The following is a 446,299-nucleotide window of genomic DNA, read 5'->3' on the forward strand; positions in this document are numbered from 1 at the left end:
CGCGCATCCTCGGCTACGTCTTCAACCCGCTTTCTGTCTATTATGCCTTCGACGGGAACGATGCGCCGGTCGCGCTGATCTATGAAGTGCGCAACACGTTCGGCGAACGGCACAGCTATGTCTGCCCTGTCGAGCGGGAGGAAATCTGCGAAAGCGGCATCCGCCAAAGCTGCGACAAGCTGCTTTACGTTTCCCCGTTCATAGCCACGAACATGCGCTATCACTTCCGAATGCTGCCGCCCGGCCGGGAAATCCGCTGGCGTATTCTGGAAACCGATGCGGAAGGACCGCTTCTTGCCGCAACGTTCTGCGGCCGGGAAAGGCCGCTGACCAGCCGCGCGCTCGGCCATCTCCTCGCAGCCATTCCCTTCCTGACGGTCAAGATCATGGCCGGCATTCACTGGCAGGCTCTGAAACTCTGGCTGAAAGGCGCAGTTTACATCCGCAGGCCACCGCCTCCGCCGCCTGTCAGCGTGAAGCCCGCGAGCCGGCTTGCAGAAGCTGCGGAATGAATCTAGCGTTTGCCGCAATCGCCGGAGGAGAGGCGTAAGCATTGACCTGACCGGCCCAATAATGCGGGAGGATGGACGGTGAGCAATGTTCAGGACTTTAACCAATCTGCCCGGGACGCGGTGACGCTGACGGCGGAAAATATCTCGCGCATCGTCAAGGGCCTGCCCTTCAAAGCCCAGCTTGCGCTGCGCGGCCTGATGCGCATGCAGCAAGGTTCGCTTGCCGTAACCTTGCCCGATGGGCGCAAGGTCATCGCCAAGGGCAGGATTGCCGGTCCGAATGCCGCACTCACCCTGAAGAACTGGAACCTTGCCGGCCGGGCGTTGAGCAGCGGCACGATCGGTGTCGCCGAAACCTATATGGACGGCGACTGGGACAGCCCCGACATTACCGCCTTCCTCGAGCTTTTCCTCGTTAACGGGGAGGCGGCACACAGCTATTCCCACGGCAGGGGCGGTGTCGGCCGCTTCGTCGAGCGCGTCCGCCACTGGATGAACGCCAATACCAGGACGGGCTCCAGGCGCAACATCTCCGCCCATTACGACCTCGGCAACGATTTCTACAGGCAATGGCTCGATCCGAGCATGACCTATTCCTCGGCGCTCTATTCGACCGGCGCCAACGACCTGCAATCGGCGCAGAACGCCAAATATCGGGCGCTGGCGGAGGCAACCGGCATCAGGCCCGGCGACCACGTGCTGGAAATCGGCTGCGGCTGGGGTGGCTTTGCCGAGTTTGCGGCAAGCGAACTGAACTGCCGGGTAACGGGGCTGACCATCAGCCGCGAGCAGCTGGCCTTCGCGCAGGAGCGCATAAGCAAGGCAGGCCTTGGCGACAAGGTCGATTTCCGTTTCCAGGACTATCGCGACGAAACCGGGGTCTACGACCGCATCGTTTCCATCGAAATGTTCGAGGCTGTCGGCGAGAAATACTGGCCGGCCTATTTTTCCAAACTGAAACAGTGCCTGAAACCGGGCGGCAAGGCCGGCCTGCAGATCATCACCATCCGTCCCGAGGCTTTCCAGCAATATCGCAGCAATCCGGACTTCATCCAGAAATACGTCTTTCCCGGCGGCATGCTGCCGACGCGCCATCACCTTGCCGAACTCGGCAGGAAGATGGACCTGTCATTGGTCAGGGACTTCGGCTTCGGCCTCGACTACGCCCGCACGCTCGCGGAATGGCGCGAACGCTTCTGGTCCGTCTGGCACAAGCTCAGACCGATGGGTTTCGACGAGCGGTTCAAGCGGCTCTGGGAATTCTACCTGTTCTATTGCGAGGCGGGTTTCCGCGCCCGCAACATCGATGTGCGGCAGGTGGTCTTTTCACGTCGCTGATCACTCCGCCGGGTGCGGCGTCACCGGCCGGTGATTTGTCTTGACTGGCCGCTCGCGCCAACCGGTGAAGCGGTTCACCAGCGCGAAATAGAGACCGTAGGGCAGGATCCGCAGGAGCTTCAGCACATAGGTGAAGCGCTTCGGGAACGTGATCTCGAAGGCCTGCGACTTGAGGCCCGCCGCAATGCGCTCCGCCGCCGTCTCGGGCGAGACCAGCGCCGGCATGGGAAAGGCATTCTTGCGTGTTGCCGGTGTGTCGACAAAGCCCGGATTGATGAGCTGGATGCGGACGCCGATCTTGTCGAGATCGAATTTCAGGCTTTCGGCCATGTTGATAAGGGCAGCCTTGGTCGCGCCGTAAGCGGCGCTGGTCGGCAATCCCGTATAGCCCGTTACCGAGGAAACGATGGCTATCTGCCCCTGCCCTTTCGCCTTCATGTGGCGGATCGCCGGCAGCAGGCAATTGACGACGCCGGACAGGTTGACGGCAAAGGTCTTCTCGAAATCGGCCCGGTTGAGATCCTCGCCACGGACGGGCTGATAGACGCCCGCACACAGGACCGCCATGGCAAGCGCCCCATGTTCGTATTCGATCGAGGCCATGACATGCTCCATGTCCTCGGCATCGGTCACGTCGCCGTCGAGAACGATGATGCTGCCGGGCAGTCCGGCTGCCTCGAGCTGCAGCTCGACCAGTTTTTCGTGATTGCGGGCAGTGACGGCGACGCTGTATCCCTCGCCGGCAAGCTTCAGCGCCAGCGCTCGCCCGATTCCGGAACTTGCACCGGAAATCCAGACGATTCCATGTTCCGGGCGGGCGATGAAACTACGCATGACACTTCCTCCGGTCTGCCGATCTGAAGACGAACACAGGCCCGGAAGCTCCTCATCTCTCCCGGGACCATGGCTCTATCACAGCATTGTGGCTGCTTTCAGCCGATGAGGTCGCCGATGATCTGGCGGAAGGAGCCGGTGAGTTTGACCGGCCCGTCCGAAACGGCAAAGGCGATGCAGGGCCGGTCCTTTTCGGCGACGGGGCGATGGTCGACGGTGGCATCGGCAACCGAGATGTCCCCCGGCCCGAACCGGCCGCGCTCGTCGCGGAAAGCGCCGTCGAGAATGAGGATCAGTTCCATGCCCGCATGCGTGTGGGCAGGCAGGGCGCGACCCGGCCGTATCCACATGAGGCTGACCTCGCAGCCGTCCATATCCCTTGCATATTCCTTGAAGCCCGGAAGGCGCCTGCGCCACGGCACGTCATCGGCTTCGAAACCCATGAGATTGCGCAGCGCGCGCGGGAAAAGGGCGCCTTGCGGGCGCGGCGGGAGCGTCGCGGAGGCGGCGGGGGCCTTCGAGCCGAAGATTGCCGCAAGCCTGGCATCGCGGTCGCTGATGGGGCTTGCCGGCGTCTTCTCCAGGGCCTCTCCGGCCAGCCGTTCGAGGTCGGCCACAAGGCCACGATTGTCCGGCTTCATTTCGAGATGGGATTCCACGAGCACGCGCGCCGGCTCCGGAAGGGAGCCAGCAACATAATGCGCCATCAATGCATCGATCGTGTCGATATGCTCGTGAACCATGTCGGATTCGGTCACGCCTCGTTCCTGCGCCCGTGCTTGCTTTGTCGTCATCCATACGCCGAAAGTCAATCTTCGGATCACTGCTTGCCCGGGCACGGCGAAGGGCAGGAAACGGAAGACTAATTTTATCGTGGGCTCGAAAGCCATGGAATAGGATTTCTTGCCAATGCCGCCTTGTGAAGGGAAAAGACCGTTCCTAAACTAAGCGTAAACGAGGCAGATTCCATGACCTTCCACCCCTCCGTAATCGAGGCTATCGGCAATACGCCCCTCATCAAGCTCAAGGGCGTGTCCGAAGCGACCGGCTGCACCATTCTCGGCAAGGCCGAGTTTCTCAATCCCGGCCAGTCGGTAAAGGACCGGGCGGCGCTCTATATCATCCGTGATGCCGAGAAGAAGGGGCTACTCAAGCCCGGCGGCGTCATCGTCGAGGGCACGGCCGGCAATACCGGCATCGGCCTGACGGTCGTCGCAAAGGCGCTCGGCTATCGCACCGTGATCGTCATTCCGGAAACCCAGAGCCAGGAGAAGAAAGACGCGTTGCGCCTGCTCGGCGCCGAACTCGTCGAAGTCCCGGCCGTTCCTTACAAGAACCCGAACAATTATGTGAAGGTTTCCGGCCGCCTTGCCGAGCAGCTTGCCAAGAGCGAGCCGAACGGCGCGATCTGGGCCAACCAGTTCGACAATGTCGCCAATCGCCAGGCGCATATCGAAACCACGGCACCGGAAATCTGGAAGGATACCGACGGCAAGATCGACGGCTTTGTCTGCTCGGTCGGCTCGGGCGGCACGCTTGCGGGTGTTGCGGCGGGCCTCAAGAGCTTCAACAAGGATATCAAGATCGGCATTGCCGACCCCGAAGGTGCCGCACTCTACGAGTTCTACCAGAACGGAGCGCTGAAGTCGGAGGGATCGTCGATCACCGAAGGCATCGGCCAGGGACGCATTACCGCCAACCTCGAAGGTTTTACGCCTGATTTTTCCTATCACGTCACCGACGCCGAAGCGCTTCCCTATCTGTTCGATCTGGTCGAACACGAGGGGCTTTGCCTTGGCGGCTCCACCGCGATCAATATTGCCGGTGCGGTTCGCCTCGCCAGGGATCTCGGCCCCGGCCACACGGTGGTGACAATCCTCTGCGACTATGGCAACCGCTATCAGTCCAAGCTTTTCAACCCGGACTTCCTTTCGTCCAAGGGCCTTCCCATCCCCGCATGGATGGTCGGCTCGACGGATATCAAGATACCCTACGAACCCGCAGCGTGAGCCTCCATGCCAGTCAATGCCCTCTACCGTGACGACTTCTATCTTTCCACATGCGAAGCGGTCGTCACGGCCGTTCACGAGGATGGGGGCATCGAGCTGGACCAGACGTGCTTTTACGCCACATCGGGCGGACAGCCGGGCGATACCGGCTTCTTCGAACGCACCGACGGCTCCAGGATAGAGCTCGGCCAGGCCAGGCACGGCACCACGAAGGACATCATCATCCACGTGCCGCTGGCGGACCAGTCGCGGCCGGAGGTCGGCGAGAAACTGGTGCTGCACATCGACTGGCCGCGCCGCTACAGGCTGATGCGCATGCACACCGCCTGCCACCTCCTATCGGTCGTCTGCTCCTATCCCATTACGGGGGCAGCCGTCGGCGAAGAGGAAAGCCGTGTCGATTTCGACATGAGCGATACGATCGACAAGGACGAGGTGACGGCCCGGCTCATGGACCTCGTCAACCAGAACCATCCGGTCTATCTTCAGTGGATTACGGACGAGGAACTCGCCGCCAATCCCGGCATCGTCAAATCGAAGAATGTGCGCCCGCCCGTTGGTCTCGGCCGCGTTAGCCTGGTCTGCATCGGCGAGAACTCCGCCATTGACAGCCAGCCCTGCGGCGGCACGCATGTTTCGGAAACGCAGGAAGTCGGCCAGATTCATATTGCCAAGATCGAGAAGAAGGGCAAAGAAAACCGGCGCTTCCGCATTCGCTTCGGCACGCCCGGCGACGAAGCCTGATGAACGACGCCTGATATTGGGCCTGATAATTGGGGAGATCACCATGAGCGACACCAAGAGCCGTTTCGTCGTTTCGGCCGACTGGCTGCAGGCTGAACTCGGCAAGCCCGATCTGCGCGTGCTCGACGCATCCTTCTATCTTCCGGCGCAGAAACGCGATGCCGATGCGGAATATGCCGCCGGCCACATTCCGGGCGCCATCCGTTTCGACCAGGACAAGATCGCCGACCATTCGACGAACCTGCCGCATACGATCCCCTCGCCCGATTATTTCGCCGCCGAAGTCGGCAGGCTCGGCATCAGCGAGAACGACCGGATCGTCGTCTATGACGGTATCGGCATGTTCGCCTCGCCGCGCGTCTGGTGGCTGTTCCGGGTGATGGGCGCGAGAAACGTCTTCGTGCTCGATGGCGGGCTGGACGGCTGGAAGGCCGAAGCAAGACCGCTTGAAACCGAAGTGCCGCACTATGCCGCAGCCACCTTCAAGACAAATTACGATGCCAGCCGCGTCGTCCATCTCGAGCAGATGCGCGAGATCGTTTCGAGCGGCGCCCTGCAGATTGCCGACGCCCGCAGCGCCGGCCGCTTCGCCGCCAGCGAGCCGGAGCCGCGCGCCGGCATGCGCTCCGGCCACATGCCCGGAGCGCGCAGCCTGCCGTCAGGCGTTTTCGCCAATCAGGGCCGCTTCAAGTCACTGCCGGAACTCAAGCAGACGATCGAGGATGCCGGCATCGACCTTTCCAAACCGGTCGTCACCTCCTGCGGATCGGGCATTACCGCTGCCATCATCACGCTGGCGCTGGAATCGCTGGGGCATAGCGACAACAAACTTTACGACGGCTCCTGGAGCGAATGGGGCAGCCGCGAGGATACGCCGGTCGTCACCGGCCCGCCGGAACCGGTCAAAGCCTGACCATGGGAAAGACGCCCGCCTCGCTCAAGGCCCATATCACGCGGCTTGAAATGGTCGCGCCGCCAAAGGCAAGCCTGCCCGTGCCCGTCAATATCCAGACGGCGATCATGCGCGCGCCGGACATCCCGCTTGCCTTCTATCGGTATCTCTACCGGCAGGTGGGCGCGCGCTGGCAATGGGTCGACCGTCTGAGGATGAGCGACGAAGAGCTCGCCGCCACCCTGCACGACAAGCGCAACAATATCAGCGTGCTCTATGTCAACGGCGCGCCTGCCGGCTTCTACGAATATCTCTGCGAGGACGAAGACACGATCGAACTCTCCCATTTCGGGCTGTTCGAACATGCGCTCGGCCTCGGCATCGGCAAATGGTTCCTGCTCCAGGCGCTCTATGCGATCTGGACGCTGAACCCGAAGAAGGTCACGACGACGACCAACAACCTCGATCACCCGCGCGCCCTGCAGCTTTACCAGATGTTCGGTTTTTCGCCGGTTTCCACCGGCACGGGGATCGTCCGGCCGCTGAGCGACAAGGAATTGCTGGAAATCGCCAGGAAAGGCTGATTGCCCCTGCCCGCCACCGGCCCTCCGAGGCAAGAATCGGGTGGCCCGGATGAGCGCCAGGGCGGAAACTGCGGCAAAGATCACAAGGAGATTTGCCATGACCAGCATTCAGTTTTCCGTCATGCCGACATCAGATGCGGAGGCGCTCTGGAACGGGGGCCGCGACGCTTACGGCCGCCTGCCGGAAACGCTGGTTTCCGATGGCGACGGTTATCCCTGCCGCCATTGCCTAGCAAATATCGGCGCCGGCGAAGAGCTTCTCGTCCTTGCCTATCGGCCCTTTCCGGACCTGCAGCCCTATGCCGAGACCGGCCCGATCTTCCTGCACAAGCAGCCCTGCCGGCGCTACGCCGCCAGGGAGGTTCTGCCGCCAGTGCTGACGACAAGCCCGGATTTCATCGTGCGCGGCTATAGCGACAATGACAGGATCGTCTATGGCACCGGCGCGGTCACGCCGATCGAAAAGATCCCGGCCTATGCGGCCGAACTGCTTGCACGGCCCGGCATTGCCTATGTGCATGTGCGCTCGGCGCGCAACAATTGCTATCAGTGCCGGATCGACAAGGCAGAGGCGCCGGCCCTTGCGGAAGCCGGCGCCTTTGTCTCACCATGAGTAAGCTGGGTTACGCTACGTTCAGCGCGCTTTCCGGGGCGACAGCCTCGTAGCCCAGCGCGTCGGCGACCGGCTTGTTGGTGATGCGTCCCCGGTGAACGTTCAGGCCGTTGCGCAGATGCTTGTCCTCGGCGATGGCACGCAGGCCGCGGTCGGCGAGCGCCAGACCGTGAACGAGCGTCGCATTGTTGAGCGCATGGGCCGACGTGACCGGGACGGCGCCCGGCATGTTGGCGACGCAATAGTGCACGACGCCTTCGACGATATAGGTCGGCTCGGAATGGGTCGTCGCATGCGAGGTTTCGAAGCAGCCGCCCTGGTCGATCGCGACATCGACGATGACCGAGCCCTTCTTCATGCCCGAGAGCATTTCGCGGGTGACGAGCTTAGGGGCGGCAGCGCCGGGGATCAGCACGGCTCCGATGACGAGATCGGCGGAAAAGACTTCCTCTTCCAGCGCCTGGATGCTGGAATAGCGCGTGTGGATGCGACCGTTGAAAATATCGTCCAGCTGGCGCAGGCGCGGCAGCGACTTGTCGAGAATGCTGACATCGGCGCCGAGGCCGGCAGCCATCTTGGCGGCGTGCAGACCGACGACGCCGCCGCCGATGATCGCAACCTTTGCCGGGAGGACGCCGGGCACGCCGCCAAGCAGGATGCCGAGGCCGCCATTGGCTTTCTGCAGCGCGGTGGCGCCAGCCTGGATCGACAGACGGCCGGCGACTTCGGACATGGGTGCCAAGAGCGGCAGGCCGCCGCGATCGTCGGTGACGGTCTCATAGGCGATTGCCGTCACGCCGGAGGCGAGCAGACCCTTGGTCTGTTCCGGATCGGGCGCAAGATGCAGGTAGGTGTAGAGGAGCTGACCGTCGCGGAGCTGCACCCATTCGGAAGGCTGGGGCTCCTTGACCTTGACGATCATGTCGCACTTTTCGAAGATATCCCTGGCCGAGGCGGCGATCTTCGCGCCAGCGGCCACATAGGCGGCGTCATCGGCGCCGATGCCGGCACCCGCCTTCGTTTCCACCCAGACCTCGTGGCCGTGGGCGACATATTCTCTCACCGAAGCCGGCGTCAGGCCGACGCGATATTCATGGTTCTTGATTTCCTTCGGGCAACCGACACGCATTCGCGTTCCTCTCATTTTATGCCCGCTTTGCGCGGAGCGTTTGTTGATTGCGGAATCCAATCACCGCAGGCGCGAAATGTCCTTGCAAAGAGGATTTGCATGGAGGCGAAGTTTCGAAGATTATTGCGCCAGAAATCCATTCTTCGAAGGTTCTTCGAATGTCCGACCTCGATAATATCGATCTTGCGATTCTGAAGGCGCTGCAGATCAATGCGCGGATCACCAATGCGGAACTTGCCGACAAGGTGGGGCTGTCGCCTTCGGCCTGCTCGCGGCGGCTCGACATTCTTGAAAAGAGCGGCGTCATCGGCGGCTATCATGCGCGGCTTTCGCATAAGGCGCTCGATTACAAGATGATCGCCATCGTGCACATCTCGCTCTCCGGCCAGTTCGCCAAGACACTGTCGGAATTCGAAGCGGCGGTGAAACGCTGCCCCAACGTGCTTGTCTGCTACCTGATGTCGGGCGAATACGATTACATCCTGCGGGTGGCAGCCCGCGACCTGGAAGATTACGAGCGCATTCACCGGGACTGGCTTTCGGCGCTGCCGCATGTCGTGAAAATCAACTCGAGCTTTGCGCTGCGCGAAATCATCGACAGGCCGAATGTCGGCCTTTGAGCCCTTGCAAAGCCCCCGGAATCCTGCCCTAGCTTGATGTTGCGGGCGTCTCCGCTTCAACGGCAAGACATGAAATCCAAGACACACGGCTATATCTTCCTGCTGCTGGCACTGACGATCTTTTCAGCGCAGGACGCCATCTCGAAGCATCTCGGCTCCGCCTATTCGCCCATCTTCGTGACGATGGTCCGCTACTGGGCCTTCGGCCTGTTCACCGTGGTTCTGGCGGCAAGGATGCGCGGCGGCATCGCCGCGACCGCCCGCACCAAACACCCGTTTCTTCAGTTTTCCCGCGGCGTTCTGCTTGCCACGCAGGTGGTGCTGGCAATTACCTGCTTTGCGCTGATCGGCCTTGCCCATTCGCAGGCGATCTTTGCCGCCACGCCGATCATCGTCGCGCTGCTTGCCATTCCGCTTCTTGGCGAAAGGGTCGGCTGGCGCCGCTGGACCGCGATCGGCCTCGGGCTCCTCGGCGTGTTGCTGATCCTCAAGCCGGAAGGCGGTTTTTTCGACGTGAACCTGCTTCTTGCCGTCGTCTCCTGCTTCAATTTCGCCCTTTATGTGATCGCCACGCGTTACGTGAGCCGGCAGGATTCGGCGATGACGAGCTTCTTCTATACGGGCGTCGTCGGGGCCGCCGTCATGACCTTCGCGGGGCCGTTTTACTGGACGCCGATCCAGGGATGGGACTGGATGTGGATGCTTGCCGTCTGCCTGACCGGCACATCGAGCCATTATTTCCTGATCCGCGCCTATGACAGCCTCGATGCGGCCGCCGTGCAGCCGTTGACCTATATCCAGCTCGTCTACGCCTCGATCCTCGGGGTGCTCATCTACGGTGAAACGCTGACGCTGAACATGATTGTCGGCTCTCTCATCGTGGTTGCGGCGGGGATCTTCACGGTCTGGCGCGAACATGTGGTGGCGCGGCGCGCGGCCGTGCCGTATTGATGCTTTCGGCACAATTTTAGATAAGGCTCTAAAGGCATCTCAATCTTCCGCGCCTATGCTTTTCCCGAATTCTTCATGGGGACAAGCATGACACGTAACCTCAAGATCACCGCCCGCAAGGCCGACCGCAGGAGTTGCCGCGTCTTCGGCAAAATCAGCTACATGAACAGCCAGGTGGATGCCCGCATTCTCGACCTCTCCGTCACGGGCGCCGCACTTGAAGTCAAGGCCCCGCTTTATGCGGCCGCCGGCAGCAAGGTGCGCATCGAAGCGGAAGATCTCGGCCTGCTCGACGGCGTCGTTCGCTGGAAACACAATGGCCGCGTCGGCATCCAGTTCGACGTCAATTCCAATGCCCGCGCGCTCATTGCCTCCTATTTCCGCTTCTTCCATCGCGACGTGCCGCGCGTGCGCTAGATGTGAGCGTTCAGGCGGTGCCGCTTTTGCGGCACTGTCTTTGCCGTTCTGTCATTTTCGGGATGTACTCCTTTGCCAATCATCCTAAGTTCGTCGAACCGGATGATGCATGATGTCAAAAGGAGTGTTTCCATGTCTTCCATTTTCGATGCGCCTGCGATGAGCCGCCGTTCCCTGCTCGGCGGTCTTGCCGCCACTTCCGCCCTCATATTGCTGCATCCGTTCAGCGCCCGCGCTGCGGCAAACCAGGCGCATCTGAGGCTCATGGAAACGACCGACATTCACGTCAACGTCTTCCCCTACGATTATTATGCCGACAAGCCGAACGACACGATGGGCCTGTCGCGGACGGCAACGATCATCGATACGATCCGCGCAGAAGCCGTCAACTCGCTGCTGATCGACAATGGCGACGTGCTGCAGGGCAATCCGATGGGCGATTACATGGCCTATCAGCACGGCATGAAGGATGGCGACGTGCATCCGGTCATCAAGGCGATGAACACGCTCGGCTATACGGTCGGCACGCTCGGGAACCATGAGTTCAACTATGGCCTGGACTTCATGTTCAAGGTGCTGAACGGCGCGAACTTCCCCTTCGTCTGCGCCAATCTGACCAAGGGCCAGCTCGCCTCCGATCCGAAGCAGGACGAGCTGTTCTTCAAGCCCTACATCATCGTCGAAAAGCAGATCAAGGATGGCGCCGGCAACGAAAGCCCGGTCAAGATCGGCTTCATCGGCTTCGTGCCGCCGCAGATCATGCTGTGGGACATCAAGAATCTCGAAGGCAAGGCGCAGACCCGCGATATCGTCGAGGCCGCCAAGGCCTGGGTGCCGGCGATGAAGGAGGCCGGCGCCGATATCGTCATCGCGCTCTCCCACTCCGGCATCGACGGCGCAGCACCGTCCGAGAAGATGGAGAACGCTTCCCTGCATCTGGCCGCAGTCGAGGGCATCGACGCCATCTTTACCGGCCACCAGCATCTCGTCTTCCCCGGTCCCAAGACCTGGGACGGCATCGCCAATGCCGATCCGGTCAAGGGCACGCTGCATGGCAAACCCGCCGTCATGGCCGGCTTCTGGGGCTCGCATCTCGGCCTGATCGACCTGCTCCTGGAAAAGGACGGCAACAGCTGGAAAATCGTCGATTTCACGTCCGAAGCGCGGCCGATCTACCATCGCGACGACAAGAAGAAGGTCGTTGCCGACGTTGCCGACAAGAAGGAAGTGGTGGAAGCCGCCAAGGCAGAGCATGAGGCAACGCTTGCCTATGTGCGCACGCCTGTCGGCAAGACTTCGGCGCCGCTCTATTCCTACTTCGCGCTGGTGGCCGACGATCCCTCCGTGCAGATCGTCTCGCAGGCACAGACCTGGTACATCAAGCAGATGCTGGCCGATACCCAGTTCAAGGACCTGCCGGTTCTTTCCGCCGCCGCCCCCTTCAAGGCGGGCGGGCGTGGCGGCGCGGACTACTATACGGACGTCCCGGCCGGCGACATCGCCATCAAGAACGTCGCCGACCTCTACCTTTATCCGAACACGGTTCAGGCCGTCGCCATCACCGGCGCGCAGGTCAAGAACTGGCTGGAAATGTCGGCCGGCATGTTCAACCACATCGAGCCCGGCGCCAAGGATGCGCCCCTCCTCAACACCGATTTCCCCTCCTACAATTTCGACGTGATCGATGGCGTGACCTATCAGATCGACCTGTCGCAGCCGGCGAAATACGATTCGTCGGGCAAGGCGGTCAATCCGGACTCCAACCGGATCCAGAACCTTGCCTTCGAGGGCAAGCCGATCGATCCGGCGCAGAAATTCGTCGTGGTTTCCAACAATTACCGCGCCGGCGGCGGCGGCAGCTTCCCGGATATTGCCTCCGACAAGGTGATCTTCCAGGCGCCCGACACCAACCGGGACGTCATCGTCCGCTACGTCCACGATCAGGACACGATCAATCCGTCCGCCGATGGCAACTGGACCTTCAAGCCCCTGCCCGGCACGACCGTCGTTTTCGAAAGCGGCCCGAAAGCCAAGCAATATCTGGCCGACGTCAAGAGCGTGAAAATCGAAGATGCCGGCGAAGGCACCGAGGGCTTTACGAAGTTCAGGCTGGTTCTCTAACGGCCAGGGGCGCGGTCTCTTCGACCGCGCCCCTTCTGCTCAGGCCGTTTCCGCCTCGGCTTCGATGCGACGAAGAAGCGGGCCAAGTTCAGCAGGCGGTTTCCTTTCGATCCGGCGATATTGCCGGCCGTCCCTCGTGCGGTGGACAAGCCCGAAATCGAAAAGCTCGCGGCGCAGCAGCGCCGCATCGCCGAAGAGATGCAGGCGGCTCAGCAAGTCGCTGATTTCGCGCTCGGTCAGTTCCGCATTCGCCGGTATTTTCGACCACAGAAACCATAGGCAAAGCTCCTGCAGCCCCCTCCTGCCCGGCCAGCGGACCAGCCGACCGTGGCCGTCGAAATGGCGCGACGCCTTCAGCACGCGCTCTTCATCCGGCAAAGGCTCAGGGTCCAGTTTCAGGTTCCAGTCCTGCAGGACCCTGGCGGACTGCGCCAGGCTGCGGAAATGCTGGTAGTTGCGATAACCCGCCGCGCGGGCCAGCAGATTGAGCATCTCGACATGGCTCGGCTTGTCGGCGAGCGCTTCGATCTGCTTGCGCAGCGATTTGGCAAAGGCCGAGAGATCGGCGATTTCCATTGGAAAGATAGATCTGGTCACGTCTCATCCTCAACGCGCCGTTCCCAAGAAGGTGTCGGTGGTCGCCGGCTTTCGACTTCGGCACAGGATACGTGCTGATGATCTCTTTGAAGCAGGTTTAGCTTCCCTTGCGGGACGGCGACGCCTCGGTGAACTGCTGACCGTGACGCCGTTATAACAAAGGCCGGAAAAGCGTCAACTGCGCGGCTATTCGGCAGCCTCGGCAACGGCGTGCAGCCCGTCTATGCCGAGCATGTTGATCATTTCGCCATGGCTCGGGCACATGGACAGCCGCCGGCGAAACGCCTCGATCAGCCACTGGCCGGCAGGGCCTGGCGGATTGGCCGCCTTGCGCATGGCGTAGATCGGGTATTCGCCCTGCTCGTAAGCCTCAAGTTTGATGGCAACCAGATTGCCCTTCATGATGTCGTCGCCGACGACCGATACCGGCAAGCCGCCCCAGCCGAGACCGCCCTTGATGAGCTGGTGCTTGGTCGCCATGTCGCTGACGCGCCATGTCCTGTAGGACAGGACGTTGAAATCGCGCCCCTTGCTCAGCCCGGAGGCATCCGAAACCACGAGCTGGATCTCTTCGCGCACATCGGCCAGCGTCAGCGGGCGGCCGATGGCTGCCAGCGGATGGTCGGGCGCCACCACGGGCACCATGAACGAATAGCCGATCTTTTCGGCCACCAGCGAATCCTCCTGCCGCAGAAGCGCGCCGCCGATGCCGATATCGGCCTTGCCGTTCAAGACCATATCCATGACCATGCCGAGTTCGCCGACATTGAGGTTCAGCGCAACGCCGGGGAACTTTTCGCGGAACTCACGCAATTCCATCATCACGGCATTGGCCGGCACCATAACGCTGATTGCCAGAGAAAGCTCGGCTTCGAGCCCCTGTTTCATGCTTTTGACGCGGGCACGCATGACTTCGAGATCGGCCACCAGCCGGCGGGCATCCTCCAGCATCGCCTTGCCGGCATCGGTCAGCTTCGGCTGGCGGGCGCCGGAGCGCTCGAACAGCGGTACTTCCAGCTGCGCTTCCAGATTGGCGATCGTATAGCTGATGACCGATTGCGCGCGGTTCAGCACGCGCGACGCCGCCGAAAAGCTGCCGGTTTCGGCAACCGTCAAAAAAACCTGCAATTGATCCAGTGTCGGGTTGGGAAGCATCTTCCATCCAATCCATCGATAATTTTGATCGACATTATCCCAGTTTTTTGGATATCAGGCCAGCCTTATTTCTTCTTTCGAACACAGCGGCCTGCCGCTCCCAACGGCCGCCGAAACCCAATTCGAGAGGAAATTCAACCATGTCTTCCATTCTTCTGCTGACGTCCAGCCCGCGTTCGGAATCCCTTTCCACGTCGATCGCCGTGGAACTCGCCGACAAGCTCAAGGCCCAGAACCCGGGCAGCACGATCGTTCGCCGCGACCTTGCCGTCAATCCGCTGCCGCATATCGACGACCTGTTCACCGCAGCCATCCGCAAGCCGCCGGAAGCCCGCACGGCCGAGGAAGCTGCCGCCGTCAAGACTTCCGACGAACTGGTCAATGAACTGCTCGCAGCCGACAGCATCGTGATCGGCACCGGCCTCATCAACTTCAACATCTATTCTTCGCTGAAGACCTGGATCGACAATGTGGCCCGCGCCGGCCTGACCTTCAAGTATACCGAAAGCGGCCCGGTCGGCCTTGCCACCGGCAAGAAGGTCTATGTCGTTCTCGCCTCGGGCGGCGTTTATTCGCAGGGCCCGGCTGCCGGCATGAACCATGCCGTTCCCTACCTGAAGTCCGTTCTCGGCTTCCTCGGCATCACCGACATCGAAACCATCTATGTCGAAGGCCTGGCCTTCGGCCCGGAAGCAGCAGAAAAGGCCATCGGCGCTGCCAAGTCGCGCGTCGAGGAGCTTGCTCTGGCTGCCTGATCGACAAGTTCAGAAGTTCCACTCGAGGGGCCGGCGCAATGCCGGCCTTTCATTTTGCCGCGAGGTCAACGACGAAGGACCGGACCGTTTCCAGGATTTCTTCGGAAAGCTTTTCGTCGTCGGCAATGCGTGCAAGGCCGACTGCGCCCGTCATCAGGCACGAGGCGATGATGGCCTTGCGGCGCGCTTCAGCCTCATCGGCCGCCGCCATGCGGCCCGTCATGTTCCCGAGATTGGTCTTCAGCTGTTGCGTCGCAAGCGAGCGGCACTTCTCGCCGCTGCGGGCAAGATCGGCGGTCAGCGCGGCAAAGGGGCAGCCGCCGCTCACGTCGTTGCGATGATCCTCGCTCAGATAATTGGCCGAATATTCCGCCATCGGAATATCGGCCGGTGCGCGGCCCTGCGAACGCACCGTCGCCTCCCATGACCCGAAAGCGAGCTTCATGGCTTCGGCCACCATGTCGTCACGCGAGGCGAAATGCTTGTAGAAGCCGCCAACCGTCAGGCCCGCCTCCTTCATCAGGTCGGCGACACCGATACCCTCAAGCCCCTTCTCCCGCAGACGCCTGGAAGCGATCTCAACGATCCTGTCGTGCGTCCTCTGCTTTTCCAGTTGCGAATGGCCCATCGAAAATCTCCCGGCAATATGACTTGACTTATGTGGATTACAATCATAATCCTTCTAGATATCGATCATAATCCAGATCGAGAGATTTTCCAATAGGAGCCATTCCCATGCGTCTCAAGAACAAGGTCGCGCTCATCACCGGCGGCAACAGCGGTATCGGGCTTGCCACCGCCAAGGTTTTCGTTGTCGAAGGCGCGAAGGTAATCATCACCGGCCGTAACCCGGAAACGCTCGCAGCAGCCGAAAAGGCGCTCGGCGGCAATGTGCTGGCGCTGAAGATCGACCTCACCGACGTTGCGGCGGCCGAGAAGGCCTTCGCCGAGGCCGCGTCGAAGACGGGCAAGTTCGACATCGTCTTTGCCAATGCCGGCATCGGCGGCGCCACACCTCTCGGCCAGACCTCGCTGGAACAGTTCGAGAAGATCATCAGCACCAACCTGACCTCGGTCTTCTTCACGGTCCAGTCGGCGCTGCCGCATCTGAACGACGGCGCTTCGGTCATTCTCAACGGTTCCGTGCATGCCGTCCTCGGTGCGCCGGGCTGGTCGGCCTATGCCGCCACGAAGGGCGCCGTGCGCTCGATGACCCGCAACCTCGCCTCCGAGCTTGCGCCGCGCGGCATCCGGGTCAACCAGGTGACGCCTGGCGGTACGCGCACGCCGATCTGGTCTCCCTATGCGCAGACGCAGGATGCGATGACGGCGCTCGAAGAAAAGCTCGGCAACATGAGCGCGCTCGGCCGCATGAGCGAAGCGGACGAGATCGCGAAGGCTGCGCTTTATCTCGCCTCTGACGATTCCAGCAATGTCACGGGAATCGAGATCACCGTCGACGGCGGCATGACGAGCGCTCCCTCCGGCGCCAAGATCTTCCGCGCCGCCTGAGCGCGCCGGACAGGCGGCATTTCGCTCAGACAATTTCGGGCTATTGCCGGAATTGCCTTAGCTGACCTTTACCAAGCCGGAGCGGCCGACGACACAGTTGCGGCCGCTCTTTTTTGCGTCGTAGAGCCGGCTGTCGGCGGCAGACAGCACGGTGGTGAAGCTGGCGCCGTCTTCATCGGCGGTCGCAACGCCTATGCTCACGGATACCGATGCCTCATCGGGCGTCTTCACGCTGGTCACGATCGTCCAGCGCAGGCGCTCCGCCAGCAGCAGGCCTTCCTCATGACCCGTACCGGGACAGACGGCGACGAACTCTTCGCCGCCGAAGCGGAAGATACGATCGCTGGAGCGCAGCGTCGTTCCGAGCCTGCTGGCGATGGCCTTCAGAACTTCGTCGCCCTGCAGGTGGCCGAAGCCGTCATTGACGTCCTTGAAATGGTCGGCATCGATGATGAGAACGGTCACATACTGGCCCTGCCGCAGCGCCTCGCGCACCATCAGCGGCGCTTCCAGCTCCATGCGGCTGCGGTCGTAGACGCCGGTCAGCATATCGCGGCCCGTGCGTTCCAGCAGATCGTTATAACGCTCGCGGAATGTCAGATCGCCGAAGAGATCGCCGATCGAGCGGGCCGAGGCGGCAGCGCCGGCCCGGCGGACTTGGTATTCATAGACGGCAAACATCAGGGAATAGAGGCAGACAGCCAGCATCTTGGCTTTCCACCCCGCCCAGAAGGCGGCCATCGGAACGCCCATGAAATAGTGCAGGCCGCTGAAGAAGCAGATCTGATCGAAGGTCAGAAGCACAAGGCCGGAGATCATGAAGCGCAGCACGACGCGCCGGCGCATGACGTCGCCCAGTTTCTCGTAAAGCAGGATGATGCCGAGCGAATCGAGATAGAGGATTGCCGTGCCCCAGACCATCAGCCAGCCCATATCCTTGAGGAAATTGACGTCGGCAGGATGGCCGGGCGTCAATTCCAGCGGCTGGTGCAATTGCAGCACCCAGGCAATGGAGACGGTCAGGAGATTGCCGAGAAACAGGCCGTAGATCGGCTGGCGGACGGTCGCCGCATCCTCCTGCAGATAGAGCATGAGGATCATCATCAGCTTGCCGGAAAAGAAGATCGAAGACCCTGGCGAGACATCCCCGAAGGGCAGCGAGACATAGAAGACCGCGGCAAGGTAGGTCTCCATGAAATGCATGACGCCGAGCGCGGTCAGGAAGACGCCCAATCCGAGGCGCTGGCGAAAATGCAGAAGACTGACCATCAGCACGAAATAACCGACAGCCTCGATGATGAAGAGCGCGGTGTTGAAGAGTTCCATCACCACTCTCCGCCGCCGACAGAACCGCGCGAGAGAGCCGTGGCCGCAGCGGCGGATCTTCTGGTCAATCGTCCGGAAAGCTCAAACACAAGCGGCGCCCTGCAAAACCTGCAGGCGCCACCTTCACCACAATCCTTTAAGATTAGGTGAGCAAGGCAGCGGTTTCCACTAGGAAAATACTGTCATAGTTTTGAAAAACAACGGGAAATGTCAGTTCGCACGAGGCTTTCCCGGCTAACGGGCGCTCAGACCTGCCGAAGCTTCTCGCCATCGCTGAAAAGTGAGGGGCCGTGCTGATCGATGATCTGCTGCGCCTTGCGCACCGTGCATTCGATCGCGTCATCGGAGGAGGAGAAGAGATCGGCGCGAATGAACTTGCGCACCAGAACGTCCTCGCCAACCTTCTTTTCGATGCGGCCGGCCAGGCGGTACTGGCTGCCTTCCTTCTGCGGCTCGGCATAGATGGTGCAATCGCCATAGAGCTGCGGCTCGCCGGAAGGCCCGGCAGCCGCCTCACCGGAGGATTTGCCGCCGGAGAAAACCGAGAGAATATTTGACAAAAACGAAGCCATGATCCGCCTTTAGCACGCACTACCGTTGACGCAAAGTCAAATGATCAGATTTGCGAGGATCTCGTTTTCGGTAATGTCCTCGAAGCCCATGCCCGCCTTTTCGAAATTGGCGACCAGCGTCGCAAAGTTCTCCGGCGCCGTCGTTTCTATGCCGATCAGGATCGAACCAAAATTGCGCGCCGATTTCTTCAAGTACTCGAAGCGGGCGATATCGTCATGCGGCCCGAGAAGATTGAGGAAATCGCGCAGCGCCCCCGGGCGCTGGGCAAGGCGCAGGATGAAATATTTCTTCAGGCCGGCATGACGCATGGCCCTTTCCTTGACATCGGGCAACCGCTCGAAATCGAAATTGCCGCCCGAGACGACGGCGACGATCGTCTTGCCCTTGATGGCCTCGCGATCCATGGCGGCGATCGCCGTCAGCGACAGGGCGCCGGCCGGCTCCAGCACCACGCCTTCGACGTTCAGCATTTCCTGGATGGTGACGCAGATGGCGTTTTCCGGCATCAGCCTGACCTGATCGGGCGAAAACGCCTTCAGCGCCGCGAAATTGAGGTCGCCGATGCGGGCGACCGCCGCGCCATCGACGAAGTTGTCGACCTTGGCAAGCGTGACCACCTGCCCTGCCTCGATGCTGCGGCGCAGGCTCGGCGCGCCGGCAGGCTCGGCGAAGACGAAATCGGATTTTGCGACGACGCCGTCCAGGTAACCGGTGATGCCGGCGGCAAGGCCGCCGCCGCCGACCGGCAGGACGACCATGTCAGGCACCGTGCCCTCGGGAAGCTGCTGCATGATTTCGGCGGCAACCGTCGCCTGGCCCTCGATAATATCGGCATGATCGAAGGGCGGCACCATGACGCCGCCGATCGCGTCCACATGATCGCGGGCGGCCTGGTAGCACTGGTCGAAGAAATCGCCGACAAGTTCGATCGTGATGAAACCGGCCCCGAACATGCGGGTCTTGTCGATCTTCTGCTGCGGCGTCGTGACCGGCATGAAGACGACGCCCGGAACGCCGAAATGGCGGCAGACAAAGGCAAAACCCTGTGCATGGTTGCCGGCGGAAGCGCAGACGAAGGTCTTGCCGCCGGCCCCCTCGGCGATCGCCTTGCGGAAGAAATTGAAGGCGCCGCGGATCTTGTAGGAACGCACCGGCGAAAGATCCTCGCGCTTCAGCCAGATATCGGCGCCGTAGCGGGCGGAAAGGTGGTCGTTGAGCTGCAGCGGCGTGGCGGGGAAAAGGCTGCGCATGGCCTCTTCGGCGCCTTCGACATCGTGTCTTGTCACGGGCGTTCGTCCATTCTTCAAAAATCCAGACGCCGCTATGACACAAGCAGCCAGCGGAAAGAAGCCCGATTACACCCTTTGCGGTTCGCTCTGTGAAAGGCTTCCTTAAGCGCGTCCCCGAATTGCGGTCACGTGGACGGCTTTTAACTTGATGGCGCACAGCAATTGCTAATATGACGGGAAGATGACATCCAAGATCGCAAAGCCGCTGGCGTGGCTTCTTCTCGCCTTCATCCTGTTCGTGACGGTTTCGCCGATCGAAATGCGGCCGCATACGATCGAGACGCCCGATATCGACCGTGCCGCTGCCTATCTGGCGGCCGGTCTGGCTTTTGCCCTTGCCTATCCGAAACATTGGAAGACGGTTGCCCTGCTGCTGGTCTTCGGCGCGGTCGCGATCGAATATCTTCAGTACCTTTCGCCGACGCGGCATGCGCGACTTCACGATGCAGGCGTCAAGGCGGCGGGCGCGGCACTCGGACTGGTCGCCGGCTGGGCCTTCAACAAGTGGCGCGAGGCGAAAACCGGGGCGGATGCCGCCGCCTAGCGCGCACCTTGCCTGTGGGCGGGGACGCTACAGCCCGCGTATCTGCAAGGCCCAGAAGAAGAGCGGCACCGCTGCGGCAGCGGTTGCCAAGAGCAGGAAGGCGCTCATCTTGAAGAGCCTGATGCGTCGCGTTCTTGCTCCATCCCAGTCGTAAACCATCGTCTTACTCCCACTAAGACAACACTTACTCAACCGCGCAGTGCCTACATTTTTTGCAGCACCGGCGCCATAGACAAGCGCTGCCTATGGTTTATCCACATTATACAAGCACATTCGAACACGTTTATGAAGATGGTGCGAGCGACGGGGATCGAACCCGTATAGCCTAAGGCCGAGGGATTTTAAGTCCTAGATGCAGACCAATATCCATCTGTATTTACTTAATAAATTTCAAATTCCAGTGTGTATGTGTACGATACTGTGGACGAATCTGGGGCAAATCGGCGCTATTTGCCAGCGATTCCGTTCCGTTTTCGTGGAAATTCATCGCGAACCCATGCGGCACGCACGCCGCCGCTCTCTCATTTGCCCCCAAGGGGCAGACCTCCACAGTCGGGGTCGAGTCCTTGCCTGCGGAACGAAAGCCGAAAGGCGGCCTTACTGCGGGCTCCGAGCCCGCCATGAAGCCGAATCTGGCAACCGACTTCATTCGCCAAATGGTTTTCTAAAATCGATAATGTGCTCCGTCCGCATGCGGCTCGCGAGGCTATTTCCAGTGGTGACCGCCATGGGCATGTAGCGTCGGTGGTCGGGTATCTCGCGCTCTGTTTCGCCCAGGACCTCAAAGCCAGCAAGCGCTCCGGCACGCTTCAAAAGTTCGCTGTTCCGGACGTATGTTCCGCGAATCGTTGAATTCCCAATCACATATGTTCCAATGGAGCCCTTCTTCAAGACTCGATACGCTTCCTTGGCCTGCTGTACCAAGTCGGAGAAGTATCGATCGAGCATGTATTTGTTTTTGTTTTCGAGTTGGTCTAGGCCAAGGTCAACAAGCATATCCGTGAAATCGTCGCTCAGCTTGCTATTCAGGGCACGTTCTGCTCCGATGGCACTTCCACGGATTTTACGGAGGTCCTCTAAACGATAGCCCAACCAAACGAGCGACATGCGATGCCCTCGCATGTAGTCAATCGCGTTCAGGTAGGGGGGAGAAGTAACAATGCAATCGATCGAATTGTTTTCAACAACCGTCAGTTTCCGTGCATCCCCCAAAAAAGTTTCCGCTCTTGTTTTGACCGATGGACTATCCAATGCACTTAACACATGATTCAACGAAGGCTGCATGGCGCTGAACACATCAAAGTCATTCTCCCGGATGGTCCTGTGTGGTCGGCTATGAGCAGTGTCCCGTGCCAAAGAAGCCTTCGGCTCCTTGGTAATAATTAGTCGAGACAAGGCAACTTTGAGAACATCCAGTGCCCCCTCAGATATGTTGACGGGCTGGGCAATCAAGTGAAAGGACAACTTTCTCAGTTGCTCTTTTTGCTTGGGTGCAAACCAGAAGTCGATAAAGTCGGCAGTCTCGACGTCTTCATCAATCCATGACAAAAACACTTCGTCCGACATTGCCGCGCACCGCTCAAGAAGCGCGTTTAATCCTGCCCGGACTTCGTCCTCATCTACTGAGGTTGCTCCGACGCGAGAAATCAGCTCCGCAAGCGGGTCCAAATCCACACCAATTGCATTGATTCCGCTCCGCACCGCCTGCGAGAGCACCATGCCGGAACCGGTCATGGGGTCTAAAACCGTTTGGCCTGGATTGAGAGACTGTATCTTTTCAAGGGCGATTTCAGGCGCCATACGCGCCGGAAATGGATGAATATGTTTCATTCGCATATCAGCCCTTCATTGTATTTTTCAAGTATCTCTGAAAGGCTGCTTCGTGAGACCTTCCGATCCAAGGCCCCATTACGCCCTTTGATCTGATACATCTGGTTGTGTCGCCTTCGTATCGACACACCTTCTTGTAGCTCAAAATTACCGTCAAGAACCTTCTGCAACTCTGTATAAGGCAGTGCGGCTATGCCATCACGCCCACAAACAAAGGCTGTAACGCATTCACCGTAGCTATCAAAAAGTTCTTTTTGCCGCTCTTGGTGGGCCATCTGAAAATTGAAACTCCAGGGACCGGTGCGGCTCGTGGAATATTTGATGTAGAAAGGCAGATTGCCGTTCATCAGATAAAAACCAGGTATGTCGCCATTCAGGCGTCGAATGGTGACATGCTGGCCGGGCTGCTCTATGACTTGGTGGAGTACGCACCCGTAGTATCTCGAAGCGTCTGAAATCATCTTCTGTTCTGGATAAATCTGATGGAATTTCCATTAATCTTGTAGAAGAGACGGGCCTTTCCGTACTTGTTATAAAAAATCTTTACGTGATGCCGCGCGTCTGGCCGTTCGCTTCTGGCGAATTCGTTGTTCGCGAATATTCCCTTCTTACGGCGGATATTCTTGATTTCCTCGTCAGTGTAGCTACTTGCACCGGTACCGAAGCCGCTGGCATGATGGAACGAAATATCGGCATTTGAGGCTATCAAATCGTGCTTCAGGTAGTCGTATAAGTATTCTGGGAATTCGCTATCTGAAAAATGCTTGCGCAGCGCTTCCAGCATTTGCTGGTTGGAGCGCCCCTTCCGGTTCATCAGGGAGTCACATTGGTCTTTGTCGAATTCAAACAAGCCGAACGACATCTCGCCGCCTTCGAAATCCACCGTCGATTTGTCGATGGAGTTGGCAGCAGTTGGGGTTGTCTTGTGGTCTGAGAGCCAGACAGGCGCCCCTGCCTTGCTGCGCATGGCCTGGATGGCGAGCTTATGAAATGCAAAACACTTGGTCCAATTTTTTAGGAGTTCGGTAGGAATCCAGAGCTGGAAATACTCCTTGTAGTCCTCGCGAGAACCGAACATTCGCGCTCGCTGAATATATGTGTCTTGAGCAAATTTGCCCTTCACCGCTCGCGTGAAATACATGGAAAGCAGATTATCGAAGGTTACACCTCGTGAGATAATATTCCCGCCTGCACCGAACGAGAATAAACTGGTTGGCTTGGCAATATCGGACACTTTACCACTTTGACCCTTGGAATTTATCTCGACGATAGCGTGCCTGTCGATATTCCGGAGGACGAACTCGACTATGGCGTCAGGATGATCCTGAGAATATTGCTCCGCAGTCTTTTCTAGCTTCTTGACGATCCGGTTGAACCCAGAGTGCGACGGTGTGGAAAGCGCGGTGATCGTGTTTTGTATGACATCGATATCATTTTCATGTTCGTCGCGCTTTCCGCTAGTATGAACCAGCATCGTGAAATTCTGCTCATGCCCCCGCTTATGCTGCTCGGCGACGCCACAGAGGAAATGAAGGATGGCGTTCTCCAGTTCACCTCTTTCCGAGCCCTCATCCGCCCTAAAAGTGTGCAGGCGGTAATTTATCACGCCGTCTGTAGGGAAAAAGAAATCCTGGCCGACGTAGTACGGGTGCGGAAGGAAATCGACCCATAACTCGCTATCGTTCTCGAAGGTATTATTTAGGTTGAGTCTAGCCGGTGTCGCCGTGACGCCAATGTATTGGCCATTCTCCCCCAAAAGGTCGTGTATGAGTTTGTTGATCTTCGTCTTCTCGTCATTGTTCACTTTGGCGTTGGGGGACGCAAAGTCGGCCTCATCGTCAATAACAATGATATCCTTCCGCGCGCGAAGAAGCGCGATGAGCTTTTCGAGATCTCTGGCGTTCTTTTTCGAGAAGATAACCCATTTCTTGTCGCCAAGGTCCTTTGGCTGATGAGGCAGTTCACTGAACTGTTTCGGAGAAGGGCTGAGGCCGGAAGCGCGGAACCGGGATAAACTTTGCTCTAGGAGGTCCACGCTGTCCGTGAGAAGATTGACGATGACGCCGGCACCCTCATCAAGTAGCCTGGCATTCAAGGCTATCATCATTTCAGTTTTTCCGCTTTGCGGTTCTCCGAATATAACAAACGACCTGCCACCACTTGTTTTGAGGTTTTTGATGGTCTTCTCAACGGTATCTTCAATAGACCGCGTATCGATATTTTTGGATGTAAGCGCTGCGAGACGGCTCTGATACTGATTTCCGCCGACTTTTCCAACGATACTGCCCCAATCCATTGCGACCCCCACGCTGTATGATTCTTTCTGAAGCATTGTTTCGTGTGTAATCAAACGTGTAAATAGAAATTTGCTTTCCTCCGCTGCAACCGTGCGTACGTAGGCGACACATTTTCTGATATCGACAGAAGACCCGAGGAAATATCCCCTCGGCATCATTGTCTCCCCTGCCCGATAACTTCAGCTATCATCTCACTGAACTGCTTTCGCGCCGGGCTGTCGCCGGTAATGATCCGACCGCAAGCGGTGCGGACATAAGCTGGCCCGATGCGATAATTGCTTGCTGGTGGAAAATCAGTCAGCGCAAACATGAACGTCACCGCCGCGCGCGGCTCTAGGCGGCGCGGCAATGATTGCCCGTCGGTCGTCCGATAGCTGCTTATTACCATCCGTTGGTTGACACCGGTGCGGAACCCGATCTCGCACAGCGTCAGAGAAAAGCTGCTGAGGTTGATCGCTTCGATCGAAAACCCAAGCGGCTCACCGCCTGGCCCGGACAGAAATGCCGGTGTCACACGAAGGCGAACACGGCGCTGGCTCATAGCGCTCCATGTGTTCATCACGCCAAGCACGGCGCCGATGGTGCCAAGCCCCATTGTCACCATATCCTTCATTTCAATCATCGACCTTCCCCCGAGCGCAATCCCCACTACCATCAATAGCACAGACGCTTGATTCGATCATTTGTACGGGAAGGACATATCCACGGCCTTCGAGGCTAGGTTGGGGTTGACGCCATGCGGGGCGGCCTAGACTGGTTTAGGTCAGGTCCCATCACCTGACCGTGCCCGCAGGGCAAACATGTCGCCCCGCATGGCGTCACCGACGCGCGGGGCCACATGTCGATGCGGGAGGTCCGGTTGGATAGCAAGAAACCGAGACACGCGGCTCGGTTTCAGGGCCGGAGCATCGACGTGGGGAAGCGGAGGGAAACCCCGACCGGTTGGTTGCCCGCGTCCATCAATTCCCACCGAAGCGAGCCTTCCGATAGTAAAGGGAGCAATTACCGTCACGGGCGAATACGGTGCGGGGGCGTTATGGCATAGCAGGTCGATTCCGCATCTTGCTCGTCGTCGTATTGTCCAGCGGTTCCCATCTGGAATGCTCCGTGGAGCGTCACCTGACCGTTGACGATGACGGCAACAAGGCTGTTGTTGGTCACGGCCATGCGGAGACTAAACTCATCGTCGGGGTCGTCCGGCAAGGGGATGCGCTGCGGTGACGCGATGCCGTTCAGGGTGACGACGACACGCGTATCCGCGATCGACGCCTTTACCGGAGCCTCCACCTTCGCCTTGGCGGGCAGGCTGCGGCGATAACCAGTCCCGCAGATGTCGGCCAAAGCGTCGGCATGGGCGGCAACTGGAAGCGACTGCAAGACGGTCTGGAGCTCCGCGTCGAGGCTGGCGGGGAACAGGTTATCGATACGGGTATAATCATCCCACGGGATGGCCATGGGGTTGCCCTTGCCGCCGTTGCGCACGTCGAGCAGGGCGCGGAGCAGGTTCTGCTTGATGTTGCGCGGTGCGTTGTTGATGGCAATGTATTGGGCCTCGCCCGCCTGGCACCCCTTGGGAGCCGCGTAGGCGATACTGCGGCGCAGGGTGCCGCTGGCGGCGGGGTCGGCATCGAACGACAGGAACAGCCACGCCGGGAGCTTCCGCTTGACGATGGCGGCATAGCTGGCCGGGTCCACCGGGACCACCACATACTCAACCATGTCGCCGTAGAGGTTGTGTTCGCCGGGGTTACCGACGTTGGGGCTTCCGGCCGTGACCGGCAGCAGGTTCACGGCGAACACAAACCGCCCGATGCTGCCTTGGCGGATTTCCCGGGTGTAGGCGGCGCAGGATGTGCCGGCCGGGTCGATGGTGGGAATCTGTTCGACCATGGCGGCGGCCGGACTGGCGGTGAGGACCGCGAGGCAGGCAAGGGCGTAGCGGGCGAGGTTCATGGCGCTCACCCCTTCGGCTTGCAGATGTTGTCGCGGAAATAGGCGATGGCCTGATCGAGGCGCTCTTGCCTGTATTTATCAGCACCGGCCTTGTGGGCTTCGTCCACGAGGCCGGTGCGGAACCGCCAGTCGTTCTCGCCATAAGGACTTTTGCCAAACTCCTTGCAGTACCTTGGATCATCGGATTTGACACATTGCGGCGTGGCTCCCTCGAACTGGACGCCTAGGCCGCCATGGTCACGTTCCACCGTTGCCCCGGTAAGTCCGCTGAAATCGAAGCGAAGGAGGCTCTTGGGAATGTCTTGACCCAAGAGGCTCCCCGGCGTGAACGTCACATCGAAGGTGCAATTGTCCGTCGTGGTGATGGCCGCCGTGTAAAACCGAATCCCGTTGCTCAGGTCGAATGCGAACGTGAACGGTTCTCCGGAGATTTTTGTCGCGGTGAAATTCACGTCTTTCATGGGGCCGCTTGTGACACCTGTGCTGCCTGTACCTCCGTCTTCGTAGCCGAAGGCGATGAAGGCGGCGATCTCAACTGGGCTTTTGCCGTCGACGGGACCGGCATCCGAGCAGGACGGCAGGAGGACGGCGGCGAGTGCCGCCGTAAAAAGGCTGGTTTTCATGGGTTCACCTCTAGCGGCAATACAGGCTGGTGGGGTTGGGCGTGGTGTAGTCCACGCTGCAATGATGGGCCGAGGACGGGGCACCGCCACTGCGGCGGGTGCCGCCGCCATGCCCGCCGTAAGGGTTGCCACCCCTGCCTGACGACCCGGCCAGTGTGCCGACGGCCGCGCCGAGCATCAGGCCCATGAAGAGGTTGGCGGCGGCATCGCGGGCCGTGGCCCGCCTTGAACTCGGCACACGGCCAATCAGGCGATCGTTTTTGCCGGGTTGGGCCTTGACCGGGCCGAGGTTGACGTCGCCGGGAGCCGGTTCCTCCCGGACGGGCAGGCGCTTGGGCTTGGCGGGACGTTTTTTCGGAGTCTTTTGGCCGACGAGTTCCACCAGCTCCGGGGCGGCGGCTGGGAAACTCGCACGGACCCCGGCCGCGAAGCCGGGGGCCGGGTTGGCGAGGATCAGGCAGAGGAGCGTGGCGATAACGGGCTTCATGGTGCTCACCCCTTCGGCTTGCAGATATTTTCGCGGAAATACACGATGGCCTGATTGACGCGCCCCTGATAGGCAGCGCGGCTGCTGGTCTTCTCGTCACGGGTCACGCCGCTGTCGGCGTACAGCAGGAAGGTCGGCCACGTGCCTTTAGAAAAGGCGTCTTTATTGATCCTTTCGCAATCGACATACTGGCCGCCGTCGATTGAGACACATTGCAGCTTCGCCCCGTCGAACTGCGAGCTATCCTCGCCAACGTTCAAGGCGGTCAGTCCGCTGAAATCCAGCCGGAACGTACCACCAAAAGGACCATCCTCGACGGCATCACCCTTCTCCGCCTTGACATCGAACACACAGTTGTCGGCCGTGGTCATCGTCACCGTCACAATCCGTTGGGTGTCCGTGCCAGTGGTCTGGGTATAGGTGAACCGGAACGGTTCGTCGGAAAGCTTCTTGGCCGTGGCGTTCTTGACGCCGACCCTCCGCGCCCAACTCGGATAGCCGGTTGCGCCGTCCTCGAAGCCAAAGGCGATGAAGGCGGCGACCTCGGCGGCGCTCTTGCCGTCGAAGGGGCCGGTTTGGGATTGGGAGTCTGTCTTGGAATCCGAGCAGGACGACAGGAGGGCGGCGGCCAGCGCCGCAGCAAGCAGTCTGGTGTGCATGGGGATACCTTTCAGGAGAGCGCGGCTTTCATGTCGTCGAAGGTGGCGAACGTCCGCCCGACATGGCGGCCGCTGGTGACCATGTACGTGCCGTCCGCATTGCGCTTGTACTTGGCGGACCCGACCGTCCCGGTTGGTGGGGCAAGCCGGTCCTGTTCGGCCTGTTCAAGCACCTTGGCGAGAGCCGAGGCGAGATACTGCTTGTCATTGAGGATGAGGTACTTTTCGGCCAGCGCCTGCTCGTATTGCAGCCCTGCCGCGCGGGCCGACGTGGCGGCGGAGGCGATATCCGGGTCCAGTTCGGTCAGGGTTTTCCAGCGGGCCATGTCCGGCCCCTTCTGGTGGACAACCTGCGGCGCGGCCGCGCCGGGGCTTCCCTGCCCGACAAGGGCCAGCAGGATAATGCCGACGAGGCCGAACAGGAAACATAGAATTCCCCACACCGCCGTATTGCGGTTGCGGGTGCGGGCCATGCCCGCTCCTATGAAGGCGCAGACAAGCGCGACGACGAGCCAGATAATGAGAATCATGGAAATGTCCTCAGGGATTACAAACGGGTAAGGGTGGTGGCGAAGGGGCAACCGGTCAGGCGCACCGTGTCACCGGTAGCGGTATAGCCGCAGACACCGGCAGGCGGATTAAGCAGGCCCGGACCGGGGTCGATCTTGATGCGGCTGTTATCAAGCTTGCTCCATTGCCAGACGGACTGCTTTCCGGTGCTGGTCACGATGACAAGCGTGCCGTCGCTCGTGAACTCAATGGCCGAGCCGTCAGCCTCCCGGTATTTACCTTCAAGGCCGGGAGTTTCCGAGCAGGCGGCAAGGAAAATTGCGAAAGAGGCGGCAGAAACGGACCGGAATCGGGAAATATTTACTTTCGGCTTGGATTGCATCGGAAAAAGGGACCCCCTGTGCTGCAACCGGGGGCGGAATCCGTACCGTGGCAGAACGGCAGAAACCGCCGTCCGGCCTATGCCTTTGGCCCTTTCTGGTTATCAAAAATCACGACTTTTGACGGAAGCCGAAATGCCGGATGCGAAGAAGTGCCGGAGGAACAGAATCCTTGTTTTCCAGTATTAACCACCTCTGAGCATGTTAAAAAATGTGAATCCCGACACCTTGCAAAAGTCGTGACTTTTGACCACCTGTAAAACGGCGCAGAAGCTTCCGCCTATAATTAGCAATATTTAGGGAATTCAAGGCTCTCCGCCATTTACGGAGGCTTTGAGCATGAACACACACGTTTCCGGCCGAGTTTTCGGCTATGCCCGCGTCAGCACAAAGGGGCAGGACCTGGCCTATCAACTAGCCAAGCTGAAGGCGGCCGGATGTGCGCAGATATTTCATGAGAAGCGGAGCGGCAAGAGCCGGGACGGCCGCCCTGAGCTTGCGAGACTTCTCAAGTCCCTCCGCTCCGGCGACGTTGTGCTTGCCACTGTCACCGACAGGATTGCTAGGAATCCGCTCGATCTGCTGAACATCGTGGATACGGTGAAGAAGGCGGGCGCGGGCCTGCGTCTTCTTGATGAACCATTCATCGACACGACCTCGGAATTTTCTGACCTGATCCTGTTCATTGTCGGCTGGGCGGCCCGCTGGCAGCGGCTCCGCATTCTGGAAAACACCGCCCACGGGCGCGAGGAGGCACGGCGACGCGGTGTGAAGTTCGGGCGGAAGCCGAAGCTCGGCCTGCAAGAGCGCGAGAAGATATTTGAGTGGCGCGCCAAAGGGGAAACTTGCGAACGGATTGCAAGGGCCTTCGGGGTTAGCGAGAGCACGATTTTGCGTGTACGACCATAACGCACAGGCAGACACTGTTGTCGGCCAGCTAACGGCAGGCTCGGATTTCCTATACGGCACTGGGGGTTGCACGGTAGCGGCAGCGTCCTGAAAGCTGTTGTCAAATTCTTCTGTGCGAATTCGTGTCGCCATGTGAACAAAAAACGAACATCCTGTTTGCCCGCTGAGTCAGTCTGTGCCAAGGTGGCAAAAATCGACACAGCGGAGATTCGGGGACGTGATGCAGCAGGACGGAAAATCGGAATTTGCACGACTCAGGGAGCAGGCCGGACTTACCATTGAGGAAGCTGCCCGGATAACCAAGGTATCGCTCCGTTCTGCCTACCGTCACGAAAACGGGGAATGCTCACCCTCTCCACTCGCCCTTGATATGCTGCGGTTGATGGCCAAAAGCCACCGGTTGCCCGAGAAGCCTGTGCGGTTCCGCTTCATCGACCTCTTTGCCGGCATCGGTGGTCTCCGGGTGGGTTTCGAGAACATTGGCGGCAAATGCGTCTTCACCAGCGAATGGGACAAGTATGCGGCCGAGACCTACCGGAAGAACTTCCCCGAGGACGAGGAGCATGTGTTTGCCGGCGACATCCGGGAATACACGAAAGATGACGCCGCGCTGGCGAAAATCCCGGCGCACGACGTGCTTCTGGCAGGGTTCCCGTGCCAGCCGTTCTCGATCGCCGGAGTGTCCAAGAAAAACGCGCTGGGGCGTCCCCATGGCTTTCTGGACGCTACACAGGGAACGCTGTTCTTTGATGTGGCGCAGATCATTCGCTATCACAAGCCGAAGGCTTTCCTGCTGGAGAATGTGAAAAACCTCCAGCGCCATGACAAGGGACGCACGTTTGCGACCATCATGCAGGTGCTGGAAAAGGAGCTGGGCTACAAGGTGGTGACCCGCATCGTCAGTGCCCGTCCGTGGGTTCCCCAAGGGAGGGAGCGCATTTTTATTGCCGGGTTCCGGGATCACAGCGCTGCCTTCACGTTCGATGACGTGGCAATTCCGGAAGGTCCGGAGCCGACTCTGGGTAGTATCCTGCAATCCGACGTTGATGCCAAATACACCCTGACCCCCAAGCTCTGGGAATATCTCCAGAACTACAAGAAGAAGCACGAGGCCAAGGGGAACGGGTTCGGATTCGGGCTGTTTGGCCCGGGTGACGTAGCCCGCACGCTGTCCGCCCGCTACTACAAGGATGGCTCGGAAATCCTGATCGATCAGGGGAAGGGAAAGCGTCCGCGCCGGCTCACTCCCAAGGAATGTGCCCGCCTGATGGGTTTCGAACGGGGAAACCGTGTGTGGGAGATTCCGGTATCCGATACCCAGGCCTACAAGCAGTTCGGCAATGCGGTGGTGATGCCAGTCGTTGAGGCCATCGCTGAGGCCATGGGCCCTTGGCTTCCTGGCTTCAAGGCTGGTGAAGTCGTCTCCCTGCCAGAGCGACAGCTCCCGGAAAAGGCCGTAGTGAATGGCTGACATTGTTGCTCCTGCCGTCCGCAGCCGCATGATGGCAGGTATTCGCTCCAAGAATACGAAGCCTGAAATCGTGCTTCGCAAAGGCCTCCACGCGGCAGGCTTCCGTTTTCGCCTTCATGACCGGAAGGTGCCCGGCACCCCGGACATGGTGTTTCCAAAGTGGCATGCAGTAATTTTTGTCCACGGATGCTTCTGGCACGGGCACGGTTGCCGGCTTTTCAAGTGGCCGGCAACGCGTGAGGAGTTCTGGCGTGAAAAGATCGGCCGGAACATCACTAATGACGTGCGTCATCAGGCAATGCTCGCAGAAGCGGGCTGGCGGGTTGGTATCATCTGGGAATGTGCCACCAGGTCAAAGGCCGGACAGCAGCAGATGGTGAAAACTGTCGCCGACTGGCTGAGATCAGATCAACAAAGGCTGGAACTGGAGGCAGCGTGAAAGCAGTGCAGACGGACCTTTTTGAAATGGAGCAGCCCAGCGCATCCCTGCTGGCGTCCTTGCTGGAAACGGCTGATGCCGTTCTTGTAAAGAAGCTCTCCAACAATGACCGCGACTGGGCGAAGTTTGGGAACAAGCATCAGGCAGGTGTCTACATGCCTCCGGCGCAGCGCGACAGTGGTTTCTTTCCGCCATTGCAGGAGATAGAGCGGCCTGACCCCAACGCGGCTCCGATCAGGGTAACCACCTTCTCAACATTTTGGCCGCAGTTTGATGTGACCAGGGAAACGTTCATCAGGCACTACACCAGCAAGGGCCCGGAAACCCACATGACCCGCCTTCCGAAGGAGGCGTTTTCCGAACTCTCTCCTGCCTCTTTCCTGGTGATGGCGAGGACCGGAGAAACTGCCTATACCTGCCTGACGATCGACTCCGCATCCGATGATGCCATTCTGCTGGCCGACGCCCTGGAGCTTGAGCCGGATTTTCTGATCGATATCCGGCGACCGGCTGACTACCGGCAGAAGGAAAAGGAAGTCATTCTCGACTTTGTGGAGCAGGCTATCGCCGCGTGGCTGAAGGGGACCATTGTCCCGTTTGCCCACGACAATGCCGCCTTGCCTCCTACAGCCGTTATGGCTGAAAAGGCCCGCCGGAAATTTCTGGATATCTACCGGCTGACCAGTCTTGATCCCTTTGCACTGGGTTCTCCAGGCGACGCCCTGCGGGAAATCAGCAGGGGCATCGAATGGGAACTCTTCCGCGAGTTCCAGCGGCGTGAACGTGCGATTGGCCTTGTCCGCATCATCATGGGGGATGCGCCGTACCCGGTGGATGCTCCTTCCGTAATCCGGAGCCTGATCGAGAAGGTTCAGGAGGTTGACACCCTCATGCTCTCGGCCAGCCAGCAGCGAAAGTCGCGTGCGGGTTACTCGTTCGAGCATCACATTGAAAGCATGCTCGCCGATGGCAACGTACCATTCGAAAAGCAGGTCGTGATCGAAGCCAAGAAACGGCCCGACTTCATTCTTCCGTCGCTCCGGGTTCTCCGCAAGAAGGACGAAGGTCGGGCTCCCGGTCTCATTCTGAGTGCCAAGACCACTCTTCGTGAGAGATGGAAGCAGGTGGAGCGGGAGATGGGGGGAAGCGAGCTGTTCCTTGCCACCGTGGATGAAAACATCGCCGCCAATGCCATCGATGACATGGCATCAATGGGGGTTGTGCTGGTCGTGCCGGAAAGCCTGAAGAAATCCAAGGAAGCCGAATATGCTGGACGCAAGAACGTCATATCGTTCCGGGAGCTGTTCTCCGACGAGATTGCTTCCCGGATGGCATCGTGGATCTGAAAAGTGCAGATATCCAAGTCGCGATTGTTGGCATGGGAGCCGAGATGACGCTTATATCTACGGACTATACGTACCTATTGCCGCTAAACTGCCTTATAGTTAGCAAGTCCTTCTTTGGAATCTGGGCTTTAATTGGCCGCCGCGTCCAGTCAGTTGGCGAACGCGCATGGTCTTATGCTTCCTGTACGGCGGGTTCTCCAGCTGACATAGGGAAGGGAACCACGTTGGGCGCAGCCTCCGCAGGCATGCCCATCATCATGTTGTAATGACCCATGTGCTTCGTCTTTTCAAAAATGGCTTTGAACACCGCGAGGTGCCGGTCGATCATCTGCTGATCGGCAGACAGGTAAAGATCGTCATGTACGGCGTGTGAGCCGTCGTTGACCCAAGAAAAGAGCGAACCACAGATCTGCTTATCGCGTCCCTCGAACATGTCGATGATATCATCCTTGTCCATGTTGCCGAGCACCGTGAAGTAGCTTTCCACGATACGCCGCAAGGTGTTCTGGATGGTCAATGGCGAGGGGTTTGGATTACGGACCTCTGCCCACAATAGTTCGTACGAAGTCTTGATTGGATTGTGGTCGTACGGCTCCAGGGCGGTTTCGTTGTTGCGCTTGCGTACCACCCAGAACGTCTCATGGGAGCGGCACGTTTCAGATGAACGCTTGGGGTCGAAGGAGACCTCTTTGTGGAAGTGGATGTTGTGCGTCAACAGGAAGACCTGGCGGATGCGGCCTGTGCCCGCGATCGCTTCTGCCATGACCTGTTTAATGAGCGTACTCACGATGAAAAGAACGTCACTATCAAGGCTCGACACCGGATCATCGAACACAACGACACGGTTGTCGTTCATGCCGCTGCTCGACGTGCTCCCTCGGATGAGGTGATAGAAATAGAGGAAGGTGATGAAGCTCTTTTCACCTTCGCTCAAAGTCCTTGTGGCATCAGTGCCGTCAGGGCGGATCACGGCATAGAGGTTGCTGCTTTCGCCCGCAGTCGCCAGCTCGAAGCCCGTAAAACCGAAGGAGGTCAGGATACCGTTGATCTCGTTGACCGTTGGCTGCACGCTGGTAATGTTACGCTCAAGCTCCTCAATTTCATCCGTTAGCCCCGCAATCTCGGTGTTCTTGGCGGATATTCCATCCGTTAGGCCTTGGATGGCCCGCTCCAGATCAGTCTTTGCGCTGACATAGGAATTTATGGTCGTCTGAGCCTCATTGAGGAGGCAGCGCCATGCCTCCGAGATCAGCTGCGCGCGCTCCGTCGCTAGATTACTCACCAATCGGTTATGCTCTGCGATGGACGCATCCGCAGCGTCCACAAGCTCATTAATCGCCGTCGCTATTTCCGCCACGCCGTCCAGCTCGACAACCGAGCTCGGCTCCTTCGCCTTCGCATCCAGTTTTGCCAGGTTCGAGTTAACCACCTGACTCAACCGCGAAAGCTCGACACCGAGCCTGGCGAGATCGCAATGAGGGTTCTCGCTCTCCAGAATCCCTTGCAATCTTCCGACGAGCTGGTCGGAGGCAGTGACGTATGCGCTCCTCACTTGCTGGATATGGGCCAGGTCAGCCGTGTACGACTCATCGAAATAGTCGTCTAGGCTGCTTCTCAGGTCGGTCAGGAGCTGCTGCTGGCAGAAGGGACAGCGAGGGGAGCTGACCGCTAGGTAGGGTCGCCCTTCCTGAACCCAGTCGCTGTTTCCGAGGTGGTTGATTAGCGCGGCAACATCGACATCGTCCTTCCCGACCACCTTCTTGGCAAGGATTGGCGCATCTTCCAGACTGCGCAGGGCGTCAAAGTTAAGTCGTCCCAAGGGGGCGGCCGGTTGAAGCCCACGCTTGAAAACCGTAGCGGCTCGGGGCTTGAGTTCCTCAAGTGCTCGAAGCGCGGCAGCGTTGGCGCCCAGTTCGGAAAGGACTTTATCGCAAAAGCGGGCCTTCGAATTCCGCAATCCTTCGAAAACGTCCTTGAAATGCTCGTCGTGGCGGTTCTTTAAAATCCAGCATGCCTCCTCAAAGTCCGCTCGGAGCGCCTTCAGGGCTGCTACCTTTCCACCAGCTCCATCCTCTCCGGAGAGAACCACCCGACGCCTCCTCACGTCCTCTTGCGCTTCCTCACGGCGTCTGCGTGCCTGTTCGATCCGGGCAAGAGTCTCAGCAGACTCCTCACCGAGCGTAAAAATGCCGGGCATCTGGGATTTGAAGTTCCGGGCGGCGAAGTCGGCGTTGTAGACAAGCCGCTCCAAGGCTCTGCCTCCCAACCAGGTCACGCGGGAGTCCGGGAAAGCATCCGGGTCTGCAATGACACGGGAAATCGTTGTCTTCCCCGAGCCATTGGTCCCAAAAATGAAGTTGATTTCTTTGCAGGGTGAAAGCCGCTTACCTTCGGCCGGATAGCTTCCGATATTTGCGATAAAGACTTCCTGCAGCATCTGTTCCCCCAGAACTAATCTGCATGCAGTCTACGACGCTCTAGCGAGCATGCAACCGACTTGTTGTTTATGCAGGCAGAAGTATATGCCGATCGGGTCTCTCCCAAAAGGTAGAAGCAGTGCCGAACGGATATCAAGCCCTGAGGACCTAGGTCCACCCGCTCACAAACGAGATGTCGGCATTTGACAATTAGCATGCCGAAGTATCCATCAGGATCATAACCTGAGACGGTCCCGCGCTTGCGCTGCATGTTCGCGTTCAAGTTCAATGCCGACATAATGCCGCCCACAGGATTCCGCCGCCACAAGCGTGGAGCCTGACCCGCAGAACGGATCAAGGACAAGTCCGCCCGCTGGGCAATACGTGCGGATAAGCGGCTCCAGCACTTCGACAGGCTTCTGCGTCGGATGCAGTTTGTTGCCGGTGTAGACCCAGCCCGCGACATCGGACAAAGGTGTTGCTGGCAGCTCCGGGCGTCCCTTCGCCAGGACGTAGGCGGATTCGTGCATGGCTCGAAACAGGCCGGTTCGCGAGGGATAATTCTTGCAAAAGACCATGTGCCCGACAGGGCGGAAACCTGCCGCGCGCCACGCCGCAAGGAAGGCGTCGGCGGCCGTCCAGCCGTAGAAGCTGAAGCACAAGGTATCGGGTTTCATCAGGCGGTAGACCTCGCGGAACGCGGGCTCCAGCCAATCGGAATGGGTGTCGTTGACAATCGTGCGCCCTTGCCGGTCACGATAACCGCAGATGTACGGCGGATCGGTGAGCACGAAGTCTACGGATTCACCGGGCATTCCGGCCATGACCTGCACGCAGTCGCCATGGATGACGTTATTCTCCGGCATGGCCACCTCCGGGAAATGGAGGTGGCCGTCGCGGACGCGATAGGATGCGGGCTTCATTGCCCGCGTCCTTTGCGGCTGGCGGCTTCGCCCGCCTTGGCGGTGCGGATGACCACGCGGCCATCGAGGGGCAGCAGGCTCAACGTGATGTTGAGGCCGTTGCCGTCGGCGTGCTGCCATGCGGCTCCGATTTTGGTCCAGAAGGCGTTGTCGCCTTTGCCTTCGACCACATAGACGTGATGCGTCGGCGTGGTGTTGGTGGTGTCGTTGCTCATTTTGGGAGGCTCCCGTTGGTTGGCCCGGTCACGCCCTTCGCGACCGGTCGGGTGCCCAAAGACGCCGTGCCATCGTCCCGCCCGCAACGGAGGGTCCGGCCGAGGCTCCCACGGGATACGGCTGGATGCCTTGCGGGCGGAACGCGCGGCGTCACACCCGACCACACCGGTTGCGAAGGTCGAGACCGCCCCAACGGGCCGCTTCGGCAACGGCACCACCCTGCCATGCCGACGACGGCATGGCGCTGTGGCCGAAGCCGCGCCCCGGCTTCGGGCAGAGCCACGACAAATAAAGTCGGACGTAAAACGTCCGTCCGTGTGGAAGACCGGAGGTCCGTCACTCGCCAATACGTTGGGGAGTGACGGACCGCCCCAAAAGCCATGATGGCAGCGGTCTATCCGCAAACGTCGCCACATGACCCGCCAATGACGCTGCGCTCCGCTCTCCGTCACGGACATCATTTCCGGCGCAAGATGCTGGCCATTAGCAGCCGCAGGCGTTCACTATCCGCTGAGGCAACCAAACGCCTGACCCATCTCACCCGACCGTTTTCCCAACCATAGGAGAGCAGAATGCTTGCTCATCTCATCCGTGCGCCGCCGCGGCGGCCATCCTTTCGGTGCCCACCTTTCGGGTGCCGGACGCCCAACAGGGCAAACCACATCGGCCAGCCGCCCGGCTGGCTCGTGAGGCTCGTACCGTAATACGCATTCCCGGCCTTGCCGCGAATGACCTTCGCGGGGTGCCCTGATCTACGGACAGGCATCGGCCATCAACACTCAGCTAAATACGAAAGCGAGCGCAGATGGACGATCTGACCATGGACCTTGTGCGGCTGTGTCAACGCAACAGGGACGGCTCTTACGGCACCCAAAACAATCGCCGGCGCGGGTTGACCGCAATGGCCGACGATCTCGCAGACCTCGGCTATAAGTTGCCGTCGGCGGGCTCCCTCAAACCGAAACATATCGAAGCCCTCGTGGAAAAGTGGCTCGACGCAGACACCACCGACGCCAGCATCCGCAATCGCCTCACTTGGCTGCGCTGGTGGGCGGAGAAGGTCAACAAGCCGAACGTCGTCAACCGCGACAACGCGGCCTATGGCGTGGCCGAACGCGGCGAAGTCACCCGCAACCGCGCCCAGACCCTCGACCACACGAAACTCCAGACCATCGAATGTCCCAACATCAAGGCATCCCTGCTGCTGCAAGCCGCTTTCGGCCTGCGCCGCGAGGAGGCCATGAAATTCCAGCCGCAAGCCGCCATCCGTAGCGACCATATCACCCTGCAGGCCAGTTGGACCAAAGGCGGCAGGGCGCGCACCATCCCCATCACAACACTGGAGCAACGGCAGGTGCTCCAGCATGTCGTGAAACTCATCCCCGGTCGCGGCTCGCTGATCCCGGCGCAACTCACCTACGTCGAACACCTCAAGCGGTTCGAATACCAGACTCTTAAGGTCGGCCTGCGCAACACCCACGGGTTCCGGCACGCCTATGCCCAGAATCGCTACCGCACCCTGACCGGCCAAGCCTGCCCGCTGGCAGGTGGCAAGAAGTGGTCCGACATGACCGCGAAGGAACGCGAAGCCGATCGCGCAGCACGCCGCCACATCTCGGCCGAACTCGGCCATGGCCGCCTGAAAATCACCGATACCTACCTGGGGAGTGCCTTCTGATGAAACGTGCCGAAGGCAATTACCTGATGGCGGCGGATTTCCGCAAACGGTACGCCGACAAACTGTTCAAACCGTCCACCATCGCGATAGCTATAGACGAAGCCGCCTTTAACGGTCATCGCCAGTACCGCATCGTGCAGGAGCATCCGTTCGATCTGTCCGACACGGATGCGGCCCAAGCGTTAGAGGAATGGCTTGACCGGGAACAATTCCATTACATCTGGAGACCGACGTTCCTCGAACAGGATGCGTTCCGGCCTTCGATTGTGACGGAGTACCCGGAGCTGGTGATTTCTTGGTAATAGAGTAAAAATATCAAAGTTATTTCTATTTTCTATCAACTGTAATCGATGATTTATCTAGAACAGAAGAAGCTAGTTTCTTTTCTTCAAGGGTAGAGTCTTTGGCCAAAGAGAATATAATTGTCACCGCAATATCATCCACACTCACCACCTGTTCGATATATTGCGAGCCTTGCTTATCTGCATAAAGCATTCGAAAAACACCGATATCCTGGTTTCCGGCGATAATATCCGCCCCCTGCAGCTTCGCATCTATGGTTTGTTCGGCGACGTCCGACAAAACAGTTGCGGCATCATATTGGCCCTTTTTTAGAAGCCTGATTTCTCCACGAATGTTGGAGTTGTTGGTATTAAACGTCGCATAGGTTCTGAGATCGGGATCACCCACAATTACGCTAGGTTTTTCATAGGCAGTGAGACTCCAGCCATTTGGTGTATATATTAAGGCCTTTACGCGACTGGAAATACTATCCAGATTTGTATAGTCTGAAGCATTTACTCTATTGAAATTTGTATGGTCTGAAGCGTCCGCGTTAAACGAAATAAAAATTATAAATATTGATAGCGCAAATCTAATCATCGAGCATTCACCCTTTCCGCATCCAAAGATGCGCCCAATACTCCACCAAGTCCAATGCCAAATCCAAGATTTATCTTATTTTCACTTATGTTTATTTTACCCTTTGCCTTTGCGCCAATCCCAGCGTTTGCAGATAACGAAACGTCATAACTGGCAACCCGGAAAGAATATACTACATTTGCATCTGCCAGCATCACCCCAAGCTCGGCATTCAAAGAAGCTGAATTTGCGTTAACGGTTCCATTTAAGCTGCCGCTTAATCTGTACACATCGAGAGTAGTAGAAACTCCATTTTTAGTTAAAGAAGCTGACAGATAGGAGGCGGAAGCTTTCCCCGTTACTCCCGCCGTGCCGCCCAAAACTCCAAGGCCGGGAGTATATTTGCTACCCCCTGAGTACCCAGCGTTCCAATAGTTAAAGACGCTAGTAGGCTCACTCGCAGGAGAAAGCTTTTTCTTCACATCAGCAGCAGTTGGCGATGCTGGTGTAGGAGTTTCTGGCTCTGTAACCGGCGTCTCGGGCTCGGTCGGTTCCTCTGGCTCCGTCACAGGAGGCTCCGGATCGGTAGGCTCTTCCGGCTCTGTCACCGGAGGCTCCGGGTCGACCGGAGGTTCCGGGTCTACAACAGGCGGCTCCGGGTCGGTAGGCGGTGTGATGGTCTGGTCGGCTCGAAGGCTGACGGCAACGAAGACGTTGTCGCGGAATGCCTGAGAGTCCAGAACGTAATCGCTAGGCACGGTAATCCGCGTGCCGGTGTCAGAACACACGCCATCATTCGCGCAATAGACATAGCTGGCTGCCGTCGCATCGTTGTCCGGCACGACCTCAACCCTGATCGGGTTCGAGGCGGTTCCGATCTGCCAGGCATCGAGCGAGATATAGCCGGTGTTGCCGATGATTTTACCGTTGCCCGAGGTCGTGATCGAATGCGCCGGAGTAACCGTCGAGCCGATGCGGAATTGGCCTGTGGATGCGCTGAAATCCACCACGGCATTCAGATGCACATCCATGGTGAAGTTCGAGTTCTGGATGATCCACAAAGTGGAGTTACCTGCCGGGGCGGTAATGTTGCTGTCAATGGAGATGATGCCGCTCTTGTCAGAGGTGCTTGATGTCAAGAACAGCGTCACCATCCCGTTGGTGCGCATGATGTCCTCGATGGTCGCGGCGGAAATATAGGAGGTCGAATCCGGGTTGAAAAACTGCGGCGTAAGCCAGCGGTCAACCGTGGAGTTATTGTCCATGTAGTTCAGGTCAGATGACCCAATGACGAGGTTATGCGGATCAAGCAGGAGTTGCCCGCCAATACCCGTATCAACATTCCCGGTAAACGACAGGCTGTTAGGGCTCGACACCTCCACAAAGCCGCCAGTGCCGCCATAGACGCCGCCAGTGTTCAGGACATTGCCGGTGAAGAGGTTGGCCTGATTGCCCCAAAGAATGACCTTGCCGCCGTTTCCGGTTCCGGTTGCGGAGGCGTTGAGTATCGTAGCCTCATCCAGATAAACATAATCTGCGGTGGGAATGAGACCGTCCTCATAGGCGACAGGGGCATCCGCGATGCGCTCGCCGCCCTTATAGTCGCCACCGACCAGTATCTTGCCGCCACCCGCACTCCCGCTGGCATCAACGGTGGCCTTGTTGAGAAGGGCAGCTTCTCCGGTAACCTGAATGGTGCCGCCATTTTCGAACGCTTTCTTCCCGGCTGCGGATACCTTGCCGGAAACCCGAACAACCTGTTTGGGAGAGCCGGACGTTTTCGTATTCGCCGTCGCGGCCCCCAAGATAATCTGGCCACCCTTGGATGACACGGTATTCGCTTCAATTACGCCACTGGTGTTGATGACACTGTCCACGACCTTGCGGGCAGTGGCCGCAGTCAAGGCGACACGTCCTCCGTCTGCTTTGAGCGTGCCCTTGTTCTCTACGAGCTTGGAGAGTGTCTTTCCGGATTTGACGTCCTTCACCTCTTCGGCGATTTCGTCGCTGACGGCAAAATTGATAAGCTGGTCACCACGCAGATCGAGGTAAAACTGACTGCCCACCGCAGACATACCGATGGAGCCGTAGTTTGCGGTGATAATGCCGTCGTTCCGGACACCCGGAGCCACCAGCGCAGCAAATCCGCCTTCACGAACGGTAATCAAGCCTTCATTGACAACAGATGCCCGCGCATCAGTCGTCAGTGAAAAGCGATCACGTCCGGCCATAAAATCAGTATCGGTAATGTCGTGCGTGGTCGCAAGTAGGCTGCCCGTATTTACAACGGCGGATGGCCCGAAAAGCACACCATCGGGGTTGATCAGGTAAACCGTGCCGTTCGATTCCAGCGTGCCGTAGATACGCGAGGCAGCCTGGCTGCCGGTTACGCGATTGAGAATGACACTGCTTTCGGAGGGCTGGACGAAACGGGTGCGCTCACCCTTTTCAATATTGAAGCTTTTCCACTCAATCGCGGCACGGTCCGTGTGCTGCGTGACGGTCAGGTCGCTCGTGCCCATACCTTGAATGGTTGCCTGCCCCCCGACGATTTTCCCGTCCAGAGGGTTGGCCCAAAGCGGCTGACCTGTAAGCGGCACAAGGGCCGTGGTTGCCAAGCAAAATCGCCAGAAGCGCATTCCATCCCCCTAGAAACGGGTATTAACCGCAAGAAAAAAGCGCCAGTCCTTGTCACTCCGGCCATGGAGCGGCTTTGCGGCGCTGACATCGATGTTGAGGTGATTTTGCCAACCGGCCCGAAAGCCCACACCCGCCGACGATCCGTCAGCGTTTCTGTCTTCTCCGGCGGCTGGGTCGATCCGGTGAACCGAACCAAAGTCGATGAATTGATACAATTGAGCCGACGACACATCCGGTGAGATTTCCGGCAGGTCATAGCGAAGCTCCGCGAGCGCAGTGAAACACCGGTCTCCGGTCAGCTCCGAAGGGTCGAACGCTCGTCCCGCGAAGCGACCGCCATAACTGCACTCTTCTGCCGCCAGCAGAGGATCAAAGGAATAGCTACCTTCCACAGCGCCGAAGAAGCTGAATCCTGATCCCAACCCCTGGAGACGGCTCAGATACAGGCTAATGGAAGTGAAGTCCGGCCTGCCGTTTTCGCGCGAAGCATAGGGGTTGTCCGCAGAGGTGGCACCTAGCCCTCCAATGCCTTGCGACAGCGTGAACGTGGCCTGATTGATCCCGTTGAATTCGTCAGCGTTATCGTAGTCGGCTTTGAGCCTGAAACCGCGAATGCGGTCATTGCTGATCAAAAGGCTGTCGGTTTCGCCGCGTGAGTCTTCGAGAAAGAAGCTGCCGGAAAGGATAAGGTTCTCGTCGCGGGAACGAATGAGAGGATAGGAAAGGCCCGTTTCGAAACTGAAGCTTCTGCCGCCATAACCAAGCTGGCGCAGCTCATAAATACCCGGATCACCGTTGCTGTAGCTGATGTTGCTGAACGACGTAAGACCTTCGGTATTCAAGAGAACGCTGAAGTTACCGGCAAGATATTGCAATTCGTTGGTATCGAAGGAACCGGCATAGACCAGGCCCATGCGCTCCTGAAGCCCAAGGAGGTTGTTGGCTTCAACGGAGGTCAGATATTGCCAAGGGCCACGGCCCTTGGTGCCGCGATTGTCGACTTGTGCGCCCCAGGTGAAAGGCTTGTGGTCCATCTCAACCTTCAAGCTCGTCGCGCCTGAATTCTCCTTGGACGCTTCGAATCTTGAGCGCACCGTCACCCCCGGCAGGTCATTCGCCAGTAACAGATAACGCTCGATGGTTTTGATATTCGCAGGTCGTACTGCCGTGATTTTTGCCGAATATTCCGCAAATAGGGCCGGATACCGGCCCGCCAAATCCGTGGGCCATTCAACGTGATCGACATAGCCCTCGATAACCTGAAGCCTAATGGTCGCGCCCTTCGGGTCGAGGGATTGCGGAGGTACAATGACACGCGAGAACACGTAGCCATCTTCGCCATACTTGGCGGTGAGCCGACCGGCCACGTCGTAAATATGCTGGAGCGAGACCCGGTTTCCCGTCAGCTCGGACGACAATGCCGCAAGCTGCGCGTCGGAATAGACGGTCGAACCTTCAATGGTAACGCGCGTGACCACGAGCTGGATTGCTGATGCTCCATCAGGAGCCGTTGTTCCCGCAAGTTGAATAACGGGAGCAGAAGGCTGCGAAAGTGGTCTTTCCGGCTGACGGAATTGTTCCACCTCGCGACCAGGTGCTACTGTAGATGGAATGGTTTGTGCTTGAACACTATGAAAACTGACGACAGACAGTAAAAACGCAGTTTGAAATACTCTTTTGCATGCGAGCATTCGAATCCCCATAAACCCCTTGGAGTTTTAAACAAGGTCGCCAAACCGGGGTCAATCCTACACCGGGCAAAAACACACATACGCGTACTGTGTGATCTTGTTGCAACTGAAACTCCCAAGTGTTCGGTGAATTTGGAAAGTTGACATGATCTTTTAACATTCTCTTATATTCGTATCCGAAGTCATTCTGGCGCATACTAAGTAGTTCCATGTCTGTTCTTGCAATTCCAAAACCGATTGCTACTCTCGCTTTGGTTGGGCTGGGACAGACATGTGACCAATAAATTTGATCCGTTCGGCGATCTGGAGCGCGATGCCGCGCTGTTCTTCAAATGGGGCAAGTGGGGTCTCAAGGCCGGACGCCACATAAAAGCCAATACCGCACGCCGCAAAGTTGAAGAACTCTACGGCCCCGAAGTTGCCGACGCCGTGGAAGCCGCGATCCGTTCCGGCCGCGATCCGGCCCCGATCATCGAGCGGGCCAGACGCGACCTTGAAGCCCGCCAGGAGCGCGAGCGCCAGCTTGCCGATCCGCCGCCGCTCTACGGCTCGGCCCGATGGCCGACCTCGGCCGACCTGCAACCGTACTTGCGCGACAGGAACGCCTTTCACGATCCCCGCTCCATCCTTCTCGGCACGTTCAGCGATGAAGGACAGACGACACCCGCCGGGTTCGTGCATTGGGACGGTGACGGCCATCTTCTGACGGTCGCACCGACGCGTTCGGGCAAGGGCCTGACCACCATCATCCCGAACCTGCTTCGCTATCAGGGCAGTTGCGTGGTGCTCGATCCCAAGGGCGAGCTGTTCGAAACCACGTCAAAGTGGCGGAGCACGCTTGGCCCCGTTTACCGGATTGCTCCGCTGGACGAAGGCTCCGGCAAACCCGTTCACCGCTTCGACCCCGTCAGCCGGGTCAGGAAAGAGGCCGACGCGCGCTCCATCGCGCAGCAGATGTTTCCGCGCGATCCGAAGTCCCCGGCGTTCTTCGCGGATGATGCGGTCGGCATCATGACCGGCTTCATTATGTTTGTTCGCCACAAGGCTCCGCCGCATCGCCAAACACTGGCGACGGTCTGCCAAATGGCCATGCTGAAAGGTCCCAGCCTGATCAACGCAGCGAAACAGATGGCCGAGTTCCCGCCATCCGCCGACGCAGGACGGGCCATTCTGGAAAAGGATGCCCAGCGCGGGCTCAAGGTCCTGCAGGACACCTTGACCAGCAAACTCTACGAATGGAAAGACGGCGATATCCAGCGCAGCGTCAGCGGCAGCGACGTGAGCTTCGAAAGCCTGAAGGACAGACCCGCCACGGTCTATATCGAGATCCCGTTCGATATAATGCAGACGTTCGCGGGATGGCTGCGGGTCGTCCTGAAAACCGCGCTCGACGCCATGCTTGCCAACCCGCGCGTCCCGGATATCCCGGTTCTCTTTGTGCTGGATGAGTTTCTGAACATCGGCGCGTTTCCCGAATACCGCGACGCCATCCGCACCCACGCAGGCGCGGGCATCCGGTTGTGGTTCTTCCTTCAGGATATCTATTCCATCGAGGAGCATTACCCCGGCAATAGCTGGCGTCCGTTCCTCAACTGCGCGGTCAAGCAGTTCTTCGGCATTAACGACGATGACACGGCCAAAATGGTCGGCGGCTACCTCGGGCACAAGACCCATGCCATTCGCACGACCACGGCCAGCACGAATGTCTCGTCGCACCTCGGCGGATGGTACGGCGACGCCTCGACCAACACGGGGTTCTCGATGACCGAAGGTATCCAGTTCCTCGGCCGTCCGCTGCTGACCAGTGACGAGGTGCGGGAACTGCTCGGCGGGTGGCAGGGCGACGGCTGGCGTTACGGCATTCTCGATATTGCCGGAGTGCGGCCGTTCAAAACGCAACTCGTGGTGCATGAAAAGAGCGAAACTTGCAGGAACCGTATCGGGATGATGTCAAAGGGGGATAATCGTGACCGAAACGAGCATCAACTACCGGAAACTCAGGAATAGCAGTCTGCCGACATGGCTCGGGCTGGTCATAGGCAGTTGGTTTGGACTGGCGTGGGGAAGCCTGCTTTCCGCGCCGGTTGGAATCGGCTTCGGCGTGGCCGCCGGAAGCGCATTCGGCGGCTTTCTGGCCGTTCCTCTCTGGGGGACATTCTGGGGTCTGGTGGGCTTGGGCAGGCAGCGCGAAAGCGCCGTACGCCAGCACGGTATCACGCTGCTCACGGAAGACGACCCGCTCGCCCAGAGGGTCTACGTCCTCGCCGCCAGACTGGGGCTGAACACCCGGCCATGGGTCGGCATCATGCCGCACAATAACGCGTACGCCATCGGCGCCAACACCAACAGCGCCCTTGTTGTCATCGGCCAGCCGCTCATCGACTCCCTGACCGAAGCGGAAGTGGATGCCATCATCGGCCACGAACTGGGCCACATCGCCAACAACGACATGCGCCGCATGGGCCTCGCTCGTTCGTTCCAGAACTCGCTGGTCTGGTATCTCGGCTTTTCCGACACCTTGCAACGCTGGGGCCGCTGGCTCCTGACGTGGCTTTCGGAACTGTTCGTGCTGCGCCTGTCACGCAAACGCGAATACTGGGCCGACGCCATCGGTGCAGCCCTTACCAGCAAGGAGCATATGATCGCCGCGCTGGAAAAGCTGCATGAGGGACCGGAACTCAGCGAATTCGAGCGCACCCATGCGCGCCTGATGTTCCGTGGCTTCGCCAGAGGTTCACTACTCTCGACACACCCCACCCTTAAGGAACGGCGGGCGGCTCTCCAGCGGGAAACGTATCTGCGGCGGGTTCCCGTAATGAAGGTCGTAATAGAACCCAAGCCCGCAGCGGCATTGCCGAAGGCGGAGGATATCGCTTACGCAAAACGCTGACATTCGGAATCACCACTAGCCGGTCACCCGGCGACATCGCCATGCACACGGGGGTATCTCATGCTATGGAAATATGCGGCTTTAGCAGGCTGCTTTCTTATGTCCGGCACGGTCATGGCATCAGCCGAGACGTTCCGCCTTGAGACGATGGTCTATCAGGAGGACCAGTCGTGCAAATACACGTTGTCGCGGCCTGACTGGAAAAGCAAAATCGGTGACATTCTAAGGCCGATTCTGGATATTAATATTCAATATGTCCGGCTTAAACAGGCCAAGAATATTACCGTTTCAAATATCGGCAAAGGTCAGGCGGTCAAATTCAACACCGTCTACCAAGGAATGGAGGTCGATAGTTACGGTCGCGAAAAACTCTACGAAATCATCAACATTGAGGGCGTTGCTTTTCTTGGAAAAGACAGCATAGTTGTGAAAGTCACCAGTACAAATCATGCGGCGAAACCCTTCCTTTCAGGCAAATTCGTAACCTGCGAACCTGTGTCAGTTCCGGAAGACGCTCCGCTCTCGCTCGAAGACATGAAGAAATTGGAGATCAACAGGCTGCGGGACTTTGAAAGGAAATTCGGTGACGCCCTGGATGACGCTACCGGACTGGGACTGAAGCAGGCTGCAAATGCCGCCGGACCTGCGAAAGGCTTAATTAAAAAGGGAATCGACTCCTATGTTGCTGACAGCAAAAAAGCCCGCAACGAAGCTCTTAAGTCTCCAAACACTTCAGCGCTCGAATGGTCAAGTCATCGGGCGGCGGAAGGTACTTACTACTGCAACACTTATTTGCATGACGCTTGCAAGCCTTAATGCAACCGCCTACGCGCTCGAAAATGATGAACTCACCTGCATGACGCAGCAATATTGGTTTGCGAAGCTCGGCCCCGAGAAAAAGGACGCATTCGAGGAGATATCCAAGAACTGCGAACTCGGGGAGGACCGGTTCACGGAAGTTGATGAGTTTATTGATACGGCCACGGCAACGGTTGACGGCGGGGGAGACGAGTTTTTTGCGGCGGTCTACGGACAGGAACAAGCCGCTTTGTTCCGGAAAATGACGAAGGACACGCTGGTTTTCATGCAAGCCGTTGATGCCCAACTCATCAAGACTATGCCTATCCCGTAACGCTACCGCTTCCACCAATCCAGATAATCCTCCGGCTCTCGGTCCTCGCGTTGCATCTCCCTGAGCATCCGTTCCTCACCCTCATGGTGCGGATGCCGCTCATCCCGCCCGGTGTCCTGCTGCTCCGATTCCGACGCATCCAGCACGGGCCGCAGCCAGTCCAGATGATCCTCCTGCATCGCGGGCACCTCGGCCTCCCATTCCTGAACGGCCAACCGTTCCGCGCCTCTTTCGTCCTGCTCGCGGATACGGTTTTCAAGGTCTTCGATCTGCGCCGTTACCTTGCCAAGCTCGAACATGAAACCCGCGTGGGTTTTCTGGCGCTCGGTGAGCACCATGATGGCGTGGCCGACATCATCGGTTGGGCCAGCCACCGCATGGATGGCCCGCTCAATCTGGTAGTCGATATCCTCTATCGTGTCCTCAAGGGTATGGGCACGTTCACGCAAGGCTTCCAGTTCGGCTTTCATATCCATGGCGGCCTCCGGCCAAGTCAGGATCAGTGGGCGTAATGATAGGCGGACTGATGTTCGGGTTGATCTTGCAGTTCGGCAATGAGAAAGGCACGCAGGCGCTCACCGGACGCAACAAGTTCCTGGGCTCGCGCATGGAAGTAAAAGGCGCTCTGCCGCAACTCCTCCCGGATGTTAGGCAGGGTCTCGGCCTGGACCTTGCGCATGGCCCAGTAAGCGAGCCGCTTGCGGCGGCGGATGAGGTCGGTTTCCAGCCATTCCAACTCCTTCCGCGTCTTCGCACGCTGCTCCTCCGTCAACTCACGGATGCCGAATACGGAACCTGCATAAACCTGTGTCATGCACCGATGATGGGACGACCTCGGCCATCCTGCAAGTGCTACCTGCGGCTTTGGTCCGGTTCGTGCCACGCCCCATCTTCGGACGGCGCAGATGGACGCTGCTTGTCCAGTTCCAGCCAGTCGAGATGGTTTTCCCAGCGCTCCAGAACCTGCGCGTCCTCCTGCACTTTCTGCTCTGTGAGCCAGTCCAGCGCATTGTCCGGCGCAAGCCGGTAGGCGGCGGCCTCGTCCTCGGAAAACTCGCGATTGTTCTGTTGATCTACCGCCGTTCGGGCGGAATGAAGATCGCCGTTCGGCTCTTGAAGAACGGGAGGTTCCTCCCGATGGACTTCGTCCAGCATGCGCCGTTCGGCGGCATGAAGTTCCTTGGGATGAATGGGCGACCCATCCGGGTCCGGCACTGGCAAATCAGGATCATCGTCGCGCTGCATGGTCTGCTCCTTTTCGCGCTGGCGCTCCCGGCGCGCACGTCTCTCGTCGGGGTTCGGGCCGCGATGCTGGCCCGGCTCCCTGTCCAGTTTGCGCTTGGCATAGCTGCGGCTATCGATCGCCACCGTAACACCCGCCTTGCGCAACGCCTCATTGGCAATGCGCTCCCAGAGGGCGCGGGCTTCGGTCACAAACTGCCGCCCGTCCGCGCTGCGGATTTTCGGGCCAAATCCTTCGGCCGTCACAACGCGCGTGGTCAGCAGGATGTGCACATGGGGATTGTGCTGGGTGCCATCGTCATGGATGGCGAAATCGGCCACAAAGCCTTGCGCCGCGTACGCATCGGCCATGGCCCGCGCCACGGTCAGCCAGGCCGTGCGTGGCAACTCGCGCGGCAGTGCGAATTCCACCTCCTTGGCCAGACGCGCATCCTTGCGCTTCTCGACCACCTCCACGGCGTTCCAGAGCTGTGTCCGGTCGGCCATCCACTCCGGCGCACCGGCAGGCAGGCGGATGTCATGTGCGACCACATCACGCCGCCCGCCAAAATCCGACAGGCGTTCCTCGGCCTCATTCGGCAGAATCGCACCCGCCCGATAGGCCGCAGCCGTCACGATGGAACGCCCGTCACCACGGCTGATGTTCTTGACGTTCAGGTGATAGATAGCCATTCACCTTGCTCCGGCACGGACGGGGTCCAGGGGCTTGCCCCTGGCGCACCTGCCGGTTTTCTCCAGACGCCGTGCGGCTGGTTAGAAAACCGTGCAGAGCATCGCCCATAGCTCAATGTGTACGCGTTGGGCGATGCGTAGGTGCGCTGTACGCATTCATACAATGGCGCGTTGATTTCTTTCAAGGTGACAGCAACAAAACCGGGTATCGAAGCGACTTCGCAATGCCTTTTGGAAAGTCTGCCGACCGCGTGATTATTGGTTGAGAATACCTCGCCACTTTGCTAGCAGAGGAACCACGCGGACGTGGTGAAACTGGTAGACACAAGGGACTTAAACGCAATTTGAGTGCACCGGCGGAAACGTCGGCTGTAGAACTGCTCAAAGTCGGGGAACCCTGTCAAATGGCAATCCCGAGCCAAGCCTCAACAGAGGAAGGTGTAGAGACTAGACGGGCGGCACCTACGGCGGAAGCTAGGGTGAAGGTATAGTCCAGACCGCAAACGCCTGATGGCGGCGGCGAAAGCCGTAGCTGGTAAGAAAATCCCTCGGCTTCGGCTATGCGGGTTCGATCCCCGCCGTCCGCACCAGTAAAGCTTTCTCATAGCCCTCTATGCGCGTTGCGCTTGGCGTGCTCAATGATCGCCTTCTTGGATTTGGCCTTGCGCTTCACGTTGACGGCTGCGGCGCTGATACTCGTGGAGATGTGCGAGGCATAGTATTTCTCGATCATTTCCACGCTGGTCCGGCAGTTCTTGGCGATCTGATAGATATCCGCGCCCTCCATCAGCCGCAAGCAGATGTAGGTGTGCCGTAGGCTATAGGCCGTCCGGCGACTGCCTTCCCGATCGAACTTGAGGTTCTCCTCGCTCAAGACGGAGTTGAACATCATGACGTGATTGCCAGGGAAGATCAGGTCTTCCGGCTTCGGCAGATTGCGTTCAAGCAGGCGCTCAAACGGATGCACCGCATTTGTCGTACTCTTGCAGTAGCCGACCCCCCGTTTGCCCCGCACTTGGATAAGGAGGATGGTTTCCTTCGTTTCCTCGTCAATAACGATTTCGACGTCCCGATACTGAAGCCGTTTGGCTTCATCGGGCCGTAGGCCAGTATTGGCCATGAAAAGTACGTAGTCGTGCAGCTGTCCAGCATGCCACTGAAAGCGTTTGTCACGGTGGATATCCACGCGCTTCCGCGTGGCCGTGTAGAGCTTCTTATATTCGTCGGCAGAGAACCATGCTCTGTGGGAAATCTTTTGGGCAGACTTATAAGGCGTGGAGAGGTCCGGCAGATGAGATAGCCAACCGTGCCGGATTGCTGTTTTCAGCACTTGGCGCAAGGTGACGATTTCCTGATGCAGCGTGTTCTTGGCGGGCGGTTTGCCTTCGGGGCTGCTGTTATGCCGCATCACCCGGTATTCCTGGACTTTCCCGGCCGTCACCTCCGATAAGCCTAGCTCGCCAAAGAACGGGAGAAGGTAGAGACGCAGGCGGCGCTCATTGCCAGCGACATAGACACGGTTACGCGATCCGCCGGTGACCACATCGTATTCCTCCAGATACCGCTTGGCAGCCTCCTTAAAGGTCCGCTCGTCCTTCAGTCCGCCTCCCTTCTCCTTGGCCTTCATCCGGAAGAACCAGTCTTCGGCAAACTCCTTGGCGAGCGCCAGGCTGTCTTCACCCGTGCTTACTCGCCAGTTCTTGCCGTTGATACGGGTCGAGCACTGCCAGCGCCCGCTATTCTCGCGCCGGTAGACGAGAACCTTACCTCCCAAAATCGCATGACTGGCCATGATTGACTCCCAGCTTCAGTTTCCGAGGAAAACGATACCAGAATGTGTACGGACTGTGCACGCCAGAATGCGTTAAAAATGATCACACTTTCGGCACTAACATATTGAAATTATGGTGCCCATGGTCAGACTCGAACTGACACTGGAAGGATTTTAAGTCCCTTGCGTCTACCAGTTTCGCCACGCTCGCGCGCCGTCCAGATCAACGACTTAGGTGGATTCGTCAAGAAAATGTTTGCGCGGCTCTGCGGGTGCTCGACAAACGGGCCGGCGCCCAACCGCAAAAACAAAACGGCGGCCTCGAAGACCGCCGTTTCACGAAATGGATTTTGGCCAGGCTCAGCCGAGCTTTGCGGCAATCTTGGCGACGTGGGCGCCCTGATACTTCGCAGCTTCGAGTTCGATTGCCGACGGCTGGCGCGAGCCGTCGCCGTTGGTGATGGTGGATGCGCCGTAGGGCGAGCCGCCCTTGACTTCTTCCGTACCCATCTGGCCCTGGAAAGCATAGGGAAGGCCGACATAGGCCATGCCATGATGCAGGAAGGTGGGCACGAAGCCGAGGATCGTCGATTCCTGGCCGCCGTGCTGCGTGGCCGACGAGGTGAACATCGAGCCGACCTTGCCGACGAGCTTGCCGGTAAACCACAGGCCGCCGGTCTGGTCCCAGAAATTGCGCATCTGGGAAGCGACCGTGCCGAAGCGCGTGCCGGCACCGACGATGATCGCATCGTAGTCGGGCAGTTCGTCGACGGTTGCGATCGGGGCTGCCTGATCGAGCTTGTAGTAGGAAGCCTTGGCGACTTCTTCCGAAACCAGTTCCGGAACGCGCTTGACGGTGACGTCTGCGCCGGCGGACTTCGCGCCTTCGGCTACGGCATAAGCCATGGTTTCGATGTGGCCATAAGCCGAATAGTAGAGGACGAGAACCTTCGCCATAGTGATCTCCATCAAGGATTGATTGAATTCGCGGGTCCGACCCTTCTAGCAGGGCATCCGGCCCAACATAGTCCCGCCGCCAAGAACTCACTGTTCACCGCCTGTAGACGAAATTTCACTTGCCGTTTCGTTTTCGTTTGAACGGGCTCTCCGCTTTGCCGTTTGCAAAGCGGCCAAACGGCGCTACCTATTTCCAAGCTTCACACCACGGAAATATCCCCATGAGCAATGAGACTGTCGTTACCGCCGCCATGCTTGCCATCGGCGACGAGCTTCTTTCCGGCCGCACCAAGGACAGGAATATCGGCCATCTCGCCGATATGCTGACGATCTCGGGCATCGACCTGAAGGAGGTTCGCATCGTCGCCGACGAGGAGGATGCGATCGTGGAGGCGCTGAACGCGCTTCGCGGCAAATACGACTATGTCTTCACGTCCGGCGGCATCGGGCCGACGCATGACGACATTACCGCCGACGCGGTCTCGAAGGCCTTCGGCGTTCCCTGCGAGCACGATGCCGAGGCGATGGCGCTGCTTGCCGACATGTACAGGCGGCGCGAAATGGAATTCACCGAGGCCCGCCAGCGCATGGCCCGCATGCCGCGCGGCGCTGCCCATATCGCCAACCCCGTGTCCACCGCGCCCGGCTTCATCATCGGCAATGTCCATGTGATGGCCGGCGTTCCGCAGGTCTTCCAGGCCATGGTCGACAATGTGCTGCCGACGCTCAAGACCGGCACGCCCGTCCTTTCGCTCGCCATTGCCTGCCCCTATGGCGAGGGCGAGATCGGCACGCCGCTGACGGCGATCCAGAAGGCGCACCCGCAAACCAGCATCGGCTCCTATCCGCGCTATGTCGGGCAGAGATTTTCGACCGAAATCGTCGTGCGCGGCCGCTCTGAGGAGGTGATCGAGGCGGCCGGCGCGGATGTGCGGGCCATGATCGACGATATCAGGCGCAGGAAGGAAAACGAGCAGGCGGAAGCGTGAGGGCAAGCGCTGCGGCCTTGATGTCGGTCAAGGAACCGCAGCGCGGTCCGGCGCATTCCTTTCCTCGCGGAAGACGATTTTCAAGCGGCAAAGGAGAATTGATATGTCTTACAAAACCATTCTCGCCATCCTGGATACGGTAGACAATAGCGGCGCTGTTGCCGATTTCGCCTTTGCCATCGCAGCCGAGAGCGGCGCCCATGTGATCGGCCTGCATGCCGAAACGATCGCCGCCGTGCCGCTGGTGGCGCCGATGGAAATTCCCGACCCGGTCGCCGTCCAGGCCCTTCAGGACATGGCCCATTCCGAAACCGTCGAGGTGGAGCGAATTTTCCGCGCCCGTGCCGAGGCTGCCGGGGCTTCCTTCGAATGGCGCGCCTTTGCCACCTCGACGGGTTACGGCTCCGTGCCGCTGATCGAAACGGCACGCAGCGCCGACCTCCTGATCGCCTCCCAGGCCGATCCGGCAAGGCCCTCCGACAGCCATGTGGATGTCGACGAATTCCTCTTCGAAAGCGGCCGGCCGGTGCTGATGATCCCTTACATCATCCGCCAGCCGAAGCCGATCAGGCGCGTGCTGATTGCCTGGAACGGATCGAAGGAAGCAACACGCGCGACGTTCGATGCCCTGCCCATCCTGCAGGCGGCCGAAGCCGTCGAGATCTTCTCGGTCGATCCGGCCGAAATGGCGACACAATCGGCCACGACGGCGGGCGCCGACATTGCAGCCACGCTCAGCCGCCATGGCATCAAGGTGACGCTTGCGACCGCCGCAAGCGGCGACAGGAGCGCCTCGCATGTCATCGAAAACCGGCTTTCGGACGACAGCATCGACCTTCTGGTCATGGGCGCCTACACACATTCCTGGCTCTGGCAGGCGATCTTCGGGGGGACGACGAAAACCCTGCTGCAATCCATGACGGCGCTCACATTGCTTTCACGCTGAAGGCTGCTCTTGCCTTTTGCCCCGAAATTCCGCTAATTGCGGCGACCGATGACATTGGCTTCGGCATCCCTCGCGCAGTTCCGGCTGCGCGATTTGCGTTTTGCCCGCCGATGTCCGCTCGGTCGCCGGCAAACGGCGTGTCTTTTTTCATGCCGCGGAGTAGCCCGATGTCCCTTCCCGATAAAGCCTTCCCCGTTTCGTGGGATCAGTTCCACCGCGATGCCCGCGCACTCGCCTGGCGGCTCGCCGGCCTCAACCAGGAATTCAAGGCGATCGTCTGCATCACTCGCGGCGGCCTCGTTCCGGCGGCGATCATCTCGCGCGAGCTGAACATTCGCCTGATCGAAACCGTCTGCATTGCCTCCTATCACGACTACGTCAATCAGGGCGACATGGTGCTCCTGAAGGGCATTGCACCGGAACTTGCGGCAAACGGCGGCGAAGGCGTGCTGGTCGTGGACGATCTGACCGATACCGGCAAGACCGCCGCCCAGGTGCGCGGCATGCTGCCGAAGGCGCATTTCGCCTGCGTCTATGCCAAGCCGAAGGGCGTACCGACGGTTGATACGTTCATCACCGAAGTCAGCCAGGATACCTGGATCTACTTCCCCTGGGACATGGGCTTTACCTACCAGGAACCGATCGCCAAAGGCACGCGCGGCTAAACCATTCTTCAGACACGCATTTCGGTGACAATTTCCAATTATGCAATTGGAAATTGTTCCAAATTTTGTCACCTCCACAGCGCTTTCCCATGCCCGACGGTAACATCCGTTTTATTTTATTAGCATAATGTCAGGCAACTACCGGTCGCAAAGACCGGACGCAAAGTATGACTGAATGCGGTTGGGGAAGCGCAATGGCATGCTGGGGCAAATTTCGAATGGCGATGGCCATCGGGCTCATCGGCTGTGTGGTCTGGCATGCGCCCGCCGGCGCTGAGCCGGCCTATATCGGCGTCGTGCGTCAATATGTCGAAAAGCTCGTCCGGCCCTTGGCCGAAAACGCCATCGTGGTCAAAGCGATCGAAGAGCAGAACGAGAAGTTCGGCGACGTCAGCGAAATGGACCTGCGGGTGCTGGACGAGACCTACCGGGCGGAGGTCGCTCAGGGCGAGTTCCAGATGGTCCAGGCGCTGATGGCGAAATCCGTGTCGCATTACCTGAAGGAGAAGCAGGACGATTCGCAGGGGACGATCCTGGAATTCTTCGTGACCGACTGTAACGGCCTGAACGTCGGCCAGAGCGTCGTCACCCACGATTACTGGCAGGGCGACGAGGACAAGTTTCTGAAAACTTTCGCCCTCGCTTCGCGGGATATTTATATCGGCCGGGCGGAGCGCGACGAGTCGACCCAGCTTCTGGAGACTCAGGCAAGCTTCGTCGTCACCGACGAGAAGGGAAAGCCGATCGGCACCGCGACGGTCACGATCGCCATCGACGCGCTCTAGAAGGTGCTGATTTCCCTGAACGAATCGGCATGCGCAATTCCGTCGCAAAAGCCATCCTAACTTTTGCCGCAGCCGATTTTTTTGGCATTCGGCACTCCAGTGCGGCAAATCGCCGGCGCAAGCCCTTGTATTTTCAGGCTTACCCGGACTTTCCCCAGTCTCCACAAGTGCATCCACAAGATGTTGTGGTTAGCATTCGGTTACATTCCACCCCTTGACGGAATCAGTCGATTCAAACTTAATGTTCCAGATGTTGCGGCGGCGACTGAACCGGAGGTAACGAGCCCGGTTCTCCCAAGGAAAATCGAACGCATATTCAGGGTGTTGCACCGTCAGGGGGCGGTAACGCCCGATGGGATTTTGCGCCTTTTTCCAGCCTCAAAAAACAACATCGGGGACTGGTAAAAATAAGCTGTTAACACTATATTTAGCGTTTGCAGCCAGCCTCACCACAAGATACAGGAAATCATCTGCGGATGACATCCTGTCACAAGACGGAACGAGCACCGGCTGCACGAAGGGACAACGTGTAGCCGGAAGGGAATTTTGCGCCCTTTCGGGTGCCAACACGAGGTTAGAGAAAATGCGCATCGAACGTCGGTTTACGAAGGCTGGTCAGGGCGCCTATGCGGATATCGAATTCCGCAAGGCGACGAGCGAGATCAAGAACCCGGACGGGTCGATCGTCTTCCGCCTCGAAAACATCGACGTTCCCGCGCAGTTCTCGCAGGTCGCCACCGACGTTCTGGCGCAGAAATATTTCCGCAAGGCCGGCGTTCCCTCCCGCCTGAAGAAGGTCGAAGAGAACGATGTCCCCTCCTTCCTGTGGCGCTCCGTTGCCGACGACGCAGCACTGAAGGCGCTGCCGAAGGACGAACAGACCGGCTCGGAAACCGACGCGCGCCAGGTCTTCGATCGCCTTGCCGGCACCTGGACCTACTGGGGCTGGAAGGGCGGCTATTTCTCTTCGGAGGAAGATGCGGCAGCGTTCAAGGACGAGCTTGCCTATATGCTCGCCACGCAGCGCGTCGCCCCGAACTCGCCGCAATGGTTCAACACCGGCCTGCACTGGGCCTATGGCATCGACGGCCCCGGCCAGGGCCATTTCTATGTCGATCCCTTCACCGGCAAGATCACCAAGTCCAAGTCGGCCTACGAACATCCGCAGCCGCATGCCTGCTTCATCCAGTCGGTCGAGGACGACCTCGTCAACGAAGGTGGCATCATGGATCTGTGGGTTCGTGAAGCCCGCCTCTTCAAGTATGGCTCTGGCACCGGCTCCAACTTCTCCATGCTGCGCGGCGAAGGCGAAAAGCTTTCCGGCGGTGGCCGCTCCTCCGGCCTGATGAGCTTCCTGAAGATCGGCGACCGCGCGGCCGGCGCCATCAAGTCGGGCGGCACGACGCGCCGCGCCGCCAAGATGGTCGTCGTCGATATCGACCATCCCGATATCGAGGAATATATCAACTGGAAGGTCAAGGAAGAGCAGAAGGTTGCCGCTCTCGTGACCGGCTCGAAGGTCGTCGCCAAGCATCTGAAGGCGATCATGAAGGCCTGCGTCAATTGCGAAGCCGACAATGGCGATTGCTTCGACCCGGCCAAGAACCCGGCGCTCAAGCGCGAAATCCGCGCCGCCAAGAAGGATCAGGTTCCGGAAAACTACGTCCAGCGCGTCATCCAGTTCGCCCGCCAGGGCTACAAGGACATGGAGTTCAAGACCTACGACACGGACTGGGATTCGGAAGCCTATCTCACCGTTTCCGGCCAGAACTCCAACAACTCCGTTTCGATCAAGGACAACTTCCTGCGCGCCGTCGAGGAAGATGGCGACTGGAACCTGACCGCCCGCAAGGACGGCCGGGTGATGAAGACGCTGAAGGCCCGCGACCTCTGGGAAACGATTTCCTATGCCGCCTGGGCATCTGCCGATCCCGGCATCCACTTCAACACGACGATGAACGACTGGCACACGTCGCCGGCCGGCGGTCCGATCCGCGGCTCGAACCCGTGCTCGGAATATATGTTCCTCGACGACACAGCCTGCAACCTCGCTTCGCTGAACCTGCTGCAGTTCAAGGACAAGGCCACCAAGCGCATCAATATCGGCGACTACGAACATGCTGTGCGCCTGTGGACCATCGTGCTCGAAATCTCGGTCATGATGGCGCAGTTCCCGTCCAAGCGCATTGCAGAGCTTTCCTACGAATACCGCACGCTCGGCCTCGGCTACGCCAATATCGGCGGCCTGCTGATGTCGACCGGCATTCCCTATGACAGCGCCGAAGGCCGCGCCATTGCCGGCTCGCTGACGGCGATCATGACCGGTATCTGCTACGCGACTTCGGCCGAAATGGCTGCCGAACTCGGCCCGTTCCCGAATTACGAGCCGAACCGCGAGCACATGCTGCGCGTCATCCGCAACCATCGCCGCGCCGCCCATGGCGAGAACGCCGGCTACGAGGCGCTCTCGGTCAACCCGGTGGCGCTGAACCATTCGGAAAACCCGGACCAGGATCTTGCAGCCCATGCGATGTCCGCCTGGGACAAGGCACTCGAACTCGGCGAAAAGCACGGCTACCGCAACGCGCAGGTCTCGGTCATCGCACCGACCGGCACGATCGGCCTCGTCATGGACTGCGACACGACCGGCATCGAGCCTGACTTCGCGCTGGTGAAGTTCAAGAAGCTCGCCGGCGGCGGCTACTTCAAGATCATCAACCGCGCCGTTCCGGATGCGCTGCGCACGCTCGGCTATTCCGAAAGCCAGATTGCCGAGATCGAAGCCTATGCTGTCGGCCACGGCAACCTGAACCAGGCACCGGCGATCAACCCCTCGACGCTGAAGGCCAAGGGCTTCACCGACGAGAAGGTGGAAGCGGTCAATGCGGCGCTGAAGAGCGCCTTCGACATCAAGTTCGTCTTCAACCAGTGGACGCTCGGCGCCGACTTCCTGAAGACGACGCTGAAAGTCTCCGACGAACAGCTTACCGACATGAGCTTCAGCCTGCTCGAGCATATCGGCTTCTCGAAGAAGGATATCGAGGCTGCCAATATCCACGTTTGCGGCGCGATGACGCTGGAAGGCGCACCCTTCCTGAAGAAGGAGCATCTGCCGGTCTTCGATTGCGCCAATCCCTGCGGCAAGATCGGCAAGCGCTACCTCTCGGTCGAAAGCCATATCCGCATGATGGCGGCTGCCCAGCCCTTCATCTCCGGCGCAATCTCCAAGACGATCAACATGCCGAACGAGGCAACCGTAGAGGATTGCAAGAACGCCTACATGCTCTCCTGGAAGCTCGGCCTGAAGGCAAATGCGCTTTACCGCGACGGCTCCAAGCTCTCGCAGCCGCTCAACGCCTCGCTGATCGAGGACGACAACGACGAGGATGCGCTCGAGGATCTGATCCAGCAGCCGCTCGCGGCCCAGGCCGTGACCGTCACCGAAAAGATCATCGAGAAGGTGATCGAGCGCGTGTCGCGCGAACGCGAGAAGCTGCCGAACCGCCGCCAGGGCTACACCCAGAAGGCTGCCGTCGGCGGTCACAAGGTCTATCTGCGCACCGGCGAATTCGGTGACGGCCGCCTCGGCGAGATCTTCATCGACATGCACAAGGAAGGTGCCGCCTTCCGTGCGATGATGAACAACTTCGCGATCGCCATCTCGCTCGGCCTGCAATATGGCGTGCCGCTGGAAGAATATGTGGAGGCCTTCACCTTCACCAAGTTCGAGCCGGCCGGCATCGTCATCGGCAATGACGCGATCAAGAACGCCACGTCGATCCTCGACTACGTGTTCCGCGAACTCGCCGTCTCCTATCTCGGCCGCCACGATCTCGCCCATGTCGATACGTCCGATTTCTCCAACACGGCGCTCGGCAAGGGCATCCAGGAAGGCAAGACGAACCTCGTCTCGACCGGCTGGACCCGCGGCTACAAGCCGACGCTGGTCTCCAACACCGGCAGCGACCGTCTGCTCGGCGAACCGAAGGGTGCGGCAACGGCAGCGCCTGCCCGCGCCTCCTCGACCGGCGGCTCGGTAACGTCCTTTGCAGGTGCGGCGGCCCGCAAGCTGGAGCCGACTGTCGCCATCTCCACCTCCGAGATCGTCGCCTTCAAGCGCGATTATGAAGAGCGTGCGAAGGAACTGGCCGAGGAAATCGCCGAAGAAGTGCTCGAAGAAACCGGCAGCGACGCAACCGCCCTCTTCTCCGACAAGGCTGCAGCCGATGCTGCCTCCGCCAAGACGGAAGCCAAGAAGATGGAAGCCGAACGCCGCGCCCGTTCGATCATGCAGGGCTATACGGGCAATATGTGCAGCGAGTGCCAGAACTTCACGATGGTGCGCAACGGCACCTGCGAGAAGTGCGACACGTGCGGCGCGACGAGCGGCTGCAGCTGATTTCTTCGGGAAAGTCAGCTTCTACCTGAAACAGACGTCCGATTTTTTCAGGTCGACCGACCAGAAAACGACTCCAGGCGCCACGCGCCTGGAGTTTTCTGTTCAAGCGACCGGTAATCTCCTTACCCGCTCACAGCGCGCCCCATGCCTTCCTCGTCCGAAAGGCCCATGCCGTAATCCTGTCGCAATGGTCGTCGTGAACATAGGATCGGAAAGGTGGGCGAGGCATGAAGATCCTGTTGGTCGAAGACGAGACTAGGCTGGCGGAAGCGGTTGCGGCTTCGCTCAGCAAGACGGGTATTGCGGTCGACCATACCGCTCTTCTTGGGGATGCGATCGAACTGGCCCGACAACAGACCTACGACGCGATCGTGCTCGACAGGCGCCTGCCGGACGGCGACGGCATCACGTTCATTCCCTGGCTGCGAAGTGCCGGCGTCGTGACGCCGGTCATCGTGCTGACGGCCAGAAACGAACCGAAGGAAAGGGTCGCGGGCCTGGACCTCGGCGCCGACGACTATCTGGGCAAGCCGTTTCTGATGGAGGAGCTTTTCGCCCGACTGCGCGCGGTCTTGCGACGCCCGTCGGCCCTGGCGGAGCCGTCCATAGTCGCGGGACGGATGACCGTGGATCCGATCCGGATGGATGTCACGGTCGGCGAACTGCAGCTCGACCTGCCTCGCCGAGAGCTGATGGTGCTCGTTACGCTTGCGAAGCGAAAAGGCAGGACCGTGCTCAGATCGGCGCTGGAAGCCGAAATCTACAATTACGAAGAGACAATCCAGTCCAACGCCCTGGATGCCCATGTGTCACGATTGAGAAAACGCCTCGCCGACGCGGACGCCGGCGTATCCATTCACAACATCCGCGGCGTCGGATACCTGTTGAAGGAACATTGATGCGATTTCCGAATACGTCGCTGTGGTGGAGACTGAACTGGCAGCTCAGCCTGCTTTTCGTCGGCACGACGGCATCGGTGATTGTCGGGCTGTGCATCTATGGCGCGACGATCCTTTCTCCGAACGTCAGCATGGAGCACCGGCTTCTGAACGCCCTGGAAGGGTCCTTGCGCTACGAACCCGGACAGGGGCTTCGCATCGAAGATAGCCAAAAGCTCGCGGCGTTGAAGGACGATACGCCCAATCTGTTTTTCTACGCCGCAGCCCCGGACGGAACGGCAGTGGCTTATGGAAATATCCCGCCCGCATATGTGCAGCTTGCCAGGTTCGTGCCGCTTATCAAGGACGCCGACATTCGCGGAACGGAGGCAAGCACCCCTGTGCCGGCTTCGGTCGACGACATCGAGATCAGCGGGACCGAGATCCGGGTGCTCTATGGCGGTCGCAACGGAAACGAGTCGATCTTCCTCACCATGCTTGGCGGCACATACAAGATCTACGTGCCCCTGCTCGCAGTTACGTTGCCCGCCCTCTTCTTTGCCGTGCCGCGGCTGGTGAGGCGCTCGCTCTCAGGCTTGAACGACGTCGTTCGGAAAGCGCCCGAGATCGACCCTCGCCAGCCGGGATCCCGGTTGCCGGTGGATCGGGTTCCGAGCGAGGTCGTTCCGCTGATCCATGCGTTCAATTCCGTACTGGAGCGGCTGGAACAGCAGTTCGCAGCCAGAGAGCGCTTTCTCATCGATGCCGCACACGAGCTGCGCACACCGATCGCCGTCATGCAGACGCGTATCGATACGACCCTTGAAGGAAGCGCTCGCGACACGATGATGGACGATATCGGGCGTCTGCGGGAGACGGCGGAGCAATTGCTCGATTTCGAACGCAGCGAGCAGTCTCCGGAGCCGTTCGAACAGGCCGACCTGGTGGAAATCGCCAGGAACGTCGTCGCCGACCAAGCCCCGATTGCCATCAGAAACGGATATGAAATCTCGTTCGACAACGACGTGGAGGCGCTGTATCGGCTGGTAAGCCGGTCGGCGATATCGCGCGCCATAAGCAACCTGGTGCGCAACGCGATCGACCATGGCGGAAATACCGGCACAATATCGGTTCGCGTGAGCGAATCGGGCGGAATCTCGGTCTCGGACGAGGGGCCCGGGATTGCGGCAGCGCATCAGGATCTCGTATTCGAACCTTTCTACCGGATCGCACCAAGGAGCAGCGGTGCCGGCCTCGGATTGAGCATCGTGAAGCAGATCGTAACCCGTCACCGCGGAAGCGTAACACTCGATGGCGGCCCGACAGGAACCACAGTGACCATCAGCCTGTGACAGATAGATTTTCCGTCCAGCCCTGCCCTTTCATGCAGCGAAATCGCAGAGTTAGGGCACAACGACCGGCCAACGAGTTCAACCTGGACCTTGGCCACAGTGACGTCATCCAGGCGTTCCAGGCCGATACCGGTTCCGGCACCAGTTCCGACTGGCGGTCAACGAATCCCAGAAAAGACGAAATGGCCGAACCAGACGGTCCGGCCATTTTCATCCTGCAGAAAAGATGGGAGCCCAAGGCTCGATCCGGATAGGCTTGGCCCTGCCTAGAAGCGGCGCGGCGCCTCCGGCTTGTTGCCGACGATGCTGTCGATCCGCTCCAGCACGTCAGACGTCACCTTATCCTTATGCGAGAGAGCCGCGAGATTGTCCTGCAGCTGGCTTGCGCGCGAGGCGCCGAGGATGACGGTCGAGACGTTCTTGTTGGCAAGGCACCACAGAAGGGCGAGATGGGTGATCGACAGGCCGATCTCGTTGGAGAGCCTGGCGAGCTGGCGGACCTTTTCGAGCTGGGCGCGGCCGGCATCGGTGGACCATTTTTCCTTCAACCATTCATAGCCCGGCAGGTTCATGCGGCTGTCGGCGGGTACGCCGTCATTGTATTTGCCGGTGAGAACACCCGAGGCGAGCGGCGACCAGATGGTGGTGCCGAGGCCGATCAGGTCGTAGAGCGGCAGATAGTCGGCTTCGACCTTCTGGCGTTCGAAAATGTTGTATTGCGGCTGCTCCATGGTCGGCGGCGTGATGCGCAGGTCGCGGGCGACGGCATAGGCTTCCGTCAGCTGCTGTGCGGACCATTCCGACGTGCCCCAGTAGAGCACCTTGCCCTGGGCGACGAGATCGTGCATCGCGCGGACCGTTTCCTCGATCGGCGTGTCGATGTCCGGGCGGTGACAGAAATAGAGGTCGAGATAATCGACCTGAAGCCGCTTGAGGGCCGCGTGGCAGGCGTCGGTCACATGCTTGCGCGAGAGGCCGCGCTGCGTCGGCTTCTGACCGCCCCAGAAGACCTTGCTGGAGACGATATAGCTGTCGCGGCTCCAGGCGAGCGACTTCAGCGCCTCGCCCATGACGATTTCGGATTTGCCGCTCTCATAACCTTCGGCATTGTCGAAGAAGTTTATGCCGTTGTCATAGGCGAGCTTCATTAGATCGACGGCATCGCCGCCGTTGACCTGCTTGCCGAACGTGACCCATGAGCCGAAGGAGAATTCGCTCACCTTCAGACCTGACTTCCCCAAACGACGATATTCCATGATACAGCTCCCATAGGTTATGAAAATCTGCCGCCTTCGGACCGAGGTCGGCATCGTGTAAGCGAGTGATTATCGATTTTTTGCATTCTATGCCAGCGGCAACGATATGCGAAGTGCCGCAATCGAAGAAACTGCGTCCTTTCGCATCAGCCCAGCTCTCCCAACGATATCTGTTCTCTTTCAATGGCTTCCATAGAAACAGCAAACATCCGCCGATCCGCTGACCTCGCGATTCGGCGCATGTTCGTCTGCCCAGCCCGTTCCCGTCATCAGCCTATTTGTCAATAACTGCAGGGCCTGTCATTGCCGAATCCGTCGCGGCATGCCGGCCGCAGCGCAAAATCGGTGCCTTGGGCCGAATAACCGACGGAACCGGTCTGTATCGACGTGTCCGGGCTCGTCGAGCAGGACGATGTGATGATGACCAGGGCGACGGCTGCACCGGCAGCCAGAAGTTTTCGAAACTGGGACATGGCGATCTACCCCCATACCGATAATCGGCGACACTCGAACGCAAGCAAATGGGTGTCGGCTAAGGACATAGGCCGGTCCGGCATTCCGATAACCGTGCCGTCGATCAAGATTTCGTCATTCGCGCACGGGCTGTTGTTGGCGCGGCGGCGCGGTTCTCGGCTACCGTGCCGCGGCATCGCTTCCAGAGGGCACCACCTTTCCGTGGTACTCACGCTGGCACAATATCATCCTGCTGTTTTCGGCCGCGATCCTGGCTCTGGCGCCCCTTGCCGGAAACGTTGCCTGGCGGCCCGGCAATCAGGCCGATCCGATCGCCTTCAGCCAGACCGTAACCGCCACGGCCCCGCCGTCCGGATGGCCGAGCGCGCGCTCGCCGAGATAGCTCGCACGCCCCAGCCTCGGGCGCATCGCCTTCGTGGCGTCCGCTCCGGCAATCCCGGCGGCAACGGCCTTCTGCCACGCTTCGCGGCTTGCCTGCCCTTCTCCAAGGCTTGCGATGAAGGCGTCTGCGGCCGGACGCAGGGCATCGATCATCGTCCGGTCGCCGGGCCTTGCCCCGCCAAGATCGGAGACGGCCTGGACGGCCGCGGAGAAGGCCTGCGCCATGTCGGCCGATGTCGGGGCCGCAAGGCCGGCAAGGTGACGCGACGCGCGCATCAGGGCGGTGGCGTAGAATGGCCCGGAACTGCCGGCGATCGCACGCCTGACGGCATCGCCCATCGCCATCAGCCCACCTGCGACATCGGCAAAGGCGGCATCGGGAAGCGCGAGCACGGCTTCGGCGCCGCGCTTCATGCTGGCGCCGAGATCACCGTCGCCGGTAATGCCGTCGAGTTCGGTCAGATGCGCTTCTGCATCGATCAGCGCCTTCGCCACGGCCTGCGCCGTCTTCTGAAGCTGCTGGCCGGAGGCTGTGACCGTCACGGATTCGGCCGGGCTTTCTGCCGGTCTCGATGAGGGCAGCACGCGGTTGCGATTGACCGCCCCGCCCCCCGGCCATGCGCCGGCAGAGGTTGGTGCGTCGATGAGCTCGAGAGCGCCGGCATCGACAGGCAGGATCGAGAGCGAAAAGCCCGGCATGTCGAGCGCCGACAGGAGCGTGCCGGCCCACGCCCTTTCGACCGTGACGCCTCTGCTTTCGAGGGCTGCGAGCGCAGAGCGGGCAACGACCGACAATTCCATCGGCGGAGTGGCGCCCAGACCGTTGACGAGCAGGGCGACGCGGTCGCCGCTGCCCAGCCCTCCGTCAGCTTCGATCGTCTCCAGCACGAGCGAGACGAGCTGGTCGACCGGTGCGATCGGCATCCGGCGAACGCCCTGCTCGCCATGAATGCCGAGGCCGACTTCGATCTCCCGTTCGCCGAGAGAGAAGCCGGGCTTGCCGGCGGCCGGCAGAGTGCAAGGCCCAAGCGAGATGCCCATGGAGGAAAGCCGTTCGGCGGCGGAGCGGGCGATGCGCGCCACCTCGTCCAGCGCCAGGCCCTTCTCGGCGGCAGCGCCGGCGAGCTTGTGGATCAGGACCGTGCCGGCGATGCCGCGGCGACGATCTGCGGAAACGGTTTCCCGCAGCGCCACATCATCGGCAACGACAACGATCTCGACGGGAATTCCTTCCGCGCGCGCCAGTTCCGCCGCAAGCCCGAAATTGAGGCGGTCGCCCGTATAGTTCTTGACGATCAGCAACGCACCGGCCGGGCCGCTTGCGGCCCTGATGGCGGCAAGCACGGCATCGGTGCTCGGCGAGGTGAAGATGTCTCCCGCGACCGCCGCCGTCAGCATGCCGCTGCCGACATAACCGGCATGGGCCGGTTCGTGGCCGCTGCCGCCGCCGGAGAGAACGGCGACCTTGCGCCTGGAAGGTTCGGGAAGATCGGAGCGGATGACGACGTTTTCGTCGGCCAGCAATATGCTTGCCGGGCTGAGAGCGACGACCCCCTCCAGCATTTCCCGTACGACTGACGAAGGATCGTTGATCAGCTTCTTCATGGTTCTCTCCCAACAACCGGACCGGCTTGAACGCGCATGTTCCTCGGTGAGTGACCTAGCACGATTTCGCCGACGGTGAATACGGGATCAAAGCCGATGGCCGGCGCAGGGACGCTCCGCGCGCGCCGGGCTCACGGCAGCCGCCCGTTCAGAAACGGGTTGCCGAAACGAAGATTTCCGCCAGCCGCTCGATCCCCGCCTGGTCTTCAGCGTCGAAACGGGCGGGAAGCGGGCTGTCGAGATCGATGACGCCGACGATCTCCTCGCCGTTTCTGACGGGAACGACGAGTTCGGAGCGTGATGCGGCATCGCAGGCGATATGGCCGGGAAACGCATGAACGTCTTCCACAAGGATCGAGGCGCGCTCCTTGACCGCCGTGCCGCAAACGCCGCGGCCAACGGGGATGCGCACACAGGCCGGCTTGCCCTGGAACGGGCCGAGCACGAGTTCGTCGCCCTTCAGCAGGTAGAACCCTGCCCAGTTGAGACCCGACATCATCTGATAGATCAGGGCCGAAGTGTTGGCGGCATTGGCGATCATATCCGGCTCGCCTGCGAGCAGGCCCTCCAATTGCCGGGCAAGCTCCCGATAGAACTCGGCCTTGTTGTCCGCTTCGATCTGCGCCGCCTGGAACATTGTCACATCCGCTTCCTGTTTCCGAGCCGTTGATATAGGAGGTCGGGCAGGTTTTGACAAACGGCCGATCCGGGCGCGGCAGTTGAATCGCGGCTGCGAATCCGATCAGATTTGGCCATGATGAAAACGATCAGAATATCGGCTGCGCTTCTGTTGCGGAGCGATGGCCACACGCTTCTGGTGCGCAAGCACGGCACGGCGGCCTTCATGCAGCCGGGCGGCAAGATCGAGCCGGGAGAGACGCCCGAGCAAGCCTTGAGGCGAGAGCTTTCGGAAGAAATCGGCATCACCGCCACATCGGCCGAACTCGAATTCCTGGGGCAATTCCAGGCGCCGGCGGCCAACGAGCCGGATCATCGCGTCGTGGCCGAGGTCTTCCTGCTGCATGTGAAGGACGACGAAATCAAGGCCTCCGGAGAGATCGAGGAGGTTTGCTGGATATCGCCATCGGCACCGGGCGAGATCGTCATGGCGCCGCTGACGCAACATCACATCCTGCCGTTCTACCGCCAGCGACAAAGCCGGGCGGCCGGCTGAAATATCCGGCATCCGTTTTGCGGAAAGCGGTCGGCGGGCAGATTGATGTCATCGGATGCCGCTCTATTCTCCCAATAGATCAAGGGAGGATCGTGCCATGGCCTTCATTCGTACCCCCGACGCATCCGCCAGCGAGAAGACGGCTTCGATGTACGCTTCGGCCGAAGCGAGCTACGGCTATCTGCCGAACATGTACCGCGCCTTCGGCCATCGGCCGGAGGTGATGGAGAACTGGGGGACGCTGCTTGCCAGTATTCGCGGCCACATGAGCCAGCGGCGCTACGAGCTGGTGACGCTGGCAGCGGCCAGAGAACTCAAGTCGTCCTATTGCATGCTGGCGCACGGGTCGGTGCTGCTGCGCGACGGTTTCACCAATGACAGTCTTTCGGCCGTCGCCGGCGGCAGCGAAAAGGCGCCCATCGATGCCGTCGAGCGGGCGATCATGGACTTTGCCGCCAAGGTGGCGCGTGATGCGACCTCGGTGACGCAAAAGGACGTGGACGGCCTGAAGCGACAGGGATTGAGCGACGCGGAGATCTTCGATGTCACCGCGGCAGCGGCCGCGCGCTGCTTCTTCTCCAAAATGCTCGATGCGCTGGGTGCGGCACCCGATCATGCCTATGCCGAGCGCCTCGACCCCAAGCTTCGCCAGAATCTCGCGATCGGCCGGCCGATCGAGGGACTGAATTCGAACCCCTCATAAGACCTGCGATCGCATGCTGTGGGATCGGCGCTTACGGTGCCGGCGGGTCCGCAAAATGCGCGATCGCGAATTCGGCGATCTTCTGGCCGGCGCGGTCGGCGTCATCGAGCACCGAGGGGAACAGCTGCCATTGATGCGGCATTCCCGGCCAGACCTCGGCGGTCACATCGACACCGGCCTTGTGCGCCTTGTCGGCAAGCCGCAGCGTGTCGTCAAGCAGCAGCTCGCCGGAGCCGACCTGCAGCAGCAGCGGCGGAAAACCGGTCAGATTGGCGTAAAGCGGCGAAATATCGGGATCCGTCGCCGAATTGTTGCCGAGATAGGCCTTGCGCAGCGCCTCCAGCGCGTCCTTGTCCAGCACCGGATCGTTGGCAGCATTCGCCGTGACCGATGCACCCGAAGCGGAGAGGTCGGTGATGGGACTGAGCGCCACGACGGCGGCCGGCAGCGGCTGGCGGGAGCGCATCTGCCGCAGCACGGCCTCAAGGGCGAGATTGCCGCCGGCGCCATCGCCGACAAGGATGATATTGCCGTTGCTGTAGCCGTTGTCGAGCAGATAGCGATAAGCGGTCAGCGCATCATTGACCTGCGCGGGATAGCCATATTCGGGCGCCAGCCTGTAGTCGATGAGCAGCACATCGCTCGACGCGGCCTTGGCAAGCGAGCCGGCAATCAGGTGATGGGTGCGAATGGAGCCGCTGTAGAAGCCGCCGCCATGGATGAAGAGAATCGCACGCCGGCCGATCGGATGATGAAGGCGCGCCGGCCAGATAAGCTCGGCATCGACCCCATCGGCATCGACATGGCGGATCTGGACGCGCGTCGGCTCGGGCAGCGATGCCATGAAATCGCGAAAGGCGGCGCGGCGGTCGCGCAGGCCTGCAGTGTCCTTGAAATGCTCCTGCCAGCGCGAGAGCAATTTTTCGACCTGCTCATGCGAGGCGGGCGTCTGTGCCGGCATGTCGCGCGCCGGTTTTTCCTGTGCCGCCGTGGGGAAGGCAAACAGAACCGCGGCCGAAAAAACCGCCAGCAGCGCATGACGACATTCCACTTTCCATTCATTGCCAGCAGAATAAACCGGCTTTCTCATTCGCCCCTCCGGCGCTGCTTTTCTTCGTGCGGCGCATCTTCACCACTTCGCCACCGAGAGTCAAAAGACAGTTTTTGGGTGATCGCTCCGCGCTTTCCCGCTGAGATCGGAGCATTCCGACCAGGAAAGGCTCCCGCTTCGTAGTCTGCATTTATTGGTTGTGCTAGACTACTTTAAGGAGGGGACGATCATGGACAAAGCCGCCCTGCTTGGGACGTGGCGCATGATTTCGTGGACGAGAACCGTCGTTGCGACGGGAGAAGTCAGCGACGCCATGGGTGCCGATCCCATCGGATATATCGCCTATCATGCCGATGGCCGGATGATGGCTTTCGTTACCAACCGGCGCCGACCGAAACCCAACGGCAAAGCCCCCAGCGACGATGAGAAGGCCGCGCTTTTCGATACGATGCTGGCTTATACGGCTTCCTACACGCTGGAAGGCGATAAGGTGATCCATCATGTCGAGGCCGCCTGGAACCCGACATGGGAGCGCCCTCTTATCCGCCCGGTGCATATCGAGGGCGACATGCTCGTCATCGACGATGCGCTCGGCATCGATCCTGTGACGGGAGAGGATGTCGTCTACCGGCTGGAATTCCGCAAACTCTGAGCGCCAGGAGATGTCGCGATCCTTCGGATTCACTCTCCTGTGCTTCAGGTCCTTGAATTGTTTCAGTCGCCGCGGATTGCGTCGATCACCGTCCGGAAGCCCGCCGAAATATGCCGCCGGCTGGGATAGTAGAGATAAAGCGGCTCCTCCGGCTGGCACCAGTCGTCCAGCACCTGGACGAGTTGGCCGCTCGCAATCAGCGGCGCCGCCCTGCCCTCCCAGACATAGGCCAGTGCCACACCGCTCAAGGCGGCTGCCGTCATCAGTTCGTGGTCGTCGAGCGAGAGCGGGCCGCTCGGATGGAAGGTGATGGCCTGACCGTCCCTCGCAAAATCCCAGGGGTAACGCGCACCCGAGGGGAACATGTTCTGGATGCAGATATGGCGCTTCAGATCATGCGGCGTGACCGGCTTCGGCCGGGTTTCGAAATAGGCGGGAGAGCCCACGACGACAAGGCGCAAGCGCTGCTTGACGCGCACGGCGATCATGCCCTCGGTGACACGCTCACCAAAGCGGATGCCGGCATCGAAGCCTTCCTCGACGATATCCACCAGCCGGTCCGTCGCCGCGATTTCAAGCTGCAGATTGGGGTTCTTCATCAGCAACGGCCCGATGATCTGGCCGACGACGAAGGGCGCTATGGAATTGCCGACATTGATGCGAACCCGGCCGAAGGGCGTATCGCGGAAGCGGTTCAGCGCATCGAGGGCGGAACTGATCTCGCCGAAGGCCGAATCGAGATGCGAGCGCAGCAGCTCGCCGGCCTCCGTCAGCGAGACGCTGCGGGTCGTGCGGTTCAAGAGGCGGATGCCGATGCGGTCCTCCAGATTGAGGACGGCGTGGCTGATGGCAGAGGCGGTGACACCCCTCTCCTCTCCCGCCTTGCGGAAGCTCTTGTGCCTGGCGACAGCGGCGAAAGCCGCCATCTCGGAAAGCTCGGTTGCTCTCATTGCTGAATTTTGCTCATCATAGTCTCTCAAATAACAAATCTTATACATGAGCCGGATTTGCGTCAAATTCCTCTCCGTCAGCAACGCACTGCTGAAACAAACAATCCGAGGAAAGGACATTGCCATGAAAGTCTGGTTCATTACGGGTGCATCGCGCGGCTTCGGCGCGCTGATGACCAAGGACGCTCTTGCTGCCGGCGACGCCGTCGTTGCCACTGCCCGCAACCCGATGACCGTCACCGAACAGTTCGGCGATCATCTGAACCTGCTTGCCGTCGCCCTCGACGTCACCAATGAAGAGCAGGCCAAGGAGGCTGCCGCTGCCGCCATCGCCCGCTTCGGCCGCATCGACATTCTCGCCAACAATGCCGGCTACGGCCTGCTCGGTGCTGTGGAAGAAGCAACGGCCGAAGAGATCGAGAAGATCTACGCCACCAACGTCTTCGGCCTCTTGAAAGTGACACGCGCGGTCCTGCCCTATATGCGCCGCCAGCGTTCGGGCCACATCCTGAACTTCTCCTCGATCGGCGGTTATGCCGGCTTCCCCGGCTGGGGTGTCTACGGCTCCACCAAGTTCGCCGTCGAAGGCCTGTCGGAATCCCTCGCAACCGAAGTCGAGCCCTTCGGCATCAAGGTCACGATCGTCGAGTCCGGCTTCTTCCGCACGGACTTCCTGCACGACAATTCGCTGGCGGTCAGCCCGGCTTCCATCCCCGACTATGTCGGCACGCCGGCCGGCAACATGCGCGATTTCGCAGCCGGCGCCAACCATGCCCAGCCGGGCGACCCGGCCAGGCTGACGGCCGGCATCATCGAGATGGTCAACGCCGCCAACCCGCCGCTGCGCATGCCCTTCGGCACGGATACGGTCGCCAAGATCGAGGAAGAACATGCCAGGGTGGAAAAGGAATTGGCCCAGTGGCGCGCGCTCGCCGTCTCCACCGACTTCGGGCAGACGGCCTGAAAAGGCCCGACCTTCCCCAGACACAACAAGCGCGCCATCGGTGCGCTTGTTTTCATTTCGGCGTGAAACGCGTCCAGGCGGCAAGTTTTTCATTCGCCGCGCCGCAGCAATGGCCTATGTCTAGCGCGTTATCACGAAGAGGAAGAGGCAGGCATGGCGAGCACATCCATTTGTATTTACGGGGCCGGCGCCCTTGGAGGCGCGATTGCGGTCAAACTCGCGAGCCGTCTTGGCGACAGCGCGACCATCTCTGTCGTCGCCCGCGGCGCGCATCTGGAAGCGATCCGCAAGAACGGCCTTTGCCTGCATGAAGCGGGAGCCGACGGACCGATCAATGTGCGGATCACGGCAACGGACGATCCGACCACGCTGCCGCCGCAGGACCTCATCATTACCGGCCTCAAGGGCCACCAGCTCGCCCCGGCTGCCGAAGGCATGGCCGCGCTCCTGAAGGACGATACGCGCGTCGTCATGGTGCTGAACGGCATTCCCTGGTGGTATTTCCATCGCGACGGCCAAAGCGGCCATGCGGAACTGCAGTTCGACGAACTCGACCCCGGCGGCAAGCTGTGGCGGCTGATCGGTCCGCAGCGGGTCATCGGCTGCGTGGCGCTGCAGGGGGCCGAAGTCGTCAATCCCGGCGAAATCCGCCTCTCCAACAACGGTCGTTTCGTGCTCGGCGAACCCTCGGGCGAGATGTCGGCCGATCTCGAAACCATTGCCGGCCTCTTTGCCAAGGCGGGTCTCAATGTCTCGACCACGCCGCGCATTCGCGACGAGATCTGGAGCAAGCTGACGGGCAACGCGGCCTTCAACCCGATCAGCGCCCTGACGCGCGCCCTGATGACGGACATCATGGCCGATCCGGCGCTCTTCGCCATGGTCGGCAAGATCATGAAGGAAGTGCGCGCGGTCGGCACTGCGCTCGGCGCAAAATTCAACATCACCATCGACGAGAGGCTGGAACAGTCGCGTCATATCGGCCCGGTGCGCACATCGATGCTGCAGGACCTGCTTGCCGGCAAGGCGCTGGAAATCGTGCCGCTTGTGGGCATGGTCGTGGCCCTCGGCCGCACCGCGAATGTGCCGACGCCCGTCTCGGAAGTCGTGCTGGCACTGGTGACGCAGCTCGACAGGGAAAACCAGCGCGGCGGCTGACACCAGCCCCTTTATGCAATTCCTATATCTTCGCCCGCCACCCCGAATGGAATTCCTATCGGCGACAGCAGTAGCCTTTGCCGCAACAGCAAAGGTCACTGCCATGCGAGATGTCATGTCCCCTCACTATCTGCCGCTTCGCCCGCACCGCATCACGCGGGGCAAGCGGCAGATGCGCGAGAAGCGCACGGCCCAGGCGTTGATGATTTTCGGCATCGTGCTTGCCTGCGTCGAACTCTACGTGATCCTCGGCTCGTTCTGACGCCCCATCATGAACAGCGAAGGATACATGCGCGCCGGCGGCGCGATCACCGCGCTCGTGACGCCGTTCCGCAAGGGCGAAATCGACGGCGCGGCTTTGGAAGACCTTGTTGAATGGCAGGTGCTGAGCGGTGTCGATGGACTTGCCATCTGCACGGCGGCGGGCGAAGGGCCGAGCCTCTCGCCGCAGGAACGCCGCATGGCGCTCGACATCTGCATCCGGACCGCGGCGGACCGTATTCCGGTGATCGCCGCGGCCGGAACCAATTGCACCGAAAGCACGATTGGCCTGATACGGGACGCGGAAGAATGCGGCGCCCGCGCCGTGCTGGTGACTGTGCCTTATTATTCCAAGCCGGGGCAGAAGGGCGTTCTCCACCATTTCCGACAGGTCGCGGCAGCCAGCAACCTGCCCATCCTCATCGAAAACGCGCCGGCCCGCACGGCAAGCGACCTGACGGTGGAGACGCTGGAACGGCTGGCCGATCTCGAGACAATCGTCGCGATCGTCGATTCGAGCGGCGACATCGCCCGCTTCACCGGCCTGCCACCGGGCCCTGCGGCAACGCTTTCGCTTCCTGTCCGCTCACGACGCCACCGCGCTTTCCTTCCATCTCGCAGGCGGCGACGGCATTGTGTCGGCAGCGGCCAATCTCCTTCCGCGACTCGTCACCTCGCTGCAGCAGGCGGCCTATGGCCGCCATATCTCGGCGGCGCTTGCGCTCAGCGACAGGCTGTACCCGCTACTGCTGGCGCTGGGCTCGGAGGGGGATCCTGCCCGGCTGAAATTTGGGCTGCAGGCGCTGCGCCGTATTGAGCCCGATCTTCGCTTGCCGCTTGTACCGGCCGAGGCCGAAAGCCGCTGCGCGATTGCCGAGGCGCTTGCCCCCTTCATTGGCGACAGCGCCGCGCGCATGGCGCTATCCCTATGAGATTTTAATGTTTTCGGTTCCGGCGGCAAATGGAAACCCTATCCGCCGGCATCTATCTTGATGAGCGTGACACCGCCGGGACCACCAAACGGCGGTTGAGTTAGACTTCGAAAGGACAAACGATGTCACGCCTGACCGATACCAATGCCAAGACCGACCCGCTGCAACGTGGCGAAATCGCCCACGCGGCTGTGGCCGATCCCTCCCATCCGCTGCTTGCCGGCATGGTTGCCGTCGCACCGCGGCTCGGCGCCGTGATGGCCTTTGCCGGGCTCGTGCAGATGAGCTTCCACCTGATTTCGCAGTAAGCGCCGGATAGGATCACGACAATGGCAAATGCACAGCAACGCCGACAGATTCCGGCCCACCGCACCGCGCGCCCTGCCCGCTTCACCGTCGGCCGCGACAAGGGCGGCCGCTGGATCGTCCAGGATCGCGAGGGGCGCGTCGGCGGTCTCTTCATCAACGAGGCAGCCGCCCTTCATTTCGCGGCGGAAGAGTGCAACCACAATCCGGATGAAATCTGCCGCGCCGGTACGACGCTCGATTTTGCACCTCTTGCGCGCAGTTCCGGCAATATCCACTAAATACTGTGCCGTTCCTGCCATTTTGGCACAGCAGGAACGGCATCGCAGCGCCGATTTCCAACTTTTCCTTAACTCGCGTCCTGATAAAGTCCCGCATACAGAGACTTCATATGCCGCGAGACCTATGCCGAAACCGAACTTCCGCTTCACCCATTATGATCTCAAGGAACAGCGCGCCGGAACGATCATCGAGGTGTCGCTGAGCGCCGTGAACAATGTGCGGCTGATGACGGCACCGAATTTTCAGCGGTTCACCGAAGTGCTCGACTTCAAATATATCGGCGGCGTCGCCCGCAAGTCGCCGGTCAGGCTCGCCATTCCCGAAAGCGGGCACTGGCATATCGTCGTCGATATGGAAGGCCATCACGGACTGGCGGATTCCTCCGTCAAGCTGATCGCCGCCCCGGCCGCGCAGAAGCGCGCCTGATCTCAGCGCGGCCCGGTTTCAGCGGGGATTGCGCTCCTTGCGAAGCTTCGCCCACCAGTCCAGCCGCTTGCGGATCTCGCGCTCGAAACCGCGTTCGGGCGGATCGTAGAAGGTCTGACGGCCCATCTTTTCCGGGAAATAATCCTGGCCGGAGAAGGCATCCGGCTCGTCATGGTCGTAACGGTAGCCTTCGCCATATCCCTCGCCCTTCATCAGCTTGGTCGGCGCGTTGAGAATATGTTTCGGCGGCAGGAGCGAACCGTTCTGCTTGGCGGCGATCGTCGCCGCCTTGAAGGCGTTGTAGACGGCATTCGATTTCGGAGCGGTCGCGAGATAGACGCAGGCCTCCGCAAGCGCGAGTTCGCCCTCGGGCGAGCCCAGGTAATCATAGGCGTCCTTTGCGGCGTTGCAGATGACCAGCGCCTGCGGATCGGCAAGCCCGATATCCTCCACCGCCATGCGCACCAGCCGCCGGCCGAGATAGAGCGGGTCCTCGCCGGCATCGAACATGCGGGCGAGATAGTAGAGTGCGGCATCGGGGTCGGAGCCGCGGACCGACTTGTGAAGTGCGGAGATCAGATTGTAGTGACCGTCCTGCGCCTTGTCGTAGACGGGGGCGCGGCGCTGGACGATGCGCGTCAGGCCTTCCGTGTCGAAAGTTTCGCCCTCGCGGGCTGCGCGCCAGACCTCCTCGGCCAGCGTCAGCACCGCGCGGCCGTCGCCATCGGCCATGCGGATCAGGCTGGCACGCGCGTCTTCGGTGAGCGGCAGCGGCCTTGCCTCGACCGTTTCGGCTCGTTTCAGCAATTCCTCGAGGCTTTCTTCGTCATGCGACTTGAAGGTCAGCACACGCGCACGCGACAAGAGAGCGGCATTGAGCTCGAAGGACGGGTTTTCCGTGGTGGCGCCGACGAGGATGACGGTGCCGTCCTCCATGACCGGCAGGAAACTATCCTGCTGGGCGCGGTTGAAGCGATGGATCTCATCGACGAAGAGCAATGTCTGGCGGCCGTCCATGCGGCGCATGCGGGCGGCCTCGAAGACCTTCTTCAGATCGGCGACACCGGAGAAGATCGCCGAGATCTGTTCGAACGCCAGGCCCGCCTCGCCCGACAACAGGCGGGCGACCGTGGTCTTTCCGGTTCCGGGCGGACCCCAGAAAATCATGGAGCCAAGCGAACCGCTCGCGATCATCCGGCGCAGAACGCCATCCTCGCCGGTCAGATGTTCCTGACCGGTGACTTCGCCGAGCGTCTTCGGCCGCAGGCGATCGGCAAGCGGCCGCCGGCTGGCGACTTCTTCCGGAACACGCGGCGCGAAGAGATCGTCACTCATCGGAAGAACTGCCTGATGCGCTGGCCATCGCGCTCGATCTCGACGCGCCAGAGGCCCGGATCGGAATCGGCGATCTCCTGCAGGTCGCGGCTGGTTTTCACTTCCGCCCCGTTGATGGACACGATGATATCCTTCGGCTCGAAGCCGAGACGGGAAGCGGGAGACCCGCCTTGGACGTCGGAGATCACCACACCGGTCGAATCGAGCGGCATCCTCAGCTCGTCGGCCACACGCGGCGAAAGGTTTTCCACGACCGCACCGGTAAAGGGCGTGCGTCCGCCGATCGTGCGCTGATCGCGCGGCCGGGTTTCCGGCGCGCGGGCAAGGGCAAGCGTCACCTGCTGCTCGCGCCCGTTCTCCACGACAGTCAGGTTGGCCGACTTCCCGAGGCCGGCCGTCGTCAGCCGATAAAGAAGCGCATCCGGATGTTCCACCGGGACGCCATCGACAGCGGTGACGACCTCGCCCGCCCTGAGGCCGGCCCTGGCAGCGGGACTGTCTGCCGTGACCTTGGCAATCAGCGCGCCGCGCGCCTTGTCGAGGCCGAGCGCATCGGCAACTTCTGACGTCACCGGATCGAAGCTCGCCCCGATATAGGGCCGCTCGAAGGATTTGACGCCGGAATCGGCCGAGGCGAGGAAGACCTTGACGAGATTGGCGGGAATGGCAAAACCGATGCCGTTCGAGCCGCCGCCGCGCGAGAAGATCGCCGTGTTGATGCCGATCAGTTCGCCCTTCATGTTCATCAGCGCGCCGCCGGAATTGCCGGGATTGATCGAGGCATCCGTCTGGATGAAGAAGCCGAACTCGTTCTTGACGACCTGGTTGCGCGCCAGTGCGGACACGATGCCGCTCGTCACCGTCTGGCCGACACCGAAGGGATTGCCGATGGCCAGCACGAGATCGCCCACTTCCACCGCATCGGAATTACCGATCGGCAAGGTCGGAAAATCGGCCTTGCTGTCGATCTTCAGCACCGCAAGATCGACGCGGTCGTCGCGCAGCACGACCTTGCAGGGGAACTCGCGGCCGTCGGAGAGCGCCACCTTGATGTCATCGGCGCCTTCGATGACGTGATTGTTGGTCACGACGGTGCCGTTCGCCTCGACGATGACGCCGGAGCCGAGCGAAGACTGCTTTTCGGTGCGATTCGGCATCTGCTGGCCGAAGAACTGCTCGAAGAAGGGATCGCCGGCAAAGGGCGACTGACGCTGGACGGTCTTTTCGGCATAGACATTGACGACGGCGCCCGCCGTCTGCCTGACCAGCGGCGCGAAGGAAAGCTGCATCTGCATCTGGCTTTCCGGCACGGTCCTGGTCTGCGCTTCGGCAACGGCCGGCAGCAGGAGCGTCAATGCCAGAAGAGAAACGGAGGCGTGTTTGAACAGGCCTTGCATGGGAATCCTTTTGAAATGCTTTCACGAAAAATGTTGTAGCGCCCGACGCTAGAAAGGAAAGAGGGCGGAAGCATGGAAGATCGAGGCATCACGGATTCGCGAATCCGAATCAGGAAAATCCGGCATGTCGCTGATATCCAAGCTCAAAAGCAGGAATCTGTCACCACATGGGGACGTCGTCTTGATGACAGGCAGACGGGTTTGATCCTTGCCATAAAACGGACCTGCATCATCTTTGCCGTGGAGCCGCAACCGAGCTTTCTTGCAGTGGGAGAGATCATGAAGAGCACCATTTCAACAGCCGCAGCCTGTGCTGCGCTTTTCGCATTTGCATCGCACGGCGCACAGGCGGCGAGCTTCGATTGCGATGCAAAGGCCTTGCAGCCGGATGAGAAGATGATCTGTGAGAACCGGTCGCTCAACGATGCCGATGTGAAGATGGTGACGACCTTCGAGCTGCTGTCCGGCCTGCTCGCCATGGGCGCGCGCGGCACGCTGCAGGATGAGCAGACCGCCTGGCTGAAGAAGCGGCAGGCCTGCGGCGCGGATGCCGCCTGCATTGGCGCCGCTTACCAGGAGCGGCTGAAACAGCTCGACGGGACGTACAGGAACATCAATCGTCCGCTCTGAGAATGTTCAATCTGCCCGGCCCTCGAAACCGGCAATCACCTCGTTGATGAGGCTGGCGGCCTGGCGCAGCCTTTCCTCGCCATAGATGGCGCCTTGTTCGTCTGCCCAGACGGCCTGGCGGGCGGAAATGTCGGCAAGCGCCCTCTTCCCCGCCTCCGTCAACACCATCAGCTTGGCGCGCTGATGGACCGGGTTGGTGCGGTAGGCAATCAGCCCCTCTCCCTCCAGGAGGTCGGCGATGCGCTGCACGCCCTGGCGCGCCAGACCGAGCGCCCGCGCCGCGTCGGCAACCGACATCGGCGCGTGATCGGCAGCGGCAAGGACCTGCCAGCGCGCGCTGGTCTGCCCGGCGGGTTTGGCAAGCGCATCGCCCTCGGCCTGCAAATGGGCGGAAAGGCGAAGGACCGCGATGGAAAGGGCGGCAAAGGCGTCGCCGTCAGGGCTACGGTTTTTCGTCATCTTGACAACATATTGTCACTCACCGATAATGACAATATATTGTCATATGATGCAGCAACACGCAAGGAGGAGCACATGAAGAAGACCTATCACGGAAGCTGCCATTGCGGCCGGATCCGCTACGAGGCCGATATTGACCTGCAGGCAGGGACGGGAAAGTGCAACTGCTCGATCTGCTGGAAGCGCCGCTACTGGGGCGCCAATATCAAGCCCGAGGACTTCCGCCTTCTCTGCGAGGAAACCGGCATCAGCGACTACCAGTTCGGCACATTGTCCGGCCATCACAGGTTCTGCGCCAATTGCGGGGTGGCGGCCTATGGGGACGGCTACGTCGAGGCCATCGGCGGCGCTTATGTGTCGATCAATCTCGCCTGCCTGGACGATCTCGATCCCGCCGAGCTTGCCGAAGCGCCGGTGCAATATTTTGACGGCAGGAACAACAGCTGGTGGACCGTGCCGGCGGAGACGCGGCATCTGTGAAAACGAAAGAGCCGCTGACTCCTGATCAGCGGCTCCAGGCATTCCTCAACAGGACAGTTTAGCGCCCGTTCAGGTCGCGAACGGCGCCGCGGTCGGCGCTGGTTGCGAAGGCCGCATAGGCCTTGAGCGCGGTGGAGACGTTGCGCTTGCGCGGCTCGGCCGGATGCCAGCCCTTCTGGTCCTGCTCGGCGCGACGAGCGGCAAGTTCGGCATCGCTGACGCGCAGGCTGATCGTGCGGTTCGGGATGTCGATGTCGATCATGTCGCCCGGGCGCACGAGGCCGATCGTGCCGCCATTGGCGGCTTCCGGCGATGCATGACCGATCGAGAGACCTGACGTGCCGCCGGAAAAGCGGCCGTCGGTGATCAGCGCGCAGGCCTTGCCGAGGCCCTTCGACTTCAGGTAGCTCGTCGGATAGAGCATTTCCTGCATGCCGGGGCCGCCCTTCGGGCCTTCGTAGCGGATGACGACGACATCGCCGGCCACGACCTCGTTGCCCAGAATGCCCTTGACGGCCGCGTCCTGGCTTTCGAAGACCTTGGCCGGGCCGGAGAATTTCAGGATCGATTCATCGACGCCGGCCGTCTTCACGATGCAGCCGTCGACCGCAAGATTGCCCTTGAGAACGGCAAGGCCGCCATCCTTGGAGAACGGATGCTCGACCGAGCGGATGACGCCGCCGACGCGGTCCGTGTCGAGTTCGTCCCAGCGCGCTTCCTGGCTGAAGGCCACCTGGGTCGGGATGCCGCCCGGCGCGGCGCGGTAGAACTTGCGCACCGTCTCGCTGTTGGTGCGGGTAATGTCCCAGCGGTCGATCGCATCACCCAGCGTTTCGGCATGGACCGTCGGGCAATCGCGATTGAGCAGGCCGCCCTTGTCGAGTTCGCCGAGGATCGACATGATGCCGCCGGCGCGGTGGACGTCTTCCATGTGCACGTCGGACTTGGCCGGCGCGACCTTGGAAAGGCAGGGAACGCGGCGCGACAGCGCGTCGATGTCGGCCATGGTGAAATCCACCTCCCCCTCATGGGCGGCCGCCAGAATGTGCAGAACCGTGTTGGTGGAGCCGCCCATGGCGATATCGAGTGCCATGGCGTTCTCGAAGGCCTGCTTGGAGGCAATGGTGCGCGGCAGGACCTTCTCGTCCTCCTGCTCGTAATAGCGGCGGGCGAGATCGACAATCAGGTGGCCGGCCTCGACGAAGAGGCGCTTGCGGTCGGCATGCGTTGCCAGCGTCGAACCGTTGCCGGGCAGCGACAGGCCGAGCGCTTCCGTCAGGCAGTTCATGGAGTTTGCGGTAAACATGCCGGAGCACGAACCGCAGGTCGGACAGGCCGAACGTTCGATGACCTTGACGTCCTCATCGGAGATCTTGTCGTCGGCGGCCGCCACCATGGCGTCGACCAGATCGAGCGCATGGGTCTTGCCGTGCAGCACGACCTTGCCGGCTTCCATCGGGCCGCCGGAAACGAAGATGGTCGGGATGTTGAGGCGAAGCGAGGCCATCAGCATGCCGGGAGTGATCTTGTCGCAGTTGGAGATGCAGACCATGGCGTCGGCGCAGTGGGCATTGACCATGTATTCGACGCTGTCGGCGATCAGCTCGCGCGAAGGCAGCGAATAGAGCATGCCGTCATGGCCCATGGCGATGCCGTCGTCGACGGCGATCGTGTTGAACTCCTTGGCAACACCACCGGCCGCTTCGATTTCGCGGGCGACGAGCTGGCCGAGATCCTTGAGGTGAACGTGGCCGGGGACGAACTGGGTGAAGGAGTTCACCACCGCGATGATCGGCTTGCCGAAATCCGAATCCTTCATGCCCGTAGCGCGCCAAAGGCCGCGCGCGCCCGCCATGTTGCGGCCGTGGGTCGTGGTTCTGGAACGATAAGCTGGCATCGGTATCTTCCTCAATATCCAGGAATTGTCTGGCGATGCGGGGCGGCAAGGGATTTGCGAAGGCCGGGCAGTCGCTGCTTTTTGGAATTGTCCTAATCCAATCGCCCCAACCTGTCACTACCGGGAATGCCCAAAGCGGTACGGGCAGCACCATCAGGCATATACGAGCGCAAGCGTCGTTTTGTTACGGTTTATTCCATCACGGGCGAACACAAAAAATTGGCTTTTCCGCGCTAATATTCAGGGCATACACACTGATCCAAAGCGCGCTGTTTGCGTTTGAAAACTCACACGGGCCGCCCTCGCCCAGGAGGAATTCGATATGCCAGCCTATCGTCCGCCAAAGATCCGCTCTTCGGAAATCACGCCGCGCGAGATCTACCTGAAGCGCCGGGAATTTCTCGGTGCCGCGGCGTTCGGCGCGATCGCGCTCTACGGCGCCGGCAAGGCGAGCGCGGCAGCGCTGACCACTGTCAAGAGCAAGTACACGGTCGATGAGAAGCTGACGCCGCTCAAGGACGTGACCACCTATAACAATTTCTACGAATTCGGCCTCGACAAGGGCGATCCGGCCGCGCTTTCCGACAAGTTCAAACCCTTGCCCTGGACGATCAAGGTCGACGGCATGGTCAACAAGCCCGGCACCTTCGATATCGAGGCGCTGATGAAGGAATTTCCGATCGAGGAGCGCGTTTACCGCATGCGCTGCGTGGAGGGCTGGTCGATGGTCATTCCGTGGAACGGCTTTCCGCTTGCTTCGCTGCTCGACAAGGTGGAGCCGCAGGGAAGCGCCAAATATGTCGCCTTCGAGACCGTCGTGCGTCCCGAGGAGATGCCCGGCCAGGCCGGCTTCTTCCAGTCGCTGGACTGGCCCTATGTCGAGGGCCTGCGCATGGACGAGGCGCGCCATCCGCTGACGCTGCTTGCCGTCGGGCTCTATGGCGAAACGCTGCCGAACCAGAACGGCGCCCCGGTTCGGCTCGTCGTGCCCTGGAAATATGGGTTCAAGGGCATCAAGTCGATCGTGCGCATCACGCTGACCGATCAGCAGCCGAAGAACACCTGGCAGGTGACGAACCCGCAGGAATACGGCTTCTATGCCAACGTCAATCCGGCTGTCGACCATCCGCGCTGGAGCCAGGCGAGCGAGCGACGGATTGGCGAAAGCGGCTTCTTCGGCGCCAGTCGCCATCCCACCCTGCCCTTCAACGGCTATGCCGACGAGGTTGCCAGCCTCTATGACGGCATGGATCTGAGGGTGAATTTCTGATGACGGCGTTTTCGCTCGCCATCCCGAAGCGCTGGCAGCCGGCATCCGTCTGGCTGCTCTATGCCGTCGGGCTCGTGCCCGCCGCCTGGAACTTCTATCTCGGTGCGACGGACCAGCTCGGCGCCGATCCGGTGAAGACATTCGAGCTCTTTCTCGGCATCTGGACCATCCGTTTCCTGATCCTGACGCTTGCCGTCACGCCCGCCCGCGATCTCCTCGGCTGGAACTACCTGCGCTATCGCCGCGCGCTCGGTCTTCTGACCTTCTACTACGCGCTGATGCATTTCACCGTCTACATGGTGCTCGATCAGGCGCTGGACATAGCGGCGGTCATCGATGACGTGGTCAAACGCCCCTTCATCATGTTCGGCATGGCTGCACTCGCCATGCTCGTGCCGCTCGCCCTCACCTCCAACAATGTCTCGATCCGCAGGCTCGGCAAGAACTGGATCTGGCTGCACCGCCTCGTCTATATCATCGCCGCCTCGGCAGCCCTGCACTTCGCCTTATCGACGAAGATTCTCGACCTCGAGCAATATATCTATGTCGGCCTGATCATCGCGCTCATCCTCTACCGCTCCTATAAGCCGATCGGGCGCAGCCGGAAGAAAGGCCAGGGGCGCACACGCGGCCGCGCCGTCGCTTCCTCCGCATCGTGAGGCTGTCCGCCATTGCCGGACGGCGGTGATTTCCAGTGCATGGGATCAAGCAGCAGGGCCGCAGCGATGCCGATCGCATAGGCGACAATATTCCAGAGCGAAAAGACACGGCCGAGCAGAGGCGCGCCTGCCGTCGTCAATCGAAACGCATCGAGCCAGGGTGTGTGATAGAGACGAAGCAGCGATGCCAAGCAGCTTCACGGCCACCGCAATGCCCGCTTCCGAAGTCTCACCCGCGTCGCCTGCCAATGCCTGCTTGCCGCCGCCGCCCAAAACATCAAGAAGATCGCCATGGCCGCTCACCAAAGCACCCAAACCAGCCATGACATGAAGGCCAAAGGCCGCAACTTCGTCTGCCTCACGGCCAAACCGGAAACAACCAAACCTTCAAAAACAAAACCCGCCGAAAAAATCGACGGGTTTGTCAGCGGTCTCAGCCGGGCGCTAAGCCCGGCTTTTCTGCTTTCCGAAACCGGAAAATCTTAGGCGGCGACAGACTGCTCTTCAGCAGCGACGCGGGCCTTGTCGGCTGCGCCCTTTGCGTAGGTGTCGCGGTCAACGAATTCGATGACGGCGAGAGCAGCGTTGTCGCCCTGACGGAAGCCGGCCTTCATGATACGCAGGTAGCCGCCGTTGCGGGTTGCGTAGCGCGAGGCGATCGTGTCGAAAAGCTTCGAAACGACTGCGGCATCCTTGATCTGCGAAATCGCCTGACGGCGAGCGTGCAGGTCGCCACGCTTGCCGAGAGTGACGAGCTTCTCGACGATCGGACGAATTTCCTTCGCCTTCGGCAGGGTCGTTACGATCTGCTCATGGGTGATGAGCGAAGCAGCCATGTTGGCAAACATTGCCTTGCGATGGCTTGCGGTTCTGTTCAGCTTGCGGCCGGCCTTTGCGTGGCGCATTGCTATTCTCCTTTAATGCAGTGCCCTTACTTCGTTACCGGGCCTGCCGTTTCCTGGCACATGCAGGCGATATGCCTGCTGTTTGACGGGGAAAGGCAGCCGTAAAGAACCTGCCTTTGTTATGTTCTTGCGATCGGCGTGCGGGCGGAAAACCGCTTCACACTTTTCCTCACGCCGCTCAGTACTGGTCTTCGTAGCGCTTGGCGAGATCTTCGATGTTCTCGGGCGGCCATGCCGGCACTTCCATGCCGAGGTGCAGGCCCATGGAAGCGAGAACTTCCTTGATTTCGTTCAGCGACTTGCGACCAAAGTTCGGGGTGCGGAGCATTTCTGCTTCGGTCTTCTGAATAAGGTCGCCGATGTAGACGATGTTGTCGTTCTTCAGGCAGTTTGCCGAACGAACGGACAGTTCGAGTTCGTCCACCTTCTTGAGGAGCGCCGGGTTGAAGGCCAGTTCGGTGACTGCCTCTTCTTCGGCTTCCTTCTGCGGCTCGTCGAAGTTGACGAAGACGCCAAGCTGGTCCTGCAGGATGCGAGCCGCGAAAGCGACGGCATCTTCGCCGGAGACAGAACCATCGGTTTCGATGGTCATGGTCAGCTTGTCGTAGTCGAGAACCTGTCCTTCGCGGGTGTTTTCAACCTTGTAGGACACCTTCTTGACCGGCGAATAGAGGCTGTCGACCGGGATGAGGCCGATCGGAGCATCTTCCGCACGATTGCGCTCGGCCGGAACATAGCCCTTGCCGTTGTTGACGGTGAATTCCATGCGGATTTCGGCGCCCTCGTCGAGCGTGCAGATGACATGCTCGGGGTTGAGGATTTCGATATCGCCGACCGTCTGGATGTCGCCAGCCGTTACAACACCCGGACCCTGCTTGCGCACGACCATGCGCTTGGCATCGTCGCCATCCATCTTGATGGCGATTTCCTTGATGTTGAGCACGATGTCCGTCACGTCTTCGCGGACGCCCGGAATCGAGGAGAATTCATGCAGCACGCCGTCGATCTGCACGGCCGTAACAGCGGCACCGCGCAGAGAGGAGAGCAGAACGCGGCGCAGCGCGTTGCCGAGGGTGAGGCCGAAACCGCGCTCAAGCGGCTCTGCAACGAGAGTCGCCTTGGTGCGCGAGCTCGAAGTGAACTCCACCTTGTTCGGCTTGATCAATTCCTGCCAGTTCTTCTGAATCATAATTTTGCCTTCCGTTCGTTGCCACCATCCAATCGTGGCAACCGAGCTTGAAAACCACCGGGAACGCCGGAGCGCTCACCGGTGACGATAGCGATGATCAGACGCGGCGCTTCTTGCGCGGACGGCAGCCATTGTGCGGGATCGGAGTCACGTCGCGGATGGACGTGATCATGAAACCGGCAGCCTGGAGCGCGCGCAGAGCCGATTCACGGCCGGAGCCCGGGCCGCAGACTTCGACTTCCAGCGACTTCATGCCGTGTTCCTGAGCCTTCTTGGCGCAGTCTTCGGCAGCGATCTGGGCTGCGAACGGGGTCGACTTGCGCGAGCCCTTGAAGCCCTTGGCGCCAGCCGACGACCATGCAATCGCATTGCCCTGCGCGTCGGTGATGGTGATCATCGTGTTGTTGAAGGTCGAGTTGACGTGAGCGACACCCGACGAGATGTTCTTACGTTCGCGACGGCGAACGCGGACGGCTTCCTTAGCCATGCTATTCCTTTCTTGGATCTCTTCACCGCCGTAATCCCAGCGGCTACACCGGAACGGCGCCTATATGGTCCCGCTCCAAACTCAAAAGAGGCCGGCGCAGACCGCCAGCCTCCCCATCCCGGTTTCCCGGAAATTACTTCTTCTTACCAGCGATCGCCTTTGCCGGACCCTTGCGGGTGCGGGCATTGGTGTGCGTGCGCTGACCGCGGACCGGAAGGCCACGACGGTGACGCAGGCCGCGGTAGCAGCCGAGGTCCATCAGACGCTTGATGTTCATCGCGGTTTCGCGACGAAGATCGCCCTCGACCTGATAATCGCGGTCGATGGTTTCGCGGATCTGAAGGATCTCAGCGTCCGTCAGCTGATGAACGCGGCGATCAGCCGGAATACCGACCTTCTCGATGATCTCCTGCGCGAATTTCGGTCCAATCCCGTGAATGTAGGTCAGCGCGATGACGACGCGCTTTGCAGTCGGGATGTTGACGCCAGCGATACGTGCCACGCCTATTCTCCTTGCATTCCAGTTGCCATCCGGCAATAGGGCTTCGTTATGCAGCCAGAGGCCGCTCGTTCAAATTCGGGTTCTCAACATCACAAAACGATCGAACCCGGACTTCCTTCGGGAAATCCGCGCCGATCGCAGGGAATGTCGCGAGTTGGCGCGGTTTAGCGGAATCAGTGCAAAAAAGCAACCGCTCCCGCCAAGTTTATTTTCAAAGCTTTAAAGCTCGGAAAGAATGCGTTCGATCTCGGTCGTAACCTGATCGATTTCGGCCATGCCGTCCACGGACTTCAATTTGCCCTTGGCATAATAGTAGCCGATGAGCGGCGAGGTTTCCTTGTAGTAGACCTCGAGACGCTTGGTCATGGTCTCGGCATTGTCGTCCGGGCGGCGCTTGAAGTGGGTGGAACCGCATTTGTCGCAGACGCCTTCCCTGGCCGGGACCTTGTCCGTGTCGTGGTAGACGGTGCCGCACTCAGCGCAGGAGTAACGGCCGGCCACGCGGCGGACCAGCTCCTTGTCGTCGACGCGAAACTCGATGACGACAGACAGGTCGAGGCCCTTGGTCTTCAGCATCGCCTCGGTCGCATCCGCCTGCACGAGCGTGCGCGGGAAGCCGTCGAGGATGAAGCCGTTGGCGCAATCGGGCTGATCGATTCGTTCGGAGACGATGGCGTTGACAATCTCGTCCGAGACCAGGTTTCCGGCGTCCATGACAGCCTTGGCGCGCTTGCCGACTTCAGTACCGGCCTGAACGGCGGCGCGCAGCATGTCACCCGTGGAAAGCTGCGGAATGCCATGCTTTTCCACGATCCGCTGGGCCTGGGTCCCCTTACCCGCGCCCGGCGGCCCCAAAAGTATAAGTCTCATCGCCCCCTCTTTCCTCCACGCAGCTTCGATTTCTTGATCAGGCCTTCGTACTGCTGCGCGATCAGATGGCCCTGGATCTGAGCCACCGTATCAAGAGTTACGCTAACCACGATCAAAAGCGAAGTCCCACCAAGGGATAATGGGATGCCGGTTTGCGACACCAGAATCTCAGGCAGGATGCAGACGAAGACGAGATAGATCGCGCCGATCACCGTGATACGGGTCAGCACGTAGTCGATATATTCGGCGGTGCGTTCGCCCGGGCGGATGCCGGGGATGAAGCCGCCATGCTTCTTCAGATTGTCGGCCGTGTCCTTCGGATTGAAGACGATGGCCGTGTAGAAGAAGGCAAAGAAGGCAATGAGCGCCGCGTAAAGGACCATGTAGAGCGGCTGGCCGTGGCCGAGTGCCGCAACGATGGAGGTCGCCCAGGCCGGCATCGCCGTCGTGTTGGCAAAACCTGCGACCGTCGCCGGCAGCAGCAGCAGCGACGATGCGAAGATTGCCGGAATGACGCCGGACGTGTTCAGCTTCAGCGGCAGGTGCGAGGTGTCGCCCTGGAACATGCGGTTGCCGACCTGGCGCTTCGGATACTGGATCAGCAGACGGCGCTGCGCACGTTCGACGAAGACGATGACGGCAATGACGGCGATGGCGACGACGATGACGGCCAGGATGAGCGTCGTCGACAGCGCGCCGGTGCGGCCAAGTTCCAGCGTGCCGGCAAGCGCGGACGGAAGGCCGGCGGCAATGCCTGCAAAGATGATCAGGGAAATGCCGTTACCGATGCCGCGCGAGGTTATCTGCTCGCCGAGCCACATCAGGAACATGGTGCCGCCAAGCAGCGTCAGAACGGTCGAGATACGGAAGAACCAGCCCGGATCGACGACGAGGCCGTTGCCGCTCTCAAGACCGACGGCAATGCCATAGGCCTGCAGCGCGCCGAGGATGACCGTGCCGTAGCGGGTATACTGGTTGATGATCTTGCGGCCCTGCTCGCCTTCCTTCTTGAGATTTTCGAGCGCCGGCACGACCGAGGTCATGAGCTGCACGATGATCGAGGCGGAGATATAGGGCATGATGCCGAGCGCGAAGATCGCCATGCGCTGCACGGCGCCGCCCGAAAACATGTTGAAGAGGCCGAGAATGCCGCCAGCCTGGCCCTGGAAAGCCTGGGCATAGGCCTGCGGATTGAGGCCCGGAAGCGGAATGTGGGTGCCCAGCCGGTAGACGAGGAGAGCTGCCAGTGTGAACCACAGGCGCTTCTTAAGATCCTCGGCCTTGGCGAAGGTCGAAAAATTGAGGTTTGATGCCAGTTGTTCCGCTGCAGAAGCCATGCGTTTCTCCGCGCTACCAATTCCGGCGCTCTCGAGATGGCCGGCACCGGAATCAGTATGAATTTCTTTTAAAAACCGGGCTTCGGACGGATCGCTGGCGCAACCCTGTGCCTCACCCTCGTTTCCAGTCTTACCGCCCTGGCGCAAGCCGCGTCCAGACAGTTTTCGTGAGGCTCACATATGGGAGCAAAATCGCCCGGTGTGAAGCACCCCGGGCGATATATCATGAGTTTATTATTCTGCCGCTGCGGCAGAAAGAAGCGTTACCTTGCCGCCGGCCTTTTCGATCTTCTCGACGGCAGACTTGGAAGCGCCTGCAACTTCGAGCGTGATCTTGGCCTTGAGCTCGCCATCGGCGAGAACGCGAACGCCGTCCTTGGCGCGGCGGATGACGCCGGCAGCCTTCAGAGCAGCCGCATCAACGGTCGCCTTCGCGTCGAGCTTGCCGGCATCGACGGCAGCCTGGATGCGTGCCAGCGATACGACGACGTAGTCAGCCGCGAAGATGTTGTTGAAGCCGCGCTTCGGCAGGCGACGGTAGATGGGCATCTGACCGCCTTCGAAGCCGTTGATGGCGACGCCCGAGCGGGACTTCTGACCCTTCACACCGCGACCGCCGGTCTTGCCGGAGCCCGAGCCGATACCGCGGCCGAGGCGCTTGCGCGAGTGAGTAGAGCCTTCGTTATCCTTGATTTCATTGAGTTTCATGAGCGTTACTCCGGTCTCACTTCTCGTCGACGACGCGAACGAGATGCTGGACTGCACGGATCATGCCACGAACGGCCGGAGTGTCTTCCAGCGTGCGGCGACGGTGCATCTTGTTCAGTCCGAGACCGATCAGCGTGCGCTGCTGGACGTCCGGACGGCGAATCGGGCTGCCGATCTGTTCGATCGTGACAGTCTTCGCTTCAGCCTTCTTGGTAGCCTTGGCCATTGGTCAGCTCCTCTTATTCTTCAGAGGCGTTGCCAGAAGCGGCACGGCGAGCCTGGAGCGTAGCATACTTGATGCCGCGCTGGGCTGCGATGTCCTTCGGGTGAACCTGGTGCTTCAGAGCGTCGAAGGTGGCGCGAACCATGTTGTAGGGGTTCGACGAACCGGTCGACTTGGCGACGACGTCATGGACGCCGAGCGTTTCGAAAACGGCGCGCATCGGACCACCGGCGATGATACCGGTACCGACCTTGGCCGAGCGCAGCAGAACCTTGCCGGCGCCATGACGGCCATGAACGTCGTGATGCAGCGTACGGCCGTCACGCAGCGGTACGAAGATCATGTCGCGCTTTGCGCTTTCGGTTGCCTTGCGGATGGCTTCCGGCACTTCGCGTGCCTTGCCGTGACCGAAGCCGACGCGGCCCTTCTGGTCGCCGACGACGACGAGAGCGGCGAAGCCGAAGCGACGGCCACCCTTGACAACCTTTGCGACGCGGTTGATCGCGACCAGCTTGTCGACGAATTCGCTATCGCGCTCTTCACGGCTCTGGCGGTCTTCCCGCTGCGGCCTTCTTTCCTGTGCCATTGTCCTCTTCCTTTTTCTTTTCCGGGTGCAATCGGCAAACAAAACGAGGACCGCATCGCCTTCCCCAAGGGAACGATCTGCGGTCCGGTGAGATCCGGCCGAAGGCTCAGAAAGGCTTCGGCCGGAAACTGATTAGAAGGTCAGACCGCCTTCGCGGGCTGCATCTGCCAGGGCCTTGATGCGGCCGTGATAGATGAAGGCGCCGCGGTCGAAGACGACCTCGGTGACGCCCGCCTTCGAAGCGCGTTCTGCAACGAGCTTGCCGACGAGGGCAGCTGCTGCGGTGTCGGCGCCGGTCTTCAGAGAACCGCGCAGATCCTTGTCGAGGGTCGATGCAGCGGCAAGCGTCTTGCCGGCGACATCGTCGATGACCTGAGCGTAGATGTTCTTCGACGAGCGATGAACCGACAGGCGCGGACGGCCATTGGCCACCGACTTGATGTGACGGCGCACGCGGTTGGCGCGACGTGCAAGTGCTTCTTTCCTGCTAGCCATTTCGCGTGATCCTTACTTCTTCTTGCCTTCTTTGCGGACAATCCGCTCTTCGGCATACTTGACGCCCTTGCCCTTGTAGGGCTCCGGACCGCGATATTCGCGGATCTCGGCGGCGACCTGGCCGACCTGCTGCTTGTTGATGCCGGTGACGACGATTTCCGTCGGCTTCGGCACAGCGATCGTGATGCCCTGCGGCGGCTCATAGACCACGTCGTGGCTGAAACCGAGCGCCAGCTGCAGGTTCTTGCCCTGCATGGCGGCACGATAACCGACGCCGTTGATTTCGAGCTTGCGCTCGAAGCCGTCCTTGACGCCCTTGAAGATGTTTTCGATCATCGTGCGGGACATGCCCCACTTGGACCGAGCATCCTTCGTCTGGGAGAGCGGCGTTACGACGACCGCATTGTTTTCGAGCTTGACGCTGATTTCATCATTCGCGACGAAAAACAGCTCGCCCTTCGGACCCTTAGCGGAGACCTTCTGGCCATCGACCGTAGCCGTGATCCCAGCAGGCACCTGAACGGGCTTCTTACCGATACGAGACATGTTTCTATCCTGTCTGTTCGCTATGGAGACCCCTGCCCTGTCTTAGAAGACCGAGCAGAGAACCTCGCCACCAACGTTCTGTTCGCGAGCCTGGTGATCGGCCATCACGCCCTTCGGGGTCGAAAGGATGGTGATGCCGAGGCCGTTCGCGACCTGCGGAATGGACTTGACCGAGACATAAACCCGGCGGCCCGGCTTGGACACACGGCCGATCTCGCGGATCACCGATGCGCCTTCATAGTACTTGAGTTCGATGTTGAGCTCGGACTTGCCGTTGCCGAAATCGACGACGGAGTAGCCACGGATGTAGCCTTCGGCCTGGAGCACATCGAGAACACGCGCACGGAGCTTGGAAGCAGGCGTCGAAACCGACGACTTGCGACGCGAAGCGCCGTTGCGGATGCGGGTGAGCATATCGCCCAACGGATCAGTCATTGTCATCTAACCTGCTCCTTACCAGCTCGACTTGACGATGCCCGGCACCTTGCCGAGATTGCCCAGTTCGCGCAGCGCGATACGCGACATGCGCAGTTTGCGGTAGTAAGCGCGCGGACGACCGGACACTTCGCAACGGTTGCGAATGCGGGTCTTCGATCCGTCGCGCGGCAGGGATGCCAGCTTGATCGAGGCCTTGAACCGCTCTTCGATCGGAAGAGCCTGGTTCATGATGATCGCCTTCAGGGCAGCACGCTTGGCAGCCTGGTTTGCGACCGTATTACGGCGGCGCTTGTTCTTTTCAACTGCGCTTGTCTTCGCCATGTCAGGTTCCTTTTCTACGCTCGTCGTTACGGTTACTGACGGAACGGGAAGCTGAACTCCGTGAGGAGCGTGCGAGCTTCGTCGTCGGTCTTGGCCGTCGTGCAAACGATGATGTCCATGCCCCACATCTGATCAACCTTGTCGTAGTTGATTTCAGGGAACACAATGTGCTCCTTGATGCCCATGGCGAAGTTGCCACGGCCGTCAAAGCTCTTCGGGTTCAGGCCGCGGAAGTCGCGAACGCGCGGAAGCGCGATGTTGACCAGGCGATCCAGGAACTCGTACATGCGGGCGCCGCGCAGAGTGACCTTCGCGCCGATCGGCATGTTTTCGCGGACCTTGAAGCCAGCGATAGAGTTGCGTGCGCGGGTGATGACCGGCTTCTGGCCAGCGATGGCGGCCAGGTCGGCGGCGGCAACGGTGGGCTTCTTGGAGTCAGCCGTCGCTTCACCAACACCCATGTTGATGACGATCTTGTCGAGCTTGGGGATCTGCATCTCGTTGGCGTAGGAGTACTTCTCCTGCAGCGCCTTGCGGATCCGCTCAACATATTCCTTCTTGAGCCGCGGCTCGTACTTTGCCTCAGCCATCGATCACTTCTCCCGAACGCTTGGCCACGCGGACCTTCTTGCCGTCAACAACCTTGAAGCCGACGCGGGTCGGCTTGCCGTCCTTGTCGACGATCGCGACGTTGGACAGGTGGACCGGGGCTTCCTTGGAAATGATACCGGCTTCCTGGGTCTGCGTCTGGCGCTGGTGGCGCTTTACGACGTTTACGCCGCGAACGACGGCGCGATCTTCCTTCGGCAGGACCTGAAGGACTTCGCCGGTGCGGCCCTTGTCCTTGCCTGCGAGCATGACGACCTTGTCGCCCTTACGAATCTTCTGCATCGTTCCCGCTCCTTACAGTACTTCGGGAGCCAGCGAGATGATCTTCATGTGGTTCTTTGCGCGAAGTTCGCGCGGAACCGGTCCGAAGATACGGGTGCCGATCGGCTCTTTCTTGTTGTCGATGAGGACTGCTGCGTTGGTGTCGAAGCGGATGACGGAGCCATCCGGACGACGGATGTCCTTGGCGGTGCGAACGACAACCGCCTTCATCACGTCACCCTTCTTCACACGGCCGCGCGGAATAGCTTCCTTGATCGAAACGACGATGACGTCGCCGATCGAGGCATACTTGCGCTTCGAGCCGCCCAGCACCTTGATGCACATGACACGACGTGCGCCGGAATTATCCGCCACATCGAGGTTTGTTTGCATCTGAATCATATCAGGTCGCCTTCTTGTTCTTACCGGAATGGTTGGGCAAAGCCCCCTCTTCCGGCTTATGAAAATTGTCTGCCGGCCGCTCGTCACGAGGACAGCGAAAACACGGCAATAGCTTGAATAGCGCGGGGTAGATCGTTGCCAGGGTGGTTTCCCAAACGGGACCTTCCGTGCGCTCAAAGCAAAAGAACGCCCGGCATTCGAGCGTTCCGACGCTGCTTCATACAGAAATTTCCGCGAGACGCAAGGCCTCGCGCGAAATTCTTACTTGGCCTGGGCGGCAACGACCGTCCAGCGCTTGTCCTTCGAGATCGGTGCGCACTCCTCGATGGAGACGATATCGCCGATCTTGTACTGATTGTTTTCGTCGTGGGCCTTGTACTTCTTGGAACGACGAACGGTCTTCTGCAGCAGCGGATGAGCGAAACGACGCTCAACACGAACTACGACAGTCTTCTCGTTCTTGTCACCAACCACGACGCCCTGCAGAATGCGCTTCGGCATGTTCTTCTTCCTTTAAGCCTTTGCTTCTGCCGCCTTCTGGCGGGCAATGGTTTTGACGCGGGCGATGTCCTTGCGGACTTCGTTGATGCGCGAGGACTTTTCGAGCTGGCCGGTCGCCTTCTGGAAGCGCAGGTTGAACTGCTCCTTCTTCAGGTCGGCAAGCTTGTCCTTGAGCTGGTCGGCCGTGAGGCCGCGTACTTCTTCGGCTTTCATCGTGCCTTCTCCTTACTCTGCGATGCGCTGTACAAAGCGCGTCTTGACCGAGAGCTTGGCCGAGCCGAGGCGAAGCGCTTCACGCGCGATTTCCTCGGAGACACCGTCGATCTCGAACATCATACGACCGGGCTTGACCTTGCATGCCCAGTATTCCACGGAACCCTTACCCTTACCCATGCGGACTTCGGTAGGCTTTGCGGTTACCGGAACATCCGGGAACACGCGGATCCAAACACGGCCGGCGCGCTTCATGTAACGCGTGATCGCGCGGCGGGCCGCCTCGATCTCACGTGCGTTAACGCGGTTCGGCTCCTGAGCCTTCAGGCCGAATTCGCCGAAGGCCAGTTCAGAACCGCCCTTGGCGACGCCCTTGATGCGGCCCTTGAACTGCTTGCGGTACTTAGTACGCTTTGGCTGCAACATTTTCTTACTTCTCCGAGCTTATCTTTCGCCAGCGCTAATTACGCGTTGTCGCGTTCGCGGCGACGATCGCCACGGTCGCGTTCGCGGCTTGCCGGACCCTGTGCGTCGCCTTCCAGCGCGCGGCGTTCGGAAGCCATCGGATCGTGCTCAAGGATTTCGCCCTTGAAGATCCAGACCTTGATGCCGCAGATACCGAATGCGGTTTCGGCCTCAGCCGTACCGTAGTCGATGTCGGCACGCAGGGTGTGCAGCGGAACGCGGCCTTCGCGGTACCATTCCGTGCGGGCGATTTCCGCGCCGCCGAGACGGCCGGCGCAGGTGATCTTGATGCCTTCGGCACCGAGACGCATCGCGGACTGAACGGCGCGCTTCATGGCGCGGCGGAAAGCCACGCGGCGCTCGAGCTGCTGGGCGATCGACTGGGCAACGAGCGTTGCGTCGATTTCCGGCTTGCGCACTTCAACGATGTTGAGGTGCGTTTCGGAGTTCGTCATGTCCGACAGCTTCTTGCGCAGCTTGTCGATGTCGGCGCCCTTGCGGCCGATGATCAGGCCCGGACGGGCCGAGTGGATCGTGACGCGGCACTTCTTGTGCGGGCGCTCGATAACCACCTTGGAGATCCCGGCCTGCTTCAGTTCGCTCATGACGAACTTGCGCATCTTCAGGTCTTCGTGCAGGAGCTGGCCGTACTCGGCATTGTCCGCAAACCAGCGGCTATCCCAGGTACGGTTGATGCCAAGACGGAAACCAATCGGATTGATTTTCTGACCCATTATGCGGCCTCCTCTTGTGCCTGCACTTCACGAACGACGATCGTCAGGTGAGCGAACGGACGTTCGATGCGCGACGCGCGGCCGCGGCCGCGGGCGTGGAAGCGCTTCATGACGATCGACTTGCCGACATAAGCCTCGGCGACGACGAGCGCGTCGACGTCGAGGTCATGGTTGTTCTCGGCGTTGGCGATCGCGGATTCAAGCGTCTTCTTAACGGCGCCTGCGATACGCTTGCGGGAGAATTCCAGCTCAGCGAGTGCACGATCGACCTTCTTGCCGCGGATTGCAGCGGCAACCAGGTTGAGCTTCTGAGGGCTGACGCGGAGCGTACGGGCGACTGCTTGCGCCTCGTTGTCCTTCAGCCGGCGTTCGGCTTTTGCCTTGCCCATTGTTACTTCCTCTTTGCCTTCTTGTCCGCGCCGTGACCGTAATAGGTCCGGGTCGGAGAGAATTCACCGAATTTGTGGCCGACCATGTCTTCGTTGACGCTGACCGGAACATGCTTGCTGCCGTTGTAGACGCCGAAGGTGAGACCGACGAACTGCGGCAGGATCGTGGAGCGACGGCTCCAGATCTTGATTACTTCTGCACGTCCGCCTTCACGAACCTTCTCAGCCTTCTTGAGAAGATAGCCGTCAACAAACGGACCTTTCCATACTGAACGAGCCATTGAGGACTTCCTCTCTTACTTCTTGCGCTGATGACGCGAACGCATGATGAACTTGTCGGTCGACTTGTTCGACCGGGTGCGCTTGCCCTTGGTCGGCTTGCCCCACGGGGTCACCGGGTGGCGACCACCGGAGGTGCGGCCTTCACCACCGCCGTGCGGGTGGTCGACCGGGTTCATGACGACACCGCGGTTATGCGGACGCTTGCCGCGCCAGACGGTACGACCGGCCTTGCCGTCGTTGATGTTGGCGTGATCCGGGTTCGATACTGCACCGATCGATGCAAGGCAGCTGCCGTGCACGAGGCGCTGTTCGCCCGAGTTCAGGCGAAGGATGGCCATGCCTGCGTCACGACCGACGAGCTGTGCGTAGGAACCGGCGGAACGGGCGATCTGACCGCCCTTGCCCGGCTTCATTTCCACGTTGTGGATGATGGAGCCGACCGGGATATACTGCAGCGGCATCGTGTTGCCGGGCTTGACGTCGACAGCCTTGTCGGAAGCGATGACCTTGTCGCCGGCAGCAAGGCGCTGCGGAGCGATGATGTAGGCCTGCTCACCGTCGGTGTAGGTGACGAGCGCGATGAACGCGGTGCGGTTCGGATCGTATTCGATACGCTCGACGGCACCTTCGACGTCGAACTTGCGACGCTTGAAGTCCACCAGACGGTAGCTGCGCTTGTGACCGCCGCCAATGAAGCGGGCGGTGATGCGGCCGAGGTTGTTACGACCGCCGCTCTTGGTCAGACCTTCCGTCAGCGCCTTGACCGGCTTGCCCTTGTAGAGGCCCGAACGGTCGACGATGACCAGCTGGCGCTGGCTCGGGGTCGTCGGATTGAATGTTTTCAATGCCATCTTCTTATTCCTCAGAGACCGGTGGAGACGTCGATCGTCTGGCCTTCAGCCAGCGTCACGACAGCCTTCTTCACGTCCTGCTGCTTGCCGGCGAAACCGCGGAACCGCTTGGTCTTGCCCTTGCGCAGCAGAGTGTTGACGGCCGTGACCTTGACGCCGAAGAGCGCCTCGACTGCAGCCTTGATTTCCGGCTTCGTCGCCTTCTTGGCGACATTGAAAACAACCTGGTTGTTTTCCGATACCAGCGTGGACTTTTCGGTGATCGCAGGAGAAACGATCACATCGTAGTGGCGAAGATCGGTCACTTGAATCGCTCCTCTAGCGCTTCAACGGCAGCCTTGGAAAGCACGAGCTTGCCGCGGCGGACGATGTCGTAAACATTGATGCCCTGGATCGGCAGAACATCGACGTTCGGGATGTTCTGGGCAGCGAGCTTGAAGTTGCCGTCGAGCTCGGCACCGCCGATGAAGAGGGCGTTGGTCAGGCCGAGCGAGGCGAATACGCCGGCCAGAGCCTTGGTCTTTGCTTCCTTGGCGACGAGATCGTCGATGACGATCAGTTCGTCAGCCTTGATCTTGGCAGAGAGCGCGTGACGCAGGCCGAGCGCGCGAACCTTCTTCGGAAGGTCGTGCTCGTGGCTGCGAGCAACCGGGCCGTGAGCCTTACCACCGCCGCGGAACTGCGGAGCGCGAGCCGAATGGTGACGAGCACGGCCCGTACCCTTCTGCTTGTACATCTTGGCACCGGTGCGCGCGACATCGGCGCGGCCCTTTGCCTGGTGCGTGCCCTGCTGCTTCTTGGCAAGCTGCCAGCGGATGACGCGGGCGAGAATGTCTTCGCGGGGCTCAAGGCCGAAAATCGCGTCAGAAAGGGAAACCTTCCCAGCGTCTTTGCCCTCGAGGGTCTTGACGTTCAATTCCATTGGTCTGGCTCCCTTACTTCGCTGCCGACTTGACGGCGTCGCGCACGATGATCCAGGCACCCTTGGAACCGGGTACTGCACCCTTGATCAGGATCAGACCGCGATCTTCGTCGGTCGAAACCACTTCAAGGTTCTGCGTCGTCACGCGCGTCTGGCCCATGTGACCAGCCATCTTCTTGTTCTTGAAAACCTTGCCTGGATCCTGGCGCGAGCCGGTCGAACCGTGCGAGCGGTGCGAAACCGACACACCGTGCGTGGCGCGAAGACCGCCGAAACCGTGGCGCTTCATGGCGCCGGCAAAGCCCTTACCGATCGTCGTGCCGGTGACATCGACGAGCTGGCCAGCAGCAAAGTGACCGGCCTTGAGCTCGGTGCCGACATCAAGCAGGTTGTCTTCCGAAACGCGGAATTCCTGCAGCTTGGCCTTCGGCTCGACGTTTGCGACGGCGAAGTTGCCGCGCATGGCCTTGGACGTGTTCTTTACCTTAGCCTGGCCAGCACCGAGCTGAAGCGCGGTATAGCCATTCTTTTCTACGGTGCGCTGGGCCACAACCTGGCAGCCATCCAAACGCAGTACCGTTACAGGGACATGCTCGCCGGCGTCGTTGTAGACGCGGGTCATTCCCACCTTCTGTGCAATCACACCTGAACGCATCGGTTCAATCCTTCCAACTCAGCTCGAGCAAGCTCAGAGCTTGATCTCAACATCGACACCGGCGGCGAGATCGAGCTTCATCAGCGCGTCTACCGTCTGCGGGGTCGGGTCTACGATGTCGAGCAGGCGCTTATGCGTGCGCATCTCGAACTGTTCGCGGCTCTTCTTGTCGATGTGCGGGGACCGGTTGACCGTAAACTTCTCGATGCGGGTCGGAAGCGGAACGGGGCCCCGGACGCTTGCACCGGTGCGCTTCGCCGTCGACACGATCTCGCGCGTGGAAGCATCGAGAATCCGGTGATCGAACGCCTTCAGGCGAATGCGGATATTTTGGCCGTTCATTCGACGTTATCCTTGTGTTTGTTTTCCGCATGTCTTTGGACAAGACACGGGTTTTTCTTTCTTCCTAAGGCGGACCACCGGTTTCAAAGATCGAGAGAGACGCCTGTTACGGCATCCCCATCCATTCTTCAGGGCCTTTTAGCCCACCTTATTGTTTGTTTAGTCGCCGCTTCGTCATCCAAAGCGGTACGCAAATCGCGCTCGCGCGCCATTTGCAACATTTCTGTGTAATAAGCAAGCGGCTTGCGCCGCTTGCATCATAATAATGTCATCGAATCGGCTGCCCCTTCGGAGCAGCCGAAGGAATTATTCGACGATGGCGGCGACGATGCCTGCACCGACGGTGCGGCCGCCTTCGCGGATCGCGAAGCGAAGCTTTTCTTCCATCGCGATCGGAACGATCAGCTCAACGTCAACCGTGACGTTGTCGCCCGGCATGACCATTTCCGTGCCTTCCGGAAGCGTCACGATGCCCGTCACGTCCGTCGTGCGGAAGTAGAACTGCGGACGGTAGTTCGTGAAGAACGGCGTATGACGGCCGCCTTCTTCCTTCGTCAGGATGTAGGCTTCTGCCTTGAACTTCTTGTGCGGCTTCACAGAGCCCGGCTTGCACAGGATCTGGCCACGCTCGACGCCGTCACGGTTCACACCGCGAACCAGTGCGCCGATGTTGTCGCCGGCCTGACCCTGGTCGAGCAGCTTGCGGAACATTTCAACGCCGGTAACCGTCGTCTTCGACGTCGGACGGATGCCGACGATCTCGACTTCTTCACCGACCTTGATGATGCCACGCTCGACGCGGCCCGTCACAACCGTACCACGGCCGGAGATCGAGAACACGTCTTCGATCGGCATCAGGAACGGCTGGTCGATCGGACGCTCGGGCGTCGGGATGTAGGCGTCAACCTGAGCCATCAGCTCGCGGATCGCGTCTTCACCGATCTTCTTGTCGGAATCTTCAAGGGCAGCAAGCGCCGAACCCTTGACGACCGGGATGTCGTCGCCCGGGAAGTCGTAGGACGACAGAAGTTCGCGAACTTCAAGCTCGACGAGCTCCAGAAGTTCTGCGTCGTCAACCTGGTCGACCTTGTTGAGGAAGACAACGATCGCCGGAACGCCAACCTGGCGGGCGAGCAGGATGTGCTCGCGCGTCTGCGGCATCGGGCCGTCAGCGGCAGAGCAGACCAGGATCGCGCCGTCCATCTGCGCGGCACCCGTGATCATGTTCTTCACATAGTCGGCGTGGCCGGGGCAGTCGACGTGCGCATAGTGACGGTTGGCCGTCTCATACTCGACGTGGGCCGTCGAAATCGTGATGCCGCGCGCCTTTTCTTCCGGTGCCGCGTCGATCTGGTCATACGCCTTGAACTCACCGAAGTACTTCGTGATCGCTGCCGTCAGAGACGTCTTGCCGTGGTCAACGTGGCCGATCGTGCCGATGTTGACGTGCGGCTTGTTGCGCTCAAACTTACTCTTTGCCATTTTCGGCTCTCCATTCTTTGGCCCCGAAGGGCGCTAATTCTTGTTCTCGGTCAATTGGTATTCCGGTCACTTCTGACCGGAATACTTTGCCTGGATTTCAGTTGCGACGTTCGACGGGACCGGCGCGTAATGATCGAAGGTCATCGTGTACTGAGCACGGCCCTGCGACATGGAGCGCAGGTTATCGACGTACTTGAACATGTTCGCCAGCGGAACGTTGGCGCTGATGACGACTGCGATACCGCGGCTTTCCTGACCCTGGATCTGACCACGGCGGGAGTTGAGGTCGCCGATAACGTCACCGACGTAGTCTTCCGGAGTGACGACTTCGACCTTCATCATCGGCTCGAGGAGCTGAGCGCCGGCCTTCTTTGCCGCTTCACGGAAGCAGGCGCGGGAAGCGATTTCGAACGCCAGAACCGAGGAGTCGACGTCGTGGAAGGCACCGTCGACGAGGGTCGCCTTGACGCCCAGCATCGGGAAGCCTGCCAGCGGACCGGAAGACAGAACGCTTTCGATACCCTTCTGAACGCCCGGGATGTATTCCTTCGGAACAGCACCGCCGACGATCTTGGATTCGAACTTGAAGTCTTCGCCTTCCGGGTTCGGTTCGAAGATGATCTTGACGCGCGCGAACTGGCCGGTACCACCGGTCTGCTTCTTGTGCGTGTAATCTTCTTCGGTCTGGCGCGTGATGGTCTCGCGGTAAGCAACCTGCGGCGCACCGACGTTTGCTTCGACCTTGAACTCGCGACGCATGCGGTCGACGATGATGTCGAGATGCAGTTCGCCCATGCCGGCGATGATCGTCTGACCGGATTCCTGGTCCGTCTTCACGCGGAAGGACGGGTCTTCGGCTGCCAGGCGGTTGAGCGCGAGGCCCATCTTTTCCTGGTCGCCCTTGGACTTCGGCTCGATAGCGATCTGGATGACCGGCTCCGGGAACTCCATGCGCTCGAGGATAACCGGCTTCAGCGGGTCGCAGAGCGTGTCACCCGTGGTGGTTTCCTTGAGGCCTGCGAGAGCGACGATGTCGCCCGCATAGGCTTCTTCGATGTCTTCACGCGAGTTGGAGTGCATCTGCAGCATGCGGCCGACGCGCTCGCGCTTGTCCTTGACCGTGTTCAGAACCGAAACGCCCTTTTCGAGCTTGCCCGAGTAAATGCGGGCGAAAGTCAGCGAACCGACGAAGGGGTCGTTCATGATCTTGAACGCGAGCATGGAGAGCGGCTCGGAATCGTCTGCATGACGCTCGATTTCGGCTTCGGTCTTGAAGTCGATGCCCTTGATCGCGGGAATGTCGAGCGGCGACGGCAGATAATCGACAACGGCGTCGAGCAGCGGCTGAACGCCCTTGTTCTTGAAGGCCGTACCGCAGAACATCGGATGGAACTTGACGTCGATCGTGCCGCGACGAACGAGTTCGCGGATCTTGTCGTTGTCCGGCATGACGCCTTCGAGATAGGCTTCCATCGCGGCTTCGTCGATTTCGACAACCGTCTCGATCAACTTTTCGCGATATTCTTCAGCCTTGGCCTTCAGATCGTCCGGGATCTCGACGACGTCCCACTGGGCGCCGAGAGATTCGTCGCGCCAGATCAGGGCGTTCATCTCGACGAGGTCGACAACGCCCTTGAAGTCGCTTTCAGCGCCGATCGGCAGCTGCATGACAACAGCCGTTGCGCCGAGACGGGTCTTGATCATTTCGACGGAGCGGTAGAAATCCGCACCGGTCTTGTCCATCTTGTTGCAGAAGATCATGCGCGGAACATGGTACTTCTCAGCCTGACGCCAGACGGTTTCGGTCTGCGGTTCAACACCAGCGTTGGCATCGAGCAGCGCGATGGCGCCGTCGAGAACGCGCAGCGAACGCTCGACTTCGATGGTGAAGTCGACGTGGCCGGGCGTGTCGATGATGTTGAAACGGCGCATCTTGCCGTCGCGACCCTTCCAGAAGGTCGTCGTCGCAGCAGACGTGATCGTGATGCCACGCTCCTGTTCCTGCTCCATCCAGTCCATCGTGGCAGCGCCATCATGAACTTCGCCGATCTTGTGCGACTTGCCGGTGTAGTAAAGAATACGCTCGGTCGTCGTGGTCTTGCCGGCGTCGATGTGCGCCATGATACCGAAATTGCGGTAGTCTTCGATCTTATATTCGCGAGCCATTATGGACTGCCTTTCGATATCGTTCGGGATTACCAGCGATAATGCGAGAACGCGCGGTTGGCATCAGCCATCTTGTGCGTGTCTTCGCGCTTCTTGACCGCGGAACCGCGGTTGTTGGATGCGTCGAGAAGTTCGCCCGAAAGACGATCGATCATGGTGGTTTCGTTGCGCTTGCGAGCAGCAGCGATCAGCCAGCGGATGGCAAGGGCCTGACGGCGCTCCGGACGAACGTCGACCGGAACCTGGTAGGTCGCACCACCGACGCGGCGCGACCGGACTTCAACGTGCGGAGCAATGTTGTCGAGCGCGGAATGGAAAACCGTCAGCGGCTCCTGCTTCGACTTGTTCTGCACGGAGTCAAATGCGCCGTATACGATGCTTTCAGCGACGGACTTCTTGCCGTCCAGCATGATGGCATTCATGAACTTCGTAACAACGAGATCACCGAACTTCGGGTCCGGATTGATCTCGCGCTTTTCTGCTTTATGACGTCGGGACATACTTCTCGTCTCTTTAACTGTTAAGGCGCTTTACCACGCGGAGGACCTCGCGCAGCGCCGGAAACTCACATTCAAGCCAATCCGGGCAGTACCGCCCGGGGCGAAATTACTTCGGACGCTTCGCACCGTACTTGGAACGGCGCTGCTTGCGGTTCTTGACACCCTGGGTATCGAGAACGCCGCGGATGATGTGGTAACGGACACCCGGAAGGTCCTTCACACGGCCGCCGCGGATCATGACGACAGAGTGTTCCTGAAGATTGTGACCTTCGCCGGGAATGTAACCAATGACTTCGAAGCCGTTGGTGAGGCGGATCTTTGCGACCTTACGCAGAGCCGAGTTCGGCTTCTTCGGCGTCGTGGTGTAAACGCGGGTACAAACACCGCGCTTCTGCGGATTCTCCTGGAGAGCGGGAACCTTGTTACGCTTTACGTTCGCCTGGCGAGGCTTGCGGATCAGCTGGTTTACGGTAGGCATTCAACCATCCCTTACGTTTGTCTCAGTACCCTTGCGGGCTCGAACTTCGCCGTTTCCGGCATTGCCACACATATTTTCCCTCAATGCGCAAAATATGGCCCGATCCGCTTCCGCAGATGGACCACATAGAGCAGAGGACGCAAAAGAGATGCGTCATGCGTGCAGCATCATGACTTCAACGTGCGTATAGAACCTTGTTTGAGGCGATCTCCAGGGCGCGTCGCCCCAAACAGCCAAACCTCACATGGGATCTGATGGCGGGCGTACTACTGGTTTCCGCCCAGTTCGTCAAGGCCGGTTAAGAAATAATCTCCGGCCCAACGGCCTGAAAAGCCCTGTGGGCACGCCGTTTACGGGCTCTTTAGGCCGGTTGAAGATATCCGGCAAGATAAACTTGGGCATTGCAGCAAAAACGGATAGGAATCAGTATTTGCAGACATCAAGCCCTTATATGGGACCTGCATATTGCGATTCTAAGAGAGCCGAAGGACAAGAAGATGATCGGGACACCGGACAACGACAACAATTTCGACGGACCGATGATCTTCATCATCATCGGCAAGGGCTATGAATCCGATACGAGCGAGGGCGTGGACCTGCACGTCATGCTGAAGGCCGCCGACGACGACAGCGCTGTGCGCGAAGCTCTCAACGCACTCGCCGAGGAAGGCTTCATCGAAGCCGACCTCGACCAGATCGGCATGCTGACCGAAGTGCCCTCCGAAGAGCCGCATGCCTCCGCCTATCAGGGCGCCCTGGACGGCGAAGTCTCGATCATCCGTTTCAGCTGAACATTTGGGGAATGGAGGTGCGCCGGTACCCGCCCTCGCCTCATAGCCGATAGCATTGAAGCAAGCCGCCGCAGCAAGGCCGGCGGCTTGCGCATTTTGGCCCGATCTATTTCCTGACCGCTCCGTCCGGCTTGGGCGTCGTCTCCGTCTCCGGCGGCAGGAGCGGCAGAGCGACATCAGGCATACGGCCCGTCAGGGAATCCAGGAAGGCGACGATCTGATCGACCTCCTGGCTGTTCAGCTCTTCGCCGAGCTGGGCCGTTCCCATGATCCCGACAGCCTGCTTCAAGTTCCAGACCTTGCCGGAGTGGAAATAGGGAGCGGTAACGGCGACGTTACGAAGCGGTGCGGCGCGAAAGACGTAGGAATCGTCGGCCGTGTGGGTAACGGAGAAGCGGCCCTTGTCATTTTCGGGCAGAACCTCGGCGCCGGGCTTTTCGACGAGACCGAAAGGATAATAGCCGGTGCCGCCGACATTGATGCCGTTGTGGCAGGCGGAACAGCCCTTTTCGATGAACAGCGCCATGCCCTGTTTCTGCTCGTCACTCATGGCATCGTCATCGCCGTTCAGATAGGCGTCGAAGGGAGCCGGCGTCAGCAATGTCACTTCGAATGCCTCGATCGCCTTTGCCATGTTGTCGAAGGTGACGGGATCGGCATCCTTCGGGAAGGCCGTGCGGAACCAGCCGACATATTGCGGCATCGAATTCAGCGTCGTTACGACCTGCATCGGCGTGTTGGCCATTTCGACGCCGGCCTGGACCGGGCCCTTGGCCTGAGCCTTCAGGTCCTCGGCACGCCCATCCCAGAACTGGGCTTCGTTGAATACGGCGTTCAGCGCCGTCGGCGCGTTACGCGGGCCTTTCTGCCAGCCGTGACCGATCGAGGTTTCGAGGTTGTCGTCACCGCCGGTCGCAAGATTGTGGCAGGAATTGCAGGAGAAGACGCCGGAGGCAGACAGGCGGGGATCGAAGAACAGCGCCTTGCCGAGGGCGATCTTCTCCGGCGTGATCGGGTTGTCATGCACGGCGGGAACCGTCGACGGCAAAGGCTTGAAATTGTCCAGGGCCATCTGCCGCAAATTCGCCGGCAGAGAATCGGCGCAGGCTGCGGTCGTCACAAGACATGCCGCCAGGGATATCAAAATGGCTTTCATAGCAGTCTCCATAAATCTCAACGGAAACCAGCCTAGAAAGGCGCCCGGCCTTCTCCTTGTTCGAGATCAACCGGCCGCGAAATAATGAAAGGCCCGGATTTCTCCGGGCCTTGCACAAATATCTGACGCAGCTGCAGCCGTAAGCTTACTCGGCAGCCGGAGCGCTTTCGTTCGCCATGTCCTGCAGCATCGGGGTTGCGGCCCCTGCCCCGGAGCCCTTGCGGCGCTCTTCCAGGATCAGGTCGTCGCGCGCCGTGGCGATGCGGCGGATCTGGGTCATGGTGCCACCGGTACCGGCCGGGATCAGGCGGCCGACGATGACGTTTTCCTTCAGTCCCTGCAGGCCGTCGGTCTTGCCGGCGATCGCAGCTTCCGTCAGCACCTTGGTCGTTTCCTGGAAGGACGCGGCCGAGATGAAGGACGGGGTCTGCAGCGACGCCTTGGTGATGCCGAGCAGAACCGGTTCGCCACGGGCAGGCTTCTTGCCTTCCTCGATCAGCTGGTCGTTGACGTCTTCGAGCTCGATACGGTCGACATTGTCGCCGACGATATAGGTCGAGTCGCCCGCATCGGTGATTTCCACCTTCTGCAGCATCTGACGGACAATCACTTCGATGTGCTTGTCGTTGATGACAACGCCCTGGAGACGGTAGACTTCCTGGATTTCGTTGACGAGGTAGGAAGCCAGAGCCTCCACGCCCTTGATCGCCAGGATGTCGTGCGGAGCCGGATTACCGTCGAGGATGTAATCACCCTTTTCGATATAGTCGCCTTCCTGAAGGTGGAAGGGCTTGCCCTTCGGGATCAGGTATTCGACAGGCTCGACACCGTCTTCTGCCGGTTCGATGATGACGCGGCGCTTGTTCTTGTAGTCGCGGCCGAGGCGGATCGTGCCATCGATCTCAGCGATGATGGCGTGGTCCTTCGGACGACGGGCTTCGAACAGTTCTGCAACGCGCGGCAGACCACCGGTGATGTCCTTGGTCTTGGCGCTTTCCAGCGGCGAGCGGGCGAGAACGTCACCCTGCGAGACCTTCTGGCCCGGCTCGACGGACAGGATCGCATCGACCGAGAGCAGGAAGCGGGCTTCACCACCACGCGACAGCTTCGCGACATTGCCGCTGGCGTCCTTGATGACGATGGCCGGCTTCAGGTCAGAACCACGCGGCGTCGAACGCCAGTCGATAACCTGGCGCTTGGTGATACCGGTGGATTCGTCGGTCGCTTCGAGAACCGAGAGACCGTCGACGACGTCTTCGAACTGAACCGTACCGGCCACTTCCGTCATCATCGGACGGGTGTAGGGGTCCCACTCCGCCAGACGCTGACCGCGCTTGACCTTGTCGCCTTCGTCGACATGCAGCTTCGAGCCGTAGGCGACGCGCTGCGAGGAGCGCTCCACGCCACGCTCGTCCAGGATCTGGACGGTCATGTTGCGGCCCATGGCAACGAGGCTGCCTTCGGAGTTGCGCAGCACGTTGCGGTTCTTGATCTGCACCGTACCTTCATACGAGGCTTCCAGGAACGACTGGTCGACCACGGTTGCCGTGCCACCAAGGTGGAACGTGCGCATGGTGAGCTGCGTACCCGGTTCACCGATCGACTGAGCGGCGATGACGCCGACGGCTTCGCCCATGTTAACAGGCGTACCGCGCGCAAGGTCGCGGCCGTAGCAGACCGAGCAGACGCCCGTCTGGATTTCGCAGGTCAGCGCCGAGCGAATGCGGATCGACTGGATACCGGCCTTTTCGATCTCGGTGACGTCGGGCTCGAGGATCATCTTGCCGGCATCGACGATACGCTCGCCGGTGACCGGATGGTCGATGTTGTCGAGGGCCGTACGGCCGAGGATGCGGGCGCCGAGCGAGGCAACGACCTGACCGGCATCGACGATGGCGGTCATGGTGAGGCCGGATTCGGTACCGCAATCGACATGCGTGACGATGCAGTCCTGCGCGACGTCGACGAGGCGGCGGGTCAGGTAACCGGAGTTTGCGGTCTTCAAGGCGGTGTCTGCCAGACCCTTACGGGCGCCGTGCGTCGAGTTGAAGTACTCGTTGACGGTCAGGCCTTCCTTGAAGTTCGAGATGATCGGCGTCTCGATGATTTCACCCGACGGCTTGGCCATGAGGCCGCGCATACCGCCCAGCTGGCGCATCTGGTTCGGAGAACCGCGGGCGCCCGAGTGGGACATCATGTAGATCGAGTTCATCGGCTTCTGACGACCGGTGTTCGGATCGAACTCGACAGCCTTAATGCGGGCCATCATCTCTTCGGCGACCTTTTCAGTCGCCTTGCCCCAGGCGTCGACAACCTTGTTGTACTTTTCGCCCTGGGTGATGAGGCCGTCGTTGTACTGCTGCTCGTATTCCTTGACCAGGTTTTCCGTGTCGTTGACGATCTTCGCCTTCGTGCTCGGGATGACCATGTCGTCCTTGCCGAACGAAATGCCGGCGCGGCAGGCATGGCTGAAGCCGAGCTGCATGATGCGGTCGCAGAAAATGACCGTGTCCTTCTGGCCGCAATGGCGGTAGACCGCGTCGATCATCCTGGAGATGTTCTTCTTGGTCATTTCCTGGTTGCAGATATCGAAGGTCACCTTGCCGTTCTTCGGCAGGAGTTCGCCGATGAGCAGGCGGCCGGGGGTCGTCTCGTAGATCTTCGAGTAGGGCTTGCCGTCCTCGCCGATCGACTTGAAGCGACCGCGGATCTTGGTGTGCAGCGTCACGACCTTGTTTTCGAGAGCGTGGTGCAGCTCGCCGAGATCGGAGAAGGCCATGCCTTCGCCCGGCTCGTTCTGGTTCATGATCGACAGGTAGTAGAGGCCGAGAACCATGTCCTGCGACGGAACGATGATCGGCGCGCCGTTTGCCGGATGCAGGATGTTGTTGGTCGACATCATCAGGACGCGGGCTTCGAGCTGGGCTTCGAGCGACAGCGGCACGTGAACGGCCATCTGGTCACCGTCGAAGTCGGCGTTGAAGGCCGTGCAGACGAGCGGGTGCAGCTGGATGGCCTTGCCTTCGACCAGGGTGGGTTCGAAGGCCTGGATGCCCAGGCGGTGCAGCGTCGGTGCGCGGTTCAGGAGAACCGGATGCTCGCGGATGACCTCGTCGAGGATATCCCAGACCTCCGGCTTTTCCTTTTCAACCAGCTTCTTGGCCTGCTTGACGGTCGAGGAATAACCCTTGGCGTCGAGGCGGGCGTAGATGAACGGCTTGAAGAGTTCGAGCGCCATCTTCTTCGGAAGGCCGCACTGGTGCAGCTTCAGCTCCGGACCGGTCACGATGACCGAACGGCCGGAATAGTCAACGCGCTTGCCGAGCAGGTTCTGACGGAAGCGGCCCTGCTTGCCCTTGAGCATGTCGGACAGCGACTTCAGCGGGCGCTTGTTGGCGCCGGTGATGACGCGGCCACGGCGGCCGTTGTCGAAGAGCGCGTCGACAGATTCCTGCAGCATGCGCTTTTCGTTACGGATGATGATGCCCGGAGCGCGCAGTTCGATGAGGCGCTTCAGACGGTTGTTACGGTTGATGACGCGGCGGTAGAGATCGTTCAGGTCCGACGTCGCGAAACGGCCGCCGTCCAGCGGAACCAGCGGGCGCAGGTCCGGCGGGATGACCGGAACGACCTTCATGATCATCCATTCCGGGCGGTTGCCGGATTCCATGAAGTTCTCGACGATCTTCAGGCGCTTCATCAGCTTCTTCTGCTTGAGATCCGACGTGGTGTCGGCAAGCTCGGAGCGCAGATCGCCCGCGATCTTTTCGAGGTTCATCGATGCGAGCATCTCGTAGATGGCTTCGGCACCGATCATGGCCGTGAACTGGTCTTCACCATATTCGTCGACGGCGAGCATGTACTCTTCTTCCGTCAGGAGCTGGTGCTCCTTGAGCGCGGTCAGGCCTGGCTCGGTGACGATGTAGTTTTCGAAGTAGAGGACACGCTCGACATCCTTCAGCGTCATGTCGAGCAGCGTGGAAATGCGCGACGGCAGCGACTTCAGGAACCAGATATGGGCAACGGGAGCGGCGAGCTCGATATGGCCCATGCGCTCACGGCGAACGCGCGACAGCGTCACTTCGACGCCGCACTTTTCGCAGATGATGCCCTTGTACTTCATGCGCTTGTACTTGCCGCACAGGCACTCGTAGTCCTTGATCGGTCCGAAGATGCGCGCGCAGAAGAGGCCGTCGCGTTCCGGCTTGAACGTACGGTAGTTGATGGTTTCCGGCTTCTTGATCTCGCCGTAGGACCAGGAAAGAATCTTCTCCGGAGAGGCGATCGAAATCCGGATGGAATCGAAGTTCTGTGCAGGCACCTGCGGATTGAAAAGATTCATGACCTCTTGGTTCATGCCTGTCTCCTTCATGGGCGAAAGCGCCCTTAGCTTGCGAGGTTGGCGGCAAATTCCCGGGAGCCGCGCCATCGCTTAAACGACAATAACCGCAGTAAGCGGCGAAAGCGTCCCTGCCCGGCCGACACGTTACGGGGCCTTGGCGGGACCGGTGTGCGCCCTATTAAGGCGCACACCCTATCAAGTGGTTACTCGGCGGCGTCCGGCAGCTGGCTTGCAGCCTGCAGGTCCTCGACCTTGGAATTTTCGAGCTCGACCGAGAGGCCCAGCGAACGCATTTCCTTGACGAGAACGTTGAAGCTTTCCGGAATGCCGGCCTCGAACGTATCGTCGCCGCGGACGATCGCTTCGTAGACCTTGGTGCGGCCGGCGACGTCGTCCGACTTCACCGTCAGCATTTCCTGCAGCGTGTAGGCTGCGCCGTAAGCTTCGAGCGCCCAGACTTCCATTTCGCCGAAGCGCTGGCCGCCGAACTGTGCCTTACCGCCCAGCGGCTGCTGGGTGACGAGCGAGTACGGGCCGATCGAACGGGCGTGGATCTTGTCGTCGACCAGGTGGTTGAGCTTCAGCATGTAGATGTAGCCAACCGTGACCTGGCGGTCGAACTGCTCGCCGGTACGACCGTCGTACAGCGTCGACTGACCGGTATCCTTGAGACCTGCCATACGCAGCATCTCGTTGACGTTCTCTTCGTTCGCACCGTCGAAGACCGGGGTCGCGATGGAAACGCCACGCTTCCACTGGTCGGCCAGACGCAGGATCGATTCATCATCGTATTCCTTGACCGGCTCGCCCTTCGGACCGGAGCCGACGACCTGGTCGATCGTCTTGCGGAGCGGTTCGATGTTGCCGCTGGCCTTGTAGGCTTCCAGCATCTCGCCGATCTGACGGCCCATGCCGGCGCAAGCCCAGCCGAGGTGCGTCTCGAGGATCTGGCCGACGTTCATGCGCGAGGGAACGCCGAGCGGGTTCAGAACGACGTCGACATGCGTGCCGTCTTCGAGGAACGGCATGTCTTCGACAGGCACGATGCGCGAAACGACACCCTTGTTGCCGTGACGGCCGGCCATCTTATCGCCCGGCTGGATCTTGCGCTTAACAGCGACGAAGACCTTGACCATCTTCATGACGCCCGGAGGCATTTCGTCGCCGCGCTGGACCTTTTCGACCTTGTCCATGAAGCGCTGTTCGAGGCGCGACTTGGATTCGTCGTACTGGCCGCGGAGCGCTTCGAGCTCGCTCTGGACCTTCTCGTCTTCGACCGCGAACATCCACCACTGCGAGCGCGGATATTCGGAGACGACGGCGTTCGACAGCTCGGTGCCCTTCTTGAAGCCCTTCGGGCCGGCGATGGAAACCTGGCCGCGCAGCATGTCGATCAGACGGCCGTAGACGTTACGGTCGAGGATCGCCTGCTCGTCGTCGCGGTCCTTTGCCAGACGCTCGATCTCTTCGCGCTCGATCGCCATCGCGCGCTCGTCCTTCTCAACGCCGTGGCGGTTGAAGACGCGCACTTCGACGATCGTGCCGTAGGTGCCGGGCGGCATGCGCATGGACGTGTCACGCACGTCGGATGCCTTTTCACCGAAGATGGCGCGCAGAAGCTTTTCTTCCGGCGTCATCGGGCTTTCGCCCTTCGGCGTGATCTTGCCGACGAGGATATCGCCCGGCTGAACTTCGGCACCGATGTAGACGATACCGGCTTCGTCGAGGTTCTTCAGCGCTTCTTCCGAAACGTTCGGGATATCGCGCGTGATTTCTTCCGGACCAAGCTTGGTGTCACGCGCCATCACTTCGAATTCCTCGATGTGGATGGAGGTGAACACGTCGTCGGCAACGATACGCTCGGAGAGCAGGATCGAGTCTTCGTAGTTGTAGCCGTTCCAGGGCATGAACGCGACGAGCGCGTTACGGCCGAGCGCCAGATCGCCTAGATCGGTCGAGGGACCGTCGGCAAGGATGTCGCCGCGGTTGACCACGTCACCGACGGTGACCAGCGGGCGCTGGTTGACGCAGGTGTTCTGGTTCGAGCGCTGGAACTTCTGCAGGCGGTAGATATCGACGCCGGACTTGCCGGCTTCGAGGTCTTCCGTGGCGCGGATAACGATACGCGTCGCGTCGACCTGGTCGACCACGCCGCCGCGGCGCGCGCCGATGGCAGCACCGGAGTCGCGGGCGACGACCGGCTCCATGCCGGTGCCGACGAACGGCGCTTCGGCGCGCAGGAGCGGAACGGCCTGACGCTGCATGTTCGAGCCCATGAGAGCGCGGTTGGCGTCGTCGTTTTCCAGGAACGGGATGAGAGCGGCCGCGACCGAAACGACCTGCTTCGGCGAGACGTCCATCAGGTTCATGCTGTCGCGGGGCGCGAGCATAACTTCGCCGGCATGACGGCAGACGACGAATTCGTCGACGAAGGAGCCGTCCGCAGCCAGTTCGGCGTTGGCCTGGGCGACGTAGTACTTGGCCTCTTCCATGGCGGAGAGGTAAAGCACGTCATTGGTCACCTTGCCGTCGACGATGCGGCGGTACGGGCTTTCGATGAAGCCGTACTTGTTGACGCGCGCGAAGGTTGCCAGCGAGTTGATCAGACCGATGTTCGGTCCCTCCGGCGTTTCGATCGGGCAGATACGGCCATAGTGGGTCGGATGAACGTCGCGGACTTCGAAGCCGGCGCGCTCGCGGGTCAGACCGCCCGGGCCAAGAGCCGAGAGACGGCGCTTGTGGGTGATTTCCGAGAGCGGATTGACCTGGTCCATGAACTGCGACAGCTGCGAGGAGCCGAAGAATTCGCGGACGGCTGCAGCAGCCGGCTTGGCGTTGATCAGATCCTGCGGCATGACCGTGTCGATTTCGATCGAGGACATGCGTTCCTTGATCGCGCGCTCCATGCGCAGCAGGCCGAGACGGTACTGGTTCTCCATCAGCTCGCCGACCGAACGGACGCGGCGGTTGCCGAGGTTGTCGATGTCGTCGATCTCGCCCTTGCCGTCGCGCAGTTCGACCAGCATCTTGACCACGGCCAGGATGTCGTCCTTGCGCAGGATGCGGACGGTGTCTTCGACATTCAGGTCGAGACGCATGTTCATCTTCACGCGGCCGACGGCGGAGAGGTCGTAACGCTCCGCATCGAAGAACAGCGAGTTGAACATGGCTTCGGCCGATTCCATGGTCGGCGGTTCACCCGGACGCATGACGCGGTAGATGTCGAACAGAGCGTCCTGACGGTTCTCGTTCTTGTCGGCTGCGAGCGTGTTGCGGATGTAGGCGCCGACATTGATGTGGTCGATGCCGAGGACCGGGATCTCGTCGAAGTGGTTGGCGAGGATGACGCCGAGCGTCTTCTCGTCGATTTCGTCACCGGCTTCGAGATAGATCTCGCCCGTCTGGTAGTTGACGATATCCTCGGCGAGGTAGTTGCCGTAGAGGTCGTCGTCGGTCGCCTTCAGCGCCTTCAGGCCCTTGTCGGAGAGCTGGCGGAGCAGGCGCGGGGTCAGCTTCTTGCCGGCTTCGACGACGACTTCGCCGCTATCGGCGTCGATCATGTCGGTGATCGCCTTCGCACCCTTCAGTGTTTCCGGCTTGAAGGGAATGCGCCAGCCTTCGCCGTCGCGCTTGTAGAGCGACTTCGTGTAGAAAGTGTCGAGGATTTCCTCGCCGTCCATGCCGAGGGCCATCAGCAGCGACGTCACCGGAATCTTGCGGCGGCGGTCGATACGGGCATAGACGATGTCCTTGGCGTCGAATTCGATATCGAGCCAGGAACCGCGATAGGGGATCACGCGGGCAGCAAAGAGCAGCTTGCCGGAAGAATGGCTCTTGCCCTTGTCGTGGTCGAAGAAGACGCCCGGCGAACGGTGCATCTGCGACACGATCACGCGCTCGGTGCCGTTGACGATGAACGTACCGTTGTTCGTCATGAGCGGCATGTCGCCCATGTAGACGGACTGTTCCTTGATGTCCTTGATCGACTTCGCGCCGGTATCCTCGTCGATATCGAACACGATGAGACGGAGAGTAACCTTCAGCGGCGCGGCATAGGTCAGGTCGCGCTGGCGGCATTCGTCGACGTCGAACTTCGGCGGTTCGAATTCATAGGACACGAACTCCAGCATGGACGCGCCGGAGAAATCGGTGATCGGGAAAACGGACTTGAAGACGGCCTGGAGGCCTTCGTCGGGACGACCGCCCTTGGGCTCTTCAACCATCAGAAACTGGTCGTAGGATGCCTTCTGAACCTCGATGAGGTTCGGCATTTCCGCGACTTCGGGGATTTTACCAAAAAACTTGCGTACGCGCCTGCGACCATTGAACGAAAGGGTCTGAGCCATCGTCGCTCCTTCAAAAATTGCATCCGGGCCTGCAACGGACGGGAACCGATGGCCAGTCGATCCCGTCAACCAATGAGTAGTTCAACCTCGTCCCACCTCCCGAAACAGCCAGGCCGGATTGCCTTGGCGCCTCGGTTCGAGACCATGCTCTTGAAGAACCCATTACCCAAAAGCCGTTTTCACGCGGCTTTTGGGTAATTCGTTCAAAAAAACGGCAAATGGGAGACGGTAGATACCGTCTCCCAAAAGACGTTCAAGATTACTTGACGTCGGCCTTTGCGCCGGCGTCTTCAAGCTTCTTCTTGATGTCAGCGGCTTCAGCCTTGGAAACGCCTTCCTTGACAGCCTTCGGAGCGCCTTCGACGAGGTCCTTGGCTTCCTTGAGGCCGAGGCCGGTGATGCCGCGGACTTCCTTGATGACGTTGATCTTGTTTGCGCCGGCATCCGTGAGGATGACGTCGAACTCGGTCTTTTCTTCTTCAGCCGGAGCAGCTGCACCGCCTGCACCACCAGCAACGGCAGCAACAGCTACCGGAGCAGCGGCGGAAACGCCCCACTTTTCTTCGAGCAGCTTGGAAAGCTCAGCGGCTTCCAGGACGGTCAGCGAGGAGAGGTCTTCAACGATCTTTGCGAGATCAGCCATTTTTCTAGTTCCTTTTGTTCGGTTCGAACTGTTGAGTATGTACAGCGAAAAACCGCCTTAAGCGGCTTCGTCCTTCTTGGCGTAGGCCGAAAACACGCGGGCAAGCTGAGCTGCCGGTGCCTGTACGACGCCTGCGATGCGGGTAGCCGGGGTCTGGATCATGCCCAGCAGCTTTGCACGCAGTTCATCCAGCGAAGGCATGGTCGCAAGCGACTTCACACCGTCCGCATTGAGCGTCGTCGAACCCATGGCGCCGCCGAGAATAACGAGCTTGTCGTTGGTCTTGGCGAAATCCATGACGACCTTCGGAGCCGTTACCGGGTCTTCGCTGTATGCGATCAGCGTCTGACCCTTGAAGAGATTGCTCATCCCTTCGGACTCCGTACCCTGAAGGGCAATCTTGGCCAGGCGGTTCTTCGCGACTTTGACGGTGCCGCCAGCAGCGCGCATCTTGGAACGGAAGTCGTTCATCTGTGCGACTGTGACACCAGCATAGTGGGCCACGACAACCGAGCCCGATGCCTTAAAGACATCGTTCAGTTCCGTGACGAATTCGCGCTTTTCCGCTCTTTCCACTGCCTATCTCCAGTTGGCAGGACCGTTTGGACGGCCCCACCGGGTTGCCTTTTGCCTCCCGGGATCAAAAAGATCCCAAGCGGCGCTTGAGGATCCTGTCCCCTCGCGCTCCGCGCCATCAAAGGCAAAGGAGGCACAAGGCATCCAAGGCTCGAACCGATTTCCTAGAAGCAGAACTTCATGCAATTCGGGTCTTACCCGTCTCATGCAGGCAAAGTGATTAAGGGAGAACCACCTGCAATCTCGGACAGGATTCCGGATTTCTCCGGAATATCCCGGCCCCTTGCGAGGCCGGAATTGTTGTTATCGGGCCGTGGCCCGATGAAACTTAAGCAGCCGGAGCTGCGGTGACCGAAGCCACTTCGATCTTGACGCCCGGACCCATGGTCGAGGAGAGCGCTACGCGCTTGACGTAGTTGCCCTTGGCGCCGGCCGGCTTTGCCTTGATGACGGCGTCAGCGAAGGCACGGATGTTTTCTTCCAGAGCCTTGGCATCGAAGGATGCCTTGCCGATGCCGGCGTGAACGATACCAGCCTTCTCGACGCGGAACTCGACAGCGCCGCCCTTGGAAGCCTTGACGGCACCGGCGACGTCCATCGTGACCGTGCCGACCTTCGGGTTCGGCATCATGCCACGCGGGCCGAGAACCTTACCGAGGCGGCCGACGAGCGGCATCATGTCCGGGGTCGCGATGCAGCGATCGAATTCGATCTTGCCGCCCTGGACGATTTCGACGAGTTCTTCCGCGCCGACGACGTCTGCGCCGGCAGCCTTGGCTTCGTCAGCCTTGGCGCCACGGGCGAAAACGGCAACGCGAACCGTACGGCCGGTGCCGTTCGGCAGGTTGACGACGCCGCGGACCATCTGGTCTGCGTGACGCGGGTCAACGCCGAGGTTCATCGAGATCTCCACCGTTTCGTCGAACTTGGCGACGGCACGTTCCTTGACCATGCCGATGGCGGTCGAAAGAGCGTAGAGCTTGGTCGGATCAACACCTTCGTTGATCTTCTGAGTGCGCTTGCCTGCCATGGTCTTAACCCACCACTTCCAGGCCCATGGCGCGGGCAGAGCCCTCGATCATCGCCATTGCACCTTCGATATCCGCTGCGTTCAGGTCCTTCATCTTGGCTTCGGCGATCGACTTGATCTGAGCCTTGGTGAGCGAACCAGCCTTTGCGCCCTTGCCCGGGGTCTTGGAACCGGACTGGATCTTGGCTTCCTTCTTCAGGAAGTAGCTGACCGGCGGCTGCTTCATGACGAAGGTGAAGGACTTGTCCTGGTAATAGGTGATGACGACCGGGATCGGCATACCCTTTTCCATTTCCTGCGTAGCCGCGTTGAACGACTTGCAGAATTCCATGATGTTAATGCCACGCTGACCAAGTGCCGGGCCGATCGGCGGGGACGGGTTTGCCGATCCTGCCTTGACCTGCAGCTTGAGCTGGCCTGCAACTTTCTTAGCCATATCTCTCTGCCTTTCACTGATGGCCGGTTGCCCGGCCCTTGATGCCGGATTGCTCCGGCGGCTGCGGTTGCGTGGTTCGGATTCTTGAGGTCCGGCTAAGACCCCTCACCTTCCACGCGATGCGGCAATCGCCGCGCAGGGATCAGCCACAAGCGGCTGAGCCCCGATCTCGAAATCAGACCTTCTCGACCTGAGCATATTCCAACTCGACCGGGGTCGCGCGACCGAAGATCGACACTTCCACCTTCAGGCGCGAACGCTCTTCGTCCACATCCTGAACCGTGCCGTTGAACGACGCGAACGGACCATCGGAAACACGAACCTGCTCGCCGATCTCGAAGGTGACGGAAGCCTTCGGCCGCTCGACACCTTCCTGAACCTGGCCAAGGATGCGCTCGGCCTCGGAATCCGGAATCGGAACCGGCTTGTTGTCGGAGCCAAGGAAGCCCGTGACCTTCGGCGTATTCTTGATCAGGTGATAGGCCTCGTCCGTCAGGTTGGCACGAACCATGACGTAGCCGGGGAAGAACTTGCGCTCGGAATCGACCTTGCGGCCGCGACGCACTTCCACCACCTTCTCGGTCGGCACGAGGATCTTTTCGAACAGGTGCTCAAGCCCCTTCTGGCGAGCCTTGTTCTCGATGTCCTCAGCGACCTTCTTTTCAAAATTGGAATATGCGTGGACGATGTACCAACGTGCCGCCATTTTCATCTCCACCCGTATCAGTTGCCGGTATTGAGCACGTAGCTCAGCGCCCAGCCAATCAGCTGGTCGGCGGCAAAGAAAAACAGCGCAGCAAACACAACCATAACGAGCACCATGACCGTCGAGATCATCGTCTCGCGGCGCGACGGCCAGGTAACTTTGGACGTTTCCGTGCGGACCTGCTGCAGAAACGCGAATGGATTGGATTTGGATGCCATCGACTGCCCACGCAATTACGGCGCGTAAAGCTGAAACTATCAGCCCCACGCACCGCGTGTCTGTTGAACCCTAAATAAACATCGATTTCCGAATACACAAGAGGAAAACCGATGTTTAACGAAATTTGTCGCCATATGCTCAATCCTCGCCGGAACGCTGCGATACGTCCGCGCTGTCCGTTCAAGGAAAATGGCAGGGGCAGAGGGGCTCGAACCCCCGACCTGCGGTTTTGGAGACCGCCGCTCTACCAACTGAGCTATACCCCTTTACGCTTTGCATTCAGCCTGTTGGCCTTGCGACCGCCAGCGCCCCGTGAAAAGCATGGCGCTCCCTTTAAGACGGCGGCTCAGGATATGCAAGAGCGATTTTCGATTTTCAGAAGCATTCTCGGCCGCCGGCCGCAAGAAGCGGCCGGACGCGCAATTGCCTGCCGCCCGGCCGCGAGGTTTCTTCAAGCGCAATCTCACACTTTCACGTATTTGCGCCAGTTATGCTCTTCCTTGAAGCCGAGCACTTCGCGAATCTTGCGATTGGAGAGCAGCCCCTCATATTCGCCGATCTCGCGGGTGAAGGGCACATTCGGGAAGAATCGCCTGGCGAGTTCCCTCGACGGCGTGTTGGCCGAAACCGTGTCGTTGGCGGCATTGAAAACCTGGAAGCCCAGCCCGTCCTTCTGGATGCAGAGATGGACGATCTGGCCGAGATCGCGCGCGTCGATATAGCTCCAGGCGATGCGCTTGCGCATTTCGGGATTGGCGAAATAGGTCGGGAACTTCTCGTATTCGTGCGGCTCGATGACGTTGCCGATGCGCAGCGCGTAGATGTCGAAGCCGGAACGTTCGGCGAAGGCACGCGCCGTCTTCTCGTTCAAGACCTTGGAAAGGCCGTAGGAATCCATCGGATTGACGTCATAGTCCTCCTCCAGCGGAAACTGATGGAAGTCGCGATGGCCTTCGGCAAAGCAGACGCCGTAGGTGGTCTCGCTCGACGCGACGATGACCTTCCTGATGCCGAGCTTCACCGCCGCCTCGATGACATTGTAGGTGCCCATCGTGTTGATGCGGAAGGTTTCGTTGTCGGGCTTGATCAGGATGCGCGGCACCGCGGCGAAATGGACGACGGCGTCGAAAGGCTGCACGCCCTTGCCCGCTTCCAGATCGGGAAAATCCCGATGCATGGAGAGCACGTTGAACATCTGACCGCTGTCGGTGATGTCGGCGATGAGATTGGTGACGCCGGGGCTCTGAAGCGGCACGAGATCGACATTGTGGACCTCGTAGCCGGCATTGACCAGCCACGGCACAGCATGGCGACCGGCCTTGCCGGAACCGCCTGTGAACAGAATCCGCTTTTTCATGGAATATCCTCCGCGTCATGAAATCGGAGGCATAAATAAACTCTTCCGCGCGAAGAGCAAGCGAGCGTCTGAGGAGCGGGTTCAAACCCGCCTCGGCCAGGAGCCTCCAACCGGAAGCACCTGCCTGTTGTTTTTCATGGCCGCCGGCATTCCGGCGATCCGCTTATGCCATCACTTAACGACGCTTATTTCGTCTATCTGCACGCCAGCTGCCTGAACAACTTCCTGCGGAATTGCAGCGATGAAAAACATCGTGAAAACATACATCGCGAAAATCGTCGCAACGAATGTAGCCTTGTGAATCATCGTACTCTCCTCTCTACAATGAGGAGTCTGGACTAAAAAGGCCGGATCGCAAAACGGTTTCTGAACGCTAGATGAACAAAATACTGTTATGGGGCATCTTAACGATATTTTTACAACATCTCAGGAACGCGTGAGCAGGCCGAAAAAACGAAAAAACCCGCCGTTTCCAGCGGGTTTTTCCTCAATCAGGGCAATCCCCAATTATTCGACGATGGCAGCGACGATGCCTGCACCGACGGTGCGGCCGCCTTCGCGGATCGCGAAGCGAAGCTTTTCTTCCATCGCGATCGGAACGATCAGCTCGACGTCAACCGTGACGTTGTCGCCCGGCATGACCATTTCCGTGCCTTCCGGAAGCGTCACGATGCCCGTCACGTCCGTCGTGCGGAAGTAGAACTGCGGACGGTAGTTCGTGAAGAACGGCGTATGACGGCCGCCTTCTTCCTTCGTCAGGATGTAGGCTTCTGCCTTGAACTTCTTGTGCGGCTTCACAGAGCCCGGCTTGCACAGGATCTGGCCACGCTCGACGCCGTCACGGTTCACACCGCGAACCAGTGCACCGATGTTGTCGCCGGCCTGACCCTGGTCGAGCAGCTTGCGGAACATTTCAACGCCGGTAACCGTCGTCTTCGACGTCGGACGGATGCCGACGATCTCGACTTCTTCACCGACCTTGATGATGCCACGCTCGACGCGGCCCGTCACAACCGTACCACGGCCGGAGATCGAGAACACGTCTTCGATCGGCATCAGGAACGGCTGGTCGATCGGACGCTCGGGCGTCGGGATGTAGGCGTCAACCTGAGCCATCAGCTCGCGGATCGCGTCTTCACCGATCTTCTTGTCGGAATCTTCAAGGGCAGCAAGCGCCGAACCCTTGACGACCGGGATGTCGTCGCCCGGGAAGTCGTAGGACGACAGAAGTTCGCGAACTTCAAGCTCGACGAGCTCCAGGAGTTCTGCGTCGTCAACCTGGTCGACCTTGTTGAGGAAGACAACGATCGCCGGAACGCCAACCTGGCGGGCGAGCAGGATGTGCTCGCGCGTCTGCGGCATCGGGCCGTCAGCGGCAGAGCAGACCAGGATCGCGCCGTCCATCTGCGCGGCACCCGTGATCATGTTCTTCACATAGTCGGCGTGGCCGGGGCAGTCGACGTGCGCATAGTGACGGTTGGCCGTCTCATACTCGACGTGGGCCGTCGAAATCGTGATGCCGCGCGCCTTTTCTTCCGGTGCCGCGTCGATCTGGTCATACGCCTTGAACTCACCGAAGTACTTCGTGATCGCTGCCGTCAGAGACGTCTTGCCGTGGTCAACGTGGCCGATCGTGCCGATGTTGACGTGCGGCTTGTTGCGCTCAAACTTACTCTTTGCCATTTGAATGCTTCCTGTGGACGTAAATGGGTGACCCCGGCGAACCGGTTTAGTGCCGCCGTTTAAGGCTTTCGGCGAAATTGCGCAAGACTTAATTGCAGACGCCATTCTTGGCGTGTCGGCGCATATGGGAGATAATTCGCAACCAGCAAGGCGATTCGCCGGCGCCCTCCCCAAAACATTTGAAATCCCTGACAAAATCGACGGCCGGGGCGGGCCTGTATCTCAGGCGACTTCTGATTTCGGAAAGGCTGGCGAAAGCATCGCCCGATAGCGGCGACACAAAACTCCCCGGCCCCGAACGCAAGGCGTCACGGCCAGTCTTTGATTGCGGCGATGGAAAGATGGAGCGGGTAGCGGGAATCGAACCCGCGTATTCAGCTTGGAAGGCTGCTGCTCTACCATTGAGCTATACCCGCGGGGCTGGTCCGATCCAATGACGAATGGTGGAGAGAGTTGGATTTGAACCAACGTAGGCTGAGCCAACGGATTTACAGTCCGTCCCCTTTAACCACTCGGGCATCTCTCCAGTTTTTCGTCCGGATCGTGAAGACCAAGTTCGTCAGACTTTGAAGCGTTGCCGCCCCGTCGTCTGCGCCGCGTATATGACCGGACGATTTCAGTCTGTCAACACGATGACAATGGAAAAGACAGGAAAAATTTCATCGCCTGTTGAAAGCCGGCACATGAAAGAAGGCCTATGCGGCAACAGACGCCATCGTTATAAAGCCGCATGAGCAAAGATAACAAATCCGGCGGGAAGCCCGCCACCGACAAGTCCGCAAAGGACACGCATTACGCAACGCTGAGGCGGGCGCATCGCGACGCCAAGCGCGAACGCGGCGAGATCCCGACGCCCGCACCACAAAAGCGCAAACGTGGCGCGGACGACTGGAAACCGCCGGCGCTCGCGCCCGACCAGGTCTTCCTTTACGGCCTTCACACGGTTCGCGCCGCGCTTGAAAATCCCGAGCGCAGGAACGTCAGGCTGTCGGTGACGCAGAACGCACTGGCACGGCTGGAAATCGACGCGGAAGCGATCGGCATTCCCGTCGACATGGTTTCTCCCCACGATATCGACAGGGTGCTCGGCCCCGAAGCGATCCATCAGGGCGTGATGCTGGAAACCCGGCCCCTGCCCGTCCGGCGGCTGGAAGCACTGAAGGACAGTCCGCTGCTTCTCGTGCTCGATCAGGTGACGGATCCGCACAATGTCGGCGCCATCATGCGCTCGGCCGTCGCCTTCAACGCGGGCGCCGTCATCACCACCCAGAGACACAGCCCGACCGAATCGGGCGTGCTTGCCAAATCGGCCTCCGGCGCGCTCGAACTCATTCCTTATATACAGATCACCAATCTTTCGGACGCGCTCGGCGAATTGCACAAGCTCGGCTTCTTCACGATCGGCCTCGATTCGGAAGGACCGGCTGCACTCGAAGGCACGTTCTCGGGCGGCAGGATCGCGCTGGTGCTCGGCTCCGAAGGCAAGGGCCTGCGGCAGAAGACGCGAGAGACGGTAAGCGCGCTTGCCCGGCTCGACATGCCCGGCGCCATCAAGTCGCTGAACGTATCGAATGCCGCGGCAATTGCCCTTTATGCGGCAAGGCTGCACCTGAAGGCATAGGTTCACACCCGGCGGATCACCCTTGATCTGCCTCGCAATGAGGGAAGGATCGCGGTTGAACACCCGCCCCCATAGTCCATATTGGGCCTTGGAAAGGGCGGGCCGGTCGTTAAGATCGGCACCGCATTTTACCCTCGGGGCACCGGTAAAAAGGAAATCCGCATCATGGCATTTCGACCGCTGATCTTCGGCGTACTCTTCATTGCGGTCCTCGTCATGGTCATCTTGAGCATCATCTGGGTGGACAGGTCACACCCGATCCGCCAGCCCGATCCGCTGGCACCCTCGACAACGCCATCGAATCCACCGCCTTCCGCGCAATAGCGGACCCGGTAAAGCCGTCGGACGTTTAATCCCCGCAGACAAACAGGGAAGAATGTCCATGCGCCTGATGATTGCCGTCGTTGCCGTGATGATTGCCTCGGTGCTCAGCATCGCGATGATGTCGCCGTCGGGTGCGGGGCAGACCGGCAACGGCGAGAAGATCGAATCGAGCGTGAACGAGCCCGCGCAGAAGTGAGCGCCGGACGCGTCACCGCACACAAAGCGGACATGGCCGAAACAGCAGCCAAGCAAAAATCCCGCCGCAAGCTCGAAGCCTTGCGACGGGATTTGCCGGATATGGAGCGTGGCTTGCTCGGCGGTCAGCTCCGGTAGAGCCAATAGGGTCCGCCGTGGTGGCGGCGCCAATAGTGGCGCTCGCGCCACGGGTTCCAGCGGCGTTCATAACCCCAGACCGGGCGCCAGTGACGGCGTTCTCGCCAATGGCGGCGCTCGCGCCAGTCACGGCGATCACCCCAATCGCGATCACCCCGATCGCGGTCGCCCCAATCCCGATCGCCACCGCGAACCTGGATGAGATCGCCCTGTTGCGAGACTGCCGGACGCTCGAGAGGGATGGCCGCAGCCGGGGCTACGGCGGAGAACAAAGTACCGGCCGAAAGGGCGGCTGCTAGGAGAAGGCTGGAGATCCTCATGGCTCACTTCCTCGTTTCTGATGAAGCGAGAATGATCCGGAGCCCCTGAATTGCCGCTGAATCGACCCTTCAGTCTCCGTTCATCTAATGGAGTGACCTGGAAAACTGGTGCCCCCGGCAGGGTTCGAACCCGCGACCCCCTGATTACAAATCAGGTGCTCTACCAACTGAGCTACAAGGGCAATGGCTGCGAAGTAGCAGATTCTGATCTTTTGTAAAGAAAATTTGCCCCTTCCGGGAGCCCGGCGAACCTATCCACAGCAGGCTGCCGGCCAATGTTCCGGCCCGGAAAAGCCTGCCGGACTTAATATGGACGTGTTCGCCATCACAATCACGGGTGATTTACGGTGGGCTCACGATCGGCCGAACTTCGGCCCGCAGCGCAAAACGTCTTGTCGCACAAGCCCTTTATCCTTTAGCTAGAGCAGCATAACAAAGGGCATTGCATGGGCCGTTCATTCCAGACGCTTTCATTTATCGCCTCGCCGACCACGGAAGCACTTGCCGCGCGCGACGAATTGATTCGCCTTTACGGCGATGTGCCCGCAAACGAGGCCGATGTCATCGTCGCGCTCGGCGGCGACGGCTTCATGCTCCAGACCCTGCACAGCACCATGAACAGCGGCAAGCTCGTCTACGGCATGAATTGCGGCTCGGTCGGCTTCCTGATGAACGATTACAGGACCACGGACCTGCACGACCGCATCTGTGCCGCCGTCGAGAATGCCTTTCACCCGCTGAAGATGACGACAACCAACGCCGACGGCAGCAGTTCCTCGGCGCTCGCCATCAACGAGGTCTATCTTTTCCGGCAATCCTATCAGGCGGCGAAGCTCAGGGTGGAAATCGACGGGCGCGTGCGGCTGGAGGAACTGATCTGCGACGGTCTGATGGTGGCGACGCCTGCGGGTTCGACCGCCTACAATCTATCGGCCCACGGCCCCATCCTGCCGCTTGACGCGCCCCTGCTCGCCATGACGCCGGTCAGCGCCTTCCGGCCGCGGCGCTGGCGCGGGGCGCTGCTTCCGAACCGGGTGACGGTCGATATCCATATATTGGAACCGGAAAAACGGCCGGTAAACGCGGTTGCCGACAATACGGAGATCAAATCCGTGCTGCATGTGCGCATCGCCCAGTCGGAGGACATGACCGCACGCATCCTTTCCGATCCCGACCGCTCATGGTCGGACCGGATTCTGGCAGAACAATTCGAGGACTGAGATGACGGCGATGCGGCAGGCAATTATCACGATGCTCCTGGCTTCGGGTTGGGCGATCGCCGCCGAGGCGCAGACCGTCCACGACGATATCCTGCCGGCCGCGGTCATTTTTGCGACCAGCACAGGCTATTGGGAAGACGACGGCAATTTGCTGCCGGTCGAGCGCGCCCCGACGACCACGCAAAGCGTCAGCAACCAGGATATGGGCCGAGCCGACGCCGAGACCCGGCAACGCCACGGCTATTACAAGCTCTTCGCCGTGCGCCAGCCCGACAAGACTTCCAAGGTCTTTCTGCAGCAGATCGCCCAGAATGACGCCGGGCCTGCCGTCGTCTCGACGGTGGAACTGCAGGAAATCAGCGATCTTAAGCCCTATGTCACCGACATCCGGCCCGAAAATTCGAGCGGCTTCATCAAGGAACCGGGCCTTTTCGCCACGGTCTATCTGAAGACCGATCCAGCCGCCGAGCCCGACGGCTGGACGGTGCTGATCGATGAGTTCGGGGACATTACGGTGGAGAAGGCGACAAACTGAGCGCCACTGATCTCTGACCGTGCCGGATGCGGATCGCCCCCCTCGCCGTCCTCCTGAAACGAAAAAAGCCCCGTTTCCGGGGCTTCATCTCGACGCTCTCCTTGCCGCTCAATCGACGTCGTCGACGACGGCATCGGCTGCGCCGCTGATGCGGTGCGCGAGGGCCGCTTCCATGAACGGGTTCAAGTCGCCATCGAGCACGTCATCGGGAGCGGTGCTCGCAACACCGGTCCGCAGGTCCTTCACGAGCTGGTAGGGCTGCAGGACGTATGAGCGGATCTGGTGGCCCCAGCCGATATCCGTCTTGGACGCGGCTTCGGCATTGGCAGCTTCCTCGCGCTTTTTCAGCTCGGCTTCGTACATGCGGGCACGCAGCATTTCCCACGCCTTGGCGCGGTTCTTGTGCTGCGAGCGTTCCTGCTGGCAGGCCACGACGATACCGGTCGGAATGTGGGTGATGCGCACGGCCGAGTCCGTCGTGTTGACGTGCTGGCCGCCGGCGCCCGACGAGCGGTAGGTGTCGATGCGGCAATCGCTTTCGTTGATCTCGATGTTGATCGAATCGTCAACGACCGGATAGACCCAGATCGACGAGAAGGACGTATGGCGGCGCGCGTTGCTGTCATAGGGCGAGATGCGCACGAGGCGATGCACGCCCGATTCCGTCTTCAGCCAGCCATAGGCATTGTGGCCCTTGACCAGCAAGGTCGCGGACTTGATGCCGGCTTCTTCGCCGTCATGCACTTCCATGAGCTCGACCTTGAAGCGCTGGCGCTCGGCCCAGCGGGTGTACATGCGCAGAAGCATGTTCGCCCAGTCCTGGCTTTCCGTGCCGCCGGCGCCGGAATGAATTTCCAGATAGGTGTCGTTGCCGTCGGCCTCGCCCGAGAGCATGGCCTCGACCTGCCGGCGCGCAGCCTCGGCCTGCAGGCCCTTCAGCGCATCTTCGGCTTCCTTGACGATGCTCTCGTCGCCCTCTTCCTCGCCGAGTTCGACAAGCTCGATATTGTCGGAAAGCTGCTGCTCCAGCGCCCTGACGCCATTGATTCCGTCATCGAGCTGCTGGCGCTCGCGCATCAGTTTCTGCGCTTCCTGCGCATCGTTCCAGAGGCTGGGATCCTCTGCCTTGTTGTTCAACCAGTCCAGTCGTCTTATCGCCTGATCCCAGTCAAAGATGCCTCCTCAGCAGGGTGATAGCCTGCTTGGTTTCATCGACTACGTTCTGGATTTCCGCTCGCATTTTCCTGCTTCTTTGCTTCGGTATTCTGTAAGGCTGGTGACATAGAGAGGCCCGCCGCGGATGTAAAGAGCCGCGGCGGGCGCAAAGGACATCGGTTCCCGTCAGAACAGGCCGGGCGTGTTGGTCTGCACCGCCTGGTTTGCCTGCGGCGATGTGCGCAGGATTTCTTCCGGCGCCATCGTGCCGTCCATGCCGATGACGGAGAAGCTGTCGGCCGGGCCGGTGCCCGGCTTGAAGGCCTCGATGATGGTGCCCGGCTCGCCGTCGACAGCAGCCATGCCGGTCTTGCGGTTGATCGCGATCATGTTCATGCCGGCCGGGACGACGAATTTGGATTCCGGCATGTCCTTGACGGCAGCCTGCATGAATTCGTTGAAGATCGGCGCCGAGAGAACGCCGCCCGTGCCGCCGCGGCCGAGCGGGGCCGGCGTGTCGAAGCCCAGGTAGAGACCGGCCACCAGATCCGGCGTGAAGCCGACGAACCAGGCGTCCTTCTCGTCGTTGGTCGTGCCGGTCTTGCCGGCAACGTCGCGGCCGCCGAGATCGATCTTGCCGGCAGCCGTGCCGCGCTGGATGACACCCTGCATCATCGAGGTGATCTGGTAGGAGGTCATCGGATCGAGAACCTGTTCGCGGTTGTCGACGATGTTGGGTTCTTCCTGGTTCTGCCAGTCACCGGCATTGCAGCCTTCGCAGAGACGCTCCTCATGCTTGAAGATCGTCTTGCCGTAACGGTCCTGGATGCGGTCGATCAGCGTCGGCTTGATCTGCTTGCCGCCATTGGCGATGACCGAATAGGCCGAAACCATGCGCAGCACCGTCGTTTCGCCCGAGCCGAGCGACATGGCGAGCAGCGGCGGCATCTTGTCGTAAATGCCGAAGCGCTCTGCATATTCGGCGACGATATTCATGCCGAGGTCGTTGGCGAGGCGCACCGTCATCAGGTTGCGCGAATTCTCGATGCCGGAGCGCAGCGTCGAGGGGCCACCGACTTCGCCGCCGTAGTTTTCCGGCTTCCAGACCTGACCGCCCGAAACGATCTCGATCGGCGCATCCATGATGACCGAGGCCGGCGTATAGCCGTTGTCCATGGCGGCGGCGTAGACGAAGGGCTTGAAGGAGGAGCCCGGCTGGCGCATGGCCTGCGTGGCGCGGTTGAATTCCGACTGGGCATAGGAGAAGCCGCCGACCATGGCGAGAACGCGGCCGGTCTTCGGGTCCATGGCGACGAGGCCGCCCTGCACCTTCGGCGGCTGGCGCAGGCGGTAGGAGGTGGAACCGTCACCGCCGAGGCGTTCGACGTAAACGACATCGCCCGCCGAGACGACGCCAACCGGCGACTTCGTCGTCTTGCGGTCGCCGGTGGCGGAGCGGAACGCCCATTGCATGTCCTTGGCCGCAATCGAGCCGCGCTCGCGCTCGGTCGAAACCTTGCCGCCTCCGTCCTTCGACGGCTGGAGGCCGATATCGACGCCGTCGTTGGAAACGGCGAGCACGACCGCCAGTCGCCATTCCGGCACGTCGGAGAGAGCGGGTATTTCGGCAAGCGCCGGACCCCAGTCGCCGGACGTGCTGATCTGCTTGATCGGCCCGTGGAAACCACGGCGTTCGTCGTAATTGGTCAGGCCATCCTGCAGCGCCTTGCGCGCATAGAGCTGCAGCTGCGGATCGAGCGAGGTGCGCACCGAAAGACCGCCTTCGTAAAGCGACTTCTCGCCATACTGATCGATGAGCTGGCGACGGACAGCCTCGGCGAAATAATCGGAGGCAAACAGAGAGGGGCCGCTGTTGCGGGCGGTGACGCCGAGCGGCTGCTTCTTGGCATCCTCACCGTCGCTCTGGCTCACGTAGCCGTTCTCGACCATGCGGTCGATCACCCAGTTGCGGCGTTCAAGCGCGGCATCCGGATGGCGGAAGGGATGGTAGTTGGCCGGGCCTTTCGGCAGCGATGCGAGATAGGCGGATTCGGCGATCGTCAGTTCCGTGACCGACTTGTTGAAATAGGTGAGCGCGGCGCTGCCGATGCCGTAGGAATTCAGGCCGAAGAAGATCTCGTTGAGATAAAGTTCGAGGATCTTGTCCTTGCTGTAGGCCTGCTCGATGCGGAAGGAGAGGATCGCTTCCTTGATCTTGCGGTCGATCGTCTGGTCCGAGGTCAGGAGAAAGTTCTTGGCGACCTGCTGGGTGATCGTCGATGCGCCGACCGGGCGGCGGCCGGAACCGAAATTCTGGAGGTTGACGAGGATGGCGCGGCCAAGGCCGGTCAGGTCGACGCCCGGATGGTTGTAGAAATTCTTGTCTTCGGCCGACAGGAAGGCGGCCTTCACGCGGTCGGGGATGGCCTGGATCGGCAGGAAGAGGCGCTTTTCCTTGGCATATTCGGCCATGAGCGCACCATTGCCGGCGTGAACGCGGGTCGTGACCGGCGGCGCATAGCTGTTGAGCACGGCGTAATCAGGAAGATCCTTCGCGACATTGGCAATGTAGACGGCAACAACCGCCGCAGCGCCCAGGAACAGGACACATGCTATCCCGAAGAAATATCCAAGAAGTCTAACCATATTTTCAGCTACCGGTATTTCTAATCATTAGATCGGCGCAGCCGCACAATCGCACAGATCATGTCTCATTGCACGTTGCGCGGCTTACTCCATGCGCGTTGGCGCCACAAGCCGATTTCGTCTCGCTCACCCGAAACATATAGACCGGAGTAACGGCGCGAATGTGAGCAAAATAGGGCTCGTCCCGCCACTTTCCCCTTCCCCATTGCCGGGAGGCCCGGTTTCGCGCCCGGTGTCACTTCCGGGCAACGCCCGGGGCTGGACGCCAAATCTAGCCACCATTGGCCATCAGGCTCGCACGGTAACGCTTGACCGCATCGGTCAGGAGATCGGCCATCTTCAAACGCCAGGCATCGTCGAGCAGCAGCTTTTCATCCTCGACATTGGAGAGGAAGCCGAGTTCAAGCAGGATCGAGGGGACATCCGGCGCCTGCAAAACGCGGAAGCCGGCGTGACGGTGGGGATTGTTGATCGTGCCGACCTGATCCTTGAACGAGGCGAGCACGCTTTCGGCAAGCGAGATCGAGAAGGCCTGCGTCTCGCGCCGCGTCAGGTCGAGAAGGATATCGGCGACCTCGGGCGGCTCGGCGACCGTTTCCTTGCCGGCGATCTGGTCCGACAGGTTTTCGCGCTCGGCAAGGTCGGCTGCGAGCTTGTCCGAGGCCCTGTCGGAAATCGTATAGACGGTCGCGCCGCGAATATCCTTCTGCTTCAGCGTATCGGCATGCAGGGAAATGAAGAGGCCCGCATGGTTCTGTCGGGCGATCAGCACACGCTGCGACAGCGACAGGAACTCGTCGTCGTCCCGCGTCAGGAAGGCCTTGATGCCCGGCTCCTTGTTCAGGCGATCGGCAAGCGCCCTGGCGAAGGAAAGCGTCACCTGCTTTTCCTCGGTCTTCGTATCGACGCCGATGGCGCCTGTGTCGATGCCGCCGTGGCCGGCATCGACGGCAATGACGAAATCTCCGGGCGCGGCCTTCTCCGGCTGGGGAATGGCGCTCGTCGTCTCGGCCGCATCGGCCTGATCGTTCCAGGACTGGGTCTTCACCAGTTCGGCGAACTTCTGCTTGTCGATCATCTCCGCATCGAGCACCAGCCGATGACCATTGCCGTTCTCATCCGACTGGACCTTGGCAAGGGCAAGCTGGACCGGGTGCGCCGCCGTCAGCACGATGCGGGCGCTGCCTTCGTCCATGGCGCCGTAGCGGATGTCCTTGAAGAGACCGCGCGCCTCAAGATCCTTGGCCGGGAAGCCGAAGGCGGTTGCCGGCAGGTCGACGACGATGCGCTCGGGATTGGCAATGTAATGGACGGAAAAACGGGGCTCGCGGTCGAAATCGATAACGATGCGGGTTCTGGCGTCGTCGCCGACGATACGTGCTCCATAGGCCAGCAGGGGATTGTTCGCACCGGCGGCGCCGGCCGGAACGGCGCAAAGCACCGCGAAGGCGAAAAGCCACGCCGCAAGACCCACATTTCGCCCTGCGGACAACTCCGCCGCGATCCGAAACCTCTTAAACAATAGCCCGCCACACCCTATTTATTTCTGCGATGGACCCTACACCGTACCCGCGGACGCCCGCTAGAGGCGAGCGCACACGCGCCGAGGCGCGAATCAGGATCGCTTATCCCCGAAAAGTTTATGCGATACGAAATCCATCAATATTATGGCACATTTGGCTTTTCCCTTGCTATTGTGACAGAGAAAACATACAACGAATTTTAGGGTAGAAGTGTTGACGGGATAGAGTCGCCGCGAGGCAGCCAGCCGGTCCCTGGACCTGGCGCCACAACCGGTAATCGTCCGCCGTCGAATGCATTTCCATCCAAGAACTGGATCCTGATCTTCCGGCTTCATGCTGGGATTTCATCGGTGGATCAGCCACCACGCTCTCAGGGAGCAAACTCATCGGACCCGAAACGGGTCTTCGTCATTGTCGATCACGCTTGGTTGTTGATGGTTTCGCAGCAGGTTTTATCTGAAGTGTACAGGCCCCGGAACGAAATGGTTCCGGCTGCGGTCTGGCTGCTGCCTTCCCCCTCTTGCCAATCGCGACTTTCATTATCCGGCGCGGCCACGGCGGACCGCATTCTTTCTGTGTCAACAGCAGTCGGGAATGCGCTCTCGCGGCCTCGCCGAGGAGCTCAGCTTACATGGCAGACAAAATGCTTATCGATGCGTCTCACGAGGAAGAGACGCGCGTCGTTGTCGTTCGCGGGAACCGCATAGAAGAATTTGACTTCGAGTCACAGCACAAGAAGCAAATCCGCGGCAACATCTATCTTGCAAAAGTAACGAGGGTCGAACCCTCGCTGCAGGCCGCCTTCGTTGACTACGGCGGCAACCGGCACGGCTTCCTGGCCTTCGCCGAAATCCATCCCGACTATTACCAGATTCCGCTTGCCGACCGTCAGGCCCTGCTTCGCGCCGAGGCCGAAGAGCATCGCCGCGACGAAGATGTCGAGCATGTCGAGACCGCCCCGCTCGTCGATCTCTCCACGCAGGACCAGCCCGATATCGGCATCGTGCCGGTGGAGCAGCCCGAGGCAGCCGCAGAAGAAGCCGTTGCCGCCGAAGCAGCAGCTGCGCCCGCGCAAGAGGAAGCCCCTGCCGCTGAAGAGGCGCCGGCCAAGAAGCCCCGCGCCCGCCGCAGCCGCAAGAAGGCAGCCGAGCCGGTCGCCGAAGAGGCAACCGCAGCGGAAGCATCGGTCGTCGACAACGACGACGAGGGCTCGACCGGCGGCGAGATGGCCGCAATGGTCGAAACGGACTCCATTTCCGAGGATGTCGACGTTTCCAAGCGCCGTCAGGACGACGACGATGACGACGACCATGACGACCACGGCGAAGAGGAAGTCATCGAATCCGTCGGTGCCGAAGATGCGATGGAAGAGGTTCCGGACCGCGTGCAGCGCAAGCCGCGCAAGCAGTACCGTATCCAGGAAGTCATCAAGCGCCGCCAGATCCTGCTGGTGCAGGTCGCCAAGGAAGAGCGCGGCAACAAGGGTGCTGCTCTGACCACCTATCTCTCGCTTGCCGGCCGCTATTCGGTTCTGATGCCGAACACGGCGCGCGGCGGCGGCATTTCCCGCAAGATCACCAACCCGCAGGACCGCAAGCGGCTGAAGGAAATCGCCCGCATGCTCGAGGTGCCGCAGGGCATGGGCGTGATCCTGCGCACGGCCGGCGCGAACCGCACCAAGGTCGAGGTCAAGCGCGATTTCGAATATCTGATGCGCCTGTGGGAGAACGTCCGCACGCTGACGCTCGCGTCCACCGCCCCCTGCCTCGTCTACGAGGAAGGCTCGCTCATCAAGCGCTCGATCCGCGACCTCTACAACAAGGATATCGGCGAGATCATCGTTGCCGGCGAGGAAGGCTATCGTGAAGCGAAAGACTTCATGAAGATGCTGATGCCGAGCCACGCCAAGGTGGTTCAGCCCTATCGCGACATCCACCCGATCTTCTCGCGCTCCGGCATCGAGGCACAGCTTGACCGCATGCTGCAGCCGCAGGTGACGCTGAAGTCCGGCGGCTACCTGATCATGAACCAGACGGAAGCGCTGGTTTCGATCGACGTCAACTCCGGCCGTTCGACCCGTGAACACTCGATCGAGGACACGGCTCTGCAGACGAACCTGGAAGCGGCGGAAGAAATCGCCCGGCAGCTGCGCCTGCGCGACCTTGCCGGCCTCATCGTCATCGACTTCATCGACATGGAAGAAAAGCGCAACAACCGCGCTGTCGAGAAGAAGCTGAAGGAATGCCTGAAGAACGACCGCGCCCGCATCCAGGTCGGCCGCATCTCGCATTTCGGCCTTCTGGAAATGTCGCGCCAGCGTATCCGCGCCTCGGTTCTGGAATCGACGACGCAGGTCTGCTCGCATTGCGGCGGCACCGGCCACGTGCGTTCGCAGTCCTCCGTCGCGCTGCATGTGCTGCGCGGTGTCGAGGAATATCTGCTGAAGAACACCACGCACAATATCACCGTACGCACGACGCCCGATATCGCGCTTTACCTGCTCAACCACAAGCGCCAGACGATCGTCGATTATGAAGCCCGTTTCGGCGTGGCGATCATCATCGATGCCGACGGTTCGGTCGGTGCGCAGCACTTCGCGATCGACCGCGGCGAGCCGGTCGAGAACCCGGTCAAGATCGAGAGCCTCTTCAACTTCGCAGCCATCCCCGACGACGATGACGACGATGTCGTGATCGAGCATGACGAGGAAGAAGACGAAGAACTGGACGAAAAGCCTGCCGCAGCCGAGCGCCCTGCCGCCCGCGCAGAGGGCGAAGGCGAAGGTGGCCGCAAGCGCAAGCGCCGTCGCCGCCGCCGTGGCCGCAACGGCAATGCCGAACAGCAGGTCGCCGCCGATTCCGTTTCCGACGCGGCCGACGATCACGATGAAGGCGAAGACGACGGCGGCGAAGGCGACAGCGATGCCGCCGAGGCTCCGGCCGAGGCCCGCGCCGACGGCGAGGATTCCCAGCGCCGCAAGCGCCGCCGTCGCGGCAAGCGCGGCGGCCGCCGCAACCGCGGAGAGGAAGGCGCCGAGGCGAACGCCGCTTCCGAGGGCGGCGATACTGACGAAGGCGAAGGCGACGACAGCGCAGCCGAGGAAAGCGCCGGGAGCGGCAGCGAAACCGAAGCAGTCGAAGTCGCGACGGTCGAAACCGTCGAGGCACAGCCTGCCATGGCGGCCATCGAAGGCAGCGAAAGCGTTGCCGAAGCGGTCAAGCCGGCTCGCGGCCGGGGCCGCCGCAAGGCCGCTGCCGCACCCTCGCCGGTCGAGGAACCGGTGATCGAAGCGCCGGCAGCCGAAGCCGAGCCGGAAGTGGCGGAAGCCTCCGCAGATCTTGCCACCCCCGCACAGGAAGAAGCGCCTGCTCAGGAAGAGGCAAAGCCGGTCCGCGCCAACCGCGGATCCAACATCTCGTCTTCCGAGCCGACCGTCACCTCGACCCGCGCCGAAAGCGCGGAAACCGAAGGTGAAGGCAAGCCGAAGAAGGCAGGCTGGTGGCAGCGCCGCGGCTTCTTCTGAAAGCTGATTTTCGGCGATAGGTAACATGATCCGGCTGCGGCGACGCGGCCGGATTTTTTTTGTGCCGTGGACAAGGCAAGTCGCGGCGAGAAGCGCAGGCAGCCCTGCGCGGCTTTGACGCCGGAACGAATGCGACTGCCCTCCTGCCGTCCGCAGGCGCGGCTGGAAAATCAGTGCCGTGGGCGCCTTGCACGACAATGGCTGCTTCCGGCTCCCCGGCCCATGGGAGCGGAACGGGTGTGGCCGATCAGCCTGATATTGCGAGAGGGACGGGGCGCGTCAGGCCCGCGGTGACGGCCGCTGGCACGCTGGCACAGATCTCATCGAGATCGTCCAGCGGCGCATCGCAGAACGCCGGTATTAGGCCGCCGGCGGATAGAGCAGATCGACGATGTAGCTTGCGTCGAAGCGGGAATCGAGCATGCCGTAGGTGGAACGCCAGCCGCCGGCAAGACGGGTCTCGATGAAGGCGTCGGCAATGCGCCCTGCCCCCAGCCGGTAGAGCTCGGCGGCACCGGCAACGAGCGCCAGCTGCTCGACGAGCAGGCGGGCAGCGCCCTCGTCCTGTTCGCAGAGCGCGATTGCGGCGCGCAGCACGTCGATCGTCTTCTTGCCGGCCGGGCCGAGATCGCGGGCAAAGCCTGCGAAAACCGTCTCGAACAGATCCTTGCCTCGGTTCAGCACGCGCAAGACATCGAGCGCCATGACATTGCCCGAACCTTCCCAGATCGCATTGACCGGGGCCTCGCGATAGTGGCGGGCGATCGGGCGTTCCTCAATGTAGCCGCTGCCGCCGATGCATTCCATCGCCTCGTAGATCAGCGCCGGGGCGATCTTGCAGCACCAGTATTTGGCGACCGGCGTCATGACACGGGCATAGGCGGCATCCTCGGCATTGCCGCGGGCCTTGTCGAAGGCGTCGGCCAGACGGAAGGAGAGAGCCGTGGCGGCTGCCACGTCGAGCGCCATGTCGGCGAGCACACGCGTCATGATCGGCTGGTTGACCAGCATCTTGCCGAAGACGCTGCGACCGCGCGTATGGTGCACGGCTTCGGCGAGCGAGGCGCGCATGATGCCGGAAGAGGCCAGGGCGCAGTCGAGCCGCGTCAGCGTCACCATGTCGAGAATGGTGCGGATGCCGGCATCGGGACCGCCGAGCAGGAAGCCGAACGTATCGGTGAACTCCACTTCCGACGACGCATTCGAACGGTTGCCGACCTTGTCCTTCAGGCGCTGGAACTGCAGGCCGTTGGCAGAGCCGTCTTCCAGCAGGCGCGGCACGAGGAAGCAGCCCATGCCCTCCTTGGTCTGCGCCAGCATGATGAAGGCATCGCTCATGGGTGCGGACATGAACCACTTGTGGCCGGACAGCCGGTAGATGCCCTCGCTCACCTTTTCGGCCGCGGTCGTGTTGGCACGCACATCCGTGCCGCCCTGTTTTTCCGTCATGCCCATGCCGATCGTCACGGCGGACTTCTGCATGGCCGGGCGATTGGAGGAGTCGTATTTGCGCGACAGGATCTTCGGCGCCCAGTCCTTCTGCACCGCCGGCGACGCCGATAGAGCGGCAACGGATGCGCTTGTCATCGTCAGCGGGCAAAGATGGCCGGATTCGAGCTGCGCCGTCAGATAGAAGCGGGCGGCGCGAATGTGGTGGGCCTGATCCTTGGCCTCGGTATCGGCCTGCGGATCCCAGACCGAGGAATGCAGGCCCGACGCCATGGAACGGCGCATCAGCGCGTGCCAGGCGGGGTGGAATTCGACGACATCGAGACGCTCGCCGCGCGGGCCGTGGGTGCGCAGCTGCGGCGTGCCCTGGTTTGCCATGCGCGCCAGTTCCTGCGCTTCCGGCGAGGTCACGAAGCGGCCCATGTTTTCCAGGTCGTCGCGGATGGCGCGCGGCAGCGCGGCGGTTAGATCGACGATCAGCGGATCGGATCGATAGGCGTTGATTCCCGACCAGAGGCTCGGCTGGTTGAGTTCGGCGAGTTTGTCTTCAGTCCGGTTTGCGGCGGTCATTGTTCGCTTCTATTTCATGAGCCCGGCAAAAGGAAACCGGAAGTTCGTGATTGGCAGAATTCTGCTCTACGGCGCCATGCGTCTTCTCAGACGCGCAAAAGACGCTGTAGCACCTTAAATTGCTGCATAATTCCATCCTTAATCGATTCCGATTTAAGGAATCATGCAGTAGCGGGATTCGACGGAAAATGCATGGGGAACATGGGCATCTGCATATAGCACGCGCTTGCCCCTTTCCCCCGCACTCTTTATAGACCCCGCGAAGACAATAAGAGGCAGGGTCATGGTCTTTTTCCCCCACCGCCACCTCATTGGCATCAAGGGCCTCACCGAGCAGGATATTACCTATCTTCTCGACAAGGCCGACGAAGCCGTCAAGATCAGCCGACAGAGAGAGAAGAAGACGTCGACCCTTCGGGGGCTGACGCAGATCAATCTCTTCTTCGAAGCCTCGACACGCACGCAATCCTCCTTCGAACTTGCCGGCAAGCGCCTTGGCGCCGATGTGATGAACATGTCGGTCGGCAACTCTTCGGTGAAGAAGGGCGAGACGCTGATCGATACGGCGATGACGCTGAACGCGATGCGGCCCGATGTCCTTATCATCCGCCACTCCAGCGCCGGTGCTGCGGCGCTTCTCGCCCAGAAGGTCTCCTGCTCCGTCGTCAATGCCGGCGACGGCCAGCACGAGCACCCGACACAGGCGCTGCTCGACGCGCTGACGATCCGCCGCGCCAAGGGGCGGCTGTCGCGCATCATCGTGGCGATCTGCGGCGACGTGCTGCATTCGCGCGTGGCGCGCTCCAATATCCTGCTTCTGAACGCGATGGGCGCCAGGGTCCGCGTCGTCGCTCCGGCGACGCTGCTGCCAGCCGGTATCGCCGAGATGGGCGTCGAGGTCTTCCATTCGATGAAGGAGGGCCTGAAGGATGCCGACGTGGTGATGATGCTGCGGCTGCAGCGCGAGCGCATGTCCGGCGCCTTCGTGCCTTCGGTGCGCGAATATTATCATTTCTACGGCCTCGATGCGGAAACGCTGAAAGCGGCGAAGGAGGATGCGCTCGTCATGCATCCGGGACCGATGAACCGTGGCGTGGAAATCGCCTCGGAAGTGGCCGATGGCCCGCAGAGCGTCATTGCCGAACAGGTGGAAATGGGGGTCGCGGTGCGCATGGCCGTCATGGAGGCCCTGCTCGTTTCCCAGAACCAGGGTCCGCGCACAGATGGAGCGGGCGCATGAGCAATCTCGTCCTCAAGAATGTCCGTATCGTCGACCCCTCGCGCAATCTCGATGAGGTCGGCACCATTATCGTCAAGGACGGCCTCATCGCTGCGGCCGGCAAGGATGCGCAGAACCAGGGCGTGCCGGAAGGCGCTGTCGTGCGCGACTGCACGGGCCTCGTCGCAACGCCTGGCCTCGTCGATGCCCGCGTCCATATCGGCGAACCGGGCGGCGAGCACCGCGAGACCATCGCTTCGGCAAGCCGGGCCGCGGCAGCGGGCGGCGTGACGTCGATCATCATGATGCCGGATACGCATCCCGTCATCGACGACATCGCGCTCGTCGAGTTCGTCAAGAAGACGGCGCGGGATACGGCTGTCGTCAACGTCTATCCGGCAGCGGCCATCACCAAGGGGCTCGCCGGCGAGGAGATGACGGAAATCGGCCTGCTGATGGAAGCCGGCGCCGTCGCCTTCACCGACGGACATTCCAGCATTTCCGATACGCAGGTGCTGCGCCGGGTGATGACCTACGCGCGCGAATTCGGCGCCGTCATTTCCTGCGCCACGCGTGACAGATATCTTGGCGCCAACGGCGTCATGCATGAGGGCCTGCTCGCGAGCTGGCTCGGCCTTTCGGGCATTCCGAAGGAAGCGGAGCTGATCCCGCTGGAACGCGACCTGCGCATCGCCCAGCTGACGTGCGGCAACTACCATGCGGCAATGATCTCGGTTCCGGAATCGGTCGAGGCGATCGAGCTTGCCCGCTCGCGCGGGGCGAAAGTCACCTGCGGCGTGTCGATCAACAATCTGGCGCTCAACGAGAACGATATCGGCGAGTACCGCACCTTCTTCAAGCTCTATCCGCCGCTGCGCTCCGAGGACGACCGGGTCGCGATGGTGGACGCGCTGGCCAGGGGAGCGATCGATATCATCGTTTCCTCGCACGACCCGCAGGATGTCGATACCAAGCGCCTGCCCTTCGGCGAAGCGGAGGATGGTGCCGTCGGGCTGGAAACCATGCTCGCGGCGGCCTTGCGGCTCCATCACAGCGGGCAGGTCAGCCTGATGCGGCTGATCGATGCGATGTCGACGCGCCCGGCGCAGATCTTCGGCCTCGACGCCGGCACGCTGAAGCCCGGCGCAAAGGCGGATATTGCCCTGATCGATCTCGAGGAGCCTTGGCTTGTCGCCAAGGACATGCTTCTCTCCCGCTCGAAGAACACGCCGTTCGAGGATGCGCGCTTCAGCGGCCGGGCTGTCGCGACCTATGTCGGGGGGCGGCTGGTTCACGCATTGCAGGGCTGAGGCCTGCCCTGCCCTTGCAGGCGGGCTCTCGGCAAAGGATTGGGGAACAAAATGATATCAGATCTTGTCACCTGGCAGATTACGCTGCCTCTGGCGCTTGCCGCCGCCGTCGTCGGTTACCTGCTCGGCTCCATCCCGTTCGGTCTCATCCTCACGCGCGCCGCCGGCCTTGGCGACGTTCGCAGCATCGGCTCCGGCAATATCGGCGCGACCAACGTGCTGCGCACGGGCAACAAGAAGCTTGCGGCGGCAACGCTGCTGCTCGACGCGCTGAAGGCTGCCGCGGCGGCCTGGATCATGGCCTATTTCGCCGGTGAGGAAGCGGGCATCATCGCCGGCTTCTTTGCCTTCATCGGCCATCTCTTCCCGGTCTGGATCGGCTTCAAGGGCGGCAAGGGCGTCGCCACCTATATCGGCACGCTTCTCGGCGTTGCGCCGCTCATGGTCCTGCTCTTTGCCGCCGTGTGGCTGGGGACGGCCTTCATCAGCCGCTACTCCTCGCTGTCGGCGCTGATTGCGATGCTTGTCATTCCGGTTGCATTATGGATATTGGGCGACGAAAAGGTTGCGGCGATCATGGCGATCATGACCGTCATCTCCTATTGGAAGCACAAGGCCAATATTTCCCGCCTGATGAACGGCACGGAAAGCAAGATCGGGGCTAAGGGGTAATGGACGCGCTCAGCGCAAGGCCAAAGGGAATTGCGCTCACCGACAAACAGAGGATCGCCTGGCTGCGGCTGATCCGTTCCGACAATGTCGGTCCCGCGACCTTTCGCGATCTCATCAACCATTTCGGCTCGGCGGAAGCCGCACTTGCCATGCTGCCGGACCTTTCGGCCCGCGGCGGCGCGACGCGCTCGATCCGCATCGCCACCGAAGCGGAGGCCCATCGCGAGCTCGAGGCGGCACAACGCTTCGGCGCCCGTTTCGTCGGCATCGGCGAGCCCGACTATCCGCAGGCGCTGCGCCAGATAGACGGCGCGCCGCCGCTGCTCGCGGTCAAGGGCGATCTTTCCGTGCTCAACAGGCCGGCGGTCGGCATCGTCGGTTCGCGCAACGCTTCCATCAGCGGCGCGAAATTCGCAGCGATGATTGCCCGGGACTGCGGCCGGGCCGGTTATGCCGTCGTGTCTGGCCTGGCCCGCGGCATCGACACGGCCGCCCACCGGGCGAGCCTTGATACCGGCACCATTGCCGCAATGGCCGGCGGGCTGGACCAGCCCTACCCGCCCGAAAATGTCGGCCTGCTGGAGCAGATATGGAATGGCAACGGGCTTGCCGTCAGCGAGATGCCTTTCGGCTGGGAGCCGCGCGCGCGTGACTTTCCCCGCCGCAACCGGCTGATTGCGGGCATCTCGCTCGGCGTTGCGATCGTGGAGGCGGCGGTTCGTTCCGGTTCGCTTATCACGGCGCGGATGGCCGGTGAATTCGGGCGGCTGGTCTTTGCGGTGCCAGGGTCGCCGCTCGACCCGCGCTGCCACGGCACGAACGGCCTTCTGAAAGAAGGAGCGACCATCGTCACGTCGCCCGAGGATATCGTGGAAGCGCTGGCGCCGCTCTCCCAGCCCGATCTCTTCTCGCCGCCTTCAGCCGAGGAACCGAAGCGCGAAGCCAGAATAGCGCTTCCGCCCGACGAAACGGATCGCGCGCTCGTCATCGATGCGCTCGGCCCGACGCCGGTGGAGGTCGACGACATCATCCGCCATACCGGTCTTGCGGCTTCCGCCGTCTATCTCGTCCTTCTGGAACTGGATATGGCCGGGCGGCTGCACCGCCATGCCGGCGGGCTCATCTCAATTTCCATGGCCGACTGAGCCGCCGGCGATGCGCAGCTGCAGATCTCCAGCTTCGACACAGGCCATCTCGATGAGGTAACACAGCATTTCCGCATTCTCGCGTTCAGCCACCTGGCGCAACTCGGCGAGCATCTGCCGGATGAAAGCGATGTTTTCAAGCGATGCCGAGCGATCGGCGTCTTTTCCTGCAACCTTGGGCGCCATAATTATCTCTGCGAAATCGGAGAGGGCTGCTTTGCCGCAGAGCCCGAACCACACTTCAAAAACGATAACGCAATCATCCTGAATTGCAATAGGTTCAAAATCTCGCAATGGTTGCGATGCGCAGCAAAGAGCTAAAATTAAAGCAAACCTCTTGACCGGAGCGAATTCCCTGTCCATGTCGGAGGGCCGGTATTCATGTTGCAGTGCGTGTTGCGCCTGCTTCTTCGCCGGATCGGCATCTTTTTTAGAGAATCATCATGAATGTTGTAGTGGTGGAATCGCCTGCCAAGGCAAAGACGATCAACAAGTATCTGGGTCCAGGATACAAAGTGCTCGCCTCTTTCGGCCATGTGCGCGATCTGCCTGCCAAGGACGGTTCCGTTCTTCCGGACCAGGATTTCGAAATGCTCTGGGAGGTGGACGGCGCCTCGTCCAAGCGGATCAAGGATATTGCCGACGCGGTAAAATCCTCCGATGCGCTGTTCCTGGCGACCGACCCCGATCGCGAAGGTGAAGCGATTTCCTGGCATGTTCTCGACCTTCTGAACAAGAAGCGGGTCATCAACGGCAAGCCGGTCAAGCGCGTCGTCTTCAACGCGATCACCAAGAAGGCCGTGCTCGACGCCATGGCCGATCCGCGCGATATCGACGTGCCGCTGGTCGATGCCTATCTGGCGCGCCGCGCGCTCGACTATCTCGTCGGCTTCAACCTGTCGCCGGTGCTGTGGCGCAAGCTGCCGGGCGCGCGTTCGGCCGGCCGCGTGCAGTCGGTCGCGCTGCGCCTCGTCTGCGATCGCGAATCCGAGATCGAGCGCTTCATCTCCGAAGAATACTGGAACCTTTCGGCGATCCTGAAGACGCCGCGCGGCGACGAGTTCGAGGCAAGGCTGGTTGCCGCCAACGGCAAGCGGCTGCAGCCGCGCGCGATCGGCAATGGCGAGGAAGCCGGCAAGCTGAAGACGCTCCTGGAAGGCGCGAGCTATGTCGTCGACAGCGTCGAGGCAAAGCCCGTCAAGCGCAATCCGGCCCCGCCCTTTACGACTTCCACTCTGCAGCAGGCCGCCTCCTCCAAGCTCGGCTTCTCGGCCTCGCGCACCATGCAGATTGCGCAGAAGCTTTACGAGGGCGTCGATATCGGCGGAGAGACCGTCGGCCTCATCACCTATATGCGTACGGACGGCGTGCAGATGGCGCCCGAAGCGATCGACGCGGCGCGGCGCGCCATCGGCGAACAGTTCGGCGATCGCTACCTGCCGGAAAAGGCGCGCTTCTATTCGACCAAGGCCAAGAACGCCCAGGAAGCGCATGAAGCGATCCGCCCGACCGACTTCAACCGCTCGCCCGACCGTGTGCGCAAGTTCCTGGATGCCGACCAGATCCGTCTCTACGACCTGATCTGGAAGCGCGGTATTGCCAGCCAGATGGCGTCGGCGGAAATCGAGCGCACGACAGCGGAGATCCTGGCCGACAATAACGGCCAGAAAGCCGGTCTGCGCGCTGTCGGTTCCGTGATCCGTTTCGACGGCTTCATCGCCGCCTATACCGACCAGAAGGAGGATGGCGAACAGAGCGACGACGCCGACGACGAGGATGGCCGCCTGCCGGAGATCAATGCGCGCGAAAACCTCGCCAAGCAGAAGATCAACTCCACGCAGCACTTTACCGAACCGCCGCCGCGTTACTCCGAAGCATCGCTCATCAAGAAGATGGAAGAGCTCGGCATCGGCCGTCCCTCCACCTATGCCGCGACGCTGGCGACGCTGCGCGACCGCGACTATGTGACGATCGACAAGCGCAAGCTCATTCCGCAGGCGAAGGGGCGTCTCGTCACGGCCTTCCTCGAGAGCTTCTTCACGAAGTATGTCGAGTACGACTTCACGGCCGATCTCGAAGAGAAGCTCGACCGGATCTCGGCCGGCGAACTGAACTGGAAGCAGGTGCTCCGCGACTTCTGGAAGGATTTCTTCTCGCAGATCGAAGATACCAAGGAGCTGCGCGTCACCAACGTTCTGGATTCGCTCAACGAAGCCCTGGCGCCGCTGGTCTTCCCGAAGCGCGAAGACGGCAGCGATCCGCGCATCTGCCAGGTCTGCGGCACCGGCAACCTGTCGCTGAAGCTCGGCAAGTACGGCGCCTTCGTCGGCTGCTCGAACTATCCGGAATGCAACTACACCCGCCAGCTCTCCTCCGAGAATGGCGGCGAGGCCGAAGGCGTTGCGCTGAACGAGCCGAAGAACCTCGGCACCGACCCGACCACGGGCGAGGAACTGACGCTGCGTTCGGGCCGTTTCGGACCCTATATCCAGCGCGGCGACGGCAAGGATGCCAAGCGCTCCTCGCTGCCCAAGGGCTGGAAGCCCGAGGATATCGACTACGAGAAGGCGATGGCGCTGATCTCGCTGCCGCGCGATATCGGCAAACATCCGGAAACCGGCAAGATGATCTCTTCCGGGCTCGGCCGCTACGGACCGTTCCTGCTGCATGACGGCACCTATGCCAATCTGGAAAGCATCGAAGACGTCTTTTCGGTCGGCCTCAACCGCGCCGTGACGCTGATTGCCGAAAAACAGAACAAGGCGCCGGGCGGGCGCAATCGCGGCACGCCGGCAGCCCTGAAGGAACTCGGCGATCATCCCGACGGCGGCGCGATCACCGTTCGCGACGGCCGCTACGGCCCCTATGTCAACTGGGGCAAGGTCAATGCGACGCTGCCGAAGGGCAAGGATCCGCAGGCCATCACCGTCGAGGAGGCGCTGGCGCTGATTGCGGAAAAGGCCGGCAAGGCCCCTGCCGCCAAGACCAAGGCCAGGACGGCCAAGCCGAAGGCTGCGGCCGCCGAAGCCAAGACGACGAAGACCGCCGCGAAGCCGAAGGCAACCAAGGCAAAGGCGCCGGCGAAAACGAAAAAGAGCTGAGAGTGGCGAAAGAACCGCGCGAGACTACGAGAGCCATGGGCAAGCGCCCGGGAAAATTCGGACGCGCGAGCAGGGAACCTGCGCCTGAGCCGCTGAACATCGTGCACGGCATCCTGCCGCCGCGCGAGGTCATCCTGCGGTTCATCGCCGATCATCCGCAGAAAGCCTCCAAGCGCGAGCTTGCCAAGGCCTTCGGGCTGAAGGGCGAAAGCCGTGTCGAGCTCAAGCACCTGCTGCAGGAGCTGGAGCAGGAAGGCATGCTGCAGAAGACCCGCAAGTCGCTGATCCGGCCGGGCGCCCTGCCGCCCGTCACCGTGCTCGACATCACCACGCGCGACAAGGACGGCGAACTGATCGGCCGCCCGGCCGAATGGCCCGAGGACCAGGGTGCCGCGCCGGCCGTCGCCATCCGCCAGCAGTCGCCGGCAGGCCGCCAGGGCAAGGGCAAATCGCCCGTTGCCGGCCTCGGCGACCGTATCCTCGCCAAGATATTCCCGGCCGTCGACCGCGGCGGGCCTGCCTACACGGCCCGCATCATCAAGGTGATCGACAAGCGGCGTGGCGCCACCATGGGCGTCTTCAAGGACGCACCGGGCGGCGCCGGACGCCTGCTGCCGATCGACCGGCGCGGCGAGGAAATGGTGATCGATCCCGATTACAAGGGCGATGCCAGGGACGGCGATCTCGTCGAAGTGGAAATTGCCCGCCTCGGCCGGTTCGGCCTGCCGCGCGCCAAGGTGCTTTCGGTCATCGGTTCCGTTGCTTCGGAAAAGGCGATCTCGATGATCGCCATCCACGCGCACGGCATTCCGCATGTCTTCCCGCCGGCGGTCGTCGCGGAGGCTGACGACGCCAAGCCTGCCACCATGTCGCACCGGGAGGACTGGCGCGACATGCCGCTGATCACCATCGACCCGGCCGATGCGAAGGACCATGACGACGCCGTCTATGCCGAGGACGATCCGTCGGAGGAGAATGCCGGCGGCGTCATCGTCACCGTCGCCATTGCCGACGTCTCCTGGTATGTGCGGCCGAATTCGCCGCTCGACCGTGAAGCCCTGAAGCGCGGCAACTCGGTCTATTTCCCCGACCGTGTCGTGCCAATGCTGCCCGAGCGCATCTCCAACGATCTCTGCTCGCTGAAGGAAGGCGTCGACCGCCCTGCCCTTGCGGTGCGCATGATCTTCTCGAAGGAGGGCCGCAAGATCGGCCACACCTTCCACCGCATCATGATGAAGAGCGCCGCCAAGCTCTCCTACCAGCAGGCGCAGGCGGCGATCGACGGCAAGCCGGACGACAAGACCGGGCCGATGCTGGAGCCGATCCTGAAGCCGCTGTGGCATGCTTACGAGACGATGAAGCGCGGTCGCGACCGGCGCCAGCCGCTCGAACTCGACATGCCCGAGCGCAAGATCCTGCTGAAGCCCGACGGTACCGTCGACCGGGTCTTCGTGCCGCCGCGTCTCGATGCGCACAAGCTGATCGAAGAAATGATGATCCAGGCGAATGTCGCGGCCGCCGAGACGCTGGAGAAGAAACGCCAGCCGCTGATCTACCGCATCCACGATACGCCGACGCTTGCCAAGCAGGAGGTGCTGCGCGAATTCCTTGCCACCCTCGGCATCTCGCTTGCCAAGGGCGGCAATATGCGCGCCAACAGCTTCAACGGCATTCTCGCCAAGGCAGACGGCACGCCGCACCAGACGATGGTCAACGAAATGGTGCTGCGCTCGCAGAGCCAGGCGATCTACAGCCCTGAGAATATCGGCCATTTCGGCCTGAACCTGATGAAATACGCGCATTTCACCTCGCCGATCCGCCGCTATGCCGATCTGATCGTGCATCGTGCGCTCGTCGGCTCGCTCGGTTTCGGCGAAGGCGGCATCACGCCGGACGAAGAGGCAACGCTCGACGATATCGCGGCCGAGATCTCCACGTTCGAGCGCCGCGCCATGGCCGCCGAGCGCGAGACGGTGGACCGCCTCATCGCCCACCACCTTGCCGGCCGCATCGGACAGGAATTCGAGGGGCGCGTTTCCGGCGTTACCAAATCCGGCCTGTTTATCCTCCTGCCGGACTATGGCGCGGACGGTTTCATCCCTATATCAACGCTCGGCACCGACTATTTCATCTATGACGAGGCGCATCAGGCGCTGACGGGTGAAAAGACCGGGCTCGGCTATCGTCTCGGCGACGATGTGACGGTGCGGCTGGCAGAGGCGATACCGCTTGCGGGCGCCCTGCGTTTCGAGATGCTGAGCGAGGGACGCAAGATGCCGACGGCGGTGCGCTCCTTCCACAAGGCGGGACGACGCGACGCGAGCCGCGCGCGCAAGAAGGTTGGAACAAGGCCGCCGCGCGGGCGGCGCTGAGGCAGTTCCGGCAAAAACGAGCAGCGTTTTTGCCGTAATTGCATGGAGTGACAGAGAGGAAGCCTTTCCGTATTTCCAGGGAAACATGGAAAGGCTTCATCTGCGGAAAGGAAAGGCCGATGAGCACACCGACAGACGAGGTCGTGCGCTACGGGGATACGCCCGATGCCGAGCGCCCGCTCGGGCGCTCGATCATGCGCGGCATGCTGAACCGCTGTCCCGCCTGCGGCAGCGGCAGGCTGTTTCGCGCTTTCCTCAAACCGGTCGATCACTGTGCGGCCTGCGGCGAAGCGATGTACCATCAACGCGCCGACGACCTGCCGCCCTATCTCGTCATTCTCGTGCTCGGCCACGTCGTCGTCGGCGGGTTCATGCTGACGGACATGGCTTTCGTGCTGCCGGTCTGGGTGCATCTCGCCATCTGGGCGCCGATCACCGTCATCACCGCGCTCGTCTCGATCCAGCCTATCAAGGGCGGGGTCATCGGCCTGCAATGGGCCTTGAAGATGCACGGTTTCGGCGGTCACGACGATGGACCCGACGATTACGAGACACCCGGCCGACAAGCTTGAGCACCTTCACCTTCCAGACATATTTCGCGTGTAGTGGCAGCGGCCAGAGCGCCATGGCCTGTAGCCGACTATCTGCAGAGGAACGATACGCTCATCATTTCTTGTACGGGGAAAGCTCACACTCAAAACATCGCCGGCGGACGCCGGAAATATTATGAAACCCTGCCCGTCACTTGGATTTGGCATGTCTATGTCTTTCTATGTGGCACCAGACGGACGATTCGTCCGCATACTTCTCTAAGGATGGATAAATGTCTCAGCCGAGGAACGGCACACCGGGCGATGTCGAGGAAATCCATTGGCCTTCTCTGGTGGCAGCCGTCTCTTCCATTTCCGCCGTCGGCATAGCGATCGGCCTGGGACTGCCTCTCCTTAGCATCATTCTCGAAAAACGCGGCATTTCCTCCACGCTCATCGGGCTCAACACCGCCATGGCCGGCATCGCGGCGATGGCCGCCGCGCCGATCACCACCAAGCTCGCGCATAAATACGGCGTGGCGCCGACCATGATGTGGGCGGTGCTGATCTCGGCGCTCAGCGCGCTCGGCTTTTATTATGCGCAGGACTTCTGGATGTGGTTCCCGTTGCGCTTCGCCTTCCACGGTGCGACGACCACACTCTTCATCCTCTCCGAATTCTGGATCAACGCCGCCTCGCCTCCGTCCAAGCGCGGATTCGTGCTCGGCATCTATGCCACGGTCCTGTCCATCGGCTTTGCTGCGGGACCGCTGATCTTCTCGTTGCTCGGCAGTGAGGGCATCCTGCCCTTCCTGGTCGGCGCCGGCGCGATCCTGCTTGCCGCCATCCCGATCTTCATCGCCCGCTACGAAAGCCCGGTTCTGGACGAGAAGCCCGAGTTGCATTTCATGCGCTACGTCTTCCTGGTGCCGACCGCAACGGCCGCCGTGTTCATCTTCGGCGCCGTGGAGGCCGGCGGCCTGTCGCTGTTTCCGATCTTTGCCGTTCGCGCCCACTTCACCGAATCGCAGGCCGCTCTGCTGCTCACCATGATGGGTGTCGGCAACGTCATCTTCCAGATTCCGCTTGGCCTGCTCTCCGACCGCATCAGGGACAAGCGCCCGCTCCTGGTCCTGATGGCGCTGACCGGTTTCGTCGGCACGATGATGTTGCCCGTTCTCGTCAACAACTGGCTTCTGATGGCCGGCATCCTGCTTTTCTGGGGCGGCTGCGTCTCCGGCCTCTATACGGTCGGACTGAGCCATCTCGGCTCGCGCCTGACAGGTTCCGACCTCGCGGCGGCCAATGCCGCCTTCGTTTTCTGTTATGCCGTCGGCACCGTCGCAGGCCCGCAGGTGATCGGCGCCGCCATCGACGTCGCCGGAAACAACGGTTTTGCCTGGGCAATTGCCTGTTTCTTCGGGCTTTATGCCCTGCTTGCCGGCATAAGACTGCTTTTCCTCGGAAAGCGGGCTTGACTTTTCGGGTCAGATTCGTAGTTTCGCGCCAGAATTTGCCGTGGAGCCTATCCGGCTTTCCACGGCTTTCATTTTCTTAAAGGCAGGACGACCATGGCCAAGGCTACCACTATCAAGATCAAGCTTCTGTCGACGGCCGACACCGGTTTCTTCTACGTCACGACGAAGAACAGCCGTACGATGACGGACAAGATGACGAAGACCAAGTACGACCCGATTGCCAAGAAGCATGTCGAGTTCAAGGAAACCAAGATCAAGTAATCAACTGATCCTGCGGTTTTTTAAAAAAGCGCGCGCCTTCGGGTTGCGCGCTTTTTGTTTGCAACGGGCCAGCCGGCGGTTCATGTTAGCGCAAACAAGAAAAACGCCGTCCTTCCTCTCTGGGAAGTGACGGCGTTTTTTTTCGAAAGGGGGTCGGCCAGCATGCAAAACGGCACGAGGAACCGTTTAAGATTGCGTACCAGCCGACCGACCCCACGACCCAGGAGATGCGGCGGACCTGAGCATCATGGGGTATCGACAGCTCCTCCTTGGGAGCGTTTTCTGTTCTGAGCCGATAATTTGCGCAAAAATGAAAGAAAATCAACAAATTCTTAATGGTAAAATTTCCGAGTATGATTCTATGGTTAAAAGTCCAGTTTTGGTACGTGTAAAGAAGCGCCCAATTCTCTTTTACCAAAAGGACAATATTTGAAGCCCCCAAGAATCTCTCGGCTATATTTGAGTAACATCACCATCCCCTTCCCTTAGGTAAGGTGCCGGCGTTACGTTTTTTGAAATACGATTTACCCAGCCACTCTCCTTACAGAGAAATTATAGTCCGCTCTTCTTGCGACATTCACGACCTCTAGTTTTTCAGGGGCTAGCGATACGTCCCATCGAAAGAAACGGGCTTTAAAGTCCATTTTTGGGCTATAGGGTTGAAAAAACGGCGCCTTCGTTGCAGCCGTCAACATTAAATATTCGTAAGGTTCGGCCACCATCGGTGGATAACCGATGGCGGCGCATTCCGGAACGCGTCGCTGTCAGGCCGCCGAAGCCACGACGCGGTTGCGCCCGGTATTCTTCGCCTCATAGAGCGCAAGGTCCGCCTGCTTCATCAGCTGGTCGGGCGTTATGACGGAGGCGATGCGCGAGGATATGCCGAACGAGGCGGTAATGTTCAGCGTCTCGCCCGACGATTTCAGCAGGAAGGGCGTGCTTTCGATTGCCGCGCGCAGGCGCTCGGCAACGGCTGCGGCGACCTCCGGCGAGGTGTCCGGCATGACGACGACAAATTCCTCGCCGCCGTAACGGCAGGCGAGATCGGCGCCACGGACGGTCGAGCGCACGCGGTTTGCGAATTCCTTCAGAATCTGGTCGCCGCCGTCATGGCCATAGGTGTCGTTGACCTGCTTGAACCGGTCGATATCGGTGATCAGAACCGAGAGCGGCCGGCCGCGGGCCATCGAACGGTTGAAGAGCACGTTGAGATGGCTGTCGAGGTAACGGCGGTTGTTGAGACCGGTCAGCGGATCGGTGACGGCAAGCTCGATCGTCTGCTTGACGCTGGCGCGCAGGCGGTCGTTGTAGCGCTTGCGGCGGATCTGCGTCAGGCTGCGGGCGACGAGCTCGTTCGGATCGACCGGGCGCACGATATAATCGTTGACGCCGAGATCGAGCGCGCGGATGACCATGTCGTCGGCCCCCTGCTCGGTGACGATCAGGATCGGCAGAAAACGGGTCCGTTCCAGCGAACGGAACTGCGAGCAGAGCCTGAGCGGATCGTATTCGTCGAAATTGGCGTTGACGATGACGAGTTCGAAGGCGTTCTCGGCGGCTTCGAAAAGTGCGGCCTGCGGATCGGAAATGGCGGTGACGTCGGCGACCGGTTTCAGCGTCTTGATGATGCGTTCCTGCGAATTGGCGCGACTGTCGACCAGCAATACCTGCCCGGCCTCGTCGGCGCGCCCGTCGCCGGTGCGCATCAGTTCGTCCATGCCCATCGTGTGGGCGGTTTCGGCGCGCATGCGCAGCTCGTCGCTCAGCGTCTTCAGGCGCAGCAGGCTCTTGACGCGCGAGATGAGCTGCAGGTCGTTGACGGGCTTCGTCAGGAAGTCGTCGGCACCGGCCTTCAGGCCGCGCACGCGGTCTGCCGGCTGGTCGAGCGCCGTCACCATGACGACGGGAATATGGGCGGTCTTCGGATTGGCCTTCAGCCGCTCGCAGACTTCGAAGCCGTCAATGCCGGGCATCATGATGTCGAGCAGGATGAGATCGACCTGGTTGCGGTCGCAGATCGCCAGCGCCTCATGGCCGTCGGCGGCGGTCAGCACGTCGAAATATTCGGCCAGCAGCCGCGCTTCGAGCAGCTTCACATTTGCCGGAATATCATCAACAACCAGTATTCGCGCCGTCATGAATCTTTTCCGATGCCCTAGGCGTCGCCCAGATAGGTCTTGATCGTCTCAATGAATTTCGGAACGGAGATCGGCTTGGAGACATAGGCCTCGCAACCGCCCTGCCGGATCCGTTCCTCGTCGCCCTTCATGGCAAAGGCGGTGACGGCGATGACCGGGATGACATGCAGGTCGTCGTCTTCCTTCAGCCACTTGGTGACTTCGAGGCCGGAAACTTCCGGAAGCTGAATATCCATAAGAATAAGATCGGGACGGTGTTTGCGCGCAAGATCAAGCGCTTCCATGCCGTTGCGGGTCTGGATCGTGGTATAGCCCGAGGCCTCGATGAGGTCGCGAAAGAGCTTCATGTTGAGCTCGTTATCTTCTACAATCATCACCTGTTTGGGCATGACCAGCTGTCCCTACGTCCGCTCTTGAAGCCAAATGTCCCATGATAAAGACATTAGCTGACAAATGGCTCCATGAAACCGATAGTGCAAGCTACCGGTATTTGGTTGAAGAAAAGGTAACTCGACCATCGCAATGCAAAGCAACTTCAAGACTTCGAAACAACTTGCGGCAGCAGCCGATCCGCAGGAAACGGCCATCGCCGTTCTCGGATGGCTGGCCAACGATGCGGATCTCTTCGGCCGCTTCCTGGTGCTGACCGGCGTCGAACCGCGGCAGGTGCGCAACGCCGTCAACGATCCTGCCTTTCTCGCCGGCATGCTGGATTTCCTCATGAACCACGAGCCGACGGCGATCGCCTTCTGCGAGGCGACGGGTACGACGCCGGAAGCGCTGACGGCGGCATGGCGCCACTTCTCCCCGCCCGGCCTCGATTCCGGGGAATATTGATCGTGAGCGACGGCAGCGAGCTCGACATTTCGCATATCCGCCTTGGCGACAGGCCGCTCATCGTCTGCGATGTCGACGACGTGGTGCTGCAATTCATCGATCCCTTTCAGCTGTACCTCAAAAGTCTCGGGCACGAATTTCTGCCGCGTTCCTTTCGCCTTCACGGTAACATCGTCTCGCTGGCGGACGGGCTTGCGCTGGAGGACCAGCATGTCAGCCGGCTGATCCTGGAATTCTTCGCGGCCCAGGAAAGCTGGCAGACGCCGATCGATCCGGTCGTTTCGACGCTCGAACGCCTGTCCGGCGATGCCGATATCCTGTTCCTCACCGCAATGCCGCCGCAGTTTTCCGCCCATCGCCGCCGCCTTCTCGACAGGATCGGCCTGGGCTTCCCGCTGCTTGCCAGCGAACAGCCGAAAGGGCCGATCGTCCACGCCCTGCATGGCGGCCGCGACCTTCCGGTCGTCTTCATCGACGATATGGCGCGCAACCTGCATTCCGTGAAGGAGCATGTGGCCGATTGCCTGCTCATCCATCTCGTGCCGGACTCCCCCGTTCACCGCTTCGCGCCGACCGCCGGCGCCGATATTGCGCGAGCAAGGGACTGGCTCCACGCCGCCGAGCTGATCGACCAGCATCTTGCGGCACACGCGATCAGCCGCGCAAATCCAGCCGCATGAGCGGCCGGCCGTCCTTGCGCCTTGCGATCGTCTCAAAACCGGCCGTATCGAAAATCGCCGTCGAACCGATGCAAAGCGTGACCGATTTCGATTGCTTCACATGGTCGATCGGACAGGCTTCCAGGAGCCGAGCGCCCTGGCTGCGGGCGTAGTCGACGGCGCCGCCGAGCAGTTTGTGGCTCAGGCCTTTTCCGCGCAGCTTCGGCAACAGGAAGAAACAGCTGACGGCCCAGATCCCGGGATCATGCGCATCGCCCTCCTCCAGCGGCCGCGAGACGGTTCGCGGCGAGTTGAACTGCGGCACGTCATGGCGCGGCCCCACCTGCACCCAGGCGACAGGCTCGCCTTCGACATAAGAGAGAAGGCCCGGCGGCGGGCCGGCCGCAATGCGGCCCTGCATATGGGCCTTGCGCTCCGAGGGCTCCATCTTCGTGCGCACGGCATGGGGAAGGCGCAGCGCCACGCACCAGCAATTGTAGAAGGCGCCCTGCGGGCCGAACAGCTTTTCGAAGTCGCCCCAGCGTTCGGCCGTGACGGGTTCGAAACGAAGATCAATATCCACGGCCAAGCGCTCCTCCCTCTCTTGAGACTCGAAAGCTTAGGGCGTAATGTTGCGATGTTCAACCTTTGTTCCCGTCATGGCGCCTGCATCTGACAAGACACCCGGCTTCTGTCGCGACTGCCTTGCCGAGCAGAAGGGCGAGGCACGTCGCTGCCACGCCTGCGGCAGCCCACGCCTCGTGCGCCATCAAGAGCTCTACGAGCTGACGCTCGCGCATATCGATTGCGACGCCTTCTATGCCGCCGTGGAAAAACGCGACAATCCGGAGCTTGCCGACAAGCCCGTCATCATCGGCGGCGGCAAGCGCGGCGTCGTCTCCACGGCCTGTTATATCGCCCGCATTCACGGCGTGCGCTCGGCCATGCCGATGTTCAAGGCGCTGGAGGCCTGTCCGCAGGCGGTGGTCATCCGTCCCGACATGGAGAAATACGTCGCCGTCGGCCGGCAGGTCCGCGCGCTGATGCAGGAGCTGACGCCGCTGGTGCAGCCGCTCTCCATCGACGAAGCGTTCCTCGAACTCGGCGGCACCGAGCGGCTGCATCACGACCCGCCGGCCCGCACGCTGGCGAAATTCGCCCGCCGCGTCGAGAAGGAGATCGGCATTACCGTTTCGGTCGGCCTTTCCTATTGCAAGTTTCTCGCCAAGGTCGCCTCCGACCTGCAGAAGCCACGCGGCTTTTCCGTCATCGGACGCGAGGAGGCCGTGGCGTTTCTGGCGCCGCGTCCGGTGACGACGATCTGGGGCGTCGGCAAGGCTTTTGCCGCGACGCTCGAAGCAGACGGCATCCGCACGGTCGGCCAGCTGCAGCAGATGGAGGAGAACGACCTGATGCGCCGCTACGGCAGCATCGGCCAGCGGCTCTCCCGCCTGTCGCGCGGCATCGACGACCGCGAGGTGCATGCCAACGATCCCGCCAAGAGTGTTTCGGCCGAAACCACCTTCTTCGACGATATCTCGCGTTACGACGATCTCGTGCCGATCCTGCGCAACCTCTCGGAAAAGGTCTCGTGGCGGCTGAAGAAGAGCGGCATTGCCGGCCGGACCGTGGTGCTGAAGATGAAGACGGCCGATTTCAAGTCGCGCACCCGCAACCGGCGCCTCGAAGATCCGACACAACTGGCCGACAAGATCTTCCGCACGGGGCTCGATCTTCTGGAGAAGGAAACGGACGGCACGAAATTCCGCCTGATCGGCATCGGCGTCACCGATCTCGGCGATGCCGGCCGCGCCGACCCGCCCGATCTCATCGACCGGCAATCCGGCCGGCGCGCGGCGGCGGAAGCGGCCATGGACAAGCTGCGCGACAAGTTCGGCAAAGGCACGGTCGAAACCGGCTATACGTTCGGCGGCAAGGGCAACCGCTAGGCCGGAGCCATTTCCTTGAGCGCCGCCTCCCTGTTCTTCACGGCCTGCGCATAACCGGGCTCGATCGCGACGGCGTGATCGTAGCTTTCCACCGCCTCGTTCTGGCGCCCCAGCCGGCGAAGCACATTGCCGCGATTGTTGAAGGCGATGGCGTGGCCGGCGTCCAGGGCGATGGCCCGGTCATAGCTTCGCAGCGCCTCTTCGAAATTCGACAGAAGCGCAAGAATATTGCCCCGGTTGCAATAGGCCGAAGCGGAGGTCGGCTTTGCTTCGATCGCCCTGTCGACACAGGCTGCCGCACCGTGCAGGTCGCCCTTCTGCAACAGCAGCAGTGCCAGATGCTGCAGGGCATCGAAATGATCCGGCTTGAGCAAGATCACGTCGCGATAGCCGGCTTCGGCGGCATTGAGATCGCCGGCCCGATGGCGTTCGGCAGCGGCGCTGAAATGGGCTTCCGGATCGCCGGTCGGCTTCGGCCGCCTCGCCGCCTCTATTTTCGCCAGCAAGGCGCCGGCCTGCGCATGCGCATCGTCGGCGGCCAGGATCTGCCGGCAGCAGAGTTCGGCTGCGGCCAGGTTTTCGTTCCTGAAGAAATGCACCGCCTGGTGCATGGCGATGCCCAGCGACCGCGGATCGAGGCGATCGCCGATATTGCGGCCCGTCAGCGTGGAGATCTGCAGCTTCTCGACGACATGGTTTTCCGATCCGAAGAGATTCTTGTAGCTGTAATTGCCGGTGCCCATGTCGTAGATGCGGTAGCCGTTCTCGATCGCCCAGCGCAGATTGTAGCAATGGAGCATGAAGCCCGGGCTGATCGAACGGCGGAAAGTCAGATCGCGGCTTCCGAGGAAACACATTATCGACTTCCGGTAGGGATCCAGAAAGCTGATGAAGGTGGCGACCGGCTTGTCCCTGTGCCAGAGGATCGGCATGAAGACAGTGCCGTTCTCGATGCAGGCCGGCAGCATGTGGCGGCTGTTGTCGAGGATGAACTTGCCGTAGCGCGGCTGGCGCTCGCCCCACTGCACGTTCCACATCTCGTAGAAGATTTCGAGGTCGCGCTCCATCGTCTCCGGCGTGACATGCGTCATGCGCAGCTCGTTTTCCGGCGCGACGAGATCGCGCAGTGCCTTTCGCGCGTTGCGCCGCGTCTTGCCGCCCATGCGCTCGTTCAGGAAGGTTTCGAAATCCTCGCCGAGCGGCACATAGACATAGATGTCGTGATCGATGTTTTCGCCGTCGGCCGTGATATGCGGCCGGCGCGGGACCTTTCTTCTTGAGAATTCCGAGGCGGGAAAGGCGGCCTGAAAGGCCTTCAGCCTCTCCGCGGACATGTAGACATCGTCGAGATCAAAATGTTTCCAGTTGAAGGTCTGCAGGCAGCCGGCAAAGGCGCCGAGCGCGGCTTCGGCATCCTCGGGCCGTGTCAGAACGCCGTTATAGCCGGCATAGGGCGTGCCGCCGAGCCTGACGATATTGACGAGACCCTGCCATTCCTCGAACTCGACATGCAGCTGGATGGGCAGGAAAGCCACGTAGCGCTCGTCCCCCTCCTGCCGCTTGGCGGCGAGAACGAACCAGGACGCGCGCCGCTCCAGCCATCTGGCGATCCAATGCCAGGAGAGGAAGTAGTTTCCCTCCGGATCGGCGGCGTACACCTCGTTCCAATTATCCTTCAGGGCATGCAGATCATCGAACGCGGAAACAATATCGACATGCATTTCCAAGTCTCCCCCAAGACTCCTCCTAATTTAGATTTGCATAAAATTGAATATCCCACAATCTCGTGATCGCGACGCGCCGGCGTATTCAAGCCTTCGTTAAACTTCGCGTGCTTAACTCCGGTCGTTTTGTGCATGTGGTGTATTGCGTCATGTCTGTGCGTGTAAGCGTCCTCATCGGGTTGCTGTCGGCAACCGCTCTTGTCCATCCGGCTCTTGCCGCCGATGCGCGCACGCTGCAGATTTTCGTGTCCAAGGACAAACAATCGCTCGCCGTCTATGACGGTACGCAGGTCGTGGCGACGTCCAAAATCTCGAGCGGCAAGGACGGGCATACGACGCCGAGCGGCATCTTTTCCGTCATCGAAAAGCAACGATACCACGAATCCAACATCTATTCGAATGCGCCGATGCCCTTCATGCAGCGGCTGACCTGGTCCGGCATCGCGCTGCACGAATCCAATTCCGTGCCGCGCTACCCGGCCTCGCACGGCTGTGTGCGCATGCCCGGCGCCTTTGCCAAATCGCTCTACAACATGACCGAGATGGGCGTGCCGGTCATCATTACAGACAGCGAGCTGACGCCCGAGCCGATCGACCACCCGGCCCTCTTCCGCCCCGACCGGCCGGAGCCGGCGCCGCTGCTCTCGGACGTGGAGTTGCGGCCCGCCATCGGCGACGCCAGGACCCCGGTGCAGGTGGCGATGAACGAGACGACGGCTGCGCTGCCGATGCCGCAGATCCAGCTGCAGGCGCCCGCCGCAGAGGCCGCGCCGATCAGCATGCTGATTACGCGCCGCACGCTGCGCGAAAACGTCATCGATATCCAGACAATGCTGAACCGTCTCGGCTTTGCCGCCGGCGAGCCCGACGGGCTGGCCGGCCCTGCCACCGTTCAGGCCATCAATGCCTTCAAGGCGCTGCGGCCAACGGAATTTGCCCGCGACAAGAGCCTGATCAGCGACACTCTCCTCAGGGAAGTTTACGCTGCGGCAGGCAAAGGCGAACCGCCGAACGGCGTCATCATGGTGCGGCGGGATTTCAAGCCGCTTTTCGAGGCACCCGTTACCATTGCCGATCCGGGCCTTGCTCTCGGCACGCATTTCTTCTCGCTGCATGCTGTCGACGCGGCGGCCGGCACGGCGGACTGGCTGGGCGTGACGCTGGAAAACAATCTGTCGCGTGAAACGGCCAAACGGCTCGGCATCACCAGCCAGGAAAGCTCCATCATCAGCGGCCGTCCGATCGCCCGAGCGCTCAGCCGCATCTCGATGTCGGACGAAACCCGCCACCGGATCGATGCGCTGCTTGCGCCCGGCACGACCTTGACGATATCGGATACGGGGCTCGGTTCCGAGACCGGCGAAGGCACGGAATTCATCACGATTACCCGCGAGAGCTGAGGCCTACCAGAGCTTCTCGCTGGCACGTTCGTCGTAAATTCGGCGGGCGGCGATGATCTTTGCCTGGTTCGTCTCGGTCCAGACCACGAGCGCCTTGATCGTGTCGTGCAGCGTGCAGCCGAGCTCCGTTAGAGCGTAATCGACCCTTGGCGGCACCACCGGATAGACTTTCCGTTCGATCAGGCCGTCACGCTCCAGCTGGCGCAATGTCGTCGTCAGCATGCGCTGGCTGATGCCGTCGATGCTCTTGCGCAATTCGGTAAAACGCAAGGTGCGCTTTTCGAGCAGGGCGATGACGAGCAGCGACCATTTGTCGGCGATGCGATCCAGGATCTGGCGTACCTCGCAGTCCTCCCGCGCATCCCACTGGTGGATGTCGTAGTCACGATCGGTGCTGCAGCAGTCACTCGGTGAGTTTGAAGTGCCTTCTTCCATGGGATCGAACCATGCCTTATGTCAGCCTTGGTTACAATAGGGAACCGAGGATCAGTATGTAACCATTCTCGCTCTTCCCTGCTTCACGAACAAGGAATCGATGATGTCTGCAAGTCCTCCTCTGGCCGCCGATAGCGGGAAAATGAGCGGCCGTGCCGCCGGCATGCTTGCCGTCCTGTGCGGCGCGATCTTCCTCGAAGGCATCGACGCCGCCATGCTCAATATCGCCCTGCCCTCGATCCGCGCCGAACTTGCGCTTTCGACCACGACGCTCAGCGCCGTGGTGTCGGCCTATGTGCTTGCCTATGCCGGGCTGATGCTGCTCGGCGGGCGCGTCGCCGATATGTACGGCAAGCGCAAGGTCTTCCTGACGGCGCTGACCGTCTTCCTGCTGTTTTCCGGTCTCGGCGGCTTTGCGACCGAGGGCTGGATGCTGCTGACGGCCCGCTTCGTCACGGGTGCTGCGGCCGCCTTCATGACGCCCGCCGGCCTCGCGCTCATCAACGGCAGCTTTCCCGAGGGGGCGCAGCGCAACAGGGCGGTGCTGATCTACGCCGGCACGGCCTCGGCCGGCTTTTCGCTCGGCCTCGTGATCGGCGGGCTTCTTTCCGCTGTCGGCTGGCGCTGGGTGTTCTTCGCGCCGGTCATCTTCTCGGCCGTCCTGCTCGTTGCCGGCATGAAGCTGATCGTGGAAACCCGGCAAGAGGCAGCCCCGCGCCAGAGGTTCGACATGGCCGGCGCGCTGACCCTGACCGGCGCCATGTTATCTGCCGCCTATGCCCTGACCCGGCTGGAGCATGCAGGCGACGACCTGAACCGGACGATCGCGGCGGCGGGGGCAAGCGCGCTGCTCTGGCTTGCCTTCATCCTCATCGAGCGCAATTCGCGGGCGCCGCTGGTGCGGCTCGGCATCTTCCGGTCTGGCGCGCTGGTGCAATCCAACCTCGCAGCGATGCTCTTTACCGGCGCTTTCTTCGGCTTCCAGTTCATCGTTTCGCTCTATCTGCAGGAACTGCTCGGCTGGTCTTCCTTCCAGACCAGCCTTGCCCTGATCGTCATCGGCATGGACGCCATTCTGGCGCCGCTGCTGACACCCATGCTCGTGGAGCGTTTCGGCAACAGGCGCGTGGTGCTTGGCGGCTTTGCCTTTGCCGTCGCCGGCTACGCGCTCTTCCTCGGCATGGGTCTCGACTGGACCTATGCGGCGATGCTGCCGTCGACGATCCTGCTCGGCCTTGCCTTCTCGCTCGGCTACGGCCCACTGACGATCATCGCGACCGATGGCATTGCCGAAGGCGAGCAGGGACTGGCGAGCGGGCTGGTGAATACCTCGTTCCAGTTCGGCGCGGCCCTCGGCCTCTCCGCCGTCAGTGCCGTCGGCACGTTTGTCCTCGGCGACGGCGAAAGCCCGTCCGAACGGCTGGAGGCATTGCGCGCCGCGCTTCTCGTGCCGGTCGGGGCGACGCTGGTCGGCATGGTCATCATGGGCATGGGCCGGGGGCGCTGCGCGGATACATCCTGCCGCCTGCAGGCCGGCTGAAAGGAGGGCAACCGGCACCCTGCCGGTTGCCGTTTCCGTCAGACGAGTTCGACGTCGACGACGCCGGGTGCCGCCCGCAAGGCAGCGGCGATCTCCGGCGTGATGCGGTACTTGTCCTGCAACACCACCTCGACCTCGCGCTTGCCCTCCTCCTTGATGACGATGAAGGAGACGAGACCGTCGCCCTTGGCGTTCAGATGCGCGGCGACGGCGCGCAACGGGCCGGAATCGCGCACGTAGACGCGCAGCGCCTTCTGCATCTGCAGCGATTTTTCCTCCAGCGACTGGATTGTCTGCAGACGCAGGCTGACACCTTCCGGCCGCTCTTCGCCGGTGGCGGTGATGACGAAGGATTTGCCGGGCTCCAGCACGTCGCGATACTGGTTCAGCATTTCCGAGAAGAGCACGGCTTCATACTGACCGGAGGAATCCGAAAAGACGATGATGCCCATCTTGTTGCCGGTGCGCGTCTTGCGCTCCTGCTTGGAAATCACCGTGCCCGCCAGTCGCCCGTTGGCGGCCCCCTGCTTCACGGCGGCTGAGAACTCCTGGAAGGTCTGGACGCGCATCTTCTGGAGGATGTTGTTGTAGCTGTCGAGCGGATGGGCCGTCAGATAGAAGCCCAGCACCTGGAATTCCTTGAGCAACCGCTCGGAGGCGAGCCAGGGCGAAAACGGCGGCAGGGCGATCTTTTCCGGCCCCGAGGACAGCGCGCCGCCGAAAATATCCGACTGGCCGCTCAGCTTGTTTTCCTGGGCGCGCTGCGCATAACCGAGCACGCGGTCGAGGCCGGCAGAAAGCTGGGCGCGATCCAGCTTGAAGCAATCGAAAGCGCCGGCATAGATCAGGCTTTCCAAGACACGGCGGTTCACCTGGCGCGGATCGATGCGCAGGCAGAAATCCTCGATGCTGGCAAAGGGCTTGTCGCCGCGCATTTCGACGATGTGATCAACCGCGGATTCGCCGACGCCCTTGATTGCCGCCAGCGCGTAATAGATGCGGTTGTCGCCGGTCTCGAAATGGCGGAACGAGGTCTGGACAGAGGGCGCGATGACCTCGATGCCGAGACGCTTGGCATCCTGGCGGAAGTCGTTGACCTTTTCGGTATTCGACATATCGAGCGTCATCGACGCGGCCAGGAACTCGACCGGGTAATGCGCCTTCATATAGGCCGTCTGGTAGGAGACGATGGCGTAGGCGGCGGCGTGCGACTTGTTGAAGCCGTAGTTAGCGAACTTCGCCAGCAGTTCGAAAATGTTGTCGGCCTGCGGCTTGGAGACGCCGTTCTTGACCGCGCCGTCAACGAAACGTTCGCGCTGCTGGTCCATTTCGGCCTTGATCTTCTTACCCATGGCGCGGCGCAGAAGATCGGCTTCGCCGAGCGAATAGCCCGACAGGACCTGGGCGATCTGCATCACCTGTTCCTGGTAGACGATAACGCCCTGCGTTTCCTTGAGAAGATGGTCGATCATCGGATGGATCGATTCCAGCTCTTCGTCGCCATGCTTGCGGGCATTGTAGGTCGGGATGTTCTCCATCGGACCGGGGCGATAGAGGGCGACCAGCGCGATAATGTCTTCGATGCAGTCCGGTTTCATGCCGATCAGCGCCTTGCGCATGCCGGCACTTTCAACCTGGAACACGCCGACGGTTTCGCCGCGCGACAGCATCTCGTAGGTCTTCTTGTCATCGAGCGGGATCTTGGCGAGATCCACCTCGATGCCGCGCTTCTTGCAGAAATCGACGGCGACCTTCAGCACGGTCAGGGTCTTCAGGCCGAGGAAGTCGAACTTGACGAGGCCGGCCTGCTCCACCCACTTCATGTTGAACTGCGTGACCGGCATGTCGGAGCGCGGATCGCGGTACATCGGCACGAGCTTCGACAGCGGGCGGTCGCCGATCACGATGCCGGCGGCGTGGGTCGAGGCGTGGCGATAGAGGCCTTCGATCTTCTGGGCAATGTCGAGCAGCCGGGCGACGACGGGCTCCTTGGCCGCTTCTTCCTGCAGCTTCGGTTCTTCCTCGATCGCCTTCGACAGCGGCGTCGGGTTTGCCGGGTTGTTCGGCACCAGCTTGCAGATCTTGTCGACCTGGCCATAGGGCATTTCCAGCACGCGGCCGACATCGCGCAATGCGGCGCGCGCCTGCAGCGAACCGAAGGTGATGATCTGCGCCACCTGCTCGCGCCCATATTTGCGCTGCACGTAGCGGATCACCTCTTCGCGGCGGTCCTGGCAGAAGTCGATATCGAAGTCGGGCATCGAGACGCGTTCCGGATTGAGGAAGCGTTCGAAGAGCAGCGAGAAGCGCAGCGGATCGACGTCGGTAATCGTCAGCGCATAGGCGACCAGCGAGCCGGCGCCCGAGCCGCGGCCGGGACCGACCGGGATGTCGTGCTGCTTGGCCCATTTGATGAAGTCCGAAACGATCAGGAAGTAGCCGGGGAACTTCATGCGCTCGATAACGCTGAGTTCGAATTCCAGCCGTTCGCGATAGTCCTTCTCCTCGTAGCCAGCCGACATGCCAAGCGTCGCCAGGCGCATGTCCAGCCCCTCCTGCGCCTGCCGGCGAAGCTCTAGCGCCTCGGCGCGTTCTGCCTCTTCCGGATCGGCGGTGGCGCCGGTGAAGCGCGGCAGGATCGGTTTGCGCGTCTTCAGCACGAAGGAGCAGCGCCTTGCGATCTCGACCGTATTGTCCAGCGCCTCCGGCAGATCGGCGAAGAGCTTTTCCATCTCGGCACGGCTTTTCAGGTAGTGATCCGGCGAGAGACGGAAGCGGCTGTCATCGGAAACGATGGCGTTGTGAGCGACCGCCATCAGCGCGTCATGCGCGTCGTAATCGTCGCGCGTCGGGAAGAAGGCCTCGTTGGTCGCGACCAGCGGCAGGTCGTGCTTGTAAGCAAGGCCGATGACCTTCTGTTCATGGCGCCTGTCGTAAGTCCCGTGCCGCTGCAGCTCGACATAGAGCCGATCGCCGAAGATGCGCTTCAACGTCAGCAGCCGCGTCTCCGCCGGGCCGGCATGGCCGTCCTTCAGCGGCATGTCGACCGGGCCTGTCGCGGCGCCGGTGAGCGCGATCAGCCCATCCGTGCCGATCTCCTCCAGCCAGGAGGAGCGGATATGGACGGTCGAGTTGCCTTCGCCGCTGAGATAGGCGCGGCTGACAAGGTCGACCAGCCGCTCGTAGCCAGCATCGGTCGCCGACAGAAGCACGATGGAAGGCAGCTTGACGAGCGCCTGCTGACCACCCCGCCGTTCGGTTTCGAGACCGTCTTCCATGTCGATCGACACCTGGCAGCCGATGATCGGCTGCAGGCCCTCGTCCATCGCCTTCTGGGAAAATTCCAGGGCGACGAAGAGATTGTTGGTATCGGTGATGGCGATCGCCGGCTGGCTGTCGCCGGAGGCCTTGTAGAGGATCTTCTTGAGAGGCAATGCGCCTTCGAGCAGCGAATAGGCGGAATGAACCCTCAGATGAACGAAGCCCGGCTTTCCGCCGATCGCACCCTGTTCCGCATCCGCCATGACATGCCCTTCCAACCGCCTCAATGAAGAGCGCGCATTGTCGGCATTGAAGGCGATTCTGTCCAGAAAAAGTCCCGCTTCAGGACCGCATGGCAGCCATGCGGTCCCCCGAATTCTTACATTGCCATGACGATCAGCGAGAAGCTGGCGATGAACATTGCGATGGAGGTGAATGCTGCGATATCACGGATCATGTCAGTCATTTGGCTCTCCTTTGCTCTTATGTTTTTAATTTGTTCCATGTATGTTCTGTTGTCAACAGGATTCCCTCCCGCTTCCGCGGGACATGGTTAACGTCGGAGCAGAGAGACGATGGACGTTCTGGAACTCAATGGCTTCATAGTCGAAGCCAAATCGCAGACCTATGTCGCCGGCGCCAAGGCGCAGCCTTCCTATCGGATCGGTGCCCATGACCTCGGCTACAAGCGCGGCATCTGGCGCTATCTCGACAGCTATTTCGGCGGCACGGATTTTGCCGGTCAGGAAGTCGTGTGGCTGGAGGAAAAGCCGGTCTGGGCCATGAACTATTTCGGGCGGATCATCGAGCCCGACATCATCGATGCGACGGTCGCCGGCAGCATCATCCGCGCCGCCCTGTCACAGCTCTACAGGCAGGGCCGCTTCCTCGGCGGCATGGTCTTCGATCACACGCTCGGCCACTATGTCGATACGAGCGAAGGCGATTGCACGCATTTTCGCGGGCACGAATTCATCGAGGTGGGTGGCCGGAAGGCTTACGAGCTCGATTATCGCGGCGGCCTGATCGTCGCCTGAAGATCAGAAATCCACGACCTTGCCGTCGGAGATCGTCACGCGCCGGTCCATGCGCCGGGCAAGCTCGTGATTGTGGGTGGCGATCAGCGCGGCGAGGCCGGACTGGCGCACCAGCGCTTCGAGCGCGTCGAAGACGTAGTTGGCGGTTTCGGGGTCGAGATTGCCGGTCGGCTCGTCGGCCAGAAGCAGGCTCGGCGCATTGGCAACGGCACGGGCGATAGCCACACGCTGCTGCTCGCCGCCGGAAAGCTCCGCCGGCCGGTGCGTGCCGCGATGGCCGATGCGCATATAGTCCAGAAGCATCTTTGCCCGCTCGCTCGCCTCTTTCCACGAGAGGCCGGCGATGAGCTGCGGCATCATGATGTTTTCCTGCGCGGAGAATTCCGGCAGCAGGTGGTGGAACTGATAGACGAAACCGATCTCGCTGCGGCGGATCGCCGTGCGCTTCTCGTCGGAGAGGCCGTCACAGGGGCGGCCGTTGACCGTCACCTCGCCGCCATCGGGATGTTCCAGCAGGCCCGCGACATGCAAAAGCGTCGATTTGCCCGTGCCGGACGGCGCCACCAGCGCCACCATCTCGCCGCTCGTCAGCGAAAAATCCGCGCCCTTGAGGATGGTCAGCAGCGTTTCGCCCTGTCCGTAGTGGCGCTCGACGCCCGAGAGCTTGAGAACGACGTTGCGTTTCATGAATGCGGCATTCCTTGGATTGGGCCTTGAACGTGGCCTGTGGCACGGCCTTATTCGTAACGAAGGGCCTGGACGGGGTCGAGGCGGGAGGCGCGCCAGGCCGGAAAGATCGTTGCGATGAAGGAGAGCGTCAGCGCCATGACGACGACGGAGACCGTTTCGCTGATATCCATTTCCGCCGGCAGCTGGCTCAGGAAATAGAGCTGCGGATCGAAGAGCACCGTGCCCGATACCCAGGAGAAGAACTGGCGGATGGATTCGATGTTGATGCAGACGACGACGCCGAGCAGCACACCGGCGATCGTGCCGACAATGCCGATCGCAGCCCCGGTCATGAAGAAGATGCGCATGATGGCGCCGGAACTGGCGCCCATCGTGCGCAGGATGGCGATGTCGCTGCCCTTGTCCTTCACCAGCATGATGAGGCCGGAAATGATGTTGAGCGCGGCGACGAGCACGATCAGCGTCAGGATCATGAACATCACGTTGCGCTCCACCTGCAGGGCGGAGAAGAAGGTCTGGTTGCGCTGGCGCCAGTCGGTGATGGCGATCTGCCGGCCGGCCGCCTCCTCCACCTTGGGCCTCAGATTGTCGATGTCGTCGGGGTTGTTGACGAAGAGCTCGATCGACTGCACCAGCCCGTCCGCATTGAAATAGAGCTGCGATTCCTCGAGCGGCATGTAGATGATCGAGGCGTCGTATTCCGACATGCCGATCTCGAAAAGGCCTGATATCTTGTAGGACTTGATGCGCGGATTGACGCCCATCGGCGTCACGTCACCTTCCGGTGACGTCAGCGTGATCAGGTCGCCGACGCGCAGGCCGAGCTGGTCTGCCATGCGGCTGCCGACCAGGACGCCGTCGCCCGCGGCAAAGCCCACCATGTCGCCCGACTTGATATTGTCGGAGACGGTCTTGAGCTTGCTGAGGTCTTCAGCCCGCGTGCCGCGCACCAGCGCGCCCGTGCTGCCGCCCGTCTGCGAGGACGCGAGAACCTGGCCTTCCACCAGAGGCAGCGCCATCTTGATACCGGGCACGGCCTCGAATTTCTTCACCAGGTCGGCATAATCGGTAAAGGGGCCGTCGACCGGCTGGATGATCATGTGGCCGTTGATGCCGAGGATGCGGGAGACGAGCTCGGTGCGGAACCCGTTCATCACCGCCATGACGATGATCAGCGTCGCAACGCCGAGCATGATGCCGACGAAGGAGAAGCCGGCAATGACCGAGATGAAGGCCTCCTTGCGGCGGGCGCGCAGATAGCGCCACGCCACCAGGCGTTCGAAGGTGGAAAATGGCTTGCCAGCCGGACCCAAGCCGGATTTGGAACTCCGGTCCACTGCTGCCTCTGCCATTTCGCCTCCGTCTTTCTTAAGCCACGAACCTGTTGATCGCCGCCTCGATGGTCATCGTTTCGCGGGCGCCGGTCTTGCGGTCCTTCACTTCCACTTCGCCGTTCGCGACCGCGCGCGGGCCGGCAATGATCTGGTACGGCACGCCGATCAGGTCGGCGGTCGCAAACTTGGTGCCGGCACGGTCGTCCGTGTCGTCGTAGAGCACGTCCTTGCCGGCCTTGGTCAGCGCCGCATAGATCAGCTCGCAGGTACCGTCGCAGGCCTCGTCGCCGGCCTTCATGTTGATGACCACGACGTCGAAGGGCGCGACCGATTCCGGCCAGATGATTCCGTTCTCGTCATGCGAAGCTTCGATGATGGCGGGAACAAGGCGCGTCGGGCCGATACCGTAGGAACCCATGTGAACGAAGTGTTCCTTGCCGTCGGGACCTTGCACCTTGGCACCCATCGGCTCGGAATATTTCGTACCGAAGTAGAAAATATGGCCGACTTCGATGCCGCGCGCAGAAAGACGGTCGCCTTCCGGAATGGCGTTGAAGGCCGCCTCGTCGTGCATTTCCGAGGTCGCGGCGTAAAGCGACGTCCACTTGTCGAAGACCCCCTTCAGGCCCTCGACACTGTCGAAATCGGTGTTTTCGGCGGGAATGTCGAAATCGACGAAATCCTTGTGGCAGAAGACTTCGGATTCGCCGGTATCGGCGAGGATGATGAATTCATGGCTGAGATTCCCGCCGATCGGGCCGGTATCGGCGCGCATCGGAATGGCGCGCAGGCCGAGACGATCGAAGGTGCGCAGATAGGCAGTGAACATCTTGTTGTAGGAATGTTCGGCGCCCTCGCGCGTCAGGTCGAAGGAATAGGCGTCCTTCATCATGAATTCGCGCGAGCGCATGGTGCCGAAGCGCGGACGGATCTCGTCACGGAACTTCAGCTGGATGTGATAGAGATTGAGCGGCAGGTCCTTGTAGGACTTCACGAAGGAACGGAAGATATCCGTGACCATTTCCTCGTTGGTCGGGCCGTAGAGCATCGGGCGGTCCTGACGGTCCTTGATGCGCAGCATCTCCTTGCCATAGGCGTCGTAACGGCCGCTTTCCTGCCAGAGTTCAGCCGACTGCAGCGTCGGCATCAGAAGCTCGATGGCGCCAGCGCGGTTCTGCTCTTCGCGGATGATGTTGTTGACCTTGTCCAGCACCTTCTTGCCGAGCGGCAGCCAGGAATAGATGCCCTGCGACTGCTGGCGGATCATGCCGGCGCGCAGCATCAGCCGGTGGGAGACGATTTCCGCCTCCTTGGGGTTTTCCTTGAGGATGGGCACGAAGAAGCGGGACAGACGCATGGCGGAATCCGGTACAGTTGAGACGCCGCTTACCCAAGCGGAATCGACGGTCTTTGTTAAAGATGGGAGCGTTCATAGCCGCTTCGCGGCAGGAAAGAAACCCGCGACCGACGCGAGCCGCCTCCCGCAGACGCATGTTAGCGCCCATAAATTCAGCAGGCACGAAAAAGCGCGTATTTATAAGGGCTTGAAGGTAAATCTTGTCAACAGAAAAATTTTGCGTGAGTGTAGCAAAAATGCAAAAAAAGCTGATGACAAAGCACAATCTTTGAGCTAGCTTTAGCTCACAAAACAGGCAAGAAGGTTAAATTCTTGCCGAACTCGCGGTCAAGTCTTGGGAGGATCAGATCTTAGGCGCGCTTGTCGCTGCCCCGGTAACGGTTAAGGATCACGCGATAATTAAAACAAGGCTTCCGGCCTTGTTTTTTTTTGCTTTTTCGGCTCCCGACACTCCCGAAAACCAGACCCGCCTTTCGCTAGGTAGGCCCGCCTTTCCGTTACGCAAGCTCTTTGCCTGAGTTGCATGACGTGCGTATGACAGATTTTTCCGCGGTTGTATTTGCTTCTGCTCAAAGATTGAGCAAAAGTCACTCTTAGAGCCTTTCCTGGTTAGATTGCAGCATTCTGTTGGCTCAAACGGAGGCGGATGGTCGACCGGCCGGCGCGCGTCGTAGCCAGATCTACGGCCAAGCCGGCCGGTCGATCAGGCGGCCCGTTTCAGCCAACCCCGGTGGTTTGCTTGCAAACCAGCCGGGGCCGGGCATCTTTGCACCAGGATCAAAGGCGATCGGCTCGGACGTACCTTAGGGTATGCCCTGCGCCAATCGCCTTTGCCCTGACACAAACCTGCTCCGGCAGAATGCTTCAATCTAACCAGGAAAGGTTCTAATAGAAGCTAGGCCCTATTTGTGGAAGCGCATCGAAGCCGAGGCCAAAATAGGTCGAACAGATGTACCAGACGCCATAGATCGCGCCTGAGATGAGCGTCGTCAGCGAGAAGACGAAAAGCGGGCGGAAGCGGGTCGGCGCGCTCGGTACGGTGCCGAGCACGATATCGTTATCTTCCGCCTGGGTGCGCAGGCCAATCGGCAGCACGGCGAAAAGCGTAATCCACCAGATGATGAAATAGACTGCGAATCCCTGGAGGAAGGCCTGAAACATTGTGGTTCCCGTCGATATGGTGCCTTGGCGGCTGGTTTTGCGAGCTTATAAGCCGGAATGACGGAGAGTTCAAAGGCGGGGAATAATTTAGGTCACTCTGACGCACTAACCGGCTTCAATCCCCGTGGAGTGTTTTCCTATACAAATCGCTGCAATCGTTGAAGAGCCGTCGAAGCTCGGTCTTTGCTTCCCCCTCGGCAAGCTTCACGATTTCCTCAACGCGCGCCTGGATGATCGGGTCTGCGGATTCGCCCGCGCTGCCCGAACGGGCCAGATTCTGCCGGCCGGTGCTACGCAGCAAAGCAAAGGCGTCCCGCATTCTCTCTCTGCTAAGCGTCTGCCAGTTTTCCGGATATAGTTCGGCGATCACTCCATATAACGCCGCACATTCGAGTTGCCCTCTTGCTTTGTCACCCAGCGCGTTCGCATCCATTGGAGCTTCGGCTAGCGCTACGCCAGAGGTGATCATTGCGATCGCTGCGCCTACATATATGGATTTGAACATGCAACCCTCCCCGGTGTGGAGGCATAATAGCAACCAAAGGCAAATTGTGCAGGCAGGAAACCAGCTGTATTCTAAACCAGCTGTATTCTAAAGGTGTGTCACACCTGTTCGAGCTCGATCAGGGTACCGAAAAAGTCCTTCGGGTGGAGGAATAACACCGGTTTGCCATGGGCGCCGGTCTTCGGCTCGCCGTTCCCGAGCACCCTCGCCCCCGAGGCCGTCAGCCGGTCGCGGGCCGCAAGGATATCCTCGACCTCGTAGCAGATGTGATGCATGCCGCCCGACGGATTCTTCTCGAGGAAGGCGGCGATGGGCGAGGCGTCGCCCAGCGGCTCCAGCAGTTCCACCTTGGTGTTGGGCAGCTCAACGAAAACCACCGTGACGCCATGCTCCGGCAGGGATTGCGGCGCCGAGACCGTGGCACCCAGCGTGTCGCGATAGCTTGCGGCCGCAGCTGTCAGGTCGGGCACGGCGATGGCAATATGGTTCACACGGCCGAGCATCGCTCAGATCCTGGTGATGAAGACGGTGACGACAGGCTTCTTGCCCCAGGCATTGTTGGCGGCGGCGCGCACGGCGCGGCGGGCGGCCTCCTGCAGCATGTCGAGATCCTTGCGGCGGGCGCGCGGGATGCTTTCGATCGCGCTGATTGCGGCGTCGAACAGAGTATCCTCCATATCCTCGCCCTCGTCGTCATAGGCCGGCAGGCCGATCGCCACGAGATCGGGCTCGCCGATAATGTCGTAACGGTTGTCGAGCACGATGCTGACGGCAACATGGCCGACATAGGCAAGCTTCTTGCGCTCGCCGATGCCCATCTCGTCGAAGTCGCCGATCAGCGACCCGTCCTTGTAGATGCGGCCATGCGGCGCCTCGTCGATCACCTCGACAGGACCGGGAGCGAGCCGCAGCACGTCGCCATTGCGCACACGCGGCACGGTCGGAATGCCGGACTGTTCGGCAAGTTCCTTGTGCGCCGTCAGATGCGTGGCCTCGCCATGCACGGGCACGACGATCTTCGGCCGCGTCCATTCATACATCTTCTGCAATTCGTTGCGACGCGGATGGCCCGACACATGCACCAGCGCCTCCGTATCGGTGATGATGTGGACGCCCTGTTCGACGAGACCGTTCTTGATGTCCTGGATCGCCTTCTCATTGCCGGGAATGGCGCGCGAGGAGAAGACGACGATATCGCCGGCGGCGAAGGCCACGTTGCGCATCTCGTCGCGCGAAAGCTTGGCCAGGGCGGCACGCGGTTCACCCTGGCTGCCGGTGAGGATGACGACGACCTTGTCACGCGGGATGAAGCCGTAATCCTCCTCGGAGATGAAGGGCTTTATGCCTTCCATCAGGCCGATATCCTGGGCGACGTCGCAAACGCGCTTCAGCGAGCTTCCAAGCAGCAGCACTTCGCGGCCCGCAGCTTCGGCGGCTTCGGCGACGGTGCGGATACGGCCGACATTCGAGGAGAAAGTGGTGATCGCCACACGGCCCTCGGCATTCTCGATGATCTTGCGCAGGCTTTCGGAAACATCCTTCTCGGACGGGGAAACGCCGTCGCGCAGCGCGTTGGTGGAATCGCAGAGCAGAGCCAGAACGCCCTCGTCGCCGAGCTGGCGGAAACGCGCCTCGTCGGTCAGCGGCCCGAGCGAAGGCTCGTGATCGATCTTCCAGTCGCCGGTATGGATGACATTGCCGAGCGGCGTGCGGATCATCAGCGACATGGGCTCGGGGATCGAATGGTTGACGGCCACACCCTCGATGCTGAAGGGACCGGCATTGATCCTGTCGCCCGCCTTGAAGATCGTGACCGGCACTTCGCCGATCGCGTCCTTCTCGAAATTGCGCTTGGCTTCCAGCAGGCCCGCCGTGAAAGGCGAGGCATAGACCGGGACATTCAGGCCCGGCCAGAGATCGGCGAGCGCGCCGTAATGATCCTCATGGGCGTGGGTGATGATGATCGCCTTGAGGTTCTTGCGCTCGTTGGCGAGGAAACGGATATCCGGCAGGACAAGATCGACACCCGGCAGATCCGGCCCCGGAAAGGTGACGCCGCAATCCACCATGATCCACTGGCGATGATCCGCCGGGCCGTAGCCGTACAGCGCAAGATTCATCCCGATCTCGCCGACGCCGCCCAAGGGGAGAAATACCAGTTCGTCCTGTTTCGCCATAATGTTTGTTTTTTCCACTATCCAAAGAATACATCGCCAGCCGCAATCGGCATCATCCTGCCTGTGCCGGTATCGAGCATCAACAGGCCATTATCATCTATTCCCGCGAAATATCCGGAAATCGACCGGTCCGGCAGATTCACGGTTATCTTTTCGCCAATACCGCAGGCGACGGCCCGCCACCGCGCCGTGACTTCGGCAATACCCTGCCCTTCGTCCCAGATATCGAGCATCTCGGCCATGGCGGCGAAGAGATGGGCGAAGAGTTCTTCGGGCGAAGCCGCACTTCCCTGATTTCGCAGACAGGTGACGGGATAGATGGGATTGTCGGGCATGACGGATACGTTGATGCCGATGCCGATGACGACCGCATGGCGGCCGTCGGCCAGCCGTTCGCCTTCCACGAGGATGCCGCAGGTCTTCTTGCGCCCGATCAGAATATCGTTCGGCCACTTCACCTCCAGCGGCTCAGCACCCGGCGGCAGCACGCTGCGGATCGCCTGATGCACGGCAACGGCGATGGCGAGCGGCAGGGAGGCAAGGCGCTCCATCGGCGCCGGATCGATGAGAAGAAGCGAGGCGTAGAGATTGCCGCGCTCGGAAACCCAGGGGCGGCCCCGGCGGCCGCGGCCGCCGGTCTGTCGTTCCGCCGTCACCCAGAGCAGGCCGGCGTCCCCTGCCCGAGCCCGGGCAAAGCATTCCGTGTTGGTCGACGACGTATCCGACAAGGCCTCGTGCCTGATATCGCCGAGCGATATCCGGCGCCGCTTGTCGGAAGCCATCAGAAGAGCGTCGCTGCAGCGAGCTCGGCCGCACCGCCGATCGGTCCGCCGATGAGAACATAGGCGGCGACGAAGAGGCCGGAGAGACCGAAGACGAGACGCAGCGAGCCCGAGACACGGGCGAATTCGCCGGTCGCCTCATCGAACCACATCAGCTTGATGACGCGCAGATAATAATAGGCGCCGACGACCGAAGCCAGAACACCGATGACGGCAAGCGCATAGAGCTTGGCCTCGATGGCGGCGACGAAGACGAAATACTTCGCGAAGAAGCCGGCAAGCGGCGGAATGCCGGCAAGCGAGAACATCAGCGCGGTCAGCACCACGGCCATGAAGGGGTTGGTCGCCGACAGGCCGGCAAGATCGCTGACGTTTTCGACAACCGTGCCGTCCTTGCGGCGCATCGACATGATGATCGCGAAGGAGCCGAGCGTCATGACCATGTAGATCGCCATGTAGAGCATGACGCCGGCGACGCCGGTATGGTTGCCGGCGGCAAGGCCGACCAGCGCATAACCCATGTGGCCGATCGAGGAATAGGCCATCAGTCGCTTGATGTTCTTCTGGCCGATTGCCGCAAACGAACCGAGCAGCATGGAGGCGATCGAGATGAAGACGATGACCTGCTGCCAGTCGGTCAGCACCGGCTGGAAGGCGGTGATGACGATGCGCGTCATCATCGCCATGGCGGCGACCTTCGGGGCGCTTGCCAGGAAGGCGGTGACCGGGGTCGGCGCGCCTTCGTATACGTCCGGCGTCCACATGTGGAACGGGACGGCGGAGATCTTGAAGGCGATGCCGGCGAGAATGAAGACGAGGCCGAAGATCAGGCCGAGCGACTTCGCGCCTTCGACCGTGAGCGCCTGGGCGATGTCGGCGAAATGCGTGTGGCCGGTGAAGCCGTAGACCAGCGACATGCCGTAGAGCAGCATGCCGGAGGAAAGGGCGCCGAGGACGAAGTATTTCAGGCCGGCTTCGGTCGACTTCAGGCTGTCGCGGTTGATCGCAGCGATGACGTAGATCGCCAGCGACTGCAGTTCGAGGCCGAGATAGAGCGAGATCAGGTCGTTGGCCGAGATCATCAGCATGATGCCGAGCGTGCAGAGCACCAGGAGAACCGGGAACTCGAACTTGTCGAGCTGGTTTTCCCGCGCATGGCCCATCGACATGAACAGCGCGACGAAGGAGCCGATCAGCGCCAGCACCTTCATGAAGCGGGCAAAGCCGTCGGCGAGGTAGACGCCGCCATAGGCGAGGCCGTCGCCGGGAATGAAGATCAGCCACAGGCCGGAGACGGCAAGCACGATCATCGCCAGCGTGCTGACGAGCGGACCGGACCGCTCGCCCGCAAAGACGCCGATCATGAGCAGCACGAGGGCACCGATCGCGAGGATGATTTCCGGCGCGGACAGGTACAGGCTCAGGGAGATTGTTTCAGCAGTCATGTCCTAAAGTCCCGTCATTTCATCGACAGCGCAACATTCTGCGCTGCCTGCACTGCGGCCGAATAGCTGTTGATCAGATGGTCTACCGAAGCTGCGGTCGCATCGAAGACCGGAGCCGGATAGACGCCGAAGAAGATGGTGAGCGCGATCAGCGGATAGAGAATGACGCGTTCACGCGGAGAAAGGTCGAGCAGTGCCTTCAGCTTTTCCTTTTCCAGCGCGCCGAAGATCACCCGGCGATAGAGCCAGAGCGCATAGGCGGCCGACAGGATGACGCCGGTGGCGGCAAAGAGCGCGACCCAGGTATTGGCGCGGAAGACGCCGATGAGCGTCAGGAACTCGCCGATGAAGCCCGACGTGCCCGGCAGGCCGACATTGGCCATGGTGAAGACCATGAAGGCGACGGCATATTTCGGCATGTTGTTGACCAGGCCGCCATAGGCCGCGATCTCGCGGGTGTGGGTACGGTCGTAGACGACGCCGACGCAGAGGAAGAGCGCGCCGGAGACGATGCCGTGCGACAGCATCTGGAAGATCGAACCCTGCAGACCCTGCGCGTTCGCAGCGAAGATGCCCATCGTCACATAGCCCATGTGAGCGACGGAGGAATAGGCGATCAGCTTCTTGATGTCGTCCTGCATCATCGCGACCAGCGAGGTGTAGATGATGGCGATGACGGACATGGCGAAGACGAGCGGCGCGAAATAGTCCGACGCGACCGGGAACATGCCGATCGAGAAGCGGATCAGGCCGTAGCCGCCGAGCTTCAGGAGCACGCCTGCCAGGATGACGGAACCGGCCGTCGGCGCCTGGACGTGCGCGTCGGGGAGCCAGGTGTGAACCGGCCACATCGGCATCTTCACCGCGAAGGAGGCGAAGAAGGCAAGCCACAGCCAGGTCTGCATGGCCGGCTGGAACTTGTATTCCAGCAGCTGGACGATATCCGTCGTGCCGGCCTGCCAGTACATTGCCATGATGGCAAGCAGCATCAGCACCGAGCCGAGCAGCGTATAGAGGAAGAACTTGTAGCTCGCATAGACGCGGTTCGCACCGCCCCAGACACCGATGATGAGGAACATCGGGATGAGGCCGCCTTCGAAGAAGACGTAGAAGAGAACGATATCGAGCGACACGAAGACACCGACCATCATCACTTCGAGGATGAGGAAGGCGATCATGTATTCCTTCAGGCGCTTCTCGACCGACAGCCAGCTTGCGAGCACGCAGAAGGGCATCAGGAAGGTCGACAGGATGATGAACAGCATGGAGATGCCGTCGACGCCGACATGATAACCGATGCCGGTGCCGAGCCAGCTATGCTGCTCGATCATCTGGAAGCCGGGATTGGCGTTGTCGAAACCGATCCAGATGAAGAGCGAGAGGATGAAGGTGAAGACCGTGGTGATCAGCGAGATCCACAGCACGTTCTTGCGGCCGTTCTCGGTTTCGCCGTTCATCAGCAACAGGAGCACCACGCCGACGAGCGGCAGGAAGGTGACCGTTGAAAGAATAGGCCAATCGGTCATCAGAGAGAACTCCCGAGCATCATCCAGGTAACGAGCGCCGCAATGCCGATCAGCATCGCGAAGGCATAGTGATAGAGGTAACCGGTCTGCAGGCGCACGACGCGGTCGGTCACGTTGACCACGCGGGCGGCGACGCCGTTCGGACCGTAGGTATCGATGACGCCGACGTCACCCTTCTTCCACAGGAAGTTGCCAAGCGCCTTGGCGGTGCGGACGAAGAGGAAGTCGTAGAGTTCGTCGAAGTACCACTTGTTGAGCAGGAACTGGTAGAGCACGCGGTGCTGCTCGGCGAGCTTGCGCGGCGTCGAGGGCGACCGGATGTACATGTACCAGGCGATCACGAAGCCGAGCAGCATGGCGATGAAGGGGCTGAGGCCGACCCAGGCCGGTACGTGATGGAATTCTTCCACCAGCTCATTTTCGGCGCCGGTGAAGAGCGCGCCCTTCCAGAACTCGGCATATTCCTCGCCGTAGAAACGGCCTTCGAAGAGGAAGCCGGCCACAACCGCGCCGATGGCGAGGATGTAGAGCGGCACCAGCATGACCTGCGGCGATTCATGGACGTGATGCATGACCTCGTGGGAAGCGCGCGGCCGGCCGTAGAAAGTCATGAAGATCAGGCGCCAGGAATAGAAGCTCGTGAAGAGAGCGGCAATGACCAGCAGCGAGAAGGCAAAGCCCGCAACCGGCGAATGCGACGCGTAGGTTGCCTCGATGATGACGTCCTTCGAGAAGAAACCGGCAAAGCCGACCGGGGTGAAGGGAATGCCGACACCGGTGATCGCCAGCGTGCCGATGATCATCATCCAGAACGTGACCTTGATGTGCGGACGCAGGCCGCCCATGTAGCGCATGTCCTGCTCGCCATCGACGGCATGGATGACCGAGCCGGCGCAGAGGAAGAGCAGAGCCTTGAAGAAGGCATGCGTGAAGAGGTGGAAGATTGCCGCGCCGTAAGCGCCGACGCCGAGAGCGACGAACATGTAGCCGAGCTGCGAGCAGGTCGAATAGGCGATGACGCGCTTGATGTCGTTCTGCACGAGGCCGACGGTCGCCGCGAAGAAGGCGGTGATCGCGCCGATGAGCGTCACGACGACGAGCGCATCATGCGAAAGTTCGAAGATCGGCGACATGCGGGCGACGAGGAAGACGCCGGCCGTAACCATGGTTGCGGCATGGATGAGTGCGGAAACCGGCGTCGGGCCTTCCATGGCGTCCGGCAGCCAGGTGTGCAGCAGGAACTGCGCCGACTTGCCCATGGCGCCCATGAAGAGCAGCAGGCAGGCGCCGGTCAGCGCATGCGCCTTGTCGAGATGCATGCCGAAGAGGTTCAGGATCACCTCACCGGCCTCGCCGCCTTCAGCCGGAGCGAAGGTCGAAGCATTGGCGAAGATCGTGTCGAGGTTGATCGAGCCGAACAGCACGAAGACGGTGGCGATACCGAGCACGAAGCCGAAGTCGCCGACGCGGTTGACGATGAAGGCCTTCATGGCGGCCGCCGATGCCGACGGCTTCTTGTACCAGAAGCCGATCAGCAGATACGAGGCCAGACCGACGCCTTCCCAGCCGAAGAACATCTGGGCGAGGTTGTCGGACGTCACCAGCATGAGCATGGCGAAGGTGAAGAGCGACAGGTAGGCGAAGAAGCGCGGGCGGTGCGGATCGGTGTGCATGTAACCGATCGAGTAGATGTGCACCAGGGTCGAGACCGTGTTGACGACGATCAGCATGACCGAGGTCAGCGTATCGACGCGCAGCGACCAGGAAACGTCGATGCCGCCGGACTGGATCCAGCGCAGAACCTCGACCTTGATGGCACCTTCGGGGTGGCCGAGCGCAACCGTGAAGAAGACGATCCAGGACAGGATGGCGGCGATGATCATCAGGCCGCTGGTGACATATTCCGACGCCTTGGCGCCGATCGCACGGCCGAACAGGCCGGCGATGATCGCGCCGATCAGGGGAAGGAAGACGATAGCCTTATAGAGGAACATGAGCCGCTCAGCCCTTCATCATATTGACGTCTTCGACCGCGATCGAACCGCGGTTGCGGTAGAAGACAACGAGAATTGCAAGACCGATCGCCGCTTCGGCGGCGGCAACGGTCAGAATGAACAGTGCGAAGACCTGGCCGACGATATCGTTGAGGAAGGACGAGAAGGCGACCATGTTGATGTTGACCGACAGCAGGATCAGTTCGACCGACATCAGGATGACGATGATGTTCTTCCGGTTCAGGAAGATGCCGAAGATGCCAATCGTGAAGAGGATGGCGCTGACCGTGAGATAGTGGGAGAGTCCGATGACCATATTCTTTGTTCCTTGACCTCTCGGTTCAGTTCACGCCCTGCCCCGGCTTGACCTTGACCACCTCGACGGCGGTCGCGGGCGTGCGGGCAACCTGGCGGGAAATATTCTGCCGCTTGATATTGGTGCGATGCTTCAGCGTCAGCACGATCGCGCCGATCATGGCGACCAGCAGGACCAGACCGGCGATCTGGAAGAAATAGACGTAGTCCGTGTAGAGCACGTCGCCGAGCGCCGCCGTGTTGGTGCGTTCGCTAAAGGCCGGGATCGGCATGGCGACCGTCTTGGCGATCTCGGGCGAAATCGCGCTGCCGCCGATGACGACGATCAGTTCGGCGGCGAGGATGAGGCCGATCAGCGCGCCGATCGGCGCATATTCGAGGACACCGGCGCGAAGCTCGGTGAAATCGATGTCGAGCATCATCACCACGAAGAGGAAGAGAACCGCGACCGCGCCCACATAGACGACGAGCAGGATCATCGCCAGGAATTCGGCACCCAGCAGCAGGAAGAGACCGGCTGCGTTGAAGAACACCAGGATCAGGAACAGAACCGAGTGGACCGGGTTCTTCGCCCAGATGACCATGAACGCCGACGCTATCGCGACAAAGGCGAAAAGATAGAAAAATAGAGCCTGCAGACCCATGTTGGTGCCTTTTTCATCTTCCCCCGGGGCAGCCGGGAGTTTCCCTGCCCGATAGGACTTCGCACGGCATCTGCCGGCAAAGCCCCGGTGCATGTTGACCGCGGCGGACAAGAGCGCCCTTGCCGCGGCATTTCAAATTTCAATCAGCGGTACGGCGCATCCATCGCGATATTGCGGGCGATTTCACGCTCCCACCGGTCGCCGTTGTCGAGCAGCCGCTGCTTGTCGAAGTAGAGCTCTTCGCGGGTCTCGGTGGCGAATTCGAAATTCGGGCCTTCGACGATCGCATCGACCGGGCACGCCTCCTGGCAGAAGCCGCAATAGATGCACTTCACCATGTCGATGTCGTAACGCACCGTTCGGCGGGTGCCGTCATTGCGGCGCGGGCCGGCCTCGATGGTGATCGCCTGAGCGGGACAGATCGCTTCGCACAGCTTGCAGGCGATGCAACGCTCTTCGCCGTTCGGATAGCGGCGCAGCGCATGTTCGCCGCGGAAGCGCGGGCTGACCGGACCCTTTTCGAAGGGGTAGTTGATCGTCGCCTTCTGCTTGAAGAAATAGCGCATCGACAGGAAGAAGGCGCCGACGAATTCCTTGAGGAAAAGCGAGTTGATGGAGGCGGACAGGCTTCCCATCTTCAATCTCCAATTTTGCCGGAAACGAGGTTGGACATCAGCCTGCCCATCCCGTCAGTTTCAGCACGAATGCAACGATGATGACCATGGCGAGCGACAGCGGAAGGAAGACCTTCCAGCCGAGACGCATGAGCTGGTCGTAGCGGTAACGGGGCACGAAAGCCTTGACCATGGCGAACATGAAGAACACCAGGCACGCCTTCAGCATGAACCAGATGATGCCCGGCACCCAGTTGATGAGCCAGAAATCGACCGGCGGCAGCCAGCCCCCCAGGAAGAGGATGGTCGTCAGCGAGCACATCAGGACGACCGCCGCATATTCGCCGAGCATGAACATCATGTACGGAGCCGAGCCGTATTCGACCATGAAGCCGGCGACGAGTTCGGATTCGGCTTCCGGAAGGTCGAAGGGCGGGCGGTTCGTCTCGGCGAGCGCCGAGATGAAGAAGACGATGAACATCGGGAACAGCGCCAGCCAGTGCCAGTCGAGGAACGAGTTCGGCAGGCCGACCATCGTGCCGAGGCCGGTGCGCTGGGCGTTGACGATATCGGTCAGGTTCAGCGAGCCGACGCAGAGAAGCACGGTGACGATGACGAAGCCGATCGAGACTTCGTAAGACACCATCTGTGCGGCAGAGCGCAGCGCGCCGAGGAACGGATACTTCGAGTTCGAAGCCCAGCCGCCCATGATGATGCCGTACACTTCGAGCGAGGAGATCGCGAAGATGTAGAGGATGCCGACATTGATGTTGGCAACGACCCAGCCGTCTGCGAGCGGCACGACCGCCCAGGTCGACAGCGCCAGGAGCACGGTGACAAGCGGGGCGAGGAGGAAGACCGCCTTGTTGGCGCCGGCCGGGATGATCGGCTCCTTGAAGACGAACTTCAAAAGGTCGGCGAAGGACTGGAACAGGCCGAAGGGACCGACGACGTTCGGGCCGCGGCGCAGCTGCACGGCAGCCCAGATCTTGCGGTCGGCAAGCAGGATGTAAGCGATGAAGACCAGCAGGCAGACGAGCAGCAGCAGCGACTGACCGATCATGATGATCGCCGGCCAGACATAGGTCGAGAAGAAAGAATCCATGAGTTCCTGCCCTTACTCTGCCGCGACTTTGAAATTGTTGCGGGCCAATGCCGAGCACTCGGCCATGACAGCCGAGGCGCGCGCTATCGGGTTCGTCAAATAGAAGTCTTTGACCGGCGACGCAAACCCGGATTTGTTCATCTTACCGGCTTTTTTCGCCAGTGCGGCAATTTGGGCGCTATCGCCTTCGGCGATCTCGTCGATGGCGGCGAAATGCGGGAATGCCGCATAGAGCTTGCCGCGCAGTTCGCCGAGAGAATCAAAGGGAAGCTTCTTGCCGAGCACGTCGGAAAGGGCGCGGATGATCGCCCAGTCCTCGCGGGCGTCGCCCGGTGCGAAACCGGCGCGGTTGCCCATCTGGACGCGGCCTTCGGTGTTGACCCAGGTGCCGGACTTTTCGGTATAGGCGGCAGCCGGCAGGATGACATCGGCGCCATGCGCGCCGTTATCGCCGTGCGAGCCGATATAGACGGTGAACTTCGCGGCCTTGGCCGAGAAGTCGAGTTCGTCGGCGCCGAGCAGGAAGAGCACGTCCATGGCCTTCAGCATCTCGGCGGCGTTGACGCCCTTGGCGCCCGGCACGAAGCCGAGGTCGAGACCGCCGACGCGGGAGGCGGCGGTGTGGAGGACGGCAAAGCCGTTCCAGCCTTCAGCGATCGCGCCGACATTGACGGCGAGCTTAGCTGCCGTTGCGAGCACGCCGGCGCCATCCGTGCGGGTGAGCGCGCCCTGGCCGACGATAATCATCGGCTTGGAAGCCTTGGCGAGGACTTCGGCGAAGGCGTGGCCGCCGTCGACAATGTCCTTCAGCGTATCCGGGCCGGAGCCGAGATAGTCGTACTTGTAACGCAGCTCGCCGCCCTCGCCGATCATGCCGATCGGGAAGCCGCCGCGGCGGTAGCGCTTGCGGATGCGGGCGTTGAGGATGGCAGCTTCGAAGCGCGGGTTGGCGCCGACGATGAGCAGCGCGTCGGCCTGCTCGATGCCGGCGATGGTGGGGTTGAAGAGGTAGCTTGCGCGGCCGAGCGACGGATCAAGTGCCGTCCCATCCTGGCGACAGTCGAGGTTCTCGGAACCGAGCGACTTTACCAGTTCGGACAGCGCGTACATTTCTTCGACGGAGGCGAGATCGCCGGCGATCGCGCCGATCTTGTCGCCGGACGTTGCCGCAACGGCAGCCTTGATGGCGCCGAAGGCCTCGCCCCAGCTTGCCGGCTGCAGGCGGCCGTCCTTGCGGACGTAGGGGCGGTCGAGGCGCTGCGTCTTCAGGCCGTCCCAGACGTGGCGGGTCTTGTCGGAGATCCACTCTTCGTTCACCGCTTCGTTGACGCGCGGCAGGATGCGCATGACTTCGCGACCGCGCGTATCGACGCGGATGGCAGAGCCGACGGCGTCCATGACGTCGATCGATTCGGTCTTGTTCAGTTCCCACGGACGGGCCGTGAAGGCAAAGGGCTTGGAGGTGAGCGCGCCGACCGGGCAGAGGTCAACGACGTTACCCTGCAGCTCGGAGGTCATGGCCTGCTCGAGATAGGTGGTGATTTCGGCATCCTCGCCGCGGCCGATCAGGCCGAGTTCGGAAATGCCGGCAACTTCGGTCGTGAAGCGGACGCAACGTGTGCAGTGGATGCAGCGGTTCATGACCGTCTTGACGAGCGGGCCGATATATTTGTCTTCGACGGCGCGCTTGTCTTCCTGGTAGCGCGAGGTGTCGATGCCGAAGGCCATGGCCTGGTCCTGCAGGTCGCATTCGCCGCCCTGGTCGCAGATCGGGCAATCGAGCGGATGGTTGATCAGCAGGAATTCCATCACGCCTTCGCGGGCCTTCTTGACCATCGGCGTGTTGGTGAAGACTTCCGGCAGTTCGCCGTTCGGGCCGCCGCGGATATCGCGCACGCCCATGGCGCAGGAAGCCTGCGGCTTCGGCGGACCGCCCTTGACCTCGACGAGGCACATGCGGCAATTGCCGGCAACCGACAGGCGCTCATGGAAGCAGAAGCGCGGAACTTCAGCGCCGGCCTCTTCGCACGCCTGCAGCAGCGTGAAATGATCCGGAACTTCGATCTCGTTACCGTCAATCTTCAGTTTTGCCATCGTCACTCAGTCCTGTTTCCCGTTCGCCGGGTACCGGCAAACAAACCTATTTTTGCAACATCCGTATTGCCAAGGCGGAGATTTCGTCCGTCCTGGCGCCGGTATTGCCCAAATTCTCCTTGCCGGCTCCGAGACCCGGAACCCGCCATCGGCATCACGACCCGGAGCCCCCTGCCCCGCCGATCGACCTGCCATTCCTCCAGCCGTCGCCCGCGGCCGGAAACCTATTTCTTCCTGCGGCCCCGCGTCGCCAGCACCTTGGCCTGGCCAACCCAGTCGTCGCGCCGGATGCGGCCGTCGACGCCGAGTTCGGCATCCAGGCTCGCAACGTCCTGATCGCTCCATGCCGCAATATCGGCAAAGGTGCGGATGCCTTTCTTGTTCAGCACCTGCTCAAGCTTCGGACCGATGCCGGCAATCAGCTTGAGGTCGTCAACCTTCCTGGACCTTGCGGCCGGCTTCTTCTTGGCAACCGCCGGCTTTACCGCCTCCGCGGCCGGAGCCTTGGCGGACACGACCGTCAGCTTCGGCTTTGCCGCCTTGCGAACCGGCGCAGCCGTTTCGGCCGGGCGGCGAATATTCTCCGGACGGATATCCATCTCCGGCGTCTCTTCGTCCGGCGGCATTTCGTCGAGCGCTGCGGCCGCCAGATTCGCCGTCTCGAGCGCACCCTGCAGCGCGCCGAAAAAGACGCCGGCCATCTGGGTGGAAATGCCGAAGCCGATCGCGGTGGCCGCAGCAAAGGCCGCAGCCGGATGCGCCATCAGCGGATGGACGGGCATGGCCCGCGCACTTTCCAGCATGCCGGCAGCAAGGCGGCCGAAGTCAGCCGCAAAATCGGCTGCCCCTTCCCCTGTCTTGCTGTCGGACACCCTGGTCGTCATGCGCTTACTCGGCCGCCTCCAGAACCGCACCGTGATCGAGGGCATTGGCCGTGTACTGGTCGATGCGGGCTTCGATTTCCGGGCGGAAGTTACGGATCAGGCCCTGGACCGGCCATGCGGCGGCGTCGCCGAGCGCACAGATGGTGTGCCCTTCGATCTGCTTGGTGACCTGGAACAGCATGTCGATTTCGCGCTTCTGGGCGTTGCCGCGCGCCATGCGCTCCATCACGCGCCACATCCAGCCCGTGCCTTCGCGGCAGGGCGTGCACTGGCCGCAGCTCTCATGCTTGAAGAAGGCCGAGATACGGGCGATCGCCTTGATGACGTCGGTGGACTTGTCCATGACGATCGAGGCGGCCGTGCCGAAGGAGGAGCCGACGGCGCGCAGGCCGTCGAAATCCATCGGGCAGTCCATGATGTCCTTGGCCGGAACGATCGGGCAGGATGCGCCGCCGGGAATGACGGCAAGCAGGTTGTCCCAGCCGCCACGAATGCCGCCGGCATGCTTGTCCACCAGTTCGCGGAAGGTGATGCCCATCGTTTCCTCGACCGTGCAGGGACGGTTGACGTGGCCCGAGAGCATGAACAGCTTGGTGCCGACATTGTTCGGACGGCCGAAGGAGGAGAACCAGCCGGCGCCACGGCGCAGGATAGTCGGGGCAACGGCGATCGATTCGACATTGTTGACCGTCGTCGGGCAGCCGTAGAGACCCATATTGGCCGGGAACGGCGGCTTCAGGCGCGGCTGGCCCTTCTTGCCTTCAAGGCTTTCGAGCAGCGCGGTCTCTTCGCCGCAGATATAGGCACCGGCGCCGTGGTGGACGAAAATGTCCATATCCCAGCCGAGCTTGTTGTTCTTGCCGAGAAGGCCCGCATCGTAGCACTCGTCGATTGCCGCCTGCAGGGCTTCGCGCTCGCGGATATATTCGCCGCGCACATAGATATAGGCGGTGTTGGCGCCCATGGCGAAGCTTGCCACCACGCAGCCTTCGATCAGCGTGTGCGGATCGTTGCGCATGATATCGCGGTCCTTGCAGGTACCGGGCTCCGATTCGTCGGCATTGACGACGAGATAGTGCGGACGGCCATCGTTCTGCTTCGGCATGAAGGACCATTTGAGGCCGGTCGGGAAGCCTGCGCCGCCACGGCCGCGAAGGCCGGACGCCTTCATTTCTTCGATGATCCAGTCGCGGCCCTTTTCGAGGATCTGCTTGGTGCCGTCCCAATGGCCGCGGCTCATCGCGCCCTTCAGGGACTTGTCCTTGAGGCCGTAGATATTGGTAAAGATGCGGTCTTTATCTTGCAGCATGTCTCACACCTCTTACCGCGGCTTCTTGCCGAAGACCTTGATATATTCCGCTTCGCCGCCCTTGGCGAGCGCCTTGGCCTGCTTGACCCAGTCGTCGCGCTCGATGCGGCCGCGGAAATTCAGGAACCCGTCGACCCATTCGCGTTCGGCCTTCTTCCAGGCCGCAATCTGCGCGAAGGTGAAGATGCCGATTTCATGCAACGTCGCTTCGATCTTCGGGCCGACGCCCGAGATCATCTTGAGATCGTCCGGAGCGGCGGGCCTTTCGATGCCGGCCGGGCGGTTCTTGTCGTTCAGCGACGGTTTTGGCGCGGCTTCCGCGGCAGGCTTTGCCACGGGTTCGGAAGCAGCCGTGCCGGACAGCGGCTGAGCTTCGGCAGCCTTGGCGTTCCTGGCCGATGCCTTGGGCGCCGTTGCCGGCGTCTTCAGCGACGCATTGGTTTCGGCATCGGTGCTCCTCGGGCGGGCGGCCTCGGAGGGCGGAACCGGCGCGGCGTCGGCCGGCTTGGCGGCCGGGGCTTCGGCAACGCGGGCGCGGGTGACGGCAATATCGTCCAGCAGCGTCGTCGGACCACCCTCGGGCGAGGAGAGATGACGGTCGATCTGCGGGCCGACCTTGACGCTCGCGCCGTTGCCGGCGGCAAAAACATCGATGATCTCTTCCAGGCGCTCCGGCGTCAGGTCCTCGTAGGTGTCCTTGCCGATCATCACCATCGGAGCATTGACGCAGGCCCCGAGACACTCGACCTCTTCCCAGGAGAGCGTGCCTTCGGCATTGCGCTCGAACGGGTGGTGGTGGATCTTGCTGCGGCAGACGTCCATCAGCTTTTCCGAGCCGCGCAGCATGCAGGGCGTCGTGCCGCAGACCTGCACGTGAGCGCGGGTGCCGACCGGATGCAGCTGGAACTGGGTGTAGAAAGTCGCCACTTCGAGAACGCGGATATAGGCCATGTCCAGCATGTCGGCGATCTTTTCGATCGCCGCTCGCGTGACCCAACCGTCCTGTTCCTGCGCGCGCATCAGCAGCGGAATGACCGCGGATTGCTGACGGCCTGCGGGATATTTCTGGATCGTCTTTTCCGCCCAGGCCGCGTTTTCATCGCTGAAAGCGAATGCGGCCGGCTGGAATTGATCTTCGGCTAATCGACGAACGGACATTCTTCCTCACGCCTTGTCAGTTTAGCGTTCCACACCGCGAAGCAGTCAAGGACTGCATTTCACAGGCATAGGCCGACTGGTCTTTTTGCATAAATACCACAAACTTGCCGCCATTCGGCACAGCGGCCTTGATCTCGTAGCCCTTGGACAAAAGCTCGCCCATGGACGATTGCTCTGCCGGCTGCTGCGCCTCCTCGTGACCCAGCGGCGTGCCGAGCTTGCCGGCTTCCTGCGCAAGAGCGGCAGAGGCCGAGAGAAGAAGTGCAGCTGCGAGCGGCAGAGCCTGCATTACCGGTCCACCTCGCCGAAGACGATGTCGAGCGAACCGAGAACGGCCGCGACGTCGGCAAGCTGGTGGCCACGGCACATGAAGTCCATCGCCTGCAGATGCGCATAACCCGGAGCACGGATCTTGCAGCGGTACGGCTTGTTGGTGCCGTCGGAGACGAGGTAGACGCCGAACTCGCCCTTCGGCGCCTCGACGGCTGCGTAAACCTCGCCGGCCGGAACGTGATAACCTTCGGTATAGAGCTTGAAGTGGTGGATGAGCGCTTCCATCGACCGCTTCATCTCGCCGCGCTTCGGCGGAACGACCTTGCCGTCGATCGACGAGAAGGGACCGGTCCTGGCGTCGCCGAGCAGGCGGTTCACGCATTGCTTCATGATCTTGCAGGATTCGCGCATTTCGATCATGCGGATCAGGTAACGGTCGTAACAGTCGCCGTTCTTGCCGATCGGGATGTCGAACTCGAGATCCGAATAACATTCGTAGGGCTGCGCGCGGCGCAGGTCCCAGGCAGCACCCGAACCGCGCACCATGACGCCCGAGAAGCCCCAGGCCCAGCAATCTTCCAGCGAGACGACGCCGATATCGACGTTACGCTGCTTGAAGATGCGATTGCCGGTCAGAAGGTCGTCAATATCGTCGAGCTTGGACGGGAATTCGTCGCACCACTTGCCGATGTCCTGCACCAGCTGTTCCGGCAGATCCTGATGAACGCCGCCCGGACGGAAATAGGCAGCATGCATGCGCGCGCCGCAGGCACCCTCGTAGAACACCATCAGCTTCTCGCGCTCCTCGAAGCCCCAGAGCGGCGGCGTCAGCGCGCCGACGTCCATGGCCTGCGTGGTGACGTTCAGCAGATGCGACAGGATACGGCCGATTTCCGAGTAGAGAACGCGGATCAACTGGCCGCGAATCGGGATCTCGATGCCGAGCAGCTTTTCGACCGCCAGCGCATAGGCATGTTCCTGGTTCATCGGCGCGACGTAGTCGAGGCGATCGAAATAGGGAACGGCCTGAAGATAGGTCTTGGTCTCGATCAGCTTTTCGGTACCGCGGTGCAGCAGGCCGATATGCGGATCGACGCGCTCCACGATTTCGCCGTCAAGCTCCAGCACAAGACGCAGAACGCCGTGCGCTGCCGGATGCTGCGGCCCGAAATTGATGTTGAAGTTACGGACGTTATGTTCGGTCATGCTGCGTGCTCCATGCCAAACGCGCTGCCAATCAAGCCAATAGCGAATGGCGAATAGCGAATAGTTTCGTTCAGTCTCATCACTTCTCCTGGAGACTCCGTATTAGCGCCCGAATCATCCGTCCGATTTCGTCGCACCTTCCGGCCATCTGCCTGAACTCGCCCTCATCGATCAAACCAATACGATGAGAAATGAGCATATGCGTTTCCAATTCCTTCAGCGAACCCTGGGAGATACGCAAAAACTGAATGAAACTTCCCGTGACTTCACGACCGTGCCCTTCAGCAATGTTGGCGGCAATCGAAGTCGCCGCCCTGCGTATCTGGGCCGTCAGACCATAGACCTCCTCCTTCGGAAATCTTTGAGTCAACTGATAACACTCTACCGCAAGGTCGATTGCCACCTGCCAGACCCTAAGATCCTTGTAGGAGTTTATCGTCTGCACGCCCCTTCCAACTATTCGCTATTCGCTACTCACTATTCGCGTTACTGCTTCGCCTTTTCATCCCCCGGCAGCACGTATTCCGTGCCTTCCCAGGGGGACAAGAAATCGAAATTGCGGAATTCCTGCTTCAGTTCCACCGGCTCGTAAACGACGCGCTTTGCCGCATCGTCGTAGCGGACTTCGACGAAACCGGTCGTCGGGAAGTCCTTGCGCAGCGGGTGGCCTTCGAAACCGTAGTCGGTCAGGATGCGGCGCAGGTCCGGATGGCCGGTGAAGAGGACGCCGTACATGTCCCAGGTTTCGCGCTCGAACCAGTCGGCGCCCGGATAGACGGCGCAGGCGGAGGGAACCGGCGTATCCTCGTCGGTCGCCACCTTGACGCGGATGCGCAGGTTCTGTTTCGGAGACAGAAGATGGTAGACGACATCGAAGCGCAGTTCGCGCTGCGGCCAGTCGACCCCGCAAATATCCGTCAGGTTGACGAAGCCGCACTTGGCGTCGTCACGCAGGAAGGTCAGCAGCGGGATCAGGTTTTCGCCGGTCGTCGTCAGCGTCAGCTCGCCGTATTTCAGCTGCGAGGCGGCAATCAGGTTGCCGCGTGCTTGCGAAAGATACGACGAAAGCTCAGTGAGGGCTTCGCTCATAATGTCCTGTCCTTGCCCTTAGCGTTCGATCGTGCCGGTGCGGCGGATCTTCTTCTGCAGCAGAAGCACGCCGTAAAGCAGCGCCTCTGCCGTGGGGGGACAGCCCGGCACGTAGATGTCGATCGGCACGACGCGGTCGCAGCCGCGAACCACCGAATAGGAATAGTGGTAATAGCCGCCGCCATTGGCGCAGGAGCCCATGGAGATGACGTAACGCGGCTCCGGCATCTGGTCGTAGACCTTGCGCAGCGCCGGCGCCATCTTGTTGGTCAGCGTACCGGCGACGATCATGACGTCCGACTGGCGCGGCGAGGCGCGCGGGGCAAAACCGAAGCGCTCGACGTCGTAACGCGGCATGGAGAGCTGCATCATCTCGACGGCGCAGCAGGCAAGACCGAAGGTCATCCACATCAGCGAGCCGGTACGAGCCCAGTTGATCAACTCGTCGGTCGAGGTGACGAGAAAACCCTTGTCGGCGAGCTCATTGTTGATCTCGCCGAAGAACGCGTCATTGCTGCCGATCGGCTTGCCGGTCGAGGGATCGATGACCCCCTTCGGCTGCGGTGCCACGAGCGTCTGATTGCCAGCGGGGACTACTCCCATTCCAGGGCTCCCTTCTTCCATTCATAGATAAAGCCGATGGTCAGCACGAAGAGGAAGACCATCATGGACCAGAAGCCGAACCAGCCGATCGCGCCGAAGGAAACGGCCCAGGGGAAAAGGAAGGCAACTTCAAGGTCGAAGATGATGAAGAGAATCGACACGAGGTAGAAGCGGATATCGAACTTCATGCGGGCGTCGTCGAATGCGTTGAAGCCGCATTCGTAGGCCGAGAGCTTTTCCGAATCGGGCGCCTTGAAGGCAACGGCAAACGGCGCAATGAGAAGCGCCAGGCCGATTACGAGCGCGATGCCGATGAAAATAGCGATCGGAATATAGGAACTGAGCAGTTCGGTCATCATGTTCATCCCTGCTTGCCGGCGGCGCCGGGCGGCGCAACTGGGCAAATGCCCGGCAAGCGAACGTGCGTTGCAACAAGCCGTGGTTAGCGCAGCCGGAGCCCCGGCGCAAGACTTTTACAGAAGCTATTCGAACAGTGCCGGACGGACATTATCAAGCAGATGCAATGATGTCGCGACAAATCCGCAAATGTCGTGGAAGGCCGCATGGCTGACCCTCGGAAACTGCATGGCTTTTCGGAGATGAATGGCGCGAGTGACGGGGCTCGAACCCGCGACCTCCGGCGTGACAGGCCGGCACTCTAACCGACTGAGCTACACCCGCGCATTGGACCTTTCGGACCATGAGGATAACACGAAACCGGACCGACAGCGACGATTTGCCGCCTGCCTTGAAATGGCGCGAGTGACGGGGCTCGAACCCGCGACCTCCGGCGTGACAGGCCGGCACTCTAACCGACTGAGCTACACCCGCATTCTTTCAAGCAATCCGGTGCCTGGGCACCCTCTCCGAACGGGCTGGCCGTTTGGATGAGCGGCTAACTAAGGGGTTCCCCATTTAGTGTCAAGCAGGTTTGGAGACAAAACCATGACAGTCCGGAAATTGTTTCGGAAAGCCTTTGCCGATCTCCCGCCAATCCGGCAATTCCGCCTTGGCAACGCCGTGTCGCGAGGGCCCGTCCGGGCGCGCCGCTTTTCCACAGACCTTTGGCCCTTGCGCTTGCGCGGTCCTGCCGCCGCACCGGCCGCGCGATCCGCAGGCAAGCGCGAATCGCCTCCATGCGCCGCTTGTCGGCTCGCGTCCGGCTCAGGCCCTGCCGGCATATTGTTCGTCGCTGACCTGCTCCAGCCAGTCTGCGGCGCTGCCGTTCAGCGCTTCGTGGATGGCGATGTGGCTCATCGCCGTCTGCGGGCTTGCGCCATGCCAATGTTTCTCGCCCGGCGCGAACCAGACGACATCGCCGGGGCGGACTTCCCTGATTTCTCCGCCCCAGGTCTGAACGAGCCCCCTGCCGGCGGTCACGATCAATGTCTGGCCCAGGGGATGGGTATGCCAGGCGGTGCGCGCGCCCGGTTCGAAGGTCACATGCGCGGCCCGCACGCGGGCCGGCTCAGGCGCTTCGACGAGCGGATCCAGCCGGACCGAACCGGTGAAATAATCAGCCTGGGCCTTCGTCGAGGGGCGCGAACCTGCAGTCTTGATATCCATGGTCTTTCCTGTTCTTGCGTCGTCTGCCGTTGAAGCCGTCGCGCACAAGGATATTTGATCGCAGCAGGCGATCCAAGCGGCATCGGCGATTGCCGCCCTCCCCGGTGCCTGCTACTGCGAGGGCCTTTCATCACGAACGGAGGATTTTTCATGAAACATCATGCTTTCGGCCGCCTGCCCTTTACCGTCACCGATGTCGGCTTCGGCGCCTGGCAGATCGGCGGCTCCTGGGGCGACGTCAGCGAAGCGGACGGCCGCGCAGCGCTGAATGCCGCGCTCGACGCCGGCATGACCTTCATCGATACCGCCGACGTTTACGGCGACGGGCGCTCCGAAAAGATCATTGCCGACGTGCTGAAGGCGCGGGGCGGCCAACGCCCGATGGTTGCGACCAAGGCCGGCCGCCGTCTCAACCCGCATGTCGCCGAGGGCTACAACAAGGCCAATCTCGAAGGCTTCATCGACCGCAGCCTCAAGAACCTGCAGGTGGACAGTCTCGATCTCGTGCAGTTGCACTGCCCGCCGACGGAGGTGCTCTACCGCCCGGAGGTCTTCGCGGCTCTGGACGAGCTGCAGAAGGCAGGCAAGATCAAGGGCTACGGGGTCAGCGTCGAGAAGGTCGAGGAAGCCTTGAAGGCGATCGAATATCCCGGCGTCGTCAGCATCCAGATCATCTACAACATCTTCCGCCAGCGTCCCGATCACCTCTTCTTCGGCGAAGCCCGCCGCAAGAACGTGGCGGTCATCGCGCGGGTGCCGCTCGCAAGCGGCCTCCTGTCCGGCAAGATCACCCGCGACACCCAGTTCGCGAGCGATGACCACCGCAGCTTCAACCGTCACGGCGAAGCCTTCGATGTCGGCGAGACCTTCGCGGGCGTGCCTTTCGAGGTCGGCCTACAGGCGGTCGAGGACGTGCGCAAGCTCGTCCCCGCCGGTGCCGGCATGGCGGCCTTCGCGCTGCGCTGGATCCTGATGGCGGAGGCCGTCACCGTCGTCATTCCCGGCGCACGCAATGCCCAACAGGCGAGCGCGAATGCGGCCGCCGCCGATCTTGCGCCGCTTTCGGCCGACGTCATGGCGGCGACGCGCGAAATCTACGAGCGCCTGATCGCGCCGCATGTGCATCAGCGCTGGTAGGCGCCGGCAGATCGTCCGGCCCGGACAGCACTTTCCGTCCGGGCCGGAGACCATGTCAGACCGTCACGACGATCTTGCCGAACTGCTCGTTCGATTCCAGAAAGCGGTGCGCCTCGACCATCTGCTCGAAAGGAAAGGTCCTGGCGATGACGGGCTTGAGCGCAGCGGATGCGAGGCCATCGAGAATGAAAGCCTTTGCCGCCGCCAGCCGCACGGGATCGCGCACGATCTCATGAACCAGATAGCCGCGTAAGGTCAGGCATTTGCCGAGCACGGCGGCAAGCGGAAACGGCGTCGGCTGCGGGCTCAGGCCACCATATTCGATGAGAATGCCACCCGGCGACATCGCCGCCGTCAGCGGTTCGAAGATCGAACCGGCGACGGCATCGAAGACGACGCGCAGGCCATCCGGGCCGGCGATTTCCTTGAGCCGCCTTTCCACGTCCTCCTCCTGCGAGGCGATGACGTCGGCAGCACCGGCTTCACGCAACGGCTGGCGTTTCGACGAGGTCCTGGTGATCGCGACCGGCGTCGCGCCGACCGTGTTGGCGATCTGGATGGCGGCGAGCCCGACGCTGCTGGAGGCCGCGGTGACGGCGACAAAATCGCCCTTGCCCAACCGGGCAATATCGACGAGCGCGCCGTAGGCCGTCAGATACGGCATCCAGACGGCGGCGGCCGCCTCCCAGGAGAGCGCCGGCGGATGCCTGACGACGAATTCGGCGGGAAAATTGATAAGCTCGCCATAAGCCGGCCAGCGGACCATGGAGATCGGCGGGACGATGCTGACAGCATCGCCGGGCGCAAAACCATCCACGCCCTCGCCTGCCGTATCGACCAGACCGGCCGCCTCGAGACCCAGACCCGAAGGCAGCGGCGCCGTCTCGATATAGGCGCCGGAGCGCAACAGCGCTTCGGCGCGGTTGATGCCGAGCGCCTTGACGCGGATCCGGACCTGCCCCGGCCCCGGTGCCGGAATATCCAGGTCCTCGATGCGAAGAACCTCGGGACCGCCGATCTCGTGAAAGCGGATTACGCGTGCCATTTGCCAACGACTCCAAAACAATCGAACCGAATGAGCTATGACAGACGGATTATTGAAGATAAATTGGCCGGAAAGCACGACAGAATAAACTATGAGTTTTGAATATGGATCGTCTGACCAGCATGGCCGTCTTCGTGAAGGCCGTCGATCTCGGTTCGTTTGCGGCCGCGGCTGCCGCGCTCGGCCTGTCCGGGCCGATGGTCGGCAAACACATCCGTTTTCTGGAGGAGCGGCTGGGCGTCGGCCTCATCAACCGGACGACACGCCGGCAGAGCCTCACGGATTTCGGGCGCGCCTATTACGAGCGCTGCCGGCTGATCCTTGCCGAAGCGGAGGCCGCGGATGCGCTGGCGGTCGACCATCTCTCAGAGCCATGCGGAAAGCTGCGCGTCACCATGCCCGTGCATTTCGGCCGTCATTGCGTGCTTCCGGTTCTGACCGAACTTGCAAAGCGACATCCGAAGCTCGATCTCGACCTGTCGCTCGGCGATCCCATCACCGATCTTGCCGAGGGCGGATATGACCTTGCCATCCGCACAGGCGAACTGGAGGACAGGTCGGACCTCATCGCGCGTCGGCTCGCGCGCCAGCGCATGGTGGTCTGCGCCTCGCCGAACTATCTCGACATGCATGGCAGGCCGGATCGGATCGAGGATATCGGCAGGCACAAGGCGATCATCTATGCGCGCTCGGCCCGCTTCCGCCCCTGGCTCTTTCCGTGCGGCGATGCGCCGCCGCTGGAAGTGCGGCCGAATAGCCGGCTGCGGCTCGACGATCTCGATGCGATTGCCGATGCGGCAGCGGCCGATATGGGACTTGCCTGGCTGCCCTATTGGCTGATCCGCGACCGTGTGCAGGCAGGGACGCTGGAAGTGCTGCTGCCGGAACAGCCGGAATTTCTCTATGACTGCCATGCGCTATGGCTGCAGACCCCGCATTTGCCGCTCAAGGTCCGCCTTGCGGTCGATGCGCTCGCGACCGCTCTACCCGGCTTCATGACCTAGCGCCAAGGAAAAAGGCCGAGCGTCCGCCCGGCCTTTCCGTTCCCTGCAAAGGCGGTCTCAGTTCGTGGCGGTCAGGTTGACCGGGAAGAACAGGGTTTCGCCCGAGGAGTCGCTGACGCCGTCGTTGTCGGTCACGGCATAGGCCTTGCCCGAGGCGTCGAAGGCGAAGCCTTCCAGCTTGTCGAGAACGTAGCCGTTGGTGGCCGACTTCAGGTCGCCGATGAAATCATGGGCTTCCGTCTTCTTGACGACCGGCAGTTCGCCGCCGAGCTTGGCCGGCTTCAGGTCGGAGATTGCCACCTTGTAGAGCTTCTTCAGCCTGGCCGCATCGCCGACGAGGTTGTCACGCTCGATGATGTAGACGCTGTCGCCCTGAGCGGTGATTTCGGAGAGGCCGACCCAGCCGCTCTCGCTCTTGTCGAGCGGGTAGCGCACGCCGCCCCATTCCTTCTTTTTCGGATTATAGGAGAGGAGCTTCACGAAGCCCTTCTCGTCGTCGTTCCACTCGCGCTGCACGGCCATCCAGAGCGTCGTCTCGTCGCCGCTGCCGACGATCGTGACACCTTCGAAACCGTAGCGGATTTCGTTGGCGAGCAGCTCCTTCGGCAGGGCGATTTCGGTCTTGATGTCGCCCTTGGCGGTGACGTTGTACAGCGCGTGCGGCACGAGGCGCTCGGTATAACCTTCCGAAGCCAGCCAGAAGGAACCGTCGGCGGCAACGGCAATGCCTTCGATGTCGAGCTTCTGGGCCGGGGCGCCGTCACGCTTGACGACGAGCGCGTCAGTGATGACGGCCGGCTTCTTCGTGGCGTCGATCGTGTAGATCGTCGGCTGCGAGCCCAGCACGCTGTCGCTGACGGCATAGAGCATGCCCGGCTTGCCCGGAACGGCGGCAAGGCCCGAGAGGGCTGCGAAGCCGATCGGATTGCCGTCCTTTTCGGCCGAAACGATCTGCGGATAGGCCTTCTCGCCTTCGCCGCGCTGATAGATCATGACATGCGAACGCGGGCCGCCGTCCTCGCCGAGATCGACTTCGTTGGCGGTGGCCAGCAGATTGCGCTGCGGAATGGCGATTGCGCCTTCCGGAGAAACGCCCGACGGCAGGATCTGCAGCAGTTCCGGATCGGCGCCGGTATCCTTGTAGACGCCGACCACGGAGGCGCGCTCGGCGAGCAGGAAGAACAGGCTGTCATCGCCGAACTTGGCGGCTTCGAGACCTTCCGGCTCGACACCCTTCGACGAGGAGCGGCTTTCCGGATAGTGGCCGAGAGCGGCGACGGCGCGTTCGAAGGAGCCGCCGGATTCGAAGAGGACCTTGCCGGTCTTGTCGAAAATGGTGAAGCCGCGCGAACCGCCCTCGTAGTCGCCTTCGTTGGCGACGACGAGACGGTTGTCGTCCAGCCACTTGACGGCGTCGGGCTCGCGCAGGACGCCCTTCTTCTCGCCGGTGAACTTCAGGGCGCCGTCACGCTTGGTGTCGATGCCGGCAAGGTCGGTGCTGCCGGCTGTAAAGTGCGTCTTCACCGTGCCGGTGGCGCCGTCCAGAATGACGATCTCGTTGTTTTCCTGCAGCGTGAGCGCAATTTCGTTCTGGCTGTTGAAGGCAACGAATTCCGGTTCCGGATCTTCCGGGGCAACGCCTGCCAGGCCGGTCAGCGCGACATGCTTGATCGTGCCGCAATCGACGGTGCCGTCGGTCTTGACCTGGAAGACGACGAGGTCGCCTGCCGGCATCTGCGGAATCTTGCCGTCGTTGACCTCTTCGTCGCGCTCGTTTTCGATCGCGATGGTGCCGAGCGTCCGGTCCTTGTTGAGGGCGATCGAATCAGGCTGGCCGCCGAGATCGCAGGTCGCGTCGATCTTCTTCGTGGCGATATCGACGATGGCCAGACGGCCAGACGGCTTCTGCTTGCTTTCGCCGGTATTGACGGAGACCAGCGCCTTGCCGGCTGCCGTCGTGACCGAGGTCGGCTCGCCATCCATCATCAGCGCGCCGCCCGCCTTGGGGGCCTTGGCGTCGGTGATGTCGATGAAGCCGATCGCGCCGAGCGGGCTGTCGCTGTAGATCAGCGTGTTGCCGTCCTGCGAAGCGGTGATGATTTCGGCCGAGGTGGTCGAAAGCTTGTCCTTGTCGGCCGGCAGGTTGGTTGCGACCGGGAACGAGGCGATGCGGTTGAAAACAGGCTCGGCCGCTGCCGGGAAAGCAACGGATGCGAGAAGCACTGCAGCAAGCGCTGCCTTGCGCGAAAACGATGTCATTGAAAATCCCCCAATGTCGAAAAAATCGAACAGAGGGGTTTTGCGGGACTGCCATGACAGACACATGACAGTCCCGCAACTTTTCGTAGGGTTCGCGTCAGGCCGTTTCCCTTTCGCGGCGCATCTCGGTGCGCATGATGAAGAGCGAGGCGGCAAGAATGAGCGCAGCACCCAGCCACAGATAGCCGGCCGGCGCGTAACCGAAGAAAAGCCAGCCGGCGAGCACGTTCAAGGGCAGTTTCAGATCGTCGAAGGGCTGCACATAGGCAGCGTCGGCGCTGGCATAGGCGAGCGTCAGCAGATATTGGGCCACCACGGTCAGCAGGCCCGCCAGGAGGAAGAGCGCAAGTGTTCCGCCTGCCGGTATTGCAAAGCCCGCCGCAAGTGCAAGACCGCCATTGATCGGCGTCAGCAGCACCAGCAGCCAGACGGTGATCGTCTCCGGCTTTTCGATGCCGGTGAGGCTCTTGGTGATGAGCGAGGACGCGCCCCAGAGCAGGGCCGAGGCGACCGGCAGGAGCGCTGCCCAGGTGAAGCTGTCCGACCATGGCTGGAGGATGATCATCGCACCGGCAAAGCTGATGCTGGTCGCCGCCCAGCGGGCCGGGCCGACACGCTCGCCGAGGAACAGGCGCGCGCCGAGAATGATGAAGAAGGGCGAGGTCATGACAAGCGCGATGGCCTGCCAGATCGGCACGGAGGCGAGGCCGGAGACCCAGGCCTCGACGCCGAGCGCGGCAAAGGCGACGCGCACGAGATGCCGCCAGGGATAGCGGGTGCGCATGGCCGAAAGGCCGGCCTTGCGCAGGAAGGGCAAGGAAAAGAGGAAAGCGAAAGCATATTGCCAGAAGGCGGCTGACGCGGCCGGAAAGGCGAGCGTCATCGTCAACCATTGCGTGACGACGTTGAGAAGCGAGAAGGCAACGCCGCCCGCCACCATGAAAGCGGCACCGGCAAAAGCGCGCGAATGCGGCATTACGAGGGAATTCTGATTCATGTCTTCCATCCAGGACAGGGACCAAACATAAATCAGGACGCATGAGGCCACGGCACGCGGACGCGGCAGTCCCCTGCCCCGCGCGGCCATGCTCATTCTCTTTCATCCGGACTTTAACCGTCGGCTCCGGAATCGCACCGGATCTGCTGACCCTTCCGCGACCGAAGCTTCGGAAGGCGCTCGCGGGCTTGGGCCGAAACCCTTACCGCCGGTGGGGACTTTCACCCCGCCCTGAGAACATTGCCGTCGTAAGACAAAGTGCGGCGCGCGGCAAGCGGCGACAACAAAAAGGGGTCCGGCGCTGCCGAACCCCTCCAAATCCTGCGCGGCCGTTCTCGTTTACGGCCGGCGGACAATCTCGTATCAGCCGTTGACGGCGTCCTTCAGGCCCTTGCCGGGCGTGAACTTCGGCACGTTGCGGGCCGGAATGTCGACTTCGGCGCCGGTCGACGGGTTACGGCCCTTCGTGGCAGCGCGATGGGAAACCGTGAAGCTGCCGAAGCCAGCCAGGCGAACGTCGCCCTTGCTCTTCAGTTCAGCCTGTACAACGTCGAAAACTGCGTCGACGGCAGATGCTGCGTCAGACTTCGTCAGTCCAGCCTTTTCGGCTACTGCGGACACGAGTTCATTCTTGTTCATGTTTCCACCCCTTTCTAAATGGTATGAAACAACTCAATCTGTGAGCTAGGCGCAGAAATCGCTTTCATCAGGCCCGCCGGGAACCCAAAAACCCTGCAAATCAAGGAAAAGCAAGCGTCTACGTGAGGTTTTCACAAAAAAGGCCGGCGTTTGCGCCGGCCTTTCCACGCGTTTTGCAACATTTGGGCATAAATGAGGCGCCGACAGCTCAATGAGCTATGGTTGCGCCTGCTTCATCAAGCCCTTCGACCGTTGCGATGACAGGCGTATCAACCGTGCCATCCCATTCGATCGGCTCCGGACGACGGATCAGCGCATGCTTGATCACTTCGCCCATGCGGGAGACCGGAATGATCTCCATATTGTTCTTCACGTTGTCCGGAATCTCGGCCAGATCCTTCGCGTTCTCTTCCGGAATCAGCACCTTCTTGATGCCGCCGCGCAGTGCCGCGAGCAGCTTTTCCTTCAGGCCGCCGATCGGCAGGACGCGGCCGCGCAGGGTGATTTCACCCGTCATCGCCACATCCTTGCTGACCGGGATGCCGGTCATGATCGAGACGATCGCGGTTGCCATGGCGACGCCCGCTGAGGGACCATCCTTCGGCGTCGCGCCTTCCGGCAGATGCACGTGAATGTCGCTCTTGTCGAAGCGCGGCGGCTCGATGCCGAAATCGACGGCGCGCGAGCGGACGTAAGAGGCCGCCGCCGAAATCGATTCCTTCATCACTTCCTTCAGGTTGCCGGTGACGGTCATGCGGCCCTTGCCGGGCATCATGACGCCTTCGATCGTCAGCAGCTCACCGCCGACTTCCGTCCAGGCGAGACCCGTGACCACGCCGACCTGATCCTCGCGCTCGGCTTCGCCGTGGCGGAAGCGCGGAACGCCCAGATAGTCGTGGATGTTCTCGGCCGTGACATGAACCGACTTCGTCTTGCCCTTGATGATCTCGGTGACCGCCTTGCGGGCAAGCTTCATCAGCTCGCGTTCGAAGCTGCGCACGCCGGCTTCACGGGTGTACTGCTGGATGACCGCCATCAGGGCGCCGTCGCTGACCGAGAATTCGCTCGGCTGCAGCGCATGTTCCTTGATGGCCTTCGGCAGCAGGTGCCGCTTGGCAATCTCGCGCTTTTCGTCTTCGGTGTAGCCGGCGATACGGATGATCTCCATGCGGTCCATCAGCGGAGCCGGGATGTTCAGCGTATTCGCCGTCGTGATGAACATCACGTCCGACAGGTCGTATTCGACTTCCAGGTAATGGTCCATGAAGGTCGAGTTCTGGGCCGGATCGAGCACCTCGAGCAGGGCCGAAGATGGATCGCCGCGATAGTCCTGGCCGAGCTTGTCGATTTCATCGAGCAGGAACAGCGGGTTGGACTTCTTCGCCTTCTTCATCGACTGGATGACCTTGCCGGGCATCGAGCCGATATAGGTGCGGCGATGACCGCGGATTTCAGCTTCGTCACGGACGCCGCCGAGAGCCATGCGGACATATTCACGGCCGGTCGCCTTGGCGATCGACTGAGCGAGAGAGGTCTTGCCGACGCCCGGAGGGCCGACGAGGCACAGGATCGGGCCTTTGATCTTGGTGGCGCGGGCCTGAACCGCCAGATACTCGACGATGCGCTCCTTGACCTTGTCGAGACCGAAATGATCGGCTTCGAGGATCTTCTCGGCATTGTTGAGATCGGCCTTGATCTTCGACTTCTTGCCCCAGGGGATACCGAGCAGCCAGTCCAGATAGTTGCGAACGACGGTGGCTTCGGCCGACATCGGGCTCATCTGGCGCAGCTTCTTCAGTTCCGCGTCGGCCTTTTCACGGGCTTCCTTGGACAGCTTGGTCTTGGCGATGCGCTCTTCCAGTTCGCTCATCTCGTCGCGGCCTTCCTCGCCGTCGCCGAGTTCCTTCTGGATCGCCTTCATCTGCTCATTCAGGTAGTATTCGCGCTGGGTCTTCTCCATCTGGCGCTTGACGCGCGAGCGGATGCGCTTTTCGACCTGCAGGACCGAGATCTCGCCTTCCATGAAGCCGAGCGCCTTTTCGAGGCGGGCCTTGACGCTGGTGGTTTCCAGCATCTCCTGCTTCTCGGTGATCTTGATCGACAGGTGCGAGGCGACCGTATCGGCGAGCTTGGAATAATCGTCGATCTGGCTGGCCGCGCCGACGACCTCGGGCGAGATCTTCTTGTTGAGCTTCACGTAGCTTTCGAATTCCGACACGACGGAACGCGACAGCGCTTCCAGCTCGACCGGATCGTCATGCGGCTCTTCGAGCACATGGCCGAGGGCTTCGTAGAAATCTTCGCGGCTCGTATAGGTATCGATCTCGGCGCGGGCGCGGCCTTCGACCAGAACCTTGACGGTGCCGTCAGGCAGTTTCAGGAGCTGCAGCACGTTGGCGACCGTACCGACGCGGTGGATCGCGGACGGGTCCGGATCGTCGTCGCTGGCGTTGATCTGGGTAACGAGCATGATCTGCTTGTCGGAACCCATGACCTCTTCGAGCGCACGGATCGACTTTTCCCGCCCGACGAACAGCGGCACGATCATATGGGGGAAAACCACGATGTCGCGCAGGGGAAGAACAGGATAGGCGGTGCTGCTCGCTACAGACGTTTTCTTCGTCATTTTTATTCCTTTCCATCGTCCCGTTACCGGGCTCTTTGGCGCGGCCGCTTGGGACCGGCCGGCACTCTACTTGCTGTTACAAGTGGAGGTTCTGACTACGCTTTTCAAGCCACGTTAACGCCCGCGTTCCACGGATGTGACAGCTTTATTACAATGGAACACCAACACAATGAAGCGCCAGACTGGAGCGACGCTTACCATTTCCGAACCGCCTAAAATAACAACGCCAGCAACACGCTACGGAATCACGGCATCATTGCCAAGGGTCGTCGTTTGCGCAATATCGGCCAGGGCTGTTTTCAACCTTGCCCGCAACTATTATCAGCGCCGGGTACCAGATTTCAAATAGAAAGGGGCCCGCGCAAGGCAAGCCCCTTAAAATTACGGTCCCCGAGCACAGGTCAGGCCGAAACGTTTGCCTTCTCGTCCTGGCGGTCGGCATAGATATAGAGCGGACGGGCCGAGCCGCGCGCGACCTCTTCGGAGATGACGACCTCGCGAACGCCTTCCAGCGCCGGCAGTTCGAACATCGTGTCGAGCAGAATCTTTTCCATGATCGAACGCAGGCCGCGCGCGCCGGTCTTGCGGATGATCGCCTTGCGAGCGATTTCGCGCAGCGCGTCCTCGTGGAAGGTCAGTTCAACGTCTTCCATCTCGAACAGGCGCTGGTACTGCTTGATCAGCGCGTTCTTCGGCTCGGACAGGATCTGGATCAGCGCGTCCTCATCGAGGTCTTCCAACGTTGCCAGAACCGGCAGACGGCCGATGAATTCCGGGATGAGGCCGAACTTGACCAGGTCTTCCGGCTCCAGTTCGCGCAGCACTTCGCCGACGCGGCGGTCGTCCGGTGCCTTGACGGTCGCGCCGAAGCCGATCGAGGTTTTCTCGCCGCGGGCGGAGATGATCTTGTCGAGGCCGGCAAAGGCGCCGCCGCAGATGAACAGGATGTTCGTCGTGTCGACCTGCAGGAATTCCTGCTGCGGATGCTTGCGGCCGCCCTGCGGCGGTACCGAGGCAACCGTGCCTTCCATGATCTTCAGAAGCGCCTGCTGCACGCCCTCGCCCGATACGTCGCGGGTGATGGACGGGTTGTCGGACTTGCGGGAGATCTTGTCGACTTCGTCGATGTAGACGATGCCGCGCTGGGCGCGCTCGACATTGTAATCGGCAGCCTGCAAGAGCTTCAGGATGATGTTTTCGACGTCTTCGCCGACATAGCCGGCCTCCGTCAGCGTGGTCGCGTCGGCCATCGTGAAGGGGACGTCGATGATGCGGGCGAGCGTCTGGGCAAGGTATGTCTTGCCGCAGCCGGTCGGGCCGACCAGCATGATGTTCGACTTCGCCAGTTCGACATCGCCGTTCTTGGAGGCGTGGGCGAGACGCTTGTAGTGGTTGTGAACGGCGACCGACAGGATCTTCTTCGCCTGGCGCTGGCCGATGACATATTCGTCGAGGACCTTGATGATGTCCTGGGGCGTGGGAACGCCATCACGGGACTTGACCATCGAGGACTTGTTCTCCTCGCGGATGATGTCCATGCACAACTCGACGCATTCATCGCAGATAAATACGGTAGGTCCGGCAATAAGCTTCCGGACTTCATGCTGGCTCTTTCCGCAGAAAGAACAATAAAGAGTGTTCTTACTGTCGCCGCCGTTGCTGCCGCTGACCTTGCTCATATCACTTTCCTTCCAGCACGCCGCATTTCGAACGCGAAATCGCGGTCCACTCAATCAGCTCCCTGACGGCGCTCCCTACCCGGAGTTTCTGCCGACAAAGGCTTCAGGGGGTACGAACCGGCCCAATCAATCATGTCGGGATACCGGCGGCAACGAATTCCCCTTCGAATGCCGAATGCTATGTCACAAAAATTCAACATAGCATTAATAGTTACTATTAGCGTCTCCGCCGCCAGATGAAACCCCTTGTTCAATCACAAATGGGATAGAACTGTGGCGGCGAAAACACCATCCCTATTAATTACTAGGCCTGATCGCCTTCGATTTCGATGCGCGAGGTCAGGACCTTGTCGATGACGCCCCAGGTCTGAGCCTCGTCCGCATCCATGAAATGGTCGCGGTCGAGGGTCTTTTCGACTTCCTCATAGGTGCGGCCCGTGTGCTTGACATAGACCTCGTTGAGGCGGCGCTTCATCTTCAGGATGTCGCGGGCGTGACGTTCGATGTCCGAAGCCTGGCCCTGGAAACCGCCCGAAGGCTGGTGGACCATGATGCGGGAATTCGGCGTGGCGAAACGCATGTCCTTGTGACCGGCAGCCAGAAGCAGCGAGCCCATGGAAGCGGCCTGGCCGATGCACAGCGTCGAGACGGCCGGCTTGATGAACTGCATCGTGTCGTAGATCGCCATGCCGGCGGTGACGACGCCGCCCGGCGAATTGATGTAGAGGGCGATTTCCTTCTTCGGGTTTTCGGCCTCGAGGAAGAGAAGCTGGGCGCAGACGAGCGTCGCCATGTGATCCTCGACAGGCCCCGTCAGGAAGATGATGCGTTCCTTGAGCAGGCGGGAATAGATGTCGTAGGAGCGTTCACCGCGATTGGTCTGTTCCACAACCATCGGCACGAGTGCCATAGCGGTATCGACTGGGTTTCTCATGTGCGTCCTTTTAACGTCTTTCCGGCGAATGCCGGGAATCAAAGAAAAATGCCTTGTCCCTACATAGAGTGTCGGAGCCCCCCTCTTCAAGACACGCATAAGGATAACGTTAAGAAGCGGGCGCGACATATGGCTTTGGCATTTCCCTATCCCGTTTCTCCCAAACGCCTGTTAACGGCGAGGCCGCAGCTTTGTCCCTCACAGTTTTTCTCTGTGACAGGATGAAGGAAGACTTACCGCGCCTGCCCGACCTCACGCGCATTTACCGGTCGGAAAGCTTACCGCCAGATATCGCCAAAATCGCCGGCCGCCGATGCCGGCCATTAATCAAACGGCGAGCTTCTTCGGCAAGGATGCGACCACTATTCAAGGGGTTGCCGCCGTGTTCAATGTCACTACAGGTCTGTCCATCTGGTGTTCCGAAGCGTTGACGCTCGCCCTGGTTCTGTTCGTGGCCTGGCGCCATGACCGGAAGGGTGTCGCCTACCTTTATTGGGGGCTCGGCTTCCTGTTCAGCGGCATCGGCTTTGCGCTGGTTGCGGCGCGCGGCGAGATCCCCAACCTGCTCTCCATCGAGACCGGCAACGCCGTCGCGCTGCTCGGCCAGAGCGCCTGGGCCGCCGGCTTCCTGGCGCTCGACCGCAAGAAGCTGGAATGGTGGGCGCTGCTGCCGCCGGCGATCTGGCTCTCGGGCATCTTCCTGCCCTGGATCAACGCGGACTATGCCAATCGTGTCATTCTCTACAATCTCGCCTCGGCGACCGGCGCCACCGCGCTTGCCATGGCGGTCGCCGTCGGCGACATCCGCCGCGAGCGTACCCGCATCAAGCTGATGGCGATCTTCGTGCTGCAGGCCTTCCTCTGCTTCGGCGTGGCGGTGACGATGGCGCTGGTGATGCCTTCGGACACCGAAGCGACGAATTTCAGCGGCGCGGCCGCCATGGCGAGCGCTTTCCTGCTCACCATCGCCTTCGCGCTCACCTGCCGTCTCATCATGGAACGGTCGGAACGTCACCTGCGCCTGCTGACGCTGACGGATTCGCTGACCGGCGTGCTGAACCGGCGCGGCCTGCTCGGCTATTTCGACAATATCCGGGAAAAGGCGCATGACGCGCAGCATCAGGTGGCCGTCATCCTCTTCGACCTCGACCATTTCAAGCGCGTCAACGACCGCTTCGGCCATCAGTCCGGCGACGCCGTGCTCATCGCCTTCGCCCGTCTTGCCCGCCAGTATATCCCCAACAGCATTTTCGGCCGCATGGGCGGCGAGGAATTCGCGGCCTTCGTGACCGTGCGCGACCAGACGGAAGCGGAAGCGCTGGCGGAATCGATCCGCGCCGAATTCTGCCGCCTGCCGGTCAGCACCGGCGAGGCGCTGATCCCTGCCACCGTCAGCGTCGGCATCGCGCTGTCTTCGGCGGTCGAGGCCAATATCGACCGGCTGATGTCGGCCGCCGACCGGGCGCTCTATTCGGCAAAAGCCGCCGGCCGCAACTGCACGGTCGTCTTCGGCGAAGAGGAGACAGCAGCCCCCGCGCCGGGCGAGCCCAATTCCCATGCCGGCGAACTCGTGCCGACCATCGACGATCAGGTGGAAGCCCTGCGCCGCATGGGCGTGCTTTCCCGCGCGGGCTAGAGAGCCGCGCGTCCATCCGGACGTACAAAGGACCCATCTTTTCGAGGCAGGGCAAATCCGCTAAGCCTCTGGCCATGACGATACCGCCCTTCCTCAAGATCGATCCCGCAACCCGCCATGTCTCGCTCGACGGCAGCGACCCGGCCTTCTACGGCAATCCGAACGCCGTTTATGCCGCGCTTCATGCCCATTGTCCCACCTTCTATTGGGAAGAGCAGAAGCAGTGGTTCGTCACCGGCTACGACCATGTGAACGGGCTTTTGCGCGACCGCCGCTTCGGCCGGCAGATCCTGCATATTGCCAGCCGCGAGGAGCTGGGCCTGCCCGAGCCCGAGCCGCATATCGCCGCCTTCGATCTTGCCGAGCGTTATTCGCTTCTGGAACTGGAGCCGCCGGAACACACGCGGCTGCGCACCCTCGTCAACCGCGCCTTCGTCTCGCGCCATGTCGAGAAGATGAAGCCGGAGCTGGAAGAGCTTGCCAACAGGCTGATCGACGGCTTCGCCGACAAGGGCGAGGTCGAGCTGCTGTCGGCCTTTGCCGATATCATCCCGGTGACGATGATCGCCCGTATGATCGGCATTCCCGAGGAGATGGGGCCGCAGCTGCTCAAATGGTCGCATGCCTATGTGCGCATGTATATGTTCGGCCGCACGCGGGCGGACGAGGATGCGGCAGAACAGGCGGCGCGGGAATTTTCCGGCTACGTGAAGACGGTCATTGCCGAGCGCCGGGCCGAGCCGCGCGACGACCTGCTGACGCACATGATCCATACCGAGCACAAGGGCCAGTACCTGACGGAAGACGAGCTCGTCTCGACGACCATCGTGCTGTTGAACGCAGGCCACGAGGCGACGGTCCACCAGATCGGCAATTCGGTGCGCATCATCCTCGACAGCGGCTGCGATCCGGCCGTGCTTTTCCGCGACGAGGCCGCCACCGAGCGCACGGTCGAGGAATCGCTGCGCATCTGCGCGCCCGTCCACATCTTCCAGCGCTGGGCGCTGGAGCCTGCCGAGATCGACGGTGTCGCGTTCAAGCGCGGCGACAAGGTGAGCATGATCCTGGCGGCGGCCAACCTCGACCCGGCAAAGTTTTCCGATCCCCTCACCTTCAAGCCGGATCGCAACGAGGCGCCCAACCTCTCCTTCGGCGCCGGCATCCACTTCTGCATCGGCGCGCCGCTGGCGCGGCTGGAACTCAACGTCGTGCTGCCGATCCTGTTCAAGCGGCTGCCGGGGCTGAAGCTTGCGAAGACACCCGTCGTCAAGGACGTCTACCACTTCCATGGGCTGGACCGTCTGGATTTGGTGTGGTGAAATGAGGGCACTATATCTGCGACAGGAAACGCCGCCGTCGAATGGAGCCGACAATGAGCAAGAGCGCTAAAAAAGGCCGCGAGGTCTTTAGTTTTTCTCTGATGTCCGATCAGCGTGACGAATTCGCAGCCTTTCTCCGGAGATCACTTCGGGCGGATGAACAGATAAAGGCCGAACGCTCGGCCAAACGCAAGCCTGGCCGACTGAAAGGCCGTCTGATCGTAGATCCCGCTTTTTTTGAACCGCTCAGCGATGAAGAGGTCAAGGACTTGACCGGCGAATGAGGTTCCTCCTCGATACACATGCATTTCTCTGGTGGCTGATTGACGACCCCAAGCTTCCCGAGAATATCCGCGACCTCTTGGCCGACCCGGCCAATGAAATTTATGTCAGCGCCGCATCTGCATGGGAAATAGCCACGAAGCACAGGAAAGGCAAACTGCCCACTGGCGAGGTCGTGTTGCCGGACTTCAGAGGCGTCGTACTGGACAACGGCTTTGATGAGCTTGCGATTACGAGTGCTCACATGGTCACAAGTGCCATGCTGCCGGGCACACACAACGATCCTTTCGACCGAATTCTTGCGGCACAGGCTATTATCGAGAACATCGCGTTGATCACGATCGACAGCCAGATCGAGACGCTCGGAGTGCTTACCCGCTGGTAATCCGGATTCCGCCTGATAAACAGGAACGGCCGGCACGCTCATCGAATGCCGGCCGCTTCCTTGCTGAAAGGCGAAGGCCGTATCAGCCGTAACGGCCGGTGATGTAGTCTTCGGTGCGCTTGACCTTCGGCGACTGGAAGATCTGGGCGGTCGGGCCGTATTCGATCAGCTCGCCGAGATACATGAAGGCGGTGTTGTCGGAAATGCGGCTCGCCTGCTGCATGTTGTGAGTGACGATGACGATCGTGAACTCGCCCTTCAGCTGCGCGACCAGCTCTTCGACCTTGGCGGTCGAGATCGGGTCAAGCGCCGAGGTCGGCTCGTCGAGAAGCAGGACTTCCGGGCGCAGCGCCACGCCGCGGGCAATGCACAGGCGCTGCTGCTGGCCGCCGGAAAGGCCGAGGCCGCTGCCCTTCAGCTTGTCCTTGACCTCATCCCAAAGGGCTGCCTGACGCAGCGCCTGCTCGACGCGGACATCCATGTCGGCCTTGCTCAGCCGCTCGTGGTGGCGGATGCCGTAGGCGATGTTGTCGTAGATCGACATCGGGAACGGCACCGGCTTCTGGAACACCATGCCGACGCGGGCGCGCAGCTCGTTCATCGAGAAGCCAGGGTCGAGAATATTCTTGCCGTCGAGCTTGATCGAGCCGGTGGCGCGCATCTTCGGATAGAGCATGTAGATGCGGTTGAGGATGCGCAGCAGCGTGGACTTGCCGCAGCCGGACGGGCCGATCAGGGCCGAGACCTGGCGCTCCGGGAAGCTCAGGCTCACATCCTTGATGGCGTGGGCGTCGCCGTAATAGAAATTGACTTTCTCAAGCGCGATCTTGTCTTTGGCCATCGGCTTTTCCGGCTTGCTGACAGCGTCGAAGGTTTCTGCGGACTGAAGCATCATTTCCCACCTTTTCGGTTCAGGACGGAGCGCGATACGACGCTCAGGATCAGAACGACGGCGGTCATCACGAAGGCACCGGCCCAGGCGAGATTCTGCCATTGCTCATAGGGGCTCATAGCGAACTGGAAGATGACGACAGGAATGTTCGCCATCGGCTGCGACATATCCAGGCTCCAGTACTGGTTGTTCAGCGCCGTGAAGAGAAGCGGCGCGGTTTCGCCCGAAATGCGGGCGATCGCCAGAAGGACACCGGTCAGGATGCCCGTCGAGGCGGCGCGGTAGAGGACGTTGAGCGTGACCTTCCAGCGCGGAATGCCGAGCGAAAGGGCCGCCTCGCGCATGACGTCGGGCACCAGCCGCAGCATCTCGTCGGTCGTGCGCACCACGACAGGCAGGAAGATGAAGGCGAGCGCGATGCCGCCGGCAAAGCCGGAGAAACGCGCCGTCGGGCGCACGACCAGCTCGTAGACGAACAGGCCGATGATGATCGACGGGGCCGAGAGCAGGATGTCGTTGACGAAGCGGATCGCCTCGCCGAGCCGCTTGCCGCGGGCGAATTCCGACAGGTAGGTGCCGGCCAGCACGCCGATCGGCGTGCCGATGACGACGGCGAGCACCACCATCAGCAGACTGCCCATGAAGGCGTTGGCAAGACCGCCGCCGTCTTCGCCGGGCGGCGGCGTCATTTCGGTGACGAGGCTGGGGCTGAGCGCCGACAGGCCGTGGACGAGCGTCGTCCAGAGGATCCAGACCAGGAAGACGAGGCCGAGCACGGTGGCGATACCGCAGAGCGTCAACGCGATGGCGCTGCTGAGCTGGCGGCGACGGTAGAGGGAGCCGGAATAGGTAGCCATGGATTATTCCCCCCTCTGCCTTGCCATGCGCACCAGCATGAGCTTGGCGGCGGCCAGAACGATGAAGGTGACGACGAAGAGGATGAGGCCGAGGGCTGCGAGCGACGACCGGTAGAGATCGTCGGACGCCTCGGCGAATTCGTTGGCGAGCGTTGCGGCAATCGAGGTGCCGGGCTCCATCAGCGATATGGCGATGTTATGGGTGTTGCCGAGCACGAACGTCACTGCCATCGTCTCGCCGAGCGCGCGGCCGAGACCGAGGAAGATGCCGCCGACGACGGCGGTGCGGGTGTGCGGAATGACGATGTCGCGCACCACTTCCCACCGGGTCGAACCGAGCGCATAGGCCGATTCCTTGAGCTGCGCCGGAACGACCAGGAAGACATCGCGCATGACCGAGGAAATGAAGGGGATGATCATGATCGCCAGCACGATGCCCGAGGTCAGCATGCCGATGCCGAGCGGAGCGCCGGAGAACAGGGCGCCGATCAAGGGGACCGGGCCGAGCCAGTCGATCAGCACCGGCTGGATATAATCCGACATGAAGGGCGCGAAGGTGAAGAGGCCCCACATGCCGTAGATGATCGAGGGGATGCCGGCGAGAAGTTCGACGGCACCGCCGATCGGCCCGCGAACGGAGCGCGGCGCGACCTCGGTGATGAAAACCGCAATGCCGAGACTGACGGGAACGCCGATGACCATGGCGAGCGCCGACGTGACCAGCGTGCCGTAGATCGGCACGAGGCCGGCGAACTTCTCGGCGACCGGATCCCAGTCCGTGCCGGTCAGGAAGCCGAAACCGAAGGTGCGGAACGCCAGCAGCCCGCCCATGGCCATGGAGATCGCCGCGGCCAGCAGGGCGACCAGGACAAACAGGCCGCAGCCCAAGACTATCCAATAGAAAATACGATCGCCTGCAGCGCCGTCGCGGCGCTTCACGCCCGCGGTCTCGGCGGGCAGCGATGCCATTGCTTCGCTCATATCCGTACGCTCTGCTGCTTTGAGGGGGTGTCAAAGGCATTCGGGGCGGAAAGCCAAGCTTCCCGCCCCGACCGCAGTTTCGTCAGGATCAGCTCTTGAAGGAGGCTGTCCAGTAATCCTCGATCTGCTTCACGAGGGTCTCCGGAAGCGGGACGTAATCGAGCGAGGACGCTTCCTTCTGGCCCTTTTCGAGAGCCCACTTGAAGAAGGAGAAAGCAGCCTTGGAGCGGGCGGCATCCTTCGGCTCCTTGTACATGATCGCCCAGGTGGTTGCCGTGATCGGCCAGGCCTTCTCGCCCGGAGCGTTGGTCATGATCAGGTAGAAGTCCTGGGCCTCGCCCCATTCGGCGCTGGCAGCGGCAGCCGAGAAGCTTTCGGCGTTCGGCTTCGGATACTGGCCGGCCGCGTTCTGGACGAGAACGTAGGGCAGCTTGTTCTGCAGGGCGTAGGCATATTCGACGTAGCCGATCGAATCCTTGACGCGGGTGACGTAAGCGGCGACGCCTTCGTTGCCCTTGCCGCCGATGCCGACCGGCCAGTTGACGGCGGTGCCTTCACCGACCTTGGTCTTCCAGTCTTCGTTGACCTTGGAGAAGAAGTTCGTCCAGTTGAAGGAGGTGCCCGAGCCGTCCGAACGGTGAACGACGGCGATCTGGCTGTCGGGCAGCTTCAGGCCGGGGTTCAGGTCGGCGATTGCCTTGTCGTTCCACTTGGTGACGTTGCCGAGGTAGATATCGGCGAGAACCTTGCCGGAGAGCTTGAGTTCGCCTGATTTGATGCCCTTGACGTTGATGACGGGAACGATGCCGCCGACAACGAGCGGGAACTGGCCGAAACCGCCGGCCGTCAGGTCTTCCGGCTTGAGCGGGGCGTCGGAAGCGCCGAAGTCAACCGTTGCAGCCTTGATCTGGGCAATACCGCCGCCCGAACCGATCGACTGGTAGTTCAGCTTGTCGCCGGTTTCCTTGTTGTAGTCTGCCGACCACTTCGAAAGAACCGGGTAGACGAAGGTCGAACCGGCACCGGTAATATCGGCAGCAGAGGCCGAGACTGCCAGCGCGGCAACCAGGCCAGCGCCGAGGCAGGCCGAAAGAAGTTTCTTGGTGAGCATTTGGACTCTTCCCTGATGGAACGAAAGGACGACGAGGTCCGGCGCCATGGAGGGGGTGTCCATTGTCGAGGGCGCTGAATTTCCCCGTCACAGCAGGGGGGCTAGGCGCCTATTATTACAGTTTGATGACAGTTTATGACAGGCAGGGTGCGATGCAAGGCTGTGCATAAGTTGCTGAAGTCACTGACTTTCCGAATGAATCGGGCGTTAACAAAGCTTTAGTGAAGAGGGTGCGGCGCGATTGCCGCAGGGCTGCGGTCGATTGCCGCAGCCCTTCCGGCAAATGTCGCAATCAGGCCCGGGAAATGCCGTAACGGGGCGCCGGCCTGTCATGGGAAAGGTTGGGGCCGAGGCCGTGGCGGGCGGCCGTGAAAGCGTCGAAATCGGCGATTTCAGGCAGAGAGGGAATGGTGATCAGTTCGCCCTGGTCGAAGCCTGCGAGAGCGGCATCCACCATGTCGGTCACATCCATCACCATGGACGGCGGGAAGTGGTCGAAGGAGCGGCCGGCGCGCTCGAAGATCTCGGTGCGGGTCAGCCCTGGCAGCACGGCCTGGAACTTGACGCCCCTGGTGCCGGCTTCGGCATGCAGCGCATGAGTGAGGTTCAGCACAAAAGCCTTGGTGGCGCTGTAGGTGCCGTTGAAACGCTCGGGAATGAAGGCGACGACGGAAGCGATGTTGACGACCGCGCCCTTGCCGCGCCCGGCAAAAGTCTGGGCGGCGGCTACGGCAAGCCGGTTTGCGGCAACCACGTTCAGCTCGATCATGGTTTCGAGGTAATCGATATCGTCGTCCAGCAGCGCGCCCTTCGGGCCGATACCGGCATTGTTGACGAGAAGCGTGATCGTCTCGTCGTCACGCAGGCGCTGCTCGACCTTGCGCACGTCTTCACGCCTGGTCAGGTCCGCCGGAAGCACATCCACCTTGCCCCCCTGCTCCGCCGAAAGCTTTGCGGCGAGCGCATTCAGGCGGGAGGCGTCGCGGGCGACGAGCAGCAGATCGTAGCCGCGTCTGGCGAGACGGTCGGCATAGGTTGCGCCGATGCCCGACGAGGCGCCGGTAACAAGGGCAGTTCCGAGAGCAGAGGCAGACATGTTCCATCCTTTCACGACTGGAATTTAGTGGTATATGCCACTATTTGAGAGGGAAGGAGAAGCTGTGCAAGGGGCACGCTGAAAAATAAGCGCGGCGGCGATTGACGGATCGCAATAGACTGGAGACATCGGCCGCAGGAGAACGGTGATGAACAAACGGACGACACTTTTCGAGGGCTGGCAGGTCTGCAGCAACAGCGCGCTGAAGCGCGCCACAAGGCAGCTCGGCCAGCTCTACGACGACGCCATCGACGCGAGCGGCCTTCGCGGCACGCAATATACGCTGATGACGCAGATCCACATGAATTCCGGCTCGTCGCTCAAGGCGCTGGCCGAAAGCATGGTGATGGATCTTTCGGCCCTCGGCCACACGCTGAAGCCGCTGATCCGCGACGGATTGGTGGAACTCGTGCCCGACGAGAAGGATCGCCGCGTCAAGCGCGCCAGGCTGACGCAAGCCGGCATCGAGAAATGGCAGGAAGCGACCGGGCTGTGGCGGCAAGCGCACGAGCACTTCGAGCAGCTTTTCGGCGAAGAGAAGGCAAAGGCGCTGCGCGACACGCTGAACCTGATTGCCTCGCGGGATTTCGCCGCCCGCTTTCGCGCCGGCAATCGCGGCGAATAAGCCGCGCCCTCAGAGGCGGATCACATAGTCTTTGCGAGTCGTTTCAATGACTTCCCAGGTTCCGTTAAAGCCCGGTCGGAGGATGAGACGGTCGCCGGCCCTCAGATGAACAGGCTCGCCGCCGTCTTCGGTGACGATGGAATGGCCGCAGAGAATACTGAAATATTCCCACTCCTCATAAACGATCCGCCACTTGCCCGGCGTCGCCTCCCATATGCCGGCATAGAGGCCGCCTTCGGCCTCCTCGAGGTTCCAGGTGCGGAATTGCGGATTGCCGGAAAGGACGCGCTCTGCGGCAGGCGCGCCGACTTCCGGTTCGATGCCGTCGATATCGAAGGGGATTGCTTTTGGCATGGCCGCCCCTGCCTCAAATCTTCGCCAGCGACTGCTCGAGATCGGCGATGATGTCCTTCACGTCCTCGATGCCGACGGAGAGGCGCACCACGTCCGGCCCGGCGCCCGCGGCGACCCTCTGCTCGTCGGTCAGCTGACGGTGCGTGGTGGAGGCGGGATGGATGACCAGGGAGCGCGTGTCGCCGATATTGGCGAGATGCGAGAAGAGTTCCAGCCCCTCGACCAGCGTCTTGCCGGCTTCGTAGCCGCCCCTGACGCCGAAGGTGAAGACGGAGCCTGCGCCCTTCGGCGAATAGCGCCGCTGCAGGGCGTGGTTCGGGTCATCCTCCAGGCCGGCATAGTTTACCCAGGCGATCTTGGAATGGGCCTTCAGCCAGCGGGCGACATCGAGCGCGTTGTCGCTGTGGCGCTGCATGCGCAGCGGCAGCGTTTCGATGCCGGTCAGGATCAGGAAGGCGTTGAAGGGCGAAATGGCCGGGCCGAGGTCGCGCAGGCCGAGCACGCGGCAGGCGATGGCGAAGGCGAAATTGCCGAAGGTCTGGTGCAGGACGACGCCGTTATATTCCGGCCGCGGGCTCGACAGCATCGGGTAGTTGCCGGTCTTCGACCAGTCGAACGTGCCGCCGTCGACGATGATGCCGCCCATGGAATTGCCGTGGCCGCCGAGGAACTTGGTCAGCGAATGCACGACGATATCGGCACCGTGCTCGATCGGCCGGATGAGATAGGGGGTCGCCATCGTGTTGTCGACGATCAGCGGCAGGTCGTGGCGGTGGGCGATTTCGGCGATCGCGGCGATATCGACGAAGGTGCCGCCGGGATTGGCGAGGCTTTCGATGAAGATCGCCCGCGTCTTGTCGTCGATCCTGCTCTCGAAATCCGCAGGATCTTCCGGGTCGGCCCAGCGCACCTGCCAGCCGAAATTCCCGAAGGCGTGGCCGAACTGGTTGATCGAACCGCCGTAGAGGCGGCGGGCGGCGACGAAATTCTCGCCGGGACGCATCAGCGTGTGGAAGACGATCATCTGCGCGGCGTGGCCGGAAGCGACGGCAAGCGCTGCCGTGCCGCCTTCAAGGGCCGCGACACGTTCCTCCAGAACCGCCTGCGTGGGGTTCATGATGCGGGTATAGATATTGCCGAACTGCTGCAGGCCGAAAAGGGCTGCGGCATGGTCGGAATCGTTGAAGACGAAGGCCGTCGTCTGGTAGATCGGCGTAATCCGCGCGCCGGTCGCCGGATCGGGCTGCGCGCCCGCGTGGATCGCCAGCGTGTTGAAACCCGGATCGTTTTTGGCCATGTCGTCCTCCCGTGCAATTGTTGACGGGCGCGATCATAGCCGCTCGAACGTGAAAGTTAACCGCGATCTTTTTCAACCACGGCGCGTCCGGAGGAAAATCCGTTCTGGCGGCGGGCTCAGCCGAGGAGGCGCGGATATTCGATTGCCGGGCAGCGGTTCATGACGACCTTGATGCCGCCGGCTTCGGCCCTGGCGGCGGCCGCGTCGTCGCGCACGCCAAGCTGCGCCCACACGACCTGCGGGCGGGGAGACAGCGCCAGCGCCTCCTCCACCACGCCGCCAAGATGTTCGGACGCGCGGAAGACATCGACCATATCGACCGGTTCGGGAATGTCGGCAAGGCGGGCGTAAACGGTCTGGCCGTGGATCGTCTTGCCCGCCTGCCCCGGATTGACGGGGATGACCCTGTAGCCGCGCGACAGAAGATATCCCATGACGCCGTTGCTCGGCCGGGCCGGATTGGGCGAAGCCCCCGTCAGCGCGATGGTTCTGACGGATTTCAGGACGCCGGAGAGATAGTCGTCGGCATAGGCATCGTGGTTCATGTCTGCTGTCTCCAGTCCGGGTCCTTCAGAAGGCGGATGTGCCGGCTGCGATTTGTTGAAACCGGCGGCTCGTTTCCACGTATATATAGATGCCGGAAACATCAGGGAGAAATCGTGCCATGAAAAAAATCGTCCTTACACTCGCGCTCGTGATGGCCGCCTCGCCGACGCTTGCGATCTCGCGCTACAATCCGCTCACCATGAACTGCCAGAGCGTGCGGGCGGCGATCCACAACGAAGGCGCCGTCATCTTTCGCTACACCTCGCCGCGCGGCCTGCCGCTCTACGACCGCTATGTCCGCAACAGCAATTATTGCGACGCGACCGACTATGCGGAGTGGACAAGCATTCCCTCCAAGGACAACCCCAGGTGTCGGGTGCTGAACTGCCAGAACATAGACAACCTGGACGGAATGCTCTTCATTCCCCACTACAGCCTCTAACCCGGACCGCCGCGACCGTGACGAACGTCAATCCTTTCGCACCTGCGAAGGGATTGACGTTCACCCCAGAGATACAAAATCCTGATAATATCGCCCCCTGGTTGTGGATTTATAATCGTTTCAAAGTTATAGAATAATGTCTATATTTCAGCACCATAGGATTGTCGACATTATCATTCTAAGAAAGAATTTCACCTTTCATGCATAATTTGATCATGATTTGTTCACGCATGCATTAGCAACATCTCATAGTTGTGTGCGGCGATCGGAATTGAACGTATTTCGAGCGCACGCGCAAATTGCTATGACAGTGGGCAATTGTTCGCTTCAGCAATCCATGTTATTGAAATTCGCACCGTGCGGACTACACCCTGGCGAGCAAATCATGCAAACAAAGGTTGCCGCAATGATGCTGATTTAAATGAGAAGCTGCGACGTTTCTCCCTCTTTGCTGCACTGCTCCCGGACCGCCCGCCTTGCCCCTCGACGTTATCCTTCTCGTCCTTTTCGGTGCTCTTCTGCACGCGAGTTGGAACGCCATCATCAAGGCCGGCACGAACAAGTCGCTTGACGCGGCGCTGATCTCGGCGGGCGGCGCGGTCGCCTCGCTGCCTTTCCTGCCGTTTCTTCCCCTGCCGCAGCCGGAGGCATGGCCCTTCATCGGCGCCTCCGCCATCCTGCAGTTCGCCTATTTCCAGCTGGTCGCCGCCGCCTACAGGGCCGGCGATATCGGCCTGGTCTATCCGCTGATGCGAGGTGCGGCGCCCCTCATCGTCGTCGCCACCAGCGGCTTCATCCTGGGGGAACATCTGACGGGCGGGGCGCTTGCCGGAACGATGACCATCTCGTTCGGCATCCTCACGCTCGCCTTCGAAGCCCGCCACGGCAGCCGCCACGCGATCGTGCTGGCGCTCGCCAATGCCTGTGTCATCGCCACCTATACCTATGTGGACGGCATCGGCGCCCGGCTTTCCGGCAACGCGGTTTCCTATACGCTGTGGATGTCGCTTCTGCCGCCGGTGCTGCTCTTTGCCTGGGCGTTTTCGCAGCGCGGCCCGGTGGCTGTCGCCACCCATGTCCGGCTGAACTGGGGGCGCGGGCTGATCGGCGGGGCGGGCTCGATCGCCTCCTACGGGCTGGCGCTCTGGGCGATGACAAAGGCCCCGGTGGCGACGGTGGCGGCGCTGCGGGAGACCGCCATCCTGTTTGCGCTCGTGATCTCGGTCACGGTGCTGAAGGAAAAGGCCAGCGTCTGGCGCTACCTCGCCGGCGTCATCATCGCGCTGGGCGGGCTGATCCTGAAACTTGCCTGATCACTCGCCCTTCCACTCGGGGGTGCGCTTTTCGAGGAAGGCGCCGATGCCTTCCTGCGCGTCGCCGGTCAGCATGCCGTCGACCATCACGCCTGCGGCATAGTCGTAGGCTTCGGCGACGGGCATTTCGAGCTGCCTGTAAAAGGCTTCCTTGCCGATCCGCAGCGCCTGCGGCGACTTCGAAGCGATGACGGAGGCGTATTTGCCGACCACCTGCGTGAGGTACTGTTTCGGCACGATCCGGTTGACCAGACCGAAATCCTTCGCAGTCGAGGCGTCGATCGTCTCGCCCGTCAGGAGCATTTCCATCGCCTGCTTGCGGTGGGCGGCGCGCGAAACGGCGACGGCCGGCGTCGCGCAGAAAAGCCCGATATTGACACCCGGCGTGCAGAACGTGGACGTATCCGTGCAGATCGCAAGATCGCAGCTCGCGACGAGCTGGCAGCCGGCCGCGGTCGCCAGCCCGTCGATCTCGGCGATGACCGGCTTCGGCAGGCGGTTGATTTCCAGCATCAGGTCGGCGGCGAGCGCAAAACTCTCCTCGAAGAAGGCCACGCCGTCGTCCTCGTCGGCGCGGTGGGCCGTCAGTTCCTTGAGGTCGTGGCCGGCGGAAAAGACATTGCCGGTCGATGCGATGATGACGACGCTGACATCCTCGTCGCCGGCCGCCCCCTGCAGCTCGCCCATCAGCGTTTCCATGACCGATATGGACAGGGCGTTGGCCGGCGGATTGTTGAGCGTCAGGCGCAGGACGCCGCCGGAAAGCTGGCGGAGCACGAGGGCGCCCTCGCCCGAATTGCTGTTGTCCTTGCGGAAGGATACGATCTCGGCCATGGCATGTTCCCCTGCGCTGTCAATATCCGCCCTTGTGCCACAAGGGTGGGGCGATTTCGAGCCGAATACGGCAAGGGCGCGGCCGCGAAGCGCAAAACTTCTCGTCTTTCAGGCGCGCTAAAATATGGTACATGGATACCACATGTATAACATATTGTTTTTACTCTGTTATTTTTCCAGTCGCCAAAAGCACTCATATTGACCGGCCAGTCGATTGCCGCTATAAGCCGCGCCGGAAATGCAGCCTCCCGGGGCTGCTTTCTTTTTGGCCCGTCCTGCGGGCGGCCAAATCCAAGCAACAAGAAACGCCCCTTCGCCTTCGGGCATGGGGATCCAAGAGAGAGTGACAGATATGGCAACCTTCTCCCAGAAGCCTGCAGAGGTGGAGAAGAAGTGGGTCGTCATCGACGCCGAAGGGCTCGTCGTTGGCCGTCTCGCTTCCATCATCGCTATGCGTCTGCGCGGCAAGCACAAGGCAACTTTCACGCCTCACGTTGACGACGGCGACAACGTTATCGTCATCAACGCTGAAAAGGTCGTTTTCACCGGCAAGAAGTATTCCGACAAGGTTTACTACTGGCACACCGGCTATGCCGGCGGCATCAAGGAGCGCACCGCTCGCCAGATCATCGAAGGCCGCTTCCCGGAGCGCGTCCTCGAAAAGGCTGTTGAGCGCATGGTTCCGCGCGGCCCGCTCGGCCGTCGCCAGATGAAGAACCTGCGTGTCTACGCCGGCCCGAACCATCCCCACGAAGCACAGCAGCCGACCGTCCTCGACGTCGCAACGCTGAACAAGAAGAACGTAAGGAGCGCCTGATAATGGCTGACCTTTCCTCCCTGAAGGATCTCGGCACGTCGTCGGAAGCCGCTGTTGCTGCTCCGGCTCACGTCCGCAAGGTCGACTCGCTTGGCCGCTCCTACGCGACCGGCAAGCGCAAGGACGCCGTCGCCCGCGTTTGGGTCAAGGCCGGCTCCGGCAAGATCATCGTCAACGGCAAGGACTTCACGGCTTACTTCGCCCGTCCGGTTCTGCAGATGATCCTGCGCCAGCCGATCGTCGCTGCTGCCCGTGACGGCCAGTTCGACATCGTTGCAACCGTTGCCGGCGGCGGTCTTTCCGGCCAGGCCGGCGCCGTTCGCCACGGCCTGTCCAAGGCCCTCACCTACTTCGAACCGGGCCTGCGCTCGGTCCTGAAGAAGGGCGGCTTCCTGACCCGCGACAGCCGCGTCGTCGAACGTAAGAAGTACGGCAAGGCCAAGGCCCGCCGTTCGTTCCAGTTCTCGAAGCGCTAATCGCTTTTCGACATGCTTTCATGGAAAGGCCGGGTTTTCGCCCGGCCTTTTCGTTTATTCCGGCTTGTTGAAGAAGGCTTCGAGCCGGTAGCCGTCCGGATCGACGATGAAGGCGGCATAGTAGAATTGCCCGTAATCCGGGCGGATGCCGGGTGGGCCATTGTCCTCGCCGCCATGGGCAAGGGCTGCCGCATGGAAGGCGTTGACGGCCTGCTCGCTGGTGGCGACGAAGCAGAAATGCAGGCCCGAGCCGCGGTCGGCCGGCACCGGGCGCTCCACCTCGCTCACCCAGAAGGCGGGCCTGTCGGCGCCGTATCCTATCGTTCCGTCGAAATTCGACAGCCGCTCGTAGCCGAGCGGCGCCAGTGCCGCATCGTAAAAGCGGCGCGATCTATCGAGGCTTTTGACCCCGATCGAGATGTGGTCGAACATTGCCAATGGCTCCCTCGTGGTTCGGTCGGCGCAGCTTCCCGGAAGCGCCTTGCGAAGTCAACGCGCCGCAGGAACCTGTTGCCGCGCCCCTTCCCGGCTGCTAGAGCAGCATCAGGTTTCGAACCGGACAAGACAGGACCTGACATGGGAGCCACCCCGTCCGCAGACAGATAGGCCGCAGCAACCTTTTGACGTTGTTGCGGCATCTGTCCGATCAATCCAGACTGCGATGAGAAGGCAGATCGCCGCCGGATGAACTCATTCGAGCGGATGAATACCCATGTCTTTTCAAAACAGGAGCTGGACCTGCTCCCTGCCGGCAGCGCTGCTGCTTCTGGCACCCTTCGATATCCTGGCCTCGCTTGCCATGGACATCTACCTGCCCGTCGTTCCGACCATGCCCGAGGCGCTCGGCACATCGGCGACGGTCGTTCAACTGACGCTGAGCCTCTACATGCTGATGCTCGGCGCCGGACAGATGCTTTTCGGCCCTCTCTCGGACCGGATCGGCCGGCGGCCCGTACTGCTTGGCGGCGCGCTGCTGTTTGCGGCCTCTTCGCTGCTGCTTGCAGCCACGTCGTCGGCCGCACTGTTCGTCCTTCTGCGCCTGCTTCAGGCGGCCGGCGCATCGGCGGCGCTGGTGGCGACCTTTGCGACGGTGCGCGATGTCTATGCCGTGCGGCCGGAAGGCGCTGTCATCTACGGCCTGCTCGGCGCGATCCTCTCCTTCGTGCCGGCGCTCGGGCCGGTCGCCGGCGCGGTGATTGCCGATCACTTCGGCTGGCGCGCCATCTTCCTGATGCTCGGCGGGCTGATGCTTGCGGCCATGCTCAACGCGCTCCAAGGCTGGCCGGAGACAAGACCGGCGGCATCGGCCGGCGCGACGATCCGTATCGGCGCGATCCTGGCGGATGCGCATTTCCGGACCTACACGATGGGATTCAGCGCGGCGATGGGGGCCTTCTTCGTGTTCTTCTCCACCGCGCCCCGCATTCTCATCGACCATGCCGGCTTTTCGGGTCTCGCCTTCAGCCTTTCCTTTGCCACGGCTGCCGCGGTGATGATCCTATCCGCGCGCCTTGCCGGCCGCTTCGTTGCGCGATGGGGCACGGCCGGCAGCCTTGCCCGCGGCATGGGCCTGCTTCTTGCGGGCGCATTGCTGCTCGGCATCGGCGAAGTGCTGTTTACCCCGTCCTTCGCCAGCTTCGTCCTGCCGATGTGGGTGATTGCCGTCGGCATCGTGCTGACGACCGCCGTCACGGCAAACGGCGCGCTGGCCGCCTTCGGCCAGACGGCGGGAACGGCGGTCGCGCTCTATTTCTGCGTCGAAAGCCTGATCGTCGGCTGCATCGGCACGCTCTTCGTGCTGCTGTTGGACGGCGATACGGCATGGCCGCTTGCCGGCTATTGCACGGTGACGGCTACCCTCACCCTGTTTGCCTTGCGCCGGATCGGCGCTTGCGGCTGACGCCAGGGGGCGGCGGAGACGATCCGCCGCCCTGCCCTGAAATGGGATTGCTTGAAATCCGGCGGAAGCTCGCCTACCCCTTCGGGCAGAGACGAGGAACCCGAACATGTCTTCCACCACCAAGCCCTCACCCTTTGCCGCAACGCCCGAACCACCCTATTACGTCGTGACCTTCTCCTCGGTCCGCACCGCGGGCGACAACGGTTACGGCGCGATGGCAGACCGGATGGCGGAGCTTGCGCTGCAGCAGCGGGGCTGTCTCGGGGCCGAAAGCGCGCGCGATGCCGACGGCTTCGGCATCACCAATTCCTACTGGGCCGACGAGGAAAGCCTCAGGGCGTGGAAACAGGTCGTCAGCCACCTGGCCGCCCAGCGGCTTGGCCGCGAACGCTGGTACAAGCAATATAAGGTTCGCATTGCGCGCGTAGAACGCGCCTATGAGTTCACGGCAGAGGAAGGAAGCTCAGATGGCCAATAGGACGATCGACCATGCCTTCACCGCGCAGAGCCTGACATCGGCCGCCTCCGACCCGACCTTTGCCGGCGCGCTGTCCTTCATGCGCCGCCGCTTCAGCAAGGATCTGGCCGGCGCGGACGCCGTCGTCTGGGGCATCCCCTTCGATGCGGCGACCTCCAACCGGCCGGGCACGCGTTTCGGGCCGCAGGCGATCCGCCGGGCGTCGGCAATCTTCGACAACGATCCGCAATATCCGTTCCAGCGCGATCTCTTCGCCGAAATGGCCGTCATCGACTACGGCGACTGCCTGCTCGACTACGGCAACCATCAGGACACGCCCGATGCGATCGCGCGGCAGGCGAGCGCCATTCTCGACAGCGGCGCCTTCCTGCTCACGCTTGGCGGCGACCACTATATTACCTGGCCGCTGCTGAAGGCGCATGTCGAACGTCACGGCCCGCTGGCGCTCGTGCAGTTCGATGCCCATCAGGACACATGGTTCGACGACGAGCGCCGCATCGACCACGGCTCGTTCGTGGCCCGCGCCGCGCGCGCCGGCCTCATCGATCCCGACCGCTCGATCCAGATCGGCATCCGCACCCATGCGCCGGAGGATTTCGGCATCCACCTTCTCTACGGCCACCAGCTGGAGGACATGAGCGCGACGGACATCGCCTCCGCGATCATCGCGCACACGAAGGGCTCGCCCGTCTATCTGAGTTTCGATATCGATTGCCTGGACCCGGCCTTTGCGCCCGGCACCGGCACGCCGGTTGCCGGCGGCCCGTCCAGCGCCAAGATCCTCTCCGTGCTGCAGCGGCTGAAACAGCTCGACATACGCGGCGCCGATGTCGTCGAAGTCTCGCCGCCCTACGACCATGCCGACATCACCGCCATTGCGGGGGCGACGGTCGCGATGTATATGCTGGGCCTCCATGCCGAACGGCGTGCGACGGCAGGGTGAATGCCGTTATCAAATTGATTCAACTTCATGGCAAACTGATTCCGGAAACGATCCGAACCCACTGAAAGCGCAGGATAATCATGGCAGCAAAGATCTTCATCGATGGCGAAGCTGGAACGACGGGTCTGCAGATCCGCGAGCGTCTGGCGGAGCGCCGCGATATCGAGCTGCTGTCGATCCCGACCGAGAGCCGCAAGGACAGGGCGGTGCGTGCGGCACTGCTCAACGAGGCCGATATCGCCATCCTCTGCCTGCCTGACGATGCCGCCAAGGAAAGCGTCAGCCTGATCGAGAACGACCGTACCAAGGTGATCGACGCCTCGACGGCGCACCGCGTCTCCGAAGGCTGGGCCTACGGCTTTCCGGAAATGAGCCGGGAGCAGGCCGGCGTCATCGCCTCGGCCAAGCGCGTCGCCAATCCCGGTTGCTGGCCGCAGGGACCGATCGCCACGCTGCGCCCGCTGATCGAGGCCGGCCTTATCCCGGCCGATTTCCCGATCACGGTCAACGGCGTCACCGGCTATAGCGGCGGCGGCCGCACGATGATCGAGGATTATGTCGCCAAGGGCGAGGATGCGCCCGAATACATGCCCTACGGCCTGACCTTCAAGCACAAGCACCTGCCGGAACTGCAGCGCTACGCCAGGCTTGGGCGCGTGCCCTTCTTCCAGCCGGTCGTCGGCAATTTCGCGCAGGGCATGGTCGTCACCGTGCCGCTGCAGCTGTCGCATCTGCCCAAGGTGCCGAAGGGTGCCGACCTGCACGCTGCGATTGCCGACTATTATGCCGGCGTCAAGGGTTTCGTCGAGGTCGCCCCCTTCGAGGCGCCGGAGCGCACGCCCGAGCTCAACCCGGAAATCTACAACAACACCAACCGCATGCGCCTGCACGTCTTTGCCAATGACGATATCGCGCAGGCGCTGCTGGTCGCCGTCTACGACAATCTCGGCAAGGGCGCCTCGGGTGCCGCCGTGCAGAACATGGACCTGATGCTGGGCGCGTGACGCCCGGCATCTCCCCGTTGCCGGGCGATCGGCGTGGCTGCCTTCGGCGGCCTGTTCGGTAGCACCCGATACGATTGCCCGCCTGCTATGAAAGCCTTACACTCCCTCGCGCGAAGGGAAGTTCAATGGCGTCGGTTCTGATCGGCATTGCCATCATTGGAGGCACGACCGCAACGGTGCTTGCGGCCTATTATTTCATGCATATGCTCATGGGCGGCGATCCCGGCGGGCGCGACAGGGAACTGGCGAGTTCGGTCATCACCCGCATCGCCAGCCTGCATGCGCTTATCCTTGCGCTCGTCTTTGCCCAGGAAATGATCGAATACCAGGCGTTGCGCTCGGAAAGCGCTACGGAGAGCAACGCGATCGGCGATGTCTTCTACGATGCAGAGCGTTACGGCCCGGAGGCGCAGGCGCCGATCCAGAAAGCGTTGAAGGACTATGTCCGCATCGTCATCGAGCAGGAATGGAGGGAACTCGGGCATAGCGGCAAGCTCTCCTCGCCGGCCTGGGACCAATGGAACATCGCCTATCTGAGGATCCTCGAACTGGCTCCCGCCAATGCCAAGCAGCAGAGCCTGCGCAGCCACATGCTGGAGGAAATCCACGCGATCTCGGAATCCCGCGACCGGCGGGAAAACAGCGGCACCGACTCCATCAGCCTGATCTTCTGGTTTGCGGCCGTTTCCGGGGTCATCTTCACCGCCATCGGCTACTACCCCTACGCGCCAGACGGCCGCAACCTGCTGCTGTTGTCGATCTTCGGCGTCTTTACCGGCATCATCCTCTTCTTCATCTACGCCTTTTCCAACCCCTACAGCCCGCCCGCCACGCTGTTTCCGACAGCCTTCGAGCGCCTGCAGGAGGAAATCAGCGGGCCGGATCCGTGAGGCTTTCCCGGCAAGGGCGCCGCAAGCATTTCATGCGCGCCAGCCGAACACGACGGGGGGAATGTCGGCTGTTTCATCGATGAATGGCCGTCGCGCGACAAGGAGGTCGCTTTCGTCTGCGTTTTGCGGTAAAAGCGGCATCGCGCAGGCTCTGCCGCCTGTCGGCATCTGCTCGCATAACGACTCCGGCAGCCACTGCACTGACTGTTCGCGCCAACGGGAGGCACCCATGAAAACGATCCTGAGAAACCAGAAAAACAAGATCAACACTCAGGATATCCGTCTTCATGTCCAGTTTGCTTTCACGCGCGAGGAAAAACCCGCGGCGTCTTAACCGCAGCCTCTCAACCGCATCGCAAATTCACAACAGGCGCCAGCTGCGCCTGCGCAAATTCGCATCCTACTTCCGGCCGCATCTTCTGCTGCTGATGGCGGATATCGCTTGCGCCATCGTCGTCGCTGCCGCCGCAGTCGCCTTGCCGCTCTGCGCCAACATCGTCATGAGCCGTCTCATCGTGCTTGCCGATACGGCTTCGGCCTACTGGCAGATCCTCGGCATGGGCGGCGTCATGCTGGCTGTCGTGGCGGTCGAGACATCGGCGATCTTCTTCGTCGATTATCGCGGCCACATGATGGGCGCGCATATCGAGGCGAACATCCGCCAGGAACTGTTCGATCACTGCCAGAAACTCTCCTTCGGCTTCTACGACCGGCACCGCACCGGCCAATTGATGAGCCGCATCGTCGGCGATTCCTTCTGGCTGGGCGAACTCTTCCATCACGGGCCGGAAGACCTGCTGATTGCCGTCCTCAAATATAGCGGCGCGATGACGGTGCTGTTCTTCATCGATCCTCAGCTTGCCTTGCTGATCCTCCTCCTGACGCCTTTTGCGGTGGCCTATGCGCTGCACTTCAACAGGCGCATGAACCACGCCCTCGAGGCGAGCAAGCGGGAGATCGCCGCCGTCAACGAAAGGGTCGAGGATGCGCTGGCCGGCATCCGCGTCGTCCAGTCCTTCGCCAACGAGGACCTGGAACGGAAGCGCTTTGCCGCCCTCAACAGGCGCTTCCTGCAAAGCCGGGCCGACGGCTACCGCAGCGAAGCCTGGTTTTCCGCCGGGGCCGAGACCTTCGCCCAGATCATCACGCTTCTGGTCGTCATCCTCGGCGGATTGCGCATCCTTGCGGCCGAGCTCACGCTTGCCGATCTCCTGACCTTCCTGCTCTGCGTCGGGGTTCTCGTCGATCCGGTCAAGCGCATGGCCAATCTCGCCCGGCTCTGGCAGGAGGGTTACACCGGCTTCGTGCGGGCGATGGAGATCCTGGAGATCGATCCCGACGTGGTGGACCGCCCTTCGGCACGGGCGTTGCCCAGCCCGAAAGGTGAAATACGGCTTTCCAACGTCGATTTCCGCTATGACGACGGGGCGGAGGTGCTGAGCAAGCTTTCGCTCACGATCCGCCCTGGCGAATTCGTGGCGCTCGTCGGCCCCTCTGGCGTGGGCAAGAGCACGCTCTGCGCGCTGCTTCCCCGCTTCTACGATGTTACCGGCGGCTCGATCGAAATCGACGGCACCGATATCCGTGACCTGACGCTTGCCTCGCTGCGCCGCCATCTCGGCGTGGTACAGCAGGATGTCTACCTTTTCGCCGGCACCGTCGCGGACAATCTGCGCTACGGGCGCCCCGACGCGACGGACGAGGAGGTGGAAGCCGCAGCCCGCGCCGCCCATGCGCATGATTTCATCATGGCCTTGCCGCAAGGCTACCAGACCGATATCGGCCAGCGCGGCGTAAAACTGTCTGGCGGGCAGCGCCAGCGGCTGACGATCGCTCGCGCTTTCCTCAAGAATCCTGCCATCCTCATCTTCGACGAGGCGACGAGCGCGCTCGACAATGAAAGCGAGCGCGCCGTGCAGCAGGCCTTCCTGACGCTTGCCAAGGGGCGCACGACACTGGTGATCGCCCACAGGCTTTCGACGATCCGCCATGCCGACCGTATTCTGGTGCTCACCGGCGAGGGCATCGTCGAAGAAGGCAGCCATGACAGGCTGATGGAAAGCGGCGGCATTTATGCCAGTCTCTACGGGCTGCAGGCAAGCATCTGAAGCCCACGATTGCGATATACGGAACGGTTCGGCAGACAGGGCCGAGCCGTTCCGCTCACCAACCGCCGTTTTGGAGGAGGAGCGCCATGACTGTGCTGCGCATCGTTGCGAATATCGCCACCGCTTCCATCGAAGAGGTGCGCAGTTTCTATTGCGAACTGTTCGATCTCGACATGGTGAAACCGGGCTGCTGCTGGCAGCCTCTGCACTGGCCGGGACCTGGCAGGCTGCGGCTCAATAAGAGCAGGGGCGATTGTTGCTGGGACGGAAACCGCCCGCGCAGGCCGGGTTCAGGGACGTATCCTCGCCGTAGTCGTATCGCTCGCTCGATGTCGTGCAGCCCGACGCGATTGCGGAAAGCGTGAGCAGCGCGCCCGCCATCACGAATGTGCGAAATCTGTTCATCTGAACACCCCCTTCGTAGGATCGCCCATGCGCCGACCGCTAACCTAGCATGTCACGGCAAATCCATGCGAGGAGCATCGCATTGATCCCATTCACTCTTGCGCGAGCCACGGCCGGAAGGAGGCAGATATGCCGCCTCAATCGCGCTCGGCGATGGCAGTCGCGCGGGGATATTCGCCGTAATAGCCGCGCCAGTTGGCGACGGCAAAACCGAAGACCACGAGCGCCCCCGCCTGATGCAGCAGGCCCCAGTGCAGCGGGACCTCGAGCAGCAGCGTGGTGATGCCGATCGCGGCCTGGATCGTGACGAGCGCGAAGAGCACCACGGCGCGGCGTGCATGGGTGGTCCAGGATGCGGCGCGCAAGGCGATCACCATATTGACGAGCGCGATCGCAAAGAGCGTGTAGGCGCCAAGGCGATGGACGAACTGCACGGTCTTCGGGTTCTCGAAAAGGTTGATCCAGAAAGGCTGCTGGATGAAGAGGTCGCCGGGCACGACGGCGCCGTCCATCAGCGGCCAGGTATTGTAGGTAAAGCCGGCATCAAGGCCGGCGACCAGCGCGCCGAGATAGATCTGGAAAAGCGAGAAGGCGGCGATCGCTGCCGCCCAGCGGTGCGACGTTCTCGTCGGGGCCGGATCGTCGGAATGCGGCGAAAGCCCGCGCATGATCCACATGCAGGCGGCAAAGATCAGGCAGGCCATGACGAGATGGGTGGCGAGGCGATACTGGCTGACGTCGGTGCGCACCGAAAGACCGGACGAAACCATCCACCAGCCGATGAAACCCTGCAGGCCGCCAAGCGCCAGGATGCCGGCCAGCGGCCAGCGCAGGCGCTTCTCGATCCGGCCGGTCGCCCAGAAAAAGATCAGCGGCAATGCGAAGACGAGGCCGATGCCGCGCGCGATCAGCCGGTGCGCCCATTCCCACCAGAAGATGCCCTTGAACTGGTCGACCGTCATGTCGCTGTTCAGCTGCTGGAATTCGGGAATGCGCTGGTAGAGCTTGAACTCCTCATCCCATTCGGCGGCGTTCAGCGGCGGGATGACGCCGTGGATCGGCTTCCATTCGGTGATGGAAAGGCCAGAATTGGTCAGCCGCGTCGCCCCGCCCACGAGCACGAGACAGAAGAGTGCCAGAAGGACGAAGCCGAGCCAGATGCGTACGGCGCGGCGGTTGTTGTCCTGCCTGCGCATTTCGGTGCGGATCGCCTGCTCCGGGCTCAGGTTCGCGACGGCCATGATCTCTCCTTTTATCCGGCAGTTGATTTGCCCCACCGGCTGATGCAAAACAAGCCCCGATCCTTTGCGGCATGCCGTCGCGCCGGTTCAGTTCCACCCGCTCGGAAGTTATACGATGCCCGTCCGCCTTCGCAAATTCATCGGCACGATCCTGATCATCCTGCTCGTGCTCTTCTATGCGGTTCTGGCAAATACGATCGCGGTCGCCACGCTCGGCAACGCGCCCTGGTGGGGCCACCTGCTCTATTTCCTGCTGACCGGCCTGCTCTGGGTGCTGCCGGCCATGGTCATCATCAAGTGGATGGCCGGTCCGAAACAGCAGTAGCGGCCAATTAACGGCGGAATAACCCTGATGCGTGGAAATCCGCGCGCCGGCTCCGCAGTTAAACCAAATATACGTCTGGCCGCCTTACCTTCCCCTGCAGCAATCTCTCGACCGGAGAAGGACCCGTGCAGACGCAGAGGCTCGATGTAGCAGATCAGAATTTCGACGCCGTAGCGCAAGCCGAAGCCGGCATTTCCCGGCTGCGGCAGCTCAGCGTGAAACTTGCCATGGCAGAACTCGATATAGAGCTTTTCGACCGGATGGAGCCCCTGGAAGCGGAATGGCGCGCGCTGGAGTGCGACAGGCTTTCTTCGCTGCACCAGGGCTACGACTGGTGCGCGGCCTGGGTGGCCGCCTTCGGCCGGCCGCTCGCCATCCTGCGCGGCAGCATCGGCAATCGCACGGCCTTCATCCTGCCGGTGGAGATCGTCGCCTCGCGCGGCCTGCGGATCGCCAAATTCGTCGGTGCGGAGCACAGCAACATCAATACCGGCCTGTTCTCACCCGATTTTGCCGCAGACGGCGATGCTGTGGACAGCCATCACCTTGCCGCCCGCCTTCGTGCCACGCTCGCCGGCAAGGCGGATCTGCTTCTCCTGCAGAATATCCCGCTGGAATGGCGCGGCCGCCGCAACATGCTTGCCGGCCTGCCCATGGTGCAGAACCAGAACCACGCCTACCAGCTTCCGCTCCTCGATACGTTCGACAAGACGCTGCAGCAGCTCAACGCCAAGAGCCGGCGCAAGAAGTTTCGCACGCAGAGCCGGCGGCTGGAGGCGATTGGCGGCTTCGACTATATCGTGCCGGAAGCATCCGCGGAGCAGCACGAACTGCTCGACATGTTCTTCCGCCTGAAGAGCGCCCGCTTCGCCTCGCTCGGCCTGCCCGACGTCTTTGCGGATGCGCAGACCAAGACCTTCCTGCACGGCCTGATCGACAGGCGCAACGGCGGCGATTTCGGCCTGCAGATGCGCGGCCTGCGCCTGAAAGGCGACTATGAGGGGCGCATCGCCGCACTCTCTGGAATTTCCCGCAAGGGCGATCACGTCATCTGCCAGTTCGGCGCGATCGACGAGGATCTGGCTGCCGATGCAAGCCCCGGCGAATTCCTCTTCTGGCAGATGATATCGAGCCTGCACGACAAGGGTGTCGCGCTCTTCGATTTCGGCCTCGGCGACCAGACCTACAAGCGCTCCTGGGCACCGGTGGAAACGGACCATTACGATGTGGTTCTGCCGATTTCCGGCATCGGCATCGCAGCCGGCGCGGCGCACCGGGCGATCACCCGCGGCAAGGCCTACGTCAAGGCCCGCCCCGGCCTCTATAAATTCGCCCAGAAGATCCGGGCCAGGGTCGGTTAGGCAGCCGCCCGCGGCGCGCAACGATCAGGTATGCAGGTCGCGGGCTTTAAATATCAGGCGGCGTGACGCGCGGGGCTGCGCATGGCAGCCTCTTCGCCGCCCGACATCAGGACGACGCGCTCGTAGCCGGCACCCTGGAAATCCTGCATCAGGCCGACGAAAGCCGCCTCATCGATCTCCGGCAGCGACAGGACGATCTCGATTTCCTTGCTGCGCGTCAGCCGCGAAACGCTGGCGACATCGGCGGCGCCACATTCGACGATGACGATATCATAGGCCGAAGTCAGCGCATCGAGCAGCAGCGAAAGCCTGTCGACGCCGCGCATGGCGCGGCGCACGTCGCTGACACCCTGCGGGATGATATGCGCATCCGACGCGCGGTCGCCGTGGATCGTCTCGCCGAAGGCGGCCTCGCCGCAGAGGAGATCGGTGACGCCCAATGCTTCGGGGTTCTCGGCCATCAGTTCGCTCGGATAGCCGGAGCCGGTCATGTCGATCAGGATCGCGCGCCGCCCGGTATCGGCAAGCACGCGGGCCAGGGAAACGGTTGCCGCCGAACCATTGTCACCGGTCGGGGATATGGCGACGGCGAGCGGGGCGCGGCAATCGGTGAGATAGGTCGCGACGGAGGAAACGGAAAATTCGTTGTCGTCGGCGGGCGCTTCATCGGCTTGCCCGGCGTCAGGCTCGCCTTCGTCCTCATCCTCATCAAGGGCTGCCGCCAGCATGCTGGGCTTGGCCGGTCTTGCGGCGGGAACGGGTGTCGCCTCGACCGGATGCTCCTCTTCCTTCTTGCCCTCGACTTCGAGAGGTTCGACCGGGCGCAGCGCGCGGCCGCTGAAAAGCTCGGAGAGCATGATGACGATCGCGCTCATGATCAGCGTTGCGACCGCGGCGACGACGACGATCGGCACGACCTTCGGGAAATAGGGATCGACCTGCTCGATCGCCTTCGAGACGATGCGCGCATCGGCCGGGCTGGAATTGCGGTCGGCACGGGAGGCGGCCTCACGGTAGCGAACGAGATAGGTTTCGAGAAGCTGGCGCTGGGCATTCGCCTCGCGTTCCAGGGCGTTCAGCCCCACTTCGTCCTCGCCCGCCCTGGCGCTGTTGGCCTGCAGCCTGTCGGACTGCTGCTCGAGTTCCCTGGCGCGCAGATCGGCGACTTTGGTCTCGTTTTCGATGCTGGCGAGGATTTTCTGCGTTTCCTGGCGGATCTGCGTGCGGATATCGGCAAGCTGGGCGCGCAGGCTCTTCAGCCGCGGATGGTTGTTGAGCAGGCTCGTCTGCAGGTCCGATATCTGCGACTGCAGGCCGGATTCGGTTGCCTTCAGCCGCTGGATGGACTGCGACGACATGATATCCGGCAGCGTATCGGAGGCTTCGCCGGACGACAGCGCGTTGCGCACGGCCTGCGCCCTCGCCTCGGCATTGGCCTTGTCGGTGCGCACACGGGTCAGCTCGACGGAAATATCGTTGAGCTGCTGTGCGGTGAAGGTCGTGGTCCCGTTGGTCTGCAGCAGGCCGTGGGCGGTGCGGTAGTCGGCAACCTTCTTCTCGGCCTCGCTCACCTTCTGGCGCAGGCTGTCGATCTCCGGCTCAAGCCAGCGGGTGGCTTCCGAGTTGGAATCGAGCTTGGCGCCACTTTGGATCGCCAGATAGACCTGTGCCATCGCATTCGGAATGCTGGCGGCGAGCTTCGGATCCCTGGAGGTGAAGGTGATGCCGATGACGCGCGAACCGGGCACCTGATAGACCTGCAGGCGCTCGGTGAAGGCATCGATGACGCGCTCTTCCGGCGGATTTTCCAGCGGGTTCTTCTTCAGGTGCAGCCTCACGAGGATATCGGTGAGCGCGGAGCCGTTCGCAGCCGCATCGAATTCCGGCAGATTGTAGAGCTTCAGATTGTTGATGACCTGCTTGATGAGGTCTGCCGATTGAAGGATCTGCACCTGGCTGGCGATGTTCAGCTCGTCGAGCAGCGGCCCGGAGCCGGCGTCGGTCGTCTGCGTATTGGCAAAGGCCGGGGCGCGCGGCTCGATGAGGATGCGGGTCTCGCTGCGATATTGCGGCGAAACCATCTTGGCGCCGGCAAAAGCGACAGCCGCACCCAATGCGGTGATCGTCAAAACTCTCAGACGACGGGACCAGACCGCGCGCACAAGCTGGCCGAGGTCGATGTCCACATCCTGATCACTCGCTACGCGGGACATACTCGATACTCCAATACGAACTGCCGCAAGCGTAAACGACCATGGTAACTCAACGGTTAATGGCAATTGCCCCGCAAATCAGGCGCTCCTGATAAAGGAATTGCGGAAATCGGCGGATCTTTTACCGGGCATTAACCCTAATAGATCGATAACGGCTCGACCGAATTATCTTCCTGTGAGCAAGCGGATGCCCTTCGTCCAGCCCAAGATCCTGATAGCCATGAGCCTCGCCGCCATGATGGCTGCTCTGGGCGGCTGCACCACCTATCGCCCCGCTCCCAAGGCCTTCAACCAGGCGACCATCCAGCCCTATTCGCTCGACAGCGGCGACCGCCTGCGCATCACCGTCTTCGACCAGCCGACGCTGACCAATACCTATACGGTGGATCAGGCCGGCTATATCGCGTTCCCCCTCATCGGCCAGGTCCCTGCCCGCGGCCGCACCCTGCAGCAACTTTCCGGCCAGATCGCGCAGAAGCTGCAGCAGGGATATCTTCGCGATCCCGACGTCACGATCGACGTCGATCGCTACCGCTCCGTCTTCATCATGGGCGAAGTCGGCCAGCCCGGCCAATACGCCTATGTGCCCGGCATGACCGTGCAGAACGCCATCGCGGTTGCCGGCGGCTTCACCAGCCGCGCCAACCAGAGCATGGTCGACGTCACGCGCAAGATCAACGGACAGGTGCTGACCGGCCGCGTCAATATTTCCGGCCCGATCATCGCCGGCGACACGATCTATGTCCGTGAACGGCTCTTCTAGCTGATGGCAGAACAGAGGCCCCTCCGTATTCTTCACTGCTTCCGGTCGCCGGTCGGCGGAATTTTCCGCCATGTCCGCGACCTGGTGGAGGAGCATAGCCGGGCGGGCCATGAAATCGGCATCATCTGCGACAGTTCGACCGGCGGCGAATATGAGGACCGCCTCTTCGACGATATCCGCCCCTTCCTTTCGCTCGGCCTGACGCGCATTCCGATCCGGCGCTCCATCAGCCCGTCGGATGTGAAGGTGCTCTGGAATACATTCAAGGAAATCAGGAGCTTGCGGCCGGACGTGCTGCATGGGCACGGCGCCAAGGGCGGCGTGCTCGCGCGCATTGCCGGCTCAGCCCTGCGGGTCAACAAGTATCGCGTAGCCCGCCTTTATACCGCGCATGGCGGCAGCCTGCACTATTCCCGCGCCTCGCTGCTCGGCCAGTTCGTGCTGCGCATGGAGCGGGTGCAGGAATATTTTACCGACGCGCTGGTCTTCATCTGCGAATACGAGCGCCAGACCTATGCCGCCAAGGTGGGTCGGCCGCGGGTGACGAACCGGCTGATCTACAACGGCATCGGCGCGCGGGATTTTTCCGACGTTCCGACCCGCTCGGATGCGGTGCATTTCATCTATGTCGGCATGCTGCGCGACCTCAAGGGCCCGGACATCTTTATCGATGCCTTCGCCAAGACCGAGCGCCTGCTCGGCCGGCCGCTTTCGGCGCTGATGATCGGCGACGGGCCGGACCGCGACCGCTATCGCGAGATGATGGTGGAGCGCGGCCTCGGCAAGCGCATCGGCATGCTGCCGGCCATGCGCGTCAAGGAGGCCTTCTCCATGGCACAGAACCTCGTCGTTCCCTCCCGCGCCGAAGCCATGCCCTATATCGTGCTGGAAGGGCTCGGCGCCGGCAAGACCGTCATCGCCTCGCGCGTCGGCGGCATTCCGGAGGTGCTCGGGGCGGATAGTCCCGCACTGGTGACACCGGGAGATTCCGACGATCTGGCGCGCGTGATGGCGGAAGCGCTGACGGTGCCCGGCTGGCACGACAGGGTCATGCCCTCTCCCGACGCGGTCAAATCGGTCTTTTCCGCGCCGGTCATGGCCCGCGAAGTGCTCAAGCTCTACGGCGAACTCGTCAATCCCGTTGCGGCACAGGCGATCCCGGCCGCCTCGTAAATGTTTCTTAGGGGCTTTCTGTTATCCCGCTCACATCAACGAGCGACGAAATCCCATGAACAAGCTGGAAAAGAGCGGACAGTTCGACGTGGAAGCCCTGCGCAAGCAGGTCTCCGATGCGCAGACGCGCAGCGCCGCCGCCCCACATGCAGCCGGCGAGACGCCCGGCATCAATCCCTATGCGCGCCAGATCGCCGAGCAGTTCCGTGCCGCGACCCATTCGCCTGCCATCATCATCGGCCAGTTGCGGCTACTGGAATTCCTGACGCAATTCGCCATCGGCCTTGTCGCCTTCTATTTCGCGCCGGGCGACGGCAGCGACACTATCCTCATGCGGGCCGTCATGGCGGCCGTCGTTGCCGCATTGACCGTCGTCGCACTTCAGCTTGCCGACGCCTATTCCATCCCGGCGCTCAGAGCCCGTCTGCGCTATCTGCCGCGCGCAGCCGGCGCCTTCGCCATCATCTTCGTGCTGACGACGGGCAGCTTTTCGCTGTTTTACGGCCTCGGCGCTGCGGCTGCGGAATCCTACGGCATCTGGTTCGTCGCGGGTGCGCTCTTCCTGCTGATCGAGCGCTTCCTCGTGGCGCAGGGCGTGCGCAACTGGGCGCGCAACGGCATCATGGAGCGCCGCGCCGTCATCGTCGGCGGCGGCGAGCCGGCCAAGGAACTGATCCGCATGCTGGAGCAGCAGGCGGATAACGACATCCGCATCTGCGGCATCTTCGACGACCGCGGCGAGAAGCGCTCGCCGATCATGGTCGCCGGCTATCCAAAGCTCGGCACGGTGAGCGAACTCGTGGAATTCGTGCGGATGACGCGCATCGACATGCTGATCATCGCGCTGCCGCTGTCCGCCGAAGCGCGCATCTTCGAGCTTCTGAAGAAACTCTGGGTGCTGCCGGTCGATATCCGCCTTGCCGCCCATGCCAACCGCCTGCGCTTCCGCCCGCGCGCCTATTCGCATGTCGGCGCGGTGCCGATGCTCGACATCTTCAAGAAACCGATCCGCGACTGGGATTCCGTCGCCAAGCGCGCCTTCGACATTTTCTTCACCATCGTCGCGCTTTGCCTGCTCTGGCCGATCATGGTGGCGACGGCGATTGCCGTGAAAGCGACGTCGGAAGGGCCTGTCTTCTTCATGCAGAAGCGGCACGGCTTCAACAACGAAGTCATCAACGTCTTCAAGTTCCGCTCCATGTACACCAACATGAGCGATCCGACGGCCAAAGCCGCCGTCACCAAGGGCGATCCGCGCGTCACCCGCGTCGGCCGCTTCATCCGCAAGACCTCGATCGACGAGTTGCCGCAGCTCTTCAACGTGCTGAAGGGCGAGCTTTCGCTGGTCGGCCCGCGCCCGCATGCAGTGCTTGCCCAGGCGCGCGAGCGGGCTTTCGCCGATATCGTCGACGGCTATTTTGCCCGCCACCGGGTCAAGCCCGGCGTCACCGGCTGGGCGCAGATCAACGGCTGGCGCGGCGAAGTGGACAGTGACGAGAAGATCAAGTTCCGCACGGCCTACGACCTCTATTACATCGAGAACTGGTCGCTCTGGTTCGACCTCAAGATCCTCTTCCTGACGCCGGTCAGGCTGCTCAATACGGAAAACGCCTATTGAGCGCGGTCGACGCCCCCCATGTGCGCGTGGCGCAGCCGCAACGGCTGACGCTGCGCCTCATCGGTTCGGCGGCGGTCGCTTTCGGGGTCTTTCTCTCCGGCTTCGTCATCGACGAGCCGGCCCCCTATGAACTCTGGATGGCGGGGCTGATCGGCCTCTGGTTCATCCTCGGCCTGAAGATATCCCGCACCACCGCGCCGCTGCTGGCGCTGCTGCTGACCTTCAACATCGGCGGCATGCTGTCGCTCACCCAGATGCGGGACCTGGCGACCGGCCCGATGTATATCGCCGTCTCCACCTTCCTGGCGCTGACATCGATCTTCTACGCCGCCATCATCGAGGACAGCCACAAGCGGCTGCCGCTGATCTTCAACGCCTGGAGCTTTGCGGCTGTCATCACCTCCCTGCTCGGCATCCTCGGCTATTTCCACGCCTTTCCGGGCTCGGAAGTCTTCACGCTCTACGACCGGGCCAAGGGCGCCTTCCAGGATCCGAACGTCTTCGGCCCCTTCCTGGTGCCGCCGGCGCTCTATCTCGTCCACGGCATTCTTGCCGGAAGCCTGAAGACGTCGCCGATCAAGGCGGGGGCGCTGCTCATCCTCGCACTCGGCATCTTCCTCTCCTTCTCGCGTGCCGCCTGGGGGCTCTTTGCCTTTGCCGTGATGGTGCTGATCTTCATCATGCTCCTGAAGGAGCGCAGCGGCGCATTCCGGCTGAGGGTGCTGATCCTGTCGCTCGGCGCCATCATCCTGATGGTCGCCTCGCTGCTGGTGGCGCTGCAGGTGCCCAAGATCAGCGAGCTCTTCTCCGCCCGCGCCCAGCTCGTGCAGCAATATGACGGCGAGCATCTCGGCCGTTTCGACCGCCATCGCATCGGCTTCCAGATGATGATGGAACGGCCGCTCGGCATAGGACCGCTGGTCTTCGGCACAATGTTTCCGGAGGACGAACACAATATCTGGCTGAAGTCGCTGACCACCTACGGCTGGCTCGGTTTCGTCAGCTATGTCGGCATGCTGTGCTGGACGCTCACCCTCGGTTTCCGCAACATGCTGCTCGACCGGCCGTGGCAGCCGTTTCTCATGGTCGCGTGGATCTCCGTTCTCGGCCATGCGGCGATCGGCAACGTCATCGATATCGACCATTGGCGGCACGTCTACCTGCTGTTCGGCATCGTCTGGGGATGTGCGGCGCTGGAAGTTCGCCACAGGCGCCTGAACCGCTCGCGAACACTTGAGAAGTTCGGCGGAAGCGCTAAATTCCCGGCATGATTACAGGGGCACAGATACGCGGCGCGCGCGCCATGATCGGCATGAGCATCGAGGACCTCGCGTCCCATGCGGGGCTTTCGGTCGAAACGGTCCAGGCGCTGGAAAACGGCGAATGGGCGGGCGAGACGCGTGCCATGGTCGAGGTGCGCAACACGCTGGAGGCCCACGGCGTCATCTTCATCGCCAGCGGCAACCAGGATGAGGGCGGCCCCGGCATACGCCTGCGCGCCCGCAGCCTCAGCGATGACGGCATCCGGCCCGAAAACCTCAACGCGGCCAACGACGACTGACGGAACCAAGCGCCGTCTCAGGCGTTTCGGCTGTCCTGTCAACGTGTTGGGGGTCATCCGCCTTGAATCGCAACAGCGGTCTTTATCTTGTCATCGGCGCACTGGTCGTCGTGGTCGTCGGCCTCGGTGCCTATATTTTCCACGAGGAAAGCAAACCTGACGGCATCGAGATGAGCATCGGCAAGAACGGTGTCTCGATCGAGCAGAACTGAGCTTCAGAGATAGGTCTTGGCGAGAATGGTCAGCTTGCCGCTGTCCTTCACGCCTTGCCTGTAAAGCTGGATGAGGGCCGCGCCGATCCTGTCGGCCTCCGGCGTGCGCGGAGCGATGCCGCTGTCGTCGCAAACCCGGTTCAGGACCTGCGACAGCAAATCGATATCTTCCGAAAAGAGCGGTAAATCCTGGGGATGAACTGACGATTTCAACATCGTGCTGCATTTCCCTCAGAGGGCATGACGCATCGTTCTGCGCAGCCGACGCCCTCCCAGCCAGCCTTGCGCATATTATGCGCGTGGCCCCCAATTTTAGCAACTGCGCAAATCAAAATCGTCGGGAACAATTTCTTGTCTCGCGCGTTACGGGGCCGTTTGGAATTCATATGGTATGAGACAGCCGTGGGCGAAAAAGCTTCCCCTCGCCCGTGAGGGTAAAATCTCCAGGCAGCAGCTTCATCGTTTCAACGGCCTGGGAGGCCGTCGAAGATCTCAAGCGCTGGCCGACCAGGCGTGGCAGTGAATACCGGATAGCCCTGCAACACTGCCTCGATGCGATGGACGGGTTGAGAAGCCCGCGGGCCGCACAGGCGTCTTTCACGACTGCTGCCCGGACAGCCGGGCTGCCGCTGCAAGGATTGCCAGATGCTCAGATTTTCCGCCGGCCAGCGGCAGCGTAAAGCTGCAGCTGATTGAAGCCTTCAACGATCACCTTGGCACCGATTTCCGCCACATGCGCCTCGGCAAGTTCGGCAAGCGCAAGGGCAACCTCCCCTTCCGGCCAGCCTGCTTCCACGGCTTCGTCGGAGAGGGTCTTAAACGCGGCGGCAAGGGCCTGCCGGCAATCCTGGCTGCTGTTGTCGATCGTCATAAGGTCCGGAACTATGCCTTTCTGCGGTCTCTCTTCCTTACACGCTCGGAAACAAAATTGCGAATAAATTTCAATTTCAAATAATCCAAAAATGGGATAATCACACACATCATCTTCAATCACAGGTGGATTTTAACGCAATGTTAAATAAATCCCCTTTGCGACCGGTCTCTATGTACGGGAAATATTAATGAAATAGTTTATCGGCAATTTAGTTGATCAAAAACTACAACCGATGCTCTACATTATTCGGGCAACGCGCCAAAGCGGGCGGCAGCGGCCTGCTCTGAGAGGCGGAATGGTCGCGCGCGCGAATTTCTGCAAAGTCGCGATTTAGCTGGGTGAACTGCCGAGAAAATAGCATTTCGGCGTTGAATCTCTTTTTACGATGCGCTTCTTATCTATCGCTATTGGGAGAGTGAACTTAATAGCGATAATAGTGCATATGGAAGAAGGCATGAAACGCAGAGTATTTCTCGCCGGATTGGCATCTCTGCCGATGGTCGGCAGGGCGAAGGCAGGACTGATCGACCGAGCGACGAGCTATCGTTGGGTCAGATTGACAGAAGACGGCGGCCTTGCCGCACGCGACAGCGGCGCCGGCTTCCGCTTCAACGGTCGCCTCTGGATCAGCAACGGTTATGCGGTCGGGAGCGTGGCGGTGCGGGACCTCGTGGCATCCGACGACGGCATCGTGTGGGACCACGTGAACGACGCGACGCCATACAAGGGCTATGCCGCCGTTCGGCCGTTTCAAGGCTACATCTACGTCTACGACGGCCAGATGACCCGAACGCGGGACGGCTCCCACTACGAGCCCGTCGCCACGACGAACAATCCGCCGTTCGAGCCTGAATCCGCCATGTTCGAACTGAACGGCAAGCTTCACATCATCACCAAGGACGACGTCGCAAGCTTCGATCCGTCGACAGGTCAATTTGCCGTAACCCCGCATCCGGTGCCGGCGCGTTGGGGGCAGGTCCGCATCAAGTTCAACGACCGCCTCTATATCGTCGCGGGGGCCAAAGACGGCGCCAACAGCCCGCCGGAAAATCCCGACGCCTATCCTCAATGGACGACCGTCAACGACGTCTGGTCCACGGACAATCCGGAAGATCCGACGTCCTGGAAGAAGCACGAGACACCGCCGTGGCGCAGGCGCATGTGGCCCGGCCTGGTCGTCCACGGGGACCTGCTTTACCTGACGGGCGGCTGGGACAATTTCGACGCCGTCAACCTGAACGACACGTGGCGTTCTCCCGACGGCGAGAATTGGGAGCGGGTCACGGTGACTGAATCCTATCCGGCTCGCCATGCCCCGACCCTCTTCAGCTTTGAAGGGCGAATCCTGATGGTCTGCGGCAATACCAATGTGAGCCCGAGCGTGCAGAACGACGTCTGGCAGCTCTGTCCGGCGTAAAAACCGCGGCACCCTCCAGCGGGACAGGAGACGATGCCGGCGGCCCGGCCGGCGTCATTTTCTCCGCTTCGCTGGCCGGCATGCGGCGCCGAGGCTGCGCGGCGTTCCATTTTTATTCTCCCCTGCCCCATTTTCCGCTTGCGCTCCGAATAGCGATTACATAAAGGAAACAAGCCGTTTCGGCAGGTCGGGGCGTAGCGCAGCCCGGTAGCGCACTTGACTGGGGGTCAAGGGGTCGCTGGTTCAAGTCCAGTCGCCCCGACCATTTAATCCCTTGAAATCTCAGTCTTTCCGCATCTCGCGAGAGTGGGGGCGCCGTGCGTCCTCAGCGCGATTCATCCGTCCATATGCGGCGCTGGCCACGGTAGATGTACTGGCCGGAGCCCTGGCGGGTGTTGTCGCGGTAATAGTCGCGGCGGCTGCGGTTGCGGTCGTCGCCGGCGCAGCGCTCGGGAAAGCGGCGGCAATCCTGGTAGTTCTGCCGGTCGACGCGCGGATTTGTCGGATCGACAGCCATTGCATTACCGGCAAGCATTGCTAAAGCTAAGGCAAGAACCACCCTGATCATTTCACTCTCATCAATTTCACGCGGACTATTGCCGGAGTTTATCACATGCTGCCAAGCCGCTCACTTCTCATCGGCGTGATCGTGACGCTGGCCTCCTCGCATATCGCATTGGCAGAAAACGTCCAGTTCCGGAATGCCAGGGAAAACGAAATCCGGCAGCTTCTGAAGGGCGCCCGCGACCTGCGGAAGGCCTCGAACGGTTATGAATACCGGCCGGGCAACAAGAACGGCTACAAGATTTCGGACGGCCAGATCTGCGTTCTCTTCCCCAACAAGCAGACCGACTGCATCTCGATCAAGACGGATGGCAAGGTGCTGCAGATGATCGACAACAAGGGCAACCGCACCAGGCTCTGAGCCTTGCCGGCATCAGCTATACCTTGCCAACAACATTTCGGCCGGCTGGAATATCGCCGTAACGACGACGTCAGCGCCGACCTGCTCGGACTAGACTGCGACTTGTACCAGCATGCCGTCATGATCGGCATGGGTTACACGTTCCGAGGCCGATCTGCCGGCAATCACATGGCGGACAGAAACAGCTTGCCGTCCGGCGCCACACGCGGCCCCCAGGCGGCATAGTTGGAAATCGAAAAATGCGGCGTCGCGAAGGGCGTCGCGTGGGTTTGCGTGATGACGGTGACGTCGGCACCGGCCGCCTCTCCGGCGAGAATGCCGGCAACCGCATCCTCGAAGACCAGGCAGCGGGCGGGATCGACGCCGAGGCGGCGCGCGCCGAGCAGGTAACATTCCGGGCTCGGCTTGCCTGCCGACACTTCCTCACCGCTGACGATCATCCTGGGCATGGGAATGCCGGCGGCCGCCATGCGGCGGCGGGCGAGCTCGATCGGCGCGGAGGTGACGATGCCCCAGCGGTCGGCCGGGAGCGCATTCAGGAAACGGACGGAGCCCGGTATCTCGACGATGCCGTCGAAATCCTCCATCTCCTCCTTCAGGAGAAGCTTGGCCTCGGCGACCGGATCGACACCGGGAAGACCGAGCTGGCGGATGGCGTCGGAGGCGCGAACGCCGTGGATGGTCTTGAGCAGGACGTCGGGTTCGAAACCGTGGCGAAGCGCCCATTCGCTCCAGACGCGCTCGACAACGGCGATGGAGTTCAGCACCGTGCCGTCCATATCGAAGAGGAAGGCATCGTAGGTCTTGTCGAGAACGCGATGGGAAGCGGACAAAGGAAGGTTCCTTGCGAAGCGGAAAGCCGTCAGGCCCTTCGCGACTAACCGAGCCCGCGAGCGGCGTCAACCTGGAGCATGGCGGACGGACCTCAACGATCGCGGCAGGCGTCAGTCGTTGACCTCGGGATGGGTGATGCTCCTCACGTCCGCCAGGCCGCGCGTGGCGTCGCGATTGCCGGTGGCGGCCGCAGCCTCGAAAACGCGCGTGGCGTCGCCATACATTTTCAGGTTCATGTAGCTGTAGCCGCGCAGCACCATGAGGTCGACACGCTCCTGCTGCAACTGGGCGCGCTGGTCGAGATAGATGAGCGTCTCGCGGTAACGGCGGCCCTCGAAAGCGGCAAGCGCACGATCGGCAAGGATTGCCACCTGCAGTTCGGAGGCGCGGTCGCGGTTCTGCGGCGCCTTGGTGGCGGCGACCGCAGCGCTGTTGGAAAGGCCGGCGCGCAGATAGGCAAGGCTCTGGCCGTAGGCGGCGTCCTCGCGTTCCCGACGCACGGGACTTGCAAGCGCGGCCTCGAATGCCGCAACCGCTTCCATCGGCCGGTTGATATCCATCAGGCACCAGCCGCGCGCCAGCGCCTCGCCGGGCCGCAGGCGGGCGGAATCCGTTGTCGTGGTGCAGCCGCGAAACTGGCGCGGACCGCGCCCGACCGCAACGGTCTGCATGGCCTCTACCGGTCTTGCCCGCACGACAGGCTGCGGCGGCGCGACGGGACGCGGCTGCAGCTGCTGCGTCCGGGATTGGACTTCCTCGGGCGGCTCGGCCGCGGAGTTCGGAGCCGGCAATGGCGCGCCGGCGCGGGCGGCGGCCGCGGTCTCGCTCAGCGCGGCAATGCGGGCCGAGCGGCCGGCCCAGAGACGCTGGATCTCGGCAACCCCGGCACGGTCGTTCAGCTGCTGGCGGGTGACGGCAAGGCCATAGGCCGAGGGTTCGTCATCCGGTTTCCAGCGCAGTCCCGTCTCGAACCAGCGGGCGGCCGTCTGGAACTGGTTCAGGGAGCGGGCATACCAGCCGAACTGCTGGGCTGTCGGCACGTATTTCTGCTCGATGACCGTCGCGGCGATGCGGCCGAGCACGTCCTCGCCGAGATCGGCCGGCGGCTGCAGGGCCATCAGGTTGGCAGTCGCGGCAAGATAGGTGGCGGTCGCATCCTTGGAATCGTTGCGCCATCTGTACATGACGTCCTCGGCTTCCTGCGGCGACTTTCGGGCGATCAGCGCCAGCGCCAGGCCCTGCGAAGCCACGGCGGAATCCTGCCTGTCGCGGGCCATGCGGAACCATTTTTCGGCATCCGCCGCATTGTTGCGGCGAAGCTGATACCAGCCGAGCAGCAGAGCATCGGAGGGCTGGCCCTTTTCTTCGGCGAGCGTCTCGACGCGAGAAACATAGTCGGGAGCGACCTCCAGCTGGGCATCGTCGTTGCCATCGGCAACAAAGCGGCGGGCAAGATCGTCGCGCAAACTGTCGAACTCGCGCATACCATTGGCGTCGGCCGGTCTTTCGAGCGAAAGCAGCGCCTGCATCGGGCCGTAGGGCAGAAGCGCGGCGGCCTTCTGGATCGTCGCCACGCGTTCGGCCGGCTCGGTACAGTTCTTCAGAATGTAGCTATAGGCATCCTGGCCGCGCTGCTGCCGGTTCGTCTCCACGAAGGCTTCGGCGACGCGCCAGAGCACATCGACCTCCGCGCAGGTCAGCAGGCTCGGCGTTGCGGCCGCAATATCGATGACCGTCGCATATTGCTTGAGATCGGAGGCATTGATCAGCCGTACACGGGATTCGGCGACGTCGAGGCGGTCGAGCAGGTCGGCCGGCGGTTGCCAGCCGCTCTCGCCGGTCTGACGGTCGGCGATCGCCTTGCGCAGCTCGGCGTAACGGCCCTCCGAATAGAGGCGCCACATGTTTTCGAGCTGCCGGTCGCCGTTCTGCGGAATGGCGAGCGGATCGGCCGGCGGCACCCAATTCGGATAGAGCGCCTGAAGGCGGGAGATTTCCGCCTGCAGGCGAACCGTATCGCCGCGGCTTGCGAAATAACGAAGGGCGCTTTCGTCGACGGCCGGCGGCTCGCCTGCCGGCGGCGGACCGGCCGGGGCGGCGGCGGGCGCCGTGGCCGGCGGGACGGCCGGAACCGGAGCGGGCTGCCCGGCCTGACCTGTCTGGGCAAGAAGCGTCTGTGCGGGACCCTGCTCCTGATCGGCGGAACTGCCCTGTGTGGCGGCCTCGATCCGTTCCGCCACGGCCTGCACGTCAACCGGCGGACCGGAGGCCGCGTCCGGTCCCTTGATCCGGCCCATCATCATCAGTTCGGGGGGCTTGCCGGCGAAGCCGAAGCGCTCCTGCAGCGCTTCACGATCCTTCAGCCCGGCGATGAGCGTCGCCACCAGGACTGCTGCCGTAACCGCCACGAGAGAAGATTTCACAGACACTCCGGATGCTTCTCCCCGACATAGGCCAGCCCCAGAAGCTGAAGCGTTGATGGGTAATAATAGGCAGGCGCAAATTGCAGCGCTTCGGCAGGAATTTTAGTTCCATCCAATACACAGGCCACAACGTGGTTAACAATTTCATAACCGGGGTCGGAAAGCTCCGTCTTCGGCTGTCCGGTATTCAGGTCGATCGTGGCGGTCATGCCGGCCACGCTCATGCCCTCCTTGAGGCGCGTCAGCAGCGGCGCGTCGGTCACGCCGCCCCGCACCAGATAGAGCGGGATGCGGATCGCATTGTAGCCGAACACGGCCTCGAACCCTTCGGCCGGCCGCGGCTGGCGCTTCAGGCTTACCCATTCGGCAGGCAGCTTGCGCGGGCCGAACTGCATGGCCTTGAGCAGCGCAAGGCCGTCGTCGGCGAGTTCCCGCCAGCGATCGGAAGGGGCGAGCGCGGCCATGACGGGCAGCGCTTCGTAGACCCAATAGGACGGGTTGACGACGGGGCCATCGTCGCGGTCGGCGGCGGAGAAACCTTTTGCGCCGGGCAACAGCAGGGTGCGGCCGGTAAAATCGACCACGCTTTCCTCAAGCGTCGATTGCGCCATGCGCGTGGCTGCGGTGATATAGTCGCTACGGTTCCAGGCAGAGCCCGCCAGTGCCAGCGCATAGGCAATCAATATGTCACCATCAGACGCATTGTTGGTGTCGGTCACATGCGGGTTGGCGGACGGGTCCCATTTCCAGACGGCAAGGCCGTCATCGCGCAGCAGCAGTTCGGTTTTCGTGAAATACCAGATCTGCTCGAAACCGGCGGCATCGCCGGCCAGATAGGCGAGCAGCAGGCCGTAGCCCTGGCCCTCGCTGTGGCTGATATTGCCGTTGCCGTTATCGACGATGCGCCCGCCCGGATCGAGGAACTTCGCCTTGTAGGCCGCCCATGCCTCGCCGCTGATGCGCGGCTGCTGGGCGGGTGCCGGATGGCCGGCAAGCGCCAGCATCGCCGTGCCCGCCAGCAATGTTGCGATCCAGCCTTTCATTTCGACCTGCCGAGCCTTGAAAGCATTCTGGATGTGACGAGGCCGATCAGCAGCGACAGCACGACCAGAAGGAAGGAATAGGAAAGAATATTCGTCGACAGCCAGTTGGCCGCGATCAGGCGATAGTTGGCGATCGACAGGCCCGCGGTGGGCACGAAATCGAAGCGCGTGACCGGCACGCTTTCGATCTTGCCGGTGCGGCTGGAATAGGTGGTGATATGGCCCGATATCTGCGGCCAGTTCATCTGGGCGGTCAGCGCATTCAGCCCCTCGCGCAGGTCCTTGGCCGAGGGGGACGTCACGACGGTCCAGGCGCCGCCGCCATCCGGGCTCTTGCCCTGAGCGATCATCAGGGTCGCCGCATTCGACGGCGTGAATACCTGTTCGGCATTCGGGATGAACTGCAGCGAGTTGCCGGTAATGTCGAAGTTGCGGCGCAGCCATTCGCGGAACGCCGCTATGCGGCCCTGCAGCGCGCCGCCCGCGATGCGCGAGCGCCATTCCTCCAGCGCCTGTCGATTATCGATCTCCGTCGGCTGCGGCTCGCTCGCCGGCCGCCAGGACGCCTGGCTCGCCGTTGCGACATTGACCTGGGCGAGCGCGGTTGCGGGCATCTGCGAAATCGAGCCGATGAAAATGGCGTTGCGGTCCCCGATCACGCCCGGCGAGGCGACGGTTTCGATGGCGATCGGGTGGCCGGCCATGATGGCGAGCTGTCCAAGCAGGGTCGCGGCGGCCGAAAGCGTGTCGGCATCGGTGCGATCGACGAAGAGCGGCGTCGGCTCGGGATTGCGGCCATAGGGATAGGCGGTTCCGGCCATGGCCGCGAGGTTCGGGCGCTGGCCGACGCGGGCGAAATCCGGCATGTGAAATTCGGACGTGTCGAAAAGCGCAAAACGCGGCGTCTGCGACGCCGTCGCGCCTGGAGCGCAGGCCGCATCCTCCTGCGTCGTCAGCACGGCCTCGATGGCGATCGAATTCAGGCCGGGCTTGAAATGCCGCATGGTCACGCGGATCGGCAACTGGCGGAAAATGCCGCCGCTGGTCGTGGCGATCGGCACGGTCGAGGCGATATTGCCGTTCACATAGACGTCGATATGGCTGCCGGGAAGCACCTTGCTGGAATAGGCGGCATCGAGCAGGATCTGCGCCTCGCCATAGGCATTGGCATAAAAATCGGCCGGTACCGCGATATTGAAGCCGGTGCGGAAGCGGCGACCGGAGAAATCGACGGTGCGTATGCCGAGCTGCGAAAGCGCAATGCGCGTATCGCCAAAAAGAAGCGGCGCGTCGGGCGCCGACCAGCGCTGCGTGGTCAGCACGTCGCGGCGTATTTCGGGGGCACGGTCGGTCGGAGAAACGATGGTATCGATCGCTGCCGAAACCGCCGGCCAGGATGGACCGCTGATCAGCAGGACGGGCGAACCGCTGCGCGGGTCGGTGACGAAGGCCGCGAGCGGGGCGCTTTCTGCCCCCTGGGGAAGACCGGGGAAAATCGGCCGCAGCTCGGCCGCCGTACCGACGAGCACCGCCATCCTGCCGGGGCCGCCTGATGGCAGCGTGCCGGTGCTGAAGGCAAAAACCTGGTTCGGCATGCCGCTGAGGAGCGACAGGCCCTGTGCCAGGCGGAGCAGCGGCCTGGTGGTGCCGGGTTGTTCCATTGCCGGCACGACAAGCTCGAATTCCGTCTTGCCCGAACCATCGACGCCGACGGCGCGGATCGCATCCGTGCCGGAAAGCCGGCCGGCATCGCCGCCGGCAAAGCTCAGATAGGTGCCGGCCGGATCGATGTTCGACCAGAGCTCATAGGTGGAGTCGATGCTGCAATCCGTGCGGTGGCGCTGGCTGGCTTCGAAGGTGATGAGGTTGGCGCCGGGCTGCAGCAGGCCCGGAGGAACGTCGAAACTGACCGCCGAGGGGCTGTCGGGCGAACCGATCTGCTGCTCGCCGATGGCGCGATTGTTGATGAACACCGTCAGTTGCGACGCCTCGGGAGCGACGACCACGGCGTTCTGATAGGTGAACGTGAACCGCGCCTTGGCCGCCGCCTGTTCCGTCGTCAGATAGACCGACCATGACCTGCGGTCATATTCGCCCGTGAGGCCGAGTTCGGAGAAAGGCACGACAAAGCGCCTGACGTCACCGGCCTGCGGAGCGGGCGCGACAGGGCGGACGACAGGCGGCGGAGCGGCTGGCGTCTGCGCCGGTGCGGGAGGCGGCGCCGGCGGCGGGACGGCCGTCTGCGGCACGACGGGAACGGGGGCCGGCGCGGGCTGGGCAGGCAGCGTCAGGCGCGGCTTGACCGGCGGCGCGCCGGCCGGGCGCTCGCCGGACATATCGAAAGGGCTGATCTGCGCATAGGCGAGGACCGATGTGCAGGCCAGAAGGAGCGACGCGGCGAAGAGCTTTCTCATCCGGCGTTCACCTTTGCCGCCTGCTGCTGGCGATGTTCCTCCCGCTCCGGCCGCATGCTGCGGAAGAAATAGACCAGGCCGCGGCTCGTCTGGTAGAAGGACAGGCCGAGGAACCATATGGTGCCCCGGATCAGGCCGGGATTGCGGCGGCGCGAGGCCTGGAACTGCGTCCACTGATCGGAATTGGCAAAGATCAGGTCGGCAATCAGGCGGTGATCCAGCGCGCTCTTCGGCTGATACTGGCAGCCGACATTTATGATATCGCCGAGCGGTTCGATATTGCGGACGATGAGGGGCAGGGTTTCGAGATCGGCGCCGCTATAGGGGCGGAACCGGATGTCGCCGAGCGCGCCGACCTGCACCGCATCGAAATGTTTGCTGAAGACGTGCAGCCGCGCGCCGTGAACGGAGACATCCTCGATGGAGGCCGTGTACCACTGGTCGCCGACGCTGAATTCGCAGCGGCGGTTGACGCGCACACGGCGGGAAGAGGCCCGCTCCCCGCGCTCCGAAACCACGCCGAGCGCGCAGCCGGCAAGGATGAGGTTGATGATGTTCCAGGCGCCGACGACAAGGGTGACATCCGCCTTGTAGGGTTCGGCATAGATCTTGTAGACGGTGATCGCGACGGCGATGATCTGCACGGCAAAAATGACGAAGAACGGCCTGCTGATTTCCGACAGGCGGCTGATGGCGATGGATTCGTCCTTGGCCGTGACCTTGAAGGTCGGCTTCCTCGGATTGAGCATGACCGAAACGACGGCCGGCAGCAGATGCACCGTCTGCACATATTCGTAGAGTTCGGAAATCCACGGCCAGCGGAACGACCCGTAGAGATAGTTCTGCATCATCAGGTTCACGATCATGTAGGCGAGCGTATAGGCCAGGAACTCGCCGCCCGATGCGGTGAAGATTTCCAGATCGAAGAAGAGATAGAAGAGCGGCGCGAAAAGGAAGATCGTGCGCGGAAACGGGAACAGCCAGAACAGCGACGAGGACATGTAGCAGAAGCGCTGCGGCAGGGAGAGGCCGCGCTTGAGCAGCGGAAAACGGAAACGCAGGATCTGCATCATGCCCTGCGCCCAGCGGCTGCGCTGGCCGATGAAGCTTGCGAAAGTCGCCGGCTGCAGGCCGGCAATCAGCGGCTTGTCGAGATAGATGCTGTTCCAGCCGGCGCCGTGCAGGGCAAGCGCGGTCTCGCAATCCTCGGTGATGCTGATGCCGCTGAAGCCGTTGGCCGATTGCAGCGCGCGGCGGCTCAGGACGGCTGCCGAGCCGCAGAAGAAGGCGGCGTTCCACTTGTCGAGGCCGCGCTGGATGATGCCGTAGAACATTTCGTTCTCGCTCGGCATCTTTTCGAAGGTGCGCAGGTTGCGCTCCAGCGGGTCCGGATTGATGAAGAAATGCGGCGTCTGGACGAGGAAAAGCTTCGGATCGTCGTCGAAATAGCCGACCGTCTCCAGCAGGAAGTCGCGTGCCGGCGCGTGGTCGGCGTCGAAAACGGCAATCAGCTCGCCGCTCGAATGCTGCATGCCGTTGTTGAGGTTGCCGGCCTTGGCATGTTCGTTGCGGTCGCGCGTCAGGTAATTGACGTCGAGATCGATGCAGAGCTGCCTGAGCTCGGCGTGGCGGGCGGCAGCCGCCTGCGCTTCGATCAGCTTGCCGGAATTGCGCTTCTGCAACGTGCCGCCATCGTCCAGCAGCCAGACATGCAGCTTGTCGGCCGGATAATCCATCGCCTTGGCGGCAGCGAGCGTATTGGCAAGCAGGCCGGCATCCTCGTTGTAGGACGGCACGAAGACATCGACATGGGGAAAGCGCTCGAGCCTGCCGGCCCGTGAGGGGCGCGGCGGCAGCGGTGTGGCGACAATGAAGAGCGACAGCGCCAGCATCATGACGCTGTACATTTCCGCGAGATAGAGCAGCAGGCCGGGAATGAAGTTTTCCAGCTGGTTGACCGGCGGCAGCGTATTGGTCGTGCGCCAGTAGACGTAGCGCAGCACGATGGACGTACCGAAGGCGAGCGCAACCAGGCGCCATGTGCCCTCGCCCTTCAGCACCTTGATGAGCGCCATGACCGTAACGACGGTGAAGCTGGCGATGAGCTGCGTCTGCAGATTGACGGGCAGCGTGACGAGGGCGATCACACAAAGCGACACCACGGCCCATATGACAATACTGCCAGCCTTACGCATGGACATTCCTTCGAAATGGCTCGCCCGTAACGCATCGGCGCGCCGGGCAGGTTTGCTATTTCCGGCAGGCGGCCGTCATGGCCGCATTGCCTATGCAATCGGGCGAAGGCACGGTCACGCCGATCGGCCTCGCTGTCTGTGGAACCGGCGCGGGCACTTCCGCCGGCGGCTCAATCGCATTCGTCTGCAGGTCGTCGTTCGGCAGCGGCACGCGAGGGCCGACCGGCGACGGCAGGACCGGTGCGGCAGGCGCCGGCTGCGCGCGGCGCACGGTCACGGCCTGCGGCTGGCGGAGCGCGGCCGGGGCAGGCTCGTAGCCGATCGGCATGGCGTTCGGGCGATAACCGCCTTCGTCCGGATAGATCGGCGCGCCGGTCTGGCCGAGCGCTGGATTGGCAGGCGGCGGCGCGCCATAGGGGTTCCAGATATCACCGTCGAACGTGCCGGTGACGGTGTAGCCGTAGACGATGCCGAGAAGCTGGCGCTCGCTGGCGCGGGCATCGCAAAGGCGCAGGCGGATCTGGATCATGCCGAAGTTGCGCGCCTGGGTCTGCGCCGACCGGCTGGAGCGGATCTGCTGCCAGGCATAGATGCAGGTATCGCCGGCGCGGCTGCGGCCGGAGGCATAACCGAAGGGACCGTAGCTGTTCTGCAGGAAGGTGGCCGAAGTCGCCATCGCAACGCCGGGAACCGAGCGCGCCGCCTCGCGGGCAATATCGCCTTCCCGGATCATCCGGAAAGAGGCGCTGCCGGCGCCGGGATTGGCGCCGGACGCGCCAAGGAACTGAACTTTCAGGAAATTCTGGCCCGGAACGGATGAGGACGCGAAGAGCGAGATCGTCTGTTCCACACCGTTTCCGCGCTTTCGTTCGACGACGCTGACGATCGACGGGCCACCGGGCGGCGGCAGGACAAGCGCCTTTTCCGGCTCCACCGTCTCCGGCCCGGCGGGCTGACGCACTGCGCCTGTCGACGTGCAGCCGGCCATCATGGCCGCAACGGCCACCACCGATATCGTCTTCGGAAAATGCATGTCCTGGCCGTTGCTATCTTATTTTTAATCTCTGTCTGCGGGGACAAAGCGCGGCGAATTTCCGAATCAACAATCCTTATGTCGTTCATTAGGAATAAACGATGCTTATGGTTAACAAATGGTCAATATTCCGGCCGCGGCCAGCGCAGGCCGGGGCGGCGATCAGGCCCTTGCCGGGCCTCACGCCTGATCGGCGGAAGGCTTGCCGTTCAAGGCTTCGCGGACCTTGTGGGCGAGCTGTTCCAGGCTGAAGGGCTTGGCAAGCAGCGAGACGCCGTGGTCCAGCACACCGTTGTGGACGATGGCGTTGCGGGTATAGCCGGTCGTGTACAGTATCCGGATGTCCGGCCACTTCTCCGTGACGGCATCGGCGAGCTGGCGACCGTTCATCTGCGGCATCACGATATCGGTGAAGATGAGATCGACGCGCTCGTTCTCCAGCAGGTTCAGCGCCTCGGGGCCGTCTGCCGCCTGCAGCACGCTGTAGCCGAGTTCGCGCAGGCTTTCGGCGGTCATTTCCCGCACGTTCCGGTCGTCCTCCACGACGAGGATCGTATCCTCGACGCTCCCCTGCGGGATCGGCTTCGTCGCGGGCGCCGGACGCGCCACGCCCGAGCCAAGATGGCGCGGCAGATAAATCTTCACCGTGGTGCCGCGGTCGATCTCGGAATAGATCTTGATGTGTCCCCTGCTCTGCTTGACGTAACCATAGACCTGGCTGAGGCCGAGGCCCGTGCCCTTGCCGGATCCCTTCGTCGTGTAGAACGGATCGAAGGCGCGTTCGAGAACCTCGGGGGACATGCCGATGCCGGTATCGGTGATGCTGACCATCACATATTGGCCGGCCTCCACATCCTGGTGCAGCCGCGCGTAGCGATCGTCCAGTTCGGTATTGGCCGTCTCGATGGTCAGGTGGCCGCCATCGGGCATGGCGTCACGGGCATTGACCGAGAGATTGAGAATGGCATTTTCAAGCTGGCTGAGATCGGCAAAGGTCGGCCAGAGGCCACCGGCCAGAACCACTTCGATGCTGATCTGCTCGCCGAGCGTCCGGCGCAGCAGTTCCGACATGCCGCCGACGAGCTTGTTCGCATCGACGATTTCGGGCGCCAGCGGCTGCTGGCGCGAAAAGGCGAGCAGCCGCGCCGTCAGCACCGCCGCCCGCTGCGCGCCGTCCCTGGCGCTCTGGATCGAATTGAGCAGGCGCGGGTCTTCCTTGCCGTTCAGCCGCCGCTGGGCAAGGTCGAGGCTGCCGATGATGATCGCCAGCATGTTGTTGAAATCATGCGCGACGCCGCCCGTCAGCTGGCCGATGGTTTCCATCTTCTGCAACTGGCGCACCTGCGCCTGGGCGCTTGCGTGTTCGGCCATCTCGCGCTTGAGTTCGCCGGTGCGCTGGGCAACCGTGTCTTCCAGCTTCCCGTTGAAATCGTTGAGTTCTCCACGCAGCCGCACCTGCCGCCCATGCGAGACGATGACCGCCTGCATCAGCCCGACGATGATGAAGGCGTTGACGATGAAGATCGACAGGCCGATCCATTGGCCGAACGTGGCGGGCCAGAAGGCATTGCGCGGCTCGACGAAGAATTGCTGGACGACGAAACCCGACAGAAGGGCGGCGACGGCACCCGGCCCGGCACCGCCGATGAAGCTTGCGACCAGCACGGCGGGCAGGAAGCTCAGAAAGGGAAAGCCGGAGAGATAGTCGCCGGCGGCAACGCGCAGCAGGAAGGTGAAGGCGACGACGGCGAGCGCGAGCGGATAGGTCAAACCCGGCCGGTGTCGCAGCCAGTCCGTGGCGTTCAACAGATCCATTTCCCAGCCTTCCCTTCCGTTACGAAAGCGGCCCTCCAGCTTTTGCATATCGAATCCGGCCCGGCAATATGCCACCTCGCACAAGACGGCGCCCCAGCCTTGACGAGCAGGTGGCTCGGGACAGATAAGCCGTGATATCCGGCACCGGGCCAGGCAAGGGCCGGCGCGAGGGTAAAGGGTGGACGAGGCCATGAAAGACATATTCATCGTCGAAGACGATGCGCTGATCGCCATGCTGCTCGAGGAGATGCTCGAAGATCTCGGCTACCGCGTCAGCGCCAGCGTTCCCGATCTGGAACAGGCGCTCGACGTGGCCCGTAACAAGGAATTCGATGCGGCGATCCTCGACGTGTCACTGGCGGGAAAAAGCTCGCTGCCGGTGGCGAAACTGCTCGAGGCGCTCGGCAAGCCCTATGTCTTTGCCACCGGATACGGCAGCGCGCCCGAGGGCAGCAGTTCGAACCAGCCCATTCTCAGAAAACCGTTTCAGCTCTCCGATCTCGAAAAAGCGCTGAAGGGCATGCAGGCGTAGAGCAGTTCCGGCAAAAACGGGAACCGGCTTTGCGTCCGGAATTGCGGAAAAAACGATGGCTTAGGGTCTATCGCACCTGATCGAGCAGTCGCTTGCATTCCAGGAGATCGTAGAGCGCTTCCTGGAGCAGCGCACGGTCCTCCTTGCCGACACTCGATTTGCCGACCGAGATTTCCGGCTGGTCGTCCTCGCCGCTGACGAAATTGAAAAAGCGGCGGGTGATCGGCGGCTTGGCGCGGCCGACGATCTGATCCTCTTCCGCCATGGCGACGCGCGGTTCGCCGGCGACGGTATCGCTGACGCTGGCCGAGAGCGCCTCGACGCTTGCAAGATCGCCGTGCCCGACCGCGACGACAAACTTGTTGCCGTTGGTCTTCAGGAGCTTCTGCACGCCCTTGATCGTATAGCCGTGATCGTAGAGCAGATGGCGGATGCCTTTCAGAAGATCGACATCCTCCGGCCGGTAGTAGCGGCGGCCGCCGCCGCGCTTCATCGGCTTTATCTGCGGAAAACGCGTTTCCCAGAAGCGCAGCACGTGCTGCGGCAGATCAAGGTCATCAGCAACTTCGCTGATGGTGCGAAAGGCATCCGGGCTCTTGTCCAACGTCATACTGCTACGCGACCTCGCGGATCATCCAAACGGCGACTCATCATATTTCAACGGTTTGGAGCCGCGAATTCAAGTCACGTCTTGGCGTTGCGCACAGCCGAAGCGCTGTGCGGCAAAACTTTTCGTTCAGCGGGAAAAAGACCGTCAGGCTGCCGGGTTTTGCGGCTTGGTCTTGCCCTTGCGGGCAACATGGGACTTGAGAATGCGCGTCTTCAGCACATTCGAGGCCTTGAAGGTCATGACACGGCGGGGCGAAATCGGAACTTCCTCGCCGGTCTTCGGATTGCGGCCGATGCGCTCGTTCTTGTCGCGCACCTGGAAGGTCGCGAAGGAGGAAAGCTTGACGGTTTCGCCGCGCACGATGGCGTTGCAGATTTCGTCGATGACCGTTTCGACCAGCTCAGCAGATTCCGTCCGGGAGAGACCGACCTTCCGAAAAACGGATTCCGCCAGATCTGCTCGCGTCACTGTCTTTCCGGTCATGGTTTCCCCGCCCAATAGAAAATATTTTGTGAAAGTGGACAAAGATTATTTGTCTTGTGCCTCACGGTCAAGCTCTTGTTCGCCGCCAGTTTTTCAGGATTTGCGCCTACCAGCGCAGCAGAACCGCACCCCAGGTGAAGCCGCCGCCCATGGCCTCCAGCATCACGAGGTCGCCCTTCTTGATGCGTCCGTCGCCGGCGGCTGTCGCCAAAGCGAGCGGAATGGAGGCAGCAGAGGTATTGCCGTGCAGATCGACGGTGATGACGACCTTTTCCGGGGCAATGTTGAGCTTCTTGGCCGAACCGTCGATGATGCGGCGATTGGCCTGGTGGGGAACCAGCCAGTCGAGATCGTCGGAGGTCGTTCCGGTCGAATCGAAAGCGGCCTGGATGACGTCGGTAATCATGCCCACGGCATATTTGAAGACCTCGCGGCCTTCCATGCGCAGCTTGCCGACCGTACCCGTCGAGGACGGGCCGCCATCGACATAGAGCTTGTCCTTGTGCGAGCCGTCGGAGCGAAGATGGGCGGTCAGCACGCCGCGGTCTGCCGTCGTCCCCTCGCCTTCGGCTGCTTCGAGCACGATCGCGCCGGCACCGTCGCCGAAAAGCACGCAGGTGGTGCGGTCGTTCCAGTCGAGGATGCGCGAGAAGGTCTCGGCGCCGATGACGAGCACGCGCCTGGCAAGGCCACCGCGAATATAGGCATCGGCGGTCGTCACCGCATAGACGAAACCGGTGCAGACGGCCTGGACGTCGAAGGCGAAGCCGTGCGCCATGCCGAGCCGGTTCTGGATGTTGACCGACGTCGCCGGGAAGGTGTTGTCGGGCGTCGAGGTGGCGCAGATGATGAGATCGATATCGTCGGGCGTCAGGCCGCCATTGGCGAGCGCGGCGCGAGCCGCCGCCTCGCCGAGGGAGGAGGTCGTCTCGTCGTCGCCGGCAATGTAGCGCTGGCGGATACCGGTGCGCTGGACGATCCACTCGTCCGACGTATCGACGATGCCTTCCATTTCGCGATTGGTCATCACGCGTTTCGGCAGTGCTGCCCCGAAACCACGAACCACTGATCGGATCATATTGCTTGAACCCCGTCGCTCACGCGGCTTCCGGCCCGATCGGGGGCAGCCGCTTGGCATGATATTTCTTGAGATCGTTTTCTATTTTCTGGGTCAGGCCATTCTTGGCCATGTCATAACCCACTTCGATGGCCGCGGCGATGCCTTCCGCATTCGCCCCGCCATGGCTCTTGATGACGATGCCGTTGAGGCCGAGGAACACGCCGCCATTGACCTTGCTCGGATCGAGCTTCTCGCGCAGCATGTCGAAGGCGCTCTTGGCAAAGAGATAGCCGATACGGGCAAGCAGCGTGCGCGACATGGCGGCACGCAGGTAGGCGCCGATCTGCCGGGCAGTGCCTTCGGCGGCCTTCAGGGCGATATTGCCGGAAAAGCCTTCCGTCACCACCACATCGACCGTGCCCTTGCCGAGATCGTCGCCCTCGACGAAGCCGTAATATTCGAGCGAATCGAGGTTGGCCTCGCGCAGCAGGCGACCGGCCTCCTTGACCTCTTCCTGGCCCTTGATTTCCTCGACGCCGACATTCAGCAGGCCGACGGTCGGACGCTCGAGCTCGAACAGCGCGCGCGCCATGGCGCCGCCCATCAAGGCGAAATCCATCAATTGTTGCGAATCGGCGCCGATCGTGGCGCCGACATCGAGCACGATGCTTTCGCCCTTCATCGTCGGCCAGATGGCGGCAATCGCCGGGCGTTCGATATTGGCCATCGTGCGCAGACAGAATTTCGCCATGGCCATGAGTGCGCCGGTATTGCCGGCGGAAACGGCGACATCGGCCTCCCCCGACTTCACCGCTTCGATGGTGCGCCACATGGTGGAGATGTAACGCCCGCGGCGAAGCGCCTGGCTCGGCTTCTCTTCCATGCTGACGGCGAGTTCGCAATCATGGAAGACAGACCGTTCCCGGACCTTGGGAAACTTTGCCAGAACCGGCTCGCACTGTTCCTTGATACCGTAGAAGACGAAGGAAATATCCGGATGCCTGTCCAACGCCTTGGCTGCGCCGGGGATGACAACCTGGGGACCAAAGTCGCCACCCATGAGGTCGAGAGATATTTTGATCACGCGTCCCTGATCCTTTTTTTTCGCCTGAGGGGGGCGAAATTTCGGCCAAAATACCGGTTTTGGCGTCGCTTACAACTGAATTGTGTCAAATGCCGGGGAGGCTTCAGTCCTTTTTCCAGTCCTTGAGCGCGGCGAATGCGGAGGGCTTGCGGTCATTCTCGCCCGTGTCTTCGATATGGCCCTCGAACTCGGCACCTTCCTTGCGCGGATAGGGATCGATGGCAAGCGCTGCGAATTCCGCGACGATCTCGCCGGCATCGATCGTATCGCCGGTAAAGGTTTCCGGCAGGTCGGGGCCATCGGGATCCAGCACCATTTCGCCGGCATCGTTGGCGGGATGGCGGGCGAGCTTGGAATTTTCAGGCACGAAGATCTGCTCGAAGGCCTCGTCGATATCGGATTCGACCGGCTCGAGCGTCACGACGCAGGCCTGGACGATTCTCGCCTGCACCCGGCCCTTGACGCGGATGCCGTCACGCTTCCACCTGTTGATCTGCAGGTCGGCGTGGAGGCTGTCCACCGACACGACGTTCCAGCTTTCGGCCAGCGCCTTCAGCTCGTCCTTGTCGGCGCTCACGCGCACCTCGACGGGATTGGCGGAGATGTGGCCGACCTTGACCGGATAGGAAAAGGGAACCGCGCTCGGATCTTTCTTCATGATTCTGCTCCTCAGGCGACCGCGGGAATCGTCGCCGAACCGGTGGCGATCGCCTCTTCGGGGATGGCCGCCAGATGGGCTTCCGCCGCCATCATCCAGTGCGCCAGCCCGCTCATGTCGGCGGGCTCGGCGGCTTCGGGATAGATATTGCGCTGGAGGGCCACGGAAAGAGCGGCCGCGTCATCTGCATCCATCGCCTTCGAATAGGCCTCCAGCCGGCCGTAGAACATGCCCGCGAGCTTCTTCATGCGCTTCGGCACGCTGTTGTCGCCGATGCCGAGTTCGCGGATCGAATAGTCGATATCCTGGAAGAAGGCATCGACGATTTCCTGGGCGATTTCCTGGCCGCTCGTCCCGGAGGCGCGGGTGCGGCGGAAAAACAGGATCATGGCGATCGACAGCATCTCGAAACGGCCCATGACGGTATCGGGAACGTTCAGGCGCTCGTAGAGCTCCGGCATGCGTGCGGCGGCCGTCAGCGCGGCATATTGCCGGTCCACGATAGCCTGGTTGCTGTTTCTCTTTGCGAAGAGCCCGAAGATCATTTGTTTTTTCCGGAAATGCCTCATTCTTGACGCCGAGCGGGGCCGGGCCTTGTTGCATGATTTCGAAAGCTGGTTTACCGAAGCAGGCGCGAATTGCAATGCTGTTCGTGGCCGGTTTCGGGACAGGTGCGCTCCGGTGCACAACGAGGCGGATCGGGAGAATTCGACCCCGGAATGGCCACAATGGTTTTGCAGGAGGAAGCACGCAGTGCCCGGAATGGCTGCTATCGATACTCAAGGGAGTAGATGTCGTTGAAGAAACGGTATTTCAAGTCAGACATGAAATTCTTCAGTAATGCCGCCATTGCCATCATAATCGCCTCCACCACCGCCCTTTCAGGCTGCCAGACGAGCACCGTCTTGAACGGCGGCTATATTGTCGACCAGCAGTCGCTGGCGCTCGTGCCCGAAGGTTCCAGCCGCGAGCAGGTGCTGCTGTCGCTCGGCACGCCTTCCACGACGGCAACCTTCGACGGCGAAGTCTTCTATTACATCTCGCAGCGCCGCCAGCGCTCGGTGGCCTTCCAGAAGCTGCGCGTCGTCGACCAGAGCATTCTCGCCATCTATTTCGACAAGGACGGTGTGGTTTCCCGCCGCGCCAACTACACCCTGCAGGACGGCAAGGTCTTCGACACGATTTCGCGCGTGACGCCGACCGGCGGGCGCGAGCTCACCTTCCTGCAGCAGATGCTGTCCGGCGGCAGCGCGGCGAATGCGGCCCGCAGCCTGTTCGGCGGCGGTGCCGGCGGCACGCCGCAGAACCCGTCCAGCCTGCGCTAAAGCAGCCTGTTTCCGATACTAGAAACCCGCCGGAGCGATCCGGCGGGTCTTTTACTTCGCTGATTTGCTATTTCAGTGGGCGAGAATCGCCAGAAGCAGCAGAGCCACGATGTTCGTGATCTTGATCGCCGGGTTGACGGCGGGACCGGCCGTATCCTTGTAGGGGTCGCCGACCGTATCGCCCGTCACCGATGCCTTGTGCGCATCCGAGCCCTTCATGTGGCGAACGCCGTCCTTGTCGACGAAGCCGTCTTCGAAGCTCTTCTTGGCATTGTCCCATGCGCCGCCGCCCGAAGTCATCGAGACGGCGACGAAGAGGCCGTTGATGATGACGCCGAGCAGCGATGCGCCAAGGGCGGCAAAGGCCGACGCCTTGGAGCCGGAGATGACGAGCACGCCGAAATAGACGACGACGGGCGCCAGCACCGGCAGCAGCGAGGGAATGACCATCTCGCGGATCGCAGCCTTGGTCAGAAGGTCGACGGCCTTGCCGTAGTCGGGCTTTTCACGGCCTTCCATGATGCCGGGCTTTTCGCGGAACTGCTTGCGCACTTCCTCGACGATCGCGCCGGCGGCACGACCGACGGCCGTCATGGCGATGCCGCCGAACAGGTAGGGAATGAGGCCGCCGAAGAGCAGGCCGGCGACGACATAGGGGTTCGACAGATCGAAGGAGATCGTGCCGATATTCTGGAAATACGGATACTGATCCGGATGCGCGGCGAAATATTGCAGGTCGTTCGCATAGGCGGCGAAGAGCACCAGCGCGCCGAGACCGGCCGAGCCGATCGCGTAGCCCTTGGTGACGGCCTTCGTCGTATTGCCGACGGCATCGAGCGCGTCCGTCGATTTGCGCACTTCCGGCGGCAGGTGGGACATTTCGGCGATGCCGCCGGCATTGTCCGTGACCGGGCCGAAGGCGTCGAGCGCCACGATCATGCCGGCAAGGCCGAGCATGGCGGTGACGGCGATGCCCGTGCCGAACAGGCCGCCGAGCTGGTAGGTGGCAAGAATGCCGCCGACGATGACGATGGCCGGCAGCGCCGTCGATTCCAGGGATACTGCAAGGCCCTGGATGACGTTGGTGCCGTGGCCCGTAACCGACGCCTGGGCGATCGAGACGACCGGGCGCTTGCCGGTGCCGGTATAATATTCGGTGATGACGACGATCAGCGCCGTGACCAGCAGGCCGACGAGGCCGCAGGCGAAGAGGTTCGTGCCGGTCACGTCGAAACCGGCCACCTGGCCGAGCGAACCCCAGCCGACGGTGAGCGAGGTCGCGGCACCGAGACCGACGATCGACAGAAGGCCGGTGACGATGAGGCCCTTGTAGAGGGCGCCCATGATCGAGCCGTTCGGGCCGAGCTTGACGAAGAAGGTGCCGATGATCGAGGTGATGATGCAGGCGCCGCAGATCGCCAGCGGATAGATCATCGCCGACTGCAGGATGGGTGCGCCGGCAAAGAAGATTGCCGCCAGGACCATGGTCGCGACGACAGAGACCGCATAGGTTTCGAAAAGGTCGGCCGCCATACCGGCGCAATCGCCGACATTGTCGCCGACGTTATCGGCAATGGTGGCCGGATTGCGCGGATCGTCTTCCGGAATGCCGGCCTCGACCTTGCCGACGAGATCGCCGCCGACATCCGCGCCCTTGGTGAAGATGCCGCCGCCGAGACGGGCAAAGATCGAGATCAGCGATGCGCCGAAGCCGAGCGCCACAAGCGCGTCGATGACCTCACGCGAGCCGGCTTCGTGGCCGAGCACGATCGTCAGGACATAATAATAGATGGAGACGCCAAGCAGTGCGAGGCCGGCAACCAGCAGGCCGGTGATCGCGCCCGACTTGAAGGCGATGTCCAGACCGGCCTTGAGGCTGGCGGAAGCCGCCTGGGCGGTGCGCACATTGGCGCGGACGGAGACATGCATGCCGATGAAACCGGCAGCACCCGAAAGAACGGCGCCGATCAGGAACCCGATCGCGGCCGTGGCGGAAAGGAGCACCCATGCCGCAATGAAAACAACAATGCCTACGATGGCAATGGTTCTATACTGGCGCGTCAGATAGGCCTGGGCGCCCTCGCGGATATAACCCGCGATCTCCTGCATGCGGCTGTTGCCCTGATCGGCGGCAAGCACCGACCGGGTTGCCCAGATGGCATAGACCACCGAGAGCAGGCCGCACGCGATTACCAATAAAAGAATGGTCATTCGCTCTTTCCTCCCATAAGCCGGAGCTCACTCCTTCTCCGGCGACGAATGCCGCTGGTTCGACTCCTCTCCACAGAAACGCCCAGCCGGCGAGCGGAGATTGCGTGGTCGATAACGTCGCGTCAAGCCTGCAAAACCTCAAAAGCCTTGCAGTTCCGCAGAAAGAACGGGAGGGATCGTTTGGCGGCTAAGTGCCTATTTCTTCTGGTCGCCGCGCACCTGCTTGGCGATGCGGTCCAGAACGGCATTGACGAGCTTCGGTTCGTCGTCGTCGAAGAAGGCGCGGGCGATCTCGACATATTCGGTGACGATGACGGCGACCGGCACATCCTTGCGGTCGACGAGCTCGAAAACGCCGGCGCGCAGGATGGCGCGGACGGTGCTGTCGAGACGCGACAGCGCCCAGTCGTCCTGCAGGGCAGAGGCGATCAGCGGATCGAGACGGAGCTGGTCGCGCACGACGCCCGAGACAATCGAACGGAACCAGCCGGCATCGGCCTTCAGGTAGGTTTCGCCGTCGATCTCCTGGCCGAGACGATGCGCCTCGTATTCGGCCACGATTTCCAGAACGCCGGTGCCGCCGATATCCATCTGATAGAGCGCCTGCACAGCCGCGAGGCGCGCGGCGCCCCGCTGGTTGGCTGCCTTGACCGGTCGTTCGGTATTTTCGTCAGTCATTCTTTATGCACCCAGCTTCTTCTTCAGCTCGATCATGGTGAGAGCTGCGCGGGCGGCGAAACCGCCCTTGTCCTTGTCCGAACGGCGCGCACGCGCCCAGGCCTGTTCATCGTTCTCGACCGTCAGGATGCCGTTGCCGATGGCAAGGGATTCGCTGACGGCGAGATCCATAAGCGCGCGCGAAGACTCGTTCGACACGATATCGAAATGATAGGTCTCGCCGCGGATGACCATGCCGAGTGCGACGAAACCGTCATACTGCGTGCCGTCATTATCCGCGCCATCGAGCGCCATGGCAATCGCCGCCGGAATTTCCAGCGCGCCGGGCACGGTGACGACGTCATAGGTGGCCCCCGCCTCTTCGAGCGCGAAGGTCGCGCCTTCCAGAAGAGCATCGGCCATGTCGTCATAGAAGCGAGCTTCGACGATCAAAATATGGGGAGCGGTCTCTTTCGGCATGGTTCACCTTCGGTTGGAGGGGCGTTTTCCACTCGGGCAGGCCGCGGTCAAAACATGCCTTCGAGCGAATGGCAAGCAAATTCGGGCAGCGCTCCGGGGCGAAAGTCAAAATATCTGCAATGGGATAGGCGGACGCGGCAGTCCCTGGCGCGGCGACGCAGAAAACATGCTTAGCCGGGTGACGGAAAAACGGCAAATCCAAGGCAGGATTCATGAACAATTTTTAATTGATTTTCAGCGACTTACGCCATTGAAAGGCCCATGCTGCAGCGCCAGATCCCAGTCGTAACGCAGACGATCCCTGTTGACAGCCGACCGTCGCAGCAGACGAAAGGACACTCTCATGAACCGCGTTGCCAAAATCACCATCGCCGCCGCTTTCACCTCCCTTGCATTTGCCGGCGTCAGCCGGGCTGAAAGCCTCGGCATGAATAGCGCAGAAGGTATCGAGCAGACGCTTCGCACCTTCCAGGGCAATTTCGACGTACAGCCGGTCTACAACTGGCACAATCTCGATGACGAGGACACCGGCCCGCGCTCCGTGCTGCAGCGCCCGCAAAGCGCTGTCCACGCCATCCAGGCCTCGATCGACGCCAACAAGTCGCTGGCGCACAAGCTCAACAATGACGGCGTCAACATCCGCAATGTCGTGAACGCCGAACAGGCAGCCGATGGCAGCATCACGTTCTACGTTCGCTGAGGCCGCCAACAGAAAGGCGCGTATGGGCGGCTGATCTCCTCACCGCCCGTACCGCTTTTCCCCAGATCGCTGTTGCATTTTCCGCCACAGGATTGTCTTCTCGCCGAAGCGGAGGACAAGCCTATGGCGACGCACGCAAAACCGGTCATCAACACGGCCGATCTCGCCCTCGAACACTGGACGAGGGGAAAGCTCTTCGAAAGCCGCGACACGTCTTTCGGAAAAGAGCTCGGGCTTACCAATCTCGGCATCAGCTACAACGAAGTGCCGCCGGGCAAATCCGCCTGCCCTTTCCACAATCACCACGTCGAAGACGAGCTCTTCTACATTATCGAGGGAACCGGCGAATATCGTTTCGGCGAGCAGCGCCATGCGATCAGGAAGGGCGACGTGCTGGGCGCGCCGGCGGGCGGCCCGGAAACGGCGCATCAGATCATCAATACCGGATCGACGCCGCTGATCTATCTCGGGCTGTCGACCAAGGCGAAGACCGAAATCTGCGAATATCCCGATTCCGGCAAGTTTCTCGCCAGGACCAACCGCGACGGCAGCTCCTTCGACCATATCGGCCGCGGCGAAAACGCGCTCGACTATTGGGACGGCGAGCCGGGCTTCTGACATCATCAGCAATCCATTCAGAGTGATATTTTCATGATCGATATTCCGCGACTGGAAACCGGACGGCTCATTCTGCGGGCGCACCGGCTTGAAGACTTCGACGCACATTTCGAACTCTGGCGCGACGAGGACGTGGTACGCTTCATCGGCGGCGTGCCCTCCAGCCGCGAGCAGAGCTGGTCGCGCCTGCTGCGCCTGGCCGGCATGTGGCATCACATGGGATTCGGCTTCTTCGCGATCGAGGAAAAGGAAAGCGGCCGCTTCATCGGCGAAGCGGGTTTCCTGGAAGCCAGGCGCGACATGCAGCCCTCGATCGAAGGCACGATGGAGGTGGGCTGGGCGCTGATGCCGCCGGCCCACGGGAAAGGCTATGCCACCGAGGCGCTGAAGGCGATCATTGGCTGGGGTGAGACAGCGTTTCCGGGGCGGCCGATGACCTGCATCATCAGCCCGGACAATACGCCCTCACTGAGGGTCGCCGAAAAGCTCGGCTTCAGGGAAACGGCGCGCACGGACTATAACGGCCCGATCATCCAGTTTTCGCGTTAGAGCGCTGCAATTTTTCAGGCCGATGCTGTCGGGAATTCGGCGAGGCGGGCGGCATAACGCGCCATCGTGTCGACTTCGAAATTGACGAAGTCGCCGGCCTTGCGTTCGCCCCAGGTCGTGACCTCGAGCGTATGGCGGATCAGGAGAACGTCGAAATCCGTGCCATCGACGGCGTTGACCGTCAGCGATGTGCCGTCGAGCGCGATCGAGCCCTTGGGCGCGACGAATTTCGCCAGATGGGCGGGTGCGCGCAGGCGAAAACGGGTGGCGTCCCCCTCTTGCGTGACCGACAGGATTTCGGCCTTGCCGTCGACATGGCCGGAAACGATATGGCCGCCGAGTTCGTCGCCGATCTTCAGCGACCGCTCGAGATTGATATGGCTGCCCGCCTGCCAGGTGGAAATCGTGGTCAGCCGCAGCGCCTCTTCCCATGCTTCGACCTCGAACCAGCGGCCGTTACTGCCTTCCTGCGGCAGGCCGGTCACGGTAAGGCAGATGCCGGAATGGGAGATCGAGGCGCCCATGTCGATGGTCGCCGGGTCGTAGTTCGTGGCAACACGAAGCTTGATGCCCTCCTTGAGGGCCGAAACGGATTCGATCGTGCCGATATCAGTGACAATTCCGGTGAACATCAAGTCTCTCTTTCGTATTCGTCCAGGCGATCCGCGCCGAGTATGTAAGTGCCCCTGTGGGCGAAGCCGGATGGTATGTCGGTTGCCTGCAGCGGCGATTCAATACCGCCCTCGCCGATGACGACGGGCGCCTGGTAGAGCTGGATGCGATCGACGAGACCGGCTTCGAGGAAAAGCTTCGCGGTCTTTGCGCCGCCTTCGACGAGAAGCGAAGAAATGCCGCGGGTGGCAAGCGCCGGCAGCAGGACTTCGGGGTGATAAGGATTGCAGTAGAGGATTTCGACGCCGGCGGATTCGAGCGCGGCGCGGCGGGAGGCCATCTCGGTGGGGTCGGCGGGTGTGTTACCCCCCTCTGTCCTGCCGGACATCTCTCCCACAAGGGGGGAGATTGGCTGGGAGGCCGCTCCCCGCCCGAAATTCGCCGAGGCGGGAACATTGCTGTCAGAGGAACTGGGAGCGGGCCCCTTGCCGATCTCCCCCCGTGTGGGAGAGATGTCCGGCAGGGCAGAGGGGGGTAATCCTTCCTCCGATCCCAGTGGTGAAACCTCTTCGCTCGCCACCACAATCACCGGCACGTCCTTCGCCGTCTCGACAAGCTTGCTCGTCAACGGCAATGCCAGAGCAGGGTCGAGCACGATGCGAACGGGCGATTGCGCTTCAAGCCCCGGTGTCCGCACCGTCAGCAGCGGATCGTCGGCAATCGCCGTGCCGATGCCGACGAGGATGGCATCGGTTTCGGCGCGCAGCGCCTGCACCTGGGCGCGGGCTTCCGGGCCGGTGATCGCCACCTGCCCTACTCCCTCGCGGCCGATCATGCCATCGGCGGAAACCGCAAGTTTGAGAGTCACATAGGGGCGGTTCTTCGTCTGACGGGTGAGGTAGCCTGACAGCGATTGCCGGCCCTCCTCCTCCAGCACGCCCGTCATCACCTCGATACCGGCCTCCTGCAGCATGGCGATGCCGCGGCCGGAGACCCTGACATCGGGATCGGTGACGCTGATGACGACGCGGCCGACGCCGGAGGCGATCAGCGCGTCGGCGCAGGGCGGCGTCTTGCCGTGATGCGAGCAGGGTTCGAGCGTGACATAGGCGGTCGCGCCGCGGGCGAGTTCGCCCGCTTCGGCGAGCGCCTGCGGCTCGGCATGCGGGCGACCGCCGAGTGCCGTTACCGCGCGGCCGACGATGACGCCGTCACGGACGATGACGCAGCCGACGGAGGGATTGGTGGACGTCCGGCCGGTGTGCCAGCGCGACAGGCGGATCGCGGCTGCCATGAAGCGTTCGTCCTCATGCTCGGCGATCCTCTCGCCCATGGTCAGACGTCCAGTGGATCGCGGGCAATCTTGGCGTTGAGCTCGGCGATCAGTTTTTCGAAATCCTCGGCATGCGAGAAATCGCGGTAGACCGAAGCATAACGCACGAAGCCGACATCATCGAGGCTCTTCATGGCTTCCAGAACCTGCAGGCCGATCTGCTCGGAGGAGATTTCCGTCTCGCCCGAGCTTTCCAGCCGGCGCACGATGCCGGAGACGGCGCGCTCGATGCGGTCGCGATCGACGGGGCGCTTGCGCAGCGCCACGTCGAAGGAACGCACCAGCTTGTCGCGATCGAAGGGAACCCTGCGGCCGGTCTTCTTGATGACCATCAGCTCGCGCAGCTGCACGCGCTCGAAGGTCGTGAAGCGGCCGCCGCAATCCGGACAGATGCGGCGCCGGCGGATGGAGGTATTATCCTCCGCCGGGCGGGAATCCTTGACCTGGGTATCTTCCGAACCGCAATAGGGGCAGCGCATGCCTACTCCTTAGCCCATGTAGTCATACATGGGGAAGCGGTCGGTCAGGTTCACCACCTTGCCGCGCACGGCAGCTTCGACGGCGGCGTTGCCCTCATCGGAATTGGCGACCTTCAGGCCGTCGAGAACCTCGACGATGAGATTGCCGATCTCGCGGAATTCGGCCTCCTTGAAGCCGCGCGTCGTGCCGGCCGGGGCGCCGAGGCGCACGCCCGAGGTGACGAAGGGCTTTTCGGGATCGAAGGGGATGCCGTTCTTGTTGCAGGTGATGTAGGCGCGGCCGAGCGCGGCTTCGGCGCGCTTGCCGGTGGCGTTCTTCTTGCGCAGGTCGACCAGCATCAGGTGGTTGTCCGTACCGCCGGAGACGACATCGAGGCCGCCGGCGACGAGCGTTTCGGCAAGCGCCCTGGCGTTCTTGACGACCTGGGCGGCATAGTCCTTGAACGAGGGCTGCAGCGCTTCGCCGAAGGCAACGGCCTTGGCGGCGATGATGTGCATCAGCGGGCCGCCCTGGAGACCGGGGAAGACGGCCGAGTTGAACTTCTTCGCCAGATCCTCGTCATTCGTCAGGATGACGCCGCCGCGCGGGCCGCGCAGAGACTTGTGGGTCGTGGTGGTCGCGACGTGGCAATGCGGGAACGGTGAAGGATGCACGCCGCCGGCGACGAGGCCGGCAATGTGGGCCATGTCGACCATCAGGTAGGCGCCGACCGAGTCGGCGATCTCGCGGAAGCGCTTCCAGTCCCAGATACGGGAATAGGCGGTGCCGCCGGCAATGATGAGCTTCGGCTTGTGTTCCTGGGCCTTGCGCTCGACTTCGTCCATGTCGAGCAGGTTGTCGCCCTCGCGCACGCCGTAGGAGACGACGTTGAACCACTTGCCGGACATGTTGACCGGCGAACCGTGTGTCAGGTGGCCGCCCGAATTCAGGTCGAGGCCCATGAAGGTGTCGCCCGGCTGCAGCAGCGCCAGGAAGACGGCCTGGTTCATCTGCGAGCCGGAATTCGGCTGGACGTTGGCGAAGTTGACGCCGAACAGCTTCTTGGCGCGTTCGATGGCGAGTTCCTCGGCGATATCGACGAACTGGCAGCCACCATAATAGCGCTTGCCCGGATAACCCTCGGCGTATTTGTTGGTCATGATGGAGCCCTGGGCTTCCAGAACGGCGCGGGAAACGATGTTCTCGGATGCGATCAGTTCGATCTCATGCCGTTGACGACCGAGTTCCTTTCCGATCGCGCCGAAGATTTCCGGATCGACGTCCGCGAGCGAGCGATTGAAGAAGGATTCGGTGGAAGCATTGGTCATGGGCTGGCTCCTTCACTGGAATGCGGCCAAGGTATTAGCCTTCCGCCGATGCGAGGGCAATACGAAGAACGACATTTGCTGGGCTAAGCGCGCGGGCGACCGGTTTGCGCGCAGCGCGCGGCCTTGCCGGAACGAAAAAAGCCGCGCAACGGGCGCGGCTTTCAGGGATATGCAGGCGTAATTACTGGACCGGCTGCTCGATGCCCGAGGTGGTGTCGAGCGCGAGTTCCGCATTGCCGTCCATCTGGTAGATGTCGTCGCGGAACTGGACGACGCCGTCGGGCATGCCCCAGGCGGAGATATAGACGAAATAGACGGGAACTTCGGTCGCGAGCTTGATCGGCGTATTGATGCCGCTGGCGATCACCTGCTCCATCTGCTGGCGGCTCCAGCCGGGCGTTTCGCGCAGCAGCCAGGTCGTGAGGTCGCGGACGTTCTGGACGCGCACGCAGCCCGAGGATTCGAAACGCATGAGCTTGTTGAACAGGCCCTGCTGCGGCGTGTCGTGCATATACTCGCCGTTCTTGTTGTAGAAATTGATCTTCGTGGAGGCCATGGCGTTGATCTTGCCGGGGTCCTGGCGGAACATCAGGTTCGGCGCCTCGCCGTTCCAATCGACCGTTTCCGGGGCGACTTCGTTGCCCTTGCCGTCGATGAGACGGATCGCGTTCTTTTCGAGATAGGTCGGATCCTTGCGCATCAGCGGCATGATGTCCTTCTCGACGATCGAGCGCGGCGCCGTCCAGTACGGATTGAGGATGACCTCGTAGATCTTGGAATTGACGATATGCGTCGGGCGGCTCAGGCGGCCGACAACGGCCGTGTGGCGCGTCGCGACGCTGCCGTCTTCGACCGCTTCCACGTAAGCTGCCGGAATGTTGACCATCACATGGCGGCGGCCCATGTCTTCCGGGAAGGTCTGGATGCGGATCAGGTTGGTATTCAGCTGCTGCAGGCGGACATCTGCCGGGATGTTCATCGCCTTCAGCGTGAATTCGCCGATCACGCCATCGGCCGGCAGGCCGTGGCGGGCCTGGAAGCGCTTGACGGCACCGTCGACATAGGAATCGAAGGCGCTCGAAAGGCCGGCTTCGCGCGGCAGGTCGCCGCTGACCGCCAGGCGCTGGCGAAGGGCCTGGACCGAGGGATCGGTGACGCCGAGCTGCAGGCGAACGTCGCCTGGATTGACCTGCGGCCAGCCGCCCATGGAGACGATCTGCTGATACTGCATGATCGCCTGCTGCGTGCTCGGTATCGATTGCGGGCTGAGGATCGGGGTATTGGAAAGAACGGCGGTGGCCGTGCGCGAGGCGGCCTTGGCATCGAACTGGTCGTCCCAGTTGCCGCGCCTCGGGGCGTTCAGCAGCCCGTCGAGCGCCGATTGCGCGAATGCGGGCGCGGCAAGCGCGCCGGCACCAACCGTTGCCGCCGAGGCCAGAAAGGCGCGGCGAGAGAGAGCTTCAATTCCGTTCTTCTTAGACATTCGTCCCAACCACTCAATGCCGCGGTGGAGGAGGCCACGGCCCTTTGCGATATCCTGCGCCTTAACGCAGATCCCTATCCGTTCGTTCTTCCGGCGCAGCAGGAAATTCCGCCAGTCCCATCACAGAATCGCGAGGGGCGATCCGGATGATGCCAATGGTCCTTCGAGGACGCCGGCTATCGAATATTCCGCTGTCACATCAATATGGCCAATTCGTGTTGCCGGGCCGGACGACAGACTGCCGGTTGCCGGAAACCGCATGCAACGAACCATATGACCGGTAAACCGTGAGGGTTAATAACGACTAAAAAACGGCTTGAATACCGGGCTTCGCGGTTGGTGGGCGTGCGTTGCAAAGATGCCACGCAGAGGCGAGCGGATGCCTTTGGGCGATATCAACGTGTCCGGTCGTGCGAAAGGCGGTACAGCTTCCGCCTGATCGACAGCAGGCCTTTGACACAACGGCAGAAAGCGCCTCGCGGAGGGAAACCGCGTGCTTTAGTTGCCGATTGGAGGTCGGAAATCGCCGGCGTTCAAGTGGCGAGCGATCCTCGCCACCGGTGCCATCTCGTGCCCCGTTTATCCGCACACGCTTTGGATTTGAAACGCAAGGCCAAGGACAAATATCAACGAGAGTGGTACGCCAAGCGCAAGGCTAACTCCCGCGAATCTGATACGCTTTGCACGGTCAGGATGCAGAGGCGAAACATGCTGGACTTTCTCGAATATATCTACGGGCAGTCGTACAAGAATCTCCAAGCGATTGTCTTCAGCCAAGGGAACCCGCTTCACCGGACCATCATGTCGCTCTACGCCAGTATCATGGAGCAGACATACAACGCCCTGGTTCTGCTGCGCGCAGATCAGCATGCCACGCTAGACATCATCCTTAGATCAACGCTCGAAGCGTATGTGGATCTGATAAATCTGTGCAACGATCCTGAATACCTTAAGCAGATGCAAGCTTCTTTCCACGACCAATGGATTAAGCTGGCCCAGTACGGCGTTCGCGGCGGCAACCCGTTCCTCATTAAATTCGAGAACAGCGCTGATGCCTCGCAGAGACTTGCCGAGCACCAAGCCGAGCTAGCTGCTCTGGGCGTAAAGCCGATGAGCATCTACGAGAAGTTCAGGCTCGCAGGGTTCGAGCAAATCTATCAGTCCGTCTACAACAGCCTCTGCAACGAGTCCCACAACAACATCAGAGCACTAACACTCCGGCATTTCCGGTTTGACGCGAACGAGAACCCGCAGCTTGTGATGTTCGCGGAGCCATCGCCCGATAGCTTGAACGGCACCCTGAGTGGTTATCTCTCTGCCGTATCAGACACCACCCATATCGTTCACACCTACTTCAAAACCAACGCCCTGCCAGAAATAGAAAGCTTTCGCGCCGAGCACTCCCGCTTCATCGAGGATTTTGAGGCGTCGATGCAGACCGGTGGAGTTCACCCCTAGACCTACTTCCAGGCAATCTGGACGAGAACGCTCCGCCATGCATAATGCAGCCAGAGGTGGGGATCTATGAACATTAAACGCGGGCTTTTCCGGCTGTGGCTGGTTTGCGGACTAATCTTTGCGGTAGCCATCATGCTCTTCAGCTACGAGCAGATCGCGCGCGAATTTCAAAAATCAAACATCATGGTTGAGATACCCGCTAATGCTAAAGCCCTCGTACCAGTAACTTGTAAGCGCGCTCGGGGCGCTCTTGGCGTTGATTACGAGCTGGACACCAACGCTACGACTCAGAACCCGGAAGCGTTGTGCTGGTATGATATGGATAAGTTCCGGCGAAACTTTCCCCAGTATTTTGACCAGACCGATGAAGAGATAGTCAGCAAAACCTATGCTGACGCAGGCGTGCCCCTCTATCCTGCGCATCCATGGAGAGCGCTTTTGGGCTCGCTCGGCTTTGCTTTCGGCGTACCTCTCTTCGTTCTCATTATTGGGTCAGCCTTCGTATGGGCGTTTTCAGGTTTCGCCCGCCGCACTATCTGATGCGCGGTATTCTTCCACCGCAGCGGCAAGTGGCTGTTACAGAATATGCGTAAGCACCGCATGAGATCTATTGACCGCGAGGAGTATCTTCAGGATGCAGTGCGGCATGCACGGTCCAAAGAAGAGACGCCTGCCAGTTAATTCCGCTTACCGGTTAGCTACCATCCTCCGCACTCGCGGGGATTATCATGCGCGCGATTCTCGCGCTCACGCTATTTGCCATGGCAAGCACTGCTCAGGCTAGCTTCCAGACCGGCAATAAGCTTCGCGAGTTGTGCCAGGGAGATCGTGAGGCGGTGTTGGGCTACGTCACAGGCGTCATAGACAAAAGCGGCTATGACCTTCTCGCTCTTGAAGCACTTAATAATGTACCAGCAGGCGACATCTCAACTTTCTCACGGAAGTACAGGATGGATGGCTTTATCTGCTATCCGGTCGGAATGGTTCTGCGCCAAGCTCGGGACATCGTTTGCAAATATCTCGTAGATCACCCCGAGAATCGGCAGAAGGGCGCCGAGGGACTTGTTCAAGCTGCTCTTTATGACGCATGGCCCCGTAAGTGACACGGCAAAGGCGTTCACGGAGGGAAGCCGTGAGACGCCCTTTGTCGTCAGGGAAGGTCATTTCCTGCAACGCAACTGCTACGCCATCAAGCGCCACCTCGCGCACCTTAGTGAATCCGAATACACTCTATCCGGTACGCAGTTAAATGATTATAATCTATACAAAATCTGATCGTTCCAGAAACGATCCAGACGCTGAAGCAGCTTGTTCATCTGGGTAAACTCGTCGGTGCCGATGCCGCCGACCTTGTCGATCGAGGCGATGTGGCGTTCGTAGAGCTTGCCGACGGTTTCGGCGATGTCCTGGCCGGTTTCGGTCAGGCTGATGCGGACCGAGCGGCGGTCGATGCGCGAGCGCTGGTGGTTGATGAAGCCGAGGTCGACCAGCTTCTTGACGTTGTAGGAAACGTTCGAGCCGAGATAGTAGCCGCGGGAGCGCAGCTCGCCGGCGGTCAGTTCGGAATTGCCGATGTTGAAAAGCAGGAGCGCCTGGATGGCGTTGACGTCGCTGCGGCCCTGGCGGTCGAACTCGTCCTTGATGACGTCGAGAAGACGGCGATGAAGACGTTCAACAAGATGAAGGGATTCCATGTAAAGATCACGGATGCCCTGATCCTGTGCATGGAAAGTCGATGCCGCCTGCGGCTTGAGTTTCGTGTTCATTTGACTGCCTCACTGTTTTGTTTGGCGGTGTCGTTTTCTTCCCGCCTTGAGTGAGACCCTATCGAATACATATAAAATTCGACTTAAACCGCAGGCTTAACAGAGGCTTACCGGAAACCCATTGGTGTATCAGGGTAAATCAACGCTTACCTGGCGTCGCTGCCGGCGCCGCTCCAGCCACAGGGAAAGCCTGAAAATCCAGTAGATTACGGCGACGATCACATGCAGCAGGATGATCAGCCGGTTGGCGCCGAAGATCTGCGGAAGCAGGCCGTACATGAGGATCTGGCCGCCGGCGGCCAGCACCCAGATGACCGGCCCCCATGAAACGGTGAGCCAGAGGCCGAGCGAGGCGACCGGGAAGAGAACGGCAAGGCAGGTGCTTGCCACCTTCCACGGCAGGCTGAGCAGATCGAACCGGCCGGCGCCGACCAGCGAGTAGCCCACCAGCATCGCCCAGTATTGCAGGCCGAACCAGAAGCAGGAGACGGCAACCAGCCGCAGGAAGAAGATGAAGAGGATATCCGTCAGCGTCCGTTTCGGTATCGTCGGAGAATCGGTTTCCATGGCGGTACATCACGTTCGAGTTGCGGCTTCATTTTATGGCGGCTTCATCCGCCGCGGCCAATCGTCCGGTTTGGATTTTCCGGGGCGCATGATAATGAGCGCTCCGATAAATGGAATGGCCCAGGGACAGATATCATGCAGGACAAGACACATCTCGTCGATGAAATCACCGGTCACCGCCGCATGCGGCGCAACCGCAAGGCCGATTGGACGCGCCGGCTGGTGCAGGAAAACCGCCTGACGGTCGACGATCTGATCTGGCCGATCTTCGTCGTTCCCGGCACCGGCATCGTCGATCCGATCCCCGCCATGCCGGGCGTCAACCGTATGAGCGTCGACAAGGCGGTCGAAGCGGCGAAGGAAGCAGCCGATCTCGGTATCCCCGCCATTGCCACCTTCCCCGATATCGAGATGGAATTGCGCGACGAGACGGGCTCCAACAGTCTTGTTGCCAATAACCTCATCAATCAGACGACGGCGGCCATTAAAAAGGCGGTGGCCAATATCGGCATTATTACCGATGTGGCGCTCGACCCCTTCACCAGCCACGGGCATGACGGCATCCTGCGCGACGGCGAGATCGTCAACGACGAGACGGTCGATCAGGTGGTCAAGGCGGCAATCCTGCAGGCCGACGCCGGCGCCGATATCATCGCCCCCTCGGAGATGATGGACGGGCGGATCGGCGCGATCCGCCGCGGGCTCGACGCCGCCGGACATCAGAGCGTCGGCATCATGTCCTATGCGACGAAATTCTCCTCCGGCTTCTACGGCCCCTATCGCGAGGCGATCAACACCAAGGGCCTGCTGAAAGGCGACAAGAACAGCTATTACATCAATCCGGCCAACGGCACGGAAGCGGTCCGCGACGCCGCCCTCGATGTCGAGGAAGGGGCGGACATGCTGATGGTCAAGCCGGGGCTTGCCTATCTCGACATCTGCTGGCGCGTGAAGGAGGCCTTCGGCCTGCCGACCTTCGCCTATCAGGTCTCGGGCGAATATTCGCAGATCAAGGCTGCGGCCATGAACGGCTGGATCGACGGCGAGCGGATCATGATGGAGACGCTGCTGGCTTTCAAGCGCGCCGGCTGCGACGGCATCCTCACCTATTTTGCCCCGGAAGTGGCCAAAATCCTCGCAAAAAGGTGATTTTCGGGCGGATTATTGCATTTCCCCCTGACGATACCATATCAGCGGCATCGTCTTTCGAAGGGAGATGCAGATGAGTTACAACCCCAACCCGGTCTATGCCGCACCGGAGGACTGGCGCGCCTATAGCGGCGTGCTCAGCCGTCGCGTCTTCGCCTTCATCCTCGACTATGTCATCGTCGCCCTGCTCTGCATTCCGGCGGCGGTGGTGGTGTTCTTCCTCGGCATCGTCACGCTGGGGCTCGGCTTCATTCTCTTTCCGGCCCTCTTCGTCATCGTCGCCGGCCTCTATTTCGGCTTGACCGTCGGCGGCCCGTCCCAGGCTTCGCTCGGCATGCGGGCCATGGGTATCGCGATCGTGCGCATCGACGGAAGGCCGATGGATTTCATCCTGGCGATCGCTCACCTGGCGCTGTTCTGGATCCTGAACTCGCTGCTGACGCCGCTCATTCTGCTCGTCGGCCTGTTCACGGAACGCTCGCGCCTGCTGCACGATTTCCTCGTCGGCACCGCGACGGTGCGTACCGGCTGAGCCCATCCCGGCGGAGACGAAATAAAGTCTCCGCCCGCCCTTTGACGGCCACAAAAGAGCGCCATATCCAAAAAATCGAATATTCGATTGCGCGGCACTGAATGTCGCGCTGTTGACGTTTTTTATTCTTGCGTCATGCTGTCTGGATCGACACGCGCCTGAAAGGAAATCTCCGCGAGAGATGAATACGCAGACTACGCCATCCCCTCAGTTTTATCTGACGGCCCCGGCTGCCTGTCCGTATCTGCCGCACGAGATGGAGCGCAAGGTCTTCACCCATCTCGTCGGTCCGCGCGCGGCAGAGATGAACGACATCCTTACGCAGGGCGGCTTCCGCCGTTCGCAGAACATTGCCTACCGCCCCGCCTGCGAGGCCTGTCGCGCCTGCGTGTCCGTGCGCATCCTGGCGCAGGAATTCCAGCCGACGAAATCGATGAAGCGGGTGCTGGCGAGCAATTCCGACATCATCGCCACGGAATTTCCGGCCCAGCCGTCCAGCGAGCAATATTCCCTCTTCCGCCGCTATCTCGACTATCGCCACCAGCAGGGCGGCATGTCCGACATGACCGTGCTCGACTATGCGATCATGGTGGAAGACACGCATGTGAACACCAAGATCATCGAATACCGCCGGCGCGAGGAAGGCTCGGGGCTGGAAACGCGGCCGAAGGGCGAACTGCTGGCCGCCGCCCTGACCGATACGATGAGCGACGGCCTCTCCATGGTCTATTCCTACTTCAATCCCGATCTCGACCGGCGCTCGCTCGGCACGTTCATGATCCTTGACCATGTGCGCCGCACGAAAGCGCTCGGCCTGCCGCATGTCTATCTCGGCTACTGGGTTCAGGGCTCGCGGAAGATGGACTACAAGACACGCTTCCAGCCGCAGGAACATCTGACGCCGCGCGGCTGGGAGCGTTTCGATCCCTCTACCCTCCAGGACGACCCGCAGGACTGATACCCCTGCCCCACCTTTCCGTTCATCGGAAGGGCCTGCTGCTGACAGCGATCGGCGGCCCGATCCCGCTTGCGGCGATTGCTGCCCGCGGCAGGCGAAATCGACGAGGACGGCGCGACCACACGGTCCGGCTCACGCCATAGCGCCGGCGGACCGATCCGCTTCGGGGTTCGATCGTTTCGGACCCGCCGAAAGCTCCAGTTCCCGATCCAGCCCTTCGACAATATGCGTCCAGCCCTGCCGGGTCTTCTCCTCATATTCAGCCCATTCCGCACACATTTCGTGCGTCAGGGTCAGCCTGCTGCCGCTGCCGAGCGGTTCGATGTCGATTTCGACGCGATCGCAATTGTGGTCGTGCTCCTCGACGGAAAAGCAGAAGGCGATATGCCTTGGCCGCTTCAATTCCAGGAAAAGGCCGTGATGAAAGGCGTCGCCGGTCGGGCGGCGGTCGACGATGATGAAACGGCCGCCGACGCGTGGATCGATATCGGCGCGGACGACGTGACCGTCATCGGTCGCAAACAGAAAGCGGCGGGCAATTTCCGGGTTGAGCCAGGCGTCATAGACCCTGGCGGGCGGCGCCTTGTAGCTGTGGGCGACATGCAGTTTGATCGTATTGGCGGCAGGCATCGACAGTCCTCCATCGTTGTTCGCGCGCTTGCCGGCGCACGGCTTATTGGCCGTCCCGCCCGCCCGCGGAACGTCCTTGCCCTTCTTGTCGGCTCTTCTTTTTGGTGACAGGACTGAGATAGAGGAATTGCTCCGCCCGCCAAGGGCGGAGCCTCAATTTTCCGGGATCAGCCGGCGAATTTGCCGCTGCGCGGGAAGCCCTTCGGCACGGTGCGGCCGGCGGTGGCGCGGTCGGCCAGCCATTCGGCAAGCTCGTCCTTGTTCTTGGTGAAGGTGCGGCCGGCGCTGTCTTCCCAGCTCAGGCCATCGGCAATGGCAAAGCAGCGAACGTCGGAAATGCCACCGTCCTTGTAGCGCTGCAGGCGCACGCCCTTGCCGCGCGTCATCTCCGGCATCTGGCTCAGCGGGAATACCAGCATCTTGCGGTTTTCGCCGACGACGGCGACATGATCGCCGGTCACGGGCACGAGCAGCTTGGTCTCGTCGGGCATGGAAACATTCATGATCTGCTTGCCCTTGCGGGTATTGGCGACCATTTCCGCTTCCGGCACCACGAAACCGTTGCCGACGGTCGAGACGATCAGCATCTTGCGCGACGCATCGTGGACGAAGGCGGTCAGCACATCCTGATCGTTTTCCATGTCGATCATGATGCGCAGCGGTTCGCCATGGCCGCGGCCGCCGGGCAGCTTGTCGCCGCCGAGGGTGAAGACCTTGCCGCCGGTGGTGACGATCAGGATCTTGTCCGTCGTCTGCGCCGGGAAGGCAACCTTCAGGCCGTCGCCTTCCTTGAAGGCCAGCGTGGACGTATCGGAAATGTGGCCCTTCAGCGCGCGGATCCAGCCCTTTTCGGAGACGACGACGGTGATCGGCTCCTTCTCGATCATCGCGTGCTGGATGGCTTCCTCGTCGGTCTCGGGCGCTTCGGCGAACTGCGTGCGGCGGCGGCCGATATCGGTGGCCTTGGCGAATTTCTTCTTCACCTCGCCGATTTCCCAGGAAACCGTCTGCCACTGCTTCTCGTCGGAGGCGAGCAGCGCCTCGATATCGGCCTTTTCCTTGGTGAGTTCGTCGTGCTCCTTGCGGATCTCGAATTCCTCGAGCTTGCGCAGGGCGCGCAGCCGCATGTTGAGGATCGCCTCGACCTGAACGTCGGTCAGGTCCCAGCGCGCCATCATGACGGGCTTGGGCTCATCCTCCTCGCGGATGATGCGGATCACCTCGTCGATATTGAGATAGGCAACGAGCAGGCCGCCGAGGATTTCGAGGCGCTTGTCGATGGCGGCGAGGCGGAAGCGCGAGCGGCGCTGCAGCACTTCGCGGCGGTGGTCCAGCCACTCCCTCAGCACCTCGTTCAGCGCCATGACGCGCGGGATCACGCCCATCGAGAGCACGTTCATGTTCAGCGGGAAGCGGCTTTCCAGCTCCGTCAGCTTGAACATGGATTCCATGAGGATGGTCGGATCGACGGTGCGGCTCTTCGGCACCAGCACGATGCGGATATCCTCGGCCGATTCGTCCCTGATATCTTCCAGCAACGGCAGCTTGCGGGCGATTAGCAGTTCGGCGATCTTTTCGATCAGGCGCGACTTCTGCACCTGGAAGGGAATTTCGGTGACGACGATCTGGTAGCCGCCGCGGCCGAGATCTTCCGTTTCCCACTTGGCACGGACACGAAAACCGCCGCGGCCGGTGCGGTAGCTTTCGATGATGCTTTCCTTGCTGTCGATGATGATGCCGCCGGTCGGGAAATCCGGGCCGGGGATGAACTCGACGAGCTTTTCGACCGTGGCGTCGGGATGCTTGATCAGATGCAGTGCCGCGTCGCAGACCTCATGCACGTTGTGCGAGGGAATCGACGTCGCCATGCCGACCGCAATGCCCGAGGAGCCGTTGGCCAGAAGGTTCGGGAAGGCGCCGGGAAGAACGATCGGCTCGGAATTGGATTCGTCGTAGGTGTCGCGGAAATCGACGGCATCCTGATCGATGCCCTCGAGCAGCAGCTCGGAGACCACGGTCATCTTCGATTCGGTGTATCGCATGGCGGCGGGACTGTCGCCGTCGATATTGCCGAAGTTGCCCTGCCCGTTCACCAGCGTATAGCGCTGCGAGAAATCCTGCGCGAGGCGCGCCAGCGCGTCGTAGATCGACTGGTCGCCATGCGGGTGATAGTTACCCATCACCTCGCCGACGATCTTGGCGCATTTCCTGAAGGCCGCGTTCGGCCGCAGGCCCATGTCGTTCATCGCGTAGACGATGCGGCGATGGACCGGTTTCAGGCCATCGCGCACGTCAGGCAGCGCGCGGTGCATGATGGTCGACAGCGCATAACGCAGGTAGCGCTCTTCGAGCGCCGCCTTCAGATCGACCGGATGAATATTGTCGCCGTCTCCGCCGGAAGGCGGTAAAATTTCTTGTCCCATGGAATCCTGACTAGCTCAGAAACCCCTGTGGGGCAAGGAATCCGGGCATTCCGGCTGTGGATGACCTCTTCCGGCTGACATGAAAGGCGACAAAACTATCGCCTGAATTTGAACTTTGCCCGCCGATACTCTCAATAGAAATTTAGGGGTCTGCGAATATAAAGCCGGACTGTTCCGCAGTCGCTTCATTGCAATATTCCACGGCACTTGCCACCCAGGGGACTTTCTCATGACCTTTTACCGCACGACGCGGCTGATGCTGTCGAGCGCAGCCATTCTTTCCTTCGCGGGCTCCGCTTTCGCGCTCGACGGCCAGGACCTGCTGACGAAGATCAATGCTGCCTCCAGCCAGCAGAGCGGAACGATTTCGACTGACAGCATCGATATCGACGGGACGACCGTCACGCTCAAGAACGCCATTTACACGCCCAAAGGTGTTCAAGGCTTTTCGGTCGGCGATATCACTCTCTCTGGCGTGGAAGAGCAGGAGGACGGCAGCTACTATATTGAAGGGGCCACTTTTGAAGATGTCGATAGCACCGCAGGTGGTGTGACGGTAACCGCAAAGGACCTCAGTCTCGGCGGTATCACCGTACCCGCCAAACCAGGCGATGATAGTCCGGACACCATGCTCTGGGCCGAAAATCTCCATACCGGCGCCCTCAAAGTGGTTAAGGACGGCGCGGAAGTGTTTTCAATGCTGGAAAGCGATGTGAATAGCACGCTCCGCGAGGACGAGTCCGGCTTCGACATCGACGGCGCATTGAAGGGGATGAAGTTCGACCTCAGCAAGGCCGGCGACCCGCAGAGCAAGGAAGCGATCGAAAAGCTGGCCCTTCAACATGTCCAGGGCGACATAAATTTGAAGGGATCTTGGGACCTTGGGCCGGGTACGCTGGATCTCTCCGATCTCTCCTTTGACTTCACAAATGTCGGCAAGCTGCAATTTGGCCTGAAGATCTCCGGCTATACGTTGGCTTTCGGTAAGTCGTTAGGACAAGCGCTCGATCAGGCCGACGCCAATCCGAACAAGGAAGAAGCACAGCAGGCGCTCGGCCTCGCGGTGCTCGGCCTTGCCCAGCAACTGACCTTCGAGGGCGCTCAAATCCGCTTCGAGGATGCCTCGATCACCAAACGCGCACTGGACTATGCCGGTTCGAAGCAGAACGTTTCCGGCCAGCAGATGGCGGATTCGCTGAAGGCCATGACGCCGATCATGCTGGCGCAGCTCAACATTCCGGAACTGCAGAATGCGATTTCGGCTGCCGTCAGCACCTTCCTGGACAATCCGAAGAGCCTGACCGTCAAGGCCACGCCGGACAAGCCGGTTGCCTTCCCGATGATCTTGGGCGCTGCCATGGGCGCACCCAACACGGTGCCGCAGATGCTCGGCGTGAAGGTTTCGGCCAACGACTAAGGACTATTCGGATCCAACAAGAACCCGGCGATGATTTCGCCGGGCTTCTTGTTGAGAGATGTCTGCCTCAGTCTTTCTTCACCGGCGGGATCGGGCGGATCGCCAGTTCGCGCAGTTGGGCGGGCGTTGCCGGGGTCGGCGCGCCCATCAACAGGTCCTGGGCCTGCTGGTTCATCGGGAAGAGCGAGATTTCGCGCAGGTTCTTGGCGCCGACGAGCAGCATGACGATACGGTCGATACCGAAAGCAGCACCACCGTGCGGAGGCGCGCCGTACTGGAAGGCACGGTAGAGGCCGCCGAAACGATCCTCGACGTCCTGCTGGCTCAAGCCGACCTTCTCGAAGGCGGCGACCATGGTTTCCGGCGATTGGTTACGGATCGAGCCCGAGGCGATTTCGAAGCCGTTGCAGACGGCGTCGTACTGGAAGGCCTTGATCGTCAGCGGATCCTGGTTCTTCAGCGCATCGAGGCCGCCCTGCGGCATGGAGAACGGGTTGTGGGCGAAATCGACCTTCTTTTCTTCTTCGTTCCATTCGAAGAACGGGAAGTCGACGATCCAGCACAGTTCGAAGCGGTCGCGGTCGATCAGGTTCAGTTCGTCGGCGGCGCGGTTGCGCGCTTCGCCTGCGAACTTGTAGAACTTGTCCGGCTCGCCGGCGACGAAGAAGCAGGCGTCGCCGTCATCGAGGCCGAGCTGGGTGCGGATCGCATCCGTGCGCTCTTCGCCGATGTTCTTGGCAAGCGGGCCGGCGCCTTCGAGCTTGTCGCCTTCCTTGCGCCAGAAGATGTAGCCGAGACCCGGCTGGCCCTGGCTCTGCGCCCAGGCGTTCATGCGGTCGCAGAAGGCGCGGGAACCGCCGGTCCTGGCCGGGATCGCCCAGACTTGAACCTTCGGGTTGGAGGCGATCATGTTGGCGAAGACCTTGAAGCCGGAGCCGGCGAAATGCTCGGTCACGGCTTCCATGACGATCGGGTTGCGCAGGTCCGGCTTGTCGGAACCGTATTTGCGGATCGCTTCGTCATAGGGAATGCGCGGCCATTCCTTGGTGACCGGCTTGCCCTCGGCGAATTCCTCGAAAATCTTGGTCATCAGCGGACCCATCGTGTTCCAGACGTCTTCCTGGGTCACGAAGCTCATTTCGAGGTCGAGCTGGTAGAATTCGCCCGGCAGGCGGTCGGCGCGCGGGTCTTCGTCGCGGAAGCAGGGCGCGATCTGGAAGTAGCGGTCGAAGCCGGCAACCATCAGGAGCTGCTTGTACTGCTGCGGGGCCTGCGGCAGGGCGTAGAAGGTGCCGGGATGAATGCGGCTCGGCACGAGGAAGTCGCGCGCGCCTTCCGGCGAGGAGGCCGTCAGGATCGGCGTCGTATATTCGGTGAAGCCGACGCCGTTCATCTCGCGGCGCATGGCCGAGATGATCTGCGTGCGCTTGACGATGTTCCTGTGCAGCGTTTCGCGGCGCAGATCGAGGAAGCGGTACTTGAGGCGGACGTCTTCCGGATAGTCCGGCTCGCCAAAGACCGGCAGCGGCAGTTCCTTGGCGGCGGAGAGAACTTCGATCTCCTGCGCGTAAAGCTCGATCTCGCCGGTCGGCATGTTCTTGTTGACGGTATCGTCGGTGCGGGCCTTGACCAGGCCGTCGACGCGGATGACCCATTCGCCGCGAACGGTTTCCGCCTGCTTGAAGGCCGGCGAATCCGGGTCGGCAACGATCTGCGTCGTGCCGTAATGGTCGCGAAGGTCGATGAACAGCACGCCGCCATGATCTCGGACACGATGGACCCAACCGGAAATACGGACATTCGAGCCGACGTCCGACTTGCGAAGAGCGGCGCATGTGTGGCTGCGGTAGCGGTGCATGATCTCAAATCCTGGCATTTGGCTTAAGACGGCGGCATGGCCCGAGGACCCGCGGCGCCGACAAGAAAATCGGGCGGACAAGCGCATGGACGCTCTGATTTGTCAAGGCTTGGCGCTGCCGACGGGCCGTTTGCCCCCGCGTTTCGGAGGCGGCCGGAGGCTGGCGCTGCGGCAGTTTGGCCGCGGGCGGCATATTGATGAAGACGGTAGTCAACTTTAAAAGGAGGCATCATCAAGACGGAGTTTCCGATGCCCCTGCTCACGCGCCGCAACCTCATCAAGGCTTCCGCCGTCGCCGGCGCCTACGGTGCGGGCATGGCGATCGCGGGGCGGTTCGGGATGGCGCAGGCAGCGCCCGAGCCGCGCGTGCTGACGGCGCGCAAGACCGAGGCGCAGATCGTTGATGCCGCTCCCACCCGGGACATCATGACATGGGGCGATGGCGGCCTGCCGCCAGTGCTGCGCATGCCGAGAGGCAAGCCCTATGCGGCGCGGCTCGCCAACAGCCTCGACGAGCCGACGACGATCCACTGGCACGGGCTGCGCATCGACAACAGGATGGACGGGGTGCCGTTCCTGACCCAGCCCTACGTCTATACGGGCGACAAATTCGACTATCTCTTCACGCCGCCGGATGCCGGCACCTTCTGGTATCACCCGCATTGCAACACGCTGACCCAGATGGGCCACGGCATGACGGGCGTGCTCGTGGTGGAAGATCCGTCCGATCCGGTCTTCGACGCGGAGGTCGTGCTCAACCTGCGTGACTGGCGGCTTGGCGGCGACGGACAGTTCATCGCCCCCTTCCGCCCGCGCGATGCGGCCAAGGCCGGCACCTACGGGACGATCCGCACCGCCAACTGGCATCAGGAGCCGACATATGACGCACCATCGGGCGGGCTGATCCGCCTGCGCATCGTCATCACCGACGTGACCCGCATCTTCCAGCTGAAGATGGAAGGCGCCGATGCGACCGTGATCGCCATCGACGGCAACCCGGTACCGAAGCGTTTCCCGCTGGACCTGCTGCAGATCGGGCCGGGACAGCGGCTGGACCTCGCCGTCCGCATGCCCGACAGCGAAGGCGCGGTCGCAACGCTGGAAGATATTCGCGGCACGACGCCGAAGGTGCTCGCGCGCCTCAGCGCCAGCGGACAATCGCTGAAGCGCGATATCGGTGACCTCGGCCCGCTGGCGGAAAACCCGGTGGCCAAGGCCGACCTCTCTTCGGCGGAGGAGATCCCGCTGGTCCTTTCAGCGACCGCCGAGAACGCCGCCGTCGACAGCATCTGCGGCACGCTCGGTTACAGCTTCTGGGCCATCAACAAGGTGCCGTGGCCGGGCGATACGGCCGATCCGACCGCACCGCTCGCCGAGCTGAAGCTTGGCAAGAGCTACGTCTTCAACCTGGAGAACGTGACGCCCCATACGCACCCGATCCATCTCCACGGCATGAGCTTTACCGTCATCTCCTCCTCGACGCGCGCGGTGATGCCGCTCGTCTCCGATACCTATCTCATCCAGCCCGACGAGAAGGTGCAGCTCGCCTTCGTCGCCGACAATCCCGGCGACTGGGTGCTGCATTGCCATATTATCGAGCACCAGAAGACGGGCATGACGAGCTATGTTCGCGTGGTTTGACAGTGCACGGCTTCCGGCTATCGCCCCGGCGATCCGGCTGGAGCCGCATGTTAGGGTGGCTGTGCCTGCGAACGAACGCAGCAATCGCAGAAAACACCGTCTTCACCCCGGCGAATAAGGCTTCGCCGAGGCTAAGTCCTCTCACCGTATTGACATATCCCGTCGAAAGGGGAAGGAAGGTTAGACGACCTCTTCCTGACGAATGAATTGACATGATCGAAACCACCGCCGATCTGGCGGCCGCCTGCAAAGAGCTGGCCAAGTCCGATTTCATTACTATCGATACTGAATTTCTGCGTGAGACCACCTTCTGGCCGGAACTGTGCCTGATCCAGATGGCGAGCCCGACGGTGGAGGTGCTGGTCGATCCCCTGGCGAAAGACATCGACCTGTCGCCCTTCTTCGAGCTGATGGCCAATCCCAACGTGCTGAAGGTGTTTCACGCGGCGCGGCAGGACATCGAAATCATCTTCAATCGCGGCAACCTGATCCCTCACCCGATCTTCGACACGCAGGTCGCCGCCATGGTCTGCGGCTTCGGCGACAGCGTTTCCTACGACCAGCTCATCAGCCGCACCAAGAACGTCCATATCGACAAGTCCTCGCGCTTCACGGACTGGAGCCGCCGGCCGCTGTCCGACAAGCAGCTCGAATATGCGCTGGCCGACGTGACCCATCTGCGCGACGCCTATCTCTACCTCAAGGCCGAACTGGAGCGCGAAGGCCGCGCCTCCTGGCTGCGCGAGGAGATGGACATCCTGGAATCGCGCGAGACCTACGATATCCACCCTGACGATGCGTGGCAGCGGCTGAAGCTGCGCCTGCGCAAGCCGCAGGAACTCGCCATCCTGAAATTTGTCGCCGCCTGGCGGGAGCGCGAGGCGCGGTCGCGCAACGTGCCGCGCTCGCGCGTGCTGAAGGACGACGCGATCTACGAGATCGCCCAGCAGCAGCCGAAGGATGCCGAAGCGCTCGGCCGCCTGCGCACCATCCCGAAGGGCTGGGAGCGCTCGGCCGCCGGCACCGCCGTGCTCGAAGCGGTCAACGCCGCGCTGGCGCTGCCGCGCTCCGACATGCCGCACGTGCCGCGTCAGGCGCAGCCGCCGGAAGGCGCGGCAGCGGCCGTCGAACTTCTCAAGGTGCTGCTGAAGCTGATCTCCGAAAAGCACGGCGTTGCGCCCAAGGTGATCGCCAACAGCGACGATCTGGACAAGATCGCGGCCGAGGGCGAAAAGGCAGAGGTAGCGGCCATGCACGGCTGGCGGCGCGATCTCTTCGGCGAGCCGGCGCTGCAGCTCATCCGCGGCGAAATCGCCCTGCGCTTTGCCGGCCGCAAGGTCGAAACCGTCGCCCTGCCCGCTTAAAGGCGTGTCGCTGCCGTCAGGGCCTGCCCGCAACGGTTCGAGCCGTTGTTTCCCGCATGTCGTCGCCGCAAAACCGCTTCACACTTTTGCGCGACATGCTTTGCTTGACGCATGTCGGTGCCGCAAAACCGCTTCACACTTTTGCGCGACATGCTTTGCTTGACGCATGTCGTTGTCGCAAAACCGCTTCACACTTTTGCGCGACATGCTTTGCTTGACGCATGTCGTCGCCGCAAAACCGCCGCACACTTTTGCGCGACATGCTTTAAATTCGAAACCTCTTGACCACCGCACCGCGCAGGAAAGAATAGCGGAATGAAGTGCTTCGGCGAAAGGGCGGCATGAGAGAGATATCCCCGGCGCAGAACTGGATCCTGATTGCGCTCGTCCTGGCTCTCAGCGGCGTGGTCTACGATCTGTATTTCTATACCGGCCAGACGCCGATCATCGGAGCGGTATTCGCGCTCTTCATCGGCATGCCGATCCTCGCCTTCGAACGGAAGGTGTTTCTGCGCGGCCTCTACCGGCGCATTCAGAGATTGCCGACCCTTCTCTTCATCGTCTCCGAACTCGTCATCTACGAAATCCTGATGAGCATCGGCTTTGCGGCGGCGGGCCTCCTGCTTGCGCTGCTCGGCGTCCTGAAGCCGCCGGAGATGATCCACGTGCTGATCATGCCGTTCGACGTCTTTCTCTACGCGCTCGCCGTCTGCGCCACATTGATCTTCCTGCTCAGGGTGCGCGAACTGCTGGGGCGCGAGGTTTTCATCAGCATGCTGGTCAGCCGCTACCGCCGGCCGGTCAAGGAGGAGCGCGTCTTCCTGTTCATCGATCTTGCCGAGTCCACCGCCTTTGCCGAAAAGCATGGGGACCTGCGGGCGCAGCAGCTTCTAAGTTCGCTCTTTGCCGCCTTTGCCGAGCCGGTGCGGCGCCATAAGGGCATGATCAACGACTATGTCGGCGATGCGGCCATCATTACATGGCCGCTGGCGCGCGGCACCAGGGATGCGCGCTGCGTGCGCTGCCTCTTCGATATCCTCGCCGATATCGACGCCAATGCCGCAAGCTGGAAGAAGAGCTACGGCCATGTGCCGAAGCTCAGGGCCGCCCTGCACGGCGGCAGCGTCATCACCGCCGAAGTCGGGGTCGACCACCACAAGATCAGCTTCTTCGGCGATACCGTGAATACGACCTCGCGGCTGGAGTCGCTCTGCCGGACGCTGAACCGGCCCGTGCTGATCTCCGCCGAGCTTGCCCAGCGCATGACGCTGCCGGAGGAGATCGTCGGCGAAAACCTCGGCAATCACGCCGTGCGCGGCCGCGGCCAGGGGCTGGATGTCATCGCCCTTTCCTCACGGGCCGTCACCGTTCTCAACCAGCCTGCAACGCTGCGGCGCGGCTGACGCCGCGGCTTGATGCACTCGTCACCAAAGCTTCACCCAATCGTCAATGTGGCGACATGAATGCCCTGCTAAGCGGATGGCGCTTTTGCAATCCGTTCTATGGGGACATCATGAAGAACGTTCTTTTTGCTTCCGTATCACTTTTCATGCTCGTCGCAGGCTCCGCCTCCGCCGACCAGCAGCTTTTCCCGGCAAAGCTCACCGGCCAGGCCATCCTGCCCGCCAACACGGTCGTTCCGGCTCCGGCCGATGCGCCGGCCTTCCTCAAGACCTCCGGCAAATTCACGACCCCGGACCGCAAGCGCACCGAAAAGCTCGGCACGATTGACGGCAAGGACGGCGCCCGTGTCACCGACGTGAAGCTGCCGCTCGACGGCCAGCCGATCCAGGGCTTCTCCGGCATCAAGACCATGCCCGACGGCACGTTCTGGACGCTCTCCGACAACGGCTTCGGCTCGAAGTTCACCTCGTCCGATTCCATGCTGTTCCTGCATCAGCTGAAGTTCGACTGGAACGCCAACAAGATCGACGTGGTCAAGAACATCTTCCTGTCCGACCCGAACAAGATCGCTCCGTTCCCGATCGTGACGGAAGCCTCCGACACGCGTTACCTCACGGGCGCCGATTTCGACATCGAATCCGTGCAGCCGGTCGCCGACGGTTTCTGGCTCGGTGACGAATTCGGCCCCTACCTCCTGAAGATCGACACCGAAGGCCGCCTGACGGACGTCATCCCGACCACCCTCGATGGCAAGCCGGTCCTGTCGCCCGACAACGCGCTGATCCAGCTGCCGGGCAACCCGGTGGCAAAGAACCCGGCCTTCAACCTGAAGCGCTCCGGCGGCTTCGAAGGCCTCGCCATGTCGAAGGACGGCTCCAAGCTCTACGGCCTGCTCGAAGGCGCCATCTACAAGGATGACGGCCAGATGGAATCGGTTGACGGCCACACCGCCATCCGCGTCATCGAATTCGATGTCGCTTCCAAGAAGTGGACCGGCCGCAGCTGGCTCTACCCGTTCGAAGACAAGGGCGTTTCGATCGGCGACTTCAACATGCTCGACGACAGCACCGCTCTCGTGATCGAACGCGACAACGGCGCCGGCACGAAGGACAAGGCCTGCGCCGATCCCAAGCAGCCGAAGCCGGACTGCTTCGAAGCTCCGGCCGAGCTGAAGCGCGTCTACAAGATCGAGTTCAACGACGCCAATGTCGGCAAGGCCGTTCGCAAGATCGGTTACATCGATCTCCTGAACATCCAGGACCCGGACAACAAGAAGAAGGCCGGCGATATGCCCGGCGTCTACAACATGCCCTTCGTGACGATCGAAAACGTCGACCGCGTCGATGCCACGCACATCATCATCGGCAACGACAACAACCTGCCCTTCTCGGCCGGTCGCGCCGTCAACAAGGCTGACAACAACGAGTTCAGCAGCCTCGAAGTCGGCGACTTCCTGAACGCGAAGTAATCTGCAGCCAGCTGGACGATCGGGAGGGCGGTGCGACGGCGCCGCCCTTTTGTTTTGCCGTCACCTGCCTGGACCTGGGCCTGGATCGGGGCCTGGACCGGGGGCGGCGAGGCTGCCTATTCGAAGCGGAACGCCAGCCGCTTGTTCGTCAGCCGCGACAATTGCTGCAGGCGGCCATCGAGGCGCTCGCCGGCGAAATCGCGGTATTCGTGCGGGACCACGAATTCGAGATCGAAATCGGGAGACGCGGACCTGCGGAAGGTCAGGTTGCGCACGATGCCCGGCATCGAGGCCGAGAAGAGGTAGACGACGCGCAGCATGCCGCCGAGCAGCTTGGCACGTTCGATGAATTGCGGGCCGGCGATGGAGGCGAGCGGCGCGGTAGAGCCGTCGTCATGCAGGCCTTCGAAGCGATAGTAGTTCGTCAGCGCGATGAAGGCGCGGCCGGGATGGCTGATGCCGACGAAGGAGGAATGCGCAATGACGTTCAGCGCCTGGGCGCCGCGATAATCGGGATGGGCGCGCCAGCTGATATCGGCCAGCAGGCAGGCGGCCTGCCGGTAGCGGCTTTCCTCCTCGGTCTCCTGAACGCCGAAGAACGGCATCATGCGGCCGGTCCAGTCGGCCAGCTCACGGGCATGTTCCGGAGAGCGGGCGCGCAGGATGGCAAGCTCGCCGGCAGCGACGAGCAGAGGATCGGTGCGGCGTTCGGATTCGGAAAGCAGCGAATAGAGATAGCCTTCGCGCACGCCCTGCGCGGAGAAGGAAATCACCGAAGGCTTCATGGCGTTCAGCACTTCCTTCATGGCGATGGCGCCGAAGGGCAGCAGCGAACGGCGATGCTTGGAAACCGCCTGCAGGGCAGGCTCCTTGGAATCCTTGGCGGTGACGACCTGATCCAGGAACTGCGTCATCCCCTCGAGGGAGACTTCGTAGCCCTGCATCATGTGCAGCGGGTAGCGGGTGATCTCCATGTGCAGCTTGGCAATGTTTCGCCAGGTGCCGCCGACCGCATAGAAGGTGCGCCCCTCCCCCTTGGAGAGCAGCTTGGCGGTCTTGACCTGCTTGCGGGCAAAGGCGCGCGCCTTGGCAAGCGAGCCGCCGGCATATTCGGACAGGCGCAGGCCGCCGAGCGGCAGGGTAATGCCGCCACTGACATCCTTGCCCTTGATATCGATGAGTTCCAGAGAACCGCCGCCGAGATCGCCGGCAATGCCGTCGGGATTGAAAAAGCCGCTGATGATGCCGAGCGAGGCGAAGCGCGCCTCTTCCTCGCCCGAGAGTATGCGGACGTGGCGCTGCAGGATCGTCTCGGCCCGATGGATGAAATCGGGACCGTTGCTCGCCTCGCGGGCGGCGGCCGTCGCCAGCACATACATCGTGGCGGCGCGCGCCTGGTCGGAGAGAGCCTTGAAGCGGTGAAGGGCCTGCAGCGCGCGTGCGACGCTTTCCTCATCCATCTTGCCGGTCAGGGCTATGCCCTTGCCGAGACCGCAAAGGACCTTTTCGTTGAAGAGGATGGTGGGCGAACGTGACAGGCCTTCGTAGACGACCAGACGGATGGAGTTCGATCCGATATCGACAACGGAGACCGGGGCGATTCCCGGAAGTCGCCCCTGGGCTTCAGATTCAACCATTAGGTCCAGTTTACTTGTTGTTCCGGCCTTCGAGCAGCCCGGCGATCAGCTTCGGCGCACTCGATTTCAGAGCTTCACCGCGGCCGGACAGGCTGGGATTGGTCATGAAATATTGCTGCGCATTAAACGGTTCTTCGCCCCTGCGCACTTCCATGCGCCGCGACGTACCGTCGGGCAATATCTCGTAGCTTTGTTGATTGTCAATCACATTGCCCAGCATAATCTGTGACAAAACCTGCTCGTGGACGGTCGGATTCGTCAACGGAACGAGCGTTTCGACGCGGCGGTCGAGGTTTCTCGGCATCATGTCGGCCGAGCCGATATAGACAAGCGCCTTGTCCGACGGCAGGCCGTGACCATTGCCGAAGCAGAAGATGCGGCTGTGTTCGAGGAAACGGCCGACGATCGATTTGACGCGGATCCTGTCGGAAAGGCCGGGCACCTGCGGGCGCAGGCAGCAGATGCCGCGCACGACGAGATCGATCTCGACGCCGGCACGGCTCGCCGTATAGAGCGCGTCGATGATATCGGGATCGACCAGCGCGTTCATCTTCATCCAGATCGACGCCGGACGGCCGTTGCGGGCATGCTCGATTTCTTCGTTGATGTGGCGAAGGATGCGCGAGCGCAGCGTGTAAGGCGAAACGGCCAGCTTCATGCCTTCTTCCGGCTCGCCGTAACCGGTGATGAAGTTGAAGATGTTCGCCATGTCGTGGGCGATGACGGGATTGCAGGTGAAGAAGGACAGGTCGGTATAAATCTTCGCGGTGATCGGATGATAGTTGCCGGTGCCGAGATGGCAGTAGCTGCGCAGCTTGCCCTCTTCGCGGCGCACGACCAGCGACATCTTGGCGTGGGTCTTGAGCTCGATAAAGCCGAAGACGACCTGTACGCCGGCGCGCTCCAGGTCGCGCGCCCAGCGGATATTGGCCTCTTCGTCGAAGCGGGCCTTGAGTTCGACCAGTGCCGTCACCGACTTGCCGGCCTCGGCGGCATCGACCAGGGCGCGCACGATCGGGCTGTCGTTGGAAGTCCGGTAGAGCGTCTGCTTTATCGCCAGAACATCAGGATCGCGCGCAGCCTGGAGAAGGAACTGGACCACCACGTCGAACGATTCGTAAGGGTGGTGGACCACCATGTCCTTTTCCCGGATGGCGGCGAAGCAATCACCGGCATGTTCACGGACACGTTCGGGAAATCGCGCATTGTAGGGCGGGAAGCGCAGGTCGTCGCGCGGCGCCTTGGTGATTTCGGACAGCGTGTTGAGCGCCAGCAGGCCGGGCAGGACGGCGACGCGGTTGTCCGGAATGCTGAGCGCCTGGACCACGAACTGGCGCAGCGAAACCGGCATTTCGGAATCCGTCTCGATGCGGATGACCTTGCCGCGGCGGCGGCGCTTCAGCGCGGTCTCGAAGAAGCGCACAAGATCTTCGGCCTCTTCCTCGACTTCGATATCGCTGTCGCGGATGACGCGGAACGTACCCGAGCCCTGCACCTCGTAGCCGGGATAGAGCCGGTGGATGAAAATATTGGCGACGTCTTCCAGCGTGATGTAGCGGATCGTGTTGCGATCGTCCGGCAGGCGGATGAAACGGTCGAGGGCCGGCGGCAGGCGCAGGAGCGCCGTCATCGGCTCGCGGCCGTTCCGACTGACGAGCTGCAGGCCAATCGAGAAGCCGAGGTTCGGAATGAACGGGAACGGGTGGGCGGGATCGATGGAGAGCGGCGTCAGCACCGGGAAGATCGACTGCTCGAACTCGTTTGCCAGCCACTGGCGATCGGTATCGCTCAAGGCGCCCGGACGCACGATCAGGATATCTTCCTTGGCGAGATATTGCTGCAGCACGGCAAGCGAAGCCTGCTGCTCCATCTGCAGGTGATCGATCTCGCTCAGGATGGAATCGAGCTGCTCGGCGGGCGTGCGGCCGTCCGGGCTCTTGATGACGATGCTCTGGCGCACCTGGCCTTCGAGGCCGGCAACGCGCACCATGAAGAATTCGTCGAGGTTGGCGGCCGAAATCGACAGGAAGCGGACGCGCTCGAGCAGCGGATGCTCGGTGTTCAGCGTTTCCTCAAGCACACGGCGGTTGAACTGCAGCCAGGAAAATTCACGGTTGATGAAGCGCTCGGGGCTCGACAGCAGCTGCTCCAGCGGCGGCAGGCCGGCACTGTCGTCCGGAGTGGATTCCTGATGTTCCTGATATGCGCTATCCATGGTCCACTCACCCTGCTTTTATCGGCTTCGGCGAATATATCAGTTTCACGACGGAACTGTGACAGTCAATCGCCCGAGCCGGAATTGCCCAATTCATTCAATACTTCGGCGGCAAGCGAACGGGTAATGCCCGTGCCTCTGGAAAGCGCCAGCCGGTCGAGCCTTTCGACGATCGTCTGGGCGGCGTTGAGCGACCGCTCCATGCGATTGACGATATAAAGGACGAGTTTGTCATCTATATAAAGCTGCCGGTCGGCGAAGAGCTTGACGATGACCTGCGACAGCAGTTCCTCGTCGGGCTCGCCGATCTCCACGACCGTCGCCGCCTTCAGGCGCGAGCGCAGATCGGGCAGCGTGACCGGCCAGGACATGGGCCAGAGGCGGCTCGTCATCAGCAGGCTGGTGCCGTTTTCCCGCACGCTGTTGATGACATGAAAGAGCGTGGCGTCGTCGAAGCCCGTACGATCGACATCCTCGAAAAGCACAGGGCCATTGGCGGCCGTGATCGCGGCGTCGGAACCGGCGTCGGGATGGATGAGCTTGGCTCCGCTCACCTCCTTCCAGATGCCGGCGAGATGCGTTTTGCCGGAGCCGACGGGACCGGCAAGAATGACCACCGGCGAGGGCCAGTGCGGCCAGGCATCGACGATCGAAACGGCGGCGGCCAGCCGCTCCGAGATCAGGAGATCGTCGCGTCCGGTGGCAACGTCATGCGAAAAGGCCAGCGGAAGCTGTTCTCCGGCCCTGCGCTTCGGATCAGCGTTCTTCACGTCATTCATCGGAAACTGATTTCATCTTCGCGGCCCGGTCGCCCGGCGACCCGCCATAGTAGAGATCGCTTTGAAGGTAGCGCGAAAGCGCAAAGCGGACAAGCACGCCGACGGCGGCAGCGGCCGGCACCGCGACGAGCAGGCCGACGAAACCGAAGAGCGCGCCGAAGGCAAAGAGTGCAAACATCAGCCAGACGGGGTGCAGGCCGACGCTGGAGCCGACGAGCTTCGGCTGCAGGATATTGCCTTCCAGGAACTGGCCGGAGAAGAAGACCGCGAGAACCGCTGCGATCCAGATATAGTCAGGCCAGAACTGGACGAGCGCCACGCCGACCGCAAGCACGAGGCCGACCAGCGAGCCGACATAGGGAATGAAGCTGATCATGCCGGCAAAAAGCCCGATGAGCAGGCCGAAATTCAGGCCGACGATCGACAGGCCCAGGGCATAATAGATGCCGAGGATCAGGCAGAGCGAGCCCTGCCCGCGAATGAAGCCGGCAATCGCCTGATCCACTTCCCTGGCGATCTGGCGCACGTCGCTCACATAATCGCGCGGCACCCACTGATCGACCTTGGCGACCATGCGGTCCCAATCGAGCAGGATGTAGAAGGCGACGACCGGGGTGACGACGAGCAGCGAAATGACGTCGACGATCGCCTTGCCGGAATTCCAGATCTGCGAGAAGAGGCCGGTCAGGAAGCCCATGCCCTCCGACAGGATGCCCGAGAAATTGTCCTTGATGGTTCCGAGCTGGCTTCTGATCCAGCCGGGCAGCATGGAATCCTGGTAGTTGGCGATGAATTGCTGCAGCTGGCTGACATAGCCCGGCACACGCTGGGCGAAATCGTTGAACTGGTTGATGAGGACCGGGATGAGGATCACCAGCGCCAGCGCGAAGATGATGACGAAGGCCACGAGGATGAGGATGGTCGCCATCAGGCGGCTCAAGCCCAGCCGCTGCAGCCTGTCGGCCACCGGATCGAGGAAATAGGCGATCGACATGCCGGCAATGAAGGGCAGCAGGATCGAGCTGAAAATATAGAGGAAGGCGATGAAGGTGAGCAGGACCGCCACCCAGAAGATGATCTGGCGCTTCAGGATCGTTCCGCTGACTTGTTGTGGCATCGCTTCCCCGCTGATCGCACGCCCTGCCCCGACCGCATTCCAGCGGCTCCGGCCGTTTCAGCACATAGGATGGAGGCACGAAGATGGTCAACCCTGTTGCGCCGAATCCGGAAAGCGCACAGGGATTAGCTGGAAAATGGGGGCTTTTCCCTTGCAACGCTTGCATAAAGCGCACTCTCATGCAATTGCGACCGGCATGTGACGCGGTCCTTTATCCGCAGCTTTAAATCCTCCGGAGATCAGCATGAGCCAGTCTGGAAAAAACGGCCTGACCTATAGCGATGCAGGCGTCGATATCGATGCCGGCAACCTGATGGTGGAGAAGATCAAGCCAGCCGTCCGCTCCACGCGCCGGCCGGGCGCCGATGGCGAGATCGGCGGCTTCGGCGGCCTCTTCGACCTCAAGGCCGCCGGCTTCACCGATCCGGTCCTGGTCGCCGCCAATGACGGCGTCGGCACGAAGCTGAAAATCGCCATCGACGCCGACTATCACGACACCGTCGGCATCGACCTTGTCGCCATGTGCGTCAACGACCTCGTCGTGCAGGGCGCCGAACCGCTCTTCTTCCTCGACTATTTCGCCACCGGCAAGCTCGATCCGGACCAGGGTGCGGCGATCGTCGGCGGCATCGCCGCCGGCTGCCGCGAGGCGGGCTGCGCGCTGATCGGCGGCGAAACGGCGGAAATGCCGGGCATGTATTCCTCCGGCGATTATGACCTCGCCGGCTTTGCCGTGGGTGCCGCCGAGCGCGGCAAGCTGCTGCCTTCCGGCGATATTGCCGAAGGCGACGTCATTCTCGGCCTCTCCTCGTCCGGCGTTCATTCGAACGGCTTCTCGCTGGTGCGCAAGATCGTTTCGCTGTCCGGCCTCGGCTGGGATGCGGCCGCCCCCTTTGCCGAAGGCAAGAAGCTCGGCGAAGCCCTGCTGACGCCGACACGCATCTATGTGAAGCCGCTGTTGAAAGCGATCCGCGAGACGGGGGCGCTGAAGGCGCTTGCCCATATTACCGGCGGCGGTTTCCCGGAAAATATTCCGCGCGTCCTGCCGAAGCATCTCGCCGCCGAGATCGACCTTTCCGCCGTCAAGGCGCCGGCGGTCTTCTCTTGGCTTGCCAGGACGGGCGGGGTCGAAGCCAGGGAGATGCTGCGCACCTTCAACTGCGGCATCGGCATGATCGTCGTCGTCGCGCCGGAGAATGTCGCTGACGTCTCCAAGGTGCTCGAGGCCGAAGGCGAAACGGTGGTGACGCTCGGCCGCATGGTCGCCCGCGCCGAGGGCGAAGCCGGCACGATCTACAAGGGCACGCTCGCCCTATGAGTTCGCCGCGCAAACGCACCGTCGTTTTCATTTCCGGCAGCGGCTCCAACATGATGGCGCTGGTGCAGGCGGCCAAGGCCGAGGACTATCCCGCCGAGATCGTCGGCGTGATCTCCGACCGGGCGGATGCCGGCGGGCTGGCCAAGGCTGCCGCCGAGGGCATTGCCACCTTCGCCTTCGTGCGCAAGGACTATGGGAGCAAGGACGAGCACGAGGCGGCGATCCTTGCCGCGCTCGAGGCGCTGTCGCCCGACATTATCTGCCTTGCCGGCTACATGCGGCTCCTCTCGGGCGCCTTCATCCAGCGCCACGAAGGCCGCATCATCAATATCCACCCTTCCCTGCTGCCGCTCTTTCCGGGGTTGCACACGCATCAGCGGGCCATCGATGCCGGCATGCGGATTGCCGGCTGCACGGTGCATTTCGTCACCGAAGGCATGGACGAAGGCCCGGTGATCGGCCAGGCCGCGGTGCCGGTGCTTGCAGGCGATACCGCCGAGGCGCTGGCCGGACGCGTGCTGACGATCGAACACCAGCTCTATCCGCAGGCGCTCCGCCTTTTCGCCGAGGGCAAGGTGAAGATGGAAGGCGGAAGAGCGGTCGGGACGGCAGCTTCCGGCACCGCTCCCAAATCGCAGTTGATTTCGCTGATCGCCGACTAAAACGGCGCCGCGAAGCCCAGCGCTGATCGTGACCGCCGATGCCCGTCTGCAAAAGGCTGCTCGGGACGAGAACCTCGCCAGTCCTTCAGGCTAGGCGAGGCTCGCCTTGTTCAGCACGGTCCATTGCAGCAGCGTGATCGTCTTGAGATCGACGATCTCTCCCCTTTCGACCATCGCAAGGGCTTCCGGCAGCGACACCTCCAGCACCTCGATATCCTCGTGCTCTTCCTCAAGGCCGCCGCCGTCCGATGTCCGGTCGGCGGTATCGACCGTCGACGCAAAGAAATGCACGACTTCGGTGATCGAGCCCGGCGCGGTGTAGGACTTGAAGAGGAAGCGCACGTCGCGGACCGTGTAGCCCGTCTCCTCCATCGCCTCGCGGCAGATGGCGGCTTGCGGTTCGTCGCCGTCGAGCAGGCCGGCGGGGACCTCGATCATCCAGGCGGGATCGCCGTTCACATAGGCCGGCAGGCGGAACTGCTTCACCAGCACGACGACATCGCGCCGGGGATCATAGAGCAGAATGCAGGCGGCGGGCGTGCGGTGATAGACCTCGCGCGGCAGGCGATGGGTCACGCCGTTGCGGTCGGTATAGTCGATCTGGTAGCCGGTCAGCTTCGTCCAGCCGTCGGACAGGGTTTCCTTGCCGGCGATTTCCACTTTTGCTTTCGATTGCGTCATACCGTGTCCCTGTCGGCGTCCCTGCGAAGCCAGACCTTGTTGTCATGCACGGCTGCGCCGCCATAGGGCGCGACGGGATCGGCGCCGGTGAGAACGTTGATGCCTTCGCCATCGACATGCGCCTTGTTGGGCCAGAGGCCCTCGGCAATCAGCACGCCGGGCCTGACCTCGGTCGTCACGCGCACATGGATGCGCAGATCGCCGCGCCGATTGCCGATGCGGACGAGATCGCCGTCGCCGATGCCGTTCGCCTCGGCATCGGCAGGATTGACCATCACTTCCGGACGGCCTTCCTTCTGGCGCGAGGTCTTCGTTTCCGAAAAGCTCGAATTCAGGAAGTTGCGCGCCGGCGAAGTCGCCAGGCGGAAGGGATGCTCGGGATCGGCAAGCTCGATGACATCGACCTGGTCCGGAAAACTCGGCAGCTCGGCATAGGGGCCGAGCGTGCCGACGGAGGCAGGCGGCTTGTTCGGTGCCGCTCCGTTCACCCAGTCGGGACGGAAGTGGAACTTGCCGTCGGCATGGGCAAAGCCATTGAGATAATGCGCTTCCTCGAAGGCCGGCTGGCGGTCGAACCACTTGTGTTCGAGGAAATGGTCGTAATCCGGCAGGCCGCTTGCCGCCAGGACGCGATCGATCATTTCGCGCGCCGTGAAGCCGAAGCCGGGACGGTCGGCGACGCCGAGGCGCTTTGCCAATTCCTCGATGACGAAGAGGTTGGTGCGCACGGTCTCCGGCGGCTCGACGAGCTTCGGCCCAAGCAGGATGTGGTTCTGGCCGCCGGCACGGTAGATATCGTCATGCTCGACGAACATGGTGGCGGGGATGACGATATCGGCCATTTCGGCCGTCTCGGTCATGAACTGCTCGTGGACGGCGACGAAAAGGTCGTCGCGGGCAAAGCCGCGCTTCACCAGCCGCTGTTCGGGGGCGATATTCACCGGATTGGTGTTCTGGATCAGCATGGCCGTAACCGGGCCGCGATGGCGAAGGGCGACGGCGTCACCCGTCAACGCCCGGCCGATCTGCGACTGGTCGATCATGCGGATATCGGCATCCTTCATCGACTTGCCGGTCAGTTCCGCATTGTTCATGCGGAAAATATCGCTGTTGGAATGGAAGGCGCCGCCGCCCTCATATTGCCAGGAGCCGAGCACGGTGGCGACCGAGGCGGCCGCATGCATGGCGACGGCGCCGTTGCGCTGGCGGGTGAAGCCGTAGCCCAGGCGGAAGAAGGTCTTCTTCGTCGTGCCGACGAGCTTGCCGAAGGCTTCGATCTCCTCGACCGAAAGGCCGGTGATCGCTGCCGCCCATTCCGGCGTCTTCGATTTCAGATGCGCTTCGAGGCCGGCGGGATCGTCGGCATATTTCGCCATGTAGGCGCGGTCGGCATAACCGTCGCGGAAGGCGATGTGCATGGCGGCGCAGGCGAGCGCCGCATCGGTGCCGGGCCTGACGACGAGGGCCATGTCGGCCTGCTTCATCGTCGGATTGTCGTAGATGTCGATGACGACGATCCTGGCGCCGCGTTCCTTGCGCGCCTTGACCGCGTGGGTCATCACGTTGACCTGCGTGGCGACCGCGTTCGTGCCCCAGATGACGACGCAATCGGCGCGCGCCATCTCGCGCGGGTCGGGGCCGCGCAGCATGCCGGTCGCCATGGTGAAACCGGTCCAGGCGGGATTGGTGCAGATCGAGGAGAAGAAGCCGGAATAGCGCTTGGCATGGCGCAGGCGCTCGATCGAGTCACGCTGCACCCAGCCCATGGTGCCGGCGTAGAAATAGGGCCAGACCGCCTCGCTGCCGTCCCTGGCCTCGGCCTTCACGAAAGCTTCGGCGATCTCGTCCAGCGCATCGTCCCAGGAAACCTGCTGCCATTGCCCCGCCCCTTTGGCGCCGGTGCGGCGCAGCGGATGCATAAGGCGGTCCGGGTGATAAAGGCGCTCGGCGTAACGGGCGACCTTGGCACAGATGACACCCGACGTATAGGAATGGTCGTTGGCGCCGCGCACACGGCCGACGCGGCCGTCTTGCGTGATATCCACCTCCAGTGCGCAGGTGGAGGGACAGTCGTGCGGACAGGCCGTGTGACCGATGCGGGATTTGGCATGGATGGGGGTCGCAATGTTCATGCGATTTCTATATGCCAAGGCTTGAGCGGCCAAAAGGCACAAAAATTCCCCGTCATCCGAATTCATAACAGGCATCAGCGAAAATGAACTATCGCCACATCTATCATGCAGGCAATTTTGCCGATGTGCTGAAACATGCGGTGCTGGCGCGGCTGATCCGTTACATGCAGAAGAAGGACGCCGCCTTCCGCGTGCTCGACACGCATGCCGGAATCGGCCTCTACGACCTTTCCGCCGAGGAGGCGCAGAAGACCGGCGAATGGCAGGGCGGCATCGGAAAACTGCTGGAGACCGATCTCGGGCCGCAGGTTTCCGAGCTGCTGGAACCCTACCTCAGCGTAATCCGCGCGCTGAACCCGGAGGGCGGCCTGCGCTTCTATCCCGGCTCGCCGAAGCTCGCGCGCATGCTCTTCCGGCCGCAGGACCGGCTTTCGGCAATGGAACTGCACCCGGAAGACTATCTCCGGCTGCATCGCGTCTTCGAAGGCGATCATCACGCGCGCATCACCGAACTCGACGGCTGGCTGGCGCTCGGCGCGCATCTGCCGCCCAAGGAAAAGCGCGGCATCGTGCTCGTCGATCCGCCCTTCGAGGAAGACGGCGAATATGAACGGCTGGTGGACGGCCTCGCCAGGGCCTGCCGGCGCTTTCCGGGCGGAACCTATTGCCTCTGGTATCCGCTGAAGAAGGGCGCGCCGATCAAGCAGTTCCACGAGGCGCTGCAGGCGACCGAAATCCCGAAGATGCTCTGTGCCGAGCTTGCCGTGCGCAGCGACCGCGAGACCACGGGGCTGACCGGTTCGGGCCTCGTCATCGTCAACCCGCCCTTCACGCTGAAGGACGAGCTGCACCAGCTGCTGCCGGCCTTGAAGGACCATCTGGCGCAGGACCGTTTCGCCTCGCAACGCGCCTTCTGGCTGCGCGGAGAGACGAAGCCTGCCAAGGCAGATTGACCGACTCTCGGCGCTCGGGAATAGTCCGGCTCCGTCCGCATATCCAAAAGGTGCCCCATGAAGCTTCTCTGCTCCCCGACCTCCCCCTTTTCCAGCAAGGTGCGCATGGCCGCCCGCCATCTTGGCCTCGAGGTCACGGAAATCCGGGTCGATACGAATGCGGGGCCGGCGATCCTGGTGGACAACAATCCGCTCGGCAAGATCCCGACGCTGCTGACGGATGACGGCACCTCCGTCTTCGACAGTATCGCCATCATGCATTATTTCGACCGGCTGACGAAGGGCGCGCTCTATCCTTCCAAGAAGGGCAAGCGTACCGATTCGGAAGTGCTGGAAGCGCTCTGCGACGGTGTGTGCGACTGCCTGCTGGCAATCGTCTACGAGCGCCGCTTCCGCGATGAGGAGAAGGTGCATCAGCCCTGGATCGACCGGCAGTGGAAGAAGGTCGAGACCGCGCTGAACTATCTGGCCGCCAACGCGCCCAAGATCGGCAAGAAGCTGCATGGCGGGCATTTCGCGCTCGCCGCGACGATCGGTTATCTCGATCTGCGCTTCAAGGGCCAGTGGGAAGAGGACCATGCCGAGCTGACCGGCTGGCTGCGGGAATTCAAGAAGGCCTTCGACGGCTACGAGCAGCTGAAGCCGCAGACCTGAGCAAGCCGCCCTCGACGGAGGGCACAAAAAAGCCGGGCGCGAGGCCCGGCTTTTTTCATGCTGGATGTCATCCGTATCAGAACTTGACGCCGATACCGACCTTGACGCTGTTTTCGTCGAAGCCGCGCGAAACGCTGCCGGAGTCGAGGTTGTAGTCCTTGTCCTGGTAGTCGGTGTAGCGGTATTCGAGGCGCGTCGTGATGTTGTTGGTCACGAAGGCTTCGACACCGGCGCCGACCGTGTAGCCGTAAGCCGTCTTGCTGTCGGAAGACGTGCCGTCGGAAACCTTGGTGTCGGCGAGCGCCAGACCTGCCGTACCGTACAGCAGGAAGGGGTTCAGGTCGTAACCGACGCGGCCGCGGACGGAGCCGTTCCAGCCGGTCTTGTTCTTGATGCCGCCTTCGGTGACGTCGGCATTGCCATAGCCGAGATCGGCTTCGGCGCCGTAAACGATCTGGCCCTGCTGGAAGTTGTAGCCGGTGAAGAGCTGGCCGCCCCAATCATAGGTGTCGCGGTCGTGACCGAAGCTGCCCATGTTGTAGGTCGCGGCACCACCGAGGTAGAAGCCCTGCCAGTTATTGACCGGAGCCGGGGTATCCTCGGCGACCGGCGCCTGCGGGACCTGGTCCACGGCATCGGCTGCCTGCGCGACCGAGAAACCGCCAACGGCGAGAGCGGAAGCCATGAGGCCAGCAAAGAGTATACGCATACTTGTCTCCTTTCAGTCCCGCGCGCTCGTCAACTCAAACTTCGGCGAAGCATTCACGGGGGATTACTAAATGTCCCTTCCGGTTCGAGAGTGAAATTGGAATGCAAATGCGGATTTGAAAGAGCCAAATTGTGATATCATTGTGGCTCTGCGGCGGCGGAAATTCGATGTTGCTTGGTTGCAACATACCGTTTATTAAGGATAATAATCAGTTAAACTTACAATACTTATTTTAATAAATCGCACCGCCAAATAATACATAGAATATCCGGGCCGTATTGGCAATGCTTTCGGCCTATTTATATAATCGGGGCCTGCCCTTATATAGTCAGCAAACAGACTCGCAGGACCAGAAGGCAGCATCTTGACCCAGAAAAGACTTCGCGCGGCGCTTGTGACGGGTGCCGCCAAAAGAATAGGCCGGGCGATCGCCGAAGACCTTGTTGCCGATGGATTTTCGGTTGCGATCCATGCCAACGGCTCGCTCGCCGAGGCCGAGGATTTTGTGGCGGAATTGCGGCAGAAGGGTCATCGGGCGGTTGCGATCAAGGCCGATCTTGCCAAAATCGACGAGACCGCCGGGCTTGTGGCACAGGCCTGCGCGGCGCTCGGGCCGATCGATCTGCTCGTCAACAACGCATCGATTTTCCTCGAGGATTCGCTGCGCAAATTCGACGTCGCGGTCTGGGACGAGCATTTCGCCGTGCATGTGCGCGCACCGTCGATCCTTGCCGCCAAATTCGCCGAACAGCTGCCGGAAGCGCATGAGGGGCTGATCGTCAACATTATCGACCAGCGCGTCTGGGCGCTGCGGCCAAGCTTCTACTCCTATACCCTGTCGAAATCGGCGCTGTGGACGGGGACGCAGACCATGGCGCAGGCGCTGGCGCCGCGCATCCGCGTCAACGCGATCGGCCCCGGCCCATCCGTGCCGAGCGAACGGCAATTGCAGGAAGACTTCCAAGCGCAGGTCGCAGCCCTTATCTTGAAGCGAGGGCCTGAGCTTGAGGAATTCGGCCGAACGATTCGTTTTCTGTTCGAGACCCCTTCGATCACGGGCCAGATGATTGCACTGGACGGCGGCCAGCATCTCGCGTGGCAGACGCCCGACGTGCTGGAGATCAAGGAATGAATGCCAAGAAGCTGCCGGATGGCGGTGTTCTTTACGACGAGACCGACGACAGCGACGACGATATGATCGAGGTGGAGGGCGATGCCTCCGCCTCGCCGATTTCTGCGTCAATCGACTGGAATGCCGGCAGCGTCAACGAAACCGGCCTTGTCGGCCAGGAGCTGATCGCCGAATTCGTCAAGCGCCTGCCGAACAGCCCCGGCGTCTACCGCATGTTCAACGAGGCGGGCGACGTGCTCTATGTCGGCAAGGCCCGCAGCCTGAAGAAGCGCGTCGGCAACTACGCCATGGGCCGCGTGCATTCCAACCGCATCGCCCAGATGGTGCGCCAGACCGCCAATATGGAATTCGTCACGACGCGGACGGAGACCGAGGCGCTGCTGCTCGAAGCGAATCTTATCAAGCGCTTGCGGCCGCGCTTTAACGTGCTCTTGCGCGACGACAAGTCGTTTCCCTATATCCTGATCACGGGCGATCATCGCGCACCCGCCATCTTCAAGCATCGCGGCGCGCGCGCCCGCAAGGGCGACTATTTCGGTCCCTTCGCCTCGGCCGGGGCCGTCGGCCGCACGATCAACTCGCTGCAGCGCGCCTTCCTGATCCGCACCTGCACCGACAGCGTGTTCGAAACGCGCACCCGCCCCTGCCTGCTCTACCAGATCAAGCGCTGTTCCGGGCCTTGCACGCATGAGGTCAGCGACGAGGGCTATGCGGAACTGGTGCAGGAGGCCAAGGACTTCCTCTCCGGCAGGAGCCAGAAGGTGAAGGAGCATATGGCGGAGGCGATGAACGCCGCCGCCGAGGAGCTCGATTTCGAGCGGGCCGCGATCTATCGCGACCGTCTTGCCGCACTGTCGCATGTGCAGAGCCATCAGGGCATCAATCCTGCCGGCGTCGAGGAAGCGGACGTTTTTGCCATCCACCACGAGGGCGGAATTTCCTGTATCCAGGTCTTCTTCTTCCGCACCGGCCAGAACTGGGGCAACCGCGCCTATTTCCCGAAGGCCGACCCGCAGCTTTCCGGTGCCGAGGTGCTGAACGCGTTTCTGGCGCAGTTCTACGACGACAAGCCGGTGCCGCGGCAGATCATGCTGTCGGAAACGGTCGAAGAGCTGGAGCTGCTTGCCGCCGCGCTCAGCGAAAAGGCAGGCCACAAGGTTTCGATCCTCGTTCCGCAGCGCGGCGAAAAGCGCGATCTCGTGGAGCATGTCATCGCCAATGCCCGCGAGGCGCACGGCCGCAAGCTGGCGGAAACTGCCTCGCAATCGCGGCTGCTCGAAGGCTTCAAGGAAACGTTCGGCCTGCCCTATGTGCCGCAGCGCGTCGAGATCTACGACAACTCGCATATCATGGGCACGAATGCGGTGGGCGGCATGGTGGTCGCCGGGCCTGAAGGCTTCGTGAAGAACCAGTATCGCAAGTTCAACATCAAATCGACCGACATCACGCCCGGCGACGACTTCGGCATGATGCGCGAAGTGATGACGCGGCGTTTCTCGCGCCTGCTCAAGGAGGAAGGCATTCCGGATCGAACGGCGCAGGTCTCAGCCGCCGACGCGGCCGACATGCCCTTCCCCGCCTGGCCCGACGTGATCCTGATCGATGGCGGCCAGGGGCAGATGACGGCGGTGCGGGCAATCCTCGAAGAGCTCGGCATTACCGACAGCGTGATTGCGATCGGCGTCGCCAAGGGCGTGGACCGCGAGGCCGGCCGCGAGCGTTTCTTCGCCCCCGGCAAGGGCAGCTTCACGCTGCCGCCGCGCGATCCGGTTCTCTATTTCATCCAGCGCATGCGCGACGAGGCGCACCGTTTCGCGATCGGCTCGCACCGGGCGCGGCGCAAGAAGGAGATGGTCAAGAACCCGCTCGACGAGATCGGCGGCATCGGGCCTTCGCGCAAGCGGGCGCTGCTGCAGCATTTCGGAACGGCAAAGGCGGTTTCGCGCGCAGCACTTTCCGATCTCATGGCGGTGGAGGGCATTTCCGAGGCCGTCGCCAGGCAGGTCTACAATCATTTTCACGACGATGCCGCGAAATAGGCGGCGTCGGTCGCAAATTCCGCGCAAAGGCGGCGAAAAAACAGAAACAATGTTGACGGTCGGGCGCCAAAGCCGTCATCTACCGCCGCATCAAGACAGAGAACCGCTTCATGGCATCGCGTGCGTATAATATCCCCAATCTTCTCACCTACGGCCGCATCCTGGCGGTGCCGCTGATCGTCGTCTGCTTCTTCATCGAGGGCAAACTGGCGATCAGCAATACGGCGCGCTGGGTGGCGCTGTGGATCTTCATCATCGCCTCGATCACCGATTTCCTCGACGGCTACCTCGCGCGTATCTGGAACCAGACGTCGAATATCGGCCGCATGCTGGACCCGATTGCCGACAAGCTGCTGGTCTCCGCCATCCTGTTGCTGGTCGCTGCCGACCAGACCATTGCCGGCTGGTCGATCTGGGCGGCCATTACCATTCTCTGCCGCGAAATCCTGGTTTCGGGCCTGCGCGAATATCTGGCCGCGCTGAAGGTCAGCGTGCCGGTGACGCGCATTGCCAAGTGGAAGACGACGCTGCAGCTTGTCGCCATCGCCTTCCTGCTTGCGGGTCCTGCCGGTGACGAGATTTTCCCCTATACGACGCAGACGGGCATCGCGCTTCTGTGGATCGCCGCAATCCTGACGATCTATACCGGCTATGATTATTTCCGCGCCGGCCTGAAACATGTGGTGGACGACGAAGAATGACGCGGCTTGTCTATTTCGCCTGGGTGCGCGAACGCATCGGCAAGGGTGAGGAAGAGATCGACCTCCCCTCCTCCGTCGTCAGCGTTGCCGATCTTCTGAATCATTTGAAGGGCCTGGGCGAGGAATATGAGATGGCTCTTCAATATCCCGATGTGATCCGGGTGGCGATCGACCAGGAACATGTGGAACATGACGAGCCGATCGCCGGCGCGCGGGAAATCGGTATTTTTCCGCCGATGACGGGTGGCTGAGATCGTCGCCGTGGTGCCGTCGGGCTATTCACCAGCCACTCTTGGACGATTGAGCGAATGATAGGATGACGGTCTTGCCGTGTCGCTACCTCTCTACAGGCTCTGCCGCGGCGTCAAGGCGGCTGGGGATGCCATCATGACCATCACTCCGACCGTCCGGGTCCAGCGCGAGGATTTCGACCTGCAGGCGGAAGTCGACCGGCTTTCCAGGGGCAGGCCCGGCATCGGCGCTATCGTCACCTTTTCCGGCCTCTGCCGCGATGAGGGCGGCACGCTCTCGGCGCTCGAACTCGAACATTATCCGGGCATGGCGGAAGCGGAGATGACCCGCATCGGCAGGCTTGCCATCGAGCGTTTCGGGCTCAACGGCCTCACCGCCATCCACCGCTTCGGCAAGATCGCCGCCGGCGAGAATATCGTGCTCGTCGTGGCTGCCGCCCCGCACCGGCAGGCCGCCTTCGACGGTGCGAGCTTCGTCATGGATTTCCTGAAGACCTCCGCGCCCTTCTGGAAGAAGGAACATGGCAAGGACGGACATGCCGGCGACTGGATCGAGGCCAAGGATGCCGACGATGCCGCCCGCGACAAGTGGAAATAGTCACAGCACGACGCGCTCGCGCCTGCTCAGCACCAGCAGGAACACCAGCAGCGAAAAGATGGCGAAATCGCGCCAGATGAAGGAGCCGTAGGCGCCCCAGAGCGTCTCGACGAGCGCCAGGCCGGCAGCGCCGCCCGCCGAGCGCAGCGGATCGGAATAGCCGCCGACGGCCGCTATCATCAGCACCTTGAGGCCGAACATCAGGCCGGCGCCGAAATCCATCGATCCGTAATAGAGCGTCGCAAGGATGCCGCAGCAGGTGGCGACGAGTGCGGCGGCCCCATAGGACACGAGGAAGACGCGGCCGGCGCTGGTGCCGCAGAGTTCGGCGGCAAGCGGATCGTCGATGACGGCGCGCCACAGCCGGCCCCAGGCGGTTCGCTTCAGGATCAGCGCGCCGATCGCGACGATCGCACCCATCAGGACGGTGTCCAGAAGCTGGATATAGGTGAGCGTCACCCTGAAGGTGCCGTCGCTCCAGAAGGTGAAATTGTCGTTCAGGAGCGGCGGCAGCCAGATGGCGCGGGTATTGGCGGCAAGGCGCGCCGCCTCCATCAGCACGATCATCATGCCGAGTGCGGCGACGATGACTGTATTCGGCGATTTGCTGGCGAGCGGCAGCATGATGGAACGGCCGATCCAGACCCCCGCTCCCACGGAATAGACCAGCGAGGCGCAGATGCCGATCGCGATCGCCGCCGGCAGTATGAGCCAGAGGCGGTTATAGGCCATGTCGGTGAAAAGCAGCAGGATCTGGCCGGCAAAGGCGAAAATCGCCCCATAGGTGATGTCGGCGCGCCGGGTGACGCCGAAGGCGATCGAATAGCCGAAGGCAAGCGTGGCGTAGAGCGCTGCGAGCGGCACTGCATTCGCCAGTTGCTGCAGGAGATAGGCCATTCCGAAACTCCAGATCACCTCAAAATAATAACTGGCAAAATGTGTTTTACCAGTTATATTTTCGTATGAGCTTTTCCTGGACCGCACACCGTTTTTCCGGCGGCGCACTGGCGCTCGATGTCGCCAACAGCGTTATCCTGCGCCATGACACGGCCCGCCGCATCGACCGCTTCGCGGCCGAAGGGCAGATGGACCGCTTTCCCAAGGCGGCGCAGGAATTCTGCGCCGAACGGGCGCTGTTCGGCGACATAGCGCCGGTCGGGGCGCAGAACAGGGCGAATTTCATCGCGCTGCGGGAAGCGACGGACCGCTACTTCCGGCAGCGCGTGATCGCGGGCAATGACGACCGGCTTCTTGCGGCACTGCTGGAGGCGCTGGCGCGCACGCTACGGGGCGCTACGGAAAAGGGGCTCGACGCGGCGACCGCCCATTCGGTTCTGCGGCTGATCGCCATGCCCGATCCCGAGCGCATGAAGATCTGCGGCAATTGCGGCTGGCTGTTCATCGACCGCAGCAAGAACAGGAGCCGGGCCTGGTGCGACATGGCCGTCTGCGGCAACCGCGCCAAGGCCAACAGGCATTACCGGAGGAAAAAGAAGGAGGAGACGCCATGAAACGGCGTGTGATCATGACGGCGCTCGCGGCAGCAGGGCTTGTGCTTTGCGCCTGCCAGCGCCAGGCCGAAACCATGCTGGAAGTGACGGGCCATCTCTTCGTCTTCAACTACCGCATCGCCAGCGCCACCTATCTGCTGACGCTGAAGAAGACGGCGCCCATTCCCGACGGGTCGACCATCGTCGCCGAATTCGAGAACCCGCAGGGCGGTCAGCCGCTGGTGCTGACCCAGACGGTCTTCCCGATGGACGACAAGATCTCCGTCCAGAGCGAGAACCTGCATTGCGTGCGCAAGGACCGGCCCTATAGCGTCACTGTGAAGCTGGTCGACAAGGACGGCAAGCTCCTGCAGGAGCTGAAGACGCAGTTCAAATCCGATCTCGACCAGACGGTGCTGCCGAGCAAGCCGCTGGTTCTGGGCGCCGGATATGAGAAGAACCCGGAAGTCTTCAAGCCCGACGGGACGACGGATTTTTCCAATACCGACAAGTGCCCGGCCTGAGCGCGGGCAACAAAAAAGCCGGGACGAACCCGGCTTTCATGAATCATTTCAACGCATTCCGAAGCAATGCTCCGGCGCGGAATCAGCCGACGATTTCGGTGTCGGAGAACCAGTACTTGATTTCCTGGGCAGCGGTTTCCGGAGCGTCGGAACCGTGGACCGAGTTTTCGCCGATCGAGAGCGCATGAACCTTGCGGATCGTGCCTTCGGCAGCGTTTGCCGGGTTGGTCGCGCCCATGATTTCGCGGTTCTTCAGGATGGCGCCCTCGCCTTCCAGAACCTGAACGACGGTCGGGCCGGAGGTCATGCCTTCGACGAGCTCGCCGAAGAACGGACGGTCCTTGTGAACGGCGTAGAAGCCTTCGGCTTCGCGCTTGCTCATCCAGACGCGCTTGGAGGCGACGACACGCAGGCCGGCATCTTCGAGCATCTTGGTGATAGCGCCCGTCAGGTTGCGCTTCGTTGCGTCCGGCTTGATCATCGAGAAGGTGCGTTCAATCGCCATAATTCAGATCCTCATACTCATCGGGGAAAAGTGGGCGGTCTTTACCCGCCTCACCGCCTGAAAACAAGGGGTCTCCGGCAATTTCACGCCGCTGTCACAGTGCGGCCCCGGCTCTCGTGACGATCGGGGCAAGGTTCGAACCGTGCCATGACGGGGTCGTCAGGGGCGCGCACGGCAAGACCGGCGATGCGCCGCCATTGCGGCGCGCCCATCACGCCCGCCGCCGCCCCCCGCCCCCGGAAGGCAAGAGTGCATTAACCGGTTTCATCTCTTCCCGGCCCGCGGAGCCTGGAAATTCAAGGTCTCTTAAATGCTTGCCGGCATAGCGGAAGGGGAGAGCCGATGGCCCGAGAGGACCGGTGGCAACAAGGGGATCGTCATGCAGACTGCCGCTGCAATTGCATTGAATGGGCGCGAGACCGCCCGGCCGACGCCGGCCGCCGACAGCCAGAAGGTCGTCCAGCACATGGTGCGCCTGAACGTGGCCGGCCTGCCGCGCAATTACGAACTGTTCCACGAAGCGCTGATCGGCCTCAATGGCGGGCTGGCGCAGGATATCGCCGCCCTCGGCCCGCATCCGCAGCAGGAGGCGCTGGACGAACTCGGCCTGCGCTACCGGCTCGTCGGCCATTACGGGCTGGCGGGCGAGCGCGCGCGGGACGAGGCGAGCCGCGTGCTCACCCAAACGGCGTCGCGCCTCGCCGAAGGGCGGCTGCATCACCAGGCTTTCGCGCGCGCCTGCGAGACCATTCTCAAATCCGTCTCGGGCCAGCAGGAGCAGCAGAGCCTTGCCGACTTCATGGCGGAGGTCGATTATCTCGCCTCCTCGCTTTCGGCCGTCCTTGCGGCGGAACGAACGATCGGGGCGAAACTGGAAGAGGATATCGAGCGGCTGACGGCGCTGGAGCGGGGCATTTGCGCCATGCAGGCGGCGGCCGTCACCGACAGGATCACCGGCCTGCCGAACCGGATCGGGCTCAACCGCGCCCTCGACGATCTCTACGGCCAGGAAGAGGGCGCGGCCGGCAGCGCGCTGGTCATGGTCGATATCGACGATTTCAAGGGGCTGAACGACCGCTACGGCACGCAGGCCGGCAACAAGCTGCTGAAGAAGCTTGCCGGCCTCTTTCGCAAGACGGTGAAGAAGAACGATTTCATTGCCCGCACGGAGGGTGACGAATTCGCCTTCCTCTTTGCCAATGTCGGCATGCAGGATGCGCTGGCGATTGGCGAGCGGCTGCGCGGTTGCGTCGAGGACAATCTGGTGTTTGCGGCATCCGACACGTCGGAAGCCGGCGGCCTGACGATTTCGGTCGGCGTGGCGCTGAGCGGCGATGCGGCAACGCCCGGCCAGCTTCAGGCCAATGCCCGCGTGGCGCTGCTTGCCGCCCAATCCAATCCGCGCCAGCCGGTGCAGGCATTCGGGCGCTGAGCGTCCGGCCGCAAGTATCGACGGCAGACAGCGGCAAAGGTGCCGCTGAGCCATCTTGCCTTGGCGGCGGCTTTCGGCCAAAACCGCGCGCATGATTACGATCTCAGACATTTCCGCCCGCATTGCCGGCCGCCTGCTTCTCGACCATGCCAGCCTCTCGCTGCCGTCAGGCGCGAAGGCCGGGCTCGTGGGGCGCAACGGCGCCGGCAAGTCCACCCTGTTCCGCGTCATCACCGGCGATCTCGGCGCGGAGAGCGGGACGGTATCGATCCCGAAGAACGCGCGCATCGGCCAGGTGGCGCAGGAAGCGCCGGGAACTGAGGAATCGCTGATCTCGATCGTGCTGTCTGCCGACAAGGAGCGCGCCGCGCTGCTGGCGGAGGCGGAGACCGCGACCGATCCCCACCGGATCGCCGAAATCCAGATGCGCCTCGTCGATATCGACGCCCATTCGGCGGAGGCGCGCGCCGCCAGCATCCTCTCCGGCCTCGGCTTCAGCCAGGAGGCGCAGGCGCGGCCCGCCTCCTCCTTCTCGGGCGGCTGGCGCATGCGCGTGGCGCTCGCCTCCGTGCTCTTTGCCGAACCGGACCTGCTGCTGCTCGACGAGCCGACCAACTATCTCGACCTCGAAGGCACGATGTGGCTGGAGGATTATATCCGCCGCTATCCGCATACGGTCATCGTCATCAGCCACGACCGCGATCTCCTCAACAACGCGGTCAATTCCATCGTGCATCTCGACCAGAAGAAACTCACCTTCTACCGCGGCAATTACGACCAGTTCGAGCGGCAGAAGGCGGAGGCCGACGAGCTGCAGATGAAGGCCAAGGCGAAGAACGAGGCGGCGCGCAAGCACCTGCAGAGCTTCATCGACCGCTTCAAGGCCAAGGCCTCGAAGGCAAAACAGGCCCAGTCGCGCGTCAAGGCGCTGGAGCGCATGGGCACGGTCGCCGCCGTGATCGAGGATCACGTTCAGCCGATCACCTTCCCGGAGCCGGAAAAGCAGCCGGCCTCGCCGATCGTCGCGATCAGCGGCGGGGCGGTCGGCTACGAGCCCGGAAAACCGATCCTCAAGGGGCTCAATCTGCGCATCGACAATGACGACCGCATCGCGCTGCTCGGCTCGAACGGCAACGGCAAATCGACATTCGCCAAATTCATCTCCGGCCGCCTGGCGCCGGAGAGCGGGGAAGTGCGCCTGGCGCCAAGCCTGAAGATCGGCTTTTTCGCGCAGCATCAGCTCGACGACCTCGTCCCCAACGAGACGCCGGTGGAACATGTGCGCCGGCTGATGCCGACCGAGCCGGAAGCCAGGGTGCGCGCCCGCGTCGCGCAGATGGGTCTTGCGACCGAAAAGATGGCGACGGCGGCCAAGGATCTCTCCGGCGGGGAGAAGGCGCGCCTGCTGATGGGCCTTGCCGCCTTTCATGCGCCGAACCTGCTGATCCTCGACGAGCCGACGAACCATCTCGACATCGACAGCCGCCGCGCGCTGATCGAGGCGCTGAACGATTACGACGGCGCGGTCATCCTCATCTCGCACGACCGGCACCTGATCGAAGCGACCGTCGACCGCCTTTGGCTCGTCAATAACGGCACGGTGACGAGCTTCGAAGGCGACATGGACGAATATCGCGACCTGATCGTCGCATCCGGCAAGAAGAAGGACGAGCCGAAGCAGGCGGAAGAACAGACATCGAAGGCCGACCAGCGCAAGCTTAACGCCGACAAGCGCGCCTCGCTCGCCCCGCTGAGGAAAAAGATCAACGAAATCGAATCCTTGACCGGCAAACTGGAGAAAATGATTCAGACGCTGGATGCGGAGCTTGCGGACCCGGCGCTCTACGAGAAGGCACCCGCCAGGGCAGCCGAAAAGGCCAGGCAGCGCGGCGAGGCAGCCGCCAAGCTTGCCGCCGCCGAAGAAGAATGGCTGATGCTGTCCTCGGAATATGAGGAAGCGATGGCGGGCTGAGGCGCCGCAATCGCATTTTCTCAAAGCCGGGCACCACGCAGGCCCGGCTTTTTCCTGCCCGGAACAGCCCCTGTTCTGGACGCGGCGAAGTGCCGCGTCATGGCCGGGATCCGGCCGGTCTCAACCGATCGTTAACCATAATCAGAAAGGTTGTCTCAACTTTTTCACTGATTTGTTGAGCCCTTTCATGCATCGTTTCCTCGCCTTGTCCAGCATCGCGCTGACCCTTGCCCTTTGCGGTTGCGCCACGACCAAGCAGCCAGAACCGGACAAGACGATCAAGACGTCCTCCGTCATCGCGCCCGAGGGCAAGAGCCCGGCCGGGAAGGACGAGGAGGATGCAGACGTCCCCGACCATGGCGGCTGGCATCATCTGGCGGGACGGACGCTGGAGGTCTCCTCCCTCTCCGAACTGAAGCTGCACGACAAGGAAGTGATCCTCAGTTTCGATGACGGCCCGATCCCCGGACGCACGGACAAGGTTCTGGCGGTGCTCGACAGGTTCGGCGTGAAGGGCGCCTTCATGATGGTCGGCGAAATGGCGGAACTGCATCCGCAGCTTGCCCGCAGGATCGCGCAGGACGGCAATGCGATCGGCAGCCATACCTACAGGCATGCCGATCTCGGGACGATGAGCTTCGATGCGGCGATGAAGGAAGTCGCCAAGGGCCAGCTGGCCGTGACCAAGGCGACGGGCGAGGACGTGAACTTCTTCCGCTTCCCCTATCTCGCCGAGAGCCGGAAGCTGCGCGCCGCCATTGCCATGCGCGACATGGTCGTCATGGATGTCGATATCGACAGCAAGGACTATTTCAATACGACGCCGGTCGCCGTTCACCAGACGCACGATGGACGAGCTGCGCAAGCGCGGCCGCGGCATCATCCTGATGCACGACATTCACAAGCGCACCGCAATGATGTTGCCGGCGCTGCTTTCGAAACTCGAAGCGGAAGGCTACAAGGTAGTGACGCTGAAATTCAAAAAGAGCTCCGCGCCGGTGGAAATGGCTTCGCTCTGATCGCGATGACTTGCCCGCGGACCGCTTTCTGATAAAACGGCGCGCAATAAGTCATACTTTTAGCGAAACACCGAACGCGAGCTTCACCATGTCAGCCATCAACCTCGCCATCGTCGGCGTCGGCAAGATCGTCCGCGACCAGCACCTTCCCTCCATCGCCGCCAATGCCGATTTCAAGCTGGTGGCGACGGCGAGCCGCCACGGCACGGTCGACGGCGTGACCGCCTATACCTCGATCGACGACATGCTGGCGGCCGAGCCGTCGATCGACGCCGTTTCGCTCTGCATGCCGCCGCAATACCGCTACGAAGCGGCCTACAAGGCGCTCGTCGCCGGCAAGCACGTTTTCCTGGAAAAGCCGCCGGGCGCGACGCTGAGCGAAGTGGCCGATCTGGAAGACCTCGCCAACCGGCAGGGCGCGACCCTGTTTGCAAGCTGGCATTCGCGCTATGCCGCCGCCGTCGAAGCCGCGAAATCCTTCCTTGCCTCGACCGAGATCAAGAGCATGCATGTGATCTGGAAGGAAGACGTGCGCCATTGGCACCCGAACCAGGAATGGATCTGGCAGGCGGGCGGCCTCGGCGTTTTCGATCCCGGCATCAACGCGCTGTCGATCGTCACGCATATCCTGCCCAAGGCGATCTTCCTCAGCGGCGGCACGCTGGAATTCCCCGAGAACCGCGACTCGCCGATCGCCGCCGACCTGCATTTCCGCAATGTCGACTATGTTCCGGTTCATGCCGAATTCGACTGGCGCCAGACGGGCAAGCAGAGCTGGGACATTATCGCGGAAACGGCCGCCGGCCAGATGGTCCTGTCCGAAGGCGGCTCGAAGCTTTCGGTCGACGGAGAACTGAAATTCTCCGCGCCGGAAGCCGAATATCCCTCGCTCTACCGCCGCTTTGCCGAACTCATCAAGGCCGGCAAGTCGGATGTGGATCTGGCGCCGCTGCGCCATGTCGCCGATGCCTTCATGCTCGGCAAGCGCAAATTCGTCGAAGCGTTTTACGATTGATCGGCCATCGCCGGCAGATGCCATTGCGCCTGCGGAATGCTAGAATGGCGGCACCGACACTTGAGGGGCCGCTTCCATGCAGCAGGAGCAGGATGAAACGTTTGGGTTGGGCGTTCGGCATCTGACGGTCAGGCTGTCTGACCCCAATGAGAAATGGCACGAGGCCTATCTGCACGAAGAGGCCAGGATCCGCGAGGCGCTTGGCCCTCTGGCGCTCGATATCCAGCATTTCGGCAGCACCGCCATTCCCGGCATCAAGGCCAAGCCGATCATCGATATCCTGATCGGCGTGCGCCGCCTCGACGACGGACTTGCCTGCATCCGGCCGATGGAAACGATCGGCTACGACTATGCCGGCGCGGACGTCGTGCCCGACGACCATCTCTTCGGCCGCGGCATTGCGGGCGAGACGCGCACGCATCTCGCCCATGTCGTCGAATATCAGGGCTTCAACTGGCGGCGCGACATCTTCTTCCGCGACAGGCTGCGCAACGATCCCGCGCTCGCGCTCGCCTATGAGGAACTGAAGATCGGGCTGGCGCAGAAATTTGCCGAAAGCCGCGCCGCCTATACCCAGGCGAAGAAGGATTTCATCGACAAGGTTCTGGCCAAAGCGGGCCTCGCCTGACGACCTGAAGGGTGTCGCGGCCGCAAGACCGGCGCGCGGTCTTGCGCGACGCGCGCCGCTCAGGCCTTCTTTTCCCACCGCCCTTCCGGCGTCTGCTGCCAATAGGTGAGGGTATGCCCCTCGCCTTTCAGCTTTTTCCATTGGGCGCGTGCGCCTTCGAGCTGCTCCTGGTCATAGCCGTCGAACATGAAGACGATGCGCTCGTAATCGGCCGCCGGCGGCGGCTCGGCGCCGTCGACGATGAAACGGACGGTGGCCGCATTCGCATTGCCGGGAGAAACCGTCAGGAGAACCGGCTGGTCGCCGGCGAAATCGGCCTCATCCGTGCCATGCGGCAGGAAACTGTCGTCCCGGTAGGTCCACAGATGCTGATCGAGCTTGTCGCGCCGGTCGGCCTCCTTCGTCTGGACGGCGACGCGCCAGCCGCGCTCGACGCTTTTGTCGAGCAGCGGCGGAAGCGCGTCTTCCAGCTTCGATTCCGTCAGGTGGTAGAAGAGGATTTCCGTCATCGTGTTTCGTAGTTCGAGCGCACCAGCTCATCGAGCAGCCGCACGCCGAAGCCGGAGCCCCAGGACTGGTTGATCTCGTCCTGCACCGAGCCCATGGCCGTGCCGGCGATATCGAGATGCGCCCAGGGCGTTTCCTGCACGAATCGCTTGAGGAAATGCGCCGCAGTGATGGAGCCGGCAAGACGGCCGCCGGTATTCTTCATGTCGGCGAACTTGCTGTCGATCATCTTGTCATATTCCTTGCCGAGCGGCATGCGCCACAGCTTCTCGTTGGTGACGAGGCCGGCCGCCGTCAGCTGCGCCGACAGGGGATCGTCATTCGAGAAGAGGCCGGCATGGCTGTTGCCGAGCGCAACCATGATGGCGCCGGTCAGTGTTGCGAGATTGACCATGAACTGCGGCTTGAAGCGGTCGTTGCAATACCAGAGCGCATCGCAGAGCACGAGGCGGCCTTCCGCATCGGTGTTGATGATCTCGATCGTCTGTCCGGACATGGAGGTGACGATGTCGCCCGGGCGCTGGGCGTTGCCGTCGGGCATGTTTTCCACAAGGCCGATAATGCCGACGGCATTGACCGCCGCCTTGCGGGCGGCGAGCGTGTGCATGAGCCCGGTGACGGCTGCCGCGCCGCCCATGTCGCCCTTCATGTCTTCCATGTTGGCGGCCGGCTTGATCGAGATGCCGCCGGTATCGAAGACGACGCCCTTGCCGATGAAGGCGATCGGCCGATCCTTGCCCTTGCCGCCCTTCCACTGCATGACCGCAAGGCGCGGCGGACGGACGGAGCCCTGGGCAACGCCGAGCAGCGCGCCCATGCCGAGACGGCGCATTTCGCGCTCGGTGAGGATTTCCACCTCGACGCCCAGCTTTTCCAGCTCCTTGACCCTGGCGGCAAATTCCACCGGGCCGAGCGCATTCGGCGGCTCGTTGACCAGATCGCGGGCGAGATTGACGCCGTCGGCAACCGCTTCGGCATCGGCGAAGGCCTTCTTGGCGGCGGCGGCCTCGGCCGTGACGATCGTCACCTTGACCGACTTCGCCTGCTTTTCCTCCTCGTCGTTCTTCTTCGTCTTGTAGGTATCGAAACTGTAGGCGCGCAGCAGGATGCCGAGGGCGAAATCGGCCGCGGCCTTGGCGCCGACTTCCGCACCCGGCGCATCGATGAAGATCGTCGCCTTGTCGGTGTTCTTGATTTTCGCGGCGGCACTGCCGCCAGCCTTCAGCCAGTCGTGGGCGGCAAGCTCTGCCGGCTTGCCGAGGCCAAGCACGACGAGGCGCTCAACTGGCGCGCCTTCCGGCGCCACCAGGTCGAGGGCAGTCAGCGATTTTGCCGAGAAGCGCGCAATTTTCGACGCCTTGGCGATCACTCCCGCCGGATCGGCAATATCGGCCCCGGCGGCGACGTCGGCCTCCGACGTTTTCAGAAGGATCGCGAGGCCGCCGCTGAGCTTTGCCGATTTTGAGAATGAAATTTCGAATTTTGCAGACATGTCTTCTCCGATGGGATTCATGAAATCCGTTCGGGGGGATAATTTCGCGTTTGACGGGTCTGTCAATGGCCGGCGACAGTTGTTATGTTCCGCGCGGCCGCCCGGCCAAAAGGTTTTCGTCAGTTTCGTAGATGTTTGCGTTGACAGTTTTTTCGAAAAATCGATGGCGGGGTCCGGCAATTCGCCTGCCGAAAACGGCGTTCGGCGTCTTTATCCTGCTTTTCTGGGTGTGGTGGCTGCTCCTGGCCCTGTTCCGCGCCTTCCCCGGGATAGACATTTATTTTTCCCAGCTTTTTTTCGTGCAGGCGGCCTGCGGCGGGTCGGCTCCGGCCACACAGATCTGCGGCTCCTTCCCCTATCGCAGCGAGGCGATCCTCGGCCTCCTACGCACGCTGTTCTTTTACGTTCCCTATGTCGTGACCGCGGTCATGCTGTGGAAGCTCGCGGAATGTTATCAACAGCATGGGGCGACGTTCAACGCGCCGCGCGCCCGCGACCTGAAAGTGGCGCTCGGCACGCTGCTGATCGGACCCGTTCTTCTCGTCAACGTGATCCTGAAGGAACATTGGGGCCGGCCGCGGCCGGTCCAGACCGATTTCTTCGGCGGCACGCTGCACTTTGCCGAAGCCGGCTCGCTGGCCGGCAAATGCCTGTCGAACTGCTCGTTCATTTCCGGAGAGGCGGCGAGTGCCGGATGGCTGTTCTGCCTTCTGATCTTCGTGCCGAAGTCGCTCCGTTATGCGCTTGTCGCCCCCGTTGCCGCCGTATCCATCCTGACGCCGGCGATGCGGCTCTCCTTCGGCGCGCATTACCTGTCCGACGTCGCGCTGGGGTGGCTGTCTTCGGTCGTCATATTCGCGGCGCTGATGGCACTTGCCGAGTCGCCACGGCAACAAAAAAATTCTGAAATTTGAATGAATTTTTGACACTGACTTGTCGCAAAACCGAGACAAACAGCGTAGAGGGAATCTCCTGCTGATCATACCGACCCGCAGGCGCGTTCAAGGGCGAGCATGAAACTACTCGAAACATACATATTGCGGCGTGTCGGCCAGATGTTTCTCGTGGCCCTGCTCCCGGTGCTCGCCATCATCTGGACCACCCAGGTCCTGCAGCGCATCAACCTCGTCACCGACAGCGGCCAGTCGATCGGCTCGTTCGCCACGCTTGCGACGCTGATCCTGCCGTCGATCATTCCCGTCGTGCTGCCCTTCGCGCTCGTCATCGGCATTACCCAGACGCTGACGACGATGAACAACGATTCCGAACTGACCGTGATCGATGCCGCGGGCGCGCGCCGCAGCATCCTGGCGCGGCCGATCCTGCTGCTTGCCGTTCTCATCAGCGTCTTCTCGTTCTTCGTCGACAATGTCGTCGAGCCGCGGGCAAAGACGGTCGTGCGGCAGATGATCGCCGCCACCTATGCCGACCTTCTGTCGTCGGTGATCGAGGAAAAGACCTTCCGCAAGATCGACGAAGGCCTTTATGTGCAGATCTCGCAGCGGCTTGCCGGCCGCACGCTCAAGGGCCTGTTCGTCGCCGACGAGCGCGATCCGAACTACGAGCTCATCTATTATGCGCGTGAAGGCGCCGTGGACGATGTCGGCACGTCGCTGATCATGCATGACGGCGAAGTCCATCGTAAAACGGCCGATGGCAACGTCTCTGTCATCAAGTTCGATTCCTATTCCTTCGACCTTTCGGACATGACGGAAAACAACGGGCAGGCGACGCTTCGCGCGAGCGACCGCGATCTCGGCTTCCTGCTCGATCCCGATCCGAAGGACCCCGATTATATCGCCAAGCCCGGCAGCTATACGGCCGAGCTGCATCGCCGGCTGACCGACTGGATGCTTCCCTTCGTCTTCGCGCTTTTCTCGCTTGCCATCGCCGGGGATGCGCGCTCGCATCGCGAGGCGCGCATGCATCCGATGATCGGCGCGCTCGGCCTCGCATTCGCCTTGCGCTGGGCGGCGTTCTACGTTGCCAACCAGATCGACAAGAGCGCGACCTATATCCCGATCCTCTACGCGATCCCGATCGTGACCAGCCTGGTTTCGATCGTTTTCCTGAACATGCACAAGCGACTTTCCATGCCGCTGGCCGTCAGGAACCGCACCTCGACGATCTGGAAGCGCGCGCAGAAGCGGGTCCTGGCCGCGACGGGCCGGACCGGCGGAGGCGCTGCGCGATGATTTTCGGAACATTGTCCCGGTATTTCTTCCGCCGCTATGTCGTGACCACGATGTGGTTCCTGATCGGCATGAGCGCCATCACCTTCCTGCTCGATTTCAGCGAGACGGCAAGCCGCATCTCCAACTTCCCCGGCTATACGCTGGGCGGCGCCGTGCTTCTGACCGCCGTGCGCCTGCCGCTGATCCTGCAGCAGACCATCCCCTTCGTGGCGCTTTTCGTCGGCATCACCGTGCTGATCGGCCTCAACCGGAAATACGAACTCGTCGTCACCCGCGCAGCCGGCATCTCGGTCTGGCAATTCATGCTGCCCTTCATCGCCGGTTCGCTCATTCTCGGCGTGCTGACGGTGGTGGCGCTCAACCCGCTCGCCGCCTGGGGCCAGCGGCAGGCCACGCAGTTCGAAACCGCCTGGCGCGGCCAGGACAATGCCATGATCAAGGCGCTGCAGGTTCCGTGGCTGCGCCAGATCAGCGGCCGGGACGATGTCATCATCGGCGCCAAGACGGTGCTGGAGAACGGCACCCTGCTTGTGGACGCCGTACTTATCCACTTCGATTCCACAGGCGAGGTCATTCTGAGACAGGATGCCTCATCGGCCAAATTGGAAGATGGTTACTGGCAGCTTAACAACGTCATCGAACGCAAGCCTGGGGAAATCCCCGTGCGCAAGGCTTCGGAACAGCTTCGTACCAATCTGAAGCAGGACTTCATCAAGGAGCGGCTGACAGCGCCGGAAACAATTGGTTTTTTTGACCTTTCCAACCGTATTGCGGCTGCCAAATCCTTCGGAATCTCCACGAAGGCGCTCGAGACTCAATTCAACTCACTGCTGTCGCAGCCGCTGCTCCTGGTGGCCATGACTCTCATTGCTGCAACAGTGTCTCTGAAATTTAGCCGGTTCAACCAATCACGCTCTGTGATTCTGGGTGGAATCATTTCAGGCTTCATGCTTTATGTCGTCACCGTGCTTGTAAAAGCATTCGGAAGCAGCGGTGTCGTGCCGCCGTTTGTGGCGACTTGGATACCAGTGGTCGTGGCGCTCGCTTTAGGCGCAACGATCCTGCTTCATCAGGAGGATGGCTAGTGGCGGTAGGCGACCGCAAGAATTTTAGTAAACAGTTGGTTGCCCTGCTCCTAGGTGCGGCTCTGTGTTCCTATTTCGAAAATGCTCCGCTGGCCTACGGCCAGGAGAACAATACCGGCATGCCCGCCATCGGCCAGAACGTCTCGCCGGATGCAAAACTGATGCTGTCCGCAAACGAGCTCGTCTATAACAAGGACCAGGAACTCGTTTCCGTGATCGGCGGCGTGCAGATCAATTACGGCGGCTACAAGCTGGTCGCCCAGAAAGTCGACTATAACCAGAAGACCGGCCGCATGATGGCGACCGGCAACATCGAGATGGTGACGCCCGACGGCAACCGGATCTATGCCGACAGCCTGGATGTGACCGACAATTTCGCAGACGGCTTCATGAACGCGCTGCGAATCGAAACGAGCGACAATACCCGCCTCGTGGCCGAAACCGGCCAGCGCGTCGGCGGCACGCAGATGATTCTGAACAAGGGCGTCTACACGGCCTGCCTGCCCTGCGCGGAAAAGCCCGAGAAGGCACCTTTCTGGCAGGTCAAGGCGCAGCGCGTCATTCAGGACGGCGAGAAGCACACGATCCGGCTGGAACATGCCCGTTTCGAACTGCTTGGCCAGCCGATCGCCTACGTTCCGTGGATCACGGTTCCCGACAATACGGTGAAGCGCAAGTCGGGCTTCCTGTTCCCGACGATGAGCGTTTCGCAGAATCTCGGCTACGGCCTGTCCGTTCCCTACTATTACGTCATCTCGCCGAGCTCGGATTTCACCGTCACGGGCACCGGCTACACGTCCCAGGGCTTCATGCTCGAAGGCGAATATCGCCGCCGCTTCGAAAACGGCACGCTGACCATGCACATTGCCGGCATCGACCAGATGAGCCCCGGCAACTTCAGCACCGGCACGAGCGATGCCGAGGCCAAGCAGCGCGGCATGGTCGCTTCGAGAGCGAATTTCAGGATCAATCCCCGCTGGACGTTCGGCTGGGACGTGATGGTGCAGAGCGACAACAACTTCTCGCGCACCTACAAGATCCAGGGCTATTCCGGCACGCCTTACGCCAATACCGTCTACCTGACGGGTCTCGGCAAGCGGAACTACTTCGACCTGCGCTCCTTCTATTTCGACGTCCAGGACGCCGATAACAACAGCACGTCGGAGAAGCAGCAGGCGATCGTCTACCCGACGCTCGACTACCACTATGTCGCGCCGAAACCGGTCGCGGGCGGCGAGCTTTCGGCCGACGTCAACCTCACCAACATTTCGCGCACCCATGACGACTTCTACAACGTCGCCGGGTTCGACCGTTTCCGCGGCCTCGAAGGTCAGACGACCCGCCTGACCACCGAGCTCCAGTGGAAGCGCACCTTCGTGACGCCGACCGGCCTCGTGATCACGCCGCTGCTTGCCGCGCGCGGCGATGCTTTCGCGCTCAACATGGACAGCCCCGTCGACGCCAACGGCGTTCCCTATGCCGGCAACTATCTCGACGACAGCGCGGCAACGCGCGGAATGGTCACGGCCGGGCTGGAACTGCGCTACCCGATCCTGTTCACGACCAGCAACAGCACGCATGTCCTGGAACCGATCGCCCAGGTCTATGCGCGTCCCGACGAGCCGCTGGCCGGCCGGCTGCCGAACGAAGACGCGCAGAGTTTCGTCTTCGATGCGACCAACCTTTTCGACCGCGACCGGTTCTCCGGCTACGACCGTATCGAAGGCGGCACGCGCGCGAACGTCGGCTTCCAGTACACCGGAACCTTCGACAGCGGCTACAAGCTGCACGGCATCTTCGGCCAGTCCTACCAGCTTGCGGGCCAGAACTCGTTTGCGACAGACGACCTCGTGAATGTCGGCGCCGAATCGGGTCTTGAGACCGACCGTTCCGACTATGTCGGCCTCGGCGGCATCGAAATGCCCTTCGGCCTCTCGGTTGCGGCATCCTACCGGCTGGACGAGAAGGATTTCTCCTTCAATCGCGGCGACCTGACGACGGCCTATCAAAACGACAGGTTCTCGGGCCAGGTGACCTATACGCATCTGACCGCGCAGCCGGAATACGGCTTTGCCGAAGACAATGACGAGATCCAGACAAACGCCAGGGTCAAGTTCCAGGATTACTGGTCGATCTTCGGCGGCATCGCCTGGGATCTGAACAACGATGTCGTCACCCGGCGCACGCTCGGCATTTCCTACGAAGACGAGTGCACGATCTTCACGATCGCCTATACGGATACGCGCGATACGACGGACGAAACGGCAAGCGACTGGACGATCGCCGCTCGCCTGACCTTCCGCACGCTCGGCGATATCCGGCTGGGTACGGGTGACGCTGCAAGCAACCTCTGATGACGGATGGACGGCCGGAAATCTCCGGCCGGGCCATTCTTTCGCCGTAAGCCTGTGCAGGACATTGCGACCAGTCGTTATGTGAGGCATAGGGTATCGCGGAGCAAGAGATGCGATTTCCGCTCGTCTCAGTATATGGTAAGAGCGCCGCGCGCTGGATCGTGCGGCGAATCGGGAGGTCAACGGATGATTGACGCGAAGAAGACCGTAACCACGCTTATCGCAGGCGCAGCCTTCATGCTTGCCGCCTTCAGCACCCCTGTCCTTGCCGCCAGCGAGGTCAAGGCGGTGGTCAACGGCACCGCCATTACCAGCGGCGACGTTGCCAAGCGACAGGCCTTCCTGCGGCTGCAGCGTCAGAAGGCCGATGCCAAGGCTGCCGAAGAGCAGCTGATCGACGAGACGCTGAAACGGCAGGAAGTGGCGCGCGTGCGCATGTCGGTTTCGCAGGACGACGTCAACGCCTCCTTCGCCCGTTTTGCCTCCTCCAACAAGCTTTCCGTCGAGCAGATGGGGCAGATCCTCGACCGCGCCGGCGTCGGTGTCGATCACTTCAAGAACTTCATTGCCGTGCAGATGAGCTGGCCGCGGGTCGTCAACGCGCGTTACGGCTCCAGCGCACGCATTTCGAATTACGATCTCGTCAACCGCATGATGCAGAACAACAAGCAGAAGCCGGTGACGACCGAATACATGCTGCAGCAGGTCATCTTCGTCATCCCCGCATCCAAGCGCAACGCGATCACGGCCAAGCGCAAGAGCGAAGCCGAAGCGTCCCGCTCCAAATATCCGGGCTGCGATCAGGCAAAGACGTTCGCCGCCACGATGCGCGACGTCTCGATCCGCGACCTCGGCCGCATGCTGGCCCCGGAAATTCCGGCGGACTGGAAGGATCTGGTGGCAGCGGCCAAGGGCAATACGACGGCAACGCGCGTGACCGACAAGGGCGTGGAATATCTGGCGATCTGCAGCCAGCGCCAGGTCTCGGACGACCAGGCGGCCGAGATGGTGTTCCGTCAGGAAGACCTCGACAAGGCCAAGGCCGACAAGTCGGCAGCGCCGGAAAACGAAAACAGCACCAAATATCTCGAAGAGCTGCGCAAGCGCGCGCAGATCGTCTATCGCTGATTTCTCCATGGCGACACCCTTTTCGCGACCGCTTGCACTGACCCAGGGCGACCCGGCGGGCGTCGGGCCTGACATTACCCTCATGGCCTGGCTGCGCAGGCGCGAGCTTGGGCTGCCGCCGTTTTTCCTGATCGGCGATCCCGATGTGCTTGCCGTGCGGGCGCGCAAGCTCGGCCTCGACATTTCCCTGCGCAGCGTCGGCCATGCGGCCGAAAGCCTCGGCGTCTTCGCGGACGCGCTGCCGGTCCTGCCGGTAGCGGCGGGCATCGACGTTGCGGCCGGCGAGCCGCATGTCGCGACGGCAAAGGGTACGATCGCCTCGATCGAGACGGCGGTCGGGCTCGTCATGCAGGGCGAAGCGCTCGCGGTCGTCACCAATCCGATCGCCAAGTCGGTGCTCTACGAGGCCGGTTTCAAGTTTCCGGGCCATACGGAATTCCTTGCCGATCTGGCGATGCGCGCGACCGGCCAGCCGGCCATGCCCGTCATGATGCTTGCGGGGCCGAAACTGCGCGCCATTCCCGTCACCATCCATATTCCGCTCAAGGATGTGGCTGAGGCGCTGACCCTCGAACTGATCGTCGAGACCTGCCGGATCGCCGACAGGGACCTGAAGCAGCGGTTCGGCATTACCGCGCCGCGCCTGGCGATCGCCGGGCTCAATCCGCATGCCGGCGAAGGCGGGGCGATCGGCAAGGAGGATGAAAGCGTCATCCATCCCGCAGTCCAGCTGCTGCGCGACGAGGGCATCGACGCGATCGGCCCCCTCCCCGCCGATACGATGTTCCACGACGAAGCGCGCGCGCGCTACGACGTTGCCGTCTGCATGTATCACGATCAGGCGCTGATCCCGGCCAAGGCGCTCGGCTTCGACGATTCCGTCAACGTGACGCTCGGCCTTCCTTTCGTGCGCACCTCTCCCGACCACGGCACCGCCTTCGGCATTGCCGGCCGGGGTCTGGCGCGCGAGGCAAGCCTCGTTGCCGCGCTCAAGCTCGGCGCACAGCTTGGCCGTACCGCGGAAAGCCGTCGTTGATGGCTGCACTCGACGGCCTGCCGCCGCTTCGCGAGACGATCCAGCGTCATGGGCTCGACGCGCGCAAGGCGCTCGGGCAGAACTTCCTGCTCGATCTCAACCTGACACAGAAGGTCGCCCGCACGGCGGGGGCGCTGGAGGACGTAACGGTCTTCGAGGTCGGCCCCGGCCCCGGCGGCCTGACGCGGGCGATCCTGGCGCTCGGGGCGAAGAAGGTCGTTGCCGTCGAGCGCGACGCACGCTGCCTGCCGGCTCTGGCCGAGATCGCCGACCACTATCCGGGCCGGCTGGAGGTCATCGAAGGCGATGCGCTGAAGATCGACTTCGAGGCGCTGGCGACGGACGGCCCCCTCAAGATCATCGCCAACCTGCCCTATAATGTCGGCACCCAGCTTCTGGTGAACTGGCTGCTGCCGAAGGCATGGCCGCCCTTCTGGCAATCCCTGACGCTGATGTTCCAGAAGGAAGTCGGCGAACGGATCGTCGCCTCGCAGGACGACGATCATTACGGCCGCCTCGGCGTGCTCGCCGGATGGCGCACCAATGCCCGCATGGCATTCGATATTCCGCCGCAGGCCTTCACGCCGCCGCCGAAAGTCACGTCGACGGTCGTCCACCTGACGCCGAACGAGAACCCGATCCCCTGCTCCGTCGCCAATCTGGAGAAGGTGACGCAGGCCGCCTTCGGCCAGCGCCGCAAGATGCTGCGCCAGAGCCTGAAGCCGCTTGGCGGCGAAAGCCTGCTCGTCAAGGCCGGCATCGATCCGGCCAGGCGCGCGGAAACATTGTCGGTGGAAGAATTCTGCCGGCTGGCCAACAGCCTCTAACGCATTTCCGGGCGCAAAACCGCTGTACACTTTTGCTGGAATTGCTGCAGGCCTTCCCCGCAATTCCGGGCGCAAAACCGCTGCGCACTTTTGCTGGAATTGCTGCACGCCTTCCCCGCAATTCCGGACGCAAAACCGCTGCACACTTTTGCTGGAATTGCTTTAAAGAACCGGCGTCTCTTCCAGCAGTTCGCGGACGAAATCGAACATGCCGTGGCGGCGGTCGCGGCGCAGGCGTTCGGCCTTGACGATCGACTGCACGGCGTCGAAAGCGGCGTTCAGGTCGTCATTGACGATGACATAGTCATATTCGCGCCAGTGGGCGATCTCGGCGCGGGAATTGGCGAGGCGCGTCTGGATGACGTCCTCGGAATCCTCCGCACGACGATGCAGCCGGGACTGCAGCTCGGTCATGGTCGGCGGCAGCACGAAGATCGAAACGACGTCGGCCTGCATCTTCTGCTGCAATTGCTGGGCGCCCTGCCAGTCGATGTCGAAGAGCATGTCGCGGCCTTCGGCCATGGCCTGCTCGACCGGCTCGCGGGGCGTGCCATAGAAATTGCCGTGAACCTCGGCCCATTCCAGGAGGGAATCGGAATCGCGCAGGCGCTCGAATTCCCGCACCGACTTGAAGTGATAGTGAACGCCTTCCACCTCGCTCGGCCGGCGCTGGCGGGTCGTGACGCTGACGGAAAGGCCGATCTGCTTGTCGGTTTCCAAAAGCGTGCGCGCGATGGTGGATTTACCGGCGCCCGAGGGCGACGAGATGACCAGCATCAGACCGCGGCGGGCGATCCGGATGGGCGATGTTTTCGCCGGGCTCATGTCCTACTCCAAATTCTGGACCTGCTCGCGGAACTGATCGATCACCACCTTCAGCTCGATGCCGGCTGCGGTGACGGCCGATGCGTTCGATTTCGAGCAGATCGTATTCGATTCCCGGTTAAATTCCTGTGCAAGGAAATCGAGCTTTCGGCCGACCGGGCCACCTTTCGCCACGAGATCGCGGGCGGCGGCGACATGGGCCTTCAGCCGGTCGATCTCTTCGCGCAGATCCGCCTTGGTGGCAAGCAGGGCCGCTTCGGCATGCAGCCGGTCGCGGTCGAGCGCGCCGGCGCCTTCCATGAGCAGCGCGACCTGGGCCGAAAGCCTTGCCGCGATCTCCTGGGGCGAGCGCGAAGGATCGGCCTCGATCGTGCCTGTCAGGGCCTCGATCGTCGCGACATGGCCGAGAAGCACACGCGCGAGTGCGGCCCCCTCCTGCTCGCGCATGGCGCGGAGATCGGAAAGCGCGGCCGCCAGTCCTGAGAGGATATCGGCATCGCGGGCGGCAACCGTCTCCTCGCTGTCCTGCGGCTCGCGGAAATCGACGAGGCCGCGGATGGAAAGCAGCGTATCGAGCCTCAGCGGCGCCGGGTCGATCAGGCCCTCCAGCCGGTCGCGCATGGCAAGAACGGCGGCGAAGGCATCCTGGTTGAGAACGGCCTCCATCTGGCTCTCGCCCGTCGTCAGCGCCAGCGTCGCCTGCAGATTGCCGCGGCTGAAATTCTCGCCGGCAATGCGGCGGACGTCCGTTTCCAGCCGCTCCAGGCCGGGCGGCAGGCGGAGGCGCAGATCGAGACCCTTGCCGTTGACCGAACGCAGTTCCCATGTCCAGCGCCAGCGGCCGCTCGTTCCCTCGCGCCGCGCAAAACCGGTCATGGACTGCAATGCCATCAAAGGCCTCCCGATATCAGTTGATCTTCTTTTTCTTCGGCGGAACGGCGGATGTATTGTCCGCGGGCTGATCCTCCGGCTGTCCGTCGACGGCAATTTCGGGATCGGCGCCCTTGTCGGCTTCCAGCTTGCGCCAGCGCTTGACGTTGGCATTGTGATCTTCAAGTGTCGCGGCAAAGACGTGGCCGCCCGTGCCGTCGGCGACGAAATAGAGATCCTGCGTCTTCCAGGGGTTGGCAACCGCCTCCAGCGCGTCCTTGCCGGGATTGGCGATCGGCGTCGGCGGCAGGCCCTTGATGACATAGGTATTGTACGGCGTCTCCTTCTTCAGGTCCGACTGGTAGATCGGCCGGTCGGAGGGTTTGCCCTCGCCGCCGAAGAGGCCGTAGATAATGGTCGGATCGGATTGCAGGCGCATGCCCTTGCCGAGACGGTTCAGGAAGACGGAGGCGACATGGGCGCGCTCGTCCGCCACGCCGGTCTCCTTCTCGACGATCGAGGCAAGCGTTACGAACTCCTCCTTGCTCTTCAGGAGCAGGGAGGGGTCGCGCCGTTCCCAGATCTGGTCGACGAGCTTCTGCTGGGCAGCCGCCATCTGGTCGATGATTTCAGACCGCTTGGTGCCGCGCGAGAACTTGTAGGTATCGGGCCGCAGACTGCCCTCCGCCGGGAGCGCTGCCGGCAGGTCGCCTTCGAGAACCGGATCGTCCAGCATCCGGTCGAACATCTGCCGCACCGTCAGCCCTTCCGGGAAGGAGACGGAATAGAGGATCGACTTGCCCGATTTCAGGAGTTCCATGATCTCGTTCATGGACGCATGCGCCTTGATCTCGTATTCGCCCGCCTTGAGGCTTTCGCCGGCGTTGAGATGCGTCGCGGTCAGATAGCGGAAGACGCGGGCATCCGAGATGATGAGGTTGCGCTCGAGATTGGCGGAGATTTCGGCCAGGCCCGCGCCGCTGCGAACGATGAAATTGGTGTTCGTCTGCAGCGGGCCGGGGCTCTGATAGGCGGTGATGGCGTAATAGAAGCCGATGAGACCGGCGATGCAGACGACCACCGCCATGGTCATGACGAAATTCAGGAAGAGGACGACCTGGCTGCGCGCATTCCGGGAGCGCTTCGGCGGCTCGGGAACGCGTTCCGGGCGCAGGGCTTCGTTCGGCGATTTCGGGATGATCGGTCCCTTCTGCGCCGGCTGGCCGTTGTCGCTGCTCTGGTTGGTCGTATCGCTCACCGGCAATCCTCTAAAACTTGGCCCCCGCTTCGCTATTTCGCGAAGTAATGCGGCAAAAACAGGTTCTGCCGCTCTTCATGACGCCGTTTGACGTTCGCCCGTGCTCGTAAACCGCCTGTTACGCGACGTAGCGGCGCAGCACGAGCGATGCATTCGTGCCGCCGAATCCGAACGAGTTGGACAGCGCCACGTTGATTTCTCGCTCACGAGCCTTGTGCGGAACAAGATCGATTGCCGTTTCCCGTTCCGGGTTGTCGAGATTGAGCGTCGGGGGGGCGACGTTATCCCTGATTGCGAGGGTTGTGAAGATCGCCTCGATGGCGCCGGCGGCACCGAGAAGATGGCCGGTCGCGGATTTGGTCGACGACATCGATATTTTCGAGGCCGCATTGCCGACGAGCCGCTCGACGGCGCCGAGCTCGATCGTATCGGCCATGGTCGAGGTGCCGTGGGCGTTGATGTAATCGACATCGGCCGGCGTCAGACCGGCGCGCTTCAGCGCCATGGTCATGCAGCGGAACGCGCCTTCGCCGTCTTCCGACGGGGCGGTGATGTGGAAGGCATCGCCGGAAAGGCCGTAGCCGACCACTTCGGCATAAATCTTGGCGCCGCGCGCCAGCGCGTGGTCCAGCTCTTCGAGAACCACGATGCCGGCGCCCTCGCCCATGACGAAACCGTCACGGTCCTTGTCGTAGGGGCGCGAGGCCTTCTGCGGGTCGTCGTTATGCTGCGTCGACAGCGCCTTGCAGGCGGCGAAGCCGGCAAGCGAAATGCGGCTGACCGGGGATTCCGTGCCGCCGGCGACCATGACATCGGCATCGCCGAGCGCGATCAGGCGGGCAGCGTCGCCAATGGCGTGCGCGCCGGTGGAGCAGGCGGTGACGACCGAATGGTTGGGGCCGCGCAGCTTGTGGCGGATGGAGACCTGGCCGGAGACGAGGTTGATCAGGCGGCCGGGAATGAAGAAGGGAGAGATGCGGCGCGGGCCTTTGTCGCGCAGCGTATAGCCGGCTTCGACAATACCCTCGATGCCGCCGATGCCGGAGCCGATCAGCACGCCGGTGGCGATCTGGTCCTCGTCGGTTTCGGGATGCCAGTTGGCGTCGTTCAGCGCCATGTCGGCAGCGGCCATGCCGTAGATGATGAAGGGATCGACCTTGCGCTGTTCCTTCGGCTCCATCCAGTCGTCCGGATTGAAGGTGCCGTCGGAACCGTCGCCGACGGGAATGCGGCAGGCGATCTTGGCGGGGAGATCCTCGACCTCGAATTCGGTCACGAGGCGGGCGCCGTTGGCTCCCGCAAGCAGGCGGGACCAGGTCACTTCCGTTCCGCATCCCAAGGGCGATACCATGCCGGTACCTGTAATGACGACCCTTCTCATCGACTGCTTTCCCCCGTCTGTTATGTTTTATGGAGAAACATGCTCAAAAGAAAAGGGCGGACTCTTGGCCCGCCCTTTCTCGAATGCGCAGAATCAGGCCTGAGCCTTTTCAATAAACTTCACGGCGTCGCCAACCGTCAGGATCGAGTCAGCAGCGTCGTCGGGAATTTCAACGCCGAATTCTTCTTCGAAAGCCATGACCAGTTCGACCGTGTCGAGCGAGTCAGCGCCCAGATCGTCGATAAAGCTGGCGCTCTCGACAACCTTGTCGGCATCGACGCCAAGATGATCAATAACAATTTTCTTTACGCGTTCTGCGATATCGCTCATGTCGGTTTCCTCGACCTTATGTCCTGATCGGAATGTCTTTCTGACACCCCTACCCTGTTTCAGCCTGCGATGCTTTCAGACATCCTCGGCAAACTCGTTTACCCGGCTTTAGAGAAGTCCCAGGCTTGCGAAAAGCCCGCCGGTCCGTCTGCTTTTTCGGGACGACTGTACACAGTCATGGCCCGCTTAACATGCTTTAAGTCTGCCGCAAAGCCAGAAAATCAACCGTTCGTGATTGCTCAACACGCTATTGGCTGAAATCGGCGACCGCGGCAGCTAATCGTTTCAGATCATGGCCATGCCGCCGTTCACGTGCAGCGTCTGACCCGTCATATAGCCGGCCTCGGCGGAGGCGAGATAGGCAACGGCGGAGGCCACTTCGGCGCCGGTACCCATGCGCTTCATGGGAATGGCGCCCATGATCGCTTCCTTCTGCTTGTCGTTCAGCTTGCCGGTCATGGCGCTTTCGATAAAGCCCGGGGCAACGCAGTTGACGGTCACGTTGCGGGTGGCGATTTCCTGGGCCAGCGACTTGGTGAAGCCGATCATGCCGGCCTTGGAGGCGCAATAGTTCGCCTGGCCGGGATTGCCGGTGACGCCGACAACGGAGGTGATGTTGATGATGCGGCCGTAACGGCGGCGCATCATCGGATGGGTGAGCTCGCGCGTCAGGCGGAAGGTCGCCGTCAGGTTCACTTCCAGAACGGCATCCCAGTCCTCGTCGCTCATGCGCACGAAGAGACCGTCCCTGGTGATGCCGGCATTGTTGACCAGGATATCGACGCCTTCGAGATCGGCTTCCGCCTTCTGGCCGAGCGCCTTGACCTCGTCGCGATCCGACAGGTTCGCCGGGAAGATCTTGACGCGCTCGCCAAGCTCGCCCGCCAGAGCTTCGAGCTTTTCGACGCGGGTGCCGTGCAGGCCGACGATGGCGCCCTGCTTGTGGAGAAGGCGGGCGATTTCCTCGCCGATACCGCCCGATGCGCCGGTGACGAGAGCCTTGCGGCCGGAAAGATCGAACATGGGAACGTTCCTTGTTTGAGTGGGCAATCAGGCCGTGAGAGCGGCAATGGCGGCGTCGATATCGGCCGGGCCGTTGACCGGGACGCCATTGACAGTCTTGTCGATGCGGCGCGCAAGGCCGGTGAGCACCTTGCCGGCGCCGAGTTCGTAAAGCGTGGTCACGCCGTTTGCGGCAAACCATTCCACCGTCTCGCGCCAGCGGACCTGGCCCGTGACCTGCTCGACGAGAAGGCTTGCGATTTCTCCGGCATCCGTGACGGGGGCCGCACGGACGTTGGCGATGAGCGGCACGCGCGGATCGGCCTTCTTCACGCCGGCCAGCGCCTCGCGCATGGCGTCGGCGGCGGGCGCCATCAGCTTCGAATGGAAGGGCGCGGAGACCGGCAGCAGGATGGCACGCTTGGCGCCCTTTTCGGTCGCAAGGTCGGCCGCCTTTTCGACAGCCGACTTCTCACCGGATATGACGAGCTGGCCGCCGCCATTGTCATTGGCGATCTGACAGGAGCCGATGGCCGCGGCCTCTTCGCAGACGGCCTGCACGTCGGCATGTTCGAGGCCGATGATGGCAGCCATGGCGCCGACGCCGACCGGCACGGCGGCCTGCATGGCATTGCCGCGAATGCGCAGAAGGCGGGCCGTATCGGCGATAGAGAAGGTGCCGGCGGCACAGAGGGCGGAATATTCGCCGAGCGAATGGCCGGCGACATAGGCGACCCTGGCCTTCAGATCGAGACCGCTGGCCTCCAGAACGCGGATGACGGCCATGGAGACGGCCATCAGCGCCGGCTGGGCATTGGCCGTCAGCGTCAGCTTGTCTTCGGGACCGTTGAACATGGTGTCGGAAAGCTTTTCACCGAGCGCTTCGTCGACCTCTTCGAAAACGGCGCGGGCTTCCGCGAAGCTCTCGGCGAGATCCTTGCCCATGCCGACGGCCTGGCTGCCCTGGCCGGGAAAAGTGAAAGCAACGGTCATTTTTCAGTCCCTCGATAGTGCCCATCGGGCCATTTCGCCTCCAATTGACATTCTTTCCTTGAGAGTCAAGTGGCGGCCGATTCTCTCCAAAGCCTTTCGCGCCAGCGGGAAAGTCCGGTTTTTTCTCTTGCGCTTCAGCAAATCCAGCCTAGATTTGCGCGGTTCTTCGCAAGCCCTTCCCTTTCTCAGACGACGTTCAAGGTTCCCGATGAAATACAATAAATTAGGCCGCACAGATATTTCCGTTTCCGAAATTTGCCTGGGAACGATGACCTGGGGCACGCAGAACAGCGAGGCGGAAGCCCACGAGCAGATGGACTACGCCGTCCAGGAAGGCATCAATTTCTTCGACACGGCCGAACTCTACCCGACGACGCCGGTTTCGGCCGAAACGCAGGGCCGCACGGAAGAATATATCGGCAGCTGGTTTGAAAAGACCGGCAAGCGCGCAGATATCGTGCTTGCCACCAAGGTCGCCGGCACGGGCCGCTCCTATCTGCGCGACGGCGAAGGCGCCGATGCCAAAAACATCAGGCTTGCGATCGACGCCAGCCTGAAACGGCTCAAGACCGATTACATCGATCTCTACCAGGTCCACTGGCCGAACCGCGGCCATTTCCATTTCCGCCAGAGCTGGCACTACGACCCGTTCAAGCAGGACAGCGCAAAAGCCGTCGCCAACATGACCGAGATCGTCGAGACCATGGGCGAACTGGTGAAGGCGGGCAAGATCCGCGCCTTCGGCCTGTCCAACGAAACCACCTGGGGCATCCAGAAATACGTGACGCTGTCCGAGCAGCTGAACCTGCCGCGCGTGGCCAGCGTGCAGAACGAGTACAATCTTCTCTATCGCCATTTCGATCTCGACCTGGCCGAACTTTCCCATCACGAAAATGTCGGCCTGCTGGCCTATTCGCCGCTTGCCGCGGGAATCCTGACCGGCAAATACATCAACGGCGAAAAGCCGGCGGGCACGCGCGCCGCGATCAACGGCGATCTCGGCGGCCGCCTGCAGCCGCTGCAGGAAGCGCCGACGCGGGCCTATCTCGACATTGCCGCCCGCCACGGCCTCGACCCTTCGCAGATGGCGCTCGCCTTCTGCCTGACCCGCCGCTTCATGACCTCCGTCATCATCGGCGCGACCTCGATGGCGCAGCTGAAGACGGATATCGGATCGGCCGGCGTCAAACTCGGCAGCGACGTGCTTGCCGAAATCGAGAAGGTTCACCGGCAGTATCCGATGCCGCTCTGACGGCCTGCGGGCCTGCGAATTTGCGAAGGGCGCGGGAGATCGCGCCCTTTTTCATGTCCGACGGGCGACGCCCCCCCTGTTTGTGTTCGCATTTCGCCGGTAAGTGGCAGCCAACCGGTCACGGGCGCCATACTTTCAGTTTCAGCACGTGATTTTTCCGAACGCAGCCGCTGCCCTTCGCCGACGACCGGTTCTCTATCGACATTCCGCCGGGACAGACCGTCTTCTTTCGGCCGGAAGCGACGAAATAAGGTTTCTTGCCGCCTTCCCTTGCCTTTCGCGCAAAAATCCGTATAAGCGCGCCTGTTCGTTAACCCGGTCTTCTGGCTGGTGGCTGAACGGAGGGCCGGTCTGCTTCATGCAAACCGTTCGGAACGGAAGCGTTCCAGCCTCCCGTGTCTCCGCTCTCGACCGTCTCGGAAACGCTTTTCTTGCTTGGCGTATCACGCCTCTCAGGAGCAGTCGTTGAGGCTTAGCCGCCGAATGCCGGGTTCTGATCAACGCAAGAAAGGCAAAGCTGTCATGGCTCTTTATGAACATGTATTCCTTGCCCGACAGGATATCACGTCGCAGCAGGTCGATGCCCTCGTAGAACAGTACAAGGGCGTGATCGAAGCATACGGCGGCAAGGTCGGGCGTATCGAAAACTGGGGCCTCAAGTCCCTCACCTACCGCATCAAGAAGAACCGCAAGGCGCACTATGCCCTGATGGACATCGATGCGCCGGCAGCTGCGATCCAGGAAATGGAACGCCAGATGCGCATCAGCGAAGACGTTCTTCGCTACATGACCATCGCTGTCGAGAAGCACGAAGACGGCCCGTCTGCCATGATGCAGAAGCGCGACCGCGACGACCGTGGCCCGCGTGAAGGCGGCGACCGTGGCCCGCGCCGCGAATTCGGCGACCGTCCGCCGCGCCGTGACGGCGAGTTCCAGCGCGCTCCGCGTCCGGACCGCGCTCCCCGCGAAGACCGTGCATAAGGAGAAATAAGAATGTCTGAATCTTCCTCCGCTCCGGTCCGTCGTCCGTTCCACCGTCGTCGCAAGACCTGCCCCTTCTCGGGCGCAAACGCTCCGCGCATCGACTACAAGGACGTCCGTCTCCTGCAGCGCTACATTTCCGAGCGCGGCAAGATCGTTCCGTCCCGCATCACGGCCGTTTCCCAGAAGAAGCAGCGCGAACTCGCCCAGGCGATCAAGCGCGCCCGCTTCCTCGGCCTGCTGCCCTACGTCGTCGCCTGATTGACTATCGGAGCCCCGGATTTCCGATCCGGGGCTTCCTCCCTTCCGCGATGGGCGCGGATCGGAACCAGAAAACCCATGTTGAGGCATCTCCCGGACAGATTCAGGGAAATCCTCTAACTGCTTGATGAAGCAGGACAGCGAAGTGATACGACCGAACCCGAAAACGCTTGCGACCGGCGCACTTGCCGGAGTGACCGCCGCCTTGCTGGTGCTTGGCGCGAGCATGCAGCCGTCGTTCAGTGCCGTTCTCTACGCCGCTTCCGCGCTTCCCATTCTGCTGGTCGGCCTCGGCTGGGGCAATCTCGCGGCGATTTCCGCCGTCGTCACTGCCGCGGTCGTCGGCGCGGTCGCCATCTCACCGTCCTTCGCGCTGGTCATGACGCTGGTGACGCTGCTGCCGGCAGGCTGGCTCAGCCATCTTGCCAATCTCGCGCGCCCGGCTTCCGAACTCGGCGGCCCGGACAACCTGCTCGCCTGGTATCCGCTGTCGGATATCCTGCTGCATCTGTGCGGTCTCGTCACCTTCGCCGTCATCGTGACCGGCATCATGATCGGCTACGGACCCGACATCACCAATCAGATGGTCGATGCGCTGATGAGCTCGCTGCAGGAACAGCAGCCGGATTTCGTTCCGGATCCGGCCGCCACCGCGCAGACCAAATCGCTCGTCGTCCTCATGCTGCCGGCAATCCAGGGCGGCATCTGGGTGGTGATGCTGTTTGCCGCCTATTATGTCGCGACGCGCATCGTGACCGCGTCCGGCAAGGCCCTGCGCCCGCGCGAGGATATCCCCTCGTCGCTGCGCATGAACCGCAATTCCATCTTCGTCTTCCTCGCCGGTCTGGCCGCCACCTTCATGGGCGGCGTTCCGGCGATGATCGGCGCCACCGTTGTCGGAGCCTTCGGCGCCGGCTTCCTGATGTCCGGCTTCGCCGCCCTGCACTTCCGCACGCGCGGCAAGGACTGGCGCCTGCCGGCCCTCATCCTGAGTTACCTGGCATGCACCATGATGCTGCCGGCCCTTTTCATCCTCGTGCTTGGTCTGGCCGATACCCGTAAGGCGATCGCCCTCACCCCGAACAAGGATGCCGATGCCCCCAAACAGACCGATACCGAAATCTGAGAACAAGAAAGGAAAAACACCATGGAAGTCATTCTTCTCGAACGCATCTCCAAGCTCGGCCAGATGGGCGAAACCGTAAAGGTTCGCGACGGCTTCGCACGCAACTACCTCCTGCCGCTCGGCAAGGCACTGCGCGCCAACGCCGCCAACAAGGCCCGTTTCGAAGCCGAGCGCGCAACGCTCGAAGCCCGTAACCTGGAGCGCAAGTCCGAAGCCCAGAAGGTTGCCGACGTTCTTAACGGCAAGTCCTTCATCGTCGTGCGTTCCGCCGGCGAAACCGGCCAGCTCTACGGCTCCGTCGCTGCCCGTGACGTCGTCGAGGTTCTGGCCGCCGAAGGTTTCAACATTTCCCGCAACCAGGTTCACCTCAACACGCCGATCAAGGCGATCGGCCTGCACAAGGTCGAGCTGCAGCTCCATGCCGAAGTTGAAATCAACGTCGAGCTGAACGTCGCCCGTTCCGTCGAAGAAGCAGAACGTCAGGCCAAGGGCGAAGAACTCACCTCGGTCGACGCCATCTACGGCGTTGACGAAGACGCCCTGCGTCCGGAAGACTTCTTCGATCCGGAAGCCGACGGCCTCGACGAAGACGAAGCATGATTTCTGTCTTCGGACGGATCGCAAAGCCCGGCCCTGCGCCGGGCTTTTTTCGTTGGCGGATTGTCCACAGCCGGCGCTGCGCAATGTGCCGGCTTTTTTGCTGCGCCCTGCAATCCGCGCCGCTAATATATCCCGGCGCCGAAGCGGCAAAGTGAGTCGCCGCCGGCAGCGTGTCGCATGGGTGACAGTTCGGAAATTTTCGGCTGACGGGACGCTGCGACTGTGGAGAAGTCGAACAATGGGCACATCGCCGCCCATTTGGCGACGGCTTGGACGCAGTTGCCGCGCGAGGCTTGATTTTTGCGGCCGGCCCTGCAAATCCGGGTTCTGGAAAAAAGACAGTACGGATGACGATGAACGAAGCTGCACGAAAGATTGCCGCCGTTGCTCCCGCAGAGCAGCACTATCGCGAAGCGCCTAATAACATCGAGGCCGAACAGGCACTGCTCGGCGCCATCCTGATGAACAACGACGCCTATTACCGGGTGTCGGACTTCCTCAAGCCCACGCACCTGTATGAGCCGCTGCACCGGAAGATCTTCGAGGTCGCCGGCGATATCATCCGCATGGGCAAGATCGCCAATCCGGTCACGGTCAAGACCTTCCTGCCGGCCGACGAGAAGGTTGGCGACATCACGGTTTCGCAATATCTCGCAAGCCTCGTCACGGGGGCGGTGACGATCATCAACGCCGAGGACTACGGCCGGGCGATCTACGACCTCGCCATCCGCCGCGCGCTGATCACCATCGGCGAGGATGTCGTCAACATCGCCTATGACGCGCCGCTCGACATGCCGCCGCAGGCGCAGATCGAAGATACCGAGCGGCGCCTGTTCGAGCTTGCCGAAAACGGCCGCTACGACGGCGGCTTCCAGTCCTTCAACGATGCCGTGGCGCTGGCGATCGACATGGCGGCCGTCGCCAAGGAGCGAGACGGCGGGCTCTCGGGCATTTCCACCGGCATCCACTCGCTCGATGCCAAGATGGGCGGGTTGCAGCGCTCCGACTTGATCGTGCTCGCCGGCCGTCCGGGCATGGGCAAGACCTCGCTTGCCACCAACATCGCCTATAATATCGCCGCCGCCTACGAAGGCGAAGTGCAGCCCGACGGCAGCATGAAGGCCAAAAACGGCGGCGTCGTCGGCTTCTACTCGCTGGAAATGTCGTCCGAACAGCTTGCCACCCGTATCATCTCCGAGCAGACGGAAGTCTCCTCCTCGAAGATCCGACGCGGCGACATCAACGATGCCGATTTCGAAAAGCTCGTCGCCTGCTCGATGATGATGCAGAAGGTGCCGCTCTATATCGACCAGACCGGCGGTATCTCCATCGCCCAGCTTTCGGCGCGCGCCCGCCGCCTGAAGCGCCAGCGCGGCCTTGACGTGCTCGTGGTCGACTACGTGCAGCTGATGACCGGCTCCGGCAAGTCCAACGAGAACCGCGTCCAGGAAATCACCCAGATCACGACGGGCCTCAAGGCGCTCGGCAAGGAACTGAACGTTCCGATCATCGCGCTGTCGCAGCTGTCGCGTGCCGTCGAAAGCCGCGACGACAAGCGCCCGCAGCTTTCCGACCTTCGCGAATCCGGCTCGATCGAGCAGGACGCCGACGTCGTGCTCTTCGTGTTCCGCGAGGAATATTACGTCAAGAACATGGAACCGCGCGATCCCAACGATCCCAAATATGCGGAATGGGAAGCGCTGTTCGACAAGGTCAAGGGCACGGCCGACGTCATCATCGCCAAGCAGCGCCACGGACCGACCGGCACGGTGAAGCTCGCCTTCCAGTCGGAATTCACGCGCTTTGCCGATCTCGCCGACCCGTCCTTCATCCAGTATGAGGAACATTGACGCGGGTCTTCCGCGTCAATCCTTGCCTCTCTCAGAGACCTGCTCCGCGAAGAAGCGCCACCGTCGCAACCCCGACCACGACGCTTGCCAGCATCGGCAGGCGGCTTGCGGCGATTGCCGTTGCCACGCAGGCGAGGGTCTCCGCCCAGCCGGTCGCAAAGGCGGTGGGGGCGATCACGGCCATCAGCACGGCCGGCGGGATGGCTTCGATCGCGGCTCGCCGGTTCTCGTCGATCTCCACGTAGCGGATCAGCACGAGACCGCTGATGCGGGTCAAGATCGTCGCCACGGCCATGGCGAGGATGGCGAGCAGCGTGTTGAAATCGAGCGTCATGTGTGCTGCTCCTTTGCCCGGCCCCGCCAGAGCGCCATTGCCAGGCCGGCCAGCGCGCCGGTCGCGATATACCAGACACCGGGCACGAACTGGTGGACGGCAACGGCGGCAAGGCCGCTGGCGGCAAGCACGGCGCCTGTCTCCGGCCCCTTCCAGAAGCCCATGACCAGCACGATGAAGACGGCCGGAAAGGCAAAGTCGAGGCCGATGACGGCGGGATCGCCGAGAAAGGCGCCAAGCAGCGCGCCTGCAAGCGACGAGCCGATCCAGGTCAGGTAGAAGGGCGCGACGATGCCGGCATACCAGGCCGGCGTCAGCCGCGTCGTGCCGGCGCGGAATTCCGCCATGGCCCAGAGTTCGTCTGCCAGGAAGAGCATGGCGACATAGCGCCTGATGCCGGGGAAGGCCTGCATCTTCGTGCCGATCGAGGCGCTCATCAGCACGTGGCGGATATTGACGAGCAGGGCCGCGAAACCGACGCCGATCCAGCTTGCCGGATGCGTCCAGATATCCATCGCCACGAATTGCGAACCGCCGGCAAAGACAAGCGCGCTCATCAGCACCGTTTCCAGGGCGGAAAGCCCCTTGGTGGCCGAAACGGCGCCGAAGACGAGGCCGATCGGCAGGACGGCGACGATCAGCGGGAAAATGGCGCGCACGCCGCCCAGAAACTCGCGGATCGGACTTTTGCCGGCTGGCCGGCTCTGTTGCAGCATTGGCAACCTCCACATCAAGATGACCGAGGCGTAGAGCATTTCCGGCGAAAACGCAGTCGCCTTGAATGCTCTAGCTCATTGTTTTATCTACAATTCCGGACGCGAAACCGTTTCACGCCTTTGCTGGAATTGCTCTAGCCGGGAGCATGGAAGCCTGTATTGAACGAAAGTGATTTAGTGTCTTTCGCGGCCGGATTTAAGCATACCGGCCAGAAGAGGCGCTAACCGGCGCGGAACTGGCCGGGCGTGACGCCGGTGCGCGACTTGAAGTGGCGGGTGAAATGCGCCTGGTCGGCAAAGCCGCATTCGACCGCGACATCGGCCGGCATGCGGCCTTCCCTCAGCAGCCGCCGGGCAACGAGCACGCGCCGGTCCGTCAGGAAGGCGTGCGGGGTAATGTGATATTCCCGGCGGAACGCACGGATCAGATGGGCGCGGCTCAGTCCCGCCACCCCGGCCAGTTCCTCAAGGCCGACATCGCTGTCGAAATTCTCGATCAGGTAGTCGCGGGCGCGGGCGACGGCGCTGCGTTCCTTGGTATCGACGGGCACGACAAGCGTGCTGCCGTAACGGGCGAAGATCGCGGCCAGCACCGAGAACATGCTTTCATCGGATTCCAGCGCGCCGGCACCGCTTTCAAGGGTGCGATGGGCGATGTGGAAGTCTTTGGCAAGCTGCGGATCGCGCGGCAGCGGCCCGGCAAAGGACGGCGTCGCGTTGAAGGCCTTGCCGGTGACGTCTTCCAGAATATCGATGAAGAGCTTCGTGTCCGGGTAGATCATCCGGTAGCGATAGCCCTCGCCGCCGGGAGCGCCGTCGTGGACGACGCCGGGATCGATCAGATAGAGGTCGCCGGGGCCGGTCTCCTCCCGCCTGCCGCCCAGCGTGGCGATCTGGCTGCCGCTTTCGATCGCGCCGATGCTGAACGTGTCATGGGCGTGCGGCGCATATTCATGCGTGAGGAAGCTGGCGCTCAGGCACTCCATGTCGCGGAAGCGGCTGTCCCGCCAGAAGCGGGCCGTTTCCACCTTGGCAAGCGGCATGGCCTCTGCCGCCTCTTTCTGCGATACGTTCTGCATCCCGCAAGATTAGCGCGGCGGCCTGCCTGCGTCTTGAACAAAAGTGATCGCATGTGAGGAAAGCCTGCTATGTCGCCCCCTCATGCTTTCTCTTTGCCACAATGGCCTCTAGAGTATTGGCAGCATTTTCCTTTCCCTTTCAGCGCGGCGATTCATGACAGATTTTTCCATCCCCTTCGAAGACGACGACCTTTTTGCCTCCGCCGGCCTGCGGCTGACCGTCGATCTGACGGCGCTCACCGACAACTGGCGGGACATGGCGCGGCGTTCCGGCAAGGCGCGCACGGCCGCCGTCGTCAAGGCGGATGCCTACGGGATGGGGATCGAGGATGCCGGCGAAGCGCTCTATCTCGCCGGCGCGCGGGATTTCTTCGTGGCAACCGTCGATGAGGGCGTGACGCTGCGCATGTTTGCCCCCGAGGCCCGCATCTTCGTGCTCGCCGGCATCTGGCCCGGCACCGAGCGGCGCTTCTTCGAAAACGACCTTGTGCCGATCATCGCCTCGGAAGAGCAGCTTGCCTTCTGGATGGCCGTGCTTGCCGACTACGGCGACTACCCTTGCGCGCTGCATGTCGATACCGGCTTCAACCGGCTCGGCCTGACGGTGGACGAGGCCATCGCGCTCGCCGACGACGTCTCGCGGCCGGCGAGTTTTTCGCCCGTGCTGGTCATGAGCCATCTTGCCTGCGGCGACGACCATTCCTCTGTCATGAACAGGCAGCAGCTTGAATCATTCCGCAGGGTTAGCGCCGCCTATGAAGGTATCGATTCAAGCCTGGCGGCCTCCGGCGGCATCTTCCTCGGGGACGACTACCACTTCGATCTTACCCGGCCGGGCATCGCGATCTATGGCGGGCAGGCCGTCAACGGCATGGCGAACCCGATGCGTCCGGTGGCAACGGCCGAGGCGCGCATCATCCAGGTCCGCACGGTCAAGGCCGGCGAAACCGTGAGCTACGGGCGGGCGCTGGAGCTTGGCCGCGACAGCCGGCTGGCGATCGTTTCGGCCGGTTATGCCGACGGCTATATGCGCAGCCAGTCGAGCGGGGGCGTGCCGTTGCGCCAGGCCGTGCCGCAGGGCGGACAGGGCTTCATTGCCGGCCACAAGGTGCCGGTCGCCGGCCGCATCACCATGGACCAGACGATCTTCGACGTGACCGACCTGCCGGACGGTGCCGTGCGCGCCGGCGACTATATCGAGCTTTTCGGCAAGAACATTCCCGTCGACGAGGCGGCCAAGGCCGCGGGCACGATCGGCTACGAGATGCTGACGAGCATCGGCCTGCGCCACGAGCGCAAATACGTGACGGACGAGGAATAGTCTTAGCGGGTAGTGAGCGCGAGGCGGACGCCGAGCGCCACGAACAACGCGCCGAGACCGCGGTCGAGCCACAGGCCGATCTTGGCATTCTGCCTGAAGAGATCGGCAAGCCGCCCTCCCGCAAGGATCAGCGGCGGCTCGATGAAGGCGGCCACGACGATGATGAGGCCGCCGTGGACGGCAAGCTGCAGCCATGCCGGGCCTGCGCCCGCCACGACGAATTGCGGCAGGAAGGCGAGGAAGAAGATCGCAACCTTCGGATTGAGCAGCGAGACCAGCACGCCCTGCCGATAGATGCGCTGCCAGCCGAGCGTCTCGCCCGCCGCACGAACAAAACCGCCCTCGCCTTTCGAGCGCAGCGCCTGGATGCCGAGCCAGACGAGATAGATCGCGCCTGTCCATTTGATCGTGGAAAAGGCGATGGCCGAGGCGGCAAGGATCGCCGACAGGCCGAAGGCGGCCAGAAGCACATGCATGCAGGCGCCGGTCCAGATGCCGAAGACGGCCGAGAAACCGGCGCGCGTGCCGCTCTTGATCGTGTGACCGAGGATGAAAGCCATGTCGGGACCGGGCGAGAGGTTCAGGAGAACCGCTGCCGTGAAGAAACCGATCCAGTGGGCGAGCGAATAATCGAGCATCACGTATCCTTTATCAGTCTGCGGATACTGCCAGCCCGGCCGCTGATGGGAAAATCATTAGTTTTGATCGGTGCCGGAAGCCATTGTTCGAAACAATTCCAGCAAAAGTGCGCAGCGGTTTTGCGTCCGGGATTGTGCAAAAGCAAAGAGATGGAGCTTGTCCGTGTTTCGAAGAAAAAACGGATATGCTCTGCGGCGGAAATCCGATTCGGGCGCTTGCGTGCCCCTACCTGAAAGCAGTCATTGATGGCCAAGGCCAGAACACAATTCATCTGCCAGAGCTGCGGCGCGGTGCATAACCGCTGGGCCGGCAAATGCGACAATTGCGGCGAGTGGAACACGATCGTCGAGGAAGACCCGATGGGCGGCATCGGCGGCGGGCCGGCCAAGACGCCGAAGAAGGGCCGGCCGGTGGCGCTGACGGCGCTGTCGGGCGAGATCGAGGAAGCGCCACGCATCCATACCGGCATTTCCGAACTCGACCGCGTCACCGGCGGCGGCTTCGTGCGCGGCTCGGCGGTGCTCGTCGGCGGCGATCCCGGCATCGGCAAGTCGACGCTGCTCATGCAGGCGGCCGCAGCGCTGTCGCGGCGCGGGCACCGGATCATCTATGTCTCGGGCGAAGAGGCGGTGGCGCAGGTGCGTCTGCGCGCCCAGCGCCTGGCGGCGGCCGATACCGATGTGCTGCTGGCTGCCGAAACCAATGTCGAGGACATTCTGGCGACGCTCGCGGAAGGAAAACGCCCCGATCTCGTCATCATCGATTCCATCCAGACGCTCTGGAGCGAGCTTGCCGAATCCGCGCCGGGCACGGTGACGCAGGTGCGCACCGGCGTTCAGTCGATGATCCGTTTCGCCAAGCAGACGGGTGCGGCCATGGTGCTTGTCGGCCATGTGACCAAGGACGGCCAGATCGCCGGCCCGCGCGTCGTCGAGCACATGGTCGACGCCGTGCTCTATTTCGAAGGCGACCGCGGCCATCACTACCGCATCCTGCGCACGGTCAAGAACCGTTTCGGGCCGACCGACGAGATCGGTGTCTTCGAAATGTCGGACAAGGGCCTGCGCGAAGTCGCCAACCCGTCCGAACTCTTCCTCGGCGAGCGCAACGAAAAATCGCCGGGGGCAGCCGTCTTTGCCGGCATGGAGGGCACGCGGCCCGTGCTCGTCGAAGTGCAGGCGCTGGTGGCGCCGACTTCGCTCGGCACGCCGCGACGCGCCGTCGTCGGCTGGGACTCCGCCCGCCTGTCGATGATCCTTGCGGTTCTGGAAGCCCATTGCGGCGTGCGGCTCGGCCAGCACGACGTCTATCTCAACATTGCCGGCGGCCTTCGCATCTCCGAACCGGCGGCCGATCTGGCGGTGGCGTCGGCCCTCGTTTCCTCGCTTGCCGGTATTGCCCTTCCGGCCGATTGCGTCTATTTCGGCGAAGTCAGTCTGTCGGGCGCCGTCCGGCCGGTTGCGCAAACCGCCCAGCGCCTTAAAGAAGCCGAAAAGCTGGGGTTTTCGGCGGCTCTGCTCCCATCCGGCTCCGCCGATCTGCCGAAGGGCAGCGGCCGCTGGAGCGAGATCGAGAGCCTGCCGGATCTGGTCGCGCGCATTGCCGGATCGAAAGGGGCGCTGCAGCGTGTGGAAGAAGACGTTTGATCCTTCATCACCAATAGCGGAGATGCTATAGGATCAGCCAAAACAAGGCGCGACGCGGCCGGCAAGGCGGCAGTCTGGAGTGGAATTTATATGCCCATTACGATTTTCGACGGTATTGTCATCGGCGTCGTGCTCTTCTCCGCCGTATTGGCAATGGTCCGCGGCTTCTCGCGCGAAATCCTCTCGATCGCGAGCTGGGGCGGCTCGGCAGCCGCCGCCTACTATCTCTACCCCTATCTCGTGCCTTATGCGAAGAAATATACCGACGACGACCGCATCGCCATCGTCGGCTCGGCTGCCGTCGTCTTCCTGATCGCGCTGATCGTCATCTCCTTCATCACGATGAAGATCGCCGATTTCATCATCGACAGCCGCATCGGCGCGCTCGACCGCACTTTGGGCTTCCTCTTCGGCGCAGCGCGCGGCATACTTCTGCTCGTCGTCGCTGTTGCCTTCTGGAACTGGCTGGTCGATGCCGACCACCGCCCGGCCTGGGTCAACAATGCCAAATCGAAGCCGTTCCTGGATTCGCTCGTCGTTCGCCTGCAGGCGGTCCTGCCGGATGAATTCGCCCAGATGATCCAGAAGAGCATTACGGAGAAGCTTCAGGGCGCGCACACGACGGAAGAGAATGCGCCGGCCAGCGATCAGGCTCCGGCGGAAGACGCAGCACCCGCGCCTGCCAATGGCGCACAGCAGCCATCGAATTGACGCAGTGTTCACGAGCTTGACCCGCGGCCTGGCAATTGCCATTTGAGCGGGACGTAAGACCAAGGTCCGGCCGGGCATTCCGCTCTGCCGGGCCTCAGCCGTTTCAGAGCCGGCAAGCGGGCTTTGAGGCAGATGCCGTTCGGCATGACCTATCGGAAAGCTCAGAGATTTCCGGTATCATGCTGCAGGAAAGCCGATCCATTCTTGTGAGAGCAGAGGCCCGCAGAAATGAACCAGTCCCATTCCTTCCCGATTGACGATCCGCTCGACGGAGATACGCTGCATGAAGAATGCGGCGTTTTCGGAATTCTGGGACATGACGATGCCGCGGCGCTGACGGCGCTCGGCCTGCACGCGCTCCAGCATCGCGGGCAGGAAGCGGCCGGCATCGTCTCCTTCGACGGCAAGCGCTTCCACCAGGAGCGCCATATGGGCCTCGTCGGCGACCACTATACCAATCCGATGACGCTCGCCCGCCTGCCCGGCAGCATCTCGATCGGCCATACGCGCTATTCGACGACGGGCGAAGTGGCGATGCGCAACGTGCAGCCGCTGTTTGCCGAACTGGAAGAAGGCGGCATCGCTGTTGCCCATAACGGCAATTTCACCAACGGCCTGACGCTGCGCCGCCAGATCATCGCCACCGGCGCCATCTGTCAGTCGACATCCGATACCGAAGTCGTCCTGCACCTCATCGCCCGCTCGCGCCACACCTCCACCGCCGACCGCTTCATCGACGCCATCCGCCAGATGGAAGGCGGCTATTCGATGCTCGCCATGACGCGCACGAAGCTGATTGCGGCACGCGACCCCACCGGCATCCGCCCGCTCGTCATGGGCGAACTCGACGGCAAGCCGATCTTCTGCTCGGAAACCTGCGCGCTCGACATTATCGGCGCCAAGTTCATCCGCGACGTGGAGAACGGCGAGGTCGTCATCTGCGAAATCCAGCCCGACGGTTCGATCAGCATCGATGCCCGCAAGCCGAACAAGCAGCAGCCCGAGCGGCTCTGCCTGTTCGAATATGTCTATTTCGCCCGCCCGGACTCGGTCGTCGGCGGCCGCAACGTCTATACGACGCGCAAGAACATGGGCATGAACCTCGCCAAGGAATCGCCCGTCGATGCCGACGTGATCGTGCCGGTTCCCGATGGCGGCACGCCTGCGGCCCTCGGTTATGCGCAGGAAAGCGGCATTCCGTTCGAATACGGCATCATCCGCAACCACTATGTCGGCCGCACCTTCATCGAGCCGACGCAGCAGATCCGCGCCTTCGGCGTGAAGCTGAAACATTCCGCCAACCGGGCGATGATCGAAGGCAAGCGCGTGGTGTTGGTGGACGATTCCATCGTGCGCGGCACGACTTCGCTGAAGATCGTGCAGATGATCCGCGAGGCCGGCGCCAGGGAAGTGCATATCCGCGTTGCGAGCCCGATGATCTTCTTCCCGGATTTCTACGGCATCGATACGCCTGACGCCGACAAGCTGCTCGCCAACCAGTATGCCGATGTCGAAGCCATGGCGAAATATATCGGCGCGGATTCGCTCGCCTTCCTGTCGATCAACGGCCTCTATCGCGCCGTCGGCGGCGAGGACCGCAACCCGGCCCGGCCGCAGTTCACCGACCATTATTTCACCGGCGACTACCCGACCCGCCTGCTCGACAAGAACGGCGAGTCCATGGGGAACAAGATTTCCATGCTCGCCAGCAACGGTTGAGGCGATGCTGTTGCGCTTTGACTTTCCGATCCGGGGCGCTTATTGCGCCCCTTATCTTATCAAGCACATGCGGGACCGGGGCAGATGAACATCAATCTTGAAGGCAGGATCGCGCTGGTGACGGGCGCTTCGCGCGGCATCGGCTATTTCACCGCCCTCGAACTCGCCAAGGCCGGCGCGCATGTGATCGCCTGCGCGCGCACCGTCGGCGGGCTGGAAGAACTCGACGACGCGATCAAGGCCGTCGGCGGCTCGGCCACGCTCGTCCCCTTCGACCTCGCAGACATGGAAGCGATCGACCGTCTCGGCGGCTCGATCTTCGAGCGCTGGGGCAAGCTCGACATTCTCGTCGCCAATGCCGGCATGCTCGGCGTCATCTCGCCGATCGGCCATATCGAGGCGAAGGTGTTCGAGAAGGTGATGAACATCAACGTCAACGCCACCTGGCGCCTCATCCGCTCGGTCGATCCGCTGCTGACCCGCTCGGATGCCGGCCGCGCCGTCATCATGTCCTCGGGCGCGGCCCACAAGTGCCGCCCGTTCTGGAGCGCCTATTCGGCCTCCAAGGCCGCCGTCGAGGCGCTGGCGCGCACCTGGGCCGGCGAGACGCAATCGACGCCGCTGCGCATCACCAGCGTCGATCCGGGTGCCACGCGCACGGCCATGCGCGCGCAGGCGGTTCCCGGCGAAGACCCGATGAGCCTGCCGCATCCGTCCGAAGTGGCCAAAGCGATCCTTCCCCTGCTCGGCCCCGGCGTGACGGAGACCGGCAAGCTGTTCATCGTGCGCGAGAACAAGCTGGCGGATTACCGGCTGCCGGGCTGAGGCGATCCTCCTTCCCACATTTCGTGACGCAACCGACAATGTGGGAAATGGCTTGGCAACTCCCTTGACCAAACCCCGATCCCGCGCCATAAAACGCGTCATGAAAACGGTTACCTGCATTATTTGCCGGAAGATTATTCGCTAGCCCAAAGCTGGCCTGGCCGTTTTCGTCTCCCAAATGTCCAAGATGCGAAACGCCCCGGCCTGCCGGCGGCGGTTATTTTCTGCTTATGCATATTGGGAGAGTGAAATGGGCGGCACGCCGGAACTGAAGCTATACAACACGCTGACGCGGGAGAAATCGGTTTTCAAGCCGATCGATGCCGAAAACGTCCGCATGTATGTGTGCGGCCCGACGGTCTACGATTACGCCCATATCGGCAATGCGCGGCCGGTCATCGTCTTCGACGTCTTGTTCCGCCTGCTGCGCCATGTCTATGGCGAAAGCCACGTCACCTATGCGCGCAACATCACCGATGTCGACGACAAGATCAACGCGCGGGCGCTGCGCGACTATCCGGGCCTGCCGCTGAACGCGGCGATCCGGGCGGTGACGGAAAAGACCGAGACGCAGTTCCTCGAAGACGCCAGGGCGCTCGGTTCGCTGGAGCCGACCGTGCAGCCGCGGGCGACCGACAATATTGCCGAGATGATCGAGATCATCGAGCGGCTGATTGCGCGCGGCCATGCCTATCAGGCTTCGGGCGAAGTGCTGTTCGACACGAAATCGATGGCCGATTACGGCCAGCTTTCGAAGCGCAATCTCGACGAGCAGCAGGCCGGCGCCCGCGTCGCCGTCGATGCGCACAAGAAAAACCCCGGCGATTTCGTGCTCTGGAAACTCTCGGACGACAACGAACCCGGCTGGGAAAGCCCCTGGGGCCGCGGCCGGCCGGGCTGGCATATCGAGTGCTCGGCCATGAGCGGGCGCTATCTCGGTGACGTCTTCGATATTCACGGCGGCGGTCTGGACCTGATCTTCCCGCACCATGAGAACGAGATCGCCCAGTCGCGGTGCGCCCACGGCACGGACGTGATGGCGAATGTCTGGATGCATAACGGCTTCCTGCAGGTCGAGGGCCGCAAGATGTCGAAATCGGAAGGCAATTTCGTCACCATCTACGAGCTCCTGCACACGCAAACCTTCGCCGGCCGGCAATGGCCGGGCGAGGTGCTGCGCCTTGCCATGCTGATGACGCATTACCGCGAGCCGATCGACTTTTCGGTCAAGCGGCTGGAGGAGGCCGAACGCCTGCTTGCCAAGTGGCCGGCCGCCGAAGCCGGCGATGCCGAGCCGGACGAGACGGTGCTGAACGCGCTCGCCGACGATCTCAATACGGTCGCCGCCGTCCAGGCGCTGCATGCGCTGGCGCAATCCGGCAATGACGCCGTCTTCGCCGCCAGTGCCGCCCTGCTCGGCGTGCTGCCGAAGAAGACCGAGGTCGACGAGGCGGTGGCCGCGGAAATCGATGCGCGGGTCAAGGCGCGGCTGGAGCTCCTGAAGGCGAAGAATTTCGCCGAGGCCGACAAGATCCGCGAGACGCTTGCAGCCGAGGGCATCCAGCTCAAGGACGGCAAGGATGCGGCAACCGGCGAGCGCGTGACGACGTGGGAAGTGAAGCGCTAGGATGGTTTGGGCGGACGACGCGCGCACTCGACGCCTACAGTCCGACGGCTGGACCGTCCTGCGTTTCTGGAACGACGATATCCTCAAGGATATCGGCAATATATGCAGCCACATCATCCGCACCATCGGAAAGGACCTGCCATGACCGAGACTTACACCGGCGGATGCCAATGCGGGGCGATCCGGTTCCGGGCGCGGGGTACGCCGCCGGATTCGTCGATCTGCCATTGCCGCATGTGCCAGAAGGCGTTCGGCGCCTATTACGCGCCGCTGGTTTCCGTGCGCGGGATGGAATTCGAGTGGACCAGGGGGCAGCGCAAGACCTTCCGGTCGTCGAATTTCGTCAGTCGCGGCTTCTGCGGCGATTGCGGCACGCCGCTGACCTATGAGGCGCCGGACGGAATGTCGGTTTCCGCCGGGGCCTTCGACGATCCGTCGCAGCTGCCGCCGACCATCCAGTGGGGCGTGGAAGGCAAGATCGGCTTTGTCGATCACCTGCACGAGCTGCCGGCAGAACGCACCGAGGCGGATCTCGCTGCCGGCTCCTTCCTGCGTGAGATCGTCTCCTATCAGCATCCGGACCACGATACGCCGGTCTGGCCGCCGGAGGATCACCCGTGACGACGGAAATGGACCTGACCGGCGGATGCCAATGCGGCGCGGTTCGTTACCGGGCGCGCGGCGAGCTTGGCTATCCGCATGTCTGCCATTGCCGCATGTGCCAGAAGGCGGCCGGCAACTATTTCCTGCCGCTGGCAGCGGCCAGCCGCGGCGATTTCGCGCTGACGCGCGGCGAGCCGAAATGGTTCCACTCTTCCGGTCTGGTGCGGCGCGGCTTCTGCGGCGATTGCGGCACGCCGCTTTTCTACGATATTCCCGGCGCCGACTCCATCAACATCACGCTCGGCTCGCTGGATGATCCGCAGGCGGTAAGGCCGGTGATGCAATCCAGTCTCGACAGCAAAATGGTCTGGTTTCATGCGCTCGACGGCTTGCCTGTCGAGCCGGAACCGGAAACAACCGATCGCGAGGACAGGATCGCGGCGAGCAACCGCCAGCATCCGGACCACGATACAGCCCAATGGCCTTCAGGAGCAAATCCATGACCGAGACGACGAGAACAGGCGGCTGCCAGTGCGGCGCCGTTCGCTTCCGCATAACAGGCAAGCTCGGACGTCCGTCCATCTGCCATTGCCGCATGTGCCAGAAGCAGTTCGGCGGCTTCTTTTCCGCGCTTGTCACGGCGCCGGAAGAGGGCATGGAATGGACGCGCGGGGAGCCGGCCTATTTCCAGTCTTCCGTCAATATCGACCGCGGCTTCTGCCGGGATTGCGGCACGCCGATGACCTACCGTCATCCGGGCGGGCTGGAGCTTGCGATCGGCACGTTCGACGACCGCAGCGATCTCGCCCCGCAGATCCAGGTCAATTACGAGGCCCGCCTGCCCTGGGTCGAGACGATCTTCGACGCGCCCGTTCACAAGGACCCGGATTTCTATGCCCGGCAGGAGGCGATCATCTCCTTCCAGCATCCCGACCACGACACGGCCGTCTGGCCGGCGAAAGGCGTGAAGATATGACCGAAGTGCTGCGCACGCTCTATCCGGAAATCGAACCCTATGCCTGCGGCCATCTCGATGTCGGCGACGGCCATGTGCTCTATTGGGAGCGCTGCGGCACGCCGGGCGCCAAGCCGGCGGTCTTCCTGCACGGCGGCCCGGGCGGCGGCATTTCGCCGGTCCATCGCCGCGCCTTCGATCCCGCGCTTTACGATGTCATGCTGTTCGACCAGCGCGGCTGCGGCAAGTCGACCCCGCATGCGAGCCTCGAGGCCAACACGACCTGGCATCTCGTTGCCGATATCGAGCGGCTGCGCGAAATGGCCGGCGTCGAGAAATGGCAGGTCTTCGGCGGTTCCTGGGGCTCGACGCTGGCGCTTGCCTATGCCGAGAAACATCCGGAACACGTTTCCGAGCTCATCGTGCGCGGCATTTACACGCTGACGCGGGCCGAGCTCGACTGGTACTATCAGTTCGGCGTCTCGGAAATGTTCCCGGACAAATGGGAGCGTTTCGTGGCCCCGATCCCGCCGGAGGAGCGCCATGAGATGATGCTTGCCTACAATCGCCGCCTCACCGGTGCGGACCGTGACGTGGCGCTCGAGGCAGCCAAGGCCTGGAGCATCTGGGAGGGCGAGACGATCACGCTGCTGCCGGAAAAGGCCACGAGCGGCAAGTTCGAGGAAGCCGAGTTCGCCTATGCCTTTGCGCGCATCGAGAACCATTTCTTCGTCCATGCCGGCTGGATGGAGGAAGGCCAACTGCTGCGCGACGCGCACAGGCTGAAGGATATTCCGGGCGTCATCGTGCACGGGCGCTATGATATGCCCTGCCCGGCCAAATATGCCTGGCTGCTGCACAAGGCATGGCCGAAAGCCGAGTTTCACCTGATCGAGGGCGCGGGCCATGCCTTTTCGGAGCCCGGCATTCTCGACAGGCTGATCCGGGCGACGGACAGGTTTGCCGGGAAGAACTAGCAACGCGCCGAAAGGCCCGCTCACGAAGATCAAGGAACCCGCTCGCCGGGAGGAACCGACATGAAAGAACGCATCTACCTCTTCGACACGACGCTCCGGGACGGGCAGCAGACGCCCGGCATCGACTTTTCCGTCGAGGACAAGATTGCGATTGCCGGCATGCTGGACGAGTTCGGGCTCGACTATGTCGAGGGCGGCTATCCCGGCGCGAACCCGACCGACACGGCCTTCTTCGCCGAAAAGCGCACGAAGCAGGCCTCCTTCGTCGCCTTCGGCATGACGAAGCGCCCCGGCGTTTCCGTTTCCAACGATCCGGGCATTGCCGGCCTGCTGCAGGCCAGCAGCGACGCCGTCTGCTTCGTCGCCAAGAGCTGGGACTATCACGTGCAGGTGGCGCTCGGCTGCACCAACGAGGAAAATCTCGAAGCGATTGCCGACAGCGTCAAGGCCGCGGTTGCCGCCGGCAAGGAGGCAATGGTCGACTGCGAGCATTTCTTCGACGGCTACAAGGCCAATCCGGAATATGCGCTGGCCTGCGCCAAGACAGCTTATGAAAACGGCGCGCGCTGGGTGGTGCTGTGCGATACGAACGGCGGCACGCAGCCGCCGGAAGTGCGTGCCATCGTCGAGGCGGTGATCGCCTTCGGCGTGCCGGGCCACTGTCTCGGCATCCATGCGCATAACGACACCGGCCAGGCGGTCGCCAATTCGCTTGCCGCCGTCGAGGCCGGCGCGCGCCAGATCCAGGGCACGCTGAACGGCATCGGCGAGCGCTGCGGCAATGCCAATCTGGTGACGCTGATCCCGACGCTGGCGCTGAAAAGCGCCTATAATACCCGTTTCGAAACGGCGATCGATGCCGAGCGGCTGACCAACCTCACGCGCCTGTCGCATGCCTTCGACGAGCTTCTGAACCGCTCGCCGGATCATCAGATGCCCTATGTCGGCGCCTCTGCCTTTGCCACCAAGGCCGGCATCCATGCCTCGGCGCTGCTCAAGGATCCGCGCACCTACGAACATGTGCCGCCGGAAAGTGTGGGCAATTTCCGCAAGGTCATGGTCTCGGACCAGGGCGGCAAGGCCAATTTCATCAATGCGCTGAAGCGGCGCGGCATCGATGTCGCCAAGGACGATCCGAAGCTCGACCTCCTGATCTCCATCGTCAAGGAGCGCGAGGCCTCCGGCTATGCCTATGAGGGTGCCGATGCGAGTTTCGAGCTGCTGGCGCGCCGCACCATGGGCACGATCCCGCATTTCTTCTCGATCGACGGTTTCCGGGTGATGATCGAACGGCGCTTCGATTCCCACGGCCGCATCAAGATCGTCTCGGAAGCGGTGGTGAAGATCACCATCGACGGCCAGACGCTGATGTCGGTGGCGGAAGCCGAAGGCCCGGTCAACGCGCTCGATCTGGCGCTGCGCAAGGATTTCGGCAAATACCAGCACGAGATCGACGACCTCGTGCTGGCCGATTTCAAGGTGCGTATCCTCAACGGCGGCACCGAGGCGATCACCCGCGTTCTGATCGAATCCACCGATTCCAGCGGCGTGCGCTGGTGGACGGTCGGCGTGTCGGAAAACATCATCGACGCCTCCTTCCAGGCGCTGATGGATTCGGTCATCTACAAGCTGATGAAGAACCGGCAGTTGGCCGGCAAGATCGCGGCGGAGTGAGCGGCGAAGCAATTCCGGCAGAAGCGCGCAGCGGTTTTGCCGGAAGCTACAGGAGGCCCCAATCCTCCTGCGAATACCATTCGTCCCCTTCCCTCGGCCCCTTCCAGCGCATCCGCGTGACCCTTTCCATGCCGCCCCTGCGGAAGGCGGCTTCCAGCGCCCTGTAGGTTTCGGGCGTGCCGGAGGCGGCATGGCCCCAGACGAAGATCGTGGCGGTGAGATAGCGGGCGCGGAAATCGTCGTCGCTGCGCTGGATCAGGAAGAATCCGCCGCGGGCGCTGCACGGCCGCAGGGGGTCGTTGCCGCCGAGCGAGGGGGCAGACAGCGGAAAGATCAGCCTGCCGCCGGCAGCAAGCTTGTCGATCCACGCCTCGGCCGGCCTGTGGGCGGCGAAATTGACGTAGATCGCGTCGACGGGCGATTTCGGCCATTCCAGGCCGTTGCCGCAGATCACCTCGACATTGCCGTAGGGGGCGAGGCTGGCGGTTGCGCGAGCGGCAAGTTCCCTGTCGTATTCGATCGCCGTGACATGGCCGCGGCTGCCGACGAGATGCGACAGCATGGCGGTATAATAACCGCCGCCCGCGCCGATATGGCAGGCCGATTCGCCGGGCTGCGGCGCAAGCCAGTGAAGGCCGAGCGCATGCAGCGAAGGGCTGCCGTTGTTGACCTGCCGCTCTTCCTGCAGTGCAACCAGAATATCCTGATAGAGGACGGCGGGATCGGTGGACGGCATGTCCCGATAGCCGGTGCTGTTGGCCATGCGCCACGGCGGCGGCCCGAGAAAATCTTCCCGCGGCACCGCGGCAAAGGCCTGCCGCAGTCTCTCGTCGCCGGAAATACCCATCCTTGCCAGCATCCGGGTGGCATAGGCCTGCCGGCAATTCGCCAGTTCCGTCTCGGCCATGCCTGCCTCCTTTCATGGCGTTCGATTGACGATCCATTCAAGGAAATGAATTGGCCTATTCACGCCGCTTAAGCTAATGCGGATCAGAAACAGAACAAATACGGAAACACCCAATGTCTGCCGATGCAAGCGCAACCATCATCAAGAACGAAGACAGTCCACGCGGCTTTGCCTTCGCGCTTACGGCCTACCTTCTGTGGGGCTTTCTGCCGATCTACATGAAGGCGGTCGCGCATATTTCGCCGGCCGAGGTGATCGCCCACCGTATCCTCTGGTCGCTGCCGCTCGCCGGCATGGTGCTGCTGGCGCTGGGGCGCACGCAGGATATTGCCGTTGCGCTGCGCTCGCCGCGCATGCTCGGCATGGCGGTCGTGACAGCGGCACTGATTACCGTCAACTGGGGCACCTATGTCTGGGCGATCGGCGCCGGCCATTCACTCGATGCGGCCATGGGCTATTTCATCAATCCGCTGTTCAGCATCTTCCTCGGCGCCGTGCTGCTGAAAGAAAAGCTGCAGCCGATGCAGATCGCGGCGATCTGCCTTGCCGGCCTTGCGGTCGTGGTGCTCGCCTTCGACAGCGGCGGCATTCCCTGGGTGGCGCTGACGCTGGCGATCAGCTGGGGCTTCTATGCGCTGCTGCGCAAGACGCTGCCGCTCGGGCCGAACCAGGGCTTCTTCCTGGAAGTGCTGATCCTCAGCCTGCCTGCCCTCTTCTACATCCTTTACCTGGAATTCGTCAGCGGCGAAGGCCACTTCTACCGCACCGGGTTCAACGATACCGCCCTGCTGCTCGGCTGCGGACTGATCACCGCCGTACCGCTGATGATCTACGCCAACGGCGCCAAACTGCTGAAACTGTCGACGATCGGCATCATGCAGTATATCGCGCCGACGATGATCTTCCTCATTGCCGTCTTCGTCTTCCACGAAGAAATGGATACGGCACGCATGATCGCCTTCCCGCTGATCTGGGCCGGCCTGTTCCTCTACAGCTGGTCGATGCTGCGCACGAGCCGCGGGCGCTAGCCCGCCGGCGTCTTTCCTTGCGCAAACCGGGCGCAAAACCGCTACGCACTTTTGCTGGAATTGCTTTTCTCTCTACGCAATTCCGGACGCAAAACCGCTACGCACTTTTGCTGGAATTGCTGAGTGCCTACATCTTCGAGATCACGTCGTCCTCGCCGTCGCGGTCGGCGGCAAGTTCGGCCGCCTGCGCCATGATGGCGGGGATGATGCCCGAAATCTCGTCGATGACGAGCGGCTGGACGCGATGGGCCGTGTGCAGGAAACCCTCGCCGGTCATGTGGCGCAAAAGCTCCATCATCGGGTCCCAGAATCCGTTGATATTGGCGAAGACCATCGGCTTTTCGTGACGGCCGAGCTGCGCCCAGGTCATGATCTCGACGATCTCTTCCAGCGTGCCGATACCGCCCGGCAGGGCCACGAAAGCATCAGAGCGCTCGAACATCGTGTGTTTGCGCGCATGCATGTCAGGGGTTACAATAAGCTCGTTGAGCTGGCCGAGCGAATGGCGAGTCGCCTCCATGTCAATCAGGAACTCGGGAATGATGCCCGTCACCTGACCGCCGTTGGATAGGGTCCCGCTGGCCACAGCGCCCATGATGCCCTTTGTGCCGCCGCCATAGATCAGGCGAAGGCCATATTCCGCGATCTCTTTTCCGAGCGCGCGGCCGGCAGCCATATGGGAAGGATCGCGTCCCGGCCGAGAGCCGCAGTAAACGCAAATGGATCGAATCGATACAGATTGTTCGGTCATAAGGGAAAAACAACTATTCCATTTCAATGCAGTCAAGAAAATTGACTGAAAAGCGACGTCCGGAGCTTGCGTATTTGCTTTGAATGCTTGTGCAAGGCCACGGGAATCGCTAGCAATTTCTGAATACTACGGCAATTTGCCGCCTTTGGAGACGCAATGATGAAAAACCGTGCCGGCTTGCTGGCCCTCGCAGTGCTCGTAATCGCAATCATACTGATGGTGTTTTTCGTCATGCCCCGGCTCGGCTCTGATGTGGCGAAGGTGGGTGACGCCATCAACCAGGCCGGCACAGAGGTCAACAACACGGTTAACGAAACGTCCAAGACCTCCCGCTCCGCGGCCGCCGATGCCGCAGCCGCCGCCCAGAATGTGGGCAGCCTCACTGCCGACGCCATCCGGTCCCTTTCCGGGTTGAAGGCGCTGTTTGCCGACAACAAGGTGCCCGCCGCCGACGCGCTTGCCAGCGCCAAGACCGCGGCCGTGGACGCCTTGACCGCGGTCGCCGATTTTGCGGCACCCGAAGGCCTCGACGCGACGACGGCAAGCCTCGTCTCCAAGGCCAAGGACGGTGCCGGCAAGGCCCGCGACATCATCCGCAACCTTCCCGAAAGTGCCGCCGATGCGCTGGCTGCGCTCGCACGGGCCGAAGCCGCGCTGACCGGCGCGCCGGAACCGGCCGGCCAGCCGGCCGCGGCCGACAGCCAGACGCCTCCGGCTGCCGATACCGCTTCCGGCACCGGCCCGAAGATCCCGGCCTTCGACGTGCTGCGCGTCGAGCCTGACGGTTCGACCGTCATTGCCGGCTCGGCCGAGCCGCACGGCAAGCTGGAAGTGCTCGACGGCGACAAGGTCGTCGTGACCACCGATGTCGACGGCACCGGCGATTTTGCCGCCGTGCTCGACAATCCGCTCGCCGCCGGCGACCACCAGCTCGTGCTGAAAGTCACCGGCAAGGACGGCAAGACCACACTGTCCGAAGAGGTTGCGACCGTTTCCGTACCGAAGGACGGCAGCGGCAGCGAACTGCTCGCCATGGTTTCCAAGCCCGGCACGGCAAGCCGCATCATTACCGCGCCGAAGGCCGAGGTCGCCAGCGCCCAGCCGGCCGCCAGCAACGCAGCCGCGGCGCCCGCCGACAACGCCGCCGCCAGCACGCAGCCTGCCGCCACCGGCGCGCCGGGCGATCAGGTCGCGATGCAGACGCCGGCGACGTCGAGCGATGCGGGCAGTGCGGCGCCTTCCGTTCCCGGCACCCAGCAGGGCGACGCGACGGCTGCCGACGTGGTCATCAACGCCGTCGAGATCGAGGGCAACAAGATCTTCGTGGCCGGCACGGCGCGCGCCAATGCCAAGGTCGTCGGTTATGCCGACGACGCGCTGATCGGCCAGGATACGGCCGAGCCGGACGGGCACTTCGTCATCAGCGGGGCGATGGACCTTTCGGTCGGCGACCACAAGGTTCGCGTCGATCTGGTCGATGGCTCGGGCAAGGTGCTCGTGCGCGCGACCGTCAATTTCAACCGCCCGGAAGGCGACCAGGTGACGGTTGCCGCCCAGTCCGGCGGCAATGCCGGCCAGGCGATGGTGCCGCTCGACGAGGGCCAGCTCGGCAAGCTCAAGGGCGATGCGACAAAGGCCTTCGGCCTGCTGAAGGGCCTCTTTGCGGACGGCAAGGTGCCGGGTACGGAACAGCTTGCGGCGGCGCGCTCGGCCACCGAGTTCGCGCTGCGCTCGCTCGTCGATTTCCGCCCTGGCATCGATGCGACCGACGCCTTCAAGCAGGCATCGGCTTCCGCCTCGCAGGTTGCCGCCAACGCGCTGACGCTGCTGCAGGGCCTGCCGAAGGATGCAAAATCGGTGGGGGCGGCGCTCGACAGGCTCGGCGCCATCATTGCCGGACTGACGGTGCCCGACGCCGCGCCGGCGGCCTCGAACGAGGTGGCGGCCGCCGGCCAGCCGAAGACGATCGAGCAGGCGCCGCTGACGGAGAACAACAATGCGGTCATCATCCGCCGCGGCGATACGCTCTGGCAGATTTCCCGCCGCGTCTACGGCCTCGGCGTGCGCTATACGACGATCTACATCGCCAACGAGGACAAGATCACCAATCCGGACCGCATCCGCCCCGGCCAGATCTTCGGCCTGCCGAAGGATGCCCTGCCGAATGCCGAGGAGCTGCATCGCAAGCGGCTTTCGGGCGAACACCTCTAAAACGCGACATCGGCGGCCCATCGGCCGCCGATTTCTTTAGGGCCGGCGTGCAACAGCGCGCCGATAAAATCCCTGTCAATGTTGTAATCGGCCAGCCGGTAGCATATCTGGCGGAAACGGCGACAGGCCGCGGCAAGAGCGGCCCGGCGGGCTGGAGACAGGCATGGCAAACGGCAAGACAGTTTCGGACAGCAACCTGCTGGGAACGCTCTATAACCTCTGGCCCTACATGTGGCCGGAAGGGCGGCCGGACCTCAGGATGCGGGTCGTATGGGCTTCGGTCTATCTGCTCGTGTCGAAATTCGTGCTGCTGCTGGTGCCCTATTTCTTCAAATGGTCCACCGATGCGCTGAACGGCAAGATGGACCTGCAGGGCACGCTGCCGCCGCTGCTGATCGGCGCCACCGCCCTCGTCGTCGCCTATAACCTGACGCGCCTCATCCAGCTCGGGCTCAACCAGCTCAGGGATTCGCTCTTTGCCAGCGTCGGCCAATATGCCGTGCGCCAGCTTGCCTACCGCACTTTCGTGCATATGCACGAGCTTTCGCTGCGCTTCCATCTGGAGCGCAAGACGGGCGGGCTTTCGCGCATCATCGAGCGCGGCACCAAGGGCATCGAGACGATCGTGCGTTTCACGATCCTGAACTCGATCCCGACGGTCATCGAATTCCTGCTGACGGCGGCGATCTTCTGGTGGGGCTACGGCTTCTCTTATCTCGCCGTCACCGCCTTCACCGTCTGGGCCTATATCTGGTTCACGATCCGCGCCTCCGACTGGCGCATCTCGATCCGCCGGGCGATGAACGACAGCGATACGGACGCCAATACCAAGGCGATCGACTCGCTCCTCAATTTCGAGACCGTCAAATATTTCGGCAACGAGGAAATGGAGGCCAAGCGCTTCGACAGGTCGATGGAGCGCTACGAGAAGGCGGCCACAGACGTGTGGACCTCGCTCGGCTGGCTGAACTTCGGCCAGGGCGTGATCTTCGGCATCGGCACGACCATCATGCTGGTGCTTTCGGCCTGGTCGGTGCAGCGCGGCGAACATACGGTCGGCGATTTCGTCTTCGTCAATTCCATGCTGCTGCAGCTTTCCGTGCCGCTGAACTTCATCGGCTTCGTCTACCGCGAAATCCGCCAGGGGCTGATCGACATCGAGCAGATGTTCGATCTCCTGGAAGTCAAGGCCGAGGTGCTGGACGCGCCCGACGCGAAGGCGCTTGCCATCGGCCAGGGCGCGATTTCCTTCAAGGACGTGCATTTCGCCTATGACCCGGCGCGGCCGATCCTGAAGGGCATTTCCTTCGAGGTGCCGGCCGGCAAGACGGTCGCGGTCGTCGGCCCCTCGGGTGCCGGCAAATCGACGCTGTCGCGCCTGCTCTATCGTTTCTACGATATCCAGAGCGGCTCCATCACCGTCGACGGGCAGGATATCCGCAGCGTCACCCAGAAGAGCCTGCGTTCCGTCATCGGCATGGTGCCGCAGGATACGGTGCTGTTCAACGATACGGTTGCCTACAATATCCGCTACGGCCGCCCTTCGGCCAATGAGGCGGAGGTGAAACAGGCGGCCGAGATCGCCCAGATCGCGCATTTCATCGAGACCCTGCCCGAAGGCTTCGAGACGAAGGTCGGCGAACGCGGGCTGAAACTTTCCGGTGGCGAGAAGCAGCGCGTGGCGATTGCCCGCACCATCCTCAAGGCGCCGCCGATCCTCATTCTCGACGAGGCGACCTCGGCGCTCGACACGACGACGGAGCGGGAAATCCAGACGGCGCTCGACGTCGTTTCCAAGAACCGCACGACGCTGGTCATCGCCCACCGCCTGTCCACCGTCATCGGCGCGGACGAGATCATCGTGCTCAAGAGCGGCGAGATCGCCGAGCGCGGCACGCATGCCGCCCTGCTTGCGCAGAACGGCCTCTATGCCTCGATGTGGAACCGCCAGCGCGAGGCGACGCAGGCCGAAGAGCATCTGAAGCAGGTGCGCGAGAGCGACGAACTCGGCATCGTCAACCGGCTGGCGCCGGCCAGCTGACGTTGACGGCGGGCAACAGCGCCGTTTTATTGTTTAGAACCGATGCATCGAAGGCGGCCTGAGGTCCGCGCCATTGCTCCTCACGTCGTTTTTCTGTAACCAGCGGATACGAAAAACGACAGGAGACCGGCATTCATGAGCTTGTTCGATACGGTTCGCAACACGATCGTTCCGGTGCACAAGGAAGGTTATCCCTTCGTCGCCGCCTTCTTCGTCGCGTCGCTCGTATTGGGCTGGATCTTCAAGCCGCTCTTCTGGATCGGCCTCATCCTGACGCTCTGGTGCGCCTATTTCTTCCGTGATCCCGAGCGCGTGACGCCGCAGGACGACGATCTCGTCATTTCGCCGGCCGACGGCAAGGTTTCGTCGATCCAGATGGTGACGCCGCCGGCCGAGCTGAACCTCGGAGCCGAGCCGATGCTGCGCATCTCGGTCTTCATGAACGTCTTCAACTGCCATGTGAACCGCGCGCCGATGCGCGGCCGCATCGTCAGCATCAACTACCGGCCGGGCAGCTTCGTCAATGCCGAACTCGACAAGGCGAGCGAAGACAACGAGCGCAACGGCCTCGTCATCGAAACCCGCCACGGCCAGATCGGCGTGGTGCAGATCGCCGGCCTCGTGGCGCGGCGCATCCTCTGTTTCTCGCATGTCAACGAACCCGTCGACGCGGGCGAGCGTTTCGGCCTCATCCGCTTCGGCTCGCGCCTCGACGTCTTCCTGCCGGCCGGCGCCGCCCCGCGCGTCGCCCTCGGCCAGACGGCGGTTGCCGGCGAGACTGTCATTGCCGAATTCGCCTCGGCAAAGGGTCCGGTCATCAGCCGCCGCAGCTAATTTCGAGGAAAGCGCGATATGGAAACTCCCTTTCCGCCCTTCGAACCGAACGGCCCGAACGACGATTCCGCCCGCGGGCCGCGCCTGCGCGAAATCCCGATCCGGCTCGTCGTGCCGAACCTCATCACCATTCTTGCGATCTGCGCCGGCCTGACCGGCATCCGGCTTGCCTTCGAAGGCCGGCATGAGCTGGCGGTCGCCATGGTGCTGGTCGCCGCCTTCCTCGACGGTGTCGACGGGCGCGTGGCGCGGCTGATGAAGGCCACCTCGAAATTCGGCGCGCAGATGGATTCGCTTGCCGATATCGTCAATTTCGGCGTGGCGCCGGCCCTCGTCGTCTATGTCTACGCGCTCGACGAGGCGCGCTCGCTCGGCTGGATCGCCGCGCTCATCTATACGATTGCCGCAGGCCTCAGACTGGCGCGCTTCAACGTGATGTCGGAACGCGAGAACCGCGCGCCCTGGCAATCGGAATATTTCGTCGGCGTGCCGGCCCCGGCGGGCGCCATGCTGGTGCTGCTGCCTGTCTATCTCGGCTTCCTCGGCCTTGCCACCGACCGGACCTTCGCCTTCCTCTCCTCCGGCTATACGGTCCTCATCGCCTTCCTGCTCATCAGCCGCCTGCCGGTCTGGTCCGGCAAATCCGAGAGCCGGATGCGGCGCGATCTCGTGCTGCCGGCCATGCTCGGCGTCGTGATCTATGTTGCGCTGCTGATGAGCTTCACCTGGGAAGTGATGGTCTTCACCGTCTGCGCCTACCTCATTTCGCTGCCCTTCGGCGCGCGAAAGTGGAAGCGCAAATACGGCACGCTGACCATCGAGGAACCCGGTGTCGGCGAAGACGATATCGGCCGCCATATCTGAGCGCCTACTTTATTAAGTAAGTATTAACGAACGCAGGCTTCGGTTAAGCCTCGCGAATTATGCTTCGTGGTTACATTTCCTGATGAGAAATGCCTCTCTTTTGTCGCTATTAAAGACAAAAGAACAAATCACATAAGATTCTAGGGAAACACGTAAGGAGAGTATCGTGACCTCGAAGAAGTCGGAACAGCAGCAGGCAGCCAAGCCGGACCTGGCGACCAACTACCGCCCGCTCGGCCTCAAGGCCGTGGCTGCGGCCTCGATGATGGCAAAACCGGCACCGGTCAAGAAGCTGGCATAAGACGCGCGAGCCGGCAGGTTGCCGGCAGGCGCCCAAGGATGCCGGCCATGATATCCGGAGCCCGCCATATGGCGGGTCCGGCAAAAACACGGGCAAGCGCACACCGTCCCGGCCCAAGACCGGACGGGCAGAAATTGCCGTTGTTCCAGTCGACAGAACCGGGTTTCAGAAGAAACTGAGCTGAGCCTCGTCAGGCGCTTTCTTCTCGGGCGGCTTCGGCTGCCGTTCGAGCGGCACCTGCTCCTGCAGGTCCGGCCCCATATTGGCGACCTTGTTGACCTTGTCCGAGACCGGGATGGCTTCGAAGAAATCCTCCTGAACCGGCTGCATCAGGTCCGTGACCGCGCGCGGCTCCTGCGTCTTGCAGTCGAGCCAGCGGGAAAAATCCTCCGGCTGGATGACGACGGGCATGCGGTCGTGGATCGACGCGATCGCGCTGTTGGCCCTGGTTGTCAGGATGGCGCCGGTATCGACCTCGGACCCGTCGGCCGAGGACCATGTTTCCATGAGGCCGGCAAAGGCGATGACGCCGCCGCGGCGCGGGCGGATCCAGTAGGCCTGCGCCTTCTCGCCGCTTTCCTTCGACGGGCGATGCCATTCGTAGAAGCCGGAGGCCGGGATGAGAATGCGGCGGTGGCGCATGGCGGCGCGGAAGGAAGCCTTGCCGATTGCGGTTTCGGCGCGCGCATTGATCAGCAGCGGAAATTCCTTGGGATCTTTCACCCAGCCCGGCGTGAGGCCCCAGCGCACCAGCAGAGCGCGCCGATCCGGCAGGTTGCTGCCCGGCTCGTGCCCCTCGCCGGCGATGACGACGAGGATCGGCTGCGTCGGCGCAATGTTGTAGCGCGCCGGAAAGCCTTCCAGCTCGGCGAGGCTGAAGGCTTCGGCGACAGTCTTGACCGCTTCCGTCAGGGCAAAACGTCCACACATGCCGCTGTCTTTGCACCCTGCCCGGCAGCGGTCAAGGCAGCGCGGCCAAAAGCTTCAACTGCGCGGTGCAAAAAGGATGACGGCCGTGCCGGCGAGGCAGATCAGCGCGCCGCCGATATCCCAGCGGTCGGGAACGCGGCTCTCCGCCAGCCAGAGCCAGAGCAGGGAGGCGACGATATAGATGCCGCCATAAGCGGCAAAGGTGCGGCCCGCAGCCTCGCTCGGCACCAGCGTCAGCAGCCAGGCGAAAAGCGCCAGCGACACGATGCCGGGCGCCAGCCACCAGACGGGCTTCGCCAGCCGCAACCAGGCCCAGAAGGCGAAGCAGCCGGCAATTTCGAAGAGGGCGGCAAGGGCGTAGATCAGGTAGGTCACGGGCGTCTCGCGGGAATCGTGGCGCCATATTCCACGCAATGGCGGCGGTTGCGCAAGGTGAGCCGCCCGTGGGATAAGGCGGCATCACAGCCAAGCGTGCGATGCCATGACCTCAGAAGCCAGACCCGCCTCCTCCGCCATCCTCGAACGCGATGGCCGTTTCCTCCTCGTGCTCAGGCGAAACCCGCCTTCGGCCGACATGTATGCCTTTCCCGGCGGACGCGGCGAACCGGGGGAGACGCCGGAAGAGACGGCGCTGCGCGAATTCCTCGAGGAGACCGGCATCCAGGCCCGCGACCCGCGCCTGTTTTCCACCTACGACCTGAAGACGCATGCGCCCGACGGCAGTGTCAGCAGCCATTTCTTTCTCTCGGTCTTCCGTGTCGAGGCGGACCGCCATGCGGTGGCAGCGGCAGCCGACGATGCGGCCGACCTCGGCTGGTACAGCGTGGAAGAGATCCGGCGCATGCCCGTGCCGCAGAGCGTGCTCGAATGCGCCGAGCGGCTGGCGGCCGGTAAATGATGCCCGCACGAGAATAGAAGTGGAAACTGCCGCATCCGCCTTGTTCCTGTCATGCTCCCTGTATCAACTGGGAGCATGATTCCCGTTCGACGCGTTGTCTTGTCATCATTCGTCTTTGCCGGCCTCGCCTGGGCCGGCACCGCAATGGCACAAGGCGGGGCACAGGGCGGCAAAAATGCAGCGCCGCCGCCGGAGGAGATCGTGCCGCAGGTTGCGGCCGTGCCCTATGACGAGAAGCTGGCGCGGCTGGCGGAGGTCTTGGGCTCGGTGCATTACCTGCGCACGCTCTGCAAGGCGCCGGGGGCGGACGAATGGCGGGCCGACATGCAGCAACTGCTTGATTCTGAAACGAACGGGGAGCCGCAGCGCAAGGAAAAACTGACCGCAGCCTTCAATCGCGGCTACCGGGCATTCGCCTCGGTTTATACGGATTGCACGCAGGCGGCCATCGTGGCAGAAGAGCGCTACCGTAACGAAGGTGCAACACTTGCCACAGAAATTACTTCGCGCTTCGGAAATTAACGTTTAATTAACCTGTTTTCGCATGCGGACGTGTCGTTTTGGGAAAAGGCTGTTAGTGTTGTTAACGCAGCGGTAAGACATGAGAAGTTCTGAGGAAAAGACGATGGAACCAAGCCTCAACGACATCGACGACATGATCGTCCACGAAAAGATGCAGGCGGCTCTGGAATACCAGAACGAGGCATGGGCCGACGGCATGGCCGATGGCATCGAGCCTGAAATCATCGCTGACGCCGCGATTGCTCATGCGTTGCGCGAGACGATCAGACTGCATGGAGAAATCAGCGCCGAGACCTTGCTCGACTCGCTGCGCGACCGCATGCTGGCAGGTGAGTTTTCCACCAACAGGACCCTGCAATAGGAAATACAGAGAGTTTCATGCGTACCGGTAAAGATATTTCCTCGCGAATTTTGCTCGCGCCGGTCCTGCTTGCCGTCGGCCTTGCCGCTGGCAGCATGATGTCCGCATCTTCCGCTTACGCGCTTTCCGAACTTCAGAAGATCCCGGGCCAGCCCGACGCGCCCGCCACGGCGCAGCAGGGCCAGCAGCCGGCAGCGCCCCAGAACGGCTCTTCCGGCATTCCCCAGCCCGACCCGCTCGTCAACAAGGACGGCGGCCAGAGCGTCGACAAGACGCCCGGCGCATCCGACGATTCCAAGCCCGTCGAGGTGATCTACGACATCAGCAAGGCGCCGGAACCGGTGCGCAAGATGCGCGAGCAGATCGTCGAGGCGGCCGCCTCCGGCGACCTGGAACGGCTGCGGCCGCTGATGGGGACCGGTGCCGACCAGACGCAGGTGACGGTCGGCGAACCGACCGACGATCCGATCGGCACGCTGAAGGACCTTTCCGGCGATCCCGACGGCGACGAGATCCTTGCCATCATGCTCGACGTGATCTCGACCGGCTTCGTGCATGTCGGCCAGGGCACGCCCGAGGAAATGTATGTCTGGCCCTATTTCGCCGAAAAGGACCTGAAATCGCTGACGCCGCCGGAACGCGTGGAGCTGCTGCGCATCGTGACCGCTGGCGATCTCTCCGACATGCAGGAATTCGGCGGCTACAATTTCTATCGCGTCGGCATCGCGCCCGACGGCAAATGGAAGTTCTTCACCGCCGGCGACTGACGCTGCGGCGCTTGCAGCTTCCGCTTCAAAGACTTACCTCTGAGCGATCACCAACGCGACAGGTTCCGCCATGCCAGCCGTATTCCTGAAAGACCGCTCGCTCATTGCCGTCGGCGGGGCCGAAGCGCAGTCCTTCCTGCAGAACCTGATTACCACCGACATCGTCTCGCTCGCCGGCGACGAGGCGCGGCCCGGCGCATTGCTGACGCCGCAGGGCAAGATCCTGTTCGACTTCATGATCTGGCGTGACGGCGAGGGATTCGTCATCGAGACGGACGCCTCGCAACGCGAAGCCCTGCTCAAGCGGCTGACCATGTACCGCCTGCGCGCGCCGGTGACGCTGACGGCGATGGCCGAGGACGGCGTTACCGTTTCCTGGGGCGAGGACGCGGGAGACGGCGTCAAGGACAGCCGTTTTGCCAAGGCCGGCACCCCTCTCATGCGCCGCCCCGGCCGGCATGGCAGCGACGATGCGAGCCTCTACGAGGCGCTGCGCATTGCCCATGGCGTGGTCGCGTCGGGGCCGGATTATGCGCTGCAGGATGCCTTTCCGCATGACGTGCTGATGGATTTCAACGGCGGCCTCTCCTTCAAGAAGGGCTGCTATGTCGGCCAGGAAGTGGTGTCGCGCATGCAGCATCGCGGCACGGCGCGCCGCCGTGTCGTGACCGTTTCGGCCGAAGCCGCACTGCCGGCCAGCGGCACCGAAATCACCGCCGGCGGCAAGCCGGTCGGCGCGCTCGGCTCCGTCGAGGGAACAAGCGGACTGGCGATCGTGCGCATCGACCGCGCCGGCGAGGCGATGGCCGCGGGCACGCCGCTGCTGGCCGGCAATGTTGCGGTCACGCTCAGCCTGCCCGCCTGGTCCGGGCTCAGCTTCCCGACTTCGGCGGACGAGGCCAGCGCGTGACAAGTGCGAAGCCTCCCCGCGCCTGGCAGCGCATGCTCTCCGGCCGGCGGCTCGATCTGCTCGACCCCTCGCCGCTCGATGTCGAGCTTAGTGATATTGCCCACGGGCTTGCCCGTGTCGCCCGCTGGAACGGCCAGACCTCGGGCGACCATGCCTTTTCCGTCGCCCAGCACTGCCTCGTCGTCGAGTTCATCTTCCGGCATTTCAATGCGGCGACACCCGGCGATTGCCTGATGGCGCTGCTGCACGACGCGCCGGAATATGTGATCGGCGACATGATCTCGCCCTTCAAGGCGGCCGTCGGCGGCGGGTACAAGACGGTCGAGAAACGGCTGGAGGCGGCCGTGCACCTGCGCTTCGGCCTGCCGCCCCACCCTTCCCGCGAACTCAAGGACAAGATCAAGAAGGCCGATACGATCGCTGCCTATTTCGAGGCGACGGTGCTTGCCGGCTTCACGCCGGCGGAAGCGCAGAAATTCTTCGGCCAGCCGCGCGGCATCACGCGCGACATGCTTTTGATCGATCCGTTGCCGGCGGTCGAAGCGCAGCGCCTCTTCTGCGAGCGCTTCGCGGAGATCGAGACGGCCCGAGGGATGGCGCCGTGAGCGTGATCGTGGTCTGCCCGCTGGCGCGCATCGCCGAAATGGCCGTGCGGCACAAGGCGCGCGAAATGATCAGCCTGATGGCGAAGGAACAGGCCTTTCACCGGCCTGCCGTCATCCAGGCCGACCGGCACCTGCTGCTCAATATGAACGATATCGCCTTCAAGGGCACGGGCGATCTCGTGGCGCCCGACGAAAGACATGTGCGGGCGATCATCGATTTTGCCGCCGGCTGGCATCAGGAGGCGCCGCTGCTCGTGCATTGCTGGATGGGCGTATCGCGCTCGCCCGCCGCCGCGCTGGTTGCGGCGCTGTCGCTGGCGCCCGAGCAGGAGGACGCAGCCCTTGCCCGCCGGCTGCGGAGCGCCTCGCCCTATGCGACGCCGAATGCGCGGATCGTCGAAATCGGCGATGCGCTGCTTGGCCGGGGCGGCCGGCTCGTCGATGCCGTCAAAGCGATCGGCCGTGGCGCGGAGGCCGACGGCAACGCGCCCTTCGTGCTGCCTGTCAGCGACCGTTGACCGGCTGACGCCCCCGGCCTTTTCCTCTGCATTCCGGACGCGAAACCGGTTCCCGCTTTTGCCGGAATTGCTCCACGCCCTCGACGCGCACAGGCGATCTGCCACCGGCGCCGCCCGGATAAAAGGCAAGAAAAAGCCGGCCAGGCGGCCGGCTGGTCATGCAGGCTGACGGATGAGGTCAGGCGGCGATATCGAGATCGAATTCGCCGTAGGTGTTGCGATAGATCTGCATGGCCTGATCGTCGCCCCCAGGGGCAACCTGCTGCAGCGCATAGGGAACGGCCGTGCCGGCCGCCGAGCCGTTGTCGCGATATTCCATCATGAGCGCGACGAGGCTGCTCGGATATTTCGGCTGCGCATTGTCGGCGTCATCGTCTTCGAGAAATTCCCTGATGATGCCGGGCTTTTCCTCCGCCGCTCGTTCGGTGCGGCTCAACACGCCGTCACCATTGGCATCGAGCCGCGAGAGCGTTGCCAAATATGCATAAGAGATGTCTGAAACTGATGAAAGAGCAGTCATACAAACCTCCGTTCACCGCTTCTTCCGGTGAGAGTCTGTACGCAGTACGCGGGTGGAAAACATTAGGAACGGCTTGTTGGTTAAACTGATTTGCGGCTTCGGTCAATAAGCTGTTAACTCCCGATTAACCATGGTTGACAAAGTGTAACCGCCTCTTGCAGCGGCACTCCCCGTCTCGCGGGCGCGACCGGGTTTCCTCGTTATTTCAGTAGTTTGCGAGATACAAACTAATTGCCGGCTAGGTATAAAGAGAGGCTCGGTTGCAACCGATTATTAATCCGAGCGGTAGAAGATGCCGTATGCGGTTGCCGGAAACGGTCACCTGCTGCTTATAAAAAGTGATTTTTACATCCATTTTAGAAAGGTCTTTTTTATGCCCGGCGCGATATGGCACCTTTGCCAATCGAAGACGCCTTCGCCTTTTGCCATGCTTCCACCGCAACCGTCCCGCGAGGGGACTTCCGCGCATGAAAGCTGAGTCGCTTTTCTGGCAACAGTGCACGCAGGCCGTCACCGACGACGGATCGATCGATGCAGAGCATCTGATGGAGCTCGTCATCGCGACCTATCGCAGCCATGAAAGCGACTACGAGGAAATCGAGCGCAGCGCCGAAGCGCTGCTTGCCGAAAACCGCGAACTGAAGAACGCCTTCGGCCTGACCACACAGGCGCTGGCCGAGCAGCGCAAACTCTTCGAAATCGTGCTCAACAACCTGCCGCTCGGCCTCAGCGTGTTCGACGCCGACCAGCGGCTGACCCTTTCCAACCTGCGCTTCTGCCAGCTCTTCGGCTTCAGCGGCGACGATGTCGCGCCGGGCGCGACGATTGCCGATCTGAAGCGGAAGACGCGCGGCAGCGAGCAGGCCGACGCCCGGCCCCGCGGCAGGAAGGAAGGCCAGCAGGCCGCTTCGAAGGCGGGGCGGCGCATCCGCCGGCGCGAATGGCTGATGGATGACGGCCGCATCATCCAGAGCGTCGTCACCATCCTTGCCGACGGCAGCAATATCGCCATCCATGCCGACGTGACCGAAGACCGAAGGGCGGCCGAGCGCATTACCTACCTTGCCCATCACGATCCGCTGACCGGCCTGCCGAACCGTATCCGCTTCCGCGAGCAGCTGGATGCGGCCCTTGCCGAGCGCGGGCAGGACGAGCAGATCGCGCTCGTGCATCTCAACCTCGACCGGTTCAAATCGATCAACAATACGCTCGGCGTTTCGGCCGGCGACAAGATCCTGCAGCAGGTGGCGGAGCGCATCCGCGCCTCGGCCGGCTCGGAGAACATCCTTGCCCGTCTCGGCTCGGACGAATTCGCGATCCTGCAGACGGGCCGCCAGCAGCCGTGGAACATCACCGCACTTGCCGACCAGATCCGTCGCGAACTCAGCGAGCCCTTCTTCCGCGGCGACAAGCAGGTGGAACTCAGCGTGTCCATGGGCATTTCGATCGCCCCCGAGGATGCGGTGGAGACCGACAAGCTGCTGCGCAATGCGGCCGTTGCCCTCTCCCACGCCAAGGCGGACGGGCGCCGGCGCGAGCGTTTCTTCACCGGCGAGATGGACGAGAAGATGCAGGCCCGCCATGCGCTGGAGGCCGACCTGCGCGCCGCCGTGCAGAACGAGGAATTCGAGCTTCACTACCAGCCGCTCTACGACCTGACGCAGCATCGCGTCTGCGGCTTCGAGGCGCTGATCCGCTGGAACCATCCGGCTCGCGGCCGCGTCTCGCCAATGGAATTCATTCCGCTGGCCGAGGAAGTGGGCCTCGTCGTCGATATCGGCCGCTGGGTTTTGCGCCGCGCCTGTAACGATGCAGCGCAATGGCCGGAGGATATCAAGATTGCCGTCAACGTCTCGGCCATCCAGTTCACCAGCAGCGACCTGCCGCAGGATGTCGGCGAGGCGCTTGCGGCGGCGGGACTGTCGCCCTCGCGCCTCGAGCTCGAAATCACCGAAAGCGTGCTGATGGAAAATCTCGACGAGGCATTGCCGATCCTGCATGCGCTCAAGGAGCGCGGCATCCGCATTTCCATGGACGATTTCGGCACCGGCTATTCGTCGCTGAGCTACCTTTCGAGCTTTCCCTTCGACAAGATCAAGATCGACAAGTCCTTCGTCAACGACATCGTCGACCACAAGGAGGCGCATGCGATCATGCGCGCGATCATCCTGCTCGGCGACGCGCTCGGCATGCGGGTGACCGTGGAAGGGGTGGAAAGCGCCGAACAGATGACGCTGCTCGAACGCGAGGCCTGCGACGAGATCCAGGGCTATTACATCAGCCCGCCCAAACCCTTCGGCGAGGTGGCCCAGATGCTTTGCATGCCGCCGAAGAAGAGCGACAGCGTCACACCGCTCGCCAAGATCCGGCGCTGATCCCGGACCGTTGCGACTCGCCGGCCAAGACGCTATCGACGGGATACGATCCCTCTCGAAAGGCGGAGACGACGATGTTCAAGGCCGAAGCCTTTTCTCCCCACGAGTCGCTGGCTGCGGAACTGATCGCGCATGCGACCGAGGGAGACGACGGCTCGCACGACCTTGCCCATATCCTGCGCGTCTTCCGCAACGCCATGCGCATTCACGCGGCCGAAGGCGGCAGGGGCCGCGTGCTGGCGGCGGCCGTGCTTTTGCACGATTGCGTCGCCGTCGAGAAGAATTCGCCGCTGCGCGCCCAGGCCTCGGCACTCGCCGCGCAAAAGGCCGCGCGGATATTGAAGGAGCTTGGCTGGGGCGAGGAGGATATTGCCGATGTCGCCCATGCCGTGACCGCGCACAGCTTCTCGGCCAACGTGCCGCCGCAGACGCTGGAGGCAAAAATCCTGCAGGATGCCGACAGGCTGGATGCGATCGGCATGGTGGGGGCGGCGCGCTGCTTCTATATAGCGGGGCGGCTCGGATCGGGGCTCTACGATCCTTTCGACCCTGCCGCCGAGGACCGGCCGTTCGACGACAAGCGTTACGCGATTGACCATTTCCAGACGAAGCTGTTCAAACTGGCGGACGGTTTCCAGACCCGGACCGGCCGCGAACTGGCCGCCGCCCGCGACAGGAGCCTGCGTGAATTCCTCGCGGCATTTATGGACGAAATCTGACCGGAAGAAACCCAGGAGCCCTTGATGCGCGTCAGTGAACTTTTCATCTACCCGCTCAAGAGCGCCCGCGGCATTGCCCTGCCCTTTACCGAGATCGACGCCTTTGGCCTGCCCGGCGACCGGCGCGCCATGGTGACGGACCCGGACGGACATTTCATCACGCAACGCGAATTGCCGGCCCTTGCCCGCATCGACGTACGGCCGGAGGCCGGCAGTTTCCGGCTGCGGATGGAGGGCAGGCCCGAGATCGGTGTGGCGCCGCCGCATCCGGACCGGCGGCTCGACGTGACGGTCTGGAAATCGCTGGTCAGCGCCGCCCTTGCCGACGACGACAGCAATGCCAGGCTTTCGCAATGGCTCGGCCGCGAGGTGAAGCTCGTCTTTTTCGACGCCGCGGCCAGACGCACGGCCAATGCCGAATGGGCGGGCGAAGGCACGCCGGTGACATTTGCCGACGGCTACCAGATCCTGGCGACGACGACGGGATCGCTGAAGGCGCTCAACGCCGATCTCGCCGCCCATGCCGAAGGCGGCGTCGGCATGGAGCGTTTCCGGCCGAATATCGTTATCGACACGGACGAGGCCTGGGCCGAGGACCGCTGGGCGGCCATCGAGATCGGCGGCATCCGCTTCGATCTCGTCAAGCCCTGCGCCCGCTGCATCATGACGACGCAGGACCAGTTGACGGGTTCGCGCGACGTGGCGAACCCGATGCCGGCCATGGGCCGCATCCGCATGTCGGGGGACCGGCGCGTGCCCGGCCCGCTCTTCGGCTGGAACGTGACCCCGCGCGGCACCGGCCGGGTCGCGATCGGCGACGCGGTGACGATCGTCGAGGCACGGCCGGAAGGCTGGCCCTTCAAGGTCCGGGCGCAGCGATAGCCTCAGACGCCTGCCAGCGCGGCATCGATCTGCGCCATCACGTCAGCCGGCAGGGGCCCCTTTTCGAGCGCACCGGCATTTTCCTCCACCTGCGCCACCGTCCGGAAACCGGGAATGGGCAGGGTGCGCGGCGAACGTGCCCACAGCCAGGCGAGCGCGCCCTGGGTCAGCGTGCGCCCGTCAGAGGTGAGCAGGCTGCGCACGGCATCGAGCCTTGCCGCGAATTCCGGGGCGATGCGACCGTCCTTGAAATAGACCATCCAGTCGAGGGCTGCGCCGCGCACGTCCTTGGCGCCGACGGCCTTGTCCGGCGTGAACTTGCCGGTCAGCAGGCCCATGGCAAGCGGGCCGCGGTTGATGGAAATCAGGCCGTTCTTCTCGACGACCTCGATCATCTGCGGCACCGGCTCGAAGACGTTCATCGTATGCTGGATCGAGACGAAGCCCGGCCGGCCGGCGTGGCGGGCGGCGCGATCGGGGAAATCCGTGCTCCAGCCGAAAGCGTCGATCTTGCCCTGCGCCCGCAGCGCCTGCAGCGTATCGAAGACTTCGTCGGACTGTTCCAGCGGGAAATCGTTGAGATGGAACTGCAGGAGATCGAGGCGCTGCCGCTTCAGCCGGCGGAGCGATGTCTCGACGGACTGGCGGATGAAGGCCGGATCGGCAAAGGCACCCGTCGCCTGCTTCGTTTGCGGATCGGTGGCAAAGCCGAATTTGGTGGCGATGACGATATCGGCGCGATTGCCGATGGCCTGTCCCAGAACCTCTTCCGAATGGCCGGCGCCGTAATTGGAGGCGGTATCGAAGAAGCGGATGCCAAGGTCGATCGCGCGGTTGATCGCGGCAATGGATTCGTTGTCGTCCACCTCGCCCCAGCCGAGCGGCGTGTCGCCGGCGAAGAACGGGCCGCCGATCGCCCAGCAGCCCATGCCGAGGCGGGGAACCTCCTGCCCGTTCCAGAGCGTGATGGTGGTCGATGTATCGGGCCTGGTCAGCATGGCTTCCTCCTTGAACAAACATGTCCGGGCAGAGATAGAAGCCGGTTGCCCGAGGGTAAACCGCCAGAACTGAAAGATGTTTTGCAGGGATGAAAAGCCGCTCAGGCAGGAAGTTCGTCCGGTCGCAAAAGCGTCCGCTGAGCCGGATTCAATGCCTTGAGTGCGGCCTGAACGAAGCCCTCGCGCGCCGCCGAAGCCTCCAGGCCGCGCGGCTCATAAACATGGCGATGCAGAAAGAATCCGGTCAGACGGAACGCGGCCGCGAGGCTTTCGAAATCAGCCGCCTGGTTTTCCTGCGCGCTCAGAAAAGCCGGCAGAATCAGCATCTTGTCGGCCCAGGGCTCTCCGGCGGCGCGGCTGACGGCACGGCCGGATTTCGGCGAGACATAGGCGAGATCGGCGCGGCTGCCGGTGGCCGCGCATTCGGTCAGGTCCAGCCCGAAGCCGAGATCGTTGAGCACCGCCAGCTCGAAGCGCACAAACAGTTCCCCGGCATCGGCGGGATTGTGGAGATGATCGAGGATGATTTCCAGCGCCTCGAAGAGATGCGGATGCGGATCGCGCTCCGGCAGCAGGCGCAGGAGCGCACCCATGGCCTGCACGCCGTAGACGGCGGTCGCCGTTTCCATCAGCCGGGCGGCGCGCAACTTGACCGGCTCGAGGCGGAATTCCCCGAGATGTTCGTCCAGCCGGGCACGCCAGGTGACTTCCACCTCGTTGCCGGGCTGCAGCACCGGCTGCATGGTGCGCGAACGGCCGGAACGGACGAGGCCGAGATGGCGGCCGCGCTCACGCGTCATCACCTCGGCGATGACGCTCGTCTCGCCGTGGCGCTTGACGCCAAGAATGATCGCCTGGTCCTGCCATTGCATCGGAAAACCGTCCTTCAGCCCCGCCGGTTCATTCTAGAACACGGCTCGAACTCTGTCATTCAGCCGGCGACGGGAAAAGCTTCTGGAGGAAGTCGCGCATCGCATTCTCGTCGAAAGGCTTGACGAGAAGGGGCACGTCCTGAAGGTCGGTCGGGAAATCCTGCGTATCGGAATAACCGCTGACGAAGCCGAACGGGATATTGGCAAGCGACAGGTCGCGCGCGAAATCGAAGCTCATCGCCTCTCCCAGATTGACGTCGAGAAGCGCGAAATCGTAATCGGCGCCCTGGATGGCGTCCCTCGCCTGATCGAGGCTGTTGGCGATATCGATCGTGTCGGCGCCAACGAGACGCAGGATATCCTCGGCCTCCATGGCGATGATCAGACTGTCTTCCAGGACCAGAACACGGGTTCGTGCGTTCATGATCTCCATGCCCCTCGTGAAGCGCAAGAATTGCAGCGCTTCGACCTTTTTGCAAACATCATTCCGTCGGTGCCCCGCCTGGACCGTTGACGGCGGCTGCCCGCCTTCAACTGAATAGCCACATTTTCGCCTCCGGTCGATAAAAACGAAAGTCGGAGGAAAGATGACGCGACATTATTTTTCCCGGCGCCGATTTGCATTTAAAAAAGACATCGGCGCCGGCCGGTCCGGACAGGAAGATTGCGAAGCCTGTCGCGATGCTTCGCAACTGCGCGCCGCCTTCTGCGGAACGTTTTGCGCCGCCTGTTTCAGATGAAGGGGCGTTTTGCCTCGTGCAGCCCTTCCCAGCCGGCCACCTGCATCAGCCCCTCCCCGTCCAGCACGTCGCAGCCGCGCTCCTGCCAGCGGATCAGGTTGCGGCCCGCAAGCTTCTTCAGCGTCTTGTTGGTGTGGACGATCGAAAGGCCGAGCGTATCGGCAATATGCTGCTGCGTGATCGGGATGACGTTGCGGCCGTGGAACAGGCTGAGCTTCCTGGCGCGCTCGAACAGGAAGGCAATGAGATAGGCGGCTCTTTCGAGCGCCGTGCGGCGGCCGATGCTCAACAGGTGTTCGTCGAGAATGCGCTCCTCCTGCGCGGCGATCCAGGTAATGTCGAAGGCGAGCGACGGGTGCCTGTTGTAAAGGCTCATCAGCTTGTCGCGCTCGAAGACGCAGAGTGTCACCGGCGACAGGGCTTCGACCGAATGCTGCATCTCGCCCATGATCGTGCCCTGCAGGCCGATCAGGTCGCCCGGCATGACATAGTTCAGGATCTGCCGGCGGCCATCCTCCAGCATCTTGTAGCGGAAGCCCCAGCCCGAAAGCAGGGTGAAGAGATGGGCGCTGTGGGCGCCCTCCACCAATATGGTCGCGCCGGCATCGACGGCCAGTTCGCCCCGCTTGAACTTCGATACGAAGTCCAGCTCGTCGCGGCTGAATTCGCGGAAATGCGGCAATGGCCGCAACGGACATTGCTCGCAGGGGGTCTTGAAGGAATGGGTGGGTCTTGCCGTCGCCATCTGGTCCCCGCCGTCGCAAAAACCGGCGCCGCAGGGTGCGGCGCCGTTGGCGGATCAATGCGCGGGCAGGCCGAATGGTTCCCCGCAACAGGCCGCGATTTTCGCACGGAAACAAGGGGCTGGACGCCGCTTGTTGCAGCCCTAATGCGGGAATTCGAGGCCCATCTCGCGGAAGCGCTCGGGATCGTCGCCCCAGTTCTCGCGCACCTTGACGAACAGGAAGAGATGGACCGGCTGTTCGAGGATTTCGGACAGTTCGCGGCGGGAGGCCGAGGAGATCGCCTTGATCGTTTCGCCGCCCTTGCCGAGCGCGATCTTCTTCTGGCTGTCGCGCTCGACATAGATGACCTGTTCGATGCGCACGGAACCGTCCTTGCGCTCTTCCCATTTCTCCGTCTCGACATGCGAGGAATAGGGAAGCTCCTGATGCAGGCGCAGGAAGAGCTTTTCGCGGGTGATTTCGGCGGCGAGCTGGCGCATCGGCAGATCGGAAATCTGGTCTTCCGGATAGTACCACGGGCCTTCCGGCAGGGTCTTTGCCAGATAGTCCATCACGTCGTCGCAGCCCGAACCGTTTTCGGCCGAGATCATGAAGGTCTGCTCGAACGCGATCTTCTGGTTGGCGGTGGCGGCGAGCGCCAGAAGCAGTTCGCGGTTGACGCGGTCGATCTTGTTGAGAACGAGGATCTTCTTCTGCGGAACATCCTTCAGGCCTTCGAGGATGGCTTCGGCATCGCCGCGCAGACCGCGCTCGCTGTCGATCAGCAGCATGATGAGATCGGCATCCTTGGCGCCGCCCCAGGCGGATGTCACCATGGCGCGATCGAGCCGGCGGCGCGGCTTGAAAATGCCGGGCGTATCCATGAAGACGATCTGCGCGTTGTTGTGGATGGCGATGCCGCGCACGATGGCGCGCGTCGTCTGCACCTTATGGCTGACGATCGACACCTTGGCGCCGACGAGGCGGTTGACCAGGGTCGACTTGCCGGCATTGGTCGGGCCGATCAGGGCGACAAAGCCGGAATGCGTCGGATGGCTTTCAGCAGCGCCAACGGCTGCCATTTCGTTTTCTTCTGTCATTGATCCCGTCAATTTCCGGCAGATGTCGGCTGCCAAATGCCTTCGCGCTCGAGCATTTTCGTCGCGGCGACCTGTTCTGCGGCGCGCTTGGAGCGCTCCACGCCCGTTTCCGGCGCAACGCCGGCGACTTCCACAGTCACCTTGAAGCGCGGATCATGATCCGGTCCGCTGCGTTCTTCAACCCGGTAGACGGGTGTGACGCCATATTTGGCGTGCGACCATTCCTGGAGCTCGGTCTTGGCGTCGCGGCGGGCGCCGTCGGCGCGCACCGCCCTGCCCTCCCAATAGCGCAGGATGAAGCGGCGCGCGACTTCCAGGCCGCCGTCGAGATAAAGTGCGGCGATCAGGCTTTCGACCACGTCGGCGCGCACGTTCATCATGCGCTTGCCGGTGAGTTTCTTCACGTCGGCGCCGGTGCGGATATAGAGGTGGAGGTTGAGTTCGTCGGCAACGGCCGCGCAGGTTTCGGCGCTGACGAGCTGGTTCAGGCGCACGGAAAGCTCGCCTTCGGTGGCCGTGCCGAAGGTGCGGAACAGCAACTCGGCGATACAGAGGCCGAGAACCCTGTCGCCGAGAAATTCAAGCCGCTCGTAATTGCCCTTGTCGGTGCGCGCGCTGGCATGGGTCAGCGCCCGGTCCAGACGTTCCTTCCCGGCAAATTCATGCCCGATCAGGCCTTCAAGCTTTGCGCGGTCCGCCGCCGAGAGCGTCTGCGCCTTGCTCATTCAACAACCTTGAAGAGGCGGTCCCAGCGCATGTTGGTCGGCCATTTCCAGATTTCGCGGAAGGACGTGTCGTTGCCGAGCGAGAAGAAGATGACGCTGGCGCGGCCGACGAGGTTTTCCGCCGGCACGAAGCCGACATCGAAGCGGCTGTCGAGCGAATTGTCGCGGTTGTCGCCCATCATGAAGTAATGGCCTTCGGGGACGATGAACTCGCGGGTGTTGTCGCCGCGCGAAACCGGGGACTGGTCGAGCGTGTCGTAGGTCTTGCCGTCATCGAGCGTCTCGCGGAAGACCGGCACGTCCTGGCCCGGATCGAGCTTGTAGTCGGAGGTGAAGGTGCCATCGGGCACTTTGGGAACCGGCTTGCCGTTGATGTAGAGAATGCCGTCCGTCACCTGGATATGGTCGCCCGGCAGGCCGACGACGCGCTTGATGTAATCGACGTCGGGATTGGGCGGGAAGCGGAAAACGACGATATCGCCGCGCTTGGGATCGGAGCCGAAAATGCGGCCGCTGAAAATGTCGGGCGAGAAAGGCAGCGAATATTTCGAATAGCCGTAAGCAAACTTGTTGACGAAGATATAGTCGCCGACCAGCAAGGTCGGCATCATCGAGCCCGAGGGGATGGTAAAGGGCTGGAACAGCACAGTCCTGATGACCATTGCCAGGACGAGAGCCTGGATGATGACCTTGATATTTTCCCAGAGGGCATTCGGCTTGGCTTCGACTTTTTCGGACACGCAGTCTTATTCCTTCAAGACGCCGTGAAGGCGCATTACTTTCTGACGTTCTCTCTAGCGGCTTCGACCGGTTGCGGCAATAACGACGACATTAAAAGCGACGAGAGATCGCTATCATACGGCATCCGGCAGCGCCTCGATGATCACAAAAGCCTGAGCCAAGGGATAATCATCGGTTATTGTCAAATGAATGGCGGCCTTGTGGCCCGCCGGCAGCATGGCCATGAGAACGGCCGCGGCGCCGCCGGTCAGGTTCATGGTCGGCTTGCCGCTCGGCAGGTTGACGACGCCCATATCCTTCCAGAACACGCCCTGCGAAAGCCCGGTGCCGAGCGCCTTGGAGCAGGCCTCCTTGGCGGCGAAACGCTTGGCGTAGGATTCGGCGCGGTTGGCGCGGCGGTCCGAGCGGGCGCGCTCGACCTCGGTGAAACAGCGATGGGTGAAGCGGTCGCCGAAACGCTCGATGGATTTCTCCACGCGCCTGATGTCGATGAGGTCGCTGCCAATGCCGATAATCATGCGGGAGCCTTTCGGGACGGTTCGCTTGCGGCTCAGACGGTCGGCATCTCGCCGGCGGGATCGGAGAGCCTGAGACGCGCGCGCTCCATCAGCCGGGCGCGGCGACGCGCCTGAAAGCCTCTCACGGTGTAGAATGTCAGGATATAAAGCGCAACCGAGGTGACGGCGGCCGGCGGGATGGCGCCGATCAGCATCGGCTCCAGCACCGGCTTCCACAATTCGGTGAAATGCAGCTGGCGGAAGAGTTCGGCGAGATCGATCGTCTGCCCGGCCATCTGGTCCTGCCGGCTGAGCAGCAGATGCCCCACTTCCCAGGTGATGCCCCAGATGAAGGGATAGGTCAGCGGATTGCCGAAGGCGGCACAGCCAAGCGCTGCCGCCACCATATTGCCCGACAGGAAATAGGTGATGACGAAGGCCATGACGAAATGCACGCCGATAAAGGGTGTCCACGAAACGAAGACACCCGCAGCGACACCCACCGCAACGGCGTGCGGCGAGGCAGTCAGGCGCAGGACGCGCATCATGAGATATCTGGGCGGGCGCAGAAAACCCTTGCGAGGCCATACGAGCTCTCGCAGCTTCTCTCTAAAACCCGCTGGTTTGCGACGGCGAAACAACATGGCGCGTATTTAGTGCAGCGCACCGGACCATGACAAGAGCGGCAAATGGAACCGCTTAACAGACAGGCCGTCTATTCTACTCTTCTTCCAAGGGGCGCAGATCATGCATAACGCCCCCTTCCTTACTTCAAGTATATTTCAACGGTCAGCGATTGCGGAACATGCCGCGATCGACCTGGCGCTGACGGTATTCAAGATCAATACGGTCATGCGAGCCGTTGAGATATGCCATTTCACGTTCCTGAGCGGTCGGAGCGCGAAGGGCGCGGGCGAACTTCCTGATCGGTTCAAACATTGCTTTGCCTCATCTTCGTTTCATTTTCTGATGACCAGAAGATAGGCGCGGCAATGGTTAATTACCAACGCTGTAACCTGAACACAGCCATGCAGTATGCGCATTGCTCGCCATTTCAATATACCCTTTCGGCCATGAAATGATCACAAAATATGCAAAACGCAATTTTGCGAAGCGCGGGACTTCGAGAGAATCCTACTCGTAGAGGCGCCGCACCGTGGCGATGCAGTCCAGATCCTTGAGCTGGGCGAGCAGCTGGTTCAGCTGGCGCAGGTCCCAGACCTCCACTTCCAGCACCATTTCCGTGAAGTCGGCGGCCACGCGCACCGTGTTGAGCATGCGGATATTGACGTCGAGGCCGGCGACCGACTGCGCCACCTTGGCGAGCGTGCCCGGCTCGTTCAGCGCATTGACCATGATGCGGGCCATGAAGCGGGACTTGTTGGCCTCGTCGAGATCCCAGCGCACGTCGATCCAGCGATCCGGCTGGTCGTCGAAGCGCTGCAGCGACGGCGACTGGATGGGATAGATGGTGATGCCCTTGCCCTTTTCCATGATGCCGACGATGCGGTCGCCGGGTACGGCGCCGGTCGGCGAGAACTTGACGTCGACATTGCCGGAGAGGCCCCGGATCGGCACGATATCGGGATCGCTCTCGGTGGAGGCGCGCTCGCCGTCGAGATCGGTCTTGGACTTGCCGGGGATCTTGAAGATCATGCCCGAAGCGCTGCGGACGTTGAACCAGCCTTCGTCGCCGGCCGGCTTGACGGTGACGCGCTCGTCCTGATGGTCGGGATAGACGGCGCGCAGCACGTCGAGCGAGGACATCTCGCCGCGGCCGACGGCGGCGATCGCGTCTTCCACGTCCTTCTGCCCCAGCCGGTGCAGCGCCGGCTTCATCGCCTCGCGCGAGAAGATCTTGCCGGCGCGCTCGAAGGTACGCTCCAGGATGCGATGGCCGAGGCCGGCATATTGCTTGCGGATCGCCATGCGGGTGGCGCGGCGGATGGCGGCGCGCGCCTTGCCGGTGACGACGATCTCTTCCCAGGCGGCCGGCGGCACCTGCACGCCGGAGCGGATGATCTCGACTTCGTCGCCGTTGTTGAGGCGGGTGACGAGCGGCATGATGCGGCCGTTGATCTTGGCGCCGACGGTCGTGTCGCCGATATTGGTATGCACCGCATAGGCGAAATCGATCGGGGTCGCGCCGCGCGGCAGGGCGATCAGCTTGCCCTTCGGCGTGAAGCAGAAGACCTGGTCCTGGAAAAGCTCGAGCTTGGTGTGTTCGAGGAATTCTTCGGGGCTGTCGCCTTCGGCCAGCGCCTCGATCGTGTGGCGCAGCCAGGAATAGGCATTGCTTTCGCGCGAGAGGATATCGCCGTCCGCATTGGTGGCGCCGTCCTTGTAGAGCGTATGGGCGGCAATGCCGAATTCGGCGATCTCATGCATGCGCTTGGTGCGGATCTGCAGCTCGATACGCTGCATGGACGGGCCGACGATCGTCGTGTGCAGCGAGCGGTAGTCGTTCTGCTTCGGCGTCGAGATGTAATCCTTGAAGCGGCCGGGCACGACGCGCCAGCGCGTGTGGACGATGCCGAGCGCGCGGTAGCAGGAGGGAATATCCTCGACGATGATGCGGAAACCATAGACATCCGAAAGCTGCTCGAAGGAGAGCGATTTCGACTGCATCTTGCGGAAGACCGAATAGGGCTTCTTCTGGCGCCCCTTCACATAGGCGCTCGTCAGCCCGTTGGCGATCAGCAGGTCGCGCAGTTCCGCCTCGATCTTCTTGACCAGTCCCTCGTTGCGCTTGGACAATTCCTCCAGGCGCTTGGTGACGGTCTCGTAGGCTTCCGGGTTCATGTGCCGGAAGGAAAGCTCCTCCAGCTCCTCGCGCATGTCCTGCATGCCCATGCGGCCGGCAAGCGGCGCGTAGATTTCCATCGTCTCTTCGGAAATGCGCGCGCGCTTTTCCTGCGACATGTGGTCGAGGGTGCGCATGTTGTGGAGGCGGTCGGCGAGCTTGACGAGCAGGACGCGTACGTCGTCGGAAATGGCAAGCAGCAGCTTACGCAGGTTTTCCGCCTGCTTGGCCTTCTTGGTGACGAGGTCGAGCTTCTTGATCTTCGTCAGGCCCTCGACCAGACGGCCGATATCCTCGCCGAAGAGTTCGTCGATCTCGGCGCGGGTGGCCGTCGTATCCTCGATCGTGTCGTGCAGGAGGGCGACAGCAATCGTCGATTCATCGAGATGCATGTCGGTCAGGATGGCGGCCACTTCGAGCGGGTGCGAAATATAGGGATCGCCGCTCGCCCGCTTCTGCTGGCCATGCTTCTGCATGGCGTAGACATAGGCTTTGTTCAGCAGAGCTTCGTTGGCATCGGGCTTGTATTTCTGAACCCGCTCCACGAGCTCGTACTGCCGCATCATTCCAAAGCCACTCCAATAAAATAAAAGGGCGCCAATCGCAGATTGGCGCACACATGGGCAATATTATGCCTAAGAATTACAGGCGCAAGATTGATGATTGGTAATCGTCGATCTTTTGCCGCGCGGGATGTCCCGGCCGCTCGAAGGCCGGGGACGCGCTTAGTAATCGTCGCTCTTTTCCGGCGGGACGAGGCCTTCGATACCGGCCAGAAGCTCTTCTTCCGACATCTGGTCGAAGGTGATCGTTTCCGGCAGGTCGTCCTGTTCTTCGCTGTCGGCGGCAGCAGCTGCACCGGCGGCGATCAGGCTTGCCGGATCGGGCTCGGGCTCGTCCACTTCCACATGCTTCTGCAGCGAGTGGATCAGGTCTTCCTTCAGGTCGTCGGGCGACAGGGTCTCGTCGGCGATTTCGCGCAGAGCCACGACCGGGTTCTTGTCGTTGTCGCGATCGATGGTGATCGACGCACCCTGGGAAATCAGCCGGGCGCGATGGCTGGCGAGCAGAACCAGCTCGAAGCGGTTCTCTACCTTGTCAATGCAATCTTCTACTGTGACACGGGCCATTGCCTGTCCTTTGCGGTCGTCTTTTCGGGATTAGGATGCCCGATACAATTAAAACCGGGCAAATTCAAGTTTTTCATTAGGGTCCCCTCGCCTTTATCCGCGACCAGTCTAAATTTCCATGCACAATATGACATTTCCACCGAAGGTTGCTTGGAATATCACGAATCGTGCCCTAAATCTTTCATATATGAATAATTCATAAAGTACGGAACAGCTCGACGCCACATTCACAAGCCGCTGTTTTTATTGGGCTAAGTGGCTTATGGATTTCGATTACTCTCTTTGGATTGGTAAGCGATGTTTGACCCACGCGAAAAAATTGCACTATTCATAGACGGCGCCAACCTCTACGCTGCATCCAAGAGTCTCGGCTTTGATATCGATTACCGCAAGCTCTTGAAAGCGTTTCAGAAACGCGGATATCTGCTGCGCGCTTACTACTATACCGCGCTAATCGAAGACCAGGAATATTCCTCCATCCGTCCGCTCATCGACTGGCTGGATTATAACGGCTACAAGGTCGTGACCAAGCCCGCCAAGGAATTTACCGACTCCATGGGGCGCCGCAAGATCAAGGGCAACATGGATATCGAGCTTGCGATCGACGCCATGGAACAGTCCGAAACGGTCGACCATCTCGTCATCTTCTCCGGCGACGGCGATTTCACCACCCTGGTCGAAGCGCTGCAACGCAAGGGACGCAAGGTTTCGGTCATTTCGACCATGTCGACCCAGCCGCCGATGATCGCCGACGACCTGCGCCGGCAGGCCGATCACTTCATCGATCTCCTGTCGCTGAAGGCCGAGATCGGCCGCGATCCCTCCGAACGTCCGCCCCGGCCTGCCGAAGTGGCGCCGGCCAGCGATTTCGAGGACTGAGCCCTTGCGGATCGCCTGACACGGCGGGCAGCGTCAGCCGTTATCCTTCAGAAGGCGGTTCTTCTGCCTGTTCCAATCGCGCTCCTTCTCGGATTCGCGCTTGTCATGCAGCTTCTTGCCCTTTGCCAGAGCGAGCTCAAGTTTGGCGCGGCCGCGATCGTTGAAGTAGATCTTCATCGGGATCAGCGTCATGCCTTCGCGGTTGATGCCCGCCCGCAGACGGTTGATCTCGCGTCCGGACAGGAGAAGCTTGCGGCGGCGGCGCGGCTCGTGGTTGAAGCGGTTCGCCTGCAGATATTCCGGCAGATAGGAATTGATCAGCCAGATCTCGCCATCCTCGTCCGAGGCATAGGATTCGGCGATATTGGCCTTGCCTTCGCGCAGCGACTTGACCTCGGTGCCCTTCAGCACCAGGCCGGCCTCATAAGTATCGATGATCTCGTAGTTGAAGCGGGCCTTGCGGTTTTCCGCAACGACCTTCTTCACGATACGCTGGCTGCCTTTGGGGGCCATGGCGATAATTCCATTCGCGGGGCGCGAATGCCGCGCCCTCATTTCCTGTGATCCAGAGCATTTCCGGCGAAAGCGGAGCGCCTTCAATGCTCTAGCCTATTGTTCCCTGCGCAATTCCGGACGCAAAACCGGTTCCCACTTTTGCTGGAATTGCTTTATGTAAGAGAACGGCCCGATCTTGTGAAGATGGGCCGATTTTCAACCTCAGTTGAGCAAGCCCGCGTGACGCATGGCGGCGTCGATTGCCGCTTCCGTCGAGGGCTCCAGCGAGGACATGAGCGGCGAGCGGACGGTGCGGCTCATGCGGCCAAGCTTCGACAGGCCGTATTTTGCGCCGCAGACGCCGGGTTCCATGAAGACGGCCTTGTGCAGCGGCATCAGCCGGTCCTGCAGCTCCAGCGCCTTGGCATAGTTGCCGGCAATCGTCGCGGCCTGGAATTCGGCACAGAGGCGCGGCGCGATATTGGCCGTGACGGAAATGCAGCCGATGCCGCCATGGGCGTTGAAGCCGAGCGCCGTCGCATCTTCACCTGAGAGCTGGCGGAAATCCTTGCCGCAGGTGATGCGCTGCTCGGAGACGCGCTCGATCTTGCCGGTCGCATCCTTGACGCCGACAATGTTCTTGTGGGCCTTGGCAAGCGCACCCATCGTCTCCGGCGTCATGTCGATGACCGAACGGCCGGGGATGTTGTAGATATAGATCGGCAGGTCGACGGCTTCGGCAATCGCCGAATAATGCGCAATCAGCCCCTTCTGCGTCGGCTTGTTGTAATAGGGCGTGACGACGAGCACGGCATCGGCGCCGACCTTCTGCGCATGCTGGGCAAGCTCGATCGCTTCGCGCGTGTTGTTGGAGCCGGCGCCCGCCATGACGGGCACGCGCCTGGCCGCGACCTCGATGCAGAGTTCCACCACCCGTTTGTGCTCGGCATGCGACAGCGTCGGCGACTCGCCGGTCGTGCCGACCGGAACGAGGCCGCTGCTGCCCTCTTCGATCTGCCAGGCGACATGAGCGGCGAAGCTGTCTTCGTCGACCAGGCCGGCAGCGGTGAAGGGGGTTACGAGCGCGGGGATGGACCCATTGAACATGCAAAGCTCCTCACGGCCGATATCCTTGCTTCAGCCGCATTCCATGAATAAGAGTTGCGCACCATAGAGCGGCAAAAAGGCCGCGACAAGCGCGCATGGATCGGTTTAGGGCAAATTCCGATAGCAAATGTGAATGAATTTTACCCAATGCGGTAAGCTTTCGTTAAGATGCCTCCAGCCAAATGGAGGGGCATGTTTTCGTTGCGAGTGATCCGGATGAAGAGAGCCGTTCTGATCCTGTCCGTCTGCGGCCTGGTGGCCGCGGCCTGGGGCAGCGCTGCATCGCAGCTTCCCGGCGAAAGCGCCCCCGTGCCTGCCGTCAAGCCGCTCGGTTTCGTGCCGGAAACCGCATCCTTCCCCGAGGCGATCACCACCGGCTCCATTCCGCGCAACGGCGCCATCGCCCCCGTCAACAGCGACCTGAAGGCCGGGCTCGACGCGCTTTCGGCCAAGGACCCGCAACAGGCGCTCGCCATTCGCAACACGATGGCGGCGGGAACGCTCGATCGCCATATCCTGACCTGGGCCATCGCGACATCGGGCCTGAGGGGCGTGCCCTCCTACGAGATCGCCAGTGCTTCGGACGAGCTTGCGGGCTGGCCGGGCCTGGAACGTCTGCGCGGCAATTCCGAGCGCGCGCTCCTGGACGAGAACCCCGCGCCCGCCGCCGTGCTGAACGCCTTCGGCGATACCGCGCCGGAGACCTGGCAGGGCGCGATCATCCTGTCGCGCGCGCTCGTGGCGACCGGCAAGCCGGCGCAGGCGGCGAAATATATCGGCAAGGTCTGGCGCGGACAGGCGCTCGACAAGGCCACCGAAGACAAGATCCTGGGCGAATTTTCCGGCCTGCTGACCGCCGCCGACCACAAGACGCGCATGGATTACCTGATGTATCGCGGCCGCGTGGCACAGGCCAAGCGCTTCGGCGACATGGGCCAGGCGCAGTCGCTCTACAAGGCCTGGGCTGCCGTCGACGCCAAGGCGGGCAATGCCGGCGCGCTGCTGAACGCGGTCGACGCGAAATGGCGCAGCGATCCGGGCTATCTCTTCGCGCGCATCGAATATCTGCGCAGGCAGGACAAATATCTCGAAGCCGCCAAGCTGCTGCAGCAGATCCCGCGCGACCGGACGGAGCTGATGAATTCGGGCGAATGGTGGAACGAGCAGCGGATCGTCAGCCGCGGCCTCGTCGACCAGGGGCAGTTCAAGGCGGCCTACCAGATCGTCGCCGCCTCGGTCGCCACGGTGCCGACGGATATCGTCGAGGCGCAGTTCCATGCCGGCTGGTATGCGCTGCGCGGTCTGCAGGACCCGACGACGGCCGAGACGCATTTCCGCAAGATCCTGCAGGTTTCGAACGGCCCGCTTTCGGTCTCCCGCGCCTGGTACTGGCTCGGGCGCTCGGCGGAAGCCGGCGGGCCGGGCAAAGCCAGCGAATTCTTCGCCAAGGCCGCGAATTTTCCGGGCACCTTCTACGGGCAGCTTGCAGCCGAAAGGCTCGGGCGAAAGACGCTTGACGTCACCTATCCGTCGCCGACGGCCCGCGACCGGCAGAATCTTCAGCAGCGCGAAGCCGTGCAGGCGATCGCACGGCTGGAGGCGGCAGGCCACGGCTGGCGGGCGGCCGCCCTCTATCTGGCGCTTGCCGACCAGCTTCAGAGCCCCGGCGAACTGGCGATCCTGACGGCCAAGGCCGAGCAGGCGGGCGACCATCATCTTTCGCTGCAGATCGGCAAGATCGCCTATGGGCGCGGCATCGATGTCGCAGCCCTTGCCTTCCCGGTCGGCGTCATTCCGGCCAACGCCAATATTTCCGGCTCCGGCAAGGCGCTCGCCTATGCGATCGCCCGCCAGGAAAGCGCCTTCAATCCAGCCGCCGTTTCGGCCGCCAACGCCCGCGGCCTGCTGCAGCTCCTGCCGGGCACGGCGCAGGCCGTCGCCAAGCGGCACAACATCACCTATTCCAAGGACAAGCTGACGGCCGATGCCGGCTACAACGCGACGCTCGGCGCGCATTATCTCGGCGAACAGATCCAAGCCTTCGGCGGCTCCTATATCCTCACCTTCATCGCCTATAATGCCGGGCCGAAGCGCGTGCCGGAATGGATCGGCCGTTACGGCGATCCGCGCGGCAAACCCGTCGACGAGATCGTCGACTGGATCGAGCGCATCCCCTTCCCCGAAACGCGCAACTACGTGCAGCGGGTGATGGAGAATTACGAGGTCTACAAGGCCCGCCTCGGGCAGACGCCCGATATCGAGCGCGACCTCGTCGGCGGCCGCAGCGCGACCTGAGCCGATTGGCGGATTGGCCGAAAGCGCGTTACATCTCGTTCCGATAGACGGAACGGAGATATCATGGGTGACGTGGTCGCAGGCGGTTTTACCGAAACATTCCACAGATCGGCCGACGGGCTGAGGCTTTACGCGCGCGACTACCGGCCGGCGGATGCCGGCCCCGGCAGGCTGCCGGTCGTCTGCCTGCCGGGCCTGACGCGCAATGCCCGCGATTTCCACGAACTCGCATTGCTCCTGTCGCGACACACAGCCTTGCCGCGGCGCGTCATTGCGCTCGATTATCGCGGACGCGGCCGCTCCGACCGGGACGACAACAAGGCGAACTACAATCCCGCCGTCGAATGCGGCGACGTGATTGCCGCCTGCGCCGCTCTCGGCATCGCCCGCGCCATCTTCATCGGAACCTCGCGCGGCGGGCTCATCCTGCATCTCATGGCGGCGATAAAGCCGGACCTGCTCGCAGGCCTCATCTTCAACGATATCGGCCCGGTCATCGAGCCGGCCGGGCTGATGGCGATCAGGGACTATCTCAACCGCGGCCGCCAACCGCAAAGCTGGAGCGAGGCCGTCGATATGCTCAAGGAGAATCACGGCGCTGCCTTTCCCGCACTCGCGCCCGCCGACTGGGAGGGCATGGCGCGGGCCATCTATCGGGATGAGGCGGGCATGCCCGTCGCCGATTACGACAGCGCCATTGCCGAGCAGCTGAAATCGATCGATTTCGGCAATCCCCTCCCCGACCTCTGGCCGCAATTCGAAAAGCTGGGCTCCGTGCCGCTGCTGGTTATCAGGGGCGAGAATTCCAACCTTCTGTCGCAGCAGACGGCGGCCGAGATGAAAAGGCGGCATCCGGCAATGATGCAGATCACCGCGAAGGGCCAGGGGCACGCGCCGCTTCTGCATCTTGCAGACATTCCGGAGGCGATTCATGCCTTCGTAAGCAGGCTCGACTGAGCCGGGCGAAGGGTTCGCCGCGGAATTCGCCCCTTCCAGACTGCCGAAAAGCCCCGGCCATCGGCACAAACGAAAAAGCCCGGCTCGAAAGCCGGGCTCTCCTGAATGACCGAAGTCAGATCAGATTAGAATGCGCGCTGCAGACGGAAGAAGCCCGTCGTGACGTCGTCGCCTTCATCCGGATCGAGGTAGTTGACGGTTGCCTTGGCAGAGAAGTTGTCGACGATCTGGTAATCAACCGTCAGACCAACCTTCCAGGCATCGTTGTCATCGTTGAACTCGTCACCGGTGATGCCGTAGTTGCCGTAGTACTGAGCAGCCGGAGTGATCTTCAGCTTGTCGGTAGCCTTGATGGCGTATTCGGCAGCGATAGCCCACTCAGACTTGTTGTAGTAGGCGTTCGGGTTGGACGAGTAGACAGCTGCGAGGCCGAGCGTGCCCGGGCCAACAGCAACGGTACCCATAGCGCGGACAGCGCCTTCTTCGTTGTCGGTGTCGTAACCAGCGGTGATCTGGTAGGTGAAGGCACCAGCCTTACCGCCGAGACCAACTGCTACGCCCCAGTTGTTCGGGGTTTCGCCGTCGTAGAACGGGCTGTCTTCCAGTTCGTCAACGCTGATGCCAGCGTAGAAGTCGCCGGTTTCGTACTGATAACGGATGGAGTTATGCAGGGTAACCGGGGAGCCGATGTCGTCCGTTTCGCCGGAGAGACCATCGTCCCACCAGGAGTAGAACAGACCAGCGCGGAAGCCAGCGATGTCGAGGTAAGCCGAGTCGAGCTTGGTCTGCTGGTTCGTTGCGTTGTCGGCATTAGCCTGGATAACGATCACGCCGGTGAGCGGGCCGTATTCGGTGTCGCTCTTGGCGGTGAACTGAACCTGACCACGCGTACGAGCGTCCCAGCTCGAGTCGTTTTCAACAAAGCCGCCGCCGGAAGCGCCGATCGAGCTTGCGCTCGGGCCAGCGTCAACCTGGAAACGGATGTAGCCGTTGATCTTCAGGCAGGTTTCGGTGCCCGGGATGTAGAAGTAGCCGGTGCCGTAAGCGTCGCAGACGCGAACGTATTCAACCGGTTCCGGCTCGGCTGCAACGATAGCGTCAGCAGCCTGAGCGCCGGAAACTACTGCCAAAGCGGCAGCAGAGCCGAGAAGAAGGCTCTTGATGTTCATAATGACCTCCAATTCAAGTTTCGATCGGAGGTAAGATCACGTCTTGCGACGTTTCCCTGCCTTACCCCCGGTGCTTTAGAAGTCGGGCGGTCAGGCCCTTGCTTCCGAGGCTGAAAATACAAGACGGCGGCTGTCACGCAATCACCAACTTGTGTTCAGGCGGGGTTTACGAAAGCCTTACCGAAACCCTGTTGCTGAAAGGCCACAAATTGGGCAACGGGGCCGCCGTTTGTTTAGGCTTCATTAAGAAAGCGCTTATTTTCCCGCTATTTATTGGGTTTTGCGAAGGGGCGGCGCGTGCCGCTGTGCCAAATCGGCACCACTTTTGCGCCTGATTCTTGCTGTTCGGCACGATCGGCAACCACTCGGGCGAGCCTGCTCGTCCTTCGAGCCGAAACCGATTTCAGTTTTCACGCGGGTCGGAACCGTTGATTCCCGCAGGCGATTCGGCGCGCGAAAGGGCCGATTCCGGCGTCCGCAGCCGTTGCGCGGATTAACGCGCGATCCGCGCTTCGCCTCCAGCCGGCCGGCCGAGCGGACCGGGGCATTGCCTTGCGGGCGGCGATTGACGCCGCATTCCTCACCTGTTATAAAAATCTTACAGGTGTTATAAATTCTTAAGAGAGGGCCAATTGAGGAGCCAGGGAGACCGGTTGCTGGAGATGCTGGCCGCGCTCGCCAACCCGCACCGCCTGCGGATCATGGCAGCGCTCCATGCGAACGGCCGCACCTATGTCAGCCAGCTTGCCCGCGAGATCGGCATCAGCCGGCCGCTCCTCCACCTTCATCTGCGCAAGCTTGAGGAGGCCGGCCTCGTGACCAGCCAGCTCGAGCTTTCCAGCGACGGGAAGGCACTCAACTTTTTCCAGACAGCGGCATTCGATGTCGCGCTCAATCCGGCTGCCATTGCGGATGCGGCGCGCTCGCTGAGCCCCTCCTCCAAGACCTCGGAACCTTGAAAGGATCTCCCATGGCCGATCGCACCAGCATATTCTTCCTCGTCACGGTCCTCGTGCTCGCCGTGATCCTGCTGATCTTCGCAATGAAATATGTCACAGGCGCGCGCACGGCGCGCCTGCGGATCGCAGGCGAGGACGCCTATCGCGATCTTGCTGCGCGCGCCGTGAAGTCCCAGGAGGAGAGTGCCGCCGCGCTGGCGGCCCTGTGCGGCAGCATTGCCGACATCCAGGGCCGCCTCGAGCGGGTCGAAAAGGTCCTCAAGGAGGTCGAGTGATGCTCTCGGCCGCCCGAACCGAGGAACTGTCGCAATTGCGCAGGATGCGCGCCGTGTCGCTGCTGGAGGGGACGACGCTTCTCCTGCTCGTCGGCGTGGCCGTTCCTCTCAAGCACCTTGCCGGCTACCCGGTCGCAACCCGCCTTGTCGGCCCGGTCCACGGCATCGCTTTCGTTCTCTATGTCTGGATGCTCATCCAGACCGTATCGATGGGCGGATGGTCGCGCGGCGAAACGGCCCGGATGGTGCTTGCGGCCTTCATCCCCTTCGGGGCCTTCCTCAACGAGCGGGCACTGGCGCGGCGCCAGTCGGCCCTTGCCGCTTCGGACTGAGGGCGCAGGCGATGGACTATCTCTGGCTCAAAGCCCTGCACATTGCCGCCGTCGTCACATGGATCGGCGGCATGCTGGTCGCGGCCGTGAGCATTGCGGCCGTGACTGAGGCCCGGGGCCAGCAGGAGATCGCGATCCGGTCCGCCTTGCTGGAGCGCGTGCGCCGCTGGGACCGGCGCGTGACGTCGCCGGCGATGCTGTTCGTCTGGATTCTCGGGCTGACGCTCGCGTTGACGGGCGGCTGGTTCCCGCAGATGTGGCTGCTGGCAAAGCTCACGCTGGTGCTGCTGCTCTCGGCGCTTCACGGCGTCCTGTCCGGCAGGCTGCGCAGGCTCGCGCACAGCCAAGAGCCTGCTCCCCCGGCCCTTCTGCGCCACGCCGGCGCGGCGGTCGTGATCGCGACATTCGTCATCGTCGCGATCGCCGTCACCAAGCCGTTCTAGAACTGTTTTTACCGATAGTCAGGCAATTGCGGCGCGGTTGCCGGGCAAGCGGGGCGGCCAAGCGTGCGGCATGGCTCTTGCCTGCGCCCGCTACAGCGACATGTTGCCATCAGGCGCCGCGCCATGGGAGGGCCACGATGAGCAGATTTCGGATTATCTTGATCGGCGGCATGCTGATCGGCCTGGCCACGCTGGTTTCGGCCTGCACGACGCAGCGGCCTGCCAATAGCCCCGACTTTCAATACCAGCCCGGGGACTCCGTCAATCCCGCGTGCGCCGACGGCTTCAGGCCGACCAACGCGCTTTCCTGCAGCTATTGAGGCGGTCAAGCCGGATCGCGAAGGCGGATGCCGGGGCCTTGCCGTTCAAGTCGATGAAGACGATGCCGGCATTGATCGGAGCGGGGTTTTATTTTCCGGCAGTCGCCGGGTCGAGCACTTGGGAAATGGCGGAGAAGATGGGATTCGAACCCACGATACGCTTTTGACGTATACTCCCTTAGCAGGGGAGCGCCTTCGACCACTCGGCCACCTCTCCGGTGGGAGCCCTGATATGGGTATTCGCCCATGCAATCAAGCTTTTTTTGAAGTTTTCACATGTCCTTTCCATGGAGCGCAGATGCCGCGCGGCCGTGCCGGAGGGAAAGCGCCTGCCGGCCCGGCCGGGCCGGCTCGGCCTTAGCCCAGCAATTGCTTCAGATCGGCGGCGGGATCGGCAAGGATCGCGCGGTCGGGATTGATGCCTGATTCCAGCATCTTCTTGCCCGTCACATAGGCCTTGGCATCGTTGATGGCATCGACGGCGATCAGCCGGCCCTCGCGGAAATACCAGACCGAGCTTGCGCCTTCGCGGGCGCCGGGGCGCAGCAGCGTATCGTCATAGCCCATGTTGAAGCCGGCGATCTGCAGCTTCACGTCGTACTGATCCGACCAGAACCAGGGCTTTGGGTCATAGGGTTCGCTGCCGCCGGCGATGACGGCGGCCGCGGCATCGGCCTGATCGACGGCGTTCTGCACGGATTCGAGCCGGATGCGGCCGCCCTGCCAGGGCAGGCTCGCGCAATCGCCGGCCGCAAAGATCGACGGGTCGGACGTGCGGGCGAATTCGTCGACGATGATGCCGTTGCCGACGTCGAGGCCGGCATCCTTGGCGAGAAGATCGTTGGGCACGACGCCGATGCCGACGATGACGAAATCCACCTCGATCGTGGTGCCGTCGGACAGCTCGGCGCCCGTCACCCGGCCGTTGCGGCCGACGAGATGCTTGAGGCCGGTCTTTTCGCGAATCGTCACATCATGGCTCCTGTGGATGGCGCGCATGATGTCTGCGGTTTGCGGGGCGGCGACGCGCTGCAGGATGCGGTCGGCCATTTCGATGACGGTCACTTCGAGGCCGAGATGACGGGCGACCGCGGCGGCCTCCAGCCCGATATAACCGCCGCCGATGATGAGCACGCGGCGGCCGGGGCGCATTTCCGCGGCCAGAAGATCGGCGTCGCGCTTGTCGCGGGCGACATAGACGCCCTCCAGGTCGCCGCCGATGGCCGCCGGCAGGCGCCGGGGCGTGGAGCCGGTGACGATTGCCAGCGTGCCGTAATCGAGCACGGAGCCGTCCTGCAGCAGGACCTGCTTCGTTTCGCGCCGGATCTGCTCGGCCCAGGTCGACAGGCGGATCTCGACATTATTGTCGGGATACCAATGTTCGGGACGGAACAGCAGGCGGTCGAAGGACATTTCGCCGAGCAGGTATTTCTTCGACAGCGGCGGGCGCTGGTAGGGAAGCACGTCTTCGGCGCCGATCAGCGTGATCGGCCGCGTATCCTTCAGCGCACGCAGCTTGGCTGCCAATGCGAAGCCTGCCTGCCCCGCGCCGATGATCACCAGTCTGTCCGTCACGATCTCACTCCCGAATTTCAGCCTTTCAACAGGGACAAGGCCTATCCCCTGCCCCAGGCGCCGTCAACGGAAGCGAGGGTCCGGCCTCAGCCGATCTCGATCCAGCGGCGCTCGTGGAAGGACTGTGCCATGGCATGAACCGACTTCTCTATCCTGAGACCGTCTTCGAATGTCACGATAGACGCCGGCTCTCCCGAAATCGCGCGGATCAGCTCGCGGCATTCGATGATCTTCAAGTCATTGAAGCCGAGGCCGTGGCCGGGGGCCGGAATGAAGCGATCGTAGGGCTGATGGGCGGGGGCTGCCAGTATCTTGCGGAAGCCCTGTTCGGAGCCGCGCCCTTCGGCCTGATAGAGCTCGAATTCGTTCATGCGTTCCTGATCGTAGAGGATGGAGCCTTTCGAGCCGTAGATCTGCAGCGCGATGCGGCCCTTGCGGCCCCAGGCGGCGCGGTTGGCCATCAGAACGGCGGAGATGCCGCCGCCAAGGCGCATCAGCACGTTGGCCGCATCGTGATTCTCCACCGGCCGGCGGCCGCCTTCCTTCAAAGGACGATCGGCATAGGGCCTGACCATATCGGTGGCGACGGCTTCGACATGGCCGAAGAGATACCAGAGCAGCGAGAGCGGATGGACGGCGAAATCGTCGAGCGCGCCGTAGCCGGCCGAAAGCTCGCTCTTCCAATAGAAGAGCGCGTCGGGATCGGCCATGAAATCCTCGTCCATTTCGACGCGGATATGGTTGACGGTGCCGATCGCGCCCTCGCCGACCAGCCTCTTGATATGCCGCATGAGGGGGTTCTGGATATAATTGTAGCCGAGCACGGCCACCTTGCCGGATCGCCTTGCCACCTGCAGCATGCGTTCGGCATCGGCATAGGCAGGTGCCATCGGCTTTTCGCACCAGACATGCTTGCCGGCCTCGAGCGCGGCGATCGCCATTTCGGCGTGGAACTGGTTGGGCGTGGTGACGGAGACGACATCGACGTCCGGATCGGCAATCAGCGCCCGCCAGTCGGCCGTCGCCTTCTCGAAGCCGAATTCGCCGGCGCGGGCGCTTGCCAGTTCGGCATTCGCTTCGGCAAGATGGACGAGGCGCGGGCGCTCGACATCGCCGAACACCGTTTTCACCGCATTCCATGCCAGCGCATGGCACTTGCCCATATAGCCGGTGCCGATCAAACCGATGCCGAGTGGCTTCATGTCAGGGTCTCCTCCTCAAATCCGCAGGATTTTTGGAATATTTGGATCATTTTGACAAGCAGGCCCTGATGCATCATTTCGTCCCGCCCCTTGCAAAACTGTCCAAAACCCTTGATTTTCAGCCTATTAAAAACAATTAGGCGGCTTCGCGGAAATCGTTTATGCTCCGAATTATGGAATATTTGTTTCATCTTCTGAGCCGCCAGCATGGATAGTGACCCCCAGAGAGCGCGGGTGCCGCGCGATTTCGAAAGCCTGCGCAGTACGATCATCGAACGGAAAGCAAGCATGCCGAAACGGCTGGCCCAGGTCGCCGCCTTTGCGCTCGCCAATCCCGACGAGATCGCCTTCGGCACGACGGCAAGCATTGCCGCCGCCTCGGACGTGCAGCCCTCGACGCTGGTGCGCCTTGCCCACCATCTCGGCTACGAGGGCTTTTCCGACCTGCAGAGCATTTTCCGCGAGCGGCTGCGCGACCGGACGCTGAGCTACGAGGAACGCCTCGTCACGCTGGAACAATCGGGCGGGGACGACGAGGATGCGACGCTTCTGACCGGCTTCATCTCGGCGGCCAGCCAATCGGTGAACCGGCTTGCGGCCACCGTGCAGACCGACACTTTCGCCAAGGCGGTCGATATTCTGGCGGCGGCCGAGACCATCTACCTCATTGCCAAGCGGCGCTCCTATCCGCTGACGGCGCACATGACCTACGCCTTTTCCAAGCTCAACATCCGCCACCAGATCGTCGCCTCGCCGAACGGCGTCGATCCGGAAATGGTGCAGTTCGCCACGCCGCGCGACGCGGCGATCGCGGCGAGCTTCTCGCCCTATGCGGCCGACAGCCTCAACCAGAGCCAGGAACTGGCCGATCGCGGCGTGCCTGTCATCGCCATCACCGATTCGGCCTTTTCGCCGCTGGCGGCCTGCGCCACGCACTGGTTCGAAATCGCCGAGGCCGATTTCGCCGGCTTCCGCTCGCTCTCGGCCTCCATGGCGCTGACCATGGCGCTGCCGGTTGCCATTGCCGAGCGGCGGCGCAAATTGCAGCATTCAAAACCCGTAAAGACCAAAATGGAATAAACATTCCGAATTGACAAAGAGACGGAACCGATGTTTCATTATTCAAAATTCGCGGACGGTCCAGGCCGCGTAAAAATCTAGCGGGAGGACATGATGGTACAATCGAATCCGGGCGAACAGCCGGAGCCGACGCTCGACGTGATCACCATTGGCCGCTCTTCCGTCGATCTCTACGGCCAGCAGATCGGTTCGCGGCTGGAAGATATCGGTTCGTTCGCCAAGTCCGTCGGCGGCTGCCCGGCCAATATCGCCATCGGCACGGCGCGGCTCGGGCTGAAATCGGCGCTGATTACCCGCGTCGGCGACGAGCAGATGGGCCGCTTCATCATCGAGCAGTCGGCGCGCGAAGGCGTGGAGACGAAGGGCATCAAGACCGACAGGGAGCGGCTGACGGCGCTGGTGCTGCTGGCGGTCGAGGCCGAAGGCGTCTCGCCGATGATCTTCTACCGGTCCGACTGCGCCGACATGGCGCTCGACGAAGGCGATATCGACGAGGATTTCATCCGCTCCTCGCGCGCTGTGCTGGTTTCAGGCACGCATTTCTCCCGCCCGAACACGGAGGCCGCCCAGCGCAAGGCGATCCGGCTTGCCAAGGCCAACGGCCGCAAGGTGATCTTCGACATCGACTACCGGCCGAACCTGTGGGGCCTTGCCGGCCATGCCGAGGGTTTCGAGCGCTACGTGAAGTCCGACCGGGTTTCCTCGAAGATGAAGGAGACGCTTCCCGATTGCGACCTCATCGTCGGCACGGAAGAGGAAATCCTGATTGCGTCGGGCGCCGACGACGTTCTCGGCGCGCTGAAGGAGATCCGCCGCCTGTCGCCCGCGACCATCGTCCTGAAGCGCGGGGCGATGGGCTGCATCGTCTATGACGGCCCGATCAGCGACAATCTCGAAGACGGGATCGTCGGCCAGGGTTTCCCGATCGAGGTGTTCAACGTGCTCGGCGCCGGCGACGCCTTCATGTCCGGCCTGCTGCGCGGCTGGCTGAAAGGCGAGCCGCTCAAGACCTGCGCGACCTGGGCGAATGCCTGCGGCGCCTTTGCCGTTTCCCGCCTGCTCTGCTCGCCGGAATATCCGACCTGGGCGGAGCTCGACTTCTTCCTGAAAACCGGCAGCAAACATCGCGCGCTGCGCAAGGACGAGGCGATCAACCACATCCACTGGGCCTCGACCCGCAAGGGCGATATCCCGCTGCTGATGGCGCTTGCCATCGACCATCGTTCGCAGCTGACAAGCGTGTGCGACGAACTCGGCGTCGACTACAAGCGGATCGTCGCGTTCAAGCGGCTGGCGGTGGAAGCCGCCGCCCGCGTCGCCGACGGCCGCAGGGGCTACGGCATGCTGATCGACGAGCGCTTCGGCCGCGACGCCTTTTTCGATGCGGCCAAGAAGGATTTCACCTGGATCGGCCGGCCTGTCGAGCTTCCCGGCTCCAAGCCGCTGCGTTTCGAATTCAGCCAGGATATCGGCTCGCAGCTGGTCGAATGGCCGCTCGGCCATTGCATCAAGTGCCTGTGCTTCTACCATCCGGACGATCCGGCCGCGCTGAAGAGCGAGCAGCAGGAGAAGCTGCGCACGCTCTTCGAGGCCGCGCGCAAGGTCGGCCGCGAGCTATTGGTGGAGATCATCTCCAGCAAGAACGGGCCGCTGACCGACGATACGGTCTCGACGGCGCTCGAGGAACTCTACGCGCTCGGCATCAAGCCCGACTGGTGGAAGCTGGAGCCGCAGGCGTCCGCCGGCGCCTGGAAGAAAATCGATGCCGTGATCGCCAGAAACGATCCTTGGTGCCGCGGGATCGTGCTGCTCGGGCTCGAGGCTCCCGCCGACGAGCTGGTGAAGGGTTTCGAGGCGACGCTGGCCGCTCCTTCGGTCAAGGGTTTTGCGGTCGGCCGCACGATCTTTGCGGAAGCGGCGCGCGGCTGGCTTTCGGGCAGGATCAACGACGAGGAAGCGATCGCCGACATGGCCGGCCGCTTCAAGCAATTGACGGAGGCCTGGCTGAAAACGCGCGGGCTTAACTGAGGATTAAACCCCTCCCCAACCCCTCCCCACAAGGGGGAGGGACTGAACCTGAGGCGGCGCCTCATGTCACAAGCAAGCGTTCTTGCGGATGCGAGGGTGTCATGAAGTGCGGAGAGGCGGCGGGTTAGCCCCTCCCCCTCGCGGGGAAGGGTTGGGCGGGAAAACAGATAGAGCGAAGGTTCGGGAGGACCCGATGGGCAAGACAATCCGTTTGACGATGGCGCAGGCCGTCGCGCATTTCCTCAAAAAGCAGATGACGATCGTCGACGGCAGGAAAGTGCCGATCTTCGGCGGCGTCTGGGCGATCTTCGGCCATGGCAACGTGGCCGGCATGGGCGAAGCGCTCTATCAGGTGCGCCACGAACTGCCGACCTATCGCGCCCATAACGAACAGGGCATGGCGCATGCGGCCATCGCCTATGCCAAGGCGAGCTTCCGCCAGCGCTTCATGGCCTGCACGACCTCGATCGGCCCCGGCGCGCTGAACATGGTGACGGCGGCCGGTGTCGCGCATGTCAACCGCATTCCCGTGCTCTTCCTGCCCGGCGACGTCTTCGCCAATCGCGCGCCCGATCCGGTGCTGCAGCAGATCGAGGATTTCGGCGACGGCACGGTCTCGGCCAACGACGCCTTCCGACCGGTCTCGCGCTATTTCGACCGCATCACGCGGCCGGAGCAGATCATCACGGCCTTGAAGCGCGCCATGCAGGTGCTGACCGACCCGCTCGATTGCGGCCCGGTGACGCTGTCGCTCTGCCAGGACGTCCAGGCGGAAGCCTTCGACTATCCGGAGAGCCTGTTCGAAGAAAAGGTCTGGACGGTGCGCCGTCCGCAGCCGGATGCCGACGAGCTTGCCAATGCGATTGCGCTGATCAAGGCGTCGCAGAAGCCGGTCATCGTTGCCGGCGGCGGCGTGCTCTATTCGCAGGCGACCAGGGAGCTTGCGGCTTTCGCCGAAGCGCACGGCGTGCCCGTCGTCGTCACCCAGGCCGGCAAGTCGGCAATCGACGAGCGCCATGCGCTGGCGCTCGGCTCGGTCGGCGTGACCGGCACGTCGGCGGCCAATGCGATCGCCGAGGAAACCGATCTGGTGATTGCCGTCGGCACACGCTGCCAGGATTTCACCACCGGCTCCTGGGCGCTCTTCAAGAACGAAGGCTTCAAGCTGCTCAGCCTCAACATCGCCGCCTATGACGCGCTCAAACATGACAGCCATCCGCTGGTGGCCGACGCGCGCGAAGGGCTGAAGGCGCTCTCGGCCGGGCTCTCCGGCTGGAAGGCGCCGGCAGCGCTTGCCGAAAGGGCAAGGAAGGAAAAGGCCGTCTGGATGGAGGCCGCCGCCAAGGCGATGGGCACGACCAATGCCGCCCTGCCCTCCGACGCGCAGGTCATCGGCGCGGTCGCCCGCTCGATCGGCGGCGAGAAGACCACGCTGCTTTGTGCGGCCGGCGGCCTGCCCGGCGAACTGCACAAGCTGTGGCCGGCCACCGTTCCCGGCAGCTACCATATGGAATACGGCTTCTCCTGCATGGGCTACGAGATCGCCGGCGGCCTCGGCGCCAAGATGGCGCATCCGGACAAGGAGGTCGTCGTCATGGTCGGCGACGGTTCCTACATGATGCTGAATTCCGAGCTTGCCACCTCGGTCATGCTCGGCCTCAAGCTCAACATCGTGCTGCTCGACAACCGCGGCTACGGCTGCATCAACCGCCTGCAGATGGCAACCGGCGGCGCCAACTTCAACAATCTCCTGAAGGACGCCTATCACGAGGTCATGCCGGAGATCGATTTCCGGGCGCATGCGGAAGCGATGGGGGCGATCGCGGTGAAGGTTTCCTCGATTGCGGAACTGGAACAGGCGATTGCCGATTCCAGAAAGAACGACCGCACCTCGGTCTTCGTGATCGATACCGATCCGCTCATCACCACGGATGCCGGCGGCCACTGGTGGGATGTCGCGGTGCCGGAAGTCAGCCCGCGCGGCGAGGTCAACAGGGCGCACGAGGCCTATGTCAAGGCGCGCGCCGCCCAGCGCGTCGGCTGATCCGTTTGCTGTCATTTTCCGCAGGAGCGGCAGCGCTCCTGCGCACTTTATTTGAGGAGACTATCGATGAAGGCCAAACTCGGCATGTCGCCCATCGCCTGGTGGAACGACGACCTTCCTGAACTCAGCGACGACGTTTCGCTGGAAGAATGCCTGCGCCAGTCCCGCAGCGCCGGCTTCACCGGCATGGAACAGGGCCGCCGCTTCCCGAGCAACCCCGAGGAAATGCTGCCGATCCTGCGCGCCGCCGACGTGACGCTCTGCGGCGGCTGGTTTTCCGGCACGCTGGTCAACGAGGAGCTTGCCGCCAACAAGGACCGCATCGCGCCGATGATCGAGCTGTTCAAGGCGGTCAACGCGCCCTGCATCGTCTATGGCGAAGTCGGCCGCTCGATCCAGGGCGACCGCTCGAAGCCGCTTGCGACCAAGCCGCGGCTGGCCGACGACGAGATGAAGGCCTATGCGCGCCGCGTCACCGAATTCGGCGAATGGTGCGCCGATCAGGGCATGCCGCTCTCCTATCACCACCATATGGCGGCCGTCGTCGAGACCGAGCCGGAACTCGATGCCTTCATGAAGAATTCGGGCGCCGGCATTCCGCTGCTGCTCGATGCCGGGCACCTGGCCTTTGCCGGCGGCGACGTGCTGCGCGCCATCGACAAGCACCACGCCCGCATCAACCATGTGCACGTGAAGGATATCCGCAAGGCCGTGGTCGACGGGCTCGACCGCAGCAAACAATCCTTCCTCGACGCGGTGGCGCTCGGCGCCTTTACCGTGCCGGGCGACGGCTCGCTCGATTTCGGCGCCATCGTCCAGCGCTTTGCCGATTACGGTTATGAAGGCTGGTTCGTCGTCGAGGCCGAGCAGGACCCGCGCAAGGCGCCGCCGCAGAAGATGGCCGAGATCGGCCATGCGGAATTGATGCGCGTGATGACGGCGGCCGGTTATACGGTGGAGACCGAAGGTTTCCCGAAGGGGTAAACCTGCCAACAGGAATCGCTGGAGCAAGAAGCCCCCTCATCCGCCCTTCGGGCACCTTCTCCCCGACGGGGAGAAGGAGGCGGCTCGCACCAATTCAGGAGGAGAAACACCAATGCCAAACCTCAAGGTAAAACCCTCCGGCAAGACCGGCCGCGTCACGCATGTGACGCCGGAAAGCGCCGGCTGGACCTATGTCGGCTTCGACCTCTACCGCCTGAAGCCCGGCGAGACGGCTTCGGGGGAAACCGGCGAGCGCGAGATCTGCCTCGTCTGGGTGAGCGGCAAGGGCAAGGCTTCGGCCGGCACGAGGGATTTCGGCACGCTCGGCGAGCGCATGAGCCCCTTCGACGGGGCGCCGCACGCGCTTTATATCCCGATGGAATCAACGTGGTCGGTCACGGCCGAGACCGATCTCGAGCTTGCCGTCTGCTCGGCCCCCGGCGGCGGCACCTACGAGGCCAAGGCCATTCCGCCCGGCACGCATCCGTCGCTGACGCGCGGCAAGGGCACCAACGTGCGCTATGTCAACAATATCATGCCGGAGGACGACAGTTCGGCGCATTCGCTGCTCGTCGTCGAGGTCATCACGCCCGGCGGGCATACGTCTTCCTATCCGCCGCACAAGCACGACCAGGACAATCTTCCGCATGAAAGCATGCTGGAGGAGACCTATTACCACCGCCTCAACCCGCCGCAGGGCTTCGGCTTCCAGCGCGTCTATACCGACGACCGCTCGCTCGACGAGGCGATGGTGGTGGAAGACGGCGACGTGACGCTGGTGCCGAAAGGCTACCACCCCTGCGCGGCGACGCATGGCTACGATCTTTATTATCTCAATGTCATGGCCGGGCCGAAGCGCATCTGGAAATTCCACAATGCGCCCGAGCACGAGTGGCTGCTGAAGGCTTAGGTCAGCTGCGGACAATTCCGGATATCATGAGACCTCGTGAGACTGACGAAAGTATTTAATCGCCTGTTTCCATTAGCGCGCGACTTTGCCCTGACACAAACCTGCTCCGGCAGAATGCTTCAATCTCACCGGGAAAGGCTCTAAAGAATTCGACAGCGCGCAAGGGTGAGCGGTGGTCTTATCATCCTGCCCCGGACGGGGTGCAAACCGGGGGATGACAGGATGAAGAAGACCACATGCTGCGACTGCGGACTCGGGGCGGACGCGATCAGCGTCAAGCTTGGCGGCAAGACCGTCGAGGTCTGCTGAGAGGAATGCGCGCGGGCGCTTGGGGAGGCGGAGGCTGCGAGGGCATCGGCTCCCGCCGCCAAGCATTGAAGGCGAGGCCGCGCCGGCAGAGCGCGGCCTTTCCCTTTCTCGTTTCACGCGGGCAGCAGCCCGTAGCGCCAGCCGAGCCGTTTCGCGTTTCGCGCAAGCACGGCAAGGGCCAGCAGGAACATGCAGGCTTCGGCAAAGACCGGCACCATCCAGATACCCATCTCGCCGAAAGCGTGCGGCAGCAGGAAGGTCAGCGGCAGCGTGAAGAGATAGGCGCGCGACAGGCCGAAGACCGCAGCACGCCTGGCATCGCCGATCGCCTGGAAATAGCCTGACAGCACCACCGTCTGGCCGAACAGGAAATAGGCGCCGACCGTCCAGGGCAGGATGCGCGAGACCTCGGCGATGACGACGGGGTCGGCGACGAAGAGATGGCCGAGGCGGCCTGCCAGCAGTTCCACCGCAATCTCGACGCCGGTGCAATAGACGAGCGCTGCAACGAGCGCGATCTGCAGGCTGCGGCCGACACGCCCGGCAAGCCCGGCACCGTAATTGTTGCCGCAGATCGTCTGGAAGGCGATGTTGAGGCCGAGCAGCGGCAGATAGGCGACGGTCATGACGCGGGTGATGATGCCGTAGGCGCCGACGGTCGCGACGTAATCCCCCTCGCCCCAGAGCGACAGGTTGAAGATGACGGCGGCCGAGCAGAGCGAGATGCCGATGAAACCGAGGCTCATCGGCGCGCCGAGGGCGAGGATCGGCCGCCATTGCGCAAGCGGAAAGCGGGCAGCCGGGCGCAGCGCGTCTTCCTTGCGCCAGCGGAAGGCCAGGACGGCAAGCAGGCAGATCGCCTGCGCCAGCACGGAGCCCAGCGCCGAGCCGGCCACGCCCCATTGCAGGATCGCCATGAAGAACCAGTTGGCGGCGATGTTGAGTGCCGTCGCAGCCAGCATCACCACGGTCATGACGCCGATCCGGCCTTCGCTGCGCAGCGCGTCGATATTGAGCGACAGGAAAAAGGCGACGGGCGCGGCCCCCACCACGATGCCCATGAAGGTACGGGCGTTTTCGGCAACGGCGAGATCGCCTGCCGCCGCATTGTCGACGATGCGCCAGCCGACGGTCCAGTAGATCGCGTTGACGACAAGCACGACGGCAATCGCCAGCGCATGGGCGGCCGCGAAGGTGCGGCGGGCGGCAGCGCGATCGCCGCCGCCGAGCGCGCGGGCGAGAATGCTCGCCATGCCGTTCGAGACGAGCGACTGCAGGGCAACGAGCATCATCAGGCCGGGAAAGATGAGCGTGACGGCCGAAAGCGCGCCGGCGCCCACATAGGCGCCGAGGAAACAGGCGTCCACCACGGCAAACAGGCCGTTGACCGTGGTGATGAGGATGACCGGCATAGCCGTGCGGGCAAAGACCGAAGGCAGCGGGCCGGTCAGGAAGGCATTGGCTTCTGGAGGTGAGGTCATGGGGGGATTCCGGGTGTTGCGGGCAGCGGCAGGCGGTCAGATATCGAGAACGAGGTGCGGCAGGCCGTTGGAGGTCCTGCGCGGCGAGACGCCGTTCTCGTCGATCTGGGCGTGGATGCGCTGGCGGAAGGCCGAAAAGCTTTCGAAGGTCACGACATCGACGGGTTCGTCGAAATGGATGGTGATCCTGTAGAATTCGCTGCCGGCAACGGCCGAAAGCGCCAGAACCTTGCCGGTGAACGGCTGGTTCAGGTAGCGGCCGCTGATATGGGCGCCGACGAAGAGCGGCGACGACGGTTTGTCGTTCGGCCTCGCGGCAAGGGCGGAAAGCGTGTTCCAGTCGCGGGCGCCGTGCTGGCGGGCGACCAGTTCGAGGGCGGCGGCATGGGTGATCTCGCTGCCGCGCTCGGTCATGGCCTGGCGCAGGCGCCTTGCCTGGGCCTTCAGTTCGTCGACCGGCGGATAGGTCATGGTGGTACGAGTCATGGGTTCAGCCTTTCAAAGGCATGCCATTCGACTGTCAGGGGGGCTCGCATTGCCGTCAGTCAGCATGCACGGGGCTGTGACCATGATCGCGAGGGCTTCACCATGGATCTTCATCCGCGAGCGGCCGGCGCCTCGAACCGGCTTCTCTATGCGCGACGACAGACGCCAAGTCAATGGCGGCACAGGTATGGTGAAAAATTGGGCAGATTCTGAACAGTATTGCCCGCGATAAAAGCGTTATGCCGTTCGATTTTGCACAAGCTTTCAATTTTACGGATGGCGTTCAGCAGATGTAAGTATTCATGCGTTAAAGTCCGAGCATACAACAAGCGGAGGCTCACATGGCCTTTCAGATGCACCTCGACACAGAACATCCCAAGCCCGAACAGGCTTACAGGGAATTCAATCTCGACCGGCCGGGCAACATCATCTTCGTCGGCCACCACCTCAGCACGGGCACGCAGGTGCGCTGCCTGATCCGCACCATCACGCTTGCCGGCGCGCTCCTGGAAGTCAGCCCCAGCCTGGACATGCCGCAGCATTTCTTCCTCGAAATCCTCGGCATCCGCGACGAGATCGGCGCGACCGTGGTCAAGCGCGAGGGCGAGTTCGTCACCATCAGCTTCAACATGCTGCTGAACCCGGAATTCCTGCATCACGTCCTGCGGCTGAGCTTCGAAAGCAGCCTCTGACAGCCGCAAAAATGCGGGCCGCAAGACCCGTCGCCCAGGACGAGCCCGGTTTCCCAGGGAAGTTCGACGCCTGTCATCTCATGTCCCCGCTTTCATCGGCGGCAGCCCGCCGCCGGGAAGAAACACCCGGCAAATGAAGGGGTTCGGGAAAATTCCGCACAAGGAGAATCAACGGCGATCCGAACGGCGGGCCGCCGCGTAGAAGGCGGAACGGGAGATGAAAGACGATGAAGACAGTGCTCGCCGCCTATGCCGGTTGCCTTCTCACCCTTGCCGTCGTCGATGCGCTATGGCTCGGCATCGTCGCGCGCAGCTTCTATCGCGACCAGCTGGGGGCGCTGATGCTGCCCGCGCCCAATCTCGGCATTGCTGCGCTCTTCTACCTGTTCTTCGCGGCCGCCGTCGTCATGCTCGCGGTCCTGCCGGGGCTTTCCGGCGGCTCGGCCGGCACGGCGCTTCTTCACGGTGCCGTTTTGGGACTGGCGGCCTACGGCACCTACGACATCACCAACCTGTCGACACTGAAAAGCTGGCCGCTCGCCATGAGCCTGGTGGACATGGCCTGGGGCACTTTCCTGACGGCGCTCTCGGCGGCCGGAGGCTACGGCGCGGCACGGTTGCTGGCCTGAGCGGCGGGACGTTTTTTCCCAGGAGGGCACAATAGATGTGCCGCTAACGCACAAATTTCAAACTCGTTAAAATGGTAATTTTATATTTGACGAATGTGAAAAACATTCGTGTGAGCCTCTTCCCGTACAGCCCGAAAATTAGAATTGTCTGACGGAGAATGCACAATGGAAATGCTCCGCGCAACGCACCTCGCCACGGTGAAGTCGGCTGTCTACGACATTCGCTGGGAGGAGTTCAACGTCAAGCGGCCGGCCCGTATCGTGGCCGTTCGCCCCTGTCTGACCGGGATTTCGATGCGCAGCGCCGAAATCCTCGACATTTCACAAGGCGGCGCGACCTTCGTCGTATCGACCACGGCCGGCCTGCCCAAACATTATTACCTGAACATTCTCGGCCTCGCCTACCGCATCGGCTGCGCCGAGATCTACCGCCACCACGAACGCATCGGCGTGCGCTTCATCAACCTGATCGAGCCGGACGTTCTACGCAAGGTTGTGCGCGCCGATTTCATGATCGGCAATACGGAAGCGATCGACGCGCGCCGCAACGGCAGCCGCGTCTGAACCGGGCCGAAGGGGAAATAATCTTGCTTGCCTTGGCAAGGCGAGAGCCTATTGTTGCGCCGCTTTTTCAACAGTTTCGGGAAATTGCCGTCGCATGTCTGCCTTCTCGCGCTTCACGCCGCTTGCCAGCGCCCTGCCCTCCACCGTTCCCTTCGTCGGCCCCGAGGCCATCGAGCGCCAGCGCGGCCTGAAGGTCGAAGCGCGCATCGGCGCCAATGAAAACGGCTTCGGCCCGGCTCCTTCGGTCATCGCCGCCATGCGCGAGCAGGCGGGCGACATCTGGAAATACAACGACCCGGAAAATTTTGCCCTGCGCGAGGCGCTTGCCGCCCATCTTGGCGTGACGCCGGCCAATATCGCCATCGGCGGCGGCATCGACGAGCTGCTCGGGCAGATCGTGCGGCTGGTGATCGAGCCCGGCGGCGCCGTGGTCACGTCCTTCGGCGCCTATCCGACCTTCAATTTCCATGTGAACGGTTTCGGCGGCCGGCTGGTGACGGTTCCCTATGCCGGCGACCGGGAGGATCTCGACGCGCTGCTCGATGCCGTCAGGCGCGAGAACGCGCCGCTCGTCTATTTCGCCAATCCCGACAATCCGATGGGCAGCTGGTGGGATGCGGACAGGATCGTCGCCTTCGCGCGCGCCCTGCCGGAAACCTGCCTGATGATCCTCGACGAGGCCTATAGCGAGACGGGGCCGGCCTCGGCGCTGCCGTCGATCGCCTCGCTGATCGACCTGCCGAACATCGTGCGCACCCGCACCTTCTCCAAGGCCTACGGGCTTGCCGGCGCCCGCGTCGGCTATGCCATCTCGACGGCAGGCACGGCGCAGGCCTTCGACAAGATCCGCAACCATTTCGGCATGAACCGGCTGGCGACGGCCGCTGCGCTCGCGGCGCTGAAGGACCAGGCCTATCTTTCCGAAGTGATCGGCAAAATCCACGCCGCGCGCGACAGGATTGCCGGCATTGCCAGGGCCAACGGCCTGCAGCCGCTCGCCTCCGCCACCAATTTCGTGGCGGTCGATGCCGGGCGCGACGGCACCCATGCGCGCGCCATCGTCGACGGGCTGATGGAACACGGCGTCTTCATCCGCATGCCGGGGGTGGCCCCGCTCAACCGCTGCATCCGCATCAGCGTCGGGCCGGAAGCCGACATGGCGCGGCTGGAGGAAGCGCTGCCGCAGGTTCTGAAGAAAATCGGGTAAACCGCGGCCGGCGGGAGGGCGCCGGTCGCGGTTTCGTTCTCCCGGCGTCGGCCCCGTCCAAAGCGCCCCGCCAGCTCCCCTCTTTTGAGGTTGTTATCGGTCAATCGTCCCGTTGGAGACGGTTCTCAAGAGGCGTCGCGATCCTGCGGATCGCGCACGCTTTTTAGTGGATCGTCATCCATTCGCGGGCGGCGCGCAGCGCTTCGGCCAGCTGCATCTTGCTCATCGAAGCGGCGACATCGGCGCGCAGCTCGGCGGCGCGGTCGTTGCCCTTGATCGCGGCGATGTTCAGCCACTTGTGGGCGGCGACGAGATCGATCTCGCAACCGCGGCCGGTCGCATACATCAGACCCATTTCGCAGAAGACATCGGCGCTGTTGTTGTCGCCACCCATGGTGGCCATTTCAGCATTGTGCATTTCAAAGCGTGCCATCGGTTCTATCCCTGTTAGCCTGTTCAAGACGTACCCTGTTTTACCTTCGGGCCCTGCCATCTTCTGCGGCTTGCGGCCTTTCCGGTCCGGCGGGTTTGCCCCGCTCGTTTGATGGGTTCACTATGCCAAACCGCTTTCAAAAAACGCCTAAAATGCATGATTAATTTGACGCAAACAAAGTGCAAATGCTTGGTAAACTTGGGTTTTTGTTAAACATCGGAATCCTTGCGAATTAAGGATTTCAGCTAACCTTTTACGAAAAATTCAGATCTGGAAATTAAGGATCCGTTTACCGTGAAATCAGCAGCGACCGGACGATCCGCAGAAAAAACGCCGGGCGAAAGCCGGTTTTCAGGTCCTCCCCGCAGCATATTTACCTTTACGTTCGCGTCAGTTATTTTCGCGCCATTCCCTATCTCAAGGAGGAAGAGATGATCCGTACCCTCGTTCTCGCCGGCGCGCTGGCACTGGTGGCGGGCCTTGCGCAGGCCGACGAGCCGATCGTCGGCAACTGGAAGACGCGGGCCGGCGACACGGCGGCGATCGCGCCCTGCGGCGGCGCCTACTGCATCACGCTGAAGACGGGCAAATATGCGGGCAAGAAGATCGGCACCCTGTCCGGCGCCGGCGGCAGCTATAGCGGCGAGATCACCGATCCCGTCGACGACAAGACCTATAGCGGCTCGGGCAGCATTTCCGGCAAGTCGCTGAGGATGCAGGGCTGCGTGATGAAGGTCTTCTGCAAATCGCAGACATGGACGCGCCTCTGAGGCTTTTCCGGCAAACCGGGCCGGCTTTGAGAAGCTTAGCCGGCCTTCGAAACTGAATGCAAAATGAACCGCCGTCTCAGCACCCGTTCAGCCACGTCATGGCACAACAGCACCATGAAGGGCGCATATCGGGTAAGGACATGGACGTGTTCATTCTGGCGAGACGGTTTACGATCATAACGCTGTTTGCGGCGATCTTCGCGATTTCGTTTTCGGCGGTCGTCGTGCGCAACGGCAGCGGCGGCGGCGCGCAGCAATCGCATTTCGGTGCCAACTATACCTGCCTGGAGACCCGCGGCGGCTATTGCACTGCCATCCGCTGAGAGCTGGGGGCAGATCGGAAAAATATCTGGGTCTCAGCCTTCGCGCGTCGTTTGCTTGTTAAAAACAACCCTCTATAATGCGCCATGAGCAAACGAATCTATCCCCTGTCCGCTTTCGACATCTCGTCCCCTCCCCCTTTCGAGCCGCAAACATTCGATGACCCGGCAAGGGCCGTCGAAGCGCTGACGGCGCTTTACGAGCGCAACACGTCCTTCCTGATCGACAGCTTCACCAAGCTCGCCCAGGGGGCGCCCGTCACCTCGCGCTACCGCGCCTATTACCCGCAGGTCAGCATCGAGACGACCAGCTTCGGCCATGTCGATTCCCGCCTGTCCTACGGCCATGTGACGGCGCCGGGCGTCTATACGACGACGGTGACGCGGCCGAAGCTCTTCAAGCATTACCTGAAGGAGCAGCTTTCGCTGCTGATGAAGAGCCATAACGTGCCTGTCATCGTGTCGGAATCCGCAACGCCGATCCCGCTGCATTTCGCGTTCGGCGAAGGCGCGCATGTGGAAGCCTCGGCCGCGGCTTTCGTCGATATCCCGCTGCGCGACCTGTTCGACACGCCGGACCTGAACACGACCGACGACGAGATCGCCAACGGCGAATACCTGCCGCCGCCGGGCGAGCCCTCGCCGCTGGCGCCGTTCACCGCCCAGCGCATCGACTATTCGCTCGCCCGCCTGGCGCACTATACGGCGACCGGGGCGGAGCATTTCCAGAACTTCGTGCTGTTTACGAACTACCAGTTCTATATCGACGAGTTCTGCGCCTGGGCGCGCAAGCTGATGGCCGACGGCGGCGACGGTTATACGGCCTTCGTGGAGCCCGGCAATATCGTCACGCTGGCCGGTTCCAGCGTTCCGGAAACGGATGCGCCGCACGCCCGCCTGCCGCAGATGCCGGCCTATCACCTCAAGAAGAAGGGGCATGCCGGGATCACCATGATCAATATCGGCGTCGGCCCCTCCAACGCCAAGACGATCACCGACCATGTGGCCGTGCTTCGCCCGCATGCCTGGCTGATGCTCGGCCATTGCGCCGGGCTGCGCAACAGCCAGCGCCTCGGCGATTACGTGCTGGCGCATGCCTATATGCGCGAGGACCATGTGCTGGATGACGACCTGCCGGTCTGGGTGCCGATCCCGGCGCTCGCCGAAGTGCAGGTGGCGCTCGAGGCTGCCGTTGCCGAGATCACCGGTTACGAGGGCTTCGAGCTGAAGCGCATCATGCGCACCGGCACGGTCGGCACGATCGACAACCGCAACTGGGAACTGCGCGATCAGGCCGGCCCGGTAAAACGCCTATCGCAGGCTCGCGCGATTGCGCTCGACATGGAATCGGCCACGATCGCCGCCAACGGCTTCCGCTTCCGCGTGCCCTACGGAACGCTGCTCTGCGTGTCCGACAAGCCGCTGCACGGCGAGTTGAAGCTGCCGGGCATGGCGACCGCCTTCTACCGCACGCAGGTGAACCAGCACCTGCAGATCGGCATAAGGGCAATCCAGAAGCTTGCCGCCATGCCGCCGGAAGCGCTGCATTCGCGCAAGCTGCGCAGCTTCTTCGAAACGGCGTTCCAGTAACATACCGGGGCAGCCCGCCCCGCGGCCGGGCTGTCCGCCATTCTCAGGCGCCTGCCGCCACCCGCAGCGCCCCGACAAGGCCGGCGAAAGCGGCCAGTGCGATCGCGGTCCTCACCAGCACTTTGACGACCTCGGCGTTTTCCAGCGGCGGCACCTTGCCGGCGCCGCGCGAGACGATCAGGTGGGCGATCGCGATTTCAAGCATGCTCATTGCTCCATCTCCTTGATGTTTCCGATGGAGCCTTGTCGAGTGCCGCCACGGCCGTTCGACATTGCGGCCGCTCAAAAGATATTTTTCCTCCCTGTCGAAAAGCGCATAGGCTGTTCGTCTCTACAGCATCGGCCCGACAGTCGATCCCGATTTTCGCAAAGGCCGATGCGTAAATTCCGAGAATTGGAGTGTGGAGGACAAGGGATGAAGTACCTATGCCAGGTCTGGTTCGACGGTGCGATGCTGTCGGCCATGTCGCAGCAGGAGAAGGAAAAGCTCGACCGGGATTCGCTCGCCTATGACCGCGATCTGGCCGAGAGCGGCCACATGATCGTCGCCCAGGCGCTGCAATCGCCGCTGTCGGCGGTCACGGTGCGGGTGCGCGGCGGCGAGATGTCGGTCACGGACGGCCCCTTCATCGAGACGAAGGAAGCGCTCGGCGGCTTCATCCTGATCGACGCCAAGGACCTCAACGACGCGATCCGCGTTGCGGCCGGCATTCCGCTGGCCAGGCTCGGCGCGATCGAGGTTCGCCCCATCCACGAATTCGGCTGAGGAGGTCACGCCATGAAGTTTCTGGGCCAGGTCTGGTTCGATACCGAGAAGAGCAGCAGGGTCAGCGAGGAGGAATGGGCCGAGGTCACGCAGGAATGTATCGTCAGCGACGACCGCTGGCGCGACAGCGGCCATTTGCTGAGCGCGCTGGCGCTCTACGAGCCGGAACGGGCCGTGACGCTGCGCGTGCGCAACGGCGCGGTCGCCGCAACCGACGGTCCCTTCGCCGAAATCAAGGAACATCTTGGCGGCTTCGTGGTGATCGAGGCCGGCGACATGGAGGAGGCGAAGGCGATCGTCTCCACCTTCCCGATCCTCAAATATGCCTCGATCGAGATCCGCCCCGCCTATTCGATCAAGGACGGGAGGTAGCCATGCGCTTCGTCTGCCTCATCTACAATAGCGCCGATACGGACGGCACGCTGAGCCAGGCCGAGGGCGACGAACTCGTCAGGGCGCATTTCCGCTATGACGAGGAGCTGCAGCGCAAGGGAATCATGATCCATTCCGATGCCTTGGAAGGCCCCGACAGGGCCTGCGTGCTGCGGGTGCGCGACGGCATTGTCTCCTCGACCGACGGCCCCTATGTCGAGACCAAGGAACATCTGGCCGGCATCTACGTGATCGAGGCGGCCGATCCGGATGAGGCGCGCAAGGTGGTTGCGGGCATTCCGAGCGCCCGCGTCGGCGCGATCGAATTGCGGCCGGTGAGACTGCTCACCCTGCCGCAGTAAGGGTTCGGCTGTGGAACGGGCGATCGAGGACATCTACCGGCAGCATTCGCGCCGGGTGCTGGCGACGCTGATCCGCCTGCTCGGCGATTTCGACCGGGCGGAGGAAGCGCTGCACGACGCCTTTGCGGCGGCGGCGCGGACATGGCCGGTAGACGGCCTGCCCGGCAATCCCGTCGCCTGGCTGGTTTCGACCGGCCGCTTCAAGGCGATCGACCATATCCGGCGGCGGGCGCGCTTTGCCGCCTCGCTGCAGCATATCGAAGACAGCCTCTACCCCGACGGCACGGAAACGGAAATCGCCGACATGGAACCGATCGAGGACGACATGCTGCGGCTGATCTTCATCTGCTGCCATCCGGCCCTTGCCGCCGATGCGCAGATGGCGATGGCGCTGCGCCAAGTGTGCGGATTGACGACGGAAGAGATCGCGCATGCCTTCCTGGTGCCGGCGCCGACCGTCGCCCAGCGCATCGTGCGCGCCAAGAACCGCCTCAGGGCCGAGAAGATCCCTTACGAAGTGCCGGCCGGGGCGGAGCTGCCTGAAAGGCTCGACCGCGTGCTGCATGTCATCTACCTCGTCTTCAACGAGGGCTATTCGGCATCCTCGGGCAAGGCGGTCGTGCGCGCCGACCTGACGGCCGAGGCGATCCGGCTGGCGCGGCTATTGGCAGGGCTGCTGCCGCATCCGGACGTGGCGGGCCTTCTGTCGCTGCTGCTCCTGCAGGATTCGCGCCGCGCCGCACGGCAGGATGGCGAGGGCGCGCTGGTGCTGCTTGCCGATCAGGATCGCTCGCGATGGGACCGCGGCAAGATCGCCGAGGGGCTGGCGCTGCTGGCAGGGGCCATGCGCACGCCCGAGATCGGCCTCTATACGGTTCAGGCGGCGATTGCGGCCGAACATGCCAGGACCGGCAGCATCGAGGAAACGGACTGGCGGCGCATCGCCTTCTATTACGACCTGCTGATTGCCGCCCACCCTTCCGATATAACCGAACTCAACCGCGCCGTGGCGATCGCCATGGCGGACGGGCCGGAAAAGGGACTGGCGCTTGTCGATGCCGTCATCGCCAGGGGGGACCTGAAGACCTATCACCTCGCCCATTCGGCGCGGGCCGATTTTCTGCGCCGGCTCGGGCGCCGGGCCGAAGCGATACAGGCTTACGAGACGGCGCTGGCATTCTGCCGGCAGGAGCCGGAACAGGCGTTTCTGCGCAAGCGCATCCTGGAGCTTACGACCTGACCCTGCCGCGACGGCCGAGCGGCAGCGAGATGGCGGTGCCGGTCAGCGCGGAGACGATGATGAGCAGGTGGGCGTTGACGCTTGCCTGGGCCAGCGCATCGAGTGCCGCCCGTTCGCTCGACGCACCGAAGGCAATGGCGCCGGCGGTGATGCCGGCCGGATAGGTGCCGACGCCGCCCGGCGCATGGACCGGCAGCACCGAGGACAGTTCGCCGCCGAGCGCGCCGCCGAAACTGGCCGCCATCGGCATGACGCCCATCAGGCCGAGCGCCCAGGCGAGCACCAGCACCTTCACCAGCCAGTTGACGATGGTCATCGCCCAGGCGCGGGCGAAGGCGACGGCGTCGAACGGCAGGCCGTTTTCGATTTCATGGAGCAGCGCCTGCGCCTTGCGCGGCAGAAGCCTTGCGCCGAGGCCGAGCAGCGGCTTGCGGGCGGCAAAGGCGAAGACCGGCAGGAACAGGAAAAGGACCCAGACCAGCCAGGCAAGGGCGGCGTTCGGGGCAGCCACGGCAAAACCGAGGCCGGCTGCCGCCAGCAGCGCATGCAGGTCGAGAAGCCGCATGACCAGCAGGGCGGAGGTGCCGCGGGTCAGCGGAATGGCGAATTCCGTGCGCATCAGCACCGGAAAGCTGGTCTCGCCGGCGCGGAAGGGCAGCATGATGTTCAGGAGGTTATGGATCTGGGTGACGCGGAACAGCGTTGCGAAACGGCCGGCCGTCTCGCGCGGGAAATAATCGTAGATGCGCCATGTACGCAGGAAATAGGTGCTGGTGAGAAGGACCAGCGCGCCGATGACCGGACGCGGGCCGACGGCGGCCCATTGTTGCAATATGACCGACCAGCCCCAGAACCATTCGATGAACAGCGCATAGGCTGCGACGATCGCGATCGTCATCAGGCTCATGCGATTCCGCAGAAACCAGGATTGCCCGCTTTCAACGCTCGGGGTCTTCATGTATCAGGCTTCCTAAGTTTGGCTGCGGCTGGTTTCCATCGGGTCTTCCGTCGCTCGGCCTTTTAGGAGAAATGAAAGTTGCAGACAACGGTAGAGTCCATTCGCACGACGAATGATCCGGTCCAACCGCTCGAACTGTCGCTGGTCGTTCCGGTGTTCAACGAAGAAGAAAGCATCGGCCCGCTCGTCGAGCGCATCGTCGCGGCCATGGCCGACTATCCGCATCGCTGGGAGCTGATCCTCGTCGATGACGGCAGCACGGACGCCACGCTCGTCAATGCCCGCAAATACGTCAACCGCGAGCGGCTGACGCTGCGCATCGTCGAATTGCAGCGCAATTTCGGCCAGACGGCCGCCATGCAGGCCGGCATCGACACGGCGCGCGGCCGGCTGATCGCCACGATGGACGGCGACCTGCAGAACGACCCGAAGGACATTCCCTCGATGGTCGCGGAGCTGGAGCGGCGCGAGCTGGACCTGCTCGTCGGCTGGCGCAAGAACCGCCAGGACGGCCTGTTCCTGCGCAAGATCCCCTCCTGGTGCGCGAATTACCTGATCGGCCGCATTACCGGCGTGAAGCTGCACGATTACGGCTGCAGCCTGAAGATCTACCGCGCCTCGATCATCAAGCAGGTGAAGCTGATGGGCGAGATGCACCGCTTCATCCCCGCCTGGGTCGCCGGCGTCGTGCCGAGCTCGCGCATCGGCGAAATGGTCGTCACCCACCATGCCCGCCAGCACGGCACGTCGAAATACGGCATTTCGCGCACCTTCCGCGTGATCCTCGACCTGCTTTCGGTCATGTTCTTCATGCGCTACAAGGCGCGTCCGGGCCATTTCTTCGGCTCGCTCGGCCTCGGCCTCGGCGCGATCGCGGCCCTGATCCTCCTCTATCTCGGCTTCGACAAGTTCATCATGGGCAACGATATCGGCACGCGGCCGATGCTGATGGTCGGCGTCGTGCTGCTGCTCTCCTCGGTGCAGATGATTACAACGGGCATCCTGGCGGAAATGATCGCGCGCACCTATTATCGCGACGACGCTTCGCCGAACTATATCGTGCGCCAGATCTTCTCCCGAGAAAGCTGACGTGCAGGGCCTTTTCAGCCGCCGGCCGCATCTGATCCTGGCGGTGCTTGCGGCCTATTTCCTGCTCCACATAATCGTCCGGCTCAGCATTCCCAACGCGCTGGAGCTGGACGAGGCGGAGCAGATGCTGCTGTCGCAATGGTTCGCCTTCGGCTACAATTCGCAGCCGCCCTTCTACAACTGGGTGCAGTACGGCGTAACCTCGCTCCTCGGCGTGTCGCTGTTTTCGCTGTCGCTGCTCAAATGCACCATGCTGTTCTCCTCCTACGTCTTCTACTGGCTGGCGGCGCGGCTGACCTTGAGGAACGGCAGCCTCGTGGTGATGGCGACGCTCGGGCTTTTGACCGTGCCGCAGGTCGTGTTCGAGGCGCAGCGCGATCTCACCCATTCGGTGGCGACGATCTTTGCCGGGTCGCTGTTTCTCTACGGCTTCTTCCGCACGCTGAAGGCGCCTTCGGCGGCCTCCTACGCCCTTGTCGGCATTGCGACCGGCATCGGCATGATATCGAAGTACAATTTCGCGCTGCTTCCCGCCGCGGCCTTCGTCGCGGCGCTGATCGACAGCGATTTCCGCAAGCGGCTGTTCGACTGGCGGCTCAGCCTGACCGTCGTCCTTTCGGTCGCGATTGTCCTGCCGCACGCGCTCTGGTTCCTCGATCATCTCGACCTTGCACTCGACCGCACGCTGCACAAGATGACGGGCGACGAAGGCTATTTCGCGCAGGTCTCCGCCGGCCTTGCCCGGCTTGTCGTTGCCATGCTCGGCATTGCGGGCCTTTCGGCGGTGATCTTCCTGTCGCTCTTTGCCAGGTCGCTGCCGGCGATGTGGCGCGCGTCCAGCCGCTGGTCGCGGATATCGGGCCGCATCCTGCTGATCGAGATCGGCGCCATCGCGCTGATGATCCTGTTTGCCGGCGTGGACAACATCGCCGACCGCTGGCTGACGCCGCTCTTCCTCATCCTGCCGCTCTATATCTGCATGAAGGCGGACAGCGCCGAGGTCGACGCGGGCGCGCCGCTGCGGGCCTCGCTTGCGCTCAGCGGCGTCATCATGGGCGCCGTGCTCGTCGTGCTCGCCATGCGCGCCTATTGGGGGCCGCTCTTCGGCGACTATCAGCGGCTGAACATTCCCTATGACGGTTTTGCCGCGGCGATCCGCAAGGATATCGGCGGCGAGCCGGGGCTGATCGTCGGTTACGACCCGCATCTGGAAGGCAATATGCGCCTGCAGATGCCCGGCACGCCGGTACAGTCCTATTTCTACCCGGATTTCAAGCCGGCCTTCCAGCTGGACGCCAAACACCCCGTCGTCTTCGTCTGGCGCGACGACAAGGGCAAAACGCCGCCCGCATGGCCGAACGACTATTTCGCGGATGTGCTGAAGCAGAACGGCCTGAAACAGCCGGAGACGCATATCGTCACCCTGCCCTATATCTACGGGCAACCGGGCGACACCTACCAGTTCGCCTATGCGGTGGCCTATCCCTGAGAGCATTTTCCTTATTCCTTGAATCAGGAAGCTGCTCTATCTGCTTGTTTTTACGCAATTGCGGACACAAAACCGCTGCGCGCTTTTGCGGGAATTGCTCTAGCGCGCGAAGGCGTCGAACGGATTGATCTGCGTGAGCTGGCGCACCGTGTCGCGCCCCACGCCCGCGCTTTCAAGCTGCGGCAGCAGGCTCCCGACGAGGTGCGTATAGGGTCTCGGGGTTCCGCCGCCCGGTTGGGCCGGATCGTACCAGCCGAGATCGTGGCTTATCAGAAGCCGCCTGCCCAATCCTGCTTCAAGCGCGTCCATGATCAGCGCCACCACCTCTTCGTCCGGTGCCCTGCCGACATGGTCGTATTCGATCCACGCGCCGCGTTCCGCCAGTGCCTTGTGAAGCTGGAAGTCCTTTTCGGCCTGGGTATGGATGGAGATGAAGCGCCCGGCCGGGCAGCCCTCCGACTGGAGGATGTCCAGCTGTTCCATCACCACCCTTCCCCGGATCGTATGCGAGCCGATGACCGCGCCGGTGCGCACGGAGGCTCGCGCGGCGGCGCGCAGGATGCGGGCCTCCAGCGGCGTGATGCCGTCGTCGCCGGCGCTCAGCTTGATCCATCCGGCAAGCACGCCGGTCTCCTCGATACCCTCGACAAGCTCGCTCACCATCCATCGTTCGAGATCGGCTTCGCTGGCTTCCGCGACCCAGCCGGGTATCCAGGGTTCGCGATAGTTGCCGGTCGGCACGACGATCGGAAAATCGGCGGCCCTCGACACGGCAAGGTCGATGTCCGCGCGTCTTCCGACGCCGCCTGTCGTGCATTCGACGAGCAGCGAAATGCCCTGTCGCTTGATCGCCTCGATCTGCGGGACCATCAGCGCCACGACATCGTCTATGTCGGCCTCGGCGTAGCCGGGTCGGTCGGGGGTTCTAAGGTCGACGAAGACATGTTCGTGCGGAAGGATCATGCCGAGTTCTTCGCGGCGCCTTGGTCCGAGTGTCGTGTAGATCTGCTTCATCGGTCGATATCCATGATCGACGTTCAATGGCAAGCACACGGCGGTCGTCGCTAGCCGTGAGGTCTGCCGTCGGTGCTACAAACCGGACGTCACCGCGCGCGCGTCGTCGAGGTCAGTTCCAGCAGTGACCAGACCAGGAAAATCGGGAAAGGATACACCGTAATCACTGTCGGCATCCTTATGGATCAATCCGATATAATTGCGCATGTTCGTTACCTCAGTTTAAGTCCGGCCTGTTTCTCGATACTCTTTGGTGTCCCGATCGGGATATCCCTTTTCGGGTGTGGAACAGTGACGCGCCCGGCCTTCTCTGGATGCGTCGCCCAATCCAGGGAAGGGAACCGGCCTTGCCGACGAACAAGGAACGATTTGCACTTAGCCGCGCAATTCCTTCCAGGCCGCGTCCAGCGCAATCCTGGCGATGCGCGCCATCTCGTCGACCTCCTCGTGGCTGATGACGAGCGGCGGCGAGGCCAGCATGCGGTCGCCGGTGGCGCGCAGCACGAGGCCGTTGGCGAGCGCGTGGTTGCGCACCAGCGCGCCGATCGCATCCGGCTTTTCGAAGCGCGTGCGGGTCTTCTTGTCGGCGGCAAGCTGCAGGCCGCCCATCAGGCCGATACTCTGAGCCTCGCCGACGAAATCATGCTCGGCGAGCGCGCCCCATTTTTGCGCGAAATAGGGGCCGATATCGTCGCGCACGCGCTCGACGAGCTTCTCCTCCTCGATGATGCGCAGGTTTTCCAGCGCGGCGGCAGCGCAGACCGGGTGGCCGGAATAGGTGAAGCCGTGGTTGAAATCGCCGACCTCGCCGATCAGCACGTCGGCGATGCGGTCGCTGACGAGCAGGCCGCCGATCGGCAGGTAGCCGGAGGACAGGCCCTTGGCGATCGGGGCGAAATCCGGCTCGACGCCGAAATGCTGATGGCCGAACCATTCGCCCAGCCGCCCGAAGCCGCAGATCACCTCGTCGGTGACGAGCAGGATGTTGCGCGCCTTGCAGATGCGGTCGATCTCCGGCCAGTAGGTCGCAGGCGGGATGATGACGCCGGCCGCCCCCTGGACCGGCTCGGCGACGAAGGCGGCGACATTGTCCTCGCCGAGTTCGTCGATCTTTTCTTCCAGCTCGCGGGCGACCTTGAGGCCGAATTCGGCGGGCGAGAGATCGCCGCCCTCGCCGTACCAGTAGGGCTGGCCGATATGGACGATGCCGGGGATCGGCAGGTCGCCCTGCTCGTGCATGTATTTCATGCCGCCGAGGCTGGCGCCGGCGACCGTCGAGCCGTGATAGCCGTTGCGCCGGGCAATCACCGTCTTCTTCTCCGGCCTGCCGACAGCGGCCCAGTAGACGCGCGCCATGCGCAGCCATGTATCGTTCGCCTCAGAGCCGGAGCCGGTGAAGAAGACATGGTTGAAGCGCGGGCCGGCCTTGGACGTCACCTTCTGAGCCAGAAGCGTGGTCGGCGGCGAGGTCGTGCCGAAGAAGGTGTTGTAATAGGCAAGCTCGTTCATCTGCCGTGCCACGGCATCGGCGATTTCCCGGCGCCCATAGCCGATATTGACGCACCAGAGGCCGGCGAAACCGTCGAGATACTTCTTGCCGTTGGAGTCGAAAATATGCACGCCCTCGCCGCGCTCGATGATGCGCGTGCCCTCGGCATTCAGCTTCTTCATGTCGGAGAAGGGATGCAGGTGATGGGCGGCATCGATCGCGGCAAGGTTCGACGGCGGGTAAGTATCGGACATGATTGGACCTTCGGATTGAAAGGCTTTGAATGATGGTTTACGAGCTTGGCCTTCTGCGAGAGGATTTTCAAGGTCATGGCGAGCAAGGGCAAAGAGGTTCGGGAAGGCGATCCGCGTTTCGAGATCCTGATCGTCGGCATGAACGGCGACCTGCGCGGCAAGCAGCTGCCGCTTTCGGCCGAAAAGAAGGTCTGGGCCGGCGATATCCGCCTGCCGACCTCGACGCAATCGCTCGACATCTGGGGCGACGACAATGACGACATGACCGGCCTGTCGCTGACGATCGGCGACCCGGACGGCAATCTCATTGCCGACCGGCGCAGCCTGGCGCCGATGCCCTGGGCGCCCGAGGGATCGATGCAGGTGCTGGCCACCATGCACGAATTCGACGGCAGCCGCAGCTTCATGGACCCGCGCGGCATCCTCGCTTCCGTGCTCGAACGCTTTGCCGAGCGCGGGCTGACGCCCGTGGTGGCGACGGAACTGGAATTCTACGTGGTGGAGGAGAGCTGGCGCGAGACGGGTGTTCCCTGCCCGCCGGCAAGCCTCACCTATCGCGGCGATGCGAACGGCTTCCAGCTCTACGACATGAGCGCCGTCGATGCGCTCGACGGCTACCTGCAGACGCTGCGCGCCTATGCCAGGGCGATGAACCTGCCGGCGGAGGCGACGACGGCGGAATTCGGCTCCGGCCAGTTCGAGGTGAACCTGCTGCACCGGCCGGACGCCTTGGCTGCGGCCGACGACTGTCTCTACCTGAAACGCATTGCCGAGCAGGCGGCGCGCCGGCACGGGCTGAAATCGACCTGCATGGCCAAGCCCTATTCCGACCATGCGGGCTCGGGCCTGCATGTGCATGCGAGCATCGTCGACAGGGACGGCAACAATATTCTCGATGCCAGGGGCGGCGAGCCCCGGCTTTTGAAATCGGTGACGGCGGGCCTGCTGCGGACGATGCGGGAGGCGCAGCTCGTCTTTGCGCCCTTCGCCAATTCCTATCGCCGCTTCCAGCCGGGCTCGTTTGCGCCGACGGACCTCACCTGGGGCAGCGGGCATCGCGGCACGGCGATCCGCATCCCCGATGCGAACGGGCCGGCGGCGCGTATCGAACATCGCGTGGCGGGCGCCGACGCCAACCCCTATCTGCTGCTGGCGGCCATCCTCGGCGGCATGCTCTTCGGCCTTGACGGCGATCTCGACCCCGGCGCGGAAACGACGCCCGCCTTCACGCCGCCGGGGGCCGAACGGCTGACGCATGATTTCCTGACGGCGGTCGAGGCCTTCCGGCAATCGGCCTTCATCGCCGATATTTTCGGCGACCGATATCAAAAGTTGTACGGCGACACGAAGCACAAGGAAGCAATAACCCATCTGCGCACCGTGTCGGATTTCGATTATCGCACATATCTCGCGCGGCTCTAGTTAACTCCGCGCGTCACATGACTTTCATATAAGCGCTTTTCTTAACCCTGTTGAGCATTGCCGGCGATTTATACTCGAAATCGGTAATATATTCCTGATATCAGCATGTTCAGTAAAGCCGGCAACGGGGCCGGATTCGGCGACTGTTGGAGAGGATCGGCTTGATGAACCGCATCACGCTTGAGGGAAAGCTGCTCTTTGCGACCGTCATCGTGGCATTCCTGACCCTCATCCTGACCGCCAGCGCCCTCATTCCGACCTATGCGAGCTACCGTTCCACCCAGGACAACCTGCTGGCCGTGGAGCGGTTCCGCCAGGTGCTGGAAGCGGCGAGCCGCATCTCGGCGGAGCGCGGGCCGGCCAACGACATCATGGCGATCGAGCCCGGCAGCAGCGCGCCGGCAACGCAGCGCCTGACGGTTTTCCGCCGCATCACCGATCTCTCGCTGGACGCGCTCGACGAGCCGCCGCATGTCGGCCTCTCCTCCTCGCTTTCCGATCTCAAGACGGCGCTTGCCGAAACGCGGGCGCAGCTTGTGCGGGCGCGCGCGGCCGTCGACCGTGTCGCCGCAACCCCGCTTGCCGAGCGCCAGCCCGGCGACGTGCAGAACGCGATCGGCGAAATGATCGGGGTGATCGAAACCTTCCAGCATGTGGTCGACTGGCATGTGGCGGCCTTTACCGGCGGCCATTCGGAACTGACCGCGCCCTTCCTGACCGGGCGCATGATCAGCGACATGCGCGAATATGGCGGGCGGGCCGCCTCGCAGATCATGGGGCCGATCGCCACGCGCCAGCCGCTGCGCGACAGCCACATCACCGATGCAAGCCGCACGATCGGCCGGCTCATGGAATTGCGCCGGCTGATGCAGGGCCAGAAAATCGTCAGCGACCACGATGCGCTGTCGGCGCGGCTGATGAAGGATATCGACACGATCTTTTTCGGCTCCGGCCTGGAACTCGTCAAGAAATTGATCGCGCAGGGCAAGATCTCCGGGGACTATTCAGTTTCCGCCGTCGAGCTGACGCATGATTTCGTTCCGACGCTGCAGCCGCTCGAACGGCTGCGCGCGGTCTTCCTCGACGACGTGGTCAAGCGCTACCGGAGCCAGCATGGCGCCGCCTCCTATCGGCTTGCAGTCATCGGCGAGGTCACGGCCTGCGCGCTGGCGGTGCTTTTCGCCCTTTTCCGCTCCATCCGCCTTCACATGCTCAACCCGCTCCTGACGGCGCGGCGCCAGATCATCGCGCTCGCAGACGGCAACCCGATGGGCGACCTGGAGGCGATCTCCAAGGCGCCGGAGATGCGCAGCCTGTTCGAAGCGCTGGAACTCTTGCGCGGCAAGCTGGACGAGCGGGCCGAATACGAGGCGCGGCTGAAGATGCAGGCCGAGAAGGACGGGCTGACGGGCGTGTGGAACCGCCGGGCGCTGGAGGGCTTCGGCAACGCTCCCGGCGAAGGCGGGGAAGACGTCTGCCTGATGCTGGTCGATATCGACCACTTCAAGGCGGTCAACGATACCTACGGCCATCTGACGGGCGATACCATGCTGATCGAAATCGCAAGCCTTCTGCAGGGGGCGATGCGGGCGACCGATATCGTGGCGCGTTACGGCGGCGAGGAATTCGCCGTCCTCGTCTCCACGTCGGACCTTGCGGCGAGCCTCGATTTTGCCGAGGAACTGCGTCGCCGCATCGAGGCGCATGTCATCCGCGACGCGGAAACCGGCATCGATCTCTCCGTCACCGTCAGCATCGGCGTCGCATCGGGGGCCTGCGGCGCCGGCGGCTGGCGCCAGCTGATCGCGGCGGCCGACGAGGCGCTCTACTGCGCCAAGAAGAAGGGCCGCAACCGCAGCTGCGTTTTCGGCGACGAGGCGGACCGGGATATCGTCGAAAACGCGCTCGTTCCGTTCAGGGCCAGGCGCTCCGCTTCGCTGTGAGCTCAGGCGGCCGGCGCGCGCCGCTCGCCCTCGCCCTGCTGGGCGGCCAGTCCCTGCCGGACCAGCACCTTCAGTTCGCCCGGATGCAGCTTGACGGTCACGTCGCGCTCCAGCGGCAGAAGCTCGCCGTCCATCACGCAATTGGCCTTGGCCCGCAGTTTCGGGAAATGCAGGTTGACCTCGGCCGGATGCATGACCATGACCGCGTCGTTTTCACGGAACTTGCCGCGCAGCATGTCGACCGCAAGGCGCGCGACGCCGAGCGGGTTCAGCGGTTTTGCCGTGTAGAAGCCGAGTTCGCCGCTGCGCAGGTTGTCGGCATAAAGCAGCGCGTTTTCGCCGAAGGGATTGTTGGAGACCGAAATCGCCGAGACGCGCCGGCTCTCCCTCATGCCCGCCGCCTCGAACTCGACCTCGAATTCCGGCGGGTTGAAGACGACGCCGAAGGCGGCGCGGGCGCTGGCGCGCAGCTTTCCCAGACGCGAGCGGTAGCTGTAGGAATTGCGGTAGCGCACCATGCGCGCATGCAGGCCGGCGGAAAACTGGTGGATGAAGGGCCTGCCGTTGGCGCTGGCGATATCGACATTGTCGAGCTCGCCGAAAGCCAGCACTTCCAGCGCCTGCCAGATATCGAGCGGCACTTTCAGCGAGCGGGCAAAGAGGTTCATGGTGCCGGCCGGCACGACGCCGAGCGCCACGCCGTTCTTCCAGGCGATGGAGGCGGCGGCCGAAATCGTGCCGTCGCCGCCGCCGGCGACGATGCCGTCAATATCGTCGCGCCGGGCGGCCCGCTCCATGGCGGGAACGATCTCGCTGCCGGAAAAGACGATCGCCTCGAAATCATGCCCGGCATCGCGGAAGACTTCTTCCGCCCGCCTCTCGTAGGCCTGCATGTCCGTCGTCCTGAAGGTACCGCCGTCGCGATTGAAAAAGCCGACGAGCTTCATGAGGTGCCTGTTCCCTGTCCTCGCTATCCCTGCCTCAAGAAATGGTCGCCCCCCATGCGATTTCAAGCCGGAGGATTTTTCGGCCGGGACGGGCAAAACGCAAATATTGCAATGGACGTATGCAGATAGCGCTACGCTGCACTGCAAAAAATGCACTCGACGCTTCCCGCGTCCCGTTCGATAGATGGGACGATGGAGATCTTCTCTCCGCCTCCCGCCATTTCCGAATGACCGGCCCCGGCGTCCCGCCAGCGGCCGTCGCCAAGCACAGATCCGCCGAGGACCGCCCGTGAGCCAGGTTGCCGTCAACGATTCCATCGATTCCGAACCGGAGGTAGCACTTCCCTCGGCCATGACCGTGGCTTTGGTGCAGCTGGCGCTTGCCGCCGGCGGCTTCGGCATCGGCACCGGCGAATTCGCGATCATGGGCCTGCTGCCCGACGTGGCCGACACGTTTTCGGTCACGACCCCGCAGGCCGGTTATGTCATCAGCGCCTATGCGCTCGGCGTCGTCATCGGCGCGCCCGTCATTGCCGTGCTCGCCGCCCGGATGGCGCGGCGCACGCTGCTGCTCTGTCTGATGCTGCTCTTTGCCGTCGGCAATATTCTGAGCGCCATCGCGCCGACTTTCGAAAGCTTCACGGTGCTGCGTTTCGTCACCGGCCTGCCGCACGGGGCCTATTTCGGCGTGGCGGCCCTCGTTGCCGCCTCGATGGTGCCGGTGCACCGGCGCGCGCGGGCGGTCGGCCGCGTCATGCTGGGCCTGACGGTCGCCACCCTGCTCGGCACGCCGCTTACGACCTTCTTCGGCCAGGCGCTCGACTGGCAGATCGCCTTCCTCACGGTCGGCATCATCGGGCTCGTGACGGTCGTGCTCATCTGGTTCTACGTGCCGCACGACAAGGTTTCGGAAGGGGCAAGCGCGCTGCGCGAACTCAGCGCCTTCCGCCGCCCGCAGGTGCTGCTGACGCTTGCCATCGCCGCTGTCGGCTACGGCGGCATGTTCGCCATGTTCAGCTATATCGCCTCGACGACGACCAGGGTGGCGCTGCTGCCGGAAACGGCCGTCCCGATCATGCTCGTGCTGTTCGGCATCGGCATGAATGCCGGCAACGTCATCGGCTCGTGGCTGGCCGACAAATCACTGCTCGGCACGATCGGCGGCTCGCTGGTCTACAATATCGTCGTGCTGACGACCTTCTCGCTGACCGCCGCCAACCCCTATATGCTCGGGCTCTGCGTCTTCCTCGTCGGCTGCGGTTTTGCGGCCGGCCCGGCGCTGCAGACGCGGCTGATGGATGTCGCCGCCGACGCGCAGACGCTGGCGGCCGCCTCCAACCATTCGGCCTTCAACATCGCCAACGCGCTCGGCGCATGGCTCGGCGGCCTCGTCATCGCCTGGGGCTACGGCTTTGCGGCAACCGGCTATGTCGGCGCCGTGCTCTCCTTCCTCGGCCTGTTCGTCTTTGCCGCCTCGCTACGCCTGGAGCTCCGCAGCCGGCGTGCCTAGAGCTTTCGCGACCCTGAGCTCCCTTCCCTCCGGGCTGCAGAAGACGAATTCGTCGCCCCAGGCGGCGAGCGCCCTTATGACCGGCTTCAGCGTGGAGCCGAGCGGGGTCAGCGCATAATCGACGCGCGGCGGCACGACCGGGTAAACTGTTCGTGAGATCAGGCCGGACTCTTCCAGCTCGCGCAGCTGCTTGGTCAGCATGCGCTGGGTGATGGCGGGCAGATGGCGCCGCAGCTCGTTGAAGCGCAAAGTCCTGTCCATCAGGTGGAAAAGGATGACGCCCTTCCACTTTCCGTCGAGATAGCTCAGCGTCGCCTCGACCGGGCAACCGGGAAAATTGGTGACGAGTTTGGCGCGCGGCAGCGACATCGACAGTATCCTTTTTGGTACTACGTACAGAATTTGTGCATTCTTGCGTTGCCAGAACATAGGTCGCATCTAGCTCTCGTGCAATGAACACAGGAGTTTGCCCAGATGCGCGCCGTCGCCTACAAGACCCCGCAGCCAATCGCCGCCGAAACCTCGCTGATCGATGTCGAGCTGCCCACGCCCGAAGCCGGGGGACACGACCTGCTGGTCGAGGTCAAAGCCGTTTCCGTCAACCCCGTCGACGTGAAGGTGCGCGCCGGCATGGCCCCGCCCGCCGACGAACTGAAGGTGCTGGGCTTCGATGCCGCCGGCATCGTCAAGGCCGCCGGCCCGGATGTCACCCTGTTCAAACCCGGCGACGAGGTGTTCTATTCGGGCGTCATCAACCGGCCCGGCTCGAACGCCGAATTCCAGCTCGTGGACGAGCGCATCGTCGGCAGGAAGCCGAAGAGCCTCGATTTCGCCGCCGCGGCCGCCCTGCCGCTGACCTCCATCACCGCCTATGAGGCGCTGTTCGACCGGCTGCGCGTCACCGATCCGGTGCCGGGTGCGGCCCCTGCCCTGCTCATCATCGGCGGCGCGGGCGGCGTCGGCTCGATCGCGATCCAGATCGCCAGGGCGCTGACGGACCTGACGATCGTCGCCACCGCCTCGCGCCCGGAAACGCAGGACTGGGTGAAGGAACTCGGCGCCCATCACGTCGTCGACCACTCGCAGCCGATCGCCCCGCAGGTCGCAGCGCTCGGCATCGGCGCGCCGGGCTTCATCTTCTCGACGACCAATACGGACAAGCATGTCGCCGATATCGTCGAGGCGCTGGCGCCACAGGGCCGTTTCGCGCTGATCGACGATCCCAAGTCATTCGATGTCGTTCCCTTCAAGCGCAAGGCCGCTTCCGTTCACTGGGAACTGATGTTTACCCGCCCGCTCTACGGCACGCCCGACATGATCGAGCAGCACCGGATCCTCAACCGGGTTTCGGAGCTTGTCGACGCCGGCAAGATCCGCACGACGCTGTCGCAGACCGTGGGCGCGATCAACGCCGCCAACATGAAAAAGGCCCATGCCCTGGTCGAGAGCGGCAGGATGAAGGGCAAGGTCGTGCTGGCCGGATTCTGAAGCCTGCGGGCGCGCAAGCGCGCATGTCAGCGGTTTGAAACAATGCGTAAAGGATGCTGACCTATAATGCCGCGCCGAGGGTGCGGCATTCTGGCGTTAAACATTTAGGCAGCTTGACTTTTTCCGCATTCGGGACCACCTAGTGTGACACGTGGATGACGCATGTCCTGCCACGGATATCAACGGAGCCATCACTCAGATGCCAAGCGACAGTAGCAGTCGATTGCCTTTGCCGTACGCGGCCGTCGCGCGCTGACCTGGATGCTCCAGGCTCGCCCGTCCGGACGCTACGGCGGATCGACGGAAAGGCGAGCCAATGAATATCAATCGCTTCCCCCTGCGGGCCGGCTATGCCGCTCGCGCCTTCATGAACAACAGCCGTGTCGCGACCATTGCCGAGCGCGTGGAATCGCTGAACGGGCTTGCCCCGGCTGAAGCCGGCCGCATCCTGTCGCGGATGCCGCAGGAATACGCCGTCAACATTCTTGACCGCCCGGAGCTGCGCAACGCGCCTGCCATCCTGGCGCTGATGGACAACGCGGATTCGGCCCGCCTGCTGCACGGCATGTCGAACGACCGCGTCGCCGACGTTCTTCTGGAACTCGACGTGGACGACCGCGTGCGCCTGTTCTCCAGCCTGGAAGAGCCGGTGCGCGTCGCCATCCAGCACCTGATGGGCTATCCGCCGCGCACGGCCGGCAGCATCATGACGACGGAATTCGTCAGCGTGCCCGACGACTGGACCGTTGCCCAGACGCTGGACCATGTGCGCCAGGTCGAACGCTCGCGCGAGACCGTCTATGCGATCTATGTGCTGGACCACAATTCCGGCGCGCTGCTGCATGTCGTCACCCTGCGCCGCCTGATTACCGGCGAGCCCGACGCCTCGATCCTCTCGGTGGCGCAGAAGGGCATTCCGGTTTCGGCCAACGCGCTGATGAAGCAGGAGGACGTGGCCCGCCTGATCCGCAAGCACGACCTGCTCGCCCTGCCCGTCGTCGACGATCACGGCATGGTGCTCGGCATTGTCACGGTCGACGACGTGATCGACACGATGATATCGGACACGACCGAGGCCGCGCAGAAATTCGGCGGCATGGAAGCGCTCGGCAAGCCCTATATGAAGATCAGCTTCGGCGGCATGATCCGCAAGCGGGCCGGCTGGCTCTGCGCCCTGTTCCTCGGCGAAATGCTGACGGCGAGCGCCATGCAGCATTTCGAAGGCGAGCTGGAAAAGGCCGTCGTGCTGACGCTGTTCATTCCGCTGATCATGAGCTCCGGCGGCAATTCCGGTTCGCAGGCGACCTCGCTCATCATCCGGGCGCTGGCCGTCGGCGAGCTGAAACTGACCGACTGGTGGCGGGTGCTGCTGCGCGAATTGCCGACCGGCTTTGTGCTCGGCGCCATTCTCGGGCTCGTCGGCATGGTCCGGGTGATCTTCTGGCAGACGGCCGGGCTCTACGATTACGGCCCGCACTGGCAGCTGGTCAGCCTCACGGTCTTTGCCGCGCTGGTCGGCATCGTCACCTTCGGCTCCATGTCGGGCTCGATGCTGCCCTTCCTGCTGCAGAAGCTGAAGCTCGACCCGGCAACGGCATCGGCTCCCTTCGTTGCCACGCTGGTCGACGTGACCGGGCTCGTCATCTACTTCTCGGTGGCGCTGCTCATCCTCAGCGGCACGCTTCTCTAGATCCTGCTTGCGATTTCAGGCCGGTCGGCCTGAAATCATCTCCATCCGGAGCTTTGTCCTGATGCAATTCCGATCCTGTGCACCTTTCCAGTGATCAGGTTCGTTCTGTAGAAGAACAGCTCCCTCTCATCGCTGCAACGCAGAACCGTTGCACGTTTTTGCCGGGATGGCCCTAGCGTTCGACGAAGGGCAGGCAGAGCGGCGTGCCGTCGACCGGATGGGATATCACCACGGCGTCGATGCCGAAGACGGCGCGGATCAGGTCCGGCTTGAGGATATCGGCGGGGCGGCCGGCCGCATGGATGCCGCCGCCGGCGACCGCGATGATGTGGTCGGCATATTGGGCGGCATGATTGAGATCGTGGACGACCATGACGATGGTGCGCCCGCGTTTGCCGTTCAGTTCCTTCAACAGTTCCAGAACTTCCAGCTGGTGGGCGATGTCGAGATAGGTGGTCGGCTCGTCGAGCAGCAGGATCGGCGTTTCCTGCGCCAGCGCCATGGCGATCCAGGCGCGCTGGCGCTGGCCGCCGGAGAGGCGGTCGAGCGGGCGTTCGGAGAGGTCGCTCAGGCCGGTTGCGGCCAGGGACGCCTCGACGATCTGTTCGTCATGGTGCGTCGTGCGCGACAGCATGGCCTTGTGCGGGTGGCGGCCGAAGCGGCAGAGCTGGCGCACTGTGAGGCCATCGGGCGAAACCGGGCTTTGCGGCAGGAGCGCCAGCGTCTGGGCAATCACCTTGCCGGGCATTTGCGCAATCGCCTTGCCGTCCAGCGTGACCGCGCCGCCGAGCGGCTGGATGATGCGGCCGAGCGCGCGCAGCAGCGTCGACTTGCCGGAGCCGTTGGCGCCGATCAGGGCGGTGATCCTGCCGTCGGGAATGGCGATATCGACGTGGCCGAGCACTTCGTTCCCGGCGTAGCCGAGCGTCAGGTCCGCGGCGGAAAGACGGGAACGGGCGGCATCAGTCATGACGGCCGGCCTCCTTGACCAGCAGGAAAATCAGATAGGGGCCGCCGATGACGGCGGCGACGATGCCCGCCGGGATCTCGTTCGGCAGCGCCACGAGCCGGCCGATCAGATCGGCGGCCGAAAGCGTGAGCGCGCCGATCAGCGCGCTTGCCGGGACCATGTGGCGGGCGCGCGGGCCGACGAGCAGGCGGGCGGCGTGCGGCGCAAGCAGGCCGAGGAAACCCATGGAGCCGACGGCGGCGACGCTGCCGGCGCAGAGCAGGACCGAAACGAGGATGAGGCCGCCGCGCAGCAGGCCGGGCGAGAGGCCGAGGCTGACGAGCGTATCGTCGCCGAAACCGCCGGCATCGAGCCTCACCGTGGCGACCAGCACGAGCGGCAGGCAGGCGGCAAGCCAGAGCGAGAGCGCGCTGACATCGCTCATCGTCGAGCCGTAGACGCTGCCGGCCAGCCAGACCATCGACTGGTCGGCGCGCGTCGGGAAGAGCACCATGACATATTGCATCAGCGCCTGGGCGAGCATGCCGAGCGCCACGCCGACGAGCGCCAATGCGGCAATGCCGCCGCCGAAGGCGCGGCCGACGGCAAGCAGCGCCAGCGCGCCGGCAACGGCACCGGCGACGACGCCGGCCGGGATTGCCCAGACGGCCCAGGCCGGCGGCGTGAAGAGGCCGGCAAGGAAAGCGCCGAGGCCGGCCCATTTGGTGATGCCGACGACATCGGGCGAGGCCAGCGGATTGCGCAGCGCGCCCTGCAGGAAGGTGCCGGCAATGCCGAGCGAGGCGCCGGCAAGCACGGAGACGATGACGCGCGGGGCGCGGTACTGCATGACGATGAAGGCGCTCTTGCCGCCGGCAATGCCCTCCAACACCTGGCCGACCGAGAGCGTGACGGCGCCGACCGTCATGCCGAGCACGGCAATGACGAGGATGAGGGCCGCGACGGCGAGGCAGACGCTTGCCGCGCGCAGGTTCCGTGCCGGCAGGAGAGCGCCCGTCATGCCGCCCTCTGCCGCCAGAGGATGACGAGCAAGGCCGGCGCGCCGACAAGCGCGGTGACGATGCCGACCGGCGTTTCGGCCGGAAAGGCCGCGACACGGCCGAGGAGATCGGCGGCACTCAGCAGCAGGGGGCCAGCAATGGCGCTGAGCGCGATGACGGTGAACTGGTCGCTGCCGGCCAGACGCCGCACGATATGCGGCACCAGCAGGCCGATGAAGCCGATCGGGCCGCTGACGGCGACGGCGGAGCCGGCAAGCAGGACGATCAGCACCGCGGCAAGGCCGCCGACGCGGCGGGCACTCTGGCCGAGCGAGACGCCCGTCGCCCCGTCGAGCGCCAGCACGCCGAAATGGCGCCCGGCGACGAGCGCGATGCCGCCGCCGATGATCGTGAAGGGCAGGATGATCCAGACCTTGTGCCACTGCGCGCCGTTGATGGAGCCGGCGAGCCAGTAGACGATATCCTGGCCGGCATTGTTGGCGATCAGGATCGCCTGCACGAGGGCGGCAAGCACGAGCTGGATGGAGATGCCCGCCAGCGCCAGTTTCATCTCGTTCATGGCGCCGGAGACCGACAGCGCCCACATGGCAAGGCCGACGGCGGCGGCACCCGCAAAGGCCGGCCAGACCGTGCCGCCGGCGCCGAGGCCGGGAACGGCGATGAGGGAGATGACGATGACGAGCGAGGCCCCGGCATTGATGCCGAAAGTCTGCGGCGAAGCGAGCGGATTGCGGGTCAGCGTCTGGATCAGCACGCCGGCAACGGCGAGATTGGCGCCGACCAGCATGGCAAGCATGGCGCGCGGCAGGCGCACGTCCCAGACGAGGGCACTGTCGGGCGAACCGTCGGGCGCCAGCAGCAGGCGAAGCGCGCGGGCGACCGGCAGGCCGGAGACGCCGAAGGACATGCCGGCAAGGACGACGGCTGCGAGCGCCAGCACAAGGCAGAGCGCCAGCCGCACGGGGCTGCCGGTTGTCTGCCGCATCATCGCGCCGCTTCCTGCCGTCATCGCGCTGCTTATCCGACCTTGTAGACCTTGGCGAGGATTTCGCGGGCGATCATTTCCGCCGTCGCCAGCCCGCGGAAACGGGAGAACTGGTTGCGGTCGACCTCGTAGATCGTGCCGGCCTTCACCGCCGAAATATTGGAAAAGGCCGTATTGCTCTTCCACTGGTCGAAGACCGTGCCGCCGGCATCGGTCGCCACCAGCAGCACGTCCGGATCGACGGCGATCAGGCGTTCCAGCCCCGCCCCGCTTTCGACGGCATCGGCGGAATCGATCGCCGGCGTCAGGCCCATCGCCCTGAAGACAGAGCCGGTGAAGGAGGCCGATGTGTGCAGGCTCATGGAATCCGGATTGGCGACGGCGAGCAGGAAGCGGCGCTTCTCACCGGCCGGGATCTTTGCCACCAGCCCGGCGATGACGGCCTCATGGGCGGCGAGCGCCTGCTCGCCCTTCTCTTTCTCGCCGAGCGCATCGGCAATCGTCACGACCGAGGCCTTGATGACGTCGTAACTGCCTTCCCAGCTGTTCAGCACGATGGTCGGCGCAATCGCGCTGAGCTGCTGGTAGATGGCCGAATGGCGGATTTCGTCGGCAATGATGAGATCGGGCGCCAGTGCCGCGACAAGCTCCAGATTGGGCTCCAGGCGGGTGCCGACCGAGCTGTAGTCGATCTTCTTGCCGAGCAGCTGCTCGATGCGCTTCGGCTGGTTGTCGTCGGTGATGCCGACCGGCACGACGCCGATCGCGTCCAGCGCCTGGACGAAGGAGAATTCGAGCGCGACGACGCGCTGCGGCTTTCCGGCAATCTCGGTCGTGCCGAGTTCGTGGGTAATCGTGCGCCTGTCGTCGGCGGCAAGGGCAAGGCCGGGTGCGGCGGCGGCACAGGCGGAAAGCAGCAGGCCGAACTGGCGGCGCGACAGCGGAATATCAAAAACGCTCACGGCAAAGTCCCTCATACTGAAATGATCGGCCGGTCCTCTCACCGGCTGAGACGCGGACTACAGAAGTGAAGCGGATTTTTCAAGTAAAGTTTACAATCGCAGTCATCTTATTGGACGGGGTACGTCAACCGCGCTCCGGCAGTTTCAGCGGCCCGTGCGTCTTGATGCTGCGGATGGCGAAATTCGAGCGGATGTCGCTGACGTTCGGCAGGGTCAGCAGCGTTTCCGTCAGCAGTCGCTCATAGGCTGCGAGATCTTCGACGACGACTTCCGCGAGGAAATCGGCCGTGCCGGAAATCAGGAAGCAGGAGACGATCTCGGGAATGGCGAGCAGCGCCGCCTGCTGCGCCTCGGAATTTTCCCGGCTGTGATGGGCGACCTTGAATTCGACGAAGACGGTCAGGCCGAGGCCGACCTCCTTGCGGTCGATATCGGCGGTGTAGCGCCTGATGACGCCGAGCTTTTCGAGGTTGCGGATGCGGCGCAGGCAGGGCGACGGCGAGAGGTTCACCTTCTCGGCGATCTCGACATTGGTGGCGCGCGCATCCTCCTGCAGGCATCTGAGGATGGCAATATCGAATTTATCGAGATTTGGCATATTTGCGAAATCCATCGGCATGAATTGGCAGATCATTGCGTATAACACGTTTTCCAAGCCACAGATAGCAAGGACATGCCTCGCCCTCCGGCGCTAATGTTCTTTCCGTCCGGTCGATACCGGGACCGGAGGAAAGGACAGGACGATGAGCACCATCACATTTTCAAACGAAAAGCCGACTTCGCAACTGTCGGGTTATGCCGCCGGCACGATCACCGTGCTGATCTGGTCGTCATGGTTTCTGGCAACGCGCCATAGTGCCGCAACCCCGCTCGGCTCGATCGATATCGGGCTGATCCGTTTCGGCATTCCGGCGCTTGTCCTTGCGCCGGTCTGGCTGCGCACCGGGCTCAAGCCGAAGGGCCTGCCGCTGCATCTGATGGCAATCATGATCGCCGGCTGCGGGGCGGTGTTCTTTCTGGTGACGACGCTTGCCATCCATTCGACGCCGGCCGCCTCGTCCGGCATCCTGCTCGGCGGCTCCATGCCGCTGGCGACAGCGCTGATCGGCATACTATTGTTTGGCGAACGGCCTGACGCCACACGCATTGCCGGGCTGCTGGCGATCGTCGCCGGGGTGATGATCCTGCTTGTCCGCAGCCTTGCCGATGCCTCCCTGCCCTGGACGAGCTTCGTGCTGCTGCCGGCGGGCGCCGTTCTCTGGGCAAGCTATACGCATGCCTTCCGCCGCTCCGGCCTTTCGGCCATCCAGGCGAGCGCGCTGATCGCCGTCTGGTCCTTCCTCATCATGGCGGCGCTGGCACTCGTCTTCGGCGTCTCGCTGCCGCAGGCCGCGCTGCCGGAAATCGGCCTGCAGGTGCTGAGCCAGGGCATTCTCTCCGGCCTCGTCGCCATGCTGGCCTACGGCACGGCGGTGCGCAATCTCGGCGGAACGCAGGCGGCCGCCTTCACGGCGCTGACGCCGGTTCTGGCAACTGTCGGCGGCGGCTTCCTGCTCGGCGAGCCGATGGGCCTTGCCGAAATCGGCGCGGCCGTCATCACCGGCATCGGCGTGGCGCTCTCGACCGGTATTGCCGCCAGGCGCCACTAAACGTTCCGCCCAAAGCAAAAGCCGCCGGCAGCCATCCGCTGCGGCGGCTTTTGCGTGACGTTACATCAGGCCGTGGCCTGGATGACGACGACCCTGGCGCCGACTTCGACGCGGTTATAGAGGTCGATCACGTCATGGTTCATCATGCGGATGCAGCCGCTCGACATGGCAAGGCCGATCGATTGCGGCTGGTTGGTGCCGTGGATGCGAAAATGTGTGTCGTTGCCGCCGCGGTAGAGATACATGGCGCGCGCGCCGAGCGGATTGTTCGGCCCGCCCGGCATGCCGCCGGCGAGCTTGCGGTAGCGCTCCTCGCGGCGCTGCATGTTTTCGGTCGGCGTCCAGCTCGGCCATTCCGCCTTGCGGCCGACATAGGCATTGCCGGCAAGGGCCAGCCCTTCGCGGCCGACACCGACGCCGTAGCGCATCGCCCTGCCGTTGCCGATGATGTAATAGGCGCGCCGCGCCGGCGTATCGACGACGATGGTGCCCGGCGCATAGCCGCCTTCATAGGCGACTTCGGTGCGGCGAAGCTCCGGCCTGATCTGGTCGATCGGCACCTGCCGCAGCGGGAATTTTTCATCCGGCAGGGCTGCATAATTCGTCTGGCTGTTCAGCGTCGTCGAAGAGCAGCCGGCGGCAAAGAGGGGAAGAGCGATCAGGAAGCCCCGGCGCGAGATCGTCATGAATGTGTCCTTAGCGCGTCAAGAAGATGTCGCAGGCTAAGGAAATTATGGTTAACGAAATGCTAAACGGGCGGCGCAAGATCGACGGGCGGCGGCCTCTATTTCCCGCTGCATTGAGAAGCGCATCATTTGATGCTATTTTTGATGCGGCAGGAGGCAAGGATGAGAACGACGGTGACTTTGGACGACGAATTGCTTGCCAGGGCTCAGGAAGTCACCGGCATCAAGGAACGGTCCGCGCTTCTGAAGGAAGCGCTCACGCGCCTGATACAGGAAGAAGCGGCGCGTCGTCTCATCATGCTGGGCGGCAGCGCACCGGATCTGCAGGCTCCGCCGAGACGCCGCTGGAACAGCGACGGAACATGGGGCGGAGCGGATCGGGATCACTCCGAGTGATCATACTCGACACGTCGGTCTGGATCGGCCACCTGCGAAAGCGCGAGGAGGAGGTGGAATTTCTGCTGAAAAGACAGCAGGTTCTGGTCCACCCCTTCATTGTCGGAGAAATCGCGCTCGGCTCGATGCCGCATTACGATCTCGTCCTTCGCTCGCTGTCCGAGCTGCCGCAGGCGACGGTCGCCAGCAATGCCGAAATCCTCTTCCTGATCGGACAGCATTCGCTCATGGGAAGCGGCATCGGCTATGTCGATGTCCACCTGCTGGCCTCGGCCAAATTGACCGAAGGCACCCGGCTTCTGACCCGTGACAGGCGGCTGGCGAAAATCGCCGAGGCGCTGGGCGTCGGATAGGCCGATCACATATTCGGATAGACCGGCCCCTCGCCGCCCTGCGGCGGCACCCAGTTGATGTTCTGGTTGGGGTCCTTGATGTCGCAGGTCTTGCAGTGGACGCAGTTCTGGGCGTTGATGACGAAAGTCTCCTCGCCGTCCTTTTCCACCCATTCATAGACGCCGGCCGGACAGTAGCGGGTCGAGGGGCCGGCATAGACGCCGAGTTCGGAGGATTTCTGCAGCGCCATGTCCTTGACCTGCAGGTGGACCGGCTGGTCCTCTTCGTGATTGGTGTTCGACAGGAAGACGGAAGAGAGACGGTCGAAGGTGAGCACACCGTCGGGCTTCGGATAATCGATCTTCCTGTGCTGCGACGCGGGTTCCAGCGAGGCGGCGTCGGTCTTGCCGTGCTTCAGCGTGCCGAAGAAGGAGAAGCCGAAGAGCTGGTTGGTCCACATGTCGAAGCCGCCGAGTGCTACGCCGAGGGCCGTGCCGAATTTCGACCAGAGCGGCTTGACGTTACGCACCCGCTTCAGGTCCTTGCCGATATCGCTCCGGCGCCAGTCGTTTTCGATCTCGACCACTTCGTCATTGGCGCGGCCCGACGCGATCGCTTCTGCAATGCGGTCGGCGGCCATCAGACCGGAAAGGACGGCATTGTGGCTGCCCTTGATGCGCGGCACGTTGACGAAGCCCGCCGAACAGCCGATCAGCGCCCCGCCGGGGAAGGAAAGCTTCGGCACCGACTGCCAGCCGCCCTCGGTGATGGCGCGGGCGCCATAGGAGAGGCGCTTGCCGCCCTCGAACGTGCCGCGAATCGCCGGGTGGGTCTTGAAGCGCTGGAATTCCTCGAACGGATAGAGATAAGGGTTCTTGTAGTTCAAGTGGACGACGAAGCCGACGGCAACGAGATTGTCTTCCAGGTGATAGAGGAAGGAGCCGCCGCCGGTGCCCATGCCGAGCGGCCAGCCGAAGGAATGCTGGACGAGGCCGCGGCGATGGTTTTCCGGCTTGACCTCCCAGAGTTCCTTGATGCCGATGCCGAACTTCTGGGGCTCGCGATCCTTCTGCAGGTCGAACCTGGCGATCAGCTGCTTGGCGAGCGAGCCGCGCACGCCCTCGCCGATCAGCACGTATTTGCCCATCAGCGCCATGCCGCGCGCATAGTTCGGGCCGGGCTCGCCGTTCTTCTCGATGCCCATGTCACCGGTCGCAACGCCGATGACGGCGCCCTCATCACTATAGAGCACTTCGGTTGCGGCAAAGCCCGGATAGATCTCGACGCCGAGTTCTTCCGCCTTGGCCGCCAGCCAGCGACAGACGTTTCCGAGCGAGACGATATAGTTGCCGTGATTGCTCATCAGCGGCGGCATGATGATGTTGGGCAGGCGTAGCGAACCGGCGGGGCCGAGCAGCAGGAAATGGTCGTCCGTGACCTCGGTCCTGAAAGGATGGTCACTTTCCTCGCGCCAGCCGGGCAGCAGCCGGTCGATGCCTATGGGATCGACGACGGCGCCGGAGAGAATGTGGGCGCCGACTTCGGCCCCCTTTTCCAGCACGACGACGGACAGTTCCGGATTGACCTGCTTCAGGCGGATGGCGGCAGAAAGGCCGGCCGGACCGGCGCCGACGATCACCACGTCGAATTCCATGCTCTCGCGTTCCGGCAGTTCAGTCATGTCGGTCATCCATCCGTCTCCGCTCGGCCATGTCGCGGCCGCTCATCCCCATTGTCGGCTACTCTCTTGTCAAAACCGGAAAACATTGTCGAGCCGGGAAGCGACAGGCGATCCTCCAATTCGCACAATGATGTTTCTGCGCACGGAAGATTATATGACGCTTACGTTAACGTCAATTTATCGGGGTGCGGCAAAACCGCTTTCCGGCTTTTCTTTGCCGAGACTTGCGCCCTATAGAAGGGAGGCAGGATTTGGAGGAAAACATGGATCTCGGCATCAAGGGCAAACGCGCGCTCGTCCTGGCGTCCTCGCGCGGCCTCGGGCTCGGCATTGCCAGGGCGCTGGCGCAGGAAGGGGCAAACGTTCTTCTGTGCGGGCGCAGCGGCGAGCAGCTGGAGGCCAATTGCAAGGCGATCAACATGCAAGGCAAGGGCAAGGCCGACTGGATCTGGGCCGACCTTTCCGACGACAATTTCGTCGAGACCGTCACGGGCGCCGTGCAGGAGAAATTCGGCGGGCTCGATATTCTCGTCAACAATACCGGCGGCCCGACGCCCGGCACGACCGAGGACATGACGCCGGACAAGCTCGAAACCTATTTCCTGTCGATGGTGGCGCGCGTCATCACGCTCACCAATGCGCTGCTGCCCGGCATGAAGGCGCAGGGCTGGGGCCGCATCCTGACGGTCGCCTCCTCCGGCGTCATCGAGCCGATCGCCAACCTGGCGCTGTCGAACACGCTGCGCCCGGCGCTTGCCGGCTGGAGCAAGACGCTGGCATCGGAAGTGGCCGGCCAGGGCGTGACCACCAACCTGCTGCTGCCGGGCAGCATCCTGACGGCACGGCTCGACGATCTCGACGGGGCGGCCGCAAGGCGCACCGGCAAGAGCATTGAGGAGATCCGCACGGAGAAGGAGGCGCGCATTCCGGTCGGCCGCTACGGCAGGGTCGAGGAATTCGCCGCAACGGCGGCCTTCCTGTGCAGCCAGCCGGCAAGCTATATTACCGGCTCGCTGATCCGCTGCGACGGGGGTGCGGCGCGCTCCCTCTGAGCCCTCCTCATCCGGCACGCGCGGTGGCGGCCGCCCATGCCGCCACGCTGTCGATCTTGGCGCCGACATGGGCGGGATCGTCGGCCAGTTCGGCAAGTTCGGACAGGCGGTGGAAGCCGGTGAGGACGGCGATGCGCCGGCGGTCGAGCCGGCGGCCGGTCAGCGTCTCGTAGGCCGAGACGATGCGCGAGGTCAGGTCGGGCGAGATGAAGTTCGAATAGATGAATTCCTGGTGCAGCGGCCCGAAGCCGGAATCGGAGAAATCGTAGAGCCCGTTCAGCCGGCCCTCGGCATGGTCGAAGGCCATGTTCCAGCCGTGCCCGTCAAAGAAGCCGTAGATGGTGCCGTAGGGATCGGGCGGCAGGGCCTTGAAATCCCAGATGACCCTCTCGGCATAGGTGGCAAGGTCGGACGACAGCAGCGGCAGCGCCTTGTCGCGCACCGTTTCGGGCGACTGCCAGGGCGGGATCGGCCCGGCGCCGAGCGCGCGCATGCGCTCGCCGTCCAGACCGTGCAGTTCGGCATAGAAGCGGGCCAGATCGTCGCCGAGGCGCTGGCGGGCCGCTTTCGGCAGGCGCTCGTAATCGTCGGTGATGAGATGTTCGCCCTGGATCTTGGTATGGCTGGAAAAGATCGGCGGGCCGTCATGGATGCGCATGTCGGGAACCGTCATCGACAGGGACGGCCTGATGATGCCGAGAAGGGCCGCCTCCCTGATGAGCGCCCTCTCCGCGCCCGGATTGCGCGGAAACTTGAAGATCAGCCTGTCGTCCACGTCGATAGCCACCGAATCCCAGCCCGGTGTCGCCAGCCTGAAGACGGAAGCCGTAAGCTCCGGAAAGATGTTGGTAATCAGTGAGCGAAGTTCACCGGCATTCAATTCGGCCATGACTGTCTGCCTCCGCGGTTTGCACCTTCTGTCTCGCGCAGGACCTGCGATGCGGATCAAATAGTGTTTCGCCAATGGAGCCTGCGCCGGCAGGCGGCGCAAATGGGCGACGCCGCCTGTTTGACTATATATTAGTATAGTTTGAATATTACGGAATGTTCATTACGAAAATTTAAGCCGTTATAACCGGTTAGTGATCGTCCGGGGGGTGATTATGTCTTTTTTGCGCCGCAATATAGGCGGCTCAATCGCAGCCGAAAATCACGCAATCTTCCGAGGACAAGACCGGTCTCGCCCATGAAGAAATTTTGGATCACCGTCAGCATCGTCGCCGTGGCCGCCGTCGGCTTCTGGCAGTTCGGGGACAAGGTCCCCTATGCTTCCGATATCCCCTACCTGTCGCAGTTCATCAAGAAGCCGGACGCCGGCCAGAACGGCGGCCGCCGGCAGGCGCAGGCCGATCCGGCCCAGGGCGGGTCCGGGCAGCAGCAGGGCGGCGGGCGCCGCCGCGGCGCCGGCGGCCCCACCATGGTCAAGACCGTGGCCGCCGTGAAGGCGGCCCTGCCGATGGACGTGACGGCGACCGGCTGGGCCGACGCCGACGACAATACGACGATCGCCGCGCAGGAACAGGGGCTGGTCGTCAGCATCGAGGCCAAGGACGGCGCCACCGTCAAGCAGGGCGACCTGATCGCCAAGCTGGACGACCGCACGGCCAAGGCCGCCGTCGACAAGGATAATGCGATGATCGTGCGCGATACGGCCACCCTTGCCGAATCCGAGACGGCGCTGACCCGCGCGCAGGACCTTTTCGACCAGAAGGCCGGCACGCAGCAGAGCCTCGACCAGGCCAGGGCCGCCCGCGATACCGCCGCCGCGACCGTTGAAGCCGACAAGGCCACGCTCGCCTCCGACCAGGTGACGCTGGAAAATACCGATATCCGCGCCCCCTTCGACGGCCGGCTCGGCGATATCGCGCTCAGCAAGGGCGCCTTCGTCAATGCCGGCGCGGCCATCGTCACCATCGCCAAATACGATCCGATCTATGTGAAGTTCCACCTGCAGGAGCGCTACCTGCAGGAGCTGAAGAAGGCGCTCGCCTCCGGCCCGGTCGAGGTCAGCACGGCGCCCGATTCCACCAAGGGGCAGGTGCGCAAGGGCGAGATCAGTTTTTACGACAATACGGTCGACACCGCCTCGGGCACGATCCTTGCCAAGGCGAAGTTCGAAAACGCCTCCGGCGCCCTGTGGCCCGGCCAGTCGGTCAATCTCGTCGTGCATTTCAACAATGACGAACAGCAGGTGGTCGTTCCCACCGTCGCCGTCAGCCCCGGCCCCGACGGTTTCTTCGCCTTCGTCGCCAAGGACGGCAAATCGCACCTGACGCCCGTGACCGTCGCGCGCGCCAATGGCGGCTTCACCGCCATCGCCTCCGGCCTTTCGGAGGGCGAGCATGTGGTCGTCGAGGGCCAGGGCCAGCTCAGCGACCAGCAGGCGATCAACGAACAGTTCAACGACAAGACACTCGATGTCGCTTCCGCCGACGAGCCTCGGCAAAATGCGCAGGCCGAAACGATCGCGGTGGGGGCCGAGCAGTGATCCCGAATTTCTGTATCCAGCGCCCGGTCGCAACGACCCTGCTTGCGATCGGCGTGATCCTCGCGGGTCTGGCGGGCTACCGGCTCGTGCCGGTGGCGGCTTTGCCGCAGGTTGACTTCCCGACCATCAACGTTTCGGCGCAGCTGAGCGGCGCCTCGCCGCAGACGATGGCGACATCGGTGGCGACACCGCTGATCAAGCAGTTCGAGACGATCCCCGGCATCAGCGAAATCAGCGCCTCAAGCTCGCTCGGCAGCACCAGCATCGTGCTGCAGTTCGACCTGAACCGCGATATCGACGCGGCCGCCGCCGACGTGCAGGCGGCCATTTCGCATGCGACGCGGCAGCTGCCCGACAACATGACGACGCCGCCGAGCTACCGCAAGACGAACCCGGCCGACGCGCCGATCATGCTGCTTGCGGTGCAGAGCAACACGATGCCGCGCAGCAAGCTCGACGAGATCGCCGAGGACATCATCTCGCCGTCGCTGTCGACGCTGCCGGGTGTCGCCCAGGTCAGCGTCTTCGGCGCGCAGACCTATGCCGTGCGCGTCGAGGTCGATCCCAACAAGCTTCTGACCCGCGGCATCGGCATCGACACGGTCAACAAGGCGCTTGCGGCCGCCAACAGCCAGCAGCCGGTCGGCACCTTGCAGAACAATGCGCAGGCCATGACGATCACGGCCAATACGCAGCGCACCAATGCCGAGCAGTTCCGCTCGCTGGTCATCGCCAATCCGAACGGCGCGCCGATCCATCTCGGCGACATCGCCGACGTCCAGGACAGCGTCGAGAACCAGTATACGGGCAGCTGGTATGACGGCCAGCGCGGCATCATCCTCGCCATCCAGCGCCAGCCGGACGCCAATACGGTGGACGTGGTCGATGCGATCAACGCCAAGCTGCCGCAGCTTCACGCCGAAATCCCGCCCTCGGTCAACACCGTCATCATGAACGATGCCGCAAAGCCGATCCGCGACGCGATCTCCGACGTGAAGTTCACGCTGCTTTTGACGATCGGCCTCGTCGTTCTCGTCATCTATCTCTTCACCGGGCACGCGACCGCGACCATCATTCCGGGCCTTGCCGTTCCGCTGTCGCTGATCTCGACCTTCGGCATGATGTATGTGCTGGGCTACAGTATCGACAATATCTCGCTGCTCGGCCTGACGCTGGCGGTCGGTCTCGTCGTGGACGACGCGATCGTCATGCTGGAAAACATCCTGCGCCATGTCGAGGAAGGCATGCCGGTGCGGGAAGCGGCGATCAAGGGTGCGGGCGAAGTCAGCTATACGATCATCTCCATGTCGGTATCGCTGATTGCGGTCTTCATCCCGATCCTGCTGATGGGCGGCGTCGTCGGGCGCGTGTTCAACGAATTCGGCATGGTGGTGGCGATCGCCATCATCGCCTCGGCGATCGTGTCGCTGACGGTGACGCCGATGCTCGGCTCGCGCCTTTCCAACAACCACAGCCGCCCGCCGCTCGTCATCCGCATCTTCGACGCCGGTTTCGAGCGCACCCTGCGCGGCTACGACAATGCGGTCGGCTGGTGCCTGAGACATCGGCCGACCATCCTCGGCGTCTTCCTCGGCTCGGTGGCGCTGACGGTCTATTTCTTCCTGACGCTGCCGACGAGCTTCTTCCCGCAGGAGGATATCGGCCGCCTGACGATCAGCACGCAGGCGCGCCAGGACATTTCCTATTCGGCGATGGAGGCGCTGCAGCAGCAGGCCGCCGCCGTCGTCAAGGCCAACCCGGCCGTCAACCACGTCATGTCGACCATCGGCGGCAACCCGAACAAGCCGCTGAACAACGGCTCGATGTTCGTCGAGCTGAAGGACAAGAAGGAGCGCCCGCCGCTTGACCAGACGCTGCGCGAGCTGCGCACGGCGATCAACAAGATCCCCGGCCTGCAGGCCTTCGTGACGCCGAACCAGAGCCTGCGCTTCGGCGGCCGCCAGACCGCCAGCCAGTATCAGCTGGTCATCCAGGCGCTGAACGCCGACCAGACCAACCTGTGGGCCGGCAAGATGCAGCAGGCGATGCGCGCCGACCGGCTGTTTACCGACGTGACCTCCGATGCGCAGAACAACGCCCTGCAGGCCAGCATCGTCATCGATACCGAGCGGGCGGCCGCCTACGGGATCGACAACGACACGCTGCGCACCACCCTGCAGGAATCCTTCAGCGGCTACGCGGCGGCCGAGATCCAGTCGACCGGCGACAGCTACGACGTGATCGTCGAATATGACACGAGCAAGCCCTGGGACGACCAGAAGCTTTCGGAAATCCGCGTCGCCTCGTCCAACGGCAGCCTCGTGCCGCTGTCGAACTTCGCGCATGTGGAGCGCACGGTCGGCCCCGTCACCATCAACCAGACGGGCCAGCTCGTCTCGACCACCGTTTCCTTCAACCTGCCGGAAGGCGTGTCGCTCAGCGACGCGACCGCAAGGATCGACCAGATCAAGAAGGACATCAACATGCCGGCCGACGTGTTCACGTCCTATGGCGGCACGGCGCAGATCTTCGAGCAGTCGCAGGGCAACACGCCCTATCTGATCCTGGCGGCGGTGCTGACCATCTATGTCGTGCTCGGCGTGCTCTACGAAAGCTTCATCCACCCGCTGACCATTCTCTCCGGCCTGCCGGCGGCCGCCTTCGGGGCGCTGCTGGCCCTGAAGATCATGGGCTTCGACCTGTCGATCATCGCGCTTATCGGCCTGCTGATGCTGATCGGCATCGTCAAGAAGAACGCGATCATGATGATCGACGTGGCGGTGGAAACCATGCGCACGACCGGCGAGAAGGCGACGGCGGCGATCCACGAAGCCTGCGTGCGGCGCTTCCGGCCGATCATGATGACGACCTTCTGCGCCCTGCTCGGCGCGTTGCCGATCGCGCTCGGCACCGGCGCCAGCTCGGAACTGCGCCAGCCGCTCGGCATCGCGGTCGTCGGCGGCCTCATCGTCTCGCAGATGCTGACGCTGTTCATCACGCCGGTCATCTTCGTGGAGATGGACCGTTTCGGCAATTTCCTCCACCGCCTGCTCAGCCGCAAGCAGCCGGAAGTCCATGCGCAAGAGGAGCCGCGGGCGATGGCGGCGGAATAACGGGACAAAAAAGGGCGCCGCGCGGCGCCCTTTTTTCGTTCAGCGGCCGGCTGCGAGAGCTGGCAGATCGGCGATCAGCGTATCGCGCGTTTCGAAGCTGATCGGATTGTCGTCGTAGCGGTGGTCGGCGATATAGAGCCTTGCGAAGACGAGGCGGCGCTCGCCCTTCGTCGCCCAGCCGACGAACCAGCCGAGCGGGCGCTCGTAATTGGTCTTGCCGGCGGCGTTGCGCAGCCAGCCGGAGCCGGTCTTGCCCTGGATGTCCCAGCCGTCCGCTGCCTTAAAATGCGGGACAATCGCCTCGGTCATCTGCCGGGCGCGCGCCGAGATCGGCAGGTTGCCGGTGCGGAACCGGCGGATGAAGCGCACCTGGTCCTCCGCCGAGATCTTCAAGGACGACATCAGCCAGGATTCGGTCAGCCCGTCCGTCTTGCCAGGCCCGCCCGAAACGTCCTGGTTGCCGTAGCCGAAACGCCTGACGTAATCGCCAAAGGCGCGCTTGCCGAGCTTGCGGGTCAGCGCCTGCGAGAACCAGACGATCGAATCCCGCTCCCAGATGGTCGGGTCGGTATCCTGCTGCTCGCGTTTGGACCGCTTGAGCTTCGGATCGTAGGGCCAGAGCGGCGTGTGCTCGTCGACAAGAATGCCGGCGTCATAACCCATCATGGCCAAAGGCAATTTGAAGGTGGATTGCGGATAGAAGCCCTGATCGCAATTGCCCTGCCGGTAGATCGTCTCGCCGGTCTTCTCGTCGGCAATCAGGGTGCAGCGGATCGGACCGGCGGCGCGCGCCGGAGCAACGCCGATGGAAGCTGCTGTAATGCTTATGGAAAATGCCAGAAGAAGAAGTCTTTCGAAAGCCACTTTCGTTCTCCATATGGTTCGACGGAAGCTTTCTAGGCCGTCCTGGAAGGCCTGATCAAACGATGATATTTGCGGTCAGGCATAAATCAGATTAGGCCATTGCCATGGTTCGACCATATTTGCCGCTGAATTCGCTGCGCGCCTTCGAGGCCGCCGCGCGCCATCTCTCCTTCACGCGGGCGGCAATCGAACTCTGCGTCACGCAGGCGGCCGTCAGCCATCAGGTGAAGCTGCTCGAACAGCGGCTCGGCGTCAGCCTGTTTCGCCGCCTGCCGCGCGGGCTGATGATTACCGAAGAGGGCCTTGCGCTCCTGCCGGCGCTGCAGGATTCCTTCGACCGCATGGCCGGCATGCTGGAGCGGTTCGAGGGTGGCCACATTCGCGAAGTGCTGAAGCTCGGCGCGGTCGGCACGCTTGCCGTCGGCTGGCTGGTGCCGCGGCTGGCCGATTTCCGCGAGCAATATCCCTTCATCGATCTCAGGCTTTCGACCAACAACAACCGCGTCGACATCGCCGCCGAAGGGCTCGACTATACGATCAAATTCGGCAACGGCGCCTGGCACGACATCGAGGCCGAGCCGCTGTTCGAAGCGCCGCTTTCGGTGCTCTGCATCCCCTCGACCGCCCGCCAGCTCGCCTCCCCCGAGGATGTGGCGCATCAGACGCTGCTGCGCTCCTACCGCGCCGACGAGTGGCCCGGCTGGTTCGAGGCGGCGGGCGTCGCCTGCCCGCCGATCCGCGGCATGGTCTTCGATTCCTCCGTGCTGATGATCGAGGCGGCACTGCAGGGGGCGGGCGTGGCGCTCGCCCCGCCCTTGATGTTTTCCCGCCAGCTTGCCGCCGGCCAGCTGGAACAGCCCTTCCCGATCCGGATTTCCAAGGGCAGCTACTGGCTGACGCGGCTCAAATCCCGCTCCGTCACGCCGGCCATGGAGACATTCCGCAAGTGGATCGGCCGGATGGCGGAAGAGACGCGGGCGCAGCTCGCGAACTGATCGGCAAACTGATCCGCACGGGTTGCTTTCCGCCCGCGCCTGTGCCATCACCCGCCTCTCACAAAATGACCGGGGCGCGACAAGGCGCCCTTTCGTATTTCGGGGCAGCCGCCCCGGTTCAGTGATATTCGACATATCTGACAGGGAGCACGGCCATGGCACGGGCGCTCGGGCTTGACTTCGGCACGACCAATACTGTTCTGGCGCTGGCAGACGGCGGCACGCAGACCCATTCCATTTCGCTGACCAGCAGCGCGGGTACGGCCGACAGCATGCGCACCGCGCTCTCCTTCATGAAGGACGCGCAGCTCGGCGCCTCGGCGCTGAAGGTGGAGGCCGGGCACGCGGCGATCCGGCAGTTCATCGACAATCCCGGCGACTGTCGTTTCCTGCAGTCGATCAAGACCTTTGCGGCCAGCGCGCTCTTCCAGGGCACGATCATCTTCGGCAAGCGGCAGAGCTTCGAAGACCTGATGGAAATCTTCATCCGGCGCCTGCGCCACTATGCCGGCGACAACTGGCCCGGCGACGTGACCCGCATCATTGCCGGCCGGCCGGTGCATTTTGCCGGCGCCAACCCGGACGCGGGCCTCGCCGTGCAGCGCTACAACGAGGCGCTGACGCGCTTCGGCTTTCCGGAAATTCACTATGTCTACGAGCCGGTTGCGGCCGCTTTCTACTTCGCGCAGAACCTGAAGTCCGACGCGACGGTGCTTGTCGCCGACTTCGGCGGCGGCACGACCGACTATTCGCTGATCCGCTTCGAGACCAAGGCCGGCAAGCTGACGGCGACGCCGATCGGCCATTCGGGCGTCGGTGTCGCCGGCGACCATTTCGACGCGCGCTTGATCGACAATATCGTCGCGCCGCAGATCGGCAAGGGCAGCCATTTCAAGAGTTTCGACAAGATCCTTGAGGTGCCGTCGAACTATTACGCGAGCTTCAGCCGCTGGAACCAGCTGTCGATCTTCAAGACATCGCGGGAATTCGAGGACCTGAAGAAGCTGGTGCGCACGGCGCTGGAGCCGGAGAAGCTGGAAATCTTCGTCGATCTCATCGACCATGACGAGGGCTATCCGCTCTACCAGGCGGTCTCGGCGACGAAGATGGCGCTTTCTTCGGCCGAAGAGGCCTCATTCGATTTCGCCCCGCTCGGCCGCGGCGGCCACCGCACGATCCGGCGCAGCGATTTCGAAAGCTGGATCGTGGACGACCTCGCGCGCATCGAAGGGGCGCTCGACGAGGTGCTGGAAAAGACCGGTACCGAGGCGTCCGGCATCGACAAGGTGTTCCTGACCGGCGGCACGTCCTTCGTGCCGGCGGTGCGGCGCATCTTCACCGAGCGGTTCGACAGGGACAAGATCGAGAGCGGCGGCGAACTGCTCTCCATCGCGCACGGCCTGGCGCTGATCGGCGAACGCGACGATATCGGCCAGTGGACTGTGCAATAGTGGCCGAAAGGGCGCAGGCCCGCCCCTGCCCGCCCTTTCATTGCCCTGTTCGCTCCGCTAAAGTCCGCCCATGATCTCCGCCAGCGACCTCAACCCGGCCGAACTTGCCGCCCTTCTGCATTTCCATGCGGAAGCGGGCGTGGAATGGCTGCTGGAGGACGAGGCGGTCGACCGGTTCGCCGAATTCGAGGCGATGAAGGCGGCGCGCCGCGCAGCGGCGCCGGCCGCCCAGCCGCAGCCGGAGAGACAGGCACAGCCGGACAGAGGTGCGCCTCCCCGCCCCGCGGCGGCGCAGCAGCCGGCAGCCGCCGCGCCCGCCTTGCGCCCGCAGCCGGCGATTCCCGACGGCGAGGCGGTGCAGCAGGCGCGCTTTGCGGCGGAAAGCGCCCGCTCGCTTGCCGAACTCAGGACGGCGCTCGAAGCCTTCAACGGCTGCAACCTGAAACACAGCGTCCGCTCGACCATCTTCGCCAGCGGCGACCCGGCAAGCGGCATCATGGTGATCGGCCCGGCGCCCAGCGCCGACGACGAGCGCGAGGGGATCGCCTTTGCCGGACGGCAGGGGCAGCTCCTGGACAAGATGCTGGCCGCAATCGGCCTGCAGCGCTCAGCCATTCTCCTGACGCAGATCATTCCCTGGCGCCCGCCTGGCAACCGCATGCCGTCCGCCGCCGAGACGGAAATCTGCCGCCCCTTCATCGAGCGGCAGATCGCGCTTGCCGAACCGCGCGCCATCCTGCTGCTCGGCAATTACACGGCCCGCTTCTTCTTCGGCGAAAACGACACGATTCACGGGCTTCGCGGCCGCTGGAAGGAAATCGCTGTCGCAGAACAGGTCATTCCGGCCATCGCCAGCCTGCACCCGCAGGACCTGTTAACCGCGCCCATAAACAAGCGGCTCGCCTGGAGCGACCTGCTGGCCTTCCAGGCTAGACTTAGAGACCTGTCTCTGCTTACAAATTAGCCAAGTTTGAAAATATTATGAATTTTCCCATGCACCATACGCATGGCTGCATCCTGCAAGGGTGCATTGAAGAATCGATGCTGCACTGCAATATAGAAGGCGTGTCTTGGGAGGAATGAACAGGAACCAAGGCCATGAGCAAGCGTTTTCGTCCTATCCATTGCGGGTTTGAAACCCTGCGCCAAGCAAGCGATCAGGTTCGCACCACCCAGGGCTACAGCCGATTCGGCTTTGCCACGAACGAACAGATGATCGCCCGCGGCACCGGCATCAGCAGCCGCACGGCGCGCCCGGCGGCGATCTTTGCCGATTTCCAGGAATATTGAAGATTCCGGAGTGACGGTCCCGGCAGGCGGTTCGCCTGCCTTTCGGCATTTTCAGGCGTATCGAGCGATGTCCACCCTGCTGATTTCCCTTCTGTGCAACATCGAGGCTTTCGAGCATATCCGCGCCGCCGTCTGTGCTGCGCGCGACTACCGCCGCGAGCTTTGCGATGCTGCGGACGAGAGCGCGGCCATCGCCCTCTAGTCAGCCGCCCGAACTTTCGAACCGCGCCTTTGCCCATTCGAAGGCTTCGTCGACATAGGCGAACTTGACCGCCTGCCAGCCGACATATTCATCCAGGAAATTGCGCGACAGCCACAGCTGCGACTTCTTCGGCTCGTCGTACCAGCCGACGCAGCCGCGCTGGGCGGCCTTGGCGAGCAGCCGCTGGAGATGGGTGCGCGACATCATGAAATCGCCCGCCAGCGCGCGGGTTTCCATCTTGCCGACCGACAGCCGTGCCGGGTCGCTGCCTTCGAGATCGAGCCGGGATATGAAATGATCGACGACGAGGCCGCCGGCTTCCGTCCACAGGAACAGCGCCACCTGCTCCGGCGGCTCGCGCCAGTTGTCGTCCTCCAGACAGCGGTAGGCGACGCGCGGCTGGATGCTGCGGAACAGCAGCGGGTTCTCCCGCAGGTAGGCCGCCCGGTTGCCGCCGTCGAGGAGATCGAGCGCGCCGAGATTGCCGTGCAGCCAGCCGAACATGGCCTGATGGCTGACCTCGGCCGGCTCGAAATGGCGCGGGCGGCGGCGCTCGTCGCCGGGCGTGTGGGCGATGAAGCGATAGGTGAAGAGCTCTTCGATGAAGGCCAGCACCGTATTGCGGCTGGCGACCTTGTGGGCGGTGATCTTGCCGGTCAGCCGCACCGCGGTGAAACCCGAGGTCGCGTCCTGGGGATCATATTCCAGATGCAGCGCATAGGCCGTCTGCGTCAGCAGCCAGCGCTGATGCGAGGCCAGCAGCCGCGCCAGCCGCGGGCCGGCATCGAACATGCCGCGCATCTGCCCGGCCAGGAAACGAATGCTCACAACAAAAGTCGGGTTCTGGGCCAGCTGTTCTGCCGTGAACGCCATAATGCTTTTTCCTCAACCCTCGCTCGCAAGCCAGCGTTCGGAGCAGCGATACCGAAACTCCCCCGGCATCTATGGCCTATCGAATATGCACGGCTTTGAATAAATGAAAGTAATTCACTTTCATAACCATATTTTTGGCAAAAGCGATATCCCAAGATTTCGCCATCCCATTTTCTTCTGGGGATGAGCGGCGGATTTTTTTCAATCAGGACGGTTAGAAATTCGACCTGCGGCAGGGCTTCGGCGGCTTATGATTGCGGCGTGCCGGCTTTTCGCGCCTCGCGACGCTCAAGGCCGAGCTGGTGCTCGCGATAGATGATGAAGATGCCGGCGGCAATGACGATGACGGTGCCGAAAAGCATCGTGTTGCTGGGAACGTCGTCGAAGACATAATAGGCAACGATGCCGCCAAGCAGGATCGAACTGTATTCGAAGGGCGCGATGGTGGACACGTCGGCGTGGCGGTAGCTTTCGGTGAGCAGGATCTGCGCCACGCCGCCGCAGAAACCGGCGGCGATCAGGAAAAGCGCCGAGGACCAGTCGAGCAGCAGCCAGCCGAAGGGAACGGTCGCCAGCGAGAAGACGGAAGCGGTGATCGAGAAATAGAGCACGATCGTCGCCGTCTTCTCTTCCTCGACAAGGCGGCGCACCTGGATCATCGCCATGCCGCCGAGCACGGCCGAGAGCAGCACGCAGAGCGCGCCGACCGCCTGTTCGGCCGCCATGCCGCCTTCGCGGAACAGGGTCAGCTTCGGCCAGGAGATGATGGCAACGCCGATAATGCCGAAACAGACGGCGCTCCAGCGGTAGACGCGCACCGTCTCGCCGAGGAAGACCGCGGCGAAGATGACGGCGACGAGCGGGGTGGCGTAACCGAGCGCGATCGCCTCCGGCAGCGGCAGGTGCAGAAGCCCGTAGAAGCCGAGCCCCATCGAGACGATGCCGAGCGTGCCGCGCTTCAGATGGCCGACCGGATTGGCGGTATAGAAGGCGGAGCGCAGCTGCTGGCGATAGCCGAGATAGGCCATGATCGGAAACAGCGCGAAGAACGAGCGGCAGAACGTCACCTGCCCCGGCGGGATATCCGATCCGGCCAGCTTGATGAAAGTCTGCATGGCCAGGAAGACCACGACCGACGAGACTTTCAGCGCAATGCCTCTCATCGGGTTTCTGAGAACCGATTCCATGATCCAGGCTCTTATGCGGACATGACGAGCGGGGAGACGCGTTCGACTCGAACGCAGCGGACGATGTCTTCATCGTAACCGAAGAAACGCGCCGGCGGGAAAAAATCTGCGCGCGCCGGGGGCCATGTGCCCGCCCGCACAGACGAGGGACGCTCCAACGCATGGAATCCGTGCCGCGGGCTTTGCGAAAAACGGCCGCGATTTTCGCGCCGATGCTGTGGGCCGCAAGTATTTTTCCCGTTTTAATCTGCCGCTTTTCTGTGCAACCGCGTGTTCCGATGAAAAAACTTCGCGTTTTACGCTCATTCCCCCGAAAATGTTCGCATTCGGACCCATCGCGTTAACCGGTTGCAAACCATGCCGACGCATCGTTCCGAGTTAATTAATCATACAAAAGAATCGCATCCGTTCCGCAGTCCGTCGCGTCAGATTATTTCAGGATCTTATTGATGAAGCCGCTCAGCGCAGAGATCATTACCCAGTCGCAGAACGCAACGCCCCGCTCGATGCGGGTCGTGACCGACGGCATCAGCACGGACCTGGAGCGGTTCAGCACCGACAACACCAGCATCGTCAAGCAGATCAAGCTGCTTGCCATCAACGCGCTGATCGAGGCGGCCCGCGCCGGCGAAACCGGCAAGGGCTTTGCCGTCGTCGCCAACGAGGTGCAGCGGCTGGCCCAGATCGCCACCGACATTACCAGCAAGTTCGAAAGCAACGTGCTCGGCCGCATCGGCCTCAGCCGCGCGATGGCCGATGCGCTCGTCACCGAAATGGAGGGCGTGCGGCTGACCGATCTTGCCCAGACGCTGGTGCAGCTCATCGTGCGCAACCTGTTCGAACGCACGGCCGACGTGCGCTGGTGGGCGACGGATGCGGCG

Annotated in this window: 442 protein-coding genes, 9 tRNA genes, 12 pseudogenes and 1 riboswitch (2 of these 464 running past the window's edge); of the genes and pseudogenes, 216 read left to right on the forward strand and 247 right to left on the reverse strand. The window is 62.1% G+C overall.

Annotated features, from left to right (window positions below):
• Positions 1-512: the 3' portion of a DUF1365 domain-containing protein gene (locus ACU8HS_RS00885; protein ID WP_447015244.1), read on the forward strand. It extends 337 nt beyond the left edge of the window; the window shows 512 of its 849 coding nt (coding positions 338-849); the start codon falls outside the window, past its left edge; its stop codon occupies positions 510-512.
• Positions 513-590: 78 nt separating this feature from the next.
• Positions 591-1,850, forward strand: coding sequence for a class I SAM-dependent methyltransferase (locus ACU8HS_RS00890; protein ID WP_112758669.1), 1,260 nt, complete (start codon positions 591-593; stop codon positions 1,848-1,850).
• On the opposite strand, the gene ACU8HS_RS00895 is transcribed toward ACU8HS_RS00890, so the two are convergent.
• Both ACU8HS_RS00895 and ACU8HS_RS00900 read right to left on the reverse strand, forming a co-directional pair.
• The gene (locus tag ACU8HS_RS00895; RefSeq protein WP_447015245.1) at positions 1,851-2,684 is read right to left on the reverse strand and encodes an SDR family NAD(P)-dependent oxidoreductase; all 834 of its coding nucleotides are present in this window, start codon (positions 2,682-2,684) and stop codon (positions 1,851-1,853) included.
• A gap of 98 nt (positions 2,685-2,782) precedes the next feature.
• Positions 2,783-3,442, reverse strand: a complete 660-nt coding sequence (locus ACU8HS_RS00900) for a ChrR family anti-sigma-E factor (protein WP_447015246.1) — start codon at positions 3,440-3,442, stop codon at positions 2,783-2,785.
• A gap of 210 nt (positions 3,443-3,652) precedes the next feature.
• Between ACU8HS_RS00900 and ACU8HS_RS00905 the strand changes: the two genes are divergently transcribed.
• The 5 genes from ACU8HS_RS00905 (at position 3,653) to ACU8HS_RS00925 (ending at position 7,526) form a co-directional block, all read left to right on the forward strand.
• Positions 3,653-4,693, forward strand: a complete 1,041-nt coding sequence (locus tag ACU8HS_RS00905) for a cysteine synthase A (RefSeq protein WP_112572191.1) — start codon at positions 3,653-3,655, stop codon at positions 4,691-4,693.
• Positions 4,694-4,699: 6 nt separating this feature from the next.
• Positions 4,700-5,437, forward strand: coding sequence for an alanyl-tRNA editing protein (locus ACU8HS_RS00910; RefSeq protein WP_112754273.1), 738 nt, complete (start codon positions 4,700-4,702; stop codon positions 5,435-5,437).
• Positions 5,438-5,480: 43 nt separating this feature from the next.
• Positions 5,481-6,350 (forward strand): 3-mercaptopyruvate sulfurtransferase, encoded by an 870-nt coding sequence (sseA, locus tag ACU8HS_RS00915; protein ID WP_112572195.1) that lies wholly within the window; start codon positions 5,481-5,483, stop codon positions 6,348-6,350.
• A 2-nt stretch (positions 6,351-6,352) separates the two neighbouring features.
• Positions 6,353-6,913, forward strand: coding sequence for a GNAT family N-acetyltransferase (locus ACU8HS_RS00920; protein ID WP_112572197.1), 561 nt, complete (start codon positions 6,353-6,355; stop codon positions 6,911-6,913).
• A gap of 97 nt (positions 6,914-7,010) precedes the next feature.
• Complete coding sequence (locus tag ACU8HS_RS00925) at positions 7,011-7,526, forward strand: DUF1203 domain-containing protein (RefSeq protein ID WP_447015247.1); 516 nt, start codon at positions 7,011-7,013, stop codon at positions 7,524-7,526.
• Between the two features lie 10 nt (positions 7,527-7,536).
• Here the strand turns inward: ACU8HS_RS00925 and ald are convergent, their stop codons facing one another.
• Positions 7,537-8,655 (reverse strand): alanine dehydrogenase, encoded by a 1,119-nt coding sequence (gene ald / locus ACU8HS_RS00930; RefSeq protein ID WP_112572201.1) that lies wholly within the window; start codon positions 8,653-8,655, stop codon positions 7,537-7,539.
• Positions 8,656-8,813: 158 nt separating this feature from the next.
• Here ald and ACU8HS_RS00935 point away from each other — a divergent pair, with 158 nt between their 5' ends.
• The 4 genes and pseudogenes from ACU8HS_RS00935 (at position 8,814) to ACU8HS_RS00950 (ending at position 12,764) form a co-directional block, all read left to right on the forward strand.
• Positions 8,814-9,275 (forward strand): Lrp/AsnC family transcriptional regulator, encoded by a 462-nt coding sequence (locus tag ACU8HS_RS00935; RefSeq protein WP_018115458.1) that lies wholly within the window; start codon positions 8,814-8,816, stop codon positions 9,273-9,275.
• Positions 9,276-9,344: 69 nt separating this feature from the next.
• The gene (locus ACU8HS_RS00940; RefSeq protein WP_447015248.1) at positions 9,345-10,226 is read left to right on the forward strand and encodes a DMT family transporter; all 882 of its coding nucleotides are present in this window, start codon (positions 9,345-9,347) and stop codon (positions 10,224-10,226) included.
• A gap of 87 nt (positions 10,227-10,313) precedes the next feature.
• Positions 10,314-10,628: pseudogene (locus ACU8HS_RS00945) on the forward strand (PilZ domain-containing protein); the annotation flags it as partial.
• 147 nt (positions 10,629-10,775) lie between these two features.
• A complete protein-coding gene (locus ACU8HS_RS00950; RefSeq protein ID WP_447015249.1) occupies positions 10,776-12,764 on the forward strand; it encodes a bifunctional 2',3'-cyclic-nucleotide 2'-phosphodiesterase/3'-nucleotidase in 1,989 nt (662 codons plus the stop codon).
• Positions 12,765-12,803: 39 nt separating this feature from the next.
• On the opposite strand, the gene ACU8HS_RS00955 is transcribed toward ACU8HS_RS00950, so the two are convergent.
• Together ACU8HS_RS00955 and ACU8HS_RS00960 are read right to left on the reverse strand one after the other, a co-directional pair.
• Positions 12,804-13,361 carry a DUF2087 domain-containing protein gene (locus ACU8HS_RS00955; RefSeq protein ID WP_112572209.1) on the reverse strand — a complete coding sequence of 186 codons (558 nt, stop codon included), beginning with the start codon at positions 13,359-13,361 and terminating at the stop codon, positions 12,804-12,806.
• Positions 13,362-13,547: 186 nt separating this feature from the next.
• Positions 13,548-14,516: a LysR family transcriptional regulator gene (locus tag ACU8HS_RS00960; protein ID WP_112572211.1), complete on the reverse strand. Its 969-nt coding sequence runs from the start codon at positions 14,514-14,516 to the stop codon at positions 13,548-13,550.
• Positions 14,517-14,656: 140 nt separating this feature from the next.
• Between ACU8HS_RS00960 and ACU8HS_RS00965 the strand changes: the two genes are divergently transcribed.
• On the forward strand, positions 14,657-15,271 hold the full coding sequence (locus ACU8HS_RS00965; protein ID WP_112572213.1) for an FMN-dependent NADH-azoreductase: 615 nt from the start codon (positions 14,657-14,659) through the stop codon (positions 15,269-15,271).
• Positions 15,272-15,320: 49 nt separating this feature from the next.
• Here ACU8HS_RS00965 and ACU8HS_RS00970 read toward each other — a convergent pair whose 3' ends face one another.
• On the reverse strand, positions 15,321-15,899 hold the full coding sequence (locus ACU8HS_RS00970; RefSeq protein WP_113413436.1) for a TetR/AcrR family transcriptional regulator: 579 nt from the start codon (positions 15,897-15,899) through the stop codon (positions 15,321-15,323).
• Between the two features lie 107 nt (positions 15,900-16,006).
• Here ACU8HS_RS00970 and ACU8HS_RS00975 point away from each other — a divergent pair, with 107 nt between their 5' ends.
• Complete coding sequence (locus ACU8HS_RS00975; protein WP_447015250.1) at positions 16,007-16,783, forward strand: SDR family oxidoreductase; 777 nt, start codon at positions 16,007-16,009, stop codon at positions 16,781-16,783.
• A gap of 57 nt (positions 16,784-16,840) precedes the next feature.
• On the opposite strand, the gene ACU8HS_RS00980 is transcribed toward ACU8HS_RS00975, so the two are convergent.
• From ACU8HS_RS00980 to ilvA, 3 genes are all read right to left on the reverse strand, one after another.
• Positions 16,841-18,112, reverse strand: a complete 1,272-nt coding sequence (locus tag ACU8HS_RS00980; RefSeq protein WP_112758654.1) for a GGDEF domain-containing protein — start codon at positions 18,110-18,112, stop codon at positions 16,841-16,843.
• A gap of 242 nt (positions 18,113-18,354) precedes the next feature.
• The gene (locus ACU8HS_RS00985; protein WP_112704933.1) at positions 18,355-18,681 is read right to left on the reverse strand and encodes an HlyU family transcriptional regulator; all 327 of its coding nucleotides are present in this window, start codon (positions 18,679-18,681) and stop codon (positions 18,355-18,357) included.
• A gap of 36 nt (positions 18,682-18,717) precedes the next feature.
• A complete protein-coding gene (gene ilvA, locus ACU8HS_RS00990; RefSeq protein ID WP_112754257.1) occupies positions 18,718-19,968 on the reverse strand; it encodes a threonine ammonia-lyase in 1,251 nt (416 codons plus the stop codon).
• Between the two features lie 184 nt (positions 19,969-20,152).
• Here ilvA and ACU8HS_RS00995 point away from each other — a divergent pair, with 184 nt between their 5' ends.
• Positions 20,153-20,515 carry a VanZ family protein gene (locus ACU8HS_RS00995; protein WP_112572225.1) on the forward strand — a complete coding sequence of 121 codons (363 nt, stop codon included), beginning with the start codon at positions 20,153-20,155 and terminating at the stop codon, positions 20,513-20,515.
• Positions 20,516-20,542: 27 nt separating this feature from the next.
• Here the strand turns inward: ACU8HS_RS00995 and ACU8HS_RS01000 are convergent, their stop codons facing one another.
• The 11 genes from ACU8HS_RS01000 to ACU8HS_RS01050 all read right to left on the reverse strand — a co-directional run bounded on the left by ACU8HS_RS01000 (position 20,543) and on the right by ACU8HS_RS01050 (position 29,256).
• Complete coding sequence (locus ACU8HS_RS01000) at positions 20,543-20,674, reverse strand: hypothetical protein (RefSeq protein WP_377310193.1); 132 nt, start codon at positions 20,672-20,674, stop codon at positions 20,543-20,545.
• A gap of 486 nt (positions 20,675-21,160) precedes the next feature.
• Positions 21,161-22,345 (reverse strand): hypothetical protein, encoded by a 1,185-nt coding sequence (locus ACU8HS_RS01005; RefSeq protein WP_447015251.1) that lies wholly within the window; start codon positions 22,343-22,345, stop codon positions 21,161-21,163.
• Positions 22,342-22,806 carry a hypothetical protein gene (locus tag ACU8HS_RS01010; protein ID WP_447015252.1) on the reverse strand — a complete coding sequence of 155 codons (465 nt, stop codon included), beginning with the start codon at positions 22,804-22,806 and terminating at the stop codon, positions 22,342-22,344. The genes ACU8HS_RS01005 and ACU8HS_RS01010 overlap by 4 nt, the downstream gene beginning before the upstream one ends.
• Positions 22,803-24,800 (reverse strand): Z1 domain-containing protein, encoded by a 1,998-nt coding sequence (locus ACU8HS_RS01015; RefSeq protein WP_447015253.1) that lies wholly within the window; start codon positions 24,798-24,800, stop codon positions 22,803-22,805. The genes ACU8HS_RS01010 and ACU8HS_RS01015 overlap by 4 nt, the downstream gene beginning before the upstream one ends.
• Positions 24,797-25,264 (reverse strand): hypothetical protein, encoded by a 468-nt coding sequence (locus tag ACU8HS_RS01020; RefSeq protein WP_447015254.1) that lies wholly within the window; start codon positions 25,262-25,264, stop codon positions 24,797-24,799. The genes ACU8HS_RS01015 and ACU8HS_RS01020 overlap by 4 nt, the downstream gene beginning before the upstream one ends.
• A 386-nt stretch (positions 25,265-25,650) precedes the next feature.
• Complete coding sequence (locus ACU8HS_RS01025) at positions 25,651-26,595, reverse strand: hypothetical protein (RefSeq protein ID WP_447015255.1); 945 nt, start codon at positions 26,593-26,595, stop codon at positions 25,651-25,653.
• Positions 26,596-26,600: 5 nt separating this feature from the next.
• Positions 26,601-27,218: a hypothetical protein gene (locus ACU8HS_RS01030; RefSeq protein WP_447015256.1), complete on the reverse strand. Its 618-nt coding sequence runs from the start codon at positions 27,216-27,218 to the stop codon at positions 26,601-26,603.
• A 10-nt stretch (positions 27,219-27,228) separates the two neighbouring features.
• On the reverse strand, positions 27,229-27,705 hold the full coding sequence (locus tag ACU8HS_RS01035; protein ID WP_447015257.1) for a hypothetical protein: 477 nt from the start codon (positions 27,703-27,705) through the stop codon (positions 27,229-27,231).
• Positions 27,706-27,710: 5 nt separating this feature from the next.
• A complete protein-coding gene (locus ACU8HS_RS01040; protein WP_447015258.1) occupies positions 27,711-28,364 on the reverse strand; it encodes a hypothetical protein in 654 nt (217 codons plus the stop codon).
• A gap of 11 nt (positions 28,365-28,375) precedes the next feature.
• Positions 28,376-28,894: a hypothetical protein gene (locus ACU8HS_RS01045; RefSeq protein ID WP_447015259.1), complete on the reverse strand. Its 519-nt coding sequence runs from the start codon at positions 28,892-28,894 to the stop codon at positions 28,376-28,378.
• A 17-nt stretch (positions 28,895-28,911) separates the two neighbouring features.
• Complete coding sequence (locus ACU8HS_RS01050; RefSeq protein ID WP_447015260.1) at positions 28,912-29,256, reverse strand: hypothetical protein; 345 nt, start codon at positions 29,254-29,256, stop codon at positions 28,912-28,914.
• A gap of 337 nt (positions 29,257-29,593) precedes the next feature.
• Between ACU8HS_RS01050 and ACU8HS_RS01055 the strand changes: the two genes are divergently transcribed.
• The 4 genes from ACU8HS_RS01055 (at position 29,594) to ACU8HS_RS01070 (ending at position 33,419) form a co-directional block, all read left to right on the forward strand.
• Positions 29,594-30,163 (forward strand): recombinase family protein, encoded by a 570-nt coding sequence (locus ACU8HS_RS01055; RefSeq protein WP_447015261.1) that lies wholly within the window; start codon positions 29,594-29,596, stop codon positions 30,161-30,163.
• A gap of 220 nt (positions 30,164-30,383) precedes the next feature.
• Positions 30,384-31,634: a DNA (cytosine-5-)-methyltransferase gene (gene dcm / locus ACU8HS_RS01060; protein WP_447015936.1), complete on the forward strand. Its 1,251-nt coding sequence runs from the start codon at positions 30,384-30,386 to the stop codon at positions 31,632-31,634.
• Complete coding sequence (locus ACU8HS_RS01065; RefSeq protein ID WP_447015262.1) at positions 31,627-32,073, forward strand: very short patch repair endonuclease; 447 nt, start codon at positions 31,627-31,629, stop codon at positions 32,071-32,073. The genes dcm and ACU8HS_RS01065 overlap by 8 nt, the downstream gene beginning before the upstream one ends.
• Positions 32,070-33,419, forward strand: coding sequence for a type II restriction endonuclease (locus ACU8HS_RS01070; protein WP_447015263.1), 1,350 nt, complete (start codon positions 32,070-32,072; stop codon positions 33,417-33,419). Before ACU8HS_RS01065 ends, ACU8HS_RS01070 begins: the two co-directional genes overlap by 4 nt.
• A 172-nt stretch (positions 33,420-33,591) precedes the next feature.
• Here ACU8HS_RS01070 and ACU8HS_RS01075 read toward each other — a convergent pair whose 3' ends face one another.
• From ACU8HS_RS01075 to ACU8HS_RS01085, 3 genes are all read right to left on the reverse strand, one after another.
• The gene (locus ACU8HS_RS01075; protein ID WP_447015264.1) at positions 33,592-35,856 is read right to left on the reverse strand and encodes an AAA family ATPase; all 2,265 of its coding nucleotides are present in this window, start codon (positions 35,854-35,856) and stop codon (positions 33,592-33,594) included.
• 216 nt (positions 35,857-36,072) lie between these two features.
• On the reverse strand, positions 36,073-36,759 hold the full coding sequence (locus ACU8HS_RS01080) for a DNA methyltransferase (protein WP_447015265.1): 687 nt from the start codon (positions 36,757-36,759) through the stop codon (positions 36,073-36,075).
• A complete protein-coding gene (locus tag ACU8HS_RS01085; protein ID WP_447015266.1) occupies positions 36,756-36,974 on the reverse strand; it encodes a hypothetical protein in 219 nt (72 codons plus the stop codon). The genes ACU8HS_RS01080 and ACU8HS_RS01085 overlap by 4 nt, the downstream gene beginning before the upstream one ends.
• Positions 36,975-37,780: 806 nt before the next feature.
• On the opposite strand from ACU8HS_RS01085, the gene ACU8HS_RS01090 reads away from it, so the two are divergent.
• Together ACU8HS_RS01090 and ACU8HS_RS01095 are read left to right on the forward strand one after the other, a co-directional pair.
• Positions 37,781-38,653, forward strand: coding sequence for a phage integrase N-terminal domain-containing protein (locus ACU8HS_RS01090; RefSeq protein WP_447015267.1), 873 nt, complete (start codon positions 37,781-37,783; stop codon positions 38,651-38,653).
• Entirely contained in the window at positions 38,653-38,955 is a 303-nt protein-coding gene (locus tag ACU8HS_RS01095; protein WP_447015268.1) for a hypothetical protein, read from the forward strand. The genes ACU8HS_RS01090 and ACU8HS_RS01095 overlap by 1 nt, the downstream gene beginning before the upstream one ends.
• A 25-nt stretch (positions 38,956-38,980) precedes the next feature.
• Here ACU8HS_RS01095 and ACU8HS_RS01100 read toward each other — a convergent pair whose 3' ends face one another.
• From ACU8HS_RS01100 to ACU8HS_RS01110, 3 genes are read right to left on the reverse strand one after another with little or no spacing between them, the layout of a single operon-like run.
• A complete protein-coding gene (locus tag ACU8HS_RS01100) occupies positions 38,981-39,535 on the reverse strand; it encodes a hypothetical protein (protein WP_447015269.1) in 555 nt (184 codons plus the stop codon).
• Complete coding sequence (locus ACU8HS_RS01105) at positions 39,532-42,153, reverse strand: two-partner secretion domain-containing protein (RefSeq protein ID WP_447015270.1); 2,622 nt, start codon at positions 42,151-42,153, stop codon at positions 39,532-39,534. Before ACU8HS_RS01105 ends, ACU8HS_RS01100 begins: the two co-directional genes overlap by 4 nt.
• A gap of 9 nt (positions 42,154-42,162) precedes the next feature.
• The gene (locus ACU8HS_RS01110) at positions 42,163-43,845 is read right to left on the reverse strand and encodes a ShlB/FhaC/HecB family hemolysin secretion/activation protein (protein ID WP_447015271.1); all 1,683 of its coding nucleotides are present in this window, start codon (positions 43,843-43,845) and stop codon (positions 42,163-42,165) included.
• 273 nt (positions 43,846-44,118) lie between these two features.
• Here ACU8HS_RS01110 and ACU8HS_RS01115 point away from each other — a divergent pair, with 273 nt between their 5' ends.
• The 4 genes from ACU8HS_RS01115 to ACU8HS_RS01130 are packed head-to-tail and all read left to right on the forward strand — an operon-like array spanning position 44,119 to position 47,867.
• Positions 44,119-45,852: a type IV secretory system conjugative DNA transfer family protein gene (locus ACU8HS_RS01115; RefSeq protein WP_447015272.1), complete on the forward strand. Its 1,734-nt coding sequence runs from the start codon at positions 44,119-44,121 to the stop codon at positions 45,850-45,852.
• Positions 45,812-46,735, forward strand: coding sequence for a zinc metalloprotease HtpX (locus tag ACU8HS_RS01120; protein WP_447015273.1), 924 nt, complete (start codon positions 45,812-45,814; stop codon positions 46,733-46,735). The genes ACU8HS_RS01115 and ACU8HS_RS01120 overlap by 41 nt, the downstream gene beginning before the upstream one ends.
• A gap of 60 nt (positions 46,736-46,795) precedes the next feature.
• On the forward strand, positions 46,796-47,551 hold the full coding sequence (locus ACU8HS_RS01125; RefSeq protein WP_447015274.1) for a hypothetical protein: 756 nt from the start codon (positions 46,796-46,798) through the stop codon (positions 47,549-47,551).
• Positions 47,532-47,867 (forward strand): hypothetical protein, encoded by a 336-nt coding sequence (locus ACU8HS_RS01130; RefSeq protein WP_447015275.1) that lies wholly within the window; start codon positions 47,532-47,534, stop codon positions 47,865-47,867. The genes ACU8HS_RS01125 and ACU8HS_RS01130 overlap by 20 nt, the downstream gene beginning before the upstream one ends.
• Positions 47,868-47,869: 2 nt before the next feature.
• Here the strand turns inward: ACU8HS_RS01130 and ACU8HS_RS01135 are convergent, their stop codons facing one another.
• The 6 genes from ACU8HS_RS01135 to wrbA form a co-directional block, all read right to left on the reverse strand.
• Positions 47,870-48,343 carry a hypothetical protein gene (locus ACU8HS_RS01135; protein WP_447015276.1) on the reverse strand — a complete coding sequence of 158 codons (474 nt, stop codon included), beginning with the start codon at positions 48,341-48,343 and terminating at the stop codon, positions 47,870-47,872.
• Positions 48,344-48,366: 23 nt separating this feature from the next.
• A complete protein-coding gene (locus ACU8HS_RS01140; RefSeq protein ID WP_447015277.1) occupies positions 48,367-48,681 on the reverse strand; it encodes a hypothetical protein in 315 nt (104 codons plus the stop codon).
• A gap of 38 nt (positions 48,682-48,719) precedes the next feature.
• The gene (gene mobQ, locus ACU8HS_RS01145) at positions 48,720-49,781 is read right to left on the reverse strand and encodes a MobQ family relaxase (RefSeq protein ID WP_447015278.1); all 1,062 of its coding nucleotides are present in this window, start codon (positions 49,779-49,781) and stop codon (positions 48,720-48,722) included.
• A gap of 601 nt (positions 49,782-50,382) precedes the next feature.
• Complete coding sequence (locus ACU8HS_RS01150) at positions 50,383-51,573, reverse strand: tyrosine-type recombinase/integrase (protein ID WP_447015279.1); 1,191 nt, start codon at positions 51,571-51,573, stop codon at positions 50,383-50,385.
• Positions 51,574-51,686: 113 nt separating this feature from the next.
• Positions 51,687-51,757 (reverse strand) — tRNA-Leu (locus tag ACU8HS_RS01155).
• A 155-nt stretch (positions 51,758-51,912) separates the two neighbouring features.
• Complete coding sequence (wrbA, locus tag ACU8HS_RS01160) at positions 51,913-52,509, reverse strand: NAD(P)H:quinone oxidoreductase type IV (protein ID WP_112572227.1); 597 nt, start codon at positions 52,507-52,509, stop codon at positions 51,913-51,915.
• A 221-nt stretch (positions 52,510-52,730) separates the two neighbouring features.
• Between wrbA and ACU8HS_RS01165 the strand changes: the two genes are divergently transcribed.
• The 7 genes from ACU8HS_RS01165 to ACU8HS_RS01195 all read left to right on the forward strand — a co-directional run bounded on the left by ACU8HS_RS01165 (position 52,731) and on the right by ACU8HS_RS01195 (position 62,523).
• Positions 52,731-53,498 (forward strand): competence/damage-inducible protein A, encoded by a 768-nt coding sequence (locus ACU8HS_RS01165; RefSeq protein ID WP_112704935.1) that lies wholly within the window; start codon positions 52,731-52,733, stop codon positions 53,496-53,498.
• Between the two features lie 103 nt (positions 53,499-53,601).
• On the forward strand, positions 53,602-54,444 hold the full coding sequence (locus tag ACU8HS_RS01170; RefSeq protein WP_112758650.1) for a universal stress protein: 843 nt from the start codon (positions 53,602-53,604) through the stop codon (positions 54,442-54,444).
• 167 nt (positions 54,445-54,611) lie between these two features.
• Positions 54,612-55,109 carry a xanthine phosphoribosyltransferase gene (gene gpt / locus ACU8HS_RS01175; RefSeq protein WP_112572232.1) on the forward strand — a complete coding sequence of 166 codons (498 nt, stop codon included), beginning with the start codon at positions 54,612-54,614 and terminating at the stop codon, positions 55,107-55,109.
• 194 nt (positions 55,110-55,303) lie between these two features.
• The gene (locus ACU8HS_RS01180) at positions 55,304-55,894 is read left to right on the forward strand and encodes a hypothetical protein (RefSeq protein WP_112758062.1); all 591 of its coding nucleotides are present in this window, start codon (positions 55,304-55,306) and stop codon (positions 55,892-55,894) included.
• A 583-nt stretch (positions 55,895-56,477) separates the two neighbouring features.
• Positions 56,478-60,293 (forward strand): vitamin B12-dependent ribonucleotide reductase, encoded by a 3,816-nt coding sequence (locus tag ACU8HS_RS01185; protein WP_112758646.1) that lies wholly within the window; start codon positions 56,478-56,480, stop codon positions 60,291-60,293.
• Positions 60,294-60,520: 227 nt separating this feature from the next.
• The gene (locus ACU8HS_RS01190) at positions 60,521-61,192 is read left to right on the forward strand and encodes a response regulator transcription factor (protein WP_112758644.1); all 672 of its coding nucleotides are present in this window, start codon (positions 60,521-60,523) and stop codon (positions 61,190-61,192) included.
• The gene (locus tag ACU8HS_RS01195; RefSeq protein WP_112758642.1) at positions 61,192-62,523 is read left to right on the forward strand and encodes a sensor histidine kinase; all 1,332 of its coding nucleotides are present in this window, start codon (positions 61,192-61,194) and stop codon (positions 62,521-62,523) included. The genes ACU8HS_RS01190 and ACU8HS_RS01195 overlap by 1 nt, the downstream gene beginning before the upstream one ends.
• 266 nt (positions 62,524-62,789) lie before the next feature.
• On the opposite strand, the gene ACU8HS_RS01200 is transcribed toward ACU8HS_RS01195, so the two are convergent.
• From ACU8HS_RS01200 to ACU8HS_RS01215, 4 genes are all read right to left on the reverse strand, one after another.
• Positions 62,790-63,779 (reverse strand): potassium channel beta subunit family protein, encoded by a 990-nt coding sequence (locus ACU8HS_RS01200; protein ID WP_112704941.1) that lies wholly within the window; start codon positions 63,777-63,779, stop codon positions 62,790-62,792.
• 281 nt (positions 63,780-64,060) lie between these two features.
• Entirely contained in the window at positions 64,061-64,252 is a 192-nt protein-coding gene (locus tag ACU8HS_RS01205; protein ID WP_112572244.1) for a hypothetical protein, read from the reverse strand.
• Positions 64,253-64,550: 298 nt separating this feature from the next.
• Positions 64,551-66,239 carry a dihydroxyacetone kinase family protein gene (locus tag ACU8HS_RS01210; protein ID WP_112758640.1) on the reverse strand — a complete coding sequence of 563 codons (1,689 nt, stop codon included), beginning with the start codon at positions 66,237-66,239 and terminating at the stop codon, positions 64,551-64,553.
• A 148-nt stretch (positions 66,240-66,387) separates the two neighbouring features.
• The gene (locus tag ACU8HS_RS01215; protein WP_112758638.1) at positions 66,388-66,876 is read right to left on the reverse strand and encodes a GAF domain-containing protein; all 489 of its coding nucleotides are present in this window, start codon (positions 66,874-66,876) and stop codon (positions 66,388-66,390) included.
• Positions 66,877-66,993: 117 nt separating this feature from the next.
• On the opposite strand from ACU8HS_RS01215, the gene ACU8HS_RS01220 reads away from it, so the two are divergent.
• Together ACU8HS_RS01220 and ACU8HS_RS01225 are read left to right on the forward strand one after the other, a co-directional pair.
• Positions 66,994-67,413, forward strand: a complete 420-nt coding sequence (locus tag ACU8HS_RS01220; RefSeq protein WP_112758636.1) for an NUDIX hydrolase — start codon at positions 66,994-66,996, stop codon at positions 67,411-67,413.
• 97 nt (positions 67,414-67,510) lie between these two features.
• A complete protein-coding gene (locus ACU8HS_RS01225) occupies positions 67,511-68,116 on the forward strand; it encodes a carboxymuconolactone decarboxylase family protein (protein ID WP_112758046.1) in 606 nt (201 codons plus the stop codon).
• 31 nt (positions 68,117-68,147) lie between these two features.
• On the opposite strand, the gene ACU8HS_RS01230 is transcribed toward ACU8HS_RS01225, so the two are convergent.
• Complete coding sequence (locus ACU8HS_RS01230) at positions 68,148-69,077, reverse strand: alpha/beta hydrolase (RefSeq protein WP_447015937.1); 930 nt, start codon at positions 69,075-69,077, stop codon at positions 68,148-68,150.
• Positions 69,078-69,396: 319 nt separating this feature from the next.
• Between ACU8HS_RS01230 and ACU8HS_RS01235 the strand changes: the two genes are divergently transcribed.
• On the forward strand, positions 69,397-69,819 hold the full coding sequence (locus ACU8HS_RS01235; RefSeq protein WP_377310328.1) for a lipocalin-like domain-containing protein: 423 nt from the start codon (positions 69,397-69,399) through the stop codon (positions 69,817-69,819).
• A 62-nt stretch (positions 69,820-69,881) separates the two neighbouring features.
• On the opposite strand, the gene ACU8HS_RS01240 is transcribed toward ACU8HS_RS01235, so the two are convergent.
• Positions 69,882-70,769: a LysR family transcriptional regulator gene (locus tag ACU8HS_RS01240; protein ID WP_447015280.1), complete on the reverse strand. Its 888-nt coding sequence runs from the start codon at positions 70,767-70,769 to the stop codon at positions 69,882-69,884.
• A 124-nt stretch (positions 70,770-70,893) separates the two neighbouring features.
• On the opposite strand from ACU8HS_RS01240, the gene ACU8HS_RS01245 reads away from it, so the two are divergent.
• The 7 genes and pseudogenes from ACU8HS_RS01245 to ACU8HS_RS01275 all read left to right on the forward strand — a co-directional run bounded on the left by ACU8HS_RS01245 (position 70,894) and on the right by ACU8HS_RS01275 (position 75,098).
• The gene (locus ACU8HS_RS01245) at positions 70,894-71,733 is read left to right on the forward strand and encodes an SDR family NAD(P)-dependent oxidoreductase (RefSeq protein WP_447015281.1); all 840 of its coding nucleotides are present in this window, start codon (positions 70,894-70,896) and stop codon (positions 71,731-71,733) included.
• 153 nt (positions 71,734-71,886) lie between these two features.
• Entirely contained in the window at positions 71,887-72,891 is a 1,005-nt protein-coding gene (locus tag ACU8HS_RS01250; protein ID WP_447015282.1) for a ketopantoate reductase family protein, read from the forward strand.
• Positions 72,892-73,006: 115 nt separating this feature from the next.
• Positions 73,007-73,153 carry a hypothetical protein gene (locus tag ACU8HS_RS01255; protein WP_377310335.1) on the forward strand — a complete coding sequence of 49 codons (147 nt, stop codon included), beginning with the start codon at positions 73,007-73,009 and terminating at the stop codon, positions 73,151-73,153.
• A gap of 9 nt (positions 73,154-73,162) precedes the next feature.
• Positions 73,163-74,084, forward strand: a pseudogene (gene dapA / locus ACU8HS_RS01260) (4-hydroxy-tetrahydrodipicolinate synthase).
• 122 nt (positions 74,085-74,206) lie between these two features.
• Positions 74,207-74,392, forward strand: a complete 186-nt coding sequence (locus ACU8HS_RS01265; protein WP_112572264.1) for a hypothetical protein — start codon at positions 74,207-74,209, stop codon at positions 74,390-74,392.
• Between the two features lie 21 nt (positions 74,393-74,413).
• Positions 74,414-74,671 (forward strand): hypothetical protein, encoded by a 258-nt coding sequence (locus ACU8HS_RS01270; protein WP_112572267.1) that lies wholly within the window; start codon positions 74,414-74,416, stop codon positions 74,669-74,671.
• A gap of 124 nt (positions 74,672-74,795) precedes the next feature.
• The gene (locus ACU8HS_RS01275; RefSeq protein ID WP_112572269.1) at positions 74,796-75,098 is read left to right on the forward strand and encodes a DUF1883 domain-containing protein; all 303 of its coding nucleotides are present in this window, start codon (positions 74,796-74,798) and stop codon (positions 75,096-75,098) included.
• A gap of 18 nt (positions 75,099-75,116) precedes the next feature.
• Here ACU8HS_RS01275 and ACU8HS_RS01280 read toward each other — a convergent pair whose 3' ends face one another.
• Complete coding sequence (locus ACU8HS_RS01280) at positions 75,117-76,433, reverse strand: replication-associated recombination protein A (RefSeq protein WP_112572271.1); 1,317 nt, start codon at positions 76,431-76,433, stop codon at positions 75,117-75,119.
• A complete protein-coding gene (locus ACU8HS_RS01285) occupies positions 76,430-77,830 on the reverse strand; it encodes a DegQ family serine endoprotease (protein ID WP_112572272.1) in 1,401 nt (466 codons plus the stop codon). Before ACU8HS_RS01285 ends, ACU8HS_RS01280 begins: the two co-directional genes overlap by 4 nt.
• Before the next feature lie 279 nt (positions 77,831-78,109).
• Between ACU8HS_RS01285 and ACU8HS_RS01290 the strand changes: the two genes are divergently transcribed.
• The gene (locus ACU8HS_RS01290; RefSeq protein WP_112572323.1) at positions 78,110-78,460 is read left to right on the forward strand and encodes a lysozyme inhibitor LprI family protein; all 351 of its coding nucleotides are present in this window, start codon (positions 78,110-78,112) and stop codon (positions 78,458-78,460) included.
• A 6-nt stretch (positions 78,461-78,466) separates the two neighbouring features.
• Here ACU8HS_RS01290 and ACU8HS_RS01295 read toward each other — a convergent pair whose 3' ends face one another.
• On the reverse strand, positions 78,467-78,919 hold the full coding sequence (locus tag ACU8HS_RS01295) for a MarR family winged helix-turn-helix transcriptional regulator (protein WP_112572274.1): 453 nt from the start codon (positions 78,917-78,919) through the stop codon (positions 78,467-78,469).
• A 75-nt stretch (positions 78,920-78,994) separates the two neighbouring features.
• On the opposite strand from ACU8HS_RS01295, the gene ACU8HS_RS01300 reads away from it, so the two are divergent.
• On the forward strand, positions 78,995-79,399 hold the full coding sequence (locus ACU8HS_RS01300; protein ID WP_112572275.1) for a GFA family protein: 405 nt from the start codon (positions 78,995-78,997) through the stop codon (positions 79,397-79,399).
• A 58-nt stretch (positions 79,400-79,457) separates the two neighbouring features.
• On the opposite strand, the gene ilvD is transcribed toward ACU8HS_RS01300, so the two are convergent.
• On the reverse strand, positions 79,458-81,296 hold the full coding sequence (gene ilvD / locus ACU8HS_RS01305; protein ID WP_112572277.1) for a dihydroxy-acid dehydratase: 1,839 nt from the start codon (positions 81,294-81,296) through the stop codon (positions 79,458-79,460).
• Between the two features lie 322 nt (positions 81,297-81,618).
• Between ilvD and msrP the strand changes: the two genes are divergently transcribed.
• Together msrP and msrQ are read left to right on the forward strand one after the other, a co-directional pair.
• Positions 81,619-82,566, forward strand: coding sequence for a protein-methionine-sulfoxide reductase catalytic subunit MsrP (gene msrP, locus ACU8HS_RS01310; protein ID WP_447015283.1), 948 nt, complete (start codon positions 81,619-81,621; stop codon positions 82,564-82,566).
• Complete coding sequence (gene msrQ / locus ACU8HS_RS01315; RefSeq protein WP_112704955.1) at positions 82,566-83,225, forward strand: protein-methionine-sulfoxide reductase heme-binding subunit MsrQ; 660 nt, start codon at positions 82,566-82,568, stop codon at positions 83,223-83,225. The genes msrP and msrQ overlap by 1 nt, the downstream gene beginning before the upstream one ends.
• A 41-nt stretch (positions 83,226-83,266) precedes the next feature.
• Here the strand turns inward: msrQ and ACU8HS_RS01320 are convergent.
• Positions 83,267-83,407: pseudogene (locus ACU8HS_RS01320) on the reverse strand (DUF2809 domain-containing protein); the annotation flags it as partial.
• Between ACU8HS_RS01320 and ACU8HS_RS01325 the strand changes: the two are divergent.
• A pseudogene (locus ACU8HS_RS01325) lies at positions 83,397-83,556 on the forward strand (transposase); the annotation flags it as partial. The pseudogenes ACU8HS_RS01320 and ACU8HS_RS01325 overlap by 11 nt on opposite strands.
• Positions 83,553-83,711, forward strand: coding sequence for a hypothetical protein (locus ACU8HS_RS01330; RefSeq protein ID WP_447015284.1), 159 nt, complete (start codon positions 83,553-83,555; stop codon positions 83,709-83,711). The pseudogene ACU8HS_RS01325 and the gene ACU8HS_RS01330, both read left to right, overlap by 4 nt.
• Here ACU8HS_RS01330 and rplQ read toward each other — a convergent pair.
• From rplQ to rpsL, 31 genes are all read right to left on the reverse strand, one after another.
• Positions 83,708-84,130 (reverse strand): 50S ribosomal protein L17, encoded by a 423-nt coding sequence (gene rplQ, locus ACU8HS_RS01335; protein WP_112572283.1) that lies wholly within the window; start codon positions 84,128-84,130, stop codon positions 83,708-83,710. The two genes, ACU8HS_RS01330 and rplQ, sit on opposite strands and share 4 nt — an antisense overlap.
• 178 nt (positions 84,131-84,308) lie before the next feature.
• A complete protein-coding gene (locus tag ACU8HS_RS01340) occupies positions 84,309-85,319 on the reverse strand; it encodes a DNA-directed RNA polymerase subunit alpha (RefSeq protein ID WP_112572285.1) in 1,011 nt (336 codons plus the stop codon).
• A 97-nt stretch (positions 85,320-85,416) separates the two neighbouring features.
• Positions 85,417-85,806: a 30S ribosomal protein S11 gene (gene rpsK, locus ACU8HS_RS01345; RefSeq protein ID WP_003547577.1), complete on the reverse strand. Its 390-nt coding sequence runs from the start codon at positions 85,804-85,806 to the stop codon at positions 85,417-85,419.
• A 133-nt stretch (positions 85,807-85,939) separates the two neighbouring features.
• Positions 85,940-86,308: a 30S ribosomal protein S13 gene (rpsM, locus tag ACU8HS_RS01350; RefSeq protein ID WP_112572287.1), complete on the reverse strand. Its 369-nt coding sequence runs from the start codon at positions 86,306-86,308 to the stop codon at positions 85,940-85,942.
• Between the two features lie 219 nt (positions 86,309-86,527).
• Positions 86,528-87,178: an adenylate kinase gene (locus ACU8HS_RS01355; protein ID WP_112572289.1), complete on the reverse strand. Its 651-nt coding sequence runs from the start codon at positions 87,176-87,178 to the stop codon at positions 86,528-86,530.
• Positions 87,175-88,515 (reverse strand): preprotein translocase subunit SecY, encoded by a 1,341-nt coding sequence (gene secY / locus ACU8HS_RS01360; RefSeq protein ID WP_112572291.1) that lies wholly within the window; start codon positions 88,513-88,515, stop codon positions 87,175-87,177. The genes ACU8HS_RS01355 and secY overlap by 4 nt, the downstream gene beginning before the upstream one ends.
• Positions 88,516-88,749: 234 nt before the next feature.
• Complete coding sequence (gene rplO, locus ACU8HS_RS01365; RefSeq protein ID WP_112572293.1) at positions 88,750-89,223, reverse strand: 50S ribosomal protein L15; 474 nt, start codon at positions 89,221-89,223, stop codon at positions 88,750-88,752.
• 16 nt (positions 89,224-89,239) lie between these two features.
• Positions 89,240-89,449 carry a 50S ribosomal protein L30 gene (gene rpmD, locus ACU8HS_RS01370; protein ID WP_007812887.1) on the reverse strand — a complete coding sequence of 70 codons (210 nt, stop codon included), beginning with the start codon at positions 89,447-89,449 and terminating at the stop codon, positions 89,240-89,242.
• 13 nt (positions 89,450-89,462) lie between these two features.
• The gene (gene rpsE, locus ACU8HS_RS01375; RefSeq protein WP_112572295.1) at positions 89,463-90,032 is read right to left on the reverse strand and encodes a 30S ribosomal protein S5; all 570 of its coding nucleotides are present in this window, start codon (positions 90,030-90,032) and stop codon (positions 89,463-89,465) included.
• Between the two features lie 132 nt (positions 90,033-90,164).
• On the reverse strand, positions 90,165-90,527 hold the full coding sequence (rplR, locus tag ACU8HS_RS01380) for a 50S ribosomal protein L18 (protein ID WP_447015285.1): 363 nt from the start codon (positions 90,525-90,527) through the stop codon (positions 90,165-90,167).
• Between the two features lie 12 nt (positions 90,528-90,539).
• Positions 90,540-91,073 carry a 50S ribosomal protein L6 gene (rplF, locus tag ACU8HS_RS01385; RefSeq protein WP_112572297.1) on the reverse strand — a complete coding sequence of 178 codons (534 nt, stop codon included), beginning with the start codon at positions 91,071-91,073 and terminating at the stop codon, positions 90,540-90,542.
• Between the two features lie 42 nt (positions 91,074-91,115).
• On the reverse strand, positions 91,116-91,514 hold the full coding sequence (gene rpsH, locus ACU8HS_RS01390) for a 30S ribosomal protein S8 (protein ID WP_112572299.1): 399 nt from the start codon (positions 91,512-91,514) through the stop codon (positions 91,116-91,118).
• 12 nt (positions 91,515-91,526) lie between these two features.
• Positions 91,527-91,832: a 30S ribosomal protein S14 gene (gene rpsN, locus ACU8HS_RS01395; RefSeq protein ID WP_018115514.1), complete on the reverse strand. Its 306-nt coding sequence runs from the start codon at positions 91,830-91,832 to the stop codon at positions 91,527-91,529.
• 32 nt (positions 91,833-91,864) lie between these two features.
• Positions 91,865-92,422 carry a 50S ribosomal protein L5 gene (rplE, locus tag ACU8HS_RS01400; RefSeq protein ID WP_112572301.1) on the reverse strand — a complete coding sequence of 186 codons (558 nt, stop codon included), beginning with the start codon at positions 92,420-92,422 and terminating at the stop codon, positions 91,865-91,867.
• Positions 92,415-92,723 carry a 50S ribosomal protein L24 gene (rplX, locus tag ACU8HS_RS01405; protein ID WP_112572303.1) on the reverse strand — a complete coding sequence of 103 codons (309 nt, stop codon included), beginning with the start codon at positions 92,721-92,723 and terminating at the stop codon, positions 92,415-92,417. Before rplX ends, rplE begins: the two co-directional genes overlap by 8 nt.
• A gap of 12 nt (positions 92,724-92,735) precedes the next feature.
• Entirely contained in the window at positions 92,736-93,104 is a 369-nt protein-coding gene (gene rplN, locus ACU8HS_RS01410; RefSeq protein ID WP_003573790.1) for a 50S ribosomal protein L14, read from the reverse strand.
• A 261-nt stretch (positions 93,105-93,365) separates the two neighbouring features.
• Positions 93,366-93,605 carry a 30S ribosomal protein S17 gene (gene rpsQ / locus ACU8HS_RS01415; RefSeq protein ID WP_018115517.1) on the reverse strand — a complete coding sequence of 80 codons (240 nt, stop codon included), beginning with the start codon at positions 93,603-93,605 and terminating at the stop codon, positions 93,366-93,368.
• Positions 93,606-93,617: 12 nt separating this feature from the next.
• Positions 93,618-93,818, reverse strand: a complete 201-nt coding sequence (gene rpmC / locus ACU8HS_RS01420) for a 50S ribosomal protein L29 (RefSeq protein ID WP_007531673.1) — start codon at positions 93,816-93,818, stop codon at positions 93,618-93,620.
• A 12-nt stretch (positions 93,819-93,830) separates the two neighbouring features.
• Positions 93,831-94,244, reverse strand: a complete 414-nt coding sequence (rplP, locus tag ACU8HS_RS01425; RefSeq protein WP_108001321.1) for a 50S ribosomal protein L16 — start codon at positions 94,242-94,244, stop codon at positions 93,831-93,833.
• A gap of 38 nt (positions 94,245-94,282) precedes the next feature.
• Positions 94,283-95,017: a 30S ribosomal protein S3 gene (gene rpsC / locus ACU8HS_RS01430; protein WP_112572305.1), complete on the reverse strand. Its 735-nt coding sequence runs from the start codon at positions 95,015-95,017 to the stop codon at positions 94,283-94,285.
• The gene (gene rplV / locus ACU8HS_RS01435; RefSeq protein WP_112572307.1) at positions 95,017-95,406 is read right to left on the reverse strand and encodes a 50S ribosomal protein L22; all 390 of its coding nucleotides are present in this window, start codon (positions 95,404-95,406) and stop codon (positions 95,017-95,019) included. Before rplV ends, rpsC begins: the two co-directional genes overlap by 1 nt.
• Positions 95,407-95,408: 2 nt before the next feature.
• Positions 95,409-95,687 carry a 30S ribosomal protein S19 gene (gene rpsS, locus ACU8HS_RS01440; RefSeq protein ID WP_007531666.1) on the reverse strand — a complete coding sequence of 93 codons (279 nt, stop codon included), beginning with the start codon at positions 95,685-95,687 and terminating at the stop codon, positions 95,409-95,411.
• 15 nt (positions 95,688-95,702) lie between these two features.
• Positions 95,703-96,539, reverse strand: a complete 837-nt coding sequence (rplB, locus tag ACU8HS_RS01445) for a 50S ribosomal protein L2 (protein ID WP_447015286.1) — start codon at positions 96,537-96,539, stop codon at positions 95,703-95,705.
• 11 nt (positions 96,540-96,550) lie between these two features.
• Positions 96,551-96,844 (reverse strand): 50S ribosomal protein L23, encoded by a 294-nt coding sequence (locus ACU8HS_RS01450; protein WP_112572309.1) that lies wholly within the window; start codon positions 96,842-96,844, stop codon positions 96,551-96,553.
• Positions 96,841-97,461, reverse strand: coding sequence for a 50S ribosomal protein L4 (rplD, locus tag ACU8HS_RS01455; protein ID WP_112572311.1), 621 nt, complete (start codon positions 97,459-97,461; stop codon positions 96,841-96,843). The genes ACU8HS_RS01450 and rplD overlap by 4 nt, the downstream gene beginning before the upstream one ends.
• Positions 97,462-97,474: 13 nt before the next feature.
• Positions 97,475-98,116, reverse strand: coding sequence for a 50S ribosomal protein L3 (rplC, locus tag ACU8HS_RS01460; protein ID WP_112572313.1), 642 nt, complete (start codon positions 98,114-98,116; stop codon positions 97,475-97,477).
• 33 nt (positions 98,117-98,149) lie between these two features.
• The gene (gene rpsJ / locus ACU8HS_RS01465; RefSeq protein WP_003547547.1) at positions 98,150-98,458 is read right to left on the reverse strand and encodes a 30S ribosomal protein S10; all 309 of its coding nucleotides are present in this window, start codon (positions 98,456-98,458) and stop codon (positions 98,150-98,152) included.
• A gap of 306 nt (positions 98,459-98,764) precedes the next feature.
• Positions 98,765-99,940, reverse strand: coding sequence for an elongation factor Tu (tuf, locus tag ACU8HS_RS01470; RefSeq protein ID WP_112706399.1), 1,176 nt, complete (start codon positions 99,938-99,940; stop codon positions 98,765-98,767).
• A 66-nt stretch (positions 99,941-100,006) separates the two neighbouring features.
• Positions 100,007-102,106, reverse strand: a complete 2,100-nt coding sequence (fusA, locus tag ACU8HS_RS01475) for an elongation factor G (RefSeq protein ID WP_112571932.1) — start codon at positions 102,104-102,106, stop codon at positions 100,007-100,009.
• Between the two features lie 29 nt (positions 102,107-102,135).
• Positions 102,136-102,606 (reverse strand): 30S ribosomal protein S7, encoded by a 471-nt coding sequence (rpsG, locus tag ACU8HS_RS01480; protein WP_112571934.1) that lies wholly within the window; start codon positions 102,604-102,606, stop codon positions 102,136-102,138.
• A gap of 106 nt (positions 102,607-102,712) precedes the next feature.
• A complete protein-coding gene (rpsL, locus tag ACU8HS_RS01485; protein ID WP_003547537.1) occupies positions 102,713-103,084 on the reverse strand; it encodes a 30S ribosomal protein S12 in 372 nt (123 codons plus the stop codon).
• A gap of 497 nt (positions 103,085-103,581) precedes the next feature.
• Between rpsL and ACU8HS_RS01490 the strand changes: the two genes are divergently transcribed.
• Positions 103,582-103,875 (forward strand): transcriptional regulator, encoded by a 294-nt coding sequence (locus tag ACU8HS_RS01490; protein WP_112547859.1) that lies wholly within the window; start codon positions 103,582-103,584, stop codon positions 103,873-103,875.
• 106 nt (positions 103,876-103,981) lie between these two features.
• Here ACU8HS_RS01490 and ACU8HS_RS01495 read toward each other — a convergent pair whose 3' ends face one another.
• From ACU8HS_RS01495 to ACU8HS_RS01565, 15 genes are all read right to left on the reverse strand, one after another.
• Positions 103,982-105,031: a cytochrome-c peroxidase gene (locus ACU8HS_RS01495; RefSeq protein WP_447015287.1), complete on the reverse strand. Its 1,050-nt coding sequence runs from the start codon at positions 105,029-105,031 to the stop codon at positions 103,982-103,984.
• A gap of 145 nt (positions 105,032-105,176) precedes the next feature.
• Positions 105,177-109,388: a DNA-directed RNA polymerase subunit beta' gene (gene rpoC / locus ACU8HS_RS01500; protein ID WP_112571938.1), complete on the reverse strand. Its 4,212-nt coding sequence runs from the start codon at positions 109,386-109,388 to the stop codon at positions 105,177-105,179.
• A gap of 188 nt (positions 109,389-109,576) precedes the next feature.
• Entirely contained in the window at positions 109,577-113,719 is a 4,143-nt protein-coding gene (rpoB, locus tag ACU8HS_RS01505; RefSeq protein ID WP_112571940.1) for a DNA-directed RNA polymerase subunit beta, read from the reverse strand.
• A 259-nt stretch (positions 113,720-113,978) separates the two neighbouring features.
• Positions 113,979-114,362: a 50S ribosomal protein L7/L12 gene (gene rplL / locus ACU8HS_RS01510; RefSeq protein WP_112571942.1), complete on the reverse strand. Its 384-nt coding sequence runs from the start codon at positions 114,360-114,362 to the stop codon at positions 113,979-113,981.
• Between the two features lie 57 nt (positions 114,363-114,419).
• Positions 114,420-114,938: a 50S ribosomal protein L10 gene (gene rplJ, locus ACU8HS_RS01515; protein WP_112571943.1), complete on the reverse strand. Its 519-nt coding sequence runs from the start codon at positions 114,936-114,938 to the stop codon at positions 114,420-114,422.
• A gap of 328 nt (positions 114,939-115,266) precedes the next feature.
• A complete protein-coding gene (gene rplA, locus ACU8HS_RS01520; RefSeq protein WP_112706223.1) occupies positions 115,267-115,968 on the reverse strand; it encodes a 50S ribosomal protein L1 in 702 nt (233 codons plus the stop codon).
• Between the two features lie 4 nt (positions 115,969-115,972).
• Complete coding sequence (gene rplK, locus ACU8HS_RS01525; RefSeq protein WP_112571947.1) at positions 115,973-116,404, reverse strand: 50S ribosomal protein L11; 432 nt, start codon at positions 116,402-116,404, stop codon at positions 115,973-115,975.
• 175 nt (positions 116,405-116,579) lie between these two features.
• Positions 116,580-117,110 carry a transcription termination/antitermination protein NusG gene (nusG, locus tag ACU8HS_RS01530; RefSeq protein WP_007817111.1) on the reverse strand — a complete coding sequence of 177 codons (531 nt, stop codon included), beginning with the start codon at positions 117,108-117,110 and terminating at the stop codon, positions 116,580-116,582.
• Positions 117,111-117,127: 17 nt separating this feature from the next.
• Positions 117,128-117,328: a preprotein translocase subunit SecE gene (gene secE, locus ACU8HS_RS01535; protein ID WP_112571949.1), complete on the reverse strand. Its 201-nt coding sequence runs from the start codon at positions 117,326-117,328 to the stop codon at positions 117,128-117,130.
• Between the two features lie 191 nt (positions 117,329-117,519).
• Positions 117,520-117,595: transfer RNA gene (locus tag ACU8HS_RS01540), tRNA-Trp, on the reverse strand.
• 197 nt (positions 117,596-117,792) lie between these two features.
• A complete protein-coding gene (locus ACU8HS_RS01545) occupies positions 117,793-118,686 on the reverse strand; it encodes an NAD-dependent epimerase/dehydratase family protein (protein ID WP_447015288.1) in 894 nt (297 codons plus the stop codon).
• 171 nt (positions 118,687-118,857) lie between these two features.
• On the reverse strand, positions 118,858-118,992 hold the full coding sequence (locus ACU8HS_RS01550; RefSeq protein ID WP_281413488.1) for a hypothetical protein: 135 nt from the start codon (positions 118,990-118,992) through the stop codon (positions 118,858-118,860).
• A gap of 201 nt (positions 118,993-119,193) precedes the next feature.
• Complete coding sequence (gene tuf / locus ACU8HS_RS01555; RefSeq protein WP_112706399.1) at positions 119,194-120,369, reverse strand: elongation factor Tu; 1,176 nt, start codon at positions 120,367-120,369, stop codon at positions 119,194-119,196.
• A gap of 342 nt (positions 120,370-120,711) precedes the next feature.
• Positions 120,712-120,785: transfer RNA gene (locus tag ACU8HS_RS01560), tRNA-Gly, on the reverse strand.
• 25 nt (positions 120,786-120,810) lie between these two features.
• Positions 120,811-120,895: transfer RNA gene (locus ACU8HS_RS01565), tRNA-Tyr, on the reverse strand.
• 204 nt (positions 120,896-121,099) lie between these two features.
• On the opposite strand from ACU8HS_RS01565, the gene rlmB reads away from it, so the two are divergent.
• The 3 genes from rlmB to ACU8HS_RS01580 all read left to right on the forward strand — a co-directional run bounded on the left by rlmB (position 121,100) and on the right by ACU8HS_RS01580 (position 122,510).
• Positions 121,100-121,990: a 23S rRNA (guanosine(2251)-2'-O)-methyltransferase RlmB gene (gene rlmB / locus ACU8HS_RS01570; RefSeq protein WP_447015289.1), complete on the forward strand. Its 891-nt coding sequence runs from the start codon at positions 121,100-121,102 to the stop codon at positions 121,988-121,990.
• Positions 121,991-122,155: 165 nt separating this feature from the next.
• A complete protein-coding gene (locus tag ACU8HS_RS01575) occupies positions 122,156-122,314 on the forward strand; it encodes a hypothetical protein (RefSeq protein ID WP_377310353.1) in 159 nt (52 codons plus the stop codon).
• 58 nt (positions 122,315-122,372) lie between these two features.
• A complete protein-coding gene (locus tag ACU8HS_RS01580; RefSeq protein ID WP_377310355.1) occupies positions 122,373-122,510 on the forward strand; it encodes a hypothetical protein in 138 nt (45 codons plus the stop codon).
• Between the two features lie 124 nt (positions 122,511-122,634).
• On the opposite strand, the gene ACU8HS_RS01585 is transcribed toward ACU8HS_RS01580, so the two are convergent.
• The gene (locus tag ACU8HS_RS01585; RefSeq protein ID WP_113412367.1) at positions 122,635-122,967 is read right to left on the reverse strand and encodes a hypothetical protein; all 333 of its coding nucleotides are present in this window, start codon (positions 122,965-122,967) and stop codon (positions 122,635-122,637) included.
• A 106-nt stretch (positions 122,968-123,073) separates the two neighbouring features.
• Positions 123,074-123,149 (reverse strand) — tRNA-Thr (locus ACU8HS_RS01590).
• Positions 123,150-123,413: 264 nt separating this feature from the next.
• Here ACU8HS_RS01590 and ACU8HS_RS01595 point away from each other — a divergent pair.
• Both ACU8HS_RS01595 and ACU8HS_RS01600 read left to right on the forward strand, forming a co-directional pair.
• Complete coding sequence (locus tag ACU8HS_RS01595; RefSeq protein WP_112702972.1) at positions 123,414-124,187, forward strand: NAD kinase; 774 nt, start codon at positions 123,414-123,416, stop codon at positions 124,185-124,187.
• Position 124,188: 1 nt separating this feature from the next.
• On the forward strand, positions 124,189-124,722 hold the full coding sequence (locus ACU8HS_RS01600) for a hypothetical protein (protein WP_113412378.1): 534 nt from the start codon (positions 124,189-124,191) through the stop codon (positions 124,720-124,722).
• Between the two features lie 108 nt (positions 124,723-124,830).
• Here ACU8HS_RS01600 and prfB read toward each other — a convergent pair.
• From prfB to ACU8HS_RS01615, 3 genes are all read right to left on the reverse strand, one after another.
• Positions 124,831-125,962, reverse strand: a protein-coding gene (prfB, locus tag ACU8HS_RS01605) for a peptide chain release factor 2 (protein WP_162702886.1) whose coding sequence is annotated in 2 segments (ribosomal slippage) — positions 124,831-125,892 and positions 125,894-125,962 — 1,131 coding nt in all. Because the reading frame shifts where the segments join, the coding sequence is not laid out codon by codon here.
• Positions 125,963-126,063: 101 nt separating this feature from the next.
• On the reverse strand, positions 126,064-128,523 hold the full coding sequence (locus tag ACU8HS_RS01610) for a penicillin-binding protein 1A (protein ID WP_112566384.1): 2,460 nt from the start codon (positions 128,521-128,523) through the stop codon (positions 126,064-126,066).
• A gap of 271 nt (positions 128,524-128,794) precedes the next feature.
• Positions 128,795-129,964: an N-acetylmuramoyl-L-alanine amidase gene (locus ACU8HS_RS01615; protein WP_447015938.1), complete on the reverse strand. Its 1,170-nt coding sequence runs from the start codon at positions 129,962-129,964 to the stop codon at positions 128,795-128,797.
• A 713-nt stretch (positions 129,965-130,677) separates the two neighbouring features.
• Between ACU8HS_RS01615 and ACU8HS_RS01620 the strand changes: the two genes are divergently transcribed.
• Positions 130,678-133,569: a ribonuclease E/G gene (locus tag ACU8HS_RS01620; protein WP_447015290.1), complete on the forward strand. Its 2,892-nt coding sequence runs from the start codon at positions 130,678-130,680 to the stop codon at positions 133,567-133,569.
• Positions 133,570-133,929: 360 nt separating this feature from the next.
• Here the strand turns inward: ACU8HS_RS01620 and ACU8HS_RS01625 are convergent, their stop codons facing one another.
• Positions 133,930-135,588 carry an acyl-CoA dehydrogenase family protein gene (locus ACU8HS_RS01625; RefSeq protein ID WP_112566375.1) on the reverse strand — a complete coding sequence of 553 codons (1,659 nt, stop codon included), beginning with the start codon at positions 135,586-135,588 and terminating at the stop codon, positions 133,930-133,932.
• Between the two features lie 283 nt (positions 135,589-135,871).
• Here ACU8HS_RS01625 and ACU8HS_RS01630 point away from each other — a divergent pair, with 283 nt between their 5' ends.
• The 4 genes from ACU8HS_RS01630 to dprA are packed head-to-tail and all read left to right on the forward strand — an operon-like array spanning position 135,872 to position 139,934.
• Positions 135,872-136,828 carry an aspartate carbamoyltransferase catalytic subunit gene (locus tag ACU8HS_RS01630; RefSeq protein ID WP_112566373.1) on the forward strand — a complete coding sequence of 319 codons (957 nt, stop codon included), beginning with the start codon at positions 135,872-135,874 and terminating at the stop codon, positions 136,826-136,828.
• Entirely contained in the window at positions 136,825-138,117 is a 1,293-nt protein-coding gene (locus ACU8HS_RS01635) for a dihydroorotase (protein WP_447015291.1), read from the forward strand. Before ACU8HS_RS01630 ends, ACU8HS_RS01635 begins: the two co-directional genes overlap by 4 nt.
• Before the next feature lie 51 nt (positions 138,118-138,168).
• A complete protein-coding gene (gene plsY / locus ACU8HS_RS01640) occupies positions 138,169-138,789 on the forward strand; it encodes a glycerol-3-phosphate 1-O-acyltransferase PlsY (RefSeq protein WP_112702966.1) in 621 nt (206 codons plus the stop codon).
• Positions 138,789-139,934 (forward strand): DNA-processing protein DprA, encoded by a 1,146-nt coding sequence (gene dprA, locus ACU8HS_RS01645; protein WP_447015292.1) that lies wholly within the window; start codon positions 138,789-138,791, stop codon positions 139,932-139,934. The genes plsY and dprA overlap by 1 nt, the downstream gene beginning before the upstream one ends.
• Here dprA and ACU8HS_RS01650 read toward each other — a convergent pair.
• Positions 139,914-140,120, reverse strand: coding sequence for a hypothetical protein (locus ACU8HS_RS01650; protein WP_112566361.1), 207 nt, complete (start codon positions 140,118-140,120; stop codon positions 139,914-139,916). The genes dprA and ACU8HS_RS01650 overlap by 21 nt on opposite strands.
• A 257-nt stretch (positions 140,121-140,377) precedes the next feature.
• Between ACU8HS_RS01650 and topA the strand changes: the two genes are divergently transcribed.
• From topA to rpmG, 5 genes are all read left to right on the forward strand, one after another.
• Positions 140,378-143,035 (forward strand): type I DNA topoisomerase, encoded by a 2,658-nt coding sequence (topA, locus tag ACU8HS_RS01655; RefSeq protein WP_447015293.1) that lies wholly within the window; start codon positions 140,378-140,380, stop codon positions 143,033-143,035.
• Between the two features lie 2 nt (positions 143,036-143,037).
• Entirely contained in the window at positions 143,038-145,407 is a 2,370-nt protein-coding gene (gene rnr / locus ACU8HS_RS01660) for a ribonuclease R (RefSeq protein ID WP_447015294.1), read from the forward strand.
• 119 nt (positions 145,408-145,526) lie between these two features.
• Positions 145,527-145,979 carry a DUF983 domain-containing protein gene (locus tag ACU8HS_RS01665; RefSeq protein WP_112566353.1) on the forward strand — a complete coding sequence of 151 codons (453 nt, stop codon included), beginning with the start codon at positions 145,527-145,529 and terminating at the stop codon, positions 145,977-145,979.
• A 251-nt stretch (positions 145,980-146,230) separates the two neighbouring features.
• Entirely contained in the window at positions 146,231-147,415 is a 1,185-nt protein-coding gene (locus ACU8HS_RS01670; protein WP_112566350.1) for an MFS transporter, read from the forward strand.
• 93 nt (positions 147,416-147,508) lie between these two features.
• Positions 147,509-147,676 carry a 50S ribosomal protein L33 gene (gene rpmG, locus ACU8HS_RS01675; RefSeq protein ID WP_003587245.1) on the forward strand — a complete coding sequence of 56 codons (168 nt, stop codon included), beginning with the start codon at positions 147,509-147,511 and terminating at the stop codon, positions 147,674-147,676.
• A gap of 764 nt (positions 147,677-148,440) precedes the next feature.
• Here the strand turns inward: rpmG and ACU8HS_RS01680 are convergent.
• Complete coding sequence (locus ACU8HS_RS01680; RefSeq protein ID WP_112566347.1) at positions 148,441-149,814, reverse strand: PleD family two-component system response regulator; 1,374 nt, start codon at positions 149,812-149,814, stop codon at positions 148,441-148,443.
• A 17-nt stretch (positions 149,815-149,831) separates the two neighbouring features.
• On the reverse strand, positions 149,832-150,203 hold the full coding sequence (locus ACU8HS_RS01685; RefSeq protein ID WP_028754034.1) for a response regulator: 372 nt from the start codon (positions 150,201-150,203) through the stop codon (positions 149,832-149,834).
• A 133-nt stretch (positions 150,204-150,336) separates the two neighbouring features.
• On the opposite strand from ACU8HS_RS01685, the gene ACU8HS_RS01690 reads away from it, so the two are divergent.
• A complete protein-coding gene (locus ACU8HS_RS01690; RefSeq protein ID WP_113412386.1) occupies positions 150,337-150,651 on the forward strand; it encodes a DUF3572 domain-containing protein in 315 nt (104 codons plus the stop codon).
• The gene (locus ACU8HS_RS01695) at positions 150,606-151,331 is read left to right on the forward strand and encodes a hypothetical protein (RefSeq protein ID WP_447015295.1); all 726 of its coding nucleotides are present in this window, start codon (positions 150,606-150,608) and stop codon (positions 151,329-151,331) included. The genes ACU8HS_RS01690 and ACU8HS_RS01695 overlap by 46 nt, the downstream gene beginning before the upstream one ends.
• On the opposite strand, the gene ACU8HS_RS01700 is transcribed toward ACU8HS_RS01695, so the two are convergent.
• Positions 151,306-151,893 carry a GNAT family N-acetyltransferase gene (locus ACU8HS_RS01700; RefSeq protein ID WP_112702981.1) on the reverse strand — a complete coding sequence of 196 codons (588 nt, stop codon included), beginning with the start codon at positions 151,891-151,893 and terminating at the stop codon, positions 151,306-151,308. The two genes, ACU8HS_RS01695 and ACU8HS_RS01700, sit on opposite strands and share 26 nt — an antisense overlap.
• Positions 151,894-151,969: 76 nt before the next feature.
• Between ACU8HS_RS01700 and ACU8HS_RS01705 the strand changes: the two genes are divergently transcribed.
• Positions 151,970-153,259, forward strand: a complete 1,290-nt coding sequence (locus tag ACU8HS_RS01705) for a DNA polymerase IV (protein WP_113412387.1) — start codon at positions 151,970-151,972, stop codon at positions 153,257-153,259.
• Here the strand turns inward: ACU8HS_RS01705 and ACU8HS_RS01710 are convergent.
• Positions 153,256-154,980 (reverse strand): GNAT family N-acetyltransferase, encoded by a 1,725-nt coding sequence (locus ACU8HS_RS01710; protein ID WP_113498272.1) that lies wholly within the window; start codon positions 154,978-154,980, stop codon positions 153,256-153,258. The two genes, ACU8HS_RS01705 and ACU8HS_RS01710, sit on opposite strands and share 4 nt — an antisense overlap.
• 152 nt (positions 154,981-155,132) lie before the next feature.
• Here ACU8HS_RS01710 and ACU8HS_RS01715 point away from each other — a divergent pair, with 152 nt between their 5' ends.
• Positions 155,133-156,383, forward strand: a complete 1,251-nt coding sequence (locus tag ACU8HS_RS01715; protein WP_377310380.1) for a L,D-transpeptidase family protein — start codon at positions 155,133-155,135, stop codon at positions 156,381-156,383.
• A 3-nt stretch (positions 156,384-156,386) separates the two neighbouring features.
• Here the strand turns inward: ACU8HS_RS01715 and ACU8HS_RS01720 are convergent, their stop codons facing one another.
• On the reverse strand, positions 156,387-156,818 hold the full coding sequence (locus ACU8HS_RS01720) for a winged helix-turn-helix transcriptional regulator (protein WP_112566333.1): 432 nt from the start codon (positions 156,816-156,818) through the stop codon (positions 156,387-156,389).
• 142 nt (positions 156,819-156,960) lie between these two features.
• On the opposite strand from ACU8HS_RS01720, the gene ACU8HS_RS01725 reads away from it, so the two are divergent.
• The gene (locus ACU8HS_RS01725; RefSeq protein WP_447015296.1) at positions 156,961-158,358 is read left to right on the forward strand and encodes an MFS transporter; all 1,398 of its coding nucleotides are present in this window, start codon (positions 156,961-156,963) and stop codon (positions 158,356-158,358) included.
• Positions 158,359-158,396: 38 nt separating this feature from the next.
• On the opposite strand, the gene dnaE is transcribed toward ACU8HS_RS01725, so the two are convergent.
• On the reverse strand, positions 158,397-161,882 hold the full coding sequence (gene dnaE, locus ACU8HS_RS01730; protein WP_112754555.1) for a DNA polymerase III subunit alpha: 3,486 nt from the start codon (positions 161,880-161,882) through the stop codon (positions 158,397-158,399).
• Between the two features lie 312 nt (positions 161,883-162,194).
• Here dnaE and ACU8HS_RS01735 point away from each other — a divergent pair, with 312 nt between their 5' ends.
• The gene (locus ACU8HS_RS01735) at positions 162,195-162,656 is read left to right on the forward strand and encodes a DUF5680 domain-containing protein (RefSeq protein WP_112754548.1); all 462 of its coding nucleotides are present in this window, start codon (positions 162,195-162,197) and stop codon (positions 162,654-162,656) included.
• A 3-nt stretch (positions 162,657-162,659) separates the two neighbouring features.
• Here the strand turns inward: ACU8HS_RS01735 and ACU8HS_RS01740 are convergent, their stop codons facing one another.
• Genes ACU8HS_RS01740 through proS form a run of 3 tightly spaced genes read right to left on the reverse strand, consistent with a single transcriptional unit; the run spans position 162,660 to position 166,037 of the window.
• On the reverse strand, positions 162,660-163,343 hold the full coding sequence (locus tag ACU8HS_RS01740) for an ABC transporter ATP-binding protein (RefSeq protein ID WP_112566324.1): 684 nt from the start codon (positions 163,341-163,343) through the stop codon (positions 162,660-162,662).
• 50 nt (positions 163,344-163,393) lie between these two features.
• Positions 163,394-164,698, reverse strand: a complete 1,305-nt coding sequence (locus ACU8HS_RS01745; RefSeq protein WP_112566321.1) for a lipoprotein-releasing ABC transporter permease subunit — start codon at positions 164,696-164,698, stop codon at positions 163,394-163,396.
• Positions 164,699-164,714: 16 nt separating this feature from the next.
• Positions 164,715-166,037, reverse strand: coding sequence for a proline--tRNA ligase (gene proS, locus ACU8HS_RS01750; RefSeq protein WP_112754545.1), 1,323 nt, complete (start codon positions 166,035-166,037; stop codon positions 164,715-164,717).
• Between proS and ACU8HS_RS01755 the strand changes: the two genes are divergently transcribed.
• Together ACU8HS_RS01755 and ACU8HS_RS01760 are read left to right on the forward strand one after the other, a co-directional pair.
• A complete protein-coding gene (locus tag ACU8HS_RS01755; protein ID WP_447015297.1) occupies positions 166,036-166,314 on the forward strand; it encodes a hypothetical protein in 279 nt (92 codons plus the stop codon). The two genes, proS and ACU8HS_RS01755, sit on opposite strands and share 2 nt — an antisense overlap.
• 369 nt (positions 166,315-166,683) lie before the next feature.
• A pseudogene (locus tag ACU8HS_RS01760) lies at positions 166,684-166,910 on the forward strand (hypothetical protein).
• Positions 166,911-166,922: 12 nt separating this feature from the next.
• On the opposite strand, the gene ACU8HS_RS01765 reads toward ACU8HS_RS01760, so the two are convergent.
• From ACU8HS_RS01765 to ACU8HS_RS01885, 25 genes are all read right to left on the reverse strand, one after another.
• Positions 166,923-167,198 (reverse strand): DUF1467 family protein, encoded by a 276-nt coding sequence (locus ACU8HS_RS01765; RefSeq protein ID WP_112566315.1) that lies wholly within the window; start codon positions 167,196-167,198, stop codon positions 166,923-166,925.
• Positions 167,199-167,313: 115 nt separating this feature from the next.
• Entirely contained in the window at positions 167,314-167,703 is a 390-nt protein-coding gene (locus ACU8HS_RS01770; RefSeq protein ID WP_112702953.1) for a hypothetical protein, read from the reverse strand.
• Positions 167,704-167,801: 98 nt separating this feature from the next.
• Entirely contained in the window at positions 167,802-168,206 is a 405-nt protein-coding gene (gene mce, locus ACU8HS_RS01775; RefSeq protein WP_112754543.1) for a methylmalonyl-CoA epimerase, read from the reverse strand.
• A gap of 3 nt (positions 168,207-168,209) precedes the next feature.
• Entirely contained in the window at positions 168,210-169,880 is a 1,671-nt protein-coding gene (locus ACU8HS_RS01780; RefSeq protein WP_112566308.1) for a ribonuclease J, read from the reverse strand.
• Between the two features lie 17 nt (positions 169,881-169,897).
• Positions 169,898-170,662 (reverse strand): biotin--[acetyl-CoA-carboxylase] ligase, encoded by a 765-nt coding sequence (locus ACU8HS_RS01785; protein WP_112566305.1) that lies wholly within the window; start codon positions 170,660-170,662, stop codon positions 169,898-169,900.
• The gene (nuoN, locus tag ACU8HS_RS01790; RefSeq protein WP_112566302.1) at positions 170,662-172,107 is read right to left on the reverse strand and encodes an NADH-quinone oxidoreductase subunit NuoN; all 1,446 of its coding nucleotides are present in this window, start codon (positions 172,105-172,107) and stop codon (positions 170,662-170,664) included. Before nuoN ends, ACU8HS_RS01785 begins: the two co-directional genes overlap by 1 nt.
• Before the next feature lie 14 nt (positions 172,108-172,121).
• Positions 172,122-173,633 (reverse strand): NADH-quinone oxidoreductase subunit M, encoded by a 1,512-nt coding sequence (locus ACU8HS_RS01795; protein WP_112754541.1) that lies wholly within the window; start codon positions 173,631-173,633, stop codon positions 172,122-172,124.
• Positions 173,633-175,627, reverse strand: coding sequence for an NADH-quinone oxidoreductase subunit L (gene nuoL / locus ACU8HS_RS01800; RefSeq protein WP_112566296.1), 1,995 nt, complete (start codon positions 175,625-175,627; stop codon positions 173,633-173,635). Before nuoL ends, ACU8HS_RS01795 begins: the two co-directional genes overlap by 1 nt.
• A 7-nt stretch (positions 175,628-175,634) precedes the next feature.
• The gene (gene nuoK, locus ACU8HS_RS01805; RefSeq protein WP_007823900.1) at positions 175,635-175,943 is read right to left on the reverse strand and encodes an NADH-quinone oxidoreductase subunit NuoK; all 309 of its coding nucleotides are present in this window, start codon (positions 175,941-175,943) and stop codon (positions 175,635-175,637) included.
• 25 nt (positions 175,944-175,968) lie between these two features.
• Entirely contained in the window at positions 175,969-176,586 is a 618-nt protein-coding gene (locus ACU8HS_RS01810; protein ID WP_377314203.1) for an NADH-quinone oxidoreductase subunit J, read from the reverse strand.
• A gap of 143 nt (positions 176,587-176,729) precedes the next feature.
• Positions 176,730-177,221: an NADH-quinone oxidoreductase subunit NuoI gene (nuoI, locus tag ACU8HS_RS01815; protein ID WP_112566292.1), complete on the reverse strand. Its 492-nt coding sequence runs from the start codon at positions 177,219-177,221 to the stop codon at positions 176,730-176,732.
• Positions 177,222-177,258: 37 nt separating this feature from the next.
• The gene (gene nuoH / locus ACU8HS_RS01820; protein WP_112566290.1) at positions 177,259-178,305 is read right to left on the reverse strand and encodes an NADH-quinone oxidoreductase subunit NuoH; all 1,047 of its coding nucleotides are present in this window, start codon (positions 178,303-178,305) and stop codon (positions 177,259-177,261) included.
• 12 nt (positions 178,306-178,317) lie between these two features.
• Entirely contained in the window at positions 178,318-180,399 is a 2,082-nt protein-coding gene (gene nuoG / locus ACU8HS_RS01825) for an NADH-quinone oxidoreductase subunit NuoG (protein ID WP_447015298.1), read from the reverse strand.
• 224 nt (positions 180,400-180,623) lie between these two features.
• Positions 180,624-181,283 carry a 5' DNA nuclease gene (locus tag ACU8HS_RS01830; protein WP_447015299.1) on the reverse strand — a complete coding sequence of 220 codons (660 nt, stop codon included), beginning with the start codon at positions 181,281-181,283 and terminating at the stop codon, positions 180,624-180,626.
• Positions 181,284-181,287: 4 nt separating this feature from the next.
• The gene (gene nuoF, locus ACU8HS_RS01835) at positions 181,288-182,592 is read right to left on the reverse strand and encodes an NADH-quinone oxidoreductase subunit NuoF (protein WP_112566284.1); all 1,305 of its coding nucleotides are present in this window, start codon (positions 182,590-182,592) and stop codon (positions 181,288-181,290) included.
• A 12-nt stretch (positions 182,593-182,604) separates the two neighbouring features.
• A complete protein-coding gene (locus ACU8HS_RS01840; protein ID WP_447015300.1) occupies positions 182,605-183,750 on the reverse strand; it encodes an NADH-quinone oxidoreductase subunit E in 1,146 nt (381 codons plus the stop codon).
• Between the two features lie 16 nt (positions 183,751-183,766).
• Complete coding sequence (locus tag ACU8HS_RS01845; RefSeq protein WP_377314211.1) at positions 183,767-184,039, reverse strand: hypothetical protein; 273 nt, start codon at positions 184,037-184,039, stop codon at positions 183,767-183,769.
• Positions 184,039-185,229 (reverse strand): NADH-quinone oxidoreductase subunit D, encoded by a 1,191-nt coding sequence (locus ACU8HS_RS01850; RefSeq protein ID WP_447015301.1) that lies wholly within the window; start codon positions 185,227-185,229, stop codon positions 184,039-184,041. Before ACU8HS_RS01850 ends, ACU8HS_RS01845 begins: the two co-directional genes overlap by 1 nt.
• 79 nt (positions 185,230-185,308) lie before the next feature.
• Positions 185,309-185,674, reverse strand: a complete 366-nt coding sequence (locus ACU8HS_RS01855) for a four helix bundle protein (protein ID WP_447015302.1) — start codon at positions 185,672-185,674, stop codon at positions 185,309-185,311.
• A 41-nt stretch (positions 185,675-185,715) separates the two neighbouring features.
• Entirely contained in the window at positions 185,716-186,318 is a 603-nt protein-coding gene (locus ACU8HS_RS01860) for an NADH-quinone oxidoreductase subunit C (protein ID WP_112566276.1), read from the reverse strand.
• Positions 186,319-186,336: 18 nt separating this feature from the next.
• Positions 186,337-186,921, reverse strand: a complete 585-nt coding sequence (locus tag ACU8HS_RS01865; protein ID WP_447015303.1) for a NuoB/complex I 20 kDa subunit family protein — start codon at positions 186,919-186,921, stop codon at positions 186,337-186,339.
• Entirely contained in the window at positions 186,912-187,277 is a 366-nt protein-coding gene (locus ACU8HS_RS01870) for an NADH-quinone oxidoreductase subunit A (RefSeq protein WP_097611397.1), read from the reverse strand. Before ACU8HS_RS01870 ends, ACU8HS_RS01865 begins: the two co-directional genes overlap by 10 nt.
• 248 nt (positions 187,278-187,525) lie before the next feature.
• Positions 187,526-187,602 (reverse strand) — tRNA-Asp (locus ACU8HS_RS01875).
• A gap of 73 nt (positions 187,603-187,675) precedes the next feature.
• Positions 187,676-187,752, reverse strand: a tRNA-Asp gene (locus tag ACU8HS_RS01880).
• Between the two features lie 333 nt (positions 187,753-188,085).
• The gene (locus ACU8HS_RS01885; RefSeq protein WP_112702948.1) at positions 188,086-188,487 is read right to left on the reverse strand and encodes a (R)-mandelonitrile lyase; all 402 of its coding nucleotides are present in this window, start codon (positions 188,485-188,487) and stop codon (positions 188,086-188,088) included.
• 150 nt (positions 188,488-188,637) lie between these two features.
• Between ACU8HS_RS01885 and ACU8HS_RS01890 the strand changes: the two genes are divergently transcribed.
• Positions 188,638-189,624 carry an aldo/keto reductase gene (locus ACU8HS_RS01890; RefSeq protein WP_113412394.1) on the forward strand — a complete coding sequence of 329 codons (987 nt, stop codon included), beginning with the start codon at positions 188,638-188,640 and terminating at the stop codon, positions 189,622-189,624.
• Between the two features lie 55 nt (positions 189,625-189,679).
• Here the strand turns inward: ACU8HS_RS01890 and ACU8HS_RS01895 are convergent, their stop codons facing one another.
• Entirely contained in the window at positions 189,680-190,669 is a 990-nt protein-coding gene (locus ACU8HS_RS01895) for a zinc-dependent alcohol dehydrogenase family protein (RefSeq protein WP_113412395.1), read from the reverse strand.
• 104 nt (positions 190,670-190,773) lie between these two features.
• Here ACU8HS_RS01895 and ACU8HS_RS01900 point away from each other — a divergent pair, with 104 nt between their 5' ends.
• Complete coding sequence (locus ACU8HS_RS01900) at positions 190,774-191,673, forward strand: LysR family transcriptional regulator (RefSeq protein ID WP_113412396.1); 900 nt, start codon at positions 190,774-190,776, stop codon at positions 191,671-191,673.
• A 57-nt stretch (positions 191,674-191,730) separates the two neighbouring features.
• Here ACU8HS_RS01900 and ACU8HS_RS01905 read toward each other — a convergent pair whose 3' ends face one another.
• The 6 genes from ACU8HS_RS01905 to clpP form a co-directional block, all read right to left on the reverse strand.
• Positions 191,731-193,932, reverse strand: coding sequence for an esterase-like activity of phytase family protein (locus ACU8HS_RS01905; RefSeq protein WP_447015304.1), 2,202 nt, complete (start codon positions 193,930-193,932; stop codon positions 191,731-191,733).
• A 97-nt stretch (positions 193,933-194,029) separates the two neighbouring features.
• Positions 194,030-194,938: a DMT family transporter gene (locus ACU8HS_RS01910; RefSeq protein ID WP_447015305.1), complete on the reverse strand. Its 909-nt coding sequence runs from the start codon at positions 194,936-194,938 to the stop codon at positions 194,030-194,032.
• Between the two features lie 81 nt (positions 194,939-195,019).
• A riboswitch (FMN riboswitch) is annotated at positions 195,020-195,172 on the reverse strand.
• Positions 195,173-195,292: 120 nt separating this feature from the next.
• Entirely contained in the window at positions 195,293-195,568 is a 276-nt protein-coding gene (locus ACU8HS_RS01915) for an HU family DNA-binding protein (protein WP_018114459.1), read from the reverse strand.
• A gap of 208 nt (positions 195,569-195,776) precedes the next feature.
• Positions 195,777-198,194 carry an endopeptidase La gene (lon, locus tag ACU8HS_RS01920; RefSeq protein ID WP_112566253.1) on the reverse strand — a complete coding sequence of 806 codons (2,418 nt, stop codon included), beginning with the start codon at positions 198,192-198,194 and terminating at the stop codon, positions 195,777-195,779.
• A gap of 401 nt (positions 198,195-198,595) precedes the next feature.
• Positions 198,596-199,873: an ATP-dependent Clp protease ATP-binding subunit ClpX gene (gene clpX / locus ACU8HS_RS01925; RefSeq protein ID WP_018114461.1), complete on the reverse strand. Its 1,278-nt coding sequence runs from the start codon at positions 199,871-199,873 to the stop codon at positions 198,596-198,598.
• A 304-nt stretch (positions 199,874-200,177) separates the two neighbouring features.
• Positions 200,178-200,807, reverse strand: a complete 630-nt coding sequence (gene clpP, locus ACU8HS_RS01930) for an ATP-dependent Clp endopeptidase proteolytic subunit ClpP (protein WP_112566250.1) — start codon at positions 200,805-200,807, stop codon at positions 200,178-200,180.
• Positions 200,808-201,189: 382 nt separating this feature from the next.
• Between clpP and ACU8HS_RS01935 the strand changes: the two genes are divergently transcribed.
• The 4 genes from ACU8HS_RS01935 to ACU8HS_RS01950 all read left to right on the forward strand — a co-directional run bounded on the left by ACU8HS_RS01935 (position 201,190) and on the right by ACU8HS_RS01950 (position 204,429).
• Positions 201,190-202,443: a GGDEF domain-containing protein gene (locus tag ACU8HS_RS01935; protein ID WP_447015306.1), complete on the forward strand. Its 1,254-nt coding sequence runs from the start codon at positions 201,190-201,192 to the stop codon at positions 202,441-202,443.
• 74 nt (positions 202,444-202,517) lie between these two features.
• On the forward strand, positions 202,518-203,762 hold the full coding sequence (locus ACU8HS_RS01940; protein WP_447015307.1) for a cytochrome P450: 1,245 nt from the start codon (positions 202,518-202,520) through the stop codon (positions 203,760-203,762).
• 53 nt (positions 203,763-203,815) lie between these two features.
• Complete coding sequence (locus ACU8HS_RS01945; protein ID WP_162706888.1) at positions 203,816-204,046, forward strand: hypothetical protein; 231 nt, start codon at positions 203,816-203,818, stop codon at positions 204,044-204,046.
• On the forward strand, positions 204,043-204,429 hold the full coding sequence (locus ACU8HS_RS01950; RefSeq protein ID WP_447015308.1) for a type II toxin-antitoxin system VapC family toxin: 387 nt from the start codon (positions 204,043-204,045) through the stop codon (positions 204,427-204,429). Before ACU8HS_RS01945 ends, ACU8HS_RS01950 begins: the two co-directional genes overlap by 4 nt.
• 82 nt (positions 204,430-204,511) lie before the next feature.
• Here the strand turns inward: ACU8HS_RS01950 and pstB are convergent, their stop codons facing one another.
• From pstB to ACU8HS_RS01975, 5 genes are all read right to left on the reverse strand, one after another.
• The gene (gene pstB, locus ACU8HS_RS01955; protein WP_377314625.1) at positions 204,512-205,270 is read right to left on the reverse strand and encodes a phosphate ABC transporter ATP-binding protein PstB; all 759 of its coding nucleotides are present in this window, start codon (positions 205,268-205,270) and stop codon (positions 204,512-204,514) included.
• Positions 205,271-205,320: 50 nt separating this feature from the next.
• Entirely contained in the window at positions 205,321-206,178 is an 858-nt protein-coding gene (pstA, locus tag ACU8HS_RS01960; RefSeq protein ID WP_112566235.1) for a phosphate ABC transporter permease PstA, read from the reverse strand.
• Between the two features lie 3 nt (positions 206,179-206,181).
• The gene (pstC, locus tag ACU8HS_RS01965) at positions 206,182-207,159 is read right to left on the reverse strand and encodes a phosphate ABC transporter permease subunit PstC (protein ID WP_447015309.1); all 978 of its coding nucleotides are present in this window, start codon (positions 207,157-207,159) and stop codon (positions 206,182-206,184) included.
• A gap of 88 nt (positions 207,160-207,247) precedes the next feature.
• Positions 207,248-208,270 (reverse strand): phosphate ABC transporter substrate-binding protein PstS, encoded by a 1,023-nt coding sequence (gene pstS, locus ACU8HS_RS01970; RefSeq protein ID WP_447015310.1) that lies wholly within the window; start codon positions 208,268-208,270, stop codon positions 207,248-207,250.
• A 292-nt stretch (positions 208,271-208,562) separates the two neighbouring features.
• Complete coding sequence (locus ACU8HS_RS01975) at positions 208,563-209,366, reverse strand: SDR family NAD(P)-dependent oxidoreductase (RefSeq protein ID WP_447015311.1); 804 nt, start codon at positions 209,364-209,366, stop codon at positions 208,563-208,565.
• A 148-nt stretch (positions 209,367-209,514) separates the two neighbouring features.
• Between ACU8HS_RS01975 and ACU8HS_RS01980 the strand changes: the two genes are divergently transcribed.
• Positions 209,515-209,991: a MarR family transcriptional regulator gene (locus ACU8HS_RS01980; RefSeq protein WP_112566224.1), complete on the forward strand. Its 477-nt coding sequence runs from the start codon at positions 209,515-209,517 to the stop codon at positions 209,989-209,991.
• Between the two features lie 9 nt (positions 209,992-210,000).
• Here ACU8HS_RS01980 and ACU8HS_RS01985 read toward each other — a convergent pair whose 3' ends face one another.
• The 3 genes from ACU8HS_RS01985 to ACU8HS_RS01995 form a co-directional block, all read right to left on the reverse strand.
• Complete coding sequence (locus tag ACU8HS_RS01985; RefSeq protein ID WP_112566221.1) at positions 210,001-210,345, reverse strand: cupin domain-containing protein; 345 nt, start codon at positions 210,343-210,345, stop codon at positions 210,001-210,003.
• A 13-nt stretch (positions 210,346-210,358) separates the two neighbouring features.
• Positions 210,359-211,642, reverse strand: coding sequence for an O-acetylhomoserine aminocarboxypropyltransferase (locus ACU8HS_RS01990; RefSeq protein WP_113412400.1), 1,284 nt, complete (start codon positions 211,640-211,642; stop codon positions 210,359-210,361).
• Between the two features lie 116 nt (positions 211,643-211,758).
• A complete protein-coding gene (locus tag ACU8HS_RS01995; RefSeq protein WP_112702936.1) occupies positions 211,759-212,187 on the reverse strand; it encodes a CoA-binding protein in 429 nt (142 codons plus the stop codon).
• Between the two features lie 119 nt (positions 212,188-212,306).
• Here ACU8HS_RS01995 and ACU8HS_RS02000 point away from each other — a divergent pair, with 119 nt between their 5' ends.
• Together ACU8HS_RS02000 and ACU8HS_RS02005 are read left to right on the forward strand one after the other, a co-directional pair.
• Positions 212,307-212,630 carry a hypothetical protein gene (locus ACU8HS_RS02000; protein WP_447015312.1) on the forward strand — a complete coding sequence of 108 codons (324 nt, stop codon included), beginning with the start codon at positions 212,307-212,309 and terminating at the stop codon, positions 212,628-212,630.
• Between the two features lie 476 nt (positions 212,631-213,106).
• Positions 213,107-213,943, forward strand: coding sequence for an EamA family transporter (locus tag ACU8HS_RS02005; RefSeq protein ID WP_447015313.1), 837 nt, complete (start codon positions 213,107-213,109; stop codon positions 213,941-213,943).
• Here ACU8HS_RS02005 and ACU8HS_RS02010 read toward each other — a convergent pair whose 3' ends face one another.
• On the reverse strand, positions 213,944-214,777 hold the full coding sequence (locus ACU8HS_RS02010; RefSeq protein WP_112566202.1) for an enoyl-CoA hydratase: 834 nt from the start codon (positions 214,775-214,777) through the stop codon (positions 213,944-213,946).
• Between the two features lie 352 nt (positions 214,778-215,129).
• Between ACU8HS_RS02010 and rplM the strand changes: the two genes are divergently transcribed.
• Positions 215,130-215,594 carry a 50S ribosomal protein L13 gene (gene rplM / locus ACU8HS_RS02015; protein WP_112566199.1) on the forward strand — a complete coding sequence of 155 codons (465 nt, stop codon included), beginning with the start codon at positions 215,130-215,132 and terminating at the stop codon, positions 215,592-215,594.
• Between the two features lie 2 nt (positions 215,595-215,596).
• Positions 215,597-216,070, forward strand: coding sequence for a 30S ribosomal protein S9 (gene rpsI, locus ACU8HS_RS02020; protein ID WP_112566196.1), 474 nt, complete (start codon positions 215,597-215,599; stop codon positions 216,068-216,070).
• Between the two features lie 54 nt (positions 216,071-216,124).
• On the opposite strand, the gene ACU8HS_RS02025 is transcribed toward rpsI, so the two are convergent.
• Entirely contained in the window at positions 216,125-216,502 is a 378-nt protein-coding gene (locus ACU8HS_RS02025) for a VOC family protein (protein WP_112566193.1), read from the reverse strand.
• A 280-nt stretch (positions 216,503-216,782) separates the two neighbouring features.
• Here ACU8HS_RS02025 and cml point away from each other — a divergent pair, with 280 nt between their 5' ends.
• The 6 genes from cml (at position 216,783) to ACU8HS_RS02055 (ending at position 223,393) form a co-directional block, all read left to right on the forward strand.
• Complete coding sequence (gene cml / locus ACU8HS_RS02030) at positions 216,783-217,970, forward strand: CmlA/FloR family chloramphenicol efflux MFS transporter (protein WP_447015314.1); 1,188 nt, start codon at positions 216,783-216,785, stop codon at positions 217,968-217,970.
• A 106-nt stretch (positions 217,971-218,076) separates the two neighbouring features.
• Entirely contained in the window at positions 218,077-218,448 is a 372-nt protein-coding gene (locus ACU8HS_RS02035) for an antibiotic biosynthesis monooxygenase family protein (protein WP_447015315.1), read from the forward strand.
• Complete coding sequence (speB, locus tag ACU8HS_RS02040; RefSeq protein WP_447015316.1) at positions 218,438-219,391, forward strand: agmatinase; 954 nt, start codon at positions 218,438-218,440, stop codon at positions 219,389-219,391. The genes ACU8HS_RS02035 and speB overlap by 11 nt, the downstream gene beginning before the upstream one ends.
• An 80-nt stretch (positions 219,392-219,471) precedes the next feature.
• Positions 219,472-220,395, forward strand: coding sequence for an N-acetyl-gamma-glutamyl-phosphate reductase (argC, locus tag ACU8HS_RS02045; protein WP_112566182.1), 924 nt, complete (start codon positions 219,472-219,474; stop codon positions 220,393-220,395).
• Between the two features lie 125 nt (positions 220,396-220,520).
• Positions 220,521-221,285 (forward strand): bestrophin-like domain, encoded by a 765-nt coding sequence (locus ACU8HS_RS02050; RefSeq protein WP_112566179.1) that lies wholly within the window; start codon positions 220,521-220,523, stop codon positions 221,283-221,285.
• Positions 221,286-221,572: 287 nt separating this feature from the next.
• Positions 221,573-223,393: an ABC transporter ATP-binding protein gene (locus ACU8HS_RS02055; RefSeq protein ID WP_447015317.1), complete on the forward strand. Its 1,821-nt coding sequence runs from the start codon at positions 221,573-221,575 to the stop codon at positions 223,391-223,393.
• A 234-nt stretch (positions 223,394-223,627) separates the two neighbouring features.
• Here ACU8HS_RS02055 and ACU8HS_RS02060 read toward each other — a convergent pair whose 3' ends face one another.
• The gene (locus ACU8HS_RS02060; RefSeq protein WP_447015318.1) at positions 223,628-223,798 is read right to left on the reverse strand and encodes a hypothetical protein; all 171 of its coding nucleotides are present in this window, start codon (positions 223,796-223,798) and stop codon (positions 223,628-223,630) included.
• Positions 223,799-223,935: 137 nt separating this feature from the next.
• Entirely contained in the window at positions 223,936-225,039 is a 1,104-nt protein-coding gene (locus ACU8HS_RS02065) for a COX15/CtaA family protein (RefSeq protein ID WP_447015319.1), read from the reverse strand.
• A gap of 115 nt (positions 225,040-225,154) precedes the next feature.
• On the opposite strand from ACU8HS_RS02065, the gene ACU8HS_RS02070 reads away from it, so the two are divergent.
• Together ACU8HS_RS02070 and ACU8HS_RS02075 are read left to right on the forward strand one after the other, a co-directional pair.
• Positions 225,155-225,364 (forward strand): DUF2842 domain-containing protein, encoded by a 210-nt coding sequence (locus ACU8HS_RS02070; RefSeq protein ID WP_112566428.1) that lies wholly within the window; start codon positions 225,155-225,157, stop codon positions 225,362-225,364.
• Between the two features lie 125 nt (positions 225,365-225,489).
• A complete protein-coding gene (locus ACU8HS_RS02075; protein ID WP_447015320.1) occupies positions 225,490-226,725 on the forward strand; it encodes a GNAT family N-acetyltransferase in 1,236 nt (411 codons plus the stop codon).
• 53 nt (positions 226,726-226,778) lie between these two features.
• On the opposite strand, the gene ACU8HS_RS02080 is transcribed toward ACU8HS_RS02075, so the two are convergent.
• Positions 226,779-228,938, reverse strand: coding sequence for a GumC family protein (locus tag ACU8HS_RS02080; RefSeq protein ID WP_447015321.1), 2,160 nt, complete (start codon positions 228,936-228,938; stop codon positions 226,779-226,781).
• Positions 228,939-229,125: 187 nt separating this feature from the next.
• On the opposite strand from ACU8HS_RS02080, the gene ACU8HS_RS02085 reads away from it, so the two are divergent.
• The 6 genes from ACU8HS_RS02085 (at position 229,126) to ACU8HS_RS02110 (ending at position 234,265) form a co-directional block, all read left to right on the forward strand.
• Positions 229,126-229,701: a polysaccharide biosynthesis/export family protein gene (locus ACU8HS_RS02085; RefSeq protein ID WP_112566155.1), complete on the forward strand. Its 576-nt coding sequence runs from the start codon at positions 229,126-229,128 to the stop codon at positions 229,699-229,701.
• A gap of 3 nt (positions 229,702-229,704) precedes the next feature.
• Positions 229,705-230,874, forward strand: coding sequence for a glycosyltransferase (locus ACU8HS_RS02090; protein ID WP_112702926.1), 1,170 nt, complete (start codon positions 229,705-229,707; stop codon positions 230,872-230,874).
• 55 nt (positions 230,875-230,929) lie between these two features.
• Positions 230,930-232,492, forward strand: a complete 1,563-nt coding sequence (locus ACU8HS_RS02095; RefSeq protein WP_447015322.1) for an undecaprenyl-phosphate glucose phosphotransferase — start codon at positions 230,930-230,932, stop codon at positions 232,490-232,492.
• On the forward strand, positions 232,489-233,763 hold the full coding sequence (locus tag ACU8HS_RS02100) for an O-antigen ligase family protein (protein ID WP_447015323.1): 1,275 nt from the start codon (positions 232,489-232,491) through the stop codon (positions 233,761-233,763). Before ACU8HS_RS02095 ends, ACU8HS_RS02100 begins: the two co-directional genes overlap by 4 nt.
• Positions 233,760-234,053 (forward strand): helix-turn-helix domain-containing protein, encoded by a 294-nt coding sequence (locus ACU8HS_RS02105; RefSeq protein WP_112566143.1) that lies wholly within the window; start codon positions 233,760-233,762, stop codon positions 234,051-234,053. The genes ACU8HS_RS02100 and ACU8HS_RS02105 overlap by 4 nt, the downstream gene beginning before the upstream one ends.
• Positions 234,054-234,115: 62 nt before the next feature.
• Positions 234,116-234,265 (forward strand): hypothetical protein, encoded by a 150-nt coding sequence (locus ACU8HS_RS02110; RefSeq protein WP_447015324.1) that lies wholly within the window; start codon positions 234,116-234,118, stop codon positions 234,263-234,265.
• Between the two features lie 3 nt (positions 234,266-234,268).
• Here ACU8HS_RS02110 and ACU8HS_RS02115 read toward each other — a convergent pair whose 3' ends face one another.
• Positions 234,269-234,481 (reverse strand): hypothetical protein, encoded by a 213-nt coding sequence (locus ACU8HS_RS02115; RefSeq protein ID WP_112566140.1) that lies wholly within the window; start codon positions 234,479-234,481, stop codon positions 234,269-234,271.
• A gap of 212 nt (positions 234,482-234,693) precedes the next feature.
• On the opposite strand from ACU8HS_RS02115, the gene ACU8HS_RS02120 reads away from it, so the two are divergent.
• Complete coding sequence (locus tag ACU8HS_RS02120; protein ID WP_447015325.1) at positions 234,694-234,945, forward strand: DUF982 domain-containing protein; 252 nt, start codon at positions 234,694-234,696, stop codon at positions 234,943-234,945.
• Here the strand turns inward: ACU8HS_RS02120 and ACU8HS_RS02125 are convergent.
• The gene (locus ACU8HS_RS02125) at positions 234,915-235,136 is read right to left on the reverse strand and encodes a hypothetical protein (RefSeq protein ID WP_112566138.1); all 222 of its coding nucleotides are present in this window, start codon (positions 235,134-235,136) and stop codon (positions 234,915-234,917) included. The genes ACU8HS_RS02120 and ACU8HS_RS02125 overlap by 31 nt on opposite strands.
• A 457-nt stretch (positions 235,137-235,593) precedes the next feature.
• Here ACU8HS_RS02125 and ACU8HS_RS02130 point away from each other — a divergent pair, with 457 nt between their 5' ends.
• On the forward strand, positions 235,594-236,556 hold the full coding sequence (locus tag ACU8HS_RS02130; protein ID WP_447015326.1) for a hypothetical protein: 963 nt from the start codon (positions 235,594-235,596) through the stop codon (positions 236,554-236,556).
• A 188-nt stretch (positions 236,557-236,744) separates the two neighbouring features.
• Positions 236,745-236,821 (forward strand) — tRNA-Pro (locus ACU8HS_RS02135).
• A 60-nt stretch (positions 236,822-236,881) separates the two neighbouring features.
• Here the strand turns inward: ACU8HS_RS02135 and ACU8HS_RS02140 are convergent.
• Complete coding sequence (locus ACU8HS_RS02140; RefSeq protein ID WP_162702882.1) at positions 236,882-237,073, reverse strand: hypothetical protein; 192 nt, start codon at positions 237,071-237,073, stop codon at positions 236,882-236,884.
• 96 nt (positions 237,074-237,169) lie between these two features.
• Between ACU8HS_RS02140 and ACU8HS_RS02145 the strand changes: the two genes are divergently transcribed.
• On the forward strand, positions 237,170-237,481 hold the full coding sequence (locus tag ACU8HS_RS02145; protein ID WP_112702922.1) for a hypothetical protein: 312 nt from the start codon (positions 237,170-237,172) through the stop codon (positions 237,479-237,481).
• Positions 237,482-237,645: 164 nt separating this feature from the next.
• Here ACU8HS_RS02145 and ACU8HS_RS02150 read toward each other — a convergent pair whose 3' ends face one another.
• The 7 genes from ACU8HS_RS02150 to ACU8HS_RS02180 all read right to left on the reverse strand — a co-directional run bounded on the left by ACU8HS_RS02150 (position 237,646) and on the right by ACU8HS_RS02180 (position 249,238).
• On the reverse strand, positions 237,646-238,260 hold the full coding sequence (locus tag ACU8HS_RS02150; RefSeq protein ID WP_447015871.1) for an HAD-IA family hydrolase: 615 nt from the start codon (positions 238,258-238,260) through the stop codon (positions 237,646-237,648).
• Positions 238,261-238,425: 165 nt separating this feature from the next.
• Complete coding sequence (locus tag ACU8HS_RS02155) at positions 238,426-240,738, reverse strand: cellulose synthase (protein WP_113412410.1); 2,313 nt, start codon at positions 240,736-240,738, stop codon at positions 238,426-238,428.
• Positions 240,735-241,781, reverse strand: coding sequence for a glycosyl hydrolase family 8 (locus ACU8HS_RS02160; RefSeq protein WP_113412411.1), 1,047 nt, complete (start codon positions 241,779-241,781; stop codon positions 240,735-240,737). The genes ACU8HS_RS02155 and ACU8HS_RS02160 overlap by 4 nt, the downstream gene beginning before the upstream one ends.
• Positions 241,778-244,195 (reverse strand): cellulose biosynthesis cyclic di-GMP-binding regulatory protein BcsB, encoded by a 2,418-nt coding sequence (locus ACU8HS_RS02165; RefSeq protein WP_112566116.1) that lies wholly within the window; start codon positions 244,193-244,195, stop codon positions 241,778-241,780. The genes ACU8HS_RS02160 and ACU8HS_RS02165 overlap by 4 nt, the downstream gene beginning before the upstream one ends.
• Positions 244,192-246,390 (reverse strand): UDP-forming cellulose synthase catalytic subunit, encoded by a 2,199-nt coding sequence (gene bcsA / locus ACU8HS_RS02170; RefSeq protein ID WP_112566426.1) that lies wholly within the window; start codon positions 246,388-246,390, stop codon positions 244,192-244,194. Before bcsA ends, ACU8HS_RS02165 begins: the two co-directional genes overlap by 4 nt.
• Before the next feature lie 55 nt (positions 246,391-246,445).
• On the reverse strand, positions 246,446-247,423 hold the full coding sequence (bcsN, locus tag ACU8HS_RS02175) for a cellulose biosynthesis protein BcsN (protein WP_447015327.1): 978 nt from the start codon (positions 247,421-247,423) through the stop codon (positions 246,446-246,448).
• A gap of 180 nt (positions 247,424-247,603) precedes the next feature.
• Entirely contained in the window at positions 247,604-249,238 is a 1,635-nt protein-coding gene (locus tag ACU8HS_RS02180) for a response regulator (RefSeq protein ID WP_447015328.1), read from the reverse strand.
• 190 nt (positions 249,239-249,428) lie between these two features.
• On the opposite strand from ACU8HS_RS02180, the gene ACU8HS_RS02185 reads away from it, so the two are divergent.
• Positions 249,429-249,770, forward strand: coding sequence for a response regulator (locus ACU8HS_RS02185; RefSeq protein WP_112566423.1), 342 nt, complete (start codon positions 249,429-249,431; stop codon positions 249,768-249,770).
• A gap of 67 nt (positions 249,771-249,837) precedes the next feature.
• Here the strand turns inward: ACU8HS_RS02185 and ACU8HS_RS02190 are convergent, their stop codons facing one another.
• The 6 genes and pseudogenes from ACU8HS_RS02190 to ACU8HS_RS02215 form a co-directional block, all read right to left on the reverse strand.
• Complete coding sequence (locus ACU8HS_RS02190) at positions 249,838-250,380, reverse strand: MerR family transcriptional regulator (protein WP_112566107.1); 543 nt, start codon at positions 250,378-250,380, stop codon at positions 249,838-249,840.
• 144 nt (positions 250,381-250,524) lie between these two features.
• The gene (locus tag ACU8HS_RS02195; protein WP_007819963.1) at positions 250,525-250,863 is read right to left on the reverse strand and encodes an integration host factor subunit alpha; all 339 of its coding nucleotides are present in this window, start codon (positions 250,861-250,863) and stop codon (positions 250,525-250,527) included.
• 106 nt (positions 250,864-250,969) lie between these two features.
• Complete coding sequence (locus tag ACU8HS_RS02200) at positions 250,970-251,941, reverse strand: beta-ketoacyl-ACP synthase III (protein WP_112702914.1); 972 nt, start codon at positions 251,939-251,941, stop codon at positions 250,970-250,972.
• A 19-nt stretch (positions 251,942-251,960) separates the two neighbouring features.
• Positions 251,961-253,007 (reverse strand): phosphate acyltransferase PlsX, encoded by a 1,047-nt coding sequence (plsX, locus tag ACU8HS_RS02205; RefSeq protein WP_447015329.1) that lies wholly within the window; start codon positions 253,005-253,007, stop codon positions 251,961-251,963.
• A 103-nt stretch (positions 253,008-253,110) separates the two neighbouring features.
• A complete protein-coding gene (locus tag ACU8HS_RS02210) occupies positions 253,111-253,665 on the reverse strand; it encodes a YceD family protein (RefSeq protein WP_447015330.1) in 555 nt (184 codons plus the stop codon).
• Between the two features lie 11 nt (positions 253,666-253,676).
• A pseudogene (locus tag ACU8HS_RS02215) lies at positions 253,677-254,268 on the reverse strand (ubiquinol-cytochrome C chaperone family protein).
• A 188-nt stretch (positions 254,269-254,456) separates the two neighbouring features.
• Between ACU8HS_RS02215 and ACU8HS_RS02220 the strand changes: the two are divergent.
• Positions 254,457-254,990: an outer membrane protein assembly factor BamE gene (locus ACU8HS_RS02220; protein ID WP_112566089.1), complete on the forward strand. Its 534-nt coding sequence runs from the start codon at positions 254,457-254,459 to the stop codon at positions 254,988-254,990.
• 72 nt (positions 254,991-255,062) lie between these two features.
• Here ACU8HS_RS02220 and ACU8HS_RS02225 read toward each other — a convergent pair whose 3' ends face one another.
• The 3 genes from ACU8HS_RS02225 to ACU8HS_RS02235 all read right to left on the reverse strand — a co-directional run bounded on the left by ACU8HS_RS02225 (position 255,063) and on the right by ACU8HS_RS02235 (position 258,338).
• Positions 255,063-257,201 carry a sodium-translocating pyrophosphatase gene (locus ACU8HS_RS02225; protein WP_112702913.1) on the reverse strand — a complete coding sequence of 713 codons (2,139 nt, stop codon included), beginning with the start codon at positions 257,199-257,201 and terminating at the stop codon, positions 255,063-255,065.
• A gap of 195 nt (positions 257,202-257,396) precedes the next feature.
• Positions 257,397-257,879 (reverse strand): transcription antitermination factor NusB, encoded by a 483-nt coding sequence (gene nusB / locus ACU8HS_RS02230; RefSeq protein WP_112566083.1) that lies wholly within the window; start codon positions 257,877-257,879, stop codon positions 257,397-257,399.
• A gap of 3 nt (positions 257,880-257,882) precedes the next feature.
• Complete coding sequence (locus ACU8HS_RS02235; RefSeq protein WP_112566080.1) at positions 257,883-258,338, reverse strand: 6,7-dimethyl-8-ribityllumazine synthase; 456 nt, start codon at positions 258,336-258,338, stop codon at positions 257,883-257,885.
• Positions 258,339-258,681: 343 nt separating this feature from the next.
• Here ACU8HS_RS02235 and ACU8HS_RS02240 point away from each other — a divergent pair, with 343 nt between their 5' ends.
• From ACU8HS_RS02240 to ACU8HS_RS02250, 3 genes are all read left to right on the forward strand, one after another.
• Positions 258,682-259,038 (forward strand): hypothetical protein, encoded by a 357-nt coding sequence (locus ACU8HS_RS02240; protein WP_112566077.1) that lies wholly within the window; start codon positions 258,682-258,684, stop codon positions 259,036-259,038.
• A gap of 123 nt (positions 259,039-259,161) precedes the next feature.
• A complete protein-coding gene (locus tag ACU8HS_RS02245) occupies positions 259,162-259,656 on the forward strand; it encodes a cupin domain-containing protein (RefSeq protein WP_447015331.1) in 495 nt (164 codons plus the stop codon).
• 33 nt (positions 259,657-259,689) lie between these two features.
• On the forward strand, positions 259,690-260,205 hold the full coding sequence (locus tag ACU8HS_RS02250; protein WP_113497698.1) for a GNAT family N-acetyltransferase: 516 nt from the start codon (positions 259,690-259,692) through the stop codon (positions 260,203-260,205).
• Between the two features lie 14 nt (positions 260,206-260,219).
• Here the strand turns inward: ACU8HS_RS02250 and ACU8HS_RS02255 are convergent, their stop codons facing one another.
• The 5 genes from ACU8HS_RS02255 to ACU8HS_RS02275 all read right to left on the reverse strand — a co-directional run bounded on the left by ACU8HS_RS02255 (position 260,220) and on the right by ACU8HS_RS02275 (position 265,420).
• Positions 260,220-260,837, reverse strand: a complete 618-nt coding sequence (locus ACU8HS_RS02255) for a riboflavin synthase (RefSeq protein ID WP_112566068.1) — start codon at positions 260,835-260,837, stop codon at positions 260,220-260,222.
• The gene (ribD, locus tag ACU8HS_RS02260; protein WP_447015332.1) at positions 260,837-262,150 is read right to left on the reverse strand and encodes a bifunctional diaminohydroxyphosphoribosylaminopyrimidine deaminase/5-amino-6-(5-phosphoribosylamino)uracil reductase RibD; all 1,314 of its coding nucleotides are present in this window, start codon (positions 262,148-262,150) and stop codon (positions 260,837-260,839) included. Before ribD ends, ACU8HS_RS02255 begins: the two co-directional genes overlap by 1 nt.
• A 2-nt stretch (positions 262,151-262,152) precedes the next feature.
• Positions 262,153-262,629, reverse strand: a complete 477-nt coding sequence (gene nrdR, locus ACU8HS_RS02265; RefSeq protein ID WP_112566063.1) for a transcriptional regulator NrdR — start codon at positions 262,627-262,629, stop codon at positions 262,153-262,155.
• A 9-nt stretch (positions 262,630-262,638) separates the two neighbouring features.
• On the reverse strand, positions 262,639-263,937 hold the full coding sequence (gene glyA / locus ACU8HS_RS02270) for a serine hydroxymethyltransferase (RefSeq protein ID WP_112566060.1): 1,299 nt from the start codon (positions 263,935-263,937) through the stop codon (positions 262,639-262,641).
• A gap of 181 nt (positions 263,938-264,118) precedes the next feature.
• Positions 264,119-265,420 carry a L,D-transpeptidase family protein gene (locus ACU8HS_RS02275; protein WP_112566054.1) on the reverse strand — a complete coding sequence of 434 codons (1,302 nt, stop codon included), beginning with the start codon at positions 265,418-265,420 and terminating at the stop codon, positions 264,119-264,121.
• Between the two features lie 708 nt (positions 265,421-266,128).
• Here ACU8HS_RS02275 and ACU8HS_RS02280 point away from each other — a divergent pair.
• From ACU8HS_RS02280 to ACU8HS_RS02290, 3 genes are all read left to right on the forward strand, one after another.
• Complete coding sequence (locus ACU8HS_RS02280; RefSeq protein WP_447015333.1) at positions 266,129-266,878, forward strand: DUF5677 domain-containing protein; 750 nt, start codon at positions 266,129-266,131, stop codon at positions 266,876-266,878.
• A 66-nt stretch (positions 266,879-266,944) separates the two neighbouring features.
• Positions 266,945-267,418 (forward strand): hypothetical protein, encoded by a 474-nt coding sequence (locus ACU8HS_RS02285; protein WP_447015334.1) that lies wholly within the window; start codon positions 266,945-266,947, stop codon positions 267,416-267,418.
• A 188-nt stretch (positions 267,419-267,606) separates the two neighbouring features.
• Positions 267,607-267,981: a Rap1a/Tai family immunity protein gene (locus ACU8HS_RS02290; RefSeq protein WP_447015335.1), complete on the forward strand. Its 375-nt coding sequence runs from the start codon at positions 267,607-267,609 to the stop codon at positions 267,979-267,981.
• Positions 267,982-268,131: 150 nt separating this feature from the next.
• Here the strand turns inward: ACU8HS_RS02290 and ldtR are convergent, their stop codons facing one another.
• Entirely contained in the window at positions 268,132-268,644 is a 513-nt protein-coding gene (gene ldtR, locus ACU8HS_RS02295; protein WP_112566042.1) for a transcriptional regulator LdtR, read from the reverse strand.
• Positions 268,645-268,773: 129 nt separating this feature from the next.
• Positions 268,774-269,211, reverse strand: coding sequence for a DUF6163 family protein (locus ACU8HS_RS02300; protein ID WP_112566039.1), 438 nt, complete (start codon positions 269,209-269,211; stop codon positions 268,774-268,776).
• Between the two features lie 135 nt (positions 269,212-269,346).
• Here ACU8HS_RS02300 and hemB point away from each other — a divergent pair, with 135 nt between their 5' ends.
• From hemB to ACU8HS_RS02315, 3 genes are all read left to right on the forward strand, one after another.
• A complete protein-coding gene (gene hemB / locus ACU8HS_RS02305; RefSeq protein WP_447015336.1) occupies positions 269,347-270,360 on the forward strand; it encodes a porphobilinogen synthase in 1,014 nt (337 codons plus the stop codon).
• Positions 270,361-270,433: 73 nt separating this feature from the next.
• Positions 270,434-270,892, forward strand: coding sequence for an RDD family protein (locus ACU8HS_RS02310; RefSeq protein WP_112566034.1), 459 nt, complete (start codon positions 270,434-270,436; stop codon positions 270,890-270,892).
• A gap of 181 nt (positions 270,893-271,073) precedes the next feature.
• A complete protein-coding gene (locus ACU8HS_RS02315) occupies positions 271,074-271,850 on the forward strand; it encodes an arginyltransferase (protein ID WP_112566031.1) in 777 nt (258 codons plus the stop codon).
• A gap of 132 nt (positions 271,851-271,982) precedes the next feature.
• Here ACU8HS_RS02315 and ACU8HS_RS02320 read toward each other — a convergent pair whose 3' ends face one another.
• Together ACU8HS_RS02320 and parC are read right to left on the reverse strand one after the other, a co-directional pair.
• Positions 271,983-272,480: an SRPBCC family protein gene (locus ACU8HS_RS02320; protein WP_112566029.1), complete on the reverse strand. Its 498-nt coding sequence runs from the start codon at positions 272,478-272,480 to the stop codon at positions 271,983-271,985.
• 167 nt (positions 272,481-272,647) lie between these two features.
• Positions 272,648-274,903, reverse strand: a complete 2,256-nt coding sequence (parC, locus tag ACU8HS_RS02325) for a DNA topoisomerase IV subunit A (protein WP_112566026.1) — start codon at positions 274,901-274,903, stop codon at positions 272,648-272,650.
• A 229-nt stretch (positions 274,904-275,132) separates the two neighbouring features.
• On the opposite strand from parC, the gene ACU8HS_RS02330 reads away from it, so the two are divergent.
• The gene (locus ACU8HS_RS02330; RefSeq protein WP_447015872.1) at positions 275,133-276,320 is read left to right on the forward strand and encodes a hypothetical protein; all 1,188 of its coding nucleotides are present in this window, start codon (positions 275,133-275,135) and stop codon (positions 276,318-276,320) included.
• Positions 276,321-276,387: 67 nt separating this feature from the next.
• Here the strand turns inward: ACU8HS_RS02330 and aspS are convergent, their stop codons facing one another.
• Positions 276,388-278,178, reverse strand: a complete 1,791-nt coding sequence (aspS, locus tag ACU8HS_RS02335) for an aspartate--tRNA ligase (RefSeq protein WP_447015337.1) — start codon at positions 278,176-278,178, stop codon at positions 276,388-276,390.
• Positions 278,179-278,427: 249 nt separating this feature from the next.
• On the opposite strand from aspS, the gene ACU8HS_RS02340 reads away from it, so the two are divergent.
• The 4 genes from ACU8HS_RS02340 (at position 278,428) to ACU8HS_RS02355 (ending at position 284,055) form a co-directional block, all read left to right on the forward strand.
• Positions 278,428-279,819, forward strand: a complete 1,392-nt coding sequence (locus ACU8HS_RS02340) for a multicopper oxidase family protein (RefSeq protein ID WP_447015338.1) — start codon at positions 278,428-278,430, stop codon at positions 279,817-279,819.
• Between the two features lie 212 nt (positions 279,820-280,031).
• A complete protein-coding gene (gene rnd / locus ACU8HS_RS02345) occupies positions 280,032-281,183 on the forward strand; it encodes a ribonuclease D (RefSeq protein ID WP_112566011.1) in 1,152 nt (383 codons plus the stop codon).
• 341 nt (positions 281,184-281,524) lie between these two features.
• Positions 281,525-282,586: an adenylate/guanylate cyclase domain-containing protein gene (locus tag ACU8HS_RS02350; protein ID WP_447015339.1), complete on the forward strand. Its 1,062-nt coding sequence runs from the start codon at positions 281,525-281,527 to the stop codon at positions 282,584-282,586.
• A gap of 110 nt (positions 282,587-282,696) precedes the next feature.
• The gene (locus ACU8HS_RS02355) at positions 282,697-284,055 is read left to right on the forward strand and encodes an esterase-like activity of phytase family protein (protein WP_447015340.1); all 1,359 of its coding nucleotides are present in this window, start codon (positions 282,697-282,699) and stop codon (positions 284,053-284,055) included.
• A 116-nt stretch (positions 284,056-284,171) separates the two neighbouring features.
• On the opposite strand, the gene ppx is transcribed toward ACU8HS_RS02355, so the two are convergent.
• From ppx to ACU8HS_RS02375, 4 genes are all read right to left on the reverse strand, one after another.
• Positions 284,172-285,692, reverse strand: coding sequence for an exopolyphosphatase (ppx, locus tag ACU8HS_RS02360; RefSeq protein WP_447015341.1), 1,521 nt, complete (start codon positions 285,690-285,692; stop codon positions 284,172-284,174).
• Between the two features lie 10 nt (positions 285,693-285,702).
• On the reverse strand, positions 285,703-287,907 hold the full coding sequence (locus ACU8HS_RS02365) for an RNA degradosome polyphosphate kinase (protein WP_112566002.1): 2,205 nt from the start codon (positions 287,905-287,907) through the stop codon (positions 285,703-285,705).
• A 65-nt stretch (positions 287,908-287,972) separates the two neighbouring features.
• Positions 287,973-288,686 carry a DnaA regulatory inactivator HdaA gene (gene hdaA / locus ACU8HS_RS02370; RefSeq protein ID WP_112756815.1) on the reverse strand — a complete coding sequence of 238 codons (714 nt, stop codon included), beginning with the start codon at positions 288,684-288,686 and terminating at the stop codon, positions 287,973-287,975.
• Positions 288,679-289,803: an AI-2E family transporter gene (locus tag ACU8HS_RS02375; RefSeq protein ID WP_112565996.1), complete on the reverse strand. Its 1,125-nt coding sequence runs from the start codon at positions 289,801-289,803 to the stop codon at positions 288,679-288,681. The genes hdaA and ACU8HS_RS02375 overlap by 8 nt, the downstream gene beginning before the upstream one ends.
• A 244-nt stretch (positions 289,804-290,047) precedes the next feature.
• Between ACU8HS_RS02375 and purM the strand changes: the two genes are divergently transcribed.
• Complete coding sequence (gene purM, locus ACU8HS_RS02380) at positions 290,048-291,121, forward strand: phosphoribosylformylglycinamidine cyclo-ligase (RefSeq protein ID WP_112565993.1); 1,074 nt, start codon at positions 290,048-290,050, stop codon at positions 291,119-291,121.
• Entirely contained in the window at positions 291,118-291,783 is a 666-nt protein-coding gene (purN, locus tag ACU8HS_RS02385; protein ID WP_112756817.1) for a phosphoribosylglycinamide formyltransferase, read from the forward strand. Before purM ends, purN begins: the two co-directional genes overlap by 4 nt.
• 90 nt (positions 291,784-291,873) lie before the next feature.
• On the opposite strand, the gene ACU8HS_RS02390 is transcribed toward purN, so the two are convergent.
• Entirely contained in the window at positions 291,874-292,464 is a 591-nt protein-coding gene (locus ACU8HS_RS02390; RefSeq protein WP_447015342.1) for an NUDIX domain-containing protein, read from the reverse strand.
• On the reverse strand, positions 292,461-294,662 hold the full coding sequence (locus tag ACU8HS_RS02395; RefSeq protein WP_447015343.1) for a molybdopterin-containing oxidoreductase family protein: 2,202 nt from the start codon (positions 294,660-294,662) through the stop codon (positions 292,461-292,463). The genes ACU8HS_RS02390 and ACU8HS_RS02395 overlap by 4 nt, the downstream gene beginning before the upstream one ends.
• A 17-nt stretch (positions 294,663-294,679) precedes the next feature.
• On the opposite strand from ACU8HS_RS02395, the gene ACU8HS_RS02400 reads away from it, so the two are divergent.
• Positions 294,680-295,549 (forward strand): 23S rRNA (adenine(2030)-N(6))-methyltransferase RlmJ, encoded by an 870-nt coding sequence (locus ACU8HS_RS02400; protein ID WP_112704991.1) that lies wholly within the window; start codon positions 294,680-294,682, stop codon positions 295,547-295,549.
• Between the two features lie 57 nt (positions 295,550-295,606).
• Positions 295,607-296,203, forward strand: coding sequence for a glutathione S-transferase (locus tag ACU8HS_RS02405; RefSeq protein WP_112565979.1), 597 nt, complete (start codon positions 295,607-295,609; stop codon positions 296,201-296,203).
• A gap of 76 nt (positions 296,204-296,279) precedes the next feature.
• On the opposite strand, the gene ACU8HS_RS02410 is transcribed toward ACU8HS_RS02405, so the two are convergent.
• Positions 296,280-296,912, reverse strand: coding sequence for an outer membrane protein (locus tag ACU8HS_RS02410; protein ID WP_112565976.1), 633 nt, complete (start codon positions 296,910-296,912; stop codon positions 296,280-296,282).
• A 364-nt stretch (positions 296,913-297,276) separates the two neighbouring features.
• Between ACU8HS_RS02410 and ACU8HS_RS02415 the strand changes: the two genes are divergently transcribed.
• The 5 genes from ACU8HS_RS02415 (at position 297,277) to ACU8HS_RS02435 (ending at position 301,633) form a co-directional block, all read left to right on the forward strand.
• Positions 297,277-298,044, forward strand: coding sequence for an SDR family oxidoreductase (locus ACU8HS_RS02415; RefSeq protein WP_447015344.1), 768 nt, complete (start codon positions 297,277-297,279; stop codon positions 298,042-298,044).
• Positions 298,041-300,083 carry an excinuclease ABC subunit UvrC gene (uvrC, locus tag ACU8HS_RS02420; RefSeq protein WP_112565970.1) on the forward strand — a complete coding sequence of 681 codons (2,043 nt, stop codon included), beginning with the start codon at positions 298,041-298,043 and terminating at the stop codon, positions 300,081-300,083. The genes ACU8HS_RS02415 and uvrC overlap by 4 nt, the downstream gene beginning before the upstream one ends.
• A 110-nt stretch (positions 300,084-300,193) precedes the next feature.
• Entirely contained in the window at positions 300,194-300,784 is a 591-nt protein-coding gene (pgsA, locus tag ACU8HS_RS02425) for a CDP-diacylglycerol--glycerol-3-phosphate 3-phosphatidyltransferase (RefSeq protein ID WP_112565967.1), read from the forward strand.
• The gene (gene moaD, locus ACU8HS_RS02430) at positions 300,781-301,035 is read left to right on the forward strand and encodes a molybdopterin converting factor subunit 1 (RefSeq protein WP_112565963.1); all 255 of its coding nucleotides are present in this window, start codon (positions 300,781-300,783) and stop codon (positions 301,033-301,035) included. The genes pgsA and moaD overlap by 4 nt, the downstream gene beginning before the upstream one ends.
• A 136-nt stretch (positions 301,036-301,171) precedes the next feature.
• The gene (locus ACU8HS_RS02435; protein WP_112565960.1) at positions 301,172-301,633 is read left to right on the forward strand and encodes a molybdenum cofactor biosynthesis protein MoaE; all 462 of its coding nucleotides are present in this window, start codon (positions 301,172-301,174) and stop codon (positions 301,631-301,633) included.
• On the opposite strand, the gene ACU8HS_RS02440 is transcribed toward ACU8HS_RS02435, so the two are convergent.
• Positions 301,634-302,530: a branched-chain amino acid ABC transporter permease gene (locus tag ACU8HS_RS02440; protein ID WP_113412427.1), complete on the reverse strand. Its 897-nt coding sequence runs from the start codon at positions 302,528-302,530 to the stop codon at positions 301,634-301,636.
• Between the two features lie 65 nt (positions 302,531-302,595).
• Between ACU8HS_RS02440 and ACU8HS_RS02445 the strand changes: the two genes are divergently transcribed.
• A complete protein-coding gene (locus tag ACU8HS_RS02445; protein WP_112704994.1) occupies positions 302,596-303,144 on the forward strand; it encodes a CGNR zinc finger domain-containing protein in 549 nt (182 codons plus the stop codon).
• Positions 303,141-303,647: a hypothetical protein gene (locus ACU8HS_RS02450; protein WP_447015345.1), complete on the forward strand. Its 507-nt coding sequence runs from the start codon at positions 303,141-303,143 to the stop codon at positions 303,645-303,647. The genes ACU8HS_RS02445 and ACU8HS_RS02450 overlap by 4 nt, the downstream gene beginning before the upstream one ends.
• A gap of 82 nt (positions 303,648-303,729) precedes the next feature.
• Here ACU8HS_RS02450 and ndk read toward each other — a convergent pair whose 3' ends face one another.
• Positions 303,730-304,152: a nucleoside-diphosphate kinase gene (ndk, locus tag ACU8HS_RS02455; protein ID WP_112565949.1), complete on the reverse strand. Its 423-nt coding sequence runs from the start codon at positions 304,150-304,152 to the stop codon at positions 303,730-303,732.
• 83 nt (positions 304,153-304,235) lie between these two features.
• A pseudogene (locus tag ACU8HS_RS02460) lies at positions 304,236-304,367 on the reverse strand (glutathione S-transferase family protein); the annotation flags it as partial.
• A 164-nt stretch (positions 304,368-304,531) separates the two neighbouring features.
• On the opposite strand from ACU8HS_RS02460, the gene ACU8HS_RS02465 reads away from it, so the two are divergent.
• From ACU8HS_RS02465 to ACU8HS_RS02485, 5 genes and pseudogenes are all read left to right on the forward strand, one after another.
• On the forward strand, positions 304,532-305,584 hold the full coding sequence (locus tag ACU8HS_RS02465; RefSeq protein WP_377314466.1) for a GGDEF domain-containing protein: 1,053 nt from the start codon (positions 304,532-304,534) through the stop codon (positions 305,582-305,584).
• Positions 305,585-305,675: 91 nt separating this feature from the next.
• Complete coding sequence (locus ACU8HS_RS02470; RefSeq protein WP_112706122.1) at positions 305,676-307,556, forward strand: ABC-F family ATP-binding cassette domain-containing protein; 1,881 nt, start codon at positions 305,676-305,678, stop codon at positions 307,554-307,556.
• Positions 307,557-307,743: 187 nt separating this feature from the next.
• Positions 307,744-308,575: pseudogene (locus ACU8HS_RS02475) on the forward strand (polysaccharide deacetylase family protein).
• Positions 308,576-308,663: 88 nt separating this feature from the next.
• The gene (locus ACU8HS_RS02480; protein WP_112706124.1) at positions 308,664-309,590 is read left to right on the forward strand and encodes a Gfo/Idh/MocA family protein; all 927 of its coding nucleotides are present in this window, start codon (positions 308,664-308,666) and stop codon (positions 309,588-309,590) included.
• Positions 309,591-309,666: 76 nt separating this feature from the next.
• Positions 309,667-310,218, forward strand: a complete 552-nt coding sequence (locus ACU8HS_RS02485; RefSeq protein WP_447015346.1) for a GrpB family protein — start codon at positions 309,667-309,669, stop codon at positions 310,216-310,218.
• Between the two features lie 59 nt (positions 310,219-310,277).
• On the opposite strand, the gene ACU8HS_RS02490 is transcribed toward ACU8HS_RS02485, so the two are convergent.
• Both ACU8HS_RS02490 and ACU8HS_RS02495 read right to left on the reverse strand, forming a co-directional pair.
• Positions 310,278-310,727 (reverse strand): DNA polymerase III subunit chi, encoded by a 450-nt coding sequence (locus ACU8HS_RS02490; protein ID WP_112706126.1) that lies wholly within the window; start codon positions 310,725-310,727, stop codon positions 310,278-310,280.
• Positions 310,724-312,217 carry a leucyl aminopeptidase gene (locus ACU8HS_RS02495; protein ID WP_113497729.1) on the reverse strand — a complete coding sequence of 498 codons (1,494 nt, stop codon included), beginning with the start codon at positions 312,215-312,217 and terminating at the stop codon, positions 310,724-310,726. The genes ACU8HS_RS02490 and ACU8HS_RS02495 overlap by 4 nt, the downstream gene beginning before the upstream one ends.
• 140 nt (positions 312,218-312,357) lie before the next feature.
• On the opposite strand from ACU8HS_RS02495, the gene ACU8HS_RS02500 reads away from it, so the two are divergent.
• The 7 genes from ACU8HS_RS02500 to rsmA all read left to right on the forward strand — a co-directional run bounded on the left by ACU8HS_RS02500 (position 312,358) and on the right by rsmA (position 320,842).
• Entirely contained in the window at positions 312,358-313,131 is a 774-nt protein-coding gene (locus ACU8HS_RS02500; RefSeq protein WP_377314476.1) for a phosphatase PAP2 family protein, read from the forward strand.
• A gap of 99 nt (positions 313,132-313,230) precedes the next feature.
• On the forward strand, positions 313,231-314,412 hold the full coding sequence (locus ACU8HS_RS02505) for an LptF/LptG family permease (protein ID WP_112706127.1): 1,182 nt from the start codon (positions 313,231-313,233) through the stop codon (positions 314,410-314,412).
• Entirely contained in the window at positions 314,409-315,497 is a 1,089-nt protein-coding gene (gene lptG, locus ACU8HS_RS02510; RefSeq protein ID WP_112754405.1) for an LPS export ABC transporter permease LptG, read from the forward strand. Before ACU8HS_RS02505 ends, lptG begins: the two co-directional genes overlap by 4 nt.
• Positions 315,497-317,851, forward strand: a complete 2,355-nt coding sequence (locus tag ACU8HS_RS02515) for an LPS-assembly protein LptD (RefSeq protein WP_112754403.1) — start codon at positions 315,497-315,499, stop codon at positions 317,849-317,851. The genes lptG and ACU8HS_RS02515 overlap by 1 nt, the downstream gene beginning before the upstream one ends.
• Positions 317,852-318,037: 186 nt before the next feature.
• The gene (locus ACU8HS_RS02520) at positions 318,038-318,979 is read left to right on the forward strand and encodes a peptidylprolyl isomerase (protein WP_112565918.1); all 942 of its coding nucleotides are present in this window, start codon (positions 318,038-318,040) and stop codon (positions 318,977-318,979) included.
• Between the two features lie 7 nt (positions 318,980-318,986).
• On the forward strand, positions 318,987-320,015 hold the full coding sequence (pdxA, locus tag ACU8HS_RS02525) for a 4-hydroxythreonine-4-phosphate dehydrogenase PdxA (RefSeq protein WP_447015347.1): 1,029 nt from the start codon (positions 318,987-318,989) through the stop codon (positions 320,013-320,015).
• Positions 320,015-320,842, forward strand: a complete 828-nt coding sequence (rsmA, locus tag ACU8HS_RS02530; protein WP_447015348.1) for a 16S rRNA (adenine(1518)-N(6)/adenine(1519)-N(6))-dimethyltransferase RsmA — start codon at positions 320,015-320,017, stop codon at positions 320,840-320,842. Before pdxA ends, rsmA begins: the two co-directional genes overlap by 1 nt.
• Before the next feature lie 162 nt (positions 320,843-321,004).
• Here rsmA and gmk read toward each other — a convergent pair whose 3' ends face one another.
• The 7 genes from gmk to fabD form a co-directional block, all read right to left on the reverse strand.
• The gene (gene gmk / locus ACU8HS_RS02535; protein ID WP_112565909.1) at positions 321,005-321,667 is read right to left on the reverse strand and encodes a guanylate kinase; all 663 of its coding nucleotides are present in this window, start codon (positions 321,665-321,667) and stop codon (positions 321,005-321,007) included.
• A gap of 3 nt (positions 321,668-321,670) precedes the next feature.
• Positions 321,671-322,558 (reverse strand): YicC/YloC family endoribonuclease, encoded by an 888-nt coding sequence (locus ACU8HS_RS02540; protein WP_112754399.1) that lies wholly within the window; start codon positions 322,556-322,558, stop codon positions 321,671-321,673.
• A gap of 16 nt (positions 322,559-322,574) precedes the next feature.
• Complete coding sequence (mltG, locus tag ACU8HS_RS02545) at positions 322,575-323,795, reverse strand: endolytic transglycosylase MltG (protein WP_113497809.1); 1,221 nt, start codon at positions 323,793-323,795, stop codon at positions 322,575-322,577.
• A gap of 118 nt (positions 323,796-323,913) precedes the next feature.
• The gene (gene fabF, locus ACU8HS_RS02550) at positions 323,914-325,176 is read right to left on the reverse strand and encodes a beta-ketoacyl-ACP synthase II (protein ID WP_112565900.1); all 1,263 of its coding nucleotides are present in this window, start codon (positions 325,174-325,176) and stop codon (positions 323,914-323,916) included.
• 93 nt (positions 325,177-325,269) lie between these two features.
• The gene (locus ACU8HS_RS02555; RefSeq protein ID WP_003547058.1) at positions 325,270-325,506 is read right to left on the reverse strand and encodes an acyl carrier protein; all 237 of its coding nucleotides are present in this window, start codon (positions 325,504-325,506) and stop codon (positions 325,270-325,272) included.
• Positions 325,507-325,791: 285 nt separating this feature from the next.
• Positions 325,792-326,529 (reverse strand): 3-oxoacyl-[acyl-carrier-protein] reductase, encoded by a 738-nt coding sequence (gene fabG / locus ACU8HS_RS02560; RefSeq protein WP_112565897.1) that lies wholly within the window; start codon positions 326,527-326,529, stop codon positions 325,792-325,794.
• 27 nt (positions 326,530-326,556) lie between these two features.
• Complete coding sequence (gene fabD, locus ACU8HS_RS02565; RefSeq protein WP_447015349.1) at positions 326,557-327,501, reverse strand: ACP S-malonyltransferase; 945 nt, start codon at positions 327,499-327,501, stop codon at positions 326,557-326,559.
• Positions 327,502-327,709: 208 nt separating this feature from the next.
• On the opposite strand from fabD, the gene ACU8HS_RS02570 reads away from it, so the two are divergent.
• The 6 genes from ACU8HS_RS02570 (at position 327,710) to ACU8HS_RS02595 (ending at position 333,571) form a co-directional block, all read left to right on the forward strand.
• The gene (locus tag ACU8HS_RS02570; RefSeq protein ID WP_112706136.1) at positions 327,710-328,753 is read left to right on the forward strand and encodes an aldo/keto reductase; all 1,044 of its coding nucleotides are present in this window, start codon (positions 327,710-327,712) and stop codon (positions 328,751-328,753) included.
• A gap of 522 nt (positions 328,754-329,275) precedes the next feature.
• Positions 329,276-329,734 (forward strand): 30S ribosomal protein S6, encoded by a 459-nt coding sequence (gene rpsF, locus ACU8HS_RS02575; RefSeq protein ID WP_112565888.1) that lies wholly within the window; start codon positions 329,276-329,278, stop codon positions 329,732-329,734.
• Positions 329,735-329,746: 12 nt separating this feature from the next.
• Positions 329,747-329,995, forward strand: coding sequence for a 30S ribosomal protein S18 (gene rpsR, locus ACU8HS_RS02580; protein ID WP_007531286.1), 249 nt, complete (start codon positions 329,747-329,749; stop codon positions 329,993-329,995).
• A gap of 127 nt (positions 329,996-330,122) precedes the next feature.
• A complete protein-coding gene (locus ACU8HS_RS02585) occupies positions 330,123-331,121 on the forward strand; it encodes a DUF2232 domain-containing protein (protein ID WP_447015873.1) in 999 nt (332 codons plus the stop codon).
• 21 nt (positions 331,122-331,142) lie between these two features.
• Positions 331,143-331,721 carry a 50S ribosomal protein L9 gene (gene rplI, locus ACU8HS_RS02590; protein WP_112565885.1) on the forward strand — a complete coding sequence of 193 codons (579 nt, stop codon included), beginning with the start codon at positions 331,143-331,145 and terminating at the stop codon, positions 331,719-331,721.
• Positions 331,722-332,074: 353 nt separating this feature from the next.
• Complete coding sequence (locus ACU8HS_RS02595) at positions 332,075-333,571, forward strand: replicative DNA helicase (RefSeq protein WP_447015874.1); 1,497 nt, start codon at positions 332,075-332,077, stop codon at positions 333,569-333,571.
• 31 nt (positions 333,572-333,602) lie between these two features.
• On the opposite strand, the gene ACU8HS_RS02600 is transcribed toward ACU8HS_RS02595, so the two are convergent.
• From ACU8HS_RS02600 to ACU8HS_RS02610, 3 genes are all read right to left on the reverse strand, one after another.
• Positions 333,603-333,905: an AzlD family protein gene (locus ACU8HS_RS02600; protein ID WP_447015350.1), complete on the reverse strand. Its 303-nt coding sequence runs from the start codon at positions 333,903-333,905 to the stop codon at positions 333,603-333,605.
• A complete protein-coding gene (locus tag ACU8HS_RS02605; protein WP_447015351.1) occupies positions 333,902-334,621 on the reverse strand; it encodes an AzlC family ABC transporter permease in 720 nt (239 codons plus the stop codon). Before ACU8HS_RS02605 ends, ACU8HS_RS02600 begins: the two co-directional genes overlap by 4 nt.
• A gap of 221 nt (positions 334,622-334,842) precedes the next feature.
• The gene (locus tag ACU8HS_RS02610; protein WP_112566405.1) at positions 334,843-335,664 is read right to left on the reverse strand and encodes an AraC family transcriptional regulator; all 822 of its coding nucleotides are present in this window, start codon (positions 335,662-335,664) and stop codon (positions 334,843-334,845) included.
• Positions 335,665-335,854: 190 nt separating this feature from the next.
• Between ACU8HS_RS02610 and alr the strand changes: the two genes are divergently transcribed.
• A complete protein-coding gene (alr, locus tag ACU8HS_RS02615; protein WP_112565877.1) occupies positions 335,855-337,021 on the forward strand; it encodes an alanine racemase in 1,167 nt (388 codons plus the stop codon).
• Positions 337,022-337,023: 2 nt separating this feature from the next.
• On the opposite strand, the gene ACU8HS_RS02620 is transcribed toward alr, so the two are convergent.
• Entirely contained in the window at positions 337,024-337,659 is a 636-nt protein-coding gene (locus ACU8HS_RS02620; RefSeq protein WP_112565873.1) for a LysE family translocator, read from the reverse strand.
• A gap of 246 nt (positions 337,660-337,905) precedes the next feature.
• Here ACU8HS_RS02620 and radA point away from each other — a divergent pair, with 246 nt between their 5' ends.
• The 11 genes and pseudogenes from radA to cimA all read left to right on the forward strand — a co-directional run bounded on the left by radA (position 337,906) and on the right by cimA (position 348,397).
• Positions 337,906-339,306 carry a DNA repair protein RadA gene (gene radA / locus ACU8HS_RS02625; RefSeq protein ID WP_112565870.1) on the forward strand — a complete coding sequence of 467 codons (1,401 nt, stop codon included), beginning with the start codon at positions 337,906-337,908 and terminating at the stop codon, positions 339,304-339,306.
• A gap of 90 nt (positions 339,307-339,396) precedes the next feature.
• Positions 339,397-340,017: a CvpA family protein gene (locus tag ACU8HS_RS02630; protein WP_112565867.1), complete on the forward strand. Its 621-nt coding sequence runs from the start codon at positions 339,397-339,399 to the stop codon at positions 340,015-340,017.
• 228 nt (positions 340,018-340,245) lie between these two features.
• On the forward strand, positions 340,246-341,736 hold the full coding sequence (gene purF / locus ACU8HS_RS02635; RefSeq protein WP_447015352.1) for an amidophosphoribosyltransferase: 1,491 nt from the start codon (positions 340,246-340,248) through the stop codon (positions 341,734-341,736).
• A gap of 84 nt (positions 341,737-341,820) precedes the next feature.
• A complete protein-coding gene (locus ACU8HS_RS02640; protein ID WP_112565859.1) occupies positions 341,821-342,561 on the forward strand; it encodes an SDR family NAD(P)-dependent oxidoreductase in 741 nt (246 codons plus the stop codon).
• Between the two features lie 250 nt (positions 342,562-342,811).
• Positions 342,812-344,188, forward strand: a complete 1,377-nt coding sequence (gene cysS / locus ACU8HS_RS02645) for a cysteine--tRNA ligase (RefSeq protein WP_377314500.1) — start codon at positions 342,812-342,814, stop codon at positions 344,186-344,188.
• A gap of 13 nt (positions 344,189-344,201) precedes the next feature.
• Positions 344,202-344,333, forward strand: a pseudogene (locus ACU8HS_RS02650) (DUF559 domain-containing protein); the annotation flags it as partial.
• Positions 344,330-344,809 (forward strand): GFA family protein, encoded by a 480-nt coding sequence (locus tag ACU8HS_RS02655; protein WP_112754381.1) that lies wholly within the window; start codon positions 344,330-344,332, stop codon positions 344,807-344,809. The pseudogene ACU8HS_RS02650 and the gene ACU8HS_RS02655, both read left to right, overlap by 4 nt.
• Entirely contained in the window at positions 344,806-345,294 is a 489-nt protein-coding gene (locus ACU8HS_RS02660) for a GFA family protein (protein WP_112754379.1), read from the forward strand. The genes ACU8HS_RS02655 and ACU8HS_RS02660 overlap by 4 nt, the downstream gene beginning before the upstream one ends.
• Entirely contained in the window at positions 345,291-345,767 is a 477-nt protein-coding gene (locus ACU8HS_RS02665) for a GFA family protein (protein WP_112565847.1), read from the forward strand. The genes ACU8HS_RS02660 and ACU8HS_RS02665 overlap by 4 nt, the downstream gene beginning before the upstream one ends.
• A complete protein-coding gene (gene pip / locus ACU8HS_RS02670; RefSeq protein WP_112754377.1) occupies positions 345,764-346,723 on the forward strand; it encodes a prolyl aminopeptidase in 960 nt (319 codons plus the stop codon). Before ACU8HS_RS02665 ends, pip begins: the two co-directional genes overlap by 4 nt.
• A gap of 60 nt (positions 346,724-346,783) precedes the next feature.
• Positions 346,784-348,397 (forward strand): citramalate synthase, encoded by a 1,614-nt coding sequence (gene cimA, locus ACU8HS_RS02675; RefSeq protein ID WP_113412438.1) that lies wholly within the window; start codon positions 346,784-346,786, stop codon positions 348,395-348,397.
• A gap of 46 nt (positions 348,398-348,443) precedes the next feature.
• On the opposite strand, the gene ACU8HS_RS02680 is transcribed toward cimA, so the two are convergent.
• Positions 348,444-349,304: a protein-L-isoaspartate O-methyltransferase family protein gene (locus ACU8HS_RS02680; RefSeq protein WP_377314503.1), complete on the reverse strand. Its 861-nt coding sequence runs from the start codon at positions 349,302-349,304 to the stop codon at positions 348,444-348,446.
• Positions 349,305-349,417: 113 nt separating this feature from the next.
• Between ACU8HS_RS02680 and rarD the strand changes: the two genes are divergently transcribed.
• Positions 349,418-350,332, forward strand: a complete 915-nt coding sequence (gene rarD / locus ACU8HS_RS02685; RefSeq protein WP_112565835.1) for an EamA family transporter RarD — start codon at positions 349,418-349,420, stop codon at positions 350,330-350,332.
• A gap of 127 nt (positions 350,333-350,459) precedes the next feature.
• Here the strand turns inward: rarD and ACU8HS_RS02690 are convergent, their stop codons facing one another.
• Positions 350,460-351,083, reverse strand: a complete 624-nt coding sequence (locus tag ACU8HS_RS02690) for an LOG family protein (protein ID WP_029616531.1) — start codon at positions 351,081-351,083, stop codon at positions 350,460-350,462.
• A 156-nt stretch (positions 351,084-351,239) separates the two neighbouring features.
• Here ACU8HS_RS02690 and ACU8HS_RS02695 point away from each other — a divergent pair, with 156 nt between their 5' ends.
• The 5 genes and pseudogenes from ACU8HS_RS02695 to ACU8HS_RS02715 all read left to right on the forward strand — a co-directional run bounded on the left by ACU8HS_RS02695 (position 351,240) and on the right by ACU8HS_RS02715 (position 357,334).
• Positions 351,240-353,294, forward strand: a complete 2,055-nt coding sequence (locus ACU8HS_RS02695) for a LysM peptidoglycan-binding domain-containing protein (RefSeq protein ID WP_447015353.1) — start codon at positions 351,240-351,242, stop codon at positions 353,292-353,294.
• Positions 353,295-353,457: 163 nt separating this feature from the next.
• Positions 353,458-355,335 (forward strand): ABCB family ABC transporter ATP-binding protein/permease, encoded by a 1,878-nt coding sequence (locus ACU8HS_RS02700; RefSeq protein WP_112705001.1) that lies wholly within the window; start codon positions 353,458-353,460, stop codon positions 355,333-355,335.
• Between the two features lie 132 nt (positions 355,336-355,467).
• Positions 355,468-356,169: pseudogene (locus ACU8HS_RS02705) on the forward strand (phosphatidylserine decarboxylase); the annotation flags it as partial.
• 18 nt (positions 356,170-356,187) lie between these two features.
• Positions 356,188-357,033, forward strand: a complete 846-nt coding sequence (gene pssA / locus ACU8HS_RS02710) for a CDP-diacylglycerol--serine O-phosphatidyltransferase (protein ID WP_112565823.1) — start codon at positions 356,188-356,190, stop codon at positions 357,031-357,033.
• Positions 357,034-357,199: 166 nt separating this feature from the next.
• Entirely contained in the window at positions 357,200-357,334 is a 135-nt protein-coding gene (locus tag ACU8HS_RS02715; protein WP_018115574.1) for a hypothetical protein, read from the forward strand.
• A 165-nt stretch (positions 357,335-357,499) separates the two neighbouring features.
• Here the strand turns inward: ACU8HS_RS02715 and ACU8HS_RS02720 are convergent, their stop codons facing one another.
• Together ACU8HS_RS02720 and ACU8HS_RS02725 are read right to left on the reverse strand one after the other, a co-directional pair.
• Positions 357,500-358,264, reverse strand: a complete 765-nt coding sequence (locus tag ACU8HS_RS02720) for an SOS response-associated peptidase (protein ID WP_113412442.1) — start codon at positions 358,262-358,264, stop codon at positions 357,500-357,502.
• Positions 358,265-358,318: 54 nt separating this feature from the next.
• Positions 358,319-358,639, reverse strand: coding sequence for a YnfA family protein (locus ACU8HS_RS02725; protein ID WP_447015354.1), 321 nt, complete (start codon positions 358,637-358,639; stop codon positions 358,319-358,321).
• 106 nt (positions 358,640-358,745) lie between these two features.
• Here ACU8HS_RS02725 and ACU8HS_RS02730 point away from each other — a divergent pair, with 106 nt between their 5' ends.
• The 7 genes from ACU8HS_RS02730 to ACU8HS_RS02760 all read left to right on the forward strand — a co-directional run bounded on the left by ACU8HS_RS02730 (position 358,746) and on the right by ACU8HS_RS02760 (position 362,845).
• Entirely contained in the window at positions 358,746-359,162 is a 417-nt protein-coding gene (locus ACU8HS_RS02730) for an NUDIX domain-containing protein (RefSeq protein WP_113412443.1), read from the forward strand.
• A gap of 51 nt (positions 359,163-359,213) precedes the next feature.
• Complete coding sequence (locus ACU8HS_RS02735; RefSeq protein WP_447015355.1) at positions 359,214-359,684, forward strand: TIGR02301 family protein; 471 nt, start codon at positions 359,214-359,216, stop codon at positions 359,682-359,684.
• A gap of 103 nt (positions 359,685-359,787) precedes the next feature.
• The gene (locus tag ACU8HS_RS02740) at positions 359,788-360,045 is read left to right on the forward strand and encodes a hypothetical protein (protein ID WP_112565808.1); all 258 of its coding nucleotides are present in this window, start codon (positions 359,788-359,790) and stop codon (positions 360,043-360,045) included.
• Positions 360,046-360,062: 17 nt separating this feature from the next.
• Positions 360,063-360,812 carry a hypothetical protein gene (locus tag ACU8HS_RS02745; RefSeq protein ID WP_112565805.1) on the forward strand — a complete coding sequence of 250 codons (750 nt, stop codon included), beginning with the start codon at positions 360,063-360,065 and terminating at the stop codon, positions 360,810-360,812.
• Positions 360,813-360,882: 70 nt separating this feature from the next.
• Positions 360,883-361,722, forward strand: coding sequence for a CAF17-like 4Fe-4S cluster assembly/insertion protein YgfZ (ygfZ, locus tag ACU8HS_RS02750; protein WP_447015356.1), 840 nt, complete (start codon positions 360,883-360,885; stop codon positions 361,720-361,722).
• A complete protein-coding gene (locus tag ACU8HS_RS02755; RefSeq protein WP_447015357.1) occupies positions 361,719-362,327 on the forward strand; it encodes a YfbR-like 5'-deoxynucleotidase in 609 nt (202 codons plus the stop codon). The genes ygfZ and ACU8HS_RS02755 overlap by 4 nt, the downstream gene beginning before the upstream one ends.
• The gene (locus tag ACU8HS_RS02760; RefSeq protein ID WP_447015358.1) at positions 362,324-362,845 is read left to right on the forward strand and encodes a tyrosine phosphatase family protein; all 522 of its coding nucleotides are present in this window, start codon (positions 362,324-362,326) and stop codon (positions 362,843-362,845) included. The genes ACU8HS_RS02755 and ACU8HS_RS02760 overlap by 4 nt, the downstream gene beginning before the upstream one ends.
• 178 nt (positions 362,846-363,023) lie before the next feature.
• Here the strand turns inward: ACU8HS_RS02760 and ACU8HS_RS02765 are convergent, their stop codons facing one another.
• Positions 363,024-363,365, reverse strand: coding sequence for a hypothetical protein (locus ACU8HS_RS02765; RefSeq protein ID WP_113412446.1), 342 nt, complete (start codon positions 363,363-363,365; stop codon positions 363,024-363,026).
• Positions 363,366-363,832: 467 nt separating this feature from the next.
• Between ACU8HS_RS02765 and ACU8HS_RS02770 the strand changes: the two genes are divergently transcribed.
• The 3 genes from ACU8HS_RS02770 (at position 363,833) to ACU8HS_RS02780 (ending at position 367,341) form a co-directional block, all read left to right on the forward strand.
• Positions 363,833-365,740, forward strand: a complete 1,908-nt coding sequence (locus ACU8HS_RS02770) for a putative bifunctional diguanylate cyclase/phosphodiesterase (protein ID WP_447015359.1) — start codon at positions 363,833-363,835, stop codon at positions 365,738-365,740.
• A gap of 74 nt (positions 365,741-365,814) precedes the next feature.
• Entirely contained in the window at positions 365,815-366,459 is a 645-nt protein-coding gene (locus ACU8HS_RS02775; protein ID WP_112705010.1) for an HD domain-containing protein, read from the forward strand.
• A gap of 24 nt (positions 366,460-366,483) precedes the next feature.
• Positions 366,484-367,341, forward strand: coding sequence for an MOSC domain-containing protein (locus ACU8HS_RS02780; protein ID WP_447015360.1), 858 nt, complete (start codon positions 366,484-366,486; stop codon positions 367,339-367,341).
• A gap of 2 nt (positions 367,342-367,343) precedes the next feature.
• On the opposite strand, the gene ACU8HS_RS02785 is transcribed toward ACU8HS_RS02780, so the two are convergent.
• From ACU8HS_RS02785 to rpoZ, 12 genes are all read right to left on the reverse strand, one after another.
• Positions 367,344-368,339: an aldo/keto reductase gene (locus ACU8HS_RS02785; RefSeq protein WP_112565781.1), complete on the reverse strand. Its 996-nt coding sequence runs from the start codon at positions 368,337-368,339 to the stop codon at positions 367,344-367,346.
• Between the two features lie 101 nt (positions 368,340-368,440).
• Positions 368,441-369,211 carry a DNA repair protein RecO gene (gene recO, locus ACU8HS_RS02790; RefSeq protein ID WP_112565778.1) on the reverse strand — a complete coding sequence of 257 codons (771 nt, stop codon included), beginning with the start codon at positions 369,209-369,211 and terminating at the stop codon, positions 368,441-368,443.
• Positions 369,212-369,266: 55 nt separating this feature from the next.
• The gene (locus tag ACU8HS_RS02795) at positions 369,267-369,635 is read right to left on the reverse strand and encodes a response regulator (protein WP_112705057.1); all 369 of its coding nucleotides are present in this window, start codon (positions 369,633-369,635) and stop codon (positions 369,267-369,269) included.
• A gap of 308 nt (positions 369,636-369,943) precedes the next feature.
• Positions 369,944-370,696: a Crp/Fnr family transcriptional regulator gene (locus tag ACU8HS_RS02800; protein WP_112565775.1), complete on the reverse strand. Its 753-nt coding sequence runs from the start codon at positions 370,694-370,696 to the stop codon at positions 369,944-369,946.
• A gap of 141 nt (positions 370,697-370,837) precedes the next feature.
• Positions 370,838-371,776 carry a GTPase Era gene (gene era, locus ACU8HS_RS02805; protein WP_112565772.1) on the reverse strand — a complete coding sequence of 313 codons (939 nt, stop codon included), beginning with the start codon at positions 371,774-371,776 and terminating at the stop codon, positions 370,838-370,840.
• Between the two features lie 8 nt (positions 371,777-371,784).
• The gene (rnc, locus tag ACU8HS_RS02810; protein ID WP_112705014.1) at positions 371,785-372,501 is read right to left on the reverse strand and encodes a ribonuclease III; all 717 of its coding nucleotides are present in this window, start codon (positions 372,499-372,501) and stop codon (positions 371,785-371,787) included.
• Positions 372,498-373,241 (reverse strand): signal peptidase I, encoded by a 744-nt coding sequence (lepB, locus tag ACU8HS_RS02815; RefSeq protein WP_112565766.1) that lies wholly within the window; start codon positions 373,239-373,241, stop codon positions 372,498-372,500. The genes rnc and lepB overlap by 4 nt, the downstream gene beginning before the upstream one ends.
• Positions 373,242-373,355: 114 nt before the next feature.
• Entirely contained in the window at positions 373,356-373,760 is a 405-nt protein-coding gene (acpS, locus tag ACU8HS_RS02820) for a holo-ACP synthase (protein ID WP_447015361.1), read from the reverse strand.
• Between the two features lie 32 nt (positions 373,761-373,792).
• Positions 373,793-374,383 carry a DUF2062 domain-containing protein gene (locus tag ACU8HS_RS02825; protein WP_112565761.1) on the reverse strand — a complete coding sequence of 197 codons (591 nt, stop codon included), beginning with the start codon at positions 374,381-374,383 and terminating at the stop codon, positions 373,793-373,795.
• Between the two features lie 145 nt (positions 374,384-374,528).
• Positions 374,529-374,678: a DUF3563 family protein gene (locus tag ACU8HS_RS02830; RefSeq protein WP_112565758.1), complete on the reverse strand. Its 150-nt coding sequence runs from the start codon at positions 374,676-374,678 to the stop codon at positions 374,529-374,531.
• 195 nt (positions 374,679-374,873) lie between these two features.
• The gene (locus ACU8HS_RS02835) at positions 374,874-377,108 is read right to left on the reverse strand and encodes a RelA/SpoT family protein (protein ID WP_112565754.1); all 2,235 of its coding nucleotides are present in this window, start codon (positions 377,106-377,108) and stop codon (positions 374,874-374,876) included.
• A 159-nt stretch (positions 377,109-377,267) separates the two neighbouring features.
• The gene (gene rpoZ / locus ACU8HS_RS02840) at positions 377,268-377,672 is read right to left on the reverse strand and encodes a DNA-directed RNA polymerase subunit omega (RefSeq protein ID WP_112565751.1); all 405 of its coding nucleotides are present in this window, start codon (positions 377,670-377,672) and stop codon (positions 377,268-377,270) included.
• A gap of 297 nt (positions 377,673-377,969) precedes the next feature.
• Between rpoZ and ACU8HS_RS02845 the strand changes: the two genes are divergently transcribed.
• Entirely contained in the window at positions 377,970-378,551 is a 582-nt protein-coding gene (locus ACU8HS_RS02845; protein ID WP_112565748.1) for a LabA-like NYN domain-containing protein, read from the forward strand.
• Positions 378,552-378,584: 33 nt separating this feature from the next.
• On the opposite strand, the gene smpB is transcribed toward ACU8HS_RS02845, so the two are convergent.
• Together smpB and dapA (ACU8HS_RS02855) are read right to left on the reverse strand one after the other, a co-directional pair.
• Positions 378,585-379,064 carry an SsrA-binding protein SmpB gene (gene smpB, locus ACU8HS_RS02850; protein WP_112565745.1) on the reverse strand — a complete coding sequence of 160 codons (480 nt, stop codon included), beginning with the start codon at positions 379,062-379,064 and terminating at the stop codon, positions 378,585-378,587.
• A gap of 204 nt (positions 379,065-379,268) precedes the next feature.
• On the reverse strand, positions 379,269-380,153 hold the full coding sequence (gene dapA, locus ACU8HS_RS02855; RefSeq protein WP_112754346.1) for a 4-hydroxy-tetrahydrodipicolinate synthase: 885 nt from the start codon (positions 380,151-380,153) through the stop codon (positions 379,269-379,271).
• 216 nt (positions 380,154-380,369) lie between these two features.
• Between dapA (ACU8HS_RS02855) and ACU8HS_RS02860 the strand changes: the two genes are divergently transcribed.
• Positions 380,370-382,448: a lytic transglycosylase domain-containing protein gene (locus ACU8HS_RS02860; protein ID WP_112565740.1), complete on the forward strand. Its 2,079-nt coding sequence runs from the start codon at positions 380,370-380,372 to the stop codon at positions 382,446-382,448.
• Between the two features lie 63 nt (positions 382,449-382,511).
• The gene (locus ACU8HS_RS02865) at positions 382,512-383,405 is read left to right on the forward strand and encodes an alpha/beta fold hydrolase (protein WP_447015362.1); all 894 of its coding nucleotides are present in this window, start codon (positions 382,512-382,514) and stop codon (positions 383,403-383,405) included.
• Between the two features lie 125 nt (positions 383,406-383,530).
• On the opposite strand, the gene ACU8HS_RS02870 is transcribed toward ACU8HS_RS02865, so the two are convergent.
• Positions 383,531-384,574, reverse strand: a complete 1,044-nt coding sequence (locus ACU8HS_RS02870) for a porin (RefSeq protein WP_112754340.1) — start codon at positions 384,572-384,574, stop codon at positions 383,531-383,533.
• A 662-nt stretch (positions 384,575-385,236) separates the two neighbouring features.
• On the opposite strand from ACU8HS_RS02870, the gene ACU8HS_RS02875 reads away from it, so the two are divergent.
• The 5 genes from ACU8HS_RS02875 to ACU8HS_RS02895 all read left to right on the forward strand — a co-directional run bounded on the left by ACU8HS_RS02875 (position 385,237) and on the right by ACU8HS_RS02895 (position 386,903).
• Positions 385,237-385,533 carry an ArsR/SmtB family transcription factor gene (locus tag ACU8HS_RS02875; RefSeq protein WP_377314637.1) on the forward strand — a complete coding sequence of 99 codons (297 nt, stop codon included), beginning with the start codon at positions 385,237-385,239 and terminating at the stop codon, positions 385,531-385,533.
• An 11-nt stretch (positions 385,534-385,544) separates the two neighbouring features.
• Positions 385,545-385,808 carry a hypothetical protein gene (locus ACU8HS_RS02880; protein WP_447015363.1) on the forward strand — a complete coding sequence of 88 codons (264 nt, stop codon included), beginning with the start codon at positions 385,545-385,547 and terminating at the stop codon, positions 385,806-385,808.
• The gene (locus ACU8HS_RS02885; protein ID WP_447015364.1) at positions 385,808-386,140 is read left to right on the forward strand and encodes a DUF3817 domain-containing protein; all 333 of its coding nucleotides are present in this window, start codon (positions 385,808-385,810) and stop codon (positions 386,138-386,140) included. Before ACU8HS_RS02880 ends, ACU8HS_RS02885 begins: the two co-directional genes overlap by 1 nt.
• An 11-nt stretch (positions 386,141-386,151) precedes the next feature.
• The gene (locus tag ACU8HS_RS02890; RefSeq protein ID WP_447015365.1) at positions 386,152-386,583 is read left to right on the forward strand and encodes a CopD family protein; all 432 of its coding nucleotides are present in this window, start codon (positions 386,152-386,154) and stop codon (positions 386,581-386,583) included.
• Between the two features lie 137 nt (positions 386,584-386,720).
• Positions 386,721-386,903 (forward strand): hypothetical protein, encoded by a 183-nt coding sequence (locus ACU8HS_RS02895; RefSeq protein WP_112567246.1) that lies wholly within the window; start codon positions 386,721-386,723, stop codon positions 386,901-386,903.
• A 126-nt stretch (positions 386,904-387,029) separates the two neighbouring features.
• Here ACU8HS_RS02895 and ACU8HS_RS02900 read toward each other — a convergent pair.
• The 3 genes from ACU8HS_RS02900 to ACU8HS_RS02910 all read right to left on the reverse strand — a co-directional run bounded on the left by ACU8HS_RS02900 (position 387,030) and on the right by ACU8HS_RS02910 (position 389,680).
• Positions 387,030-387,120 (reverse strand) — tRNA-Ser (locus ACU8HS_RS02900).
• 140 nt (positions 387,121-387,260) lie between these two features.
• Positions 387,261-388,478: an NAD(P)/FAD-dependent oxidoreductase gene (locus tag ACU8HS_RS02905; RefSeq protein ID WP_447015366.1), complete on the reverse strand. Its 1,218-nt coding sequence runs from the start codon at positions 388,476-388,478 to the stop codon at positions 387,261-387,263.
• Positions 388,479-388,564: 86 nt separating this feature from the next.
• Complete coding sequence (locus tag ACU8HS_RS02910; protein ID WP_447015367.1) at positions 388,565-389,680, reverse strand: Gfo/Idh/MocA family protein; 1,116 nt, start codon at positions 389,678-389,680, stop codon at positions 388,565-388,567.
• A gap of 207 nt (positions 389,681-389,887) precedes the next feature.
• Here ACU8HS_RS02910 and ACU8HS_RS02915 point away from each other — a divergent pair, with 207 nt between their 5' ends.
• The 5 genes from ACU8HS_RS02915 to iolB all read left to right on the forward strand — a co-directional run bounded on the left by ACU8HS_RS02915 (position 389,888) and on the right by iolB (position 396,726).
• Positions 389,888-390,760: a MurR/RpiR family transcriptional regulator gene (locus ACU8HS_RS02915; protein ID WP_112567255.1), complete on the forward strand. Its 873-nt coding sequence runs from the start codon at positions 389,888-389,890 to the stop codon at positions 390,758-390,760.
• Positions 390,761-390,853: 93 nt separating this feature from the next.
• A complete protein-coding gene (locus ACU8HS_RS02920; protein WP_447015875.1) occupies positions 390,854-392,788 on the forward strand; it encodes a bifunctional 5-dehydro-2-deoxygluconokinase/5-dehydro-2-deoxyphosphogluconate aldolase in 1,935 nt (644 codons plus the stop codon).
• 193 nt (positions 392,789-392,981) lie between these two features.
• Complete coding sequence (gene iolD, locus ACU8HS_RS02925) at positions 392,982-394,832, forward strand: 3D-(3,5/4)-trihydroxycyclohexane-1,2-dione acylhydrolase (decyclizing) (protein WP_447015368.1); 1,851 nt, start codon at positions 392,982-392,984, stop codon at positions 394,830-394,832.
• A 66-nt stretch (positions 394,833-394,898) separates the two neighbouring features.
• Positions 394,899-395,816 carry a myo-inosose-2 dehydratase gene (iolE, locus tag ACU8HS_RS02930; protein ID WP_112567262.1) on the forward strand — a complete coding sequence of 306 codons (918 nt, stop codon included), beginning with the start codon at positions 394,899-394,901 and terminating at the stop codon, positions 395,814-395,816.
• A gap of 112 nt (positions 395,817-395,928) precedes the next feature.
• Positions 395,929-396,726 carry a 5-deoxy-glucuronate isomerase gene (iolB, locus tag ACU8HS_RS02935; protein WP_447015369.1) on the forward strand — a complete coding sequence of 266 codons (798 nt, stop codon included), beginning with the start codon at positions 395,929-395,931 and terminating at the stop codon, positions 396,724-396,726.
• A 422-nt stretch (positions 396,727-397,148) separates the two neighbouring features.
• Here the strand turns inward: iolB and ACU8HS_RS02940 are convergent, their stop codons facing one another.
• Together ACU8HS_RS02940 and ACU8HS_RS02945 are read right to left on the reverse strand one after the other, a co-directional pair.
• Entirely contained in the window at positions 397,149-398,516 is a 1,368-nt protein-coding gene (locus ACU8HS_RS02940) for an MATE family efflux transporter (protein ID WP_447015370.1), read from the reverse strand.
• A 36-nt stretch (positions 398,517-398,552) separates the two neighbouring features.
• Entirely contained in the window at positions 398,553-399,002 is a 450-nt protein-coding gene (locus ACU8HS_RS02945) for a glyoxalase superfamily protein (protein WP_112567269.1), read from the reverse strand.
• A 353-nt stretch (positions 399,003-399,355) separates the two neighbouring features.
• On the opposite strand from ACU8HS_RS02945, the gene ACU8HS_RS02950 reads away from it, so the two are divergent.
• The 4 genes from ACU8HS_RS02950 to ACU8HS_RS02965 all read left to right on the forward strand — a co-directional run bounded on the left by ACU8HS_RS02950 (position 399,356) and on the right by ACU8HS_RS02965 (position 402,094).
• A complete protein-coding gene (locus ACU8HS_RS02950) occupies positions 399,356-399,694 on the forward strand; it encodes a hypothetical protein (protein WP_112567374.1) in 339 nt (112 codons plus the stop codon).
• A 227-nt stretch (positions 399,695-399,921) separates the two neighbouring features.
• Positions 399,922-400,323, forward strand: coding sequence for a DUF2177 family protein (locus ACU8HS_RS02955; RefSeq protein WP_447015371.1), 402 nt, complete (start codon positions 399,922-399,924; stop codon positions 400,321-400,323).
• A gap of 165 nt (positions 400,324-400,488) precedes the next feature.
• Entirely contained in the window at positions 400,489-400,887 is a 399-nt protein-coding gene (locus ACU8HS_RS02960; protein ID WP_112567274.1) for a PilZ domain-containing protein, read from the forward strand.
• 94 nt (positions 400,888-400,981) lie between these two features.
• A complete protein-coding gene (locus ACU8HS_RS02965; RefSeq protein ID WP_112567277.1) occupies positions 400,982-402,094 on the forward strand; it encodes a pyridoxal phosphate-dependent aminotransferase in 1,113 nt (370 codons plus the stop codon).
• 163 nt (positions 402,095-402,257) lie between these two features.
• On the opposite strand, the gene ACU8HS_RS02970 is transcribed toward ACU8HS_RS02965, so the two are convergent.
• Positions 402,258-402,527, reverse strand: coding sequence for an SEL1-like repeat protein (locus ACU8HS_RS02970; protein WP_112567279.1), 270 nt, complete (start codon positions 402,525-402,527; stop codon positions 402,258-402,260).
• A 431-nt stretch (positions 402,528-402,958) separates the two neighbouring features.
• Between ACU8HS_RS02970 and ACU8HS_RS02975 the strand changes: the two genes are divergently transcribed.
• The 3 genes from ACU8HS_RS02975 to ACU8HS_RS02985 all read left to right on the forward strand — a co-directional run bounded on the left by ACU8HS_RS02975 (position 402,959) and on the right by ACU8HS_RS02985 (position 405,207).
• The gene (locus tag ACU8HS_RS02975; protein WP_112754596.1) at positions 402,959-403,297 is read left to right on the forward strand and encodes a DUF2147 domain-containing protein; all 339 of its coding nucleotides are present in this window, start codon (positions 402,959-402,961) and stop codon (positions 403,295-403,297) included.
• A 140-nt stretch (positions 403,298-403,437) separates the two neighbouring features.
• On the forward strand, positions 403,438-403,620 hold the full coding sequence (locus ACU8HS_RS02980; protein WP_112567285.1) for a hypothetical protein: 183 nt from the start codon (positions 403,438-403,440) through the stop codon (positions 403,618-403,620).
• An 84-nt stretch (positions 403,621-403,704) separates the two neighbouring features.
• Entirely contained in the window at positions 403,705-405,207 is a 1,503-nt protein-coding gene (locus ACU8HS_RS02985) for an AMP nucleosidase (RefSeq protein WP_112567288.1), read from the forward strand.
• Between the two features lie 43 nt (positions 405,208-405,250).
• Here ACU8HS_RS02985 and ACU8HS_RS02990 read toward each other — a convergent pair whose 3' ends face one another.
• Positions 405,251-405,418: a hypothetical protein gene (locus ACU8HS_RS02990; RefSeq protein ID WP_447015372.1), complete on the reverse strand. Its 168-nt coding sequence runs from the start codon at positions 405,416-405,418 to the stop codon at positions 405,251-405,253.
• 204 nt (positions 405,419-405,622) lie between these two features.
• Here ACU8HS_RS02990 and ACU8HS_RS02995 point away from each other — a divergent pair, with 204 nt between their 5' ends.
• The 4 genes from ACU8HS_RS02995 to ACU8HS_RS03010 are packed head-to-tail and all read left to right on the forward strand — an operon-like array spanning position 405,623 to position 407,947.
• Complete coding sequence (locus tag ACU8HS_RS02995; RefSeq protein ID WP_112755658.1) at positions 405,623-405,973, forward strand: YciI family protein; 351 nt, start codon at positions 405,623-405,625, stop codon at positions 405,971-405,973.
• 12 nt (positions 405,974-405,985) lie between these two features.
• Entirely contained in the window at positions 405,986-406,345 is a 360-nt protein-coding gene (locus tag ACU8HS_RS03000) for a YciI family protein (protein WP_112754311.1), read from the forward strand.
• A gap of 2 nt (positions 406,346-406,347) precedes the next feature.
• Positions 406,348-406,707 (forward strand): YciI family protein, encoded by a 360-nt coding sequence (locus tag ACU8HS_RS03005; RefSeq protein ID WP_112754309.1) that lies wholly within the window; start codon positions 406,348-406,350, stop codon positions 406,705-406,707.
• 10 nt (positions 406,708-406,717) lie between these two features.
• Complete coding sequence (locus ACU8HS_RS03010) at positions 406,718-407,947, forward strand: RNA polymerase sigma factor (RefSeq protein WP_447015373.1); 1,230 nt, start codon at positions 406,718-406,720, stop codon at positions 407,945-407,947.
• On the opposite strand, the gene ACU8HS_RS03015 is transcribed toward ACU8HS_RS03010, so the two are convergent.
• Positions 407,937-408,905 (reverse strand): lysylphosphatidylglycerol synthase domain-containing protein, encoded by a 969-nt coding sequence (locus ACU8HS_RS03015; protein ID WP_112705035.1) that lies wholly within the window; start codon positions 408,903-408,905, stop codon positions 407,937-407,939. The genes ACU8HS_RS03010 and ACU8HS_RS03015 overlap by 11 nt on opposite strands.
• 78 nt (positions 408,906-408,983) lie before the next feature.
• Between ACU8HS_RS03015 and ACU8HS_RS03020 the strand changes: the two genes are divergently transcribed.
• Positions 408,984-409,994 carry a glycosyltransferase family 2 protein gene (locus ACU8HS_RS03020; RefSeq protein WP_112567307.1) on the forward strand — a complete coding sequence of 337 codons (1,011 nt, stop codon included), beginning with the start codon at positions 408,984-408,986 and terminating at the stop codon, positions 409,992-409,994.
• Position 409,995: 1 nt separating this feature from the next.
• A complete protein-coding gene (locus ACU8HS_RS03025) occupies positions 409,996-411,483 on the forward strand; it encodes a glycosyltransferase family 39 protein (protein WP_112754305.1) in 1,488 nt (495 codons plus the stop codon).
• Between the two features lie 99 nt (positions 411,484-411,582).
• Here ACU8HS_RS03025 and ACU8HS_RS03030 read toward each other — a convergent pair whose 3' ends face one another.
• The 4 genes and pseudogenes from ACU8HS_RS03030 to ACU8HS_RS03045 all read right to left on the reverse strand — a co-directional run bounded on the left by ACU8HS_RS03030 (position 411,583) and on the right by ACU8HS_RS03045 (position 414,240).
• Entirely contained in the window at positions 411,583-412,497 is a 915-nt protein-coding gene (locus ACU8HS_RS03030; protein ID WP_112754303.1) for a phosphotriesterase family protein, read from the reverse strand.
• Positions 412,498-412,587: 90 nt separating this feature from the next.
• Positions 412,588-412,704 (reverse strand): annotated as a pseudogene (locus ACU8HS_RS03035) (type II toxin-antitoxin system HicB family antitoxin); the annotation flags it as partial.
• A gap of 5 nt (positions 412,705-412,709) precedes the next feature.
• Positions 412,710-412,814, reverse strand: a pseudogene (locus tag ACU8HS_RS03040) (type II toxin-antitoxin system HicA family toxin); the annotation flags it as partial.
• Positions 412,815-412,872: 58 nt separating this feature from the next.
• On the reverse strand, positions 412,873-414,240 hold the full coding sequence (locus ACU8HS_RS03045; RefSeq protein WP_112754301.1) for an aspartate aminotransferase family protein: 1,368 nt from the start codon (positions 414,238-414,240) through the stop codon (positions 412,873-412,875).
• A 75-nt stretch (positions 414,241-414,315) separates the two neighbouring features.
• Here ACU8HS_RS03045 and ACU8HS_RS03050 point away from each other — a divergent pair, with 75 nt between their 5' ends.
• A complete protein-coding gene (locus ACU8HS_RS03050; protein ID WP_447015374.1) occupies positions 414,316-415,662 on the forward strand; it encodes a glutamine synthetase family protein in 1,347 nt (448 codons plus the stop codon).
• 164 nt (positions 415,663-415,826) lie between these two features.
• Positions 415,827-417,605, forward strand: a complete 1,779-nt coding sequence (locus ACU8HS_RS03055) for a diguanylate cyclase (RefSeq protein WP_447015375.1) — start codon at positions 415,827-415,829, stop codon at positions 417,603-417,605.
• A 2-nt stretch (positions 417,606-417,607) separates the two neighbouring features.
• On the opposite strand, the gene ACU8HS_RS03060 is transcribed toward ACU8HS_RS03055, so the two are convergent.
• On the reverse strand, positions 417,608-418,552 hold the full coding sequence (locus tag ACU8HS_RS03060; protein WP_112705040.1) for a diacylglycerol/lipid kinase family protein: 945 nt from the start codon (positions 418,550-418,552) through the stop codon (positions 417,608-417,610).
• A 289-nt stretch (positions 418,553-418,841) separates the two neighbouring features.
• Here ACU8HS_RS03060 and ACU8HS_RS03065 point away from each other — a divergent pair, with 289 nt between their 5' ends.
• Positions 418,842-420,062: an MFS transporter gene (locus tag ACU8HS_RS03065; RefSeq protein ID WP_447015376.1), complete on the forward strand. Its 1,221-nt coding sequence runs from the start codon at positions 418,842-418,844 to the stop codon at positions 420,060-420,062.
• Here ACU8HS_RS03065 and ACU8HS_RS03070 read toward each other — a convergent pair.
• Positions 420,030-420,431 carry a winged helix-turn-helix transcriptional regulator gene (locus ACU8HS_RS03070; RefSeq protein WP_112567324.1) on the reverse strand — a complete coding sequence of 134 codons (402 nt, stop codon included), beginning with the start codon at positions 420,429-420,431 and terminating at the stop codon, positions 420,030-420,032. The two genes, ACU8HS_RS03065 and ACU8HS_RS03070, sit on opposite strands and share 33 nt — an antisense overlap.
• Before the next feature lie 105 nt (positions 420,432-420,536).
• Here ACU8HS_RS03070 and ACU8HS_RS03075 point away from each other — a divergent pair, with 105 nt between their 5' ends.
• Positions 420,537-421,550: a zinc-binding alcohol dehydrogenase family protein gene (locus ACU8HS_RS03075; protein WP_112567327.1), complete on the forward strand. Its 1,014-nt coding sequence runs from the start codon at positions 420,537-420,539 to the stop codon at positions 421,548-421,550.
• A gap of 316 nt (positions 421,551-421,866) precedes the next feature.
• Positions 421,867-423,240 carry a magnesium transporter gene (gene mgtE / locus ACU8HS_RS03080; RefSeq protein ID WP_447015377.1) on the forward strand — a complete coding sequence of 458 codons (1,374 nt, stop codon included), beginning with the start codon at positions 421,867-421,869 and terminating at the stop codon, positions 423,238-423,240.
• 172 nt (positions 423,241-423,412) lie between these two features.
• On the opposite strand, the gene ACU8HS_RS03085 is transcribed toward mgtE, so the two are convergent.
• The 5 genes from ACU8HS_RS03085 to ACU8HS_RS03105 all read right to left on the reverse strand — a co-directional run bounded on the left by ACU8HS_RS03085 (position 423,413) and on the right by ACU8HS_RS03105 (position 427,756).
• Positions 423,413-424,210, reverse strand: a complete 798-nt coding sequence (locus ACU8HS_RS03085) for an ABC transporter ATP-binding protein (RefSeq protein WP_447015378.1) — start codon at positions 424,208-424,210, stop codon at positions 423,413-423,415.
• Positions 424,203-425,210, reverse strand: coding sequence for an iron ABC transporter permease (locus ACU8HS_RS03090; protein WP_112755635.1), 1,008 nt, complete (start codon positions 425,208-425,210; stop codon positions 424,203-424,205). The genes ACU8HS_RS03085 and ACU8HS_RS03090 overlap by 8 nt, the downstream gene beginning before the upstream one ends.
• Positions 425,207-426,199, reverse strand: coding sequence for a FecCD family ABC transporter permease (locus tag ACU8HS_RS03095; protein ID WP_447015379.1), 993 nt, complete (start codon positions 426,197-426,199; stop codon positions 425,207-425,209). Before ACU8HS_RS03095 ends, ACU8HS_RS03090 begins: the two co-directional genes overlap by 4 nt.
• Before the next feature lie 29 nt (positions 426,200-426,228).
• Entirely contained in the window at positions 426,229-427,158 is a 930-nt protein-coding gene (locus ACU8HS_RS03100; protein ID WP_113500382.1) for an ABC transporter substrate-binding protein, read from the reverse strand.
• A gap of 124 nt (positions 427,159-427,282) precedes the next feature.
• The gene (locus tag ACU8HS_RS03105) at positions 427,283-427,756 is read right to left on the reverse strand and encodes an Lrp/AsnC family transcriptional regulator (RefSeq protein ID WP_112567383.1); all 474 of its coding nucleotides are present in this window, start codon (positions 427,754-427,756) and stop codon (positions 427,283-427,285) included.
• A 145-nt stretch (positions 427,757-427,901) separates the two neighbouring features.
• On the opposite strand from ACU8HS_RS03105, the gene ACU8HS_RS03110 reads away from it, so the two are divergent.
• The gene (locus ACU8HS_RS03110; RefSeq protein ID WP_113500375.1) at positions 427,902-428,807 is read left to right on the forward strand and encodes a DMT family transporter; all 906 of its coding nucleotides are present in this window, start codon (positions 427,902-427,904) and stop codon (positions 428,805-428,807) included.
• A 65-nt stretch (positions 428,808-428,872) separates the two neighbouring features.
• On the opposite strand, the gene ACU8HS_RS03115 is transcribed toward ACU8HS_RS03110, so the two are convergent.
• Positions 428,873-429,493 (reverse strand): L,D-transpeptidase, encoded by a 621-nt coding sequence (locus tag ACU8HS_RS03115; protein WP_112705047.1) that lies wholly within the window; start codon positions 429,491-429,493, stop codon positions 428,873-428,875.
• 162 nt (positions 429,494-429,655) lie between these two features.
• Here ACU8HS_RS03115 and ACU8HS_RS03120 point away from each other — a divergent pair, with 162 nt between their 5' ends.
• Entirely contained in the window at positions 429,656-429,889 is a 234-nt protein-coding gene (locus tag ACU8HS_RS03120; protein ID WP_112705060.1) for a type II toxin-antitoxin system VapB family antitoxin, read from the forward strand.
• Positions 429,886-430,242, forward strand: a complete 357-nt coding sequence (locus ACU8HS_RS03125) for a type II toxin-antitoxin system VapC family toxin (RefSeq protein WP_113500376.1) — start codon at positions 429,886-429,888, stop codon at positions 430,240-430,242. Before ACU8HS_RS03120 ends, ACU8HS_RS03125 begins: the two co-directional genes overlap by 4 nt.
• Before the next feature lie 5 nt (positions 430,243-430,247).
• On the opposite strand, the gene ACU8HS_RS03130 is transcribed toward ACU8HS_RS03125, so the two are convergent.
• A complete protein-coding gene (locus ACU8HS_RS03130; protein WP_447015380.1) occupies positions 430,248-431,912 on the reverse strand; it encodes an electron transfer flavoprotein-ubiquinone oxidoreductase in 1,665 nt (554 codons plus the stop codon).
• 254 nt (positions 431,913-432,166) lie between these two features.
• Between ACU8HS_RS03130 and ACU8HS_RS03135 the strand changes: the two genes are divergently transcribed.
• Entirely contained in the window at positions 432,167-432,955 is a 789-nt protein-coding gene (locus ACU8HS_RS03135; RefSeq protein ID WP_112754284.1) for an SDR family oxidoreductase, read from the forward strand.
• Between the two features lie 7 nt (positions 432,956-432,962).
• Here ACU8HS_RS03135 and ACU8HS_RS03140 read toward each other — a convergent pair whose 3' ends face one another.
• On the reverse strand, positions 432,963-433,844 hold the full coding sequence (locus ACU8HS_RS03140) for an aminoglycoside phosphotransferase family protein (RefSeq protein ID WP_112705051.1): 882 nt from the start codon (positions 433,842-433,844) through the stop codon (positions 432,963-432,965).
• Positions 433,845-434,141: 297 nt separating this feature from the next.
• On the opposite strand from ACU8HS_RS03140, the gene ACU8HS_RS03145 reads away from it, so the two are divergent.
• Both ACU8HS_RS03145 and ACU8HS_RS03150 read left to right on the forward strand, forming a co-directional pair.
• Positions 434,142-435,443, forward strand: a complete 1,302-nt coding sequence (locus ACU8HS_RS03145; RefSeq protein WP_112755626.1) for an efflux RND transporter periplasmic adaptor subunit — start codon at positions 434,142-434,144, stop codon at positions 435,441-435,443.
• On the forward strand, positions 435,440-438,556 hold the full coding sequence (locus tag ACU8HS_RS03150; protein ID WP_447015381.1) for an efflux RND transporter permease subunit: 3,117 nt from the start codon (positions 435,440-435,442) through the stop codon (positions 438,554-438,556). The genes ACU8HS_RS03145 and ACU8HS_RS03150 overlap by 4 nt, the downstream gene beginning before the upstream one ends.
• A 39-nt stretch (positions 438,557-438,595) precedes the next feature.
• Here the strand turns inward: ACU8HS_RS03150 and blaOXA are convergent, their stop codons facing one another.
• Positions 438,596-439,420: a class D beta-lactamase gene (blaOXA, locus tag ACU8HS_RS03155; protein ID WP_447015382.1), complete on the reverse strand. Its 825-nt coding sequence runs from the start codon at positions 439,418-439,420 to the stop codon at positions 438,596-438,598.
• Between the two features lie 104 nt (positions 439,421-439,524).
• Here blaOXA and ACU8HS_RS03160 point away from each other — a divergent pair, with 104 nt between their 5' ends.
• The 5 genes from ACU8HS_RS03160 to ACU8HS_RS03180 all read left to right on the forward strand — a co-directional run bounded on the left by ACU8HS_RS03160 (position 439,525) and on the right by ACU8HS_RS03180 (position 443,358).
• Positions 439,525-440,415: a LysR family transcriptional regulator gene (locus ACU8HS_RS03160; protein ID WP_112567365.1), complete on the forward strand. Its 891-nt coding sequence runs from the start codon at positions 439,525-439,527 to the stop codon at positions 440,413-440,415.
• A 155-nt stretch (positions 440,416-440,570) separates the two neighbouring features.
• Positions 440,571-441,866, forward strand: coding sequence for an Hsp70 family protein (locus ACU8HS_RS03165; protein ID WP_447015383.1), 1,296 nt, complete (start codon positions 440,571-440,573; stop codon positions 441,864-441,866).
• 70 nt (positions 441,867-441,936) lie between these two features.
• Positions 441,937-442,830, forward strand: a complete 894-nt coding sequence (locus ACU8HS_RS03170) for a uracil-DNA glycosylase (protein ID WP_113500834.1) — start codon at positions 441,937-441,939, stop codon at positions 442,828-442,830.
• A 134-nt stretch (positions 442,831-442,964) separates the two neighbouring features.
• Complete coding sequence (locus tag ACU8HS_RS03175; RefSeq protein WP_112573440.1) at positions 442,965-443,156, forward strand: hypothetical protein; 192 nt, start codon at positions 442,965-442,967, stop codon at positions 443,154-443,156.
• Between the two features lie 67 nt (positions 443,157-443,223).
• Positions 443,224-443,358 carry a hypothetical protein gene (locus ACU8HS_RS03180; protein WP_447015384.1) on the forward strand — a complete coding sequence of 45 codons (135 nt, stop codon included), beginning with the start codon at positions 443,224-443,226 and terminating at the stop codon, positions 443,356-443,358.
• Here ACU8HS_RS03180 and ACU8HS_RS03185 read toward each other — a convergent pair whose 3' ends face one another.
• Both ACU8HS_RS03185 and ACU8HS_RS03190 read right to left on the reverse strand, forming a co-directional pair.
• The gene (locus ACU8HS_RS03185; RefSeq protein ID WP_112573442.1) at positions 443,359-444,231 is read right to left on the reverse strand and encodes a hypothetical protein; all 873 of its coding nucleotides are present in this window, start codon (positions 444,229-444,231) and stop codon (positions 443,359-443,361) included.
• 248 nt (positions 444,232-444,479) lie between these two features.
• Complete coding sequence (locus ACU8HS_RS03190) at positions 444,480-445,418, reverse strand: DMT family transporter (RefSeq protein WP_112573444.1); 939 nt, start codon at positions 445,416-445,418, stop codon at positions 444,480-444,482.
• A gap of 449 nt (positions 445,419-445,867) precedes the next feature.
• On the opposite strand from ACU8HS_RS03190, the gene ACU8HS_RS03195 reads away from it, so the two are divergent.
• Positions 445,868-446,299, forward strand: the start of a protein-coding gene (locus tag ACU8HS_RS03195) for a methyl-accepting chemotaxis protein (RefSeq protein WP_112573447.1). Its footprint extends 675 nt past the window's final position; 432 of the gene's 1,107 nt are visible here — the first part of the coding sequence; its start codon is at positions 445,868-445,870; the stop codon falls past the right edge of the window.

It is taken from the genome of Rhizobium sp. KDH_Rht_773_N (genome assembly GCF_052946295.1).

Coding starts and splice junctions, on each gene's coding strand:
- ACU8HS_RS00895 (WP_447015245.1), bottom strand. CDS start 2,684: ATGCGTAGTTTCATCGCCCGCCCGGAACATGGAATCGTCTGGATTTCC.
- ACU8HS_RS00905 (WP_112572191.1), top strand. CDS start 3,653: ATGACCTTCCACCCCTCCGTAATCGAGGCTATCGGCAATACGCCCCTC.
- ACU8HS_RS00910 (WP_112754273.1), top strand. CDS start 4,700: ATGCCAGTCAATGCCCTCTACCGTGACGACTTCTATCTTTCCACATGC.
- sseA (WP_112572195.1), top strand. CDS start 5,481: ATGAGCGACACCAAGAGCCGTTTCGTCGTTTCGGCCGACTGGCTGCAG.
- ACU8HS_RS00920 (WP_112572197.1), top strand. CDS start 6,353: ATGGGAAAGACGCCCGCCTCGCTCAAGGCCCATATCACGCGGCTTGAA.
- ACU8HS_RS00925 (WP_447015247.1), top strand. CDS start 7,011: ATGACCAGCATTCAGTTTTCCGTCATGCCGACATCAGATGCGGAGGCG.
- ald (WP_112572201.1), bottom strand. CDS start 8,655: ATGCGTGTCGGTTGCCCGAAGGAAATCAAGAACCATGAATATCGCGTC.
- ACU8HS_RS00935 (WP_018115458.1), top strand. CDS start 8,814: ATGTCCGACCTCGATAATATCGATCTTGCGATTCTGAAGGCGCTGCAG.
- ACU8HS_RS00940 (WP_447015248.1), top strand. CDS start 9,345: ATGAAATCCAAGACACACGGCTATATCTTCCTGCTGCTGGCACTGACG.
- ACU8HS_RS00950 (WP_447015249.1), top strand. CDS start 10,776: ATGTCTTCCATTTTCGATGCGCCTGCGATGAGCCGCCGTTCCCTGCTC.
- ACU8HS_RS00960 (WP_112572211.1), bottom strand. CDS start 14,516: ATGCTTCCCAACCCGACACTGGATCAATTGCAGGTTTTTTTGACGGTT.
- ACU8HS_RS00965 (WP_112572213.1), top strand. CDS start 14,657: ATGTCTTCCATTCTTCTGCTGACGTCCAGCCCGCGTTCGGAATCCCTT.
- ACU8HS_RS00970 (WP_113413436.1), bottom strand. CDS start 15,899: ATGGGCCATTCGCAACTGGAAAAGCAGAGGACGCACGACAGGATCGTT.
- ACU8HS_RS00975 (WP_447015250.1), top strand. CDS start 16,007: ATGCGTCTCAAGAACAAGGTCGCGCTCATCACCGGCGGCAACAGCGGT.
- ACU8HS_RS00985 (WP_112704933.1), bottom strand. CDS start 18,681: ATGGCTTCGTTTTTGTCAAATATTCTCTCGGTTTTCTCCGGCGGCAAA.
- ACU8HS_RS00995 (WP_112572225.1), top strand. CDS start 20,153: ATGACATCCAAGATCGCAAAGCCGCTGGCGTGGCTTCTTCTCGCCTTC.
- ACU8HS_RS01000 (WP_377310193.1), bottom strand. CDS start 20,674: ATGGTTTACGACTGGGATGGAGCAAGAACGCGACGCATCAGGCTCTTC.
- ACU8HS_RS01005 (WP_447015251.1), bottom strand. CDS start 22,345: ATGAAACATATTCATCCATTTCCGGCGCGTATGGCGCCTGAAATCGCC.
- ACU8HS_RS01010 (WP_447015252.1), bottom strand. CDS start 22,806: ATGATTTCAGACGCTTCGAGATACTACGGGTGCGTACTCCACCAAGTC.
- ACU8HS_RS01015 (WP_447015253.1), bottom strand. CDS start 24,800: ATGATGCCGAGGGGATATTTCCTCGGGTCTTCTGTCGATATCAGAAAA.
- ACU8HS_RS01020 (WP_447015254.1), bottom strand. CDS start 25,264: ATGATTGAAATGAAGGATATGGTGACAATGGGGCTTGGCACCATCGGC.
- ACU8HS_RS01025 (WP_447015255.1), bottom strand. CDS start 26,595: ATGAACCTCGCCCGCTACGCCCTTGCCTGCCTCGCGGTCCTCACCGCC.
- ACU8HS_RS01030 (WP_447015256.1), bottom strand. CDS start 27,218: ATGAAAACCAGCCTTTTTACGGCGGCACTCGCCGCCGTCCTCCTGCCG.
- ACU8HS_RS01035 (WP_447015257.1), bottom strand. CDS start 27,705: ATGAAGCCCGTTATCGCCACGCTCCTCTGCCTGATCCTCGCCAACCCG.
- ACU8HS_RS01040 (WP_447015258.1), bottom strand. CDS start 28,364: ATGCACACCAGACTGCTTGCTGCGGCGCTGGCCGCCGCCCTCCTGTCG.
- ACU8HS_RS01045 (WP_447015259.1), bottom strand. CDS start 28,894: ATGATTCTCATTATCTGGCTCGTCGTCGCGCTTGTCTGCGCCTTCATA.
- ACU8HS_RS01050 (WP_447015260.1), bottom strand. CDS start 29,256: ATGCAATCCAAGCCGAAAGTAAATATTTCCCGATTCCGGTCCGTTTCT.
- ACU8HS_RS01055 (WP_447015261.1), top strand. CDS start 29,594: ATGAACACACACGTTTCCGGCCGAGTTTTCGGCTATGCCCGCGTCAGC.
- dcm (WP_447015936.1), top strand. CDS start 30,384: ATGCAGCAGGACGGAAAATCGGAATTTGCACGACTCAGGGAGCAGGCC.
- ACU8HS_RS01065 (WP_447015262.1), top strand. CDS start 31,627: ATGGCTGACATTGTTGCTCCTGCCGTCCGCAGCCGCATGATGGCAGGT.
- ACU8HS_RS01075 (WP_447015264.1), bottom strand. CDS start 35,856: ATGCTGCAGGAAGTCTTTATCGCAAATATCGGAAGCTATCCGGCCGAA.
- ACU8HS_RS01080 (WP_447015265.1), bottom strand. CDS start 36,759: ATGAAGCCCGCATCCTATCGCGTCCGCGACGGCCACCTCCATTTCCCG.
- ACU8HS_RS01085 (WP_447015266.1), bottom strand. CDS start 36,974: ATGAGCAACGACACCACCAACACCACGCCGACGCATCACGTCTATGTG.
- ACU8HS_RS01090 (WP_447015267.1), top strand. CDS start 37,781: ATGGACGATCTGACCATGGACCTTGTGCGGCTGTGTCAACGCAACAGG.
- ACU8HS_RS01095 (WP_447015268.1), top strand. CDS start 38,653: ATGAAACGTGCCGAAGGCAATTACCTGATGGCGGCGGATTTCCGCAAA.
- ACU8HS_RS01100 (WP_447015269.1), bottom strand. CDS start 39,535: ATGATTAGATTTGCGCTATCAATATTTATAATTTTTATTTCGTTTAAC.
- ACU8HS_RS01105 (WP_447015270.1), bottom strand. CDS start 42,153: ATGCGCTTCTGGCGATTTTGCTTGGCAACCACGGCCCTTGTGCCGCTT.
- ACU8HS_RS01110 (WP_447015271.1), bottom strand. CDS start 43,845: ATGCTCGCATGCAAAAGAGTATTTCAAACTGCGTTTTTACTGTCTGTC.
- ACU8HS_RS01125 (WP_447015274.1), top strand. CDS start 46,796: ATGCTATGGAAATATGCGGCTTTAGCAGGCTGCTTTCTTATGTCCGGC.
- ACU8HS_RS01130 (WP_447015275.1), top strand. CDS start 47,532: ATGACGCTTGCAAGCCTTAATGCAACCGCCTACGCGCTCGAAAATGAT.
- ACU8HS_RS01135 (WP_447015276.1), bottom strand. CDS start 48,343: ATGGATATGAAAGCCGAACTGGAAGCCTTGCGTGAACGTGCCCATACC.
- ACU8HS_RS01140 (WP_447015277.1), bottom strand. CDS start 48,681: ATGACACAGGTTTATGCAGGTTCCGTATTCGGCATCCGTGAGTTGACG.
- mobQ (WP_447015278.1), bottom strand. CDS start 49,781: ATGGCTATCTATCACCTGAACGTCAAGAACATCAGCCGTGGTGACGGG.
- ACU8HS_RS01150 (WP_447015279.1), bottom strand. CDS start 51,573: ATGGCCAGTCATGCGATTTTGGGAGGTAAGGTTCTCGTCTACCGGCGC.
- wrbA (WP_112572227.1), bottom strand. CDS start 52,509: ATGGCGAAGGTTCTCGTCCTCTACTATTCGGCTTATGGCCACATCGAA.
- ACU8HS_RS01165 (WP_112704935.1), top strand. CDS start 52,731: ATGAGCAATGAGACTGTCGTTACCGCCGCCATGCTTGCCATCGGCGAC.
- ACU8HS_RS01170 (WP_112758650.1), top strand. CDS start 53,602: ATGTCTTACAAAACCATTCTCGCCATCCTGGATACGGTAGACAATAGC.
- gpt (WP_112572232.1), top strand. CDS start 54,612: ATGTCCCTTCCCGATAAAGCCTTCCCCGTTTCGTGGGATCAGTTCCAC.
- ACU8HS_RS01180 (WP_112758062.1), top strand. CDS start 55,304: ATGGCATGCTGGGGCAAATTTCGAATGGCGATGGCCATCGGGCTCATC.
- ACU8HS_RS01185 (WP_112758646.1), top strand. CDS start 56,478: ATGCGCATCGAACGTCGGTTTACGAAGGCTGGTCAGGGCGCCTATGCG.
- ACU8HS_RS01190 (WP_112758644.1), top strand. CDS start 60,521: ATGAAGATCCTGTTGGTCGAAGACGAGACTAGGCTGGCGGAAGCGGTT.
- ACU8HS_RS01195 (WP_112758642.1), top strand. CDS start 61,192: ATGCGATTTCCGAATACGTCGCTGTGGTGGAGACTGAACTGGCAGCTC.
- ACU8HS_RS01200 (WP_112704941.1), bottom strand. CDS start 63,779: ATGGAATATCGTCGTTTGGGGAAGTCAGGTCTGAAGGTGAGCGAATTC.
- ACU8HS_RS01205 (WP_112572244.1), bottom strand. CDS start 64,252: ATGTCCCAGTTTCGAAAACTTCTGGCTGCCGGTGCAGCCGTCGCCCTG.
- ACU8HS_RS01210 (WP_112758640.1), bottom strand. CDS start 66,239: ATGAAGAAGCTGATCAACGATCCTTCGTCAGTCGTACGGGAAATGCTG.
- ACU8HS_RS01215 (WP_112758638.1), bottom strand. CDS start 66,876: ATGTTCCAGGCGGCGCAGATCGAAGCGGACAACAAGGCCGAGTTCTAT.
- ACU8HS_RS01220 (WP_112758636.1), top strand. CDS start 66,994: ATGATGAAAACGATCAGAATATCGGCTGCGCTTCTGTTGCGGAGCGAT.
- ACU8HS_RS01225 (WP_112758046.1), top strand. CDS start 67,511: ATGGCCTTCATTCGTACCCCCGACGCATCCGCCAGCGAGAAGACGGCT.
- ACU8HS_RS01230 (WP_447015937.1), bottom strand. CDS start 69,077: ATGCCGGCACAGACGCCCGCCTCGCATGAGCAGGTCGAAAAATTGCTC.
- ACU8HS_RS01235 (WP_377310328.1), top strand. CDS start 69,397: ATGGACAAAGCCGCCCTGCTTGGGACGTGGCGCATGATTTCGTGGACG.
- ACU8HS_RS01240 (WP_447015280.1), bottom strand. CDS start 70,769: ATGAGAGCAACCGAGCTTTCCGAGATGGCGGCTTTCGCCGCTGTCGCC.
- ACU8HS_RS01245 (WP_447015281.1), top strand. CDS start 70,894: ATGAAAGTCTGGTTCATTACGGGTGCATCGCGCGGCTTCGGCGCGCTG.
- ACU8HS_RS01250 (WP_447015282.1), top strand. CDS start 71,887: ATGGCGAGCACATCCATTTGTATTTACGGGGCCGGCGCCCTTGGAGGC.
- ACU8HS_RS01255 (WP_377310335.1), top strand. CDS start 73,007: ATGTCCCCTCACTATCTGCCGCTTCGCCCGCACCGCATCACGCGGGGC.
- ACU8HS_RS01265 (WP_112572264.1), top strand. CDS start 74,207: ATGTCACGCCTGACCGATACCAATGCCAAGACCGACCCGCTGCAACGT.
- ACU8HS_RS01270 (WP_112572267.1), top strand. CDS start 74,414: ATGGCAAATGCACAGCAACGCCGACAGATTCCGGCCCACCGCACCGCG.
- ACU8HS_RS01275 (WP_112572269.1), top strand. CDS start 74,796: ATGCCGAAACCGAACTTCCGCTTCACCCATTATGATCTCAAGGAACAG.
- ACU8HS_RS01280 (WP_112572271.1), bottom strand. CDS start 76,433: ATGAGTGACGATCTCTTCGCGCCGCGTGTTCCGGAAGAAGTCGCCAGC.
- ACU8HS_RS01285 (WP_112572272.1), bottom strand. CDS start 77,830: ATGCAAGGCCTGTTCAAACACGCCTCCGTTTCTCTTCTGGCATTGACG.
- ACU8HS_RS01290 (WP_112572323.1), top strand. CDS start 78,110: ATGAAGAGCACCATTTCAACAGCCGCAGCCTGTGCTGCGCTTTTCGCA.
- ACU8HS_RS01295 (WP_112572274.1), bottom strand. CDS start 78,919: ATGACGAAAAACCGTAGCCCTGACGGCGACGCCTTTGCCGCCCTTTCC.
- ACU8HS_RS01300 (WP_112572275.1), top strand. CDS start 78,995: ATGAAGAAGACCTATCACGGAAGCTGCCATTGCGGCCGGATCCGCTAC.
- ilvD (WP_112572277.1), bottom strand. CDS start 81,296: ATGCCAGCTTATCGTTCCAGAACCACGACCCACGGCCGCAACATGGCG.
- msrP (WP_447015283.1), top strand. CDS start 81,619: ATGCCAGCCTATCGTCCGCCAAAGATCCGCTCTTCGGAAATCACGCCG.
- msrQ (WP_112704955.1), top strand. CDS start 82,566: ATGACGGCGTTTTCGCTCGCCATCCCGAAGCGCTGGCAGCCGGCATCC.
- ACU8HS_RS01330 (WP_447015284.1), top strand. CDS start 83,553: ATGAAGGCCAAAGGCCGCAACTTCGTCTGCCTCACGGCCAAACCGGAA.
- rplQ (WP_112572283.1), bottom strand. CDS start 84,130: ATGCGCCACGCAAAGGCCGGCCGCAAGCTGAACAGAACCGCAAGCCAT.
- ACU8HS_RS01340 (WP_112572285.1), bottom strand. CDS start 85,319: ATGATTCAGAAGAACTGGCAGGAATTGATCAAGCCGAACAAGGTGGAG.
- rpsK (WP_003547577.1), bottom strand. CDS start 85,806: ATGGCTAAGGAAGCCGTCCGCGTTCGCCGTCGCGAACGTAAGAACATC.
- ACU8HS_RS01355 (WP_112572289.1), bottom strand. CDS start 87,178: ATGAGACTTATACTTTTGGGGCCGCCGGGCGCGGGTAAGGGGACCCAG.
- secY (WP_112572291.1), bottom strand. CDS start 88,515: ATGGCTTCTGCAGCGGAACAACTGGCATCAAACCTCAATTTTTCGACC.
- rplO (WP_112572293.1), bottom strand. CDS start 89,223: ATGAAACTCAATGAAATCAAGGATAACGAAGGCTCTACTCACTCGCGC.
- rpmD (WP_007812887.1), bottom strand. CDS start 89,449: ATGGCCAAGGCTACCAAGAAGGCTGAAGCGAAGACTGTCACGATCGAA.
- rpsE (WP_112572295.1), bottom strand. CDS start 90,032: ATGGCACAGGAAAGAAGGCCGCAGCGGGAAGACCGCCAGAGCCGTGAA.
- rplR (WP_447015285.1), bottom strand. CDS start 90,527: ATGGCTAGCAGGAAAGAAGCACTTGCACGTCGCGCCAACCGCGTGCGC.
- rplF (WP_112572297.1), bottom strand. CDS start 91,073: ATGTCTCGTATCGGTAAGAAGCCCGTTCAGGTGCCTGCTGGGATCACG.
- rpsH (WP_112572299.1), bottom strand. CDS start 91,514: ATGACAATGACTGATCCGTTGGGCGATATGCTCACCCGCATCCGCAAC.
- rpsN (WP_018115514.1), bottom strand. CDS start 91,832: ATGGCGAAGACAAGCGCAGTTGAAAAGAACAAGCGCCGCCGTAATACG.
- rplE (WP_112572301.1), bottom strand. CDS start 92,422: ATGGCTGAGGCAAAGTACGAGCCGCGGCTCAAGAAGGAATATGTTGAG.
- rplX (WP_112572303.1), bottom strand. CDS start 92,723: ATGCAGAAGATTCGTAAGGGCGACAAGGTCGTCATGCTCGCAGGCAAG.
- rplN (WP_003573790.1), bottom strand. CDS start 93,104: ATGATTCAGATGCAAACAAACCTCGATGTGGCGGATAATTCCGGCGCA.
- rpsQ (WP_018115517.1), bottom strand. CDS start 93,605: ATGCCGAAGCGCATTCTGCAGGGCGTCGTGGTTGGTGACAAGAACGAG.
- rpmC (WP_007531673.1), bottom strand. CDS start 93,818: ATGAAAGCCGAAGAAGTACGCGGCCTCACGGCCGACCAGCTCAAGGAC.
- rplP (WP_108001321.1), bottom strand. CDS start 94,244: ATGTTGCAGCCAAAGCGTACTAAGTACCGCAAGCAGTTCAAGGGCCGC.
- rpsC (WP_112572305.1), bottom strand. CDS start 95,017: ATGGGTCAGAAAATCAATCCGATTGGTTTCCGTCTTGGCATCAACCGT.
- rplV (WP_112572307.1), bottom strand. CDS start 95,406: ATGGGCAAGGCAAAAGCCGAACGCCGGCTGAAGGACAACGAGGCGCAA.
- rpsS (WP_007531666.1), bottom strand. CDS start 95,687: ATGGCTCGTTCAGTATGGAAAGGTCCGTTTGTTGACGGCTATCTTCTC.
- rplB (WP_447015286.1), bottom strand. CDS start 96,539: ATGGCATTGAAAACATTCAATCCGACGACCCCGAGCCAGCGCCAGCTG.
- rplD (WP_112572311.1), bottom strand. CDS start 97,461: ATGGAATTGAACGTCAAGACCCTCGAGGGCAAAGACGCTGGGAAGGTT.
- rplC (WP_112572313.1), bottom strand. CDS start 98,116: ATGCGTTCAGGTGTGATTGCACAGAAGGTGGGAATGACCCGCGTCTAC.
- rpsJ (WP_003547547.1), bottom strand. CDS start 98,458: ATGAACGGCCAAAATATCCGCATTCGCCTGAAGGCGTTCGATCACCGG.
- tuf (WP_112706399.1), bottom strand. CDS start 99,940: ATGGCAAAGAGTAAGTTTGAGCGCAACAAGCCGCACGTCAACATCGGC.
- fusA (WP_112571932.1), bottom strand. CDS start 102,106: ATGGCTCGCGAATATAAGATCGAAGACTACCGCAATTTCGGTATCATG.
- rpsG (WP_112571934.1), bottom strand. CDS start 102,606: ATGTCCCGACGTCATAAAGCAGAAAAGCGCGAGATCAATCCGGACCCG.
- rpsL (WP_003547537.1), bottom strand. CDS start 103,084: ATGCCTACCGTAAACCAGCTGATCCGCAAGCCTCGCCAGGCGAACGTA.
- ACU8HS_RS01490 (WP_112547859.1), top strand. CDS start 103,582: ATGATCGGGACACCGGACAACGACAACAATTTCGACGGACCGATGATC.
- ACU8HS_RS01495 (WP_447015287.1), bottom strand. CDS start 105,031: ATGAAAGCCATTTTGATATCCCTGGCGGCATGTCTTGTGACGACCGCA.
- rpoC (WP_112571938.1), bottom strand. CDS start 109,388: ATGAACCAAGAGGTCATGAATCTTTTCAATCCGCAGGTGCCTGCACAG.
- rpoB (WP_112571940.1), bottom strand. CDS start 113,719: ATGGCTCAGACCCTTTCGTTCAATGGTCGCAGGCGCGTACGCAAGTTT.
- rplL (WP_112571942.1), bottom strand. CDS start 114,362: ATGGCTGATCTCGCAAAGATCGTTGAAGACCTCTCCTCGCTGACCGTC.
- rplA (WP_112706223.1), bottom strand. CDS start 115,968: ATGGCAGGCAAGCGCACTCAGAAGATCAACGAAGGTGTTGATCCGACC.
- rplK (WP_112571947.1), bottom strand. CDS start 116,404: ATGGCTAAGAAAGTTGCAGGCCAGCTCAAGCTGCAGGTCAAGGCAGGA.
- nusG (WP_007817111.1), bottom strand. CDS start 117,110: ATGGCGGCACGTTGGTACATCGTCCACGCATATTCCAATTTTGAAAAG.
- secE (WP_112571949.1), bottom strand. CDS start 117,328: ATGGCATCCAAATCCAATCCATTCGCGTTTCTGCAGCAGGTCCGCACG.
- ACU8HS_RS01545 (WP_447015288.1), bottom strand. CDS start 118,686: ATGAAAAAGCGGATTCTGTTCACAGGCGGTTCCGGCAAGGCCGGTCGC.
- ACU8HS_RS01550 (WP_281413488.1), bottom strand. CDS start 118,992: ATGATTCACAAGGCTACATTCGTTGCGACGATTTTCGCGATGTATGTT.
- tuf (WP_112706399.1), bottom strand. CDS start 120,369: ATGGCAAAGAGTAAGTTTGAGCGCAACAAGCCGCACGTCAACATCGGC.
- rlmB (WP_447015289.1), top strand. CDS start 121,100: ATGAGCAAAGATAACAAATCCGGCGGGAAGCCCGCCACCGACAAGTCC.
- ACU8HS_RS01575 (WP_377310353.1), top strand. CDS start 122,156: ATGGCATTTCGACCGCTGATCTTCGGCGTACTCTTCATTGCGGTCCTC.
- ACU8HS_RS01580 (WP_377310355.1), top strand. CDS start 122,373: ATGCGCCTGATGATTGCCGTCGTTGCCGTGATGATTGCCTCGGTGCTC.
- ACU8HS_RS01585 (WP_113412367.1), bottom strand. CDS start 122,967: ATGAGGATCTCCAGCCTTCTCCTAGCAGCCGCCCTTTCGGCCGGTACT.
- ACU8HS_RS01595 (WP_112702972.1), top strand. CDS start 123,414: ATGGGCCGTTCATTCCAGACGCTTTCATTTATCGCCTCGCCGACCACG.
- ACU8HS_RS01600 (WP_113412378.1), top strand. CDS start 124,189: ATGACGGCGATGCGGCAGGCAATTATCACGATGCTCCTGGCTTCGGGT.
- ACU8HS_RS01610 (WP_112566384.1), bottom strand. CDS start 128,523: ATGGTTAGACTTCTTGGATATTTCTTCGGGATAGCATGTGTCCTGTTC.
- ACU8HS_RS01620 (WP_447015290.1), top strand. CDS start 130,678: ATGGCAGACAAAATGCTTATCGATGCGTCTCACGAGGAAGAGACGCGC.
- ACU8HS_RS01625 (WP_112566375.1), bottom strand. CDS start 135,588: ATGACCGCCGCAAACCGGACTGAAGACAAACTCGCCGAACTCAACCAG.
- ACU8HS_RS01630 (WP_112566373.1), top strand. CDS start 135,872: ATGGTCTTTTTCCCCCACCGCCACCTCATTGGCATCAAGGGCCTCACC.
- ACU8HS_RS01635 (WP_447015291.1), top strand. CDS start 136,825: ATGAGCAATCTCGTCCTCAAGAATGTCCGTATCGTCGACCCCTCGCGC.
- plsY (WP_112702966.1), top strand. CDS start 138,169: ATGATATCAGATCTTGTCACCTGGCAGATTACGCTGCCTCTGGCGCTT.
- dprA (WP_447015292.1), top strand. CDS start 138,789: ATGGACGCGCTCAGCGCAAGGCCAAAGGGAATTGCGCTCACCGACAAA.
- ACU8HS_RS01650 (WP_112566361.1), bottom strand. CDS start 140,120: ATGGCGCCCAAGGTTGCAGGAAAAGACGCCGATCGCTCGGCATCGCTT.
- topA (WP_447015293.1), top strand. CDS start 140,378: ATGAATGTTGTAGTGGTGGAATCGCCTGCCAAGGCAAAGACGATCAAC.
- ACU8HS_RS01665 (WP_112566353.1), top strand. CDS start 145,527: ATGAGCACACCGACAGACGAGGTCGTGCGCTACGGGGATACGCCCGAT.
- ACU8HS_RS01670 (WP_112566350.1), top strand. CDS start 146,231: ATGTCTCAGCCGAGGAACGGCACACCGGGCGATGTCGAGGAAATCCAT.
- rpmG (WP_003587245.1), top strand. CDS start 147,509: ATGGCCAAGGCTACCACTATCAAGATCAAGCTTCTGTCGACGGCCGAC.
- ACU8HS_RS01680 (WP_112566347.1), bottom strand. CDS start 149,814: ATGACGGCGCGAATACTGGTTGTTGATGATATTCCGGCAAATGTGAAG.
- ACU8HS_RS01685 (WP_028754034.1), bottom strand. CDS start 150,203: ATGCCCAAACAGGTGATGATTGTAGAAGATAACGAGCTCAACATGAAG.
- ACU8HS_RS01690 (WP_113412386.1), top strand. CDS start 150,337: ATGCAAAGCAACTTCAAGACTTCGAAACAACTTGCGGCAGCAGCCGAT.
- ACU8HS_RS01695 (WP_447015295.1), top strand. CDS start 150,606: ATGGCGCCACTTCTCCCCGCCCGGCCTCGATTCCGGGGAATATTGATC.
- ACU8HS_RS01705 (WP_113412387.1), top strand. CDS start 151,970: ATGGCGCCTGCATCTGACAAGACACCCGGCTTCTGTCGCGACTGCCTT.
- ACU8HS_RS01710 (WP_113498272.1), bottom strand. CDS start 154,980: ATGCATGTCGATATTGTTTCCGCGTTCGATGATCTGCATGCCCTGAAG.
- ACU8HS_RS01715 (WP_377310380.1), top strand. CDS start 155,133: ATGTCTGTGCGTGTAAGCGTCCTCATCGGGTTGCTGTCGGCAACCGCT.
- ACU8HS_RS01720 (WP_112566333.1), bottom strand. CDS start 156,818: ATGGAAGAAGGCACTTCAAACTCACCGAGTGACTGCTGCAGCACCGAT.
- ACU8HS_RS01725 (WP_447015296.1), top strand. CDS start 156,961: ATGAGCGGCCGTGCCGCCGGCATGCTTGCCGTCCTGTGCGGCGCGATC.
- dnaE (WP_112754555.1), bottom strand. CDS start 161,882: ATGGCGGATGCGGAACAGGGTGCGATCGGCGGAAAGCCGGGCTTCGTT.
- ACU8HS_RS01735 (WP_112754548.1), top strand. CDS start 162,195: ATGGACGTTCTGGAACTCAATGGCTTCATAGTCGAAGCCAAATCGCAG.
- ACU8HS_RS01740 (WP_112566324.1), bottom strand. CDS start 163,343: ATGAAACGCAACGTCGTTCTCAAGCTCTCGGGCGTCGAGCGCCACTAC.
- ACU8HS_RS01745 (WP_112566321.1), bottom strand. CDS start 164,698: ATGGCAGAGGCAGCAGTGGACCGGAGTTCCAAATCCGGCTTGGGTCCG.
- ACU8HS_RS01755 (WP_447015297.1), top strand. CDS start 166,036: ATGGCGGAATCCGGTACAGTTGAGACGCCGCTTACCCAAGCGGAATCG.
- proS (WP_112754545.1), bottom strand. CDS start 166,037: ATGCGTCTGTCCCGCTTCTTCGTGCCCATCCTCAAGGAAAACCCCAAG.
- ACU8HS_RS01765 (WP_112566315.1), bottom strand. CDS start 167,198: ATGTTTCAGGCCTTCCTCCAGGGATTCGCAGTCTATTTCATCATCTGG.
- ACU8HS_RS01770 (WP_112702953.1), bottom strand. CDS start 167,703: ATGTTCAAATCCATATATGTAGGCGCAGCGATCGCAATGATCACCTCT.
- mce (WP_112754543.1), bottom strand. CDS start 168,206: ATGCTCGGCCGTGTGAACCATATTGCCATCGCCGTGCCCGACCTGACA.
- ACU8HS_RS01780 (WP_112566308.1), bottom strand. CDS start 169,880: ATGGCGAAACAGGACGAACTGGTATTTCTCCCCTTGGGCGGCGTCGGC.
- ACU8HS_RS01785 (WP_112566305.1), bottom strand. CDS start 170,662: ATGGCTTCCGACAAGCGGCGCCGGATATCGCTCGGCGATATCAGGCAC.
- nuoN (WP_112566302.1), bottom strand. CDS start 172,107: ATGACTGCTGAAACAATCTCCCTGAGCCTGTACCTGTCCGCGCCGGAA.
- ACU8HS_RS01795 (WP_112754541.1), bottom strand. CDS start 173,633: ATGACCGATTGGCCTATTCTTTCAACGGTCACCTTCCTGCCGCTCGTC.
- nuoL (WP_112566296.1), bottom strand. CDS start 175,627: ATGTTCCTCTATAAGGCTATCGTCTTCCTTCCCCTGATCGGCGCGATC.
- nuoK (WP_007823900.1), bottom strand. CDS start 175,943: ATGGTCATCGGACTCTCCCACTATCTCACGGTCAGCGCCATCCTCTTC.
- ACU8HS_RS01810 (WP_377314203.1), bottom strand. CDS start 176,586: ATGGGTCTGCAGGCTCTATTTTTCTATCTTTTCGCCTTTGTCGCGATA.
- nuoI (WP_112566292.1), bottom strand. CDS start 177,221: ATGGGAAGCCTGTCCGCCTCCATCAACTCGCTTTTCCTCAAGGAATTC.
- nuoH (WP_112566290.1), bottom strand. CDS start 178,305: ATGGATTCTTTCTTCTCGACCTATGTCTGGCCGGCGATCATCATGATC.
- nuoG (WP_447015298.1), bottom strand. CDS start 180,399: ATGGCAAAACTGAAGATTGACGGTAACGAGATCGAAGTTCCGGATCAT.
- ACU8HS_RS01830 (WP_447015299.1), bottom strand. CDS start 181,283: ATGACGACCAGGGTGTCCGACAGCAAGACAGGGGAAGGGGCAGCCGAT.
- nuoF (WP_112566284.1), bottom strand. CDS start 182,592: ATGCTGCAAGATAAAGACCGCATCTTTACCAATATCTACGGCCTCAAG.
- ACU8HS_RS01840 (WP_447015300.1), bottom strand. CDS start 183,750: ATGTCCGTTCGTCGATTAGCCGAAGATCAATTCCAGCCGGCCGCATTC.
- ACU8HS_RS01845 (WP_377314211.1), bottom strand. CDS start 184,039: ATGCAGGCTCTGCCGCTCGCAGCTGCACTTCTTCTCTCGGCCTCTGCC.
- ACU8HS_RS01850 (WP_447015301.1), bottom strand. CDS start 185,229: ATGACCGAACATAACGTCCGTAACTTCAACATCAATTTCGGGCCGCAG.
- ACU8HS_RS01860 (WP_112566276.1), bottom strand. CDS start 186,318: ATGAGCGAAGCCCTCACTGAGCTTTCGTCGTATCTTTCGCAAGCACGC.
- ACU8HS_RS01865 (WP_447015303.1), bottom strand. CDS start 186,921: ATGGGAGTAGTCCCCGCTGGCAATCAGACGCTCGTGGCACCGCAGCCG.
- ACU8HS_RS01870 (WP_097611397.1), bottom strand. CDS start 187,277: ATGACCGAACTGCTCAGTTCCTATATTCCGATCGCTATTTTCATCGGC.
- ACU8HS_RS01885 (WP_112702948.1), bottom strand. CDS start 188,487: ATGGATATCAAGACTGCAGGTTCGCGCCCCTCGACGAAGGCCCAGGCT.
- ACU8HS_RS01890 (WP_113412394.1), top strand. CDS start 188,638: ATGAAACATCATGCTTTCGGCCGCCTGCCCTTTACCGTCACCGATGTC.
- ACU8HS_RS01895 (WP_113412395.1), bottom strand. CDS start 190,669: ATGGCACGCGTAATCCGCTTTCACGAGATCGGCGGTCCCGAGGTTCTT.
- ACU8HS_RS01900 (WP_113412396.1), top strand. CDS start 190,774: ATGGATCGTCTGACCAGCATGGCCGTCTTCGTGAAGGCCGTCGATCTC.
- ACU8HS_RS01905 (WP_447015304.1), bottom strand. CDS start 193,932: ATGACATCGTTTTCGCGCAAGGCAGCGCTTGCTGCAGTGCTTCTCGCA.
- ACU8HS_RS01910 (WP_447015305.1), bottom strand. CDS start 194,938: ATGGAAGACATGAATCAGAATTCCCTCGTAATGCCGCATTCGCGCGCT.
- ACU8HS_RS01915 (WP_018114459.1), bottom strand. CDS start 195,568: ATGAACAAGAATGAACTCGTGTCCGCAGTAGCCGAAAAGGCTGGACTG.
- lon (WP_112566253.1), bottom strand. CDS start 198,194: ATGACGAAGAAAACGTCTGTAGCGAGCAGCACCGCCTATCCTGTTCTT.
- clpX (WP_018114461.1), bottom strand. CDS start 199,873: ATGAGCAAGGTCAGCGGCAGCAACGGCGGCGACAGTAAGAACACTCTT.
- clpP (WP_112566250.1), bottom strand. CDS start 200,807: ATGAGAAACCCAGTCGATACCGCTATGGCACTCGTGCCGATGGTTGTG.
- ACU8HS_RS01940 (WP_447015307.1), top strand. CDS start 202,518: ATGACGATACCGCCCTTCCTCAAGATCGATCCCGCAACCCGCCATGTC.
- ACU8HS_RS01945 (WP_162706888.1), top strand. CDS start 203,816: ATGAGCAAGAGCGCTAAAAAAGGCCGCGAGGTCTTTAGTTTTTCTCTG.
- ACU8HS_RS01950 (WP_447015308.1), top strand. CDS start 204,043: ATGAGGTTCCTCCTCGATACACATGCATTTCTCTGGTGGCTGATTGAC.
- pstB (WP_377314625.1), bottom strand. CDS start 205,270: ATGGCCAAAGACAAGATCGCGCTTGAGAAAGTCAATTTCTATTACGGC.
- pstA (WP_112566235.1), bottom strand. CDS start 206,178: ATGGCTACCTATTCCGGCTCCCTCTACCGTCGCCGCCAGCTCAGCAGC.
- pstC (WP_447015309.1), bottom strand. CDS start 207,159: ATGAGCGAAGCAATGGCATCGCTGCCCGCCGAGACCGCGGGCGTGAAG.
- pstS (WP_447015310.1), bottom strand. CDS start 208,270: ATGCTCACCAAGAAACTTCTTTCGGCCTGCCTCGGCGCTGGCCTGGTT.
- ACU8HS_RS01975 (WP_447015311.1), bottom strand. CDS start 209,366: ATGTCTGCCTCTGCTCTCGGAACTGCCCTTGTTACCGGCGCCTCGTCG.
- ACU8HS_RS01980 (WP_112566224.1), top strand. CDS start 209,515: ATGAACAAACGGACGACACTTTTCGAGGGCTGGCAGGTCTGCAGCAAC.
- ACU8HS_RS01985 (WP_112566221.1), bottom strand. CDS start 210,345: ATGCCAAAAGCAATCCCCTTCGATATCGACGGCATCGAACCGGAAGTC.
- ACU8HS_RS01990 (WP_113412400.1), bottom strand. CDS start 211,642: ATGGCCAAAAACGATCCGGGTTTCAACACGCTGGCGATCCACGCGGGC.
- ACU8HS_RS01995 (WP_112702936.1), bottom strand. CDS start 212,187: ATGAACCACGATGCCTATGCCGACGACTATCTCTCCGGCGTCCTGAAA.
- ACU8HS_RS02000 (WP_447015312.1), top strand. CDS start 212,307: ATGAAAAAAATCGTCCTTACACTCGCGCTCGTGATGGCCGCCTCGCCG.
- ACU8HS_RS02010 (WP_112566202.1), bottom strand. CDS start 214,777: ATGGCCGAGATCGTATCCTTCCGCAAGGACAACAGCAATTCGGGCGAG.
- rplM (WP_112566199.1), top strand. CDS start 215,130: ATGGCAACCTTCTCCCAGAAGCCTGCAGAGGTGGAGAAGAAGTGGGTC.
- rpsI (WP_112566196.1), top strand. CDS start 215,597: ATGGCTGACCTTTCCTCCCTGAAGGATCTCGGCACGTCGTCGGAAGCC.
- ACU8HS_RS02025 (WP_112566193.1), bottom strand. CDS start 216,502: ATGTTCGACCACATCTCGATCGGGGTCAAAAGCCTCGATAGATCGCGC.
- cml (WP_447015314.1), top strand. CDS start 216,783: ATGTCTTTTCAAAACAGGAGCTGGACCTGCTCCCTGCCGGCAGCGCTG.
- ACU8HS_RS02035 (WP_447015315.1), top strand. CDS start 218,077: ATGTCTTCCACCACCAAGCCCTCACCCTTTGCCGCAACGCCCGAACCA.
- speB (WP_447015316.1), top strand. CDS start 218,438: ATGGCCAATAGGACGATCGACCATGCCTTCACCGCGCAGAGCCTGACA.
- argC (WP_112566182.1), top strand. CDS start 219,472: ATGGCAGCAAAGATCTTCATCGATGGCGAAGCTGGAACGACGGGTCTG.
- ACU8HS_RS02050 (WP_112566179.1), top strand. CDS start 220,521: ATGGCGTCGGTTCTGATCGGCATTGCCATCATTGGAGGCACGACCGCA.
- ACU8HS_RS02055 (WP_447015317.1), top strand. CDS start 221,573: ATGTCCAGTTTGCTTTCACGCGCGAGGAAAAACCCGCGGCGTCTTAAC.
- ACU8HS_RS02060 (WP_447015318.1), bottom strand. CDS start 223,798: ATGAACAGATTTCGCACATTCGTGATGGCGGGCGCGCTGCTCACGCTT.
- ACU8HS_RS02065 (WP_447015319.1), bottom strand. CDS start 225,039: ATGGCCGTCGCGAACCTGAGCCCGGAGCAGGCGATCCGCACCGAAATG.
- ACU8HS_RS02070 (WP_112566428.1), top strand. CDS start 225,155: ATGCCCGTCCGCCTTCGCAAATTCATCGGCACGATCCTGATCATCCTG.
- ACU8HS_RS02080 (WP_447015321.1), bottom strand. CDS start 228,938: ATGTCCCGCGTAGCGAGTGATCAGGATGTGGACATCGACCTCGGCCAG.
- ACU8HS_RS02085 (WP_112566155.1), top strand. CDS start 229,126: ATGCCCTTCGTCCAGCCCAAGATCCTGATAGCCATGAGCCTCGCCGCC.
- ACU8HS_RS02090 (WP_112702926.1), top strand. CDS start 229,705: ATGGCAGAACAGAGGCCCCTCCGTATTCTTCACTGCTTCCGGTCGCCG.
- ACU8HS_RS02095 (WP_447015322.1), top strand. CDS start 230,930: ATGAACAAGCTGGAAAAGAGCGGACAGTTCGACGTGGAAGCCCTGCGC.
- ACU8HS_RS02105 (WP_112566143.1), top strand. CDS start 233,760: ATGATTACAGGGGCACAGATACGCGGCGCGCGCGCCATGATCGGCATG.
- ACU8HS_RS02115 (WP_112566140.1), bottom strand. CDS start 234,481: ATGTTGAAATCGTCAGTTCATCCCCAGGATTTACCGCTCTTTTCGGAA.
- ACU8HS_RS02125 (WP_112566138.1), bottom strand. CDS start 235,136: ATGACGATCGACAACAGCAGCCAGGATTGCCGGCAGGCCCTTGCCGCC.
- ACU8HS_RS02130 (WP_447015326.1), top strand. CDS start 235,594: ATGAAACGCAGAGTATTTCTCGCCGGATTGGCATCTCTGCCGATGGTC.
- ACU8HS_RS02140 (WP_162702882.1), bottom strand. CDS start 237,073: ATGGCTGTCGATCCGACAAATCCGCGCGTCGACCGGCAGAACTACCAG.
- ACU8HS_RS02145 (WP_112702922.1), top strand. CDS start 237,170: ATGCTGCCAAGCCGCTCACTTCTCATCGGCGTGATCGTGACGCTGGCC.
- ACU8HS_RS02150 (WP_447015871.1), bottom strand. CDS start 238,260: ATGGACGGCACGGTGCTGAACTCCATCGCCGTTGTCGAGCGCGTCTGG.
- ACU8HS_RS02160 (WP_113412411.1), bottom strand. CDS start 241,781: ATGAAAGGCTGGATCGCAACATTGCTGGCGGGCACGGCGATGCTGGCG.
- ACU8HS_RS02165 (WP_112566116.1), bottom strand. CDS start 244,195: ATGAGAAAGCTCTTCGCCGCGTCGCTCCTTCTGGCCTGCACATCGGTC.
- bcsA (WP_112566426.1), bottom strand. CDS start 246,390: ATGCGTAAGGCTGGCAGTATTGTCATATGGGCCGTGGTGTCGCTTTGT.
- bcsN (WP_447015327.1), bottom strand. CDS start 247,423: ATGCATTTTCCGAAGACGATATCGGTGGTGGCCGTTGCGGCCATGATG.
- ACU8HS_RS02180 (WP_447015328.1), bottom strand. CDS start 249,238: ATGGATCTGTTGAACGCCACGGACTGGCTGCGACACCGGCCGGGTTTG.
- ACU8HS_RS02185 (WP_112566423.1), top strand. CDS start 249,429: ATGAAAGACATATTCATCGTCGAAGACGATGCGCTGATCGCCATGCTG.
- ACU8HS_RS02190 (WP_112566107.1), bottom strand. CDS start 250,380: ATGACGTTGGACAAGAGCCCGGATGCCTTTCGCACCATCAGCGAAGTT.
- ACU8HS_RS02195 (WP_007819963.1), bottom strand. CDS start 250,863: ATGACCGGAAAGACAGTGACGCGAGCAGATCTGGCGGAATCCGTTTTT.
- ACU8HS_RS02200 (WP_112702914.1), bottom strand. CDS start 251,941: ATGATCCGATCAGTGGTTCGTGGTTTCGGGGCAGCACTGCCGAAACGC.
- ACU8HS_RS02210 (WP_447015330.1), bottom strand. CDS start 253,665: ATGAAGAAAGATCCGAGCGCGGTTCCCTTTTCCTATCCGGTCAAGGTC.
- ACU8HS_RS02220 (WP_112566089.1), top strand. CDS start 254,457: ATGTCGTTGAAGAAACGGTATTTCAAGTCAGACATGAAATTCTTCAGT.
- ACU8HS_RS02225 (WP_112702913.1), bottom strand. CDS start 257,201: ATGACCATTCTTTTATTGGTAATCGCGTGCGGCCTGCTCTCGGTGGTC.
- nusB (WP_112566083.1), bottom strand. CDS start 257,879: ATGACTGACGAAAATACCGAACGACCGGTCAAGGCAGCCAACCAGCGG.
- ACU8HS_RS02235 (WP_112566080.1), bottom strand. CDS start 258,338: ATGCCGAAAGAGACCGCTCCCCATATTTTGATCGTCGAAGCTCGCTTC.
- ACU8HS_RS02240 (WP_112566077.1), top strand. CDS start 258,682: ATGAACCGCGTTGCCAAAATCACCATCGCCGCCGCTTTCACCTCCCTT.
- ACU8HS_RS02245 (WP_447015331.1), top strand. CDS start 259,162: ATGGCGACGCACGCAAAACCGGTCATCAACACGGCCGATCTCGCCCTC.
- ACU8HS_RS02250 (WP_113497698.1), top strand. CDS start 259,690: ATGATCGATATTCCGCGACTGGAAACCGGACGGCTCATTCTGCGGGCG.
- ACU8HS_RS02255 (WP_112566068.1), bottom strand. CDS start 260,837: ATGTTCACCGGAATTGTCACTGATATCGGCACGATCGAATCCGTTTCG.
- ribD (WP_447015332.1), bottom strand. CDS start 262,150: ATGGGCGAGAGGATCGCCGAGCATGAGGACGAACGCTTCATGGCAGCC.
- nrdR (WP_112566063.1), bottom strand. CDS start 262,629: ATGCGCTGCCCCTATTGCGGTTCGGAAGATACCCAGGTCAAGGATTCC.
- glyA (WP_112566060.1), bottom strand. CDS start 263,937: ATGACCAATGCTTCCACCGAATCCTTCTTCAATCGCTCGCTCGCGGAC.
- ACU8HS_RS02275 (WP_112566054.1), bottom strand. CDS start 265,420: ATGTCTAAGAAGAACGGAATTGAAGCTCTCTCTCGCCGCGCCTTTCTG.
- ACU8HS_RS02280 (WP_447015333.1), top strand. CDS start 266,129: ATGCTGGACTTTCTCGAATATATCTACGGGCAGTCGTACAAGAATCTC.
- ACU8HS_RS02285 (WP_447015334.1), top strand. CDS start 266,945: ATGAACATTAAACGCGGGCTTTTCCGGCTGTGGCTGGTTTGCGGACTA.
- ACU8HS_RS02290 (WP_447015335.1), top strand. CDS start 267,607: ATGCGCGCGATTCTCGCGCTCACGCTATTTGCCATGGCAAGCACTGCT.
- ldtR (WP_112566042.1), bottom strand. CDS start 268,644: ATGAACACGAAACTCAAGCCGCAGGCGGCATCGACTTTCCATGCACAG.
- ACU8HS_RS02300 (WP_112566039.1), bottom strand. CDS start 269,211: ATGGAAACCGATTCTCCGACGATACCGAAACGGACGCTGACGGATATC.
- hemB (WP_447015336.1), top strand. CDS start 269,347: ATGCAGGACAAGACACATCTCGTCGATGAAATCACCGGTCACCGCCGC.
- ACU8HS_RS02310 (WP_112566034.1), top strand. CDS start 270,434: ATGAGTTACAACCCCAACCCGGTCTATGCCGCACCGGAGGACTGGCGC.
- ACU8HS_RS02315 (WP_112566031.1), top strand. CDS start 271,074: ATGAATACGCAGACTACGCCATCCCCTCAGTTTTATCTGACGGCCCCG.
- ACU8HS_RS02320 (WP_112566029.1), bottom strand. CDS start 272,480: ATGCCTGCCGCCAATACGATCAAACTGCATGTCGCCCACAGCTACAAG.
- parC (WP_112566026.1), bottom strand. CDS start 274,903: ATGGGACAAGAAATTTTACCGCCTTCCGGCGGAGACGGCGACAATATT.
- ACU8HS_RS02330 (WP_447015872.1), top strand. CDS start 275,133: ATGACCTTTTACCGCACGACGCGGCTGATGCTGTCGAGCGCAGCCATT.
- aspS (WP_447015337.1), bottom strand. CDS start 278,178: ATGCACCGCTACCGCAGCCACACATGCGCCGCTCTTCGCAAGTCGGAC.
- ACU8HS_RS02340 (WP_447015338.1), top strand. CDS start 278,428: ATGCCCCTGCTCACGCGCCGCAACCTCATCAAGGCTTCCGCCGTCGCC.
- rnd (WP_112566011.1), top strand. CDS start 280,032: ATGATCGAAACCACCGCCGATCTGGCGGCCGCCTGCAAAGAGCTGGCC.
- ACU8HS_RS02350 (WP_447015339.1), top strand. CDS start 281,525: ATGAGAGAGATATCCCCGGCGCAGAACTGGATCCTGATTGCGCTCGTC.
- ACU8HS_RS02355 (WP_447015340.1), top strand. CDS start 282,697: ATGAAGAACGTTCTTTTTGCTTCCGTATCACTTTTCATGCTCGTCGCA.
- ppx (WP_447015341.1), bottom strand. CDS start 285,692: ATGGTTGAATCTGAAGCCCAGGGGCGACTTCCGGGAATCGCCCCGGTC.
- ACU8HS_RS02365 (WP_112566002.1), bottom strand. CDS start 287,907: ATGGATAGCGCATATCAGGAACATCAGGAATCCACTCCGGACGACAGT.
- hdaA (WP_112756815.1), bottom strand. CDS start 288,686: ATGAATGACGTGAAGAACGCTGATCCGAAGCGCAGGGCCGGAGAACAG.
- ACU8HS_RS02375 (WP_112565996.1), bottom strand. CDS start 289,803: ATGCCACAACAAGTCAGCGGAACGATCCTGAAGCGCCAGATCATCTTC.
- purM (WP_112565993.1), top strand. CDS start 290,048: ATGAGCCAGTCTGGAAAAAACGGCCTGACCTATAGCGATGCAGGCGTC.
- purN (WP_112756817.1), top strand. CDS start 291,118: ATGAGTTCGCCGCGCAAACGCACCGTCGTTTTCATTTCCGGCAGCGGC.
- ACU8HS_RS02390 (WP_447015342.1), bottom strand. CDS start 292,464: ATGACGCAATCGAAAGCAAAAGTGGAAATCGCCGGCAAGGAAACCCTG.
- ACU8HS_RS02395 (WP_447015343.1), bottom strand. CDS start 294,662: ATGAATTCGGATGACGGGGAATTTTTGTGCCTTTTGGCCGCTCAAGCC.
- ACU8HS_RS02400 (WP_112704991.1), top strand. CDS start 294,680: ATGAACTATCGCCACATCTATCATGCAGGCAATTTTGCCGATGTGCTG.
- ACU8HS_RS02405 (WP_112565979.1), top strand. CDS start 295,607: ATGAAGCTTCTCTGCTCCCCGACCTCCCCCTTTTCCAGCAAGGTGCGC.
- ACU8HS_RS02410 (WP_112565976.1), bottom strand. CDS start 296,912: ATGCGTATACTCTTTGCTGGCCTCATGGCTTCCGCTCTCGCCGTTGGC.
- uvrC (WP_112565970.1), top strand. CDS start 298,041: ATGAATGCCAAGAAGCTGCCGGATGGCGGTGTTCTTTACGACGAGACC.
- pgsA (WP_112565967.1), top strand. CDS start 300,194: ATGGCATCGCGTGCGTATAATATCCCCAATCTTCTCACCTACGGCCGC.
- moaD (WP_112565963.1), top strand. CDS start 300,781: ATGACGCGGCTTGTCTATTTCGCCTGGGTGCGCGAACGCATCGGCAAG.
- ACU8HS_RS02435 (WP_112565960.1), top strand. CDS start 301,172: ATGACCATCACTCCGACCGTCCGGGTCCAGCGCGAGGATTTCGACCTG.
- ACU8HS_RS02440 (WP_113412427.1), bottom strand. CDS start 302,530: ATGGCCTATCTCCTGCAGCAACTGGCGAATGCAGTGCCGCTCGCAGCG.
- ACU8HS_RS02445 (WP_112704994.1), top strand. CDS start 302,596: ATGAGCTTTTCCTGGACCGCACACCGTTTTTCCGGCGGCGCACTGGCG.
- ACU8HS_RS02450 (WP_447015345.1), top strand. CDS start 303,141: ATGAAACGGCGTGTGATCATGACGGCGCTCGCGGCAGCAGGGCTTGTG.
- ndk (WP_112565949.1), bottom strand. CDS start 304,152: ATGGCGATTGAACGCACCTTCTCGATGATCAAGCCGGACGCAACGAAG.
- ACU8HS_RS02465 (WP_377314466.1), top strand. CDS start 304,532: ATGCAGACTGCCGCTGCAATTGCATTGAATGGGCGCGAGACCGCCCGG.
- ACU8HS_RS02470 (WP_112706122.1), top strand. CDS start 305,676: ATGATTACGATCTCAGACATTTCCGCCCGCATTGCCGGCCGCCTGCTT.
- ACU8HS_RS02480 (WP_112706124.1), top strand. CDS start 308,664: ATGTCAGCCATCAACCTCGCCATCGTCGGCGTCGGCAAGATCGTCCGC.
- ACU8HS_RS02485 (WP_447015346.1), top strand. CDS start 309,667: ATGCAGCAGGAGCAGGATGAAACGTTTGGGTTGGGCGTTCGGCATCTG.
- ACU8HS_RS02490 (WP_112706126.1), bottom strand. CDS start 310,727: ATGACGGAAATCCTCTTCTACCACCTGACGGAATCGAAGCTGGAAGAC.
- ACU8HS_RS02495 (WP_113497729.1), bottom strand. CDS start 312,217: ATGTCTGCAAAATTCGAAATTTCATTCTCAAAATCGGCAAAGCTCAGC.
- ACU8HS_RS02505 (WP_112706127.1), top strand. CDS start 313,231: ATGAAACTACTCGAAACATACATATTGCGGCGTGTCGGCCAGATGTTT.
- lptG (WP_112754405.1), top strand. CDS start 314,409: ATGATTTTCGGAACATTGTCCCGGTATTTCTTCCGCCGCTATGTCGTG.
- ACU8HS_RS02520 (WP_112565918.1), top strand. CDS start 318,038: ATGATTGACGCGAAGAAGACCGTAACCACGCTTATCGCAGGCGCAGCC.
- pdxA (WP_447015347.1), top strand. CDS start 318,987: ATGGCGACACCCTTTTCGCGACCGCTTGCACTGACCCAGGGCGACCCG.
- rsmA (WP_447015348.1), top strand. CDS start 320,015: ATGGCTGCACTCGACGGCCTGCCGCCGCTTCGCGAGACGATCCAGCGT.
- gmk (WP_112565909.1), bottom strand. CDS start 321,667: ATGAGCCCGGCGAAAACATCGCCCATCCGGATCGCCCGCCGCGGTCTG.
- ACU8HS_RS02540 (WP_112754399.1), bottom strand. CDS start 322,558: ATGGCATTGCAGTCCATGACCGGTTTTGCGCGGCGCGAGGGAACGAGC.
- fabF (WP_112565900.1), bottom strand. CDS start 325,176: ATGAGAAGGGTCGTCATTACAGGTACCGGCATGGTATCGCCCTTGGGA.
- ACU8HS_RS02555 (WP_003547058.1), bottom strand. CDS start 325,506: ATGAGCGATATCGCAGAACGCGTAAAGAAAATTGTTATTGATCATCTT.
- fabG (WP_112565897.1), bottom strand. CDS start 326,529: ATGTTCGATCTTTCCGGCCGCAAGGCTCTCGTCACCGGCGCATCGGGC.
- fabD (WP_447015349.1), bottom strand. CDS start 327,501: ATGACCGTTGCTTTCACTTTTCCCGGCCAGGGCAGCCAGGCCGTCGGC.
- ACU8HS_RS02570 (WP_112706136.1), top strand. CDS start 327,710: ATGAAATACAATAAATTAGGCCGCACAGATATTTCCGTTTCCGAAATT.
- rpsF (WP_112565888.1), top strand. CDS start 329,276: ATGGCTCTTTATGAACATGTATTCCTTGCCCGACAGGATATCACGTCG.
- rpsR (WP_007531286.1), top strand. CDS start 329,747: ATGTCTGAATCTTCCTCCGCTCCGGTCCGTCGTCCGTTCCACCGTCGT.
- ACU8HS_RS02585 (WP_447015873.1), top strand. CDS start 330,123: ATGAAGCAGGACAGCGAAGTGATACGACCGAACCCGAAAACGCTTGCG.
- rplI (WP_112565885.1), top strand. CDS start 331,143: ATGGAAGTCATTCTTCTCGAACGCATCTCCAAGCTCGGCCAGATGGGC.
- ACU8HS_RS02595 (WP_447015874.1), top strand. CDS start 332,075: ATGAACGAAGCTGCACGAAAGATTGCCGCCGTTGCTCCCGCAGAGCAG.
- ACU8HS_RS02600 (WP_447015350.1), bottom strand. CDS start 333,905: ATGACGCTCGATTTCAACACGCTGCTCGCCATCCTCGCCATGGCCGTG.
- ACU8HS_RS02605 (WP_447015351.1), bottom strand. CDS start 334,621: ATGCTGCAACAGAGCCGGCCAGCCGGCAAAAGTCCGATCCGCGAGTTT.
- ACU8HS_RS02610 (WP_112566405.1), bottom strand. CDS start 335,664: ATGCCGCTTGCCAAGGTGGAAACGGCCCGCTTCTGGCGGGACAGCCGC.
- alr (WP_112565877.1), top strand. CDS start 335,855: ATGACAGATTTTTCCATCCCCTTCGAAGACGACGACCTTTTTGCCTCC.
- ACU8HS_RS02620 (WP_112565873.1), bottom strand. CDS start 337,659: ATGCTCGATTATTCGCTCGCCCACTGGATCGGTTTCTTCACGGCAGCG.
- radA (WP_112565870.1), top strand. CDS start 337,906: ATGGCCAAGGCCAGAACACAATTCATCTGCCAGAGCTGCGGCGCGGTG.
- ACU8HS_RS02630 (WP_112565867.1), top strand. CDS start 339,397: ATGCCCATTACGATTTTCGACGGTATTGTCATCGGCGTCGTGCTCTTC.
- purF (WP_447015352.1), top strand. CDS start 340,246: ATGAACCAGTCCCATTCCTTCCCGATTGACGATCCGCTCGACGGAGAT.
- ACU8HS_RS02640 (WP_112565859.1), top strand. CDS start 341,821: ATGAACATCAATCTTGAAGGCAGGATCGCGCTGGTGACGGGCGCTTCG.
- cysS (WP_377314500.1), top strand. CDS start 342,812: ATGGGCGGCACGCCGGAACTGAAGCTATACAACACGCTGACGCGGGAG.
- ACU8HS_RS02655 (WP_112754381.1), top strand. CDS start 344,330: ATGACCGAGACTTACACCGGCGGATGCCAATGCGGGGCGATCCGGTTC.
- ACU8HS_RS02665 (WP_112565847.1), top strand. CDS start 345,291: ATGACCGAGACGACGAGAACAGGCGGCTGCCAGTGCGGCGCCGTTCGC.
- pip (WP_112754377.1), top strand. CDS start 345,764: ATGACCGAAGTGCTGCGCACGCTCTATCCGGAAATCGAACCCTATGCC.
- cimA (WP_113412438.1), top strand. CDS start 346,784: ATGAAAGAACGCATCTACCTCTTCGACACGACGCTCCGGGACGGGCAG.
- ACU8HS_RS02680 (WP_377314503.1), bottom strand. CDS start 349,304: ATGGCCGAGACGGAACTGGCGAATTGCCGGCAGGCCTATGCCACCCGG.
- rarD (WP_112565835.1), top strand. CDS start 349,418: ATGTCTGCCGATGCAAGCGCAACCATCATCAAGAACGAAGACAGTCCA.
- ACU8HS_RS02690 (WP_029616531.1), bottom strand. CDS start 351,083: ATGACCGAACAATCTGTATCGATTCGATCCATTTGCGTTTACTGCGGC.
- ACU8HS_RS02695 (WP_447015353.1), top strand. CDS start 351,240: ATGATGAAAAACCGTGCCGGCTTGCTGGCCCTCGCAGTGCTCGTAATC.
- ACU8HS_RS02700 (WP_112705001.1), top strand. CDS start 353,458: ATGGCAAACGGCAAGACAGTTTCGGACAGCAACCTGCTGGGAACGCTC.
- pssA (WP_112565823.1), top strand. CDS start 356,188: ATGGAAACTCCCTTTCCGCCCTTCGAACCGAACGGCCCGAACGACGAT.
- ACU8HS_RS02720 (WP_113412442.1), bottom strand. CDS start 358,264: ATGTGTGGACGTTTTGCCCTGACGGAAGCGGTCAAGACTGTCGCCGAA.
- ACU8HS_RS02730 (WP_113412443.1), top strand. CDS start 358,746: ATGACCTCAGAAGCCAGACCCGCCTCCTCCGCCATCCTCGAACGCGAT.
- ACU8HS_RS02735 (WP_447015355.1), top strand. CDS start 359,214: ATGCTCCCTGTATCAACTGGGAGCATGATTCCCGTTCGACGCGTTGTC.
- ACU8HS_RS02740 (WP_112565808.1), top strand. CDS start 359,788: ATGGAACCAAGCCTCAACGACATCGACGACATGATCGTCCACGAAAAG.
- ACU8HS_RS02745 (WP_112565805.1), top strand. CDS start 360,063: ATGCGTACCGGTAAAGATATTTCCTCGCGAATTTTGCTCGCGCCGGTC.
- ygfZ (WP_447015356.1), top strand. CDS start 360,883: ATGCCAGCCGTATTCCTGAAAGACCGCTCGCTCATTGCCGTCGGCGGG.
- ACU8HS_RS02765 (WP_113412446.1), bottom strand. CDS start 363,365: ATGACTGCTCTTTCATCAGTTTCAGACATCTCTTATGCATATTTGGCA.
- ACU8HS_RS02770 (WP_447015359.1), top strand. CDS start 363,833: ATGAAAGCTGAGTCGCTTTTCTGGCAACAGTGCACGCAGGCCGTCACC.
- ACU8HS_RS02775 (WP_112705010.1), top strand. CDS start 365,815: ATGTTCAAGGCCGAAGCCTTTTCTCCCCACGAGTCGCTGGCTGCGGAA.
- ACU8HS_RS02780 (WP_447015360.1), top strand. CDS start 366,484: ATGCGCGTCAGTGAACTTTTCATCTACCCGCTCAAGAGCGCCCGCGGC.
- ACU8HS_RS02785 (WP_112565781.1), bottom strand. CDS start 368,339: ATGCTGACCAGGCCCGATACATCGACCACCATCACGCTCTGGAACGGG.
- recO (WP_112565778.1), bottom strand. CDS start 369,211: ATGCAATGGCAGGACCAGGCGATCATTCTTGGCGTCAAGCGCCACGGC.
- ACU8HS_RS02795 (WP_112705057.1), bottom strand. CDS start 369,635: ATGAACGCACGAACCCGTGTTCTGGTCCTGGAAGACAGTCTGATCATC.
- ACU8HS_RS02800 (WP_112565775.1), bottom strand. CDS start 370,696: ATGGCGACGGCAAGACCCACCCATTCCTTCAAGACCCCCTGCGAGCAA.
- era (WP_112565772.1), bottom strand. CDS start 371,776: ATGACAGAAGAAAACGAAATGGCAGCCGTTGGCGCTGCTGAAAGCCAT.
- rnc (WP_112705014.1), bottom strand. CDS start 372,501: ATGAGCAAGGCGCAGACGCTCTCGGCGGCGGACCGCGCAAAGCTTGAA.
- acpS (WP_447015361.1), bottom strand. CDS start 373,760: ATGATTATCGGCATTGGCAGCGACCTCATCGACATCAGGCGCGTGGAG.
- ACU8HS_RS02825 (WP_112565761.1), bottom strand. CDS start 374,383: ATGTTGTTTCGCCGTCGCAAACCAGCGGGTTTTAGAGAGAAGCTGCGA.
- ACU8HS_RS02830 (WP_112565758.1), bottom strand. CDS start 374,678: ATGTTTGAACCGATCAGGAAGTTCGCCCGCGCCCTTCGCGCTCCGACC.
- ACU8HS_RS02835 (WP_112565754.1), bottom strand. CDS start 377,108: ATGATGCGGCAGTACGAGCTCGTGGAGCGGGTTCAGAAATACAAGCCC.
- rpoZ (WP_112565751.1), bottom strand. CDS start 377,672: ATGGCCCGTGTCACAGTAGAAGATTGCATTGACAAGGTAGAGAACCGC.
- ACU8HS_RS02845 (WP_112565748.1), top strand. CDS start 377,970: ATGTTTGACCCACGCGAAAAAATTGCACTATTCATAGACGGCGCCAAC.
- smpB (WP_112565745.1), bottom strand. CDS start 379,064: ATGGCCCCCAAAGGCAGCCAGCGTATCGTGAAGAAGGTCGTTGCGGAA.
- dapA (WP_112754346.1), bottom strand. CDS start 380,153: ATGTTCAATGGGTCCATCCCCGCGCTCGTAACCCCCTTCACCGCTGCC.
- ACU8HS_RS02860 (WP_112565740.1), top strand. CDS start 380,370: ATGAAGAGAGCCGTTCTGATCCTGTCCGTCTGCGGCCTGGTGGCCGCG.
- ACU8HS_RS02865 (WP_447015362.1), top strand. CDS start 382,512: ATGGGTGACGTGGTCGCAGGCGGTTTTACCGAAACATTCCACAGATCG.
- ACU8HS_RS02870 (WP_112754340.1), bottom strand. CDS start 384,574: ATGAACATCAAGAGCCTTCTTCTCGGCTCTGCTGCCGCTTTGGCAGTA.
- ACU8HS_RS02875 (WP_377314637.1), top strand. CDS start 385,237: ATGCTGGCCGCGCTCGCCAACCCGCACCGCCTGCGGATCATGGCAGCG.
- ACU8HS_RS02880 (WP_447015363.1), top strand. CDS start 385,545: ATGGCCGATCGCACCAGCATATTCTTCCTCGTCACGGTCCTCGTGCTC.
- ACU8HS_RS02885 (WP_447015364.1), top strand. CDS start 385,808: ATGCTCTCGGCCGCCCGAACCGAGGAACTGTCGCAATTGCGCAGGATG.
- ACU8HS_RS02890 (WP_447015365.1), top strand. CDS start 386,152: ATGGACTATCTCTGGCTCAAAGCCCTGCACATTGCCGCCGTCGTCACA.
- ACU8HS_RS02895 (WP_112567246.1), top strand. CDS start 386,721: ATGAGCAGATTTCGGATTATCTTGATCGGCGGCATGCTGATCGGCCTG.
- ACU8HS_RS02910 (WP_447015367.1), bottom strand. CDS start 389,680: ATGAAGCCACTCGGCATCGGTTTGATCGGCACCGGCTATATGGGCAAG.
- ACU8HS_RS02915 (WP_112567255.1), top strand. CDS start 389,888: ATGGATAGTGACCCCCAGAGAGCGCGGGTGCCGCGCGATTTCGAAAGC.
- ACU8HS_RS02920 (WP_447015875.1), top strand. CDS start 390,854: ATGGTACAATCGAATCCGGGCGAACAGCCGGAGCCGACGCTCGACGTG.
- iolD (WP_447015368.1), top strand. CDS start 392,982: ATGGGCAAGACAATCCGTTTGACGATGGCGCAGGCCGTCGCGCATTTC.
- iolE (WP_112567262.1), top strand. CDS start 394,899: ATGAAGGCCAAACTCGGCATGTCGCCCATCGCCTGGTGGAACGACGAC.
- iolB (WP_447015369.1), top strand. CDS start 395,929: ATGCCAAACCTCAAGGTAAAACCCTCCGGCAAGACCGGCCGCGTCACG.
- ACU8HS_RS02940 (WP_447015370.1), bottom strand. CDS start 398,516: ATGACCTCACCTCCAGAAGCCAATGCCTTCCTGACCGGCCCGCTGCCT.
- ACU8HS_RS02945 (WP_112567269.1), bottom strand. CDS start 399,002: ATGACTCGTACCACCATGACCTATCCGCCGGTCGACGAACTGAAGGCC.
- ACU8HS_RS02950 (WP_112567374.1), top strand. CDS start 399,356: ATGCACCTCGACACAGAACATCCCAAGCCCGAACAGGCTTACAGGGAA.
- ACU8HS_RS02955 (WP_447015371.1), top strand. CDS start 399,922: ATGAAGACAGTGCTCGCCGCCTATGCCGGTTGCCTTCTCACCCTTGCC.
- ACU8HS_RS02960 (WP_112567274.1), top strand. CDS start 400,489: ATGGAAATGCTCCGCGCAACGCACCTCGCCACGGTGAAGTCGGCTGTC.
- ACU8HS_RS02965 (WP_112567277.1), top strand. CDS start 400,982: ATGTCTGCCTTCTCGCGCTTCACGCCGCTTGCCAGCGCCCTGCCCTCC.
- ACU8HS_RS02970 (WP_112567279.1), bottom strand. CDS start 402,527: ATGGCACGCTTTGAAATGCACAATGCTGAAATGGCCACCATGGGTGGC.
- ACU8HS_RS02975 (WP_112754596.1), top strand. CDS start 402,959: ATGATCCGTACCCTCGTTCTCGCCGGCGCGCTGGCACTGGTGGCGGGC.
- ACU8HS_RS02980 (WP_112567285.1), top strand. CDS start 403,438: ATGGACGTGTTCATTCTGGCGAGACGGTTTACGATCATAACGCTGTTT.
- ACU8HS_RS02985 (WP_112567288.1), top strand. CDS start 403,705: ATGAGCAAACGAATCTATCCCCTGTCCGCTTTCGACATCTCGTCCCCT.
- ACU8HS_RS02990 (WP_447015372.1), bottom strand. CDS start 405,418: ATGAGCATGCTTGAAATCGCGATCGCCCACCTGATCGTCTCGCGCGGC.
- ACU8HS_RS02995 (WP_112755658.1), top strand. CDS start 405,623: ATGAAGTACCTATGCCAGGTCTGGTTCGACGGTGCGATGCTGTCGGCC.
- ACU8HS_RS03000 (WP_112754311.1), top strand. CDS start 405,986: ATGAAGTTTCTGGGCCAGGTCTGGTTCGATACCGAGAAGAGCAGCAGG.
- ACU8HS_RS03005 (WP_112754309.1), top strand. CDS start 406,348: ATGCGCTTCGTCTGCCTCATCTACAATAGCGCCGATACGGACGGCACG.
- ACU8HS_RS03015 (WP_112705035.1), bottom strand. CDS start 408,905: ATGAAGACCCCGAGCGTTGAAAGCGGGCAATCCTGGTTTCTGCGGAAT.
- ACU8HS_RS03030 (WP_112754303.1), bottom strand. CDS start 412,497: ATGAAGCAGATCTACACGACACTCGGACCAAGGCGCCGCGAAGAACTC.
- ACU8HS_RS03045 (WP_112754301.1), bottom strand. CDS start 414,240: ATGTCCGATACTTACCCGCCGTCGAACCTTGCCGCGATCGATGCCGCC.
- ACU8HS_RS03050 (WP_447015374.1), top strand. CDS start 414,316: ATGGCGAGCAAGGGCAAAGAGGTTCGGGAAGGCGATCCGCGTTTCGAG.
- ACU8HS_RS03055 (WP_447015375.1), top strand. CDS start 415,827: ATGAACCGCATCACGCTTGAGGGAAAGCTGCTCTTTGCGACCGTCATC.
- ACU8HS_RS03060 (WP_112705040.1), bottom strand. CDS start 418,552: ATGAAGCTCGTCGGCTTTTTCAATCGCGACGGCGGTACCTTCAGGACG.
- ACU8HS_RS03070 (WP_112567324.1), bottom strand. CDS start 420,431: ATGTCGCTGCCGCGCGCCAAACTCGTCACCAATTTTCCCGGTTGCCCG.
- ACU8HS_RS03075 (WP_112567327.1), top strand. CDS start 420,537: ATGCGCGCCGTCGCCTACAAGACCCCGCAGCCAATCGCCGCCGAAACC.
- mgtE (WP_447015377.1), top strand. CDS start 421,867: ATGAATATCAATCGCTTCCCCCTGCGGGCCGGCTATGCCGCTCGCGCC.
- ACU8HS_RS03085 (WP_447015378.1), bottom strand. CDS start 424,210: ATGACTGATGCCGCCCGTTCCCGTCTTTCCGCCGCGGACCTGACGCTC.
- ACU8HS_RS03090 (WP_112755635.1), bottom strand. CDS start 425,210: ATGACGGGCGCTCTCCTGCCGGCACGGAACCTGCGCGCGGCAAGCGTC.
- ACU8HS_RS03095 (WP_447015379.1), bottom strand. CDS start 426,199: ATGATGCGGCAGACAACCGGCAGCCCCGTGCGGCTGGCGCTCTGCCTT.
- ACU8HS_RS03105 (WP_112567383.1), bottom strand. CDS start 427,756: ATGCCAAATCTCGATAAATTCGATATTGCCATCCTCAGATGCCTGCAG.
- ACU8HS_RS03110 (WP_113500375.1), top strand. CDS start 427,902: ATGAGCACCATCACATTTTCAAACGAAAAGCCGACTTCGCAACTGTCG.
- ACU8HS_RS03115 (WP_112705047.1), bottom strand. CDS start 429,493: ATGACGATCTCGCGCCGGGGCTTCCTGATCGCTCTTCCCCTCTTTGCC.
- ACU8HS_RS03120 (WP_112705060.1), top strand. CDS start 429,656: ATGAGAACGACGGTGACTTTGGACGACGAATTGCTTGCCAGGGCTCAG.
- ACU8HS_RS03130 (WP_447015380.1), bottom strand. CDS start 431,912: ATGACCGACATGACTGAACTGCCGGAACGCGAGAGCATGGAATTCGAC.
- ACU8HS_RS03135 (WP_112754284.1), top strand. CDS start 432,167: ATGGATCTCGGCATCAAGGGCAAACGCGCGCTCGTCCTGGCGTCCTCG.
- ACU8HS_RS03140 (WP_112705051.1), bottom strand. CDS start 433,844: ATGGCCGAATTGAATGCCGGTGAACTTCGCTCACTGATTACCAACATC.
- ACU8HS_RS03145 (WP_112755626.1), top strand. CDS start 434,142: ATGAAGAAATTTTGGATCACCGTCAGCATCGTCGCCGTGGCCGCCGTC.
- ACU8HS_RS03160 (WP_112567365.1), top strand. CDS start 439,525: ATGGTTCGACCATATTTGCCGCTGAATTCGCTGCGCGCCTTCGAGGCC.
- ACU8HS_RS03165 (WP_447015383.1), top strand. CDS start 440,571: ATGGCACGGGCGCTCGGGCTTGACTTCGGCACGACCAATACTGTTCTG.
- ACU8HS_RS03170 (WP_113500834.1), top strand. CDS start 441,937: ATGATCTCCGCCAGCGACCTCAACCCGGCCGAACTTGCCGCCCTTCTG.
- ACU8HS_RS03175 (WP_112573440.1), top strand. CDS start 442,965: ATGAGCAAGCGTTTTCGTCCTATCCATTGCGGGTTTGAAACCCTGCGC.
- ACU8HS_RS03180 (WP_447015384.1), top strand. CDS start 443,224: ATGTCCACCCTGCTGATTTCCCTTCTGTGCAACATCGAGGCTTTCGAG.
- ACU8HS_RS03185 (WP_112573442.1), bottom strand. CDS start 444,231: ATGGCGTTCACGGCAGAACAGCTGGCCCAGAACCCGACTTTTGTTGTG.
- ACU8HS_RS03190 (WP_112573444.1), bottom strand. CDS start 445,418: ATGGAATCGGTTCTCAGAAACCCGATGAGAGGCATTGCGCTGAAAGTC.